General features: G+C 67.7%; 450 protein-coding genes, 3 tRNA genes and 8 pseudogenes (2 of these 461 running past the window's edge). 220 read left to right on the top strand and 241 right to left on the bottom strand.

The window, feature by feature from the left end; genetic code table 11:
- The 8 genes from sdhA to G432_RS04395 form a co-directional block, all read left to right on the top strand.
- Positions 1-687, top strand: the end of a protein-coding gene (gene sdhA, locus G432_RS04360; protein ID WP_015457609.1) for a succinate dehydrogenase flavoprotein subunit. Its footprint begins 1,116 nt before the window's first position; 687 of the gene's 1,803 nt are visible here — the last part of the coding sequence; its start codon lies beyond the left edge, outside the window; its stop codon occupies positions 685-687.
- 9 nt (positions 688-696) lie between these two features.
- Positions 697-1,482 (top strand): succinate dehydrogenase iron-sulfur subunit, encoded by a 786-nt coding sequence (locus tag G432_RS04365; protein WP_015457610.1) that lies wholly within the window; start codon positions 697-699, stop codon positions 1,480-1,482.
- 14 nt (positions 1,483-1,496) lie between these two features.
- Positions 1,497-1,943 (top strand): PaaI family thioesterase, encoded by a 447-nt coding sequence (locus tag G432_RS04370; RefSeq protein ID WP_015457611.1) that lies wholly within the window; start codon positions 1,497-1,499, stop codon positions 1,941-1,943.
- On the top strand, positions 1,940-3,052 hold the full coding sequence (gene zapE / locus G432_RS04375; RefSeq protein ID WP_015457612.1) for a cell division protein ZapE: 1,113 nt from the start codon (positions 1,940-1,942) through the stop codon (positions 3,050-3,052). Before G432_RS04370 ends, zapE begins: the two co-directional genes overlap by 4 nt.
- Before the next feature lie 104 nt (positions 3,053-3,156).
- Positions 3,157-3,441, top strand: coding sequence for a GIY-YIG nuclease family protein (locus G432_RS04380; RefSeq protein ID WP_015457613.1), 285 nt, complete (start codon positions 3,157-3,159; stop codon positions 3,439-3,441).
- 211 nt (positions 3,442-3,652) lie between these two features.
- Positions 3,653-5,050, top strand: coding sequence for an amidohydrolase family protein (locus G432_RS04385; RefSeq protein WP_236626849.1), 1,398 nt, complete (start codon positions 3,653-3,655; stop codon positions 5,048-5,050).
- Between the two features lie 2 nt (positions 5,051-5,052).
- Positions 5,053-6,234 (top strand): dipeptidase, encoded by a 1,182-nt coding sequence (locus tag G432_RS04390; protein ID WP_041865144.1) that lies wholly within the window; start codon positions 5,053-5,055, stop codon positions 6,232-6,234.
- The gene (locus G432_RS04395; protein ID WP_015457616.1) at positions 6,231-7,205 is read left to right on the top strand and encodes an ornithine cyclodeaminase family protein; all 975 of its coding nucleotides are present in this window, start codon (positions 6,231-6,233) and stop codon (positions 7,203-7,205) included. Before G432_RS04390 ends, G432_RS04395 begins: the two co-directional genes overlap by 4 nt.
- A gap of 9 nt (positions 7,206-7,214) precedes the next feature.
- Here the strand turns inward: G432_RS04395 and G432_RS04400 are convergent, their stop codons facing one another.
- The 7 genes from G432_RS04400 to ku form a co-directional block, all read right to left on the bottom strand.
- Complete coding sequence (locus G432_RS04400) at positions 7,215-8,267, bottom strand: sulfate/molybdate ABC transporter ATP-binding protein (RefSeq protein WP_015457617.1); 1,053 nt, start codon at positions 8,265-8,267, stop codon at positions 7,215-7,217.
- Positions 8,264-9,103 carry a sulfate ABC transporter permease subunit CysW gene (cysW, locus tag G432_RS04405; protein WP_015457618.1) on the bottom strand — a complete coding sequence of 280 codons (840 nt, stop codon included), beginning with the start codon at positions 9,101-9,103 and terminating at the stop codon, positions 8,264-8,266. Before cysW ends, G432_RS04400 begins: the two co-directional genes overlap by 4 nt.
- Positions 9,103-9,978, bottom strand: coding sequence for a sulfate ABC transporter permease subunit CysT (gene cysT, locus G432_RS04410; RefSeq protein ID WP_015457619.1), 876 nt, complete (start codon positions 9,976-9,978; stop codon positions 9,103-9,105). The genes cysW and cysT overlap by 1 nt, the downstream gene beginning before the upstream one ends.
- A gap of 10 nt (positions 9,979-9,988) precedes the next feature.
- A complete protein-coding gene (locus tag G432_RS04415; RefSeq protein WP_041864784.1) occupies positions 9,989-11,020 on the bottom strand; it encodes a sulfate ABC transporter substrate-binding protein in 1,032 nt (343 codons plus the stop codon).
- A gap of 245 nt (positions 11,021-11,265) precedes the next feature.
- Entirely contained in the window at positions 11,266-12,015 is a 750-nt protein-coding gene (locus tag G432_RS04420) for a LuxR C-terminal-related transcriptional regulator (protein ID WP_015457621.1), read from the bottom strand.
- A gap of 271 nt (positions 12,016-12,286) precedes the next feature.
- Positions 12,287-14,725 carry a DNA ligase D gene (gene ligD / locus G432_RS04425; RefSeq protein WP_051128804.1) on the bottom strand — a complete coding sequence of 813 codons (2,439 nt, stop codon included), beginning with the start codon at positions 14,723-14,725 and terminating at the stop codon, positions 12,287-12,289.
- 117 nt (positions 14,726-14,842) lie between these two features.
- On the bottom strand, positions 14,843-15,748 hold the full coding sequence (gene ku / locus G432_RS04430; RefSeq protein WP_015457623.1) for a non-homologous end joining protein Ku: 906 nt from the start codon (positions 15,746-15,748) through the stop codon (positions 14,843-14,845).
- Positions 15,749-15,948: 200 nt separating this feature from the next.
- Between ku and G432_RS04435 the strand changes: the two genes are divergently transcribed.
- Both G432_RS04435 and G432_RS04440 read left to right on the top strand, forming a co-directional pair.
- Positions 15,949-16,431 carry an aminoacyl-tRNA deacylase gene (locus tag G432_RS04435; protein WP_015457624.1) on the top strand — a complete coding sequence of 161 codons (483 nt, stop codon included), beginning with the start codon at positions 15,949-15,951 and terminating at the stop codon, positions 16,429-16,431.
- Positions 16,432-16,817: 386 nt separating this feature from the next.
- Positions 16,818-17,612, top strand: a complete 795-nt coding sequence (locus G432_RS04440; protein ID WP_015457625.1) for a ferredoxin--NADP reductase — start codon at positions 16,818-16,820, stop codon at positions 17,610-17,612.
- Between the two features lie 366 nt (positions 17,613-17,978).
- Here the strand turns inward: G432_RS04440 and G432_RS04445 are convergent, their stop codons facing one another.
- On the bottom strand, positions 17,979-18,584 hold the full coding sequence (locus tag G432_RS04445) for a hypothetical protein (RefSeq protein ID WP_015457626.1): 606 nt from the start codon (positions 18,582-18,584) through the stop codon (positions 17,979-17,981).
- A 281-nt stretch (positions 18,585-18,865) separates the two neighbouring features.
- On the opposite strand from G432_RS04445, the gene G432_RS04450 reads away from it, so the two are divergent.
- The 4 genes and pseudogenes from G432_RS04450 (at position 18,866) to G432_RS04465 (ending at position 23,215) form a co-directional block, all read left to right on the top strand.
- The gene (locus G432_RS04450) at positions 18,866-19,576 is read left to right on the top strand and encodes a response regulator transcription factor (protein WP_015457627.1); all 711 of its coding nucleotides are present in this window, start codon (positions 18,866-18,868) and stop codon (positions 19,574-19,576) included.
- A 6-nt stretch (positions 19,577-19,582) separates the two neighbouring features.
- Positions 19,583-20,905: an ATP-binding protein gene (locus G432_RS04455; protein ID WP_015457628.1), complete on the top strand. Its 1,323-nt coding sequence runs from the start codon at positions 19,583-19,585 to the stop codon at positions 20,903-20,905.
- Between the two features lie 101 nt (positions 20,906-21,006).
- Positions 21,007-21,695: pseudogene (locus tag G432_RS04460) on the top strand (carbonic anhydrase).
- 5 nt (positions 21,696-21,700) lie between these two features.
- Complete coding sequence (locus G432_RS04465) at positions 21,701-23,215, top strand: SulP family inorganic anion transporter (protein ID WP_015457630.1); 1,515 nt, start codon at positions 21,701-21,703, stop codon at positions 23,213-23,215.
- A 77-nt stretch (positions 23,216-23,292) separates the two neighbouring features.
- On the opposite strand, the gene G432_RS04470 is transcribed toward G432_RS04465, so the two are convergent.
- Positions 23,293-25,062 (bottom strand): tetratricopeptide repeat protein, encoded by a 1,770-nt coding sequence (locus G432_RS04470; RefSeq protein ID WP_015457631.1) that lies wholly within the window; start codon positions 25,060-25,062, stop codon positions 23,293-23,295.
- Between the two features lie 257 nt (positions 25,063-25,319).
- Between G432_RS04470 and G432_RS04475 the strand changes: the two genes are divergently transcribed.
- Genes G432_RS04475 through G432_RS04485 form a run of 3 tightly spaced genes read left to right on the top strand, consistent with a single transcriptional unit; the run spans position 25,320 to position 28,826 of the window.
- Complete coding sequence (locus G432_RS04475) at positions 25,320-25,562, top strand: acyl carrier protein (protein ID WP_015457632.1); 243 nt, start codon at positions 25,320-25,322, stop codon at positions 25,560-25,562.
- Between the two features lie 12 nt (positions 25,563-25,574).
- A complete protein-coding gene (gene spt, locus G432_RS04480) occupies positions 25,575-26,780 on the top strand; it encodes a serine palmitoyltransferase (RefSeq protein ID WP_015457633.1) in 1,206 nt (401 codons plus the stop codon).
- A 57-nt stretch (positions 26,781-26,837) separates the two neighbouring features.
- On the top strand, positions 26,838-28,826 hold the full coding sequence (locus tag G432_RS04485) for an ATP-binding protein (protein ID WP_015457634.1): 1,989 nt from the start codon (positions 26,838-26,840) through the stop codon (positions 28,824-28,826).
- Between the two features lie 18 nt (positions 28,827-28,844).
- Here G432_RS04485 and G432_RS22015 read toward each other — a convergent pair whose 3' ends face one another.
- Positions 28,845-29,729 carry a hypothetical protein gene (locus tag G432_RS22015; protein ID WP_144061983.1) on the bottom strand — a complete coding sequence of 295 codons (885 nt, stop codon included), beginning with the start codon at positions 29,727-29,729 and terminating at the stop codon, positions 28,845-28,847.
- Between the two features lie 147 nt (positions 29,730-29,876).
- Here G432_RS22015 and G432_RS23630 point away from each other — a divergent pair, with 147 nt between their 5' ends.
- A complete protein-coding gene (locus G432_RS23630; RefSeq protein WP_015457636.1) occupies positions 29,877-30,053 on the top strand; it encodes a hypothetical protein in 177 nt (58 codons plus the stop codon).
- Positions 30,054-30,096: 43 nt separating this feature from the next.
- Positions 30,097-30,606 (top strand): hypothetical protein, encoded by a 510-nt coding sequence (locus tag G432_RS04500; RefSeq protein WP_144061984.1) that lies wholly within the window; start codon positions 30,097-30,099, stop codon positions 30,604-30,606.
- An 18-nt stretch (positions 30,607-30,624) separates the two neighbouring features.
- Here G432_RS04500 and G432_RS24255 read toward each other — a convergent pair whose 3' ends face one another.
- Complete coding sequence (locus G432_RS24255) at positions 30,625-30,756, bottom strand: hypothetical protein (protein ID WP_269078700.1); 132 nt, start codon at positions 30,754-30,756, stop codon at positions 30,625-30,627.
- A gap of 171 nt (positions 30,757-30,927) precedes the next feature.
- On the opposite strand from G432_RS24255, the gene G432_RS04510 reads away from it, so the two are divergent.
- Genes G432_RS04510 through G432_RS04520 form a run of 3 tightly spaced genes read left to right on the top strand, consistent with a single transcriptional unit; the run spans position 30,928 to position 35,293 of the window.
- On the top strand, positions 30,928-31,629 hold the full coding sequence (locus G432_RS04510; protein ID WP_041864788.1) for a response regulator transcription factor: 702 nt from the start codon (positions 30,928-30,930) through the stop codon (positions 31,627-31,629).
- On the top strand, positions 31,626-32,987 hold the full coding sequence (locus G432_RS04515; RefSeq protein ID WP_015457639.1) for a FecR domain-containing protein: 1,362 nt from the start codon (positions 31,626-31,628) through the stop codon (positions 32,985-32,987). Before G432_RS04510 ends, G432_RS04515 begins: the two co-directional genes overlap by 4 nt.
- Complete coding sequence (locus G432_RS04520; RefSeq protein WP_015457640.1) at positions 32,984-35,293, top strand: CHASE2 domain-containing protein; 2,310 nt, start codon at positions 32,984-32,986, stop codon at positions 35,291-35,293. The genes G432_RS04515 and G432_RS04520 overlap by 4 nt, the downstream gene beginning before the upstream one ends.
- 14 nt (positions 35,294-35,307) lie before the next feature.
- Here the strand turns inward: G432_RS04520 and G432_RS04525 are convergent, their stop codons facing one another.
- The 8 genes from G432_RS04525 to G432_RS04560 form a co-directional block, all read right to left on the bottom strand.
- Positions 35,308-35,667, bottom strand: a complete 360-nt coding sequence (locus tag G432_RS04525; RefSeq protein WP_236626850.1) for a thioredoxin family protein — start codon at positions 35,665-35,667, stop codon at positions 35,308-35,310.
- A 105-nt stretch (positions 35,668-35,772) separates the two neighbouring features.
- Positions 35,773-36,093 (bottom strand): thioredoxin TrxA, encoded by a 321-nt coding sequence (trxA, locus tag G432_RS04530; RefSeq protein ID WP_015457642.1) that lies wholly within the window; start codon positions 36,091-36,093, stop codon positions 35,773-35,775.
- Between the two features lie 53 nt (positions 36,094-36,146).
- Positions 36,147-39,569 carry a double-strand break repair helicase AddA gene (gene addA / locus G432_RS04535; protein ID WP_015457643.1) on the bottom strand — a complete coding sequence of 1,141 codons (3,423 nt, stop codon included), beginning with the start codon at positions 39,567-39,569 and terminating at the stop codon, positions 36,147-36,149.
- Positions 39,570-39,573: 4 nt separating this feature from the next.
- Positions 39,574-42,582, bottom strand: a complete 3,009-nt coding sequence (gene addB / locus G432_RS04540) for a double-strand break repair protein AddB (protein WP_041865151.1) — start codon at positions 42,580-42,582, stop codon at positions 39,574-39,576.
- 11 nt (positions 42,583-42,593) lie between these two features.
- Positions 42,594-43,355 (bottom strand): nucleotidyltransferase family protein, encoded by a 762-nt coding sequence (locus G432_RS04545; RefSeq protein ID WP_015457645.1) that lies wholly within the window; start codon positions 43,353-43,355, stop codon positions 42,594-42,596.
- A gap of 3 nt (positions 43,356-43,358) precedes the next feature.
- Positions 43,359-44,345, bottom strand: a complete 987-nt coding sequence (locus G432_RS04550) for an aminoglycoside phosphotransferase family protein (RefSeq protein WP_015457646.1) — start codon at positions 44,343-44,345, stop codon at positions 43,359-43,361.
- Positions 44,342-44,809 carry a tRNA (adenosine(37)-N6)-threonylcarbamoyltransferase complex ATPase subunit type 1 TsaE gene (gene tsaE, locus G432_RS04555; protein WP_015457647.1) on the bottom strand — a complete coding sequence of 156 codons (468 nt, stop codon included), beginning with the start codon at positions 44,807-44,809 and terminating at the stop codon, positions 44,342-44,344. Before tsaE ends, G432_RS04550 begins: the two co-directional genes overlap by 4 nt.
- Positions 44,806-47,154, bottom strand: coding sequence for a sensor histidine kinase (locus G432_RS04560; protein ID WP_015457648.1), 2,349 nt, complete (start codon positions 47,152-47,154; stop codon positions 44,806-44,808). The genes tsaE and G432_RS04560 overlap by 4 nt, the downstream gene beginning before the upstream one ends.
- Positions 47,155-47,315: 161 nt before the next feature.
- On the opposite strand from G432_RS04560, the gene G432_RS04565 reads away from it, so the two are divergent.
- Entirely contained in the window at positions 47,316-47,621 is a 306-nt protein-coding gene (locus G432_RS04565; protein WP_139181737.1) for a hypothetical protein, read from the top strand.
- Between the two features lie 320 nt (positions 47,622-47,941).
- On the opposite strand, the gene G432_RS04570 is transcribed toward G432_RS04565, so the two are convergent.
- Complete coding sequence (locus tag G432_RS04570) at positions 47,942-48,358, bottom strand: NIPSNAP family protein (RefSeq protein ID WP_015457650.1); 417 nt, start codon at positions 48,356-48,358, stop codon at positions 47,942-47,944.
- 213 nt (positions 48,359-48,571) lie between these two features.
- Here G432_RS04570 and G432_RS04575 point away from each other — a divergent pair, with 213 nt between their 5' ends.
- Positions 48,572-48,814, top strand: a complete 243-nt coding sequence (locus G432_RS04575) for a hypothetical protein (protein WP_015457651.1) — start codon at positions 48,572-48,574, stop codon at positions 48,812-48,814.
- 113 nt (positions 48,815-48,927) lie between these two features.
- Positions 48,928-49,185 carry a hypothetical protein gene (locus G432_RS04580; RefSeq protein WP_015457652.1) on the top strand — a complete coding sequence of 86 codons (258 nt, stop codon included), beginning with the start codon at positions 48,928-48,930 and terminating at the stop codon, positions 49,183-49,185.
- A 7-nt stretch (positions 49,186-49,192) separates the two neighbouring features.
- On the opposite strand, the gene trmB is transcribed toward G432_RS04580, so the two are convergent.
- From trmB to G432_RS04600, 4 genes are all read right to left on the bottom strand, one after another.
- Positions 49,193-49,885, bottom strand: a complete 693-nt coding sequence (gene trmB / locus G432_RS04585) for a tRNA (guanine(46)-N(7))-methyltransferase TrmB (protein ID WP_015457653.1) — start codon at positions 49,883-49,885, stop codon at positions 49,193-49,195.
- A 96-nt stretch (positions 49,886-49,981) separates the two neighbouring features.
- Positions 49,982-51,163, bottom strand: a complete 1,182-nt coding sequence (gene metK, locus G432_RS04590) for a methionine adenosyltransferase (RefSeq protein ID WP_015457654.1) — start codon at positions 51,161-51,163, stop codon at positions 49,982-49,984.
- A gap of 70 nt (positions 51,164-51,233) precedes the next feature.
- Complete coding sequence (gene lnt / locus G432_RS04595) at positions 51,234-52,760, bottom strand: apolipoprotein N-acyltransferase (RefSeq protein ID WP_015457655.1); 1,527 nt, start codon at positions 52,758-52,760, stop codon at positions 51,234-51,236.
- A 2-nt stretch (positions 52,761-52,762) separates the two neighbouring features.
- The gene (locus tag G432_RS04600) at positions 52,763-53,203 is read right to left on the bottom strand and encodes an acyl-CoA thioesterase (RefSeq protein ID WP_015457656.1); all 441 of its coding nucleotides are present in this window, start codon (positions 53,201-53,203) and stop codon (positions 52,763-52,765) included.
- A gap of 202 nt (positions 53,204-53,405) precedes the next feature.
- On the opposite strand from G432_RS04600, the gene G432_RS04605 reads away from it, so the two are divergent.
- Complete coding sequence (locus G432_RS04605; RefSeq protein ID WP_015457657.1) at positions 53,406-54,584, top strand: glycosyltransferase family 4 protein; 1,179 nt, start codon at positions 53,406-53,408, stop codon at positions 54,582-54,584.
- 28 nt (positions 54,585-54,612) lie between these two features.
- On the top strand, positions 54,613-55,071 hold the full coding sequence (locus tag G432_RS04610) for a GNAT family N-acetyltransferase (protein WP_015457658.1): 459 nt from the start codon (positions 54,613-54,615) through the stop codon (positions 55,069-55,071).
- A gap of 280 nt (positions 55,072-55,351) precedes the next feature.
- On the opposite strand, the pseudogene G432_RS04615 reads toward G432_RS04610, so the two are convergent.
- Positions 55,352-55,498: pseudogene (locus G432_RS04615) on the bottom strand (transposase); the annotation flags it as partial.
- A 77-nt stretch (positions 55,499-55,575) separates the two neighbouring features.
- On the opposite strand from G432_RS04615, the gene G432_RS04620 reads away from it, so the two are divergent.
- Both G432_RS04620 and G432_RS04625 read left to right on the top strand, forming a co-directional pair.
- Positions 55,576-55,782: a hypothetical protein gene (locus tag G432_RS04620; RefSeq protein WP_015457660.1), complete on the top strand. Its 207-nt coding sequence runs from the start codon at positions 55,576-55,578 to the stop codon at positions 55,780-55,782.
- A gap of 409 nt (positions 55,783-56,191) precedes the next feature.
- Positions 56,192-56,500: an endonuclease domain-containing protein gene (locus tag G432_RS04625; RefSeq protein ID WP_236626891.1), complete on the top strand. Its 309-nt coding sequence runs from the start codon at positions 56,192-56,194 to the stop codon at positions 56,498-56,500.
- Positions 56,501-56,616: 116 nt separating this feature from the next.
- Here G432_RS04625 and G432_RS04630 read toward each other — a convergent pair whose 3' ends face one another.
- Complete coding sequence (locus tag G432_RS04630) at positions 56,617-57,294, bottom strand: uracil-DNA glycosylase (protein WP_041864791.1); 678 nt, start codon at positions 57,292-57,294, stop codon at positions 56,617-56,619.
- Between the two features lie 23 nt (positions 57,295-57,317).
- Here G432_RS04630 and folK point away from each other — a divergent pair, with 23 nt between their 5' ends.
- From folK to G432_RS04680, 9 genes are all read left to right on the top strand, one after another.
- Entirely contained in the window at positions 57,318-57,812 is a 495-nt protein-coding gene (gene folK / locus G432_RS04635; protein ID WP_015457662.1) for a 2-amino-4-hydroxy-6-hydroxymethyldihydropteridine diphosphokinase, read from the top strand.
- A gap of 425 nt (positions 57,813-58,237) precedes the next feature.
- Positions 58,238-58,549, top strand: coding sequence for a hypothetical protein (locus G432_RS04640; RefSeq protein ID WP_144061985.1), 312 nt, complete (start codon positions 58,238-58,240; stop codon positions 58,547-58,549).
- Positions 58,550-58,782: 233 nt separating this feature from the next.
- Positions 58,783-59,568 (top strand): SDR family oxidoreductase, encoded by a 786-nt coding sequence (locus G432_RS04645; RefSeq protein ID WP_015457664.1) that lies wholly within the window; start codon positions 58,783-58,785, stop codon positions 59,566-59,568.
- An 84-nt stretch (positions 59,569-59,652) separates the two neighbouring features.
- Positions 59,653-60,018 (top strand): nuclear transport factor 2 family protein, encoded by a 366-nt coding sequence (locus tag G432_RS04650; RefSeq protein ID WP_015457665.1) that lies wholly within the window; start codon positions 59,653-59,655, stop codon positions 60,016-60,018.
- Between the two features lie 43 nt (positions 60,019-60,061).
- Positions 60,062-61,297, top strand: coding sequence for a TetR/AcrR family transcriptional regulator (locus G432_RS22020; RefSeq protein WP_051128702.1), 1,236 nt, complete (start codon positions 60,062-60,064; stop codon positions 61,295-61,297).
- Positions 61,294-61,737 (top strand): nuclear transport factor 2 family protein, encoded by a 444-nt coding sequence (locus G432_RS04665; protein WP_015457667.1) that lies wholly within the window; start codon positions 61,294-61,296, stop codon positions 61,735-61,737. Before G432_RS22020 ends, G432_RS04665 begins: the two co-directional genes overlap by 4 nt.
- 45 nt (positions 61,738-61,782) lie before the next feature.
- Positions 61,783-63,915, top strand: a complete 2,133-nt coding sequence (locus G432_RS04670) for an FAD-dependent oxidoreductase (protein ID WP_015457668.1) — start codon at positions 61,783-61,785, stop codon at positions 63,913-63,915.
- A gap of 21 nt (positions 63,916-63,936) precedes the next feature.
- Positions 63,937-64,680, top strand: coding sequence for an SDR family NAD(P)-dependent oxidoreductase (locus G432_RS04675; protein WP_015457669.1), 744 nt, complete (start codon positions 63,937-63,939; stop codon positions 64,678-64,680).
- 5 nt (positions 64,681-64,685) lie between these two features.
- Positions 64,686-65,411 (top strand): SDR family NAD(P)-dependent oxidoreductase, encoded by a 726-nt coding sequence (locus G432_RS04680; RefSeq protein ID WP_015457670.1) that lies wholly within the window; start codon positions 64,686-64,688, stop codon positions 65,409-65,411.
- Between the two features lie 182 nt (positions 65,412-65,593).
- Here the strand turns inward: G432_RS04680 and G432_RS04685 are convergent, their stop codons facing one another.
- On the bottom strand, positions 65,594-66,844 hold the full coding sequence (locus tag G432_RS04685) for an MFS transporter (RefSeq protein ID WP_015457671.1): 1,251 nt from the start codon (positions 66,842-66,844) through the stop codon (positions 65,594-65,596).
- Positions 66,841-67,875 (bottom strand): zinc-dependent alcohol dehydrogenase, encoded by a 1,035-nt coding sequence (locus G432_RS04690; protein WP_015457672.1) that lies wholly within the window; start codon positions 67,873-67,875, stop codon positions 66,841-66,843. The genes G432_RS04685 and G432_RS04690 overlap by 4 nt, the downstream gene beginning before the upstream one ends.
- Before the next feature lie 153 nt (positions 67,876-68,028).
- Between G432_RS04690 and G432_RS04695 the strand changes: the two genes are divergently transcribed.
- The 3 genes from G432_RS04695 (at position 68,029) to G432_RS04705 (ending at position 70,597) form a co-directional block, all read left to right on the top strand.
- Entirely contained in the window at positions 68,029-69,186 is a 1,158-nt protein-coding gene (locus tag G432_RS04695) for an LLM class flavin-dependent oxidoreductase (protein WP_015457673.1), read from the top strand.
- Between the two features lie 60 nt (positions 69,187-69,246).
- On the top strand, positions 69,247-69,864 hold the full coding sequence (locus G432_RS04700) for a TetR/AcrR family transcriptional regulator (protein WP_015457674.1): 618 nt from the start codon (positions 69,247-69,249) through the stop codon (positions 69,862-69,864).
- 115 nt (positions 69,865-69,979) lie between these two features.
- Positions 69,980-70,597, top strand: a complete 618-nt coding sequence (locus G432_RS04705; protein ID WP_015457675.1) for a YbjN domain-containing protein — start codon at positions 69,980-69,982, stop codon at positions 70,595-70,597.
- Between the two features lie 20 nt (positions 70,598-70,617).
- Here G432_RS04705 and G432_RS04710 read toward each other — a convergent pair whose 3' ends face one another.
- Both G432_RS04710 and G432_RS23635 read right to left on the bottom strand, forming a co-directional pair.
- Positions 70,618-70,824 carry a hypothetical protein gene (locus tag G432_RS04710; protein ID WP_144061986.1) on the bottom strand — a complete coding sequence of 69 codons (207 nt, stop codon included), beginning with the start codon at positions 70,822-70,824 and terminating at the stop codon, positions 70,618-70,620.
- Positions 70,821-70,991, bottom strand: a complete 171-nt coding sequence (locus G432_RS23635) for a hypothetical protein (protein ID WP_187294029.1) — start codon at positions 70,989-70,991, stop codon at positions 70,821-70,823. Before G432_RS23635 ends, G432_RS04710 begins: the two co-directional genes overlap by 4 nt.
- Before the next feature lie 183 nt (positions 70,992-71,174).
- On the opposite strand from G432_RS23635, the gene G432_RS04715 reads away from it, so the two are divergent.
- From G432_RS04715 to G432_RS23640, 3 genes are all read left to right on the top strand, one after another.
- Positions 71,175-71,816 carry a hypothetical protein gene (locus G432_RS04715; RefSeq protein WP_015457677.1) on the top strand — a complete coding sequence of 214 codons (642 nt, stop codon included), beginning with the start codon at positions 71,175-71,177 and terminating at the stop codon, positions 71,814-71,816.
- Between the two features lie 114 nt (positions 71,817-71,930).
- Positions 71,931-72,137, top strand: coding sequence for a cold-shock protein (locus tag G432_RS04720; RefSeq protein ID WP_015457678.1), 207 nt, complete (start codon positions 71,931-71,933; stop codon positions 72,135-72,137).
- 364 nt (positions 72,138-72,501) lie between these two features.
- A complete protein-coding gene (locus tag G432_RS23640; protein WP_170112627.1) occupies positions 72,502-72,645 on the top strand; it encodes a hypothetical protein in 144 nt (47 codons plus the stop codon).
- Between the two features lie 34 nt (positions 72,646-72,679).
- Here G432_RS23640 and G432_RS04725 read toward each other — a convergent pair whose 3' ends face one another.
- The 5 genes from G432_RS04725 to G432_RS04745 all read right to left on the bottom strand — a co-directional run bounded on the left by G432_RS04725 (position 72,680) and on the right by G432_RS04745 (position 77,341).
- Positions 72,680-73,474 carry an SDR family NAD(P)-dependent oxidoreductase gene (locus G432_RS04725; protein WP_015457679.1) on the bottom strand — a complete coding sequence of 265 codons (795 nt, stop codon included), beginning with the start codon at positions 73,472-73,474 and terminating at the stop codon, positions 72,680-72,682.
- 65 nt (positions 73,475-73,539) lie between these two features.
- Positions 73,540-74,394, bottom strand: a complete 855-nt coding sequence (locus G432_RS04730) for a helix-turn-helix domain-containing protein (RefSeq protein ID WP_015457680.1) — start codon at positions 74,392-74,394, stop codon at positions 73,540-73,542.
- An 8-nt stretch (positions 74,395-74,402) separates the two neighbouring features.
- Positions 74,403-74,837: a nuclear transport factor 2 family protein gene (locus G432_RS04735; protein ID WP_236626851.1), complete on the bottom strand. Its 435-nt coding sequence runs from the start codon at positions 74,835-74,837 to the stop codon at positions 74,403-74,405.
- A gap of 104 nt (positions 74,838-74,941) precedes the next feature.
- A complete protein-coding gene (locus tag G432_RS04740) occupies positions 74,942-75,772 on the bottom strand; it encodes an acyl-CoA thioesterase (protein ID WP_015457682.1) in 831 nt (276 codons plus the stop codon).
- A gap of 6 nt (positions 75,773-75,778) precedes the next feature.
- Positions 75,779-77,341: a FadD3 family acyl-CoA ligase gene (locus G432_RS04745; protein ID WP_051128806.1), complete on the bottom strand. Its 1,563-nt coding sequence runs from the start codon at positions 77,339-77,341 to the stop codon at positions 75,779-75,781.
- 140 nt (positions 77,342-77,481) lie between these two features.
- On the opposite strand from G432_RS04745, the gene G432_RS04750 reads away from it, so the two are divergent.
- The 7 genes from G432_RS04750 (at position 77,482) to G432_RS04780 (ending at position 82,923) form a co-directional block, all read left to right on the top strand.
- Positions 77,482-78,252 carry an SDR family oxidoreductase gene (locus G432_RS04750; RefSeq protein WP_015457684.1) on the top strand — a complete coding sequence of 257 codons (771 nt, stop codon included), beginning with the start codon at positions 77,482-77,484 and terminating at the stop codon, positions 78,250-78,252.
- A complete protein-coding gene (locus G432_RS04755) occupies positions 78,245-78,736 on the top strand; it encodes a VOC family protein (protein WP_015457685.1) in 492 nt (163 codons plus the stop codon). The genes G432_RS04750 and G432_RS04755 overlap by 8 nt, the downstream gene beginning before the upstream one ends.
- Positions 78,737-78,842: 106 nt before the next feature.
- Positions 78,843-79,856 (top strand): DUF7064 domain-containing protein, encoded by a 1,014-nt coding sequence (locus G432_RS04760; protein ID WP_015457686.1) that lies wholly within the window; start codon positions 78,843-78,845, stop codon positions 79,854-79,856.
- Positions 79,837-80,865 (top strand): phosphotransferase family protein, encoded by a 1,029-nt coding sequence (locus tag G432_RS04765; protein ID WP_015457687.1) that lies wholly within the window; start codon positions 79,837-79,839, stop codon positions 80,863-80,865. The genes G432_RS04760 and G432_RS04765 overlap by 20 nt, the downstream gene beginning before the upstream one ends.
- On the top strand, positions 80,865-81,179 hold the full coding sequence (locus G432_RS04770) for a DUF6285 domain-containing protein (RefSeq protein ID WP_015457688.1): 315 nt from the start codon (positions 80,865-80,867) through the stop codon (positions 81,177-81,179). The genes G432_RS04765 and G432_RS04770 overlap by 1 nt, the downstream gene beginning before the upstream one ends.
- Positions 81,176-81,943, top strand: a complete 768-nt coding sequence (locus G432_RS04775; RefSeq protein WP_015457689.1) for an enoyl-CoA hydratase/isomerase family protein — start codon at positions 81,176-81,178, stop codon at positions 81,941-81,943. Before G432_RS04770 ends, G432_RS04775 begins: the two co-directional genes overlap by 4 nt.
- A gap of 5 nt (positions 81,944-81,948) precedes the next feature.
- A complete protein-coding gene (locus tag G432_RS04780; protein ID WP_015457690.1) occupies positions 81,949-82,923 on the top strand; it encodes an enoyl-CoA hydratase/isomerase family protein in 975 nt (324 codons plus the stop codon).
- Here G432_RS04780 and G432_RS04785 read toward each other — a convergent pair.
- The 6 genes from G432_RS04785 to G432_RS04810 form a co-directional block, all read right to left on the bottom strand.
- Positions 82,845-84,215, bottom strand: coding sequence for an amidohydrolase family protein (locus G432_RS04785; RefSeq protein ID WP_015457691.1), 1,371 nt, complete (start codon positions 84,213-84,215; stop codon positions 82,845-82,847). The genes G432_RS04780 and G432_RS04785 overlap by 79 nt on opposite strands.
- On the bottom strand, positions 84,209-85,507 hold the full coding sequence (locus tag G432_RS04790; protein ID WP_015457692.1) for a CoA transferase: 1,299 nt from the start codon (positions 85,505-85,507) through the stop codon (positions 84,209-84,211). Before G432_RS04790 ends, G432_RS04785 begins: the two co-directional genes overlap by 7 nt.
- Before the next feature lie 78 nt (positions 85,508-85,585).
- A complete protein-coding gene (locus G432_RS04795) occupies positions 85,586-86,563 on the bottom strand; it encodes an alpha/beta fold hydrolase (protein WP_015457693.1) in 978 nt (325 codons plus the stop codon).
- Positions 86,560-87,720, bottom strand: coding sequence for a thiolase C-terminal domain-containing protein (locus G432_RS04800; RefSeq protein WP_015457694.1), 1,161 nt, complete (start codon positions 87,718-87,720; stop codon positions 86,560-86,562). Before G432_RS04800 ends, G432_RS04795 begins: the two co-directional genes overlap by 4 nt.
- Entirely contained in the window at positions 87,720-88,166 is a 447-nt protein-coding gene (locus tag G432_RS04805) for a Zn-ribbon domain-containing OB-fold protein (RefSeq protein WP_015457695.1), read from the bottom strand. Before G432_RS04805 ends, G432_RS04800 begins: the two co-directional genes overlap by 1 nt.
- The gene (locus G432_RS04810; protein WP_015457696.1) at positions 88,163-90,571 is read right to left on the bottom strand and encodes a CaiB/BaiF CoA transferase family protein; all 2,409 of its coding nucleotides are present in this window, start codon (positions 90,569-90,571) and stop codon (positions 88,163-88,165) included. Before G432_RS04810 ends, G432_RS04805 begins: the two co-directional genes overlap by 4 nt.
- A 331-nt stretch (positions 90,572-90,902) precedes the next feature.
- On the opposite strand from G432_RS04810, the gene G432_RS04815 reads away from it, so the two are divergent.
- From G432_RS04815 to G432_RS04900, 18 genes are all read left to right on the top strand, one after another.
- Entirely contained in the window at positions 90,903-91,808 is a 906-nt protein-coding gene (locus G432_RS04815; RefSeq protein ID WP_015457697.1) for a VOC family protein, read from the top strand.
- Positions 91,805-92,695 (top strand): CoA transferase subunit A, encoded by an 891-nt coding sequence (locus tag G432_RS04820; protein ID WP_015457698.1) that lies wholly within the window; start codon positions 91,805-91,807, stop codon positions 92,693-92,695. Before G432_RS04815 ends, G432_RS04820 begins: the two co-directional genes overlap by 4 nt.
- A gap of 13 nt (positions 92,696-92,708) precedes the next feature.
- On the top strand, positions 92,709-93,494 hold the full coding sequence (locus G432_RS04825; RefSeq protein WP_015457699.1) for a CoA-transferase subunit beta: 786 nt from the start codon (positions 92,709-92,711) through the stop codon (positions 93,492-93,494).
- Positions 93,494-93,940, top strand: a complete 447-nt coding sequence (locus tag G432_RS04830) for a Zn-ribbon domain-containing OB-fold protein (protein WP_015457700.1) — start codon at positions 93,494-93,496, stop codon at positions 93,938-93,940. Before G432_RS04825 ends, G432_RS04830 begins: the two co-directional genes overlap by 1 nt.
- A complete protein-coding gene (locus G432_RS04835) occupies positions 93,937-95,118 on the top strand; it encodes a lipid-transfer protein (RefSeq protein WP_015457701.1) in 1,182 nt (393 codons plus the stop codon). The genes G432_RS04830 and G432_RS04835 overlap by 4 nt, the downstream gene beginning before the upstream one ends.
- Positions 95,118-96,209 (top strand): NAD(P)H-dependent flavin oxidoreductase, encoded by a 1,092-nt coding sequence (locus tag G432_RS04840; protein ID WP_015457702.1) that lies wholly within the window; start codon positions 95,118-95,120, stop codon positions 96,207-96,209. Before G432_RS04835 ends, G432_RS04840 begins: the two co-directional genes overlap by 1 nt.
- Before the next feature lie 14 nt (positions 96,210-96,223).
- Positions 96,224-96,976 (top strand): enoyl-CoA hydratase family protein, encoded by a 753-nt coding sequence (locus G432_RS04845; protein ID WP_015457703.1) that lies wholly within the window; start codon positions 96,224-96,226, stop codon positions 96,974-96,976.
- Positions 96,977-97,084: 108 nt separating this feature from the next.
- Positions 97,085-98,236: an acyl-CoA dehydrogenase family protein gene (locus G432_RS04850; protein WP_015457704.1), complete on the top strand. Its 1,152-nt coding sequence runs from the start codon at positions 97,085-97,087 to the stop codon at positions 98,234-98,236.
- Positions 98,237-98,241: 5 nt separating this feature from the next.
- Positions 98,242-99,243 (top strand): acyl-CoA dehydrogenase family protein, encoded by a 1,002-nt coding sequence (locus G432_RS04855; protein ID WP_015457705.1) that lies wholly within the window; start codon positions 98,242-98,244, stop codon positions 99,241-99,243.
- Positions 99,236-100,387 (top strand): acetyl-CoA C-acetyltransferase, encoded by a 1,152-nt coding sequence (locus G432_RS04860; RefSeq protein WP_015457706.1) that lies wholly within the window; start codon positions 99,236-99,238, stop codon positions 100,385-100,387. Before G432_RS04855 ends, G432_RS04860 begins: the two co-directional genes overlap by 8 nt.
- Positions 100,387-100,986, top strand: coding sequence for a gamma carbonic anhydrase family protein (locus G432_RS04865; RefSeq protein ID WP_015457707.1), 600 nt, complete (start codon positions 100,387-100,389; stop codon positions 100,984-100,986). Before G432_RS04860 ends, G432_RS04865 begins: the two co-directional genes overlap by 1 nt.
- A gap of 20 nt (positions 100,987-101,006) precedes the next feature.
- A complete protein-coding gene (locus G432_RS04870; protein ID WP_015457708.1) occupies positions 101,007-101,909 on the top strand; it encodes an SDR family oxidoreductase in 903 nt (300 codons plus the stop codon).
- A gap of 3 nt (positions 101,910-101,912) precedes the next feature.
- A complete protein-coding gene (locus G432_RS04875) occupies positions 101,913-103,055 on the top strand; it encodes an acyl-CoA dehydrogenase family protein (protein ID WP_015457709.1) in 1,143 nt (380 codons plus the stop codon).
- Positions 103,052-103,831 carry an SDR family oxidoreductase gene (locus G432_RS04880; RefSeq protein WP_015457710.1) on the top strand — a complete coding sequence of 260 codons (780 nt, stop codon included), beginning with the start codon at positions 103,052-103,054 and terminating at the stop codon, positions 103,829-103,831. The genes G432_RS04875 and G432_RS04880 overlap by 4 nt, the downstream gene beginning before the upstream one ends.
- Before the next feature lie 2 nt (positions 103,832-103,833).
- Complete coding sequence (locus tag G432_RS04885) at positions 103,834-104,295, top strand: MaoC family dehydratase (RefSeq protein WP_015457711.1); 462 nt, start codon at positions 103,834-103,836, stop codon at positions 104,293-104,295.
- 5 nt (positions 104,296-104,300) lie between these two features.
- Entirely contained in the window at positions 104,301-104,672 is a 372-nt protein-coding gene (locus G432_RS04890) for a nuclear transport factor 2 family protein (RefSeq protein ID WP_015457712.1), read from the top strand.
- A gap of 6 nt (positions 104,673-104,678) precedes the next feature.
- Positions 104,679-105,881 carry an acetyl-CoA C-acyltransferase gene (locus G432_RS04895; RefSeq protein ID WP_015457713.1) on the top strand — a complete coding sequence of 401 codons (1,203 nt, stop codon included), beginning with the start codon at positions 104,679-104,681 and terminating at the stop codon, positions 105,879-105,881.
- Complete coding sequence (locus G432_RS04900) at positions 105,881-106,198, top strand: 2Fe-2S iron-sulfur cluster-binding protein (protein WP_015457714.1); 318 nt, start codon at positions 105,881-105,883, stop codon at positions 106,196-106,198. Before G432_RS04895 ends, G432_RS04900 begins: the two co-directional genes overlap by 1 nt.
- Before the next feature lie 169 nt (positions 106,199-106,367).
- Here the strand turns inward: G432_RS04900 and G432_RS04905 are convergent, their stop codons facing one another.
- The 3 genes from G432_RS04905 to G432_RS04915 all read right to left on the bottom strand — a co-directional run bounded on the left by G432_RS04905 (position 106,368) and on the right by G432_RS04915 (position 109,614).
- Entirely contained in the window at positions 106,368-107,069 is a 702-nt protein-coding gene (locus G432_RS04905) for a glutamine amidotransferase (protein WP_015457715.1), read from the bottom strand.
- A gap of 7 nt (positions 107,070-107,076) precedes the next feature.
- Positions 107,077-108,480, bottom strand: coding sequence for an NAD(P)H-dependent flavin oxidoreductase (locus G432_RS04910; protein WP_015457716.1), 1,404 nt, complete (start codon positions 108,478-108,480; stop codon positions 107,077-107,079).
- 108 nt (positions 108,481-108,588) lie between these two features.
- Positions 108,589-109,614, bottom strand: a complete 1,026-nt coding sequence (locus G432_RS04915; RefSeq protein WP_015457717.1) for an NAD(P)H-quinone oxidoreductase — start codon at positions 109,612-109,614, stop codon at positions 108,589-108,591.
- 72 nt (positions 109,615-109,686) lie between these two features.
- Here G432_RS04915 and G432_RS04920 point away from each other — a divergent pair, with 72 nt between their 5' ends.
- A complete protein-coding gene (locus G432_RS04920; protein ID WP_015457718.1) occupies positions 109,687-109,884 on the top strand; it encodes a DUF1192 domain-containing protein in 198 nt (65 codons plus the stop codon).
- 179 nt (positions 109,885-110,063) lie between these two features.
- Positions 110,064-112,376 carry an ATP-dependent Clp protease ATP-binding subunit ClpA gene (gene clpA / locus G432_RS04925; protein ID WP_015457719.1) on the top strand — a complete coding sequence of 771 codons (2,313 nt, stop codon included), beginning with the start codon at positions 110,064-110,066 and terminating at the stop codon, positions 112,374-112,376.
- A 97-nt stretch (positions 112,377-112,473) separates the two neighbouring features.
- On the opposite strand, the gene G432_RS04930 is transcribed toward clpA, so the two are convergent.
- From G432_RS04930 to ada, 5 genes are all read right to left on the bottom strand, one after another.
- A complete protein-coding gene (locus tag G432_RS04930; RefSeq protein ID WP_015457720.1) occupies positions 112,474-113,070 on the bottom strand; it encodes a DUF4126 domain-containing protein in 597 nt (198 codons plus the stop codon).
- A gap of 40 nt (positions 113,071-113,110) precedes the next feature.
- Positions 113,111-115,282, bottom strand: coding sequence for a primosomal protein N' (locus tag G432_RS04935; protein WP_015457721.1), 2,172 nt, complete (start codon positions 115,280-115,282; stop codon positions 113,111-113,113).
- A 41-nt stretch (positions 115,283-115,323) separates the two neighbouring features.
- Entirely contained in the window at positions 115,324-115,989 is a 666-nt protein-coding gene (locus G432_RS04940; protein WP_015457722.1) for a Fe2+-dependent dioxygenase, read from the bottom strand.
- The gene (locus G432_RS04945; RefSeq protein WP_015457723.1) at positions 115,989-117,044 is read right to left on the bottom strand and encodes a hypothetical protein; all 1,056 of its coding nucleotides are present in this window, start codon (positions 117,042-117,044) and stop codon (positions 115,989-115,991) included. Before G432_RS04945 ends, G432_RS04940 begins: the two co-directional genes overlap by 1 nt.
- A gap of 199 nt (positions 117,045-117,243) precedes the next feature.
- Positions 117,244-118,311: a bifunctional DNA-binding transcriptional regulator/O6-methylguanine-DNA methyltransferase Ada gene (ada, locus tag G432_RS04950; RefSeq protein WP_015457724.1), complete on the bottom strand. Its 1,068-nt coding sequence runs from the start codon at positions 118,309-118,311 to the stop codon at positions 117,244-117,246.
- A gap of 290 nt (positions 118,312-118,601) precedes the next feature.
- Here ada and G432_RS04955 point away from each other — a divergent pair, with 290 nt between their 5' ends.
- The 8 genes and pseudogenes from G432_RS04955 to G432_RS24390 all read left to right on the top strand — a co-directional run.
- On the top strand, positions 118,602-119,156 hold the full coding sequence (locus tag G432_RS04955) for a F0F1 ATP synthase subunit delta (protein ID WP_015457725.1): 555 nt from the start codon (positions 118,602-118,604) through the stop codon (positions 119,154-119,156).
- Positions 119,157-119,158: 2 nt separating this feature from the next.
- Positions 119,159-120,688: a F0F1 ATP synthase subunit alpha gene (gene atpA / locus G432_RS04960; RefSeq protein WP_015457726.1), complete on the top strand. Its 1,530-nt coding sequence runs from the start codon at positions 119,159-119,161 to the stop codon at positions 120,686-120,688.
- 4 nt (positions 120,689-120,692) lie between these two features.
- Entirely contained in the window at positions 120,693-121,310 is a 618-nt protein-coding gene (locus tag G432_RS04965) for a LysE family translocator (RefSeq protein WP_015457727.1), read from the top strand.
- A 6-nt stretch (positions 121,311-121,316) separates the two neighbouring features.
- Entirely contained in the window at positions 121,317-122,201 is an 885-nt protein-coding gene (locus G432_RS04970; RefSeq protein WP_015457728.1) for a F0F1 ATP synthase subunit gamma, read from the top strand.
- A gap of 47 nt (positions 122,202-122,248) precedes the next feature.
- Positions 122,249-123,715, top strand: a complete 1,467-nt coding sequence (gene atpD, locus G432_RS04975; protein ID WP_015457729.1) for a F0F1 ATP synthase subunit beta — start codon at positions 122,249-122,251, stop codon at positions 123,713-123,715.
- A 134-nt stretch (positions 123,716-123,849) separates the two neighbouring features.
- On the top strand, positions 123,850-124,119 hold the full coding sequence (locus G432_RS04980; protein ID WP_015457730.1) for an ATP synthase F1 subunit epsilon: 270 nt from the start codon (positions 123,850-123,852) through the stop codon (positions 124,117-124,119).
- Positions 124,120-124,294: 175 nt separating this feature from the next.
- Positions 124,295-125,029 (top strand): annotated as a pseudogene (locus tag G432_RS24030) (SGNH/GDSL hydrolase family protein); the annotation flags it as partial.
- Positions 125,030-125,116: 87 nt separating this feature from the next.
- Positions 125,117-125,218, top strand: a pseudogene (locus G432_RS24390) (PEPxxWA-CTERM sorting domain-containing protein); the annotation flags it as partial.
- Positions 125,219-125,233: 15 nt separating this feature from the next.
- Here the strand turns inward: G432_RS24390 and G432_RS04990 are convergent.
- Positions 125,234-125,683: a DUF6265 family protein gene (locus tag G432_RS04990; protein ID WP_015457732.1), complete on the bottom strand. Its 450-nt coding sequence runs from the start codon at positions 125,681-125,683 to the stop codon at positions 125,234-125,236.
- A gap of 26 nt (positions 125,684-125,709) precedes the next feature.
- Positions 125,710-126,645 carry a DMT family transporter gene (locus G432_RS04995; protein ID WP_015457733.1) on the bottom strand — a complete coding sequence of 312 codons (936 nt, stop codon included), beginning with the start codon at positions 126,643-126,645 and terminating at the stop codon, positions 125,710-125,712.
- Between the two features lie 90 nt (positions 126,646-126,735).
- Between G432_RS04995 and G432_RS05000 the strand changes: the two genes are divergently transcribed.
- Positions 126,736-128,247, top strand: coding sequence for a CpaF family protein (locus G432_RS05000; protein ID WP_041864795.1), 1,512 nt, complete (start codon positions 126,736-126,738; stop codon positions 128,245-128,247).
- A gap of 95 nt (positions 128,248-128,342) precedes the next feature.
- Here the strand turns inward: G432_RS05000 and G432_RS23130 are convergent, their stop codons facing one another.
- From G432_RS23130 to ygfZ, 3 genes and pseudogenes are all read right to left on the bottom strand, one after another.
- Positions 128,343-138,530, bottom strand: a complete 10,188-nt coding sequence (locus G432_RS23130) for an autotransporter-associated beta strand repeat-containing protein (protein ID WP_015457735.1) — start codon at positions 138,528-138,530, stop codon at positions 128,343-128,345.
- A 295-nt stretch (positions 138,531-138,825) separates the two neighbouring features.
- Positions 138,826-140,145, bottom strand: a pseudogene (locus G432_RS24035) (hypothetical protein); the annotation flags it as partial.
- A 485-nt stretch (positions 140,146-140,630) separates the two neighbouring features.
- Positions 140,631-141,365: a CAF17-like 4Fe-4S cluster assembly/insertion protein YgfZ gene (ygfZ, locus tag G432_RS05015; protein WP_015457736.1), complete on the bottom strand. Its 735-nt coding sequence runs from the start codon at positions 141,363-141,365 to the stop codon at positions 140,631-140,633.
- Positions 141,366-141,405: 40 nt separating this feature from the next.
- On the opposite strand from ygfZ, the gene G432_RS05020 reads away from it, so the two are divergent.
- Positions 141,406-142,731: a dihydroorotase gene (locus G432_RS05020; protein WP_015457737.1), complete on the top strand. Its 1,326-nt coding sequence runs from the start codon at positions 141,406-141,408 to the stop codon at positions 142,729-142,731.
- Positions 142,732-142,794: 63 nt separating this feature from the next.
- Here the strand turns inward: G432_RS05020 and G432_RS05025 are convergent, their stop codons facing one another.
- Entirely contained in the window at positions 142,795-143,514 is a 720-nt protein-coding gene (locus G432_RS05025; RefSeq protein ID WP_015457738.1) for a DUF1134 domain-containing protein, read from the bottom strand.
- A gap of 339 nt (positions 143,515-143,853) precedes the next feature.
- Between G432_RS05025 and G432_RS05030 the strand changes: the two genes are divergently transcribed.
- Positions 143,854-143,946 (top strand) — tRNA-Ser (locus tag G432_RS05030).
- Between the two features lie 167 nt (positions 143,947-144,113).
- Complete coding sequence (locus G432_RS05035; RefSeq protein WP_015457739.1) at positions 144,114-145,562, top strand: tyrosine-type recombinase/integrase; 1,449 nt, start codon at positions 144,114-144,116, stop codon at positions 145,560-145,562.
- On the opposite strand, the gene G432_RS05040 is transcribed toward G432_RS05035, so the two are convergent.
- The 18 genes and pseudogenes from G432_RS05040 to G432_RS23660 form a co-directional block, all read right to left on the bottom strand.
- Positions 145,559-145,798: a helix-turn-helix transcriptional regulator gene (locus G432_RS05040; protein ID WP_015457740.1), complete on the bottom strand. Its 240-nt coding sequence runs from the start codon at positions 145,796-145,798 to the stop codon at positions 145,559-145,561. The two genes, G432_RS05035 and G432_RS05040, sit on opposite strands and share 4 nt — an antisense overlap.
- Positions 145,799-145,812: 14 nt before the next feature.
- Positions 145,813-146,178 (bottom strand): thermonuclease family protein, encoded by a 366-nt coding sequence (locus G432_RS05045; protein ID WP_015457741.1) that lies wholly within the window; start codon positions 146,176-146,178, stop codon positions 145,813-145,815.
- Between the two features lie 190 nt (positions 146,179-146,368).
- Positions 146,369-146,722: a hypothetical protein gene (locus tag G432_RS05050; RefSeq protein ID WP_015457742.1), complete on the bottom strand. Its 354-nt coding sequence runs from the start codon at positions 146,720-146,722 to the stop codon at positions 146,369-146,371.
- Positions 146,715-146,900, bottom strand: a complete 186-nt coding sequence (locus G432_RS23135) for a hypothetical protein (protein WP_015457743.1) — start codon at positions 146,898-146,900, stop codon at positions 146,715-146,717. The genes G432_RS05050 and G432_RS23135 overlap by 8 nt, the downstream gene beginning before the upstream one ends.
- Entirely contained in the window at positions 146,900-147,463 is a 564-nt protein-coding gene (locus G432_RS05055) for a hypothetical protein (RefSeq protein WP_015457744.1), read from the bottom strand. Before G432_RS05055 ends, G432_RS23135 begins: the two co-directional genes overlap by 1 nt.
- Positions 147,463-147,675, bottom strand: coding sequence for a hypothetical protein (locus G432_RS05060; RefSeq protein WP_202192025.1), 213 nt, complete (start codon positions 147,673-147,675; stop codon positions 147,463-147,465). The genes G432_RS05055 and G432_RS05060 overlap by 1 nt, the downstream gene beginning before the upstream one ends.
- A complete protein-coding gene (locus G432_RS23140) occupies positions 147,672-148,067 on the bottom strand; it encodes a hypothetical protein (RefSeq protein WP_144061989.1) in 396 nt (131 codons plus the stop codon). Before G432_RS23140 ends, G432_RS05060 begins: the two co-directional genes overlap by 4 nt.
- Positions 148,064-148,654: a hypothetical protein gene (locus tag G432_RS05065; protein ID WP_015457746.1), complete on the bottom strand. Its 591-nt coding sequence runs from the start codon at positions 148,652-148,654 to the stop codon at positions 148,064-148,066. The genes G432_RS23140 and G432_RS05065 overlap by 4 nt, the downstream gene beginning before the upstream one ends.
- Positions 148,655-148,712: 58 nt before the next feature.
- On the bottom strand, positions 148,713-149,276 hold the full coding sequence (locus G432_RS24040; protein WP_051128703.1) for a hypothetical protein: 564 nt from the start codon (positions 149,274-149,276) through the stop codon (positions 148,713-148,715).
- A gap of 79 nt (positions 149,277-149,355) precedes the next feature.
- Positions 149,356-149,802, bottom strand: a pseudogene (locus tag G432_RS24395) (DNA cytosine methyltransferase); the annotation flags it as partial.
- Positions 149,802-150,155 carry a hypothetical protein gene (locus tag G432_RS05075; protein WP_144061990.1) on the bottom strand — a complete coding sequence of 118 codons (354 nt, stop codon included), beginning with the start codon at positions 150,153-150,155 and terminating at the stop codon, positions 149,802-149,804. The pseudogene G432_RS24395 and the gene G432_RS05075, both read right to left, overlap by 1 nt.
- Positions 150,152-150,628 (bottom strand): hypothetical protein, encoded by a 477-nt coding sequence (locus G432_RS05080; RefSeq protein WP_015457749.1) that lies wholly within the window; start codon positions 150,626-150,628, stop codon positions 150,152-150,154. Before G432_RS05080 ends, G432_RS05075 begins: the two co-directional genes overlap by 4 nt.
- Entirely contained in the window at positions 150,622-150,762 is a 141-nt protein-coding gene (locus G432_RS23650; RefSeq protein ID WP_187294030.1) for a hypothetical protein, read from the bottom strand. Before G432_RS23650 ends, G432_RS05080 begins: the two co-directional genes overlap by 7 nt.
- Entirely contained in the window at positions 150,759-151,430 is a 672-nt protein-coding gene (locus G432_RS05085) for a hypothetical protein (RefSeq protein WP_144061991.1), read from the bottom strand. The genes G432_RS23650 and G432_RS05085 overlap by 4 nt, the downstream gene beginning before the upstream one ends.
- On the bottom strand, positions 151,427-151,828 hold the full coding sequence (locus tag G432_RS24400; protein WP_443024288.1) for a DUF968 domain-containing protein: 402 nt from the start codon (positions 151,826-151,828) through the stop codon (positions 151,427-151,429). The genes G432_RS05085 and G432_RS24400 overlap by 4 nt, the downstream gene beginning before the upstream one ends.
- Positions 151,762-151,965 (bottom strand): hypothetical protein, encoded by a 204-nt coding sequence (locus G432_RS05095; RefSeq protein WP_015457752.1) that lies wholly within the window; start codon positions 151,963-151,965, stop codon positions 151,762-151,764. Before G432_RS05095 ends, G432_RS24400 begins: the two co-directional genes overlap by 67 nt.
- Complete coding sequence (locus G432_RS05100) at positions 151,965-152,153, bottom strand: hypothetical protein (protein ID WP_015457753.1); 189 nt, start codon at positions 152,151-152,153, stop codon at positions 151,965-151,967. The genes G432_RS05095 and G432_RS05100 overlap by 1 nt, the downstream gene beginning before the upstream one ends.
- Positions 152,150-153,058: a leucine-rich repeat domain-containing protein gene (locus G432_RS23660; RefSeq protein WP_015457754.1), complete on the bottom strand. Its 909-nt coding sequence runs from the start codon at positions 153,056-153,058 to the stop codon at positions 152,150-152,152. Before G432_RS23660 ends, G432_RS05100 begins: the two co-directional genes overlap by 4 nt.
- A gap of 151 nt (positions 153,059-153,209) precedes the next feature.
- On the opposite strand from G432_RS23660, the gene G432_RS05110 reads away from it, so the two are divergent.
- On the top strand, positions 153,210-154,040 hold the full coding sequence (locus tag G432_RS05110; RefSeq protein ID WP_144061992.1) for a hypothetical protein: 831 nt from the start codon (positions 153,210-153,212) through the stop codon (positions 154,038-154,040).
- Here the strand turns inward: G432_RS05110 and G432_RS05115 are convergent.
- Positions 154,023-154,862 (bottom strand): helix-turn-helix domain-containing protein, encoded by an 840-nt coding sequence (locus G432_RS05115; protein ID WP_015457756.1) that lies wholly within the window; start codon positions 154,860-154,862, stop codon positions 154,023-154,025. The genes G432_RS05110 and G432_RS05115 overlap by 18 nt on opposite strands.
- Between G432_RS05115 and G432_RS24405 the strand changes: the two genes are divergently transcribed.
- From G432_RS24405 to G432_RS05120, 3 genes are read left to right on the top strand one after another with little or no spacing between them, the layout of a single operon-like run.
- Positions 154,764-155,018, top strand: a complete 255-nt coding sequence (locus tag G432_RS24405) for a helix-turn-helix domain-containing protein (protein WP_015457757.1) — start codon at positions 154,764-154,766, stop codon at positions 155,016-155,018. The two genes, G432_RS05115 and G432_RS24405, sit on opposite strands and share 99 nt — an antisense overlap.
- The gene (locus tag G432_RS24260) at positions 155,015-155,149 is read left to right on the top strand and encodes a hypothetical protein (RefSeq protein ID WP_269078701.1); all 135 of its coding nucleotides are present in this window, start codon (positions 155,015-155,017) and stop codon (positions 155,147-155,149) included. Before G432_RS24405 ends, G432_RS24260 begins: the two co-directional genes overlap by 4 nt.
- 3 nt (positions 155,150-155,152) lie before the next feature.
- A complete protein-coding gene (locus tag G432_RS05120) occupies positions 155,153-155,434 on the top strand; it encodes a ClpX C4-type zinc finger protein (protein ID WP_015457758.1) in 282 nt (93 codons plus the stop codon).
- Position 155,435: 1 nt separating this feature from the next.
- Here the strand turns inward: G432_RS05120 and G432_RS05125 are convergent, their stop codons facing one another.
- A complete protein-coding gene (locus G432_RS05125; RefSeq protein ID WP_015457759.1) occupies positions 155,436-155,627 on the bottom strand; it encodes a hypothetical protein in 192 nt (63 codons plus the stop codon).
- Between the two features lie 228 nt (positions 155,628-155,855).
- On the opposite strand from G432_RS05125, the gene G432_RS05130 reads away from it, so the two are divergent.
- From G432_RS05130 to G432_RS05170, 8 genes are all read left to right on the top strand, one after another.
- The gene (locus tag G432_RS05130) at positions 155,856-156,362 is read left to right on the top strand and encodes a hypothetical protein (protein WP_015457760.1); all 507 of its coding nucleotides are present in this window, start codon (positions 155,856-155,858) and stop codon (positions 156,360-156,362) included.
- Positions 156,363-156,419: 57 nt separating this feature from the next.
- Positions 156,420-157,040: an MT-A70 family methyltransferase gene (locus G432_RS05135; protein WP_015457761.1), complete on the top strand. Its 621-nt coding sequence runs from the start codon at positions 156,420-156,422 to the stop codon at positions 157,038-157,040.
- Positions 157,040-157,735: a hypothetical protein gene (locus G432_RS05140; protein ID WP_015457762.1), complete on the top strand. Its 696-nt coding sequence runs from the start codon at positions 157,040-157,042 to the stop codon at positions 157,733-157,735. Before G432_RS05135 ends, G432_RS05140 begins: the two co-directional genes overlap by 1 nt.
- Before the next feature lie 29 nt (positions 157,736-157,764).
- Positions 157,765-158,001, top strand: a complete 237-nt coding sequence (locus G432_RS05145; protein ID WP_015457763.1) for a DUF2312 domain-containing protein — start codon at positions 157,765-157,767, stop codon at positions 157,999-158,001.
- Positions 158,002-158,209: 208 nt separating this feature from the next.
- Entirely contained in the window at positions 158,210-158,422 is a 213-nt protein-coding gene (locus G432_RS05155) for a hypothetical protein (RefSeq protein ID WP_015457764.1), read from the top strand.
- Positions 158,419-159,162 carry a hypothetical protein gene (locus G432_RS23145; RefSeq protein WP_144061994.1) on the top strand — a complete coding sequence of 248 codons (744 nt, stop codon included), beginning with the start codon at positions 158,419-158,421 and terminating at the stop codon, positions 159,160-159,162. The genes G432_RS05155 and G432_RS23145 overlap by 4 nt, the downstream gene beginning before the upstream one ends.
- A complete protein-coding gene (locus G432_RS05165) occupies positions 159,125-159,694 on the top strand; it encodes a hypothetical protein (protein WP_041864800.1) in 570 nt (189 codons plus the stop codon). Before G432_RS23145 ends, G432_RS05165 begins: the two co-directional genes overlap by 38 nt.
- 47 nt (positions 159,695-159,741) lie before the next feature.
- Positions 159,742-160,353, top strand: coding sequence for a hypothetical protein (locus G432_RS05170; protein ID WP_041864801.1), 612 nt, complete (start codon positions 159,742-159,744; stop codon positions 160,351-160,353).
- A 307-nt stretch (positions 160,354-160,660) separates the two neighbouring features.
- Here G432_RS05170 and G432_RS05175 read toward each other — a convergent pair whose 3' ends face one another.
- Together G432_RS05175 and G432_RS05180 are read right to left on the bottom strand one after the other, a co-directional pair.
- A complete protein-coding gene (locus G432_RS05175) occupies positions 160,661-160,942 on the bottom strand; it encodes an addiction module antidote protein (protein WP_015457768.1) in 282 nt (93 codons plus the stop codon).
- A gap of 2 nt (positions 160,943-160,944) precedes the next feature.
- Positions 160,945-161,241, bottom strand: coding sequence for a type II toxin-antitoxin system RelE/ParE family toxin (locus tag G432_RS05180; RefSeq protein WP_015457769.1), 297 nt, complete (start codon positions 161,239-161,241; stop codon positions 160,945-160,947).
- A gap of 183 nt (positions 161,242-161,424) precedes the next feature.
- On the opposite strand from G432_RS05180, the gene G432_RS05185 reads away from it, so the two are divergent.
- The 16 genes from G432_RS05185 to G432_RS23665 all read left to right on the top strand — a co-directional run bounded on the left by G432_RS05185 (position 161,425) and on the right by G432_RS23665 (position 171,311).
- On the top strand, positions 161,425-161,628 hold the full coding sequence (locus G432_RS05185; protein WP_015457770.1) for a hypothetical protein: 204 nt from the start codon (positions 161,425-161,427) through the stop codon (positions 161,626-161,628).
- Positions 161,629-161,896: 268 nt separating this feature from the next.
- Positions 161,897-162,052: an HNH endonuclease gene (locus G432_RS23910; RefSeq protein ID WP_015457771.1), complete on the top strand. Its 156-nt coding sequence runs from the start codon at positions 161,897-161,899 to the stop codon at positions 162,050-162,052.
- A gap of 115 nt (positions 162,053-162,167) precedes the next feature.
- Positions 162,168-162,587 carry a hypothetical protein gene (locus G432_RS05195; protein ID WP_015457772.1) on the top strand — a complete coding sequence of 140 codons (420 nt, stop codon included), beginning with the start codon at positions 162,168-162,170 and terminating at the stop codon, positions 162,585-162,587.
- A gap of 274 nt (positions 162,588-162,861) precedes the next feature.
- The gene (locus G432_RS05200; protein WP_236626854.1) at positions 162,862-164,424 is read left to right on the top strand and encodes a terminase large subunit; all 1,563 of its coding nucleotides are present in this window, start codon (positions 162,862-162,864) and stop codon (positions 164,422-164,424) included.
- Positions 164,421-165,686: a phage portal protein gene (locus G432_RS05205; RefSeq protein WP_015457774.1), complete on the top strand. Its 1,266-nt coding sequence runs from the start codon at positions 164,421-164,423 to the stop codon at positions 165,684-165,686. The genes G432_RS05200 and G432_RS05205 overlap by 4 nt, the downstream gene beginning before the upstream one ends.
- Complete coding sequence (locus G432_RS05210) at positions 165,643-166,239, top strand: HK97 family phage prohead protease (protein ID WP_015457775.1); 597 nt, start codon at positions 165,643-165,645, stop codon at positions 166,237-166,239. The genes G432_RS05205 and G432_RS05210 overlap by 44 nt, the downstream gene beginning before the upstream one ends.
- Before the next feature lie 89 nt (positions 166,240-166,328).
- Positions 166,329-167,618, top strand: coding sequence for a phage major capsid protein (locus tag G432_RS05215; RefSeq protein ID WP_015457776.1), 1,290 nt, complete (start codon positions 166,329-166,331; stop codon positions 167,616-167,618).
- A gap of 66 nt (positions 167,619-167,684) precedes the next feature.
- Positions 167,685-167,876: a hypothetical protein gene (locus tag G432_RS05220; RefSeq protein WP_144061995.1), complete on the top strand. Its 192-nt coding sequence runs from the start codon at positions 167,685-167,687 to the stop codon at positions 167,874-167,876.
- Positions 167,877-167,882: 6 nt separating this feature from the next.
- Entirely contained in the window at positions 167,883-168,506 is a 624-nt protein-coding gene (locus G432_RS05225; protein WP_015457778.1) for a spike base protein, RCAP_Rcc01079 family, read from the top strand.
- 3 nt (positions 168,507-168,509) lie between these two features.
- Entirely contained in the window at positions 168,510-169,106 is a 597-nt protein-coding gene (locus tag G432_RS05230; protein ID WP_015457779.1) for a head-tail connector protein, read from the top strand.
- On the top strand, positions 169,103-169,435 hold the full coding sequence (locus G432_RS05235) for a phage head closure protein (protein ID WP_015457780.1): 333 nt from the start codon (positions 169,103-169,105) through the stop codon (positions 169,433-169,435). Before G432_RS05230 ends, G432_RS05235 begins: the two co-directional genes overlap by 4 nt.
- A complete protein-coding gene (locus tag G432_RS05240; RefSeq protein WP_015457781.1) occupies positions 169,435-169,914 on the top strand; it encodes a hypothetical protein in 480 nt (159 codons plus the stop codon). The genes G432_RS05235 and G432_RS05240 overlap by 1 nt, the downstream gene beginning before the upstream one ends.
- Complete coding sequence (locus G432_RS05245; protein ID WP_015457782.1) at positions 169,911-170,312, top strand: DUF3168 domain-containing protein; 402 nt, start codon at positions 169,911-169,913, stop codon at positions 170,310-170,312. Before G432_RS05240 ends, G432_RS05245 begins: the two co-directional genes overlap by 4 nt.
- A gap of 38 nt (positions 170,313-170,350) precedes the next feature.
- Complete coding sequence (locus G432_RS05250; protein WP_015457783.1) at positions 170,351-170,779, top strand: hypothetical protein; 429 nt, start codon at positions 170,351-170,353, stop codon at positions 170,777-170,779.
- Positions 170,780-170,781: 2 nt separating this feature from the next.
- The gene (locus G432_RS23150) at positions 170,782-171,180 is read left to right on the top strand and encodes a GTA-gp10 family protein (protein ID WP_015457784.1); all 399 of its coding nucleotides are present in this window, start codon (positions 170,782-170,784) and stop codon (positions 171,178-171,180) included.
- Positions 171,180-171,311, top strand: coding sequence for a phage tail assembly chaperone (locus tag G432_RS23665; RefSeq protein WP_187294033.1), 132 nt, complete (start codon positions 171,180-171,182; stop codon positions 171,309-171,311). The genes G432_RS23150 and G432_RS23665 overlap by 1 nt, the downstream gene beginning before the upstream one ends.
- 3 nt (positions 171,312-171,314) lie before the next feature.
- Here the strand turns inward: G432_RS23665 and G432_RS05260 are convergent, their stop codons facing one another.
- Both G432_RS05260 and G432_RS23670 read right to left on the bottom strand, forming a co-directional pair.
- Positions 171,315-171,590: a hypothetical protein gene (locus G432_RS05260; protein ID WP_015457785.1), complete on the bottom strand. Its 276-nt coding sequence runs from the start codon at positions 171,588-171,590 to the stop codon at positions 171,315-171,317.
- Between the two features lie 82 nt (positions 171,591-171,672).
- Positions 171,673-171,939 carry a hypothetical protein gene (locus G432_RS23670; protein ID WP_187294034.1) on the bottom strand — a complete coding sequence of 89 codons (267 nt, stop codon included), beginning with the start codon at positions 171,937-171,939 and terminating at the stop codon, positions 171,673-171,675.
- Between G432_RS23670 and G432_RS05265 the strand changes: the two genes are divergently transcribed.
- The 14 genes from G432_RS05265 to G432_RS22035 all read left to right on the top strand — a co-directional run bounded on the left by G432_RS05265 (position 171,922) and on the right by G432_RS22035 (position 184,489).
- On the top strand, positions 171,922-173,658 hold the full coding sequence (locus tag G432_RS05265) for a tape measure protein (protein WP_187294035.1): 1,737 nt from the start codon (positions 171,922-171,924) through the stop codon (positions 173,656-173,658). The genes G432_RS23670 and G432_RS05265 overlap by 18 nt on opposite strands.
- Positions 173,659-173,671: 13 nt before the next feature.
- Positions 173,672-174,271 carry a hypothetical protein gene (locus G432_RS05270; RefSeq protein ID WP_015457787.1) on the top strand — a complete coding sequence of 200 codons (600 nt, stop codon included), beginning with the start codon at positions 173,672-173,674 and terminating at the stop codon, positions 174,269-174,271.
- A complete protein-coding gene (locus G432_RS05275; RefSeq protein ID WP_015457788.1) occupies positions 174,268-174,897 on the top strand; it encodes a hypothetical protein in 630 nt (209 codons plus the stop codon). The genes G432_RS05270 and G432_RS05275 overlap by 4 nt, the downstream gene beginning before the upstream one ends.
- Positions 174,894-175,322 carry a DUF6950 family protein gene (locus G432_RS05280; protein ID WP_015457789.1) on the top strand — a complete coding sequence of 143 codons (429 nt, stop codon included), beginning with the start codon at positions 174,894-174,896 and terminating at the stop codon, positions 175,320-175,322. The genes G432_RS05275 and G432_RS05280 overlap by 4 nt, the downstream gene beginning before the upstream one ends.
- Positions 175,322-178,963, top strand: coding sequence for a hypothetical protein (locus G432_RS22030; RefSeq protein WP_015457790.1), 3,642 nt, complete (start codon positions 175,322-175,324; stop codon positions 178,961-178,963). Before G432_RS05280 ends, G432_RS22030 begins: the two co-directional genes overlap by 1 nt.
- A 7-nt stretch (positions 178,964-178,970) precedes the next feature.
- Positions 178,971-179,363, top strand: coding sequence for a hypothetical protein (locus G432_RS05290; RefSeq protein WP_015457791.1), 393 nt, complete (start codon positions 178,971-178,973; stop codon positions 179,361-179,363).
- An 18-nt stretch (positions 179,364-179,381) separates the two neighbouring features.
- Positions 179,382-179,582 carry a hypothetical protein gene (locus tag G432_RS05295; protein WP_015457792.1) on the top strand — a complete coding sequence of 67 codons (201 nt, stop codon included), beginning with the start codon at positions 179,382-179,384 and terminating at the stop codon, positions 179,580-179,582.
- A complete protein-coding gene (locus G432_RS05300; RefSeq protein ID WP_015457793.1) occupies positions 179,579-179,782 on the top strand; it encodes a hypothetical protein in 204 nt (67 codons plus the stop codon). Before G432_RS05295 ends, G432_RS05300 begins: the two co-directional genes overlap by 4 nt.
- A gap of 15 nt (positions 179,783-179,797) precedes the next feature.
- The gene (locus G432_RS05305) at positions 179,798-180,472 is read left to right on the top strand and encodes a glycoside hydrolase family 19 protein (RefSeq protein ID WP_015457794.1); all 675 of its coding nucleotides are present in this window, start codon (positions 179,798-179,800) and stop codon (positions 180,470-180,472) included.
- Positions 180,469-180,816, top strand: coding sequence for a hypothetical protein (locus G432_RS05310; protein WP_015457795.1), 348 nt, complete (start codon positions 180,469-180,471; stop codon positions 180,814-180,816). The genes G432_RS05305 and G432_RS05310 overlap by 4 nt, the downstream gene beginning before the upstream one ends.
- Entirely contained in the window at positions 180,813-181,340 is a 528-nt protein-coding gene (locus tag G432_RS05315) for a hypothetical protein (protein ID WP_015457796.1), read from the top strand. The genes G432_RS05310 and G432_RS05315 overlap by 4 nt, the downstream gene beginning before the upstream one ends.
- On the top strand, positions 181,337-181,684 hold the full coding sequence (locus tag G432_RS05320; protein WP_144061996.1) for a hypothetical protein: 348 nt from the start codon (positions 181,337-181,339) through the stop codon (positions 181,682-181,684). Before G432_RS05315 ends, G432_RS05320 begins: the two co-directional genes overlap by 4 nt.
- Complete coding sequence (locus G432_RS05325; RefSeq protein WP_041864808.1) at positions 181,681-183,729, top strand: hypothetical protein; 2,049 nt, start codon at positions 181,681-181,683, stop codon at positions 183,727-183,729. Before G432_RS05320 ends, G432_RS05325 begins: the two co-directional genes overlap by 4 nt.
- 286 nt (positions 183,730-184,015) lie before the next feature.
- The gene (locus G432_RS22035) at positions 184,016-184,489 is read left to right on the top strand and encodes a hypothetical protein (RefSeq protein WP_015457799.1); all 474 of its coding nucleotides are present in this window, start codon (positions 184,016-184,018) and stop codon (positions 184,487-184,489) included.
- 90 nt (positions 184,490-184,579) lie between these two features.
- Here G432_RS22035 and G432_RS05335 read toward each other — a convergent pair whose 3' ends face one another.
- The 4 genes from G432_RS05335 to G432_RS05350 form a co-directional block, all read right to left on the bottom strand.
- A complete protein-coding gene (locus tag G432_RS05335; RefSeq protein WP_015457800.1) occupies positions 184,580-184,966 on the bottom strand; it encodes a helix-turn-helix domain-containing protein in 387 nt (128 codons plus the stop codon).
- A complete protein-coding gene (locus tag G432_RS05340) occupies positions 184,963-185,298 on the bottom strand; it encodes a hypothetical protein (protein ID WP_015457801.1) in 336 nt (111 codons plus the stop codon). The genes G432_RS05335 and G432_RS05340 overlap by 4 nt, the downstream gene beginning before the upstream one ends.
- A gap of 244 nt (positions 185,299-185,542) precedes the next feature.
- A complete protein-coding gene (locus G432_RS05345) occupies positions 185,543-185,791 on the bottom strand; it encodes a hypothetical protein (protein WP_015457802.1) in 249 nt (82 codons plus the stop codon).
- Between the two features lie 11 nt (positions 185,792-185,802).
- The gene (locus G432_RS05350) at positions 185,803-186,012 is read right to left on the bottom strand and encodes a hypothetical protein (RefSeq protein WP_015457803.1); all 210 of its coding nucleotides are present in this window, start codon (positions 186,010-186,012) and stop codon (positions 185,803-185,805) included.
- 653 nt (positions 186,013-186,665) lie between these two features.
- Between G432_RS05350 and G432_RS05355 the strand changes: the two genes are divergently transcribed.
- Entirely contained in the window at positions 186,666-187,457 is a 792-nt protein-coding gene (locus G432_RS05355) for a hypothetical protein (RefSeq protein WP_015457804.1), read from the top strand.
- Here G432_RS05355 and G432_RS24410 read toward each other — a convergent pair.
- Positions 187,454-187,810 carry an HGGxSTG domain-containing protein gene (locus tag G432_RS24410; protein WP_443024289.1) on the bottom strand — a complete coding sequence of 119 codons (357 nt, stop codon included), beginning with the start codon at positions 187,808-187,810 and terminating at the stop codon, positions 187,454-187,456. The two genes, G432_RS05355 and G432_RS24410, sit on opposite strands and share 4 nt — an antisense overlap.
- Between G432_RS24410 and G432_RS05360 the strand changes: the two genes are divergently transcribed.
- Positions 187,695-187,955 (top strand): hypothetical protein, encoded by a 261-nt coding sequence (locus tag G432_RS05360; RefSeq protein WP_015457805.1) that lies wholly within the window; start codon positions 187,695-187,697, stop codon positions 187,953-187,955. The two genes, G432_RS24410 and G432_RS05360, sit on opposite strands and share 116 nt — an antisense overlap.
- Positions 187,956-188,401: 446 nt before the next feature.
- Here G432_RS05360 and G432_RS05365 read toward each other — a convergent pair whose 3' ends face one another.
- From G432_RS05365 to G432_RS05375, 3 genes are all read right to left on the bottom strand, one after another.
- Complete coding sequence (locus tag G432_RS05365) at positions 188,402-189,142, bottom strand: class I SAM-dependent methyltransferase (protein ID WP_015457806.1); 741 nt, start codon at positions 189,140-189,142, stop codon at positions 188,402-188,404.
- Entirely contained in the window at positions 189,132-189,605 is a 474-nt protein-coding gene (locus G432_RS05370; RefSeq protein WP_015457807.1) for an Rrf2 family transcriptional regulator, read from the bottom strand. Before G432_RS05370 ends, G432_RS05365 begins: the two co-directional genes overlap by 11 nt.
- A 70-nt stretch (positions 189,606-189,675) precedes the next feature.
- Positions 189,676-190,449, bottom strand: coding sequence for a hypothetical protein (locus G432_RS05375; protein WP_015457808.1), 774 nt, complete (start codon positions 190,447-190,449; stop codon positions 189,676-189,678).
- Between the two features lie 52 nt (positions 190,450-190,501).
- Here G432_RS05375 and G432_RS05380 point away from each other — a divergent pair, with 52 nt between their 5' ends.
- Positions 190,502-192,094: a cisplatin damage response ATP-dependent DNA ligase gene (locus G432_RS05380; RefSeq protein WP_015457809.1), complete on the top strand. Its 1,593-nt coding sequence runs from the start codon at positions 190,502-190,504 to the stop codon at positions 192,092-192,094.
- 65 nt (positions 192,095-192,159) lie between these two features.
- Here the strand turns inward: G432_RS05380 and G432_RS05385 are convergent, their stop codons facing one another.
- Both G432_RS05385 and G432_RS05390 read right to left on the bottom strand, forming a co-directional pair.
- Positions 192,160-192,450, bottom strand: a complete 291-nt coding sequence (locus G432_RS05385; RefSeq protein ID WP_015457810.1) for a hypothetical protein — start codon at positions 192,448-192,450, stop codon at positions 192,160-192,162.
- Positions 192,451-192,698: 248 nt separating this feature from the next.
- Positions 192,699-193,103 carry a nuclear transport factor 2 family protein gene (locus G432_RS05390; RefSeq protein WP_015457811.1) on the bottom strand — a complete coding sequence of 135 codons (405 nt, stop codon included), beginning with the start codon at positions 193,101-193,103 and terminating at the stop codon, positions 192,699-192,701.
- A gap of 129 nt (positions 193,104-193,232) precedes the next feature.
- On the opposite strand from G432_RS05390, the gene G432_RS05395 reads away from it, so the two are divergent.
- Complete coding sequence (locus tag G432_RS05395) at positions 193,233-194,504, top strand: MFS transporter (RefSeq protein WP_015457812.1); 1,272 nt, start codon at positions 193,233-193,235, stop codon at positions 194,502-194,504.
- A gap of 10 nt (positions 194,505-194,514) precedes the next feature.
- Here G432_RS05395 and G432_RS05400 read toward each other — a convergent pair whose 3' ends face one another.
- Positions 194,515-195,372, bottom strand: coding sequence for a sugar phosphate isomerase/epimerase family protein (locus G432_RS05400; protein WP_015457813.1), 858 nt, complete (start codon positions 195,370-195,372; stop codon positions 194,515-194,517).
- Positions 195,369-196,403, bottom strand: coding sequence for an alpha/beta fold hydrolase (locus G432_RS05405; protein WP_015457814.1), 1,035 nt, complete (start codon positions 196,401-196,403; stop codon positions 195,369-195,371). Before G432_RS05405 ends, G432_RS05400 begins: the two co-directional genes overlap by 4 nt.
- Before the next feature lie 195 nt (positions 196,404-196,598).
- Between G432_RS05405 and G432_RS05410 the strand changes: the two genes are divergently transcribed.
- Entirely contained in the window at positions 196,599-197,786 is a 1,188-nt protein-coding gene (locus tag G432_RS05410; RefSeq protein WP_041864809.1) for a glycosyltransferase family 2 protein, read from the top strand.
- A 73-nt stretch (positions 197,787-197,859) separates the two neighbouring features.
- Positions 197,860-198,081, top strand: a complete 222-nt coding sequence (locus G432_RS24315; RefSeq protein WP_330218202.1) for a hexameric tyrosine-coordinated heme protein — start codon at positions 197,860-197,862, stop codon at positions 198,079-198,081.
- Between the two features lie 52 nt (positions 198,082-198,133).
- Here the strand turns inward: G432_RS24315 and G432_RS05415 are convergent, their stop codons facing one another.
- The 7 genes from G432_RS05415 to G432_RS05445 form a co-directional block, all read right to left on the bottom strand.
- On the bottom strand, positions 198,134-198,643 hold the full coding sequence (locus G432_RS05415; RefSeq protein WP_015457817.1) for an archaellin/type IV pilin N-terminal domain-containing protein: 510 nt from the start codon (positions 198,641-198,643) through the stop codon (positions 198,134-198,136).
- A gap of 16 nt (positions 198,644-198,659) precedes the next feature.
- Complete coding sequence (locus G432_RS05420; protein ID WP_015457818.1) at positions 198,660-199,418, bottom strand: SDR family NAD(P)-dependent oxidoreductase; 759 nt, start codon at positions 199,416-199,418, stop codon at positions 198,660-198,662.
- Positions 199,419-199,432: 14 nt separating this feature from the next.
- On the bottom strand, positions 199,433-200,047 hold the full coding sequence (locus G432_RS05425) for a Dabb family protein (protein WP_015457819.1): 615 nt from the start codon (positions 200,045-200,047) through the stop codon (positions 199,433-199,435).
- The gene (locus G432_RS05430) at positions 200,040-200,390 is read right to left on the bottom strand and encodes a hypothetical protein (RefSeq protein WP_015457820.1); all 351 of its coding nucleotides are present in this window, start codon (positions 200,388-200,390) and stop codon (positions 200,040-200,042) included. Before G432_RS05430 ends, G432_RS05425 begins: the two co-directional genes overlap by 8 nt.
- Before the next feature lie 11 nt (positions 200,391-200,401).
- A complete protein-coding gene (locus G432_RS05435; RefSeq protein WP_015457821.1) occupies positions 200,402-201,301 on the bottom strand; it encodes an SDR family NAD(P)-dependent oxidoreductase in 900 nt (299 codons plus the stop codon).
- A gap of 92 nt (positions 201,302-201,393) precedes the next feature.
- Positions 201,394-203,868, bottom strand: coding sequence for a TonB-dependent receptor (locus G432_RS05440; protein ID WP_015457822.1), 2,475 nt, complete (start codon positions 203,866-203,868; stop codon positions 201,394-201,396).
- Between the two features lie 278 nt (positions 203,869-204,146).
- The gene (locus tag G432_RS05445) at positions 204,147-205,889 is read right to left on the bottom strand and encodes an N-acyl-D-amino-acid deacylase family protein (protein ID WP_015457823.1); all 1,743 of its coding nucleotides are present in this window, start codon (positions 205,887-205,889) and stop codon (positions 204,147-204,149) included.
- Between the two features lie 91 nt (positions 205,890-205,980).
- Between G432_RS05445 and G432_RS05450 the strand changes: the two genes are divergently transcribed.
- Both G432_RS05450 and G432_RS05455 read left to right on the top strand, forming a co-directional pair.
- Positions 205,981-206,712: a TetR/AcrR family transcriptional regulator gene (locus tag G432_RS05450; RefSeq protein WP_015457824.1), complete on the top strand. Its 732-nt coding sequence runs from the start codon at positions 205,981-205,983 to the stop codon at positions 206,710-206,712.
- A gap of 186 nt (positions 206,713-206,898) precedes the next feature.
- Positions 206,899-207,321 carry a DUF4279 domain-containing protein gene (locus G432_RS05455; protein ID WP_015457825.1) on the top strand — a complete coding sequence of 141 codons (423 nt, stop codon included), beginning with the start codon at positions 206,899-206,901 and terminating at the stop codon, positions 207,319-207,321.
- Between the two features lie 95 nt (positions 207,322-207,416).
- Here the strand turns inward: G432_RS05455 and G432_RS05460 are convergent, their stop codons facing one another.
- Positions 207,417-208,826 carry an OprO/OprP family phosphate-selective porin gene (locus G432_RS05460; protein ID WP_015457826.1) on the bottom strand — a complete coding sequence of 470 codons (1,410 nt, stop codon included), beginning with the start codon at positions 208,824-208,826 and terminating at the stop codon, positions 207,417-207,419.
- 310 nt (positions 208,827-209,136) lie between these two features.
- Here G432_RS05460 and G432_RS05465 point away from each other — a divergent pair, with 310 nt between their 5' ends.
- From G432_RS05465 to G432_RS05475, 3 genes are all read left to right on the top strand, one after another.
- Positions 209,137-210,876, top strand: coding sequence for a copper resistance system multicopper oxidase (locus G432_RS05465; RefSeq protein ID WP_015457827.1), 1,740 nt, complete (start codon positions 209,137-209,139; stop codon positions 210,874-210,876).
- The gene (locus tag G432_RS05470) at positions 210,873-211,985 is read left to right on the top strand and encodes a copper resistance protein B (RefSeq protein ID WP_041864810.1); all 1,113 of its coding nucleotides are present in this window, start codon (positions 210,873-210,875) and stop codon (positions 211,983-211,985) included. Before G432_RS05465 ends, G432_RS05470 begins: the two co-directional genes overlap by 4 nt.
- A gap of 196 nt (positions 211,986-212,181) precedes the next feature.
- A complete protein-coding gene (locus tag G432_RS05475) occupies positions 212,182-212,739 on the top strand; it encodes an NADPH-dependent FMN reductase (protein WP_015457829.1) in 558 nt (185 codons plus the stop codon).
- A gap of 445 nt (positions 212,740-213,184) precedes the next feature.
- On the opposite strand, the gene G432_RS05480 is transcribed toward G432_RS05475, so the two are convergent.
- Positions 213,185-213,394, bottom strand: coding sequence for a hypothetical protein (locus G432_RS05480; protein WP_041864811.1), 210 nt, complete (start codon positions 213,392-213,394; stop codon positions 213,185-213,187).
- A 181-nt stretch (positions 213,395-213,575) separates the two neighbouring features.
- Here G432_RS05480 and G432_RS05485 point away from each other — a divergent pair, with 181 nt between their 5' ends.
- From G432_RS05485 to G432_RS05495, 3 genes are all read left to right on the top strand, one after another.
- A complete protein-coding gene (locus G432_RS05485) occupies positions 213,576-214,724 on the top strand; it encodes a glycosidase related protein (protein WP_015457830.1) in 1,149 nt (382 codons plus the stop codon).
- A 69-nt stretch (positions 214,725-214,793) separates the two neighbouring features.
- The gene (locus G432_RS05490) at positions 214,794-215,291 is read left to right on the top strand and encodes a YbaK/EbsC family protein (protein WP_015457831.1); all 498 of its coding nucleotides are present in this window, start codon (positions 214,794-214,796) and stop codon (positions 215,289-215,291) included.
- 49 nt (positions 215,292-215,340) lie between these two features.
- Complete coding sequence (locus G432_RS05495) at positions 215,341-216,525, top strand: acyl-CoA dehydrogenase (RefSeq protein ID WP_015457832.1); 1,185 nt, start codon at positions 215,341-215,343, stop codon at positions 216,523-216,525.
- Positions 216,526-216,571: 46 nt separating this feature from the next.
- On the opposite strand, the gene G432_RS05500 is transcribed toward G432_RS05495, so the two are convergent.
- Complete coding sequence (locus G432_RS05500) at positions 216,572-217,507, bottom strand: DUF808 domain-containing protein (RefSeq protein WP_015457833.1); 936 nt, start codon at positions 217,505-217,507, stop codon at positions 216,572-216,574.
- A 472-nt stretch (positions 217,508-217,979) separates the two neighbouring features.
- Between G432_RS05500 and G432_RS05505 the strand changes: the two genes are divergently transcribed.
- A complete protein-coding gene (locus G432_RS05505) occupies positions 217,980-218,105 on the top strand; it encodes an entericidin A/B family lipoprotein (RefSeq protein ID WP_015457834.1) in 126 nt (41 codons plus the stop codon).
- 33 nt (positions 218,106-218,138) lie between these two features.
- On the opposite strand, the gene tatC is transcribed toward G432_RS05505, so the two are convergent.
- The 30 genes from tatC to G432_RS05655 form a co-directional block, all read right to left on the bottom strand.
- Positions 218,139-218,909 carry a twin-arginine translocase subunit TatC gene (tatC, locus tag G432_RS05510; RefSeq protein WP_015457835.1) on the bottom strand — a complete coding sequence of 257 codons (771 nt, stop codon included), beginning with the start codon at positions 218,907-218,909 and terminating at the stop codon, positions 218,139-218,141.
- On the bottom strand, positions 218,906-219,265 hold the full coding sequence (tatB, locus tag G432_RS22440; protein WP_015457836.1) for a Sec-independent protein translocase protein TatB: 360 nt from the start codon (positions 219,263-219,265) through the stop codon (positions 218,906-218,908). The genes tatC and tatB overlap by 4 nt, the downstream gene beginning before the upstream one ends.
- Positions 219,266-219,403: 138 nt before the next feature.
- Positions 219,404-219,649: a twin-arginine translocase TatA/TatE family subunit gene (locus G432_RS05520; RefSeq protein WP_015457837.1), complete on the bottom strand. Its 246-nt coding sequence runs from the start codon at positions 219,647-219,649 to the stop codon at positions 219,404-219,406.
- A 26-nt stretch (positions 219,650-219,675) separates the two neighbouring features.
- On the bottom strand, positions 219,676-220,254 hold the full coding sequence (gene scpB / locus G432_RS05525) for an SMC-Scp complex subunit ScpB (RefSeq protein ID WP_015457838.1): 579 nt from the start codon (positions 220,252-220,254) through the stop codon (positions 219,676-219,678).
- Complete coding sequence (locus G432_RS05530; RefSeq protein ID WP_015457839.1) at positions 220,251-221,006, bottom strand: segregation and condensation protein A; 756 nt, start codon at positions 221,004-221,006, stop codon at positions 220,251-220,253. Before G432_RS05530 ends, scpB begins: the two co-directional genes overlap by 4 nt.
- A 60-nt stretch (positions 221,007-221,066) precedes the next feature.
- Positions 221,067-222,074, bottom strand: a complete 1,008-nt coding sequence (gene nagZ, locus G432_RS05535) for a beta-N-acetylhexosaminidase (protein WP_015457840.1) — start codon at positions 222,072-222,074, stop codon at positions 221,067-221,069.
- A 63-nt stretch (positions 222,075-222,137) separates the two neighbouring features.
- The gene (locus G432_RS05540; protein ID WP_015457841.1) at positions 222,138-222,959 is read right to left on the bottom strand and encodes an SPOR domain-containing protein; all 822 of its coding nucleotides are present in this window, start codon (positions 222,957-222,959) and stop codon (positions 222,138-222,140) included.
- Positions 222,959-224,686, bottom strand: coding sequence for an arginine--tRNA ligase (gene argS, locus G432_RS05545; protein ID WP_015457842.1), 1,728 nt, complete (start codon positions 224,684-224,686; stop codon positions 222,959-222,961). Before argS ends, G432_RS05540 begins: the two co-directional genes overlap by 1 nt.
- A gap of 96 nt (positions 224,687-224,782) precedes the next feature.
- Positions 224,783-225,949 carry a deoxyguanosinetriphosphate triphosphohydrolase gene (locus G432_RS05550; protein ID WP_015457843.1) on the bottom strand — a complete coding sequence of 389 codons (1,167 nt, stop codon included), beginning with the start codon at positions 225,947-225,949 and terminating at the stop codon, positions 224,783-224,785.
- Positions 225,950-225,994: 45 nt separating this feature from the next.
- Positions 225,995-227,512 (bottom strand): SPOR domain-containing protein, encoded by a 1,518-nt coding sequence (locus G432_RS05555; RefSeq protein ID WP_236626856.1) that lies wholly within the window; start codon positions 227,510-227,512, stop codon positions 225,995-225,997.
- 182 nt (positions 227,513-227,694) lie between these two features.
- Complete coding sequence (gene ftsZ / locus G432_RS05560; RefSeq protein ID WP_015457845.1) at positions 227,695-229,179, bottom strand: cell division protein FtsZ; 1,485 nt, start codon at positions 229,177-229,179, stop codon at positions 227,695-227,697.
- A 118-nt stretch (positions 229,180-229,297) separates the two neighbouring features.
- Positions 229,298-230,563 carry a cell division protein FtsA gene (gene ftsA, locus G432_RS05565; protein WP_015457846.1) on the bottom strand — a complete coding sequence of 422 codons (1,266 nt, stop codon included), beginning with the start codon at positions 230,561-230,563 and terminating at the stop codon, positions 229,298-229,300.
- A gap of 43 nt (positions 230,564-230,606) precedes the next feature.
- On the bottom strand, positions 230,607-231,596 hold the full coding sequence (locus G432_RS05570; RefSeq protein ID WP_015457847.1) for a cell division protein FtsQ/DivIB: 990 nt from the start codon (positions 231,594-231,596) through the stop codon (positions 230,607-230,609).
- Positions 231,593-232,516: a D-alanine--D-alanine ligase gene (locus G432_RS05575; RefSeq protein ID WP_015457848.1), complete on the bottom strand. Its 924-nt coding sequence runs from the start codon at positions 232,514-232,516 to the stop codon at positions 231,593-231,595. The genes G432_RS05570 and G432_RS05575 overlap by 4 nt, the downstream gene beginning before the upstream one ends.
- Complete coding sequence (murB, locus tag G432_RS05580; protein WP_015457849.1) at positions 232,513-233,427, bottom strand: UDP-N-acetylmuramate dehydrogenase; 915 nt, start codon at positions 233,425-233,427, stop codon at positions 232,513-232,515. Before murB ends, G432_RS05575 begins: the two co-directional genes overlap by 4 nt.
- Positions 233,424-233,615, bottom strand: coding sequence for a hypothetical protein (locus tag G432_RS05585; protein WP_015457850.1), 192 nt, complete (start codon positions 233,613-233,615; stop codon positions 233,424-233,426). The genes murB and G432_RS05585 overlap by 4 nt, the downstream gene beginning before the upstream one ends.
- On the bottom strand, positions 233,615-235,027 hold the full coding sequence (gene murC, locus G432_RS05590) for a UDP-N-acetylmuramate--L-alanine ligase (protein ID WP_015457851.1): 1,413 nt from the start codon (positions 235,025-235,027) through the stop codon (positions 233,615-233,617). The genes G432_RS05585 and murC overlap by 1 nt, the downstream gene beginning before the upstream one ends.
- On the bottom strand, positions 235,024-236,142 hold the full coding sequence (gene murG, locus G432_RS05595; protein ID WP_051128807.1) for an undecaprenyldiphospho-muramoylpentapeptide beta-N-acetylglucosaminyltransferase: 1,119 nt from the start codon (positions 236,140-236,142) through the stop codon (positions 235,024-235,026). Before murG ends, murC begins: the two co-directional genes overlap by 4 nt.
- 79 nt (positions 236,143-236,221) lie before the next feature.
- Positions 236,222-237,406 (bottom strand): FtsW/RodA/SpoVE family cell cycle protein, encoded by a 1,185-nt coding sequence (locus G432_RS05600; protein ID WP_015457853.1) that lies wholly within the window; start codon positions 237,404-237,406, stop codon positions 236,222-236,224.
- Entirely contained in the window at positions 237,403-238,716 is a 1,314-nt protein-coding gene (gene murD / locus G432_RS05605; protein WP_015457854.1) for a UDP-N-acetylmuramoyl-L-alanine--D-glutamate ligase, read from the bottom strand. The genes G432_RS05600 and murD overlap by 4 nt, the downstream gene beginning before the upstream one ends.
- Complete coding sequence (mraY, locus tag G432_RS05610) at positions 238,713-239,783, bottom strand: phospho-N-acetylmuramoyl-pentapeptide-transferase (protein WP_015457855.1); 1,071 nt, start codon at positions 239,781-239,783, stop codon at positions 238,713-238,715. The genes murD and mraY overlap by 4 nt, the downstream gene beginning before the upstream one ends.
- Positions 239,771-241,171 carry a UDP-N-acetylmuramoyl-tripeptide--D-alanyl-D-alanine ligase gene (locus G432_RS05615; RefSeq protein ID WP_015457856.1) on the bottom strand — a complete coding sequence of 467 codons (1,401 nt, stop codon included), beginning with the start codon at positions 241,169-241,171 and terminating at the stop codon, positions 239,771-239,773. The genes mraY and G432_RS05615 overlap by 13 nt, the downstream gene beginning before the upstream one ends.
- Positions 241,172-241,313: 142 nt before the next feature.
- Positions 241,314-242,729 (bottom strand): UDP-N-acetylmuramoyl-L-alanyl-D-glutamate--2,6-diaminopimelate ligase, encoded by a 1,416-nt coding sequence (locus G432_RS05620; protein WP_015457857.1) that lies wholly within the window; start codon positions 242,727-242,729, stop codon positions 241,314-241,316.
- Between the two features lie 2 nt (positions 242,730-242,731).
- On the bottom strand, positions 242,732-244,378 hold the full coding sequence (locus tag G432_RS05625) for a peptidoglycan D,D-transpeptidase FtsI family protein (RefSeq protein ID WP_015457858.1): 1,647 nt from the start codon (positions 244,376-244,378) through the stop codon (positions 242,732-242,734).
- 50 nt (positions 244,379-244,428) lie between these two features.
- Positions 244,429-244,986: a hypothetical protein gene (locus G432_RS05630; protein ID WP_015457859.1), complete on the bottom strand. Its 558-nt coding sequence runs from the start codon at positions 244,984-244,986 to the stop codon at positions 244,429-244,431.
- Positions 244,983-245,954 carry a 16S rRNA (cytosine(1402)-N(4))-methyltransferase RsmH gene (gene rsmH, locus G432_RS05635; RefSeq protein ID WP_015457860.1) on the bottom strand — a complete coding sequence of 324 codons (972 nt, stop codon included), beginning with the start codon at positions 245,952-245,954 and terminating at the stop codon, positions 244,983-244,985. Before rsmH ends, G432_RS05630 begins: the two co-directional genes overlap by 4 nt.
- Positions 245,951-246,415 (bottom strand): division/cell wall cluster transcriptional repressor MraZ, encoded by a 465-nt coding sequence (locus tag G432_RS05640; RefSeq protein WP_236626857.1) that lies wholly within the window; start codon positions 246,413-246,415, stop codon positions 245,951-245,953. The genes rsmH and G432_RS05640 overlap by 4 nt, the downstream gene beginning before the upstream one ends.
- 255 nt (positions 246,416-246,670) lie before the next feature.
- Positions 246,671-248,077: a hypothetical protein gene (locus tag G432_RS05645; RefSeq protein WP_015457862.1), complete on the bottom strand. Its 1,407-nt coding sequence runs from the start codon at positions 248,075-248,077 to the stop codon at positions 246,671-246,673.
- A gap of 11 nt (positions 248,078-248,088) precedes the next feature.
- Positions 248,089-248,355 carry a hypothetical protein gene (locus G432_RS05650; protein ID WP_015457863.1) on the bottom strand — a complete coding sequence of 89 codons (267 nt, stop codon included), beginning with the start codon at positions 248,353-248,355 and terminating at the stop codon, positions 248,089-248,091.
- 86 nt (positions 248,356-248,441) lie between these two features.
- Positions 248,442-249,440, bottom strand: coding sequence for a cysteine synthase A (locus tag G432_RS05655; protein ID WP_041865181.1), 999 nt, complete (start codon positions 249,438-249,440; stop codon positions 248,442-248,444).
- A 386-nt stretch (positions 249,441-249,826) separates the two neighbouring features.
- On the opposite strand from G432_RS05655, the gene G432_RS05665 reads away from it, so the two are divergent.
- Positions 249,827-250,213 (top strand): hypothetical protein, encoded by a 387-nt coding sequence (locus G432_RS05665; RefSeq protein WP_015457865.1) that lies wholly within the window; start codon positions 249,827-249,829, stop codon positions 250,211-250,213.
- Positions 250,214-250,330: 117 nt separating this feature from the next.
- Here G432_RS05665 and G432_RS05670 read toward each other — a convergent pair whose 3' ends face one another.
- A complete protein-coding gene (locus G432_RS05670) occupies positions 250,331-250,789 on the bottom strand; it encodes a VOC family protein (protein WP_015457866.1) in 459 nt (152 codons plus the stop codon).
- Between the two features lie 137 nt (positions 250,790-250,926).
- Between G432_RS05670 and purL the strand changes: the two genes are divergently transcribed.
- Complete coding sequence (gene purL / locus G432_RS05675) at positions 250,927-253,116, top strand: phosphoribosylformylglycinamidine synthase subunit PurL (protein ID WP_015457867.1); 2,190 nt, start codon at positions 250,927-250,929, stop codon at positions 253,114-253,116.
- Between the two features lie 275 nt (positions 253,117-253,391).
- The gene (locus G432_RS05680) at positions 253,392-254,588 is read left to right on the top strand and encodes an acyltransferase family protein (protein WP_015457868.1); all 1,197 of its coding nucleotides are present in this window, start codon (positions 253,392-253,394) and stop codon (positions 254,586-254,588) included.
- Between the two features lie 30 nt (positions 254,589-254,618).
- Here G432_RS05680 and G432_RS05685 read toward each other — a convergent pair whose 3' ends face one another.
- Positions 254,619-255,290, bottom strand: coding sequence for a hemerythrin domain-containing protein (locus G432_RS05685; RefSeq protein ID WP_015457869.1), 672 nt, complete (start codon positions 255,288-255,290; stop codon positions 254,619-254,621).
- Between the two features lie 124 nt (positions 255,291-255,414).
- Here G432_RS05685 and G432_RS05690 point away from each other — a divergent pair, with 124 nt between their 5' ends.
- From G432_RS05690 to bfr, 3 genes are all read left to right on the top strand, one after another.
- A complete protein-coding gene (locus G432_RS05690; RefSeq protein WP_015457870.1) occupies positions 255,415-256,644 on the top strand; it encodes a DUF418 domain-containing protein in 1,230 nt (409 codons plus the stop codon).
- Positions 256,645-256,678: 34 nt separating this feature from the next.
- Positions 256,679-256,849 carry a (2Fe-2S)-binding protein gene (locus tag G432_RS22445; protein ID WP_015457871.1) on the top strand — a complete coding sequence of 57 codons (171 nt, stop codon included), beginning with the start codon at positions 256,679-256,681 and terminating at the stop codon, positions 256,847-256,849.
- A gap of 95 nt (positions 256,850-256,944) precedes the next feature.
- A complete protein-coding gene (gene bfr / locus G432_RS05695) occupies positions 256,945-257,427 on the top strand; it encodes a bacterioferritin (protein WP_015457872.1) in 483 nt (160 codons plus the stop codon).
- A gap of 62 nt (positions 257,428-257,489) precedes the next feature.
- Here the strand turns inward: bfr and G432_RS05700 are convergent, their stop codons facing one another.
- Positions 257,490-258,806 (bottom strand): hemolysin family protein, encoded by a 1,317-nt coding sequence (locus G432_RS05700; RefSeq protein ID WP_015457873.1) that lies wholly within the window; start codon positions 258,804-258,806, stop codon positions 257,490-257,492.
- Between the two features lie 132 nt (positions 258,807-258,938).
- On the opposite strand from G432_RS05700, the gene G432_RS05705 reads away from it, so the two are divergent.
- Positions 258,939-259,613, top strand: coding sequence for an OmpA family protein (locus G432_RS05705; RefSeq protein ID WP_015457874.1), 675 nt, complete (start codon positions 258,939-258,941; stop codon positions 259,611-259,613).
- A 62-nt stretch (positions 259,614-259,675) separates the two neighbouring features.
- Here the strand turns inward: G432_RS05705 and G432_RS05710 are convergent, their stop codons facing one another.
- Positions 259,676-260,104: a nucleoside deaminase gene (locus G432_RS05710; RefSeq protein ID WP_015457875.1), complete on the bottom strand. Its 429-nt coding sequence runs from the start codon at positions 260,102-260,104 to the stop codon at positions 259,676-259,678.
- A 79-nt stretch (positions 260,105-260,183) separates the two neighbouring features.
- Positions 260,184-260,450 carry a hypothetical protein gene (locus G432_RS05715; RefSeq protein ID WP_015457876.1) on the bottom strand — a complete coding sequence of 89 codons (267 nt, stop codon included), beginning with the start codon at positions 260,448-260,450 and terminating at the stop codon, positions 260,184-260,186.
- Between the two features lie 175 nt (positions 260,451-260,625).
- On the opposite strand from G432_RS05715, the gene rpmB reads away from it, so the two are divergent.
- On the top strand, positions 260,626-260,910 hold the full coding sequence (rpmB, locus tag G432_RS05720; RefSeq protein ID WP_015457877.1) for a 50S ribosomal protein L28: 285 nt from the start codon (positions 260,626-260,628) through the stop codon (positions 260,908-260,910).
- A 30-nt stretch (positions 260,911-260,940) separates the two neighbouring features.
- Here the strand turns inward: rpmB and G432_RS05725 are convergent, their stop codons facing one another.
- Entirely contained in the window at positions 260,941-261,912 is a 972-nt protein-coding gene (locus G432_RS05725; RefSeq protein ID WP_015457878.1) for an esterase-like activity of phytase family protein, read from the bottom strand.
- Between the two features lie 223 nt (positions 261,913-262,135).
- Between G432_RS05725 and G432_RS05730 the strand changes: the two genes are divergently transcribed.
- Positions 262,136-262,564, top strand: coding sequence for a glycine zipper 2TM domain-containing protein (locus G432_RS05730; RefSeq protein ID WP_015457879.1), 429 nt, complete (start codon positions 262,136-262,138; stop codon positions 262,562-262,564).
- 91 nt (positions 262,565-262,655) lie between these two features.
- Here the strand turns inward: G432_RS05730 and cobT are convergent, their stop codons facing one another.
- The 3 genes from cobT to G432_RS05745 are packed head-to-tail and all read right to left on the bottom strand — an operon-like array spanning position 262,656 to position 266,165.
- Complete coding sequence (cobT, locus tag G432_RS05735) at positions 262,656-264,494, bottom strand: cobaltochelatase subunit CobT (RefSeq protein WP_015457880.1); 1,839 nt, start codon at positions 264,492-264,494, stop codon at positions 262,656-262,658.
- Positions 264,495-264,531: 37 nt separating this feature from the next.
- Positions 264,532-265,536, bottom strand: a complete 1,005-nt coding sequence (cobS, locus tag G432_RS05740; RefSeq protein WP_015457881.1) for a cobaltochelatase subunit CobS — start codon at positions 265,534-265,536, stop codon at positions 264,532-264,534.
- 32 nt (positions 265,537-265,568) lie between these two features.
- Positions 265,569-266,165 carry a J domain-containing protein gene (locus G432_RS05745; RefSeq protein ID WP_015457882.1) on the bottom strand — a complete coding sequence of 199 codons (597 nt, stop codon included), beginning with the start codon at positions 266,163-266,165 and terminating at the stop codon, positions 265,569-265,571.
- A 45-nt stretch (positions 266,166-266,210) separates the two neighbouring features.
- On the opposite strand from G432_RS05745, the gene G432_RS05750 reads away from it, so the two are divergent.
- The 6 genes from G432_RS05750 to thiL are packed head-to-tail and all read left to right on the top strand — an operon-like array spanning position 266,211 to position 270,833.
- Positions 266,211-266,513 (top strand): BolA family protein, encoded by a 303-nt coding sequence (locus tag G432_RS05750; RefSeq protein WP_015457883.1) that lies wholly within the window; start codon positions 266,211-266,213, stop codon positions 266,511-266,513.
- On the top strand, positions 266,510-267,418 hold the full coding sequence (locus tag G432_RS05755; protein WP_015457884.1) for an alpha/beta fold hydrolase: 909 nt from the start codon (positions 266,510-266,512) through the stop codon (positions 267,416-267,418). Before G432_RS05750 ends, G432_RS05755 begins: the two co-directional genes overlap by 4 nt.
- Before the next feature lie 12 nt (positions 267,419-267,430).
- Complete coding sequence (hisG, locus tag G432_RS05760; protein ID WP_015457885.1) at positions 267,431-268,105, top strand: ATP phosphoribosyltransferase; 675 nt, start codon at positions 267,431-267,433, stop codon at positions 268,103-268,105.
- Entirely contained in the window at positions 268,095-269,381 is a 1,287-nt protein-coding gene (gene hisD, locus G432_RS05765; RefSeq protein WP_015457886.1) for a histidinol dehydrogenase, read from the top strand. Before hisG ends, hisD begins: the two co-directional genes overlap by 11 nt.
- Positions 269,378-269,845, top strand: a complete 468-nt coding sequence (gene nusB, locus G432_RS05770) for a transcription antitermination factor NusB (RefSeq protein ID WP_015457887.1) — start codon at positions 269,378-269,380, stop codon at positions 269,843-269,845. Before hisD ends, nusB begins: the two co-directional genes overlap by 4 nt.
- A 37-nt stretch (positions 269,846-269,882) precedes the next feature.
- Positions 269,883-270,833 carry a thiamine-phosphate kinase gene (thiL, locus tag G432_RS05775; RefSeq protein ID WP_015457888.1) on the top strand — a complete coding sequence of 317 codons (951 nt, stop codon included), beginning with the start codon at positions 269,883-269,885 and terminating at the stop codon, positions 270,831-270,833.
- Positions 270,834-270,920: 87 nt separating this feature from the next.
- Here thiL and G432_RS05780 read toward each other — a convergent pair whose 3' ends face one another.
- The gene (locus G432_RS05780) at positions 270,921-271,625 is read right to left on the bottom strand and encodes a hypothetical protein (protein WP_015457889.1); all 705 of its coding nucleotides are present in this window, start codon (positions 271,623-271,625) and stop codon (positions 270,921-270,923) included.
- A gap of 140 nt (positions 271,626-271,765) precedes the next feature.
- Here G432_RS05780 and G432_RS05785 point away from each other — a divergent pair, with 140 nt between their 5' ends.
- Both G432_RS05785 and G432_RS05790 read left to right on the top strand, forming a co-directional pair.
- Complete coding sequence (locus G432_RS05785; RefSeq protein WP_015457890.1) at positions 271,766-272,017, top strand: hypothetical protein; 252 nt, start codon at positions 271,766-271,768, stop codon at positions 272,015-272,017.
- A gap of 169 nt (positions 272,018-272,186) precedes the next feature.
- The gene (locus tag G432_RS05790; RefSeq protein WP_015457891.1) at positions 272,187-273,017 is read left to right on the top strand and encodes an alpha/beta fold hydrolase; all 831 of its coding nucleotides are present in this window, start codon (positions 272,187-272,189) and stop codon (positions 273,015-273,017) included.
- A 56-nt stretch (positions 273,018-273,073) separates the two neighbouring features.
- On the opposite strand, the gene G432_RS05795 is transcribed toward G432_RS05790, so the two are convergent.
- Both G432_RS05795 and G432_RS05800 read right to left on the bottom strand, forming a co-directional pair.
- Complete coding sequence (locus G432_RS05795) at positions 273,074-273,769, bottom strand: pentapeptide repeat-containing protein (RefSeq protein WP_015457892.1); 696 nt, start codon at positions 273,767-273,769, stop codon at positions 273,074-273,076.
- Between the two features lie 31 nt (positions 273,770-273,800).
- Complete coding sequence (locus G432_RS05800) at positions 273,801-274,295, bottom strand: DUF2147 domain-containing protein (RefSeq protein ID WP_236626858.1); 495 nt, start codon at positions 274,293-274,295, stop codon at positions 273,801-273,803.
- 133 nt (positions 274,296-274,428) lie between these two features.
- Between G432_RS05800 and G432_RS05805 the strand changes: the two genes are divergently transcribed.
- The 7 genes and pseudogenes from G432_RS05805 to G432_RS22455 all read left to right on the top strand — a co-directional run bounded on the left by G432_RS05805 (position 274,429) and on the right by G432_RS22455 (position 283,498).
- Positions 274,429-275,238, top strand: coding sequence for a TetR family transcriptional regulator (locus tag G432_RS05805; protein WP_015457894.1), 810 nt, complete (start codon positions 274,429-274,431; stop codon positions 275,236-275,238).
- Between the two features lie 281 nt (positions 275,239-275,519).
- The gene (locus G432_RS05810; protein WP_015457895.1) at positions 275,520-276,047 is read left to right on the top strand and encodes an RNA polymerase sigma factor; all 528 of its coding nucleotides are present in this window, start codon (positions 275,520-275,522) and stop codon (positions 276,045-276,047) included.
- Positions 276,040-277,038 (top strand): FecR family protein, encoded by a 999-nt coding sequence (locus G432_RS05815; protein WP_015457896.1) that lies wholly within the window; start codon positions 276,040-276,042, stop codon positions 277,036-277,038. The genes G432_RS05810 and G432_RS05815 overlap by 8 nt, the downstream gene beginning before the upstream one ends.
- A 372-nt stretch (positions 277,039-277,410) precedes the next feature.
- Positions 277,411-280,596: a TonB-dependent receptor domain-containing protein gene (locus G432_RS05820; RefSeq protein WP_236626859.1), complete on the top strand. Its 3,186-nt coding sequence runs from the start codon at positions 277,411-277,413 to the stop codon at positions 280,594-280,596.
- Positions 280,597-280,906: 310 nt separating this feature from the next.
- Positions 280,907-281,389, top strand: coding sequence for an FAD-dependent oxidoreductase (locus G432_RS05825; protein ID WP_015457898.1), 483 nt, complete (start codon positions 280,907-280,909; stop codon positions 281,387-281,389).
- A gap of 64 nt (positions 281,390-281,453) precedes the next feature.
- Positions 281,454-282,250, top strand: a pseudogene (locus G432_RS24415) (oligopeptide:H+ symporter); the annotation flags it as partial.
- 151 nt (positions 282,251-282,401) lie between these two features.
- Positions 282,402-283,498 (top strand): IS3 family transposase gene (locus tag G432_RS22455; RefSeq protein ID WP_443024284.1). Its coding sequence is split into 2 segments (ribosomal slippage): positions 282,402-282,563 and positions 282,566-283,498, totalling 1,095 coding nucleotides; the frame shifts between segments, so codons are not numbered across the junction.
- Positions 283,499-283,806: 308 nt separating this feature from the next.
- On the opposite strand, the gene G432_RS05845 is transcribed toward G432_RS22455, so the two are convergent.
- Positions 283,807-289,692, bottom strand: coding sequence for an autotransporter domain-containing protein (locus tag G432_RS05845; RefSeq protein ID WP_015457901.1), 5,886 nt, complete (start codon positions 289,690-289,692; stop codon positions 283,807-283,809).
- A gap of 295 nt (positions 289,693-289,987) precedes the next feature.
- On the opposite strand from G432_RS05845, the gene G432_RS23160 reads away from it, so the two are divergent.
- On the top strand, positions 289,988-290,257 hold the full coding sequence (locus G432_RS23160; RefSeq protein WP_144061998.1) for a hypothetical protein: 270 nt from the start codon (positions 289,988-289,990) through the stop codon (positions 290,255-290,257).
- A gap of 48 nt (positions 290,258-290,305) precedes the next feature.
- Here G432_RS23160 and arsH read toward each other — a convergent pair whose 3' ends face one another.
- The 6 genes and pseudogenes from arsH to G432_RS23165 form a co-directional block, all read right to left on the bottom strand.
- Positions 290,306-291,067 (bottom strand): arsenical resistance protein ArsH, encoded by a 762-nt coding sequence (gene arsH / locus G432_RS05850; protein WP_015457902.1) that lies wholly within the window; start codon positions 291,065-291,067, stop codon positions 290,306-290,308.
- A gap of 114 nt (positions 291,068-291,181) precedes the next feature.
- Positions 291,182-292,248 (bottom strand): annotated as a pseudogene (gene arsB, locus G432_RS05855) (ACR3 family arsenite efflux transporter).
- Between the two features lie 34 nt (positions 292,249-292,282).
- Positions 292,283-292,657, bottom strand: coding sequence for an ArsC/Spx/MgsR family protein (locus G432_RS05860; protein ID WP_236626860.1), 375 nt, complete (start codon positions 292,655-292,657; stop codon positions 292,283-292,285).
- A 72-nt stretch (positions 292,658-292,729) separates the two neighbouring features.
- On the bottom strand, positions 292,730-293,059 hold the full coding sequence (locus G432_RS05865) for an ArsR/SmtB family transcription factor (protein ID WP_015457906.1): 330 nt from the start codon (positions 293,057-293,059) through the stop codon (positions 292,730-292,732).
- A gap of 49 nt (positions 293,060-293,108) precedes the next feature.
- Positions 293,109-293,762 carry a hypothetical protein gene (locus G432_RS05870; protein ID WP_015457907.1) on the bottom strand — a complete coding sequence of 218 codons (654 nt, stop codon included), beginning with the start codon at positions 293,760-293,762 and terminating at the stop codon, positions 293,109-293,111.
- Positions 293,759-293,968 carry a hypothetical protein gene (locus G432_RS23165; RefSeq protein ID WP_144061999.1) on the bottom strand — a complete coding sequence of 70 codons (210 nt, stop codon included), beginning with the start codon at positions 293,966-293,968 and terminating at the stop codon, positions 293,759-293,761. The genes G432_RS05870 and G432_RS23165 overlap by 4 nt, the downstream gene beginning before the upstream one ends.
- 105 nt (positions 293,969-294,073) lie before the next feature.
- Here G432_RS23165 and G432_RS05875 point away from each other — a divergent pair, with 105 nt between their 5' ends.
- The gene (locus tag G432_RS05875) at positions 294,074-294,436 is read left to right on the top strand and encodes a hypothetical protein (protein ID WP_041864817.1); all 363 of its coding nucleotides are present in this window, start codon (positions 294,074-294,076) and stop codon (positions 294,434-294,436) included.
- Here G432_RS05875 and G432_RS23170 read toward each other — a convergent pair.
- Positions 294,433-294,699 (bottom strand): hypothetical protein, encoded by a 267-nt coding sequence (locus G432_RS23170; RefSeq protein WP_144062000.1) that lies wholly within the window; start codon positions 294,697-294,699, stop codon positions 294,433-294,435. The genes G432_RS05875 and G432_RS23170 overlap by 4 nt on opposite strands.
- Before the next feature lie 187 nt (positions 294,700-294,886).
- Here G432_RS23170 and G432_RS05880 point away from each other — a divergent pair, with 187 nt between their 5' ends.
- Positions 294,887-295,345, top strand: coding sequence for a site-specific integrase (locus tag G432_RS05880; RefSeq protein WP_236626893.1), 459 nt, complete (start codon positions 294,887-294,889; stop codon positions 295,343-295,345).
- Positions 295,346-295,425: 80 nt separating this feature from the next.
- Here G432_RS05880 and G432_RS05885 read toward each other — a convergent pair.
- A tRNA-Thr gene (locus G432_RS05885) sits at positions 295,426-295,501 on the bottom strand.
- Between the two features lie 147 nt (positions 295,502-295,648).
- Between G432_RS05885 and G432_RS05890 the strand changes: the two genes are divergently transcribed.
- From G432_RS05890 to G432_RS05910, 5 genes are all read left to right on the top strand, one after another.
- Entirely contained in the window at positions 295,649-296,950 is a 1,302-nt protein-coding gene (locus tag G432_RS05890) for a PAS domain-containing protein (RefSeq protein ID WP_015457909.1), read from the top strand.
- A 199-nt stretch (positions 296,951-297,149) separates the two neighbouring features.
- Positions 297,150-301,811 (top strand): NAD-glutamate dehydrogenase, encoded by a 4,662-nt coding sequence (locus tag G432_RS05895; RefSeq protein WP_015457910.1) that lies wholly within the window; start codon positions 297,150-297,152, stop codon positions 301,809-301,811.
- Positions 301,812-301,915: 104 nt separating this feature from the next.
- The gene (locus tag G432_RS05900; RefSeq protein ID WP_015457911.1) at positions 301,916-302,596 is read left to right on the top strand and encodes a PepSY-associated TM helix domain-containing protein; all 681 of its coding nucleotides are present in this window, start codon (positions 301,916-301,918) and stop codon (positions 302,594-302,596) included.
- Positions 302,597-302,601: 5 nt separating this feature from the next.
- Complete coding sequence (locus G432_RS05905) at positions 302,602-303,120, top strand: DUF2271 domain-containing protein (protein ID WP_015457912.1); 519 nt, start codon at positions 302,602-302,604, stop codon at positions 303,118-303,120.
- A 25-nt stretch (positions 303,121-303,145) separates the two neighbouring features.
- Positions 303,146-303,967: a DUF4198 domain-containing protein gene (locus G432_RS05910; protein WP_015457913.1), complete on the top strand. Its 822-nt coding sequence runs from the start codon at positions 303,146-303,148 to the stop codon at positions 303,965-303,967.
- Between the two features lie 276 nt (positions 303,968-304,243).
- Here the strand turns inward: G432_RS05910 and G432_RS05915 are convergent, their stop codons facing one another.
- The 16 genes from G432_RS05915 to G432_RS05990 form a co-directional block, all read right to left on the bottom strand.
- Complete coding sequence (locus G432_RS05915) at positions 304,244-305,380, bottom strand: EscU/YscU/HrcU family type III secretion system export apparatus switch protein (protein ID WP_015457914.1); 1,137 nt, start codon at positions 305,378-305,380, stop codon at positions 304,244-304,246.
- Between the two features lie 98 nt (positions 305,381-305,478).
- Positions 305,479-306,261, bottom strand: a complete 783-nt coding sequence (gene fliR, locus G432_RS05920; protein ID WP_015457915.1) for a flagellar biosynthetic protein FliR — start codon at positions 306,259-306,261, stop codon at positions 305,479-305,481.
- Positions 306,258-306,530: a flagellar biosynthetic protein FliQ gene (locus G432_RS05925; protein ID WP_041865189.1), complete on the bottom strand. Its 273-nt coding sequence runs from the start codon at positions 306,528-306,530 to the stop codon at positions 306,258-306,260. Before G432_RS05925 ends, fliR begins: the two co-directional genes overlap by 4 nt.
- Entirely contained in the window at positions 306,530-307,342 is an 813-nt protein-coding gene (gene fliP, locus G432_RS05930; RefSeq protein ID WP_015457917.1) for a flagellar type III secretion system pore protein FliP, read from the bottom strand. The genes G432_RS05925 and fliP overlap by 1 nt, the downstream gene beginning before the upstream one ends.
- Before the next feature lie 87 nt (positions 307,343-307,429).
- The gene (locus G432_RS05935) at positions 307,430-307,708 is read right to left on the bottom strand and encodes a FliO/MopB family protein (protein WP_015457918.1); all 279 of its coding nucleotides are present in this window, start codon (positions 307,706-307,708) and stop codon (positions 307,430-307,432) included.
- Positions 307,705-308,022: a flagellar motor switch protein FliN gene (gene fliN / locus G432_RS05940; protein ID WP_015457919.1), complete on the bottom strand. Its 318-nt coding sequence runs from the start codon at positions 308,020-308,022 to the stop codon at positions 307,705-307,707. The genes G432_RS05935 and fliN overlap by 4 nt, the downstream gene beginning before the upstream one ends.
- On the bottom strand, positions 308,019-309,008 hold the full coding sequence (locus G432_RS05945; RefSeq protein WP_015457920.1) for a flagellar motor switch protein FliM: 990 nt from the start codon (positions 309,006-309,008) through the stop codon (positions 308,019-308,021). The genes fliN and G432_RS05945 overlap by 4 nt, the downstream gene beginning before the upstream one ends.
- A gap of 4 nt (positions 309,009-309,012) precedes the next feature.
- Positions 309,013-309,597, bottom strand: coding sequence for a flagellar basal body-associated FliL family protein (locus tag G432_RS05950; RefSeq protein WP_015457921.1), 585 nt, complete (start codon positions 309,595-309,597; stop codon positions 309,013-309,015).
- 14 nt (positions 309,598-309,611) lie between these two features.
- Positions 309,612-311,192, bottom strand: coding sequence for a flagellar hook-length control protein FliK (locus G432_RS22055; RefSeq protein WP_015457922.1), 1,581 nt, complete (start codon positions 311,190-311,192; stop codon positions 309,612-309,614).
- The gene (locus G432_RS05960; protein WP_015457923.1) at positions 311,189-311,617 is read right to left on the bottom strand and encodes a flagellar export protein FliJ; all 429 of its coding nucleotides are present in this window, start codon (positions 311,615-311,617) and stop codon (positions 311,189-311,191) included. Before G432_RS05960 ends, G432_RS22055 begins: the two co-directional genes overlap by 4 nt.
- Positions 311,614-312,936, bottom strand: coding sequence for a FliI/YscN family ATPase (locus G432_RS05965; RefSeq protein ID WP_236626894.1), 1,323 nt, complete (start codon positions 312,934-312,936; stop codon positions 311,614-311,616). The genes G432_RS05960 and G432_RS05965 overlap by 4 nt, the downstream gene beginning before the upstream one ends.
- 5 nt (positions 312,937-312,941) lie before the next feature.
- On the bottom strand, positions 312,942-313,589 hold the full coding sequence (locus tag G432_RS05970) for a FliH/SctL family protein (RefSeq protein WP_041864819.1): 648 nt from the start codon (positions 313,587-313,589) through the stop codon (positions 312,942-312,944).
- A complete protein-coding gene (gene fliG / locus G432_RS05975; protein WP_015457926.1) occupies positions 313,582-314,616 on the bottom strand; it encodes a flagellar motor switch protein FliG in 1,035 nt (344 codons plus the stop codon). The genes G432_RS05970 and fliG overlap by 8 nt, the downstream gene beginning before the upstream one ends.
- Positions 314,609-316,360, bottom strand: a complete 1,752-nt coding sequence (fliF, locus tag G432_RS05980; protein ID WP_015457927.1) for a flagellar basal-body MS-ring/collar protein FliF — start codon at positions 316,358-316,360, stop codon at positions 314,609-314,611. Before fliF ends, fliG begins: the two co-directional genes overlap by 8 nt.
- A gap of 3 nt (positions 316,361-316,363) precedes the next feature.
- Positions 316,364-316,723: a flagellar hook-basal body complex protein FliE gene (locus G432_RS05985; protein ID WP_015457928.1), complete on the bottom strand. Its 360-nt coding sequence runs from the start codon at positions 316,721-316,723 to the stop codon at positions 316,364-316,366.
- Positions 316,724-316,734: 11 nt separating this feature from the next.
- Complete coding sequence (locus tag G432_RS05990) at positions 316,735-317,991, bottom strand: sigma-54 interaction domain-containing protein (protein WP_041864820.1); 1,257 nt, start codon at positions 317,989-317,991, stop codon at positions 316,735-316,737.
- A gap of 290 nt (positions 317,992-318,281) precedes the next feature.
- Here G432_RS05990 and G432_RS05995 point away from each other — a divergent pair, with 290 nt between their 5' ends.
- Together G432_RS05995 and G432_RS06000 are read left to right on the top strand one after the other, a co-directional pair.
- The gene (locus G432_RS05995; protein WP_015457930.1) at positions 318,282-319,100 is read left to right on the top strand and encodes a flagellin N-terminal helical domain-containing protein; all 819 of its coding nucleotides are present in this window, start codon (positions 318,282-318,284) and stop codon (positions 319,098-319,100) included.
- 103 nt (positions 319,101-319,203) lie between these two features.
- Positions 319,204-319,851 carry a hypothetical protein gene (locus G432_RS06000; protein WP_015457931.1) on the top strand — a complete coding sequence of 216 codons (648 nt, stop codon included), beginning with the start codon at positions 319,204-319,206 and terminating at the stop codon, positions 319,849-319,851.
- Here G432_RS06000 and G432_RS06005 read toward each other — a convergent pair.
- The 7 genes from G432_RS06005 to G432_RS06035 form a co-directional block, all read right to left on the bottom strand.
- Entirely contained in the window at positions 319,799-320,527 is a 729-nt protein-coding gene (locus G432_RS06005; protein WP_015457932.1) for a FliA/WhiG family RNA polymerase sigma factor, read from the bottom strand. The genes G432_RS06000 and G432_RS06005 overlap by 53 nt on opposite strands.
- A gap of 45 nt (positions 320,528-320,572) precedes the next feature.
- Entirely contained in the window at positions 320,573-322,696 is a 2,124-nt protein-coding gene (flhA, locus tag G432_RS06010) for a flagellar biosynthesis protein FlhA (protein ID WP_015457933.1), read from the bottom strand.
- 247 nt (positions 322,697-322,943) lie between these two features.
- Positions 322,944-323,261 (bottom strand): hypothetical protein, encoded by a 318-nt coding sequence (locus G432_RS06015; RefSeq protein ID WP_015457934.1) that lies wholly within the window; start codon positions 323,259-323,261, stop codon positions 322,944-322,946.
- 5 nt (positions 323,262-323,266) lie between these two features.
- Entirely contained in the window at positions 323,267-323,548 is a 282-nt protein-coding gene (flgM, locus tag G432_RS06020) for a flagellar biosynthesis anti-sigma factor FlgM (protein WP_015457935.1), read from the bottom strand.
- Between the two features lie 67 nt (positions 323,549-323,615).
- Complete coding sequence (locus G432_RS06025; RefSeq protein WP_236626861.1) at positions 323,616-324,146, bottom strand: flagella basal body P-ring formation protein FlgA; 531 nt, start codon at positions 324,144-324,146, stop codon at positions 323,616-323,618.
- A 48-nt stretch (positions 324,147-324,194) separates the two neighbouring features.
- Positions 324,195-324,680, bottom strand: a complete 486-nt coding sequence (locus tag G432_RS06030) for a flagellar motor protein MotB (protein WP_015457937.1) — start codon at positions 324,678-324,680, stop codon at positions 324,195-324,197.
- Positions 324,677-325,342, bottom strand: a complete 666-nt coding sequence (locus G432_RS06035; protein WP_015457938.1) for a MotA/TolQ/ExbB proton channel family protein — start codon at positions 325,340-325,342, stop codon at positions 324,677-324,679. The genes G432_RS06030 and G432_RS06035 overlap by 4 nt, the downstream gene beginning before the upstream one ends.
- Before the next feature lie 254 nt (positions 325,343-325,596).
- Here G432_RS06035 and flgB point away from each other — a divergent pair, with 254 nt between their 5' ends.
- The 11 genes from flgB to G432_RS06090 are packed head-to-tail and all read left to right on the top strand — an operon-like array spanning position 325,597 to position 334,327.
- Positions 325,597-325,965 carry a flagellar basal body rod protein FlgB gene (flgB, locus tag G432_RS06040; protein ID WP_015457939.1) on the top strand — a complete coding sequence of 123 codons (369 nt, stop codon included), beginning with the start codon at positions 325,597-325,599 and terminating at the stop codon, positions 325,963-325,965.
- 2 nt (positions 325,966-325,967) lie between these two features.
- On the top strand, positions 325,968-326,372 hold the full coding sequence (gene flgC / locus G432_RS06045; RefSeq protein WP_413818428.1) for a flagellar basal body rod protein FlgC: 405 nt from the start codon (positions 325,968-325,970) through the stop codon (positions 326,370-326,372).
- A complete protein-coding gene (locus G432_RS06050) occupies positions 326,369-327,040 on the top strand; it encodes a flagellar hook assembly protein FlgD (protein WP_015457941.1) in 672 nt (223 codons plus the stop codon). Before flgC ends, G432_RS06050 begins: the two co-directional genes overlap by 4 nt.
- A gap of 36 nt (positions 327,041-327,076) precedes the next feature.
- A complete protein-coding gene (locus tag G432_RS06055) occupies positions 327,077-328,384 on the top strand; it encodes a flagellar hook protein FlgE (protein WP_015457942.1) in 1,308 nt (435 codons plus the stop codon).
- A gap of 32 nt (positions 328,385-328,416) precedes the next feature.
- Complete coding sequence (locus G432_RS06060; RefSeq protein WP_015457943.1) at positions 328,417-329,178, top strand: flagellar basal body rod protein FlgF; 762 nt, start codon at positions 328,417-328,419, stop codon at positions 329,176-329,178.
- 27 nt (positions 329,179-329,205) lie between these two features.
- Complete coding sequence (gene flgG / locus G432_RS06065; RefSeq protein WP_015457944.1) at positions 329,206-329,994, top strand: flagellar basal-body rod protein FlgG; 789 nt, start codon at positions 329,206-329,208, stop codon at positions 329,992-329,994.
- A 4-nt stretch (positions 329,995-329,998) separates the two neighbouring features.
- Complete coding sequence (locus G432_RS06070) at positions 329,999-330,670, top strand: flagellar basal body L-ring protein FlgH (RefSeq protein WP_015457945.1); 672 nt, start codon at positions 329,999-330,001, stop codon at positions 330,668-330,670.
- A 10-nt stretch (positions 330,671-330,680) separates the two neighbouring features.
- Positions 330,681-331,778 carry a flagellar basal body P-ring protein FlgI gene (locus G432_RS06075; RefSeq protein ID WP_015457946.1) on the top strand — a complete coding sequence of 366 codons (1,098 nt, stop codon included), beginning with the start codon at positions 330,681-330,683 and terminating at the stop codon, positions 331,776-331,778.
- Positions 331,775-332,119, top strand: coding sequence for a rod-binding protein (locus tag G432_RS06080; protein ID WP_015457947.1), 345 nt, complete (start codon positions 331,775-331,777; stop codon positions 332,117-332,119). Before G432_RS06075 ends, G432_RS06080 begins: the two co-directional genes overlap by 4 nt.
- The gene (gene flgK / locus G432_RS06085) at positions 332,116-333,465 is read left to right on the top strand and encodes a flagellar hook-associated protein FlgK (RefSeq protein WP_015457948.1); all 1,350 of its coding nucleotides are present in this window, start codon (positions 332,116-332,118) and stop codon (positions 333,463-333,465) included. The genes G432_RS06080 and flgK overlap by 4 nt, the downstream gene beginning before the upstream one ends.
- 13 nt (positions 333,466-333,478) lie before the next feature.
- The gene (locus G432_RS06090) at positions 333,479-334,327 is read left to right on the top strand and encodes a flagellin (protein ID WP_015457949.1); all 849 of its coding nucleotides are present in this window, start codon (positions 333,479-333,481) and stop codon (positions 334,325-334,327) included.
- Positions 334,328-334,378: 51 nt separating this feature from the next.
- On the opposite strand, the gene G432_RS06095 is transcribed toward G432_RS06090, so the two are convergent.
- Together G432_RS06095 and G432_RS06100 are read right to left on the bottom strand one after the other, a co-directional pair.
- A complete protein-coding gene (locus G432_RS06095; protein ID WP_015457950.1) occupies positions 334,379-336,703 on the bottom strand; it encodes an arylsulfatase in 2,325 nt (774 codons plus the stop codon).
- 104 nt (positions 336,704-336,807) lie between these two features.
- Complete coding sequence (locus tag G432_RS06100; protein WP_015457951.1) at positions 336,808-337,212, bottom strand: DUF6766 family protein; 405 nt, start codon at positions 337,210-337,212, stop codon at positions 336,808-336,810.
- A 448-nt stretch (positions 337,213-337,660) separates the two neighbouring features.
- Between G432_RS06100 and motA the strand changes: the two genes are divergently transcribed.
- Entirely contained in the window at positions 337,661-338,524 is an 864-nt protein-coding gene (gene motA, locus G432_RS06105) for a flagellar motor stator protein MotA (RefSeq protein WP_015457952.1), read from the top strand.
- Positions 338,525-338,527: 3 nt separating this feature from the next.
- Positions 338,528-339,508 carry a flagellar motor protein MotB gene (locus tag G432_RS06110; RefSeq protein ID WP_015457953.1) on the top strand — a complete coding sequence of 327 codons (981 nt, stop codon included), beginning with the start codon at positions 338,528-338,530 and terminating at the stop codon, positions 339,506-339,508.
- 43 nt (positions 339,509-339,551) lie between these two features.
- Here G432_RS06110 and uvrC read toward each other — a convergent pair whose 3' ends face one another.
- The 9 genes from uvrC to G432_RS06155 form a co-directional block, all read right to left on the bottom strand.
- On the bottom strand, positions 339,552-341,477 hold the full coding sequence (gene uvrC / locus G432_RS06115; protein WP_015457954.1) for an excinuclease ABC subunit UvrC: 1,926 nt from the start codon (positions 341,475-341,477) through the stop codon (positions 339,552-339,554).
- Between the two features lie 146 nt (positions 341,478-341,623).
- A complete protein-coding gene (locus G432_RS06120; protein WP_041865192.1) occupies positions 341,624-342,256 on the bottom strand; it encodes a F0F1 ATP synthase subunit B family protein in 633 nt (210 codons plus the stop codon).
- Positions 342,249-342,743, bottom strand: coding sequence for a F0F1 ATP synthase subunit B family protein (locus tag G432_RS06125; RefSeq protein WP_015457956.1), 495 nt, complete (start codon positions 342,741-342,743; stop codon positions 342,249-342,251). Before G432_RS06125 ends, G432_RS06120 begins: the two co-directional genes overlap by 8 nt.
- A 60-nt stretch (positions 342,744-342,803) precedes the next feature.
- Positions 342,804-343,031 (bottom strand): F0F1 ATP synthase subunit C, encoded by a 228-nt coding sequence (locus G432_RS06130; protein ID WP_015457957.1) that lies wholly within the window; start codon positions 343,029-343,031, stop codon positions 342,804-342,806.
- 43 nt (positions 343,032-343,074) lie between these two features.
- The gene (locus tag G432_RS06135) at positions 343,075-343,863 is read right to left on the bottom strand and encodes a F0F1 ATP synthase subunit A (protein ID WP_015457958.1); all 789 of its coding nucleotides are present in this window, start codon (positions 343,861-343,863) and stop codon (positions 343,075-343,077) included.
- A 32-nt stretch (positions 343,864-343,895) separates the two neighbouring features.
- A complete protein-coding gene (locus G432_RS06140; RefSeq protein ID WP_041865193.1) occupies positions 343,896-344,216 on the bottom strand; it encodes an AtpZ/AtpI family protein in 321 nt (106 codons plus the stop codon).
- A 129-nt stretch (positions 344,217-344,345) separates the two neighbouring features.
- Complete coding sequence (locus G432_RS06145; RefSeq protein WP_015457960.1) at positions 344,346-344,738, bottom strand: YdbL family protein; 393 nt, start codon at positions 344,736-344,738, stop codon at positions 344,346-344,348.
- On the bottom strand, positions 344,735-344,923 hold the full coding sequence (locus tag G432_RS06150) for a YnbE family lipoprotein (protein WP_041865194.1): 189 nt from the start codon (positions 344,921-344,923) through the stop codon (positions 344,735-344,737). Before G432_RS06150 ends, G432_RS06145 begins: the two co-directional genes overlap by 4 nt.
- Before the next feature lie 47 nt (positions 344,924-344,970).
- On the bottom strand, positions 344,971-347,943 hold the full coding sequence (locus G432_RS06155; RefSeq protein ID WP_015457962.1) for a YdbH domain-containing protein: 2,973 nt from the start codon (positions 347,941-347,943) through the stop codon (positions 344,971-344,973).
- 131 nt (positions 347,944-348,074) lie between these two features.
- Between G432_RS06155 and radC the strand changes: the two genes are divergently transcribed.
- A complete protein-coding gene (gene radC / locus G432_RS06160; RefSeq protein ID WP_015457963.1) occupies positions 348,075-348,779 on the top strand; it encodes a RadC family protein in 705 nt (234 codons plus the stop codon).
- A 34-nt stretch (positions 348,780-348,813) separates the two neighbouring features.
- Here the strand turns inward: radC and hslU are convergent, their stop codons facing one another.
- The 8 genes from hslU to G432_RS06200 all read right to left on the bottom strand — a co-directional run bounded on the left by hslU (position 348,814) and on the right by G432_RS06200 (position 355,321).
- The gene (gene hslU / locus G432_RS06165) at positions 348,814-350,112 is read right to left on the bottom strand and encodes an ATP-dependent protease ATPase subunit HslU (RefSeq protein WP_015457964.1); all 1,299 of its coding nucleotides are present in this window, start codon (positions 350,110-350,112) and stop codon (positions 348,814-348,816) included.
- 69 nt (positions 350,113-350,181) lie between these two features.
- Positions 350,182-351,330: an FAD-dependent oxidoreductase gene (locus G432_RS06170; RefSeq protein WP_202192027.1), complete on the bottom strand. Its 1,149-nt coding sequence runs from the start codon at positions 351,328-351,330 to the stop codon at positions 350,182-350,184.
- Complete coding sequence (gene hslV / locus G432_RS06175) at positions 351,314-351,868, bottom strand: ATP-dependent protease subunit HslV (RefSeq protein WP_015457966.1); 555 nt, start codon at positions 351,866-351,868, stop codon at positions 351,314-351,316. The genes G432_RS06170 and hslV overlap by 17 nt, the downstream gene beginning before the upstream one ends.
- 116 nt (positions 351,869-351,984) lie before the next feature.
- A complete protein-coding gene (locus G432_RS06180; protein ID WP_015457967.1) occupies positions 351,985-352,320 on the bottom strand; it encodes a DMT family protein in 336 nt (111 codons plus the stop codon).
- Between the two features lie 111 nt (positions 352,321-352,431).
- Positions 352,432-352,839 (bottom strand): holin family protein, encoded by a 408-nt coding sequence (locus tag G432_RS06185; protein WP_015457968.1) that lies wholly within the window; start codon positions 352,837-352,839, stop codon positions 352,432-352,434.
- A 57-nt stretch (positions 352,840-352,896) separates the two neighbouring features.
- On the bottom strand, positions 352,897-353,799 hold the full coding sequence (locus tag G432_RS06190) for a hypothetical protein (protein WP_015457969.1): 903 nt from the start codon (positions 353,797-353,799) through the stop codon (positions 352,897-352,899).
- 23 nt (positions 353,800-353,822) lie between these two features.
- A complete protein-coding gene (locus G432_RS06195) occupies positions 353,823-354,788 on the bottom strand; it encodes a diacylglycerol/lipid kinase family protein (protein WP_015457970.1) in 966 nt (321 codons plus the stop codon).
- Between the two features lie 2 nt (positions 354,789-354,790).
- Positions 354,791-355,321: a DUF2141 domain-containing protein gene (locus tag G432_RS06200; protein WP_015457971.1), complete on the bottom strand. Its 531-nt coding sequence runs from the start codon at positions 355,319-355,321 to the stop codon at positions 354,791-354,793.
- A 123-nt stretch (positions 355,322-355,444) separates the two neighbouring features.
- On the opposite strand from G432_RS06200, the gene lptF reads away from it, so the two are divergent.
- Together lptF and lptG are read left to right on the top strand one after the other, a co-directional pair.
- Positions 355,445-356,653, top strand: coding sequence for an LPS export ABC transporter permease LptF (gene lptF / locus G432_RS06205; RefSeq protein WP_015457972.1), 1,209 nt, complete (start codon positions 355,445-355,447; stop codon positions 356,651-356,653).
- Entirely contained in the window at positions 356,650-357,753 is a 1,104-nt protein-coding gene (gene lptG / locus G432_RS06210) for an LPS export ABC transporter permease LptG (protein ID WP_015457973.1), read from the top strand. Before lptF ends, lptG begins: the two co-directional genes overlap by 4 nt.
- Before the next feature lie 38 nt (positions 357,754-357,791).
- On the opposite strand, the gene G432_RS22060 is transcribed toward lptG, so the two are convergent.
- Positions 357,792-358,916: a glycosyltransferase family 2 protein gene (locus G432_RS22060; RefSeq protein WP_015457974.1), complete on the bottom strand. Its 1,125-nt coding sequence runs from the start codon at positions 358,914-358,916 to the stop codon at positions 357,792-357,794.
- A gap of 162 nt (positions 358,917-359,078) precedes the next feature.
- Between G432_RS22060 and G432_RS06220 the strand changes: the two genes are divergently transcribed.
- Genes G432_RS06220 through G432_RS06230 form a run of 3 tightly spaced genes read left to right on the top strand, consistent with a single transcriptional unit; the run spans position 359,079 to position 361,638 of the window.
- Entirely contained in the window at positions 359,079-359,867 is a 789-nt protein-coding gene (locus G432_RS06220) for a sterol desaturase family protein (protein WP_015457975.1), read from the top strand.
- Positions 359,864-361,024 (top strand): hypothetical protein, encoded by a 1,161-nt coding sequence (locus G432_RS06225; protein WP_015457976.1) that lies wholly within the window; start codon positions 359,864-359,866, stop codon positions 361,022-361,024. Before G432_RS06220 ends, G432_RS06225 begins: the two co-directional genes overlap by 4 nt.
- Positions 361,025-361,035: 11 nt before the next feature.
- On the top strand, positions 361,036-361,638 hold the full coding sequence (locus G432_RS06230; RefSeq protein WP_015457977.1) for a peptidylprolyl isomerase: 603 nt from the start codon (positions 361,036-361,038) through the stop codon (positions 361,636-361,638).
- Positions 361,639-361,647: 9 nt separating this feature from the next.
- On the opposite strand, the gene xth is transcribed toward G432_RS06230, so the two are convergent.
- From xth to G432_RS06260, 6 genes are all read right to left on the bottom strand, one after another.
- Positions 361,648-362,424: an exodeoxyribonuclease III gene (xth, locus tag G432_RS06235; protein ID WP_015457978.1), complete on the bottom strand. Its 777-nt coding sequence runs from the start codon at positions 362,422-362,424 to the stop codon at positions 361,648-361,650.
- Positions 362,425-362,464: 40 nt separating this feature from the next.
- Positions 362,465-362,800, bottom strand: coding sequence for an iron-sulfur cluster insertion protein ErpA (gene erpA, locus G432_RS06240; protein ID WP_015457979.1), 336 nt, complete (start codon positions 362,798-362,800; stop codon positions 362,465-362,467).
- A gap of 75 nt (positions 362,801-362,875) precedes the next feature.
- Positions 362,876-364,018, bottom strand: coding sequence for a M23 family metallopeptidase (locus G432_RS06245; RefSeq protein WP_015457980.1), 1,143 nt, complete (start codon positions 364,016-364,018; stop codon positions 362,876-362,878).
- Between the two features lie 71 nt (positions 364,019-364,089).
- The gene (locus G432_RS06250) at positions 364,090-364,950 is read right to left on the bottom strand and encodes a ferritin-like domain-containing protein (RefSeq protein WP_015457981.1); all 861 of its coding nucleotides are present in this window, start codon (positions 364,948-364,950) and stop codon (positions 364,090-364,092) included.
- On the bottom strand, positions 364,947-365,411 hold the full coding sequence (locus G432_RS06255; protein ID WP_015457982.1) for a peroxiredoxin: 465 nt from the start codon (positions 365,409-365,411) through the stop codon (positions 364,947-364,949). The genes G432_RS06250 and G432_RS06255 overlap by 4 nt, the downstream gene beginning before the upstream one ends.
- Positions 365,412-365,444: 33 nt before the next feature.
- On the bottom strand, positions 365,445-368,120 hold the full coding sequence (locus G432_RS06260) for a bifunctional [glutamine synthetase] adenylyltransferase/[glutamine synthetase]-adenylyl-L-tyrosine phosphorylase (RefSeq protein WP_144062114.1): 2,676 nt from the start codon (positions 368,118-368,120) through the stop codon (positions 365,445-365,447).
- A gap of 83 nt (positions 368,121-368,203) precedes the next feature.
- On the opposite strand from G432_RS06260, the gene G432_RS23675 reads away from it, so the two are divergent.
- Positions 368,204-368,395, top strand: a complete 192-nt coding sequence (locus tag G432_RS23675) for a hypothetical protein (protein WP_170112688.1) — start codon at positions 368,204-368,206, stop codon at positions 368,393-368,395.
- A 45-nt stretch (positions 368,396-368,440) separates the two neighbouring features.
- On the opposite strand, the gene G432_RS06265 is transcribed toward G432_RS23675, so the two are convergent.
- The 3 genes from G432_RS06265 to G432_RS06275 all read right to left on the bottom strand — a co-directional run bounded on the left by G432_RS06265 (position 368,441) and on the right by G432_RS06275 (position 370,163).
- On the bottom strand, positions 368,441-369,073 hold the full coding sequence (locus G432_RS06265; RefSeq protein ID WP_015457984.1) for a sigma-70 family RNA polymerase sigma factor: 633 nt from the start codon (positions 369,071-369,073) through the stop codon (positions 368,441-368,443).
- A gap of 54 nt (positions 369,074-369,127) precedes the next feature.
- Positions 369,128-369,265 (bottom strand): hypothetical protein, encoded by a 138-nt coding sequence (locus G432_RS23680; RefSeq protein ID WP_015457985.1) that lies wholly within the window; start codon positions 369,263-369,265, stop codon positions 369,128-369,130.
- 100 nt (positions 369,266-369,365) lie between these two features.
- A complete protein-coding gene (locus G432_RS06275; protein WP_015457986.1) occupies positions 369,366-370,163 on the bottom strand; it encodes a response regulator in 798 nt (265 codons plus the stop codon).
- 285 nt (positions 370,164-370,448) lie between these two features.
- Here G432_RS06275 and G432_RS24420 point away from each other — a divergent pair, with 285 nt between their 5' ends.
- The 4 genes from G432_RS24420 (at position 370,449) to lldD (ending at position 374,152) form a co-directional block, all read left to right on the top strand.
- Entirely contained in the window at positions 370,449-370,628 is a 180-nt protein-coding gene (locus G432_RS24420; protein ID WP_041864825.1) for a NepR family anti-sigma factor, read from the top strand.
- 68 nt (positions 370,629-370,696) lie between these two features.
- Positions 370,697-372,250, top strand: coding sequence for a sensor histidine kinase (locus tag G432_RS06285; protein ID WP_015457987.1), 1,554 nt, complete (start codon positions 370,697-370,699; stop codon positions 372,248-372,250).
- 51 nt (positions 372,251-372,301) lie between these two features.
- Positions 372,302-372,940 (top strand): protein-L-isoaspartate(D-aspartate) O-methyltransferase, encoded by a 639-nt coding sequence (locus tag G432_RS06290; RefSeq protein WP_202192028.1) that lies wholly within the window; start codon positions 372,302-372,304, stop codon positions 372,938-372,940.
- A 72-nt stretch (positions 372,941-373,012) separates the two neighbouring features.
- Positions 373,013-374,152 (top strand): FMN-dependent L-lactate dehydrogenase LldD, encoded by a 1,140-nt coding sequence (gene lldD / locus G432_RS06295; RefSeq protein WP_015457989.1) that lies wholly within the window; start codon positions 373,013-373,015, stop codon positions 374,150-374,152.
- A gap of 30 nt (positions 374,153-374,182) precedes the next feature.
- Here the strand turns inward: lldD and G432_RS06300 are convergent, their stop codons facing one another.
- Complete coding sequence (locus G432_RS06300) at positions 374,183-374,641, bottom strand: MaoC family dehydratase (protein ID WP_015457990.1); 459 nt, start codon at positions 374,639-374,641, stop codon at positions 374,183-374,185.
- Positions 374,642-374,724: 83 nt separating this feature from the next.
- Positions 374,725-376,632 (bottom strand): acetyl/propionyl/methylcrotonyl-CoA carboxylase subunit alpha, encoded by a 1,908-nt coding sequence (locus G432_RS06305; RefSeq protein WP_015457991.1) that lies wholly within the window; start codon positions 376,630-376,632, stop codon positions 374,725-374,727.
- 71 nt (positions 376,633-376,703) lie between these two features.
- On the opposite strand from G432_RS06305, the gene G432_RS06310 reads away from it, so the two are divergent.
- On the top strand, positions 376,704-377,033 hold the full coding sequence (locus tag G432_RS06310) for a GIY-YIG nuclease family protein (protein ID WP_041864826.1): 330 nt from the start codon (positions 376,704-376,706) through the stop codon (positions 377,031-377,033).
- Between the two features lie 44 nt (positions 377,034-377,077).
- Here G432_RS06310 and G432_RS06315 read toward each other — a convergent pair whose 3' ends face one another.
- Together G432_RS06315 and G432_RS06320 are read right to left on the bottom strand one after the other, a co-directional pair.
- Complete coding sequence (locus tag G432_RS06315; protein ID WP_015457993.1) at positions 377,078-378,679, bottom strand: carboxyl transferase domain-containing protein; 1,602 nt, start codon at positions 378,677-378,679, stop codon at positions 377,078-377,080.
- 133 nt (positions 378,680-378,812) lie between these two features.
- Entirely contained in the window at positions 378,813-379,928 is a 1,116-nt protein-coding gene (locus G432_RS06320; RefSeq protein ID WP_041865202.1) for an acyl-CoA dehydrogenase family protein, read from the bottom strand.
- 126 nt (positions 379,929-380,054) lie between these two features.
- Between G432_RS06320 and G432_RS06325 the strand changes: the two genes are divergently transcribed.
- Complete coding sequence (locus G432_RS06325; protein WP_015457995.1) at positions 380,055-380,918, top strand: LysR family transcriptional regulator; 864 nt, start codon at positions 380,055-380,057, stop codon at positions 380,916-380,918.
- A 27-nt stretch (positions 380,919-380,945) separates the two neighbouring features.
- Here G432_RS06325 and G432_RS06330 read toward each other — a convergent pair whose 3' ends face one another.
- Both G432_RS06330 and G432_RS06335 read right to left on the bottom strand, forming a co-directional pair.
- Positions 380,946-381,587, bottom strand: coding sequence for a DedA family protein (locus tag G432_RS06330; protein WP_015457996.1), 642 nt, complete (start codon positions 381,585-381,587; stop codon positions 380,946-380,948).
- Positions 381,580-382,881, bottom strand: coding sequence for a glycosyltransferase family 4 protein (locus tag G432_RS06335; protein ID WP_015457997.1), 1,302 nt, complete (start codon positions 382,879-382,881; stop codon positions 381,580-381,582). Before G432_RS06335 ends, G432_RS06330 begins: the two co-directional genes overlap by 8 nt.
- Positions 382,882-382,957: 76 nt before the next feature.
- On the opposite strand from G432_RS06335, the gene guaD reads away from it, so the two are divergent.
- Positions 382,958-384,289 carry a guanine deaminase gene (gene guaD / locus G432_RS06340; protein ID WP_015457998.1) on the top strand — a complete coding sequence of 444 codons (1,332 nt, stop codon included), beginning with the start codon at positions 382,958-382,960 and terminating at the stop codon, positions 384,287-384,289.
- A 10-nt stretch (positions 384,290-384,299) separates the two neighbouring features.
- Here guaD and G432_RS06345 read toward each other — a convergent pair whose 3' ends face one another.
- The 9 genes from G432_RS06345 to purU all read right to left on the bottom strand — a co-directional run bounded on the left by G432_RS06345 (position 384,300) and on the right by purU (position 397,801).
- Complete coding sequence (locus tag G432_RS06345; protein ID WP_015457999.1) at positions 384,300-388,505, bottom strand: translocation/assembly module TamB domain-containing protein; 4,206 nt, start codon at positions 388,503-388,505, stop codon at positions 384,300-384,302.
- On the bottom strand, positions 388,505-390,604 hold the full coding sequence (locus G432_RS06350; RefSeq protein WP_015458000.1) for an autotransporter assembly complex protein TamA: 2,100 nt from the start codon (positions 390,602-390,604) through the stop codon (positions 388,505-388,507). The genes G432_RS06345 and G432_RS06350 overlap by 1 nt, the downstream gene beginning before the upstream one ends.
- Positions 390,605-390,763: 159 nt before the next feature.
- Positions 390,764-391,531 (bottom strand): enoyl-CoA hydratase/isomerase family protein, encoded by a 768-nt coding sequence (locus G432_RS06355; RefSeq protein WP_015458001.1) that lies wholly within the window; start codon positions 391,529-391,531, stop codon positions 390,764-390,766.
- The gene (locus G432_RS06360; protein WP_015458002.1) at positions 391,531-392,805 is read right to left on the bottom strand and encodes an acetyl-CoA hydrolase/transferase family protein; all 1,275 of its coding nucleotides are present in this window, start codon (positions 392,803-392,805) and stop codon (positions 391,531-391,533) included. Before G432_RS06360 ends, G432_RS06355 begins: the two co-directional genes overlap by 1 nt.
- Complete coding sequence (locus G432_RS06365; RefSeq protein WP_015458003.1) at positions 392,802-393,692, bottom strand: HpcH/HpaI aldolase/citrate lyase family protein; 891 nt, start codon at positions 393,690-393,692, stop codon at positions 392,802-392,804. The genes G432_RS06360 and G432_RS06365 overlap by 4 nt, the downstream gene beginning before the upstream one ends.
- A complete protein-coding gene (locus G432_RS06370) occupies positions 393,679-394,605 on the bottom strand; it encodes a 3-keto-5-aminohexanoate cleavage protein (protein ID WP_015458004.1) in 927 nt (308 codons plus the stop codon). The genes G432_RS06365 and G432_RS06370 overlap by 14 nt, the downstream gene beginning before the upstream one ends.
- A gap of 168 nt (positions 394,606-394,773) precedes the next feature.
- Positions 394,774-395,226: a chemotaxis protein CheW gene (locus G432_RS06375; protein WP_015458005.1), complete on the bottom strand. Its 453-nt coding sequence runs from the start codon at positions 395,224-395,226 to the stop codon at positions 394,774-394,776.
- 18 nt (positions 395,227-395,244) lie between these two features.
- The gene (locus G432_RS06380) at positions 395,245-396,762 is read right to left on the bottom strand and encodes a methyl-accepting chemotaxis protein (protein ID WP_330218198.1); all 1,518 of its coding nucleotides are present in this window, start codon (positions 396,760-396,762) and stop codon (positions 395,245-395,247) included.
- A 181-nt stretch (positions 396,763-396,943) separates the two neighbouring features.
- A complete protein-coding gene (purU, locus tag G432_RS06385) occupies positions 396,944-397,801 on the bottom strand; it encodes a formyltetrahydrofolate deformylase (protein ID WP_015458007.1) in 858 nt (285 codons plus the stop codon).
- A gap of 426 nt (positions 397,802-398,227) precedes the next feature.
- Here purU and G432_RS06390 point away from each other — a divergent pair, with 426 nt between their 5' ends.
- Positions 398,228-400,597 carry a TonB-dependent receptor gene (locus tag G432_RS06390; RefSeq protein ID WP_015458008.1) on the top strand — a complete coding sequence of 790 codons (2,370 nt, stop codon included), beginning with the start codon at positions 398,228-398,230 and terminating at the stop codon, positions 400,595-400,597.
- Positions 400,598-400,819: 222 nt separating this feature from the next.
- On the opposite strand, the gene G432_RS06395 is transcribed toward G432_RS06390, so the two are convergent.
- Together G432_RS06395 and G432_RS06400 are read right to left on the bottom strand one after the other, a co-directional pair.
- On the bottom strand, positions 400,820-401,494 hold the full coding sequence (locus G432_RS06395; RefSeq protein WP_107396049.1) for a YidH family protein: 675 nt from the start codon (positions 401,492-401,494) through the stop codon (positions 400,820-400,822).
- Positions 401,495-401,599: 105 nt separating this feature from the next.
- Positions 401,600-402,412 (bottom strand): SDR family oxidoreductase, encoded by an 813-nt coding sequence (locus G432_RS06400; protein ID WP_015458010.1) that lies wholly within the window; start codon positions 402,410-402,412, stop codon positions 401,600-401,602.
- A 104-nt stretch (positions 402,413-402,516) separates the two neighbouring features.
- Here G432_RS06400 and G432_RS06405 point away from each other — a divergent pair, with 104 nt between their 5' ends.
- A complete protein-coding gene (locus G432_RS06405; protein WP_015458011.1) occupies positions 402,517-403,134 on the top strand; it encodes a TetR/AcrR family transcriptional regulator in 618 nt (205 codons plus the stop codon).
- A gap of 40 nt (positions 403,135-403,174) precedes the next feature.
- Here the strand turns inward: G432_RS06405 and G432_RS06410 are convergent, their stop codons facing one another.
- The 5 genes from G432_RS06410 to G432_RS06430 form a co-directional block, all read right to left on the bottom strand.
- Complete coding sequence (locus G432_RS06410; RefSeq protein WP_015458012.1) at positions 403,175-403,366, bottom strand: hypothetical protein; 192 nt, start codon at positions 403,364-403,366, stop codon at positions 403,175-403,177.
- A 102-nt stretch (positions 403,367-403,468) separates the two neighbouring features.
- Entirely contained in the window at positions 403,469-403,747 is a 279-nt protein-coding gene (locus G432_RS06415) for an acylphosphatase (RefSeq protein ID WP_041864828.1), read from the bottom strand.
- A gap of 8 nt (positions 403,748-403,755) precedes the next feature.
- Positions 403,756-404,373, bottom strand: a complete 618-nt coding sequence (locus tag G432_RS06420) for a peptidylprolyl isomerase (protein WP_015458014.1) — start codon at positions 404,371-404,373, stop codon at positions 403,756-403,758.
- A 29-nt stretch (positions 404,374-404,402) separates the two neighbouring features.
- Complete coding sequence (locus G432_RS06425; RefSeq protein WP_015458015.1) at positions 404,403-405,797, bottom strand: DcaP family trimeric outer membrane transporter; 1,395 nt, start codon at positions 405,795-405,797, stop codon at positions 404,403-404,405.
- 41 nt (positions 405,798-405,838) lie between these two features.
- Positions 405,839-407,701, bottom strand: coding sequence for a methyl-accepting chemotaxis protein (locus tag G432_RS06430; protein WP_015458016.1), 1,863 nt, complete (start codon positions 407,699-407,701; stop codon positions 405,839-405,841).
- Positions 407,702-408,022: 321 nt separating this feature from the next.
- Between G432_RS06430 and otsB the strand changes: the two genes are divergently transcribed.
- The 4 genes from otsB (at position 408,023) to G432_RS24265 (ending at position 412,246) form a co-directional block, all read left to right on the top strand.
- Positions 408,023-408,796 (top strand): trehalose-phosphatase, encoded by a 774-nt coding sequence (otsB, locus tag G432_RS06435; RefSeq protein WP_015458017.1) that lies wholly within the window; start codon positions 408,023-408,025, stop codon positions 408,794-408,796.
- Complete coding sequence (locus tag G432_RS06440; RefSeq protein WP_015458018.1) at positions 408,793-410,589, top strand: glycoside hydrolase family 15 protein; 1,797 nt, start codon at positions 408,793-408,795, stop codon at positions 410,587-410,589. The genes otsB and G432_RS06440 overlap by 4 nt, the downstream gene beginning before the upstream one ends.
- Positions 410,586-411,992, top strand: a complete 1,407-nt coding sequence (locus G432_RS06445; RefSeq protein ID WP_015458019.1) for an alpha,alpha-trehalose-phosphate synthase (UDP-forming) — start codon at positions 410,586-410,588, stop codon at positions 411,990-411,992. The genes G432_RS06440 and G432_RS06445 overlap by 4 nt, the downstream gene beginning before the upstream one ends.
- 128 nt (positions 411,993-412,120) lie before the next feature.
- The gene (locus tag G432_RS24265; protein ID WP_269078702.1) at positions 412,121-412,246 is read left to right on the top strand and encodes a hypothetical protein; all 126 of its coding nucleotides are present in this window, start codon (positions 412,121-412,123) and stop codon (positions 412,244-412,246) included.
- Positions 412,247-412,274: 28 nt separating this feature from the next.
- Here G432_RS24265 and G432_RS06455 read toward each other — a convergent pair whose 3' ends face one another.
- Positions 412,275-412,847 carry a DNA-3-methyladenine glycosylase I gene (locus tag G432_RS06455; protein WP_015458021.1) on the bottom strand — a complete coding sequence of 191 codons (573 nt, stop codon included), beginning with the start codon at positions 412,845-412,847 and terminating at the stop codon, positions 412,275-412,277.
- Between the two features lie 152 nt (positions 412,848-412,999).
- On the opposite strand from G432_RS06455, the gene G432_RS06460 reads away from it, so the two are divergent.
- Entirely contained in the window at positions 413,000-413,674 is a 675-nt protein-coding gene (locus G432_RS06460) for a response regulator transcription factor (protein WP_015458022.1), read from the top strand.
- A 4-nt stretch (positions 413,675-413,678) separates the two neighbouring features.
- Positions 413,679-415,016: a sensor histidine kinase gene (locus tag G432_RS06465; RefSeq protein ID WP_015458023.1), complete on the top strand. Its 1,338-nt coding sequence runs from the start codon at positions 413,679-413,681 to the stop codon at positions 415,014-415,016.
- 78 nt (positions 415,017-415,094) lie between these two features.
- Here the strand turns inward: G432_RS06465 and G432_RS06470 are convergent, their stop codons facing one another.
- Entirely contained in the window at positions 415,095-417,416 is a 2,322-nt protein-coding gene (locus G432_RS06470) for a TonB-dependent receptor (RefSeq protein ID WP_015458024.1), read from the bottom strand.
- Between the two features lie 428 nt (positions 417,417-417,844).
- On the opposite strand from G432_RS06470, the gene G432_RS06475 reads away from it, so the two are divergent.
- On the top strand, positions 417,845-420,589 hold the full coding sequence (locus tag G432_RS06475; protein ID WP_236626864.1) for a TonB-dependent receptor domain-containing protein: 2,745 nt from the start codon (positions 417,845-417,847) through the stop codon (positions 420,587-420,589).
- Positions 420,590-420,611: 22 nt separating this feature from the next.
- On the opposite strand, the gene G432_RS24050 is transcribed toward G432_RS06475, so the two are convergent.
- From G432_RS24050 to G432_RS06515, 9 genes are all read right to left on the bottom strand, one after another.
- Positions 420,612-421,199, bottom strand: coding sequence for a discoidin domain-containing protein (locus G432_RS24050; protein ID WP_236626865.1), 588 nt, complete (start codon positions 421,197-421,199; stop codon positions 420,612-420,614).
- Entirely contained in the window at positions 421,196-422,605 is a 1,410-nt protein-coding gene (locus G432_RS06480) for an MGH1-like glycoside hydrolase domain-containing protein (RefSeq protein ID WP_236626866.1), read from the bottom strand. Before G432_RS06480 ends, G432_RS24050 begins: the two co-directional genes overlap by 4 nt.
- Positions 422,606-422,721: 116 nt before the next feature.
- Positions 422,722-425,583: a TonB-dependent receptor gene (locus G432_RS06485; protein WP_015458026.1), complete on the bottom strand. Its 2,862-nt coding sequence runs from the start codon at positions 425,581-425,583 to the stop codon at positions 422,722-422,724.
- A 318-nt stretch (positions 425,584-425,901) separates the two neighbouring features.
- Complete coding sequence (locus tag G432_RS06490; RefSeq protein ID WP_015458027.1) at positions 425,902-427,323, bottom strand: family 43 glycosylhydrolase; 1,422 nt, start codon at positions 427,321-427,323, stop codon at positions 425,902-425,904.
- A 79-nt stretch (positions 427,324-427,402) separates the two neighbouring features.
- Positions 427,403-428,449: an arabinan endo-1,5-alpha-L-arabinosidase gene (locus G432_RS06495; RefSeq protein WP_015458028.1), complete on the bottom strand. Its 1,047-nt coding sequence runs from the start codon at positions 428,447-428,449 to the stop codon at positions 427,403-427,405.
- Positions 428,450-428,507: 58 nt separating this feature from the next.
- Entirely contained in the window at positions 428,508-430,076 is a 1,569-nt protein-coding gene (locus G432_RS06500; protein ID WP_015458029.1) for an alpha-N-arabinofuranosidase, read from the bottom strand.
- Positions 430,077-430,096: 20 nt separating this feature from the next.
- Positions 430,097-431,023, bottom strand: coding sequence for a Gfo/Idh/MocA family protein (locus G432_RS06505; protein ID WP_015458030.1), 927 nt, complete (start codon positions 431,021-431,023; stop codon positions 430,097-430,099).
- Positions 431,024-431,025: 2 nt separating this feature from the next.
- A complete protein-coding gene (gene araD1, locus G432_RS06510; RefSeq protein ID WP_015458031.1) occupies positions 431,026-432,018 on the bottom strand; it encodes an AraD1 family protein in 993 nt (330 codons plus the stop codon).
- Between the two features lie 92 nt (positions 432,019-432,110).
- On the bottom strand, positions 432,111-433,679 hold the full coding sequence (locus tag G432_RS06515) for an aldehyde dehydrogenase (NADP(+)) (RefSeq protein ID WP_015458032.1): 1,569 nt from the start codon (positions 433,677-433,679) through the stop codon (positions 432,111-432,113).
- A 107-nt stretch (positions 433,680-433,786) separates the two neighbouring features.
- Between G432_RS06515 and G432_RS06520 the strand changes: the two genes are divergently transcribed.
- Positions 433,787-434,548 carry a FadR/GntR family transcriptional regulator gene (locus G432_RS06520; RefSeq protein WP_015458033.1) on the top strand — a complete coding sequence of 254 codons (762 nt, stop codon included), beginning with the start codon at positions 433,787-433,789 and terminating at the stop codon, positions 434,546-434,548.
- A gap of 94 nt (positions 434,549-434,642) precedes the next feature.
- Here G432_RS06520 and G432_RS06525 read toward each other — a convergent pair whose 3' ends face one another.
- Positions 434,643-435,953: a sugar MFS transporter gene (locus G432_RS06525; protein WP_015458034.1), complete on the bottom strand. Its 1,311-nt coding sequence runs from the start codon at positions 435,951-435,953 to the stop codon at positions 434,643-434,645.
- A 175-nt stretch (positions 435,954-436,128) separates the two neighbouring features.
- Between G432_RS06525 and G432_RS06530 the strand changes: the two genes are divergently transcribed.
- The 5 genes from G432_RS06530 to G432_RS06550 all read left to right on the top strand — a co-directional run bounded on the left by G432_RS06530 (position 436,129) and on the right by G432_RS06550 (position 441,071).
- Positions 436,129-437,232 (top strand): aldose epimerase family protein, encoded by a 1,104-nt coding sequence (locus tag G432_RS06530; protein WP_443024290.1) that lies wholly within the window; start codon positions 436,129-436,131, stop codon positions 437,230-437,232.
- Positions 437,233-437,243: 11 nt separating this feature from the next.
- On the top strand, positions 437,244-439,040 hold the full coding sequence (locus tag G432_RS06535) for an IlvD/Edd family dehydratase (protein WP_015458036.1): 1,797 nt from the start codon (positions 437,244-437,246) through the stop codon (positions 439,038-439,040).
- A gap of 26 nt (positions 439,041-439,066) precedes the next feature.
- Complete coding sequence (locus tag G432_RS06540) at positions 439,067-439,924, top strand: SMP-30/gluconolactonase/LRE family protein (protein WP_015458037.1); 858 nt, start codon at positions 439,067-439,069, stop codon at positions 439,922-439,924.
- A 229-nt stretch (positions 439,925-440,153) separates the two neighbouring features.
- Positions 440,154-440,348 (top strand): helix-turn-helix transcriptional regulator, encoded by a 195-nt coding sequence (locus G432_RS06545; protein ID WP_015458038.1) that lies wholly within the window; start codon positions 440,154-440,156, stop codon positions 440,346-440,348.
- Positions 440,349-440,579: 231 nt separating this feature from the next.
- Complete coding sequence (locus G432_RS06550; protein WP_015458039.1) at positions 440,580-441,071, top strand: tyrosine-type recombinase/integrase; 492 nt, start codon at positions 440,580-440,582, stop codon at positions 441,069-441,071.
- Positions 441,072-441,090: 19 nt separating this feature from the next.
- Here G432_RS06550 and G432_RS06555 read toward each other — a convergent pair.
- Together G432_RS06555 and G432_RS06560 are read right to left on the bottom strand one after the other, a co-directional pair.
- Positions 441,091-441,166, bottom strand: a tRNA-Ile gene (locus tag G432_RS06555).
- A 76-nt stretch (positions 441,167-441,242) separates the two neighbouring features.
- Positions 441,243-442,964 carry a sensor histidine kinase gene (locus G432_RS06560; protein WP_015458040.1) on the bottom strand — a complete coding sequence of 574 codons (1,722 nt, stop codon included), beginning with the start codon at positions 442,962-442,964 and terminating at the stop codon, positions 441,243-441,245.
- 137 nt (positions 442,965-443,101) lie between these two features.
- Between G432_RS06560 and G432_RS06565 the strand changes: the two genes are divergently transcribed.
- The gene (locus G432_RS06565) at positions 443,102-443,614 is read left to right on the top strand and encodes an Lrp/AsnC family transcriptional regulator (protein ID WP_015458041.1); all 513 of its coding nucleotides are present in this window, start codon (positions 443,102-443,104) and stop codon (positions 443,612-443,614) included.
- A gap of 937 nt (positions 443,615-444,551) precedes the next feature.
- Here the strand turns inward: G432_RS06565 and G432_RS06570 are convergent.
- Positions 444,552-445,802 (bottom strand): hypothetical protein, encoded by a 1,251-nt coding sequence (locus G432_RS06570; RefSeq protein WP_015458042.1) that lies wholly within the window; start codon positions 445,800-445,802, stop codon positions 444,552-444,554.
- 205 nt (positions 445,803-446,007) lie between these two features.
- Here G432_RS06570 and yaaA point away from each other — a divergent pair, with 205 nt between their 5' ends.
- The 3 genes from yaaA to gyrA all read left to right on the top strand — a co-directional run.
- Complete coding sequence (yaaA, locus tag G432_RS06575) at positions 446,008-446,775, top strand: peroxide stress protein YaaA (RefSeq protein ID WP_015458043.1); 768 nt, start codon at positions 446,008-446,010, stop codon at positions 446,773-446,775.
- A 165-nt stretch (positions 446,776-446,940) separates the two neighbouring features.
- On the top strand, positions 446,941-447,351 hold the full coding sequence (locus G432_RS06580; RefSeq protein ID WP_015458044.1) for a hypothetical protein: 411 nt from the start codon (positions 446,941-446,943) through the stop codon (positions 447,349-447,351).
- Between the two features lie 146 nt (positions 447,352-447,497).
- Positions 447,498-448,580: the beginning of a DNA gyrase subunit A gene (gene gyrA / locus G432_RS06585; protein ID WP_015458045.1), read on the top strand. 1,662 nt of this gene lie beyond the right edge of the window; the window shows 1,083 of its 2,745 coding nt (coding positions 1-1,083); it begins with the start codon at positions 447,498-447,500; its stop codon lies beyond the right edge, outside the window.

Genomic DNA, 448,580 nt, shown 5'->3' on the forward strand with positions numbered 1-448,580 from the left:
ACGCTGAAGGACGGCAATCCGGACACGGTCGTCCCCGGCCTGTTCGCGGTCGGCGAGGCGGCCTGCGTGTCGGTCCACGGCGCCAACCGCCTGGGTTCCAACTCGCTGATCGATCTCGTGGTGTTCGGCCGCGCCACCGGCCACCGCATCACCGACATCATCAAGCCCAACAGCCCGCACGGCAAGATCAACAAGGAAGCGGACGACAAGGCGCTTTCCCGCCTCGATCGCTACCGCAACGCCAAGGGCGGCTCACCCACGGCGGAAATCCGCAACAACATGCAGCGCACGATGCAGTCCGACTGCGCCGTGTTCCGCACGACGGAGCTGCTCACCGAGGGCATGGGCAAGATCGACAAGGTCTATCAGAGCCTCGCCGACGTCGGCATCACCGATCGCAGCCTGATCTGGAACACCGATCTGATCGAGACGCTGGAGCTGGACAACATGCTGCCCCAGGCCGTCGTCACCATGCACTCCGCCGCCAACCGGCACGAAAGCCGCGGCGCGCACATGCATGAGGATTTCCCCAACCGCGACGACGAGAACTTCATGAAGCACACCGTCTCGTGGTTCGAGGGCGAGGCAGGCAAGGGCGGCAAGGTGACGCTCGATTACCGTCCGGTGCACGATTACACGCTCACCGACGAGATCGAATATATCAAGCCCAAGGCGCGGGTTTACTGAGGACGGACCATGGCTGAATTCTCGCTTCCCAAGAACAGCAAGATCAAGTCCGGCGGCAAGGTCCACAAGGCCGAGCCCGGCGCCAGCAACGTCAAGACCTTCAAGGTCTATCGCTACGATCCGGATTCAGGCGAAAATCCGCGCTACGACAAGTTCGAGCTGGATCTCGACGAAACCGGCCCGATGGTGCTCGACGCGCTCATCAAGATGAAGAGCGAGCAGGACCCCTCGCTCACCTTCCGCCGCTCCTGCCGCGAAGGCATTTGCGGTTCGTGCGCGATGAACATGAACGGCAAGAACGGTCTCGCCTGCACCACCGCGATCGAGGATTGCAAGGGCGAGGTCCGCATCACGCCCCTGCCGCACATGGACGTGATCAAGGACCTCGTTCCCGATTTCACGCACTTCTATGCGCAATATGCCTCGATCCAGCCCTGGCTGAAGACGGTCACGCCCGCCCCCTCGGGCAAGGAGCGACTCCAGTCGCCGGAGGACCGCGCCAAGCTGGACGGCCTCTATGAGTGCATCCTGTGCGCCTGCTGCTCGACCTCGTGCCCCAGCTACTGGTGGAACAGCGACAAGTTCCTCGGCCCGGCGATCCTGCTCCAGGCCTATCGCTGGCTGGCCGACAGCCGTGACGAGTTCACCGGCGAGCGGCTGGACGAGCTGGAAGATCCCTTCCGCCTCTATCGCTGCCACACCATCATGAACTGCGCGAACGTGTGCCCCAAGGGTCTGTCCCCGGCACGCGCCATCGCGGAGATCAAGAAGATGGAAGTCGAACGCCAGATCTGAGGCTTCGACAAACGGTGGAACCCCTCTTCTCCAGCGCCCCGGACCCGGACCATCCGGGCTGGAACCGCTGGGAGCTCAACGATCGCGATCGCTTCCTCGATCAGCTCGGCCGTGTCCTTGTCCGCCCCGAACCGGGCGGCAAGGCGCGGGTCCGCATGTTCCCGGAACGCCGCCATTCCAACATGATCAACGCCGTCCATGGCGGCGCGGTGATGGGCTTCGTCGATATCGCGCTGTTCGCGGGCGCGGAAGCCTGCGGCGCGAAGGCGGCCGGCAACGGCGTCACCCTGGATTTCACCGCCCAGTTCCTCAGCCGCGGCACGCTCGATGAGCCGCTGGACGCGGTGGTGGAGGTGCTGCGAGAGACCGGCCGGCTGATCTTCGTGCGCGGTCTGGTGGAACAGACCCACGGCATCGTCGCCTCCTTCTCCGCCACGCTGCGCAAGGCCGGCCAGCGATGAGCACCGTCAAGGATCGCTACGCCGATCTCATCGCCTCCGGCCAGCTCCGCCCCGATCCCGATCAGGCCAAGGTGGTGGATCGGCTGAACGCGCTGGCGGCCGAGCTTTCGGTGCGGCCCGAAAAGGGCAGCGTGCTGTGGCGGATGCTGCGCAAGGCGCCACCGCCGCCGCGCGGCCTCTACATCTGGGGCAGCGTCGGCCGGGGCAAGTCCATGCTGATGGACCTGTTCTTCGATTGCGTGGCCATGGAGCGCAAGCGGCGCGTCCACTTCCATGAATTCATGATCGAGGTGCATGATCGCCTCCGCATCGAGCGCGAGCGGGAGAAAGGCGATCCCATCGCCCCCGTCGTCGCCGCGCTGGCGGAGGAAGCCCGCCTTCTCGCCTTCGACGAGATGGTGATCAACAACACCGCCGACGCCATGATCATGAGCCGCCTGTTCACTGGCCTGATCGATGCCGGCGTGGTCGTCGTCACCACGTCCAACCGGCCGCCGAAGGACCTCTACAAGGACGGCCTCAACCGCGAGCATTTCCTGCCCTTCATCGCGCTGATCGAGGCGCGGATGGACGTGCTGACGCTGGACGGCCCGACCGACTATCGCCTCGCCCGGCTGGGCGGCGCACCCACCTGGTATGTCCCCAACGGGCCGGAATCGACGGAAGCGGTGCGCGCCGCCTTCTTCCGCCTCACCGATTTCCCGCCGGAGGATTCGGTCCACGTGCCGAGCGCGGAGCTTGCCATCCATGGCGGGCGATCGATGCACGTGCCGAAAAGCCTGAAGGGCGTCGCCGTCTTCTCCTTCAAGCGGCTCTGCGCCGAAGCGCGCGGCGCCACCGATTATCTGGCGATCGCGCGCAACTATCACACCGTCATCATCGTCGGCATCCCGGTCCTCGGCCCCGAACGGCGCAACGAGGCCGCCCGCTTCAAGACGCTGATCGACGCGCTCTACGAACATAAGGTGAAGCTGATCGCCACCGCCGACGCCGAACCCGCCCAGCTCTACCCCTCGGGCGACGGCGCCTTCGAATTCGAACGCACCGTCAGCCGCCTCATGGAAATGCAATCCCGCGACTATCTCGCCGCCGGCCACGGCGCGGACTGAGGGCGGCATATAGGGGGCCTGCGCGGATCGGCGGTGGTCATTCCTCTTAACGTCATGCCAGCACAGGCTGGCATCGCCCCGAGGCTGGTGTAACCTCAACCCGCATGACCAGGGGCGGCTGGACCTACATTCTGTCGAACAAGCCGAAGGGCGTTCTCTATAGCGGCGTCACCGCCAACCTGGCCGCGCGGATGATGCAGCACCGCACCGGCTCGGCCTTCTGCCGCAAATATGGTCTCGACCGGCTCGTCTTCGCCGAACCCCATGACAGCATGGTCGAAGCCATTGCTCGCGAAAAGGCTCTGAAGGCCTGGAAACGGGATTGGAAAATCCGACTGATCGAACAGGGCAATCCTGAATGGGAGGATCTGTTCGATCGCATCCTGTAGCCGCCAGCGATGCCAGCCTGCGCTGGCATGACGTTATTCGGAACGCTCGCCCTCGTCCCTTTCACCTGAAGCCCTCGCCCCTTCCCCATCCCCGCCACCATGACCGCGGCACCGCAAGCCCCCGCCGCGACCGCCCACCGCATCTCCCCTTGCCCAATGCCCCGTCCGGTCATTACCAAGCTGGCCAGGTCGCAAAAACGGGAAGGGGCAAATGGCTGGAATGAAAATGATATTGCGCGCGCTCGCCGGCGCGGCGCTGGCGGGTGCCGCGCTCGGCGCGATATCGGCGCCGGCCGCCACGCCCACCCCTTTCGCCGCGCCCGCCAAGGGCAGCCGCGCCGTCTACCGCAACGTTGCGCTGATCGACGGCACCGGCGGTCCGCTCCGGCGTGGCATGGCGATCGTGATGGATGGCGATCGCATCACCGATGTCGTCGCCGATCGCGATCTGCCCGCCGCCGCGCTTGCCGGCGCCGATGTCGTCGATCTCAAGGGCCAATATGTCGTGCCCGGGCTGATCGATACCCATGTCCACATCGCCACCCCGCCCGACCGCGTGCGCGCCGAGGCGGTGCTCCGCCGCAACCTCTATGGCGGCGTCACCGCGATCCGCGACATGGCGGACGATCTGCGCTCGGTCGCCGAGATCACCCGCGCCTCACGCCTGGGCGAAATCGCCGCGCCCGACATCTATTTCGCGGCACTGATGGCCGGCCCCAGCTTCTTCGACGACAAGCGCACCTGGGCCGTCTCCAAGGGCGTCACCCCTGGCGCCGTGCCATGGATGCAGGCGATCACCGACGATACGGACATGCCGCTCGCCGTCGCCATGTCGCGCGGCACCGGCGCCACCGCGATCAAGGCCTATGCCAACATGCCCGGCCGCACCGTCGCCGCGATCGTGGCGGAGGCGCATCGCCAGCATTTCCCGGTCTGGGCGCATGGCGCGATCTTCCCTGCCAGCCCGGCCGAGGTGATCGGCGCGGGCGTCGATGTCGTCAGCCACGTCTGCTACCTCGCCTATCAGGTGTCGGACAGCGTGCCCGCTTCCTACCAACAGCGCGTGCCTGTTGCTTATGATCGCCTCGCCAAGGGCGACAATCCGGTCATCGGCGGTCTGTTCAGGCAGATGGCCCAGCATGGCCAGATCCTCGACGCCACCGGCCGCGTCTATCTGGAATATGACGAGCGGGCGGCTGCCAATCCGGCCAAGCCGCCGCTCTGCACCGCCGATCTCGCCGCCCGCCTGATCGATCAGGCGCGGCGGGCGGGCGTGGAAATCTCCACGGGCACCGACGGCACCAATGCGGCGGACAAGCCGTGGCCGGAACTGCACGACGAACTGGCCTTCCTCGTCGAACGCGCGAAGATGACACCCGCGCAGGTGATCCGCTCCGCCACCCTCGTCGGCGCACGCGCCGCGGGGCAGGAAAAGGATATGGGCTCGATCGAGGCCGGCAAGCTCGGCAATTTCGTGGTGCTCGCCAGGAACCCGCTGGAGAATATCCGCAATATCGACAGCATCGTGATGACGGTGAAGCGTGGCCACGCCTTCCCGCGCACCGATTTCAAGCCGCTGACCAAGGACGAGCTGGGGGACGAGGAATGAGCCTGGAACAGGATCGCCGCGCCTTCCTGGCGCTCGGGGCCGGCATGCTGGCCGCACCGGCGCTCGCCACACCCGCACGCGCGCTGGCGGCGACGCCAGCCGCCGCCAATCCGATCGCGAACATGATCGTCATCAACGCGCTCGGCGGTTTCGACGATCCCAACGACCGGTCGGGCGATGCCGCGAAGGGCAAGGAAGGCCCCAGCCCGCTAATCCTCAAGCCCCGCGTCCTCGCCGATGCCCGCGCCTCGGGGCAGACGGCGGTGAACATCACGATCGGCTACGTCTCCGGCAAGAAGGAGCCTTTCCAGCAGAGCGTGGCCGATGTCGCGAGCTGGGATCGGCTGATCCGCGAAAATCCGCGCGATCTCATCAAGATCCTCACCGCCGCCGATATCCGCCGCGCCAAGGCGGAAGGGCGGATGGGCCTGATCCTCGGTTTCCAGAATGCGGCGATGATGGGCGATGATGCCAGCCGCGTCGATATCTTCGCCGATCTCGGCGTCCGCATCGTCCAGCTCACCTACAATCCCGCCAACCAGCTTGGCGACGGATCGATGGCCCCGGAAAATCGCGGCATCACCCCATTCGGGCGCGAGGTGATCGAACGGTTGAACGCCAATCGGGTGATGGTCGATCTCTCCCACAGCGGCCAGCGCACCTGCCTGGAGGCGGCTCGCGCATCGAAGCAGCCGATCTCGATCAACCATACCGGCTGTCGCGCCGTCACCGATGTGCCCCGCAACAAGACGGACGAGGAGCTGCGCCTCGTCGCCGATCGCGGCGGCTTCGTCGGCATCTATTTCATGCCTTTCCTCAACCCCACCGGTCATGCCCGGGCGGAGGATGTGGTCGCTCATATCGATCATGCCGTGAACGTCTGCGGGGAGGACCATGTCGGCATCGGCACCGATGGCGGCACCACCCCGATCGACGACCTCAAGGCCTATGAGGCCGACCTCGCGAAGGAGATCGCGGAACGCCGCGCCGCCGGAATCAGCGCCACTGGCGAACGGCCCGATACCTATCCCTTCGTCGTCGATCTGCGCGGGCCGGATCAGTTCCGCAAGCTCGCCGGCCTGCTGCGGCAGAAGGGCTATTCCACCGCACGGATCGAAAAGATCCTCGGCCTCAACTTCGTCCGTTATGCGGAGGAGATCTGGGCCGGGGAAACCCGGACATGATCGTCATCGGCCGGAAGGATGTGGCCCGCCATCTCGATCCGGCCGCCTGCATCGGCCTGATGCGGGATGCGATGATCGCGCTTTCGACCGGCAACAGCCGGCAATTGCTGCGCCAGATCGTCGATCTGGACGGCGGCAATGCCTTCGGCGTGATGCCGGGCGCGCTGGACGGCGCCACCTTCGGCGCGAAGCTGGTGAGCGTCTATCCGGCGCGCGCCGCCCTTGGCGAGCAGACCCATCAGGGCATCATCGTCCTCCACGATCCGGCGAGCGGCACGCCGGTCGCGCTGGTCCATGCCGGCGAGGTGACGGCGATCCGCACGGCCGCCGCGTCGGCCGCCGCCGCCGATGCGCTGGCGCGACCCGATGCCAGGCGGCTGGCGATCCTGGGCTATGGCGAGCAGGCCTGGCATCACGCCGCCGCCCTCCCCCACGTCCGTGCCCTCTCCCACATCGCCGTCTGGGGCCGATCGCGGGAGAAAGCGGAGGCGTTCGCCGCGCGCATCCGCGCCGATCTGGGGATCGCCGCCACTGCTGTCGCGGCGGCGGGCGAGGCCGTGGCGGATGCCGACATCATCTGCACCGCCACCGCCGCCGCCGATCCCATCCTGTTTTCCGCCGACGTGCCGGACGGCGCCCATGTCAATCTGGTGGGATCGAGCCGGGCAGGCCCGGCCGAGGCCGATGCCGCGCTGGTGGCGCGCGGCCGCCTCTTTGCCGATCACCGCGCCGGCGCGCTGGCGCAGGGGGCGGAGATACTTCGCGCGCTTCAGGCCGGCCTGATCGACGAGAGCCATGTGCTGGGCGAGATCGGCGAAGTGATGGCAGGCACGCTGCCCGGCCGGATCGCGGCCGCCGATGTCACGCTATACAAATCGCTCGGATCGATCGTGCAGGATCTGGCGGCGGGCTGGCATCTCTACCGGCTGGCGCGGGAACGCGGCTTCGGCACCGACGCCGCGTTCGACTGACGATATCCTTCAGCCGGCCGTCCCGGCATAGAGCTTCGCGCGGGTGGGACGCACGAAGATGCGTTCGCCCTGCCCCGGCGCCGCGCCCTGGGCGACGTCGATCTCCACCAGCCGGTCGCTGCCTTCCAGCTTGCCTTCCACCCGCATCGAGCCGCTATTGGGGCGGACGAGCGTGACGGTGGCGGCAAGCCCGTTCGCGCCCTCGCCCACGATCTCCGCGTCATGCGGGCGGAAGAACAAACGCGCCACCCCGCCCATGCCCGCCAGCGTCGCCGGCGGCACGTCCAGCAGCCGATCGAAGGCGATCACCCGGTCGCCGTCCACCGTCACCGGCACCTGGTTCGATTCCCCCACGAAATCGAACACGAAGGCGCTGGCCGGCTCGTCATAGATTTGCTGCGGCGTCGCCACCTGCTCGATCACGCCATGGTCCATCACCACCACGCGATCGGCCAGCTCCAGCGCCTCGTCCTGATCGTGCGTCACGAAGATGGAGGTCAGCCCCATCCGGTCGTGCAGCTCGCGCAGCCAGCGGCGCAGATCCTTGCGGACGCGCGCGTCCAGCGCCCCGAACGGCTCATCCAGCAGCAGCAGGCGCGGCTCGATCGCCAGCGCGCGGGCCAGCGCCACCCGCTGCCGCTGCCCGCCCGAAAGCTGCGCCGGATAGCGGTTGCCGAGTTGGCCGAGCTGGACGAGATCAAGCAGCTTCTGCACCCGATCGCGTATCTCCGCCTTGGCGGGGCGGTCGCGCCGCTTGCGGATGGTGAGGCCGAAGGCGACATTGTCCGCCACCGTCATGTGGCGGAACAGCGCATAATGCTGGAACACGAAGCCGACGCCGCGATCGGCCACCTTCAGGTCGGTTATGTCCTCGCCGTCGTAGAATACGCGGCCATGATCCGGGAATTCCAGCCCCGCCACGATGCGCAGCAAGGTCGTCTTGCCCGATCCGGACGGCCCGAGCAGCGCCAGGAACTCACCCGGCTCGATCTCCAGATTGATGTCGCCAAGCGCCGTGAACCCGCCGAAGCTCTTGCCGATAGTGTCGAGCCTGATGCTCAATGCCCGGTCCCCTTGCCGTGATAGTCATAGCGCCATTCAAGCAGGCTCTTCAGCACCAGGGTGACGAGGGCCAGCAGCGCCAACAGCGATGCGACGGCGAAGGCAGCGATGAAATTATACTCGTTGTAGAGAATTTCGACATGCAGCGGCATGGTGTTCGTCTCGCCCCGGATATGCCCGGAAACGACGGAAACCGCGCCGAATTCCCCCATGGCGCGCGCATTGCAGAGCAACACGCCGTAAAGCAGGCCCCAGCGGATGTTGGGCAGGGTGGCGTGCCAGAAGGTCTGCCAGCCGGTCGCGCCCAGCGACAGCGCCGCCTCCTCGTCGTCGCGGCCCTGCTCCGCCATCAGCGGGATCAGCTCGCGCGCGACGAAGGGGAAGGTGACGAAGATCGTCGCCAGCACCATGCCCGGCACCGCGAAGATGATCTGGATGTCATGCTCCGCCAGCCACGGCCCCAGCCAGCCCTGCGCGCCGAACAGCAGCACGTAGATCAGGCCCGACACCACCGGCGACACCGAAAACGGCAGGTCGATGAAGGTGATGAGGATGCTCTTGCCCGGAAAATCGAACTTGGTGATGGCCCAGGCCGCGGCGATGCCGAAGACGATATTGGCCGGCACGCTGATCGCGGCGACCAGCAGGGTCAGGCGGATGGCCGCCAGCGCATCCGGCTCGACAATCGCGTCGAGATAGGCGCCGATGCCGCCGGCCAGCGCCTGCGCGAACACCACCAGCAGCGGCATCAGCAGGAAAAGGCCGAAGAAGCCGAGGCCGATCGCCATGATGACGGCGCGGGCCAGCCGCGATTCCGAAGTGGCTCCGTTGCGCATCAGTCCACCGTCCGCTTCCGGCTCCACGCCTGCAGCAGGTTGATGACGAGCAGCAGCGAGAAGGAGGCGATCAGCATCACCGTCGCGATGCCCGTCGCCCCCTGATAATCATATTGTTCGAGCTGGGTGATGATCAGCAGCGGCGCGATTTCCGTGCGATAGGGCATGTTGCCGGCGATGAAGATCACCGATCCATATTCGCCCACGCCCCGCGCGAAGGCCATCGCGAAGCCGGTCATCAAAGCCGGGAAGATGGCGGGCAGGATCACGCGGCGGAAGGTCTGCGCCCGCGTCGCGCCCAGCGATGCCGCCGCCTCCTCCACGTCCCGGCTCACATCGGCGAGCACGGGTTCCACGGATCGGACGACGAAAGGCAGGCCGATGAAGATCAGGGTGATGACCACGCCCACCCAGGTGAAGGCCACCTGGATGCCCAGCGGCTCCAGCACCCGCCCGATCCAGCCATTGGCGGTGTAGAGCGTGGTGAAGGCGATGCCGGCCACGGCGGTGGGCAGGGCAAAGGGCAGATCGACCAGCGCGTTCACCACCCGCTTGCCGGGAAAGTCGTAACGCACCAGCATCCACGCGATCAGCAGGCCGAACACCGAATTGATGAAGGCCGCCCCCAGCGACGCGCCAAAGCTCAGCCGGTAGGCGGCGATGGCGCGTTCGGAGAGCGCGACGTCCGCGAAATGCTGCCACCCCATTCCCGCCGTCTTGATGAAGACGGCCGAAAGCGGGATCAGCACGATCAGGCACAGCCATGTCAGGCTGAGGCCGAAGGTCAAGCCGAAGCCGGGGATGATCGATGGCGCCCGGAACAGCGGACACCGCCTCACCCGGCCCCGCGGCCCGTCGGCGGCAAGCGAAGTCATGCGGTTCGCCTCAGCGCTTGATCTTGGCAAAGATCGTATCGAACACGCCGCCATCCGCGAAATATTTCGCCTGCGCCGCCTTCCAGCCGCCGAAATCCTTGTCGATGGTGACGAGGTTCAGCGTCGGGAAGGTCGCGGCATAGCGGGCGGCCACCTGCGGATCGCGCGGGCGATAGAAGTTGCGCGCGATCACGTCCTGCGCCTCGGGCGTGTAGAGATATTCGAGATAGGCCTTGGCGACCTCGGCGGTGCCGTGCTTCTTCACATTGCCGTCGACCACGGCGACCGAAGGCTCCGCCAGGATGGAGATGGACGGCACGACGATCTCGAACTTGCCGGCTCCCATCTCCTTCTGGGCGAGGAAGGCCTCATTCTCCCAGGTGATCAGCACGTCGCCGATATTGCGCTCGACGAAGGTGGTGGTGGAACCGCGCGCACCCGAATCGAGCACCGGCACATTGGCCAGCAGCTTCGATACATAATCCTGCGCCGCAGCTTCCGATCCGCCTGCCTTGCGGCCATAGGCCCAGGCCGCCAGGAAGTTCCAGCGCGCGCCGCCGCCGGTCTTGGGATTGGGGGTGATCACCTTCACGCCCGGCTTCACCAAGTCGTTCCAGTCGCGGATATTCTTGGGGTTGCCCTTGCGGACGAGGAACACGATCGTCGAGGTATAGGGCGCGCTGTTATCCGGCAGGCGCTGGCGCCAGGCGGGATCGAGCAGGCCCGGCTTCGCGGCGGCGATGGCATCGATGTCGTAGGAAAGCGCCAGCGTGGCGACATCCGCCTCCAGCCCGTCCTGGATCGCGCGCGATTGCTTGCCCGATCCGCCGTGGCTCATCTTGAAGCTCACCGTCTGGCCATGGTCCGCCTTCCAGTGGTTGGCGAAGCCGGCGTTGATCTCCTTGTAGAGCTCGCGCGTCGGATCATAGGAAACGTTGAGCAGGACGACACCGTCGCCCGGCGCCTTGCCGCCGGAACAGCCGGTGAGCGCAACCGCGCCCAGAAGCATGGCGATAGTCAGATTTCGTCTGCTGATGGGCATGATGGCCGTTTTCCTCCCACACGCCCTCATATCTCGATCACCAGAGTAGAGAACAAAGCAATCTTTGGCGAAGGCGAAGCTGCCGTTGCGGCCGCCAGCCGGCGGCCTCCGAAACGGCGAGGGCAATTGCATTTCATTGCCCCCTACCTAACGGAGCCGGCAGCGGAATCCTACCTTCGGTCGGCATATTGCCGGGCAGGCGGGCTGGATGGGCGGGCCGACGCTCCCGCTGGCGGCGATCCGCCCTAGATCGCCTCCGTCGCGGCGATATCGGCGCCGTTCGCCGCGATGCGGATGGGCTCCATGTGCGCCGGCGTGGAGCGGGACGGCTCTGGACGGGGAAGCGCCGATCCGTTGAGCCCGCGCACCACCGCCCAGATCGCCGCCTGCGTGCGGTTCATCACGTGCAGCTTGCGCAGGATCGCCTTGATATGGACCTTCACGGTCGCCTCGGTGATGTTCAGCCGGCGGGAAATCACCTTGTTCGCCTCGCCCACGGCCAGGCATTTCAATATCTCGATCTCGCGATCGGAAAGCTTCGCGGTCGCCCGGTTCGCCTCCCAGTCGCTGGACGCATAACCGAAATGCAGATTGGCCAGCGATTCGACGAGGCGCGACGGCACCACCCGCTGGCCGAGCGCGACCATGTTGAGCGCGGCCGCCACCTGCTCGCAGGAAACCTCCTTCTCGAGCACGCCGTCCACGCCCGACTCGAGCGCCTGCATCGCATATTCCATGTCCGCCCCGTCGACGAACATGGCAATTCGCATTTCGGGAAATCGCTTCCTGATTTCAGTGAGTTCGCTGGCATTGAAGGCAGCGTCGCCATCCACCACAAGGATATCGGCCGGCGACCGGGCAAGATCGGCCTCCAGCGCGTTCCAGCCGCCGGCGGCTGCGACGACATTGAAGGCGCCGTTCGCCAGCACCCGGCGCAGGCCTTCACGGACCAGCTCATAAGGAGCGAGAATCGCTATACTAATTGTACACTGCATGATTAATCCCCAAAACCATGCCATTAGGTGCGACCCTGAATCACTCCTTTTCTATCGGCCCGTCTCCATGTTGATACTCCTCAATAGTATCGAGAAATCCGAAAGGACGCTCTCACACTATTAACCAATTTTCAACTTTTTATGGAATCTTGACTGCTTGGAGGCACATTCCGATCTCATCACGACCCCGACCGTTCTTCGGGGGATTTGCCATCCGATTTGATTCCCAAGGATATTCGGCGCGCAGCGACCGGCGGCCACGCGAGCGGGGTCACACGCCGGGCAGCGCCTGATCGGCCCTGCCCCAGCCCGCCAGATCGCGGGAGGCCGCGCGGCGAACCAGATCGTCCACATCGCCGACATGCCAGGGCGCGGGCCTGTCCAGCGCGCGCAATTCCTCCCAGGTCAGGGGCGCTGCGACCGGGGCGCCCTCCCTCGCCCTGGCGGAATAGGGCATCACCGCCGTCGCACCCCGCTCGTTGCGCAGATAATCGACGAAGATGCGCCCCTTCCGCCGCGCCTTGGCCAAGGCCGAGGTGAAGCGCTGGGGCTGGGTCTCCGCCAGCGCTGTCGCGAAGCGGCGGGCGAAATCCTTGACCTCCGGCCATTCCGCTTCCGGCCGCAGCGGCGCCACGACATGGACGCCCTTTCCGCCCGTGACCATCGCGAAGGTCGCCAGGCCGATGGCGGCAAGCTCGTCGCGGATATGGGCGGCGGCGGCCGTGACCTCGCCGAATTCCAGCCCCTCGTCCGGGTCGAGATCGAAGACCAGCCGGTCCGGCCGCTCGATATCGGCGATCGGGGCGCCCCAGCCGTGGAATTCGATCGTGCCCATCTGCACGCAGGCGAGCAGGCCGGCGGCATCCTCGATATAGAGATAGGGCTCCTCCCCGCCGTCCTTCTCGCGGATGGGGATGTGGTGGACATGATCGCCGAAGCTGCCGGCATCATGTTTCTGGAAGAAGCATTTTCGCGCCCGGCCCTGCGGGCAGCGGACAAGGCTGATCGGCCGGTTCGCAACCCAGGGCAGCATCGCCGGCGCGATCGCCTCATAATAATCGGCGAGCGCGCCCTTGGTGATTCCGGCATCGGGGAAGATCACCCGATCGCGATTGGTGATCCGCACGGGGCTGGGCGATCGTTCGGCAAGCTCGGCCACGGGCACTTCCTCCTCCCGGATGACGGCTTCGGCGGGCTTGTCCTCGCGCAGGCCGATATAGCTCGGGTGGCGGAGAACGCCGTCGCCCGTGAATTCGGTGAAGGCGACCTCCACGACCAGCCGGGGTTCGATCCAATGGGCGCCGCGGGTCGCGGCACGGGGGGCGGAGACCGGGGCCGTGGCGGTTTCGAGCGGCTTCATCGCGGCGAGCAGGCGATCGATCTCGGCCATGTCGAAGCCGGTGCCGACCTTGCCGGCGTAACGCAGCCCGCCCTCCTCGTTGAGGCCGAGGAGCAGGGATCGGAAGCCGCTGTTCCTGTCCGACGAGGTCCAGCCCAGCAGCACGAATTCCTGGCGGTGGAGGCACTTCACCTTCACCCAGCTGCCGGATCGCCCGCCGGCATAGGCCGCGTCCGCCCGTTTCGAGACGATGCCCTCCAGCCCCGCCTTGCACGCCTTCTGGAAAAAGGCCTCGCCCCGGCCGGCGACATGATCGGCATAATGCAGATGATCGCCGCCCGCCCCGATCAGCGCCGCCAGCCGCTGCTTGCGCTCGAGGAGCGGCAACGCCGTCAGATCCTCGCCATCGCGGGTGAGGAGATCGAAGGCGAAGAAGATGATCGCCGCCGGATCGCCCTTGAGCGCGGCCTGGAGCGCCTGGAAGCTGGACCGCCCTTCCGCATCCAGCACCACCGCCTCGCCGTCGATCAGCGCGGAACGGACGGCAAGGCCGGCGGCCTCGGCGACGACAGCGGGAAAGCGATCCGACCAGTCGAGGCCGGAGCGGGTATAGGCCCGCGCCTTGCCGCCGCCCACCGCCAGCAGCAGGCGATAGCCGTCATATTTCAGCTCATGCAGCCAACGGTCGCCGGCGGGCGCATGATCGACCAGCGTGGCAAGCTGCACCGGCCGGAAGGGCGGAGGCGAATCCGCGCGGCCCCGCATCGTGGCGGGCTTCGCCTTCCCCGTCCCGGCCGCCGCCTTCGCGGTGGCCCGCTTCGGCGGGGCCGCGCCATCGGCGATCTCGGCCATGCTGCGCCCGCTTTCCACGCTGGTGAGATATTGGCCGACCAGATCGTCCGGCCCGCCCGCGAAATCATCGTCCACCTTGCGGAGCAGCCAGTTCTCGCGCTTTTCCCCGGCGCGGGGCTTGAGGCGGACGAGCAGCCATTCCCCCTTCATCCGGCGGCCATGGAGGATGAAATGGAGATGGCCTTCCTCGAGCGTGCGGCGCGGGTCCTTGCCGGGCATCGGCTCCCACGTGCCCTCGTCCCACAGCATCACCGTGCCGCCGCCATATTGGCCCTTGGGGATGGTGCCTTCGAAATGGGCGTAATCGAGCGGATGATCCTCCGTCCGCACCGCCAGCCGCTTGTCCGCCGGATCGGGGCTGGGGCCGCGCGTGACCGCCCAGCTTTTCAGCACGCCATCCATTTCCAGCCGGAAATCATAATGGAGCCGGGTGGCATCATGCTTCTGGACGACGAAGCCGTGCCCCGATGCCGGCCGCGTCGCACCGGAAGGTTCGGCCGTGCGGCTGAAATCGCGCATCGCGCGATAGCGATCGAGCGCCGCCTCGCCCTTCGCCGCCGCCGCCCTCACTTTGGGTTTCGGCCGGGGTTTGCCCGCGGCGCGGGACACGGCGGATTTCGCGCGCGCCATGGCCGGTCAGGCCCGCTTGCGGCTGGCGGCGCGGCCGGGCTTTGCCTTCGCCGCCGGCGCCTTGCGCGCGGCCGGCTTGGCGGCGGGTTTCTTGGTCGAGGCGGATTTGCCGGCGGCGCCCCGGCCGGGGGGATTATCCAGCGACCGCTTGAGCGCCGCCATCAGATCGATCACGTTGCCGCCGCGCGGCGCGGGGGCCTCGTCCGCCTCGATGCTGATCGCCCGGCCCTTCTTCTTGCGTTCGATCAGCGCCTTCAGCGCGTCGACATAGCGATCGTGGAACTCGGCGGCGTCGAACCTGCCCGCCTTCTTGTCGATCAGGGTTTCGGCCATGTCGAGCAGCTCGGGATCGGGCCTGGCATCCCCGATGCCCCGGAAATAGCTGGCGGCCTTGTTCACCTCATCTGCATAGCGCAGCGTTTCCAGCACCATGCCGCGCCCGCAGGGCTTGAGGCTGACGACATATTCGCGCCCGCGCATGGCAAGCTGGCCCAGCCCGATCTTGCGGGTGCGGCGCAGCGCCTCCCGCAGCACGATGAAGGCTTCCTCGGCTAGGTCGTCCGCCGGGACGACATAATAGGGCTTTTCGAAATAGATCGGATCGATATCGTCGCTGTCGACGAACTGGGTCAGCTCCAGCGTCTTGCGGCTTTCCAGCTTGACGCCTTCGATCTCCTTTTCGTCGAGGAGGACATATTCCCCCTTCTCATATTCGAAGCCCTTGATGATCTCGTCCGTATCCACCGGGCCGATGCCGGGCACGACCTTCTCATATCGGATGCGCTTGCCCGAAGGCTCGTGGATCTGGTGGAAGGCGATGGTCGCGCCGCTCTTCGTCGCGGGGAAGATCTCCACCGGGATCGATACCAATGCGAGCCTGATCTGGCCGCGCCAACTGGGCCGTGCCGCCATCGCGGTCCCTCCATGAGCGCCCTTCCCACCCCTCAATCCGGGAGGAGGGCGGAGGTTCCGCCGGATCGCCGGGGCGGCGCCACGGCCGGCAGGATCGAACGGTGTGGCCGGACGTTCTGGGATGATCGCCGCCACGGGCGATCGTTCGCGCGCGGCCCCCGGCCCGGCCTTCCGGGCGCCATTGCCAGGGGAGAGACGAGATGAGCATCGCACCCAAGCTCCGCCAGTTCCTGGACGACGAGCATGCCGATTACGACCTCGTGGTCCACCCGCCGACCAAATCGGCGATGCAGACCGCCAGCCTCGCCCACATCCCGCCCGATCGGCTGGCCAAGGCGGTGCTGCTGGATACGGAAGGGGATTATCTGCTGGCCGTGCTGCCATCCGACTGCAAGGTGCAGCTGGGCGACCTGCGGGCCGAGCTGGGGCAGAAGCCCCGGCTGGCCGGCGAGGACGAGGTGGGCCTGATCTTCGACGATTGCGCGATCGGCGCGGTGCCGCCCTTCGGCACGCGCTACGGCATCGTCACCATCGTCGACGACAGCCTGGAGGACCAGCCCGACATCTATTTCGAGGCCGGCGACCATGCCTCGCTGATCCACATGGACGGCGGCGAGTTCGCCCGCCTCTGCGCCGATGCCCGTCACGGCCGCTTCAGCGAGCGCTGGTCGGTCATGGAATAAGGGAGATGGCGGCCGCCTGCGGGAAAGGCTTGCAGGCGGCCACGCCGGGCCTTATGGCGCGCCCGCGCCGGCTTGACCGGTCAGGCGGAAGACAATAATACGCACTATTGCGAATCTTTCGCATTAAAGCGATTGTGAGCGGGGCTAAACAAATCCGCGCTTCGAAAATCGCGACACGCATATCATAGGGGCGGCGGGCGGCCTGGCTGGGCCGGATGCCGCCCGTGTATCGGAGCAACTGGCGAGGATGGACGACCGGACAGGCACGCGATCTCGCGCATTCACCGCCACCGTCACCGCAAGCTGAGGACAATCATGTACCTGTTCACCGATCGCCTGGCCATCCGGGCTTACGCCGCCCAGCGGAACGCAAGGCCGTGAGCGAGATGCAGCCCGCGCTCGCGCCTTCCACCGCGCTTTCGGTGGAGGAGGTTCGTTCCGTGCGCCACTGGAACGAGCATCTGTTCAGCTTCTCGATCACCCGTCCGGCCAGCTTCCGCTTCCGTTCGGGCGAATTCGTGATGATCGGCCTGCCCGGCGACAACCGCCCGCTGCTGCGCGCTTATTCGATCGCGAGCCCGGCTTATTCGGACGAGCTGGAATTCCTGTCGATCAAGGTGCCGGACGGTCCGCTCACCTCGCGCCTGCAAAAGATCCAGCCGGGCGACCAGCTCTTCCTCGGCCGCAAGCCCACCGGCACGCTGGTGACGGATGCGCTGCTGCCCGGCAAGCGGCTGTTCCTGCTTTCCACCGGCACCGGCCTTGCCCCCTTCCTCAGCCTGGTGCGCGATCCGGACGTGTATGAATATTACGAGCAGATCGTGCTCGTCCATTGCGTGCGCCATGTCAGCGACCTCGCCTTCCGCGACGTGCTGGAGGCCCAGCTTGCCGATGATCCGCTGGTGCAGGATCAGGCGCTGGTCCAGTTCAGCTACCTGCCCACGGTGACGCGCGAGCCGTTCCACACCAGCGGCCGCATCCCGGCGCTGATCGAAAGCGGCCGCCTGTTCGACGGGCTGAACGGGCCGCGCCACCTCGATCCCGAAACCGATCGCATCATGCTGTGCGGCAGCATGGACATGATCCGCGATCTCGCCGCCCAGTTCGACGGCATCGGCTTCGAGGAAGGATCGAACGCCAAGCCCGGCCATTATGTGATCGAGCGGGCCTTCGTCGGCTGACACGGACCTCCAGGGCGCCCACCCGCCCTGGAGCCCCGAAAGCCGATGGGCATCCCCAAATATGATGCCCCATGATGACGCCGTGCCGGCGCGGGCTGGCATCGCGTTGCCCTCGTCGAGCCTCATCCAGCATGATCGTCGCCGACGATGCCAGCCTGCGCCGGCACGGCGTTGGAGAGATGGGCGCGGAGGATAAGCAAGCCCTCCCCCGCCTTCGTCATGCTGAACCCGTTTCAGCATCCACCCATCGACGCAGGCGAAGCTCGATTTGGGGAACGCCCCCGAAACAGGGCCTGGTGGCGCCGCATCTTCCAGGTCGGCCCCATCAGGATGGCCTTCCGCTGAACCGGACAGGCCAGCGCGGGATCAGCCGCGCGGCGAAAGCCGGCCGGCGCGATAGTCCGCGACCGCCAGCATCAGCCCGCGAATCTCGGCCATCGGCACCGTGGCGCGGACACCGGCATCGCCGTCCGCTTCCTTGAACTTCACGTCCCAGCCCTGCGCCCCTCCGTCGACGATGGCGGCCAGCACGCCCTCCTCGATCGGGAAGACCAGCTCGCTCGTCAGCGGACAGGCGCCGTTGAACTCGCCGGTGGAGCAGACATCCTCGCCGCGCCTGTCGCCGGCGATCGGGCGGATGGCGAGCGTGCCGTCCGCCAGCCGGTAATGGACGGCGGCATAATCGCGCCGCTGGCCGATATAGCGCACCCGCTGATGCACCTCATAGCGCGCGGCACCGCTCCGCCGGTCGATCCGGGCGACGAGATAGCCATCCCCCCAGGTGCCACCGTCGAGCCGGACCTGCCGGGCATGGGCCGTGCGGGTGGAAAGAAGGGTGTCGGGTTCCAGATCGTCCGCCGCGACAGTGATCGCGGCGCGGAAGGCGGCCGCGTCCGGTGGGGAAACGCCGCCCGCCACCGCCGGCCCCGTGGCCAGCGCAGCCGCCAGAACAGCCAGGACCGGAACGGACACGCGCATCGCAACCTCCATCGTCAGGCCGCCGAACATGGTCAACGGCATATAAAGGATAGGCCCGGCCGGCGGTGCCTGACACGGAAAATCTTGCCGGAATCGCCCCATCGTCCGATATCGGGACGGCCGGATCGTTTCCGGCTTGCATTTTCCTTGTGAGGAAATGTTGCCCATGCGCCAGCACCGGCAAATTCAAGGGCATAAGCGCCGCGCGATCGTTGACGCGGGGATTTGGCCACCTATTTCCTTGCCGAGATGAATCCATTGACCGTCACGCATCCATGACCGCGCCGTCGATCCTGCTCGTCGAGGATGATCCGCCGCTGCGCACGCTGACCACGCGGGCGCTGCAGGAGAACGGCTATGTCGTCCGCCCGGCGGCGACGGCGGCCGAGATGTGGGCGACCTTCGATGCCGGCCCCGTCGATCTGGTGCTGCTGGACATCATGTTGCCCGGCACCAGCGGCATCGACCTCTGCCAGATGATCCGCCGCAAGAGCGACGTGCCGATCATCTTCATCAGCGCCAAGGGCAGCGAGACGGACCGGGTGGTCGGGCTGGAGCTTGGCGCCGACGATTATCTCGCCAAGCCGTTCAGCACGCGCGAGCTGGTGGCCCGCATCCGCGCCGTGCTTCGCCGCGGCGGGCTGGAGCAGCGCGGCAACGGCGTGCCCTCGCAGAAGGCGCGGTTCGATGGCTGGACGGTCGATTTCTCCCGGCGGGAGCTTTATTCGGAAAGCGGCGCGCTGATCTCGCTCACCGGCGCGGAGTTCGATCTGCTGGCGAGCTTCCTCAGCCATCCGCAGCGGGTGATCGCGCGCGAACGGCTGATCGAGCTGTCCCGCGCCCGGATCGGCGATTCCTCCGATCGCAGCATCGACGTGCTGGTCAGCCGCCTGCGCCGGAAACTTTCCACCGGCAGCAGGCCCGCGCCGATCATCACGGTGCGCGGCGTCGGCTACATGCTGAACACGCCCGTCACCCGCGACTGACCGGCCGTGCTGGGGCGCCCCTCGCTCGGCCTGCTCGGGCGGATCGTTGCGATCATCCTGCTGACGGTGACGATCGAGTTCGCCGCCAGCACCCTGCTCTACGAACGCGCCAGCGAATTCTCGATCAAGGAGGATGAGGCCCGGCGGCTGGCCGAGCATCTCGTGATCGTCCACCGGCTGATCGGGGAGCGCCCGCCCGCCGAGCGGCCCGCGATCGCCAGCTATCTCTCCACCGATCGCTACAGCGTCCACTGGCAGCGCTCCTCGCCCGAACCCCGCCCGCTCGCGCCCGAGCTTCGCGTGATGCGCGATCAGGTGGTGGAGTGGGAACCCGCGCTCGCCCGCAGCGACCTGCGCCTCCAGCTCGCCTCGCCCGGCCGGCACGACATCGTCGTCGGCACCCTCACACTGGAGGACGGGACGTGGATACACTTCAAGATGCACGATCTGGTCTCGGGCTGGAGCCTCCAGCTCAACCGCATCGTGCTGGCACTGGTGCCGGCGATCGCGCTCGCGGTGCTGGGCGGGCTGCTCGTTCGGCGGACGCTCCGCCCGCTCAACATGCTCGGCCAGGCGGCGGAACGGATCGGGCGCGGCGAAAGCGCGATCGTGCGCGAACAAGGCCCGCGCGAGGTGCGCAACCTGATCCGCGCCTTCAACCGCATGCAGGAACAGATCCAGCGGATGTTCGCCGATCGCACCCAGGCGCTGGCCGCCGTGGGCCATGACCTGCGCACCCCGCTCGCCCGGCTCCAGCTCCGCCTCGAAGGCGCAGCCGACCGCGATCTGCGCCATGCGGCGGAGGAGGACGTGGCCGAGATGGAGGCGATGATCGGATCGCTGCTCGCCTATCTGGGCGGCGAGAACGATCCCGAGCCCGCCACCCGGACCGACCTTGCCGTGCTGCTGGCGACGCTGGTCGACGATTTCGGCGATGCCGGCGCCGCGACCCGCTATGAGGGGCCGGACCATCTGGAGGTGGAGCTGCGCCCCAACGGCATCAAGCGCGCGGCCTACAACCTGATCGACAATGCCCACCACCATGGCGACGACGTGGTGGTGAGCCTGGCCGAATGGCCGGACGCCATCGTGCTCCGCGTCGAGGATAACGGCCCCGGCATCCCGCCCGAACGGATGGCCGAGGTGCTCCAGCCCTTCGCCCGGCTCGATCCCGCGCGCAGCCGCAACACCAAGGGGCTGGGCCTCGGCCTTGCCATCGTCCAGCAGATGGTGGCGCGGGAGAAGGGATCGCTCACCCTCTCCAACCGCGCGCAAGGGGGATTGCGGGCGGAAATCGTGCTGCCGAAACGCTCTGCCGGGCAGCAATGATTCCTTACGCCAACGCTGCTCCGCAGCAATAGCCGATCCTTAATTTCCGAAGATGAAGGCGGCGGCGCGCCCGCTGCCCCCCATTCATCGAGGAAATCGCCATGAACGAGCTTATCGGGCGTGTCTTCCATTTCGAGAAGCAGGTTTTCCCGACCTTTATTCGAAGCTGGCCGCCGACGGGCAATTCCCCAAGGCGCTGATGATATCCTGCGCGGACTCCCGCGTCGTGCCGGAACATATCATGCAGGCGCAGCCGGGCGACCTGTTCGTCTGCCGCAATGCGGGAAACATCGTCCCGCCCTTCGCCACCGCCAATGGCGGCGTATCCTCCACGGTCGAATATGCCGTGGTGGCCTTGGGCGTGCGCGACATCATCGTCTGCGGCCATTCGGATTGCGGCGCGATGAAGGCGCTGGTCAATCCGGCCAGCCTGGAAACCATGCCCAACGTCGCCGCCTGGCTGCGCCATTCCTCCGCCGCCCAGCGCGTCGCGGCGGAAAGCTACCCGGAAGGCGGGGATGACAATACCCGCGTGCGGATCATGGCGCTGGAGAATATCGTGGCCCAGCTCGCCCATCTGCGCACCCACCCGTCCGTCGCGGCCGGCATCGCGCGCGGCGAAATCTCGCTGCACGGCTGGTTCGTCGACATCCATGCCGGTGCCATCCTGGGGCTGGACGGCGTGACCGGCCGCTTCATGCCGCTGCGCGACGACCGCCCCCTGCCCGTGGCGCTGCCCGCCGCCCGCCGCCTTGCGGCCGATGTGGTGCAGCTTGAGGCTGCGGAGTGAGCAACATGGTTGCGTCTGAGAAGAAGAGCGGCTGGATCGCGCGGGATTTCACCGCATCGATCGTCGTGTTCCTGGTGGCGATGCCGCTCTGCATGGGCATCGCCGTCGCATCCGGCGTGCCGCCGGAAAAGGGCCTGATCACCGGCATCATCGGCGGCATCGTCGTGGGCCTGCTGGCGGGTTCGCCGCTGCAGGTAAGCGGCCCGGCCGCCGGCCTTGCGGTGATCGTGTTCGAAATCGTCCAGCAACAGGGCCTTTCGGCGCTGGGGCCGATCCTGGTGCTGGCCGGCGCCATCCAGGTCGTGGCCGGCATCTTCCGCCTGGGCGGCTGGTTCCGCGCGATCTCGCCCGCCGTGGTCCACGGCATGCTGGCCGGCATCGGCCTGCTGATCGTGGTGGGCCAGTTCCATGTGCTGTTCGATGCCAAGCCGCTGCCCAACGGGCTTGAGAACCTGATCGCCATCCCCGGCCGCGTGCTGGGCCTGTGGCCGGCCGACGGGCACCCGGCGGTGCCGGCGCTCGCCATCGGCCTGCTGTCGATCGGCGCCACCCTGATCTGGGAAAAGGTGCGCCCCGCCTCGATGCGGCTGGTGCCGGGCGCGCTGGTCGGCGTGGTGATCGCGACCTTGACGGCCTTCTTCCTGGCGCTGGACGTCGCCCGCGTCGACGTGCCGGAATCGATCGTCGCCGCCGTGGCGGTGCCGTCATCGGGCGACCTGCTCGGCGTCTTCTCGCCCGCGCTGCTGGCGACGGCCTTCGCCATCGCCTTCATCGCCAGCGCCGAGACGTTGCTGTCGGCGGCCGCCGTCGATCGCATGCACGATGGCGTGCGCACCGATTACAACAAGGAACTGCGCGCCCAGGGCGTGGGCAACCTGCTCTGCGGCTTTGCCGGCGCGCTGCCGATGACGGGCGTGATCGTCCGCAGCTCCGCCAACGTGCAGGCCGGCGCCGTGACGCGCATGTCGGCGGTGCTGCACGGCGTCTGGATCCTCGGTTTCGTGGCGGCCCTCCCCTGGCTGCTGCGCGAGATCCCGATGGCGGCACTGGGCGGCATCCTCGTCGTCACCGGCTGGCGCCTCGTCAGCCTCCAGCATGTCCGCCACCTGTTCCACAATCACGGGCCCCTACCCGCCGTGATCTGGGCGGCGACGCTGGTGATGGTGGTGGCGACCGATCTGTTGACCGGCGTGCTGGTGGGCCTTGGCCTCTCGCTGATCGAGATCGTGCCGAACCTCAAGCGCCTGAAGCTGAACGTGGACCAGCGTGAAGCCGAGGATGCGTGCGAGATCCGGCTGGACGGCGTGGCGAGCTTCGTCTCGCTGCCCAAGCTCTCCGCCGCGCTGGATGCGGTGCCCACCGGCAAGCCGGTGCGGGTGAACTGCGAGAATCTGCGTTCGGTCGACCATACCTGCGCGGAGATGCTGGCCGAATGGTTCCAGCGCCGCCGCGCCGGGGGAGCCATTGTCGAGGCGCATGGCGCGAAGGGCCGCATTGCCGGCATGCTGGCACCGGCCTGAGCGCATGGGAGGGACGGCGGGAAAAGGCCGTCCCTCCCCTTTTTGCTTCGACCGCCGCTGGCTTCACGAAGCCGCGGTCAGAGCCGCTCCATCCGGAGCCATTCGTCCTTCCCGGCCCACGCCCTAGAGAAAGCCTGCCGCGCCGCCGCGGCTTCCGATTTGCGCCCCTGCGCCGCCTCGCTCCGCGACAGGCCGTAGAGCACCCAGCCGTTGCGCGGCGCGCGCGCCAGCGCCGTGCGGAAGGCCTGGCTGGCTTCGTCATAGCGGCCGGCAAGGAACAGCGCGGCGCCCAGGGACTGATGGACGGGATAATACCAGTAAGGCGGTTCCATATAAGGCAGCGTGCCTTCGATGGTTATCGCCGCGCGGTAGAAACCGGCCGCCTCGTCATACCGCCCCTGCGCCGTCGCCAGCCGCCCCTGCGCCACCGCCTTGGCCAGCGCGATCAGGTCCGGCGCCGGCATGCCCTGCGCGACCATATCGGCAAAGGCATCCGACGCGAGGAGCGCATCCATCGCCTTGATCTCGCTATCGAAAGCCGCGCGATCCTTGCGCCCGGCATGCGCGATGGCGCGCGCATAATGGCGCATCGCCGCGGCATAAGGCAGCCGCGCATCCGGCGCGGGCATGGCGAGAATTTCGTCCGGCGCGGCGAACTGCGCCATCGCCTGGTAAGGCGCGGCGTCGATCGCCTGTATCCAGGCTATCTTCGCCGATGTCTCGGGATCGAGCACGGTCCTCAGCCGCGCCGCCTCGCGGATCGCCGTATCCATGTCGCCCGCCATCTGCGCCGACGTCACGATAAAATGGATATTGTGCGGATAATAGCCGTAGCGCACCAGGCTGCGATCGTCCGTCGCGCGGATGAACGCTTCGTCCGAACGCACGGCGGCGATGTTGACCCGGATGGAATCGGAATAGCGGCCGAGCACGTAGTAGATATGGCCCGGCATGTGGACGAGATGCGCGGCGCTGGGCGCGACCGGGCTGGAAAGGCGATCGGCAGCGGCTTCCGCCCGCTTCGCATCGCTGGCTTCGACCAGATGGATATAGAGGTGCGCGGCCTGCGGGTGGGCGGGATTGCGGGCGAGCACCGCCTCGACGAGGCGCACGGCCTCGCCGGTCTGGCCGATCGGCGTTGTCTTGTCGGCTTCCCAATAGTTCCACGGCGTCGTGTCCATGGCCGCCTCGGCCGCCAGCACCGCCACATCGTCGTCGCCCGGAAAGCGCCGCGCCGCCGCCAGCATGGCATCGGCATAGGCGGCATCCAGCGCGGCGCGATCCGCCGCCGGATCACGCGAATAGCGCAGCGCCACCGCCTCGATCAGCGCCTTTTCCATCGGCGATGCCCGGTCGCGCAGCGCCATGGCGCGGTCCATCGCATCGAGCGCCGCCGTCCGGTCGCGGTCGTCCATGGGCGCGTTGATGTTCGGTCCGAGCGCCACGGCCTCCCCCCACCAGCACATCGCGCAATCGGGATCGAGCCGCTGGGCCTCGCGGAAGGACCGGACCGCGCCGGCATGGTTGAAGCCATAGGAAAGCAGCAGGCCCTGGCTGAAATAGCGTCGCGCCTGCAGGCTGGCCGTCGTCACCGGAAAGGGCGATCCGGCCAGATCGTCATAAAGCGGGATCGGCAGGGCCGCGCTTGCCGGCGCGGCGAACGCCGAGGCTACGAGCAGCCTGGCGGCCAGCGCCGATCCGGCGCGCTGCGCGCCGCAAAGCGTGCCGGCGATACGGCTGGGGTCGAGCGCCGCAAGGATCGCGGGCGACAGGCGCGGCTCCAAGGAGAAGCTTGTCAGCGAAAGACCCGCTCCGGCCAGGATCGCGGCTTTAACGAAGGCCCCCATGCTTCATCCCCTTCCCCAAAGGTTCGGGCCGACTGGTCCTGGCGGGCTGCTATCATGCCCAGGCTTGCGGCCACAAACGCGCAATCGGATAGTCGCGGCGGATATTGCGATTGATGCCAGCCCTGATCCGGGGCCGCCCTTCTCCCGCGATCGGTGCATTTCAGCCGGTTCGAAAATTCGCGCTTTGCCCGGCTGCCGCCCCTTTGCCGCCGCATTCGCTTGGCAAGCGGCCGGGCACAGCATTAAGGACGCTTTCCATGAGCAATCGCGACGAAACCTTCGCCAAGGTGGCCGAGGCCATCGAACCCTTCAACAAGAAGGGCATCGACCTTGCGGAATCCACCAGCTTCGCCGGTGATCTCGAATGGGACAGCCTGACGGTGATGGATTTCGTCGCCGCGATCGAGGACGAGTTCGACATCATCATCACCATGAACATGCAGGCGGAAATCGAAACCGTCGGCCAGCTTGTCGACGCGGTCGAGAAGCTGCGCGGCTGATCGGATAGAGCGATGACCGACCTCTTCTCCAAGTTCGACGCGCTCATCGCCGAGCGACAGGCCCTGCTCGACACCGGCGTGCGCGATCCCTTCGCCATCGTCATGGACGAGGTGAAATCGCCGACGCTGGCGATCATCCAGGGCAGGCCCACCATCCTGCTCGGCACCTACAATTATATGGGCATGACCTTCGATCCGGACGTGATCGCCGCCGGCAAGAAGGCGCTCGACGATTTCGGCGCGGGCACCACCGGCAGCCGCGTGCTGAACGGCACCTATCAGGGCCACAAGGCGTGCGAGGATGCGCTGAAGGAGTTTTACGGCACCGCGCATGCCATGGTGTTCTCCACCGGCTATCAGGCCAATCTCGGCATGATCTCCACCATCGCCGGCAAGGGCGATTATGTGGTGCTGGATGCCGACAGCCACGCTTCGATCTACGACGGCTGCGGCCTCGGCAATGCGGAGGTCGTCCGCTTCCGCCACAATTCGGTGGAGGATCTGGACAAGCGTCTCGGCCGCCTGCCCGCCGACGCGCAGAAGCTGGTGGTGCTGGAAGGCGTCTATTCCATGCTCGGCGATATCGCGCCGCTGCCGGAGATGGTCGCCGCGATCCGCAAGCATCCCAATTGCATGATCCTGGTGGACGAGGCCCACGGCATGGGCTTCTTCGGCCCCAACGGCCGCGGCGTCTATGAGGAGCTGGGGGTAGAGAAGGATATCGATTTCGTCGTCGGCACCTTCTCCAAGTCGGTCGGCACGGTGGGCGGCTTCTGCGTGTCCAACCATCCGAAGTTCGAGGTGCTGCGCCTCGTCTGCCGGCCCTATGTGTTCACCGCCTCGCTGCCGCCCTCCGTGGTGGCGACGGCCGCGACCTCGATCCGCAAGCTGATGCATGCCGGCGACAAGCGCGCGCATCTGTGGAAGAATTCCAAGCGGCTCCACGCCGGCCTGCGGGAAATGGGCTTCACCCTCGGCACCGAGACCGCGCAATCGGCGATCATCGCGGTGATGCTGCCCGATCAGGAAACCACCGTGCGCATGTGGCAGGCCCTGCTGGAACTGGGCGTCTATGTGAACATGGCGCGCCCGCCGGCCACGCCCGCCGGCACCTTCCTGCTGCGCTGCTCGCTCTGCGCCGAACATTCGGACGATCAGGTGGGCGACATTCTTGATCGCTTCCGCGCGGCCGGCCAGGCAGTGGGCTGCATTTCGTAAACTCCGCCTTAACCGGCCGTTGCCAAGCTTCGGGGTGCTGGCTAGTCTCGCCTGGACATGGGGAGAGAGGGCATCGAAGCCACGGACGAAGGGGCGCTGCGGGATGCTTGGCGTCGCGGCCTGGCCAGCGTCACGGCGCTGGCCGCGGCGGCGGCGCTGATCGCGCTCGTCTTTCTTGTCGCCTCCTCCAATCGGGAACGCGATGCGGCGCTGCAGCGCGAACGGCACAGCTACGAACTGGTGATCGTCAGCCGCGCGCTCGATGCCGCGCTCGCCCGGTCGGAGGCCGCGCTCGGCCGCTACGTAGTCAGCTCCGACAAGCAGACCGGCGCGCTCTATTATGACGAATGGCGCCGGGCCGGGCGCCTGCTCAACCGCCTGCGCGAGCTGACCCGCGACAATGCCGAACAGGCGGCGCTGGCGACCGAGCTGGCCCAGCTCTACGAAGCGCGTGGGCGGGAGCTAGCGGCGCCGGCCTCGCGATCCAATTACCGGCGCGGCTGGGAAGCAGTGGGCCTGTTCTACCAGGCGGGCCAGGCGGCCAGCCTTACGCGCATCACCGCCATCCTCACCAAGATCAGCGATCATGAACGCGCCGTGCTGCGCCAGCGATCGCAGCTGGCGGCGATGTCGGCGGAACGCTCAAACTATCTCGCGGCCCTGCTGTCCGGGCTGGGCGTGCTGCTGGTGCTGGCGGCGATGGGCCTCGGCTGGGCGACGGTGGGCGCCTTCACCGAACGGCGGCTCGCCCGGCGCGACGCGCTGGCCGAGGCGGAGCGCGCCGAGACGCTGGAACAGGCCGTCGCCGAGCGCACGCGCGAACTGCGCGAGGCCAATGAATCGCTCCGCCGCGAAGGGATGGAACGCGCGGCCGCCGAGGCCCAGCTCCGCCAGGTGCAGAAGATGGAGGCCGTGGGCCAGCTCACCGGCGGGATCGCGCATGATTTCAACAATATGCTGGCGGTCGTCGTCGGCGGGCTGGATCTCGCGCGGCGCCGGCTGGATCATGAGGCGCAGGAAGTCGGCCGCCATCTCGACAATGCGATGGAAGGCGCCAATCGCGCCGCCGCGCTCACCAAGCGGCTGCTGGCCTTCGCACGCGCCGAGCCGCTGCTGCCCGAGGGGCTGGACCCGGCCGGGCTGATCGCCGGCATGTCCGACCTGCTCGATCGCGCATTGGGCGAGCGCATCCGCGTGCGGCTGATCCCGGCCGAGAACGTATGGCCGGTCTGGTGCGATCCCAGCCAGTTCGAAAATGCGATCCTGAACCTCGCAGTCAATGGCCGCGACGCGATGGACGGCGAGGGCGACCTAACGATAGAGGCCGACAACGTCACGCTCGGCGCCGGCGAGGTGGGCCACGCGCCGGCCGGCGATTATGTGCGTATCGCGGTGACGGACACGGGCATCGGCATGTCCCCCGAAGTGCGCGACCGCGCGTTCGAACCCTTCTTCACCACCAAGCCCGTCGGCAAGGGCACCGGGCTGGGCCTCAGCCAGATATTCGGCTTCATCCGCCAGTCCGAAGGCGAGATCGCGATCCGGTCCGCCCCCGGCGAAGGCACTACCGTCACTCTCTATCTGCCGCGCCACATCGGCGCCACGGGCGTCGACCGCGATCGGACGCGCGACAATGTCGTCGCCGTGGCGCCGGCCGATGCCGCCGGCGCGACCATCCTCGTCGTGGAGGACGATCCGCGCGTGCGCACCGCCACGGTCGGCGCGCTGGTGGAACTGGGCTACCGCCCCCTTCCCTGCGGCAGCGGCGAGGAAGCGCTGGGGCTGCTGGCCGGCCACCCGGAAATCCGGCTCGTCATCACCGACGTGGTGATGCCGGGCATGACCGGACCGGAGCTGGCCGAGGAGATCGCCCGCCGCCATCCGGCACTGGGGCTGCTGTTCGTCACCGGCTTCGTCGGCGAGGCGGGAGAGGCCGGCCAGCTCACCGGCCGCGACGTGCTGCGCAAGCCCTTCACTGTCAGCGCGCTGGAAAGCGCGGTGGCGGGGGCACTGGCCCGCAGCACGGCCGCGCCCGACGCCGCCTGAACCCTGAACTCCTGAATTTCAATCGGGGCTGCAGCGCCGCCGGCTGACGGTGCGGTCGCCATCCTCGCCGCCGCGCGCGAGGATCACGGTGTTGCGGCACGCGGCCGCGCCTTCCATCTCGGCCGGCCCGACCACCACGAAGCCGCTGAGACCGTCCTCGCGCCACGCCTCCGCCTCCCCCGAAGCAAAGGCACGGGCCATCGCCGCGCGCACCGCCGGCCGCCGCTCCAGCGGAATATCGGGCGCGAAGGGCTTGCTCGCCTCGGTCCGGGCCGGCGCAGGCGCAGGCGCAGCGGGATATAGCAGCGGCTTCGGCGCGCGCGGCGCGGCAGGCCCGGCATCCGCCTGCGCATCCCGGCGGGGCGGCGGAGCGGCGACGATCGGCCTTGCGGAGGATGCTTCGCCCCGAGGGGGCATGATGGCAACGGGTGGCGCCTGCGGCGGGGCGGGGGGCAGGCTCAGCACCAGCGTGTCGCGCGGCACCGGCCGGTTCGCCGCCCACCAGGCCCCGACGGCAGCGATGCCGGCCATCAGCGCCGCCGCGCAGGACAGGCCGATCGCGAGGCGCGAACGGCGGATATCCGCCTGCTGCGGCAACTCGCGCCGCGCCACGAATCGCCAGCGCCGATCGCTGCTGACCTGCCGTTCGCGGCGCACCACCACCGAAGCCCGCGCCGATCCATCGGGACGGAGCCGGATATCCCACTGCTCCTCGACCCGCGAATAGCTGTAGACGAGGCCGCCATTGGCAGCCGGCGGGCCGATTTCGGGCGGATCATCCTCGGCGAGCAGCAGCTCGCCCGTCCCGGCGAAGCGCGCGGGCGTGCCGGCCGGCCGCATGGCGCGATCGGCCAACGGCGCGCCGTCATCCACCGGCCTGTCTCCGCCCGATCGCCGCCGCATTCCCCCTCCCGCGCCAAACGCGAAGCGCGGCTAATAGCATTCGTGACCGCGAAAGCCAAAGCGAGACGGGCAACGCGGCCCCGCGCCATGGCATCTTCCCTCCCCATGGGCTGGAATCCGGCGGCGAGTGATGGCAAAGGAGCCGCCATGTCGCAGTCCCCCAATAGCCGCGCGCCGCGCGCCACCGGATCGATCCTCGCCTTCGCCATCCTCGCCGGCGCGGCGGTGGGCAGCATCCTGGGCCAGCCTTCCGCCGGCCTGCTGGCCGGCGCCGCGATCGGCGCGGCGATATCCGTCGCCTTCTGGCTGAAGGATCGCCGCTGAGGCACCGTCATCTAACGTCTCGTCACAAAAAGGGGGAATATCAATGCACTTGCGATCGGCCTTGAAGGCGTTTGGCGCCGCACTCATCATCTGCACGCCAGCCCTTGCCCAACCGGCCGACGACGGGAACGGGGATAGCGAGGCCATCAACCTGATCTGCACGGGGCGGGGAGAGAAGCTGGCGAGCGGCTATACCAGCAGCCTGGAATGGGATCGCTACGATCACAAATACCGGACGCGCAGCGGCTATGAAACGAGCATGCGGGGCTTTGAATCCGCCGTCACGCTGCAGATTTACGGGAATGACGGGCGCATCCGGCTGCCCGAGAAGCTGATCCCGCCGATCAATTCCGGCGGAGACCATCGCCATTGGTGGCAGCTCGACGATCTGATCGTCGGCCAGAACGAAATCAGGGCCAGCTACCGGCTGAACGGCCTGAACAAGCCCAAGATACGCATCGACCGCGAAACGGGCGAGATCAACATCAAGGGCACCGGCCAGGACTTTTCGGGCACCTGCGAGAAGGTCGATCCCGGCCAGCGCAGATTCTAGCGGACGGCGGGGTGGCCTTCACGCCACCCCCATCAATATCAGCAGCACCAGCAGGTAAAGCCCCGCGACCAGCGCGGCCCTGTGCCTGAAGCCCCGATCCTGTTGCGGCCAGATCGCCGCCAGCGTCCGGCGGACGCCCCTTTTCCGCATCGTCTTTCGCCAGTCCGCGCCCGCCGGGCGGTGCCGCCCACGCGGCGCCAATGCCATGGCGGTGGGCGCCAAGCTTGTGAAAGATTGTAAAATCGTTGGCTAACGCCTTCTTTACGCCTCATGCGGCCCTAGAGGGGGTTCGGGTTTCATGGAGGGGCGTGGCGGATCGACATGAGAATCGGGATATTGGACGATGAGCCCACGCTGGCATCGCATGTGGAGGCAATCCTCACGGCGGCCGGCCATAGCTGCATGATCTTCAACAGCGGCCGCCGGCTGCTGAACGTCCTTCACCACGAGACTTTCGACCTTCTGATCCTCGACTGGAACGTGCCCGATTTCTCCGGCCTCAACATCCTGGGCTGGATGAAGGAGCATATCGAGAAATATCCCCCGGTGATCCTGCTCACCAGCCGATCGACCGAGGAGGATATCGTCGACGGGCTGCGGGCCGGCGCGGACGACTATATCGTGAAGCCGGTGCAGGCCGCGATCCTCGTCGCCAGGGTGGAGGCGGCGCTGCGCCGCGCCTATCCCGCGCCGCCGCCCGCCAATATCGAGACGTTCGACGATTATGTCTTCGATCTGGGGCAGGAACGGGTGACGCATGCCGGCCGGCCGGTGGCGATGACGGCCAAGGAATTCCTGCTCGCGCTGCTGCTGTTCCGCAACATGCACCGCGCGCTTTCGCGGGCCTATATCTTCGAGGCCCTGTGGGGCCGCAGCCCGGACCTGCCGACGCGGACGCTGGACGCCCATGTCTCCAAGATCCGCAGCAAGTTGAATCTCCGCCCCGAAAATGGTTACCGGCTGGCCCCGGTCTATGCCTATGGCTATCGGCTGGAAAAGCTGTTGCGAGAGATATCGGGATGAATGCACCGAGGCGGGCGATCGGCCCCGCGGCCCTGCTGTGGCCCGCCGCAATGCTGTGGAGCCCGACGGCGCAGGCCGCGCCGCCTTCCTCCCCGTCCGCCCCGGCGCAGGCCGCCACGGCCAGCTATGTCGCCGTGAAGGGCGACAATCTCTACGTCATCGCCGAACGCTATCTGACCCGGCAGCGGGACTTTGCCGTGGTGCAGCGCCTGAACCGGATCGCCGATCCCTATCGCATCCCGATCGGCCGGACGATCCGCATTCCCGTGGCCCTGCTGCGCGAGGAGCTGGTGTCCGCCAGCGTGCGCGCCTTCAGCGGCCCGGTGACGATCGCAGTCGCCGGCCGGCCGGTGAAGATCACCCCCGGCCTGCCGGTGAACGAGGGCGCCGAGATCGAGACCGGGGCCGATGCCTTCCTCAGCCTCCGGCTTGCAGACGGATCGATCGTCGCCATCCCGTCGCAGAGCCGGGTGCGCATAGAAAGACTGCGGCGCACCGCGCTGACCGGCACGGTGACGCGGAGCTTCGAAATCCGGCGCGGCCGGGCGGATGCCGTGGTCGCGCCCATGAAGGACCCCGGCAGCAGCTTCCACATCTCCACGCCGGTCGCGGTGTCGGCCGTGCGGGGCACCGCCTTCCGCGTGGCCTATGACGCCGATGGCGCCCGCGCCGCGACCGAGGTGACGGAGGGCACGGTGGGCTTTTCCGCCCCCGGCAATCCCGCCGCGACGCTGGTGGGCGCGGGTTTCGGCGCCATCACCGAAGCCGACGGGATATCGGCGCCGATCGCGCTGCTGCCCGCGCCCGCGCTCGCCGATCCCGGCCGGGTGCAGAATGAGGGCGATCTCACCTTCCGCATCGTGCCGCAGGCGGATGCCGCCGCCTATCGCATCGCCCTCGCCCGCGATGCCGGCTTCCTCGATATCGTCCGCGAGAAGGAAAGCGCGACGCCGGATGCAATCCTGCCGCCGGTGGCGGACGGCACCTATTTCGTCCGCATCGCCGCGATCGACGGCCACGGCCTCGCCGGCCTTGCCGAAACCTATGCCTTCGAACGGCGGTTGAACATGGTGCGCACCGCGATGACGGAGAAGCGCGCGGGCCGCGACCGCTACTACCAGTTCGGCTGGCAGGTGCTGGGCGAAGGCGCGCACCGCTTCCGCTTCCAGCTCGGCCAGTGCGAGGGCGATGCGCCGCCGCTGGTGGACGAGATCGGCCTCGACAGCCAGAGCGTCACCCTGCGCAACCTGCCCGCCGGCACCTATTGCTGGCGGGTGATGTCGCTCAGGATCGGCGACGGCAAGGCGGCGGGCGACTGGTCCGCGATGGAACGCTTCCACATCGCATCGGCGCGATGATCCGGCCGGCCGGCGCTTCGCGGCTCCGCGCCGAATGGTGGCTGGTGGCGCTGATATCCACGCTGCTGACGATCCTGCTGACGGCCGACCGGACGGCGATCCGGCTGGACAATCTGATCTATGACAATCTGCTGCGCCTCACCCGCCGGGCGCCGCAGCCCGATATCCTCCTCGTCACCATCGACAATCGCAGCCTGAAGGAAGTCGGTCCCTGGCCCTGGCCCCGCGCGCGCCACGCTGCGCTGCTCCAGCGGATCGACGCCGCCCGCCCCCGCGCCATCCTCTATGACGTGTTGTTCGTGGAACCCGGCGCACCCGCCGACGATGCCGCGTTGGGCCGGGCGATGGCCAGCGTCGCCGCGCCGGTGATCGTGCCGCTGCTGCTGAGCGCACCCGGCAGCAACGGCGCCGCCTTCGACGACATCCAGCCCATCGCCCCCGTCCGCGCGGCCGCCGCCGGCATCGGCCATGCCAGCCTTGCCTTCGATGCGGACGGGCTGGTCCGCCGTTTCTGGCCGGCGGTGGGCGACGCGCGGCATATCTGGCCGCATCTGGCGGTGCTGGCCCATCGGCGCGATCCCGCCGTGGCGGAACCCGGCCGGAATCCCGCCTCGCCGGAGGATGGCCCCCAGATGATCGCCTTCGCCGGGCCGCCGGGCCATTTCCCCACCATATCGGCCAGCGCGGTGCTGCGGGGCGAGGTGCCGGCGGACTTCATCGCCGGCCGCACCATATTGGTGGGCGCCACCGCCGATGGGCTGGGGGATCAATATCCCACGCCCTTCGCCGGCCGTAAGGGCGTGATGTCCGGTGTCGAAATCGTCGCCAACGTGCTCGATTCGATGGAGGCGGGGCGGACGATCCGGCCGGTGGAAGGCATCCCCCTGCTGATCGGGTCGCTGCTGCCGCTCTGGCTGCTGCTGGCGGGTTTCCGCATGCTCAGCCCCCGGCGCACCGTGCTGCTGCTGGCTGGCCTCGTTGCGCTGGTCGCCGCCGCCGTGGCGGGTCTGCTTTTGGGCGGGATATGGTTCGCCCCGGCTTCGGCGCTGATCGCGCTGGCCATCATCTATCCGCTCTGGGGCTGGCGGCGGCTGGCGGCGGTGAGCGCCTATATGGTGCGCGAGCTGGAGCGGCTGGGCGGGGAGCCTGCCATCCTGCCTTATACCCGCGCGCGGCCCCGCGCCACGGACGTGGTCGACCGGCAGGTGCAGCTTCTGGAAGGGGCGATCGCGGACGTGCGCGATCTCCGCCGCTTCGCCACCGATCGCCTGCACCAGATGCCCGATGCCGTGTTCGTCCTCGATCCCACCGGCGCCGTGCTGCTGATGAACGGCGATGCCGAACGGCTGTTGCGCAGCCTCGCCCTGCCCGGCGGCGCCGGCATGGGCATCGCCGGCCTGCTCGCGAAACTGCGTCTGGCGGGCGAGCCGGAAGGCGCGACGCCATCGCTCCCTTCCACCGCCCCGGCCGATGCTACCCAGGCCGACGATGCGCCGGTGGAAGCCATCGCGCCCGACGGACGCTGGTTCGACATCCGCTTCGCCCGCCAATATTCGGGCGACGGCACTGCCGCCGGCTGGATCGCACGCTTCATCGACATAAGCGCCGCCAAGGCCGCGCAGCGCCAGCAGGACGATCTCCGCCAGCTCCTCACCCACGACATGCGGTCGCCCCAGGCATCGATCCTGGCGGTGATCGACAACAGCAAGCCTGGGGAAGTCAGCGAAGAAATCGGTCGCCGGATCAGGGGCTATGCCCAGCGCACGCTCGATCTAGCCGACGGCTTCGTCCAGCTCGCCCGCGCACGGACGCTCGCCTTCGTGAAGGAGGAGATCGACCTTGCCGAGATATTGATCGACGCGGTGGACGATCTCTGGCCGCAATCCTCCAGCCGGGCGATCGCGATCGAGGGCGAACGGAACGACCTGATCGTCGCCGGGGACCGATCGCTCCTCACCCGCGCGCTTATCAACCTGATCGACAATGCCATCAAATACAGCCCGGATGGCGGCCGCATCCTCTGCCGGCTCGATCGGGCGGAGCGCGATTCGGGGCCGGTGGGCCTGTGCGCCATCCGCGATCAGGGCATCGGCATCGCGCCGGACCAGATCGCCCTGCTGTTCGAACCCTTCCAGCGCGCGCCCGGCGCGGACGCCGCCCATATCGACGGGGTGGGCCTGGGCCTCGCCTTCGTCCGCACGGTGATGGCGCGCCACGGCGGCATCATCCGCTGCGAAAGCCGGCCGGGCGAAGGCACGACCTTCACGATCGAACTGCCGCTAATGCCCCCCGAAGCGGCGGACTGAACGGCCGCCCCGCGTCAGAGCGGGATGTGCGCGCTTTTGGCGATGAAGGCGCGCAGGTCTTCCCGCGCGGTGGCGCCGACCATGCCGCCCACCTGCTCGCCATCCTTGAACATCAGCAGGGTCGGCGTGCCCTCAACCCCGAAGGCTTCCTTGGTGTAGGGATTCTCGTCGATATCGAGGCTTACGATGTCGACCTTGCCGTCGAGTTCGCCGGAAAGCTGGTCGATCCACTGCTCGACCGCGCGGCAGGCGGCGCAATTCTTGCCCTGGAACAGCACCAGCACCGGCCGCTCGCCCTCCAGGGCAATCTGGAAGCTGCTCTTCTCGCTGACGGGACGGATCACCTCCGCCGGCGCGGCCGCAGGGAGGATCATCAGAAGGCTGAAAAGCAAGGGGCGAAGCATGGCCGTCTTTGGCCACAGCTCCGCCCCGCTTGCAAGTCGATGTCTTTACGGCGGGCCCGATCGGGCGGCCCGATCTTAAAGCTCGCCCTCCAGCCAGCCCTTGAGGTGGCTCTTGGGTGCCGCGCCGACCTTGGTGGCGGCAGGGGCGCCGTTCTTGAAGAGGATCATCGTCGGGATGCCGCGCACGCCATATTTGCTGGGCGCATCGGGATTGTCGTCGATGTTGAGCTTGGCGATCGTCACCTTCTCGCCGAGTTCGTCGGAGATTTCCTCCAGCGCCGGGCCGATCATCTTGCACGGCCCGCACCACTCCGCCCAGAAATCGACGAGCACGGGGCCGTCGGCATTCAGGACATCGCTGTGGAACGAAGCGTCGGTAACGGTCTTGGTGGCCATGCTGGCAGACTCCTTGGTGTTCCGGAACGATGTAGGCAGCGCCGCCGCCTTCCTCAACGGGCAAGGGGCAGGTTTTGCTCCTCGGGGGTCAAGCTCGGCTTGTGACGCGCCAGCAGGTCGGGCGGCAGCACGATCATGCGCGGACCGCCGGTATAGAGGAGCGCGGCATCGATCCGGTGGCGGGGGAATACCACGGCGAGCGCGGCGGCATAGCCCGCCATCTGCCGCAGATGGTGGTCCGGCACCGCTTCCAGGCCGGCGGGCACGCGCCGGCCCGTCTTGAAATCGACGATGCGCACGGCCCCGTCCCCCACCAGCAGCCGATCGACCGTGCCGGCCACCACCCGGCCCTCCACCACGGCGGCGATCGGCGCCTCGGCCAGCGAATCTGGGCCGAACACGTCGGCGAAGGCGGGATCGGCGATCACGCCACAGGCATCGGCCGCCAGCCGCTCGCGCAACGCCGCGTCCGTCACGCCGGCCGAATGTTCCAGCCAGGCGAGCGCCGCCGCGTGCCGCCGGTCGGCCGGCAAGGCCGGCAGCCGTTCGAACAGGGCATGGAGCCAGGTGCCGCGCCGGGCGGCTTCCTGCATCGCCGGCGTCGGCGGCGGATCGGCCACTGCATCCAGCCCCAGCGAGGATGGGGCGAGCGGCCGGGGCGGCTGCGCCTCGCGCGGCGCGGGACGGCGCAGCCATTCGGGCTGGGCGAAGGGGATGGCGGCGCGCGGCGCGCGTGCCCGCCCGCCGCGCGCGGCACCGCCGCGATGGTGGCGCGCCTCGCCCCATTCGGGATCGGGCTCGACAACGGCGCCCAGCGCTTCCATCGCGTCCGCCAGCGCGCGATACCAGCTTGCCGGCGGCGGCGCGCCCTTCGCCTTCGGCCCCAGCGCGCCGCCGATCACCAGCCGTTCCTCGGCCCGCGTCGCCGCCACGTAGAGCAGCCGCCAATGTTCCTCCATGTCGCGCCGCCGAGCGCGCTCGACATCCTCGGCCATGCCGCCGCCGGCCAGCTCCGCCTTGCGCGGGCGGAAGACGGGGACGGAAAGCCCCTCCTCCATCGTCCAGTCCAGCCCGCGGACCGGCGAGGCGGAGGGATCGCCCGTGGCGTCCGCCAGCACGACCACCGGCGCCTGGAGGCCCTTGGAGCCGTGGACGGTCATCACGCGGACGGCATCCATCGGCGCGGAGGGATCGCGCTTGATTTCGACATCGCCGCGATCGAACCAGTCGATGAAGCGCTGGAGGGAGGGGGTGGCGTCGCTTTCGAACTGGAGGGCGGCGTTCAGCAGCTCCTCGATCGGGTCGCGGGCCTCGTGGCCGAGGCGGGCGATCAGGCGGCGGCGGCCGTCGAGGGGGCCGGAAAGGATATGCTCAAGGAACCGGTAAGGAGTGGTCAGGTCCGCGATTCCCAACAAGTTGGAAAGCGCATCGCGCGCGGGGGCGAAGCGATCGGCGGCGCGGAGCGCCTGCCACAGGCTGCCCTTGCGGCGGAAGGCGACGGCGTAGAGATCGTCCTGCGAAAGGCCGACCAGCGGGGAGACCATGAGGCCCGCCAGGTTCAGATCGTCTTCCGGCTGGAGGACGAAGCGGACGGCGGCCAGCAGATCGCGCACGGCAAGCGGAGCGGTGAGCCGCAGGCGATCGACGCCGGCCACGGGCACGCCTTCGGCATGGAGGCGGGCGACGATCAGCGAGGCGAGCTCTCCCCGCTTGCGGACGAGGATCAGCAGGTCTTCCGGCCGGAACGGGCGACCGCGCCCGTCCACCCAGAAGGGATCGTCCATCCACTGCCGCACCTGCCGGGCGAGCCGGGCGGCGAAGGCGCGGGCGGCATCGTCGATCCAGCCTTCCTCGGCATCCTCCTCCTCCGCCGATCCGGCGGCGACCGGCGGCCACAGGGTGACGACGCCGGGCCGCCCCTCGCGCGCGCTGAGATGGCGGGGCGGCGGCCGATCGAGGCCCATCGCCTCATGCCCGAGATCCGCGATCAGCCGATCGACCACATCCAGCACCGGCGGGGTCGAGCGGAAGGAGCGATCGAGCGAGAGCTGGTGGAACTGCCGGTCCGCCTCCCGCGCGCGATGATCGAACACGCGGCTGGCGGCGAGGAAGGCGGCGGGATCGGTGCCCTGGAAACCGAAGATCGCCTGCTTGAAATCGCCGACCGTGAAGATGGTGCGATGCGCCGGATGCCGCGCGCCCGCGCCCGCGAAAAATTCACCCGCGAGTGCGGCGACGATCATCCATTGGCGGACATTGGTATCCTGCGCCTCGTCCACCAGGATATGATCGATCGCCTGATCGAGCTTGTAGCGCACCCAATCGCCCATCCCCTCTGTCTGGAGCAGGCGCACGGCCGAGCGGATCAGATCATCGAAATCGACGACGCCGGCCACCCGCTTGGCATCGGCATAGGCCCGCGCATAGGCCTGGCCCGCGCGCAGGCCGGCCGCCAGCAGATCGGCGAGCTGCGCGCGCAGGCGCAGACCGATCAGCGCCGCGCAGGCATCGCCCACCCGCTGCGCGAGATCGGCATAGGCCGGTTCCTCCGCGAGCAGCCTGGCGCTGGCCTTGCGCGGCTCCCCCGTCCTGGTGAGCACCACGGCGGCGAGATCGTCGAGCATCGCCGCGCGCGCCCCGGCGGAGGCGGCGAGGAAGGCCGCGCAGGCATCCGCCGCCTTCAGCCCCGTCGCCGTGCCCCAGGCGGCATTGGCGCGGGAGACGGCATGGACCGCCGCGACATCGAAGGCGGCATCGGCGCAGGCCGCGGCGATCGCTTCCTCCACATCGCCCAGCGGCACATCCAGCGCCATGCGCACCCGCGCGGCGACGCCCGGCCCCAGCGCCTCCATCGCCTCTGGCGCGCGGGCGCAGGCCATCAGATAGGATTCGGCCTCGCTTTCCCCCAGCCGCCGGCTGAGCGCCTGCACATCGGCGATCAGCCCAAGCTCGCCGCCGGCCTCGGCCCGTTCCAGCATCTCGCCCAGCACGCGCCGGGCGAGCGCGGATTCCTCCCGCCCCTCCAGCGGGCGGAAGCCGGGGGCGAGCCCGGCCTCGTCGGGAAAGCCCGCCAGCAAGGTCTGGCAGAAGGCGTGGATCGTCTGGATGCGCAGACCCCCGCCCGGCGCATCGAGCACACCGGCGAAGAGCGCGCGGGCGCGGGCCACCGCATCGTCATCATGCGCGGCGCCCAGCGCGAACAATTCCTTGCGCAGCTTCGCCTCGTCGAGCCGCACCCACCAGGCGAGGCGGGCGTGGATGCGCTCCGCCATTTCCGCGGCACCCGCCTTGGTGAAGGTGAGGCAGAGGATGGTTTCCGGCCGCGCGCCGCCCAGCAGCAGGCGCAGCACCCGCGCGCTCAGCACATGCGTCTTGCCGGTGCCGGCCGACGCGGACAGCCAGACGAGCTTTTCGGGATCGGAGGCGATCGCCTGATCGCCGAGCAGCCGATCGAAAGGGCGGAGACGATTGGCCATGCCCCTATGCCCCCCCTTCCGCGCCGCCGCCGTCGCGGCCCAGCCATTCATCGAGCCGCATCAGCTGATCATAATCGGCATAAGGCGAATATTCGGGGTGCAGCCTGGCGGTGAACGGCGCCTCCCCCGTCAGCCAGCGGCCGGCGGCTTCCGCGAACACGCTGGCGGCGACCGTGGTGAAATCTTCCGCCGCGATCGTCGCCGAACGGCCGCTATTGGGGCTGGCGACATGGCCGAGATCGCCCGCCTTGGCCGCGAGCGACCAATATTCGAACGCCGCCGGCACGCCTTCCACATCCTTGAACCCGCCCTTTTCGGCGATCAGCCCGAGCAAGCCCAGCTGCATGGCGAAGCCCGCCGCCACCTGCGCGGTGCGGGGCGGCTGGCCGGTCTTGTAATCGACGATGGCGAGGCCGCCGTCGGCAAGGCGATCGATCCGGTCGGCCATGCCGTAAAGGGCGATGCCCGCCACGTCGGCCTCGCCGAAGATTTCCGAGGCGATCGGCACGCGGCCGGCGGCGCGGCCTTCGGCGACGGTGCGGCCCACCCATTCCACCGCCTCCATCAGCCGGGGCGTCCAGAGCGCGCGCAGCACGGGATGGGCGGCGGTTTCATCCAGCATCGCGCGGGCGCGGGGCATCAGCCTGGCGGGATCGCAGCCATCCTCCTTCAGCCAGGCATCGAACACGCGATGGACGGCGCTGCCCCGCCAGGCCGGGCCGGGATCGGCATCCACCGCATCCAGCCGCGACAGGCCCAGCATGGCATCGGCATAGAAAGCGAAGGGATCGGCCTTGAGCCGATCGAGCCGGGTGACGGCGATGCGGCGCGGCCGATCCGCCACCGGCGGGCATGGCGCGGGGCGCGCGGCGGGCGCGGGTTCGCCCGCCGGCCGATCAATGGCGCGCGCCCAGCCCTTCAGGCGCGGATGGCGGGTGATACCGCCGGTCATCGCTTCCAGCCGCAGCCACAGCCGCGATGCGATGGCGGGCGCGCGGGCATCGCGCCGCGCGCGCGTCACCAGCACCTGACGGGCGCCGAGCGCGCAGGCGAAATCATGGGAGGCGAGGCCGATCCGCCGTTCCAGCCCCGGCAGGCCCAGCGCGGCGCGCATGGCGGGCGCCAGCCACGGGTCCGGCGCGGGCGCGGCCGGCCATACCCCTTCGTTGAGCCCGCCCAGGATCATCAGATCCGCCTGTTGCAGCCGCGCTTCCAGCAGGCCCCAGATGAAGATGCGCGGATGCCCGCCCTGCGGCGGCCGCACCGCCGTGCCATCCATGAGCTGACGGAGGATGCGATGGATATCGTCCGCCCCGGCGCGCGCGGGGCCGAGATCGGCCGCGCTTTCCAGCGCGGCGACCAGATCGGCGGCGGCGCGCCCGTCCGGCCCGCTCCACGCCGCATCGCCGGCCAGCGCGCTCGCCGCCTCGCGGATCGCGGCGATCAGCGCGCGCGGGCCGGCCCCGGCATCGGCGAAGGCGGCCTCCAGCGGGGCGAGCAGGGCGGCGGCGGCCGGCCACCAATCCGAAGCGGGCGCGCGCACCCTGCGTTCGCGCGCGTCGCCTTCGCCCAGGTGGCGGGCGATGCCGGCCAGCCCCGCCGCCGGGCGCGGCCCGCGCAGGGCGCGATCCAGCCGGCGCGCGCCTTCCAGCCAATCCAGCCGCTTGTCGCCCGCCTGCACCAGCGGATGCTTGAGCAATGCGAGCAGCGGCACCGGCGCGAACCGTTCGGCCGCCGCCTCCGCCAGCGCGAGCAGCAGCCCGCCGGCCGGCGTGGCGGTGAGCGGCCGGCCGGCGGAATCGTCCGCCTCGATGGCCCAGCGGCGCAGATGGGCGGAGACGCGGCGGGCGAGATCGCGATCGGGCGTCACCAGCGCGGCCGTCCGCCCCGCCGTCTCGGTCGCTTCGCGCAGCGCGATGGCGATGGCCTGCGCTTCCTCCGCCGGGCTATCCAGCTCCAGCGCGCGGACCCCGCTCAGGCGGCGATCGGCGGGCTTCAGCGTCGCCCATCCGCCGGTGAGCGGCGCCGGCGTCATCGCATGGCCGATGGCGCGGGTGCGCGCGGCCGGCGCATCATGGCCGCCGCCCCGGCGCCACAGCCGCACCTCGCCGCGCCCCACGCCCATGCGATCGAGCAGCAGCTTCAGATGGAATTGGGGATGGGTTTCGATCGAGCGCCGCCGGCGCCCGGTTTCGGGATCGGGATCGTGCGGGCCGAGCATGTCCCATGCGTCCGCCGGCATGGCGAGATCGAGGCCGGGGAACACAACCATGCCTTCGGGCGCCAGCGCGATCGTGCGCAGCAGCCGCGCCACCGCCGGCGCCGAGGTGGTGATGCCCGCCGCGACGACGAAGCCCGCCGGCACCCCCTGCCCCCAGCGGCGCGCGGCGCGATCGAGCAGGCGGTTGCGGCGATCGGCGGCGTCGATCCGGCCGCGCGCCGCCAGCTCCCTCGGCCAGCGTTCCAGCACCAGCTCCAGCGTGGCGAGCGCCGCCTGCCAGTGGCGGGCGAGATCGGGCTCGGTCGCCGGATCGATCAGCCGGGCGAGCCGCTTCGGCTCCTTATCCTCGACCAGAAGCTGATCCAGCGTGCGGGCCAGCTCCGCCGCCAGCCGCACCGCTTCGGCCGCCGGCGCGGGATCGCCCGTGGCGGCGCGCGCATCCGCGACCAGCCGGGCGAGGATCATCAGCCGATCGAGCGGATCGACCGCCGGCGGCAGCGGATCGCCATCGGCGGGATCGAGCAGGCCGCCCAGCCGCTCGTCCAGCTCCGGATCGCCGATGGCGACCAGCCGGGGCAGCAGCAGCCCCTTTTCGGCACGGCGCACGAAAGCATCGGTGACGGCGCGGACGGCGCGGTTGTTGGGCAGCAGCACGATGCCGCGCGCCAGGCCCAGCGGGCTATCGCCGAAACGGGCGATCAGCCCGGCCGCCAGCGCATCGGCGAAGGCGCGATGCGGCGGAATGGTATAGACGGCGGGCGCGGCCGCCATGCCCGTCCGCCCCGCGTTCATCGCGCCTCCGCTCACCCCGTCGCCAGCAGGGCTTCGGTCCGCGCGATCGCGGCCGGCGTGCCGACATCGAACCACAGGCCCTGATGGACGACGCCGAAGGCGCGGCCGGCCGCGATCGCCCGATCCCACAGGATGTTGGTGGAGAAAGGCCCTTCCGGCGCATCGGCGAACAGGCGGCGGGAAACGAGCTGGATGCCGGTGAACACGAAGGGCGCCACCTTGCCCGGCCGCCGCCGCGCCAGCCGCCCGGCCGCATCCATGTGGAAATCGCCCAGCCCCGAATGGCAGTGCGCGCGGGCCTGCGGCACCACCAGCAGCAGCGCGTCCATCGCCGCGTCATCCCAGCGCTGGTCGAGCAGGCGGATCGCGTCCACCGGGCCATCCACCCAGAGATTGTCGCTGTTGACGACGAGGAAATGATCGTCCTCGATCAGGGGCAGCGCCTTTGCCACGCCGCCGCCGGTTTCGAGGAGCTGCCCCCGCTCGTCGGAGATCAGTATCTCCATGTCGCCGGCCATGCGGCGGAGATGCGCCTCCAGCGCATCGGCGAGATAATGGACGTTCACCACCACGCGCCGGATGCCGGCGGCGCGGAGATGATCCAGCACATGATCCAGCAGCGGCTTGCCCGCCACCTCCACCAGCGGCTTCGGCCGGGTGGCCGTCAACGGCCGCATCCGCTTGCCGAGGCCGGCGGCCATCACCATCGCCGTGCGGATATGCGTGGCGCCTGCATTGGGGCGCAGCGACAGGGGCTTGGCATAAAGGGCCATGGATCAGCCTTTCCAGTGCGCCGCCCGCGCCGACGCGGGCACATTGGCATCGAACCAGCGGGCCACCGGCGCCAGCGCCGGATGGGCGAGGTTGCGCTCCAGATAGCCCCAGACGCGGGGCTGGTAGGCCAGGTAGCCGGCCTTGCCGTCCCGCCGCCACAGGCGGGTGAAGATGCCGAGGATCTTGGTGTTCCGCTGCGCGCCCAATATCTCGTAATGCGCGCGGAAACCTTCGGGATCGATGCCGGGGCGGGCCGCGAGATATTCGGCCAGCATCGCCTCCTCCAGCGCGGGCGAAACGTCGCGCCGGGCATCCTGGAGGAGGGAGACGAGATCATAGGCCGGGTGGCCGGCCAGCGCGTCCTGGAAATCGAGCAGGCCCAGCCGCTTCAGGCCGGGGCGATCGAGCAGCAGCAGATTTTCGGCATGATAATCGCGCAGCACCAGCACCGGGGCGTCGTCCACCGCCACCAGCACCTCGCCCCACGCCGCTTCCCAGGCGGCGTCGAAGCCGGCCTCGTCCACCGTCAGCCCCACGGCGGGGGCATACCATTCGGTGAACAGCCGCACCTCGCGCGTCATCACCGCCGCGTCATAGGCCGGCAAGCCAGCCGGCGCGGCATCCCCCGCCAGCGCCGCGAGCACGCGGATCGCATCGGCATAGATGGCGCGCTCCGGCGCGGGATCGGCGCGGAGCACGGGGCCGACGAGCCGGTCGCCGAAATCCTCCAGCAGCAGCAGGCCCCGATCGCGGTCCACCGCCAGCGCCTGGGGGGCGGAAAGGCCGCGCGCGTCCAGCTCCGTCGCGATCGCGAGGAAGGGGCCGATATCCTCCTTGTCCGGCGGCGCGTCCATCAGCACCGCGCTGCGGCCCGGCGCCACGACGCGGAAATAGCGGCGGAAGCTGGCGTCACCGGCCAGCGGCAGGATTTCCGCCCCTCCCCAGCCATGGCGGGCGAGGAAATCGGGGGCGGCGGCGGGAGGGATCATGCGGCGGAAAACTCGCTCGGGGGCCAACGCCCCTCCCATGCCGCGGGCACCGCCCAAGTCAAGCGGCGCGCGCCGTCCGGCGTCGTCTCCAGGGTGAGGTGGAGCGTATCGGGCCACAGGCGATCGCCCAGCCGCTCCGCCCACTCGATCAGCAGCGCGCCGTCCTCCAGCACCTCGTCCAGCCCCAGCTCGGCCGCCTCCCCGGCATCCTCCAGCCGGTAGAGATCGACATGCCACACCGGCAGCGAGACGTCCGGCCGGTCATAGGCCTGGACGATCGCGAAGCTGGGCGACGGCGCCTCCTCCGCCAGCCCCAGCGCCGCCAGCGCGCCGCGCGCGAGGCTGGTCTTGCCCGCGCCGAGATCGCCGTGCAGCGCCACCACGTCGCCCGCGCGCAGCAGCCGGCCCAGCGCCGCGCCCGCCGCCTCGGTGGCGGCGACATCCGCAAGCGGCAGCCCCGTCATTGCACCCTCGGCAGGTTGATGATGAAGGTCGATCCCTCGCCGGGTTCGGACACCAGCTCCAGCGTGCCGCCATGGGACTGCACGAACTGGCGGGTGAGCGGCAGGCCCAGCCCCGCCGCCGGCCGGCCCTCCGCCGCCCGCTCGCCCGGCGTGCGGTGGAAGCGACTGAAGATCCGGTCGCGATCCTCGGCCGCGATCCCCTCGCCATTGTCGGAAACGACGATCCGCGCGCTCGTGGCGTCGCCCCCGCCCTGCAGCAGGATGCGCCCGCCCGCCGGCGTGTAGAGCACCGCGTTGCGCAGCAGATGGTCCACCGCCTGCCGCAGCCGGCGCTTGTCGCCCGTCACCCTGCCCACGGCGGCATCGACCTGCACGGAAAATTCCAGCGGCCGCGCCTTCGCGGCATCGGCGATCGCGGCGGCGGCATCGCGCAGCAGGGCTTCGAGGTCGACGGGATCGTCATCCATCTCCAGCCCGCCCGCCTCGAAATCGGTGAGGTCGAGCACGTCGTCGATCAGCGCGCCCAGCCGCGCGACCGATTCGAGGATCGCCGCCACATAATCATGGGCCACGGGCTCCAGCGCGCCAGCATAGCCGCCCGCCAGCATCTCGGCGAAGCCGCCGATCGTCGTCAGCGGCGTGCGCAGCTCATAGCTCATGCTGGCGACGAAGGCGTTCTTCAGCCGGTCCGCCTCCTCCAGCGCCTCGTTGCGGTCGCGCAGCATCCGTTCGATGCGGCGGCTGTCCGTCACGTCCAGCATGGTGAACAGCGCATTGCCGTCCGGCAGCGGCACGGCGGCGAATTCGAAATTGCGGCCATCGGCGAAGGCGACGTTGCCGGAACGCTGCTGGCGCTCCACCGTGGCGATGCGCACCAGTTCCCGGATCAGGCTGGCGCGTGCCGGGTTGACCAGCCGGCGGGCGACGACCTCCACCAGCGCGTCCACCCTGGGGTTGCGCGCCAGCTCCGCCTCCGAAAGCTGCCACACATCCTTGAAGCGGTTGTTCCAGAGCTGCAACCGCCCGTCCGCCGCGAACACGCCGATCGCCTCGAACAGATTGTCGAACATCGCGCTGCGCACCCGCAGCAGCGTATCGCGCGCGCTGGCGAGCTGGATCTGCTCGGTCCGGTCCTCGAAGATGGTCAGCAGGCCGCCATCGGGCATGGGCTGGGCGACGACGCGCAGATGGGCGCCGCCGGGCAGCAGCCAGCTTTCCTCCACCGCCTCGCCGGCATCCTGGAACCAGCCGCGCCGTTCCTTCTTCCAGCCGGGGAAATCGCGGCTTTCCGGCGCGCGGTTCGCCTCGCGCATCCGTTCCAGCACGCGATCGAATTCGGGCCGGTCGGCCAGCCATTCCGGCTCCATCGCGAACATGCGCTGGAAGGGCTGGTTGCAGAAGGCCAGATGCCGGTCCGCGCCGAACCGGGCGACGCCGGCGGAAAGATGATCCAGCAGCACGCGCTGGGCGCGGGCGAAGCGGGCGAGGTCCGCGCGCGCTTCCTCCAGCTCGCCCACGTCGAAGGCGTAGCCGGCCACCCCGGCCTCGCCCAGGGGCACATCGACGATGCGCACCATCCGCCGTTCGCCGGCGATGGTGGCGGGCACCGTGCGCACGCGGGGCTCGGCCCCGTCGCGCGCCGCCGCCGCCGCCGCCATCGGGCCGATGCCGTCGCTCGCCGCCTCCACCAGCTCCAGCCCGCGCGATATCACCTCGGCCGCGTCGCGCCCCTCCACCGCCTCCACATAGCGGCCGTTGACCAGCGCCAGCCTGAGGTCTGGCCCGCGATGCCACATCGGGAAGGGCGCCGCCTCGATCAGCGCGGAAAGCGATTCCAGCGCGCGCGCCAGCCGGCCGGCGCCGTCGCGCAGGCGGGCGATCTCCTCCTCGCTGTCGGTATTGTCATAGAGCCACAGCACCACCCGGCCGGCCGCCATGCCCGGCCGGCCGCGCGCCACCAGCACGCGGGTCGATCCCCGGACGCGGAAGGTGCGGTGGAAGGGCGCGCCGCTGCGCTGCGTCGCCCGCACCGCCTCCGCCAATGCCTCCGCATCGGCCGGCTCCAGCCCGCCTTCGGGGCCGCCAAATTCCTCCACGGTGCGCGGCACCACGTAAAGGCCCAGCCAGTCGGCCAGCCTTTCGCCGGCATCGATCCGGCCATCGGGCTCCACCAGCACCGGAACGGCAGGCGCCCCGGCGACAAGCTCGGCATAGCGATCGCACGCGGCCTCCGCGATCGTCGCCCGCGCGGCGCGGCGCAGGCCGACCACGGTGGCCCAGCCGGCCGCCGCCAGCCAGGCGGCGCCCAGCCCCGCGACAAGCGCGGCCGCCCCCTGGCTGAGCATGATCATTGCCGGCCTCTCGCGAAAAGACGCGGGCCGTCTCCCCGTGCGAGACCCATGGCATTGCCTTAAAGCCTGATCGTCCCCGGTTGAAGCGCAAAGCGCGTCATGGGAACATGGCGTCACAATCGCACCCTGCGATGAAGCGGATGGAGGGATCGGCCATGCCCGGCAGCGACGATCTGGAATGGACGGATACCGACCTCGATCTGATGCAAAGCATGGACGCCGCCGGCATGGCGCCGGACGTGATCGCCCGCCGGCTGGGCCGGAGCGAGGCGGCGATCCGCGATCACCTGCCGATCGTGCGCGCCCGCACCGGCGCCGTGCCCTATCCCGGCGAAAGCCCCCGCCGGCCGGGACAGGACTGGCAAGGCCCGGACGAGGAAGGCGACGTCCCCCTGCCCGACGGCCGCCGCGCGGACGACCCCGCCGCCTGGGTGCATATCGATCCGCCCGAGCGGGATTAGGACGAAAGGGCGACGGGTTTCCGGCCAGGCGGAGAGGCCGCCACCCTGACTTGTTTCAAGGTCCATCGCGCGACAGGCGGGGCACAGGAGGCCGGCGCGGCTTATCCTTGGGCGCGGCGGGCTCGATGGGGTCGATGGCGCCCGGCACAATGGATTGGCTGCGTCGGCCTCCGGCTCCCACCTTCGCAGGAATGACGATGGGGCTGGTGGAATGCCCGCTCTCCTTGGCATTCCGGCCCATCGGGCACGCCGCTCCGTGAGTCCGGTCGAGCGCGCCGATGCGGAGAACAGGCCATCGGACCGGCATGTCGTGCGGTTCGTCAGGGAAGCGGGGGCGAATAGTCCGTCAGCGCCAGCGCCTCGCTGGCGGTATCCTCCACCAGCGTGCCGTATCGGGCGGCCGTTTCGCGCTTGATCCTGATCCAGTCGGGGTCGGCGAGGAAGGCGCGCCATGTTGCCGCCTTCGTCCCTTCATCCTTCCAGCGCAGCAGATAGACGAATTCGGGCGCTTCGGGGGTTCCGCCATCGGCGGTGAAGACGATGTCGAACCCATATTTCTTCATGATCGGGATGCACTGGTCGCGGAAGCGGGCGTGGAAATGCGCCTTGTTGGCGGCCGGGATGCGATAGGTGCGCAGTTCGTAGACGGGCGGGGCCCCGCCCTCGCCCGCCAGGACGGGGGCAAGCGGCGCGAGCAACAGCGCCGCCATGCAGAGGAACCGCGCAACCGCCTTCATGCCGCGAATTGCATGGCAATTCGCGATCCGATGCAAGGCGCGGCCGGCCCTTCCGTCGCAGCTATGGCTCGCCATGGCCGATCGCCGGCGATCAGGTTCGGTGCCCTCCCCGTGGCGGCATGGGCGCCTCGACCGCTATCGGATGGCGCGCGCCCGTGCTATGAATCCCGGCCGTGCCCAGGCTCTCCCCGCACCCATGCACGGAGTCCAGACATGGCTACCTTCATCACCGCCCAGGTCTTCCAGCGCGCCGCGAGCCAGGTGGCCTGGTTCTGGAAGCTCGGCACCGGCGATGCCTATTGGGGCTTCACGGTGCGCCCCGCTGTCGTCCTGCGATCGGCCACGCTCCGCTGGGAAACGCTCTACACCTATGTCGACGGCAGCGGCCAGACCGAGGTGATGGAGACGCGGGCGTCGGACGACATGATGATCATCTTCGCCGCGCTGCGCGCCTAGGGCCGGCCCGGTTCCGATCGAACCGGGCCGGTTCCGGCAGATCCCTTGTTCAACACGATCCCGGGGCCGGATGACGATGCCATCTGCCCCGAAATCGGCCCAGGAGACCGGAAATGCCGAAGGAACTGCATGCCGTGCACGATTCCCGTGGCGTCATCATCGCCGCGTCGATCGTCGACCGCGACAATATTTCCGCCGCGCCGGTGCCGATCCCCCAGCCCGGCGAGGGAACGGCCTATGCGCTGATCGCGCTCGAGGGACGCGAGGCCGAGATGGCGCTGGACCTTCTGTGCACGACCTTCCGCATCGACCCGACGGGCAAGCGCCTGATCGCCGACATCCCCCCGCCCCAGGCGGAAGCCGGGTCCTGACCGCCGCCTATCGGCGGATGTAGCGGAAATACCAGACCTCGTGGCCGATGCGGCGGGCCTTGGCCTCGTAGCGGGTTTCGGGCCAGTCGGCGGGGCGTTCCAGGAAATCGCGGGGGGTTTCGGCCTGCCAGACGAAATCGGGGCTCTGGCCCATCACCATCATGCCCCAGCGGCAATAGACGGGATGATCGGTGCCGAAGCGGAATTCGCCGCCCGGCTTCATCTTGCGGGCGATCAGCGCGATCGGGCCGGGGTTCATGAAACGGCGCTTGGCATGGCGGGCCTTGGGCCAGGGATCGGGATGGAGCAGCCAGGCGCGCGTCAGCGAGGCATCGGGCAGGCGTTCCAGCACGTCCAGCGCATCGCCCATGTGGATGCGCACATTCTCCAGCCCCTCGCGCTCGATATGGCCGAGCGCGCCGACCACGCCGTTCAGGAAGGGCTCGCAGCCGATGAAGCCATGATCGGGCCGCATCGCCGCCTGCGCGGCCAGATGCTCGCCGGCGCCGAAGCCGATCTCCAGCTCCAGCGGGCGCCCCTGCCCCGCCGGATCGCCGAACAGCGTCGCGGCATCGACCGGCCCGGCTTCCGGCACCGCGACGCGCGGCAGCAGATCCTCGACAAGGGCGGCCTGGCCCTGGCGCAGCTTGTGCCCCTGGCGGCGGCCATAGAGGCGGCGGATGGTGGATGGGTCGTTCATGCGCCGCCCTCTACCGGGGAGGGCGGCAAGACGCCAGCTTCCGCGTGGCGTCGCGCCGGAACCTCGCCCGATCAGCGAGGTTCCGGCCTTTCGGGATCAGGCCAGGGCGGCCTTGAGCTGATCGACCAGATCGGTCTTTTCCCAGGTGAACAGATCGCCTTCCGGCTTGCGGCCGAAATGGCCGTAGGCGGCGGTCGGCTGGTAGATCGGCTTGTTCAGTTTCAGGTGCGTGCGGATGCCCTTGGGGGTCAGGCGCACCAGCGTGGGCAGCACCTCCTCGATCCGGGCCTCGTCCACCGTGCCGGTGCCGTGCGTGTCGACATAGAGGGACAGCGGCTCGGCCACGCCGATCGCGTAGGAAAGCTGGATGGTGCAGCGCTTGGCGAGGCCGGCGGCCACCACGTTCTTGGCGAGGTAGCGGGCGACATAGGCGGCCGAGCGATCCACCTTGGTCGGGTCCTTGCCGCTGAACGCGCCGCCGCCATGGGGCGCCGCGCCACCATAGGTGTCGACGATGATCTTGCGGCCGGTGAGGCCGGCGTCGCCGTCCGGGCCGCCGATCTCGAACAGGCCGGTCGGGTTCACGTAGATCGCGTCGTCGCCCGGCATCCAGCCATCGGGCAGCACATCCTTGAACACGCCCTTCACATAATCGCGCAGCTTCGCCTGGCCGGCATCGTTGCTGAGCGCCGGCGAATGCTGGGTGGAGACCACCAGCGCGGTGGCGCGCACGGGCTTTCCGCCTTCATATTTCAGCGTCACCTGGCTCTTGGCGTCGGGCTCGAGGAAATCGACCACGTTGTTGTGGCGATCATGCGCCAGCCGTTCCAGGATGCGGTGCGAGTAATAGAGGGTCGCCGGCAGCAGATCGGGCGTCTCGTCCGTCGCATAGCCGAACATGATGCCCTGATCGCCCGCGCCCTCATCCTTGTTGCCGGCTTCGTCCACGCCCATGGCGATATGGGCGGACTGGCCGTGCAGGTGGCAGGCGAAATCGGCATATTGCCAGTGGAAGCCATGCTGTTCGTAGCCGATGCGCTTCACGGTGGCGCGCACCGCCTCCTCGATCTCCGCCTGGCTCGGCGTCACGTCCTCGCGGCAGCGGACCTCGCCCGCCAGCACGATGCGCTGGGTCGTCACCATCGTTTCGCAGGCGACGCGGGCTTCCGGATCGCGCGAAAGGAACAGATCGACCACCGCGTCCGAAATCTGGTCCGCCACCTTGTCGGGATGGCCTTCGGAAACCGACTCGGACGTGAAGAGATAGTCGCTGCGCATCGAACACATGCCCTTTCGGAGTTTCCCGGCCCGCGGTCGCAAGCCAGATATAAAGGATTCCTTATGTCTCTTAGCGCGCGATGCGGCGGTGCGCAATCGCCAGCGCCACCAGCAGCCCCGCGAACAGGATGGGCAGGATATTGCCGTATCGGGCGAAGGGCGTGGGCGGCAGGGCGGCCGGCAGCCGCCCGGTGATCGCGCCCGCCGTGCGCCACGGCAGGCTGGCGGCGAGGTTGCCGCGCGCATCGATGATGGCGGAGATGCCGGTGGGCGTCGCGCGGATGACGGGCAGCCCTTCCTCGATCGCGCGGAGCCGCGCCTGCGCCAGATGCTGCGGCGGGCCGGACGGGCCGAACCAGGCATCGTTGGAGGGGTTGAAGATGAAATCGGGCCGGTGCGCGGAATCGACGACCTGGCCGGAGAAGATCATCTCGTAGCAGATCTGCACGCCGACCTTGCCGAAGCCCGGCAGGCCGAGGCTCCTCGGCCCCGGCCCCGGCCAGAAATCGAGATCGCCGGGCGCCAGCCGCGACAGGCCGATCGCCGACAATATCGGCCGCATCGGCAGATATTCGCCATAGGGCACCAGATGCGCCTTGTCGTAGCGGGCGAGGATGCGGCCGCGCGCGTCGATCGCGAACAGGCTGTTGCGCGCGCCGGCGGCGAAATTGTCCTTGCCCCATTCGATCGCGGTGCCGCCGGTCAGCATGATATCCCTGGGGCCGAGCAGGCGGGCGATGCGCGCACGGGCGCGGATATCCTCGGGCCGGCTTTCCTCCAGATATTCGGGCACGGCCGCCTCGGGCCAGAGGAGCAGGCGCGGTTCCGGGCCGGGCGTGCCGGACAGGCTCGCCAGACGGGCGAAATTGCGGTCCTCGAAGCCCTGGCGCCACTTGTCCTGCTGGCCGATATCGGGCTGGACGATGCGGACGGCATGGCCCCTGACCGGCACCGGCGCGCCTTCGGCCAGCAGCAGCGCGACGCCGATCGCGATCGGCCCGGCCGCCAGCGCCGCGCCCGCCTTCCAGCGGCGCTCGCCCAGCAGCATCAGGCCGCCCGCGACGAGGATCGCCACGCCCGAAAGGCCGTAGGTGCCGATGAAGGGCGCCAGCCGGGCGACGCCCAGCGCATCCAGCCAGATCACCCCCAGCGGGTTCCAGGCGAAGCCGGTGAACAGCGTTGCCCGCAGCCATTCGGCGAATATCCAGGCGGCGGCGAGGATCAGCGGATAGGCATCGCCGCGCCTTCGCCCGCCCGCCCAGCCAAGCCCCGCCGCCAGCGCGGGAAACAGAGCGAGATAGAGCGCGAGCAGCGTGACCGCGATCCACCCCAGCCAGGCCGGCATCGCATCCTGATAATGGAAGGCGGTGGCGATCCAGTCATTGCCGATGATGAAATGGCCGAGGCCGAACCACCAGCCCACCGCCAGCGCCGCGCGCAGGCCCGGCGCGGCCCGCACCAGCGCCATCCACAAGGCAACGGCGACCAACGTCACCGGCCACAGCCCCAGCGGCGCGAAGCCCGTGGCCGAAACCGCGCCCAGCGCCAGCGCCGCCAGCCAGCGGGGCCAGCGGGCGCGGCCGATTATCCGATCCATCCTCATGCGCGGAGCGACCGGCCTTCGTAGCGCTCGAACAGCGCCACATAATCGTCGGGCAGCGGGCTGGGCGCCCGATCCGCGCCGATATGCACCTGCACCGTCTCGCCCAGCGCGCGCAGGTCCTCGCCCTTGCCATGGCCATGAAATTCGAAGGCGAAGGTCAGCGAGGTCCGCCCCGCGCGCACCAGCCGCACGCACAGGTCCACCACCTCCTCCAGCCGGATCGACGCCTTGTAGTCGATCGTGGTGCGCGCGATCACGAACTGGGCCAGCCCCTCTGCCCCACCCGGATCGGGCACGCCGGCGGCGCGCAGATATTCGGTCATCGCGATATCCAGATAATCCAGGTAGCGCGCGTTGAAGACCACCGCCTGGGCGTCGATCTCCGAATAACGGACGCGCTTGGGGTAGGAGAATCGGAAATCGGATCGCGCCATCATGTGCCTCCGGCTGGGATGCGGAAGGGGGCTAGAGCATTTTCGGGCCGGGTGGAATCACCGGCGGCCGGAAAAGCGCCGCAAGCCCCCTCCCCCCGCTTTCGCGCCGGCAGGGCGCGGCGCGGCGGCCACACTCGTCCGCCTATCGTGATCCGCGCCGGCCGGCCATTGGCCTTTGCCCGCCGAACGACTAAAGGCGCGCTCCATGCAAACCAGCGATCTTCGCATCGCCCTGTTCACGGGCAACTATAATTATGTCCGCGACGGGGCCAATCAGGCGCTCAACCGGCTGGTGGGCTATCTTCTGGGCCAGGGGGCCGCGGTGCGCATCTATTCGCCGCGCACCGATACCCCGGCCTTCCCGTCGGTGGGCAAGGTGGTCGGCGTGCCGGCCATCCCGCTGCCCGGCCGCGCGGAATATCGCGCGCCGATCATGATCCCGCCGTCCGTGAAGCGCGACATCCGCGATTTCCGGCCCAACCTGTTCCATGTCGCCAGCCCCGAGATCCTCGGCCACCGCGCCGTGACGCTGGCGCGCAGGCGGGGGCTGCCGGTGGTGGCATCGGTGCACACCCGGTTCGAAACCTATCCGCGCTATTACGGCCTCACCTTCATGGAGCCGGTGGTCGAAGCCGCGCTGCGCCGTTTCTACCGCCGCTGCGACGCGATCTTCGCGCCATCCGAATCGATGGCGCAACTGCTGCGCGACCAGCGGATGAACTATGATGTCGGCATATGGTCGCGCGGGGTGGAGCGCGACATCTTCTCGCCCGACGTCCGCGATACCGCCTGGCGCCGATCGCTGGGCATCGCCGACGACGAACCCGTGATCGGCTTCGTCGGCCGGCTGGTGATGGAAAAGGGGCTGGACGTCTTTTCCGATGCGATCGACACGCTGGAACAGCGCGGCGTGCGCCATCGCGTGCTGGTGATCGGCGAAGGCCCGGCGCGCGAATGGTTCGAACGACGCCTGCCGCAGGCGGTGTTCGTCGGCTTCCAGAAGGGCGCCGACCTCGGCCGCGCGGTGGCATCGTGCGACATGCTGTTCAACCCGTCCGTCACCGAGACCTTCGGCAACGTCACGCTGGAGGCGATGGCCGCCGGCCTGCCGGTCGTCGCCGCCATCGCCACCGGCAGCCAGAGCCTGGTGGAGGACGGCGTGACCGGCCGCCTCGTCCGCCCCGGCGCGATCGCCGCCTTCGCCGATGCGCTCCAGCATTATTGCACCGATGCCGCCGCCCGCGCGGCCGCCGGGGCCGCCGGGCGCGGCGCCAGCGAACGTTATGGCTGGGATGCGGTGAACCAGCATCTGGTGGACGCCTATCTGCGCGTCATCCGCCAGCGCGCCGAACGGCACCGCCCCCCCACCCAGCGCCCGCGCTGAGCGGCGGTAGGCGGCAGGCGGCGGCGCAATGAAGATCAGGCGGGACGATCCGACGGCGCCGCACGTCGCGGACCTGCTGGCGCACCATCTTCGGGAATTGCGCGGGGTGATGGCCGAACATGCCTTCGCGCTGGATGCGACCGGCCTGTCGGCGCCGGACGTCACCTTCTGGACCGCCTGGCGGGGCGACGCGCTGGCCGGCTTCGCGGCACTGAAGCAACTGGACGCCGCCCATGGCGAGGTGAAGTCGATGCGCGCCGCGCCAGCCGCGCGCGGCACCGGCATCGGCCGCGCGATGCTGAACCATATCATCGCCGAGGCGCGCGCACGCCGCTACACCCGGCTCAGCCTGGAAACCGGGACGGCGCCCCTGCACGCCCCCGCCGTCGCGCTCTACCGCAGCGCCGGTTTCGTTTCCTGCGAGGCCTTCGCCGATTACCGGCCGAGCCCGCACAACCAGTTCCTGAAGCTCGAATTCCCGGCCTAAGCGGCGCGGACAGATTCGGATCACGGCCGCTGTTGGAGTTTTCGATCCAATTGCTGTCTGTCGGGACTCGCCGACTTGGCGGTCACTTCTTCGTTCGTTATTTTAACGGATGCCTTACGATGATCGCTCCGCCCGCCGCTTCGGATTCGTAGCTGCAATAATGGCTTTCGTGCTTTTGTTTTTGGCATTCATCGGTTGGATCTACTGTGTGTTCCATGATTGGCATTGAGCACGTTCGCAAAAGCTGGAATGTCCGATCACCCCGACTTTTCGGTCCTCCCTAGGCAGCGTGGACAAATTTGAGCCAGTATCTTGCGATATGGACCATGCCGAGGAAGCTGTTGGCCAGTTGATCGTAGCGGGTGGCGACGGCGCGATTGATCTTGAGGTGACCGAACATGCGCTCGATGCGGTTGCGCTGCTTGTAGAGTGCTGTGCCACGTCAATCGCTAACCCGTGCGGCAATCATTTGTCGAAAGCCCAGTTCCGTGCGAGCATGGTTACATGGAAGTGCTGACAATCCTCGTTATGATCGTCGCGGTGCTCTCGGCAGCCATGACAAACGCAATCGTGCAAAGGCGCCTGCTCGCTTCAGGGCGTGGATGGTTCCGCAGCACAGTCGTTTCCGGCTTTACAGGCTCTCTTGCGGCTATTGGCATCATCGCAACCTACTTCATCATAGGCCACCTGATCTGGAAGTTGGCGCTGTAGCCAATTTGTCCATGCTGCCTAGGCTTGCGGCGACATCCCGATTTCGGACTGGCGGGAATTAGGCCGGCAAAGCTCCTCACCCAACCTTTCGCGAAAGCGGGAGAGGGCTCTGATTGCCGTCCGTTTCCTTCGACAGAGCCATCATTGAAAGCCGCCGCATTTCCCACGTTCAGCTTGCGATACCTGACCGGCAGCTTTCCGGGGATTCGGCCGAAATCCTGCCTGTCAGGGTGCGATGGCATTGCGGACCTTCCTCCCCTCCCTGAAAGGGAGGGGTTGGGGGTGGGTTGGCGCGCGCAGCGCGCCTCGATAACGTTGCGCTATGCGGCGCGTCCCCGAACATATGACGGCCAATGCACGGGCCTTGCGCAACAGCCAGACGGAGCCTGAACGCCTCCTCTGACGGCGACTGTCGCGCTATCGCCCACGTTTCACCCGGCAGTTGGTTGTTGGACCCTATATTCTGGATATTGCATGCCGGTCGGCTGGGCTGGCGATCGAGTGCGATGGCAGCCAGCATCTCGACGCCCATGATTATGACGCGCGACGTGACCAGTTTCTCGCGGATCAAGGCTGGGTCGTTCTGCGATTCTGGAATGGCGAGGTGCTGGCCAATCCTGACGGCGTAGTGGAGGCGATCCTCGCCAGAACCGCCGAGTGCCTCGGCGGAACCCACCCCCAACCCCTCCCTTTCAGGGAGGGGAGGAAAAAGCGCTGACGTCCGCTTCCCCGACATTCCGGTCATCCGCAGGCCGTTAGGCGCCTCCCGAAACCCGACAGTCGATCACCATCGGAATTCGTCCGCGCGGCCTGGAGCGTTCCGCGGATGCGCCTTCAGCGCATTTGCGGTGCGCTGCCGTCCGCCAGTTCCACCGCGCGCGCGAACACCGCCTCGAACATCTCGGGCGTCAGCCGCCCGGTATTCTGGTTGTAGCGGGAGCAGTGGTAGCTATCGATCAGCAGCATGCCGCTCGGCAGGCGATGCTCCGCGCCGTGGGCGAAGCGATATTTGGGCAGCTTGCCGCCCAGCGCCTTGATCGCGGACTGGTGGGCGATCTGGCCGAGCGCCACCACCACCCGGAGATTGGGCAGCGCCTTCAGGTCCGGTTCCAGGAAGCGCCGGCAGGTCTTGATCTCCTCCGGCGTCGGCTTGTTTTCCGGCGGCACGCAGCGCACGGCGTTGGCGATGACGGCGCCTTTCAGCGCCAGCCCGTCGTCCGCGCGGCCGGCGAACTCGCCCTCCGCCAGCCCATATTTCGCCAGCGTCGCATAGAGCAGCCCGCCGGCATAATCGCCGGTGAAGGGGCGGCCGGTGCGGTTGGCGCCCCACAGGCCCGGCGCCAGCCCGACGATGGCCAGCCGGCCTTCCCGGTCGCCGAAATCCGGCACCGGCGCGTTGAACCAGTCGGGATGCTCGGCGCGCTGCGCTTCGCGGAAGGCGGCGAGGCGGGGGCAGAGCGGGCAATCATGCCCCGGCGCGGCCGGCGGTTCGTTTGGGCTGGGATTGGTCATCGCGCTGCGATAGGCGCAGGCGGATGCCGCGCACAAGCTATGCCATCGCCCTGGGATCGAACCGCCGCCACGGCCGCCACGGGCCGCCGCCCCGCGTGATCGCGGCCGCGCTCGACGCGCTGGAGCAGGCCGGCGTGCGCGTGATCGCCCGCTCCCCCATCATCGCCACGCCCGCGGTCGGCCCGGCGGGGCGCGGCTTCGCCAATGCCGCCGCGATCGTCGAGAGCGACCTCGCCCCTCCCGCATTGCTGACGCTGCTCAAGCGCATCGAGCGCGCCTTCGGCCGCCGCCCCGGCCGGCGCTGGGGCGCCCGCGTGCTGGACCTCGACATCATCCTCTGGTCGGGCGGCAGCTGGCCGCCCTTTCCGCGCCGGGCCGGACCGGGCCGGCTGGCGGTGCCGCATCGCGCCTTCGCCGCCCGCGCCTTCGTGCTCGATCCGCTGCTGCGGGTGGCCCCCGGCTGGCGCCACCCGCTTAACGGCCGCACCGTCCGCCAGATGCGGGCGCGCCTCCGCTGACTTCCGGCCGGACATAAAGATGAAGGCGGCCGATCATTGCCAAGATTGACGATCGGCAAATAGAATTTTCCTGAACGCGAACCATATCGCGATGATACTTCGGGATTAATCATATGATTTCGTGTTAACTATAAAACAGGCTTTTCATTTCTCCTGAATAATGTCCTTTCAAATCACCTTCCGCGCGATCGATTTTACACAATTTAACTAAGCGAAATCCGCCTTATCGATTAAGGAGATCACGTCCGGCACGATCGGACACGCGATCCCTTGGGAGCGCCCGGCGGCGCTCTCTTTTTCGGCTTTCGCTCCGGCGACGGGAAGCACGGGACATCGGGTCACCGCCTTCCCGCAGGCTCGGGCAGGCCCAGGCGAGGCGCCGGATCGTGCATCGCACGACCGAAACGGAAATGGTGACAGGCGAAATGGCGTATACGAATCTCGCGAAGTTCGATCAGCAGATATTCTGCCGGTTCAGCACGCGGCATTCCTATGCCTATCTCGTCATCGCCATGCCGCACGGCACCTCGCCGGGGGATCGCAAGCCGGCGCGCGCCCTGCCGCGCTGCGCCAACGACGTGGATGAGGCGCCGATCTACCTGAGCACGGTGCGCCGCAGGAAGTGGCAGGCGCTGCGCTGGTCCGGCGATTTCGGCACCGCCCGCCGGAGCGCGCATGTCCTTTCGGGCCTTCCGCTGTGGAGCGACGTGCGCATCATCCCGGTGAAAGCGCTCTGACCTTTCCGGCGTAGGCCGGGCGCGCTCCGGCACAGGCCGCGAGCAGCGATCAATCGTTCACCTCGCGCGGCGCGCCGTTGGCGCGGACTATCGAAATCGAGCCACGCATGCGGCCGCACCGCCGCTCCATCCGCCATGCCCGCTTGCCCATCGATTGATCATATGTTCAATTAATCGCGGAATCGGGGCGATGGCATACCGGCTCCGCAAGGATCAGAAAAAAGGATGAGGCTATGCTGCTGAAGGACAAGGTGATCGTCATCACGGGCGTGGGGCCGGGCATGGGCCAGGCGATGGCGCGCATCGCCGCCGCCGAAGGGGCGAAGGTGGCGATCGGCGCGCGCAACGGCGCCTTCCTGGAAGGGGTCGCCAAGGAAATCCGCGCCGCCGGCGGCGAGGCCGTGGCGCAGGTGACGGACGTTTCCAAGCGCGCCGATTGCGATGCGCTGGCCAATGCGGCGGCGGCCGCCTTCGGCGGGATCGACGGCCTCGTCAACAGCGCCTATGCGGCGGGCGAGAACGGCCTGTTCGATGACGGCGACCTCGAATCCTGGGCGTCGGTGATCGACGTCGCCTGCATGGGCAGCGCGCGGATGGCGCAGGCGGTGCTGCCGCACATGAAGGCGCAGGGCGGCGGCGCGATCGTCAACGTCGCGACGATGCAGTCCCTGAAGCCGCTGCCGGGCGGATCGCCCTCCTACGCCGTCGCCAAGGGCGCGCTCACCACGCTGACCCGCCAGATCGCGGCGGATTACGGCCGCCACAACATCCGGGTGAACAGCACGCGCATGGGCTGGCTGTGGGGCGAGCCGGTGCGCAACGCGATCAAGGGCATGGCCCAGCATCAGGGCATTTCGGAGGAGGACATCGTCAAGGGCGTTGCCGCCCGCATCCCGCTGGGCGTGATCCCGCCGGAGGAGGAATGCGCCCGTTCGGTGCTGATGTTCGTATCCGACTATACACGCATGGTGACGGGCGCGGTGCTCGACATCAACGGCGGCGAGTGGATGGCGCCCTGATCCTTCCCGTTCCCCCGGCTGGCGTCGGCGCCGGCCGGGCAATGAGGGCGCCGGCAAGGGCGCCGCAATGGCAGGAGAGAGAGCATGAACGTCGAGGATATGCCGATCGCATCGCTTTCGGCCGTGAAGGCGCAGGATCGCGCGGGCTGGCTGGCCCTGTTCGAGGAGGATGCCGTGGTGCAGGACCCGGTCGGCCCCTGCGACTGGGACCCGGCCGGCGAAGGACAGAAGGGACGCGAGGCGATCGCCCGTTTCTACGACATGTTCATGGGGCTGCAGGAATCGCTGGATTTCGAGATCCATCACCTGGTGGCGCGGGGCGACGAGGCGGCGGTGTCGCTGACCCTGCACATCACCATGAAGGATGGCAGCCGCCACGCCACCCGCGCGATCAACATCTACAAGGCGTCGCCGGGCGGCAGGATCGCCTCGCTGCGGTCCTTCTGGTGATCGCGCGGCCGGCCATGGCCCCGTCGACGGCCGGCCTGCGCTGATGGCCGGCCGGCCGGCCATGACGGCGGCGGGGCACAATGCCGCCGGCGCCATCGCGCGCGCCGCCGCCAACCTCTGCGCGGAGGCCGGCGCGGCCGGCGTCACCGTGCGCGGCGTGGCAGCGGCGGCCGGCGTCGCCCCTTCCGCCGTGATCTACCATTTCGCCAATCGGGAGGGTCTGCTGGCCGCCGCCCATTCGGCGATGACCGAGGCCATCGCGGAATGGATGGCGGATGCCCGCGCGGCTTCGGCCGACGGGCGCGGCAACGGCCTTTCGGCCGAAGCGCTGGCCGCCGCCACCGCCATCGCCTTCCTGCGCGACCATCGCGCCGCGCTGGTGGCCTTGCAGGAACTGAACCGCGCGGCGCTGCGCGGCGATCTGGCGCTGGGCGACCGCGAGGCCGACTGGAGCCGCGTGGTCCGTTTCTGGTCCGCCGTGACCGGCACCGGCGACGGCGCGGGCGAGACGGGGCCGATCTGGAGCGTGATCCTGGAGGGCGCGATCTCGATCGCCGCGCTGGAGGTGGACCCGATCGTGCGCGACGCGCTGATCGTCGATCTCGTCGCCCGCGCGGGCGACAGGATCGCCCGCCGCCCGCTGCGCACAGCCCCCGCCGTCGCGCCCGCCCGCACCCCGCCTGCCCGGCCCGATCATCCGCCCGGCCGCCAGCGCATCATCGAGGCGGTGATCGCGCTGATCGGCGAGGCGGGCGTCGGCAACCTCACCCATCGCAACATCGCCGCGCGCGCGGGCGTGGCCGTGGGCACCGTGAGCAACGCCTATGGCGACAGGCAGGCGATGATCGTCGACGCCTTCGACGACCTGCGCTGGCGCGGCATCGACGCGGTGATCCTCGGCCCCGCCCCGCCCCGCCATTATCTGAGCGAGATCGTCTTCACCCCTTCGGGCGACCTGCGCACCGAGCTGGCGCTGATCCACGCCGTGGGCGCGGCGCTCGTCCGCAATCCAGACCTGGGCGGCGCCGGCCCCGGCGGCCTTGCCGACAGCGTCCGCCACCTGCGCGAAGGCATGGCCGAACGCTGGCTGGCGATGCGCGGCATCCATGGCGTCGATGCGATCGATGCCGCCCTGTGGGTCGCCGTCACCGCCGCGATCGTGGAGCGCGCCATCTGCCTGCCGCCGGCCGGGCGCCGCCACTGGGCCGATCGCGCCGCCGACGATCATCTGGCCGCCCTGTTCGGCCCGCCCCCGTTTTCCGATGGAGTAGAGGAATGACAAGCCCCGCCAACCGCGCGCTGTTCGTGCGGATGCTCGAAGCGCTCGGCACCAAGGATTTCGACGGCTTCCAGGCCTGCCTTGCCGAGGACGTGCTGCTGGAATGGCCCTTCCCGCCGATGGCCGGTTTTCCGACGGAGGCCCGCGGCGCCCGCTGGTTCCGCGAGAATCTGGAGGCGAGCTGGGCCGATTTCGCGCCTTATGCCTATCGCATCGCCGCCATCCACGAGATGGCCGATCCCGACAGGCTCGTCGCCGAATATAGCTCGCACAGCACCTATCTGCCGACCGGCCGGCCTTATGAGAACGCCTATGTCGCGGTCGTCTGGTTCGAGGGCGGGCGCATCAGCCGCTGGCGCGAATATCTGAACCCGGAGGTGATCGCCCGCACGCTCGCCCCCGGCGCCCAATGGCGGGACGAAGCCGCACCCGCCGCCTGACGCCCGACAAAATAGAGAATAGAAAATCTGAGAGGATCGCCGGCTATGGCGCAAACATTCCCCCATCTGCTCCAGCCCGGCCGGATCGGCGGGCTCCGGCTCCGCAACCGCATCTTCATGACGCCGATGGGTTCCAACCTGGCCGACGAGGACGGCATCACCGGCGATCGCCTGCGCACTTATTATGTGGAGCGCGCCAAGGGCGGCGCGGCGCTAATCACCATGGGATCGGTATCGATCGGCTATCCCGAAGGTTCGGGCAACTGGCGCAACGAGGCGATATCGCACGATCGCCACATCCCCGGCGTGGCCAGGCTGGCGGAGGAGCTGCACGCCCATGGCGCCAAGCTTGCCATGCAGCTGCAGCATGCCGGCCTCGTCGCGATGAACGACATGCGCGACGGCCGCCCGCTATGGACGCCATCCGAGCCGCTGATCGGCAAGGACAGCGGCGACATGATGGACGGTTTCCTGGAGGACGAATATCGCATCTTCACCGCGCCGATGGCCGCGATGGGGGAGATACGGTATCGCGTGATGACCACGCAGGATATCGAGGAACTCGTCCAGATGTTCGCCGCCGCCGCCGTTCGCGCGGTATCGGCGGGCGTGGACGCGATCGAGCTGCATGCCGGCCACGGCTATCTCATCTCCTCCTTCCTCAACCCGCTGATCAACCGCCGCACCGATGATTATGGCGGATCGATCGAGAACCGCGCCCGCCTGCTCTGCGATATCATCCGGGGCGTGAAGCGCGCCGTGGGGCCGGACGTGCCGGTATGGCCGCGCATCGACAGCCAGCATTTCCTGATCGACGGCGGCATCACCGTGGAGGACGCGGCCGAAACCGCGCGCCTCGCCGCCGCCGCCGGCGCGGATGCGATCCATGTTTCGGCCGACGGCCATCCCGGCCGGGGCGCCACTTATTCCACCGGCCACGCCACCGATATCCGCAACGGCTTCGTCCCCGCCGCCGCCCGCATCCGGGCCGCGGCCGGCGTGCCGGTGATCTGCCCCGGCCGGATCGAGCCCGCGGACGCCGATCGCTTCATCGTCGAAGGCAAGATCGATTTCGTGACCATGGGGCGCAAGCTGCTGGCGGACCCGCACCTCCCCGCCAAGCTGGCCGCCGGCAAGGCCGCGAGCGTGCGCCCCTGCATCTATTGCTACACCTGCATCAGCCAGATCTTCTTCAGCCGCCCGGTGAAGTGCGCGGTGAACCCCGAAACCGGCTTCGAACGCGAACGCGCGCTGACGCCGACGGAAAACCCCCGCCACATCGCCGTGATCGGCGGCGGCCCGGCCGGCATGGAAAGCGCCCGCCGGCTGGCGAAGCGCGGCCACCGCGTGACCCTGTTCGAGGCGACGTCCACGCTGGGCGGCACCGCCCGCTTCGCCTCGATCGCCTACGCCCCCAACGAGCGCATCGTCGCCTGGCTGAAGCATGAGCTGGCGGCATCGCCCGTGACGGTCCGCCTCAACACCGTCGCCACGCCGGAGCTGCTGCGGTCGCTGGGCGTGGAGGAGGTGATCGTCGCCACCGGCGCCCGGCGGGACATGCCCGCCATCCCCGGCGCCGATCTGCCGCACGTCTTTTCCGGCGACGACATGCGGCGGCTGATGCTGGGGCAGGACCTCGACACGCTGGCCGGCAAGACCGACCGGACGACGCGCACCGCGATGAAGCTGGGCGCGCTGACCGGCCTTACCGCCCGGCCCGGCTTCATCCGCGCCGCCAGCAACTGGTGGATGCCGTTCGGCGAACGCATCGCCATCATCGGCGGCGAGCTTGTCGGGCTGGAGCTGGCGGAGTTCCTCGCCAAGCGCGGCCGCAAGGTGACGGTGCTGGACGACGCCGCCAAGTTCGGCGCCGGCCTGCAGGTCGTCCGCCGCTGGCGCGTGCTCGACGAGCTGAAGGAGCTGGGCGTCACCCTGCTGCCCGAGGCGCATGACATCGCCATCCTCGAAGGCCGCGTGCGCTATGCCAATCCCAACGGGCAGGAACGCACCATCGCCGCCGATCAGGTGATCGTCGCCAAGGGCGCCACCGGGGACACCGCGCTGGCGGGCGATCTTCGCGCCACCGGCTTCACCGTCCACACCGCCGGCGACTGCACCGGCGTCGGCTATATCGAAGGCGCCATGCAGGACGCCGCCGAAATCGCCGCCAACATCTGAAGAACAGGGAGGATATCGATCATGGCTGGAAGGCTTGCAGGCAAGGTCGCGCTCGTAACCGGGGCGGCATCGGGGATCGGCCGGGCCACGGCGGTGCGGCTGGCGGAGGATGGCGCGAGCCTGATCCTCGCCGATCTCAACCGCGCCGCGCTCGATCCGGTGGCGGCCGAAACCGGCGGCATCCCGATCGCCTTCGACGCGGGCGATACGCAATCCTGCCGCGATCTCGTGGCGCAGGCGATCGCGGCGGCCGGGCGGATCGACATCCTCGCCAACATCGCCGGCATCATGGACTGGGGGCCGATGGCCGATTTCGAGGACGACCGCTGGGAACGGATGCTGCGCATCAACCTTTCCGGCGTGTGGCACCTGAGCCGAGCGGCCATGCCCCATCTGGTCGAAAGCCGGGGGACGATCGTCAACATGTCCTCCGCCGCCGGCCTGGTCGGCATCCCCTACACCACCGCCTATTGCGCGGCGAAGGCCGGCGTGGTCGCGCTCACCAAATCGCTGGCGATCGAATTCGCCGCCGCCGGCGTGCGCGTGAACGCCATCTGCCCGACCGGCGTGAAGACGGCGATGCACGGCAGCGTCGCCCTGCCCGACGGCGTCGACATGGCGCTGGTGATGCGCAATTCGCCCAAGCTGGGCGATCTGTGCGAGCCGGAGGACGTGGCGGCCGCCGTCGCCTTCCTCGCATCCGACGACGCGCGCAAGATCACCGGCATCGCGCTGCCGGTCGATGCCGGGCAGACGGCGGGGTAAGGGCGATGGCGGCCGTCAGCTTCGACTTTTCCTGCCGGCGCGTGCTCGTGACCGGCGCCACCAGCGGCATCGGCGCGGCGATCGCGCGGGCCTTCGCCGATGCGGGGGCGGAGGTGATCGCCACCGGCACCCGCCCTTCGGCCGGCGATTATGCCGATCCGCCACCCGGCGAATATCGCCGCTTCCTGCTGGGCGATGCCGCCAGCACCGATGCGCTGATCGCCTCGATCGACCGGCTCGATATCCTCGTCAACAATGCCGGCGCCACCGGCCATCCGGAGGATTTCGCCGCCGCCGTCCAGACCAACCTCACCGGCGTCCATCGCCTCACCACCGGCCTCGCCTCGCTGCTGGAGGCGAGCGACATGCCCGGCGGCGGCGCGGTGGTGTCGATCGCATCGATGATGGCGGTGTTCGGCAATTCGATCTTCCCCGGCTACAGCGCCGCCAAGGCCGGGCTGCTGCTGCTGACGAAATCGCTGGCGCAGGGCTGGGGCGGGCGCATCCGCATCAACGCCGTCGCCCCCGGCCCGGTGCGCACGCCGATGACGGAACGCTATGCGGACGACCCCGCCTACGGCCCCGCCACCGCCGCCCGCATTGCGCTCGGCCGCTGGGGCGATCCGCAGGACATTGCGGGGCCGGTCCTGTTCCTCGCCAGCCCGGCCGCCGCCTTCATCACCGGCGAATGCCTGGTCGCCAGCGGCGGCTATATGATCGCGGAGGCGTGAGGGGCGGAACCGGGGCCGCAAGCGCAAGCGCGGGGTGATGGCGGCGGCCCCTCGTTCCCTTCTTCGTCATTCCCGCCTTCGCGGGAATGACGAGGTTTTTGGGGCCGGGGCGCGCCGGACGGGCGACCTCCGCATCGACCAGCGCGAAGGGGGTGCCCCGACGAAGGGACGTTGCCCGCCCCTCAAACGGCCTCCGCCGCCACCGCCCCGCGCCGCTCGCGGCCGATGGCGAAGGCGGCGAGCGCGAAGCAGGCGGCGGCGATCGCGAAGCCTGCCATGTGCGCGCCCACGGCGAGGCCGTAATTGCCCGTCACGTCGCGCAGCCAGCCGGCCAGCGGCGCCATGCCGAACAGGAAGGGCACGGTGAGCAGGCCGGACAGGCCCATGACGCGGGCGAAGGCGGCGCGGCCGAACAGATGGTTCACCAGCACCGACTTGGCGGTGATGAAGCCGCCGCCGCACATGCCGATGACGACCGCGTCGAGGATCAAAACGCCATAGCCCACCGGCAGGATCAGGATCATCCACACCGCCGCCTGCACCACGCAATTCAGGATCAGCGCCGCGCCGCCGCCGAAGCGATCCGCCAGCCAGCCGAACAACAGCGATCCGGCGATGCCCGTGCCGCCGGATATGGCCGAAAGCAGCGCCGCCTGCTCCAGCGTCCAGCCCCGTTCGGTGACGAGGGGGACGAGGTGGACCATCTTCGTCACGCCCGCGCCCACCGCGAGGCCCGATCCCACCACCGTCAGCAGGAATACCGGCATCACCAGCAGCGACAGCATCGGCACCGGCCGGGCGGCGGCGGCCTGCGCGGCGGCGATCGGCCCGTCCGCGCCATAAGGGCGCTCGCCGATCGCTTCCGGCCGGTCGATCACCAGCCACAGCAGCGGCAGGATCGCGGCGTGCAGCGCCGCCAGCGCGATCAGCACGCCCTTCAGGCCCAGATAAGGCAGCGCCCAGGCGGTGGCGAGCGGCACCGCCATCACCATCAGCGGCATGTTGACGATGCCCAGCATCACCCCCTGCCGTTCGGCATACCAGTTGGTGACGAGGGTGGCGTTGGGCAGCATCCCCATCATGGCGATGCCCGGCCCGATCATCAGCCCGTATATCGCCAGCACGGCGATGCCCGAGGGGGCGAGCGCCAGCGCGACATAGCCGGCGGCGAGCAGGACCGCCCCCAGCATCAGCGTGTAGCGGATGGTGAGCCGGCCGATCAGCGCGCCGATGATCGGCGCCATCAGCCCGCCCGCCAGCACCACCAGCGACAAGGGCAGCGAGACCATCGCCCGCGACATGCCGTAGGTGCGTTCGAACTCGTGGAGCAGCGGCCCGAAGGCGCCATAAGTCGGCCCCACCGCCAGATTCTGGGCGATGAAGGCGATCGCCACCATCCGCCCGCCGGAAAAATGCGGGGCCGGCCCGCTCACGCCGCCGCCTCCGGCCCGATCTCCAGCATCACCTTCACCGCATCCGGCCGGCACTGCGTTTCGAACGCCTCGCCGATCGCGGACAGCGGCAGGCGGTGCGATATCAGCGTGCGGCGATCGACGGCGCCGCTGCGCATCAGCTCCAGCGCCTCCACCAGCTCCTCGGGCGCATAGCCGTTCGATCCCAGGATCGCCGGCTCCTTCTGGATGATCGGCCCCATGTCGATGGTCATCGCCCCTTCGAATCCGCCGAAGCAGATGATCCGCCCGTCCCGGAGCGCGATCAGGCGCAGCGCCGTCTCCAGAGGCGGCGGGCCGGCCATGTGGGCGATATAGCCGGCGCAGTCGAACACCACGCCGATATTGGCGGAAATGCCGCGATACCCCTCCTCGGTGCCGCAGACCGCCGCGACCTGGGCGAAGACATCGCCGTCGCGCGGGTTGACGATATCGGTCGCGCCGATTTCCAGCGCCTTGTCCAGCCGCGCCTGCTGCACGTCGATGGCGACGATCCGCCCCACCGGAACGCCGCGCGCGCGGATCGCCTGGATCACGCCCAACCCGATGATGCCGACGCCGAACACCGCGACATTCTCGCCATCGCGGATCGCCGCCTTGCGCACCATCTGCAAGCCATCGGCCATGGGCTCGGTGGTCGCGGCCTCGGCGAAGCTCACGCCATCCGGCATCGCGACGAGCTGATAGGGATTGGCCGGCACCGCCACCCGATCGGCCATGCCGCCGCCCAGCCCCGTCACGCCCACCACGCGCTGGCCGAGCTGCCAGCCCTCGACGCCCTCGCCCAGCGCCGCGATGCGGCCGGCGAATTCGTGACCCGGCACCGTATAGCCTTCGGGCGTCCGCCGGGTCAGCCGGTCGCGATAGCTGTCGTTACGATACATGTGCAGATCCGATCCGCAGATGCCGCATGCCTCCACCGCGACGATCACCTCGCCCGGCGCGGGCATGGGCGGGGTCGCGTCGCTCCGCATCCCGATATGGCCGGGCGCGGTGAAATCGGCTGCCTTCAAGGGCTCTCTCCATCCCTCGCCGCCTTCTGCGGGCGGCCTTCCTCGGACCGGCAGATTTTCACATCCCGATCATGCCGGCAAATTATATTTACAGTGTGTAACGTAATTAATATCGTCCACAGGAACCAAAAGGAATCATCGAGGGGACGAGAGATGCGCAAGGTGAAGCTGCGGGCGGGGATTTTCCTGGCGCCCTTCCATCCGCTGGACGAAAATCCCACGCTGGCGCTGGAACGCGACCTCCAGCTTGCGGTGGATGTCGAGAATCTCGGCTTCGACGAATTCTGGTATGGCGAGCACCATAGCGGCGGCTACGAGCTTTCGGCCTCGCCCGAACTGATGATCGCCGCCGCCGCCCAGCGCACCAAGCGCATCCGCCTGGGCACCGGCGTGGTATCGCTGCCCTATCACAACCCGCTGATGACGGCGAACCGCATCGCCCAGCTCGATCATCTGAGCTTCGGCCGCCTGATCTTCGGCGCCGGCCCCGGCCTGCTGGTGTCGGACGCGCACATGCTGGGCCTCGACGCCACCGACTCGCGCCGCAAGCTGGACGAGGGGCTGAGCGTCGTCACCCGCCTGCTGGCCGGCGAATGGGTGACGGAAAAGACGAGCTGGTATGACCTGCGCGACGCGCATTGCCAGCTTCTCCCCTATAATCGCGACCTCGAGCTGTGCGTGGCGAGCACCTTCTCGCCCAATGGCGGCAAGCTCGCCGCCAAATATGATGCGGGCATGCTCTGCCTCGCCTCCACCATGTATCAGGGCTTCGACGCGCTATCGATCAACTGGCAGATCGCGCAGGAAAGCTCGGCGAAGCTGGGCCGCACCATGTCCCCCTCGCGCCTCCGCTGCGCGACGGAGATGCATATCGCCGAAACCCGCGACAAGGCGATGGACCAGGTCCGCGCCGGTTACGAACGCTATCTGCAATATATCAAGAACCAGTCCGAGCAGCTGCCCGATTCGCCCGCGCACCTGACGCTGGAGGACCTGATCGAGCGGCAGGAGATCGTCGTCGGCACGCCGGACGATGCCATCGCCCAGATCCGCCGGCTGGAGGAGAAGGTGCCCGATTTCGGCTGCCTGCTGCTGCTGGAGAAGAACTGGTCCGCGCCGCACCATCTCCGCCGGTCGCTGGAGATGTTCGCCCGCTACGTCCTGCCGGAAATCAACGGCGACAACCAGGCGCGGGTCAGGAGCTTCGACTGGTGCCGCGAGAAGCGCGACGACTTCATCGAGACGATCATGACCGCCAACCAGAAGGCGTTCGCCCAGCATGCGGCCGAAACCGCCGGCGAGGCGGCCTGAACGCCGGCCGGACCGGAGCCGAGGTGGCGGCGGCCGGGCGGCGGCGATAGGGAGCGGCGGATGAGCCAGCCCTCCCCCGCCGCCGATCCCGGCCGGCCCCGCCGCGGCCGTCCGCGCAACCCGGAAACGGATGCCGCGATCCTGGCGGCCGCGCGCCACATCCTGGCCACGCGCGGCTTCGACGCGCTCAGCATCGAGGCAGTGGCCCAGGCGACCGGCATCTCCCGCGTCTCCATCTACCGCCGCTGGGCGAGCAAGGCACACCTCACCAGCGAGATCGCCAATGGCGGCGAGGGGCGGCTGCCCGACGTGATCGCCGAGCAGGGCGTGGAGGCGGAGATCCGCGCCCTCGTGCGCCAGCTTTACGATCGCTATGCCGAACCCGCCATCGGCGCGGCGGCGATCGGCATGATCGTATCCTACCAGCGCGAGCCCTCGCTCCGGGAGGAGCTGCACAGCCCGCTCGAATCCGATGCCCGCGCCCAGCTCCGCTCCATCGTCGCGCGCGGCAAGGCGCTGGATCTGGTGCGCGAGGAGGTGGATGCCGACGCCCTGTTCGACATCGCCGTCGGCACCACGCTGTTCCGCCTGCTCGTCAGCACCGAGGCGCCGGGCGCGTCCACCGCGGATGCGATCGCCGATATCGTGCTGAAAGGCGTGGCAAAAGCGCCGGCCTGAACCGCCCGCCCCAAGGCCCCGCCGCGCCGCCCTTCCGCACCGCGCCGTCGCGGCCATCTTGACGCCATCGCCAACTCGTCCATTCTGCCAAAAAAGGCCATAGGAGAGGGCCGGCATGAAGGCGAAACGCAGCTTTCCCCACGGGAGCGCGACTGCTCTGGCGCTGGCGCTTGCCGGCATCACGGCGATGACGGCGGCGGCATCTCCGGCGGCGGCCACGGCGCGGCTTCCCGAAAATCCCGGCGCGGCCCCCGCCGTGCTGCACGGCGACGATATCGACGGCTTCACCGCCGTCCTGCAGGATGCGGGATACAAGGCGCGCATCCGCACGCGGGAGGACGGGCAGCGTTATATCGACAGCGCCGCCGGCGGGGTGAGCTTCACCGTGAACTTCACCGAGTGCGAGGGCGCCAAGGGCTGCCGCGGCATCCGCTTCCTCGCCTGGCTGACCCGCCCGCCCACGCTGGATGCCAAGGCGGTGAACGAGTGGAACGAAGGCTATCGCATGGCCCGCGCCGCGATCGACGCCGACGACGATCTCGTCCTCGATTATTATATCTCGCTGGTCGGCGGGGTCAGCGCGGCGAACTTCCTCGACAGCTTCGACTGGTGGACCACGCTGGTCGGCGATTTCCGGGGCTTCGTGGAGGATAAGGGCACCAAGGCCCTCGAGCCCACCAAGCCCGACACCCGCCGCGATTTCAGCGCCACGGAGCATGGCGGCACGGGCTGAATCGCCTCGCCGCCAGGAACCTAGCCGATCTCCAGAAAGCGGAGATTGTTGGTCAGGCGTTCCACCCTGCAACTATCCCCGGCATCGATCGCGTCGGCGATCGAACCCCAGGCGGCCGCGCTGTTCCTGCACCGCATCCGCGTTTCGTGATGGGCGGCGGCCAGGGCTTCCCGCGCCGCGCGCGAGGCCCAGGCCCGATAGTCGATCCGGCAGGTCATGAGCGTCAATCTTGCTTGCGCGGCGGCGACGGGGCCTCGGCCATGCGGCGGGCATGATAGGCGGCGGCAAGCTGTTCATGGGCGATGCGGGCGCTGGAATGGGTAGCGGCGCGGGCGGCCGTGATCGAGATTTTCTCACGCGAAAGCAGATAGTCCGACAGGCTCGGGACGGTCATGATGCGACTCCTCGGGCAAGCGGGAGCGCGCATTTGTCTCTCAGTCGTCGGATGCCTGCTGGGACTCGGGCCGGCGATGATCCCTGATATACCCTTTGGGGGTAAGACGCGAATCCGCGTAGGGGCGAGAGGCGTCGCGGCAGGGCCGCGACGATGCCCGCTTTCGCGGGGCCTGGGGGTAGCTTGTTCATCGACAGCCAGAGTTCACGCCTGACATCGGCCCTGGCGACCCTAAGGCGCGGCGCGGCCTTCTTCGGGGACGGGCTGCGCACGGCGAAGGGCGGCGGCGCGCGGAGCCCGGTTTCCTTGCCTCCCGGTTCGGTGGGCGTGGCGGGCCGCTGCGACCATAAGGTGATCGGCAACGGCCTGCGCGAGCTGGACCGGTTCCTGAGCGTGCTGATCGACGAGGTGGCGGGCGCCCTGCCGCCGCGCCACGTCGACACCGGCAGCCTCGCCCGGCAGCGCAACACCCCCAACAAGCTGCGCGCCCTCCATACCGCCATGGGCCGGCCCAGCCCGGATCATGATCGCCTGCGCGCGATCGGCCGGTCCCGCGATTGCCTGTTCTATTGCGACGGCATCGTCACGCGCAGCGACAGGCGGCATGGCGGGACGATGACGGTGGGCTGGCCCTGCGGGGAACATGCCGGCGGCCTCGGCAGAAGCATCGCGATCGGCGAAAGGCTGGTCGTCACGCCCGCAAACCTCGTCTGGATTTCCGCCTTCTACGATCGTCTGGCCATGGATCTGGTGGCGGCAAGTTCCGGCCGGCCGGGGGCCTTGGTTGATATGGACGCCGATTTGGCCTATATGCAGTCCTGCTAACGTCGCCTGCGACGGAACTTGAAGCCCGAGAGGCTGATTCTTCCTTATCTCGCTACCTGGCTCCGCCGGCATGTCGCCGGTGGGATCACTGTGTTTTCGCGAAAGGAAAACATCATGCCGATCGGCACCGTAAAATTCTTCAACGCCGACAAGGGCTATGGCTTCATCGCCCCCGAGGACGGCTCGGGCGACAGCTTCGTCCACATCACCGCGGTCGAGCGCGCCGGCATGGCGACGCTCAACAAGGACCAGCGGCTGAGCTACGAGCTGGAAACCGACCGGCGCGGCAAGCAGTCGGCCGTCAACCTCCAGCCGGCCTGAACGCCGGGCGGAGCGATCCGCCGGCCTTGACGGACGCTGCGTGATTTCGGGCCGGACGGATCAACCCGCCGGCCCGCAAATCGCGGAGCGATGAAGGACAGGCCGGTCCCGATCCGGTTCAGACCGGACGGGGACCGGCCCTTCCCGATGGACGACCGGCAACCGGCCGCAAGGCTGGCCCGGTCGACGCCGGGATGGCGGACGGAAAGCGGCATCGCCGCGACCGGCCCGCCCGCGCGCGATCCCCCGATCGCCGCCGCCTGCGCCCGCAGGCGCACCCATGATGCGGCGAAACCGTCGCCGCCTTCCCCCAATCGAACAATTTGCGCGGACGATCCGCGCCCAGGAATTTATGCAATCCGATATGATTCACCCGTCGGCCATTCCGGCCGGCAACCAGCCGATGGCGCCCGCATTCCCGATGGAACATCCCCGGATGGCGGCCCGCAAGTCGGCCCATCTCAGCCGGCGCGAACTGCGCCGGATCGTCGCCGATATCCTCGGCTGACACTGACGCGAGGCCGCCCCGGCCGCCTGCCGGATCAATCCCCGGCGAAGATGTCGGGGACCCAGGCGACGCCGTTGATATGGGCGCCGCCATCCACGAACAGCGTGTTGCCCGTCAGATAGCGGGCATCCTCCCCCGCCAGGAACAGCACGACGCCGCCAATGTCCCGTTCGGGATCGCCCATGCGGCGCATCGGGTTGGCGCGCGCGGCCCCGGCGGCGACCTCCGGCTGATATTGCGCGAACTGGCGGAAGGCGGACGAGATCGCCGCCGGGCAGATGATGTTCGCGCAGATGCCGAAGGGCGCCCATTCCCGCGCCGCCGACCGCGTCAGCGCACGGAGCGCTTCCTTGCCGACATTGTAATCGGCCGTGCCCATATGGGCGTTCACGCCGTTCAGCGACGCGACGTTGACGATCCGGCCCCAACCCTGTTCGCGCATGGCGGGATAGGCCGCCGTCATCGACCATTTCGCCGCCATCAGGTTGATGTCCAGCGAGGCGCGGAAGCGATCGTCGTCGAGATTTTCGATGCGGTCCGGCACGCCGCCGCGATAGGCGTTGTTGACGAGGATGTGGATGCCGCCGAAGCGGCCGATCGCCTCCGCCACCGCGCCTTCCATTTCCTCCCGGCGGGTCACGTCGCAGCGGACGAACGCGGCCGTCCCGCCGGCGGCGCGCACCTCCGCCTCGGCCGCGCGGCCCTTTTCGGCATCGAATTCCGCGATCACCACGGCTGCACCGGCCGCCGCCAGCCGGTTCACGATCCCCCGCCCCACGCCATCGCCGCCGCCCGTCACCAGCGCGACGCGCCCCGCCAGATCCGCCATCCCATGCTCTCCCTGCTATATGATCTTTTGAAAAAGGCGCGGCGGCCGGGATCAGGATCGGCAGGCTATCGCCGCGCGAATTCCTGCGGCGACATGCCGGTGCGGCGGCGGAAGGCGGTGGAAAAGCTGCTCGGGCTGGAAAAGCCCAGCAGATAGGCGATCTCCTTGAGCTGCCGGTCGCCAGCGCGGATCATCGCCTCGGCGCGGGCCTGCCGCGCATCCTCCACCGCATCGGACAGGGTGGTACCGGTCGAGGCCCGCCACGCGCGCGAAAGGTGGCGCGGGCTCAATCGCACCAGCGTGGCAAGCTCGCTCACCGTCGGCGGCTGGATATCCGCCTCGGCGATGCGCTCGCGCACGCGGTTGAGCTGCCAGCCCGCCAGCCCGCCGCGCGCCGGCTCATCCTCCTCGCCCAGCCGGCCGAGGCCGCGCGCCAGGTCCACCGCCAGCAGCGTCGTCAGGCCGTCCAGCAGGAAGGCGCTCGCCATGCCCGGCCGCGCCAGCTCGTCGGCGATGCGGCGCATCGCGCCCGCCACCTCGGGCTGGCGCACGTCCAGCAGCGCGCGCTGCACATGCGGATCGGCGGGATCGATATCCAGGTCCGGCCCCTCGCCGCCGCCGGGCGCGCGATCCCGGAACATCACGCGCAGGAAGCTCTGGTCGCCGCCCAGCCCGCGCGTTTCCAGCCGGGTCCCGGCGGGATGGAACAATATGTCGCCCATCGGCAGGAAATCGGCGCGCGGCGCGGCGTAGCGCCCTTCCTTGTGGCCGTGCGGCGGCGCGAGGTTCAGGCTGATCGTCGGCGCCTCCTCGCACAATGTCAGCTCGAAGGGCGTCGGCCAGTGGATGCGGCACAGGTCGATCGCGGCGGTCGCCGTGTCCGCATGGGCTGCGATCTTCCAGTCGGCGTCCACCGCCATCGCTCTCCTCAGTCGACGACCTTGCGGTTGGTCTCGCCCCAATAGGCGGTCATCCGCACGATCAGCCCGTCATCGTCGAATTCCATCACGTCCAGCGTCTCGATCTCGACCTTGACGGGATAGTTTACCGGCCTGGCAATATAGGCGGCCGCGCCATAACGTCCAACCACGCGCACCGCGCCATCCAGCGTCAGCAATATGCCGCCCTGCATCGCATCGAATCCCGCCTGGAAGAAGGCGCCGATCCCGGCATGGCCGTGCTTCTCGCCGGTGCCGATCGGGTCTTCGATCACCGCGTCCGGGTGGAACAGCGCCAGCACGCCCGGCAGATCGGCGGCGCCCATCCGCTCGCCATAGGTGCGCATCACGTTGCGGATATGATCGGGGCCCGGCCCCTCGGTCGGCGCCTGGATGAAATCGCTGGAACTGGCTTCGGCCATCATGCTCTCCTGTCCTGTGCGTCCCGGTCGTGCCGGGATCGTCATTCTTGTGCCGTCCCTTTCCGGCCCGCGTCAGCCATGGAGGCTGACGGATCCGGGCAATCGCTTCACCGCCCGCGCGGATCGCGCGGATGCATCAGCCCGCGCAGGATCACCGACTGGCTCGCCGTCGCCATCAGCGTGCCGTCCTCGGCGAACAGCAGCATCTCGCCATGGCCGAAGCCGTCGGCGGCGCCGTGGACGCGGATTTCGCACTGCACCCAGCCGGTCGGCACGATCTGGAGGAAGCGTATGCCGTTATCCAGGCTGTTGGCGCCGAAATCGGCGGTGCCGTCCGACAGGGCGTTGCCGATCGAAGCCGGCACGAAATCGGCCATGATCGCCAGCATCGGCCGGTCGATCGCCGCATCCGCCGCCGCGCCGGCGGGCCTGATCCAGAAGACGAGATGCCCCGCCTCCTCGACCGCGGCATCCCAACCCTTGGCGATGCGCACGTCGAGGCGCGAATACATGTCGTCGGGCGCATAGCCCCAGCGCAGCGGCATGCGCGGGCAATCCTCCGGCCGGGGCACGCGCGCCGGCTTCACGAACTGCACGCGCGGCGCATCGGGCCGGGCGCCCAGCGAAAGGCCGGCGCGCAGCACCTGGCCGTCCCGGCCTTCGGCCATCACCTGCGCCTGGCTGGTATAATGGCCCTCCACCATCGGCACGACGTGGAACTCCACCTCCGTGCCGCGCGGCGCATAAGCGAGATATTGCGCACTCGCCCACACCACGGCGCGGCCGGTGGTCCGCTCGGCCGCCTCCACCGTCGCCCCCAGCCCGACGCCGCCGAACATGAAGGAGGTTTCGGGCGGCCCCACCGTCAGCCACGGATCGATCGCCAGCCGCCAGCGCCGGGGGCCGTCGCCGGGCACGAGGGTGAAGAAGCCGGCCATCGCCGCTCAGGCGCCCGCGGCCACGCCCCCGGCCGGGGCCGCCTCCGCCTTCACCCGGTCCTTCAACGCGAACTTCTGCACCTTGCCCGATGCGTTGAGCGGCAGGCTTTCCACCACCTCCACGCTCCGGGGCGCCTTGTAATTGGCCATGTTGGCCTTGGCCCAGGCGCAGATCTCCGCCGGATCGGGGTGCGCGCCGGCGACGGGGATGACGAAGGCCTTGCCCACCTCGCCCATCCGCTCGTCCGGCACGCCGATCACGGCGGCAAGCGCGATATCGGGGTGCTTCTGCAGGATCTTCTCGATCTCCGCCGGATAGCAGTTGAACCCGCCGGAGATATACATGTCCTTCATCCGGTCGGTGATCATCAGCCGCCCGTCCTCGTCGAAGCGGCCGACGTCCCCGGTGTGGAGCCAGCCTTCGGCGTCGATCGCCTCGGCCGTGCCCTCCGGATCCTCGAAATAGCCGATCATCACGTTGAAGCCGCGCACCTGCACCTCGCCCTCCTCCCCGGCGGGCAGGATGCGGCCATCGCCGTCGGCGATGCGCACCTCGATGCCGGGGATCGGCTTGCCGCACGTCCGCGCGACGACGTCCGCCGGATCATGCGCGTCGGAAAGGGAGACGGTGCCGCAGGTTTCCGTCAGGCCATATCCGGTCAGCACCGTCTCGATGCCGATATCCTTGCGCATCCGTTCGATCAGCGCCGGCGGGATCGATGCGGCGCCGGTGATGGAAAGCCGCAGCGAGGACAGGTCCGCCCCGCCGATGTCGGTCGCGAGGATCGTCTGGAAGATGGCGGGCGGCCCCGGCAGCATGGTGATGCGGTGGGCGGAAACCAGGTCCACCAGCTTCGGCACGTCCAGCGTAGCCAGCGGATAGATGGTCGCGCCCGTCATCAGGCAGGGCAGCCACCCCGCCTTGTAGCCGAAGCTGTGGAAGAAGGGGTTGACGATCAGGTAGCGGTCATCGTCCCGCAGCCCCACCGACTGGGTCCAGATGCGGAAGGTGCGGCACGTCTGCCCGTGGCCGCTGATAACGCCCTTGGGATCGCCGGTCGTGCCGGATGTGAACATGATGTCGCTGGGGTCTTCGGGCGTCACCGCGTCGACGCGGGCATCCGTGCCGGCATCGGGGGTGGCGGCGGCCAGGAAGGCATCCCATTCGGGGCCGAAGGTGATGACGCGCTCCAGGTGCGGCAGGTCCTCCGCCGCCAGCATCGCGCGATAATCGTTGCCGATGAAATTATCGACGGTCAGCACCCAGCGCGCCCGCGCGCGGTTGAGAATGAAGGCCGCCTCGCCGCCCTTCAGCCGGGTGTTGAGCGGCACGACCACGCAGCCCGCCGCCTGCGCGCCCACCGCGCCCACGATCCAGTCGAGCCGGTTGGGCGCCCAGATGGCGACGCGATCGCCCTTTTCCAGCCCGGCGGCGATGAAGCCGGCCGCCGCCTTGCGGATCGCTTCCCAGAGGGCGGCGAAGCTGATCGTCCGCTCGCCATCGACCACGCCGGCCTTGTCGCCGAATCGGGCCGCGGCCTCGCGCGCGACGCCGGGTATCGTCTCCATCAGCACCTCTTCCACCCTCTTCTTCGATATGCGTAGCCCCTTACGACATTCTCTACGCATATTGCCTGTTGCTTGCCGCTTCGCTTCATCTATCGTGATTCCATTGTCAACGAAACCCGGTAAGGTGGGGGGAGAAGAAATTGGCCGAGCGGCGTCTGCGCTTCGACGACAAGGTGGTGCTGGTAACGGGCGGCAGCCGCGGCATCGGCCGCGATATCGTGCAGGCCTTCGCGGATGTAGGCGCGAAGGTCGTCACCTGCGGCCGCAATCCGCCGGAAGAGCCGATTCCCGCCGCCTTCCACGCCTGCGACGTGCGCAAGGCCGATCAGGTGCAGGCGATGCTGGACGCGATCGGGGCCGAGCATGGCCATGTCGACATCGTCGTCAACAATGCCGGCGGATCGCCGCAGGTGGATGCCGCGAAGGCCAGCCCGCGCTTTTCCGAATCGATCATCGCGCTCAACCTGCTGGCGCCGCTGCATGTGAGCCGCGCCGCCTATGACTGGCTGGTCAACGCGCCCGGCCAGGCATCCATCATCAACATCGCCAGCGTCTCGGCCATCCGCCCCTCGCCCGGCACCGCCGCCTATGCCGCCGCCAAGACCGGCCTGATCGGCCTCACCCGCAGCCTGGCGCAGGAATGGGCGCCCAAGATCCGGGTGAACGCGATCATCGCGGGGCTGATCGGCACGGAGGATGCCGCCGCCACCTACGGATCGGACGATATCCAGCAGGCGATCATCGCCAACCAGCCGATCGGCCGGCTGGGCACCGGGGAGGATATCGCATCCGCCTGCCTGTTCATGGCGTCCGACCATGCCGGCTATGTCAACGGCGCCGCGTGGGAAGTGGACGGCGGGGGCGAGGTGCCGCCCTTCTTCTCGATCCTCAAGGCCAACGGCCTTGTCTGAGGCAAAGTCCGAGGCCAACAGGTCGGCCGGCCCCCGCGCCCGCATCGCCGCGCTCAACCATGTCGGCCTCACCGTCGCCGATCTGGATCGCTCGATCGCCTTCTACACATCGATCTTCGACGTGGCGGTGCACGGCCCCTGGGACCGCACCGGCCCCGGCCTCGGCAAGGTCACCGGCTATCCCGGCTGCTCGGTGCGGCAGGCCTTCCTCGATTTCGGCCGGCGGGACCAGCTGATCGAGTTGCTGGAATATACCAATGGCGGCACGGTGGTGGACCCGGCCAACGGCAATGCCGGCGCCGCCCATTTCGCGGTGGTGGTGGAGGATGTGGACGCGCTCTACGCCGATCTTTCGGCGCGCGGCCACCGCTTCGTCTCGCCGCCGATCACCACATCGCCCAACCCGCTCTTCTGGGGCCGCGTGACCTATCTGATCGATCCCGATGGCTTCCGGGTGGAGCTTTATCAGCCGCTCGAGGCATGATCCGGGCTTGGCGGACATGCCGGGCCGCGTCTAAGATGAATATGATTCACCATGGCCGCCGTCGCGGACATGGCGGAGACAGAACATAATCACCCGAGGAAGCCTCATGAACCCCGCCGATTTCCGGCTCGATCCGGCCGACGAATATCCCCACCCCGCAGGGCCGGAGCCCAATTTCAACGAGAGCGTCTATGTGAACGCCTTCGACGACGGCACCGGCATCGGCGGCTGGATGCGGCTGGGCAACCGGGTGAATGAGGGGCGGGCCGAGCTTTCCGTCTGCCTCTACCTTCCCGACGGCCGCATCGCCGTGCAGTTCGCCCGCCCGCGCATCGCCGGCAATGACGCCTTCGATGCCGGCGGTCTCCGCTTCGACGTGGTGGAGCCGATGCGCAGGCTCGACGCGCATTATGCGGGCGAGGTGATGATCGTCACCGATCCCGATGATCTGCGCGAACCGCAAAGGCTGTTCGCCTCAGCCCCGCGCTTGCCCTGCACGGTGGAATGGCAGCTCGAAACCATATCCCCCCAGCATGGCGGGGAGCCGGTGCGCGACGACGTGCCGACCATGTATGGCCGCGATTTCTCGCTCGGCCATTTCAACCAGCATACGCGCGCGACCGGCCACATCACCATCGGCGGCGAACGTTTCGCCATTTCCGGCCATGGCTGGCGCGACCATAGCTGGGGGCCGCGCTGGTGGACCAACATCGTCTGGTATCGGCTGTTCCTGGCGGCCTTCCCCGATGGCCGGGGCCTGATGATCCACCGCATCGCCGATGAAAGCGGCCGCACCCGCCGATCGGGCGTGCTGCTGGTCGACGGCGCCTATCACGAGATCACCGATTTCGACGCGATCACCGAATGGGATGCCAATCGCGATCCCGCCGCCGCGCGCATCGTCGTGCGCACGGAGACCGGCCTGACGGCGGATATCCGGGTGGAGGTGCTATCGATGGCGCCGCTGCGCAACCGGCGGGAGGAAGGCGGCCGCACGCTGCTGAGCCGCATCGCCGAGGGCCATAGCCGCTTCACCTGGGATGGCGTGACCGGATACGGCATGACCGAATATATCGAGCGCGTGGCGGAGGACGGCTCCCTTGCCGGCTACCCTCTCTGATCCCGCCCCCGCCGATCCAGCCGAGGCGCTGACCGCCGCCGTCCGCCGCCGCTTCGGCACGGGCGCGGGGGTGGACAATATCGTCCAGGCCACGCTCGGCGGATCGAACCGCACCCTGCTGTTCGATCTGGTGGACGGCAACGCGCGCCGCCGGTTCGTCTCGCGGGAGGAAACCTTCGGCGGGGAGGCCAACCCCTTCCTGTCGCCCGCGCGGCAATTCGCGATCATGGCCCATGTCCATGCCGCCGGCGTGCCGGTGCCGGAGCCCGTCTTCGAATATGACGCCGCCGATGCGCTCGGCCCCGGCTTCGTCACCGCCTTCGTATCGGGCGAAACCATGCCGCGCCGCCTGCTGGAGCGCCCCGATCCGGCGGGCCTGCTCCGCCAGATCGCCGCCGCCGCCGCCCGGCTGCACGCGCTGCCGGTGCCCGCCGCGGGAGGAGCGGCCGTCGGCCATCCGCTCGCCTTCCTGGGCGATATTCCCGAAAGCGGCGATCCCGTCGCCGCCATGCGGCTGCGCATCGACGCGCTCGGGGAGCCGCATCCGGCGCTGGAGCTGGGCCTGCGCTGGCTGGAAACCCATCGCCCGCCGGAACGCCCCCGCGCGCTCGTCCACGGCGATTTCCGCAACGGCAACTTCATGGTCGGCGATGCCGGGCTGGCGGCGCTGCTCGATTGGGAATGCACCCATTTCGGATCGGGTGTGGAGGATCTGGGCTGGCTCTGCACCCGATCCTGGCGCTTCGGCCAGCCGGCCCGCCATGCCGGCGGCTTCGGCACGCGCGACGAGCTGATCGCCGCTTATGCCGATGCCGGCGGCCCGCGCCTCGATACGGAGGAGTTGCGCTGGTGGGAACGTTATGGGCTAGTGCGCTGGGCGATGTACAACATCCTCCAGGCCCACGGCTTCGAACGCGGCCGGCGATCCCCGGCCTATGCCGTCTGCGGCCGCAACACGGCGATGATGGAATATGATCTGCTGATGACGCTTTCGGGAAAATATGACTGATGCGCCACTATCGCCCTTCCACCGCCGATCTCGTCGATGTCGTCGCCGATTTCCTGAAGGGCATCGGCCCCAGGCTGGATGGCGGCGATCGCTATCAGGCGCTCGTCTGCACCCACATCCTCGCCATGGTCGAGCGCGAGCTGCGCGGCGAGCCGCTGGCGGACGAGGATGAGGCGGCGCTGGCCGCCGCGATCCGCCGGGGCGATCGCGACGGCGATTGGGATGCCGTGTTCGCCCATGTGCTCGATCGCACCATCGCCCGCGTCGCCATCGCCAAGCCCGATCATCTCGCACCGGAGCATCGCCCGTCATGACCGCCCGCATCTCGCTCGCCATCGCCGATGGCGTCGCCCGGCTGAGCTTCTCCGCGCCCGAGCGCCGCAACGCGATCGACATCGCCTTCCTGCGTGAATTCGCCGCCGCCGCGCTCGACATCCAGTCCGATCCGTCCGTCCGCGTCATCCTGATGCGCGCCGACGGCCCGGTCTTCTCGGTCGGCGGCGACCTTGCCGAAATGGTGGCCGAACGGCATCGCGCCGAACGCCATGTCCTTGAAATGGCCTCCACCTTCCATCTCGGCATCGAACGGTTGCAGGCGGCCGCCGCACCGCTGGTGGTGGCGCTGGGCGGCACCGCGGCGGGCGGCGGCTTCAGCCTCGTGCTCGGCGCCGATCTCGCCATCGCCGGGCGCTCCGCGAAGCTCGTCTCCGCCTATCTCAAGTCCGGCCTCACCCCCGATGGCGGCGCAAGCTGGTTCCTCCCCCGCCTCGTCGGCCGGCAGAAGGCGTTCGAGATCATGGCGCTGAGCCCTGTGCTGTCTGCGGAGGAGGCGCTGGCGCTGGGCCTCGTCGCACGCGTCGTCGCCGATGACGCGCTGGCGGCCGAGGCGGATCGCGTCGTCGCCACGCTCGCGGCGCTGCCGGGCGATGCGCTCGCCGTGCTCAAGCGCCAGCTTCACGCCAGCCCCGGCAACGGCCTGGCCGATCAGCTTGCGATCGAGGCTGGCGGCATCGCGCGCGCGGCCGGCCAGCCGGCAGTGCAGGCCGCGCTCGACGCCTTCTTCGCCAAGGCCGGCTAGGTTCCGTGCCCCCCCCGGCCGATATCCTCTCACCGGCCGATCTCGCGGCCCTCGCCGCGCGCCAGCCGATGCCGGAGGAATTCGGGCCGGACAGCCCCCGCCCGCTGATCGCCTTCGCGCTCGCCGATGCCGATCCCGCGCTCGGCCCGTGGCTCGCGCACCTGCCCTGCCCGGTGATCGGCATCGGCGCCGGTCCGCTCGACCTCGCCTGCGATGTCGTGCTGGTCGATGCCGACCAGCTCGGCCCCATCGCCCGCAACGTCGCCGCCGCGCCGATCGCGGCGATGGTCCTCGTCCAGCATCTGCGCGCCAGCGCCGGCCTCCCGCTGGAATCCGCGCTCACGGCGGAAAGCTTCGCTTATGCCACCCTTCAGCAAGGCCCCGAATTCAAGCGCTTGAGCTTCCCCCGCATAGAACGGAAGCCCGCCAACCAGCCCGCCCCGGTCGAAATTTCATATACCGGAACCGGCATGGGCCTGCGCCTCAACCGCCCCGCGACCCTCAACGCCATCGACGCCGAAATGCGCGACGCCCTATGCGAGGCGCTCGATATCGCCCTGCTCGATCCCGATGCGCCCGCCGTTCGCCTCACCGCCGCAGGCCGCGCCTTTTCGACGGGCGGGGAGGTGGCCGAATTCGGGCTGGCCGCCGATCCCGCCACCGCGCATTGGGTCCGCTCGCTCCGCCTGCCCGCCCGCCGCATCGCCCGGCTGGCCGATCGCCTCTCCGTCCACGTCCATGGCGCCGCGATCGGCGCCGGGCTGGAGATCGCCGCCTTCGCCCGGCATCTGACCGCGACGCCCGATGCCTGGTTCCAGCTTCCCGAGCTGAAATATGGCCTGATCCCCGGCGCCGGCGGCACCGCCAGCCTGCCGCGCCGCATCGGCCGGCAGCGCACCGCCTATCTCGCGTTGTCGATGCGCCGCCTTTCCGCCGCGGCCGCGCGCGACTGGGGGCTGGTGGACGCGATCGTGGAATAGGCCACCGCGCCCCCCACCCAGGTCGCCCGCGCCCGCACCGCCGCCAGACCGGCGCGCGCCGCCGCCCATGGCCGATCGATCAGGCAAAGGTCCGCCGGTTCGCCCACCGCCACCCGCCGCGCCGGGCCGCCGGGATCGGCAGGACGGCCGGTGAACAGCGCCAGCGCCTGTTCCGGCGTCACCGCTTCCTGTGGCCCCAGCCCCTCGGGCCGCGCGACCGCCGCCGCCATCGCCGCCCAGGGGTCGATGCCGCCGAACGGCGCGTCGCTGCCCGCCGCCACGCGGATGCCGGCGACCAGCAGCGATCGCAGCGGATAGAGGAACGGCCGGTCCGCCGCCGCCACCTCGGCGCGGTAGGCCGCCTGCCTTTCCGCCACGAAGTGGGGCTGCGTCACCACCGTCAGCCCCAGCCGCGCGATCCAGTCGATCGCCTCGGGCGGAGCCACGCCGCAATGCTCGATCCGGTCGCCGCGCATTGGCCCCGCCGCCTCGATCGCCGCGAGCGTCAGCATCAGTTCCGCCAGCGTCACGCAATGCGCGGCGACCGGCCGGCCGGCGCCGTGCGCGCCGGCGATCTCGGCGGCCAGCGCGTCCAGCCCCGGCAGGTCATGATCGTGATAATGGAGCTTCAGCGCTCCTGCGCCTTCCAGCCCGTCCAGCGCGCGCGTGCCCATCACCAGCAGCCGCTGCCGCAGACCGGCCCCGCGATAGCGCGCCCAATCGCGGGCATCGTTGCGCGGCGTCACCTCGGTCACGCCGGTCACGCCGTAGCTGGCGAGCAGATCGCCCAGCGGCCGCAGGTCCGGCGGGTTCCGGGGCAGCCGCGCGGCGAGCCAGGCATCGCCATCCACCAGGCGACCATCTGCCGGCCCGCCATCGAGCAGGTCCATCGCCCGGCTGTTCAGCACCCACATCCGCCCGCCGCGATGCTGGATGCGGATCGGCCGGTCCGGCCCATGATCGTCGAGCCAGGCGCGGTCGATCCGGCCGATGCTGTCATGATAGCCGATGCCGCGCAGCCAGCCGGTGCCGGGCGCGGCCCGCAAGCGCACGGCAAGATCGTCCAGCGAAGCGATGTCGGGCGGCCCGCAGCGCAGCGAGGCCAGCGCGGCGGCGGCGGCGTTCAGGTGGATATGATGATCGTGGAGCCCCGGCAGGATCGCCCCGCCGCCGGCCTCCGCCACGGCCTCCTCCGGCGCGGGCGCGAGAGACGGGGCGATCGCCGCGATCCGGCCGCCGGCCAGCCGCAGGTCGACCCTCGCGCCGTCCAGCTCCGCGCCCCGGATCAGCATGATGCCAGCACCGCCGCCGTATCCGCCCCCAGCGCGCGCGCCGGCGCGAAGGGCGCGCGCGGCGGATAGAGCGGCGCGCCGTCCCGCTCCGCCATCGCCTGCCATTCCGCGAGCAGATCGCCTTGCGCGATACCGGCCCGCATCGCGTGCGCGGTGGTTTCGGCGAGCGACAGGGCGATCAGCCCGGCCTCGCCCCGGCACCAGGCGGCCCAGGCGGCCAGCGCCGCGTGCAGCCCCGTCAGCGGATCGGCAATCGCATCGCCCGCGAACATCGGCTCGCCCCAGCCGGCCGCCATCGCTTGCGCAAGGCCCGCCGCCACCGCCGCATCGTCGCCGAAGCCGACGCGATCGGCGGCCGCCCCTTCGCGCCCATAAGCCGTGATCGAAACCCAGATGGCGCCATTCGCCACGGCCTCGTCCGCGTCCACGCCCAGTTGCGCCAGCGCGCGCGGCCGCGATCCTTCGATGACGATATCGGCCCGTGCGACCAGCCGGCGCAGCGCGGCCCGCCCCTCCCCGGATCGGAAATCGAGGGCCACGCCGCGCTTGCCGCCATTCAGCAGATCGAAGAAGCCGGCATGGCCCAGCCGCGCGCCGTCCGGCCGGGCAAGGCTTTCCACCTTCACCACATCGGCGCCGAGCATCGCCAGCAACGATCCGGCGAGCGGCCCGGCCCAGAGCGGCGCGAGATCGACGACAAAGGGGCGATTTCCCCCGGCTGCCCTGATCGGGCCGGCCCCCCTCCTGCGAAGCCAGGGCGCCGGAGCCGGTTGGGGCGCGGCGGCGAGCGCGATCGGCAGGCCCATCTCGATCCCGCGCGCGACGAGATCGGCGGCGGGCCGAAGCCGCGCCTCGCGCGCGACGCCATCCCAGCCATCGGCATCCGCCTCCAGCCACGCCGGCAACAGATCCCGATCCTCCTCCCGCGCGAGATTGAGGGCGAAATGCCCGTCGGCGGCCGCGATCAGCCGGCAGGAACGGTTGGCGGACATCGCGCCGCCCCGCTGCAACCCCATCAGCCGCGCCCGCTCGCCGAGCAGCAGCGCGCCATGGGGGGGGAGCGGCGCATCGGGCGGCGCCAGCGCGGCGAGCGCCAGCAGGGCGGCATCGGCCGAAAGGGTGAACGCCGCCGGGCACATCAACGCAGGGCCGTCTTCGCGCCCCGTCACCGCCATCAGCCCGGCACGGCGCCAGGCAAGCGCGGGATGGTCCCCGCCCCCGTCCGGCACCGGCAGGGGACAATCGCAATCGACGAGCAGCCGGCGGGCGAGATCGGCGGGAGAAAGCGGCATCGTCACCAACGGATCATGCCGCCGCCCGTGCGCCGGAGCCAGCCCGGATTTGCGCCTTCTCCGTCGCCCGCCAAGGCGTCAGGACGGGACCACCCCGTCCACCCAGTTGAGGATGCGGCGATACAGGCGGTCCGTCTCCGGCGCCACGAACACGTGATGGCCGGATGTCGGCACCACATGCAGCGTGAAATCGGGGCAGCGGGCATAATCCGCCGGTAGCAGGTGCGGCGGGCCGGTCATGTCCCGTTCGCCCACCGAAAGGAATACCGGCACGCCGATCGCGCCCAGCTCCTCGCGGACATTGCCGGGCATCATCGCGTGCATGCCGATATTGGCGAGCACATTGTTCATCACCTCGCGCAGCGCGCGGCCGGCGGGCGTATCCTTCTCATGCCGGAGGGCCGGCAGATAGGGCTGCGCACCGAAGCGGACCCTGGCGAATTCGACCACCCGGGAACGGCCGCCATCGGGCGTTTCCAGGGCGGCGCGCAGATCGTCATCCAGATATTCGGGCAGCCCCGTGGTGCCGAAGCAGAAGAGCAGCATCGCCGTGAAATCGGGGGACGCCACCTGATGCACCGCGCTAATCATCGCGCCCGCCGAATGGCCGGTGCCGATCACCGGCAGGCCGGGCAGCGGCGGCAGGCCGCCCAGCCCGCCTTCCGCCAGCCGGCCGCGGATATCGGCCAGCGCGCGGATATTCCCCTGCGCCACCGCCTCGGTGGTCAGCGCATAGCCATCCTCCGGCCGGGTGCTGTCCCCCACGCCCACGGGATCGATCGCCACGACGACATGCCCGGCCGCGACCAGGGCGGCGGCGAGGCTGAACGCCTCGTCATCTGGATTTTGCGGATCGTGGAGATTATAATAGCCGCGCGCGACCCCGCCGCCCGGCACGCACCAGAAGAGCAGCGGCCGATCCGCCAGCCAGGAGGGGACATGGAGGTCGAGCGCCAGCTCGATCGCCCCCGCGCCCGGCGCGATCTCCCCCACGTTCACCCTGAGCACATGCACGGCGTGGCGCGACGCGGCGCGGGAGGCGGCCACCGCCGTCATAGCCCCAGGATCGCGCCCGCGACGCCGGAGGCGCAGAACACCGTCTCCACATTCTTCACCTGGTTGGCGGCCGTGCCGCGCAGCTGGCGGACGCCTTCGGTGATGTTGTTCATGCCGTGGATATAGGCCTCGCCCATCAGCCCGCCATTGGGGCTGAGCGGCGTGCGGCCGTCGAGGTTCATATGGCCGTCGCGGATATAATCCTTGGCCTCGCCCCGCCCGCAAAAGCCGAAGCCCTCGGTCTGGCGCAGGATCTGCGGCGTGAAGTTGTCGTAGATCATCGCGACGTTGGTTTCGCGCGGCGCGATGCCGGCGGCCCTGGTCAGCCGCTCCGTCACCCGCTGCGACACGGCAAGCTCGGTCAGGTCGCCCTCATAATAATCCGATATGATCTCGTGATTCTTGAGGAAGGCATATTCCGCGCCCAGGATGCGCGCCGGCTTGTTCTTGGTATCCCGCGCGCGATCGGCCCGCGCGATCACCAGCGCCACGCCGCCATCCGATTCCTGGCAGCAATCGAGCAGGTGGAGCCAGGGCGCCACGATCCACTTGGAATTCTGGTGATCCTCCAGCGTGATCGGCTTGCCGTGGAACCAGGCGATCGGGTTGGTCGCGGCATTGCTGCGCAACAGCACCGCGATGCGGCCGAGATCCTCGGACGTGACGCCGTAGCGGTTCATATAGGGCGCGCACGACAGCGCTTCCCACACCGCCGGCGTCTGCGCGCCATAAGGGAAGCACCATTCGATGAAGGTGCTGCTGCGGCCGCTGGGCTGGATGTTGAGGTTGGGCTGGCCGAACCGATAGGCCGAACGCTCGTTCATCGCGCGCCACACGACCATCACGTCGCAGAAACCCGATTCCACCGCCTTCTTGGCATGGACCAGCGTGGTGACGGAGGATGCCCCGCCCTGCGGCGTGCGGAGCGTATATTTGATCTCCTCCACGCCGAGGTTGCGCATCAGATCGACCTCGTCCGAATTGTCGAGATCGAAGGTCAGGCAGCCGTCCACATCCTTGGGCGAAAGGCCGGCATCGTCGAGCGCGGCAAGCACCGCCTCCGCCATCAGCTGCTGTTCCGAACGGCCCGAATTACGGGAAAATTCCGTCTGGCCGATGCCGACGATCGCGGCCTGGGCATTGCGATCGACCATCATCAGGCCTCCTTCGCGGGATGGAAGACGGGGATGCGATTGCCGCCGCTGGTGGTGGCGAAGCCGACCTCCACCTTCATGCCGATCCGCATCTGGTCCGCCGGCACGCCTTCGACATTGGTGACGAAGCGGAGCCCCTCCTCCACCTCCACCAGCGCCACGATAGGCGGCTCGTTGAAGCCGAACGCCGCCGGGTGGACGGGCATCACCCAACTCACCACCGTGCCGCGGCCGGAAAGCTCCTGCTCCTGCCGGTCCTTGCTGAGGCAATCGGGGCAGATCGCGCGCGGCGGGTGCCACAGCCGGCCGCAGCCGCCGCATTTCTGCGCGACGAAGCGCCCTTCGTTGGCGGCCCGCCAGAAAGGCGCGCCGTCCACCGTCATGATCGGATCAGGACGGTGGGGATTGGGATTGGTATCGCCGCTCATCGCCAGGGGCTCCGCATTCATTGCCAAGGGCTCCGCATCTGCTGCTGGGTGGCGCGGGGCGGATCGCAGGCGATCGCGCCCTCGGCCGCCAGCGCATCGATCCCGGCATCGTCATAGCCGAGCGTTTCGAGGATCTTGGCCGTATCGCGGCCGACGATAAGCGGCGGCCCCTGGATCACGCCCGGCGTGCCCGAAAGCTCGTAGGTCAGGCCGATCTGCTCCAGCTTGCCGACGGCCGGATCGTGATAGTCGGTCGTCCATTTGCGCTGGCGCAGCACCGGATCGTCGAACAGGCGCAACGATGCCGTGTCGTCCGAAAGCTCGGCGGGCACGCCGGCGGCCGCCAGCGCGGCCAGCGCATCGGCCACCGGCCTGCCCGCGAAGAAGGCAACCGGATCGCTGCCGGCGAGACCATCGAACGCCTGCTTTTCCGCATCCGTGATCGCCGCCACCTGCACCCAGCCGTCCGCCGCCTGATAGAGGCGGTAATGCGCCGAATAGCCGGTCTGGTCCTTGTCGAGCCGCAGGCGGGGAACCGCCGCGCCGTCGGGCTTCGCCACCGCATAGCTGGTGTTGAGCAGGCAGGCGTTGACGATCGAGGTGTCGACGAACTGGCCCCGGCCGGTCTTCTCCCGCTCCATCAGCGCATTGAGGATGCCGATCGCGGAGAGGAAGCCGTTGCCGGTATCGCCCAGCGAGGTGAGGCTCCAGATCGGGCGGCCGCCGGCGGCGACGGCCCCGTCCTCATGCTGGATGCCGGACAGGCAGGCGCCGGTCTGGTCGTTGCCGGGAAGGCCCATGCGCGGCCCCTTCTCGAACCCGCGCGTGTGGCAATAGATGAGGCGCGGAAATTCCTTCGACAGCGTCTCATAATCGAGGCCCAGCCGCTGGGCGGCGTCGTAGCGCATATTGTGCTGCACCACGTCCGCGCTGGCGATCAGATCCTTGAGGATCGCCATCGCCTTCGGATGCTTCAGCATCAGCGCGATCGAGCTTTTGCCGCGATTGGCCATGTAGGCGATGTGGTTGCGATGCCAGTAGGTATCCCACAAGGCATTGATCTTGATGACCTCCGCGCCGAGATCGGCAAGGAGCTGGCAGCCGAACGGCCCGGCGATGGCTAGGCCGAGATCGAGCACGCGTATGCCCTTGAGCGGCGGATCGCCCGGCGTGGTATCGACCGGCTGGCGAACCGGATCGGGCAGCGCGGCCGCCTCGTCCTTGACCGCCCTGGTGTCCGCGCCGCGGGCATGGGCCGGCCCCTTCACCTCGCCCTGGCTGTTCGACAGGCGATAGGTGATGCCGACCTGGTTGATCGGCCCGAGATCGGGATCGTTCACGGTGGTGACGCAGCGATCGTCGATCAGCAGCGGATCGGTGAGCGATTCCTCGAGCGGGCGGCATTCCTGCATCGTCATTTCGGCGATGCGGGCGGCCTCTACCCATTCGGCCGCGCTGAACTTGGCGATCGCATCCTGCAGCAGCGGCTGATAATGCGCCATCACCAGCAATTCCTCCGGCCCGATGCCGAAGCGGTCGGGATCGTTCTGCACGGTGAGATCGGGCGTGGCGTTCAGCGTTTCGCCGGCCGATGCGCTCAGGATGAAGCGCGGGTTGGGCACCCAATTATGCACCCAGCGCCCGTCCTTGCACCGGAAATGCCCCTTGGGCGACTTGGAGCTGAGGATCCAGGTGTTGAAGCCGGGGGCGTCCGGCTCCTCCATGCGCTGCCACACGCCCGAGGCGCAGGCCATAGCACCCTGCTGCAGCGAGGTGCTGACCTTCTGGCCGCGCCCGGTGCGGGTACGCGCGAACAGGGCGGCGGCGATGCCGGTGGAGGCGGAGAAGAAGGCGCCCAGCGACGGCCAGGGCGATGCCACGAACAGCGGGCCTTCGCGATTGGCGCCCTGCAGCCATTCGGGATCGATCTCGGCCGCGTCGATGAAGGGGTTTTCCCGGCCCGTCATGTGCCAGACGGCGCCTTCGGGATGGCCGCGCTGTTCATATTGCAGGCCGACGCGGGCGGCGACCAGCGCGTCATAGCCCTTGCGGTCCTGATCGGGCGTGCCTTCGCCATAAGCGGTGATCGAGCAGTAGATCAGCCGGGGATTGATGGCGGCGAGCGCCTCGTGATCGATGCCCAGCCGCTTCGTGACGCCGGGCGCGAAGCTTTCGATCAGCACGTCGGCATTGGCCGCCAGCTTCAGGAACAGCGCGTGATCGTCCACGTCCTTCAGGTCGAAGACGGCGCTGCGCTTGCCGCGATTCCATACCTTGTAGCCGAGGAGCTGGCCGAAGGGATCGCCCTGGGGGCGTTCGATCCGGGTGACCTCGGCGCCATGGTCGGCGAGCAGCATGGCCGTCATCGGCCCCGCCACGCCCCAGGAAAGATCGAGCACTTTCAGTCCGTCGAGAACGCCGGCCATAACCTCTCCTCCTGATGCCCCCGCGTTTTCGCGGTAGGCGGATCCTGCCACCGCGCATGTCCCGCGGCGAGCGCTGACGGAATCCTCTTGCCGCCAACGTGAATCACATTCACCTTGAATGGATCAAGCTGTCAACAGTCAATGCCGAATGCCGCGCAAATGGCCATCATCACTCCGCACAAGGCGCCAATTCCGCATTTGAGATGACCATATGCGCAATCATATCGCGCTTTCGACAACGACTAACGCTTGAAATGCCCGATAACGGCCGATAGAGCCGATGGCATGAACGTCGCCCGCAGCGCGGCGACGAGAGAGGAGTGATGGGGGCATGTCGGTACATTCGCTCGCCTATCTGGTCATAGGCGCCCGCGATCTCGCTGCCTGGACGAGTTACGCCGAATCGGTCGTCGGGCTGATGCGGGGGGATTCGGGCCAGGAGAACGTGCTCCACTACCGCATGGATCACCGCAGCTTCCGCTTCCGCATCGAAGCGGGCGAGGCGGACAAGCTGATCGCCACCGGGCTGGAATGCGCATCGCGCGCGGATTGGGACAAGTCCCTGTCTTCGCTCAAGAATGCGGGCGTCGCCGTCGAGGTGGCGAGCGCAGCCGAAGCCAAGGCGCGCGGCTTCCACGACCTGTTCCGCTGCGTCGATCCGGCGGGCAATCCATTGGAGATCGGCTGGGGACACATCGTTTCCGGCACGCCCTTCATCTCGCCCCAGGCGGTCGACGGATTCATCACGCTGGACGGCGACAACGACATGGGCTTCGGCCATGCCGTTCTGCCGGCGCCGAACATCGACGAGACCCGCGCTTTCTATGTCGACCTGCTCGGCTTCGCCAATTCGGACGAGATGCGCGTCTATCTGCAGGGCGGCCCGGACGATCCCGGCATCGGCATGCATTTCCTCCATGCCGGCAGCCCGCGCCACCATGTGATCGGCCTGGCCCAGTTCCCCAATCCTTCGGGGCTGGTGCACACGATGGTCGAGGTGGCGACGCTGGACGAGGTGGGCATCGCGCTCGATCGCGCGCTCGCCGCCGGCACGCACATCTCCTCGACGCTGGGCAAGCACACCAACGACAAGATGGTGAGCTTCTACATGCGCACGCCGGGCGGGTTCGACATCGAATATGGCTGCGGCGGCATCCGCCCCGACTGGAGCAATTTCACCCCCACCTTCACCATCAAGGAGGATCTGTGGGGTCATGTATGGGATTTCGGCCAGTGAGTGATCTGAGTTTCGACAAGCGTATGACGGTCGACGACATCGTCGGCCGGATCAAGGACGGCATGACGATCGGCATGGGCGGCTGGGCCACCCGCCGCAAGCCCATGGCGCTGGCCCGCGCGATCGCGCGGTCGGACCTGAAGGACCTGACGCTGGTGGCGCCCTATGGCGGCCCCGAGATCGGCATCCTGGCCGCTTCGGGCAAGCTCAAGAAGCTGGTGTTCGCCTTCGCATCGATGGACCAGATCCCGATCGAGCCGCATTTCAAGAATGCCCGCCAGGCCGGCCTGCCGGTGCTGGAGCTGGACGAGGGCATGGCGCACTGGATGCTGCGCTGCGCGGCGATGAAGCTGCCCTTCCTGCCCACCCGCGTCGGCATCGGCACCTCGATCATCGAGCAGCCGGGCTTCGCCACGGTGAAGAGCCCGTTCGAGGATGGCGAGGAGCTGGTGGCGGTGCCGCCGCTGAAGCTCGATATCGCGCTGATCCACGTCCATCGTTCGGACGAGAAGGGCAATGTGCTGGTGCTTTCGCCGGACCCCTTCTTCGACGAGCTGCTCGCCCGCGCCGCCGACGAGGTCTACGCGACGGCGGAGAAGATCGTCTCCACAGCCGAGCTCGACATGCGCGCCAACGCGCGGTTCAACCTGTTCGAACGTTCGGTGCTGACCGGCGTGGCGGAGGCCCCGTTCGGCGCCCATCCGACGAGCGCCCAGCCCGACTATGAGATCGATATGAAGCATCTGAAGACCTACGTCGCCTCGGCGGAGACGCCGGAGGCATGGGAGGCCTATCGCCAGCAGTTCGTTGCGGTCGATGCCGATGCCTATCTGGCGGCGGTCGGCGGCGCGGATGCCGTGCTCGCTTCGCCCCGTCCGGTTTATTGAGGGAGGCGGGACCATGACCTACACGCTCGCGGAACTCATCATCCACACCGCCTCCAAGGCCTGGGCCAATGACGGCGAGATCCTCGCTTCCGGCATCACGCCCCTGCCGCGCCTGGGCGCCAGCCTGGCCAAGACCACGCTCAACCCGCGCCTGATCGTCTCGGACGGCGAAAACTGGTTCGCCGACGCGCCGATCCCGCCCGGCCCGCGCAACGGCAAGGATTATGTGATCGAAGGCTGGGCGCCTTACGACCGCACCTTCAACAACCTCTGGAGCGGCAAGCGCCACGCGATGGTCGCCCCGGTGCAGATGGACCGGTTCGGCCAGGCCAATATCAGCGTGATCGGCGATCATGCGAAGCCCAAGGCGGCGCTGCTCGGCGCGCGCGGCTTCCCCGGCAACTCGATCAGCCACGCCAACAGCTTCTTCTTCCCCGTGCACAACAAGCGGGCGCTGATGGGCGGCGAGGTCGACTATGTCTGCATGGCCGGCTACAATCCGGCCCGCCAGATGAACGGCCGCTATCCGCCCGGCCTCGACCTGCGCGTCATCATCACCAATCTGTGCGTGATGGACTTCGGCGGGCCGGACCACGCGATCCGCATCGTTTCGCTGCACCCCGGCGTCACCTTCGATGAGGTGCAGGACAATACCGGCTTCGACATCGTCCGCCCCGAAGGCGCGATCCCGGAGACGGAAGGCCCGTCGGCGGCGGTGCTCGCGGAAATCGCGCGGCTCGATCCGAACGACGTGCGGTCCAAGATGCTGAAGGACAATCCCCCCGGAAGGCGCGACTGATGACGGAAGCGACGGTTCCCGTTCTCGACGGCTGGTTCACGCTGGATGGTGCGGCCCCGCACCTGATCGGCACGCGCTGCGCCGCCTGCGGCACCTATTATTTCCCCAAGCTGGAAACCTTCTGCCGCAACCCGGACTGCGAAAGCTCGCAGTTCGAGACGGTGGAACTGTCGCGCCGGGGCAGGCTCTGGTCCTTCACCAATGCCTGCTACAAGCCGCCGGAGCCCTATATCGCGGCCGATCCGTTCGTGCCCTATGCCATCGCCGCGGTGGAGCTGGATCGCGAGAAGATGGTCGTGCTGGGTCAGGTGGTCGACGGCGTCGGCGTCGAGGACCTGAAGGCCGGCATCGAGATGGAGCTGGTGTTGGGCACCATAGCCGATGCGAACCTGCCCGAGGGCAAGCTCACCTGGAAATGGAAGCCCGTCGAAGGAGCCGGCCAATGAGCGGCGAGATCGCGATCATCGGCGTCGGCATGCACCCCTGGGGCAAATGGGGCCGCAACTTCGCCGAATATGGCGTGGCGGCGGCGCAGGCCGCCATCAAGGATGCCGGCATCCACTGGCGCGACGTGCGCTTCATTTCCGGCGGCGGCACCGTGCGCAACGGCTATCCGGGCTATGTCGCCGGCGCCACCATCGCGCAGGCGCTCGGCTGGCAGGGGGCGGAGGTGAACACCTCCTACGCCGCCTGCGCCTCCGGCTCGCAGGCGCTGGCCGCCGCGCGCACCAAGATATTGTCAGGCGATTGCGAAGTGGCGCTGGTCGTCGGCGCGGACACCACGCCCAAGGGCTTCCTCGCCCCGGCCAAGGGCGAGCGCCCCGACGATCCCGATTGGGTGCGTTTCCGGGTGGGCATCACCAACCCTACCTATTTCGCGCTCTATGCCCGCCGCCGCATGGAAATCTACGGCGACACGCAGGACGATTTCGCGGCCGTGAAGGTGAAGAATGCCGAGCATGGCTTCACCAATCCCAATGCGCGCTATCGCAAGAAGTTCACGGCGGAGGATGTCGCGGCATCCGCGATGGTGGCCGATCCGCTGCGGCTGATGGACGTGTGCGCCACCTCCGACGGCGGCGCCGCGCTGATCGTGTGCAGCCTCGATTATGCCCGCAGGATCGGCAAGGCCGATGCCGTGCGCATCGCCGCCATCTCGACCGTGACGCCGAGCTTCCCCTCTGCGCTGGTCGAGATGCCCGATCTCGCCACCGACAGCGCGGTGGCGGGTGCGCCTTTGAGCTTCCGTTCGGCGCTGCCGGCCAAGGCCTATGAGCAGGCCGGCATCGGCCCGGAGGACGTGTCCGTCGCCGAGGTCTACGACCTTTCGACCGCGCTGGAGCTGGACTGGATCGAGGATTGCGGCCTGTGCGCCCGTGGCGAGGCGGCCGCCCTCACCCGTTCGGGCGCGACGCGGATCGGCGGGCGCATTCCGGTGAACCCCTCGGGCGGCCTCGCCTGCTTCGGGGAAGCCGTGCCGGCGCAGGCGATCGCGCAGGTGTGCGAACTGACGTGGCAGCTGCGCGGCCAGGCCGGGGACCGGCAGGTGGAAGGCGCCAAGGTGGGAATCACCGCGAACCAGGGCCTGTTCGGCCACGGTTCCTCGGTGATCGTGAAGCGCTGATGGCTTACGATCCCCTCGCCACGGTCCTGGCCGAGCGGCTCGGCTGCCGCGTGCCCGTGATCCAGACGGCGATGGGCTGGGTGGCCGAGCCGCCGCTCGTGATCGCCTCCACCAACGCCGGCGCGTTCGGCTTCCTCGGCGTCGCGGTGATGACGCCCAGGGAAGCGGCCGAGAAGATCAAGCTGGTCCGCGAGGCGACGACCGCGCCCTTCGGCGTCAATTTCCACATGTTCCAGCCGGGCGCGGCGGAGATCGTCGATCTCGTCATCGCCAACAAGGATCGGGTGCGCGCCGTCAGCTTCGGGCGCGGGCCGGACCGGAAGATGATCCAGCGCTTCAAGGATGCCGGCATCCTCTGCGTGCCCACCGTGGGGGCGGTGAAGCATGCGCAGAAGATGGTCGAACTCGGCGTCGACATGGTGACGGTGCAGGGCGGCGAAGGCGGCGGCCATACCGGCTCCGTCCCCACCACCATCCTGCTGCCGCAGGTGCTGGACACGGTGAAGGTGCCGGTGATCGCCGCCGGCGGCTTCGCGGACGGGCGCGGGCTGGCGGCGGCGCTGGCCTTCGGCGCGGTCGGCATCGCCATGGGCACGCGCTTCCTGATGACGCAGGAAAGCCCGCTGCCGCAGAAGGCCAAGGACGTCTATCTGAAGGCCGGCACGGACGACATCATCGTATCGAAGAAGATCGATGGCCTGCCCCAGCGCATGGTCCGCACGCCCCTGTTCGACAAGATCGAGCGTTCGGGCACGATCGGCATGTGGCTGCGCGCGATGGAAGGCGGGCTCGAAATGAAGAAGCGCACCGGCGCGAGCTGGGGCGAGATGATCGCGGCGGCCAAGGGCATGACCAGCCATGGCGGCTTGAGCTTCATGCAGGCGATGCTCGCCGCCGCCGCGCCCACGCTGATCCAGAAGGCGGTGGTGGAAGGCGATATCGAGAACGGCCTGCTCGCCACCGGCGTGGTCGGCGGCCGCATCGACAAGCTGCCGACCTGCGCCGAGCTGATCGCATCGATCGAAAGCGAGGCCCGCGCCCGCATCGCCGCGCTGACCGGCGCCGCCCCCGCATCGACCGCGGCGGCCTGAGGAGAGAATAGCCAATGCCCATCCGTATCCATGTCGAGGACAATATCGGCGAGGTGATCGTCGATCACCCGCCGGTGAATGCGCTCGACAGCGCGACCGTGAACGAGCTGGCGGACATCATCGCCGAGGTGGGCCAGCGCGAGGACGTGCGCTGCATCCTGATCCGCGCCGTGGGCAAGGGCTTCAACGGCGGCGCCGACATCAAGGAGATGCAGGCGAACCCGGAGCGGATCGTGAACCTCAACCGGGGCAATTACCGCACGTTCAAGGCGATCCACACCTGCCCGGTGCCCGTGGTGAGCGCGGTGCAGGGTTTCGTGATCGGCACCGGCATCGGCATCTGCGGCGCGTCCGACGTGGTGATCGCCGCCGAGAACGCCTATTTCTCCCTGCCCGAGGTCGATCGCGGCGCGATGGGCGGCGCCAGCCACCTCCAGCGCATGTTCCCGATCCAGAAGGTGCGCGCCGCCTTCTTCACCGGCGGGCGCATCCCGGCCGCCGAAGCCTATCGGCTGGGCGCGGTCGAGATGGTCGTGCCGGTCGAGGAGCTGCATGCCAAGGCCCGCGAATTCTGCGCGATCATCGCCTCCAAGAGCCGCAAGGCGCTGACCACCGCCAAGGAGGCGCTGAACGGCATCGAGCCGCGTGACGTCGACCAGGGCTATCGCTGGGAACAGGGCTTCACGCTGGAAATGTACATGCACGAGGACAGCCAGAAATCGCGCGACGCCTTCGTCCATGAGAAGGGCCAGGCGGCGAAGTTCTGATGCCCGCTGACTTTCTTTCCCCGTTCGTCCCGAGCGAAGTCGAGGGACGTGCCGCAGGCGGATCGCAAACGTGTCTCGACTTCGCTCGACACGAACGGATTTGAATTGATGGATCTCAATTACACCCCCGAACAGCAAGCCTTCCGCGCCGAGGTCCGCGCGTGGATGGAAGCCCATGTTCCCAAGACCCCGCTCAAGACGCTGGAAGGCCGCGAAGGCTATGACCAGCATGTCGAGTGGGAGCGCACGCTGGCGTCCGGCAACTGGGGCATGGTGACGTGGCCCGAAGCCTATGGCGGCCGCAACCTCGACCTGATCCGCTGGCTGATCTTCGAGGAGGAATATTATCGCGCCAAGGCCCCGCTGCGCGCCAACCAGAACGGCATCTTCCTGCTCGGCCCGACGATCATGGAATATGGCACGGACGAGCAGAAGGCCCGCTTCCTCACCCCCATGGCCAAGGGCGAGATCATGTGGGCGCAGGCCTGGTCCGAGCCGAACGCCGGATCGGACATGGCGGCGATCCGCAGCCGCGCCGTGCGCGACGGCGACCATTATGTCATCAGCGGCCAGAAGACCTGGTCCAGCCGCGCGGCCTTCGCCGACTGGTGCTTCGGCCTGTTCCGCACCGATCAGGACAGCAAGCGCCACAAGGGGCTGAGCTTCATCCTGCTGCCGCTCGACTCGCCCGGCGTCACCGTGCGGCCGATCCGCCAGCTTCATGGCGAGACGGGCTTTGCCGAAATCTTCTTCGACGAAGTGCGCGTGCCGGTGGAAAACCGCATCGCCGGCGAGGGCGAGGGCTGGAACGTCGCGATGGCGACGGCGGGCTTCGAACGCGGGCTGATGCTGCGCTCCCCCGCCCGCTTCCAGGCGACGGCGAAGCGGCTCGTGGAGCTTTATCGGCAGCACGAGGCCCATGCCGCCCCCGCCGCGCGCGAGGCGGTGGCGCAGGCCTGGACCGATGCGGAAGCCTATGCGCTCAACACCTATATGGTCGCCTCCACCATCCAGGCGGGCGGTCATATCGGCGCGGAGGCCAGCCTCAACAAGATCTTCTGGTCGGAACTCGACCGGTCGATGCACCGCACGGCGATGAGCCTGCTCGGCGCGGCGGCGGAGCTGCGCACCTTCGCGGACGGCGCGATGAACGAGTGGCTGGAAGGCTATATCTTCTCGCTCTCCGGCCCGATCTATGCGGGATCGAACGAGATCCAGCGCAACATCATCGCCGAGCGGCTGCTCGGCCTGCCGAGGTAAGCGCCATGGATTTTCGCTTCACCGAAGACCAGATCACGCTGCGCGACAGCGTGCGCGAATATCTGGAAGGCACGCACACGCCGGAACTGCTGCGCAAGCTGGACGAACATGGCAACCGCGACGACGGCGTGTGGAACGGCCTCGTCGAAATGGGCCTCGCCGGCCTGCTCGTGCCCGAGGACCAGGGCGGGCTGGGCATGGGTCTGATCGAGGCGACCCTGATCGCGGTCGAGCTGGGCCGCGCCAATGTCAGCGAGCCGATCGTCGATACCGCCTTCGTCGCGGCGCCATGGCTCGCGGCCAAAGGGCAGACCGATCGGCTGGGGGATATCGCCGGCGGCGCGCTCAAGGTGGCGCTCGCCCATGACGTGAACCCATGGGTCGCCGATCTCGATCAGGCGGGCGCGGTGATCTCGCACGGCAAGCTGGCCGATGTCGCCGCCTCGCCCGTCGCCCTGGATTCGGTCGATCCGCTGCGCCGGCTTTCCGCGCGCGGCGATCTGGGCGGCGGCGATCCGCTGCTGCTCGACCTTGCAGCGCTGATGGCGGCCGCCCAGTTGGTCGGCGCGGCCGATCGCATGCTGGCGCTGGCGGTCGATTATGCCAAGCAGCGCGAGCAGTTCGGCCAGCCGATCGGATCGTTCCAGGCGGTGAAGCACCACGCCGCATCGGTGGCGGTGAAGGTGGAGTTCGCCAAGCCGGTGCTGTGGCGGGCGGCCTATGCGCTCCAGAACGGCCATGCCCGCGGCTCCGTCCATATCAGCCACGCCAAGCTGGCCGCCACCGACGCCGCGATCTTCGCGGCCGAAACCGCGATCCAGATCCACGGCGCCATGGGTTATACCTATGAGGTCGACCTCCATTTCTGGATGAAGCGCGCCTGGGCGCTGGCCGGCGCCTGGGGCGACCGCGCCTTCCACTTGAAACGTATCGATGACGCCGTGATCGGCGGCGGCATCGACCTTGGCCCCGATCGCACCTTCGCAAGCGAGATGATCCATGCCTGAAGCCTATATTGTCGATGCCATCCGCACGCCGACCGGCAAGAAGAAGGGCAGCCTTGCCGGCTGGCATCCGGCCGATCTGGGAGCCATCCCGATCAAGGCGATCGTCGATCGCACCGGCATCGATCCCAACGCGGTGGACGACGTGGTGTGGGGCTGCGTGGACGCCGTCGGCCCGCAGGCCGGCAATATCGGCCGCAGCGCCTGGCTGGCGGCCGGCTATAGCGAGGCCATTCCCGGCGTCACCATCGATCGCCAGTGCGGTTCCTCCCAGCAGGCGATCCACTTCGCCGCGCAGGGCGTGATGAGCGGCACGCAGGACCTGGTGATCGCCGGCGGCGTGCAGAACATGAACGCCATCCCGATCTCGTCCGCCATGTATGCCGGGCAGGCGCTGGGCTTCGAAACGCCCTTCTCCACCTCGCCGGCGTGGAAGGCGCGCTACGGCGACGAGGAAGTGAACCAGATCTACGCCGCCGAGAAGATCGCCGCCACCTGGGGCATCAGCCGGCAGGACATGGAAGCCTTCGCGGTCGAAAGCAATGCGCGGGCGGAACGCGCCATCGACGAAGGCCGCTTCGACAGCCAGATCGTGCCCGTCGGCGATTTCCGCATGGACGAGACGGTCCGTCGCGGCACCACGCTGGAAGGCCTGGCGGGCCTCAAGACCGTGCGCGAGGGCGGCCTCATCACCGCCGGCGTCTCCAGCCAGATTTCGGACGGCGCATCGGCCGTGCTGGTCGCCAGCGAGCAGGCGGTGAAGGCCCACGGGCTGAAGCCGCGCGCGCGCATCCATCATCTGACGGTGCGTGGCGACAGCCCGATCTTCATGCTGACCGCGCCGATCCCGGCCACGCGCCATGCGCTGGAAAAGACCGGCCTCAAGCTTTCCGACATCGACCTGGTCGAGATCAACGAGGCTTTCGCCAGCGTCGTCCTCGCCTGGGCGAAGGAACTGGACGCCGACCTGTCGAAGGTCAACGTCAATGGCGGCGCCATCGCGCTCGGCCACCCGCTCGGCGCGACGGGCGCCAAGCTGATGACGACGCTGCTCTACGAACTGGAGCGCACCGGCGGCCGTTACGGCCTGCAGACGATGTGCGAAGGCGGCGGCCTCGCCAACGTGACGATCATCGAAAGGCTCTGATGCCGGTCTATGCCTTCGAGGGCCTCGTGCCCGTGGTCGATCCGGCGACCTTTCTGCACCCGACGGCGGTGCTGATCGGCGACGTCGTGATCGGCCCCGGCTGCTATATCGGCCCCGGCGCGTCGCTGCGCGGCGATTTCGGCCGCGTGGTCGTCGAAGGCAATGCCAGCATCCAGGACAATTGCACCCTCCACACTTCGTCCGAAAGCGATTGCGTGGTGGGGTTCGGCTGCACGGTGGGCCATGGATCGGTGCTCCATGGCTGCCGGCTGGGCCGCAACGTGCTGGTCGGCATGAACAGCGTTGTGCTGGACGATGCGGAAATCGGCGAGGACAGCCTGATCGGGGCCTTGAGCCTCGTCAAATCGGACATGCGGGCACCGGCGCGCAGCCTGATCGCGGGAAACCCCGCCAGGGTCGTGAAGGAAATCCCGGAGGACAAGGTTTTCTGGCGGATGGGGGAGGATGGCGAATATGTCCGCCTTGCCCGCCGATCGCTGGCCGGCCTCGTCGAATGCGAACCGCTGGCCGCGATGGAGCCGGGGCGCGGGCGCCCGGCGGGCGGCGCCAGGGCGGTCCGCTTCGCGCGATCCAAATGATATAGATACGGAGGAAAGACGTGGGCATCTGCGAAGGGCGCGTGGCGATCGTGACGGGGGCCGGCAACGGCCTCGGCAAGGCCTATGCGCTGGGCCTGGCGGCCGAAGGCGCCAAGGTGGTGGTGAACGACCTGGGCGTCGGCACGCATGGCGAGGACGGCCTCACCAAGGGCGCCGCCGAACAGGTCGTCGATGAGATCCGCGCCATGGGCGGCGAGGCGGTGGCCGATACCGGCGACGTCGCCGATTGGGATGCCGGCAAGCGTATGGTGGACCTTGCGGTCTCCACCTTCGGCCGGCTGGATGCGGTGGTGAACAATGCCGGCTTCGTGCGCGATCGCATGTTCGTTTCCTGCACGCCCGAGGAATGGGACGCCGTCACCCGCGTCCACCTTCGCGGCCATTTCTGCACCAGCCGCCACGCGGTCGATTACTGGCGCGCGCAGCAGAAGGCGGGCAACCCGATCGACGCGCGGATCATCAACACCACCTCCGGCGCGGGCCTGCAGGGTTCGATCGGCCAGAGCGCCTATTCGGCCGCCAAGGCCGGCATCGCCACGCTGACGCTGGTGCAGGCGGCCGAGCTTGCCCGTTACGGCATCACCGCCAACGCGCTGGCGCCCAACGCCCGCACCCGCATGACGGCCACCGCCTTCGACATGAGCGTGGCGGAAGGCGAGTTCGACGTGTTCGCGCCGGAGAATATGGCGCCGCTGGTCGCCTATCTGGTCAGCGAGCAATCCCGCAAGGTGACGGGCCAGGTGTTCGAGCTGAAGGGCGGCCGCATCTTCCTGTCGCAGGGCTGGACGGACAGCCCCGCCTACGACAAGGGCGCCCGCTTCGAGGCGAGCGAGCTTGCCCCGATCGTCGAGAAGCTGGTGGCGACGCGCGAGCCCGCCAAGCCCGTCTACGGGACCGCCTGATCCATGTCCGCCGGCCTGACCGACGACCAGATCTTCATCCGCGACAGCGCGCGGGATTTCCTGCGCGACCGCGCGGATTTCGATGCGCTGCGCAAGGCCGTGGACGGCGCCGGCTGGGATCGCGCCCTGTGGGACAGCTTCGCCGGGGAACTGGGCTTTGCCGGGATCGGCGTGGCGGAAGCCCATGGCGGCGCGGGGCTGGGCCCGGTGGAGCTGGCGCTGATCGCCGAGGAGCTTGGCCGCACGCTGGCGCCCATCCCCTGGTTCGAAACCGCCGTGCTGGCCGCGACCGCGATCGCGGAAGCCGGCGGCGAGGCGCAGCAGGCGGCCTTGCTCGGCCCCATCGCCCGCGGCGAGACCATCGCCACGCTGGCGATGCGCGATGCGGCCGGCGGGCCGATCCCCGAAGGCATCGGCCCGGTGCTGGAAAAGGACGGCGGCGGCTATCGCCTCAGCGGCCGCGCGCATTTCGTGCCTTTCGGCGCGGATGCCGATCTGCTGATCGTCGCCGCGCGTGAGCCCGGCTCCGCCGGCTGGGACGGCATCAGCCTGATCGCGCTTCCCGCCGCCGGCCTCGAGCGCGAGGCGCTCACCTCGCTCGATCTCACCCGTCCGCTCGCCCATGTCGATCTCGACGTCACGATCGGCGCGGAAGCGATCCTGGGCGCCGTGGGCGCCGCGGGCCCGGCGCTTCGCCGCACCCTCGCCATCGCATCGGGCATCCTTGCCTCCGAACAGGTGGGCGGCATGCAGCGCACGCTCGACGAGACGGTCGAATATTCCAAGCAGCGTGTGCAGTTCGGCCGGGTGATCGGTTCCTTCCAGGCGATGAAGCACCGCATGGCCGACATGAAGCTATGGCTGGAAGCGGCCCGGTCCGCCGCCGCCATGGCCGCCGACGCCATCGCCCGCGACGCAGGCGACATGGAGACGCTCTCGGCCGCCGCCCGCTCCTACTGCTCGGACGCCTATCTCCGCATCGCGGCGGACGGCATCCAGCTTCACGGCGGGATCGGCTTCACCTGGGAACATCACGCCCACCTCTTCTTCAAGCGCGCGCGCGGAACGGCCACGCTGCTGGATTCGCCCGCGCATCATCGCGAGCTTATCGCCCGCGCCATCATCGATACGGAACAAGCCGCATGACCAGCATTCCCGCCTACCCCACCCCGCTCGGCCTGCTGAAGGGCAAGACGGTGGTCGTCACCGCCGCCGCCGGCACCGGCATCGGCTTCGCCACCGCCAAGCGCGCGGCCGAGGAAGGGGCCACCGTCCTCATCAGCGACTTCCACGAGCGCCGCCTCAACGAAGCCGCCGATCGGATCGCCGCGGAAGTGGGCACCCGCCCCTTCACCCAGATCTGCGACGTGACGAAAGAGGAGCAGGTGCAGGCGCTGCGCGATGCGGCGGTGGCTGAGCTCGGCCATGTCGACGTGCTCATCAACAATGCCGGGCTGGGCGGCGAGGTCGACGTGGTCGACATGACCGACGACCAGTGGAACCGCGTGCTGGACGTGACGCTGACCAGCGTGTTCCGCATGAGCCGCGCCTTCCTGCCCCACATGTATGAACGCAAGACCGGCGCGGTGGTGAACAACGCCTCGGTGCTCGGCTGGCGCGCGCAGAAGGGCCAGGCCCATTACGCCGCCGCCAAGGCCGGCGTGATGGCCTTCACCCGCTGCTCCGCCGTGGAAGCCGCCGAACATGGCGTGCGGATCAACGCCGTATCGCCCTCGATCGCGATGCACGCCTTCCTCGCCAAGGTAACGACTGACGAGCTGCTGGCCAAGCTGACCGAGCGGGAAGCCTTCGGCCGCGCCGCCGAGGTGTGGGAAATCTCCAACGTCATGCTGTTCCTCGCCTCCGATCTCGCCAGCTACATGACCGGCGAGGTCGTCAGCGTTTCCAGCCAGAGGGCCTGACGATGACGGCGAAGGTCTATGCCAGGCCCCAGGACCTGATCGGCCAGGAGGGCACGAAGCTCGGCCCCACCGACTGGCTGACGATCGACCAGAAGCGCATCGACGGCTTTGCCGAGGTGACGGGCGATCACCAGTGGATCCATGTCGATGTCGAGCGCGCCAGGACCGGGCCGTTCGGGCGCACCATCGCCCACGGCTACCTCACGCTCAGCCTCGCCAACTTCTTCCTGCCCCAGCTTATCGAGGTGCAGGGTTTCGCCCATGCGGTGAACGTGGGCACCGACAAGACGCGCTTCCTCGCCCCCGTGCCCGAAGGATCGCGCATCCGGGGCGTGGGCGAGATCGTGCATGTCGAGGAGATCAAGGGCGCGATCCAGCTGGTCGTGCGCATCACCATAGAGATCGACGGCGGTGACAAGCCGGCCTGCGTCGTCGACACTATCGGCCGCTATTTCCCGGAGTGAGAGAGATGCCCAGCCACGAACAGAAGGTTGCCGTCGTCCAGGCCTATATCGATGCGTTCGCCAAGGGCGATCCCGCCGCCGTCGCCGCATTGTTCGCGCCGGGCGCGTCCGTCGAGGACCCCGTCGGCACCGGCGCGCATGTCGGCCATGACGCGATCCTGGCCTTCTACACCGAATCGATGAAGACCGGCGCGAAGCTGAAGCTGGAAGGCCCCGTGCGCACCGCCGGCGACTATGCCGCCTTCGCCTTTTCCGTGTCGCTGGCCTTCAAGGATACGGCACGGATCGACGTGATCGATACTTTCCGCTTCAATGAGGACGGCAAGGTCGTGGAGATGCGCGCCTATTTCGGCCCGAACAACATGCAGGGAATGTAATCGATCATGCGTGAAGCCGTCATCGTATCCACCGCCCGCACCGGCGTGGGCAAAGCCTATCGCGGCGCCTTCAACGACACGGAGGCGCCCGTCCTTTCCGGCCATGTGGTGAAGGCGGCCCTTGATCGTTCGGGGCTGGACCCCAAGCGCATCGACGACATCTTCATGGGCGTGGGCACGCAGAGCGGAACGCAGAGCTACAATCTGGGCCGGTTGACGGCGGCCACCGCCGGCCTGGGCCGGAGCGTCGCCGGCTTCGCGCTGGATCGGAAATGCGGATCGGGGCTGACGGCGGTGGCGCTGGCGGCGCGATCGATCATCGCGGGCGATATCGACGCGGCGGTCGCCGCCGGCATGGAATCGATCTCGCTCACCCTCAACAAGCATGCGATGACCTATCGCAACCGCAGCCAGGCGGTGATCGCCGCCGAGCCGCACGCCTATATGGCGATGATCGAGACGGCCGAGATCGTCGCCGACCGCTACGGCATCAGCCGCGAGGCGCAGGACGAATTTTCCGCCCGCAGCCAGCAGCGCGCCGGTGCGGCGACGGCCGCGGGCCGCTTCGCCGACGAGATCGTGCCGATCACCGTCCAGAAGGCGCTGTTCGACAAGGAAGGCAACGAGACCGGCAAGCAGGAGGTCACGCTCGACCGCGACGAGGGCATTCGCGGCGATACCACGGTGGAAGCGCTCGCCAACCTGAAGCCCGTCTTCAAGAATGGCGAGATCATCCAGGAAGGCCGCCACATCACCGCCGGCAATGCCAGCCAGCTTTCGGACGGCGCCTCCGCCCAGATCGTCGTCGATCGCGCGATCGCGGAGAAGGAAGGCCTGCCGATCCTGGGCATCTATCGCGGTTTCCAGGTCGCCGGCTGCGCGCCGGAGGAAATGGGCATCGGCCCGGTCTTCGCCATCCCCAAGCTGCTCGACCGCGCCGGCCTCAAGGTTTCCGACATCGGCCTGTGGGAAATCAACGAGGCCTTCGCCAGCCAGGCGATCTATTGCCAGCAGAAGCTGGGCATCGATCCCGATATCCTGAACGTGAACGGCGGCGGCATCGCCATCGGCCACCCCTTCGGCATGACGGGATCGCGCCTGGTGGGACACGCGCTTATCGAAGGCAAGCGCCGCGGCGTGAAATATGCTATCGTTTCGATGTGCATCGCCGGTGGCATGGGCGCAGCCGGATTGTTCGAGATCGTGTGATGATCACCATCAACGTCACCACCCGCGACGGCGACCGCCAGCAGATCGACGGGCAGGAAGGCTCCGCCCTCATGGAGATGCTGCGCGACGCCGGGCTGGGCGTGGACGGCACCTGCGGGGGCATGTGTTCCTGCGGGTCGTGCCACGTCTATATCGCTTCCGAAACCACGCTGCCCAAGCCCAGCGAGGACGAGGCGGACATGCTGGAGGGCATGGGCTCGATCGTCGAGGTCCGCCCCTCCTCGCGGCTGTCCTGCCAGATCATCCTGAAGCCGGAGCTGGACGGGCTGGAAGTGGAGATCGCGCCGCAATTCTGAGGGCGCACCCAACGACCGTCATTCCCGCGAAGGCCGCCGCAGCCAATCCGCGGAAGCGAGCGGCCCGATGGAGCCGACGACATCCGACATGATGGATTCCCGCCTTCGCGGGAATGACGTGGGTTGGGAACAGGAAGCGGCGCCCGAAAACATGAAGCGGGGCAGCGCCCTACAGCCGCAGCCCTTCCAGCCATTCGGCGATCATGCGGCGGCCGGCGGCGACGGCATTGGGGCCGTGCGCATCGTGGTCGGCGCGCAGCTCGTCGGCGGTGCCGCCGGCGGCCGCGATGGCATCGGGCCATTTCTCCAGCCAGTTTTCGAAGCGCGGGTCCTCGCCCATTTCCGCATGGAACTGGAGGGCGAGGATATTGGCGCCCCGGCGGAACGCCTGATGGGCGTAATGATCGGTGGAGGCCAGCAATTCGGTGCCGCCCGGCAGATCGAAGGTGTCGCCGTGCCAGTGCAGCATCGGCAGCCCTTCCAGATGGCGCAGCGGCGAATCCGCGCCCTTTCCGTTGAGGGAAACGGGCGCGAAGCCCACCTCCTGCCGCCCGCCCGGATAGACGCGGGCGCCCAGCGCCGCCGCCATCATCTGCGCGCCCAGGCACACGCCCAGCGTGGGGCGGTCCGCCGCCAGCCGCTCGCCCAGGCGGCGGATCTGGCAGGCGATCCACGGGTGCCGATCCGTCTCGTAGACGCCCATCGGCCCGCCCATCATCACGACGAGGTCGGGCGCCACCATGTCCGTTTCCGGGAAGGCCGGATCGGTCACGTCGATGCGATCGACGATGAAGCCGGCCGCCTCGATCGGCGCGCGAAAACCGGCGACACCTTCCACCGGCACATGCCGGATCACCAGCGCCCGCTTCATCGCCCGATCAGTCGCCCGTCAGGATACGATCGACGAGCTGCTTCACCGTCGGCACGAAGCCATTGGAATAGAAGGGGTCCTTCTTGAACTGATAGGCCGCGTGGCCCGCGAACATCAGGTTGTTCTCCACATCGCCGCCATGGACGATATCCTGCAGCGTCTTCTGGATGCAGAAGCTGCGCGGATCGGCGAGGCGGCCGGTGGAATTGCCCTCCGTATCCGCCCAGGACGAGAAGCCGCACTGGCTGAGGCAGCCCATGCAATCGGCCTGATCCTTGCGGATTTCCTTGGTTTCCTCGGGCGTCACGAAGACGAGCGTGTTATCCGGCGTCTTGAGCGCGGTGGTGTAGCCGAGGCCGAACCATTCGCGCGCGCGCATCAGATCGCCGCGCGTCACCCAGAAATTCTTGCCCTTCACGCCCACGTCGAGCTGGAACTGGTGGTCGCCGGCCGCTTCGCCCGAAAAGGCGATCTGCCGTTCGGACCGGCCTTCCAGGTTGCGGAGGAAGGGATTGCGCACGGCCGAGGAATAGAATCCGGTGGGCGAGAAGCGGTGGAGCAGCACGTCGCCCTCCTCCAGCGTCGTCAGCCGGTCCTTCCACGCCTGCGGGATCGGACTTTCCTGCGTCAGCAGCGGCCGCGTGCCGAACTGAAAGGCGATCTGCCCCAGCTCCGGATTGTCGATCCACTCGTTCCAGTCGCGCAGATACCAGACGCCGCCGGCCATCACGATCGGCACGCTATCGGGGATGCCGCCCTCGCGCATGGTGGCGCGCAATTCCTTGACGCGCGGATAGGGGTCCTGCGGCTTCAGCGGGTCTTCGGCGTTGGACAGGCCGTTATGCCCGCCCGCCAGCCAGGGATCCTCATAGACCACCGCCGCCAGCCATTCGGACGCCTTGGAATAGGCCCGCTTCCACAAAGCGCGGAAGGCGCGGGCCGAGCTGATGATCGGCAGGTAATGGACGCCGTAAGAGGCCGCGATCTCGGAGAGCTTGTAGGGCATGCCCGCGCCGCAAGTGACGCCGGTGACGAGGCCCTTGGTGCGTTCCAGCACGCCGTGGAGCACGCGCTGCGCGCCACCCATCTCCCACAGCACGTTGATGTTGATCGCGCCCTTGCCGCCGGCGATGTCGAACGCCCGCTTCACCTGCTCCACCGCGCCATCGATGGCGTAGGCGATCAGCTCCTCATGCCGTTCGCGCCGGGTAAGCGCATGATAGACCTGGGGAATGATCTTGCCTTCGGGATCGTAGCTGTCGGCGTTGACCGCCGATACCGTGCCGATGCCGCCGGCGGCCGCCCAGGCCCCGGAGCTCATATGGTTGGTAGCGGCGACACCCTTGCCGCCCTCGATCAACGGCCACACCTCGCGCCCCCCGTAGAGGATCGGCCGCACACCCTTGAACAATCATGCCTCCATATGAAATCGGCCCCCTATAGGCGAGCCCGTCGGGAAATGCGCGCGAAAATCGCGCACCCGCCCGATGCCGGCGGCAGATGGCGGATCGATGCGGAATTATAAGGAAGCAGCGCTGCCCTGTTCGCCGACCAGCAGCACGATCTTGCCGACATGATCGCCCGATTCCATGCGGGCATGGGCAAGGGCGGCCTCCTCCAGCGTATAGGTGCGGTCGATCACCGGCCTGAGCCGGCCTTCGCGCACGAACGGCCATACGGTTGCCGCCAGCTCGTCCGCGACGAGGCTCTTGAACGCGGCGGAGCGGGGACGCAGCGTCGATCCCGTAAGGGTCAGGCGGCGGCGCATGATATCCCAGATCGGCACCTCCGCCTTGGCGCCGCGCTGCACCGCGATCGAGACGTGGCGGCCGTCGTCGGCCAGGCAGGCGAGGTTGCGGGGCACATAATCCCCACCCACCATGTCCAGCACCACCTGGCAGCCGCGCCCGCCGGTGATCTGCTTCACCTCCTCGACGAAATCGGCCGTGCGATAGTTGATCGCGTGATCGGCGCCGATGGCGATCGCGCGGGCGCATTTCTCGTCCGATCCGCAGGTGACGATCATGGTGAGGCCGAACAGCTTGCCGAGCTGGATCGCCATCGTGCCGATCCCGCTGGTGCCGCCGTGGACGAGGGCGACATCCCCCTCCACCGCATAAGCGCGCTCGAACAAATTGGTCCACACGGTGAACAGCGTCTCGGGAATGGCGGCCGCCTCCATCAGCGGCAGGCCGGGCGGCACCGCGAGGCACTGGCCGACGGCCGCGACCGCATATTCGGCATAGCCCCCGCCCGCCAGCAGCGCGCAGACCGGCTGGGCGAGCCATTCGCTTTCCACCCCCGGCCCCAGCGCGACGATGCGGCCGGCCACCTCCAGGCCGGGGATCGTGGGGGCGCCGGGCGGGGGCGGATAGCCCCCTTTCCGTTGCACCACGTCCGGCCGGTTCACGCCCGCCGCCGCGACCTGGATCAGCACCTCCCCCGCGCCGGGCCGGGGCACCGGCCGCTCCACCACGCGCAGCACCTCCGGCCCGCCGGTCTCGTCCGGATCGATCGCCCGCATGGTTTCCGGAAGCGCGGCCATATTTCCCCCGTTCGGCGCTTTTGTCAGGTCGCGTTTATTGACATGGAGCGCGCATCGGTCAACGCTCCCCGAATGGACGTTGACGACAATCTTCCCCGACGCACCGACGATCCGCTGACGCTGCTTCGCCTGCAGGATCTCGACCCGTTTTCGGTGGACGAGCTGAACGCGAGAATCGCCGCGCTGGAGGCGGAGATCGCCCGGGTGCGCGGCAAGATCGATGCCGCCGTTAACCACCGCGCAAGCGCCGAGTCCCTATTCCGGCGATGAGGACGGGCCAGCCTGAGCGCGGAAGACGCGATCGGGCTCGGGCGGGCTTCAACGGCGATGGGCGCTCTTTCCACGCGGGAAGCACCGGATCGGCCGGGTGCCTTGATGAACGCCCCCAGGCTCACGACATATGTGTCAGCGGGTCGCGCCTCCCACGCGGCCTGAAGGAGTAGATTGCAATGCCATCTTTCGCCCGCGAGCTGGAACAGACCCTGCACAACGCGCTTTCCGCCGCGTCCAGCCGCCGTCACGAATATGCCACGCTCGAACATCTCCTGCTCGCGCTGATCGACGACGAGCATGCCGCCAAGGTCATGGCCGCCTGCGGGGTGGAGCTGGGCGATCTCAAGGAGGCCGTGCGCCTCTATCTCGATACCGAGCTCGATGCGCTGAAGGTGGAGGGCAATACCGATCCCTCGCCCACCAGCGGTTTCCAGCGCGTGGTCCAGCGCGCGATCCTCCACGTCCAGTCCTCCGGGCGGGAGGAAGTGACGGGCGCCAACGTTCTCGTCGCGCTCTTTTCCGAACGCGAATCCTACGCGGTCTATTTCCTCCAGCAGCAGGATATGAGCCGGCTGGATGCGGTCAGCTATATCAGCCACGGCGTCGGCAAGGCCGGCCAGCCCACGGAGCAGCGCGAAGTGAAGGGCGCGGACGAGGAAAAGGCCCAGAAGCAGGATGGCAAGAAGGGCGAGAGCGCCCTCAAGCAGTTCTGCGTCAACCTCAACGAAAAGGCCAAGGACGGCCGCGTCGATCCGCTGATCGGCCGCGGGCCGGAGGTGGACCGCACCGTCCAGATCCTGTGCCGCCGGTCCAAGAACAACCCGCTTTACGTGGGCGATCCGGGCGTGGGCAAGACGGCGATCGCCGAGGGCCTGGCCCGCAAGATCGTGGAAGGCGACGTGCCGGACGTGCTGCTGCCGGCCGTGATCTATTCGCTCGACATGGGGGCGCTGCTCGCCGGCACCCGCTATCGCGGCGATTTCGAGGAACGGCTGAAGCAGGTGGTGACGGAGCTGGAGAAGCTGCCGCACGCCGTGCTGTTCATCGACGAGATCCACACCGTGATCGGCGCCGGCGCCACGTCGGGCGGCGCCATGGATGCGTCCAACCTGCTGAAGCCGGCCCTTTCCGGCGGCACGATCCGCTGCATCGGATCGACCACCTACAAGGAATTCCGCAACCATTTCGAAAAGGATCGCGCGCTGCTGCGCCGGTTCCAGAAGATCGACGTCAACGAGCCGACGGTGGAGGATACGATCAAGATCCTCGCCGGCCTGCGTTCGGCCTTCGAGGAACATCATTCGGTGAAATATACGCCGGATGCGATCAAGTCGGCGGTCGAGCTTTCGGCCCGCTACATCAACGATCGCAAGCTGCCCGACAAGGCGATCGACGTGATCGACGAGGTGGGCGCCATGCAGATGCTGGTGCCGCCGTCGCGCCGGAAGAAGGTGATCACGCCCAAGGAGATCGAGGCCGTGATCGCGACGATGGCGCGCATCCCGCCAAAATCCGTCTCCACCGACGACAAGAAGGTGCTGGAGACGCTGGAGACCGACCTGAAGCGCGTGGTGTTCGGCCAGGATCGCGCGATCGAGGTCCTCTCCTCCGCCATCAAGCTGAGCCGCGCGGGCCTGCGCGATCCGGACAAGCCGATCGGCAACTATCTGTTCTCCGGCCCCACCGGCGTCGGCAAGACGGAGGTCGCCCGCCAGCTCGCCCAGATCATGGGCATCCCGCTGCAGCGGTTCGACATGTCCGAATATATGGAGCGCCACTCGGTCAGCCGGCTGATCGGCGCGCCTCCGGGCTATGTCGGCTACGATCAGGGCGGCCTGCTGACCGATGCGGTCGACCAGCATCCGCACAGCGTGCTGCTGCTCGACGAGATCGAGAAGGCGCATCCCGACCTGTTCAACATCCTGCTGCAGGTGATGGACAATGGGAAGCTGACCGATCACCACGGCAAGACGGTGGATTTCCGCAACACCATCCTGATCATGACGACCAATGCCGGCGCGTCGGACATGGCGCGCGAGGGCATCGGCTTCGGCGCGACCAGCCGCGAGGATGCGCAGGAAGAGGCGGTGAAGAAGATGTTCACCCCCGAATTCCGCAACCGCCTCGATGCGATCGTGCCGTTCAGCTACCTGCCGACCGAGGTGGTGAGCCGGGTGGTGGAGAAGTTCATCCTCCAGCTCGAGCTTCAGCTGGCCGATCGCGATGTCCACATCTCGATGGACGAGGACGCCAAGGCGTGGCTCACCGCCCGGGGCTATGACAAGCTCTACGGCGCCCGCCCGATGGGCCGCCTGATCCAGGAGAAGATCAAGCAGCCGCTGGCCGAGGAGTTGCTGTTCGGCAAGCTCGTCCATGGCGGCGAGGTGAAGGTCCGCCTGAAGGACGAGGCCCTCGCCTTCGAGATCACCCCCGCCGCGCCCAAGCGCCCGAAGAAGGGCGGCAAGGCCAAGGCCGAGGTGAAGGGCTGATCGACGCGGCTCCGCCGCTACGTCCAGGAAACAGCGCCGCCCCGGTCGATCGCCGGGGCGGCGTTTTCTTTTTGGCCATGAGGCTATCGGCGCCGGTTCACGCGGCCCTTTCAGGCCCGCCCAGCAACCGCTTCAACAGCCGCCGCACCCACCAGAGCGTCAACACCACCGCCGCCAGCAGCAGCAAGGCGATCGCCACCGCCGCCACCGGATTGGCGAGCGCTAGGTAGAGCAGGCCCGTGGTGGCGACGTCCTCCCCGGTCGAAACCGCGATATTGCTGAACGGTTCGGGGCTGGCATTCACCACCGCCCGCGCCCCGGCCTTGGCGCCGTGCGCCATCAGCGTCGCGCCGCCGCCCAGCAGGAAGCTCGCCACCTGCCAGGCGGGATCGCTGGCATCGACGATCGCCATGGCCAGCAGCGCGCCGCCCACCGGGCGGATCAGCGTGTGGATCGCATCCCAGACGCTGTCGACGATGGCGATCTTGTCCGCCAGGAATTCGGCGAGCAGCGCCACCGCGGATATGCCGATCACCCAGGGATTGGCCAGCACGTCCAGCGAGGAGAGATGCTGCGGCAGATCGATCCAGCCCGTGCGCATCGCCAGCCCCGTCGCGAACACGCAGAGATAGAGCCTCCAGCCCGCGAGCAGGCTGACGCTGGCGGCGACACCGAGCAGTTCCACCACGCCCATGGCCCGCAAGGTGCCACGGCCGCGCCCCGGCAACAATGGCTCAAACGAAGGAGTAAGGGTCCACGTCCACCGCCACGCGCACGCCGCGCGGCCATTCCAGCGCGCCCAGCCACTGGCGGATCACATCCTGCACGTCGAGCGCGCGGCGGGCATGGACCAGCAGGCGCTGGCGATGCCGGCCGCGCAGCATGGCGAGCGGGGCCGGCGCGGGGCCGAAGACGTGCATGCCATCCACCTCGGGCGCGGTGCGGCCGATCAGCCGGGCCGTTTCCACCGCTTCCTCCAGCTTTTCGGACGAGATGATGATTGCGGCGTAACGGCCGAAGGGCGGCGCGTTGGCGGCGCGGCGGGATTCGGTTTCGGCGGCATAGAAGCTTTCCGCATCACCCGACACCAGCGCGCGGATGACGGGCGCGGACGGCTCGCGCGTCTGGATATAGACATGGCCGGGCTTGGCGCCGCGCCCTGCCCGCCCCGCCACCTGCGCGATCTGCTGGAAGCTGCGTTCCGCCGCGCGCAGATCGCCGCCGGCCAGCCCGAGATCGGCATCCACCACGCCCACCAGAGTGAGGTTCGGGAAGTGATAGCCCTTGGTGATGAGCTGGGTGCCGATGACGATATCGATATCGCCCGCCTCCATCCGGCCGACGAACTCCGCCGCCTTGGCCGGCGACCAGAGCGTGTCCGACGTCACCACCGCCGTCTTCGCGTCGGGGAAGAGCGCGGACGCTTCATCGGCGATCCGCTCCACCCCCGGCCCGCAGGCGACCAGCGAATCCTCCGCCTTGCATTCGGGGCAGAAGGCCGGCGGCGGCATGACATGGCCGCAATGATGGCAGGCCAGCCGCGCCATCAGCCGGTGCTCCACCATCCAGGCCGTGCAATTGGGGCATTGGAAGCGGTGCCCGCAGGTCCGGCACAAAGTGAGCGGCGCATAGCCCCGCCGGTTGAGGAACAACAGCGCCTGTTCCTTGCGCTCCAGCGTCTCCTCGATCGCCTTCACCAGCGTCGGCGCCAGCCAGCGGCCGCGCGGCGGCGGATCGCGCAGCAGGTCCACCTCGTTGATATCGGGCATCTGCGCCACGCCGTAACGGCCGGGCAGCTTCAGCTCCTCATAGCGGCCCAGCGCCACCTGCTGGCGCGTCTCGATCGCGGGCGTGGCGGATGCCAGCACCACCGGGCAGCTTTCGAAGCCGCCGCGCATCACCGCCACGTCGCGGGCGTGATACATCACGCCGTCTTCCTGCTTGAAGCTGGTCTCGTGCGCCTCGTCCACCACGATCAGGCCGAGCTTCGCATAAGGCAGGAACAGGGCGGAGCGCGCGCCCACCACCACCTTCGCCTCGCCGGTCGCAATCGCCCGCCAGGCCCGCCGCCGCTGCGACTGGCGCAGGTCCGAATGCCAGGCGATGGGCGCATGGCCGAAACGCGCGGCGAAGCGCTTCAGGAACGGCTCGGTCAAGGCGATCTCGGGCAGCAGCACCAGCGTCTGCCGCCCCTGCCGAATCGCCTCGGCCACCGCCTCGAAATAAACCTCGGTCTTGCCCGATCCGGTCACGCCGTCGAGCAGGAAGGGCTGGAATGCGTGCGCGCGCACCGCCTCCACCAGCCGGCCCGCCACCGCCGCCTGATCCGCCGAAAGATCGGGCCGGGCATGGTCGGGATCGGGATCGAGGAAGGGATCGTCGACCGAAACCTCCACCGCCTCGATCGCGCCGGCCTTCACCAGCCCCCGGATCACCGCATCGGAAACGTCGGCGATGGCGGCCAGCTCGCGCACCAGCCCCTGCCGCTCGCCGATCCGCTCCAGCGCCTGCTCGCGCTGCGGGGTGAGGCGATCCGGCACCCGGCCGGTGGCGCGATATTCGGTCACGGTCCGCGCGCCATCCAGCGCCGATGCGGAGGAAAGCGCCATCCGCAGCACGGCGGCCGGCGGCGCGAGATAATAATTGGCGGTCCACTCGATCAGCCGGCGCAGCGGCTCGCCCAGCGGCGGCAGATCATAGACGCCGGCCAGCGGGCGCAGACGATTGTCGCCCACCTCCGCATCGGAAGGCATACGATCCGCCTCCCACACCACCCCGGTCCACTGCCGGGGGCCGAGCGGCGCCAGCACGATCGATCCCGGCCGCACGTCCTGCCCCGGATCCACCCGATAATCGAGCGGACCGAGCGCGGGGTTGAGCAGGAGGACACGGGCGCGAGGGTTCACGCCCCCGAATTAGGGATGCGAAGCCGGAAAGGAAATGCCGATCAGGGGTGATCCGTCCAGCGCCGCATCAGATTGAACTGCACGGCCTGCAGACGGGAGAAATTCTCCGGCGCCATATTATTGCCCTCCAGCGCCGCCACCTCGTTCAGCTCGTAGAGCAGGTCGCGCTCCACCGGATCGGCGATGCGGCTCTGGATGAAGGTGATCGCCACCAGCCGCTGCCCGCGCGTCACCGGCTCCACCTCATGAAGCGTCATCGACGGATAGACGATCGCCGAGCCGGGCGGCCCCTTGAACCGCATCTCGCCGCTGCCCAGCATGATGCGCAGCGCGCCGCCGTCATAGCTTGCCGGATCGGCCAGGAAGACGGTGCAGCTCAGATCGGACCTGAGCGGCCCGTTCGGCGTCTGCATCATCGCCGCATCGGGATGCAGGCCGTAATTCATCCCCGGCTCGTAACGCGCCAGCAGCGGCGGCGCGATCGCCTTGGGAAAGGCCACGTCGAAGAATTCCCGGTTGCCGAGCAGCGCGCGCGCCACGATCTGCGCCGTCCGTTCCGCTGGCTGGGGTTCATGAAGCTGCTGGTTGTTCTTCACCCGCGAGTGCGGGTTGCTGACGCGCCCGTCCACGAAATTGGAGGTCGCCGCGATCTGCCGGAGCTCCGCCACCGCCTCCGGCGCCAACACATTCTCGATCAGCCTGAACATCAATGCACTCCCTGCGCCGCGCGATCCAGCGCGCGGGCGATCAACGGATATTGGCGGCCGGCCTCGGCAAGCCAGCGCTGGCCCCGGGCGATCTCCCCCGCCTGATCGCGCCTCGCCTGGGCCAGCACGTCGCGCCGCAATTGCGGGCTATAGCCATGCTCGGGCGCCTTGGAATAGCGCGACATGATCGGCCCGCCGACAAGCGCCTGCGCCTGTTCCATCGCCAGCGGCGCCTCGAAATGGGCGGCGATCCGCGCAAGCGATGCCGCCGGATCGGCCAGGAAGCCATCGAAGTCCATCCACAGCGCCTGCCCTTCCGCGGCGCCCGCGCCGGCTTCTTCCAGCGCGGCCATCTCGCACGCCCAGCCGAGCGCCACGCGCTCGCCCGGCGACATCTCCCACAGCCGCCAGGGCTCGGCGCCGATCCGGGCGTGGAGGCGGAGGAGCCGGGTCGGGCTCCAGACCGCCAGCTCCTGCATCGATGCCTCGCCGGCCAGGATGGTCGGCAGATAGCTTTCGGGCTTCACGAACAGGAAAAGCGCCTTCTGCCCGGCCGCCAGGATTTCGGGCGCAAGATCGGAAACGAAGCTGGTCGCCTTGACGATGGCGCGCTGCTCGGGCCGGAACGTCCGCGAAAGCCAGCCCAGCGCCATGCCGACCCGCGCATCGAACCGTTGCGGCGACCAGGCGGATTCGGGCCTGCCCCGGATGCGCCGCAGGTCCGCGAGCCCGCGCAGCAGCACGGGCTCCCGCACCGCCAGCACGTCCGGCAGCTCGCCCAGCAGCCGGGATATCAGCGTCGACCCGACATGGCCGATATGGAAGATGTGACGGGCCGTGGCCGGCAACGATCCCGACAGGCGTTCCAGATCCTCCCAGCCGAACCATTGGCAGGGGCGGTCCTGCGTGAGGATGCGCTGATCGAGGAAGCTCGCCCCGGCATAATCCGCCTCCGCCATCCGCGCGACGAGCAGGCGATCCCCGGCCACGTCCAGCGACTGCACGAACAATTCCGCCGAGGACCGGAAAAGCTGGGCGAAGGGATCGGCGGTCACGAAAGCTCCAGAGAGACAAGGGCGACGCCTCTCCTAACGGCTTCGTCCTGCCGATGCACTAGCGGATGCCCGAGCGCATTCCTGTCCCCAATCCGTCATGCCAAACCTGGTTCAGCACCCATCCTTCCACGCGCGCCGACATCGCTTGTCGCGCGAGGGGCGCTGAACCAGGTCCAGGGTGACGGCATCCCGCCCCTCTTCAGCCCTCCCGCCCTTCCCGCGCCAGCAGTTCCTGCTTGATCGCCAGGCCATAGGCATAGCCGCCGAGCGTGCCGTCGCCGCGCTTGGCGCGGTGGCAGGGGATCAGCACCGCGACATTGTTGGCGCCGCAGGCGGAACCCGCCGCCCGCGCAGCGCCCGGCCGGCCCACCTTGGCGGCAAGCGCGGCATAAGAGAGGGTTTCGCCCGGCGGAATGCGGGAAAGCTCGCGCCACACCGCTTCCTGGAAGGCGGTGCCCTTCACATCGAGCGGCAGATCGTGCGGCCGTTCCGGCTCCTCGACCGCCGCCACCGTGCGCCGGACGAGATCGGCCAGCTCCGCCCCGCCGGGCGCGATATCGGCATGTGGGAAACGGTCCGCCAGCACCGATTCGTCCTCGTCGAAGGACAGGCGGCAGATGCCGCGATCGGTGGCGGCGACCAGCATGGCGCCCAGGCTGGTCGGCGCGATCGCCCAGCGGATGGAGACGCCCCGGCCGCCGTCGCGCCAGGCCGATGGGGTCATCCCCAGCCGGGCCGGCGCCTCGGCGTAGAAGCGGGCGGGGGCGGCATAGCCGGCATCGTAGAGAGCTTCGGTCACGGTCTCGGTCTCCTTCAGCGCGGTTTCGGCCCGGCGGGCCCGCAGCGCGCGGGCATAGGCGGCGGGCGTCAGCCCGGTGGCGCGGCGGAACAGCCGCAGGAAATGGTGAGGGGCATAGCCCGCGACGGCGGCCACGGCGTCGAGCGAGGGCGGCTCGGCCTCCGCCGCGATATAGGCCAGCGCCCTGGCGATCCCCGCTTCGTCGCGCGCGACGTCGTCCGGCAGGCATCGCCGGCAGGGGCGCAGGCCGGCGGCGCGGGCGGCCGCGCCATCGCGAAAGAAACGGACATTTTCTCGCCGGGGGTGCCGCGCCGCGCAGGACGGCCGGCAATAGATGCCGGTGGAAAGCACCCCGGTAACGAAATGCCCGTCGCGCGCCCGGTCCCGGCGCAGCACCGCCGCCCAGGCGGCGTCGCCGTCAATGGCCTCCCCTGCGGGGATCGGGTGGGATGATTCGATCTGGGTCATGCCGCTTATGTGGACCCGGTTGGCCCGCTTCGCATCCCGCAGCTTGCTTTCAAAGCGGCGATGCCTTTCCGGCGGGCACCAGCCCGCGCGGCCGGCCTTTGTCGAACCCCCGATGTCGCGCTTGTCCCGCCGGATCGGGCCTTCCTGTCCCTCCGCATGTCCACAAGGTGAACGGCTGCCTTGCATCCCCGCACCGCCCCTGCTAACCGGCGCCCAACCCATGCGGGGACGCCCTTCCGGCGCCCCCTTTTTGCGTATGGGTCGAAATCCATTTGGGGGATTTTAGGCGCGTGGAGATTTCCGGCGGTATTCAGGCAAGCCTTGCAGGACGCTATGCAATAGCGCTGTTCGAGCTCGCCCGTGACGAGAACAGGCTGGACGTCGTTTCCGCCAGCCTCGCCACCCTGAAGCAGGCGCTCGCCGATTCGGCCGAGCTGCGCGAGCTGACGACCAGCCCGATGGTGTCCCGCTACGACGCCAACAACGCGGTGGAAGCCGTGGCGGTGGCGCTGAAGCTCGATCCCCTCACCACCAACTTCCTGGGCGTGCTCGCCACCAACCGCCGCCTGGCGCAGACGGGCGCGGCCATCCGCGCCTTCGGCCAGATCCTGGCGCAGTATCGCGGCGAAACCACCGCCGAGGTGACGTCCGCCCACCCGCTTTCCGATGCGCAGGTGGAAGAGCTCAAGGCCACGCTGAAGGCCCAGATCGGCCGCGACGTCGCCGTGAACCTGCATGTCGATCCCGCGATTCTGGGCGGGCTGATCGTCAAGGTCGGCAGCCGCCAGGTCGATGGCTCCATCCGCACCAAATTGAACACTCTCGCGACTGCGATGAAAGGCTGAACATGGATATCCGCGCCGCAGAAATCTCAAAGGTCATCAAGGACCAGATCGCCTCGTTCGGCTCCGAAGCGCAGGTTTCCGAGGTCGGCTCGGTCCTGTCGGTCGGCGACGGCATCGCCCGCATCCACGGGCTGGACAATGTCCAGGCCGGCGAGATGGTGGAATTCGCCAACGGCATCAAGGGCATGGCGCTCAACCTCGAAGCCGATAACGTCGGCGTCGTGATCTTCGGCACCGATTCCGAGATCAAGGAAGGCGATACCGTCAAGCGCACCGGCACGATCGTGGACGTGCCGGTCGGCAAGGGCCTGCTCGGCCGCGTCGTCGACGGCCTCGGCAACCCGATCGATGGCAAGGGCCCGATCGAATATAGCGAGCGCCGCCGCGTCGAGGTGAAGGCGCCGGGCATCATCCCCAGGAAGTCGGTGCACGAGCCGGTGCAGACCGGCCTCAAGGCGCTCGACGCGCTCGTCCCCGTGGGCCGTGGCCAGCGCGAGCTGATCATCGGCGACCGCCAGACCGGCAAGACCGCGGTCGCGATCGACACCTTCATCAACCAGCGCGAAGCCAATAAGGGCGACGACGAGGGCAAGAAGCTCTACTGCGTCTATGTCGCCGTCGGCCAGAAGCGCTCGACCGTCGCCCAGATCGTCCGCCAGCTCGAGGAAAACGGCGCGATGGAATATTCCATCGTCGTCGCCGCCACCGCGTCCGAGCCGGCGCCGCTCCAGTTCCTCGCGCCCTATACCGGCTGCGCGATGGGCGAATATTTCCGCGACAACGGCATGCACGCCGTGATCGTGTATGATGATCTTTCCAAGCAGGCCGTGGCCTATCGCCAGATGTCGCTGCTGCTGCGCCGTCCGCCGGGCCGCGAAGCCTATCCGGGCGACGTGTTCTATCTCCACTCGCGCCTGCTCGAGCGCGCGGCGAAGATGAACGACGCCAACGGCAACGGCTCGCTCACCGCGCTGCCGATCATCGAAACGCAGGCCGGCGACGTTTCCGCCTACATCCCGACCAACGTGATCTCGATCACCGACGGCCAGATCTTCCTCGAAACCGACCTCTTCTATCAGGGCATCCGCCCCGCGATTAACGTCGGCCTCTCGGTCAGCCGCGTCGGTTCCGCCGCGCAGACCAAGGCGATGAAGAAGGTCGCCGGCTCGATCAAGCTGGAGCTGGCCCAGTATCGCGAAATGGCGGCCTTCGCCCAGTTCGGCTCGGATCTCGACGCTTCGACCCAGAAGCTCCTGAACCGCGGCGCCCGCCTCACCGAGCTGCTGAAGCAGGCCCAGTTCAACCCGATGCCGTTCGAGGAACAGGTCGCCTCGATCTTCGCCGGCGTGAACGGCTATCTCGATGCCATCCCGGCGTCCGATGTCGTCCGCTTCGAGGCCGCGCTGCTCGCCGACCTGCGCGCGCATCACGCGGACGTGCTGAAGGGCATTCGCGACACCAAGGACCTGGGCGACGACCTGAAGGCGAAGCTGACCGCCGCGCTGGACGCCTTCGCCAAGACCTTCGCCTGATCGGATGCTGACCACCCACACCCTTCTGGCCTGGACGGTGCTGGCGATCGCGCTGGTGCTGACCCCCGGCCCCGACACGATGCTCGTGGCGGGCAACGCGGCACGGCGCGGCTTCCGCGCCGGCATCGCGACCGCCAGCGGCATCGCGCTCGGCGGGGTGTGGTATATGGCGCTGTGCGGCTTCGGCTTCCTCAGCCTGCTCAATGCCGTGCCCGGCATGTTCGCGGCGGTGAAGACGATCGGCGCGATCTATCTCGCCTGGCTCGGCCTCAAGCTGGTCCGCGGCGCGATCGCGCCCGCCAGGGGTGAAGCCGCTCCGGTCGCCATGGGCGCGCCGTTCCGCCAGGGTTTCCTCACCACCATCCTCAACCCGAAGGTGGCGGTGTTCTTCCTGGCGGCGCTGCCCCAGTTCGTCGGCACCGGCCCGGAAGCGCCGCTGCGCGGCGTCCTGCTGGTCGGGATCGTCTATGCCGTGGGCTTCGCCTGGCTGGCGCTTCTTGCCGGCCTCGCCTCCCGCGCGGGCACCCGCATCGGCAACAGCCAGGCCATGCGCTGGATCGAAGGCGCCCTCGGCACCGCATTCGTCGGCTTCGCCGGCAAACTCGCTCTTTCCCGGAACTGATCGCATATGCCCAGCCTCAAGAGCCTAAAGGTCCGCATCACTTCGGTGAAGTCGACCCAGAAGATCACCAAGGCGATGAAGATGGTCGCCGCCGCCAAGCTGCGCCGCGCGCAGCAGGCCGCCGAGGCGGGCCGCCCCTATGCGGAGCGGCTGTCCACGGTGATGTCCAGCCTCGCCTCCAAGGTGACGATCGGCCCGTCCAGCCCGAAGCTGCTGGCCGGCACCGGCAGCGACCAGCGCCACCTGCTGGTCGTCGCCACGTCGGAGCGCGGCCTCGCTGGCGCCTTCAACAGCAACATCGTCAAGCTGGCGCGCAAGACGGCGGACGAGCTGATCGCCCAGGGCAAGGACGTGAAGTTCTACCTGATCGGCAAGAAGGGCCGCGCCGTCATCGCCCGCCTCTATCCGGGCAAGATCGTCCACCAGGTCGATCAGAGCCACATCAAGAACGTCGCCTTCGCCGATGCGCATCAGGTGAGCGAGGATCTGATCCGCCGCTTCGACGCCGGCGAGTTCGATATCGCCCACCTGTTCTTCGCCAAGTTCCAGTCGGCGCTGGCGCAGATCCCGACCGAGCTGCAGATCATTCCCGTGCCGCTGGCCGTGAATGCGGCCCCGGCCACGGGCGGCGCGGAAGCATCGGTGGAATATGAGCCCGACGAGGAAGCGATCCTGACGGAGCTGCTGCCCCGCAACGTTGCCGTTCAGCTTTTCCGCGCGATGCTGGAAAATGCGGCCTCCGAACAGGGCAGCCGCATGACGGCGATGGACAATGCGACCCGCAATGCGGGGGACATGATCAACCGCCTGACGATCCAGTATAACCGGACCCGCCAGGCCGCGATCACCACCGAGCTGGTGGAAATCATTTCGGGCGCGGAAGCGCTCTAAACCAAATCCTGATCGGGTGACGCACCCGGACATTGAGGTGAGAAGACATGTTTGAGCCCAAGAAAGCCAGTAAGGCCGCCGCCAGCAATGTCGGCCGCGTCAGCCAGGTCATCGGCGCCGTCGTCGACGTCCATTTCGATGGCCAGCTGCCGGCGATCCTTTCGGCGCTGGAAACCGAGAACCAGGGCAACCGCCTGGTGCTCGAGGTCGCCCAGCACCTCGGCGAGAACACCGTCCGCACGATCGCGATGGACACGACCGACGGCCTCACCCGCGGCCAGGAAGTCGTCGACACCGGATCGCAGATCCGCGTGCCGGTCGGCCCCAAGACGCTCGGCCGCATCCTGAACGTGATCGGCGAGCCGATCGACGAGCGCGGCCCGGTCGATACCGATCTGTCCGCCCCGATCCACGCGGAAGCGCCGCTGTTCGTCGACCAGTCGACCGAAACCTCGATCCTCGTCACCGGCATCAAGGTGATCGACCTGCTCGCGCCTTACGCCAAGGGCGGCAAGATCGGCCTGTTCGGCGGCGCCGGCGTGGGCAAGACCGTGCTCATCCAGGAACTGATCAACAACATCGCCAAGGGCCATGGCGGCACCTCGGTGTTCGCGGGCGTGGGTGAGCGCACCCGCGAGGGCAACGACCTCTATCACGAATTCCTCGACGCCGGCGTCATCGCCAAGGACGCCGATGGCAACCCGACGCCGGACGGCTCGAAGGTGGCGCTGGTGTTCGGCCAGATGAACGAGCCGCCGGGCGCGCGTGCCCGCGTCGCGCTTTCGGGCCTGACGATCGCCGAATATTTCCGCGACGTCGAAGGCCAGGACGTGCTGTTCTTCGTCGACAACATCTTCCGCTTCACCCAGGCGGGTTCGGAAGTGTCCGCTCTGCTGGGCCGTATTCCTTCGGCCGTGGGCTATCAGCCGACGCTGGCCACCGACATGGGCCAGCTGCAGGAACGCATCACCTCGACCAACAAGGGCTCGATCACCTCGGTGCAGGCCATCTACGTGCCCGCCGACGACTTGACCGATCCGGCGCCGGCCGCGTCCTTCGCCCACCTCGACGCCACGACCGTGCTGTCGCGCGCCATCTCCGAGCTGGGCATCTACCCGGCCGTCGATCCGCTCGACTCCACCTCGCGCGTGCTCACTGCCGCCGTCGTCGGCCAGGAGCATTATGAGACGGCCCGCAAGGTCCAGGAAACGCTGCAGAAGTACAAGTCGCTGCAGGACATCATCGCCATCCTGGGCATGGACGAGCTTTCGGAAGAAGATAAGCTCACCGTTGCCCGCGCCCGCAAGATCCAGCGCTTCCTCAGCCAGCCGTTCCACGTCGCCGAAGTGTTCACCGGCATCCCCGGCAAGTTCGTGCAGATCGAGGATACGGTGAAGTCGTTCAAGGCGGTGGTCGACGGCGAATATGACCATCTGCCCGAAGCCGCTTTCTACATGGTCGGCGGCATCGACGAAGCGGTCGCCAAGGCCCGGAAGCTGGCCGAGGCCGCGTAACATGACTCTATCCCTCTCCCGCTTGCGGGAGGGGACCGGGATGAGGGCGGGCACGAACGCCTCCTTCCATCCCGAAAGAATACCCCCCTCACCCAACCCTCTCCCGCAAGCGGGAGGGGGCTAAGAGGAATGATATGGCCAACCTGCACTTCGAACTCGTCACCCCCGAAAAGCTGCTCCTTTCGGAGGAGGTCCACATGGTGGTCGTTCCCGGCACCGAGGGCGAATTCGGCGTGCTCGCCGGCCATGCCCCCTTCATGTCGGTGATCCGTTCGGGCGAGCTGCGCGTCTATTCCGGCCCGAACACCGTCTCCGCCCGCATCCAGGTGGAAGGCGGCTTCGCGGAAGTGAACGAGAAGGGCCTGACCGTGCTGGCCGAGGCCGCGACCGAAATCCAGGCCTGATGGCGGAAGGCCGGCGGCGCCTTCCGCACGCCGGCTTCCTACCCCTTTCGGGGCGCACCGCCCCAAACCCTTGCATGGTTAACGAAAGCGCCTAGCCTCCCTCTCCATAATAAGGAGGAGGACGAGGATGCGTGCACGCACAGCCCTGCGGCTGGCCATTGCCGGCTGCGTCGCGATGGTCTCCACGGCGGCGATTGCCGCTACGGCAAACCCGAAATATTCCGATCTCTACGTCTTCGGCGACAGCCTGGTCGATGCCGGCAACATCAAGATCCTGACCGGCGGCGCAACGCCGAACGAATCACTCGGCTATTATGACGGCCGCTTCACCAACGGCTACGACTATACCGATCTGCTCTCGATCGCGCTCTACGGCGCCCCCACGGTGGCCTCGCTCGCCGGCGGCAACAATTATGCCTTCGGCGGCGCCAGGGTGGTCGATCATGGCGATGCCATTCCCGATATCCAGGCGCAGCTCGGCTTCTATGCCGGCGACCATGGCGGCGTCGCCAATGCGAACGCGCTCTATGTCCTCAATTTCGGCGGCAATGACATATTCGGGCTGGTGGACGGCAATATCGGCGGCTTCACGCCGACGGACTATATCTCGGCCGTCGTGTCCACCTATGCGGCCGGCGTGCAGTTCTTGAACGATATCGGCGCGCGGAACATCCTGATCGCCGGCATCCCCAATGGCGACATTCCGCTGGCCTATATGGTCGATGCGATGCTGCAGACGTCGCTGGACGGCCTCGCGCTCGACGCCGGCACGCATCTGATGCGCTACGACGTGCTCGACGTGTTCGGGCGGCTGCTGTCCGATCCGGGCAGCCTGGGCCTGCCGCCGCTGAATACCACCGTGCCCTGCCTGGTCGGCGAGACGCCGGGGCCGAACATCGATTGCACCGGCTATTTCTCATTCGACGGCACCCACCCGACCGCCCAGGTGCAGGCGGCGATCGCGCGGGATATCGATCGCCAGTTCGCGATCACCGCCTCCGTGCCCGAACCCGCGACATGGGCGATGATGATCGCCGGCTTCGGCCTGGTCGGCATGGCGATCCGGCGCCGGCCGCGGGCCGTGGCGGTTCCCGCCTGACTATCTGAGCGCGCGTCAGCGCCGGCGATAATGCCAGCGTTCGACGCGCGCGCCGTCCAGCGTCGATATGGTCGCGACCAGCGTATCGCCCTCGCGCCGATAGTGGATGCGCTGCGGGAAATCGTTGGCGGCATTCTCGAACATCGCCTCCCCCTTGTCCGCCCGCACCAGCCGGAACGGCACCGCCGCCTGCCCGCGCGGCATGGCGAAATAGGTGAGCGTGCCATCCGCATCGGCGGCGATCCGGGCATGCTCGAAGAAATCGGCCTGGCCGCCGATGCCGGTGACGCTGCCGCCCATCAGCATCCCGCCCATGGGTTCCGTCCACCATTCGGCCGTCCAGCGCCTGTCCGGCGCCTCGAAATGCCAGTTGCCCGAAAGCCAGCCCAGGCTCGCCGCATCCTGCGCCCGGGCGGGCAGCGCCGCCACCGCCAGCAGCCCGGCCATCGCCACCGCGAATCGCATCGCCTTCCTCCCGCTCCGGGACCGCCTCAGTCGGGCGTTCCTTCCACCATCGGCTCGCTCTGGCCGCGAAACAGCCAGAGGCCGGCGCAGATGATAAGCGCGACGCCGCCCACCGTCACCGGATCGGGCAGGTCGCCGAAAGCGAGCGCGCCGATCAGCAGCGCCACGACGATCTGGATATAGGCCATCGGCGCGATCGTGGCCGCGCTCGCCCGCGTCGTGGCGAGGTAGATGAGGAGGTGGCTGACCGTGCCCGTCACCGCAACGACCGCGCAGCGCAGCATCACCGTCCAGTCCGGCCATGCCACATGGAATCGCGCCGCGCCGGAAAGCTCGCCCACGGCCGCCGCCAGGATCAGGATCGGCGTGGCGAAGCAGGCGCCCAGGAACTGCATCTGGATCGCCGATGCGCCGCCCGCCGCCATCCGGTTGAAGATCATCAGGAAGGCCATGCCCAGCGCCGCGCCCACCGGCAGCAGCGCGGCCGGCCCCAGCGCCAGCAGGTTGGGCCGCAGCACGATGAGCACGCCGGCGAAGGCGATCACGGTCGCCACCCACACCGCCCGGCCGGCATGCTCGCGCAGCAGCAGGGCGGACAGCAGGGCCGTGAGAATCGGGCTGGTGAACTGGATGGCGGTGCTGTCCGCCAGCGGCATCACCTGCACGCCCAGGAAAAAGCCCAGCGTCGCCACCGCGACCGCTGCGCCGCGCCCGAATTGCAGCCAGGGCCGGGGGCAGGCGAATCCCGCTCTCCCCTGCGTCACCGCGATGGCGATGCCCAGCCCGATCAGGCCGAAGACGTAGCGCAGGGCCGAGATCGCCGATCCCGGCCATTGCCCGGCCATGGATTTCACCAGCCCGTCGCCCACGGAAAGACAGGCGAAACCGGCGAGCGCCAGCAGCATCGCCGCGCGGCGATGGCTGGCATTGGCCGGGGCGGCGGTTGCGGCGCGAACGGTCATCGCCCGGTTCATCCGCATTGGTTAGGCAATTGTCAAAGAGTGCGCCCTAAGACCATGGCCGGAATTCCGGCAAGTGACAGGTGAGTGGGGATGAGCGCATTCGGACGACGCGGCGGATTGACGGGCGCGGGCCAGCGCCCTTCCTTCGGCGTGGCGCGGCCCATGCAGGGCGGGGGCAACGCCTCCTCCCCGCTCGACGGCGGCAACCAGTTCCCCACGGTCGATCCCGCGACCCTGCCCGGCGCGCCCGCCGAGCCGGCGCCGCCGGTGGACGCGATGGCGCGGCTCGCCCATCGCCAGGACGCCCCGGCCGAGGCCGGCCCCGCCAAGGCGGAGGGATTCGAGGCGTCCGTCCACAAGATCAAGGAACAGGTGCTGCCGCGCCTGCTGGAGCGGGTGGACCCGGAGGCGGCCGCCACGCTCAACAAGGATGAGCTGGCCGAGGAATTCCGCCCGATCATCGGCGAGGTGCTGGCGGAGCTGAAGATCAACCTGAACCGGCGTGAGCAGTTCGCGCTGGAAAAGGTGCTGGTGGACGAGCTGCTCGGCCTCGGCCCGCTCGAGGAACTGCTGGCCGACGCCGACATCAGCGACATCATGGTCAACGGGCCGGACCAGACCTACATCGAAAAGAAGGGCAAGCTGCAGCTCGCCAACATCCAGTTCCGCGACGAGGAGCATCTGTTCCAGATCGCCCAGCGCATCGTCAACAAGGTCGGCCGCCGCGTCGACCAGACGACGCCGCTGGCCGACGCCCGCCTGGCCGACGGCAGCCGCGTCAACGTGATCGTGCCGCCCTTGTCCCTGCGCGGCACCGCCATCTCGATCCGTAAATTCTCCGCCAAGCCGATCACGCTCGACATGATGGCCGGCTTCGGATCGATGAGCCCGAAGATGGCCACCGCCCTGAAGATCGCCGGCGCCAGCCGCTTCAACATCGTCATCTCCGGCGGCACCGGATCGGGCAAGACGACGATGCTGAACGCGCTTTCGAAGATGATCGACCCGGGCGAGCGCGTCATCACCATCGAGGACGCGGCCGAGCTTCGGCTTCAGCAGCCCCACTGGCTGCCGCTGGAAACCCGTCCCGCCAATCTGGAGGGCAATGGCGCGATCACCATCCGCGATCTCGTCGTCAACGCGCTGCGCATGCGCCCCGATCGCATCATCCTGGGCGAAATCCGCGGCAGCGAATGCTTCGACATGCTCGCCGCCATGAACACCGGCCACGATGGATCGATGTGCACGCTTCACTCCAACTCCCCGCGCGAGGCGCTGGCGCGTATGGAAAACATGGTGATGATGTCGGACATCAAGGTGCCCAAGGAGGCGATCAGCCGCCAGATCGCCGATTCGGTGGACCTCATCGTCCAGGTGAAGCGCCTGCGCGACGGCAGCCGCCGCGTCACCAACATCACCGAGGTGATCGGCATGGAAGGCCCGGTGATCGTGACGCAGGAGCTATTCAAGTTCGAATATCTGGACGAAAGCGCCGACGGCAAGATCATCGGCGAATATCGCGCCATGGGCCTGCGCCCCTATACGCTGGACAAGGCCAAGCAGTTCGGTTTCGATCAGCCCTTCCTCGAATCCTGCCTGTAGGCGCCAGCGCGGCGATGCCGCACGATCGCGGGCGTGGCCCCTGAGGGAGGGCCAGCCCGAGAATCGGGGGAGCTATCGGCCGTTACGCGCTATCCTCACCAGTTGAAGCGCAAGCCGGCGCGCAGGCCCCAGGATTTGGTCTCCTGCCCGAAGGCCGTCTGCCACGATCCGCTACCGAACAGCGTGGCGCCGCGCGTAACCTCGGTCGACACGCCGGCCCCGAATTCAGCCCAGGTCGCCTTGATGTTCGACCGGAACGGCACCGGCCCATCCTCGGAGGAGAAGGACGTCCGGGGATCGGCGTTGAATTCGCGCCAGACATTCGCCCTCAGCCAGGTGGCGATCGGGCGCGGCCCGTCACGTCCGGGCCGCTCGCCATTGTGCAGCAGCCGCAGGCCCATCCGGCCGGTCAGCGCCTCGGCCTTGTCGAATTGAACGTCGGCGGCCATGTCCGCGCTGTCGTCCAGGTCGAGATGCTGATAGATGAGCTGCGCCTGCGGCTCGATGCTGAAGCCGCCGCCGAGGCGCACCGGATAGCCCGTTTCCAGCGACACGGCGATGCCCGTGCCGTCTGTCTTCATGTCGTCGGGAGAAACCGATCCGGCGCGCACCTTGTACCACGTCGCCTGGACGACGCCGTCCACATACCAGCCGCCCGGCCCATAATGGGTTGCGTAGCCCGCCACCGTATAGGCATCGAACTTCACCTGGCCGGCATAGGAAAGATCGTGATCCTTCACGATCCCCTCGTTCCAGCCGACCGCGCCATATAGGCCGGCGACGGTCAGGCTCTTGCCCGGCGTGCCGCCCCGCCACAGATCCACGCCGACCTGGAAGGCGCGGACATTGGCCCTGAAGGCCGGCCCTTCGTTATAGACGCCGCCGGGTTCCGCATCCCATTTGTCGCGCTGCGCCATGAAGCGGCCCCAGACGCCGCTGGCGGCTCCGCCCCGCCCCGCGCCGTCCAGCAGGGGCGCCTCGTCACCCACCCGATCGTGCAGCGTTCCCAGCAGGTCGCGGCCATACATCAGCGCCATCGAAGGCGTCACCGTATAGGTCGGCACCTCCGGCCGGTAGAGCGGCGGTTCCGGCGGGCCATCTTCCAGTTCGGACCGCAGGAACCAGGATTCGGGATCGCTGCCGTCACGTCCGCCCCTGAACAGCTTATATTCATAAGGCCCGGCAATGGCGCGCCCATCCAGGGCGAAGGCCGCCGCCGCCGTCGTGGCGCCGCCGGCCGCCACGACCACCTCGATCCCGTTGCCGGGGGTTGCCGCGCCCAGCCCGCCGGCATTGGTGATCCTGATGCCGGTGCTGCCCGTCGCCGTGCCGCCGGCGATCACCAGTTGATCGGTCGGGGAAGCATCGCCTTCCAGCACGCTGTTCAGGTGAAGGGTGCCGCCCTGCCCGACATAGCTGGACACGATCAGGCGATTGCCCGCGTTCGCGCCGGCCAGATCGGCAAGGCCGGCATTGGTGAGCGTGCCGTTGATCGTGAACTGGCCGGGGCCGGCGGCGGCAAAGCGCGCCACCGCATCGGCAACGGCGATGGTGCCGCGATTGTCGACCGCGCCGTTGACGGTGCCATAGCCGCCCAGCGTGCCGCCTGCCCCAACGGTGACGGCGCTGGCTATGGACGCCGCCTCATGATCGGCATCCCCCACCGCCAATGTCCCGGCGAGGATATTGGTGGGGCCGGCATAATCATTGTCCGCCAGCAGGATAAGCGTGCCGTCACCGGCCTTCGCCAGCGCGCCCGGCCCCGACAGCGCCGATTGCAGGGTCAGCGCCGTGCCGCCCGCCGTGTCGATCGTGCCGCCGGCCGCCGCCAGGGTGAAGGCGCGCGCGGTCGCGATATCGGCCGTCGTGTTGAGCGTGCCGCCATCGAGCGTCAGCCCGCCGGCCGCGGCACCGAGGTTCGCGTCGCCCGAGATGCGGAGCGTGCCCGCATTCACCAGCGTGCCGCCGGCATAGCCGTTGGCCCCGCCCAGCGTCAGCGTGCCCTCCCCGATCTTGGTCAGCCCGCCATCGCCGCCCACCGTGCCGTCCAGCGCGAAGGTGGTGCCGCCCGCCGTCTCGATCGTGCCGCCCGCGGCGCCCAGCGTCGTCGCGCGGCTGCTGGAAAGATCGGCGGTGGTGCGCAGCGTGGCGCCGTTGATGGCCAGCGCCCCGCCCGCCGCGCCCAGATTGGCATCGCCCGATATCTGGAGCACCCCGCCGTTGATCGCGGTGCCGCCGGCATAGCTGTTCTGGCCGGACAGGATCAGCGTGCCGAGATCCGTCTTGGCGAGGCCCGCGCTGCCTGCCAGCACCGATCCGATCGTCGCGGTCATGCCGGCGCCATCGGCGGTGCCGTCGCCGACGCGGATGGTGGCAAGCCCGGCACCAACCAGATTGATCGATCCTTCCGCGATCCCATAGCCGTCTGTCGCGAACTGCATGCCGGAAACATTGACCGGGCCGAGCGACGTATCGACGGTCACCGCCCCCGCCGTTCCCTGGAAGACGGCGAAGGCCGCATCCTGGAAGGGGGCGTTGGGCGTGCCGCTGGCCGTGGTCCAATTGTCGTTGCCCGACGCCTGCCACACGCCATCGCCGCCGTTGATGACGCCGTCATTCTTGGGGCCGGCCGCGCCGTCCCAGAAATCGAGCGTCAGTCCGGCGGTGTTCACCAGGTTGACCTGATGGGCGATCGAGGTCTGCACGAGGAAGCCGGGCGAGGGCATCGCCCCGATTTCCAGCCCGGCATTGGTGAGATCGCCCGCATAGCTGATGACGCGATAGATGCCGGGGTCGATGCTGCCGCCGGGAGCCAGCGCCACATCGATCGTGCCGTCCAGCACGAGATCGCCCTTCACCACGGTCAGGTCGTTCAGCGGTCCGCCGACGACATTGGCCTGCCCGAAATCATATTTCAGGGAGGAACCGCTGCCGAGCGCAAGATCGCCATTGATGGTCAGCGTCCCCACCCCGCCATCGCCCGGCGCGAGCATGCCCGCGCCGGCGATCGTGACATTGCCGCCCACGGCGCCGGTGCCGCCCAGCGTCGCCCCGGCAGCGACAGCCGTCGCGCCGGTGGCCGCGCTCTGATCGCCATTCACCAGCAGCGTGCCCGAGGATATGGTCGTCGGCCCGGCATAGCTGTTGGCGCCGGTCAGCACGGTCGTGCCGGTGCCCGCCTGCACGAAGGCCCCGGTGCCGGAGATCACCCCGCCCAGCACGAGCCGGCCGGATCGATCGACGACGAGCGTTCCGTTGTTGGCGATATCCCCCTGGATGGCGCCGCTCGCGCCGCCATTGCCCAGTTGCAGCGTGCCGGCCGCGATCGTGGTGCCGCCGGCATAATCATTGTCAGCGGTCAGCAGCAGCGTGCCGCCCCCTGCCTTGGTGAGCCCGCCGCCGCCGCTGATCGCGCCCGCGAACGTCAGGCTCGTGCCAGCGGCCGTCTCCAGCGTTCCTCCCGCGAGGCCGAGCGTGGTCGCGCGGTTCGATACGATGTCCGCCGTGGTGCGCAACGTGCCGCCGTTGAAGCTCAACGCCCCCGCCGCCGCGCCCAGATTGCGGTCGCTCGCTATCTCGATCACGCCGCCGTTGATGGCGGTGCCGCCGGTATAATTGTTGGCGGCCGTCAGGATCAGCGTGCCGAGATCGGATTTGGCCAGCGACGCCGTGCCGCCGAGGACGGAATCGATCGTGGCGACCATCTGCGCGCCGGCGGCGGTGCCGTCACCGACCCGGATGACCGCATTGTCCCCGACCAGATCGACCGCATCGCCTTCGATCGCATAGCCGCCGACGGCGAACTGCATGCCCGAAACGGCGATCGGCCCCAGCCCGCCATCGACCGTCACCGTGCCGCCCTGCCCCATGAAGACGGCAAAGCTGGCATCGGCGAACGGCGCGTTGGGCGTGCCGGAAACCGTGGTCCAATTGTCGTTGCCGTCGCGGTTCTGCCACACGCCGTCGCCGCCGGTGATCGCCCCGTCATTGCGGCCGCCCGCCGCGCCGTCCCAATAATTGAGGGTGAGGCCCGACGTGTTGACCAGATTGACCTGCTTGGCGACGGAGGTCTGCACCACGAAGCCGGGGGAAGGCGTCGATCCGATCGCCAGCCCGTTGTCCACCAGCGCCCCGCCATAGCTTATCACCCGGTAGACGCCGGGATCGAGTGCGCCGCCGGGCGTCAATGTCACGTCGATGGCGCCGTCCAGCGTCACATCGCCGCCGACGACGGTCAGGTCGTTGAACGGGCCGCCGATGACGCCGGCCTGGCCGAAGCTGTAGTCCAGCGTCGATCCCGCCGCGAGCGCCAGATCCCCGCCGATCGTAAGCATTCCCGGCGCGGCGCCGAGGCTGCCGGGCGTGAGGATGGCGCCGTCCGCCAGGGTGACGCTGCCGCCGATCGTGCCGGCCCCGCCCAGCGTGGCATTGGCCGAAACGCTGGTGGAGCCATTCGCCGCGCCCTGATTGCCATCGACATAAAGCGCGCCCGCCGCGACGGTGGTGCCGCCGGTATAATCGTTGGCGCCTTGCAGGATCAGTATGCCGACATCCGTCTTTGCCAGCGTGGAATCGCCGGTGAGGACGGACGCGATGGTAGTGGTCATGCCGATGCCGTTGGTGGTGCCGTCACCCACGCGGATGATCGTATTGGTGCTTCCCGCCAGATGGATGGGATCGCCCTCGATCACATAGCCGTCGGTCGTGAACTGCATGCCGGATACGTTGATGTCGCCCAGCGAGGCATCGACGGTCACCGTTCCCGCATCGCCCTGGAAAACCGCGAAGGCCGAATCCGTGAAGCCGGCATTGGGCGTGCCGCCCTCGTCCGTCCAATTGTCGTTTCCGGTGACGTGCTGCCAGACACCGTTTCCGCCGTTGATCGCGCCGTCATTCTTCGGCCCGGCATCGCCATCCCAGAAACGGAAGGTGAGGCCGTCCGTGACGACCAGATTCACCTCGTTGGCGACGGAGGTCTGCACGAAATATCCGTTGGCGGGGATGATGCCGATATCCAGGCCGTTATTGATCAGCGCGCCGGCATAATCGAACACCCGGTAGACGCCGGCGGTGAAGCGGCCGCCCGCCGGAACGGATATGTTGATCGTGCCGTCGAGCACGAGATCGCCCTTCACGACCGCAAGATCGTTGAGCGGGCCGCCAGGCACGTCCGCCGCGCCGAAATCATAGTTCAGGATGGTGCCGGAGGCGAGGTTGAGGCCGCCGTTGATGGTGAGCGTGCCGGGGCCGTTGGCGCCGCCGGGCGCCAATATGCCGCCGCTCAGGATATCGACGCTGCCGCCGATCGTGCCGCCGCCTCCCAAGGTCGCGCCGGAAGCGACGGTGGTGCGTTCCGTCGCCTCGCTCTGGTCGCCATCGACGAGGAGCGTGCCCGCCGACACGTTCGTCGGCCCCTTATAGCCGTTGGTGCCGTCGAGCCTCAGCGTGCCGCCGCCGATCTTGGTGAGGCCGCCCGCACCTTGGATATCGCCGCCATGGGCCAGCGTCGTGCCGGTCACGACATCGAAGACGCCGCCGCCCTGGGCCAGCACCGTGGCGCGATCGGTATCGATGTCCGCCGTGGTGCGCAGCGTCGCGTCGGCCATCCGCAGCCCGCCCGAAGCCGCGCCGAGATTGGCGTCGCTCGAAATCTGGAGGACGCCGGCTTCGATCGCGGTGCCGCCCTCATAACTGTTGGTTCCGGTGAGGATCAGCGTGCCCAGCCCGTCCTGGATCAGCTGGCCCGTGCCCGATACCGTTCCGTCGAGCGATACGGTGTCCGCGCGGTTCATGATGAGGGTGGCATTGTCGACGATATCGCCGAGGACCGAGCCGGTGGTGCCGCCATTGCCGATTTCCAGGACGCCGCCGCTGATCGTCGTGCCGCCGGTGTAGCTGTTGTCGGCCTGCAGGATGGTCCGGCCCGTGCCCGCCTGTTCGAATGACCCGCTTCCCGAAATCGTGCCGGTGAGCAGCAGAGCGTCCGACCGGTCGATCACCAGCCCGCCATTGTCGGTGATGTCGCCGAGGATGCTGCCGCTCGTGCCGCCATTGCCCAGGCGCAGCACGCCTTCCTCGATCGTGGTGCCGCCCGTATAGGTGCTGTTGCCGGTGAGGGTCAGCGTGCCGCCACCGCGCTTGATGGCCGATCCGGTTCCGACGATGCTGCCGATATAGGTAAGATCGTCCTGCCGATCGATGGCGATGGTGCCGTCGTTGAAGACATCGCCGACGATGCTGCCCGTCGTGCCCCCGTCGCCGATCTGCAACGTGCCCTGTTGGATGAAAGTGCCGCCACGATAACCGCTCGCACCGGTGAGGATGGTCGTGCCGGTCCCGATCTGCCTCAGTTCACCCGTGCCCGCGATGGACCCTGCGAAAATATGGGTATCGGATCGATTGAACGCCAGGATCGAATCATTCTCGACATCGCCGACGATACTGCCGCTCGTGCCGCCATCGCCCAGCTGCAGGATGCCCAGCGCGATGCTCGTGCCGCCGGTATAATCATTGTCGGCCTGCAGCACGAGGGTGCCCGAACCCGCCTGGATCAGATTGCCCGTGCCCGAAATCTTGCCCGGCGTCAGCTTGGTGTCGGATCGGTTCACGATCAGCGTGCCATTGTTCAGAATGTCGCCGACGATATGGCCGGTGGTGCCGCCATCGCCGATCTGCAACGTGCCCGCGCTGATCGTGGTGCCGCCGGTATAGGTGTTTTCGGCGGTGACGACGGTCCGGCCCGTGCCGGCCTGCTCCAGGCTTCCCGAGCCGGAAATGATGCCGCTCAAGGTCAGGTCGTTCGACCGATTGACCGCCAGCACGCCATTGTCGACGATATCGCCGAGGATGCTGCCGGTCGTCCCGCCATTGCCCAGTTGCAGCGTTCCGGCGCTGATCGTGGTGCCACCGGTATAGCTGCTGTCGGCCGTCAGGCGGAGGATGCCGCTGCCGGCCTTGGTCAGCGCGCCATTGCCCGTGATGGCCGATCCGATATCGAGCGTGGTCGCCGTGCCGCCGGCCGTCTGCGTTTCGATCGTGCCGCCATTGGCGCCCAGGATCGCGGCATGGCCCGCGACGATATTCTGCGCCACCCTTATCGTGCCGCCATCGAGCGTGAGGGCACCGGATGCCGCGCCAAGGCTTGCATCGTTGCTGATCTCGATCACGCCGCCCTCGATCAGCGTGCCGCCCGTATAGGTGTTGACGCCGTTCAGCACGAGCGTGCCGGCGTCCGTCTTGCGGACCTGCACGGCTCCCGTCAGTTCGGCATTGATCGTGGCGGTCATGCCTGCGCCGCCCGTCGTGCCGTCACCGACACGGATGGTCGCGACGCCCGGCGCATCGCTCGATCCCACAAGGGTGAGCGCGGCGCCGTCGAGCACATAGCCGTCCACGCCGAACTGCATGCCGGATGCCGTCACCTGGCCATCGGCGTGATCGATCGTCACCGTCCCGGCCGAACGGACGAAGACGGCGAACTGGCCATCCGCCCAGGGCGCGTTGATGCGTCCATCCGGATCGGTCCAGTTCGAGGTGGAGGCCGGCCCGGCCTTCACCCATCTGCCGTCGCCCCCCTGAACGATTCCATCATTCTTCGGTCCGTCCGCGCCGTCCCAATAGTTCAGGGATACGCCGATCGTGTTGATCAGATTCACCTGGCCGCGAATGGACGTCTGAACGCTGAAGCCCTCGAACGGCCGGCCCGAAGGCGTGTCCGGATCGGACATATATGTTCCGATCCGCAGGCCACGATCGATCAAATCGCCGTCATAATTGATGATGCGGTAAACCCCCGCGCCCAGATTCTGCTGCTGGTCCAGAACGTTGATCACGCCATCCAGCGTGAGATTGCCGTGCACGACCGTAAGATCGTTCAGCCGCCCGCCGACGCTGGTATCCCCGATATTGTAGAAGAGGTTCGAATTGTCGCTCAGCACCAGATCGCCGTTGATCGTCAGCGTCGCCGGCGTGAAGGGCTCATATCCCGGTGCCAATATGCCGTTATCGGCCACGTGCACATTGCCGCCGATCGTGCCGTGTCCGCTCAGCCGCGCATTGGCGGCCACGGTGGTCAGTCCCGTCGCCTCGCTCTGATCGCCGTTCACGAACAGATAGCCGCTGCGGATATCGGTGGTGCCCTTGTAACTGTTGTTGCCCGTCAGCACCGTGATGCCTGAGCCGATATCAACCAGCCCGCCCGTTCCCGAAATGACGCCATCCAGCGTCAGTGCAGTGGCACGGGTCATGTCGCCGCGATTGAAGACAAGCGTGCCGTTGTTCACGATGTCGCCGGTGATGCCCCCGGACAGGCCGCCATTGCCGAGTTGGAGCGCGCCGGCGCTGATCGTGGTGCCGCCGGTGTAGCGGCTATCAGCCGTCAGGATCGTCGTGCCGGTGCCGGCCTGCTCGAACCGGCCCGTCCCGGATATCGTGCCGCCGAATGTCAACGTATCGGAACGATTGACCGCGAATGCGGCATTGTTGATCACGTCGCCAAGGATGCTGCCGGTGGTGCCGCCATTGCCCAGTTGCAGCTTGCCCGCGCTGATCGTGGTGCCGCCGGCATAGCTGTTTCCGGCCAGCAATTGCAGCGTGCCATCACCGGCCTTGGTCAGCGCGCCGACGCCGGTGATGGCATTGTTGAGCGTGAGCGTGGTCGCTCCGAACACATCCACGGTGCCGCCGCCGCTGTTCAGGACGGCATCGCGCGACGCGCTCATGCTGGCCATGGTCCGGATCGTGCCGCTGTCGAGCGTGAGGCTCCCGGATACCACACCGAGCGCCTGATCGCTCGCGATCTGGATCACGCCGCCCTCGATGCGGGTGCCGCCCGTATAGGTGTTCACGCCGTTCAGCACGAGCGTGCCGGCATCCGTTTTGCGGAGCAGCACATCGCCGGTAAGCTGTGCGTTGATCGTCGCGGTCATGCCTGCCGCGCCGCCGTTGCCCACGCGGATGGTCGCCTCTCCGGGCGCGGCGCTGGAATCCACCAGCAGGAGCGCCTCTCCGTTAAGGAGATAGCCATCCACGCCGAACTGCATGCCCGATGCCGTGACGGCTCCATCTTGATGGCTGATGGTGACGATGCCGGACGAACCCTGGAAGATCGCGAACTGGCCGTCGCTCCATGGCGCGTTCACGCCGCCGTCCGCATCGGTCCAGTTGGATGTGGCGGCTTCTCCCGCTCTCACCCACTGGCCGTCGCCGCCGTTGATGGCACCATTATTCTTCGGCCCGTCCCTGCCGTCCCAATAATTCAGCGACAATCCCGTGGTGTTGATCAGGTTGACCTGGCCCGGAATGGCGGTCTGGACGCTGAAATTGTCCAGCGGCCGCCCCGACGTTCCGGGCGCCGACTGATATTGGCCGATCTCCAGCCCATTATCGATCAAGTTACCGCTATAGTTGATGATGCGATAGACGCCCGGCCCCAGATCCTGCCCTTGGTCATGCACGTTGATGACGCCGTCGAGCGTGAGGTTTCCCTTCACGATGGTCAGATCGTTGAGCGATCCGCCCACCGCCGTATCCTGGATATCGTAGAAGATATTAGAATTATTGCTGAATGCCAGATCGCCGTTGATCGTGAGCGTCGCCGGCGTGAATGGCTCCGAACCCGGCGCGAAAATGCCGCCATTCCCTACCTGGACGCTGCCGCCGATGATCCCCTTGCCGCTGAGGCGCGCACCGTTGCCGACCGTGGTGAGGCCGGTCGCCTGGGTCTGGTCGCCATTGACGATCAGATAGCCGGCATCGACCGTCGTCGCGCCCCGATAGCTGTTGGCCCCGGTCAGCACCAGATTGCCGCCCGCCCCCGTGGCGGTCAGCCCGCCGTTGCCCGAAATCACGCCTTCATAGGTGAGCGTGCCGGCGGTGGTATCGAACGTCCCGCCCGCCGCACCCATCACCCCGGCGCGTCCGATCGTGATGTCGGTGCCGGTGCGGAGCGTTCCCCCGTCGAGCGTCAGGGCGCCACCCGCGGCGCCGAGATTGGTGTCGCTCGTGATCTGGACGACGCCGCCCGTCACCTTCGTGCCGCCCGCATACTGGTTTGCGGCCGTCAGCACGAGCGTGCCGGCCCCGCTTTTGCCGAGCGCCCCCGCCCCGGAGATCAGACCATCATAGGTAAGGGTGGTGTTTCCCTGGGTTTCGAGCGTGCCGCCGGCCGCATTGATCACGGCCCCGCGTGCCGTTGCCATGGTGGTGGTGGTGCGCAGCGTGCCGCCGTTGAACGTCAGCCCGGTCCCCGCGGCGCCGAGGTTGGCGTCGGCGCCGATCTGCAAAGTTCCCGCCGCGATATTGGTGCCGCCCTGATAGCCGTTGACCGCCGTCAGGACGAGCGTGCCGCCCCCCCTGCTTCGTCAGCGTTCCCGGCCCCGTGATCGCGCCGTTATGGGTCAGCGTGGTGCCGGCATCCGGCGCCAGGGCGCCCCCGGCCGCACCGATCGTCGTGGCGCGCGCCGTGGTGATATTGGCCGTCGAAGCGAGCGTGCCTCCGTTCAGAACAAGTCCGCCCGTCGGGGCGCCGAGATTGGCGTTGGACGAAATCCGCACCGTGCCGGCGTTGATCGTGGTGCCGCCCGAATAGCTGCTGGTTCCCGCCAGGGTCAGCGTGCCGCCCAGCGTCTTCTCGACGGACCCGCTGCCGGAGATGACGCCCGAATAGGCGCCATCCGAATCCTGCACGAAACGCACCAGGCCGTTATCGGTAATCGTCAGCGGCAGGCTCTGCGCGCGCGCCTCCAGAATCCCCGCACTGGCGACCGTGACACTACCGTTGAAATTCTGGTTGTTGCCGGTCAGCGCCAGCGTGCCCTGATTCACGAGAACCTGAAGCGCGGCGTTGCCGCCATTGGCGCCGACCGCGCCGGTCAGCGTCCAGCGCCCCTCGCCGCTTTTGGTCAAGGTCTGAAAATTGCGGATATCGCCCGACAGGCTATCGGACGAGCCCGCCCCGCCACTCAAGGTCAGCGTATTCGTCCCGCCGCCGCCGTTGAAACTGCCGGTGATGGTCGACCCGGCTTCCAGCGTCAGGCTGTCATTGCCGCCAGCGAAAGACAGGCTGCCTTCGACCCTGCCTCCCGTCCGATTGATGAAGGTGACGTCGCTGGTCCCGTTATTGCCGATCACATTGGCACTGGCACTCACCCTCGTGGTGATCGTGCCGTAATTGTCGATCCGGTTGCCGCTGCCGACAACCGTGTCCTCGAACCAGATCGCCGCACCGTTGGTCGAGATGATCGATCCGCGATTGATGATGCTGTTGCCGGCGCCCATCACATTGATGGGCTCGCCTCTGGTCTGATCTCCCAGCGCTTCCACGGAGGCGCCCGTGCCGATCGTGAGGGTGCCGTTCGACCTGAACTCGATCGTATTCAGCCCGGCCCCATATTGACCGTCCCCATTGCCGGTGGCCGAGTTGGTCACGCGGGCATTGTTCTGCAGCGTTATGGTGGCATTGTCCCGCAGGCTGATGGCGTTATCGCTCCTCCCGTTGAGCCGGGCATTGGCCGCTATCGTTACGCTCGTCCCATCCACCTGGCCGGGGCCGTTGCCGACGCGCTGGTTGGTCGTGCCCGTGCAGGTGATCACGGTCGTGCCGGTGCAGGCGGCCCAGGATGCGGAAGGCGCGGTGATGAGGGCCAGCCCGGCTGCCAGTGACAGCCCCGCACGGTGGCCCGGACCGCCGGACGGCTGCGGAACGAGCCGGCTCCCCGCGCAACGCAACGCCGATTTTCTCGCCTGCGCTCCCCGGCGGAAGAAAAGTGTCGGATCAAATGGAACTTCAGGAACGTTCAAGCGTTTTGGCGCGTCATTCCCGAAACGACCCACAAAGCCCATCTTCCGCATGCCGCCACGTCCCCTTTTAGAGCCTGTAACGCGCCTAAGATTCCGCATCTGAATTTATAATCTATTTGATTCCATCTCCGGGTGTCCAGTGCGCGATGCAATCACCACATCGACTTTTCAGCTCTTGAACAGTAAAGTTCAAAAGAGCCCTGCCCGTCATCGACAGCCGGATTGACCGCCCTTGGCGGCTGGCCGAACGGAGCCAATGGGCGAGGGATTAGCGCGACTTATCGAATATCCGGGGAAGCGACATCCGAGTGTCCGCAAACTTGGTGGAACTTGGCATGCCCGACGGTCCGTCGCGCCGGGCCGCGCGGACAATCCCCGGCACCGGGCTTCGGGGCGCTGCGCGGACCTCCCCACCCGGCACTGATGCAAATCCGAACTTGTCCGCGCGCCATGGCGCGAAGGCCGGATTGGCGATAGCATCCGGCCATGGCCGATACCGCCGACAGCGAGCCTACCGACGAGGCGCCACCGCTCTGCCGTTATGAGGAACTGGCGCGGCGCGAGGATAGGTTGCGGGCGCGCGCTCAGGCCGCGATCGCGGCGGCGAGCCAGGCGGGGAGCGCGGCGGGATCGAGCGTTTCCACGCGGCGGAAGGCGACGCCCAGGCCGAGATCGGGATAAGCGGCGCGGAAATCCACCGTCGCGCCATCACCCAGCGGCAACACCACCAGCCGGCGGTTCACCTTGGACCGGTGGTGCATGCGCGCGGTATTCTCCTGCCCGACATAGCAGCCCTTGGTGAAGCTGACGCCGTTCAGTTCGCGGGCATTGGCCTCCAGCCAGAGCGTCTTGTCCTGCCCCAGTTCGGCCACGCCTTCGGTGACGCCAAGGGCAAGGCGATGGGCGCGCCAGCGGGCCGGGGCATCGCTTTCGCCGCCGGGAACGGGGGCGATCCAGCGGCGGCCGAGCGCGGCCAGGCGCGGATCGGGCACGCCTTCCACTCCATCCGGCGCCCAATGGACACCCAGCGTGGCATCGCGCGCGATCGTGATCGGCCGGCGCAGGCGATAGATGGTGAGGCGGCGAGCCAGCGCGTCGGCCTGATCGGCCTCGCAATCGACCAGCAGGTCATCGCCGTCCGCCCAGAGGATGAAATCGAACAGCGCCTTGCCCTGCGGCGTCAGCAGCCCGGCCCAGACGGGGAGCGGCCCCGAAACGTCGCTGGTGACGAGGCCCTGGAGGAAGCCGCGCACATCCTCGCCCGAAAGGCGGATGACGGCGCGGTCGGCGAGATGCGTGTGCGGGGTGGTATGCGGCATCGCCAAGAGTTAGGAAGCCCGGCGACGAAAGGAAAGCGCCATGCCCACCCATGATCTGATCCTGAAGAACGGCACGGTCTGGACTCCGGGCGGCCCGGTGCTGGCGGATATCGGGGTTACGGACGGGCGAATCGACCGGATCGGCCAGGTGGGCGACGGCGGCGAGACGATCGACTGCGCCGGCCTCACCATCCTGCCCGGCGTGATCGACAGCCAGGTCCATTTCCGCGAGCCGGGGCTGGAGGCCAAGGAGGATCTGGAAAGCGGCAGCCGCGCCGCCGTGCTGGGCGGCGTCACCGCGGTGTTCGAGATGCCGAACACCAAGCCCAATACCGATACGCCCGAGGCGCTGGCCGACAAGCTTTCCCGCGCCGAAGGGCGGATGTGGTGCGACCATGCCTTCTATGTCGGCGCCACCGCCGAGAATGCCGATCGCTGCGCGGAGCTGGAACGGCTGCCGGGCGCCGCCGGCATCAAGATCTTCATGGGCGCCTCCACGGGCAGCCTGCTGGTGGCCGAGGACGACCAGCTGGAGCGCGTGCTGCGATCGGGCAGCCGCCGCGTGGCGATCCATGCCGAGGACGAGGCGCGGATGAACGCCCGGCTGGGCGAGCGGATCGAGGGCGATCCCTCCTCCCATCCGGTGTGGCGCGACGACGAGAGCGCGCTGCTGGCGACGAGGCGGATCATCGCGCTCGCCCGCAAGACGGGGCGGCGCATCCACATCCTACACGTCACGACGCCGGCGGAGCTGGAATATATCGCCCGGCACAAGGATATTGCGAGCTGCGAGGTGACGCCCCAGCACCTGACGCTGGCGGGCGAGGAGGCCTATCCCCGGATCGGCACCTATGCCCAGATGAACCCGCCGATCCGGTCTGGCGCGCATCGCGACGGGCTATGGTTCTGGCTGAACCAGGGCGTGCCGGACGTGATCGGATCGGATCACGCGCCCCATCTGCGCGAGGAGAAGGCGAAGCCCTATCCCGCATCGCCATCCGGCATGCCGGGGGTGCAGACCCTGCTGCCGCTGATGTTGGACCATGTCGCCAATGGTCGGTTGAGCCTGGAGCGGCTGGTGGACCTGACGTCGGCCGGGCCGCAGCGCGTGTTCGGGCTGGTGACCAAGGGCCGGATCGCGTCGGGCTATGACGCGGATTTCTCGATCGTCGACCTGAAGGCGCGCTGGACGGTGGAAGAAAGCTGGCTCGCCTCCAAGTGCGGCTGGTCCCCCTTCACCGGCATGGCGCTGACCGGCAAGCCGGTCGGCACGATCATCCGCGGCCGGCGGGTGATGTGGGAAGGCGCGCTCGCCAATGCCGCGAGCGGCCGGCCGGTGCGGTTCGAGGCGACCTATCGGCCGTGATTTCGGCGGCCGGCACGTTTCCGCCGGGACGCGGGAAGAATTCCGCGCGCCGGCCGGATTCCGTCAAAACGGCAGGATGCTCGATTTCTCGGTGAACTTCATATAGCCGACATTGGCGCCCAGCCGCCAGCCGACGCCCAGCCGGATCGGAATCAGCACCACGTCGCCGCGCCGCAGATAGCTGGCCGTGAAGCCGCCGACGACATAGGCGGTGCCCTCGACCGCGGGGAAGCGCTGGTAAAGTTCCTGGCTGTCGTAGAGGTTGTAGACCAGCACGAACGTCTTGGCGCCGTTCGCGCCGATGTCGAAGCCGACCGACGGGCCGGTCCAATAGACCGGACGCTGGCCCTCCACCTTGTGGAACATCGTGCCCGAACCGTAACGCACGCCGATCGCCAGCGCGCCGCCGGCCTCGCGGCCGACGATATAGCCGTTGGGCTCGCCCTGGTCCTTCAGGATGCCCTCGATCATCTTCGCCAGCCCCTCGGCGCCCTTGCCGAACACGCCCTCGGCCGCCGCCAGCACGTCATTTTCCTGATAGGTGGCGTTTTCCTGCGCGACGGGCGCGGCGCCGGCGGCGGTCTCCGCCGGAACCGGATCGGCGGCGGGCGCCGGCGCGGTTACGTTGGTGCCGTAGCCGGCTTCGTCGGCGGGCACCGGGGTGACATCCGCCTGGATCGCCTGGTTGGGATCGACGGTGCGGACCTGCGCCGATGCCGGCGTCGCCAGCCCAAGCGCGGCCACGCCCAGCCCAAGCGCGCAGGAAACAAGGAATTTCGGCATCAAACATCCCCCGGGAACGACAAGCGCGTGAATCTAGCGCCTTTCACCCTTGCCCGGCAATGAACGGGCGATCACCCGAGTCGATGCCGCGCCGATCCGAGTCGTAGCGATTATTTATCGGACGGCGTCCACCGCACACCGCCGGATTATATCGTTGTCGCGGACCTGCTTATGCCGGCGGTCGAGGGCGCAATGGGGCGGGCATCAAACTCGAACAAGTCAGGAACATATTGCGCCGCCTGGCGTGCCGCCACAGACTGGTAGATTTTTCGCGGTCAGCGTTTTCCTCGTTGACCAATCGATCGGGCAACCCTAGGAAAACCGCCGCTGGCCTTTCCCGGAGACGTGGGTGAGTGGCTGAAACCAGCGGTTTGCTAAACCGCCGTACCGGGATTACTGGTACCGAGGGTTCGAATCCCTCCGTCTCCGCCATCTAGCCGTTTTTTCCTATTCTCTCCTGTTCACTGGGCTTGATTTTCTCGCGGAAATCCTGGCTTCTCGGCCTGCATGTCGTGCGGAGTTGTGCGCTGGCGTTCTCCTTCTGGCATGGCATTACGCATGGTATCGACCATGCCAGACCATGGTATCGGAGCTGATGGGTGCTGACGGACGCGAAGGTCAAGGCGGCGAAGCCGAAGGACAAGCCCTACAAGCTGGGAGATTCAGGCCAGCTCTATCTCTACGTCAGCCCGGCCGGCGGTCGGCACTGGCGCATGAATTATGTGGCCCCGTCGACGCAAAAGCAAAAGACGCTGAGCTTCGGCTCCTACCCTACCATGACGCTCGCGGAGGCGCGGGCCGCGCGGGATGCCGCGAAGAAGATCCTCAGCACCGGGCGCGACCCGGCGATCGAGCGCCGCGTGGCCAGAAAGGAGCAGGCCCAATCCGACGCGAACACCTTCGAGTCGGTCGCCGAAAAATGGTTCGAGTTGAACAGCGGCTGGTCGCTGGAGAAGCTGCGCGAATATCGCGCGGCGAATAGCGACAAATGGTCGTGGAAGGCTGCCCGGCATTGGACGAAAAAGCCCGCGCCATGGTCGGCGGTCCATAGCGCCGACGTCCTGAAAAGCCTCGAAAGCGACGTCTTCCCGTCGATCGGCAGTCTGCCGATTCGGTCGTTGGAGGCGCGCGCGCCTCTGCTTCTCGAAGTGCTGCAGGAGGTAGAGGCTCGCGGCGCGATCGAGACCGCGCATCGCCTTCGGCAGCGGATTTCCGGGGTATTCGTCTATGGTATCGCTGCCGGCCTGTGCGGGGCTGACCCGGCGGCGAGCCTGGGCAAGGCGCTCGCGAAGAAGCCGCGCTCGAAGCCGCAGCCCTCGGTCATCGACGGCATCCAGAAGCAGGAGGATCGCCTGCGGGCCATCAAGGACATGCTGGCGAAATGCGAAGCAGAGCGCTGCCGGGCGAGCACCAAGCTCGCTTTGCGCTTTCTGGCGTTCACCGCCGTCCGGTCGAACGAACTGCGCTTTGCCTCGTGGGCGGAGTTCGAGGGGATCGACTGGGGCAACCCGCATGCCCCCGCGCCCGAGGCGCTCTGGCGCATCCCGGCGGCGCGGATGAAGGGCGACGACGAGCGGAAGGCCGAAGAGTTCGGCGACCATCTGGTGCCGCTGGCGCCCCAGGCGGTGGCCGTCCTGCGCGTGATGTGGCTGCTATCGGCTGGCCTGCCCTATGTCTTCCCCGGTGAGCGCCACCTGCACAAGCCGATCAGCGAAAACACGCTGCGCGCGCTGCTGATCCGCGCCGGCTATTATCAGCGCCATGTGCCGCATGGATTTCGGGCAGCCTTCTCGACCTATATGAATGACCGGCCGCTCTCCGAGCGGAAAGATGGCGACCGGGAGGTCATCGACCTGATGCTCGCGCATGTCCCTGAAGGAAAATCCGGCTCGGAGACGGCCTACAATCGGGCAGGATATATGGACCGGCGCCGCGAGCTTGCTTGCGAGTATGCCGACCTGATCGGCGCCGATCTCTGCGATCCGGCAGAGCATCTGGGCAAGCCGATCAGATATGCGGCAACGGGGCCGGGGCGGCTGGCCGCTTAGGCTGCCTGCTTGACGGCCTCCAGCCAGGCGCGGACCTCGGCTTCGCTCCACCGCGAGCCGAACCCGCCCGGCTTATAGGGCTTCGGGAACTTGCCCTCTCGGATCAGCTTGTAGATCCGCGTCCGCTTCAGCCCCGCGATCTGCTCGACGCGGGCGAAGGGAATCAGGCGGTCATTAGAATTGTCGGCCGGCGGCAGCGCCGCGAGCACGGCAAGATTTTGCTCCCGCGCAGTCATTGAGCGTTGGTGATTCACGCGACACACCTCCCGATCACCCCTCGATGATCCCAATCCTTGCGATAGACGGCCTGCCCGCGGCGAAGCTGCCAGCAGGACGTGTTGACGTTCCCAGCCCAGACGATCCCCACGGCCCGGCCATATCGATCTGTCGTCACCTGCTCGAACCGGATGGGTCCGAGGGTCAGGGCGGCCGCTAGGCTGGCCTTGCTGGTGATCGGATCGCCGGGGGCACAGATCCGCCCGCGCCGGCAGTGTCCGGGCATCTCCGGGGCGTCGATCCCGAGCAGGCGGATGCGCTGATCGCCGCAGCGAACGGTATCGCCATCGGTGGCCACGCACCCGGTCAGCGCCACGGCGGCGGCTAGAGCGAGCATCATGGGTGAGGGTCCTTGTGCGAATAGTCTCGAATAGCGCCCCACGTCGCGATGACATACTGGTGCCGGCCGGGATGTCCCGCAGGACGGATGCACCGATGATCTGCATCCGGCGATGGCGGGATGTGGAAGCAAAGGTTGTCGGCCGGCACGCTGTAATCGTCGCTCGGCCAATAGAATCGACCCTTCCCGCTCATCTTCCCTCGTCCTTCATGAGGTGGACGTCCTTCCGGGAGCGGATCAGGCCGCTGGCGACGCTGTCCCCGCACCACACGGAGATGTCGCCATCCATGAAGCGGCGCGTGATCGGGTCGGCATCACCGCCGACAAGGCGCAGGGCCACGCTGGGGCAGCCGCCCAAGCCGGCCGGGCTGTAATCCCAACCCTCGGTGAGGCCGATGATCTCCCATTCGGTGCCGTCCCACCATATGAAGCGATCGCCGGGCTTGGCCTCGATCGTCCCGGCCGATCCTGTCAGGCTGAACGCCAGCAGCGCATTGACCTCCGCCTCGCTCAGCCCCGCCGCGATCTTCGCGATCTCATCCATTTCCTTGCCCCTTGAGATGCTCGCCGCGCTCGATGGCATCGGCCAATTCAACGCAAAGCAATTGTCCGTCGCGCTTGAACGGGTCGCCCCAGAATGCGAGGATTTCTGGCGTGCGTGATTGACTGGCGAGCCTCCGCAGCCACGCCACCACCGCATCCCGCTCGTTGGGCTGGATCATCACCGCCCTCCTGCCGCAGCGATGGCTGCACGGGCGTCTCCCCGATACAGTTCCGCCACATCATCCCAGGGCTCCATGCGGAAATTTACCGGATGACCTTTTGCGGCGGACAGCACTTTGCCCGTATGGTCCGACCGTTCCTTTTCGCAGGCGTAGAGCGCCCTCGCCACCCGCTCGACCACATCCTCGGGCTGTGCTGGGGCGAGCTTTTCGTCGTAGGCGTTCAGCAGATCCGCGACGATCTCCGCCGGATCGTCCGTCGGCGCCCAATCCTTCAACAGCGGGTGCGAGCGATTGGATTCGATCGTTTCCATCAGCGATCGGCCGACAGCTTCCATGTCGTCGGCATCGAACTGGTGCACGGATTGCACAGGTTGCGCCGGGGTGGGGGATGTGAGGGTAACTTCGGCGGGAGCAATCGCCTCCCGAAGTTCGCTCCATGGCGACTTCGTGCCGTAGCGTCCATTTTCGCGGATGAAGGGAGACAAAGCAGGATCGATAGAGCACTCTACGTAGCGCTTTGCTGCTCGCACCATCTCCCGCAGCGCGGTGTCATCGGTCATCAGGCCCGACCTCCTTCCTGATATCGCCCTTCGGCCCGCGCGATCCACTCCTTCATCATGCTGATGGTGTCAGCGCGATCAGCGTTGCTGATGTAGTTGACCCGACCACCGTCGATCTGGCCGAACTCCGCGACCAGCAGAACGAATGCGATCTTGCGCGGACGGGCGTCTCCGTTGAACTGCTGGTCGAGCGCCCCGGCTATCGCGTTCATGCCGGCCCGATAGCGCGCCTGGATGGGGTCAGGCCGTGACATGCTTCACCGCCCACATGACCGCTTCCTCGATCTTGGTCATCTGACTGTCCTTTCAGGGAGAGGATGGCGGCGGCGATGTCGCGGCACGCCGAAATGTCGTCGCAGACTTCACCGGGCCGAGCATCGCCGGGGTGTGGCATCCGCCATTGTTCGTGCCGATCGCGGGCTACTTCGGCGGCCGCTTCCAGCGCCGCGATGCGGTGGCGGGCGAAGGCTTGGACGATGGGAGCATCATCACATGAGCCGCGTCTAATGTTCGCCGCTTGGTGATTTCGACCGTTCAGCTTGGCCCAAGCCGCCGCCGCCTCGCGATCAGCCTGCGTCACCGGCGCTCGGTCGGATTTCGTCATATCGCGCCCTCCGTTGCGAACATCCCGATCTGGCAAACCCCGGTCTGGCCGGCGAGCCAGTCGTGATAGGCTTCCGTGACGGCGCCCGATCCGGGAAACAGATCCACGAACTCGTCGTCAGGCCGCATATTGAGCCAGTCGAAAATCCATCTGCAAACGGCGGCGGGCTTCGCGCCGGTAAAGCCACGCCGAAGCGTGATGCTCTCCGCGATCGCAGGAGCCTCGATCCAGTCACGCTGCGTCGGCTGAGAGACCGGGATCGGCCTGCCTCCCCACAGGATGATCGGCTCCCATGCCCAGGCGCGGGTGACGTTCTTCTTGAACGAAGCGAATGGCTTGACCCACGCCCCGATGCGTGCATCCGGCGGGCACATCGGCAGGATCGTGCGCAGTGATGGCAGACTGAGGGACATGGCCCAGCCGTCGAACTCTGCCGTCATCCGTTCGATCAGCGCTTCGTGCGCCGTAGGGTCATCATAGTCTGCGGCGTCGGGGTGAAGGTGGCCATAGAACTTTTCGGCCACGCCCAGATAGGGCGGATCGGCATAGGCAAACCGCAGCGCTCGGTCGGATGGCGCGCGCGTCATGCTGCGATCCTTTCGTAAACGGCCGCCAGCGCAGCTTCCGTGCGCAGGATCGCGCGGCCTATCGCTTCGGGGATCTGTGGGACGACGGCATCGCCGAACGCTTCGACGATGAGGGAGGCGGCAGAAGTCCCTTTTGGACCGCCGACCGCAACGCGAGTGCCAGCCACCCAGGCGGATAGCCCATCATCCACCCGTATGTGACGGGCAAGGTCATCGAGGGACCAGTCAGCCCGTGATCCGACAGCACCGCGGCGATCTGGCGAGCATATTGCCATTTCTGGTCGCGCAGGAAGGTCGGGACGTTCGGAGATTTCACCTTGCCGTTGCTCGTCACCCCCAAGCTGCCCTTTCGGTCCGATGCCAATGGTATCGGCATCGTTGCCCGCTGCAACTGGTGGCGCACCGTGCCCATCCTGCCCGTGTCTCCGTGGCCACCCGCCTTCATGTCCGAGGCTCGCGGCGTGGAGAGCATCCCCGCATGCCGGTTGTTCTGCCCCTGTAGCTGCGCCAGCACATCGCCCCGGAAGCCCCGATCCGCATCCGTCTTGCGCGGGGTGGCGATCAACGCCCAGCCCTGACACGACGGCCATTTCTCCATGCTGGGATTGTGCATGTTCGCCATGGCCGTTGGCGTATGCAGTAAGCTGCCCGACATCGCACCCGATGAGCCAGGACCGGGGGCGTTCATGGTTGGCCCCGATGTCTCCAGCACGAACCACGAACGGCCAGCAGGCGTAGCCGATTGCCTCCAGAGCAGAGAGCACGGCGTCCGCGCCCCGAGTTCGGAGATTAGCGCTGTTCTCAAGAGCGAACCAACGAGGGCGGCACTCTCCGATGAGGCGGACGGCTTCGAAGTAGAGGCCCGACCTTTCGCCTTCGACACCTTTTCCCTTGGTGTTGGCGCTACTGATGTCCTGGCAGGGCGGGCTTCCGACGATGACGGCTGGAAGGTATCCGAAATCGTCGAGAAGTCGGCCTGCGCTGAGGGATCGAACGTCATCATAGACCTTCACGCCGGGGTTGTTTTCGGAATAGAGCGCTCGCCGCCACGGGATCACCTCGCAGGCCGCCATCGTGCGATAGCCGGCCCGGTGCATGCCGAGAGACCAGCCCCCGGCGGCGGCGCTGAACAGGTCCAGCACGCGCATCACCGCTCCCCCTCCCTCGATGCCGGCACCTGATCGAAGTCATCCCAATGTTTGTTCAGGATGTCCGCGACGCGCTGGGCTACCTCGTCGGGCTTCTCCAAGTAGAGCGCCATGATCAGCATCGGGAACCGAAGGCCGATCGATGTGCCTGTCTCTGTTTTGGTCGGCGGCTTCTGATAGTGGACGGCGATGCACGGTCCGCGCAGATCCTCGTCATAGAGGTTGCGCAGGTAGGAAGTCGAATCGACCGTGAAGCACTGGTGCGCCGAATCGTCGGACACGGGGCGGCAGGAGTGGCCGCCGCCCCGATCCGGCGCCGGCTGCGGCGGACGGCTGTGTGACACGCTACTCATTCGCCGCACCCCCGCCCGACCTGGCCGGCATCGCGGGCGTCCACGAAGTCCTGCCACTGCCGCCAGCCCTGCGGGCAGTGGAATCCCCACTCGCGCAGTTTCGGCCCGGTCATGAACAGCGAGACCGCCCGCCCGCCCGGTGGGACGACCAGCCGGTGGGCATCGGTCGCGCGGCGGGTGACGATGCTGCCGGCCCCACGGTAGAAGCTGCCGGCCGGCGTAATCTCGATATAGACGCCATCGATCACATAGGACGTATTGTCCCATGGGTGATCGTGCAGCGCGCGATTGTCGTCGCTGTGCAGGATCTCGTGCAGGTAGACGTTGCAGCCCTCATTGCGCGGGACGATCCACCAGCGGCGCAGATAATCGTCGCCGATCACGAAATCCGGCCGGCGCTGCATCTTGGCGCGAGCCCAGGCCTGGAGATCGTCCAGATGGATGCCTCCTAGCGAGCCATGTTCGATTACCATTGGCGTTCGTCCCAGCAGGTGTCGCACTCAGCCCAGCGGTTGCCCGAGGACCGGCGAAGCTCGTGGCAGGTGGAGCAGCCCGGAAGCGTGATCAGCGACCGGAGCCAGCGGCGGAGGGTGGAGAGGAGCTTCATGCGGCCACCTGCTTGCGCTGGTCCTGGAGCCATTCGCCGATGCGGGGCCATTCGGCCTCGATCTCAGCCCAGCGCGGCCAACGGCCATTGTGGACGCGGAACTGACCGGGCCACTGGCTGGCCTTGGTGAACTGGTCGCGCTCGGCGCGGGCGACCTCGTTCCAGCGCCGGAAGAAATCCATGGTCTCGGCCGGGACGTGGGCGTGCTGGCTCGGCGGGGACTTGATGAGGTCCGCAACGAAGTGCGTTCCCAGGTGCATGACGGTGCGCGGTGCCGGCAGCTGGAGGCAGACCGGCTTGTAGGTCACGGCCCCGCGGAGGTCGACATAGGCCAGTTCGACCGGCTTGGCGAAGCCGTAGCGCGCCAGAACCTCCATGTCGGCCGGCGGGCGCCGCTGGTCGATGTCGGCGGCCAGCAGCGCGGCGGTCGCATCCCATTCGGCCTCGGGCAGTTGGGCAGCCGCCCAGGCCCCGAAGGCCTTCCGGACGATCTTGCTCAGCAGCTCGCCATCCTGTGTCTTGCGATAGATCGCGGCCGGTGGCGGGATCGGGACGCCTGCCTGCCCGAAGGGATAGGTGATGGCCGGGCGCGGATAGGAGCCCAGCTTGGACGGGGCGATCCTCTGCCCATACATCAGCGCGTGCTTGCGCTCTTCCAGAGTGGTCACGGCATGGCCTCCAGTTCCCGGCGGTGCGGAGACCGGCGGGTGAATTCTTCGGCCATCGCGCGCATGTCGAGGCCGGTGATCTGCTCGAAAGATTCTTCGCCCGCCTCGTGCTGGAGCCGGTGGTGGGCCTGGCACAGGCTCAGGGTCCAGCGGTCGGAGGGCTTGAGCGCCATCCCGCCACCGGTGCCCCGGCGGACGTGGGCCACCTCGATCGGCCCCTGCTGGCATCCCTTGACGGAGCACGCATGGGACCGAACGAACCTGACGTGAGCGGGGCATCGCCGCCCGTCGTTCTCCCGACCGGATTTCGATCGACGTTTCGGCGGAAGCATCAGCCGAGCACCGCCCAGGCGACGATCGCGATCGTGATCGCGTTCATGACCGCGAAGGCGGCCCATTCGCCCGGCAGAGCGGGCCGGGGCGCGAAGAGCCAGTGCCAGGCGCCGCGGGTGATCGGCATCTTGGCCGCCCGCCGTTCGGCTTCCCGGCGGACCGCGCTGCCGCTGTGGATCGCATGCGGATGGATGCCGGCCATCACCGGGCAACCTGCGCTTCGCGACGCTCGGCAGCCTCTCGGGCAGCGCGTGCGGCAAGATAATCGGTCTGCGCCCGGGTGAGGATCCGGCGGGCCTCGCTCTCGCGGATGTAGGCGGAGGCCAGTTCGGACGATACCACCGAGAGGGAGGCCGCCTCGACCGGCTCCGTCGACCGTCGCGCGGTCATCTCGCTGCCTCCAACACCGAGGCGAGATACTTCCGGGCACCCTCCTCGCTGGCGTAGAACTTGCCCGCCGCCGCCGGCCCGAGGAGGAGCAGGCCCGCCGTCTCGGTATCGGTATCCTTTTCCAGCCGATAGCCGTCGGAACCTTCCAGGTGGACAGCCCAACCGGCAATGCAATGCGCCGTGCCGCAGTGCCACTGATCCATGACCAGCGCGTCCGGTTCGGCGAGTGCCGCTTTTGCGACTTCGCGCAGCCGGGCATCGGCATCCGATTTGGCGGCGACAGGGCGTCCGCGCACGGTGAGATTGCCCCACGCGGTGATGCTGGTGCCGCTGAGGTCGAGCGAGCCGCCGACGCTGAGGCCCTCGGGCAGCGCGGTGATGCTGGTGCCGCGGAGGTCGAGCGAGCCGCCGACGCTGAGGCCCTCGGGCAGCGCGGTGATGCTGGTGCCGCGGAGGTCGAGCGAGCCGCCGACGCTGAGGCCCTCGGGCAGCGCGGTGATGCTGGTGCCGCTGAGGTCGAGCGATCCGCCGATGCTGAGGCCCTCGGGCAGCGCGGTGATGCTGGTGCCGCTGAGGTCGAGCCAGCCGCCGACGCTGAGGCCCTCGGGCAGCGCGGTGATGCTGGTGCCGCTGAGGTCGAGCCAGCCGCCGACGCTGAGGCCCTCGGGCAGCGCGGTGATGCTGGTGTCGCTGAGGTAGAGCCAGCCGCCGACGCTGAGGCCCTCGGGCAGCGCGGTGATGCTGGTGCCGCTGAGGTCGAGCCAGCCGCCGACGCTGAGGCCCTCGGGCAGCGCGGTGATGCTGGTGCCGCGGAGGTCGAGCGATCCGCTTACACTCTTCAGCCCGGAAATATCATCGCTGCTTCTGGGGCTGAGATCGCCCTTATAGTGACCTTCGTATCGCATGAAACGTCCTCCAACGAGCGTCTCGCGTCGGCACCGCGCCGAGGTCTGCTCGTGGATTTGACATACCGCAACGGTATGTTTCCGGTCAAGATCGAAATACCGTTGTGGCATATTTCGATATGCCGCCGCGGCGCTACAAAACGGAACCGGAATGATCCAGCTTCAAATTGAAGGGGGAACACCAATGGAACTTCAAATTGGGAAATATACGGCGCGGATTTCCGTCTTACCTCCTATCCATCCGAAGTTTCGCATCACCCCGGAGCCTGCGGCGCCAAATTCCACCGATGGCGAGGAAGAGCAGATCGAGGCGGAGCCGATATCGGGCTTCACCTGCATCATTGGATATACAAGCGGTGGTGGCGAGGTGAGCGAAAGGCTCATTACATGCCGCTCTCTGAGAGCGCATGGGACCGGGCTCACCATTGGCGCGATCTGCCACGCAGCCAAGGGGTTTCGCGCTTTCCGGGTGGATAGAATAAGCGCGGTCTCGGACCCGCACACGGGCGAGGTTATAGGGGACGGCAGTTATTTTAGCCGGTTCGCTGTCAAGTCGTCAGACAAGGCGAGAGCGCCTAGCGGCGGTTGGGGCCTCACTCCCAGCCGGATGCGGACGCTTGTGGCTGGACTGAATGTCCTCTCCTTCATCGCTCGATGCGATGGCTATTGGCACGCTCTCGAAGATGAGCCTTTGGCAAATTTCATTGAGAGGCTCTGGATGCGCAAGGACTGGGAGGGGCAACCTCCGGTCGCGGCCATACTGGATCATGCTAAGCGACTTGCTCCAGATTCCTCGATATTTTTCGCATCTCTTGAGACGATTTTCGGCAGTCGCAGCAGCACCCGATTGCTAATTTCTTCAGTGCGCGAGTTGATTGAAGCCGACGGCATTATCCAGGATCAAGAGACCAACTGGGTCCTCGCCATGCAGCAGCACCAAGAAGAATATTACGCCCGAAAAGGGCTACTCGGGTCGATATGAACCCACTACGAGCGCAATGATCCGCACCTCTTCGATGTCATCCTCGTCGTGGCCGATCTCGATCGGCCGCTGGAAGGCGGGATTGTTGGACCGCGGAATGAGCCACTCCCTCCCGTCACCGTCGATCCGGTATTCCTTCACGGTCGTCTCGAAGTCCTGACTGACGCGCCGTCGCTGCACGACCACGCGCTTTCCGTTCGGGATCGCCGCCTCACCCCAATATGCGACGCATTCGACGATCGTGCCGTGGGGATATACAATATCCATGCTGTCCCCCTCGACGCGCAGCCCAAACCTGTCTCGGACGGGCGCGGCGACGTCAGCTCTGCCCGTGAAGACCTCCCATTCATCGGGCTCATATTCCCAGACCTCTTTCCACACGCCGGCAGCCACCACCCCTTTGACATACAGACGCGGCCCCAACGCCACCAACGGGCCCTCAGCGAACAATTCCCCCGGCTCAACTCCAAGCGCCGCGGCGAGCCGCAGTATATCAGCCATGTCCGGGGTCCGAGCACCGCTTTCCCACCGCTGAATGGTGGGCTGCTCCACGCCGACTGCCTCCGCCAAGGCGCTCTGTGTCATTTTACGCAGGTTGCGCAGCTTCTTGAGCTGGAGTGAATACCGCATTGGCATATATTGCCCGCTCGGCGCCGGCAACGTAACGTCCAGAACGGAATAAACGCTTGCATTGCAGTATACCATGTCGGTATATCCATCAGTATGAAGCTGGTCGACTATCTCGAAGCGCATAGCCTTACCCACGAGCAGTTCGCGGGCATCCTTGGCTGCAGCCAGCCGACGGTGACCAGATTCGTTCATGGCATCCGGCGGCCGTCTAGGTTCCTCATGCGCAGGATCGCTGAGGCCACGGGCGGGGTGGTCACCCCAAACGATTTCCTCGATGAATCTCCGCCCCCTTTCCAGGACCCACCCCGTCGCCACCGTCGAACGGCACCCGGGATGGCCACAGCATGACCGATCTCGAAAGGATTACGCCGATCGAGGCGGTCTCCGAGGATCGGGTGCGCGAGATCCTCCACGAGGAGGTGACGCCGACGCTCGATAGAATTCTGGCGGAGCTTCGGGCTCTGCGAGGGGAGGATTGAGGGATGGTGGACGAACTGAACTGCTCGTTCTGCGGAAAATCCAACGAAGAGGTGGCCCATCTGATAGCCGGCACGAATGCCCTCAGCGTGGATGCCTGCGCCAAAATCGTGGCCGATGGCACATCTCGCGAGGCGGCCGCCGCGGCGACCGCCTCCAACCAGCGGCTGGAGTGTCTTCGGCTCGCAATGAGCCGGGACTTTATCGATCCCGTAGCGGTCGCGCGGGAATTCTACAAATTCGTGCAGAGCGGGACGCCCGCCCCCAAAGGAGCGGGCGATGCTTGAATCATTTGGGCAGGCGCCTGCCCGAAGCCGCGTGATAGCAGCGGGCATACAAATCGAGATAGGCATCGACCCTGTCTTCCTTGGATTCGGCTTCCGGAAGCAGGTTTCGCAGGAACTTCGCCATCTCCCAGGCAACCTGGGCCGGACTGCCGCCGTCGGGGTGGTCGCACGTGACTTGAACCTTATCGGACATGTTGGCTCCTTCTCGGTCGTGTGTGGCAACCCGACTGTAGCCGAAGCCGGGGTCGTAACAAGCGGCCCCGGCGGAGGGCTAGCCTGATGTTCGTATCCCCGATCCCGAGCCTGATCTTCCCGACGCTTCGCGGGTCGATGGCCTTCCATCCGGTCGCCTCGCGGCCGGCGGATGAGCGCGAGGCCCGCGCGCTGCGGGTCTGCGATCCGGTTAAATGCCCCTCTTTCCATGGTGATCGTAATGGCTGACGCTCACAGCAATGTCGTTCCGCCCGCGCAACCTCTGACGGAAGCAGAGTTCCGCAACGCCTGGCTGCAATCGCTGGCGCGGCTGTGCGCTGCCCACGGCGACGGGCGCGTCGCCCTGGCGCTTGGCGTGTCCGAGCGGCACCTGCGCAACCTGAAGAGCGGCGCCAGCCTGCCGGCTGCGGATCGGATCTGGAACCTGTTGGCGCTGGACCCGTCCGCCCACGACGAGATCGACGCCAGGTATCAGGTGAAGAATTCGCCGATCGATGCGCTTTGCTCCACCGATCCGCTGACGCGCGACATCATCGCGCTCGCGAACGAGGTGGCACAATCGGAGGACCCGTCCAGCCCGGGCGGTGTCGTCGTCACCGATCATGAGCTGCTCCAGAAGGACGAGCACCGGATGCGTCGCATCCACAACACGCTCGGCAGCTGGCTGAAGCGGATCGAAGCGCTGCGGCGCCCGGCCATGAAGGCGGTCGCCTGACCACAGAATTGAGGACCTGATCCGGGGCGGCCCGGGGGGAGATTGAGAATGACGGTGATGGAAGGCGCGGCGCCGACGATGGTCGGTTCCGCGGGCGATGATTTGCGTCCGGCCGCATGGCCGTTCGGGGGCCTCGGGATGTTCCGATACGGCGCGATCATCGCCGATCCGCCGTGGTATTTCCGGAATTACTCGTTTGCCGGCGAGACGAAGAACCCCGTCGCCCGCTATGCGTGCATGTCGACGGACGAAATTGCCGCCCTGCCGGTGAGCCAGCTGGCGGCGCCGGACTGCGCACTGTTCATGTGGGCAACCGCGCCGATGCTGCCGGATGCTATCCGGCTGATGAAAGAGTGGGGCTTCACCTTCAAGAGCGCGGGCGCCTGGGCGAAGCAGTCCGCCACCGGCGAAAAATGGGCCTTCGGCACGGGATATTGCTTCCGCTCGGCGTCCGAATTCTACCTCCTCGGGACGATCGGCAAGCCGAAGGTGCTATCGCGGTCCATCCGCAATCTGATCGTCGCGCCGGTGCGCGAGCACAGCCGGAAGCCTGACGATCTGCATCGTGATGTCGAGCAACTCTATGCCGGGCCTTATGCCGAGTTGTTCGGCCGTGAGCAGCATCCCGGCTGGGATGTCTGGGGAAACCAGACGGACAAGTTCGGGGGAGCGGCCTGATGCGCCCGGTCCCCGACGACTTCGCCGCGCTGGCGGCGACGATGAGCCGCGCACAGATGCAGGCGCATTATCGCGTCCGATCGAGCACGCTATCGGCGTGGTATGTGGCGGCCGGCCTCCGGCCTCCCGTGCCCAGCCAGCAACGGCCTGCGCCTGCTGACTTCGCCGAGCATGGGCGCCGCCCCAGCGCCGAATTGCGCGAGCGATATGGCTGCAGCAACGAACTGCTGGCCCGCTGGCGCAAGCAGCACGGCATCAGCATGGCTGACGGCCCCACCGCCCGGCCGGTGCCCGAGGATTTCGCCATCCGAGCGCGGAGCAGCACCAACCGCGAGCTGGCGGAACATTATGGCGTCGGCCGGGCGCTGATCTCACGCTGGCGAGCCAAGTGCGGGCTGTCGGGCGGCATATCGACCTATCGCTGGAAGGTGCCGACACCGACCCAGGTTGGCGCGCGCGACTCTTCGCTTGCCGGCCGTGCCGCCGATCACCTGCGCCTCCCGCGCGCTGGCAGCTGGGTGGTGTTCCGCTGCGACGCGGCCGGCACGGCCGATCCTTCGGGCGGCCACTTCCGCGTCGGCACCCGCCTGATGACCGAAGACGAGATGATCCAGTTCGCGGAACGGAAGGGCTTCGCGGCCTTCCCGGCCGACGCCCTGGGTTCCAGCCGCCAGCACGGGGCGGCCCTGTCGTGACCGTGCACCTCAACCGAAAGGACAATCAGATGGCCGAAACCGGCGGCGCCGACCAGTTGCGCCTGTTTATCGAACGCATTGAGCGGCTGGAGGAGGAGAAGAGGGGCCTCTCCGACGACATCAAGGATGTCTACCTGGAGGCAAAATCCCAAGGCTGGGATGCCAAGACGATGCGCGCCATCGTCCGGCTGCGGAAGATGGAGAAGCATGCGCGCGACGAAGCCGAGGCGCTGCTCGAAACCTATAAAGCCAGCCTGGGGCTCTGACGGTGGGACCGCTCGTCCTCGGCATCGCCTGCCTGCTTATCGGCTGGATCATGGGCGCCCGTTGGCGAGCGGGCCGCCTTCCGGCTGCGCCGTCGATATCACCGTCCGCCGCCGGGCGGGCACTTGCCGCCCGCAGCCGGGAGGAACTGGCGCGGCGGCGGGAAGACAAGACGCGGCAGCTGCAGCTTGAGATCGAGCGGAGCCGCCGGTGAGCGCCGCCCGCGAGTGGGTGCCGCACCATGGCGGCCCGAACCCTTTCCATGATCCCGATCAGCCCGATCGGGAGGAGCCGGACATCATGATCCGATACCGCAACGGGCGCGTGTTCGGCCCGATCCAGCCGGCGTCACGACGCTGGGCCGCCTGGACCGTGCGGCCGGGCCGGAGCGACTGGGATATCGTCGCCTGGAGGCTGGCGTGAGCGCGGCCCTCCTCTGCCGTCTGATCGAGGCGGGGACACCGGCAGCGCTTGTTGCTGAGGTCGCCGCCGCCCTTGCTCAGGCTGATGCTGCTTCCCTCGCACTGCGCATGCGTCGGCAGGCCGATGCCGCACGTCAGCAGAAGAGGCGCGCAGAAGGTAAGCCCAAGGCCGATGCCGATGCCGATGCCGATGCAGAATCACGTGACGTCACAGGACATCACGTTATGTCACGTGACATACCCGAAGATAGCGTGACGTCACGTGACATTGCCGAAACTCCGGAAAATGTCCCCCCACACCCCCCTAAAAATATCTCTCTTAGAGAAGAAAACCCCGTCCCCCTAAAGGGGGACCTCCCCCTTTTCGGATCACCCGAAATCGACCGGGTCGTCAGTGATTGGAACGCCATGGCGGGCCGCACCGGGCTGAAATCGATCCGGACGGTCACCGCCGAGCGCCGCGGTCGCATCCTCGCCAGGCTGAGGGAGCACGGCCCGGATAGCTTCACCGAGGCGATCGCCGCGATCGAGCGATCTCGCTTCTGCCGTGGGCAGAACGACCGGCGGTGGCGGGCCGATTTCGACTTCCTGCTTCAACCCCGCAGCTTCGTGAAATTGATCGAGGGCAGCTATGAACCCGCTAACGACCGCTACGCCGAAACGGACATCGCCAACCCAATGGTCCGAGTCGCGGCTACCCGCCGTGCTCGCCGATCCGCTGAGGCGGGCGGCGGGTTCTGAGTTTGGCTATGTGCCGCTCGTCTCCGCCGATGTGGCGGCGACGATCCCCGCCGCTTTGGCGGCTTTGAAGGCCGGCATGGCGCCCTCAACCGAGGAGCAGATCGAGGGGCTGATGGGTAGCATTGCGCTGCTTTACCCGGCCGCCAAGGTCACCGAGAAGGAGGCCGAAGCCCGGCTGGACCTCTACATCGACCTGCTCCAGGATATCCCGTTCGACATCCTGTCGGCCGCGTTCAAGAGCGCTGCGCAGACGAGCCGGTTCTTTCCCACCGTGGCGGAGATACGGGAAGCTGCCCTGCCAGCCCGGCGGGAGCGGCTCAACAAGATCAATGGGCTCAAGGCGTTGGCGCTGAAGCACCGGCTAGAAGGCGAGCAAAGCCGGCAGGCCCAGGCGCCGATGTCGGCGGCAGAGATCGAGGAAGCCAACGCGATCTTCCAGCGGCTGGGCATCCGGACCCGTTATGCGGCCGACGGAACATCATATGAAATCGAACGCGGCAACACCGGCGATCAGGAAGCGAAGGCGGCATAATCACAATGGGAAAAGCTACTCGGGTCGACAATGAGCGCAGCGCGGCGATGGCGGCCGCCCGCGCTGCTGCCATCCTCAAGGGCGACCGGACGGTCAGTGTCGCGCCTCCGCCGCCGGCCAAGCGCGCCCGCCGCGCGCCTGCCCAGAAGCCGATCGATGCGACACCGGAGCGCATCTCCATGGCCGAGCCGGATGGCAAGAATGGCGTCCGCTTCCACGACACGGTCGAGGCGATGATCGACAAGGCCGGTCAGCGCGCTCTCATCACGCGCCGCTTTGCCGATGCTCAGATTGACCGGTGGCTAAAGCAAAAGCGCCTGACCTATGCGCAGTGGTATGCGGCTGACTGGTATCGGAATCAGTATGCGTTGGCGGGCATCGAGGGTCGGGTGGTGGCGCAATACGATATCACGCATCCAGGGGCCGAAGGGAGCAGCTACGGCCTGCCAGCCAATGAACGACAGTTGCGCGCCCGCCAGCGATGGCGGCAGGGAAGGGCCTTGCTGCCGGAGAACATGGTGGACCTTGTTGACCGGCTGGTGATCCACGACGTCGCCCCGGCCCTTTCCAGCGGCCGGATGCGCGATCGATATGCAGCCCGCATAGGCCGCGCGCTGGACCCGCTGGCGGACTGGCTTTCGGCGCCAGCGTCCGCTTGACAGGTGTCCCGTTTCGGATAGTGTGTTCGATAGTTGTTCTAATTGCGCCCGCAGCCATTCCCCCGGCTCGCGGGCGCAATCCGTTTCAGGGCTTTCGCAGGTCGGGCGCGAGCCGCGTGCCTGATGCGGGCCGGAAGCCCCTCGCCCGGCCCGCTCCCCCTTTCGTTTGACCGGAGGGCCTACTCCACAGGCGACCGAGGCGGCGCCTGCGATGCTTCCGCTGCTGCACACGCGATGCAGTCAACCCGGCGCTCTCCACGGCTGGCGAGCCGACCACTGGCCGGGAAGCGGAGGAACGCCTCAACCTTCACGCCGCGATCGACAGGCGGACACCGAGCGCACGGGTGAGCTTGACCAGCGTGTCGAGTGTCGGGTTGCCGTTTTCACCGAGCGCCTTGTAGAGTGCCTCACGCGAAAGGCCGGTTTCCTTCGCCAGCGCGGTCATGCCGCGTGCACGAGCCACATCGTTCAGCGCGGCGCGGATGATCGCCGGCTCGCCATCCTCGAATGCCGCTTCGAGATAGAGGCGGATGTCCTCTTCGTCGTTGAGAAATTCGGCGGCGTCCCACCGTTCCGTCTTGATAGCCATCGTCATTCCTCCAGATCTTCCACCATCGCCAGCGCGCGGGCGATGTCGCGGTCCTGCGATTTTTTGTCCCCGCCGCAAAGCAGGACGATCACCGTGTTGCCCCGCTCCACGAAATAGACGCGGTAGCCGGTGGCGTAGTCGATCTTCATCTCGCGCAGGCCCTTGGTCAGGTTGCGATGCTGACCGGGATTGCCCAGCGCCAACCGGGTGATGCGGACCTCGATACGGGCCTTGGCGGCGCGATCCTTGAGGCCCTTGAGCCAGTCGGCGAATTCGGCGGTGCGGCGGACTTCGATCATGTGTTGACTATAGTTCACGGGATGCGGGCTGTCAACTATAGATTACGAATTAAGGGGTGCTGCCATGCTCGTCCTGCTCCCCATGTCCATGTGGAAGGCGCACGTCCACGGCGCCGGCATCTGCATCAGCCTGTGGCAGGACGAGTGCGGCAACCGCTTCTGGAAGCGGATCGGGCTGCGCTGATGGCCATGGTCAGCGTCACCAACGACCTCACGGTCAACACCGCCTATGTAGCGTCGGTGTCGTGGGATCGTGGAGATACCTACACCACGCTGGTCATCACCATGGCTGATGGGACTGCCCATCGGGTCAAGCACCAGGGCGGGCCATATGGGGTGGATGCCTATGACGCGGAGCGAAGATTGCTCGCGGCGGCGGAGAGATGATGGGTCGGCTCAACACGCTGCCCAGCCGGCCCGCCTGCCAGCGGTGCCGCAAGCCGATAGTTCCGCCCGGCACGCCTCCGCCTCCGTCATCTGCGGACGATTAATGCCCAGCCGCCCGCCCGGCCTCTACGCCAAGCCGAAAAGCAAACCGTGGGAAAGGCAGAGCGCAGCATCTGCCCAGCGCATCCGGGGGCGGCGCGGCCAGCAGATCAGGGCGGCGCACCTTGCCGGTGAACCTCTATGCCGCGAATGCCTGAAGCATGGTCGAGTGACCGAAGCCGTCATCGTTGATCACACCCTTTCGCTGGCCGAAGGAGGCGAGGACGTGCCTGACAACCGCCAGAGCCTCTGCAAGGCATGTAGCGATGCGAAGACGGCCCAGGAGGCGGCGCGCGGGCGCAGGCGCGCCCAGCGGCCGGCTTGACCCGGAGGGGGAGGGTCAAAGTCATGGGCCGATGTGCCGGACACCGCGCCCCCAGTCTTTTTTTCGCGCGCCCGAATTAAACTTCCGGGCCAAATTAAATTTCGGAGACATCGCCATGAAGCCTGGACGGAAGGCCGAGGCACCTTCCACGAAGGCGGCTCGCGGCACGCTGCGCCCGTTCCGCGACGGGCTGAAGAACGAGCTTGTCGTTCCGGGCGATCCTCCACTGATGCCGGACTATCTGACGGCGGAAGCGCAGGACGTCTGGCAGGAAGAGATCGGCCGCGTCATGGCCGCCGGCGTGGCCGAGATCGATAGTTCGCTGTTTGCGCGCTACTGCTCGCTGGAAGCGCTGGTCCGGCAGTCGTTCAACGCAGGCCGAGAGCCGCCGCCAGCGTCATATCTGACCGTCCTGCGCCAGTATGCCGAGCTGCTCGGTATCGCCGGTCGCAAGAGCCGCGTCGGCAAGATCGCCGATGATCCGACGAAAACCAGAAACCCGTTCGCGCGCAACGGCCACCGCGCGAAGGCGTAAGCGGCCGGCGTTCCCGGATAGCGGGCACGCCCGGAACTACGCATCGATCGCGCTGGAATATGCGAGGGCGGCGGCGGCGGACACGGATCAGGTTCGCCACTGCAAATGGGTTCGGCTGGCGGCGCAACGGCATCTGGACGATCTGGAGCGCGCGAAGTCTAACGTGTGGGGCTATCGCTTCGACCCTTGGCACGCGAACGACATATGCGATTTCATCGAGAACCTGCCCCATATCGAGGGAAATTGGTGCAAGTGCCCGCGCGCAGATGACGGCATGCATCTTGATCGGTGCGGCAAGATCGACCTTGAGCCGCCGCAGATATTCATCCTCACCACCGTATTCGGGTGGCGCCGCAAGGATAACGGACTTCGTCGATTCACGGTGGTTTACGAGGAGGTTGCGCGCAAGAACGCCAAGTCGACGAAGACGGCGGGCGTATCGCTCTATTGCCTCTGCTGCGAGAACGAGACCGGACCGCAGGTTTTGACGGCGGCCACGACGTTCGATCAGGCGAAGAAGGTTTTTCATCCGGCCAAGCGGATGGTCGAGAAGACGCCGGAGTTGCAGGAGGCATTCGGCGTCACGGCCTGGGCGAAGTCGATCACGTGCGGCGACAACGGCGGATATATGCAGCCGCTGCACGCCAAGTCGAAGACGCAGGACGGGCATAACCCGCATCTCGTCACCATGGACGAGCTGCACGCCCATGCTGATCGCGGTCTTTATGACGTGATGCGCTCGGCCTTTGGTGCCAGGAAACAACCGCTTCTCTGGCAGATCACGACGGCCGGCTCGAATGTCCATGGCGTTTGCTACGAGCAGCGGACAATGGCGACGAAGGTGCTGGAGCGCTCGGTCATCGCCGAGCACATATTCGGTATCATCTTCACGCTGGACGGTCCCAAGGATTTCACGCCGGAGCGGAAGGTCGGCGACGATCCGTATGACGAGCGGAACTGGATCAAGGCGAACCCGCTGCTCGGATCGGCGGTCCAGCTGGACGAGTTGCGGCAATATGCCATCGAGGCGAAGAACAGCCCTTCGGCCGAGGGCGAGTTCTTCACCAAGCGCCTCAACAAGTGGATCGGCGCCGCGAGCGCCTGGCTCAATGTCAGCCAGTGGATTGCCTGTTCCGATCCGTCGCTGAAGCTGTCCGATTTTCGCGGGCTTGATTGCTATATCGGCGCCGACCTGGCCGATAAGGACGACATTACGGCGGTCGCTCTTGCGGCGCTCCACCCCGACGGCCGGCTGTTGCTCAAGACATGGTTCTTCCTGCCGGAAGCCGCGCTGGCGCGCGACGATCCTGCGTCCAAGCAGATCGTCGAGCTTTATCGCCAGTGGAAGGATGGCCGGTGGCTTTGGACGACGCCGGGCAATTTCGTCGATCACAACAGGGTCGAGCGCCTGATCCGGCGGCTCCAGAAAGTGCTGAGCGTGAAGCGGATCACGTTCGATCAGTTCGCCGCTGCTCAGGCGATGGCGTCCCGGTTGAACGAGGACCTTGGCGACGGCGACGGTGAACTGGCAGCGATCCTGTCGAAGAACGCGGCCAACGTGACGGACCCGGCCAAGGATCTGGAAGCCAGGGTAAAAGGCGGGCCGCATCTGCTGTGCCATGATGGAAATCCGGTGATGACGTGGATGGCCGGCAACGCCGTGGTGGACCGGCGGGTCAACAACACGATCCTGCCAAAGAAGGAAACGCCGATGTCGCAGAACAAGATCGACGGCATCGACGCTGCCATCAACGCCATGGCGCCGATGCAGCTTCCGCCACCGGCTCCCGTCGTGTCCCCATGGGACGATCCCGATTTCTCGCTGGTGGCGGCATGAAGCTGTTCGGCTGGGAGATCGGCCGCGCGGAGACGCGCTCGGCCTCGATCGAGAACCCGCGGGTCAAGGCCGACGCCGAGGGTATTATCCGCTATTTCGGCGGGGGCGATGCGCTCGATATCGGTCCGGTGAGCGTCGAGCAGGCGATGCAGGTGCCCGCCGTCTTCGCGGCCGTCAACTTCCTCACCCGCACGCTCGCCGCGCTGCCGCTGCATGCATGGCGGAAGGTCGGCGACCAGCCCGAGCGCATAAAGGGCGGTATCGAGACGCTGGTCCACGAAGCGCCGAACACGGAATGGACCAGCTTCGGCCTTCGCCAGTATTTCTGGAATCAGGTGTTCACGCGCGGGCGCGGGCTGCTCTGGATCGAGCGCGGGCTGAACGGCCAGCCCGTCGCCCTGCGGCCGATCAACGTGACGCGGACCGCCGTCGAGATGGTCGGCACGGGGCGCGTCTATTCGCTGGATGGCCGCCGCTATGCCAGCAGCGAGGTCATCGACCTGCCGTTCGCGCTGAAGGACGATCAGGTTGGCGTCGTCGGGCCGATCGCCCGGTGCGCCGGCGCGATCCGGCTGGCGCTCAACATGCAGGTCTATGGCAGCAAGTTCTTTGCCGGCGGCGGCGTCCCGCCGCTGGCGCTGACCGGGCCGTTGCCGACCGGCGCGGAAGCCCAGCGCCGGGCCATGGCCGACGTTCAGCGCGCGATCGATACCGCGCGCGCGACCGACAAGCCGGTATTTCCGATCCCGCCGGGCTACGACCTGAAGCCCGTCGCGGTCGATCCCGACAAGGGGCAGATGACGGAGGCGCGCCGCTTCCAGCTGGAAGAGATCGCGCGGGTCTTCCAGCTGCCGCCGGTCTTCCTGCAGGATTTGTCGAAAGGCACGTTCAGCAACACCGAGCAGCAGGACCTGTTCTTCGTCAAGCATCTGATCGGCCAGTGGGCCGAGGCGCTCGAACAGGAAATGAACCTGAAGCTGTTCGGGCAGATGAACGGCCGCCGCTATGTCGAGCATAATCTCGACGGGCTTCAGCGCGGCGACTTCAAGAGCCGGATCGAGGGCCTCGCGCGCGCGATCAACACGGCACAGCTGACGCCGGACGAAGCCCGTGAACTGGAAGGCCGCCCGTCCAAGCCGCACGGCGACAAGCTCTACCTTCAGGGCGCCACGGTCCCGCTCGGATCGCAGCCATTGAAGCCCGCTACTGGAGAACCCAATGACGGTGAAGACCGAAACCCGGACGCTGAGCCGCAGTCCTGAGCTTCGCGCGACCGGCACGGGCCGGACGCTGACGGGCTATGCTGCGGTGTTCAATTCGCCTGCCGATATCGGCGGCGCGTGGATCGAGACGATCGAGCGCGGCGCGTTCACCCGCGCTCTCGAAGGCGATATCGTCGCGATCATCGGACATGACCGTAACCGTGTCATCGGCCGCACCGGCGCCGGCACGCTTCGGCTGAGCGAGGATGACAAGGGGCTGCGTTTCGAGATCGACCTGCCTGACACCACCGACGGCCGCGACGTCGCCGTATCGGTCGAGCGCGGCGATATCGGCGGCATGTCCTTCGGTTTCTCGGTGACCCGGCAGCAATGGGACGAGACCACCGAGCCGCCACAGCGGACGATTCAGCAGGTCGAGCTTTACGAGATCACGGTGACCGCGTTCCCGGCCTACCCTGACACCAGCGTCGGCCTCCGCTCGCTGGACGATGCACGGAAGGAAGCGGCCATCGCGGCGCGGGAGGCGAAGCGCTCCCATATCGATCGCCGGCTTCGGATGCGCGCCCAGCTGGATATTCGCTCGCGCGCCTGAGTTTCTCCGTCCCTCGCGGGACGCGCCTGTATCGCCCTTCGGAAAGGCATGCAGCCCGGTGAGGCCGGGTCATTCCCAAGGATCAGAAAATGAGCAAGCTCAAGGAGCTGCGCGAAAAGCGCGCGCGGCTGATCACCGAGGCGCGTTCGCGCCTGGACGAAATCACCGCCAACACCGACGAAAGCCGTGCCGCCGAGCTGGAAGCCCAGCACGATGCGGCCATGGCCGAGATCGACAAGATCGAGAAGCAGATCGAGCGCGAGGAGCGCATGGCCGAGCTAGAGGCCAACGCCCAGCGCCAGAACGAGGAGGAGCGCGAGCGTCGTCGCCCGACCGAGCCGAACAACCGGCAGCCGGCCGGGGACAATGGCGAGGGCGAGCCGGAATATCGCCACGTCTTCGCCAAGATCATGTGCGGCGTCGAGCTGGCCGACCTGTCCACCGAGGAACGCGCCGTGCTGCGGCAGGGCGTCACCAAGTTCAAGGACGGCGAGCAGCGCGCGCAGGTGACCGGCACGAACACGGCGGGCGGCTATACCGTCCCGACCGAACTGGCGGCCGAGATCATCAAGAGCATGAAGCTGTGGGGTCCGATGTATGACGAAGCGATCTGCCGCGTCGTCAACCACTCCAGCGGCCATCCCTGGGCGATCCCGACGGTCGACGACACGGCGAGCACCGCCGGTGCGCATACCGAGGGCTCGGCGCTGACCGACGACGGCGGCAAGGACGTCACCTTCGGCCAGAAGGTGCTGGGCGCGTATGCGTTCGACACCGAGTTCGTGCGGTGGAGCTGGGAACTGGACATGGATTCCATCTTTTCGATGGAAGCCCTGCTCGGCGAACTGCTCGGCGAACGCCTCGGCCGCATCGCCAACACCCAGCTTACCTCCGGCAACGGCACGACGGCGCCGAACGGTATCGTCACCGCGTCGACGCTGGGCAAGACGGCCGCCGCTGCCGCCGCAATCACCTCGGACGAGGTGCTGGATCTGTTCCACTCGGTAGACCCGGCCTATCGCACCTCGCCGAAGGCGCGATGGATGTTCAACGACGCCACGCTGCTCGTCCTGCGCAAGCTGAAGGACGGTGACGGCAACTATCTGTGGCAGATGGGGGACATCAAGACCGGCGCGCCCGACACGCTCTGGTCGAAGCCCTACTCCATCAACCAGGCGATGGACTCGGTTGCGGCGTCGAAGAAGCCGATCGTCTTCGGTGACTTCGGCAAGTATTTCGTCCGCAAGGTCGGTTCGCCGATCATCGGCGTGCTGCGCGAGCGCTTCTGGCCGGACATGGGCATCGCCGGCCTGATCCGCTTCGACGGCGAGCTGGGCGACACCGCCGCCATCAAGCATCTCGCCACGCCTGCCAGCTAAGGCTGGTCAGCGACAGGGACCGGGGCGGGCCAACAACCCGCCCCGTCTTCGCTCATGAAAATCAAGATGCTCACGTCGATCTCGGGGCAGGACTTCGCGCTGTCGCCGGATGACGAAACAGATCGCTTCACGACCAGCGAGGCAACCCGCCTCATTGACGCCGGCTATGCCGTCCCGGTTGCCGACAAGGCGACCGAAAAAGCGGTGAAGACGGCGCCCCCCGAAAAGCGCGCGGCCAAGCGCGCGGCCAAGGAGTAACCGATCGTGGCCGACAATCTCACGACGCCGGTGGCAGACGGTTCCGTCCTCGGGACCAAGGATATCGGCGGCGTCCACCTCCCCAAGAATGTGATCGTCGATCAGGCCGGCGCCGATGCGATCGGCCTTGTCGCGTCCGATCCGGCGGCGAACAGCGTCCTCGGCCGCCTGAAGGCCATCTTCGATCGGTTGGGCGATGCGCTCTCTGTCACCATAGCGTCGCTGCCGCTGCCGACGGGTGCGGCCACCTCGGCCAAGCAGGACGATATCCTGACGGCGCTTGCCGGTCCCTTCCCGGTGACAGGCGATTTCTACCCCGAGACCCAGCCGGTGAGCGCCGCCAGCCTGCCCCTGCCCGCCGGGGCGGCGACGGCCACGAAGCAGGACGCGGCCACAGCCGCGATCGAAGCGCTCGCGCCACAGGGGCCGGCCTTTGCGATCACGCCTCATGCCAGCGATCCGCTGGAGCGCGAGATAGGTGCTATCTCCATCGTCACCGGCGGGGACATCACCTATCGCTATCCCGGCGAGGGTGGCGACCGCACGATCACGCTGCCCGCTGGCTTCTTCCCGCTGCGCGCGAGCCATATCCGCGACAGCAGCACCGCGAGCGGTCTGACGGGCTTCTGAGCGATGCTCGCGCACCTGATCGTCACCGGCATCGTGCCGACGGGCGGCGACGCTCCGCCGGCAGATGACGGCGAGCCGGTTTCGCTGGTCGAGGCCCGGCGGCAGTGCCGCTTCCTCGACAACGACACGACGCATGACGCGACGCTGGATCATCTGCGCAAGGCCGCGCGGTCCTACGTCGAGGCATATACCGGGCTGTCGCTGATCGAGCGTACCGCTCAGCTGCGCTTCACGCGCTGGGCGGACATCGCCCGGCTGCCGGTCGCCCCGGTTTCGGCGGCGACGATCCAGTATATCGGGGCGGATAACATCACCGCCACGCTCGATCCCGTCGATTATGACCTGTTCGTTGACGGCTACGAATCGGGCGTCGACCTTCTCGCACCGGCACCATCCCTCGGCCGGGGGCGCGCACCGATCACGGTGCAGGTATCCACCGGCTTCACGCCGTCGTCAGTCCCCCTTCACGTCAAGCAGGCGATCCTGCTGCTGATTGCGTGGTGGTTCGACAATCCCACCGCGATCGTTACCGGGCCTGCGCTCGGAGAACCGCCCCACGCGGTGGCGGCGCTGCTCTGCAACGACAGGCTGTTCGCATGAACCTGGCAGGCCGCCTTCGCCATCGCGTCAGCATCTGGCGCCTTGTCGATATCGACGACGGCAAGGGCGCCTATGTGCGCCAGTGGACGCAGGTCGCCGAGGTGAACGCCGAGGTGATCGGCCAAGGTGGTCGCGAGGCGCTGATCGATCGGTCGATGCAGGGGATCGGCCAGTATCGCGTCACCATCCACTGGCGCGACGATATCCGCACCAACGACCAGGTGCGCTATCGCGGGCGGAATCTGAACATCCGGTCGATTGAGCCGGACGCGACCGATCGGGTGTGGCTGTCCATGATGTGCGACACCGACGCGGAGGCCATCGGCTGATGGCCGGCGGCAAATCCGGCGTGGACTGGGCATCGGCCCGGCGGATGCGCGGCATGATCAAGCGGCTGACGCCCGAGGCACGGGCCGAAATGATCGTGGAGATGAATCTGGTCGGCGACGACGAGCTGGCCCGCATGCGGCGCGACGTGTCACGCCGGTCGGGCTTCCTCGCCTCTGGCCTGTCGAAGAAGGTCTACCCGAAATCGCTCCGTCTGCGGGTCGGGTTCATCGGCAAGAAGGTGAATCGGGATCGCTGGTATCGCTGGATCATCGAGCGTGGGCGGAAGGCGAAGACGGTTGAGGTGAACCGGCGCCGTGGCCGGACGGCGCCGGCCAGCTATCCGCTCAGGGTCAAGGCCATGCGCGCCCGGCCCTATGTATTTTCGGGCGGCGGAGCGGCGCGGATAGCGCGTAGCCAGCGACTGCAGGATTTCTGGGGCAAGGTGCTTACGCGGGTCGGCGCAGGAGGGGCACTGTGAGCGTGGATCTGATGATCCCGGTGCAGGACGCGCTGTTCGCGGCGCTGGCCAATGGCGTGACAGGCGGGAAGGCGAGCGTCCGGCAGCACGTGCCCGACGATTTCCGAGGCGATCTCGTCGTTCTCGGCCGGATGGACGCGGCGGAGGATACGGCCAAGGGCTGCCAGGCCGAAATTCACACCATCGAGATCGCGGCCTTCTTCCATGGCCCGGCGCGGCGCGGGGTGCTGGAGATCATGGCGGCGATCCGGGCGGACCTGGACGGCCAGGCGCCGCCGGCCATCGGCGCCTATATCAGCGAATGCCGCTGGCTCAATTCCACAGCCGATCTCGACGATGACGGCGAGACCTATATCGGCCTGATGAACTTCGAAATTTCGGTCGAACCGGAAGAATAGCCGCCGGCGCGCGGCCCATCCAGCAAGGAGATAGTGCAATGCCCGTTTTGCGCGGCAAGGACGTGCGCGTGTTGATCGGCGACGGCGCGACGCCCTCGGAAGCCTTCGATCCGATCGGCGGCGAGGTGACGCTCCAGTGGGGCGACAGCTCCGCCGAGTTCGACACATCGAGCAAGGATGACGGCGAGTTCAACCTCGTCTCCTATGCCGGTCGATCGGTCCGCTTCACCATGAACGGCAAGGTCAAGCTGCCCGATGATGGTTATGAGCGGCTGATCGAAGTTCGCAACAGCTCCCCGCCGGAAGCGACGCTCCAGATCAAGAAGGGCTCGATCGTGCTCTATGAGGGCACCTGCGGCTGGGGATCGAACGACACCGATTTCACCAACAACCAGGCCGGCACGTGGAGCGCGGTCGCGGCTCCTTCGGCCGTGCCGACGATCAATAACCTCGCGGCGACGGCGTAAGCATGGCGGCGAACAGCGAGCGGGGGGAGGTCTCCGTCACCCTCGGCAAGAAAGAGCGGGTGCTGCGGCCCAGCTTCACGGCGATCGTGCTGATCGAGAAGCAGACGGGCCGGTCGCTCCGCGAGCTTGCGGCCATGGCCAATTCGATGACCATGCCGATCGACGTCATGGCGATCGTCGTGGCGGAGCTGGTCCGCGCCGGCGCGGCCAAGGATGATGTGGGCGCGCAGATGGGCGAGGCCGAGAAATGGGGCCAGCTGATCTACGCCGCCGGCATTCCCGTCGTCGCGGCGCGGCTGACGATCGTGCTGACGGCCGCGCTGACCGGCGGGGCGACGGTCGAGGGGGAACTGAAGCCGGTAGCGACGACGGAGACGGAAAGCGCCGCTACCGGCGATTGATGGGCCTCGCCATGGCCGGCTTCGGCTGGTCGCCCGACCAGTTCTGGCGGGCGACCATGCACGAGTTCATGGCGTTCTATGAAGCGCGGGTGGAGCTGAACAGGTCGATGCGGGATCGACAGGGTGCGTGACGATCAGGCGAATCGATGTGAGCAGTGCTTGCAGACCTTCGCCTGATACTGAACGATCTCCGCGCAGTCGGGGCAGCGCTTCGCCTGTTTCGAGGCGAGGCGGCCTTCGTCGGTTTCCAGATAGCTCTGGTAACGGGGAACGACGGCGGCGATCAGAATGCCGATCGGCCCCAGCAGGAAGCCGAGACACCCGTAGCCCAGAGCGTTGCGGTTCTTGTTGCCCGCAATGATGGCCGCGATGACGCCCATCGCAAGCCAGAGGAAAATGAGAAGTTCCATCGGCTGTCCCCCTTGGAGGGATGGCTAGCCTGCCGCCCGTTTTCTTTCAATGAATTGCAGCGGCTCATGAACATCGAGGTAATCAATGGCGGCACGCTCTGACGTCCGGCAGCTGCTGCTGCAGGTCGATGCCAATGTCGAGCTTGCCCGGCGGGCGCTGGACGGGCTGGATCGCGATATCGGCCGCGACACCGCGTCGATGGACCGGAGCCTTGGCCGGATCGATCAGGCATTCGGACGCCTGACGGCCGCCGCTGCGGCTTTCGTGTCGATCCGCGGGCTTTCCTCGCTCGGCCAGCAATTCCTGGGCATTGCCGATCAGTCGAAGCAGATGCAGGCCCAGCTGCAACTCGCCACGGCGCAGCTGGGCAGCTTCGGTCAAGCGCAGAAGGACGTGGAGAGCATTGCCGACGCGACGCGCGCCGGGCTTGGCGAGACAGCCAATCTCTACGGTAATTTCATCCGCGCCGCCGCGGATTCGGGGCGCACGCAGTCGGATGCGGCAAGGGCGACCCAATCGTTCGCGCAGGCCCTCAAGATCGGCGGTGCCAGCGCCGACGAGGCCCGCAGCGCCACGTTGCAATTCGGACAGGCGCTCGCCTCCGGCGTGCTGCGCGGCGACGAGTTCAACTCGATCATGGAAGCGTCACCACGGATCGCGCGCCTGCTGGCCGATAGTCTAGGCGTTCCGATCGGCCAGCTCCGCGAGTTGGCCGAGGAAGGTAAGCTGACCCGCGAAGTGCTGTTCAACGCGCTGCTGGACGGCAATTTGACGAAGGGATTGCAGGGCGAGTTCGACAGGCTGCCGATCACGTTCGCCGATGCGATGACCCAGGTCGAAAACGCGGCGATCACGACCTTCGGCGCGTTCGACCGGGGCGGCCAGTTTTCTACCGCCATCGCCAATTTCGTGTCGGACGGAGCGAGCGACTTCAAGACGCTGGCGGGTGAGGCCGAGGATTTGGGCCGCGATATCCGGGGCACCATCGCCGGCTTGGCAAACGTATGGGACGGCTTCGAAGATGCGGGTGTAGCGGCGATGCGCACCATCAAGCAGGAATATGGTCCGCTCCTCCGTGTCGTCGAAGGTTATATCGAGCGGGCAAAGTTCGCGAACAAGATCGCCGGATATCTGAACCTGCCGGGTGCCGTCGCCGGCGTCATCCTCAATAACCCGCTTATAAAGGACCGCTTCACCGCTGGCCGGGATACCTATGTCGAGGACAGTCTTCGCCGGAGCGTGCTGAGCGATATCTGGGCGGAAGGCATTCCGACATTTCCGAGCGAAAGTGGCGGCGGGAATGGTTCTACGGGTGGCGGCGGTGGTGCGCGCCGCGTATCGACGCGAGCGCGCAAGCTTACCGATGCCGACCTGTCGCCGATGCAGTTGATCCTGCGCGACATCGGCAAGGAAGGGCTGCCGATCGACGCCGGATATCAGAAGGAATTGACCGAGGAATTGACCGCGCTCACCAGCATCGGCACACATGCGGAGCGCATCGCGCAATATGAAGGCGCGGTGGGCAAGTTGCTGTCGGAAGCCGATCAGGACCGGCTGGAGCAGTTCTCGCACTATTTCTCCGAGGACCTGGCCGCCGGCATCGCCAACGCCGTGGTCTATGCCGACAGCCTGGGCGATGCGCTGGAGAACACCTTCAAGCGTGCTGCCGCCGCCCTCCTGGAATCAGGTCTGCTGGAGCTACTGTCACCCGGCAGCGCCGGCGGCGGCACTTGGCGTGGCTTCATCGGCAAGGCCGGATCGATCTTCAGCGGGCTCGGTTTCGCAAATGGCGGTTCGCCGCCGGTGGGTAAGGCCAGCCTGGTAGGCGAACGCGGCCCGGAGCTGTTCATCCCGCGGGTTCCGGGCGTGGTGGTGCCGAACCATATGCTGGGAGACTGGGGCAGCACCGTGCAGGTCCAGCAGAGTTTCAGCGTCAATGCACAGGGTGCCGTGCTCGCGGCCGACCTGATGAGCGAGATGCGATCGATCGGCGTGCGCGCGGCGGCCGGAGGCGCCGCGCTTGCCCAACAGCAGATCGGTCGGCGGAGCCGCCAAGCGCTGCGATAACCGGGGGTCATCAATGTCGATCATGCTTCCCGCCGCGCCCGGTATCCGGGGCGCGGTGCCATCGCTACTGGATTTCGGCGGCGTGCTCACCCCTCCGCTCGGCGGTGCCGCGCAGAAGCTCAACCGGACTGGCGACCGGCACAAGATACTTGTCCGCCTGCCCCCTATGCGATCCGAACCCAAGGGCCGCATCTATGCGGCGCGGCTGCGCCATGCCCAGCGGGAGGGTGCAATCATCCGGTTCCCGCAGGATGGCCTGATCATCGGCAATCCGGGCGCGCCCGTGGTCGACGGCGCGGGACAGGCCGGCATGGTCCTGAACCTGCGCGGCTTCACGGCCGGCTATGTCGTACGCGAGGGGCAGTTCTTCTCCATCATCCACGGCGGCCGCCGCTACCTCTATGCCGCCCGCGCCGACACGGCGGCGGACGAAGACGGCAAGATGGCGCTGCCGATCCTGCCGATGCTCCGCGTCTCGCCATCCGACGGCGCGGTCTGCGAATTCGCGGCGCCCATGATCGAGGGTTTTCTCGACGGCGGGCAGGTCGATTGGGAGCTGCTGCGCCAGCCCTTCATCCAGATCCCCGATTTCACCATCACCGAGGCAGAATGAGCCAGTTCACCCCTGCGGTCGACGCGGCGCTGGCGGCGCCCGTCGCCACGATCTTCGGCGCGCTCCAGATCGAGCTACCCGACTATACGCTTCGCCTGCTGAGCGGGCCGGCGGCGCTCAAGGGCGCGCCGTGGTCGAGCTTCGTCGGCCGCGATCCGACCTTCGGCACCTGGGCGGCCGTCGCCGATATTCGCGATGGCGGCGGGGACGAAGCGCCGCGCATCTCGATTACCCTGTTCCCGGCCAGCGATGCCGCCGCCGCCACCCTTGCCGCGCCGAATATGCAGGGCAGCAAGGTTTCGATCTGGCTGGGCGTGGTCAATCCGCTGACCGGGGAGCCGATCCCCGATCCGGCCCTGATCTTCCTGGGATCGCTGGATGTGCCGCGCCTCGTCTCTGGCACGGGCTCGCGCCAGCTCGAATATGAGGTCGCGTCCGTCTTCGAATGGATGTTCGACGAAGAGGAGGGGCGCCGGCTGGCCGATACCTTCCACCAGTCGATCTGGCCGGGTGAGCTTGGCTTCGCCTTCGTCACCGGGGTGGTCGATCAGGTCTATTGGGGCCGCCAGGCCCCGGTGACGAACCTGTCGTCGATGCCGCCCTCGCTCGCGGCGATCTTCCGGTGAGCGCGGTGATGATCCGCCGCCGCGACGCGGCGCAGGCCACGCTGGATCATTTCAGCGGCCGGCCCTTCGCCTGGGGCGGCAGCGATTGCGCGCGCCTGATTGCCTGGCACCTGCGCAGGCTGGGCTACAAGCCCGGCCTTTCGCGCGGCGGGCCATATAAGTCCGCCCTGGGGGCGCATCGGGCGCTGGCCCGCGCGGGCTTCGCGTCGCTCGATCAATGGCTGGAATGGATGGGGCTGGCCCCGATCCCGCCGGCGGCCGCCATCGTTGGCGATATCGTGAAGGGCACGGGGGATGATGTGTTCGGGGCGCTGGGGGTGTGCCTCGGCAACGGCCGCCTGCTCGGCTATTCGGAAGAAGCGGAGGGCGCGGTGGTGATGCAGGCCATCGATCTTGCCGCCGCCTGGCGCGCGGAGCCGCGCTGATGGCGAAGTTTCTGAAGATCGCCGCAACCGTCGTCGGCGTCGCATCGATCGCGATCGTGACGGCCGGCGCCGGCATCGCGCTGACGAGCGGCCTCGCGCTTTCAACCGGCATCGAGGCCGCATCGCTGGTGTCCCTGTCCACGCTGGCGGCGATCGGCGCGGGGCTGGGTGTCGCCGCCAGCCTGCTTGGGAAAGCGCCAAGCGGCGTGGGCGGAGCCCAGACCTCGTGGCAGTCCGATCCCAATGCCGGCATCCCTTACGTGATGGGGCGGACGGGGACGTCCGGGAACATCATCTATCACCGCGCCTATGGCGGCGATAACAAGATCAAGTCGATCGTCACCGTGCTGTCCGGCGGCGGGCCGATCGATGCGATCGAGGGTCTTTACCTCGACGACGTGCTGCAATCGGTCAATGGCTCCGGCGGACTGACCGGCAGGCTATCCGGCCTGATGTGGCACCGCGCGCAGCTGGGCGCGACGCCATCGACAGCCCTCGCCTCGCCCGAGGGCGCGATGGCCGGCTGGACGAGCGCCCACCGCCTTTCCGGCTACGCGGCATCCGTCCTCACCCTGAAATTTGACGGAAAGGGTGACAAGCAGCTTACCAGTGAGCCCAAGGCGCGGTGGGTGGTGCGCGGCGTCAAGGTCTACGATCCTCGCCTCGACAGCACCTATCCGGGCGGTTCCGGCCCTTGTCGCCCGCTCCAGGAAGCAACCTACGTATATTCGGAAAATCCGTGGCTCCATGCGCTGACGTGGCTGCTGGGACGGTGGCAGAACGGCAAGCGGGTGATCGGCATCGGGGCGCCGATCGACATGATCGACATGGCGGCCTTCGTCGAGGCGGCGTCCATCGCCGATGCGAACGGATGGAAGCTGGGCGGGTCGGTCACATCGCGGCCCGACACGCGCTGGAACGCGCTGAAGGCGATGTGCCAGGCGGGCGGCGGCTGGCCGATCTCGCTGGGGGCGAAGGTGAGCTGCGTAATCAACACGCCGCGCGTCGCCCTCACCACCGTCACTTCCGCCGATCTGGTTGACGATGTGAGCGTGACCGCCACCCAAAGCCGGCGGGATCGGATCAACGGCATCGTGCCGCGCTACCGCTCAGAGGCGCATGGCTGGGATATCGTGCCGGGCGCCGCGATCCGCGTGCCGGCGCATGTGACCTTCGACGGCGACGAGAGGACCCGCGAGGTCGAATATTCGCTGGTCCAGAACGTCAACCAGGCGGCGCAGCTCGCGCGCTACGACATCGAGAACAGTCGCGAGTTCGGCCCGATCGAACTGCCGCTGAAACTGCGGTTCTGGGGCTACAAGCCAGGCGACGTGGTGCGGCTGAACGTGCCCGAGGCCGGCCTCGTCAACCAGGACGTGCTCCTGCTCGACCGCAATCTAAGCCTCCAGAACGGATCGGTGACGCTGACCGCCCGGTCGGAGACCGCCGGCAAGCACCCCTTTGCCCTCGGTCAAACCGGCACGCCGCCCCCCACCGCCGCCGTCTCCGGCCCGGCTCTGGTGCCGACCCCGACCACCGCCGAATGGGCGATCTCCGCGACGACGATCACGGCGACCGGCGACGCGGCGCCCGCTCTGGTGGTGACCGGCGCCAGCGCGACCGAGGGAATCGACTCGATCCTGTTCGAGTATCGCCGATATACGGGATCACAGGGCGACGGCGACGACTGGATCGCCGCGGGCACGGTCGATCCGGCCACCCAGCGCATAACGATCACGTCGGTGACGGCGGCGACGCAATATCAGGTCTCGATCCGCTATCGGCTGCGGGACGAATGGGGCGCCCGCCTGATCCTTGGTCCATCGACGACGGGCGCGCGTCCCGGCGCGTCGAACACGGCGATCGTTTACATCTACCGCCGATCGGCGACCGCCCCGGCGCTGCCCACGGCAAATGCGACCTACACCTTCGCGACGGCGACGCTGACCGGCCTCAACAATGGCTGGTCGACGACGATCCCGGCGCCATCGGGCGGGCAGCCACTCTATGTGGCCGTCGCCAGCGCGGTGAATTCGACCGCGACGGACACGATCGCGCCCGGCGAATGGACGACCCCGGAAATACTCGCGCAGGACGGCACGAGCGGGGCGACGGGCATCAATTCGGCGACCGTCTATCTCTACCAGCGCAACAATACGGGCACCGCCCCGGCGCTGCCGACGACGAACCTGACCTATACCTTCGCCACCGCCGTGCTGAGCGGGGCGCTGAACGGCTGGTCGCAGACAGTGCCGGCGGACAGCGGCGGGCGCTTCCTGCACGTCACCACCGCCACGGCGGCCGCTGCGGCTGCGACCGACAATATCCTTTCCACCGAATGGGCGGCCGTGCGGACCATGGCGAAGGATGGCAGCGACGGATCGGACGCCATCAACAATGTGAACCGGGTTCGGAACAGCCAGTTCGAGCGGGACGCGATTGGCTTCGGGATCAGTGTTTCGGGCCTGACGGCGACCGTCAGTCCCTTCACGATCGAGGGGGGGATCAAGCAATACCGGGCGAGTTACACCGCCACGGCGGCCGGCCAACGGCTCAATATGTATGAGCATCCGGCCTATGCGGTGGCGGTTAAGCCAGGCGAGCGCCTCGCCGTCCAGTGCAATATCCGCGCGAACGGCCCCATCGACCGAACGGAGCTGCAGATCTGGTATCGCGACGAGGCCGATGTGAATTTTGGCCAGACAACTCTGGCACTGCTGACGGGCCAGCGGGCCTACAATACGCCGATGCAGGGCTTTGCCCTTGTGCCGGCCGGGGCGGTGCGAGCCTTCATTCACGTCAGCAGCTACACCAACGCCGCAGGGACCGGGATCAACGCTATCGCGCAACCGATGATATCGTCGGCGACCGCCTCTCAGACGCTGTTTCCGCCCTTCACCGCCGGCCCGGTCGACGGGGAGGATGGGAGCCCTGGCGCGCCGGGCACGGACGGCGTGACGATATCCGCGAGCCCGCCCTCGATCATCGTCCAGGCCGATCGCGACGGCGGCGTCTATAGCGGCCAGTTCCCGGCCACGGCCCAGATCACGGTGCTGGACGGGAACGCAAACGTCACCGAAAGTTGCACCTTCAGCAGCTCTACCGGCGGGGGCGCGACCGGCAGCGTCAGCAATGCCGCCGGCACGAAGGGGCTGGTGACGGCCACGTCGCTGCCGAGCCCCAACATCGCCGGCTATATCATGGTGACCGTGACCTACGGCGCCAAGACGCTGACCCTGCGCATGAACGTGTCGAAGGTGCGCGACGGCACGAACCCATCGGCCGCCTATCCGGCGGTGCCGGTCGGGCTGACGACGACGGCCTATCCGAATCCTATCCCGCTCGACGGCGGGCAGACGCTGACCGTCTGGGCCGTGCTCGACGGGATCAACCCGACCGGCGGCGGCACAATGTCCGGATCGCTGCAATATAGCCTGGACGGAGGCAGCAGCTGGAACGCGATGGGCGGCACCGCATCCGGTTCGGCGACCTTTGCCGTGGGCGAGCCGGCCTCGGTCCATCTCAACGGGACCTATACGGCACCGTCCGGTGGCGCGACCGTGACGGTGCGCTTCATCGGCTCGAAGGTGGGTGCCGGCAATATCACCATCTCGTCCCGTTCCTACATGCAGCCCAAGTGAGGCCCCGATGCCCTGGATCATAATCGATGCGGAGACGAAGGCGCTCGTCTCCGGCCCGCATGCCGACGCGCCCGAGGTGGACGAGGGGCGCGAATCGTGGCCCGCGCCGCCTGAGTTTCCGGCGCTGATGTTCTGGGACCCCGTGGCGCTGGCCTTCCGCGACATCGTGCCGCTGACGGGCCGCATCCTATCCCCGCTCGCCTACCAGCGGCGGTTCACCCAGACGGAGCGGATAGCGATCCGCGGATCAGCGGATCCTGCGGTGATCGACTGGCACGCGCTGGCGATGATCGCGACCGAGATCGACCTGACCGACCCGGATGTCGTCGCCGGGACCAACTACCTCGAAGCCATTGGGCTGATCGGCGCGGGCCGCGCGGCCGAAATCCTCACGATCTGAGTGAAAGGACCGGAATAGGTGCCACCCGAATTGATCACCGCATTCGGCCAATTCGGGCCGCTCGGGCTCATGATCTGGTATCTCGTCTGGCGGGAGCGGACGGGCGCGGAGAAGCGCGACCAGATCGAGCGTGAGCGGATCGAATCCGATAAGGCGCTGGCTTCCGCCCTGACCGCCCTGACCGTCACCATCAACAATATGGACCGGAGGGCGCCGTGACGCCCCCGGCGCGGCTGGCGGCGATCCGCGCCGTGCGCACGGCCGCCCATGACCTCGCCGCCGCCTGCGCCCTGCTGCTGGCAGGCCAGCGCTGCGGCTGCCGCGCGGACGATCTGATCCGCTCATCCTTCCCGGTCGATCCGGCGACGCCGCCGGACATGATCGAAACCCTAGCGCGGATCGACAAGGCCGCGTCCTAACCCAAGGAAATCGCGATGATCGACTGGAAACGCGCCCAGCAGCGGCTGGGCGTGGCCGCCGACGGCGTGCCCGGACCCATCACCATGACGGCGCTGCTGGCCTTCGTCGCCGGCCGTGCCGCGGATGACGCGATCCGCGCCATGGGCGCGATGCTCGCCAAGCAGGCTGCTGGCTATGGCATGACGACGCCCGAGCGGCTGGCCGAATTCGTTGCGCAGATCTGCAACGAGACGGGCGGGTTCCGGCGGTTCGTCGAGAACCTCAACTATTCGGCGGAGGCTATCCAGCGGACCTGGCCGAGCCGGTTTCCGACGCTGGCGAGCGCGGCGCCCTTCGCCCGTAACCCCGAGAAGCTCGCCAATCGGGTCTATGACCGTGCTTCCGAGGGCAACACACAGCCGGGCGACGGCTGGCGCTATCGCGGTCGCGGCGCGCTGCAGCTGACCTTCCGGGGCAATTATCGCCGGTTCGGCCAGGCGCTCGGCCTGCCGCTGGAGGATGCGCCGGATCTGGCGGCCAACCCGGCCACGTCGGTGCTGATCGCGCTCCATTTCTGGCGGCTGGGCAAGGTCAACGACGCGGTGGACGCCCACGACTACCGCCGCGCCCGGAGGATCGCCAATGGCGGCTATATCGGCCTGGAGGAGGTCGCCCGCCTGCGTGTCCGGGCGCTGGGGGTGCTGGCATGAGGCGCCATCGCCTGGCGGCCGGCCTGTTCGCGCTGGCGGCGCTCGTCGGCTGCAATCCGCCCACCGCCAAGGACGGCTATCGCTTTGAGCGGGCCGAATGGTCGAACAGCCAGCTGCGGGTGACGCTGGTGCTGCATCCTTCGATCGAGGACCTGGACCGCGAGGGCCGCCGCGCCGGGGCGATCATCACCCAAGAGGAGGCGATACAGGCCTGGAGCCTGATCGACGCGCACGGCAACTGCACGATTCACATCGTCGATCCGGCCCGCCTCTACCTCCCCGAGTTCATCGGCCACGAGCTGGCGCATTGCGCCTTCGGCCGCTTCCATGGAGCCCGGTCATGATCCCGCTTCCCAGCGCCCTGCGCGCCGCTCTACCGATCGGGGCCGCCCTGCTGCTGATCGGCGCCTATGCCTATGGCCGATCGGACGGCCGCCGGCTGGCGGAGGGGCATGCCATCGCCGCGATCGAGCGCGTCAAGGCGGCCGCCCTCGCCACGGCCGACGCGGTGCGGACCAAGACGGCCGCCGCCCACGCCGCCGATCGCGCGCGCGCCCGCGCCGCCGAACAGCGCGCCGCCGCCATCAACCAGGAGGTATCGAATGATTATCAGGCTCGCCTTGCCGATGCTCGCGCTCGCTATGACCGCCTGCTCGCGGACGCCGCCGCCCGCCCCGCTGCCAGTGGTGGCGCAGGAGCGGGTCTGCCCGGCCTTCCCGGTGCCGCCGGCAGACCTGATGCAGCGGCCGGGCAAGATAGATTTCCTCCCGCCGACGCGCTGACGGCGACCGAGCAGGCCCTCCAGCTGGACGCGCTGATCCGGTGGGTGGAGGCGCAGATCGCCGCCGCGAAGGCGGATGGCCGATGATGGCAGCCGCACCGGAGTGCCCGCATTGCGGCGGGCCGCTCACCCCGCCTCCTCCGGTGGACCTGGGTGACGTGACGATCGACCGGGCCGTCAAGCGCATCATCTGGCGCGGCCGGACGCTCCGGCTTGCCCCGACCCTGTATTCGATCGTCGACCAGCTGGTGGCCGCGCGCGGCCGGCTCGTCGCGTCGTGGGCGCTGATGCGTAATGCCGGCTATCGTGGCGACGATCCCGCCGGAAACCTCAAGGTCCATCTGTGGCGCCTTCGCAAGATCGCCCCCGACCTTCCCATCTACGTTGACGCCGATATCGGCTGCGCCTGGCGCGTGGAGACCAATCAATGATGCTGAGCCCCAATGCTCTCTCGATCACCGCCTGCGCGCTGCGGAACCGGCCGGCGGGTGCGCCGCCGGTAGATCCGGGTGATCCGATCGATCCGGTATTCACGCCGGCCTATGTCGACGATTTCGAGACGCCGGGGCCATTGCTCGGCCGGGCGAACTGGGAGCAGCTAAACACGAGCCTGAACTGGCAGGCTATCGGCGGCACGTCGCGCATGCTCACGAACTTCGGCGCGGCATCGGTGGTGCTCTTCGGCCCGCCCGAGGGCTTCGGCGGCGATGTGATGTTCCGGGTGGGCTATAACACCAACGCGGCCGACCCCGGCGGGCAGGCGTTCACGACGGTCGTGAGCTATCGCCTGTGGGAGATCGACGAGAGCAATTATCTTCAGATCGCCGTTGATCCCTCGCTGAAGCGCATCACGGTCGGCGGCATGGTGGCCGGGGCTTCGGTGTCGCCGCCACGCTGGAACGACGTGCCGGTGAACTTCGACGAGCGGGGCGATCTGGCCGTGCTGCTGGGCGCTGACGGCACGATCCGCATCGCGATCAACGGCCGGTGGCTCAAGGGCTTCGCGATCAATCCGCAACCCCGCGACGTGGGCGACTATTCGGCGATCTTCCCGCCGGCAGCCCGCGCCGGCCGGGTCGGCATCCGATCGGGCACGCGCGCTTATGCGGTGGCCGATTATATCGAGGTCGATGTTGCCGGCGTGACGATCGATCGTGTGCCGGGCTTCGTCCGCCGCCATGGCAAGGATGCGACACAGGGAAGCGTGCCGATCCGGGGCAAGTATCTCGGCGTGCCGGAGCGGATCGCCTACCGCATCCTCAACGATGCCGGCGTGCCGCAGGGCGCGTGGCAGCTGGTCGCCGATCCCGCCTTCACCGCCGGGCGCTGGACCGGCACCGCCACGATTCCCGTGGGTGGCCCTTGGACCATCGAAATCGCCTACCAGCAGGCCGGCGGCAAATGGTTCCGCACCTGGTCGACCCGCATCCTTTGCGGGATCTTCGCGCTCTATTACGGGCAGTCGAACGCGGTCGGGCGCGGCGATCGAAGCTGGACGGGCACGACGCCCAACATTCAGGCCGCCTCCTACGCGAAAGACGGCGTGGACGTGCTCCCGATGTGGGCCGGCGACGAGTGGCCCCTGACGAAGATGGCGATGCACGAACTGGCCAACCGGCTATCCGCCCTGACGGGCCTGCCGGTCGGTGTCGCCGCCACCGGATATCCTGCGGTGGGTCTCGATTATCTGAAGCCGGGCGCCCCCGGCTGGTCCACGTTCACGACCTTCGTCGACATGATGGGAGCGCCGGAGGTGGTGCTGTGGGATCAGGGCGAGGCGGACGGCGACAGCACCATGCCTTACCCGTCCACCTACGCCACCCGCTTCATCAACGATCTTGTCGGCCCGATCCGCACCTACCTCAACAACCCGACCCTGCCGGTGCTGCCGATCATCCTCGGCAAATTCGTCAACGGGACCCCGCCCAACGGGATCGAGACCGGCCTCTCGTCGTCGCAGCGGAACCTTCTGGCGCGGTCGGTCCTCTCGACCGAGACGATGGACCCGAACGTGCATGTCATGAGCTGGGGCGGCGGCCGCGAGCATGCGGACGGCTACCACTATACCGGCGCGGGCTATACCGAGGCGTCCCGGCGCGAGGCGTATACGGTCGCCCGCTATGTCTATGGCGTGAATTGCCCGGACGGAGCCGGCCCGCGCGTGGTCGCCGCCACGCGGGCGGGAGCGGTCATCACCCTGTCGCTCGATATGCGCGGCTTCACCGGGCTCACCGGCACCGCGATCAAGGGCTATGAGGTCTCGGCCAACAACTTCGCGACGACCTTGCCCACCACCAGCGTTGAAGTGTCCGGCAACACGATCGTCATCACGCTGGCGGCCGACCCCGGCGGCCCCGTCAAGGTCCGCAGCTATTACGGCTGGACCTATGACGATAGCTCGATGGCGGGAGGCATCGCCCCCGGCGTCGATCCAATCCCGGTCCTGCCGATCTTCGACCCGCTCACGGCCGCTTGAGTGTCAGGGCTGGACCCCGTCGCCCTCAATGTGATCGCATGGTAAGACTGGCCGGCCACGGGCCGGCGCAGTTTCACCAGCGATTTTCGTAGCAGTCGTCGCATCTCTCAAGTCTATTGCCCGTGCGGATGCTCGCTTCGTGACATTCGGGGCAACCTAGGCGACGCCTAAAACTGAACAGACGGCGAAATATACCGATCACTACTGCCATGCCCGCCTCCCCCGGCCGGATATATCAACCGGGTGCGTAACGTCCGAATAAATCGCGGCGGTCGACGGGACCGGCATGGTCGACCTGCGATCCCCGGAAAATCTCGATATCCGGTTCGGGCTGGACGGCACCCAGGGCAGCACCGTCTATTTTTCCGACGAGCGACATCTATCGGTGACGAATCCCGGCGGCCAGCGCGCGCGAGGCGAAGCGGATGCGCCCTATTACAAGCGGTTTCTGCATCAGGTGCTCGGCACCGCCGATGCCGGCGTGCCATCGTTCCCGACGCCGCCGGGCATCACCGGCACAGCCCAGGTGGGTCAGGTGCTCACCCTCAACCTGGGCGCGGACCCCGATGCGGGGCTTGTCACCCAGGTCGAATGGCTGCGCGACGGCGTGGCTGGGCCTGTCGCGACCCTGCCGGAGCTCTGGAAATACACCCCGGTTGCAGCCGACGTCGGCAAGGCGATTACCGCCCGCGTGACGCGCCAAGGGCCGGGTGGTGCGGTGACGGCCACGTCGGCGCCAACGGCTGTGGTGGGAAGTTGACCGAATAGTCTCCGGGCGACGTCAATTCTGTGTCTGGGCAGTTGCGCGCCCCTCAGATTCGGGAGATTGAGGTCGTCTTCGACCAGGCCTTCAAGCTTCGTCACCCGCCCACTCGATATCCACGTCGATCCCTTCGGCCTCCAGCGCATCCGCTGCCCATGCGATCATCATTGCGTGGGCACCGAGCGGCAGGCTGCGCGCATGTGGGCTGCGATCCTGTTCAGCCTGCGTGCGATAGCGCCACAGTAGGACCGGCCCTTTCGCTACCCTATCCGTGGCGAACGTTACCAGCTCGTCAACCGCTAGCCCCATGGCGTCTTCCAGAGACTCCAGCGCGCCCGACGCGTCGGCCGGGATCGGCGTGGCTCCCGACTGCCAGCGCCGCACCGTGCGGTCCTGGACGCCGCACAGGGCCGCCGTCTCATCGACGGACAGCCCCAGCGAACGGCGGCGAGTATCGAACTCGGCCGGGCTCACTCTTCGTCCTCGGCGCCCTGGGCCAGCATCTCGGCATAGGCCTCGTCGGTGATCGCCTCGCAGTGACCGCGAAAGCGCGGGCTCAGCACGATGGCGGTGAAGATTTCATCTTCGGCCTGTTTCCGGTCGGAGTTGGTCGAAAAGAAGGTGGTCATTTCCCAGCCCCGGTTCGCGACCTGCTGGCGGGTCCAGAGCGTGAAACCCCCGTCATCATCCTGACGAACGTCGTACTCGCGGCTGTCGCTGGTCAGAATTTCGTGAGCGGCTTCGGTGAGCGTCAGGCCCTGCGCCTGGACTTCGCCTTCGCCGGAAAGGATCGTGTAGGTGGTCATCTCAACTTCTCCCTCTGGAGTTCGACCGGCCCATCGCCCGTCGTTGGAACCTTATATGTCCGCTTTCCGGACACTGCAACAACTATTTTTCATCCGCCGCCGGATATCCCTGCCCAGGAGGAATCAGTGTCATGTCACGACACTCCGGATTGTCCGGAGAACCGATATTTTTTAATGTCGTTGCCGGTTAGAGGAGGGCACGGTGGCGGCCACTTCAGCGCCCACGGCTGTGGTGGTCGCGCCGTCATGACGCGCTCGTGACGCCGATGTGCGGGAACGGTTGGCCGGCGGCCTCCGGCCCATAGACATCGAGCCCCGCGAACCGACGACTTATCCGTTGGGCGACCTCATCCTTGGCCTGATCCCGCTCCAGCCGATCCTTGGACCGAAGCCGCTGGATCAAATAGGGCGGCATCTGCCCGATCTCGTATCGGACCATGATTTCCACCTCCAACTGGGACCACAGGCGGGTGTTGTGTTTTTCGCGCTCCATGCTCCCGCTCCTCAATTCGGCAGGGCCGGGCGGCAGTCGAACTCGACCAGCGCGGCGCCGATGCGATACCAGGCATGGACGGCATCGGTTCGGCCGGCATCGCGCGCGGCGACCAGGGCGGCCATGATCGCATCGCCTACCCCATCGCCATGCTGCTCGACCATCGCGAGCAACTGCGCCCATGCTTCGGCTGTTGCCTCGTAGGCGGGTTCCGTTGTCATGCTTCCCTCGAATCATCCATGGCGATGCGCCATTGTGTTCTCTTTATGTTCCATTGCCAATGGCGTCGCGGGAAGGCGCGGAAGGCTTGGTCATCCGGCCAGCAGGGGTAGATTTTAGATGCATGGTATAATCCATGGTATCGAGCGCACTTCCCCATGGAAATAACACGAAAAAACAACGCCATGAGTATCTTGATATGGCGGGCTCCGTCTCCGCCACCATACCTTGATTTTGCTAGATATTTTTCCACCGAGACCATCTGTTCCCATAAACGCTCCCCGATAGCGCGATTGCTTGAAGCCGGACGCCACGGGACAAATCGGCTTCCAATGCAGCGCGGGCATCTGCGCCAACCGCTCGCCAATCCGGATCAAATTAGACCGCAAATCCGACGATCCAGTTCGGGCCGCATTCCCGGTCCCGCTGGCTGAATAAATGTCCCCACACCGTACGCGACAAATCGCAGCCCCAAAGCCAGCAAATCCGAGCCATTCGATAGATGGCAAGTTCTCCGTCGAAAATGACGGGCAACGGGCGAGCGACTAAAAGCGTCGAAACCTAGTGATGCGAGCCAGTCATTTCCGATTTTGCAGGAGCCGTTGCCCGTAGCTTGTCCACGCCATAGTATCGTGGGCACTACAGGGGGAATCACATGGAACGGGGCATTCTCGCAACGCTGATATTCGCGGTCGCGTCTATCAGCGCACCGGCAATGGCTGCGGAATACGTTTTGGACGCGACCGCCAAGCCTGAGCAAACTTCACGTTTTGAAGATGGCCGGGAAGGCGTGGACGATGCGACGCAGACAAGTTCCGTCCGCATCTTGGAGCCTCGGCAGCAGACTCCCAAGCAAGGCGGGTTCCGCATCTATGTCGTGAACAACAGCGGAAAGCCGTTCAATTTCGGACCCGAAAGCGTCACGGTCAAATTGCAAGACGGCACCTCCATTGCGATGCTCACCTATCAGGACTTGCTCAAGCAAGAGAAGCGTCGGGAAGCATGGCAAGCACTCGCGGTCGGACTGGCCGCCGCTGGCCGAAACATGCAGGCAAGCCAAGCCGGTTATAGCTATGGTTCGGCGACCTACACCGGGAATACCTACGGGTCTTTCGGGTCCACGCCATACACCGCCAACAGCTACGGGACGGCGACCTATTCGGGCTACAATGCTGGCGCTGCCTTTGCTGCGCAGTCGGTCGCCAATGAGCAAAACCAGCGCGACCTACAGGCGATGCAATTGGGCCAAGCCGCAAGGCGCGAGGACTTGGCTCAGATTATGAAAATGACCACCGTTGATCCTGGGCAGGCCTTTGGGGGCATCGTCCAGTATATGATTCCATCGACGGTTCGGTCCAGCAAGGCACCAGTGCCGATCACCATAGAGGTGCGAACCGGGAATGAGGTTCACACCTTCCAAGCAACGCTAGCGAAATACAAAGGTTAGGCGCGGGGCACTTCCCGCACCAGCCGTGCAATCTCCCGCACGTATCGCGCCGCTGCCATCGCCTCGGCTGACCGCGCGCCGTGTTTCCGGGCGTTCCTATTCCCTTCCGGCGCACCCGGATTGGTGCCCCCCTGCATACGGCACCGCTTCCGCCCCTTCACGGCTGGGGATTGGCACTCCGTTCCCGAACGGATCCGCGCCAAGCAGCGCGGGGCCGATGCCAGCCGCTCCGGTTGCATGGGATTGATCGTCAATTTTTCCATTTCCCCTCCCCCCGGTGTGAACATTCTCGGCAATGAGAGCCTGCCCGCCCTCATCCTTGTATGCTGTGTTGCTCTGTTCGCGGCGCTCATCTTCTTCGTGAAAGAGTGGAATTCAGGCTTCGGCCCGGCTGCGACGATCTTCCTTTACGGGAACTTCCTCTTCACGCTCATCATGATCGTGAAGCGCTCGCATGTGCTGTTTCAAAGCGAGTACGGGGAGCATACCGCCCGCTAAGGCGGAGTGAGTGCCCGCCTACGCGGACTATAAGGCACTGATATACAGTGACTTTGACGATGTGGCGATCGTCTACCACCTTCGCCACCACATAAGGATTGAACTAGCCCCCGGCTGTTGTCGTTCATGCGTCAACCCGATTGTTCCATTTGGCCGCGACGGTCGCGTTGAACGATGACGCCCCAAGGCCGCGAACGAACGGTGTGTATTTCGCCGCCAGCGCCTTCAATTCGACAGTCCGGTCAAGTTTGGCATTCGCTTCGGGCTTTCACCGCCTCAATGCTTCTCATGTTGCCAGGCGACGCGACGGCAAGTCCGAGAGGAAACCACGGACTATGACAAAGAACTGCGACGATTTCGAAAGTCGCCATCGCCTTGCGAATGGCAGCAAGGCCGTCCTTCTCTTTGGCCTGTTCGCATATCCATGCGCGGATTTCGGCATGGATCTAGAATTCGGCATGGCCGATCCAGCCGCGCCAGGTGAAGGCGGCATAGAACAGGGCCGCATCGGCGAAGCCCGCCTCCTTCAGGATCGCCTCGTCCCTTTCCGGGTCCAGCAGGCTCAGATTGGCGGCCACGGCTGCCTTCGCCTGGCCGGCCTGCTGGGGATCGGCGCCGGAGGCCACGGCATAGGCCGCATATCTCTCCAGCCACGTCGATCGCGTGGCATCTTGCGGGAAGCTGCCATGTGCCGCGACGAAGGGGGCGCCCGGCTTCAGCCGGCGATGGATTTCGGCCACCGTCCGCAACCGTTCCGGCGCGTCGAGAAAATGCAGCGTCAGCAGGCAGGTGGCGGCATCGAACGGGCCGGCCGGGGCATCGTCGATATAGCCTTCCACCCATTGGACGCGATCGGCGAGCGGCCCCAGCGTCTGCACGGCGAGATCCAGCATCGGCCCCGCCGGGTCCACGCCCACGAAGGTCCATCCCGGCTGCGCTTCCGCCAGCACCTTCAGCTCCAGCCCACCGCCCGCGCCCAGCACCAGCACGCGCGCATCGGCAGGCGCGCTCTCGGCAAGCAGCAGCGCCGTCATGCGATGCAGCGCATCGATGCCGGGAACGAACCGACGTGGCCCCTCGGCATAATGCGCGATCGCCTGCGGATCGCGGAAGGCATCCAGGAAATGGCGGGCGCCGGCATTGCCGTGGGCGTGGGCGTGGGCGTGGGCGTGGGCGTTATCGGCCATGGCCGCTCTCCTTGTCGCAAGGGGTGGAATGGATCGGGGCGTCCGGCCGCCGCGCATGGAAATCGGCGCTGAGCATGCCCAGCGTGATTTCGCCGAACCGCGCGAGCAGCAGCGCCTCGGCCTGATCGAAGGCGCTGCCCAGTGCGGAGTTGACCGCCTGCTCGACCAGGCATCCCGGCGCCTCGGTGCGGTTGCCGATCGCCAGCAGCGACGGATGGCCCAGGGCGTCATATATGTCGCGCAGGGTTATGCCGTCCCAGCCGGGGGTAAGGCGCCACCCGCCGCCATGGCCCTTTTCCGATCGCACATAATCCCGGTCGCGCAGGCCCGCCATGATCCGCCGGATGACGACGGGGTTGGTCTGCATCGCTGTCGCCAGCGTCTCGGATGTGGCCGGGCCGTCCTGTTCCGCCATGTGCAGCAGCACGTGGAGGATGCCCGAAAGGCGGCTGTCGCGTTTCATGTATCATCTATTGTTACATGAAACGCGACCAGGCAAGCCCCGATCGCCGGAAATCCCCTTCGTCAGGCCATCATTGTTCGGCCAGCGCCGCGATCCGATCCGCCAGCGGCCCCGCCCTGCCCTCAGAAAAATCGCGGCGCGATCCGCGGGCGCGGGCGTCGGGATCGAAATTTTCGGGCTGGTGGGTGAAGCAGGCGCCCGGCGGCGGGGTCGGCACGTCGCGCTGCACATCGGGGTCGAAGGTGCGGCCGATCGATATGAACACCGCCCGGCGCAGCAGCAATGCGGCCTCCGCCTCGCCGGGGTCCAGCTCCGTCACCCATTGCCGCAGCGCGCGCAGGTTGCGGCCGGCATAAGGATGCGGCGGCAGGATCGTCTCGCGATCCAGCGTCCAGGCGTGCACCGGCGCGCCGTCCCGATCGATCAGCGCCTCGCGCCTTCCGTCCACCGCGTCGGTCACGGCCATGCGGAACAGCACCGGCCGCTCCGTGCAGGCGCGTGACGCCGCCAGCCCCGCCAGGTCGTAAAGGTGCGTGCAATGCGCATAGGGGCTGTCGAACGCCGCCGCGTCCGCCAGCCGGCGGCCTCGCAGGCGCTCCACCAGCAGCGGCCCCGCCCCCGCGCAGGTCGTCCAGGGATGGCGGATGGTGGTGGCCGAAACCACGGTTATGATGCCGCCCGCATGGGCGATCTCGATCTCGAAATGATGGAAATCATCCTCCAGCGCGGCGCGCACCCGGCCCGGCGCGGGATCGACCAGCACCGCGCGGCGCAGCGCCGCCTCGCCGGGGCGCAGCGGCGCCGTTCGTTCCCGCCAGACCCATTCCGCATCCTCACCCGCCAACCGTCGCTCTCCCGCTTGCATCCGCCGGCCGCCCTCGCGCGTTGCGCCGCCGATGCGTGAATTCTCCCAGCTGCTCGACGGGCTTGTCTACACACGGTCGCGCAATGGCAAGCTCCGGCTGATCGCCGATTATCTGCGCCGCACGCCCGATCCCGATCGCGGCTGGGCGCTGGCGGCGCTCACCGGCGGGCTCGACCTGCCGGCGGTGAAGCCCGCCGCGATCCGCGCCATCGTCGAGGAACGGGTCGATCCCGTGCTGCTCGGCCTCAGCTACGACTATGTCGGCGATTTCGCCGAAACCGTGGCGCTGATCTGGCCCAAGCCGGCGGACCAGCCCGAGGAGGTGGACGATGGCAGCCTATCGCTTGCCGCCGCGGTCGATCGCCTCTCCACGCTCGGCCGGTCGGAGGCGCCGCGCGAGCTGGCCGCGATGCTCGACAGGCTCGACGCCAGCGGCCGCTTCGCGCTGATAAAGCTGGCGACGGGGGGCCTGCGCGTCGGCATCTCCGCCCGCCTCGCCAAGACGGCCTTCGCCCAGGCGTTCGGACTTGACGTCGATCATGTCGAGGAGGTGTGGCACGGCCTCGCCCCGCCTTATGGCGCCCTGTTCGCCTGGGGCGCGGGCGGCGCCCGCCCGGAGCCCGGCGACATGCCCGTCTTCCGCCCGTTCATGCTGGCCCATCCGCTGGAGGATATGCGCGTCGACCTCGCCGAATATGCCGCCGAATGGAAATGGGACGGCATCCGCGTCCAGATCGTCCATGCCGGCGGCGAGACCCGGCTTTACAGCCGCGCGGGCGACGATATCAGCCGCAGCTTCCCCGATGTCGCCGCCGCCTTCGCCACGCCCGGCGTGGTCGACGGCGAATTGCTGGTGAAGGGCGTGGCCCAGCGCGGCGAGGCGGCGAGCTTCAACGCGCTCCAGCAGCGGCTGGGGCGCAAGGCGGTGTCGGCGCGGATGCTGGCCGATTATCCCGCCTTCGTCCGCCTCTACGACATCCTGTTCGATGGCGCGGCGGACATGCGCGCGCTGCCCTGGTCCGAACGGCGCATCCGGCTGGAAGGCTTCGCCGCCGCCCTCGATCCCGCCCGCTTCGACCTATCCGAAATCATCCCCGCCGCCGACTTCGCGGCGCTGGAGGACATACGCGCCGGTGCGCGCGACGCCGCGATCGAAGGGGTGATGCTGAAGCGGCGGGACAGCCCCTATGTCGCCGGGCGGCGCACGGGCTTATGGTATAAATGGAAACGCGATCCGCTGACCGCCGATTGCGTGATGATGTATGCCCAGCGCGGCCACGGCAAACGCTCCAGCTTCTATTCGGACTATACGTTCGGCTGCTGGACCGGCGATCCCGCGACGGGCGGCGAGCTGCTGCCGGTGGGCAAGGCCTATTCGGGCTTCACGGACGAGGAACTGGCTTGGCTCGACCGCTTCGTCCGCAACCACAGCGTCGCGCGCTTCGGCCCGGTGCGGGAGGTGGAAAAGACGCTGGTGCTGGAGGTCGCGTTCGATTCGATCCACGAATCCAGACGGCACAAGTCAGGGCTGGCCATGCGCTTCCCGCGCATCGCCCGCATCCGGCACGACAAGCCGGCGGCCGAGGCGGACAGGATCGAAACCCTCCGCCGGATGATCGTCTAGATGGAAGGACAGCGGGCCGCCCCGGCGATCACGCGCGGGGCGGCCTGTTCGTCAGGGCGATCGGATCAGCCCTTGATCTCGTCCCAGGACAGCGTGGTCTTGGCGGCGTGGCCGTCGACGCTGATGCTGGCGAGCGGCACGCGATAGATCTTGGTGTTGTAGATGAAGGTCACATAGCCGTCGGACTGGCGGACCTGCTCCACCCGGCCCAGCTTCTTGCCGGCATTGTCATAGAGGGCGTAGCCCTTCTTCACCGCGGCGGCCTCGGCGGCGGCATTGTCGGCCGGCTGGGCAATGGCGGCGGCCGGAGCCATCAGGGCCAAAGCGAGCGCGCCGCGCAGCACAAACTTGTTCATTGCATGCCTTTCCAATCAAAACCCGTTCATACACGCACGAAATGCGTTGCGCAGAGCAATCTATGCTGCGCTTGCGAAGCGCAATGCCGCATCCGGCCGAGTCGCTCAACCCCAATTTTCGATTCCGAATCGGAAACTCTCGCAATTTTGGTTCGCGAGGCTGAAGCTCATCTTTCAGCCGCAGGCGCGCCGTCGCCGGGGCAGCGCGCAATAAAGCCGTATTTACAATGAGCTAAATCGTAAGATCTTCAGGGACGGGCGCCGCCGCAGATTACGTCGGTGATATGCTCGGTATCGCAATATTCCTTGAATTCGACGATCCGTCCGTCGCGCAGGCGGGCCAGAAAATGATATTTATTGTTGTAATCCTTGCCCGAAACATGGCGCGCGAAGGATTCCGCCTCGATCGCGACTCGATCGTCCTGCGCGGTGATCGCGTGGATCACGAAGCGCACGCCTTCGGGGAAAGCCTCGTAGATCCGCCCCGCGGCCATCGCGATCTGGCCCTTGTCGAACGTGCCGGAAATCAGCGTGCCGCCCATGGTCACGCAGTGCCCGTCCTCGGCATAGCTGTCGATGATCGTCGCCACGTCGCCCGCATTCATCGCGTCGAAGAAGCGGCGCATCACCGCGATATTCGCATCCACGCCCATCTGCCCTCTCCCCGGTCGATTATTGCGCCCCCGGATCACTTATGCAGGTGACGCGCCCCTGATCTCCTGTAGGATGCGCAGAAAAAATCAAGATCAGGTCCGCAAAGAAGCGGGGGAGGAAGATCGGACATGCAGGAAGCGACGATCGCGCGACCATCGGGCGGGCTGCCCTATCGCGGCTGGCTGGTGGTGATCGCAGGCTTCGTCTGCGCGATGCTCACCGTCGGCGCGACGGTCTATTCCTTCACCTTCTTCGTGCCTGTGCTGGTCGAGGAATTCGGCCTCGGCTACGCCCAGGCCAATATCGGCATCATGGCCCTGCTCCTGGGCATGATGGTCTGGTCGCCGCTCGTCGGCCGGTTGATCGACAGGCTGCCGATCCGGCTGATGGTGGCGGCCGGCGCCGTCCTGTTCGCGGCGGGCTTCCTGATGATCGCCACCGCCACCTCGCTCAAGGTGATGCTGATCGCCACGGTCGGCCCGATCTCGTTCGGCATGATCGCGGCCGGCGCGCTGGCCGCCAATGCCATCACCGCGCGCTGGTTCCGCCGGCGGCGCGGGCTGGCGATCGGCATCATCGCCGTCGCCACATCCTGCGGCAATGCCGTGATGTCGCCGATCGCGGCCAACGCCATCGAACATTTCGGCTGGCGCGCGGCGGTGGCCGGCATCGGCGTGGGCGTCAGCCTGATCGTGGGCGTGCTGGCGCTGCTGCTGATGCGCGACCGGCCGAGCGAGGCGCAGCTGATCGAAGGCGGGGAGATCACGCCCGCCATGCTGGACGGCAGCGCGGCCGCCCCGGCGGCGGAGCCCGTCTGGTCCACGCGCGCCCTGCTGCGCGAACGCAATTTCTGGCTGATCATGTTCGGCTGCGGCCTGATCCTCGCCAGCGATCAGACGCTGATCCAGACGAACGCGCCCTATTTCAGGACCAAGGGCATCTCGCTGATCGACGCCTCATGGCTGGTATCGGTGGGCGGCGTATCGGCGGTGGTGGGCAAGCTCGTCGCCGGCTGGCTGGCCGATCATGTCGATGTCCGCCGCGTCTTCGCGGTGGTGGCGCTGTTCCACGTCATCCTGCTTTCGCTCTACATGATCTGGCCCGGATATTGGGTGATGCTGGGCGCCTTCGCACTGATCGGCCTCGCGGTCGGCGGGGTCTATCCGGTATGGACGGTGCTTACCGCCAACAGCTTCGGATCGCGCAGCTTCGGCAGCGCGCTGGGCGCGATGGCGGTGGGGATGCAGCCGCTCTCGATCGCCGCGCTCTACGCGGTCGGCCGCATCCGGGACCAGACGGGCAATTACAACCTCGCCTTCGCGGGCCTGCTCGTGATGGTGGTGCTGGCCTTCATCCTCGTATCGCTCACCAGGCCCGGCGCGCGCGTGCCGAAAGCCTAGCGGCCGGCCCTCAGCCCGCCGCCCGATCCACCGTGCGCAGCCGTTCGATCAGCGCCTGCTCGCCGGCCAGCCCCTCGCCCAGGGCTTCATGCTCGATCTCGAACAGGCCGTCATAGCCCGTGACCCGGATCGCCCGGATCAGCGCCGGCCAGTCGATCCGGCCCGCGCCGATGTCGATCCGCCCGGCCGATCCGTCCGCCGGCACATCGGCCACCTGCACGGCGCCGATCAGCCCCTCGGCGGCCGCCAGCGCGGATAGCGGATCGATGCCGTCCAGCGCGATATGCCCCACGTCGAACATCAGCCGCACCGCCGGATGGCCAGCCGCGCGCACCACCGCCACCGCATCGTCGAACCGGTCGACCAGCATCGAGGGCAGCCAGCGCGCGGACGTCATCTCCACGCAGAGCCGCACGCCCGCTGCGCCCGCCCGGTCGCCCGCGCGCCGCAGGTTCTCCGCCATTGCCGCGAGCTGGGCGGCGCGCGGCCGGGCGGGATCGAGCCCCGCCACGCAGATCAGCGTGTGCCCGCCGATGCGCCGCGCCGTCGCCAAGGATCGATCGAGCTCGGCCAGCAACGCCGCGCGGCCGTCCTCGTCCGGCGCGCTCCAGCGCGGCTGATCCCAACCCAGCGGATCGTGGACGAAGCTGGCGAGCCGCAGGCCCCGCCGCGCGGCGTGCGCGGCCACCCGCTCCTGCTCGTCAGCGGGCCTGAGCGCGGCATAATTGTCCTGCACGCCCGCCAGCCCGAGATCGGCGATGAAATCGATCTGGTCGAACGGATCGGCCGATCGCGCGCTGTGGCGGAACAGCGGCGCGTCCGGCCCGCGCAGGCCCAGATGCGCCGTCCAGGGAACCGCCCAGCTCACCGGCTTTTCAGGAAATCGATCAGCACGCGGTTGAACGCCGCCGGCTGTTCCTGCTGGATGAAATGGCCCGCGCCTTCGATCTCCACCACGTCCACCAGCCCCGGCACCCGCCGTGCCATCCGCTCGCGCCATTCGGGGAAGAAGCCGAAGGACGGGTCCCTGGCGCCATGGACGAACAGGGTCGGCACCGTCACGTCATGGTCCGCCCAGGCGCGGCCGATCTCCCAATTGGCGTCCGCCGTGCGGTAGGAATTCAGCCCGCCGATCACCCGCTTCATGATGTCGGGATGGTCATATCCCTCCACGAAGCGGGCGAACTCCGCCTCCGAAAGCCATGGCCAGGGGAGGTCCGGCGCGGGGGGCAACGCATCCAGATAGCCGCTGCCTTCGCTCGGCACGTCCAGCCAGTTCCACAGATTGCCATTGGCCGAAAGCGCGAAGAAATCCCGCTTCAGGAACTCCGCCAGATTGCCGCCCAGCTCGCGCTCTGCCGGTCCTACCTCCTGGAAATAATGAAAGTGGAGGAAATGCTGCGCCGCCATCGCCGCGAAGCGCCGGGACGGCGGATGATCGGCCGATGCCATCACCGGCTGCGGCGGCGTGCCGGGCGGCAGCGTCTCGGCCGATCCCAGCATCGCGCGGCCGGCAAGGTCATAATCGTAGGGGATCGTCGCCACCAGCGCGCGCACCCGATCGGGCGCGCGCACCGCCAGGTTCCAGGCATATTGGGCGCCGAAATCCTGGCCGACGATGAAGGCCGTCTCCGCGCGATAATGATCGAGGATCGCCAGCAGATAACGCTGCATATGATCGGAATCGTAGAGCGCGGGGTCCGCCGGCCGGTCGCTCCCGCCATAGCCGAGGGAATCGATCGCCACCGCCTTGAAGCCGGCATCGGCCAGCGGCGCCATCTGGTGCCGCCACGACCATGCCAGCCCCGGAAAGCCGTGGATCATCAGCACCAGCGGCCCCTCGCCCGCCGTCACCGCATTGATCGCGACGCCGCCGACGTCGATCCGTTCTTCCGCCATCATCCTCTCCCTCAGGCCGCATCCTTCCGGCGGCCGGCCGGCCCGGCAAGTGCGGGCTGCGGAATATGGGACATGAATTTCCAGCGGACGTCATCGCGCCCCGGAAGCCGGCCGATCCGCCCCTTTTCGCCACGCGCCGCTTTATCCCGCGTGCCGGCTTTATCCCGCGTCCCGCCTGTGCGATGCGTTGCGACGATGACGATATCCGCGCTGCCCGCTGCCATCGGCTGGATCCTTCTCGCCCCCGTGGCGCTGGTCGGCCTCGTCTTCGCCGTCGAAACCGGGCTCGGGCTTGTCGCCGGCCTGCGCGGCCGCATGGCCGCGCCGATCCCGCCGGGCGATATCGCGCTGCTGATCCCGGCGCATGACGAAGCGGCCGGCATCGGCGCGGTCGTGGCGGCGCTCAAGGCAGTGCTGCCGCCGGAAACGCGCATGCTCGTCGTCGCCGACAATTGCAGCGATGCCACCGCCGATATCGCGCGGCGGGCCGGCGCCGAGGTGATCGAACGGCACGATCCCGTCCGGCGCGGCAAGGGCTTCGCACTCGCCTTCGGCCGCGATCATCTGCGGGCCAGCCCGCCGCGCGCGGTGATCGTGATCGATGCCGATTGCACGGCGGAGCCGGGCGCGCTCGAACGGATCGCCGCGCTGGCGGCCGGAACCGGCCGGCCGGTGCAAAGCGCCTATCTGTTCGCGCCGGCCGGCGATGCGCCGCCGATGGTGCAGATTTCCAACTTCGCGATCCTGGTGAAGAATCTCGTTCGCCAGAATGGCGGCCGGGCGATCGGCGCGCCGGCCCTGCTCACCGGTTCGGGCATGGCCTTCCCCTGGGGCCTGTTCGATCGCGCGGCGCTCGCCACCGACAATATCGTCGAGGATCTGGCGCTTGGCATCGATCTTACCCGCGACGGCCATGCCCCGCTGTTCGATCCCGGCGCCCGCACCTGGACGCAGCCGAGCACCGAGGGCGGCACGCTCACCCAGCGGACGCGGTGGGAAAACGGCTTCATGGCCACCGCCCGCCGCCAGGCGATCCCCCTGATCGGCGAAGGGCTGGCCCGCGCGCGACCGGCGCTCCTGTGGACGGGCCTCCACCTCCTCACCCCGCCGCTGGCGCTGCTGATGGGCCTCAACCTCGCCGTCGCGGCGCTGCTTGGCCTGCTGGCGCTGATCGGCATGCCGCCCCGGCCCTTCATCGCGGCCGTGGCCCTGTTCGGGCTCAACGCGATCCTCGTCCTCATCGCCTGGGCGCGCCATGGCCGGGCGTTCATGCGGATCGGCACGATCGCGCGGCTGCCGCTCTATCTCCTGTGGAAACTGCCCATCTATCTCCGCCTGGTGCGCGGCGGCGAAACCCGCTGGATACGCACCGAGCGGAAATAAGCGGCATCGCCGCGACGATCCGTCTTCCGCGCCGGCCCGCGCCGGGCCTTCGGAAGGAGCACCACCATGGCGGATTCATGGCTTCCCACCCTCGTCACCCCAACGGCCGAGGCCGGGTTCGAACGCGCGGCCAAGCTGTCCCCGCGTCGGCGCGAAAGTCACCCAGCCATCGAATGAGGTCCGTCAGCAGCTCCGCCCGGCCAATGACCACGATACCGCGCAGCTCATCGCCGGCTCCCAGGTAATCGCGATCAATTTCCAGACGGTGGCAGCCGCCAACCATTATTGGCGATAGGGGTCGGTAAGGATCCGGGAAATCCGGTCCGCCGGACTTCCCGGACGAGTCCTTACGCCTCGGCGGGCGTGGCGGCCTTCTTCTTCGAAAGCGCACCGGCGATCAGCGCCAGTCCGCCGAAATAGACGATGCCGGCGGCGATGCCGTAGAAAATCTGCAGGAAATCGGCATTGGCCTGCACATGGGGGACCGTGCCCACCGTCAGGAAGATCATCGTCGCCATGTTCACGGCGATCGGCGCCCAGCCCATGATGATCGCATAGACCAACAGCAGGACGACGGCCAGGAACAGCGCCATGCCCGGCCCCGCGCCCATCAACGGCGGCAGCAGCGCCATCATCGCGGCGGTGCCCGCGCCGACGAAGGCGCCGATGATCGATTTCGCCAGCCGGTCCACCCGCGCCTGCTCGACCATCGACCAATAGAGGAGGAAGAGGAAGCCCGCCCACGCCTCGCTCAGGTGCAGCGCCGCGACCGCGGCGATATAGCCGGCGAGCACCACGATCACCGCCAGCAGGATCAGAAGGCCCTTAACGGGGCTCATTGCCGCCTTGTCGTCCATAATCCTGCTCCCTGCCTCAGCGCATCGTCGCGCCGCCATCCACGCTCAGCGTCTGGCCGTTGATCCAGGCCCCGTCGTCCGAAAACAGGTGGGCCACCATCGCGGCGATGTCCGCCGGTTCGCCCAGCCGCGTGCTGCGCGTCGCCGCCACGGCATGACGGCGGAATTCCTCGGGCAGGTGATCGCGGGTCTTTTCCGTATAGACGAAGCCCGGCAGGATCGCGTTCGACCGCACGCCTTCCTTGCCCCAGCGCGAGGCGATGTGGCGGGTGAGCGCGTTCACCGCCGCCTTGGCCATGCCATAGGCCACGCGCTCCGGCTCGCCCACGATCGAGGCGGCGGAGCTGGTGAAGGCGATCGCGCCCCTGCTCTGGATCAAATGCGGCAGGGCATGGCGCGCGATCAGGAAATAGCCGCGCATGTCGACCTGGATGGAGCGATCGAACACGTCGAGCGCGCAGGACAATATGTCCCCGTCCAGCATGATCGATTGCATGTCCGCCGCATTGGCCAGCACGCAATCGAGCTTGCCCAGCCGATCGACGGTTGCGGCCACCAACCCGGCGATGGAGGCTTCCTCCGCCTGATCGTAGCCGATTGCCACGGCATCGCCGCCAGCCGCGCGGATGCGCGCCGCGCAGGCTTCCGCGCCCTCGAGGAACAGATCGCCCACCACCACGCGCGCGCCTTCTGCGGCCAGCCGTTCGGCCGATGCCGCGCCGATGCCGCCCCCGCCGCCCGCGATCAGGATCGCCTTGCCGTCCAGTCCCCGCATGTCGGGCCTCTCCCTCAGGCGGTCAGCACAGCGCGCCCGAAGGCGCAGAAGCTGTGGCAGAGCCGCGTGTCGATCATCCAGTCGGGGCATTCGGGATCGAACCAGCGGTCGATCCGCGCCCAATGGTAGGGATGGAGCATGTAAGGGCCGTTCAGCCCCTCGAGCGAGGCATATTCCTGCTCCCACACATGCGTCCAGCGCCGCTCGCCCCGCGCCTCGATCACCCGGCTCAGCCGCCAGTTGCGGATGGCGGGGATATAATGCGGCATGCGCACCATCTCGGCCTCGAACTTGTCGAGCACCGGGCGGCTGACCGGCCGGTCCGCGCTCAGCAGCAATGCGCGATAGACGCCGGTCGCCAGCCCCGGATCGGCCGCGCCGTGGCGGCCGTGGCGGTAGAAGGCGCTGTCGGCGCGCGTCACGCCCCCGCCCCCCAGCACCGCATCGATCGCGGGCAGCACGTCGCGATAGCTGTCCTCGTCGGCGAAGTCGAAATGGGCGATCAGGTCGCCGCCGTTGAACGTGCCCGGCAGCGTCCGCGCCACGCGGGCCTCCAGCGCGCCCAGCGCCGCCGAAACATCGCCTTCGGCGCCCTCGGCCAGATGGACCAGGCTGACGAGGCTAAACATTGCAGATCTCCGCGATATCGCTTTCGGCCGTGGCGAAATGGCGGCTGCGGCGGACGATCATCTCATCCACCTCCGCCCACCAGTCCGCCACGCCGGGATCGTTGCGCGACTGGAAGCTCATGCCCCACCAGGCCGGCGCGCCCTGGATCGTCCAGCTTATGGTGATGGTGTTGCTGTCGTCGTCCAGCCACATCGGCGGCGATACCAGGACGCGATCCAGCGCCATGCCCCGCGCGCGGGCGCCGGGGGCATAGCGTTCGTGATAAGCCTCCAGCAGCGCGCGGCCTTTGCCCGGCAGGGCGACGATCTCGTCGATCACATAGATGGTCGTGGCGGTGCTCACGGCCCCTCCCCTCAAATTCCGGCCGGCGCGATGGCCGGGTGCGAAAAGGCCGGCGGCTCGCGCGCGGGCATCGTGCCCGCGCCGTCCAGCGTGCGCACGGTCAGCCCTTCATGGTGCGGATAATGCATGGAAAAGGCGACCAGGCCGGTGCGCTCGGCCGCCGGGCGGTGGCACATGGCGAGCACGGTTTCCGCCAGATATTCGACATCCTCGGTCGGGAAATCGTCCGGGATCAGCTGGGACGCGCCCGGCGTGCGGATGGCAGTGGAAGGCCCCACCACGTTGACGGCGATATCATGGTCCACCAGCTCCGCCGCCAGCCCCTGGCTGAAACGGTGGAGCGCCGCCTTGATCGCGGCATAAGCGGTGTCGCCGCCCGCCTTGGCATAATCCTGATAGGGCCGGGTCGGCGGCAGCGCCGTCACCGATCCGATATTGACGATCCAGCCCGCGCCCTGCGCCTTCATCTGCGGCACGGCGGCGCGGATTAGCGCGAAGGGCGCGCGCAGATAATGTTCGAAGGTGCGATCGAACGTCTCCAGGCTCATCGCGTCGATGCGGGCATAATCGGCGAAGCCGGCATTGTTGACGAGGATGTCGATCCGCCCGGCCGCGTCCACCGCGCGCTCCACCAGCGTCGCGCGGTCCTCGGCCTTTTCGAGGTCGGCGTCGATCGGGATGGCGCGCCCGCCGGCGGCCTCGATCAGCGCCACCGTCTCGGCCAGCGTGCCCGGCACGATCTGCGCGTTGCCGAAGCGCTGGGATGCGGCGGCGCCGTTCAGCGATCGCGCGGTCACCACCACGGTGGCGCCGGCCGCCGCCAGCCGCTGGGCGATGGCCCGGCCGATGCCGCGGCTGGCGCCCGTGACCAGCGCCACGCGGCCAGCGAGCACGGGGTTCGGATCAGCCATTATCTTGAAACCTCATCATCTGCGGGCCTTCGGGCGGCCCGGAAAAAATCGGGGGCACCGCTGCCGGCGCCCCCTTCACATTCATCCCCGGCCTAGAACTTGATGCCCAGTTCCACGCCATAGGTACGGCCGCGATCGTAGGTCGTGGTCAGCGACAGCACCGGCGCGCCGAAGGGGTTGTAGTCCACATCGAACAGGTTCTGGCCGTAGACGGAGATGCTGGCATCCACCCCGCCCAGCGGCAGGTTGGCGACGCCCAGCCGCCCGTCGACCAGCCAATAGGCCTTGGTGTAGGCATATTGTTCGAGCGGCGAGACATTGCCGGCAAGGTCGGTGATCGGCGTCGAGACCAGCGGCGCCTTGGACTTGTAGCGGCCTTCCAGACGGACGAAGGCATTGCCGCCGTTCGAGAATTCCGGCGCGTCATACTGGCCCGAAATCCGCCCGGTCCACTTGGACGAATAGGTCGTCCGCGCGACATCCGAAACGTCGACGCCGGCCAGGATGAACTCCTTATAGTTGAAGTCCTGATAGCCGAGATTGCCGCTCAGCGTCAGGCCGCGCACCGGCACCACGTCCACCTCGGCCTCGAAGCCCTTGATGTGCGCCTTGCCGGCATTGTCGAAGAACTGGACGCCATCGATGAAGTTCTGGGTCTGCAGATCCTTGTAATCGCTGTAGAAGGCCGCGAAGTTGGCCCGGACGCGATTGTCCCAGAACTTCGTCTTGAGGCCCAGTTCGTAGGCGATCAGCGATTCCGGCTTGTAGGGGATGCCGCTCAGGATGCCGCCCGCGACGTAACCGGACGAAACCTTGCCGTAGGCGGTGACGTCGTCGGTCGGCCGGTAGGTGGCGATGGCGGTGAAGTTGATCTTGTCGAAATGGGCCTTGTACTTGCCCGGCCCGAGCTGACCGCCCTGGCCGCCGGCGATGCTGTAGATATTGGTCTGCCGATCGTCGAGCGTGTAGCGCAGGCCACCGGTCAGATCGAACTTGTCGGTCACGTGCCAGGTTGCCTGGCCGTAGATCGCCATCGAGTCGTTGATTGCGCGGGTGTCGGTCGTGCCGCTGCCGAACAGCGCATCGAAGGAATTGACGTCGCGGGCATCGAGCACCCCGTCACCATTGATGTCGATGCCGAACGGCGCCAGCGGCGTGCCGACCGGGAACGCCGTCAGGATCGCCTGATCGCCAACGACCTTGCCGTTCGCCACCGGCTGGAGGATGCCGAGAATGTCGGTCGCGGGCGAGTTTTCATGGAAGTAGAACACGCCGGCCGTCAGTTCCCAGCGGTCCTGGGTATATTGGAACTGCACTTCCTGGGTGAACTGCTTCTGCTTGGTCGCGCGCGCGGTCAGGAGCGAGAAGAAGCTGTCGTTAGGTCCCGGCAGATTGGCCGGATCGAACAGTGTCGTTCCGCCATCCAGCAGCAGGCTGCGCAACTGGCCGACCGTGAACTTCAACCCGCCCGATGCGGCGAGGTCGTAGACATACGGGTCCTGCTTGAACTTGCGGTAGGCGGTGATGCTCTTCACCGTCAGCGCATCGCTTACGTCCCAGTTGAGCGTCAGGCTGTGGCCCTGCGTCACGACATGTTCAAGCGAGGTGGCGTTGGCGAGATTGTCGATCCGCTTCGTGGATTCGTTGGTGATCCCGCCCAGCAATCCCTGCAGGTTCACGATCGGCTGGAGGAGCTGGCCGGAGGCATCCGGGATCACGCCCAGGCTCTGCACGCCACGGCCCACGGCGCGGGCATCGGTATAGTCGAAGCGGTAATCGATGCGGAAATCATCCGACGCATCAAGCCGCGCAGCGAGCTGGCCGCCGTCGATGTTCCGGCCGCCCAGCTTGTTGCTGTAGCGCAGGTTGCCGAAGCGCGGATCGCGCACGCTCAGGTCCAGCGTCCGGCCGCCGATCAGGTTGGTCTGGTCGCCCTCGATCTGGTCGTGCAGATAGGCAACCTTCACCGAAAGCGGTCCCAGCGCCGGCAGGTCCAGCGTGATCTTGCCGCGCCACGCATCGTAATTGCCGTAGGAACCGGTGGCCTTCATGCCCCATTCGCCGCTCGGCGCGGCGGTGACGAGGCTGATGGCGCCCGATGTCGCGTTGCGGCCGAACAGCGTGCCCTGCGGGCCGCGCAGCACCTCGACGCGCTCGATATCGGCCAGGTCGAACACCGAGCCGACGGTGCGACCGATATAGACGCCGTCCAGATAGATGCCGACCTTGGGATCGACGGCATTGTTGGACGTGCCCGATGCGATGCCGCGGATGATGATGGTGGGATTGGATTGCAGGCCCTGCGTGTTGATCTGCAGGTTGGGCGCCACGCCCGCCAGGTTCTTCACGTTGGTGACGCGCATCTGGTCCAGCGCGTCGCTGCTGAGCGCGGTCACGGCGACCGGCACGTTCTGCAGCGCTTCCTCGCGCCGCTGGGCGGTCACGACGATATCGGCGATGCCGACAGTCTCCTGCGCGTCGGCGGCGGCGCTGTCCTGGGCGTAAGCGGGAACCGAAGCGAACATAGCGGCGCTGGCGAGCAACGCCGCGACAAGCGACTTCCTCATTTTCCTCTCCCTGTGGATGCGACCGGCTTGGGCGCCGGCTCGTATCTGTGCCGGAGGCTACATCTCCCCCGGCGAATAATGAAGCGCCTTGCATCGAAATTCTGATGCGCGATCGGGCCAAATTCGACGATCGAGACTTCCCGCTCGTCTTTGCTCGACTTTGCGCGCCACCCCGCCCGACTTAGGTCGCTTATTCGTTCATCGAGTCCTTTCGGCGTTATCGCCTTTCCGTGATCCGGCGGAACGGATGAAACGCCCCGTCCCGCCGGTCCGGCCCCTTATTCGGCCGCCATGCTGTAGGCGGAATCCACCTGCGGGCTCAGGAACTCGCCCGGCCGCTTGCCGGTGGGCTCGCCGCCGTCGAAGGTCGCCTCGCCATTGACGAGGGTGAGGCGCATCGGCGCGGGATCGCGGGTATAGCGCCAGGTGATGCCGCCATGGCCATCGGGCACGTCGAAGATCTTGCGCTCCTCGCGCCGTTCGATCTCGTCGATGTTGAACACGGTGATATCGGCCGGCGCGCCTTCTTCCAGAACGCCGCGTCCCTTCAGGTTGAAATGCCTGGCGAGCTTGCCGGTCTGGACGTGCACAGCCTCCTCGATGCTGATCTTGCCGCCCCGCACATAATAAGTGAACAGCAGCATATTCTCGCCCGGCCCGCAGAACATCTGGGCATGGGCGCCGGCGTCGGAGACATTGCCCACCGACATCGGATCGCGGATCAACTCGATCACCAGTTCCTCGTTCATCGGGAACGGCGCCATGTGGACGGTGGACTTCACCCCGTTCTTCAGGATCCAGTCCGCCATCGCGTCCGAACGGTGGGCCGCGCCCGACTGCTTCATATATTCGGTCAGCGTCAGGTTCACCGGCCCCGCGCCATTATCCGAATTGCGCAGCAGCAGGTCGTCCGGCCGGTTCATCGGCGCATGCGCCCAGGCATGGTTGTCCCAGCTGTCGCGGGCGCGGGCGCGCCATTCGGGATCGGCGAGCAGGCGCTCCTTCTCCTCGTCGGTTTCGGCCTGCACCACCTCGTGCCAGGCATAATCGTTCGACTGGGCGAAGATCAGCGACTTGGTGAGCGAGAGCGTGTTGGTCGGCGAGACATGGGTGAAGGCCGTCCAATAATCCTTGCCCTGCGCCTTGAAGTCGTCGTGCAGCTTCTGGAGCGGCCCGAGGGTCGGCTTCTGGAATTCGAGGGTGGGGAGGCCGGCCCACTGCATGCGGACCGACTTGCCTTCCAGCAGCCGGCCCATGCGGGCGACCATTTCCGGGCCGGTCATGCGCATGAAGGTATCGATGATGACCTGGACGGCGCTGCCGGGGTGGCGATCCAGCACCTCGAACAGGGCGGCATATTCGGCATCGTCGGCGATCTGCGTCGGCACGGGGCGGTCGTCGCCGTCATGATCGAGCAGGTTGGTCGAAAGGCCGAGCGCACCGGCGTTGAGCGCGTCGTCCAGCAGCTCGCACATCCGCTCGATCTCCAGCGGGGTGGCGGTGCGTTCCCACGCATCGAGGCCCATCACCGCAAGCCGGATGGCGATATGGCCGACATAGGCGGCATAATTCAGCGGGATGCGGACCTTGGAGGTCAGCGACGCCTTATATTCGCTCCACTTGCGCCAGTCCCACGGCAGCTCGGAGACGAACGGCTCCTTGGCGATGTCCTCGAAGAAGGAGAAGATGTTGATCACCTCCTGCGTCGCGGCCTTGTCGTCGGAGATGGGCGCGCAGGAGAAACCGCAATTGCCCATGATGATCGTCGTCGCGCCATAGCCGGGCAGCGGGTTGAGATCGTCCTGCCACCACATCGTCGCGTCGAAATGGGTGTGCGCCTCGATGAAGCCCGGCGTCACATAGCATCCGGTCGCGTCCACCACCCGCTCATCGCCGCCGCGCGGCGCCAGGCCGGCGCCGATCTCGGCGATGCGGTCGCCCGTCACCCGCACGTCGGCGGCATAAGCGGGCGTCATCTTGCCGTCGACGACGGTGCCGCCCTTGATCAGGAAATCAGCCATTATCCTCTCCTCGGTTGTCTTTCCCGCCGGGCTCGCCTATCGCGGGGATCGAATTTGTTTCTCTTATTTACTTATTGAGGTAAACTAAGTCGTGGCGAGCAGCAATAGCCAGAATCGGACCCTGTTCGCGGATGAGGACACGCCGCCCTCCGTCACGCCCGCCGCGATGCGCGGCCGCCCGGCGATGCTTTCGGCCGACGCCATCGTCGATATCGCGCTGAAGCTGCTGGACGCGCATCCGGGCGACGAGCTGACCATGGCCCGGATCGCCCGCGAACTCTCGGTCTCCCCGCCCGCGCTCTACCGCTATTTCCCGACGCGCACCGCGCTGCTGGCGGCGATGTCGGCGGCGGTGTTCGCCGATTTCCCGGACATGCCGGCGGACAGGCCGTGGCGCGAGCAGCTGCTCGCCTGGCAGAATCACGTCGCCAATCTGTATGAAAGTCACCATGGCGTCATGAAGCTGATGGGGTGGGACGATCAGCTCGCCGGCCCCTGGCTCAAGGTGCAGGCGCCGGTGGTGGAGCTGCTCCACCGCATGGGCCTGAAGGAACTGGCGCTGGTCGAAACGGCAAGCTGGTTCCTGGCCGCCACGGTCGGCCTGATCGGCACTTATTATGCCAGCGAGTCCGAGGTGCTCGATCGTTCGGACATGGTGGCGCTGGACGAAGGCGTCGCCGATCTCACCCCCACCCAGCGCGCGCTGGTGGAGGAGAGCCGCAAATGGATCCGGAAGGCCGATCCGCACCGCACCCTCAACAAGGGCTTCCAGGCCCTGCTGGACGGCGTGGAACGCGAGCTCGACGAAGCGGCGGCAGGCTGAACCGGCCGGCGCTTTCCTGGCTCTGCTCCCCCCTGTTGCGTCCGTTCAAAAAGGTCCGTCATCCGGGGTGATGCGGGGAAGCACGGCGATCAGCGCCAGAAAAGTCGGGGCAAGCGAACGGTTCGAAGGAACGCTGCATGCCCTGCTGGGGGTGGAATGCGGTCTCGGATTGGCTAAGCTCACGCGATGAATGATATTCCCGAATGCAAGGTCTCATTGTGGATCGTCGGCGACACCCTTAACCCCGACGAACTTGCTGAATGGCTGGGATGCGCACCTGCTTATCAGGCTCGCAAGGGCGACACCTACTACACCGATGAGGGTGAAGAGATGGTAGCAAGCACCGGTCGATTTCAGCTAACGACCGGCTGGCATACCGGCAAGCCGCTGGAACGCCTAATAGGTGAGTTGCTGGATCGAGTGCCGGACGACGCTGCCTTGTGGGATAGGATCAACACCAGTCTATCAGGCGATGTCTTCTGTGGTCTCATCATGGGCGGCGCGAACGAGGAGACCAAGCTCTCAACGGATACACTTCAGGCACTGGCTTGTCGTGGTCTGTCCCTACACCTCGACATATACGACAGCGCCGACGGGCCAATCAGCTAGGCAGCCACAACGTCCGCAATGTCGTCGGGTCCGTACAGACAGCAATGTCGTCGAAAATTCCAGCAGCGGCCGTGATCCGAATTTGTCCGCGCCGCTTAGAAGTCCAGTTCGATCCGCGTGCCGATGACGTGCAGGTTATAGTCGTCGAACACGCCGTCGACCGCCACGCCCGGCGAATAAGTGAGATATCCGTAGTTCAGGTTGAACCGCAGATAGTTGATCGGCGTCCAGACCAATCCCGCCAGATAGGCGTTCTGCCGGCCGCCCAGCACGCCCGCCGATCGATCGTTCAGGCTGAGATAGTCGTAGCGGAGGTTCAACTGGACCGCGCCGATTCCGCCCTTGCCGAATGGGCGCTTCGGGTCCGCGCCGCCGAATATGCCGTTGCGGTAGGATCGGGTATCGCCCTTGGCGAGGAAATAGCCGACCTCGGCATAGCCGCCGAAGAAGCCGACGTCGGGCGCGTCCGGCCGCATGGCGCGCAGCCAGTGCGCCTCCGCCACCGCATGCCAGGGGCCGCGGATGGCGGCCGCTTCCAGCCCGTAATTCACCTCGTCATCCACGTTCAGCCCCGGCGTTTCCAGCACATAGCTGTTGGTGCCGTGCAGGAAGGGACGCTGGCGGTAGACGGTGGGCTTGTCCGCCAGCCGCTTCAGCGTCCGCCAATGGCCCGATGCGCCGAAATGGAGCTGGGTATCGTCCACCTTGGGCGCGAAGACGACGCGGCCGTCCACGCCGAAGCTGTTATTCTCGTCCCCGCCCGAAGGCCCGTCGCTGCTGTTGGAAAGCGCGCCGATATCGTCGGTGAAGATGCCGCCCTGCAGCAGCCAGTCCTTGTGATGATATTGGGCGGAAATGCCCAGCCGCCGTTCGAAGCCGAAGGCATCGGTGAAGGCGGCGCGTTCCATCACCGATCCGGTGGTATCGCCGGTCAGCTCGTCCAGCGACTGGAACTGGTTCTGGTTGCCGATCGCGACCAGCCAGTCCTTCGTCTCATGGGTGACGAAGGTGTCGACCAGATCGACCTTGTTGTCCGAAAGCTCCAGTTCCAGCTTGTAGCCGAAGCCCGAGCCCAGCTTGCCCTCGCCGCCCAGGCGTATGCGGCGCATCTCGCTGGTGAAGCCGAAGCCCTTGTCGTCCGAACCCGGCGGGTGGGAGACATAGCCCGCATCCGCCTGGATGCGGCCCTTCACCTTGAAGGCGCGATCGTCGCTGGTGAACTGGGGCGATCCTTTCCAGCTGATGCCGGTTTCGGGCGCGGCCTTGGCGGGCGGCGGCGGGGCGGCGGCGGCCACGGCGGTGGATGCCTGCGGCGGCGCCGGTGCGGCAGCCGGCGCGCTCGTCGCGGTGGGCGCGGCCTCCTCTTCCGGCCCCAGCCGGCTTTCCAGCCGGGCGAGTTGCGCCTTCAGCAGCCTGATCTCCTCGCGGATACGCTGCGCCTCCTCGGCGGAGATCGGTTCGGCCGCCGCCGGCGTGGCGCAGATCAGGCTCAGGCCGAGCGGCATGGCCGCCATGATGTGCCGTGACGTGAAAACTGCCATGAAAGCGATTGCGGACGCGGACCGGCCGCGCCTCCCCTGATTTGCCCATGTCGCAACGCCAGCCGATGCCCGATCGGCGGTTTACGACGCCGTGCGCCCTAAGCGGCAAATATGGCCACATTGTGCCCTATCGTAACCGAAGATTGCCGGCCGGCGGCGCCGTGGGAAAGTCGCTGACATGCCGGCGGCCGGCGATATGATGGGCGCGATCGGCCGTGCGCGCCGGTCCGATGTCGCAATAAGGGGCCGGCCGGCCCCGAGAGTGGGAATTGGCATGAAGGATGGAATCGGCCGCCGCGATGTGTTGCGCGGCGCCTCGTTGCTCGGCGGCGGCCTGCTGCTGAACACGGCCCTGCCCGCCTGGGCGCATAGCGGCGCGCACGGCCTCACGGCCGACATGCCGATACTCAGCGGCACGGACATCAAGCTCGCCGTCGGCCATTCCCGCTTCGCCGTCGGCGGCAGGAGCGGCCATGCCATCACCGTCAACGGCACGCTGCCCGCGCCGCTGATCCGCCTGCGCGAGGGGCAGCAGGTCCGCCTTTCCGTCACCAACGGCCTCGACGAGGATACGTCGATCCACTGGCACGGCCTGATCCTGCCCTTCCAGATGGACGGCGTGCCGGGCGTCAGCTTCCCCGGCATCAGGCCGGGCGAGACCTTCCATTACGAATTCCCCGTCCGCCAGGCCGGCACCTACTGGTATCATAGCCATTCCGGCCTGCAGGAGCAGATGGGCCATTACGGCCCGATCGTGATCGATCCGGCGGGCGCGGACCCCGTGGCCTATGATCGCGAGCATGTGATCGTGCTGTCGGACTGGAGCTTCCTCCACCCGCACGAGATCTTCCGCAAGATGAAGGCCCAGGGCGGCTACTTCAACTGGCAGAAGCAGGCGCTGGGCGACGGTGGCGCCATGTCGGCCGCGGATCGCGCGATGTGGGGCCGGATGCGGATGGACCCCACCGACATCGCCGACGTCACCGGCGCCACCTACACCTATCTCGTCAACGGCCACGGCCCGGCGGAAAACTGGACTGGCCTGTTCCGCCCCGGCGAGCGGGTGCGGCTGCGCATCGTCAACGCTTCGGCCATGACGATCTTCAACGTCCGCATCCCCGGCCTCGCCATGGCCGTGGTGGCGAGCGACGGCCAGAATGTCCGCCCCGTCACGGTGGACGAGCTGCAGATCACCGTCGCCGAAACCTATGACGTGATCGTCACGCCCACGGAGGACCGCGCCTTCACCCTCGTCGCGGAATCGGTCGATCGATCCGGCATGGCCCGCGCCACGCTGGCGCCGCGCCTGGGGATGCAGGCCCCCGTCCCCCCGCTCCGCCCCCGCCCCACGCTCACCATGAAGGATATGGGCATGGATCATGGCGCCATGGGCCACGACGGGATGGATCATGGCGGGATGGACCATGGCGGCGCCCTGCCCATGAAGATGCCGATGAAGATGCGCGACAAGAGCAAGGCGCCACCGGGCCTGAAGGTCGGCCCCGGCGTGGATTCGATCGCGGCCATGCCCGTGGACCGCACCGGCGATCCGGGCCTGGGGCTGGAGGATGCCGGCCACAAGGTGCTCACCTATCGCGATCTCGTATCGCTCGCCCCCAATGCCGACACGCGCCCGCCCGCGCGCCGGGTGGAGCTGCACCTCACCGGCAACATGGAACGCTTCATGTGGTCGTTCGACGGGGAGACCTATAGCGAGGTGACCGAGCCGATCCGCTTCGCCCGCGACGAACGGGTGCGCGTCGATCTCGTCAACCACAGCATGATGGCGCACCCCATCCACCTGCACGGCCATTTCTTCGAGGTGGTGAACGGCCATGCCGGCAACCATCCCGTGAAGCATACGGTGAACGTGCTGCCCGGCGGCAAGGTGAGCTTCGACCTCACCGCCGACGCGCCCGGCGACTGGGCCTTCCACTGCCACCTGCTCTATCACATGCATGCGGGCATGTTCCGCGTCGTCAGCGTCCGCCCGCTCGACGGAGAGGCCGCATGAAGCCCCTCCTCGCCGCCGCGCTGGCGAGCGCCCTCCTCGCCGCGCCCGCTTACGCGCAATCCGCGGCCCCGCATGCGGGGCATGACATGCCTTCGGCCACGCCGGCCGATCCGCACGCGGGCCACCACATGCCGCCGGCCGCTCCGGTAAATCGACATGCCGGTCACAGCATGCCACCGGCTGCTCCGGTCGATCCGCACGCCGGCCACGTCATGCCACCGGCCACCCCGGCCGATCCGCACGCGGGCCACCACATGCCACCGGCCGCTCCGGTCGATCCTCATGCTGGCCACGTCATGCCGCCGGCCACGCCGGCCGATCCGCATGCCGGCCACAATATGGGCACCCCCGCCGATGCCCCGCCGCTGTCACCGCCTCCGGCGGAGGCGCTGGCCGGACCGCGCTTCGCCGCCGACGGGCTGTTCGATCCGCGGGCGATGGCGGCCGCGCGCGCGCAGCTTGGGCGGGAGCATGGCGGCGGCACTCGCTACACGGCGATGCTCGACCGGCTGGAGGCGCGGATCGGCAAGGGGCCGGATGCCTATCTGTGGGACGCGCAGGGTTGGTATGGCGGCGATATCGACCGGCTGTGGCTGAAGGCCGAGGGCGAGGGCGCGTTCGGCGGGCGGATCGACGATGCCGAGGTGCAGGCGCTGTGGAGCCACGCGATCGGCCCCTGGTTCGATCTCCAGGCCGGCCTGCGCGGCGATTTCCGCCCCGGCCCGGATCGCGCCCAGATCGTCCTCGGCGTCCAGGGCCTCGCGCCTTACTGGTTCGAGGTCGATGCCGCCGCCTTCGTCTCGCACAAGGGCGATCTCACCGCGCGGGCGGAGGTGGAATATGACCAGCGCCTCTCGCAGCGGCTGATCTTCCAGCCCCGCGTCGAGATCGACCTTTCCGCGCAGGACGTGCGGGAGCTGGGGCTCGGCTCCGGCCTCACGTCGATCGCCGCCGGCGCTCGGCTGCGCTACGAATTCGCGCGCGAGTTCGCCCCCTATGTCGGCGTCGAATATGAACGGAAGATCGGCGACACCGCCGATTTCGCCCGCGATGCCGGCGAAGGCGTCGGCGGCTGGCGCGCGCTGATCGGCATCCGGGCGTGGTTCTGAGGTCCGTTTGGAAATCCGCTTCTAGCAATTCGATGCGGCACAGCCCACGGCACGCCACCCAAGGGCGGTATCTTGTGGATGGCCGGGTGGAGGAGCGGGCCGGCGCGGCAATCTTTGCAACATGGCCGGCGGCGGCCCTTGATTCCCGCCCCGCGCCGTTCCAGCCTGCCCGCCGCCACAACAGGGAGCCGCCAGCATGGTCACGATCGTCGGATTGTCGGGCAGCCTGCGCCGCCATTCCTACAATAGCGGCCTGATCCGCGCCGCCGGCGCCCGCGCGCCCGAAGGCGTGACGATCGATATCGCCTCGATCGCCGGCATCCCGCTCTATGACGGCGACGTCGAGGCGCAGGACGGCATCCCGCCCGCCGTCGCAACGCTCAAGGACCGGATCGCCGCCGCCGACGGGCTGCTGATCGCGACGCCCGAATATAACAACTCGATTCCCGGCGTGCTGAAGAACGCGATCGACTGGGCATCGCGCCCGCCGGCGGACAGCGGCCGGGTGTTCGCCGACAAGCCCGTCGCGGTGATCGGCGCATCGCCCGGCGGGTTCGGCACGATCCTGTCGCAGACCGCCTGGCTGCCGGTGCTGCGCTCGCTCGGCTGCCGCCAATGGTCCGGCGGGCGCCTGCTCGTCTCCCGCGCGGGCAAGGCCTTCGACGCGGAAGGCGAGCTGACCGATCCAGCGGTCCTCACCCAGCTCGAGGAATTCGTGGCCGCCTTCGCCGCTTCGCTGCATCGAGGTGGCTAACGGAATGCGGGCCGCAACGGCTGCGGGTTTCGGGGCGCTACGCCGGCCTGCCTGATGACCGGCCGGTTGGGAAACGGCCTTCAGCACTTCCTCCCCTCCCTGGAAGAGAGGGGTTGGGGATGGGTTCCGCCGAGGCACTTGGCGGCCCTTGCAAGATTGCATCAGCCATAGGGGCCGACGACAAACTACCTCATGAATCGCAGCCGGTAGCGGGATAGCCGCCGCCAGATCAGGCGCTCGCTTTCTATCTGCCTCTTGCTGGCGGCCCTCGCTCCGCGCGCTGACCTCCCACAACCCCTCCCTTTCAGAAAGGGGAGGAATGGCCGCCCGGTCGTCTTGTGCGGACAGGCCATTCCGCCAGCGCCGGTGCCAATCCGCTTTTGCCCATGCAGCCCGACCGAAGCCCCCGGAGCCAGCGCCTCCCCGCGCCGGTTCCGGTCGCCCTTCACACGATCTGGCCAGCCCTGCGGCTCGACCGCCGGCGGACCGAGGCGGCGACGGTGGCGAAGGCCACCAGCGTCATCGCCCAGCCCGCCGGCTCGGGCGGGTAGCCGATCAGGCCCGCCAGCACCCCCGCCAGCGCGATTGCCGCGATCACCTGTCCCACGCCCGTCCCCCGGCCTGCTTCACACCCCACGCTCACGCCACGCACCATGCAAAGCCACTCCCCGCTCACGCATGGCCAGAACCAAGCAAGCGCCCTGCCCGATCGCGAAAGCCATGGATTCCTTTGCCCTCCGATGGTTAACGGCCGAGCCACTCCTCGGTCGCCTGTAAGCGCCGTCGACAGGCATTGCCGCCTTGTGGCCGCCGCCCGCTTGCGGCAAGGTCCCCCCATGGCCGCGCCCGCAAATGGCCCGCCGGCCGGATATCCGGTCGATCGGCTGATCTTCGCCCCCGGCGACGTCGATCTCGCGCGCTCGCCCCTGGCCGGGCATCTGATGGCCGAAACCTATGTGCTCGGCGCCTTCAATCCGGGGCTGACCCGGCTGCCGAACGGCAATCTGCTGATGATGGTCCGTGTGGCGGAGGCCCTGCGCGAGCCCGTGCGCAACGACCATGTCCACGCCATCCGCTGGGCGGACGGGCGCTACGTGCTCGATCCCTGGCCGCTGGAGCAGGCCGACACCGCCGATCCGCGCAAGTTCCTGCTGCAGGGCGGCGGGTGGAAGGTGATGGCGCTCACCTCGCTTTCCTGGCTGCTGCCCGTCGAGCTTGCGCCGGACGGGCTGGAGGTGGTGGCCGTCCATTATGATCGCGCCATCGCGCCCCAGGCCGATCTGCAATGCTATGGCATAGAGGATGCCCGCATCAGCCGGGTGGGCGATCGCTGGCTGATGACGACCTGCTCCGTCAGCCCCGAACGGCACAGCACCACGCTCTACAGCTCGGAAAACGCGCTCGACTGGCGGTTCGAGGGCATCGTCCTCGATCACCAGAACAAGGACATGCTGATCTTCGAAGGGCTGATCGATGGCCGTTACTGGGCGCAGACGCGGCCGTTGGGCGACCTGTATTTCGCTTATCCGCCGGGCAGCGAGTGGCGCGCCGGCCCATCGATCAACCTCGCCACCTCGCCCGATGCGCTCCACTGGAAGCCGTACGAGCGCCCCGGCATCCGCCCCCGCGCGGGCACGGCCGTCAGCGCGCGGATCGGCGGCGGGGCGCCGCCCATCCTCACCGACGGAGGCTGGCTGACCCTGTGGCACGGGGTGGAACGACACGAGATCGTCGGCATATACCGCACCTATTGGTCGATCCTCGACCGCGACGATCCGTCGCGCGTGCTGCGCGGCGGGGAGGCGCCGCTGCTGGAGGCCAATGCCGGCCTCACCCGCCCGATCGAGGACCTGATGTATCTGCGCGACGTGGTGTTCACCACCGGCATCGCCGATGCGGGCGATCATTATGTCGTCGCATCGGGCGAGGCCGATCTCGCCTGCCGGATCACCCACATCCCCAAATCCGTCTTCGGGGCCGGATAGCCGCCGGGGTTGTCAGCCGCCTCGCGGGCGGCCAAGGATGTCCGCAACGAACAATTCCGAAGGATAGAGATGAGCCTGGAATCGGTGCGGGCATGGCTTGCCGTCCATGCGCCGGATATCGCCATCATCGATCAGGGAGAAAGCACCGCCACCGTGGCGGATGCCGCCCGCACGCTGGGCGTGGAGCCGGGCCAGATCGCCAAGACGCTGTCGGTGCGCATCAACGATGCGGTGGTGCTGGTGGTGGCCCGCGGCGATGCCCGGATCGACAATCGCAAGACCAAGGCGGCCTTCGGCGGACGCCCGCGCATGCTGGGGGCCGAGGAGGTGCAGGCGCTGACGGGTCATCCCGTGGGCGGGGTCTGCCCCTTCGGCCTGGCGACGGCGATCCCGGTCTATTGCGACATATCGCTGCGCGATTTCGCGGAGGTCTATCCGGCGGCCGGATCGACCACCAGCTCGGTCCGGCTGACGCCCGCCCGGCTGGCCGATCTGGTCGGCGCGCGCTGGGTGGACGTCTGCCAGCCGCCCGCCGTGGCGGACGCGGCGGCCGAAGCCGCCGAATGAACCGGCCCCATCGCGGGCACGACAGCTTGAGTGAGAGAAAGGCGTTACGATGAGCGGCATGGCCAAGTTCGACTGGGCGGACCCCTTCCTGCTGGAAGACCAGTTGACCGGGGATGAGCGGATGGTGCGCGATACCGCCGCCCAATATGCGCAGGAAAAGCTGCAGCCGCGCGTGATCGAGGCGTTCGCCAACGAGACCACCGATCCCGAGATCTTCCGCGAAATGGGGGCGTTGGGCCTGCTGGGGCCGACCATCCCGGCCGAATATGGCGGGGTTGGCGCATCCTATGTCGCCTACGGCCTCGTCGCGCGCGAGGTGGAGCGGGTGGATTCCGGCTATCGTTCGATGATGTCGGTGCAATCCTCGCTCGTCATGTATCCGATCCATGCCTACGGATCGGAAGAGCAGCGCCGCAAATATCTGCCGAAGCTGGCGACCGGCGAATGGATCGGCTGCTTCGGCCTGACCGAGCCCGACGCCGGATCCGATCCGGGCGCGATGCGCACGCGGGCGGAGAAGATCGATGGCGGATACCGGATCAGCGGTTCCAAGACATGGATATCCAACGCGCCGATCGCCGACGTGTTCGTGGTCTGGGCGAAATCCGATGCCCATGGCGGCGCCATCCGGGGCTTCGTGCTGGAAAAGGGCATGAAGGGCCTGAGCGCGCCGAAGATCGAGGGCAAGCTTTCGCTGCGCGCGTCGATCACCGGCATGCTGATGCTGGACGGGGTCGAAGTCGGGGAAGAGGCGCTGCTGCCCAACGTGTCCGGCCTCAAGGGGCCGTTCGGCTGCCTCAACCGCGCGCGCTACGGCATTTCCTGGGGCTCGCTCGGCGCCGCCGAATTCTGCTTCCACGCCGCGCGGCAATATGGCCTCGACCGCAAGCAGTTCGGCCGGCCGCTGGCCGCCACCCAGCTCTACCAGAAGAAGCTGGCCGACATGATGACCGATATCGCGCTCGGCCTGCAGGCTTCGCTGCGCGTCGGCCGGCTGATGGACGAGGGCCGTTTCGCGCCGGAGATGATCTCGATCGTCAAGCGGAACAATGTCGGCAAGGCGCTCGACATCGCCCGCGCCGCCCGCGACATGCACGGCGGCAACGGCATTTCGGGCGAATATCAGGTGATGCGCCACGCGATGAACCTGGAAACCGTGAACACCTACGAAGGCGCCCACGACGTCCACGCCCTGATCCTCGGCCGCGCGATCACCGACATCCCGGCGTTTTGAACGGAGCCTGCGGGCGCGCTCCCCGGCAGGAGCGCCCCGCCCGCTTCTATCGCTTCACCAATTTCAGGCCGCCCACGATCAGCGCGCCGATCGCCACGCCGAAGATGCCCGATCCCAGCGCCTGGACGAACCAGCTCGCGAAACCGCCGATCGCCGGCAGCGCATGGGCGGCGGCCTCGGCAGCGTCGTGGATCAGGTGGGGAAGCGGGGTGAGGCCGAAATGTTCGAGGCCGTGGACGATGATGCCGCCGCCCACCCAGATCATCGCCGCGATGCCGATCGTCGCCAGCGCGCGCAGCACCACCGGCATGCCCTTCACCAGCCCCCGGCCCACCGCGCGGACCAGGCCGTTGTCGCGGCGGGAAAGGTGCAGGCCGATATCGTCCATCTTCACGATCAGGCCGACGACGCCATAGACGCCCGCCGTCACCAGCAGCGCCACCACCGCCAGCACGATCGCCTGGGTGGCGAGTGACTTTTCCGCCACGTCGGCGAGCGCGATCGCCATGATCTCGGCCGACAGGATCAGATCGGTGCGCACCGCCCCGCTCACCTTCCGGGCCTCGATCGCGGCGGGTTCCTCGAAGGCGGGCACCGCCTCCTCGCCGTCCGCCTCGTCATGGTGGCCGCCCAGGCTGTGGACCAGCTTCTCGGCGCCCTCGAAGCAGAGATAGGCGCCGCCCAGCATCAGGAGCGGCGTGATCGCCCATTCGGCGAAGGCGCTCAGCAGCAGGGCGGCGGGCAGCAGGATCAGGAGCTTGTTGCGCACCGATCCCAAGGCGATCTTGCCGATGATCGGCAGTTCGCGATCCGGGGAGAAGCCCACCACATAGCGCGGCGTGACGGCGGTATCGTCGATCACCACGCCCGCCGCCTTGGTGCCGGCGCGGCCGGCGGCGGCCGACACGTCATCCAGCGATGCCGCCGCCAGCTTGGCGATGCCCGCCACGTCGTCCAGCAACGCTACCAGTCCGGTCGGCATCCGGTTCCATTCCCTGTGGTTGATCCCCGCCCCTTCCGTAACGCGGCGGCCACGCGATGCAATGGCACAATATCCGGTCCCCGCATCCAAGTAGAACATGCGACCATATCGGCGGATTCCGGCCCCAGCCCTTGCAGATCATCGCGCTATATCGCCGTCCCGTCCCCCGGACTCCACGACCCGCAGATTTTTTTTCATGGCCCCGGAACCGGCGGCTTCCCGGCTCGTTCCCGCAATTCGGATAGCGACCTTATGCCCCCCCGCTCACGCTATCCGAACCCAGGGCCCGGGACCGTCGATCCTCCCCCCGACGACGGTTCCCGGGTCCGCATTCTATCAGCGGGTCCGCAGACGGCTTTCCTCCAGGGCGACCAGGCGTTGTTCCGATCGAACCACCCGCGGAACAAAGCTTCATGACCGCGCATTGTCCCTCCGTCTTCCGGCCCGCGCCGGAACGTTAGAGGAGATTTCCATGCGTAGGATCTTCACCCTGGCCCTGATGGCCAGCACGATGCTGCTGGCCGCCTGCAATACCGTGGAAGGCGCCGGCAAGGACGTGAAATCTGCCGGCGAGGCCGTGGAGGACGCCGCCAAGTAACCCTGCCACACCAACGGAGCCGGAACGCCCGCGTCAGGCGGTGGTGGCGTCTTCCGCCGCCACATCCCGGGCGCGGCGCTTCTCGGTGAACCAGATCGCGATCAGCGCCAGTTCGTAGAGCAGCACCAGCGGGATCGCGAGCATAAGCTGGGATATCACGTCGGGCGGGGTCAGCACCGCCGCGACCGCGAAGGCGCCGACGATGGCATAACGGCGCCCGGACTTGAGCTGCGCCCGCGTCACGATCCCGGCGCGTTCCAGCAGCATCAGCAGCACCGGCAGCAGGAAGGCGACGCCGAAGCCGAAGATGAATTTCGTCACGAAATCCAGATAATTGCCGACACCCGGCAGCGCTTCCTGGCTGACGCCGCCGATATTGCCCTGGTAGCTCAGCAGGAAATGCAGGGCGACCGGCATGGCGACATAATAGGCCATCGCCGCCCCGGCGATGAACAGCAGCGGGGTGAAGGCGAGGAAGGGCAGCAGCGCCCTCTTCTCCTTGGCGTAGAGCCCCGGCGCCACGAACTGCCAGAGCTGGTTGGCCACCACCGGGAAGGCCAGCATCAGCGCCGAGAAGAAGGCCACCTTGATCTCGACGAAGAAGGCTTCAAAGATATTGGTGTAGATCAGCCTGCCCTGCCCCGCCTTCAGCAGCGGCTGCACCAGGAAGGCGAAGATCGGCTTGGCGAAATAGAGGCAGAGCGCGAAGGCCACGCCCAGCGCGGCGAAGCTCCATAGCAGGCGGCGGCGAAGCTCGATCAGATGGTCGAGCAGCGGCGCCTTGGTGTCGTCGATATCCCTCATGCCGGCCTGTCCACGGCAGGCGTGTCGGCGGCGGGCACGTCGGCCGCCGGCGGGCTATCGGGCGCGCCGTCCCCGGGCGGCGGCAGCGGCGTCATGGCCGGGGCGCCTTCCTCCCGCATCATCGGATGCTCGCGCATGATCCGGGCATTCTCCTCCGCCCATTTCCGCTCCATCTCCTCGATCTCCGACTGGCGGATCATCTCGTCGAAGCCGGAGCGGAAGTGGCGGGCCATACCGCGCGCGCGCGCGACCCACTGGCCGACGACACGCATCAGGCGCGGCAGATCCTTGGGGCCGATCACCACCAACGCGACCAGCGCGACCAGCATCAGTTCCGTAGGGGCGATATCGAACATCGAAGCTTCGGTTACTTTCGCGGGGCGGTGCGGCCGGCCGGATCACCTGCCGGCCAGCCCCGCCATTCCTGTCTGCGCATCGTCACGGCGCGAGCCGGGCCGGCATCCCGGCCCGGATCAGCACAAGCGGCGCGCCCGTCAGGGCTGCGCGGGCCGATCGTCCTGCATCGGCTGGAGGTTGCGATCGGCATTCGGCTCCAGCGGCGGCTGGGCCTGGAGGCGCGGCGCGGGCTTGGGCGCCTCATCCTCGTCTGCCATGCCCTTCTTGAAGCTTTTGATGCCCTTGGCGACATCGCCCATCATGTCCGAAAACCGCCCCTTGCCGAACAGCAGGAGGACGATGATGCCCACGACGAGCCAGTGCCAGATACTGAGGCCACCCATGTAAATTCTCCCGGTAAGCCCCCTATCTAGTCGTCCGCGTCGTCGCTTTCCACCTCCAACTGCGCGAAGGCGAGATCGACGGGGTCCAGCAGCCCCGCGGCCTTCAGATCGTCGATCCCCGGCAGGTCGCGCCGGCTGGCGAGGCCGAAATGGGCGAGGAAGGCCGAGGTGGTTGCATAAGTGAGCGGCCGGCCGGGCACCTCGCGGCGGCCGGCCGGGCGTATCCAGCCGGCTTCCATCAGCACGTCCAGCGTGCCCTTCGATATCTGGACGCCGCGAATCGCCTCGATCTCGGCGCGACTGACGGGCTCGTGATAGGCGATGATCGCCAGCGTCTCGACCCCGGCGCGGGAAAGGCGGCGCGGCTCCTCCCGATCGCGGCGGAGGATATGGGCAAGGTCCGGCGCCGTCTGGAAATGCCAGCGCCCGCCGCGTTCGACCAGATTGATGCCCCGGCCGGCATAATCGTCCGCCAGCGCCCCCAGCGTGCGGCGGACATCGCCCGCCTCGCCCACCGCCGCCATGATCTCGGTAAGCGTCAGCGGCGCCTCGGCCGCGAACAATGCCGCCTCGATCGCGCGCTTCAGATCGTCGGGCGGGTTCATGCGGCGCGGATCATCAGCGGCGCGAAAGGCTCCGCCTGCTCGATATGCGCCTTGCCCAGCCGCGCCAGCTCCAGCGCGGCCAGGAAGCTGGATGCCAGCGCCGACCGGCGATATTCGGGATCGAGCGTGGGCGGCAGGAAGCTTTCGAGCGAGGCCCAGTCGAGGCTGACGCCGATCATCCGCTCCACCCGGCGCATCGCCTCGTCCAGCGTCATCACCGGCCGGCGGGATACGACGTGGAAAACCGGCTCGGCACGGGCGCGCACCTCGCCATAGGCCGCGATCAGATCATAGAGGCCGACCTGCCACGCCGCCTTGCGGACGACCTTCAATCCTTCGGGCGAACCGCGCTGGAAGACATCGCGCCCCAGCCGATCCCGCGCCATCAGCCGGGCGCCGGCCTCCCGCATCGCATCCAGCCGCTGCAGCCGGAGCTGGAGGCGCAGCGCCAGTTCCTCGGGGCTGGGATCGATCTCCGGGTCCTTGGGCAGCAGCAGGCCCGATTTGAGGTAAGCGAGCCAGGCCGCCATCACGAGATAATCGGCGGCGATCTCCAGCTTCAGCGCCTTGGCGCCCTCGATGAAGGCGAGATATTGCTCGACCAGGGCGAGGATGGAAATTTCGCGCAGGTCCACCTTCTGCGCCCGCGCCAGGTTGAGCAGCAGATCGAGCGGCCCCTCCCACCCGTCGAGCGCGAGGGTGAGCGTATCGGGAGAGGCGAGAGGCAGTTCGAAATCGTCGTCATCGGCCATGGCGACAGGCTAGCGCGGCTTTTGCGGGGGCGCCATCATTGTTCGGACGGCAAGTCCCCGTCAGGCATAGGCCAGCAGGGCATCCCGCTTCGCGACCAGATCGGCGAAGGCGATATCCGGCCCCCGCCCGGCGACGGTCGCCATGGCCCCATCGAGGCGCGCGCGCGCGTCATCCGCGATCGCGCCGACGGCGCCCGCCACGGCCCTCATCTCCGCCATGTCGCCCGAACAATGGAGCGCGATGTCGCAGCCCGCCGCCAGCACGCCGGCCGCGCGTTCCCCGAAATCGCCGGACAGCGCGTGCATGCCGAGATCGTCCGACATCAGCAGCCCATCGAAGCCGATGCGGCCGCGAATGACATCGCCGATCACCCTGGCGGAGAGGCTGGCGCATTCCTGCGCATCCCACGCCGTGTAGACGACATGGGCAGTCATCCCCATCGGCGCGCCGTTGAGCGCGATGAAGGGCGCGAGATCGCTTTCCAGTTCCTCCGCCGGAGCGGTGACGACCGGCAGTTCGACATGGCTGTCGGCCATCGCCCGGCCGTGGCCGGGGATATGCTTGACGACGCCGACCACGCCGGCCGCCTGCATCCCTTCCAGCACCGCACGGCCCAGCGCGGCGACGCGCAGCGGTTCGGCACCCAGCGCGCGATCGCCGATGATGTCATGCGCATCCGGCTGGCGGACGTCGAGCAGCGGCAGGCAGTTCACGTTGATGCCGGCTTCATGCAGCATCGTCGCGATGGCCTGCGCATTCGCCTTCGCCGCCTCGATCGCGGAAGCCGGCGCCACATCGTAGAGCCGGTCGAAGACCTCGGCCCGCGGGAAGGCCGGCCAGACCGGCGGCTGCATCCGCGCCACGCGCCCGCCTTCCTGATCGATCAGGATCGGCACGTCCGCGCGGCCCGAAACGGCGCGCAGGGCATCGGTGAGCGCGCGAAGCTGCGCCGCATCCGCGATATTGCGGCGGAACAGGATGAAGCCCGCCGGATCGACATCGGCGAAGAAGGCGCGTTCCTCATCCGAAAGAACAGGGCCGGCGAGGCCGAGGATGAGAGGCGTCATGCTTGTGCCTGTCGATCGAATGAGGGGGAATGGAGGCCGGCGGCGCGGCCGGCCCCGATCGGATCACACCTGGTTGCAGGGTTTTCCGGCGGCCTTGATCGCCTTGCAGGCTTCGCGCGCGCCGATGCCGCTGGCCCGCAGGCGATAGAGCGTCTTGCCGCCGACCTCGACCGTGGTGATCGAGCGGCTGAGCTTGCCCAGTTCCGGGAATTGCCTGGCGAGCCGCCCCCATTCGCCGGACGCGATCGCTTCGGAATTGAACGCGCCGAGCTGGATGGTGCCGCCGCCCATCGCCGGCTTCGCGGCCGGGGCAGGCGTAGGCAGCAGATTGGCCGGCGCATGGGCCGTCGCCGTTTCGGCAACGGCTTTGGCCGGTGCGGGCGCCGGCTTTGCCGGGGCGGGCACAGGAGCGGCCGGCTTGGGCGTGCCCGGCGTCACTTCCGCCTTCGCCACCTGCGACGGCGGCAGGGTGACGGTGGGCACCGGCGCCACATCCATGCCGGCGGAAACGCCCGCGACGGGGGCTTCCGGCCGGGCATTGGGGTTGATCTGGGAATCGATCACCTGGCCTTCGCTGGCGGCATAAGCGGCATCGCCTTCCCCGGCGACGGCCATGCCGTTGGCGGAGGCGCCTTCGGCCGGCACCTTGTAATCGCCTTCCGGCGCGGCGATCAGCTCGCCCGAGCCGGCGCTCTTGTCCCTGTCGCGCATCCAGAAGATGCCGCCGACCAGCAGGCCGATGAACACCAGCGCCGCGATCACGGCTCCGATCAGCTTGGCCGTGCCGACGCCGCCATGATCGTCCTCATCCTCGACCGCCTCCAGCCAGGGCAGGCGATCCTCATCCGCGACACCGAAGCGTCCCCGCTCAACAGCATCCGTCATCAATGCATCTCCTCGGCCGCGGCGACCCCCATGACGGCCAGGCCGTTGCGGATAATCTGCCCGATCGCATCGGCAAGGGCCAGACGCGCCGCCGTGGTTTCGGCATCATCCACCAGCAAAAAGCGACGGGACGGATCGTCATTGCCCCGGTTCCACAGCGCGTGGAAGGCGGCGGCGAGATCGTAGAGGTAGAAGGCGACGCGATGCGGCTCGTGATTCGCCGCCGCCCCTTCGATCAGGCGCGGGAACTGCGCGGCGAGCTTGACCAGCGCCAGTTCCTCCCCATCCAGCCGGCCGAGATCGGCGGCCGGCAGCGCCAGCCCCGCCTCCGCCAGCCGGCGGTGGAGCGAATGGACCCGCGCGTGCGCATATTGCACGTAGAAGACCGGATTGTCCTTCGACGCTTCGACCACCTTGGCGAAATCGAAGTCCATCTGCGCATCGGCCTTGCGGGTGAGCATGGTGAAGCGGACCACATCCTTGCCCACCTCGCGCACCACGTCCGCCAGGGTAACGAAGCTGCCCGAACGCTTGGACATCTTCACCGGCTCGCCGCCGCGCAGCAGCCGGACCATCTGCACCAGCTTGATATCCAGCGGCACCTTGCCGCCGGTCAGCGCCTTCACCGCCGCCTGGATGCGCTTGACGGTGCCGGCATGGTCGGCGCCCCAGATGTCGATGAGCTGGTCCGCCGTCTCCGCCTTCTGGGCGTGATAGGCGAGGTCGGTGCCGAAATAGGTGAGGCTGCCGTCGGCCTTCATCACCGGCCGGTCGCTGTCGTCACCGAAGGCGGTGGCGCGGAACAGCGTCATCTCCACCGGTTCCCAATCCTCGGGCACCTCGCCCTTGGGCGCTTCCAGCACGCCTTCGTAAACGAGGCCCTCGGCGCGCAGCTTGTCGAGCGCGGCCTTGACCCGGCCGTCCTTCTGCACCTTGGCTTCGGAGGCAAACACGTCGTGATGGATGCCGAGCAGCGCCAGATCGGCGCGGATCAGGTCCATCATCGCCGCGACCGTCTTTTCCCGGAACAGCACCAGCCATTCGCCTTCGGGGGCGCGGGCGTAGCGATCGCCGAACTCGGTGGCCAGCTTCTCGCCGATCGGGATCAGATAGTCACCGGGATAGAGGCCCTCGGGGATGGTGATTCCCTGCTCGCCCAGCGCCTGCCGGTAACGCAGGTGCGCGGAGCGGGCGAGCGTCTCCACCTGGCTGCCGGCATCGTTGATATAATATTCGCGGGTGACGGCGTAACCGGCATATTCCAGCAGGCTCGCCAGCGCATCGCCCACCACCGCGCCCCGGCAATGGCCCATGTGCATCGGCCCCGTCGGATTGGCGGAGACATATTCGACATTGACGCGCTCGCCCTTGCCGATCGTCGAGCGGCCGTAGTCGGCGCCGCCCGCCAGGATCGCGGCCAGCTCCTCACGCCAGCTTTCCTCGGTGAGGCGGACGTTGATGAAGCCGGGGCCGGCCACTTCGGCGGACGCGATCTCCGGCAGGCGCGCGAGCTTGGGCGCGATCAGCGAAGCGAGCTCGCGCGGGTTCTTGCCGGCGGGCTTGGCCAGCACCATCGCGGCGTTGGTGGCGAGATCGCCATGCGCGGGATCGCGCGGCGGCTCGACCGTGACGTTCCGTCGATCGAGCCCGGCCGGCAGGTCGCCCGCCTGGGCGAGGTCGTCGAGGATCTGGCCGATGCGATCGGCGAAACGGGCGTAAAGGGTCACGGGCGAATATCCGGCAAACAGGGTAAACCGCGCGGCCTTAGCGCGGGACGGCGGCGAATTGAAGCGGGAAGCCGGAAAGCATGCGCCTTGGCGCGATCAGAGGCCTTCCGGCATCTCCACCGGACCCACCACTTCGCGATGGCGGGCCACGGCATAGCGATCCGTCATCCCCGCGATGAAATCGGCGATGTGGCGGGTGCGCGCGGGCTCGGCCTCGGGCAGCGTCTCGCGCCAATGGTCGGGCAGCAGCTTCGGGTCCGCGCGATAGGCGGCGGCCAGCCCGGCGACGATCCGCCCCGCCTCCGCCGCGACATGGAGCTGGCTGGGATGATGATAGAGCCGGGCATACATGAAGCGCTTGAAGGCGCGCTCGTCCGCCGCCATCGCATCGGAAAAGCCCACGATCGGCCGGCCGGCGGCGCGCACGGCCTCCACGCTGCCCGGCGCGATATCGGCCAGCCGGACGCGGGTGGCATCGAGCAGGTCCGTCACCATCCGGCCAATCTGCTCGCGGATCAGCTCCGCGATCAGGCGCCCGCGCGGCGCGTGGGGATGGCGTGCCACGACCCGCGCCCAGCCCGGCGCCACCAGCGGCTGCGCGATCACATCGTCGAGCGCGATCAGCCCGGCGCGCAGGCCATCGTCGATATCGTGATTGTCATAGGCGATGTCGTCCGCGATCGCCGCCACCTGCGCCTCCAGCGAGGCGAAGGTGGAAAGATCGAGCGGGAAAGCCGCGTCCGCCTCCACCATCGCCCAGGTCGGCGCCGCCACCGGGCCGTTATGCTTGGCCAGCCCCTCCAGCGTCTCCCACGAGAGGTTGAGGCCGTCCCAGCCGGGATAGGGCGTTTCCAGCCGGGTCAGGATACGCAGCGTATGAGCGTTGTGATCGAAGCCGCCGGCATCCGCGGTGGCGGCCTTGAGCGCGTCCTCCCCCGAATGGCCGAAGGGCGGATGGCCGATATCGTGCGCGAGGCAGAGCGCCTCGGTGAGATCCTCGTTCAGGCCCAGCGCGCGGGCGATGGTGCGGCCGATCTGCGCGACTTCCAGGCTGTGGGTGAGGCGCACGCGAAAATGATCGCCGTCGGGCGCCACGAACACCTGCGTCTTGTGGCGGAGCCGGCGGAAGGCGATCGAATGGATGATCCGATCGCGGTCGCGCTGGAAAGCATCGCGCGGCCCTCGCGTCTCGCCGCCGGCCTCGGCATGAGCGCGGCCACGGCTGCGGGCGGGATCGGAAGCATAGGGTGCGAGGCGAGACATGCGCGGGCCCATGCCGGGCATGGGCCGACAAGTCCAGCCCGGTGCCTATTTCCCGCCGAGCGGCTCCACCGGCACGCCGGCGCGCGACGTGAACTGGATGGTCGACATGCCTTCCTTGGCGAGCTGGTTGACGAATGCCTGCGCCTCGCCATCGGTCTTGAACGGGCCCACCAGCAGCCGGTTCGACATCCGCCAGGATGAAACCCAGGGGGAACGACCGCCGAAGGCTTTGGGCTTGTCCGCCTTCAGCTTCGCCCAGACCTTGGGAAGATCGGCCTTGTTCTTGCCGGATGCCACCTGCACCCAATAGCGTTCCGGGTTGGCCGCCTTCAGCTTCGCCTCGGCCTTCGCCTTGGCATCGGCCTTCGCTTTTTCCTCCGCCCTGGCCTTGGCGTCGGCCTTGGCCTTCGCATCCGCCTTGGCCTTGGCGTCCGCTTTCGCCTTTGCCGCGGCATCGGCCTTGCGCTTGGCGGCGGCATCGGCATCCGCCTTCGCCCTGGCCCGCGCGGCGGCGACTTCCGGGTCGGTCGAAGCCAGTTCCGCCTCGGGGCCGCGCGGCGCGGACATCCGCGTCGGCGGCGTCACGGCAATCGCGCTCGCAGTCTTCGAAGCATCGCCGTCGTCGCGGCGGGCCGGCTCCGCCACGCCACCCAGCGGCTTGCCCGACGGGATCAGGCCGGCATCGGCGCGCGGGGCGGGCGTAACGGCGGCCGCGCGAGGCTGGCCCGCCGGTTTCGCCAGCACCGCATCGGCATACATTTCCGCATCGCTGTAACGGCGGCCATCGGAGGGAAGTCGGCCGAAATGCACGGCGAGCGCCTTCTGCGGCGGCTTGAGCTGCGGCAGGCGGCCCAGGAACTGGCCCATCGCGGCGGCTTGCGGCCCCGGCATCGCGGCATCGGCGATGCGCTGGGCGCCGGCCTTGTCGCCGCCGAGCGCGAGGACGAAGGCGCGGGTGCGATAGGCCGAGCGATCGCCCTTGCGCACCAGCGGATCGATCATGGTGAGCGCCCCCTGCTTGTCCCCCGATATCGCCATGGAGAGGGCCAGGCGGTTGAGGATTTCGGGATCGTCGCTGTTGCGGAGCGCCAGCGTGTAATCGGCCTGCGCCTTGCGGTTGTCGCCGCGCAGATCATAGGCAAGGCCGCGATCGCCGGCGATCTCCGCCTCCGGCACGCCCAGCGCCGTCGCCTCGTCGAACAGCTTCAACGCCGCGCGCGGCTGTTCCATCTGGACGAGGGCGGATGCCAGGCCCGCCTTCACCCGGCCGTTGCGCGGCTGGATCTCCTCGGCCCGGGCGAAGAAGCTCAAGGCCGATTCCGGATCGCCCACCATCAGCGCGGCGCGGCCGGCCCCGGTCAAGGCATTGAAGTCGCGCGGGTTGGACGCCAGCATGCGCAGATAGCGGCTCAGCGATTCCGCCGGATCGCCGGGCGCGATCAACGGCGGCAGGGCGCTTGCCTGATAGAAAGCCGCCGCCGGCATCGGGGCCGCGACCAGCATGGCAAAGGGGGCGGTGCAGGCCAGCAGACGGCGGGCGATCGACGGAAAGGCGAGTGACATGGTGCACGCCATAGAGGCCGCCGGCCGCACTTTCGCAAGGGATTCGTGGGGGCCGCGCGCCGATCCGGTGGCGGGCGGCGGCAGGCCGGCGCCGCCTGCCCGCGGCGCCGAAAGCCATGCCCAAAGACAAGGGGGCTGGCCACCCCAAGGCAGCCGGCCCCCGTCCATGCGATGATCGCCGGTTACTGGTTGTTCTGGCGGTTCAGGAAGCGCGGCACATCGGCGCCGCGCCCTTCCTCGTCCACCTGCGCCTTGGCGGCGCCGCGGGCGATGTTGGACATGCGTTCGAACAGCGTCGCCCCTTCACGGGCGCGCGGCGCGGGCGCGGGTGCCGGGGCTTCCGCAGCCGGCGTCAGCCATGGGCGGGCCGAGCCGGTTTCCGCATCGCGCGGCGGCAGCGGGTTGCCCGCGACCGGCGGCGTCAGCGTCTCGTTGAGCAGCAGTTCGTCCGTCGCGGGCGGCACGATGTCGTTGGCCGACAGGTCGAGCGCATCGGCCGGCGCCTGGACGGGCGGCTCGAGCCGGATTTCCGGCTGCGGCGCCACGGCGGCGGGCGGCGCGACCGGGGCAGCCTGCACCGGTGCCGCCTGCTGGGCCTGAGGCGCCGGCTGCTGCGCCTGGGGCGCGGGCGTCTGGGCGGGCGCTTCCTTGCGCGCGGCCGGGAAGGTGAAGAGCTTGGCCGGCTCCGGCACGGCGGCGGCTTCCGCCTCAATGCCGGTGGCGACCACGGACACGCGGATCTTGCCTTCCAGATCGTTGTTGAAGGCCGAACCCCAGATGATGTTGGCGTCCGGGTCCACCAGCTCCTTGATGTGGTTGGCGGCCTCGTCGACCTCCATCAGGCGCATATCCTCGCCGCCGACGATCGAGATGATGACGCCCTTGGCGCCCTTCATCGACACGCCGTCCAGCAGCGGGTTGGCGATCGCCTTTTCGGCGGCCTCGATCGCGCGGTTGTCGCCCGAGGCTTCGCCCGTGCCCATCATCGCCTTGCCCATCTCGCCCATCACGGAACGGACGTCGGCGAAGTCGAGGTTGATGAGGCCGGGCATCACCATCAGATCGGTGATCGAGCGGACGCCCTGCTGGAGCACCTCGTCCGCCATCTTGAACGCTTCCTTGAAGGTCGTGTTCGGGTTGGCGACGAGGAAGAGGTTCTGGTTGGGGATGACGATCAGCGTGTCGACGTGCTTCTGCAGTTCCTCGATGCCCGCATCGGCGGACTTGGAGCGGCGGTTGCCTTCGAAGCTGAACGGCTTGGTGACGACGCCAACCGTCAGGATGCCCTTGTCGCGCGCGAGCTTGGCGATCACCGGCGCGGCCCCGGTGCCGGTGCCGCCGCCCATGCCGGCGGTGATGAAGCACATGTGCGCGCCGTCGAGCGCGGCATCGACCAGCTCGAGCGCTTCCTCGGCCGCGGCACGGCCGATTTCGGGGCGCGCGCCCGCGCCGAGGCCCTGGGTGATCTTGAGGCCGAGCTGGATGCGCCGTTCCGCCGCCGAGGCATTGAGCGCCTGCGCATCGGTGTTGGCGACGATGAAATCCACGCCCTGGACATCGGAATTGATCATGTTGGCGATGGCATTGCCGCCGGCGCCGCCCACCCCGATCACGCTGATACGGGGCCGCAACTCATCCACTTCCGGCCGCATGAACTCGATCGTCATAACCTCAACTCCGCTGTGCCGCGCGCATCCGACGCGCCCCCGAACAAGAATCTAACATCACCTGATTCGCCGACGCACGCGAAAAGTTATGTTCCCTGCGTAATTCGGCGATATTTTCTCAATAACCATTACGAAAAGCGGCGATCATCCGCTGGATCATGCCGGCGCCATGCACGCGATGGACCGTCTGGGTGGCGGGCGCCATCGCGCGCAGGTCGATCGGATCGGACGCCGCATAGTGGATCAGCCCCGCAAGCGTGGCGAAGGCCGGGCCGCTATGCGCCTCGGGCAGGCCCGAAAGCCCGCGCGGCTTGCCGACGCGCACCGACTGGCCGAGCAGGCCCTGCGCATAATCCGCAATCCCCTTCATCTCCGCGCCGCCGCCGGTGAGCACGATCTGGCGGCTGACCGGGCCGGTGAAGCCCAGCGCCTTCAGGGTCGCGCCGATCTCCCCCATCCAGCGTTCGAGCTGCTGGCGGATGATCGCGATCAACTGCGCGCGGGTGATCCGCATCGGATCGCTCCCGTCCTGCGTGCCGGCCACCGGCACCACATCGATCATGTCGTGGTTGTCCCGTGGGCTCGTCATCGCCGATCCGTAGAAGGTCTTCAACCGTTCCGCGTCGAAGCGACGGGTGCCGAGCGCCGAGGCGATATTGTCCGTGATGTCGGCCGCGCCCATCGGCAGCGAAGCGAGGCCCACCAGCATGCCGCCGGCGAAAAGCGAGACGTTGGTGACGCCCGCCCCCATCTCCACCAGCGCGACGCCGAGGTCGCGCTCCTCCTCCGACAACACCGCCATGCCGGCGGCGATCGGCGAGGCGACGATTGATTTCACGGCGAGGTGCGCGGAACGGACGCAGAGATCGACATTGCGGACGGGCGAGGCCTCGGCCGCGACGACGTGGATGTCCACGCCCAGCCTGTCGGCATGAAGGCCCAGCGGCGTGCGCGTGCCCTTGAGGCCATCCAGCGTATAGAGGGTCGGCTGGGCGTGCAGCACCATCCGGCCTTCGGGATCGATCGCGTTGCGGCCGGCATTCAGGAGGGCATCGATATCCTGCTGCTCGATCCGGTGGCCGCCGAGATCGACCTCCACGGCCGCCAGCTTGCTGACCAGCCCGCCGGCTGAAAAGCTGACCCACACATCCTCGATATTGGTGCGGGCGATGCGCTCGGCCTGCTCCACCGCCTCGCGGATCGCGGCCTCGGTGCGCTCCATGTCCGCCACATAGCCGTGGCGGACGCCCTTGCTTTCGCGCTGGCCGGTGCCGAGCACGCGGATCTCGCCGCCGCCGTCCGTCACCTCGGCGATCAGCGCGCAGACCTTCGAGGAACCGATGTCCAGCGCGGTAATCAGATTGTCGCTGCGAGCCTGCGCCATGATCGTCTTGTCCCCCTGAAAACCGTTCCCTGAATCCCTGCCCTCAAATGCTTCGCGCGTCGGCCGCCGCCGTGGAGGCCGGTGGCCGTTCCTCGCCATTGTCCGTGGCCGGGCGGACGCTGGCGGATGCCTGGTCCGCGGCCGGGCGCGCCGCCGGCCGCACGATGATGCGGCCGGGATTGCGCATGTCGAACCGCAGCATGCCTTGGCCCAGCAGCCGCATCGTCCCGTCCCGCTCGGCAAATTCGGCGAGCGCGGCGCGCGCCTGCCCCTCGCCTTCGGGCAGCGACAGCGTCTCGCCCGAACGGAAGCGGATGTCCCAGCGGCGGTCGCCCACCCAGGTCGCGCCGTCCAGCATGGGCTTGAGCTGCGGCGAGGATGCCAGCAGCCGATCCAGCGCGGCGACCTGATAATTGGCGTTGGGGCCGATCAGGATCGGCAGGTCGGGCAGCGGCGTGCCGGCCAGGCGAAGCTGCGCGATCACCCGGCCATCGGCATCGATCAAGTGCAGCCGCTGGCGGTGCTGCCAGATGGCGGCGGGCTCCCGCTCGACGATGTCGATCACCAGCGTATCGGGCAGGCGGCGCGACACGCGCGCATCCTTCACCCAGCCCTGCTGGAGCAGGCGGCCGCGTATCTCCGCCAGATCGACCAGCGGCATCGCCAGTTCCTGCGCGGAGAAGGCGGCATCCTCCACCGGGCCGCGATCCATCCGGTCGATGCCGGTGATCTCCACCTTCTTCACCGCGAAGCCGGCCCGGCCGACAGCCTCCCCGGCGGCCGTGCCGACCATCTGCGGCAGCCGCATCGCCCACACGCCCGCGGCAACGCCGCCGATCAACAGGGCCACCAGCGCATAATTGGCGACCTTGCGCGCAATGGCGACGACCGGCGGGGGCAGCGAGGCGAACGGGCTGCGCGCGGGCGCCTTCTTGCGCGCGCGCCCCTTGGCGGGCGGACGACGGCGCGGCTGGGCGCCGCGACGGATCATCGCGCGCCCCTGTCCTCCATCCATCGTCCCGCTGCGGCTCATAGCGCCTCCTCGACGATCCGCTGCACCAGATCGGCATAGCTCATGCCGATATGGCGCGCCTGTTCCGGCACCAGGCTGAGCGGGGTCATGCCCGGCTGGGTGTTCACTTCCAGCAGATAGAGCCCCGCCTCGCCGCGTTCGTCATCCCAGCGGAAATCGGACCGCGACGTGCCCTTGCAGCCGAGCAGCTTATGCGCCCGGAGCGCCATGTCCATCGCCGCTTCGGCGATATCGGCGGGGATATCCGCCGGGCAGACATGCTCGGTCAGCCCGTCGGTATATTTGGCGTCATAGTCGTAGAAGCCGTTCCTGGGCCGAAGCTCGGTCACGGCCAGCGCCTCGTCCCCCAGCACCGCGACCGTAAGCTCGCGCCCCTTGATGAAGGGTTCGGCCAGCAGATGATCGAAATGCCTCCACGGCCCCTCGCTGCCGGGGGCGATGGGATTGCCGTAATTGCCCTCCGCCATGACGATGGCGACGCCGACCGACGAGCCTTCGTTCACCGGCTTCAGCACATAGGGGCGCGGCAGGGGATCGCCGGCATAAAGGCTTTCGGACGAAACGATCACGCCTTCCGGCATGCGGATGCCATGGGGCACCAGCTCGTTCTTGGTGAGCTGCTTGTCGATCGCGATCACCGAGGTGGCGAGGCCGCTATGGGTATATTTCAGGCCCATGATGTCGAGCAGGCCCTGCACGGTGCCGTCCTCGCCCGGCGTACCGTGCAGCGCGTTGAACACGACATCGGGCTTCGCCGCGTGCAGGCGCAGCGCGACATCGCGATCCATATCGATGCGGGTGACGCGATGGCCGAGCGATTCCAGCGCATCGGCGACGCCCGCGCCGGAGGTGAGCGACACCTCCCGCTCGGCGGACCAGCCGCCCATCAGCACGGCGACGTGGAGGGGCTTCACGCTCATCCGGCCGTCCCCACCCGCTGAATTTCCCATTCCAGGGCGATGCCCGAATGCGCCTTCACCTTTTCCCGCACCTCTTCGCCCAGCCCCTCGATATCGGCGGACGTCGCCTCGCCGAGATTGAGGAGGAAGTTGCAATGCTTTTCCGAAACCTGCGCGTCGCCGCGCCGCAGCCCCCGGCAGCCGGCGGCATCGACCAGCGCCCAGGCCTTGTGCCCCGGCGGGTTCTTGAAGGTCGATCCGCCCGTCTTCGAACGGAGCGGCTGGGAAGCCTCGCGCTCGGCGGCGATGCGGTCCATCTCGCGCTGGATCGCGTCGGGATCGGCGGGCTGGCCCCGGAAGGTGGCGGAAACGACGATCGCGCCTTCCGGCAGATCGCTGTGGCGATAGGTGTAGCCGAGGTCGGCGAGCGCCAGCGTCTTCCGCTCCCCGGACCGCAGCACCACCTCGCACTCGACGAGGATGTCCTTCACCTCGCGGCCATAGGCGCCGCCGTTCATCCGCACGAAACCGCCGACCGTGCCGGGGATGGAGCGCAGGAACTCGATCCCGCCGATCCCCGCATCGCGGGCGCTGGAGGAAACGAGGATGCCCGAAGCGCCGCCGCCGCAGCACAGCGTCGTCGCATCGACCCGATCGACCTTCGCGAAGGCCTTGCCCAGGCGCACGACCACGCCCGGCACGCCGCCGTCGCGCACGATCATGTTCGATCCCAGGCCCAGGCCCATCACCGAAACGGCGGGATCGAGATCGCGCAGGAAGGCGGCCAGATCGTCCGCGTCGGCCGGCTCGAACAGCCATTGCGCATTGCCACCCGCCTTGAACCAGACGAGCGGAGCCAGCGGCGCATCGGCCGTGAGGCGGCCGCGCACGGTGGGCATGGCGATGGTCGTGGCGGCGGGGGCGGCGATCATTTCAGCCCCCAGAGGCGGAACCAGCTCTTCCAGGCGCGGGCGCCGGCTTCCGCCGCGTCGGCCATCGCCTTCTGCGCCGCCACCATGTCGCCCCCGGCCTCGACCGCCTTCTGCGCGGCGGCAAGCTGGGAACGCTGCAGCTTCACCATCTCGGCCTGAAAGTCGATCCAGGCGCTGAACGGTTCCATCAGCCCGCCTTTCGCGCCGTGGCGATGCCGTCCGCCAGGCCGGCCGCCCATTTGGTGATGTCGCCCGCGCCCAGGCAGACGATCATGTCGTCCGGCCGGGCGACGACGGCCAGCTCCGCCGCGAGCGCGGAGGCATCGGCGATCTCCTGCGCCGCGCGGTGGCCGCGCGTCTTCAGGCCCTTCACTAGCGCCGCCGCGTCGACGCCCTCGATCGGCTGCTCGCCGGCGGCATAGACCGGGGCGACATAGACGATGTCGGCATCGTTGAAAGCGGACTGGAACTCCTCCATCAGATCGCGGAGCCGCGTGAAGCGGTGCGGCTGGACGACCGCGATCACCCGGCCCTGCACGCCTTCGCGCGCGGCCGAAAGCACGGCGCGTATCTCCACGGGATGATGGCCGTAATCGTCGATCACGCTGATGCCGTCGACCTCGCCCACCTTGGTGAAGCGGCGCTTGACCCCGCCGAACTTGGCGAAGCCGGTGCGGATCACGTCGTCGGGCACGCCCAGCTCGATCGCCACGCCGATCGCGGCCAGCGCGTTCTGCACATTGTGGCGGCCGGGCATCGGCAGCTCGATCCCCTCGATCGAGCGGGTCGTGCCGTCGCGGTTGCGGATGATCGCCTCGAAGCGGTTGCCGCCGGGGATCGGCGTCACGTTCACGCCGCGCACGTCCGCCTGGGCTGAGAAGCCGTAGGTGACGACGCGGCGATCGCGCACGCGCGGGATGATCGCCTGCACCTCGGGATGATCGAGGCACAGCAGGGCCGCGCCGTAGAACGGCACATTCTCGACGAATTCGACGAAGGCGTCCTTCACCGCATCGAAGGAGCCATAATGATCGAGATGCTCGGGATCGATGTTGGTGACGACCGCGACCGTGCCGTCGAGCCGGAGGAAGCTGCCGTCGCTCTCGTCCGCCTCCACCACCATCCAGTCCGACGCACCGAGCCGGGCGTTGGAACCATAGCTGTTGATGATCCCGCCGTTGATGACGGTGGGATCGACACCGCCCGCATCGAGCAGAGCCGCCACCATCGAGGTCGTCGTCGTCTTGCCGTGGGTGCCCGCCACCGCGACGGTGGACTTGAGCCGCATCAGTTCCGCCAGCATCTCCGCCCGGCGGACGACGGGGACGCGGCGTTCCAGCGCCAGCTCCACCTCCGGATTGCCGCGCTTGATCGCGGTGGAGGTGACGACGACGGCGGCATCGCCCAGATTTTCCGCCTTGTGGCCGATGGCGACGGGGATGCCGCGCTGGCGCAGCCCTTCGACGACATAGCCTTCCGCCACGTCGGAGCCCTGCACCTTGTAGCCGAGATTATGCATCACCTCGGCGATGCCGGACATGCCGATCCCGCCGATGCCGATGAAATGGATAGTGCCGATATCGGTGGCGACGCCCTTCACGCAACTGTCTCCCGGCCGCCCACATGCGGCGAAGTTTCGGCCGGGTCCACCGGCCCCGAATGGTTGATGTTCCCCTCTCCCAACCCCTCGACCAGATCGGCGAGCGCGCTGGCCGCATCCGGCCGGCCGCAGGCCCAGGCGCGGCGGGCGGCATTCTGGAGCGAGCCCGGCTCCAGCGCCAGCTTCTGCATCTGCTTGGCCAGCTCCACCGCGGTGAAGCGCGGCTGCGGGATCGAACGCGCGCCGCCGGCCTCGTGCAGCTCGCGGGCGTTGGCGGTCTGGTGGTCGTCCGTGGCCGAAGGCAGCGGGATCAGGATGGCGGGGCGGCCGGCGACGGTAAGCTCGGCGATCGTCGAGGCGCCCGCGCGCGCGATCACGAGATGCGACCAGGCCAGCCTGTCCGGCATGTCGGGCAGATAGGTGGCGAGATCGGCGGGGATGCCGAGCGCCGCATAGCGCGCGCGCACGTCCTCGATATCCTCGGGCCGGCATTGCTGCGTCACCTGGATGCGGCGGCGGAAATTGAGCGGCAGCAGGCCCAGCCCCTCGGGCACCACCTGCGACAGCACCGTCGCGCCCTGGCTGCCGCCCGTCACCAGCACCCGGAAGATGCCGTCCTCCGTCAGCGGCGGGAAAGGCTGGTCGCGCAGCGCCCGCACCTCCTCGCGCACGGGGTTGCCGATCAGGTGCACCTTGTCCTGATATTTCGCCTTCAGCCGATCGACATGGGGATAGGCCGTGGCGATGGCATCCACCTTGCGCGCGAGCAGCCGGTTGACGCGGCCGAGCACGGCATTCTGTTCGTGGATGGCGGTGGGGATGCGGTCCTTGAACGCGGCCAGCATCGCCGGCAGCGCGGGATAGCCGCCGAAGCCGACCACGGCGGAAGGCTGGAAGGTTTCGTAGAGCCGCCGCGCCATTTCCCGCCCGGCCAGGATCGATCGGCCGGCGCGCAGCCAGCCCATCGGCCCACCGGCAACGCGGCCCGCCGGCAACACATGCGTCTGCACGCCCTGGAACAGGCCGGGGATGCGCGCGCCCCGCTCATCGGTGACGAGCGCGACCCGGTGCCCGCGCCGCATCAGCTCCGCCGCCAGCGCATGGGCGGGAATCATATGGCCGCCGGTGCCCCCGGCGGCGAGAACATAATGGCGCGGTGCGATCACGGCCGGGGCCTCATTTCCCGCGTCCCCCTCACTTCCCGCTCCATGTGACGACATAGGGCGATCGGGTGAGGAAGGGATTGCGCCGGGTGAAGGCCAGCAGCAGGCCGAAGCCCATCGACACGGCCAGCAGCGAGGAACCGCCATAGCTGATGAACGGCAGCGTCATGCCCTTGGACGGAACGAGCTGCACGTTGACGGCCATGTTGATCACCGCCTGCAGCCCGAACTGGATGGCGAGGCCGGACGCGGCCAGCATGACGAACTGATCCTCCTCGTCCAGCAGCTTCAGGAACACGCGGACCATGATGGCGAGATAGATGATGGCGATGACGATGCACGAGATAAGGCCGAATTCTTCCCCGATCACCGAGAAGATATAGTCGTTATGCGCTTCCGGCAGGCGGAATTTCTGGACGCCGCCGCCCGGCCCCAGGCCGACGAGGCCGCCATTGGTGATCGTCGCGTAGCCGACGTCGACATGATAGGTGTCGCCCGATCCGGTGAGGAACTCGATCACGCGATCCCGGCCGTTCCGGTAGAAGACGAAGGCCAGCGCGAGCAGGCCGACGCCGGCCCCGCCGAGCGCCATGAGGAAGCGGGTCTGCACGCCCGATATCACGAGCAGCGCCGCCCAGACCGAGCAGAAGATCACCGTCTGCCCGAAATCGGGCTGCTTCATCAGCAGGGCGGCGATCACGGCGACGATCAGGCCGGTGAGCGGCACGACCGGCAGCCCCCTGTCGCGGGCGCGGAGCGAAAGCATCCAGGCCGTGGCGACGACGAAGAAGGGCTTGAGGAATTCGGACGGCTGGAAGCGGAAGGGGTCCACGCCCAGCCAGCGCACCGCGCCGTTCACCTGGGTGCCGGCGATCGGAACCAGCGCCAGCAGCAGGCTGAACAGCACCGCCGCGCCGATCGAGAGGCGGCGGGCGCTGTCGCGCGGCAGCATCGACACCGCGATCATCAGCGGCACGCCCAGCATGATCCAGACGATCTGCCGCCAGAAATAATGCAGCGCGGGCAGCCCATCCTTGGCGGCGGCCGAAGGCGAGGCGGCGGCCACGGCGATCAGGCCGATGCCGATCAGCATCGCGACCAGCAGCAAAAGGACGCGGTCTATCTCCCAGAACCAGGTGGCATACCAGCTACGGTCGGCACGGCCCAGCCGCACGACCTGCGATGGCTTCTGGCGATAGACGGTCGATCCGGTCATGACGGCAGCGCCTCCACGGCGGCGCGGAAGGCATCGCCCCGCGCCTCGAAATCGCGGAACTGATCGAAGGATGCGCAGGCCGGCGACAGCATCACCACCTCGCCCGGCCGCGCGGCGGCGGCGGCATCGCGCACGGCCTGGTCCAGCGTGCCGCTTTCCGTCACCGGCCTGCCGGCGGCGCCGAGGATGCGCGCGAACATCGGCCCGGCCTGGCCGATCGTGTAGCCGGCCGCGACATGATCGAAATAAGGCACGCAGGGATCGAGATCGTCGGCCTTGGGCAGGCCGCCCAATATCCAGTGGATCTTCGGATAGGCCGCCAGCGCGGGCGCTGTGGAGGTGGCGTTGGTCGCCTTGCTGTCGTTCACGAACAGCACGCCGCCTTTCTCCGCCACGCGCTCCATGCGGTGCGGCAGGCCGGGATAGGTGGCGACGGCCTCGTCGATCACCTTGCCCGGCACGCCCAGCAGCAAGGCGGCATTGACCGCCGCAACGACATTCTGCGCGTTGTGTGGCCCCTGCAGCGCCGGCCAGCCGGACTGGTTGCCCACCATCGAGCGGCTGAACTGCCGCAGTTGCCCGCGCCCGAGCCGTTGGACCATGACGGCGATCGCCGCCGACGTTTCATCGTCGGTCGAAATCAGCGCATAGCCCCAATTCTGCTGCATCCCGAACAGGCGCGTCTTGGACGCCGCATAGCCTTCGAAATCGGGATAGCGATCGAGATGGTCGGGCGTCACGTTCAGCAGCACGGCGACGTCGCAGGCGAGGCTGTAGGTGAGATCGATCTGGTAGCTCGAAAGCTCCAGCACATAGACCCCGCCCGCCGGCAGCGGATCGCGGCTGAGGATCGGCAGGCCGATATTGCCGCCCATCAGCGTAGGAATGCCGGCCGCCTTCAGGATGTGGTGGATCAGCGCGGTCGTGGTCGACTTGCCGTTGGTGCCGGTGATGCCGACGATCTTGTGGCCCGGCAGCGAGGCGCGCGCCTGGGCGAACAGCTCGATATCGCCGATCAGGGGAACATTGGCCTGCGCGGCCCTGGCCCGGATCGGATGGCGGATGATCGGCACGCCCGGCGACACCACCACGCCCGCGAAGCCCGCAAGGTCGATCACCAGCGGATCGGCGAAGGAAAGCCCGGCCTCGCCCGGATGGGCGGCCGCCAGCGCCTCGCGCGCGGCATCCCTGTCGTCCCAGGCGACGACTTCCGCACCGCTGGCCAGCAGCGCATCGACCGTGGCCAGCCCCGATCGCGCGAGGCCGAGGACGGCGTATTTCTTGCCGGAGAAGACGGGGCTGGTGATCATCTGAGCTTCAATGTCGCAAGGCCGGCCAGCGCCAGCACGAAGGAAATGATCCAGAAGCGGATCACCACGGTGGGCTCGGACCAGCCGAGCTGTTCGAAATGATGGTGGATCGGCGCCATCTTGAACACGCGCTTGCCGGTGCGCTTGTAATAATAGACCTGGACGATGACGGAGACGGCCTCGAGCACGAAGAGACCGCCGACGATCGCCAGCACGATCTCGTGATGGGTGGCGACCGCAATCGCGCCGAGCGCGCCGCCGAGCGCGAGGCTGCCGGTATCGCCCATGAACACCGCGGCCGGCGGCGCGTTGAACCAGAGGAAGGCCAGCCCCGCGCCGATGATGCAGGCGGTGAGGATGATGAGGTCGCCCGCGCCCGGCACATGCGGAATGCCGAGATAATCCGCGAACTTCACGTTGCCGACGAGGTAGGCGATCACGAAGAAGGCGAGGCTGGCGATGATGACCGGCATGGTCGCCAGGCCGTCCAGCCCGTCCGTCAGGTTCACGGCATTGCCCGCGCCGACGATCACGAAGGCGGCGAACAGCACGTAGAACGGCCCGAGATCGATGACCGGGCCATTATAGAAGGGCACATAAAGCTCGGTGCCGGTGCCGGAGACGATCAGCCAGCTCGCCAGCCCCGCGATCGCGAATTCGGCGAGCAGGCGCACCTTGCCGGAAACGCCCTTGTGGCTGCGCTTCTTCACCTTGTCGTAATCGTCGAGGAAGCCGATCAGCCCGAAGCCCACCGTCACGAAGATGCAGGCCCAGACATAACGGTTGGAAAGATCCATCCACAGGAACATGGATATTGCGATCGCGGTCAGGATCATCAGCCCGCCCATGGTGGGCGTACCGACCTTGGCGAGGTGGGTCTGCGGGCCATCCGACCGAATCGGCTGCCCCTTGCCCTGCCGCACGCGCAGCCAGCCTATGAATTTCGGCCCGATGATGAGGCCGATCAGCAGCGCGGTGATCGCCGCCGATCCCGCGCGGAAAGTGAGATAGCGGATGAGGTTGAGAACGCCCGGAAATCCGAGCTGGCCGGCGATCAGGTAGAGCATGGCATGTTCCCGGCCGCGACCGCCCCGGACCCGAAATGATCGACGAGACGAGCGAGCCCGATGGCGTTGGACCCTTTAATCAGAACCGCGTCGCCGGCCTCGATCAGCCCGTCCAGGCGATCCAGCGCGGCGGCGGCGTCGGGCACATGCGCGAAATCGATCCGGCCCTCAAGCTCATTTGCGAGCGCGGCCATCTCCGGCCCGACAAGCAGAGCGAAATCGACGCCGGCCCGCACCAGCGGCTGGGCGAGGCTCGCGTGGAACAAAGGCGATTTTTCGCCAAGCTCGCGCATGTCGCCCAGCACGGCGATGCGGCGTTCGGCCGGCTCCTCGCCCAGAAGGGCGATGGTGGCCGCCATCGACGCCGGATTGGCGTTGTAGCTTTCGTCGATCACCAGCGCCTCGCCGCCCTCGACGGGCGCGATCACGCGGCGGCCGCGCCCGGCAAGGCCGGCCATGTCCGCCAGCGCCAGCCCCGCCGCCGCCAGATCGCCGTCCACGGCATGGACGGCCGCGATCACGGCCATGGCGTTCGACACCCAGTGATCGCCGGGAGGCGCAAGGGTGAAGGTCAGCTCCGCGCCGGGCAGCACGGCGGCGATCAGGGTGCCGCGCGGGCCGCGCACCGCTTCGCGCGCGCGGACATCGGCGCCTTCGCCCCGCCCGAAGGTCCAGATCCGTTCGGCAAAGGGCCGGGCGGCGGCGATCAGCCGGTCGCGATGCGGGCTGTCATAGGGGATGATGGCGGTGCCGCCGGGCTCCAGCCCCTGGAATATCTCCCCCTTGGCGTCGGCGATCGCCTCCTCGCTGGCGAAGAAGGCGCTGTGCGCGGGCGCGATGGCGGTGACGATGGCGACATGCGGGCGGACGATCCGGGTCAGCGCCGCCAGTTCGCCGGCCGCGCTCATCCCCATCTCGAAGATGCCGAAGCGGGTAGCGGCCGGCATGCGGGCGAGGCTGAGCGGCACGCCGACATGGTTGTTGTAGCTTTTGAGCGAGCGGTGGGCCCTGCCCGGCGCCGCGCGGTCCAACGCGGCGAACAGCGCCTCCTTGGTGCCCGTCTTGCCGACCGATCCGGTGACGCCGATGATCTTCGCCGCCGTCCGCGCTCGGGCGGCGCGACCGAGCGCGTCCAAGGCGGCCGCCGTATCCGCGACGCGAACGTGCGGGCCATCCACCGGATCGCTGACGAGGGCACCGGCCGCACCGGCCGCGAAGGCGCCGTTCACGAAACGGTGGCCGTCGGTCGTCTCGCCCTTCATCGCCACGAACAGGTCGCCCGGCCCCACCTCACGGGAATCGAAGGCGACGCCATTGGCGGCGAAATCGCCGAACACCTCGCCATCGACGGCGGCGGCGATATCGAAGGCGGTCCAGAGCGGCGTCATAGCCCCCTCCCTTCCAAGGGAAGGAGTTGGGGGTGGGTGGCACCGGCTGCGAGAAGGGCGAGCGCGCGCCGATATGCACCGGACTCACCCGCTCCCCGGCCCCCTCCCTTGAAAGGGAGGGGGAGCAAGGTCGCGTTCCCGCTCATGCCGCGCACTCCCGCGCGACCGTCACGTCGTCGAAGGGCAGCACCATGTCGCCGACGATCTGGCCCTGCTCATGCCCCTTGCCGGCGATCAGCACGATATCGTCGGCACCCGCTTCCGCAATCGCCGCCGCGATCGCCTCGCGCCGGCCGCCGATCTCGATCGCGCCCGGCGCCCCGGCCAGCACGTCGCGGCGGATCGCGGCAGGGTCCTCGCTGCGGGGATTGTCGTCCGTCACGATGACATGATCGGACAGGCGGACGGCGATGGCGCCCATTTCCGGCCGCTTGCCGGTATCGCGATCGCCGCCCGCACCGAACACGGTGATCAGGCGGCCTTTCGCATGCGGCTTCAGCGCCTGGATCGCGGCCTCCAGCCCATCGGGCGTATGGGCGTAATCGACATAGACGGGCGCGCCGTTGCGGGCGATCACCGCCCGCTCCAGCCGCCCGCGCACCGGCTGGACGCGGGCGAGATCGGCAAGCGTCCGCTCAAGCTCGCCCCCGGTCGCCAGCACGAGGCCGAGCGCGGTGAGCGCATTGGCCGCCTGATAGGCACCGATCAGCGGCAGGTTCACCTTGTGGCGGCGATCCTCGATCTCCAGCACCAGCGTCTGGCCGAGATGGGTGGGAATGCGCTCCGCCAGTCGGATCACCTCTCCCTTGTGGCCGACATCGATCACCTTGAGGCCGCGCTCGCGCGCGATCTCGATCACGCGGGCGGATGCGGGGTCGTCCGCCCACACCACCGCCGTGCCGTTGGCGTCCACCACCTCGCTGAACAGACGGAGCTTCGCCTCCAGATAGGCTTCCATTGTGTGGTGGTAATCGAGATGGTCGCGGCTCAGGTTGGTGAAGGCGGCCGCCTGCACCGGCAGCCCTTCGGTGCGGAACTGGGCGAGCCCGTGGCTCGATGCCTCGAAGGCGACATGGGTCACGCCCTCGCGGCGGAGGCCGGCGACATTGGAGAGGAAGGTCGCGACATCGGGCGTGGTGAGGCCGGTCGAAACCTGATCCTCCGAAGTGGTGACGCCCAGCGTGCCGATCGAGGCGGCGTGATGGCCCGCCGCCCGCCACAATTGCCGGGTCAGCTCCACCGTGGAGGTCTTGCCGTTGGTGCCCGTCACCGCGACCACGGTTTCCGGGAAGGGAGCGAAGAATTTGGCGGCAAGCCGGGCGAAGGCGCGGCGCGGCTCCGCATCGGCGATATGGACGGCGCCCTCCACCGTCGCCTCCGGCCGCGCCACCACCGCTATGGCCCCGGCCGCGATCGCGGCGGGAATGAAATCCTCGCCATTGAAGCGCGTGCCGGTGAAGGCGCCGAACACCGTGCCGGGGGCCACCTTGCGATGATCGATCGCGAAGCCGGTGACCGTCAGGTCCTCATCTGCCCCGGTCAACGCGCCGAGCCGCATACTCACTTGCCTTTTTCAGGACGGACGTACTGAAGCACGCCGGTCAGATCCACATCGCGGCCCTCGTCCGGGGCAACCCCCAGCAGCGGGCCGATTCGCGCGACGACCTGCTTCACCACCGGCGCCACGTTCCAGCCGGCGGTGTGAAAGCCGTAGGTTTCCTTGGTCGCCTTCGGCTCGTCGAGCATCGCGATGACCACATAGCGGGGGTCGTCCATCGGGAAAACACCGGCGAACGTGGTCACCACCGCGCCGTGGGTGTAGCGCCCGCCCTGGATCTTTTCCGCCGTGCCGGTCTTGCCGCCGACGCGATAGCCCGGCGCATTGGCGTTCTTGCCGGTGCCGTTGGTGACGACGAGGCGCAGCAGCGCGCGCATCCTGTCCGACGTCTCCTCGGTGAACACGCGCCGGCCGGCCGGGACGGGATGGTGCGGCCCCGTCTTGATCAGCGTCGCCGGACGCCAGATGCCGCCGTTGAACAGGGTGGCATAGCCGGTGGCGAGGTGCAGCGGCGTCACCGCGATGCCGTGGCCGTAGCCCACCGTCATCGTCGCGATCTCGCCCCAGTTGGCGCCCGGCGTCAGCGTGCGGCCGCGCTCACCAAGCTCGATCGAGACCGGCTCCAGGAAGCCCATGCGCTTCAGGAAGGCGCGCTGCCGTTCGGCGCCCACCTCCATGGCGATCTGCGCGGTGCCGATGTTGGAGGATTCCTTCATGATCTCCGCCACGCTGCAGCGGCGGCCGAAGGGATGGGTATCGGTGATGGTGAAGCGGCCCGCCTTCAGCGCGCGCGGGCAATCATACATCTGGCCGAAGCTGGTGATGATGCCGCTGTCCATCGCCATGGCGACGGTGAAGGGCTTGAAGGTCGATCCAAGCTCATAGACGCCCAGCGTCGCGCGGTTGAAGCCGGCCTCCGGCGATGCCTTGCCAGGCGCATTGGGATTGATTTCGGGCAGCGACGTGAGCGCCAGCACCTCGCTGGTCCGCACGTCCATCACGATGCCGGCGGCGCCGATCGCGCTGAAATGGGCCATCGCCTCGCCAAGCTGCGATTCCAGCGCCTGCTGCACGCGGGCGTCGATCGAAAGCTGGAGCGGCGCCATCCGCGTCGTCTCGCCGGTCAGCCGCGCATTATATTCGCGTTCCAGCCCGGCTGCGCCTGCCCCGTCGAGATTGGTGTAGCCGACGACATGGGCCGCCAGCGCGCCCTGCGGATAAAGCCGTTCCGGCTCCCGCCCCAGCGCGATGCCTGGCTCGCCGATCGCGTTCACCGCGCGCACCAGTTCCGGCAGCGCGCGGCGGCGCAGATAGACGAAGGACTTGCCCGAATTCAGGATCGCCAGATATTGCGCGGCCGTCCGTTCGGGCATCAGTTCGGCAAGCTGCACGGCGATCGCGCGGCGATCCCCCAATATCTTGTCCGGGTGCACGGCGATCGACCAGGCGTTGAACGTGCGCGCAAGCTGCATGCCGTTGCGATCGATGATGTCCCCCCGCTCGGGGATCAGCCCGGCGCCGCCGCCGCCCCGCCCGGCGGGTTCGGATGAAACCGCCATCCAGATCAGCTTCAGCACGATCAGCAATGTGACGAAGGCGAACGCCAGCAGCACCACCATCAGGCGGAAATGGGTGACGGCGACACCCATTTCGCGCTGATCGGCGATGCGGATTCTGTGAGGAGGGGCGGCGACCGCCGTCACTGGGCGCCCGGCGCCCGCTCGGTGCGGGCAATGCGGCCGATCTCGGCCAGCGCGTCCGCGCCCAGCAGATCCCCGCGCGCGGAAATCTTGCGTTCGAGCCCGGCGACGCGATCCGGCGCCGGCTTCATGTAGGTGGCGTGGCGCAGCATCGGCTCCTCGGTGCCGACGGCATCAGGCTCGGCCGGGGCGGAAGGCGCCACCGGAGCGATCGGCTTCGCCGCCGCCACCTGCACCAGCTTCGCCTCCATGGCGGGCTTGGCCGGCATGCCCAGGCTGGCGAGCTGCACCTCCCCACCGATGAACTGCCGCGCCTCGGGCGCCTTCAGGGCCAGCGCCTGCGCGTTCCACCGTTCCATCTGGGCAAGGCTGCCGCGCGTGCCCAATTCCGTCTCCAGATCGCGGATGGCGACGCGGTTGGCCAGGATCGCCCGTTCCGTGCGGGCAAGCTCGGCCCGTTCGGCGGCGACGCCCTGCGTCACCATGTAGCATGCCAGCCCGGCCGTCGACGCTGCGGCGACCCACAGGACGGAACGAAAGCGCGCGGCGGCGATCATGACGGAACTCCTTTATACGATACAGGCCAGGCGGCGGCGGCGGTGCGACGGGCGACGCGCAGCGTGGCGGAACGGGCGCGGGGATTGCGGGCAAGCTCCGCCTCGCCGGCCCGCACCGGCTTGGCGACGGCCTCGAAACTCGGCGAAGGCCCGGCGGCGCCCGCATCGGGGCGGTGGCGCGAACCCGTGGGCATCGCGCCGGAACGTTCGCGCAGGAAGCGCTTGACGATCCGGTCCTCCAGCGAATGGAAGGACACGATCGCCAGCCGGCCGCCGGGGGCGAGCACGCGCTCGGCCGCCGCCAGCCCCTGCTCCAGCTCCTCCAGCTCGCGATTGACGTGGATGCGGATCGCCTGGAAGGTCCGGGTCGCCGGGTCCTTCTTCTCATGCGGCTTGTGGCCCAGCGCGCGGCGCACCACCTCGGCCAGATCGGCCGTGCGGGTGATCGGCCGCGCCGCCACGATCGCGCGGGCGACGCGCCGTGCGCGCGGTTCCTCGCCCAGATGGTGCAGCACGTCGGCGATCTCCGCCTCGTCCGCATGGTTCACGAAATCGGCCGCGCTCTGCCCGTCCTGCTCCATCCGCATGTCGAGCGGGCCATCCGCCTGAAAGGAAAAGCCGCGTTCGGCCCGGTCGAGTTGCATGGACGAGACGCCGATATCGAGCGTCACGCCGTCGACCGGGCCGACCCCGCGCTCCGCCAAGGCTTCTTCCATGCGGGAGAAGCGCTCGGCGATCAGGTGCAGCCGGCCGTCATTGGCGGCGACCAGCGGCGCGCCTTCGGCGATCGCATCCGGATCGCGATCGAAGGCGTAGACGTCCGCGCCCGCGGCAAGCAGGGCGCGGCTGTAGCCGCCCGCGCCGAAGGTGCCGTCCACCATCACCTCGCCCGGGGCGGGGGCGAGGCCGGCGACGACTTCGGCGATCAGGACGGGATCGTGGCGCGGATCGGGGGCGGGCTGGGTCATGCCTTCGCGCCCCTTTCCTTCAGCATAAATTCCAGCGCGCGCACGACGCGCGGCTTGTCCTGGCAATGCTCCAGGAACTTGTGCGGGTTCCAGATCTGGAAGGTGGCGCCGGCGCCCAGGAAGAAGGCCAGTCCCTCTATCTCCGCGATCGCGCGGAACATCGGCGAAAGCACCATGCGGCCGGCATCGTCGTAATTGGCCTGCAGATAGGCGCCGAACACGTCCATCTGCTCGAAATCCATGGCCGACATCCGGTCCATGCCGTCGCCGCGCGCATCGACGCGTTCGCCCACGAAGCTGTGCAACTCCGGCGAATAAGCGGGGTCGAACGCCTGGAGGCAGGGCAGGCGCTCATGCTCGCCGAGCAGGATGAACTTTTCGGGCGACGGGAATTCGCCGGGCATCAGGGCGCGATGCGTGCGGCGATCGATGACGGTGCGGAAGGGGGCAGGGAGCGACACGCGGCCCTTCGCATCGACCGCGTTCAATGCACTACCGTGGAAAAAGTCCCTGATTTCCACGTCCCAAGACCCCACTGCGACGGAGCCAGGGACCATTCCCCGCACACGCCGTCGTCTCCTCCGGCGGGCGCTGGTCGCGAATAAGATGGAATCTCCCCCGCGCCCCGGAGTGCTCTGGGCGTATCAGGGGATCATATGGTTTTCAATACCACTGGATGGGAATCCTGTGGATTCTGATGGGTGATATCGGGGGCCTTATTCCCTCCGATGACGGAAATCCGCCACTGTTCTTTCTTTGTACCTGTGCATGGCCTGTGGATAAGTTTGTGAGGATTTCGTGACAACCGCTGCATGAATGCCACGCCGGCCCATCACGAGGCCAGCGGCAAGCAGCAGCAGGGAGGGCAGCAGCGCCAGCAGCCAATGCCGGTCGGGGCGCAGGGGCGACTCGATCCAGACCACGGAATCGCTGGGTTCAACCGGCTGACCGCCCCCCAGATCGGCAAGGATCGCGGCGATCAGCGGGCCGTTGTCGGCGGTGCGGCGGAAGCGGCCGGTGCCATGCGATCCCATTCCCACCCACAGATCATCGTCCAGCAGATCGGCATCGGCGAGGATCACCGCCCTCCCCTGCCCGACCCGGCAATCGGCGGCGAGGCCGCCGGCGAGGATCGCGCAGGCGCCATCCGTCGAGGCGAGGCGGCCGGGGGCGCCGGGGCGCACGCGCCACACCGCGCCCGCCCATTCCACATCACGCAGCATCAGGGGATCGCCCCCGGCCGGCGACAGGGCGAGGCCCCAATGCGCGAGCAGCGGCAGCAGCGGCGCCACACCCGGCGGCCGCGCGGGATCGCCGGGGGGAAGCCGCGTGGGCCAGCGCAGGTCGGGATCGGCAAGCAGCAGCATCCGCCCCCCGCGCCGCACCCAATCGTCCACCGCCACCAATCCTTCCGCGTCGATGCGCGGCTGCACGGCCAGCAAGGGGCCGGGACCGGCAAGCGATCGCGGCCGCGCCGCCGCGAGGGGAAGGACATCGTGACGGGATCGCAGGAGGAGCATGGCCGCGAGCGGGCGCGACCGCCCGAGCGTTTCGGCCACGCCGCCTTCCGACCAGATAAGCGGCAGGCCGCTCAACAGATGCAGCGGCGGCCGGCGGGCGGGCGGCGGCGGATCGAGGGGGCCGAGCGCCACCCGCTCATAGGCCGCGACGGCACCGGGCAGCAGCGCCAGCCCAAAGAGCAATGCGGCGGCGAGCAGGCGCCAACGCCGGCCGCCAGCCCAGCGGGCCAGGCGCAGGACCAGCTCGACGGCGGCCAGCAGCAGGATACTCGCGCCGAATATCCGCAGCGCCGCGATCGCGTCACCGGCCCCCTTGGCGGCCAGCCAAAGCGCCCCGCCCAACGTCGCGCCGGCCAGGCCCAGCGCCATCGCCGCAAGCCGGAAGCGCCACGGCCGGGCGGCAAGCAGGAGCGCGGCCGTGGCAAGGAGCCAGGGCCGGCACGCCAGAAAGGGGGTCCAGTCGGCACGGTCATGGCCCGCGATCGCGATCGAAAGCAGGCCGGCCAGCGTTTCCGCGAAAGCATAGGCACCGGCCCAGCCGGCGACGGCGGGCCAGCGTCCGGAGATGCGGGCCGGCACGGCCCCGCCAGGCCCCGCCGCCATGTCAGGCGCGATCAGGGATGCGCCGCACCATCCGAAGGCGTCACATTGCCCTCGCCGGCTTCCGGCGCGGCGCCGGGGGCCACGCCGAGTTCGGCCAGCGGCTCCTTGGGCGGCCCCACCGGGGCGGCCGCGTTGGCAGTCTCTTCAATCACCACATTGCCCGTCGCGTCCGTCGAGACCGTCGGCTCGTCGCTGACCACCCCGAAGAAGGCCGCGGCGAACAATACGAGCACGAAGACGCCGGCAAGCCCGGTCAAACCGATGCGAACCCGCTGCATTCATTCCCTTCCACAAACGGAACCGAGGCGAACGCAATTCCACTTTGTGTAAAGCCTAACCCAGCCCGTCGCGCTTGTCGAACAGCTTATCGCACCAGCCACGGCGGCACCGTCAAGCCCTTCGCCGCCAGCCAATCCTGGTTGAAGAGCGTCGAAAGATAACGGAATCCCGAATCGCACAGGATGGTGACGATGGTGTGCCCAGGCCCCATCTGCTCGGCCAGGGCGATGGCACCGGCCACATTAATGCCGGATGAAAGGCCCACGCAAAGCCCTTCGTCCATCAGCAGGCGATGCACCTGCTCCAGCCCTTCCTCGTCGGAAATGCGGAACTGCGTATCCACCGGCGCGCCTTCGAGATTGGCGGTGATCCGCCCCTGGCCGATGCCCTCGGCGACGGACGATCCCTCCGCCTTCAGCTCGCCCGTCTCATAATAGCTGTAGAGCGCGGCGCCGTGCGGATCGCTGAGCGCGATCACGACATCCTCGTCGAACGCCTTCAGCCCCATGCCCACGCCGGCCAGCGTGCCGCCAGTGCCCACCGCGCAGGTGAAGCCGTGGATCCGGCCGCCCGTCTGTTCCCAGATCTCGGCGGCGGTGGTGCGGATATGCGCCATGCGGTTGGCGATATTGTCGAACTGGTTGGCCCAGACCGCATTCTCCGTCTCCTCGGCGATCCGGCGCGAGGTGTGGACGAAATGGGCGGAGCTGGAATAAGGCGCGGCCGGCACCAGCACCAGCTCGGCCCCCAGCGCGCGCAGCGTGTCCTTCTTCTCCTGGCTCTGGGTCTCCGGCATCACGATGATCGTGCGATAGCCCTTGGCATTGCCGACCAGCGCCAGGCCGATGCCGGTATTGCCCGCCGTCCCTTCCACGATCACGCCGCCGGGCTTCAGCAGCCCCTGCTCCTCGGCATCCTGGACGATGAACAGCGCGGCGCGATCCTTCACCGATCCGCCCGGGTTCATGAATTCGCATTTGGCAAGGATGTCGCAGCCGGTGGCGGCGCTGGGGCCGTTCAGGCGGACGAGCGGGGTATTGCCGATCAGCGCGAGGGTGTTCGGCGCGGTGGGGGCTATGGCCATGACCGGCAGATAGCCGAGCCTTCGCGCGGCCGGCAAGCGGGCTTCTGTTTGCCCGGGATACAGCGAAGCTTCGGGCGGCATCCGCGAATCCCGTCCGGCGGCGGGCCGCACCGTCAGTCCCATTATGAGGCATATCGTTGCGGCGATGCGGAACGGCTCGTCGTATCGGAAGCACCGCCTTCCGCCCCGGACCGGCGGCGCCATCGCCGCGGCAATGGCCCAGGACCGCGGGATTCGAGATTTTCCGACGCTCTGCCAAGATGTTGCGCCGAACCTTAAAACAGGACCGGATCGGCCCCTTGCGATGAAGGATTCTGCTGATAAGCTGCAGATGTAATAAATCTCAGGCTTGACGCGCGGTTGCAGCGCGTCAAAATCATCCCGCTATGCAAAAAGCCCCCCTGACGCTCGCGGCCGCGTCCCTCGCGGCCCTCCTCTCCCTTGCGGCCTGCAATACGGAACCGGAGACGGTCAACGCCGGCCCGGCCGATCCGGATGCCGCCAACCTGGCCGAGGCCCCGCCCGTGACGCTGCCGCCGGCGCTCAGCGCCAGCCGCACCTATCGCTGCAAGGACAACAGCCTCGCTTATGTCGATTTCTTCGCGGACGGCACCAGCGCCGATATCCGCGCGGAGAAGACCGGCCCGGCCACCCGCCTGACCGCGCCCACCAAGGGCGAGCCCTTCGTCGCCGAAGGCTATAAGCTCACCGGCGACGGCACCAGCGTCACGCTCGAGCGGCCGGGCAAGGCCAGCCAGAGCTGCAAGGCCTGAACCCGATCCGCGCCCGCGCGGGCGCGCCTCCTTCCATCAGGCCCGCCGGACGGGCCATCCGAAAAGGCCGGCGGAGCGATCCGCCGGCCTTTTTCGTGAGGATTCAGCGGCGGCCGATCAGGCCTTGGCCGTCATCTCGTCCAGGCGGCGGCGGCATTCCTCGATCGAGACATCCTCGACATGGGTGGCGAGGGTCCACTGATGCCCGAACGGATCGGTCAGCGTGCCCGCGCGGTCGCCATAGAATTGATCGGCCACGGCGCGATCCTCCCTGCCGCCGGCCTCGATCGCCCTGGCGAAGGCCGCATCCACATCGGGCACGTAGATCAGCAGGCTCACGGTGGTGCCGCCCCGCGACCTGGGGCCGAGATGGTCCATGTCCGGCCATTCGTCGGCCAGCATGACATGCGAATCGCCGATCTTGATCTCGGCATGGCCGATGCGGTCGCCCATCGGCATGCGCAGCACCTCCTCCGCGCCAAAAGCCTGCTTGTAGAATTCTATGGCAGCTGCCCCGTCATCGACGACCAGATAAGGTGTGACGCTGTGGTAGCCTGCGGGAATCGGATCGACCATGACAACCTCCCATTTTCAGAACATAATAGGAACATAGGCACGATTCGCGGCCCAAGTCGAATCCGAATCCACGGAGGGAACGGATAAAAGCGACGGGTGGTTCAAACGGCGGCCAATATGCTCTAGAGGGCGCGCGCATGACCGAGATCACTCCCCAGATCGTCGCCGAGCACGGCCTCTCCCCCGAAGAATATGAGCGCGTCCTCGCCGCCCTCGGCCGCGAGCCCAATCTGACGGAGCTCGGCATCTTCTCGGTGATGTGGTCGGAGCACTGCTCCTACAAGTCTTCGCGCATCCACCTGAAGAAGCTGCCGACCAAGGCGCCCTGGGTGATCTGCGGCCCCGGCGAGAATGCCGGCGTCGTCGATATCGGCGACGGCCAGGCCGCCATCTTCAAGATGGAGAGCCACAACCACCCATCCTATATCGAGCCCTATCAGGGCGCGGCCACCGGCGTGGGCGGCATCCTGCGCGACGTGTTCACCATGGGCGCGCGGCCGGTCGCCAACATGAACGCGCTGCGCTTCGGCCGGCCGGACCATCCCAAGATGCGTCATCTGATCGCGGGCGTCGTCCACGGCATCGGCGGCTACGGCAATTGCGTGGGCGTACCGACGGTGGGCGGCGAGGTGAATTTCCACCGCGCCTATGACGGCAACATCCTGGTTAATGCGATGACGGTGGGCGTCGCCGAGACCGACAAGATCTTCTATTCGGCGGCGTCGGGCGTCGGCAATCCGATCGTCTATGTCGGGTCCAAGACCGGGCGCGACGGCATCCACGGCGCCACCATGGCCTCGGCCGATTTCGGCGAGGATTCGGAGGAGAAGCGCCCGACCGTGCAGGTCGGCGACCCCTTCACCGAAAAGCTGCTGATCGAAGCCTGCCTGGAACTGATGGCGTCGGACGCGATCGTCGCCATCCAGGACATGGGGGCCGCCGGCCTCACCTCCTCCTCGGTGGAGATGGCCTCCAAGGGCGGGGTCGGCCTGCTGCTCGACATGAACAAGGTGCCCCAGCGCGAAGAGGGCATGACCGCTTACGAGATGATGCTGTCGGAAAGCCAGGAGCGGATGCTCATGGTGCTGAAGCCCGGCAAGGAAGCCTTCGCCGAGGCGATCTTCCGCAAGTGGGAGCTGGATTTCGCGGTGATCGGCGAAGTCACCGACACTGGCCGCATGATCCTCGTCCACAATGGCGAGACGGTGTGCGACATCCCGCTCGCCCCGCTGGCGGACGAGGCCCCGCTCTACGACCGCCCGTCGCTCAGCCGCGAGGACTATGCCGCCTGGGCGAAGGTGGAGCCGCTTGGCGATGTGCCCGAATCGGCCGATCTGGGCGCCGATCTCGTCACGCTGATGGCATCGCCCGATCTCGCCTCGCGCCGCTGGATCTGGGAGCAATATGACCACATGGTCGGCGCCGACACGGTGCAGCGCCCCGGCGGCGATTCCGCCGTCGTCCGCGTGCATGACACGGAGAAGGGCATCGCCATCTCCACCGACTGCACGCCGCGTTACTGCTATGCGGACCCCTATGAAGGCGGCAAGCAGGCGATCGCCGAATGCTATCGCAACCTCTCCGCGGTGGGCTCGCTGCCGCTAGCCGTCACCAACTGCCTGAATTTCGCCAATCCGCAGCGCCCGGAAATCATGGCGCAGTTCGTCGGCTGCCTGGACGGCATGGGCGAGGCCTGCCGCGAGCTTGCCTTCCCGATCGTGTCGGGCAACGTCTCGCTCTACAATGAGAGCAAGGCGACCGGGGGCGGCTCCGCCATCCTGCCGACGCCCGCGATCGGCGGCATCGGCCTGCTGTCCGACTGGTCGAAATCCGCCACCGTCGCCTTCAAGAGCGAGGGCGACGGCATCTGGCTGATCGGCGGCAAGGGCAGCCATCTCGGCCAGTCCGTCTGGCTGCGCGAGATCCATGGCCGCGAGGCCGGCCCCGCGCCCACCGTCGATCTGGTCAAGGAAAAGGCGTCCGGCGATCTCGTCCGCAAGCTGATCGCCAACGGCACGGTGAACGCCGTCCACGATCTTTCGGATGGCGGCCTGCTGGTCGCGGTGGCCGAAATGGCGCTGGCGGGCGGCATCGGCGCCAGCCTCGATCCGATCGCCTCGGCGGCGGAGGCCTTCGGCGAGGATCAGGGCCGCTATGTCGTGACGGCAGCGCCGGGCGTGGACGTGCCGGGCGCCGTGCGGATCGGCGCCGTCGGCGGCCACAGCGTGAAGGCGGGCGACGGCATCAACGTCCAGCTCGCCGACCTGCGCAAGGCGCATGAAGGCTTCTTCCCCAAGCTGATGGGCGCCGACGCCGCGCTCGCCTGATGCCCCTTCCCTCCCGCGCCATCGTGACGCGGGAGGGCACGGGCCCGATACGCGGACCGACGGCCGCCCACGCCCCATCCCTGCCCCATCCATGGCGGGATTTTCCGCCGCCGGCTTTGGTGCTAACAGGATCCCGCGAATTTTAGCGGAGGATCGTTACCCGGCTGCGCGCGTCCATTCTTCACGTCATATTTCCGCAGGAACCGATGCGCGCCCGCCGAGTTGCGCCATGTGATCGCCCCCACCACCGGGCCGATCGCGGGATGGACGGGGGTATGTCGATGGCCAATGCGAGCGGAACAGCCATATCGCGCTTCCTTGCGCTCGATAGCCTGCGCGGCATCTGCGCGAGCATGATCGTTCTCCTGCATTTCCACACGCCCGGCATCATCAGCAATTCGGCGCTGGTGAAGAACGGCTCGCTCTTCGTCGATTTCTTCTTCGTGTTGAGCGGCTTCGTCATTTCGGCCAGCTATGGCGACCGGATCACCAACGGCTTTTCCATCGGCAAGTTCATGGGGCTGCGCATGGGGCGGATCTATCCGCTCCACTTCTTCGTGCTGATGGTGTTCCTGGCATTCGAGATCGTCTTCGCCACCGGCGTGCTGGGCCAGGCGGACCGGCAGCCGTTCCAGGCGCCCAACGACATCCCATCGCTGCTCGCCAGCCTGTTCCTGGTGCAGACCTTCATCGGGCCGGACGGCACGGGCTGGAACGGCCCCTCCTGGAGCATCGCCGTGGAGATGTGGACCTATCTGATCTTCGCCTTCGTGTTCCGCTGGGCGCGGCCGATCCTGATCCCGCTCTGCCTCGTGCTCGCGGCGCTGTGCGGCATCTATCTGTTCAACCTCACCGATCGCTATCTGAACGTGTTCCACGATGGCGCGCTGGCGCGCTGCCTGTTCGGCTTCTCGCTGGGCGTGGTGGCCTTCCAGGCGCATAAATGGATCGCCACCCGCAAGGAGCTTCCCGCCGCACTCGCCACCGTGCTGGAAATCGCCGCCATCATCATCACGGTACAGATCGTCAGCATTTCGGGCTCCAAGCCCCTGTCGCTGATCGTGCCGCCCGTCTTCTTCGGGGTGGTTCTGCTCTTCTCGTTCCAGCGGGGCGCGGTGGCGAAGCTGCTGCTGAAGCCGCCCTTCCTGCTGATGGGCACGCTTTCCTATTCGATCTACATGATCCACGGCTTCCTGGAATATCGCACCGTGAACGCGCTCGGCATCATCGAGAAGCTGTCGCACGGCAGGCTCGATCTGGTGACGACCATCGACGGCCATAACCAGGTCGGCGGATCGCCCTTGTTCGGGGATTTCATGTCGATCCTGATGCTCGCGATCACGATCGGCTTCGCCTATCTCAGCTATCGCTGGATCGAGCATCCCGCCCAGCAATGGTCGCGGCGGAAGCTCCGGCAGAAGCCCGCCGCCGTCCCGGCCGAGCCGGTGGCGGCGGTGGCTCCCGTCCCCTGACCATCCGGGCCGGCCGGCGCCGGCCGGATATCAGGCGAGCTTGAACCCCTCCCAATTGGCGGCCGAGGTCAGCGCCTTGTTCTTCTCTTCGGAAAGGGCGGCGTGGAGCTGCGGGAAGATCGATTCCTCCTCCTCGCGGATATGCGCTTCCAGCATGTCGCGGAATTCGGCGATCTCCATCGCGAATTCGGGCGCGTCCTTCGCCATCCGATCCAGCGTGAAGAGATATTGCTTCACATAGCCGTGATCGTGGTTGAGCTTGTCCGCATCCGCCTTGTCGCCCCAGTCGCGCAGCGCCGGGTAGATCACCGTCTCCTCGGTGAAGGTATGCTTCTCCAGCGCGTGGCGAAGCTGGGCGAGCAGGATGGCGCGGCGGCGCACCTGATCGCCGTCGGTCGCCTGCAGCGCATCGAAAAGCGCAAGCGCGGCGCGATGCTCCGCCTTCAGCGCCTCGAACCAGTCGCCGGTCAGCGCGCTCGGCGCCTGCATCGCCGCCCTGCGGCCGAAATTGGCGAGAAGGCCGGTCGCCAGGCCCGCCGCCGCCACGCCGATGATCGTCGCGGTGCTGGTCCGGTGATTGCCCGATCGATCGACGGCGCCGCGCGCGCTTCGCGCGGTGAACTTGCCGGTCGATTGCGAACGGGGCTGGGATCGGGCGGCATGTGACGTGCGGCCGCGATCGCCCTGTGCCGTGGTGGCCATGTGACGCTCCTTCAATGATTTATGCTTGTTCGCGTGCATGCAGCTACGTGCTTGTTCCTCAACCGCCGGCAGGGACGCATGTTCCGCGATTGACCGCATCGCCGGCTCGGGACATGGCGAGGCCATGACCGCCACGCCCCAGCGCCTCCCCACCCTAGACGGTCTGCGCGGGCTGGCGGTGATGGGCATCCTCCTCATGAACATCGCCGCCTTCGCGATGCCCTTTGCGGCCTATTTCAACCCGCTGGCCTATGGCGCGGCCGGCCCGGCCGAGATCGCGCTGTGGATGGTGGAGTTCGTCCTCGTGGACGGGAAGATGCGGGCGATCTTCTCGCTGCTGTTCGGGGCCAGCCTGCTGATCGTGCTCGATCGCGCCAGGGCGGCCGGCGCGGATGGCGAGCGCATCCATTTCCGCCGGATGGGCTGGCTGCTGGCCATCGGCCTCGCCCATTTCTACTTCATCTGGGATGGCGACATATTGTCGCTTTATGCCGTCGTCGGCTGCGCGGCATGGTTCTTCGCAGAAGCGCCGCCGCGCGATCTGGTCCGCTGGGGGATGCTGCTGCTGGTCCTGCAGGGCGCGATGTTCGCGATCCTGTTCGCCGCCGTGGCCGGCGGGGCGCCGGACGGCGCGTCCTGGATCGACCTGCAGCAGGGATATGGCATCCCCCCGGCCGATGCCATCGCCCGGGAACTGACGCTCCATCGCGGCCCCTATCTCCCGCAGGTCGTCCATCGGCTGACGGATTCGACGATGGTGCCGCTGGTGCAGATGCTGATGTTCGGGCCGGAGACGCTGGGCCTGATGCTGCTGGGCATGGCCGGCCTGCGCAGCGGCTTCCTGACGGGCGGCTGGAGCCGCGCCGGCTACGTCCGCGCCGCCCTGATCGGCTACGGCACCGGCCTGCCGCTCTCGCTGCTGCTCGCCGCATTCTGCTGGTGGCGGGGGTTCGACGCGCTCATCATGTTCGGCGCCGCCATGCCGCTGGGGCTGCCGGCCCGGCCGTTCATGGCGCTCGGCCATATCGCGCTGGCCATGATCTGGCTGACGGGCGGACGATCGGCCTTGCGCGATCGCGTGGCCGCCGCCGGGCGGGTCGCGCTTTCCAATTATCTCGGGTCGAGCCTGCTGATGACCGGCCTCTTCTACGGCTACGGCCTGGGTCTTTACGGCCGGCTCGATCGATTCGCCCTGCTCGGCATCGTCGTCGCGACCTGGGCGATCATGCTGGTCTGGAGTCGATTCTGGCTCGATCGCTTCGTCTACGGCCCCTTCGAATGGCTGTGGCGATCGCTGGCCCGTGGAAAAATGCAGCCGATCCGCAGGCAGGATATTGCGAGGCACTCTCAGTAGCGCTATCTCTCCTTCCGAAGACGGAGAGGCATTGATGGTCGTTTGCGTTTGCAACGCGATTCGCGAGAAGGATGTGCGGGAAGCCGCGCGGGCCGGACATAGCTCCCCCTGCCAGGCCTATGCGGCGCTGGGCCGCCGCGCACGCTGCGGACAATGCGTCCCATTCGCACGGGAAATCATCGCCTCCGAACGTGCGACTGCTTAGCAGCCGCAACTAAAAATCGGCGGAAATCCGCCATTTTCCGGTGATTTTCCAAGTCATTCCGGCTATGATCTTCGGCGTATAGCCGGAGATTCATCATGAAGGGCGACCCCAAGGTCATCGATTATCTGAACGAGGTGCTCAAGAACGAGCTAACCGCGATCAACCAATATTTCCTCCATTACCGCATGCTCGAACATTGGGGCGTCACCAAGCTCGCCAAGTTCGAATATGGCGAATCCATCGACGAGATGAAGCACGCCGACAAGCTGGCGGAACGCATCTTCTTCCTCGATGGCCTGCCCAACTTCCAGCTGCTCGGCCGGCTGAAGATCGGCGAGACGGTGGAGGAGATCCTCAAGGCCGATCTCGCGCTGGAGAACGAGGCCATCCCCCTGCTGCGCGACGCCATCGCCCATTGCGAGACGGTGCGCGATTATGTGACGCGCGATCTGCTGCGCGACATCCTCGACAGCGAGGAAGACCATGTCGATGCGCTGGAAAAGCAGTTCGACCTGATCGAACGCATGGGCATCCAGAACTATGTCCAGCTCCAGTCGGAGCCCGCGCACGAAAGCTGACCGGAATTGAAAGGTCGTGGCGGGCGGCGCGGTCTCCCCCGCCCGCCCGGCCGGTTTTCCCCTCAGTCGCCGGCGCGGCTCGCCAGCATCTTGTCGATCTTGCGGCCGTCCATGTCCACGATCTCGAAGCGCCAGCCATCCTCGACGAAGCTCTCGCCCACCGTGGGCAGATGCTTGAGCACGGACAAAGCGAAGCCCGCGCAGGTCGCGTAATCGCGATCCTCGGGCAGCGGCAGGGCCAGCCGGTCGGCCATCATGTCCGCCGCCGCCGATCCCGAGATCAGCCAGCTTCCGTCCTCGCGCTCCACGAAGGGCGGATCGGTGCCTTCCTCCCGGTCGGACGCGAACACGCCGCCGATCGCCGCAAGCAGGTCGGCGGGCGTCACCACCCCTTCGAAATGGCCATATTCGTCGTGGACCAGCGCCATCGGCACCGCGGCCTCGCGCAGCGTCTCCAGCGCGTTCATCGCGTCCATCTGATCGGGCACGATCGGCGCCGGCCGGGCGAGCGCCCGCACATCGGTCGCCTCGCCCGCCAGGAGCGCCGCGACGATGTCGCGCGCCTGCACCACCCCGAAGATCGCATCCACCGATCCTTCCGCCACCGGCATCCGGCTGTGCGGCATCGCCCGCAGCCTTTCCGCTATGGCGGCGGGATCGGCTGTGGCGTCGATCCATTCGATCTCGGTGCGCGGGGTCATCACCTCGCGGACCGGGCGATCGGCCAGCCGGACCACACCGGAGATGATCGCCCGCTCGCTCTCCTCGATCACGCCGGCATTGGACGCCTCGGCGACGATCAGGTGCAGTTCCTCCGCCGTCACATGGGTTTCGGATTCGCGGCGGATGCGGAACAGGCGGAAGATCAGCGCGCTCGATCGGTCGAGCAGCCACACCAGCGGCGCGGTGACGCGCGACAGCCAATGCATCGGCGCCGCCACGATCGCGGCGATCGGCTCGGGCGAACGCAGCGCGAACTGCTTGGGCACCAGCTCGCCGATGATGAGCGAGACATAGGTGGTGAGCACGATGACGAGACCGAAGCCCGCCTCCCCCGCGATCCGCGCCGGCACGCCGAGCCGGGCCAGCCGCTCGCCCACCGGCCCACCCAGGCTGGCGCCCGAATAGGCGCCCGCCAGGATGCCGATCAGGGTGATGCCGATCTGCACCGTCGACAGGAACTTGCCGGGATCGGCCGCCAGATCGAGCGCGCGCCGCGCACCCCGGCGCCCGGCCCGCGCCATCGCTTCCAGCCGCGGCTTGCGCGACGAAACGATCGCCAGCTCGGACATCGCGAACACGCCATTCAGGGCGACCAGCGCGATGATGATCACGCAATCGATCCAAGGGAAGGGCTGGAGGGGAATATCCGGCGGCATGGCGCGATATCCCCATAGAACGGAATCTTGCTGGTGGACAACAATCTCGTCATCGAAGATTCAGCACGGCGGCGGAACAAGCAGCCGCGGCCAAGGGTTTTGCCGCCATCAGCGAAGGGAAAGGGACAATCCATGCGGATCAGCACCAAGTTGGCCGGAGCGAGCCTGGCGCTTGCGGCCTTGACGACCTCGGCCTGCACGACCGATCCGGTCACGGGCGAGAAGAAGATGTCGAAGGCGGGGATCGGCTCGCTCGGCGGCGCCCTGGTTGGCCTGGGCGCGGGCGCACTGGTCGGCGGACACCATAATCGCACCGAGATGATCGTGGGCGCGGGCATCGGCGCGATCGCCGGCGGCGCCATCGGCGCCTATATGGACCGGCAGGAGCGCGAGCTTCGCCAGAAGATGGCCGGCACCGGCGTGGAGGTGAAGCGCCAGGGCGACGAGATCCTGCTCAACATCCCGTCCGGCATCACCTTCGCCACCAACAGCTATGCGGTCGAGCCGCAGTTCCGCTCCACGCTGGATCAGGTGGCGCAGACACTGTCGAGCTACAACCAGACCTATGTGGACGTGTACGGCCACACCGATTCGACCGGGAACGACACGATCAACATCCCGCTTTCGCAGAACCGCGCGAAATCGGTGGCGGACTATCTCGCCACCCACGGCGTCGATCGGGCGCGGATCGGCACGCAGGGCTTCGGCTCCAGCCAGCCGATCGCATCGAACGACACGGTGGACGGCCGCGCCCAGAATCGCCGGGTGGAGATCAAGATCGTGCCCGTCACCGATACCAGCAGCTGACAGGGCCGGCCCTGACGGTCGCGAAGGGAGGGCGTCCATGGGGCGCCCTTCTTTTTGTCCGGTCAGCGCCGGGCCGCGAAGAAGGCCCTGAGCATCGCCGCCGCCTCGCCCTCGCCGATCCCGGCATAGACTTCGGGCCGGTGATGGCAGGTGGGCTGCGCGAAGAATAATGGCCCGTGCGCCACGGCCCCGCCCTTGGGATCGGGCGCGGCATAATAAAGCCGGCGGATACGGGCGAGCGAGATCGCGCCCGCACACATGGCGCAGGGCTCCAGCGTCACCCACAGGTCGCAATCGCCCAGCCGCTCGTTGCCGATCGCGGCGGCGGCACGGCGGATGGCCAGCATCTCGGCATGGGCGGTGGGATCATATTCGCCGCGCATCGCATTGGCGGATGTGGCGACCACCTCGCCCTCCCGCACGATCACCGCGCCCACCGGCACCTCCCCCGCCTCGGCGGCGGCGCGCGCGAGATCGAGCGCCAGGCGCATCGGTTCGGGCAAGGGAAAGCTCATCGCCCGCCTGTAGCCCGGCCGCAGCCGATGCGCGAGCGATGTCGGATCGAAAAGCTCAGTCCTTCTTATCGACGTCCACCGTCGGCACCTTCACCTCCTCCTTCCGCGTGCCGACATCGATCCGGGGCACATCCACGTCCCTGGTCGTGGTGCCGACCTTCACGTCGGCGGTCTTCACGTCGAACCGGGGCGCCTGTCCGCCCTCCACCGCGATACGGGGAAGCTGCCCCTTCTGCGTCTGGCTGATATCCACCAGCCCGGTGGCGAGAGCGCCGATCGCGGCCAGCACGACGATGATCCCGATTATGATAAGGGCCCGCATGTTTCACTCCCCTTCGATGCCGTTCCGGTGGTCAACGCAGGGGCGCGACGGGCGGTTGCATTCCATGCATTCGCACGACATGGGCATCCGCAAGGGTCATTGCGGTTGACGAATCCCTCGATCGCAGTTATCCGCGCCCACTTTCCGGGCAACCGAACACCTAGGACGAAATGACATGGCGCGCATCTGCGAGCTGACCGGCAAGGGCCGGCAGGTGGGACACAATGTTTCCCACGCGAACAACAAGACCAAGCGGACCTTTCTGCCGAACCTGCAGAATGTCACGCTGATCTCCGATGCGCTGGGCGAAGGCGTCAAGCTGCGCGTTTCGACGCACGGCCTGCGTTCGGTCGAGCATGTCGGCGGCCTGGACAACTGGCTGCTGAAGACCAGCGACGACAAGCTGTCGCTGCGCGCTCGCCGCCTGAAGCGCGAGATCGCGAAGAAGGCCGCGGCCTGATCTTCCGCGCGGGCGGCATCCCCGCCCGCGTCACCGCCCCGCTTCAGGGGCGGTCTCCTTATCGAGACGGAAGCGCAACAGCAGCGTCCGCTGGATGCTGCTGAAATTGTCGTCGGAGGCGATCCACAAGATCGCCCCGCGCGCATCCCGCGTTATCGCCAGCGCCTCCATATTGTCGACCGTCATCGGCGATGCCAGCCGGGCGATCTCCCGACCGCGCACGACGGCCCCCGGCCGGACGGCGGCAAGGTCGACGATCGAAATCACAGCCGAAACGCCGTCCATCAGCGTGAAGCGCCGGTGGAGCACGATCAGCCGCCCGTCCGGCAGCGCCTGCGCGTCCGTCACCACATAGCCATCCGGCGGCACATAATCGAAGCGGTCCGCCCGCGCGCCCGCCACGGGATCGCCCGCGAACATCAGGGCCGCCCGGCTGCCGGCCACCCGTCCTTTCGCCTCCTCCGAAAAGACCAGGAAGCGGCCGTCCGCCAGCCGCACCAGCGCCTCGGGCCCGCCATTGCGCGGCCATCCCGCCATCACCGCCGGCGCGACATGGCCGGTGGCGCGGCCAAGGCCCGGATCATAGCGCCAGATCGCATTCGCGCCCTCGAACCCCACCCAATAGGCGCCGCCCGGCCCACGCGCGAGGGATTCGCTGTCGCGGCCGCGCCCCGCCGGCCCATCGGGCAGCATGCCGATCACCCGGCCGGCCGGCGGCAGGTTGCCGCGCGGGCTGATCCGGAAGATGCCGCCCCGGTCCCCCAGCGCGATCAGGTCCTCACCGTCGCCGGCCAGCGCGGAGATGCCGCCGAAGCGTCGGTCCGCGCTGGTCAGCACCCAGCCGCCCAGATAGGCGAGCCCGCCGATCCGGGTGCGCGCGGGATCGCGCGGGTTGAGCGGCACCGCCTTCGCCACGATCGCGGCACCGCCCTCGTTCATCGCGGGCGTCCCGACTGAACCGCCAGCCAGCAACATCGCGCACAGGATCAATATCTTCCGCATCGCCAGCCTTCCTAGGCCCGATCTCTGCCGAAGGGAATCGTCCGCGCCTCGCGCCGGGCAATCGCCATGCCGAGTGTCCCGCGCGCCAAGCTGAACGCCACCTAACCGGCCCGTTCAGCCACAACTCACGCGAATCGCGGCATAAGGGCAGCATGTCGAAGACGGCCAGCCGCGGGACGCAATCCCGCTCCAGGCGCCAGCGGCAAGGACAAGGAAAAGAGACATGTTCAAGACGATCGCTTTTTCCGCCGTCGCGGCGCTGACGGCAGCCACCATGGTCCCCGCCGCCGCCGAGGCGCGCGGCTATGATCGCGGCCATCACGGCTATAGCAACCAGGGCCACTATCGCGGCGGCGGCAACCATTATCGCGGCCGGCCAGCTTATTATCGCGGCTCTCCCCGTTATTATGGCGGCCAGCGTTATTATGGCGGCGGCCGGGGCTATTATGCCGATCGCGGCTATTATCGCGGCCGCTGCCGTGACAGCGGCACCGGCGGCACCATCATCGGCGCCATCGCCGGCGGCCTGCTAGGCAACGAGGTCGGCAAGAATACGGGCGGCTATTACGATCGCGGCAACGGCACCACCGGTGCCATCATCGGCGCGGGCGTGGGTGCGCTCGCCGGCCGCGCGATCGACCGCGATTGCTGATCGACAACCGCATCTGCGTATCCCTCGTGTAGCGTGAGAGGGGTGGGCCGGGGCTCCTGTAGAGCTCCGGCCCTTATTCTGTCCGGGTGCCCTATCGAGGCGCGGCGTCGAACAGGCCGGCGAGCTGCTCCACCATCGTGCCGCCGAGCTGCTCCGCATCCATGATCGTCACCGCGCGGGCATAATAGCGCGTCACGTCATGGCCGATGCCGATCGCGACCAGTTCCACCGGCGACCGGTTCTCGATCCAGCCGATCACCTGGCGCAGATGCTTTTCCAGATAGGCGCCGCTGTTCACCGAAAGGGTGGAATCGTCCACGGGCGCGCCGTCGGAGATGACCATCAGGATCTTGCGCTCCTCCACCCGGCTGATCAGCCGGTTGTGCGCCCAGAGCAGCGCCTCCCCGTCGATATTCTCCTTGAGCAGTCCCTCGCGCATCATCAGGCCCAGCGACTTGCGGGCATGGCGCCAGGGTTCGTCCGCGCGCTTGTAGACGATGTGGCGCAGATCGTTGAGCCGCCCCGGCGCGGGCGGGCGGCCATTGGCCAGCCACTTCTCGCGCGATTGCCCGCCCTTCCAGGCGCGGGTGGTGAAGCCCAATATCTCCGTCTTCACGCCGCAGCGTTCCAGCGTGCGGGCCATGATATCGGCGGAGATCGCCGCGATGGAGATCGGCCGGCCGCGCATCGAACCTGAATTGTCGATCAGCAGCGTCACCACCGTATCGCGGAAATCAGTCTCGCGCTCGACCTTGTAGGACAGGGAATGGGCCGAATCGATGACGACGCGGGCCAGCCGCGCCGCATCCAGCAGCCCTTCCTCCTGGTCGAAATCCCAGCTCCGGTTCTGCTGCGCCATCAGCCGGCGCTGCAGCCGGTTGGCGAGCTTGGTGACGGCGCCCTGCAGGTGGACGAGCTGCTGGTCCAGATAGGCGCGCAGCCGGGTCAGCTCCTCCTCGTCGCACAGCTCGTTGGCGGCGACGACCTCGTCGAATTCCTCGGTATAGGCCTTGTAGTCGAACTGGGGACCGAGATCGGCCAACGGGCGGTTCGGCCGCACGGGCATGGTGCCCTGCTCGCCTTCGTCGCCGCTGTCGCTTTCCATCTCGGAAAGCGAATCCTCGTCCATGTCGACGCTCTCGCCGTCGTCCTCGGCATCCTCGCTCGCCTCGGCGCGGGCCTCCATCGGCGCATCGGACTGGCCGGAGCCGTCGTCCTGCTGGTCCTCGCCGTCCTCGCCCTCGTCCTGATCGTCGCCCTCGCCTTCCTCGCCGGCCTCCTGCTCGTCATCGGGCGTCATCTCGCCCTCGACCAGCTCCAGATCCTCGAGCAGGCGGGTAGCGAGCCGGGCGAAGGCCGCCTGGTCGTCCAGCGCCAGGCCGAGCGCGTCGAGATCGTGCCCGGCCTTCTCCTCGATCCAGTCCCGCACCAAAGCCAGGCCCTGCCGCGCCGATTCCGGCACGGGCTGGCCCGTCAGCCGCTCGCGCACCAGCAGGCCCAGCGCCGAGGACAGCGGCACCTCGTCCCGGCTGCGCGCGCGGACCAGCGGATCGGATTTCAGCCGCAGGTCCAGCGCATGGGCAAGGTTCGCCCGCACGCCTTCCATGGCGCGCGATCCGATCGCTTCCACCCGCGCCTGCTCCACGGCATCGAATGCCGCGCGGGCGACCGCCTCGGCCGGCGCGTTGCGGGCGTGGAGCGCGGTATTATGGTGCCGGAGGCGCAGCGCCGCCCCGTCGGCGAAGCCCCGCGCCTCGGCCACCTGCTCGGCCGGCAGCGACCGGGCCGGCATCGGCACCTTGATGGCCTTGCCATAAGCCTGCGGCGCATCGGCGGCATAGCCGACCTCCGCCTCCGGCTCGTGCGAAAGCGCGCGCGCCGTGCCCCCCAGCACTTGGCGGAAGGCTTCGAGCGGGGTCTGCTGGGTCATCCGCGCCTCCACCGGCCCACGGATGGGCGGGGCGTCCTCACGCCTTGCCCACCACGCTTTCCGGCAGGTCCTTGCCGAACACGCGCTGATAATATTCCGCCACCAGCGGCCGTTCCGCCTCGTCGCACTTGTTGAGGAAGCTCAGGCGGAAGGCGAAGCCGACATCGTTGAAGATCAGCGCGTTCTGCGCCCAGCTGATCACCGTGCGTGGCGACATGACGGTGGAGATATCGCCGGCGATGAAGCCCTGGCGGGTCAGGTCCGCCACCTTCACCATGTTGTCGACCACCTTCTTGCCGTCCGGCTTGTCATATTCGCCGGACTTGGCGAGCACGATCTGCGCCTCGGTCGCCGCCGGCAGATAGTTGAGCGTGACGACGATGTTCCAGCGGTCCATCTGGCCCTGGTTGATCTGCTGGGTACCGTGATAGAGGCCGGTCGTGTCGCCCAGGCCCACCGTGTTGGCGGTGGCGAACAGGCGGAAATGCGGATTGGGGCGGATCACGCGGTTCTGATCGAGCAGGGTCAGCTTGCCCTCCGTCTCCAGCACGCGCTGGATCACGAACATCACGTCCGGGCGGCCGGCATCATATTCGTCGAACACGAGCGCGGTCGGCGTCTGCAGCGCCCAGGGCAGCAGGCCTTCGCGGAATTCCGTCACCTGCTGGCCGTCGCGCAGCACGATGGCGTCGCGGCCGATCAGGTCGATGCGGCTGATATGCGCGTCCAGGTTGATGCGGATGCACGGCCAGTTGAGGCGGGCGGCCACCTGCTCGATGTGGGACGACTTGCCGGTGCCGTGATAGCCCTGCACCATCACGCGGCGGTTGAAGGCGAAGCCCGCCGCGATCGCCAGCGTGGTATCCGGATCGAAAACATAGGCCGGATCGAGATCGGGCACCCGCTCGTCCGCCTCGGAGAAGGCCGGCACTTCCATGTCGCTGTCGATGCCGAACAGGTCGCGCACCTTCACCATCTTGTCGGGGGCATCGAGCACCGTGGCGGCGCGGCTGTCGGGCTGGATGTTGGGCAGATCGGACATATCTCGCTCTCGGGCTCTACTCTCGAACTGAATCAGGCGAAGGCGGGTGCGGCCTTCAGATGCGTATAGGCGCTGATCACATCCTGCAAAGCCTTCTCGTGGCGCCTGTCGCCACCATTGCGGTCAGGATGATAGCGGCGGACCAGTTCCGTATAACGCTTGCGGATCGCCTTCAGGTCGGCATCGGCTTTCAGCCCCAGCACCTGCAGCGCGCGGCGATCGCCCTCGCCCAGCGGCCGCCCGTCCGGCCGCGCCGCCCGCGCCTCGGCATAGCGCGCGCCGATCGCATCCAGCGGATCGACAAAATCCGCCCAGCGCGGGCCGGCGCCCGCCGCCGATGTCGAAAAGGCGCGCGTCTCCCGTTCCCAGCCGGCGAAAGGGCGCTGCGCATTCTCGATCTCGTCGGCGGTCATGCCGTCGAAGAAATTATAGCCGGCGTTGAACGCGCGCACATGATCGAGGCACATCCAGCGCCATTCGCCCGGCCCGTCGAAACCGGGCCGCGTGATGCCGGGCACGCGGAACTCGCCCGGCTCCATGCAGCCGGGATGCGCGCAGGGCCTGTCGCCCGTGCCGATCCGCCCGTGGAACCGATCCTGTCTCCGCCGCTGTTCGCCGCCGTCCGCCAACTTTACATCTCACTCCCTTGGCCTCGATCGGGCTATATAGGCCCGATGATCGATATTCCCACCGCCTCCCGCCCAGGCCCCGTCGCCGCCGAAATCGCCAGCCGCCTGACCGCCGCCCTGTCGCCCGATCATCTGGCGGTGATCGACGACAGCGAGAAGCATCGCGGCCATGCCGGGCACGATGCGCGCGGCGAATCGCACTTCACGGTGGAGATCGTTGCCACCGCGTTCGAGGGGCAGAATCGCGTGGCCCGCCAGCGCGCGGTCAACGCCGCATTGGCCGATCTTCTGCGCGATCGCGTCCACGCGCTCGCCATCCGCGCCCGCGCGCCGTCCGAGGCGGCGTGACGGAGCTTCGCCGCCAGCGCTTCGCGCTTCCCACCGGGGTGGAGCTGGACGTCACGCTCGGCGGCGAGGGCAAAGGCGATCCGCTGGTATTCCTCCACGGATTTCCCGAATCGGCGCGGACATGGCGCCATCAGATGGCGGACCTCGCCGCCGATCATGCCGTCGCCGCGCCCGACCAGCGCGGCTTCGCGCGATCGTCCAAGCCGGCCGCCCTGGCGGACTATGCCGTCGAGCATGTCGTCGCCGATCTGCTCGCGCTGGCGGATGCGCTGGGCTTCGCCCGCTTCACCCTGATCGGCCATGACTGGGGCGGGGCCGCGGCCTGGGCTGCGGCGCTGCGCCATCCCGATCGCATCGCCCGGCTCGTCATCGCCAATGCGCCCCACCCGCTGATCTTCCAGAAAAGCCTGATCGACGATCCCGCCCAGCGCGCCGCATCCCAATATATGCTGGCCTTCCGCGATCCCGGCATGGAGGCGCGCGTCGCGGAAATGGGGATCGAGGCCTTCTTCGACAAAAGCTTCGCCGCCCATGTGCAGGCCGGCGCCATCGATGCCGGGGAACGGGCGATCTACCTCGATCAGTGGCGCCAGCCGGGCGCGCTCACCGGCATGCTCAACTGGTATCGCGCGTCGCGGATCGTGGTGCCGGCAATCGGCGAAACGGTGGAGCGGCCCGATTGGATCGACGCCTCCTTCCCGCCGCTCGCCATGCCCGCGCTGGTGATCTGGGGGATGCGGGACAAGGCGCTGCTGCCCTGTCAGATCGAAGGGCTCGGCCCGCTGGTGCCCGATCTCAGCATCGTGCCGATCGAGGATGCCGGCCATTTCGTGCCGTGGGAAAGGCCCGCCGCCGTAACCGCCGCGATCCGCGCCTTCCTTGCGGAGACGCGCCCGAGCGACTAAGCCGCCCGCGCCATGGCCGATCCGATCATCATTGCCATTCCCAAGGGGCGCATCCTTGTGGAGACACTGCCGATGCTCGCGCGCGTCGGCATCGTGCCCGAAGCCGCCTTTTCGGACGAGGACAGCCGCGCGCTGCGCTTCGCCACCAACCAGCCCCATATCGGGCTGATCCGGGTGCGCGCCTTCGACGTCGCGACCTTCGTGGCCCATGGCGCGGCGCAGATCGGCATCGTCGGATCGGACGTACTGGACGAGTTCGATTATTCGGCGATCTACGCCCCCGTCGATCTCGGCATCGGCCGCTGCCGGCTTTCGGTGGCGGAGCCGGTGGAGATGGCCGCCGGCGACGATCCGCGCGAATGGAGCCACGTCCGCGTCGCCACCAAATATCCCGGCCTCACCCGCCGCCACTTCGCCGCGCGCGGCGTGCAGGCCGAATGCGTGAAGCTGAACGGCGCGATGGAGATCGCCCCCGTGCTGGGCCTCGCCAGCCGCATCGTCGACCTCGTCTCCTCCGGCCGCACCCTCAAGGAAAACGGCCTCGTCGAGGTGGAGACGATTTGCGAGGTATCCGCCCGGCTGATCGTGAACCGCGCCGCCTTCAAGACCCGCGCGGAGGAGATCGCGCCGCTGGTCGAGGCGTTCCGCGCGCTGGTGGCGGAGGAAGGGCAGCAGGATGCCGCTTAGGCTCGACAGCCGCGATGCGGGCTTCGCCGCCGCCTTCGATGCGCTGGTCGATGCGCGGCGCGAGGCGGATGAGGATGTATCCCGCGCCGTCACCGCGATCCGCGCCGATGTCCGCGCGCGCGGGGATGCCGCGCTGGCGGAGCTGACCCGCCGGTTCGACGGCCACGACCTCGACGTCACCGGCTGGCAGGTGCCGAAGGCGGAACGGCAGGCGGCCCTCGCCGGCCTCGCCCCCGATCTGCGCGCCGCGCTCGAACTGGCGGCGGAGCGCATCCGCGCCTACCACGCCGCCCAGCGCCCGGCGGACAGCGAGACGGTGGACGCCGCCGGCGTCCGCATGGGCGCGCGCTGGCGCGGGGTGGATGCCGCCGGTCTCTACGTCCCCGGCGGGCGGGCCGCCTACCCTTCCTCCGTGCTGATGAACGCCATTCCCGCCAGGGTGGCCGGCGTCGGCCGGCTGGCGATGGTGACGCCGACGCCCAAGGGCGAGACCAACCCGCTGGTGCTGGCCGCCGCCGAGATTGCCGGCGTGGACGAGGTGTGGCGTGTGGGCGGCGCGCAGGCGATCGCGGCGCTGGCCTATGGCACCGATCGGATCGCGCCGGTGGACGTGGTGGTCGGCCCCGGCAACGCCTGGGTGGCGGAGGCGAAGCGCCAGCTTTACGGCGTGGTCGGCATCGACATGGTGGCCGGCCCGTCGGAAATCGTGGTGGTGGCCGATGGCGCGAACGATCCGGCCTGGATCGCCGCCGACCTGCTGAGCCAAGCCGAGCACGACCCGACCAGCCAGTCCATCCTGTTCACCGACGATGCCGCCTTCGCCGATGCGGTGGCGGCCGAGGTGGAACGGCAGCTCGGCGCGCTTGCCACGGGCGCCACCGCCTCCGCGAGCTGGGCGGCCAATGGCGCGATCATCCTTGTAGGCGACCTGCTGGAAAGCGCTCCCCTGATCGATCGGCTGGCGCCCGAGCATCTGGAGCTGGCGCTGGCCGATCCCGAGCCGCTGTTCGCCGCCGTGCGCCATGCCGGTTCGGTGTTCCTCGGCCGCTACACGCCGGAGGCCGTGGGCGATTATGTGGGCGGGCCGAACCATGTGCTGCCCACCGGCCGCCGCGCGCGCTTTTCATCCGGGCTTTCCGTGCTCGACTTCATGAAGCGGACGAGCTTCCTTGCCTGCGACGCCGCCTCCATCGCCCGCATCGGCCCCGCCGCCGTGGCGCTGGCCGAAGCCGAGGGCTTGCCCGCCCACGCCCGATCTGTAGCTGTGAGATTATGACCAAGACCAACGCCAAGACCAACGAGCGTTCGCGCGCCCGCAGCGCCGCCCGGCTCTTCGCCGTGCAGGCGCTCTACCAGCATGAGATGGAGAAGACCCCCATCCCCAAGCTGCTGGACGAGTTCCACCAGCACCGGCTGGGCCGCACGATCGAGGACGTGACCTATGCGCACGCCGAGACCGATTTCTTCGACGATCTCGTGCGCGGCGTCGATGCGCGGCGGGAAGAGATCGACGCGGCGATTACCGCCAAGCTGGCCGCCGGCTGGTCGCTGGAACGGCTGGACAAGCCGATGCGCCAGATCCTGCGCGCCGGCACTTATGAGCTGATCGCCCGCATCGACGTGCCGACCGCGACCGTGATCAGCGAATATGTCGACGTGGCCGACGCCTTCTACGACAAGCGCGAAAAGGGCTTCGTGAACGGCCTGCTCGACGCGGTGGCCAAGGCGGCGCGGGGATGATCCCCGCCCTCCCGCAGCAGGGAGGGAGGCGGGGCGCATGACCCGCGAGGCCGATTTCATCGCCCGGCTGCGCGCGATCGCCACCCACCCCGCCGCGCGCGGGCTGGCGGACGACGCCGCCGTGCTGCCGCTTTCCGGCGAAATCGTGCTGACCCACGACATGCTGGTGGAAGGCGTGCACTTCCTGCCCACCGATCCGCCAGGCGACGTGGCGTGGAAGCTGGTGGCGGTGAATCTTTCGGATCTCGCCGCCAAGGGCGCCGCGCCGATCGGCGCGCTGATGGGATATGGCTTCACCGGCGATCCCGGCTGGGACGCCGCCTTTGCCGAGGGGCTGGCACAGGCGCTGACGACCTTCGGCCTGCCGTTGCTGGGCGGCGACACCGTGGCGATGCCGGCGACCGCACCGCGCACGCTGGGGTTGACCGCGATCGGCCAGGCCCCGGCATCGGGCGCGCCATCCCGCGCGGGCGCACAGCCCGGCGACCGGCTGTGGATGACGGGCAGCGTGGGCGATGCCGGCATCGGCCTCGCCATCGCCCGGGGTGTCGCGAACGGCCCGGCGGCGCTGCTCGAACGCTATCGCCGACCCGTGCCCCGCCTCGGCCTCGGCGCGGCCCTCGCCCCGCTGGCGCATGCCATGGCCGACATGTCGGACGGGCTGCTGATCGACGCCGCCCGCATGGCCGCGGCCAGCGGCGTCGCGATCGAGATCGCGCTGGAAGCCATCCCCCTCTCCCCCGCGCTGCGCGCCACCGCCGGCGACGGCCGCGAGACCCGCATCGCCGCCGCATCGGCGGGCGACGATTACGAACTCCTGCTCGCCGCCCCCATTGAGGCGGAGGAAGCGATCCGGGCGGCGGCCGAGCAAGCCGGCCTGCCGATCAGCCCGGTCGGCATCTTCATCGCGGGCGCGGGTATCCGCCTGAACGATCGGGGCGAGCCACTGCCGCTGCCTACCCGGCTGGGTTTCGAGCATGACGGATAAGGAAAGATAGCCGCCACTCCGGCGACGTGCCTTTCCCACATATTCCGGTTGCCGGGCAGGCCGCATAGCGCACCGAACCCGGACCTGTCAGCGCGGTCCGGCAGGCGGCCCCTTCCGCCCCGAAGCCGTCTTGGCGAACCATATCACGTGGCGCGGCCCCTTGCCGTTGCCGCGGGCGCGGACGACCACTTCGTCGACGGCGAAGCCTGCCTCCCCCAGCCGGCGGGTGAAGGCCTTGTCGGGCGCGGCGGACCATATCGCCAATATGCCGCCCGGCGCGAGCGCGGCCTTCGCGGCGGCCAGCCCCGGCATCGAATAGAGCCAGTCATTGCCCACCCGGCTGAGGCCATCGGGCCCGTTATCGACATCGAGCAGGATGGCATCCCACTTGCGGGGCGGATTGCGGATCATGGCGGCGACATCGCCCTGGAACAGGGCGACGCGCGGATCATCCAGGCAGCCGGCGGCGAGATCGGCCATCGGCCCGCGCGCCCATTCGATGATTTCCGGCACCAGCTCCGCCACGGTGACGCGCGCGTCGCGGCCCAGCACCGCCAGCGCCGCGCGCAGGGTGAAGCCCATGCCATAGCCCCCGATCAGCAGGTTGGGCGCCGGCCTTTTGCCCAGCCGATCGCACGTCATCACCGCCAGCGCATCTTCCGATCCGCTCATCCGGCTGCTCATCAGCTCGTTGCGGTCGAGCACGATCATGAAATCGCCGCCGCGCCGGAACAGCCGCAACTGTTCGCCGCCCGGCACCATCGCCGTTCCGATAAGTTCGCGCTGCTGCATGTGCCTGCCTTCCGATTCGCGCCGTGCCGGCCCCGCATGGACGAGATCGCCCCCCGGCGAAACAGGCGCCGCGCGATTTCCCTTGCCCGGAAGCCACCCTCCACATTGCCCGGCCCGCCGACAGGCGATAGGCAGCGGGAATGACCGATGCCGATCCCGAACCGCCGACCGATAATGCCGGGGACCCGATAGCCGGCGTGGGCGATATCGTGGATCGCCTGCGCCACCCTATCGCCAATCCGGTCACCCGCGCGCGGCTGCGGGTGGAGCAGGAGGTGCCCGTCGCACGGCGCGGCCCCGGCTGGGACCGCCACTGGCGCGAGCTGGAAGCCTATGCGGAACCCACCGGCGAATGGCCGATGGCGAGGAAGGGCGCCGTCACCCCCGATTGAATCGGGGCGCGTTGCGCCGTCGCTTCAGACAGGCTCCGGCCCGCGATCGCCCTCGCCCCGGATTTCGCGATCGCGATCGGTTTCCCCGTTCGGCGAAGGACGTGGACGGTGTATGAAACTCGCCGCGAGGGTGACGATCCCGGCGCCCCGCTAGCGAGGAGAATCCATCGTGGGCACGATCACTACCAGCGACGGCACCGAGATTTTCTACAAGGATTGGGGTTCGAAGGACGCGCAGCCGATCGTCTTCCATCACGGCTGGCCGCTGAGCGCCGACGACTGGGACAACCAGATGCTGTTCTTCCTCGGCCATGGCTATCGCGTGATCGCCCACGATCGGCGCGGCCATGGTCGGTCGACCCAGACCGATACCGGCAACGAGATGGATACCTATGCCGCCGACGTGATCGCGCTGGCCAAGGCGCTGGACCTGAAGAATGCCATCCATATCGGCCATTCCACCGGCGGGGGCGAGGTGGCGCGCTATGTCGCCCGCGCGGAACCGGGCCGCGTCGCCAAGGCGGTGCTGGTGGGTGCAGTACCGCCGATCATGGTGAAGACCGATGCCAATCCCGGCGGCCTGCCCATCGAGGTCTTCGACGGCTTCCGCAAGGCGCTGGTCGACAATCGCGCGCAATTCTATGTCGATGTGCCGTCGGGCCCCTTCTACGGCTTCAACCGCCCCGGCGCGAAGGTGGATCAGGGCGTCATCTGGAACTGGTGGCGACAGGGCATGGCGGGCGGCGCCAAAGCCCATTATGATTGCATCAAGGCCTTTTCCGAGACCGACTTCACCGAGGACCTGAAGCAGATCGACGTGCCCGTGCTGGTGATGCACGGCACCGACGACCAGATCGTCCCTTATGCGGATGCCGGCCCGCTTTCGGCCAAGCTGCTGAAGAACGGCACGCTCAAATCCTATGAGGGCTTGCCCCACGGCATGTGCACCACCCATGCCGACATCATCAATGCGGACCTGCTGGCCTTCGTCCGAAGCTGACCGGAAAGAGGCGGGGGTGTGGGGCAGGGGCGCCACCGCCCCGCCCTACAGCTTGCTCATCTGACATCGAGCCCCAGCTCGCCCAGAAGCTGCCCGGCCTGATCGCGCGAGATGGTGGCGCCCCGGAACAGGGCGGCATCGCCCAGCCGCAGTCCGCTTATGTCCGCCGCCCGCAGGTCCGCGCCGGCGAAGCGCGATCCGGCCATGTTCGCCTCCCGCAGGCTGCAATCCTCGAACAGCGTATCGCGGAAATCGCAGTTTCGGAGATCGGCCTGGGCGAGGTCCAGCTTGCGCAGCACCTGCCCGCGAAAGGAATGTCCCGCCAGCTTGGCGCCGATCAGCAGCGTTTCCTCGAAAGAAGCATCCACGCCCCGGATGTCGGACAGGTCGCCCCCCGTGAGCTTGCAGCCCCGGAAGAAAGCCGACGTCAGGTTCGACCGCCGGAACACGGCATTGTTGAAATCGCAGGATGCGAAGGCCGCCTCCGTCAGATCGGCGCCGGCAAACGTGGCGAAAGCGCCCCGGCAGGATTGCCACCGCGTTCCTTCCAGAACGGCCGCGGCCAGATCGGCTCGGCGCAGGCTGCACCGTTCGAACACCCAGCCGATGAGGTCGAGCTTGCCGAGCTCCGCCTCGTCCAGCACGCAATCGATAAGGTGGACAGGCGAGGAGCCGGCCGCCAGCTTCCCGATATCCGCACCGGCGAGTTCGAGGCCGCTCAGCGTGCGTCCGGAGAAAAGGTCATCGGCCATCCCTCCCCCATCCCCCGCGCGGCGCCCGGCGTCAACGAATGCGCAGCATGATTTCGGACTGGCAGAAAAAGGCGACGCAGCCCTTCACTTCCAACGTATTGGGGTCCTTGAGCGTCAGATAGCCGGTCTTGGTGCCCCAGCCGCTTTCGGGATCGTAGAGCGAGCCGCCCTTATATTGGGTGGGGCCGCCGGTGAAGCCATCGAACACGCGCAGGCCCTTCACCGGGCGAGTGCGCAGCGCCTTGTCGCCATTCTTGACGTCGCGCAGGTCGGGATTGGCGCGGAGCGTGGGGCCGTCGAGGATGCGGCCGCAGACCGCCGGGCCGCAATTGTAAAGCTCGATGGTGCCGCCGCGATCCTGCGAACGCCAGAGGCCCAGCACCGAGGCTGGCGCGGTTGCCTCGGCAGCATGAACGCCCACTGGCGGCAGAATCGCCAGCAGCGCCGCCGCCGACAGGCGCCCGCCTGCCCCGCACCCGACCCGCCGGAAGCCGGAAAGCAATGGGTTGACCTCAGCGATCCTCATCAAGACTCTCCTTGTTTTTCATATGTTTGATTGCAAAAGCGCCGAACGGCGCGCGCCATCGGCCCGCGCGTCTCGACAAGCTCGGCAGGCCATTCTAATATCTTTTTCGAAATGCTTTCGTAAATAGGATTTTATGGCCAACAGAGGCTGGAATGCGAAGTGGCTCAACAAATCGTCCGGCAGCGTTGGGCGTCCGCGGAGCGTATCGCGCGAACAGGTGATCGCCGCGGCGGTCGAGATCGGTCTCCACCATTTCAGCATGGCGCGGGTGGCCGAGCATCTTGGCGTCAGCATATCGACGCTCTATCAATATGTTGACAATCGGGACGAGCTGCTGAAGCTGGCGATCGACCATCAGCTCTCGGTGGTCGATCTGCCCGGCGACCGGGAGCAGCACTGGGCCGACTATCTCATCGAATATGCCACCAGCCTGCGCGACGTGCTGGCCAGCGAGCCGCACCTCATCCTGCAGGTGATGGACGGCGGCGGCGGCATCGAGCGCGAGCTGGCGCTGACCGAACGTTTCGTCGCGGTGCTGGTCGCGCGCGGATTCACCGTCGCGGAGGCGGTGGCGACCTGGCGCAGCGTCGGCGCGGTCACCCTGGGCGGCGCGATCACCCTCTGCCGCGATCGCGCGGCGGCCGCGCGCGACGGATCGAGCAGCCGGATGCTGCAGCAGGCCTTCACCCATTTCGACGACGACGCCCTGCCGCTGATGCGCGAGGGGGTGGAAGCCTATGCCACCCCGATGGACATGGTGGAGGAACTGCTGCGCCCGGTGATCGAGGATATCGCCCGCAAGCGCGGCGAGACGCTGGTCTGGGCGGAGCGGAAGATCCCCGCCCCGACGGCCGCGACGGACGAGGAGCAGCCGGCGCGGAACGCCGCGCGGCGGCGGGCACCGGCGAAGGGAAGGCCGAAATCGGCCAAGGCGAAAGCCTGAATCACCAATTTCCGAAATGATATCGGAAACCCTCTTGCCAAAGGCGCGGGCATCGGGAAGGATCGCGACGGGGCGGGCCGGATTGCCCCCGGGGGAAGAGGCGATCCGGCCATGATCCAGCGTGCGCGTAAACTTGCATCACCAGAAAACCCCCGGCGATCGGGGGGTTCGGCGTAACGGGTTCATGCGGAAGCGCTGCCTTTCCGCACAGGAAAAACAAGATGGGCAGCGGCACCTCCGGCCTCCATGCGGGGCCGGGAAGCGCCGGAGGAGAGGCGGCCATGGCAGCGCGCGGCGAAAGCCGGGAGGAGGAGTCCGTCGTCCATGAGGCCCTGGCGGCGCGCTATCGCCGGCCGCTGGTGCAATGGTTCCGCAAGCGCGGGCTGGATCACGAAGCCGCCGAGGATTGCGCGCAGGAAAGCTTCGCCCGCCTTTACGGCAGCAGCACCGCCAACGTGCAGAATCCCGACGCCTATCTCTTCCGGGTGGCAAGCTCGGTCCTCGCCGATCGGCGGCGGCGCGCACGCGTCCGCCAGGAGGACCGGCACCTGCCGATCGACGATTTCGACGCGCCGAGTGAGGAGCCCACGCCCGCGCGCGTCTTTGAAGACAGGGAGGCGCTCGCCCGGCTGTCGGCGGCGCTTGCCGAACTGCCGGCGCGGACGCGGGAGATGTTTTTGCTGAACCGGCTCGATCGGGCGAGCTATAGCGAGATCGCGGCCCGGTTCGGCATATCGGTGAGCGCGGTCGAAAAGCATATGATGAAGGTCATCGCCCATTTGCATGCGAGATTCGGGCAAAATGGCTGAATCGGGGAACAGGAACGGGCAATCGCTGACCGCCGCGCGCGCCGCGCGGTGGGTTGCGCGCATGGGTTCCGATCAGCGCACGCCGGGCGATCAGGCCGCGCTGGACGCATGGCTGGCCCAGGACGAGACCCATCGGCGGGCCTATGCCGAACAGCAGCAGCTGTGGGATGCGGTGGGCACGCTGGCCGGCGATCCGGCGGCGCGGGCAGCCCTGCAGGAGGGCGCCCTGCCCGAAGGTTCGCACGAAGACGAGGCTCGCCTCCCGCAGCGGCGGCGCTTCATCGGCTATGGGCTGGCGGCGGCAGCGGCGGCCTGCCTGGCCGTGGTGATCGGCGCGCCGATGCTGGGCGAGCGGACGGAAAGCTATGCCACCGCCCCCGGCGAGCAGCGCAGCGTCACGCTGGCAGACGGATCGGTGGTGACCCTGGATACAGACAGCGCGATCGAAGCCCGGCTGACCGACGGGGAACGGCGGCTGACCTTGATATCCGGCCAGGCGTTCTTCGAGGTCGCCAAGGATGCCGCCCGCCCCTTCCGCGTCTTTGCCGGCCCGAACGAGGTTCGCGCGCTGGGCACCGCCTTCAGCGTGCGGCAGGAGGGGACGGAAACCCGCATCTTCCTGGCGCAGGGAAAAGTGACCGTCCGCAAGCCCGGCCTGCCCGTCGTCCAGATGGAACCGGGCGAGCAGGCCCGATTGACGCCGGCCGCCGCCGCCGTCGCGGTCGGCAAGGTCGATCCCGAGCGCGCGCAGGCCTGGCGGTTCGGGCGGCTGATGTTCGACGCCACCCCACTGGCGACGGCCGTTGCCGAGATCAACCGTTACGGCGCCCGCAAGGTCGTGCTGGCCGATCCCGCGCTGGGCCGGATGAAGATTTCCGGCGTTTTCCACACCCGCCAGCCGGAGGCGTTCGCCGAGACCGTGGCCGCCATCTTCCCGGTCAGGCTTTCCCATTCGGGCGCGGACACCATCATCCTTTCGCCGGCCAGCTGAACCCCGCCCGTCCCCCCTCCCCCCGCGTCGGCGCGACCGGCCTGCTCCGCAGCGAAAATCCGGCCTTCTTTCGCGCAAAGCATGTTCCGGCCTGAGGTATTCGCTCGCGGCTGCGTCCCCGCAATGGTGCGAGGGCCGCTTCGCTCTCGCCTCCTCTCCATACTGCCCGGGCCTCCCCCACGGAGGCCCGGGGCCTTCCGGCCGTGGGATATTCGACTAGCCCTAAAAATATTTTCCAAGACGATTGAGGTATCCGCCCGGCGTTGCGTCCCTGAGACTACGAACGATCGAAACCGGCGGAAGCAATGCCGGAATAAAATGAGGGGGATGTCAATGTTCCGAAATCGAGGCGCCTCGTTCCGATTGGCGTTGATGGCGGGTGCCGCCCTGTGCGCATCGGTTCCATTGCAATATGCTTCGGCCGCCGACCTGCGCGATTATGCGATCGCCGCCCAGGACCTCGGCAGCGCGATCCGCAAGTTCGCGCTGGAAACCGGACGCGACATTGCCTTCGATCCGGCGATCGTGGCCGGCAAGAAGAGCCGCGGGCTATCGGGCAAGCGATCGGAAGAAGATGCGCTGCGCGCGCTGCTGGAAGGGACCGGCCTGCGCTATATCCGCACCGCGACCGGCTATGCCATCGTCGCCAGCCCGGAAGGCGCGACGGGCGCCGTCACCCCGGCCGAGACGCTCGACATCGTGGTGACGGCGCAGAAGCGTGAGGAGAAGATCCTGGACGTGCCGATCGCGGTATCGGCTTTTTCGGGGACTCAGCTCGATCGCCAGAAGATCGAAAGCGGCGCCGATCTGGTGCGCGGGGTGCCGAACCTGAACTTCTCGAAAAGCTTTTCGAGCATGTACAATATCGGCATCCGCGGCATCGGCACCAAGGCACTGAACTCGTCGAGCGATCCGGGCGTGGCGGTGAGCTACAACAATACGCCGCTGATCCGGAATCGCCTGTTCGAGCAGGAATTCTTCGACACCTCCCGGCTGGAGGTGCTGCGCGGCCCGCAAGGCACGCTCTACGGCCGCAACGCCACCGGCGGCGTGGTCAACATCTTCCCCGCGCTGCCCACCAGCGAGTTTGAGGGCGAGCTGAAAGGCGAGGTGGGAAACTATGAGACCCGCCGGGTGAGCGGGATGCTCAATATCCCGCTGACCGATACGTTCTCGATCCGCGGCGCGGGCGCCTACACCAAGCGCGAGGGTTTCGATTATAACGAGTTCACCCGCAACCGGGTGAACGGGCGCGATCTCTGGTCGACGCGCCTTTCCGCGCAATGGGAGCCCAGCGACCGCTTCAAAGCGAACGTCATCTGGGAACATTTCAACGAGGATGACGATCGCTCCCGCACCGGCAAGGCACTGTGCACCACCGACCCAGGCCCGGAAATGGTGGGCAGCACTATTGTTCCCGATCGGTTGCGCAGCCGCCTAAGTCAGGGTTGCTTGCCTGGATCGCTTTACGACGATGCCGCCTTCGGCGTGCCCAATGCCGCAAGCCAGACCGCGCTCTATTATGCCCAAAGCGTCGGCATCGGATTTACGCCGGGGCCAGCCGGAACGATGATTCCCGGTGATATCATCTATCTCGTAAAACCGGGAGACCCCTATGCGGGGATCGTTCAATCGCGCGACCCGCGTAAAATTTCTACCGCTGTCGACCCCACCTTCCGGGCCAAAAACGATATCGTTCAATTGAATCTGGAATGGAAAGCGGCAGAAAATCTCACTTTAATATCCCAAACTGCATACAGCCGCGATCGCTGGTATTCATCGCAGGATTACAACAGATTTGTTTCAAATCCTCTATTCGGTGACAGCATAGGTACCGTTAATGTTCTGAACTCCCCCTTTGCGGATGATGGCCCCGTTCCAGGTGGCGTCTATACCGATCCTCAGCTTGGGCCATCGGACAGGCTTTTGACTGTGGACTTGAATCGAACACGCACTCGCCAATGGACACAAGAAATTCGCCTTCAATCTGATTTTTCCGGCAAAATCAATTTCAACATAGGTGCGAATTATCTCAATTTTAAAACAAAAGACGATTATTACGCCTTCAGCAATCTGTTCAATCTTACTGCCACATTTGCATATTTGCGCGATTCCGATAAGGAATATGGCAATCCACCAATTTTAACATCATTATATTGCCCGCCCGGAACTACGGATCCAGCTTGCATATACGGCCTATATCAAGATAGAAACCCCCTAGATCAAGTCGATGATCAGGGCCACAATTACTTTCTTAGTCGCAATAACGTTAAAACAAAGTCATGGGCCATATTTGGAGAAACTTATCTGCAATTTAACGACGAACTTAAGTTAACTCTTGGCGCTCGATATACCGACGACAAGAAATATCAAACGCAAATCCCTAGCCAGCTACTTCTAACCAGCGCTATCGTAACAGGCGGAACCGTTAACTATGGATATCCGTCTTTGCCGGATATCAATCAAAGCTGGGGTCGATTCACAGGTCGCGTTGTAGTTGATTGGAAGCCGAGCCTATCATTCACTAATGATACTCTGGTCTACGGATCCATCTCCCGTGGATATAAAGGCGGCGGCGCCAATCCTCCGCGCGTTGATTTCGATCCCCGTATTGTTCAATACGTTCCGCTGCCCGACAGGTACAAGCCAGAATATCTGACCTCCTTTGAGGTTGGCACAAAAAATCTTCTGGCAAATAACAAAATAAGCCTGAACGCAACGGCATTTTTCTACGATTATGATGATTACCAGATATCCCAAGTAACAGATCGGATCACATACACGGAAAATTTCGATGCACAGACTTGGGGCCTTGAATTAGAGGCAACCTGGCAACCTAATCGGAATTTTCGTTTCAACAGCAGCCTTGGGTATCTCAACACAAAATTGAAGAAGAACGCGAAATCGATTGATGTGATGGATCGCACCCAGGGAAATCCAGATTGGACGGTTGTTCGCCCCTGGCTACAAGTTCCAACGAACTGCATTGCACCGACAAAATATGTCGAGAAAGTGATCAGCACCTTTCCGAGCGAGCTGGCTCTCGCCGCACTGTGCCCAGGATCGACAGGTATTGGTTCATATAACCCCAACATACCGCCAGAAACCACCGTTCCATATTGGCAATATCTTGGATTTACCTACGACCCTCTGACGGAGGCCCCTAATGCTGGCCGAGGCTTTGACGCCGATCTTTCAGGGAACGATCTACCGAATTCGCCCCATATTACTTTCAATGTCGGCGCGCAATATACGGTTTTCGTGGACAATGATGACTGGGAATTAACCCTTAGAGGCGACTATTATCGGCAGTCCAAAAGTTACGCACGGGTATATAATACGGAATTCGATAGATTGAAGGGTTGGGGAAATCTGAATCTATCCCTTACATTTTCTCGACCAGCAGATGAGTTGTCATTCCAGTTATATGTCAAAAATGCGCTCAATGATCAGCCCATCACAGACGTTTTCTTGAGCGCCGACGACATTGGCATGCCGGCAAATACATTTTATCTGGACCCAAGAATCATTGGATTCAACGTAACCAAGAAGTTCTAAAAGTTCTAATATGAGAGAGGGCGGCCGCCGTCGATGGCAGGACGGAGGCCCCCTTCCCGGAGCAGCGAGCATCGGCCGCCCACTTTTTCCGCGCTCTGCCGTCAGCCCATCGTGACCCGGATCACAGCGTGCCGCCGGCCGCCATTTACCATGATCCGCGTCCCTCGCACGCGGCGAAGGATCGGGGCGACGGCCACCCACGTCGCCCCGCCCGCCCCTTGCTCCCGGCACGAGAAGCGCCTTTCCCAAACCCTACATCCGTCAGCGTCCGCCATTGGCCGGACCGGATTTTCGCGCTAGCGATGGGCGCATGGGGGGTATCGACATCGCCGTGGCCGGCTGTGGACCGGCGGGGCTGGCCGCGGCGCTGCTGCTGCGGCGCGACGGCCATCGGGTGACGCTGTTCGACCGGTTCGAGGCTCCCCGCCCGATCGGATCGGGCCTGATGATCCAGCCGACCGGCCTTGCCGTGCTGGAACGGATGGGCCTCGCCGATGCAGTCATCCAAAACGGCGCGCGGATCGACAGGCTGACGGGACAGGCGGGCCCCAGGGGCTCGATCGTGCTCGACGTCCATTATGCCGCGCTCGGGCGGAAAGCCGCTTTCGGGATCGGCATCCACCGCGCGCGGGTCGTTGTGGATTTCGGCGCGCCCGGCGTCGGGACGATCCGAGCAATGCGGGCGACCGGCACGCCTCTGCGAACCCCTCGTCGGTCCGGAGTAGCCGCTCCCCATCGCCTGAAGGGGTTAGTGGCCGCCGTGCAGGCTGGAGAGTCAAAGTCGCGCGGATAGCGGTTTAACAGCGCGCACCCGCTGCCATGTTCCTAAGATCATTGACCTGAGGGTCCGCCCGCGCATGTCCGCAACTCTCGCTTCCGCGTCCAGCCTTCCCGCCGAGCGAACGCTGCTCGGCCACACCCGTGGCCTGGTCGTTCTGTTCTTCGTGGAGATTCTTATTACGGCATGCGCGCGCTGCTGATCTTCTACTTGACCAAGCACTTCCTGCTGGCGGACGAAGCCGTCCTCCGCCATTTACGGCGCCTATACGTCACTGATGTACATCACGCTGGTGATCAGTGGCTATCCCGCCGACCGCTATCTCGGCGCCTGGAAAGCAGTGCTGGTCGGCGGTGCCTTCATCGCCGCCGGTCATATCGGCATCGCCCTCAGCGAGGGGCCGGTCGGCGGCTCTGGCATCTTCCTCGACCTGCTCTTCCTGTCGCTCGCCTCGATCATCGTCGGCACCGGCTTTTTTGAAGGCCAACATCTCAGTTCTGATTGGCCAGTTCTACCCGCGGTCGAATGTCCGGCGCGACGCTGGCTTTTCGATCTTCTTCATGGGCATCAACGTCGGCGGAGCGATCGTCTGCGGCCTGCTCGGCGAAACGGTCGGCTGGGCTTGGGGCTTCGGCGCGGCCGGGATGCTGCTTGGCCTCGTCTGCTTCGTGGCAGCGCGAAACTGACTCGCCGGCGTCGGCACGTCACCCGCGCCGGAGTGTCTGCGCGGGCGCTCGCCGATCGGTCGGACCGCGGATCGAGCGCGACCGCGTGTTCGGCGCCTTGTTCTTGATCGCGCTCTGCCCGCTGTTCGAGCAGGCGGGCTCGTCGATCAACACCTATACCGACCGCGCGGTCGACCGCGGCTTCTTCGGAGCCCCTCCTGGAATCGGTCATCGTTCTCAATCTGAACCGACGGCAGCAATTGGGAACCGGAAACGCCCCGTTCTATGTCCGCAAAGTCATTGACGTGCTCCCCTGAAACTCCGCCAGTCTGAGCTAGAGTCCTTCATGAAGGAGGACGACGATGAAGCGCAGCAGGTTCACCGAGGAGCAGATTATCGGGATCTTGCGGGAGCAGGAGGCCGGTTCGAAGACGGGGGATGTGTGCCGCAAGCACGGCGTGAGCAGTGCGACATTCTACAAGTGGAAGGCGACGTATGGCGGCATGGACGTGTCGCCATCAAGCTGCCCGGGAAGCATCTCCGCCCAAAGCCCCTCACCCAGCGCCTTGCGCAGCCGGTAGGTGCCGTGCAGCGCCTCGGGCCTGCCGCTCGTCGAAGGGCTGTCGAGGATGTTCGGCAGGCCTTCGGCATCAGCGAGCGTCGGGCCTGTGCCATCCTTGGCGTGGATCGATCGTCGATGCGCTATGCGCATCGGCGTGGTGATGATGGCGACCTGCGGTCGCGTCTTCGCGAGATCGCGCTTGAACGTCGCCGGTTCGGCTACCGGCGGCTGGGGACCATGCTGGCCCGCGAGGGCATCGTGATGAACCACAAGAAGCTGCTGCGGCTATATCGCGAGGAGAACTTGCGTGTGCGGCGCCGGCGGGGCCGCAAGCGAGCGATGGGCACGCGAGCACCGATGACGTTACCGCAAGGTCCGAACCAGCGTTGGAGCCTGGACTTCGTGAGCGACACGCTGGTGTGCAGCCGGCGTATCCGTATCCTTGCGGTGGTGGACGACTTCACGCGGGAGAACCTCGCGCTGGTGGTCGATACGTCGCTGTCGGGTGCTCGTGTGGCGCGCGAGCTCGATGCGATCATCGCGGTTCGCGGCAAGCCGCTGATGATCGTGAGCGACAACGGCACGGAACTGACCAGCCTCGCGATCCTGCGTTGGGCGCAGGACCGGGGGATCGAGTGGCACTATATCGCGCCGGGCAAGCCGCAGCAGAACGGCTACGTCGAGAGCTTTAATGGTCGCTTGCGCGACGAATGCCTGAACGAGACGCTGTTCGCGTCCCTCAGCCATGCGCGGTCGGTGCTGCGGGCATGGCGCGACGACTACAACTACGTGCGGCCGCATAGCGGGATAGGCGGGCTGACGCCCGCCAATGCTGCCGGGCGGGTTGCACAACCCAACCCGCCAGGGCACCCTGGCAACCCCGGACTCTACTTATGAGTGGAGGAGAAAAGGGGAGCACGTCATCATCACCCCCGAAACGGCCACTTGCGGGTAGAAAATGTCGAAATTCGATCAGAGGACCTTGCCGGCATCCGGTGGCGCCAGGCAAGAGCCGCCCGCTTTGCGGTGGCCGAGGCGCTGTGGAGAGCTTTCCGAAAGTTGACAAACGGTTGGCGTACACGGCCACAAATTTAGGAAACTGACTCGACCGCATTCCCTATATCGCCAACAAAAGCTGGCGCCTCGCACGACCACCAAACGGCTCTGCCAATTGGATATCGAGCGAGGCGCTGAACCCGCGCAAGCTAAAAGTTTACGCGCAGACCGACATTGACGTTGTGGCCGTTACCCACTTCACTAAATTCACCCTGATATGTACCGAACAGGCTGATGCCGCTGCCAAGGTCAGCCGCCACGCCGGCGCCGGCCGTGGCCAGCGTTCCCCCGCGCGCCACGCCATAAGACACGAAGTCCCCAGTTACGCCTGTGAACCCCGCCACCGCGGATGTATTTCGGCCGGAGACCTGATGCCGCAAGCCCAGTGACGCCCATGGCCGGACGGCACCGTCGTTACGCTGTAGCGCCAAGGTCCCGTCGAGGAAGCTCGCGTTGGACGTCTTGCCGGCAACCGAAAGACCGAACGGGCCAGCGTCCCGTTCCGTGGCGCCGCTGCGCCGAGTGGATACGTAAGTGAACCCCAATTGCGGCGACAAGAACCAGTTCGTCGCGACCGGCAAGCTGTAGGCGATCGCGGCATCGGCGATCCAACTGCGGAGGTCATAACGGGACCGCGCAGTGCGCTGACCGGGCAAGGCCCGGCTGGTCTTGGCGGAGCCGCCGTCATAGCTGATCAGGACATTCGCCGAAAAAGCATCCTCCACATAGCCGACGATGACGCCGCCGAAGACGCCGTCAGCATCAGTGGAAGCACCGAGCTGCGAAATATCCTGATCGCTGTTCAGAAAGCCGATGAAGCCACCGAGGGATATTGGCCCGGCTGCATAGCCGATCCCGCTCAGCATGCCGTAGCTATCGACATTGGTTCGTGCCACGCCCGCCTTTGCGTCGCCTTCAAGCTCGCGCTTGCTGCCCAGTGCCTGGCCGAAGCCGAACCAACCCTGGGCCGGTCGTGGCTCGACGAAGTTGACCCGTCCCGCCTTCGCGACATCCAACGCACGTTCGATGCCGATCTGGGTAGCCGACGCATAGGTTTGGGCATTCAACAGCGCGAATGCCTCGCCATTGGTGTCGCCCGACGGTGTCAACAACAACGGCAGCGCGCCCAACAGTGTGGGCGACGCCTCCCCTGCGACCAGCACAGCGTTTACATAATCCACCGTCGCTGCCGTCTGGCCGCCGAGTCCGACCTTGGCGAACTGGCCCAGCAACTGGATGCGGTCATCGGTTTGGCGAATGAAACCGAATGTCGCGCTTTGTGAAATATCCGCAAAGGCTCCCGTGATCCCGCCATCGGCGATGATGAGATCCAATGCCGTGCCCGGCGTCAGCGGTCGGTCACCGGTCAGCGCCAACTTAGCGCCGTCCTCGATGGCAAGCATACCGGAGATCAGCAATTGGTCGCTGACGCTTACTCCAAGCTCGAACAGAGTGGTCGAGCTGGCCGCAAGCGCAACATTGCCGGTGACAGCCATTGTTCCCGGCGACGCGCCAGGTGACAATGTTCCCGCCACGCTTATGTCGCCCACAACCGTTCCGGCGCTACCGAAAGTCGCGCCCGAAGCCACGATGATATGCGGTGCGATAATAGTCGATCCCGTATGACCGATCAGCCGGCCTCCGCTGATGAAGAGAGTCTGGTAGGCGAGCGTACCGTCAACCGCGGTGACACCGGCCATCGTCTCGAACGTCTCGAAGTTGCTATAGGCCGACGGATTGAACAGGGTTGGTGTTTGGACGGTACCGGAAAAACGCAGGCTCAGCGTATCACTGCCAAGGCCACCATCGACCGGACCGCTATTCTCGTCATAGTTGGCGATGTAGTGGTCATTACCGGCGCCGAGATCGATGGCGCCGCCAACCGATCCATTGTTGGCGAAGCTGTCGTCGCCCGCGCCTGTTTCGATCGCGCCATAGATCGCGCCGTTGTTGACGATCGACTGATTACCCTCCCGTCCGCGAAGCGTGACTGATCCGCTCGTCCGAAGCTCGCTTCCCTCGGCCACGATGAAATTGCCGCCGGCAAGGCCCAGCGTTTCGAACGGCAGTTCCATGTCGGCCAACAACATTCCACTGCCGGTGACCGCATATTCCTCAAAATTGACGAACGGGGTGAAATCAGGCGCGGCAACGCCATCGGTCAGTTCGAATATCAACAGGTCGACGCCATCGCCGGCGTCGACCCTCCCGCTCACGCTACCATTGGAGCGCAGGACAAAGCGATCGCGTCCGCTGCCGATGGTCACATCCCCTTCGATGATGCCACCATTATCGACGGATATGTCGCCCCATATGGTTTCCGGATAGCCATATTGACCTATCGTGACGCGGTAGGCGCTGAGTTCCACGTCGCCAACGATGCGACCGGTGTTGCTAAGGACGATCGCCGGTTCAACGCCATCGTCGGCAGATCGGTCGAAGTTGGAGACAGCAATCGCATAACCGCCGATTCCGTCGATCAATCCGCTATTGACGATGCGGACCTGCGATCTGTTCTGATCCGACTGGTTGAAAACGTGCAGAGCAGCACCGTTGGTATCGAGCGTGGATAAAGTCCCGCTATTGGTGAAATCGATCGAGGACCGCCGCATCCCCAGGACAACGCCTCCGTTGATGGTTCCGCTGTTGGTCAGTCTCGCGGCAAACTCTCCATCGGTGGAGAAGTCCTGAGAGATGAGAACCGCCGATGTAGTGTTGAAAACAAATGAGGCGTCGGAGATGGTGCCGCTGTTAGCGAACAAGAAATCCTGGTCGCCGGCGGCGACAAGCTCGACAATGCTGTTACCCGCTATCATATTGGTGATCGCCCCTGAATTGGCGAAATCACGCGCGATCCCATTTATGCGGAATGCACCGCTACCCTCGTTAGAGAAAGCTAGCGCGCCTGCCCGGTCGCCACGCAGGGAGCGATTAAGCACGATTGCAGCCCCTCCATCGATGTTGGCGCCGAAATCGATCGTGTTGACAAGCTTGCCGGATCCATAAAACTGCACGGAGTGATTGGACGTGGGGCCGATACCCGTCAAAGTCAGCACCGTGTCGGCCGTGGCGGCCTCGATCGCCTCCGCCTCGAAGGAAGCTGGCAGGCCTTGCCCGATGCTCACCGTTGCATTGGCGCGGAAGGTGCGGCCATAGAGATCGTAACCGTCGCCGCCGTCGACGATGCCGCTGACGCCCACTTGGTCTCCTTCGACCAGCAGGATATCATTGCCGCTGCCGAATAGCAGATTGCCCTCGATAGTGCCGCCGGCAGCGATGTAGGTGCCGCTGCTATAGCCGAAGCCGTCCGTTCGGCCGATCAGGACATCGCCGACGATAGTGCCAGCATTTTCGATCGATATCGTTGCCGTTGAAGTGATGGCCGGTCCGCTGGATCCCCCCTTGATCACCCCGCCTGCGCCGTTCACGACCCGCACCGAACTATAGCCGGAATGACGGATTGCTTCTGCCTCCCAGCTTTCGATCGTTCCGAGATTGGTTATCACGCCGTCCGTGAAACCAGCCGAAAGGACGGCAACGTCGCCTGTGGAGATCAGGCCGTTATTGACGAGCGACTGAAAGCCACTGATTCCGAACGACGATGCGCCACCACTGACCTGCGAGATCGTACCGTCATTGGTGACCATTCTCACACCGCTGGCCGCGATCCCGCCATCGAGTGCAATCGTGCCGGCGTTGACAACCGACGCGCCACCCGACACCGCGGCGGCGGTGCCATATGCCGGATCGACGGTGGATTTCAGCGTTATGATGCCGTGGTTCGTGAACAGATCGCCAAAATCCAGTCTGACTGCGGCAGGGTAGTAATAAGAACGGCCTTCATCGAAGCTCGCGGTAATGGCACCGCGGCTGATGATGCTGGTGGCATCCTGGGCACCTGCCGGCAGTTCGCCGGGCAATGGAATGCGCGTGATCGTGGCATCGATGGCGGCGGCGTTCGTCTGAGTCAGATCGACCGAGAGATCCGCGGTGCCGCGACCGGTCAATCCGAAACCGGCGCCGCCGATGGCACCCGCGAACTTGACCGTCTTGCCCTCCGATACGTCTATCGCGACCTGCTCGAACCCTGTCACCGAGGTGCCGCCCAGCGTGAGATCCGCGTCCTCGCTAACGCGAGCGAGGATTACGTCGAAACCTTCACCCCCATCCAGTGTGCCATTGACGCCAGCCAGCATCGCCCCTGCACGCGACGAGCCATCAACGACGTAATAATCTTCCCCACTCCCGAGCTTGATATCGCCATTCACAACCCCACCGTCGCGCTGAATGAAGACATTCTGTGAATCACGGCCCGTAAAGTCGACATCGCCATCGATTCGACCGGCGTTGACGACCGTCGCAGACTGATAGGAATAAGGATCGATGGTCGGGTAGCCGATTGCGACGCCGACACCGCTGATTACCCCACCTGCGAGATTTTCGATCCTGGCTGATCCGCCGATCAGTCCGATCGTCAAGGGGCCGGTCGATTGAATCGTGCCGCTGTTGATGATGGTCTGCGCATCGAATCCGGTAGCGATAGCCATGCCGCCGCTGGCGGAAATTGTGCCGCTATTCTCCACCTGCTTCGCGAAATCGACGTTGATGGCGGCCAGCGCGGGATCGGACAGCATTGCCTCGATCGTGCCACGGTTGACGATTGTCAGATCTACGATTCCATAAGCGCCCCGGCCGATGGCTGGGCCCGACGTGGTTATCCGCCCGTCGTTGATCAGCTTGCCTTGGCCCGTCACGGTGAACGCGACGGTTGAATCATAGTCGATGCCGAGCGTGAGTTCCGCGCCATCGACCAAGGCCGCGCCGAAGACCTGGAAATTGCGGGGCAGCACCGGGCCGGCATTCAACGTGGAGTCGGTCCGCACAGACACTTCGATGCTGTTGCGGCCCGCACCGCCATCGATTAGCCCCACAATGCCGGTCGAGATCAGGCCCTGATCGTCGATCGACACCACCAAAACGTCATCACCGGCGCCCAGCAGCACATCGCCGGTTATGATGCCACCCTGACTGCTATCGATCCGGCTGCTGCCGGTGGCTGTGACCGCGCCGTCTATCATTCCCCGGTTGATCAATTGCAGATCGCTTGCCGCAATCGCCACCGAACCGCCGGTCGTGATCGTGCCGGCGGCTTCGTTGGTCAGGCTCAGATAGCCCGCAGCGGTTATGGCCTTGCCCGTCGGGCCGTTCTCGATAGCTCCGCTGTTGATGATCGACAGGAAATCAAGCGCACTGTGGATCGTCGCGGCCGTGCCGCGCGAAAGGATCGCCCCCTCGTTCGATACCGTGGCGTAGCTAGTGCCGAAAATGGGATCAGTCGCGCGCTTCAGGTCAAGCGCGCTTGCCGCACCGCCATCAATCGTGCCCTGGTTGCTGACCTCCCTCACGCCCGCGGCCACGCCGCCGATGAAGCCTCCATCGCGGTTGAGCAACTGGCTGATATAGACCGCCCCAGATCCGGAGCCTCGGATCGCGGCGCCGGAGGAGGATGTGATCGAACCCATATTGTCGATCGACGCCGTGACGTGGCCTCGTAGATTATACGATGCTTGCGACAGCTCGATCCCGGCATTGCCCGTTACGGTTGCCGCGTCTCCGACGATAATCGTAGTGTGGGCATGTGGATAGACATAAGGATAGACATAATTGCCATTGGGCGGCGACGCGCCGGCATAGGGATCTGTATTGAATATCGGGCGGCCGTTCTGAACGCGGATGCCGACGTCGCTTGCGTGAACACTGCCGTCTATGCGGAGTGTAATGCCGTCATTCTGCGTGGTGATGCCGGCTCCCGACATAGTTTCAATGACAGCACCCTGTGCCACGACAACAGTGCTCTGCAATGTATCGACAAGCAGCGAGCCCGTAGTGCCCGTGCAGTTCGTGATAATCCGGGCCTGTGTGGGATTGGGCGAACAAGCAGCAGAGGCTGCCCCGCTTCCAAATACGGCGATGGCAGCAAGGCCACCCCCGGCCAGCAACACTCGCCGGGACGTTTTATAGCTATGGAAATTCACTAACCTATACTCCCCCTGAAGCGGGTTAGCTAGCACAAGCATCTACTGAAGCAAGAACTCCGATCCATGACGGATTGAGCCCACAGCTCAGTTCAGGTCGACCTTTCCGTTGCTAGAAGTTCGATCTCGGCTTACCTAATTAATCCTGCCGCAACGGCGGTTTCCGCCGATAAAGCCGACATAGTGGGGACTTTCCGGTTTCCAGTGCTGCCGTTGGTTCAGATTGAGAACGGCGACCGGTTTCGGGACGCGTCCAGAGCCGCAGGAACGTCAGCTTCGTCGGGGAAAGCGGACGTTGCAATTAAACCTTTCTGTGGCAAGCTTTTCGCGCCCATCCATGAAGGAGGCGAATATGCCCTCCGCTCAAATCGAACCGCCGAGCGAGAGCAAACCGAAACAAGCCGCTGAAGCCTTAGGCGATGCGGTGATTGGTCAAGTGTTCGAAGGGATCATCGACGGCGCGGCAAAGGTCATGTCAGGAGCCGGCGAGTTGGCTGCCGATTGCAGAAGTGCTGTAGTGGAAGCTGCGTGCCAGGTTGCGGGATCAGTGCTGGACGGTTTGTAAGGAGACCCGGAGGGGCGTCGACGTCCGCAATGCCGGCGTCAGCGGACGTCAAGCTTCCAGACACGTCCGGGCCGCGCCGATGGCTATGGCCGAATGGTCTTCGCCGCGGGAGATTTCCATCTCCGCCGCCTTGCGCTCCGAATAGCGGTCGACGAGTTGCTGAGCGTGGGGCCGCAACAGCACGGTAAAACGGACCAGTTCCTCCATCACGTCCACGATCCGGTCATAATAGCTCGATGGCTTCATCCGCCCATTCTCGTCGAACTCCTTGTACGCCATCGCCACGGAAGACTGGTTGGGGATGGTGAACATGCGCATCCAGCGGCCAAGCAGGCGCAGTGAGTTGACGGCGTTGAACGACTGCGATCCGCCAGAGACCTGCATGACGGCGAGCGTGCGGCCCTGGGTCGGGCGCATCCCCTTCATCTCCAGCGGCAGGTGATCGATCTGCGTTTTCATGATGCCGGTGATTTGACCGTGGCGTTCGGGACTGCACCAGACCATGCCTTCGGACCATAGTGCATGTTCGCGCAGCATATGGACTGCGGGGTGGTCGTCGTTGGAGACCTGATCGGGCAGCGGCAGCGTCGACGGATCGAAAATACGCGTTTCGGCACCGAAGAAGCTGAGCAGCCGTGCCGCTTCCTCGACGGCAAACCGAGAGAAGGATCGTTCGCGCAGCGATCCGTAGAGGAGCAAGATCCGCGGCGCCGGTTCGAGCGGCCCCAGCCCCGGCGCCGGGCGCTGATAGATGAACCGCTGTTCGAGATTGGGCAGATGATCGGGGTCGATAAGCGTGCGCAGCAGCATCAGTGGAGAACCTTGTGCAGATGAGTGGCGCTCGCCGGGCAGAGCGCGGTGGATTCATGAACGACAGCCATCTCGGCCGGCGCGGTTGCTGGCGCGGCGATCAGGTCGTCCTGGTCAGTGGGATCGGGGCGGCGGGCGCGCGGATTGCTCATACCGGCGCCCTCCGTTCACATACCATGGGCGCGTGCGCTTCACGATCGCGACAACCGACAGCATCACCGGCACTTCGACCAGAACGCCAACGACGGTTGCCAGGGCCGCGCCGGAGTTGAGGCCAAACAGGCTGATCGCTGCGGCCACCGCCAGTTCGAAGAAGTTGGACGCGCCAATCAGCGCGGAAGGCGCGGCCATGCACCAGGCAACCCCAAACCGACGATTCAGCCATAAGCTAGCCCGGCATTGAGATAGACCTGAAACAGGATCGGCACCGCGATGAGCGCGATGACGAGTGGCCGGGCAAGGATAGCCCCTCCCTGGAAACCGAACAGCAGCACCAGCGTCACGAGCAGTGCGGTGAGCGACATCGGCGCCAATAGCGCAAGCAGGCCATCGAGTCCCGGCGGCCCGTGTCGTGTCAACACGCTGCGCCGGATCGCCTGCGCGACGAGCACCGGCACCACGATGTAGAGCAGCACCGAAAGCAGCAATGTCTTCCACGGCACCGTGATCGCGGCCATGCCCAGCAGCAGGCCGACAAGTGGTGCGAAGGCCACCACCATGATGAGGTCGTTCAGCGCACCCTGGCTCAGCGTGAAATTGGGTTCACCATCGCACAGGTTCGACCAGACGAAAACCATCGCGGTGCACGGCGCCGCCGCCAGGAGGATCAGGCCGGCGATATAGGACGGAATCTCGCCCGGAGGCAGCAAGGGAGCGAAGATCCGCGCGAGAAAGACCGTGCCGAGCGCCAGCATCGAAAAGGGTTTGATCGCCCAGTTGATGAAAAGCGTCACGCCGATGCCTTTCCAATGCTGTTTCACAGCCCCGAGCGCGCCGAAGTCGACCTCGAGCAGCATCGGCACGATCATCAGCCAGATCAGCACCGCCACCACGAGATTGACACGCGCAATCTCTACTGCGGCGATCGCAGCAAAGACGTTGGGAAATACGGAGCCGAGCGCGATGCCGACGACGATGCATAGCACGACCCAGATCGACAGATAGCGTTCGAACAGGCTCATGGGAGGGATAGGTGAGGCGGCAGCCGATGCCATGTCAGGACGGCTCGATAACGCGGTTGCCAGCCGGATTGATTACCTGTTCGCCATCCTCCTTGTTGAAGGCGCCCCGCTGAGCCTGCGGCAGCAGAGCAAGAACCGCTTCGGAAGGGCGGCAGAGTTTCACGCCGAGCGGCGAAACGACGATGGGCCTGTTGATCAGGATTGGATGCGCGATCATCGCGTCGATCAGCGCATCGTCCGACAGCGAAAGATCGGCCAGGCCAAGCTCCGCAAAGGGTGTGCCTTTTTCGCGCAGCAGTGGCCGGACCCCGCTGTCCATGCGGGCGATCAGATCCTCCAGCATCGCGCGCGACGGCGGCGTTTTCAGATACTCGACGACATGCGGTTCGATCCCGGCATTGCGGATCATCGCCAGTGCGTTGCGCGATGTCCCGCATTCGGGATTGTGGTAGATGACGATATCGATCACGGGACGGCTCCGTCAGCAGCAGGCCAGTTCGGAAAGCAGGGGCTCGCAGAGTTCAGCGCGTCCCTGGCAGCAGTCCTTTGCCAGAAAGAGCATGAGCGCGCGCAGCACATCGATGTTGGCGCGCTGGATCATCTGGCGCCCGCGCTTTTCGGCCACGACCAGCCGGGCTTTGGCCAGCACCGCGAGATGCGTGGAAAAGGTGCTTTGCGTCAGTTCGAGCGCGTCAACGAGTTGACCCGTCGAAAGACCGTCGGGCTCGTGCCGCACCAGCAGCCTGAAGGTCGCCAGCCGCGTCGGATGCGCCAGGGCCGCGAGCGCCGCGAGTGCGTTGTCCGCATCCATTCATCGTAAATATCCGATGAATTCTTTCGCGTCAATATTGCATCGGATATTACCGATGCATCGGACGAAGGATCGACTGAATGGCTCGAGCCTGAAATTGCGCCCCCGTCCCGGAGTTGGTCGGCAGAAACCAACATCGGCGAACGGTGGCGCTGGAAAGCTGCTGAACGTCCGCAAAGTCGGCGGTTGTAGACTCCGCCGGATCATCAGTGGAGTTCCCTCGCTCGCCTCTTGCGAGTGCATCGTCGATCAGCCCCTTGAACGCGAGCAGATCGACATCCTCCTGACCGATCGTGAATTTCGGGGTCGGCGTCCCCTCCGTTTTGAACTCTTCGCCGGTTAGGGCACAGGGGACACTCTCGTAAGTGTTCCCCCGCCATGTGACCGGGTTGTCCGATTTGAAGAAAATCGTGCCGCTACCTAGCGGGGAAAGCTCGAAAAGATGGATCTTGCCATCCGCACGGAGCTTGAGCGCGCCATCGACATGGCTGGGAGGAAAGGCCGTCATGTCAGAACCCAGGTTATGGTGGATGAGAATTACTCCGAAGTTCTGGATCAGCCCGTTTGAGTTACCGATCGCCTTGGGAATGTTGACAGGCTCGGCAAACCGCACCGTCAGCGGCCCCAGATATTCATGGTGATAGGTGAATGTGTCCCACATCCGGTTCTGCTTGTAGAAGTTGAGCAGCTGGCCAGCGTTCATGTGGGATCAGTATTCACATCAAGCGCGGTTCCCTCGGGATTGAGCCGCCACCTCATGCCCCCCAGCTCCAAACGAAACTTGGCACGATACGGAATGTTTGGGCGGGAGGTGAACTCCCATCCGTTCATCGAAGTAGCGCCTTTTTCCTCGGGCGCGATTTCCTCGGCAACGTGGCTTTCAGGTGCGAAGTCGAAAGTTCCGGACATGCCGTTCTGATGACCGGTCGCCGCTTTGGGTCAAGGCTTATCGACCTGAACCAAGACGTAACTAGGTTATTGTGTTGTGTACTCTCTTGTGGCTAACCGTGAGATATGATCGTGCTTCTCCTCTCATCCCTCCTAGCCACCCCAGCAGCCGAACCTAGCGTCTGCCAGAAGCTGGCTCAAGATTTCGACACCAATGAATATGCCATGGGTGTTACCCACGATTTCAACCAATCGTTGTACGACTCAACACTGGAATTTGCTGAAAAGACAGGTGGACGCCGCGCTTGGGCTGACGTTCGTGAGCACAAGGAAAAGATCGAGCGAGACGATGCCCGCCATTTGGAAACGGGGAGTCAGATCACCGCCCTGATGGTGGCCCACAAGTGCCAGCCCCCCGCGCACGTTACGAGTTGGTTCACTTACAGTGCAAAGAACCCGAACAAGAAGCGTTACATTAAACCAAGTTAGGCCCCCTGTGCGACCTGCTTGACGAGCTTCTTGGTGACGCCGTCCTGAAGGATATCCTCGTGGACGGCGACCAGGATGTCGTTCTTGCCGAGGGGTGGCCGCTGCTTTTCCTGCACCACATAGACGTTGGTCTCTTGGCGTGGTGCCGAAATGCTGGTCAGGTTTGTGCCAACTGCTCCCATTCGGGCGAGCCCTTTGGCGCCGTGACGATTGATCGCATTCATAAAGGGTAGGCCGAGTTCGCGGACGCTCTTGTTCCGCACAACGAACTCGCCTTCACCACACCGCTGAGCACGGCGTCGCCGCTCCCCGCGGAGCGGTCGTTCATCGTCATGCCATTGTTGATGGCCTGACGGGTATCGAGAACGCTGCGCTGCCGAGCCTGATCGTTACCTCACACGCGAGGAAGCGGATCGGCTCCTGGGAAAGATCGAGACGCCGCACGTCCGTCTGTTCGTGATCCTCGCGCTCACAACCGGAGCCCGAATGAGCGCAATCCTGGAACTGCGCTGGGACCAGATTGACTTCCGGCATCGCATCATCAACTTCAACCAGCCGGGTCGAGAGCAGAACAGCAAGCGCCGGCCGGAAATTGCGATGAACAGCCGGGCACACACGGCTCTGCTCGAAGCCTCCAAGGGCGCACTGACTGACTACGTGATCGAGTGGGACCGCCAGCCGGTGAAGAGCGTCAAGAAGGCCGTCCGGGATGCCACTCAGCGGGCGAATGTGCCCTGCTCTCCCCACGTGTTTCGTCACACCGCCGGTGTCTGGATGGCCCAGGCTGACGTGCCGATGCAGAAGATCAGCCACTACCTTGGTCACGCGTCCACTCGCGTGACCGAGTCGGTCTATGCTCGGTACAGTCCGTCATTCATGAAGGACGCGGCGGCGGCGCTGGGCTGGTGAGCATGTTCACTTGAACTTCCCGACCCCCGCAGACAACGGAGCCCATGATGGGAAAAACTAGTGATTTCAAGGATTTGTGGTGGTGCCGCTTACAGGACTCGAACCTGTGACCCTCGCATTACGAATGCGATGCTCTACCAGCTGAGCTAAAGCGGCGCAGCAGGTGGGCGGCCCTCTACCAGCGCCTATCGGGCCTGACAAGCGCGTTCCTTCGCTTTGTCGGCGGCGGCAATGATTTACCGAAATTAAACCACAACCGCGCCATGTGCCGGGTTCAGGCATTCCCGGTTGGGGCGACGAATCATGGAAAGCATGCGGCCGATCGAGGGGGAGGCGGCGATGGAGGCGGCCGAGGCCGATGCCGGCATGGATGCCCCGCCCGCGATCGGCGCGGACGAGCGGCGCATGCATGTGCGCGCCTATAATTACTGGGTGTCGCTGCTGGCCGGCCGGCCCTTCCCCGCCATCCAGGATCTGACGCCCTCGGAAATCGCCGATTTCGGCCCGCACAGCGTGCTGCTCGATTTCAGCGGCGATCCCGAAAATCCGGCGATCGTTTTCCTCGGCCATGCGCTGCGGGCGGAAAGCGGCCACGACGCCGATCTCGCCACCATCGCGGAGGTGCCGGGCGGAACGCTGCTGTCGCGGCTGACCGATCATTATCTGGAGATCATCGCCAACCGCGCGCCGATCGGCTTCGAGGCGGAATTCACCAGCCGGGGCGGCACGAACACGCTCTATCGCGGCATATTGATGCCTTTCTCCTCCGGCGGCGACAGCATCGATTTCGTCTATGGCGTGATCAACTGGAAGGAAGTGGCGAGCGTGGAGCAATCCGCCCTGCTGGCCGAGGAGATGGCGCGCGCGATGTTCGCGGCGCCGGGCGCCGCCGCGGCCTGGGCCGATGGCCCCAACGCCGCATCCCCCTTCCCCATCGCCGACGACGATGCCGATGGCGACTGGTTCGATGCCGCGCCGGGACGGGACGGCTATGATCCCGCCGCCGATATCGGCCTGGCCGACCGGCTGGCGCTGGCGCGGGAGACGGCGGACGCGGTGCGATCCGCCCGCGCCCGCACGCGCGCGGCACTCTATCGCGCGCTGGGCCTCGCCTACGACTTCGCATTGGTCGCCGAGGCGCGGCCGGAGGAATATGCCGAGCTGCTCGCCGATTGCGGGATGAAGGCGCAGGCCCGCGCGCCGATGACCCCGGTGGTGAAGCTCGTCTTCGGCGTCGATTACGACAAGACCCGCCTTACCGAATTCGCGGCCGCCCTTTCCTACGCGCGGCGCACCGGCATCGCGCTCGGCGGGCTGCGCGCGGCGCTGGAGGCGCATGAGGGCGGGCTGAAGGGCATGGTCGCGGCCGAACGCGCCGCCCGCCGGCCGGCCGCGCTGCCCCCCAGGGCCGATCCGCGCGCCGCCCTGCGCGCCGTTGCCGCCGCCGCGCGCGTGCGGCTGGAAGGCGATGCGTCCGCCACGGCAGGCGAGGAATATCTGCTGCTGGTCGGCCGGCGCGAGGCGGACGGATCGGTGGCGATCCTCCAGCCCGCCGCCCAGGACGGCAAGCTGCTGGAACGGGTGCTGCGCCACGCCGCACGCTGACCGCCGATTCGTTTTCCCATCTGCGTAATAATATTACCGGAAAGCCGGGAAGGCCGACGCCCCCGGCTCGCTTCATTGCCGCTTCCCGCCCGCGAATTGCGCGGATTCCTCGCGCCTTGCCCCGGCCGGCGGGGGGGAGCATATGACCCTTTGGAATAGCCAGAAGCGGCGATCCCCAGCCGCTGCCGAGGAGCGGAATATGCCGGCCACGAGCCAAGCGCCTGCCGATAACGTCAATGATTCCATTGCCATCGCCCTGTCCCAGGCGCTGATGCGCGGCGCCCTGCCGGGCGAGACCAACGATCTTGGCGAGGAGGCGCTGGCGGCCGCCGGCACCTTCGTGGCGCAGGCCGCGGCCGAGCGCGCGCACGGCCATCCCGCCATCCGCCTGGAATCGGCCGGCGGCGAGGAAGGCCGGCGGCGGATGCGGCTGGCGGTGATCAACGACGACATGCCCTTCCTGGTGGATTCGGTGGCCGGCGCGGTCGGCGCGCACGGGCTCGCCATCCACCGCCTGCTCCACCCGATCCTTTCGGTGCGCCGCGACGGCGAGGGCAAGCTGACCGCCATCCTGCCGGACGACGCCAGCGGCGAGCGCCGCGAATCGATGATCTATATGGAGATCGAGCGCGCCGACGCCCGCACCCGCCGGGCGCTGGCGGAGGAGATCGAGGCGGTGCTGGCCGACGTGCGCGCCGCCGTGGGCGATTGGCCGCGCCTGCAGATCGCGCTGCGCGAGGATGCCGAACGCCTGCCCGACGGCGAGGGCGCGGCGCTGATGCGCTGGTTCGGCGATCGCCATTTCACCCTGCTGGGCCACCGCATCGAATTGCCGGACGGCACCCATCGCGACGGCCTGGGCATCCTTGCCAACCCGGCGCATGAGGTGTGGAGCGCCGAGGCGCTGCAATCCGCGCTCGGCCATTTCCGCAAGGGCGGCGATGCCCCGCTGATCCTGAAGGCCGATCGCATCGCCACCGTCCACCGCCGCGTGCCGATGGACCTGCTGGCCCTGCCCCGCCGGGTGGACGGCACGATCGAGGGCGTCTCGCTCCACGCCGGCCTCTGGACCAGCGCGGCGCTGCGCGCGCCTTCGGACAAGGTGCCGATCCTGCGCGCCCGGCTGAACGCGCTGGATGAGAAATATGCCTTCGATCCGCTCAGCCATGCCGGCAAGGCGCTGCGCCACGCCCTTTCCTCGCTGCCGCACGACATATTGGTGGCAGTGAGCGCGGCGGGGCTGGAGGAGCTGGCGCTGACCGCCATGTCGCTGGCCGATCGCCCGCGCCCGAAGCTGGTGCTCGCCCCCTCGGCGCTGGAACGCCACCTTTTCGCCTTCGTCTGGCTGCCGCGCGATGAGCTTTCCACCGGGCGGCGCACCGCGATCGGCCGGATGATCGAGGAACAGGCCGGCGCCACCATATCGAGCTGGGCGATCGAGCTGGGCGACGGCGAGCTCGCCTTCATCCGCTACACGCTGGATCTGAAGCCGGGCGCGCCGCTGCCCGATGCCCGCGCGCTCGACGCGCGGCTGGAAAATATGGTGCGCGGCTGGGACCCGGCGGTGGAAGCCGCGCTGGCCGAGCAGGTCGGCGCCTCCCAGGCCACCCGCCTGGTCCTCTCCTTCGGCGCCGCCTTCCCGCAATCCTATCGCAGCCGCTATCCGGCGGAGGAAGCCGGGCGCGACATGCTGCGCCTGCGCGCGCTGGACACGCCGGAGCAGCGCGGCGCTCGGCTCTACCGCCTGCCGACCGACGGCGCGCGCCAGCTCCGCCTCAAGACCTACCGGCTCGGCGGCCTGATCCCGCTTTCGGATGCGGTGCCGGTGCTGGAGGCGTTCGGCTTCCGCGTGCTGGAGGAAAATCCCACCCCGCTCGACGGCGGCAAGCTCGGCTATATCCACGAATATCTGCTCGAGCTGGACGAGGCGATCGACGCGGATGCGGTGATGATCCGCGCCGAGGTGGCCGAGCAGGCGATCGCCGCCGTGCTGGAAGGCCATGCGGAAAATGACAGCTTCAACCAGCTCATCATCGCCGTCGGCCTCGATCCGCAGGCGGTGGTGCTGTTCCGCGCCTGGTTCCGCTACCTGCGCCAGACGGGCCTGTCCTACGGGCTGGACACGGTGGCGCTGGCGCTGCGCAAGGCGCCGGTGGCGGCACGGCGGATCATCGACCTGTTCTGCGCGCTCCACGATCCGAAGCATGCCGGCGCCAAGGAGGCCCAGGCCGCCGAGGAGGCGATCGACGCGGCCCTCGCCAATGTCGCCGCGATCGACGACGATCGCATCCTGCGCCGCATCCGCGCGCTGGTGCAGGCGACGCTGCGCACCAACGCCTTCGCCCCCGGCGGGCGCGAGGCGCTGGCCTTCAAGCTGGACAGCGCCGCCATTCCCGGCCTGCCGGCACCGCGCCCCTGGCGCGAGATCTGGGTCTACAGCCCCCGCGTGGAGGGCATCCACCTGCGCGGCGGGCCGATCGCGCGCGGCGGGCTGCGCTGGTCCGACCGGCGCGACGATTTCCGCACCGAAATCCTGGGCCTGATGAAGGCGCAGCTCGTGAAGAACGCGGTGATCGTGCCGACGGGCGCCAAGGGCGGCTTCTATCCGAAGCAGCTCCCCTCGCCCGCGCTCAACCGCGATGCGTGGCTGGCGGAAGGCACCGAAAGCTACCGCATCTTCATCCGCGCGCTGCTTTCCGTCACCGACAATATCGTCGAGGACAAGGTGGTCCATCCCGAAAAGGTGGTCGTCCGCGACGGGGACGATCCCTATTTCGTGGTTGCGGCGGACAAGGGCACGGCCAGCTTCTCCGACGTTGCCAACGCCATCGCGCTGGAACATAAATTCTGGCTGGGCGATGCCTTCGCCTCGGGCGGCAGCCAGGGCTACGACCATAAGGGCATGGGCATCACCGCGCGCGGCGCCTGGGTTTCGGTGCAGCGCCATTTCCTGGAAATGGGCGTGGACGTGCAGACCCAGCCGGTCACGGTGGCGGGTTGCGGCGACATGTCCGGCGACGTGTTCGGCAACGGCATGCTGCTGTCGAAGGCGCTGAAGCTGGTCGCCGCCTTCGATCATCGCCACATCTTCCTCGATCCCGATCCCGATCCGGCGGCAAGCTGGGAGGAACGCGCGCGCATGTTCGCGCTGCCGCGCTCGTCCTGGGCGGATTATGATGCCAAGCTGATCTCCAAGGGGGGCGGCATCTTCCCGCGCACGCAGAAGGAGATTCCGGTTTCGCAGGAGGCGGCTGTCGTGCTCGGCATCGCGGCCGGCACCTACGATCCCTCCACGCTGATCGCGGCGATCCTGAAGAGCCCGGTCGACCTTCTGTGGTTCGGCGGCATCGGCACCTACATCAAGGCCCGCGACGAGAATAACGCCGAGGTGGGCGATCCCGCCAACGACGCGCACCGCGTGAACGGCGAGGACCTGCGCTGCAAGGCGGTGGGCGAGGGTGCCAATCTGGGCGTCACCCAGGCGGGCCGCATCGCCTTCTCGCTGAAGGGCGGGCGGATCAACACCGACTTCATCGACAATTCGGCCGGCGTCGATTGTTCGGACAATGAGGTCAACATCAAGATCCCGCTCAACCGCGAGATGATGGAAGGCCGGCTGGGCTTCGAGGATCGCAACGCCTTCCTCGCCAGCATGACCGACGATGTCGCGGCACTGGTGCTGGAGGACAACCGGCTGCAGACGCTGGGCCTCTCGCTCGCCGAACGCGGCGGCGCGGGCGCGCTGCCGGCGCAGGTCCGCGTGATCGAGATCATGGAGGCGGCCGGCCGCATCGACCGCGCGGTCGAGGGGCTGGAAAGCTCGGACGAGCTGCTCCGCCGTGCCCAGGACCAGCGCGGCCTCACCCGGCCGGAGCTGGCGATCCTGCTGAGCCACGGCAAGCTGGCGCTGCAGGCCGCGATCGAACAGACCGACCTTGCCGACGATCGCATGCTCGATCCCCTGCTGCACGCCGCCTTCCCGCAGGCGATGCAGGATCGCTTCGGCGAGGCGATCGACCGGCACCGGCTGCGCGGCGCGATCATCGCCACCAAGATGGCGAACCGTGTCGTCAACCGGCTGGGCCTGGTCGCCCCGTTCGAGCTGGCGGAGGAGGAGGGGATCAGCCTGGCGCATGTCGCCTCGGCCTATTTCGCCGCCGACGCCATGTTCGGGCTGGAGGCGATCTACGAGGCGATCGAGCAGGCGGCGATTTCCGAGGACGCCCGTTTCCAGCTGCTGGAGGCGACATCCGCCGCCGCCCGCCTGCATATCGCCGATCTGATCCGGGCCGGCGGCATGCAGATGAAGGCCAGCGAGATCGCGGAGAAGTTCGGCGACGGCGTGCGCCGGCTCGATGCCGCGGCCGAGATGCTGTTGCGCCAGGAAGCCCGCGTGCAGGCCGATGCGCTGCGCGATCGCCTGCTCGCCACCGGCGCCGACGAGGCGCTGGTGAAGCGGATCGTGCGGCTGGACGAGCTGGACGGTGCCGTCGGCACCGCCGGCCTCGCCCAGGCGCTCGGCGTGGACGAGGTGGCCGCCACCACCGCTTATGTGCGGCTGGGCGAGGTGCTGGGGCTCGACTGGGCGAAGGCGGCGGCGATCCGCTTCGTCTCGTCCGATCCGTGGGAACGCCTGCTCGTCGCCGGCCTCGCCCGCGATTTCGAGCAGCTTCGCCTCGATTTCCTCAACCGTGCGGGCGGCAAGGAGCCGGCGGCGGCGGTCGAGACGTGGCTCAAGACGCATGAGCCGCGCGTCGCCCAGTTCCGCTCGCTGGTCGATCGCGCGCGCACCGCGCCGGCGCCCACCGCCGCGATGCTGGCCCAGATCGCCAGCCAGGCGCGCGGCCTGCTGGGCCGCTGATCGCGACATATCTTCCCCCTCCCCCGCCGGGAGGGGGAAGAACATGCGATCCATTCGCAAAATCTCGTTGTTAACGCGAATCGTTCGCGTTATGCGGGCCAGGCATGCAGGAATATCCACCCGCCGCCCGAACGCCCTTGAAGGGGGAAAAGCCCGTGGCCAAGCCACGTCGCGGCCGCAGCGCGCGCACCTTCTGGCTGAAGCAGCTCCACACCTGGCACTGGGTCAGCTCCGCGCTCTGCCTGATCGGGCTGCTGCTGTTCACGATCACCGGCATCACGCTGAACCACGCGGCCGAGATCGAGGCCCAGCCCGTCACCGCCGAACGATCCGCCCAACTGCCGGCAAACCTGCTTTCCGCCGTCGCGCCCGATGACGCCGCCGACGCGAAGAAGCCCCTGCCCGCCCCCATCGCCCAATGGCTGGGCGCGGAGCTGAAGGTCCCGGCGGGCGGCATCGCCGAATGGTCGGCGGACGAAATCTACCTCGCTTTGCCGCGTCCCGGCGGCGACGGCTGGGTATCGATCGACCGCGCGACCGGCGCCGTCACCGCCGAGGAGACGAGCCGCGGCTGGATCGCCTGGCTCAACGATCTCCACAAGGGTCGCAATGCCGGCGGCACGTGGAAATGGTTCATCGACATCTTCGCCGGGGCCTGCCTGGTCTTCTCCATCACCGGGCTGTTCCTCCTCCAGCTCCATGCGTCCAAGCGGCCGAGCACCTGGCCGATCGTCGGCGCGGGTCTGGTCATCCCGGCGATCCTCGCCCTCTATTTCATCCACTGAGGTCCATGATGCGCACCACCACCCTCAGCCTCGCGGCCACTGCCACCCTCGCCACCCCGGCCGCCGCCGCCGGGATCGACGTGACCGTCGACATCCCCCAGCTCAAGGTCGCCGAATATCACCGGCCCTATGTGGCGATGTGGATCGAGCCGGCGGGCCAGCCCGCCGCCCACACCATCGCCGTCTGGTATGATGACGACATGAAGGCCAACGAAGGCACCAAATGGCTGCGCGACATGCGCACCTGGTGGCGCAAGTCCGGCCGAACGATGACCTTCCCGGCCGCCGGCATCAGCGGCGCCACCCGCGCGCCCGGCCCGCAGAAGATCAGCTTCACCGCCGGCAAGGGCGGACTGCCCAACCTCGCCCCCGGCCAATATGTGCTGTTCGTCGAGGCCGCCCGCGAGGTTGGCGGGCGCGAGGTCGTGCAGCTTCCCTTCTCCTGGCCCGCCAAGCCCGGCCAGAGCGTCCGCGCCGCCGGCTCGACCGAGCTTGGCCAGGTCGTCGCCACCTTCAAGCCCTGATCCGCGAAACGAGAGGACCCGCCCGATGCGCCTTCGCCTGCCCCGCCTGCTGATCGCCACTGCCGCCCTCGGCCTGGCCGCCACCGCCGCCACCGCGCACCGCCAGTGGATGATGCCTTCCGCCACCGTGCTTTCGGGCGACGACGTGTGGGTGACGGTGGATGCCGCCGTCTCCAACGACCTCTTTTATTTCGAGCATCAGCCGCTGCGGCTCGACAATATCAAGGCCTGGGCGCCGGACGGCAGCGAGGTGAAGATCGAGAACGGCTCCACCGGCCGCTATCGCAGCACCTTCGACGTGCACCTGACGCAGAAGGGCACCTACAAGATCGCCAATTCCGGCGGCGGCATCATGGGCAGCTACAAGCTGAACGGCGAGGAGAAGCGCCTGCCGCGCGGCGCCACGGCCGATCAGGTCGCCGGCCTGATCCCCGCCGGCGCCACCGACGTGAAGCTGAGCGAGGGCTGGAACCGCAACGAGATATTCGTCACGTCGGGCGAGCCCACCGATACCGTGCTCAAGCCCACCGGCAAGGGGCTGGAACTGGTGCCCGTCACCCACCCCAATGATCTCGTCGTGGGCGAACAGGCCACCTTCCGCTTCGTTATCGACGGCAAGCCCGCCGCAAACCTCAAGGTGGCGGTGATCCCCGGCGGCATCCGCTATCGCAACAGCCTGAACGAGGTGGAATATACCACCGACGCCAAGGGCGAGGTGAAGATCGACTGGAAGGAGCCGGGCATGTACTGGCTCAACGCCACCGCCACCGACGACAAGGCCAGCGTGCCGGGCGCGGCGCAGCGCCGGCTGGGCTACATCACCACCCTGGAAGTGCTGGCGCCGTAAGGACGGCGCTTCCGCTTTCCCCGGCGCCCGCCAGCCATACCCACATCGTCGTTCCCGCGCCGGCGGGAGCAAGCGGCGCGATGAAGCCGCCAGCTCCCGACACAATGGATCCCCGCCTGCGCGGGGATGACGATGGGTGCGGGTGGCGGGGCGCACACTCCTCAGTCCGTCGCGCGCGCCTCGCTGTCGAAATGACGATGGGCGCGGGGTGACGGGGCGCGGGTTTCCCGCACGGGGCGTCGGCCGGTGGCACGCGCCCGTCGGGCCGCACACTCCTCAGTCCGTCGCGCGGCCCTCGCTGTCGAAGCGGGCGCCGGCCGGCACCTCCACCACGGGCGGGGCGATGCCTTCGGCCATTGCGCGATCGATGTTGAAGACGAAGGCGATGATCGTCGCGACCGCGAGATAGAGATCGTCGCGGATCTGCTGGTTGGCGCGCGACGTGTAATAGATGGCGCGGGCGAGCAGCGGATAGCTCAGCATCGGCACCGCATTTTCGCGGGCCAGATCGCGGATCGCATCCGCCGTGGCGCCGCGGCCCTTGGCCACCACCACCGGCGCGGCATCGAAGCCGGGGCGGTAGCGCAGCGCCACCGCGAAATGGGTCGGGTTGGTCAGCACCACCGTCGCCTCGGCCACCGCCTTGCGGCCCGATGCGCTCATCTGGTGCTGCTTGCGGCGGATGGTGGCCTTCAGCTCGGGCGAACCCTCGCTCTCGCGATGCTCGCGCTTCACTTCGTCCTTGGTCATGCGCAGGCGCTGGCCGCGCTGGATGATCTGGGCGGGGATATCGATGCCGGCGATCGCCACCAGCGCCAGCGCCATCACCAGCACCGCCATCACGAAGCTGCCGCCCACCTCGCCGATCGCATGGCGGATATCCTGCCCGCCCAGCCCCGCTATGCCCCGCGCCTGATGCGAGAGCAGCCACCAGCCGACGCCGCCCAGCAGCGCCACCTTGGCGAGCGACTTGCCCAGCTCCACCAGCCCCTGCAGGCCGAAGATGCGCTTCACGCCGTTGAGCGGGTTGAGCTTGTCGCCCTTGAACGCCACCGCCCCCCAGCGGAAGCCCAGCGAGCCGAGCGCGGCCGGCGTGCCGATCGCCGCCAGCAGGGTGAGGCCGAACAAAGCGGCCAGCGGCAAGGCCACCATGACGAGCAAGGTCAGGATTGCGCGGCCCGGATCGAAATCGGCGACCGCGCCGTGATCGAAGCTGAGCGCCGCGCGCAGCATATCCTCCAGCGCGCCGACCGCCCACGGCCCCGCCAGCGCCAGCCAGCCGGCCCCGGCCAGCACCACCAGCGCGGTGCCCAGCTCGCGGGACTGGAGGACATCGCCTTTCTCGACCGCTTCGCGCTTGCGCTTCTCGGTCGGGGCCTCCGTCTTCTGGTCCTTGTCCGCGCCTTCCGCCAAGCCGTCCGCTCCCCCCACGATCGTGATGGAAAGCAGTGCGCCAACAAGGTTAACAGTCCGTTAGGCCGCATCGGGAGCCGATATGCGACGGCCCTGTTCTACCCGCCCCGCGCCAGTTGCCCGGCCATTTCCAGCCCGCGCTGGATGGCGCCCAGCACCGCATCCGCCATCACGGGCGCGGCGATGGCCAGCAGGATCAGGCCGGCGAGAAGGGCGGCGGGCAGGCCGACCGCGAACAGGTTCATCGCCGGGGCCGAGCGGGACAGCATGCCCATCACGATCTGGACGAGGATGATGGCGAAGGCGACGGGCAGCGCGATCGCCACGCCGGCGGCGAAGACGATGCCGCCGAAATCCACCAGGCCCTTGATGCTTTCCGCCCCCAGCCACGCCTGCCCCGGCGGCAGCGCGACATAGCTTTCGAACACCAGCCCCGCGAGCGCGAGGTGCCCGCCGATCGACAGGAACAGGAAGGTGCCGAGGATCGACAGGAACTGGCCGATCGCCGGGCTCGACTGGCCGGATTGCGGATCGACCATGCCGGCGAAGCCCAGCCCCATCGCATTGCCGATCACCTCGCCCGCCAGCAGCGCGGCCGAAAAGCCGATCTGCACGGCGAAGCCCAAAGCAAGGCCCGCCAGCACCTCGCCCGCAATCAGGGCGAAGCCTTCCAGCGAGACGATGCCGCCATCGGGCAGCGCGAAGGGCACGGCGGCCGTGGCCGGGATGCCGACGGCCAGCGCGATGATCAGCCGGAGCTGCACCGGCACCTGCGGACTGCCGAACACCGGCGCCGCCACGAAGGCCGCGCCCGGCCGGATCATCGCCAGCATCCACAGCCAGAGCTGCGCCTCCACCCCGGCAAAGCCGGCGGGGATCATCGCATCAGATCCGGGATGCGGGCAAAGATGTCGCGGGTGAAATCGGCGACCAGCAGCATGATCGCCCCGCCGAAGATGGCGAGCGCCAGGCCGACGATGATGAGCTTCGGCACGAAGCTCAGCGTCTGTTCGTTGATCGAGGTCGCCGCCTGCACCATGCCCAGGATCAGGCCGGCCGCCAGCGCCGGGATCAGGATCGGCGCGGCCGCCAGCGCCAGCACCCACAGCGCCTGCTGGGCGACGCCGATGAAATAATCGGCATCGGCGATCATGTCGCGAACGATCCCGCCAGCGATCCCATGGTCAGCGCCCAGCCATCGACCATCACGAACAGCAGGAGCTTGAACGGCATCGAGACGATCGACGGCGACAGCATCATCATGCCCAGCGCCATCAGGGTGGAGGCCACCACCAGATCGATGATGAGGAAGGGCAGGAAGATCAGGAAGCCGATCTGGAAGGCCGTCTTCAGCTCGCTGGTGACGAAGGAGGGCAGCAGGATCGAGAAGGGGATTTCCGCCGTGCTGGCGAAGGGCGGCACCTTGGCGAGATCGGCGAACAGCTTGAGGTCGGTCTCCCGCGTCTGCTTCACCATGAAACCGTGGAGCGCCGTGCCCGATCGCTTGATCGCATCCTCGATGCCGATCTGGCCCGCGCCATAGGGCGTGTAGGCGCTGGTGTTGATCTCCGCGATCACGGGCCGCATCACGAACAGCGACAGGAAGAGCGCGAGGCCCACCAGCACCTGGTTGGGCGGCGTCTGCTGCAGGCCCAGCGCCTGGCGCAGGATCGACAGCACGATGATGATGCGGGTGAAGCTCGTCATCATCAGCACCAGCGACGGCAGCACCGTCAGCAGGCTCATCAGGACAAGGATCTGGAGCGACAGCGAAAGCGGGCGCCCGTCGCCGGAGATGGTGGTGAGCGCGCGATCGAGCGCGCCGGGGCCGGCCGGCGGCGGCACGGGCGCCGCCTGCGCGAAGGCCGGATGCGTCCACAGCAGCATCGCCAGCAAGGCGATCACTGCGACGACGAGCCCGCGCCTTATGCTCCCGCCGTCATGCAGAACCCGTTTCAGCATCCATCCCTCCACGAGAGCGACGGCGCCTGCGGCACGGTGGACCCTGAAACAAGTTCAGGGTGACAAGGGAGTGAGGAACGCCCCGCCTCACCCCTCACGACCCGACCTCGCCGGCTGGTCGCTTTCGGCGAGCAGGTCCATGCGGCCGCGCGACACGCCGACCAGATAGCGCTTGCCATCGAATTCGACGACCGCGAGGCGGCCCATCGTGCCCATCGGCACGGCATCCACCACCTTCACGGCGCGGTCGCGCGGGCCGATCGTCATGCCGGGCTGGAAGCGGCGCCACAGCCAGAGGGTGGCGAAGGCCATGCCCGCCACCAGCGGCAGCAGCACCAGCAGGCGCAGGATATAGGCGGTCATCATGCCCGGCGTTCGATCCCCGCCAGCCGCGCGTCGGCGGCGACGACATCGACGATGCGGATGCCGAAGCGGCCGTTCACCGTCACCACCTCGCCCTTGGCCACCAGCGTGCCGTTGACGAGGATGTCGAGCAGTTCGTTGGCCTGCCGGTCCAGCTCCACCACGCTGCCCTCGGCAATGTCGAGAAGCTCGCTCAGCTTCAGCGACGTCGATCCCACCTCCACCGAAAGCCTGAGCGGGATATCCGCCAGCAGCCGGAGGTTGCGGCCGGCAAGCGGATCGGCCGCGGCGGGCACGGTCTCGCTGGTCTCGCTCATTTCATAGTCCCCTGTTCGACATGCTCGACCATCAAGGCCGCCCTGCCTTCCTGTTCCCCGATCGTCCCATAAGCGAGCCTGCGGTTCGCCACAATCAGCGGCACCTTGGGCGCCAGCGTGATCGGGATCACGTCACCGGGCTTCAGCGCCATCAGTTCCGCCACGGTCAGTTCCGGCTGGGCGAGCACGCTGCGCACCGGCAGGCGCACATGGGTGAGCGCGCGGGCCAGGCGGCCGCGCCATTCGCCGTCCACCGGGCCGGGATCGGCATGCACCTTGGCGGCGAGCTGGCTTTCATAGGGGCGGAGCGACCCCAGCGGATAGACGATCGCCACCACGGAGGAGCGGCCGGTGCCGGGCGTCACGATGAAGCGCTGCACCACCACCGGCTCGTCCGCGCGCACCAGGCTGGCATAAGCGGCGTTGGTTTCGCGCGAGACGAAGGACGGCAGGAAGGAGCCGACATCGGACCAGACGCTGGCCACGCCTTCCATGATCCCGTCGGTCAGCCGGCCGAGCAGCCGTTCCTCGGTGGGCGTGAATTCGCGCGCGCGGTGCTTCACCGCCACGCCGCTGCCGCCGTAGAAGGCATCGACCATCGCAGTCACGAATTCCGGCTCGATCACCGCCAGCACGCCGCCCTTCAGCGGGCGGAGGCGATAGAGGCTGATGCTGCTGAAGCTCGGCAGCTCGGCGCGCCAGCGATCGAACAGCATGGTCTGGTGATGCTCGGCCGCCACCTGCACCTTGGTGCCGGCGAAGGGCTCGATCACCGAGCGCAGGTGCCGCGCCAGCCGCTCGGCCATGCGGGCCAGGCCCGAAAGCCTGTCGGCGGAGGCATAGCCGTCCTGCCCGAACGTATAGGGGCGGACGACCGAATCCCGCACGGCGCCGTTGCCGCCGCCGGCATCGTCGACCTCCGTCAGCTCCGCCATCAACGCGCCCAGCGCGTCGTCGCCCAGCAGGGATTTGCCGTCATCCGTCATGACGTCACTGAATGATGAAATTGGTGAAATACACGTCGTCCACGCCCCCGAAGCCCTCTTTCTGGACAAGCACTTCGTTTATGGCGTTCTTCAGGGATTTTTGAAGCTGCTTCTTTCCGGCCGGCGTCGAAATCACGAAGCTGTCCTGATCGGCCAGCGTCATCAGCACGGCGGACCGGATCGCCATCTCATGCGCCTTCACCCGATCGATCACGCGCTGGTCGTAATAAGTGGAGATGCCCAGCGACACCTGCATGAAGCCATCGGAATCGCGCAGGTTGGACGTGAAATTCTGGGCGAGATCATAATAACTCGCCTTGTAGCGGCCGGGATCGAGCGCTTCCTCGATCGCGCGCGGCTTCTTGCCGCCGGCATGCGCGGTCTGGTCCGCGCCCTCGCGGGGGACGAGCCTGGGCTGGTTCGGGTCCTCCGGCTCCGCCTTGTGGCCGCCGGCCAGCCCCGCGCCCGCCGCATAGAGGCCGGCGCCGACGCCGCCGCCCACCAGCAGCAATGCGCCCAGCCCGCCCATCAGGATGATCTTCAGCTTGCCCTTCCGGGGCGCCGGCGCCGGCTTCTTTTCCTCGCTCACTGTTCCAATTCCCGTCATGCGTAGCGTTCATGGGCGGCATCCCGCCCTTCGGTTCGATCCCATGGCAGGCCGCGCGCCGTGGAGGGCGCGGCTTCGGCCTGCTGGGCCTGCCTCTGCTGCCAGGCCGGCTGCTGCTGGGGCTGGCCGTCGCCGGCCTGCCGCTGGCCGCTGCCCTGCTGGCCCAGGTCGACATGGGTTTCGGCGATCTTCATGCCGTGGCTGCGGGCCTCGGCGACCAGCCGCCCCTGCGCATCGGCCAGCGCGGTGCGCGCCGCCTCGGTCTCCGCCGTCAACCGCACCGAAGCGCCGTCGTCCCCGCGCGTCAGCTCGACATGCAGCGAGCCCAGATGCTCGGGATTCAACCGGAATTGCAGCCGGGTGCCGCCGTCGCCCGCCGCGACGATATCGCGGGCAAGCTGATCGAGCCACGCGCTGTCCCGCGCGAGATCGAGATGCCGGGCGACCACCACCGCACCGCCATCCACCAGCCCGAAAGCGGCCGGGGCGGCCGTTGCGGGAGCCGGGGAAACGGCGGGTGCGATCCGGGGGTCCGCCGGCGGCAAGGGGGTGGCGCTATCGACCGGCGAGGTTGCGGATGGAGCCTCGGCGTCGCGCTTCTCCGCCGCGGGTGCGGCGACGGGCGGCTCGGCCGGAACATCGGCTGCCGTTTCGGGCCGTGACGATGGGGCAAGCGGCGGCGCCGGCATCCGCGCCGCTGGAGCCATGGCGTCACGCGGCAGCGCCGGTGCCGGCGTTTCCGCCACATCGCCAGCGGGTGAGGCGGCGGCCGGCGCTTCGGGCGCATCGACCGGCACCGGCAGATCGGCGAGGGCCATTGCCGGCACCGCGACCTTCTCCTGTGCGACCGGCCCGGCCTCCGGCGCATCGGGGCCGGCAACCGGGGGCTGCACTCGCGGCGTCGCCGGGCGCGCAGCCGCTTCCATCGGAGGCGCCGCGGGCGACGATGCGGCCGGCGCCGGTGGCGCGAGCGCCGCGATCGGCAGCGCCGCCGGCTGGGCCACCTGCTCCGCTTTTGCGGCCGGGACGGGAGCGGCATCGGCCCCGTCATCGTCCCCCTCGGCGTCCGGCTCGCTTTCGGGCCCGGCCTCCGCGTGCTCGGCCACGCGCAGGACCGGCATCGCCGTGGCCGGCCGGCCGGCCGCGAGGCGGACGGCCAGGGGCGGCGGCGCGTCCACCACGCTTTGCGGCTGATCGATGCCGACGGGGACCGGAACGGCGACCTGCGTCATGCCGTCGCCATCGACCGATACGCCCTCCCCCACGGGGAGCATCGTCGGCGGGGGAACCGGCTTGCCGCCGATGACGGCTCCCGCAGGACCGCCACGGCCCGGCGCCAGCATCGGCAACGCCTCCAGCAGGGCGGCGTCCACATCCTCGCCCGGCGGGGCCATATCACCCCCGGCAGGCGCCACCGGCATCGCGCCCCCCACGGGCGCGGCGGTGACGGCGCCGGGGGTGATCGCCCCCACGCTCGCGATCAGCGCGTCGAACATGTCGGAAGGCACGGCCCCCCCGGGCCGCCCCCCCGCGATCGCGGCCGGCTGCGCCGCCGCCGGCATCGCCGCGCCGATCATGCGACGCCTCCTTCACCCAGGCGCGACCGGGGCCGGGAGGCGACCGCCTGCCGCTTTTCCCGCCAGGCTTCCAGCGCCACCGCCGCCTTGTCCGCCAGCCGCTGCGCGCTTTCGCTGCGGATGCGCGCCTCGAGCCGCTGGGCGGTGCACGTCTCCACGGTGGCGCGGGCGCCGACGATCGCGTCGGCCAGCCCCGCGCGGGCATTGTCCAGCCGCATCGCCATCTCGCCCGCATTGGCGAGCACCGCCGCGCTGAACCCGCCCGGCCCGAGGCCCAGGCTGTCGCGCAACTGGCCGAGCCGGTCCGCGCTGTCGGTAAGCGAGGCGAGCCGCCCCTCGGCCTGCGCCAGCCTAGCTTCGGCCGCAAGCTGCTGGATGGTCCGCGCGCGGACGATCCGCTCGCGCCGCCGCACCGCCGCCTTCATGCCCCGAACTCCGCGATCAGCCGGGCGACGGACTCGCCGCCGTCCACCCGTTCCTTCTGGCCTTGGGAGATGAAGGCGCGGATATCCGCCTGCCGCATCACCGCCTCGTCGATGCGCGGATCGCTGCCCTCGCGATAGGCGCCCATCAGGATCAGGTCGCGATTCTCCTCATAGGCCGCCCACAGCCGGCGGAGATTGGCGGCGGCGCGGAGATGATCCGGCTCGACCACGTCGGGCATCACCCGGCTCAGCGATTTGCCCACGTCGATGGCGGGGAACACGCCCTGCTCGGCCAGGCTGCGGGAAAGGATGATGTGCCCGTCGACGATGGCGCGCGCGGTATCGACGACCGGATCGTCGGTATCGTCGCCATCGGCCAGCACGGTATAGATGGCCGTGATCGATCCGCCGGTGCGGGCGTCGGCGCCGGCACGTTCGATGAGGCGGGGGATGAGGCCGAGCGCGGAGGGCGGATAACCCTTCATCGTCGGCGGCTCGCCCAGCGAAAGGCCGATCTCGCGCTGGGCATGGGCCACGCGCGTCAGGCTGTCGATCAGCAGCAGCACGCGCAGGCCCGCCTCGCGGAAGAATTCCGCGATCGCGGTCGCCCGCATCGCCGCGCGCAGGCGCAGGAGCGGCGGATGATCCGCCGGCACCGCCACCACCACGCTCTTCTGCCGCACGGCGCCGGATAGCTTGGTGGCGAGGAAATCGGAAACCTCGCGGCTGCGCTCGCCCACCAGCCCCACCACGATCACGTCGCATTCGGCGCCGGCGATCATCTGGCCCATCAGCACCGATTTGCCGACGCCCGATCCGGCGGCGATGGCGATGCGCTGGCCGACGCCGGCGGTAAGCAGCGCGTTGATCGCGCGCACGCCCATGTCGAACGGCTCGGTCACGCGCGCGCGGTTGAGCGGATTGCCCGGACGCCCGGCCAGCGGCCAGCGATGGGCGGCTGCGATCGGCCCCAGCCCGTCCAGCGGCTCGCCCAGCGCATCGACCACGCGGCCCAGCAGCTCCGCGCCCACCGCCACCGATCCGCCCCGGCTGTCCGGCTCCACGCGCGCGCCGGTGATGTGCGGGGCATCGCTGTCCAATGCCATCATCAGCGTGCGGTTGCCGCGAAAGCCCACCACCTCGGCCCGGCAGGCATTGCCTTCCGCATCGATCACGCGCGCGCCCGATCCGATCGGCTGGTGGAATCCGGTCGCCTCCAGCATCAGCCCGTCATAGGCGGCCAGCCGGCCGATCCGGCGCGGCCCGCCTTGCGCGATATCGATGGTATCGAGCAGCGCCGCCGCGCGGCCCGCGAGCATCCCCGTCATCGCGGCACGCCCATCTTGTCGAGCGCGGCGCTGAGCTTCTCCAGCCCCGCCTCCGGCCCGTCCTCGATCCAGCCCTCGCCGGTTTCCACCAGCACCGTGCCCGGCGCCAGCGTGGCATCGGCGATCAGCTCCACCGGCAGATCGGCATCGGCCAGGCGGGCATGGTCCTCGGGGCAGAGCCGCATCCGCGCGGGGCGCGATTCCTCGGCGATCAGCGCGGCGGCGGCATTGGCGCGCGCCAGCACGGCGGCGCTGTCGATCGCCACCTCGCCCACGATCTGCCGCACCAGCCGCTCCACCGTCTCGGCCAGCAGCAGGCCCAGCTCGTGATGCGGCTCGGGCCGCAGCGCCTGCAGGCTTTCGGCCAGCCGGATCAGCGCGGCGCGATCCTCGGCAATCTCGATCTCCGCCGTCCGCCGTCCCTCGGCAAAGCCCTGGGCGAAGGCATCCGCCTCCAGCGCGGCCGTGTCGATCGCGGGTTCCGGCTCCGCGTCGTTGGAGGGGCAGACCATCCGGTCCGCCACGAAGGGCGTGGGCGTGGCGACCGCCGCCCACGGCGTGAACACGGCCAACGCGGGATCGCGGGTGACGGTGCCCAGCCGGGCGGCGGCGATGCCGGTGGCGGCGCTCCACATGTCAGACATAGTCGCCGTCCTTGCCGCCGAGGTTGATGGTGCCGGCGTCGGCAAGCTGGCGGGCGATGGCCAGCATCTCCTTCTGCGCGTCCTGCACCTCCGTCAGCCGCATCGGGCCGCGCTCGATCATCTCGTCCATGATCGACTGGGCGGCGCGGCTGGACATGCAGCCCAGCATCTTGGCGCGGAGCTTCTCCTCCGCGCCCTTCAGCGCCACGACCAGGATGGAATTGTCCACCGCGCGCAGCAGCGTGCCCATATTCTTCTCATCGAGCGCGCCGAGATTGTCGAACACGAACATCTCGTCCTCGATCGTGCGGGCCAGCGTGCGATCCAGCTTGTTGAGCGAGCGGATGATGCGCTGCTCGGCGGTGGTGCGGGTATTGTTGACGATCTTCGCCGCCTCGCTCGTCCCGCCGCGCCGCGACGTGGCGCCGCCGCGCATGGTGTGGCCGAGCTGGCGGAGCAGCACGCGCTCCAGATCCTCCAGCGCCTCCGACGTCACCGGCCCCAGCTTGGCGATGCGGTAGATGAGGTCGGTCTGCGCCTCCTCGTCCACCAGCTGCAGCACATCGGCGGCGATCGGCGGGTCGAGATGCGCCAGCACCAGCGCCGCGATCTGCGGATGCTCGTTCTCGATCAGCGCGGCGATGGTGCGCGGGTCCATCCACTTCAGCGCGTCCAGCGTATTGGTGCGGGTCGGCGGGGTGATCCGGGCCATGATGTTGTCGGCGCGGTCGCTGCCCAGCGCGCGCTCCATCATCCCCCGGATATGCCGGTCCGCGCCGAAGCCGATGGTGGTGCGGGCGCGGGCGCGGCGGACGAACAGGTCGAGCACGCCGTTCACCTGCCCCTCGCTGACATCGGCCACGCCGAACATCGCACCGCCCAGCATCTGCACCTCGTCCGGCTCCAGCCGGGCCAGCACGTCGGCGGCCTCCTCCTCGGAAAGCAGCATCAGCAGGATGGCGGCGGCCTCGCAGCCGGCGGGCATGCGCTCGCCCGCCTCGCGGGTCAGCGTTTCGACTTCAGCCATTGCGGGCATCTCCCGAAGGGTTGTCGGCACGGATCAGGTCACGCACCACCAGCGCGGCGCGGGCGGGGTCCTGCCGCACGAAGCCGCGGATCAGCTCGGCGCGCTCGGCATAGCCCGGCGTCGCCTCGATCATGTCCAGCGTCACGGTGCGATTGGGGTCGATGCGGCTTTCATCGGCGATGGTGGCGGCGATCTCGCGCCCCACCAGCGCGCGCTGCGCCTCGCGGGCGGCCGCTTCCTCCTTGGCGCGCTGCGCGGCGGCGGCGATGCGGCGCTTCAGCAGCGGGCGGGCGATGCCGAACACCAGCAGGGCGGCGATCATCAGCGCGGAAAGGTTGCGCGCGGCCAGCCCCACCCAGGGCGCATCCCACCATTTGGCGCCCACAGCCTCCACATCGGTATCGGCGAACTTGCGGCTGTTGACGGCGATGGTGTCGCCGCGCTGCTGATCGAAGCCGACGGCACCCTTCACCAGATCCTCGATCTGCACCAGCTCGGCACGGGGCCGGGCCTTGCCGTTCACGTCGCGCAGCGCGACGGCCACGGAAAGCCGGCGCACCGTGCCCACCGGATTGCGCGTTACCGAAACCTCGCGGCCGAGCTCGAAGGTGCGGTTGTAATTCTCGGTCGTGCGGCTCTGGGCGGCCGTGGCGCCAGTGTTGGGCGCGCCGGGCACCGGCGGCGTCATGGCGCCGTTCGGCTGGGCGGCCACCTGGCTCGCCGGCGGCGGCGTGTTGGCGATGGCGCCGGGAACGCCGCCCACCGCGTCGGGGCCGTCCGGCCCGCCTTCCTTGGTCCATCCGCCCTGTTCGGCGCGGACGGTGGCGAGATCCTTGGGATAGCTTTCGCGCGTGGCCTGCACCTCGGCGAAATCCAGGTCGGCATGCACCTCGGCGGTATAGTTGCCGGGGCCGACGATCGGGATCAGCAGCTTGTCCAGCGCCTCGCGATAGCGGCTTTCCATCTTCGCCTGGATGTCGATCTGGCGCTCGCTCGCGTCGGTCGCGGCGTCGCCGCCCCCGCCGGACAGCAGCTTGCCGGACTGGTCGACGATCGACACGCCCTCCGCGCTCAGCCCCGGCACCGAGGAAGCGACGAGATGGGCGATCGCCTTCACCTGCGCATCGCCCAGCGACCGGCCGGGCTGGAGCTGGAGCATCACCGACGCCGCCGTCTGCCGGCTCTCACGCAGGAACACGCTCGGCTGCTCGACGGCCAAGTGCACGCGGGCGGCGGCCACGGCGTCGATCTGCTCGATGGTGCGGGCCAGATCCAGCTCGCGCGCACCGCGCAGCCGCTCCCCCTCCACCGCCCGGCTGGCGCCCATCGGCAGCGCGCTGATCATCGCATCGCCGTCCGGCGCGCTCTTGGGCAGGCCGGCCTGCGCCAGCAGCATCCGGGCGCGGTAGAAATCCCCGTCCGAAACGGTGAGCGTGCCGGTATCGCGATCGATATGATAATCCACGCCCGCCGATTTCAGCGCATCGGCCACCGCCGCCTTGTCGCCATCGGCGAGGCCGCGGAACAGATCGCGCTGCGGCGCCTGCGAAAAGGCCATCCAGGCAAGCGCGGCGAGGCCCAGCATCGCGACCAGGCCGATCATCGGCAGGCAGCGCTGCACGGCCGGCTGCTCCATCATGCCCTTCAGCCGATCAAGCATGGGCCCCATGGGCGGGCGCCCGGCGGCGGGGATGGCGAGCGCGCGTCCCGGCGCGGCATCGTTGGAAACTGCTATGTCTGCCATGGCTTATACCGGCATGCTCATGATGTCCTTGTATGCGGCAAGGAGCTTGTTGCGGACCTGAAGGGTGGCCTGGAAACCAAGGTTGGCCTGTTCACGCTGAAGCATCACCGCGGCGATATCGGTCGTCTCGCCGCGTTCGTAGGATTCGGAGGCGGCGCCCGCCTTCGCCTGCAGCTCGTTGACGGCGGAAAGCGCGTCGCCGAACGCCTTGGTGAAGTTGGCCGGCGCCTGCGGCCCGGCAGCCCCGAGCCCCGCGATCGGGGCCTGTTCGGCCGGCTTCTGCGCCGCCTTCTGGAGCGCGGCATTTTGCTGGAGGATCGCGCTCCGCATCTGGAGCAGGCTGGAGCTGTCTATCCTGGTCATCGCCTAGCCCCTCAGGCCGCCGCGCGCATGTCGGCGAGGCGGTAGCGCAGCGTGCGCTCGCTGATCCCCAGCCGTTCGGCCGCGCGCAGGCGGTGGCCGCCGGTCGCCGCCAGCGCCTCCTCGATCGCGCGGGCCTGGAGCGCGCGGGCGATATCGGCGAACCTGCGCTGCGGCCGGACTTCCGGCGCCTCGGGCATCGCGGCGGGCGCCATCACCGGGGCCATCGCCTCGATGCTCAGGTCGCCGGCATCGATCCGATCGCCGTCCCGCAGCAGCAGCGCGCGCTGGAGGACGTTCTCCAGCTCCCGCACATTGCCGGGCCAGCCATGCGCCATCAGCCGGTCGAGCGCGGCGGCCGTGGGCCAGGCGAAGGCCTCGCCCGCCGGCATGTGCCGCACCAGCAGCGCCGCCGCGATCGCGCGGATATCCTGCCGGCGTTCGCCCAGCGGCTTCAGGTTGAGCGGCATCACGTTGAGCCGCCAGTAAAGATCGGCGCGGAACCGGCCCGCCGCCACCTCGGCGGCCAGATCGCGGTTGGCGGCGGCGACGATTCGCACGTCCACCGTCACGCTGCGGGTGGCGCCCACCGGCAGCACCTCGCGCTCCTGCAGCGCGCGCAGCAGCTTGGCCTGGAGGGCGAGCGGCAGTTCCGCCACCTCGTCCAGCATCAGCGTGCCGCCGTCCGCCGCGCGGAACAGGCCCTCGCTCGCCGCGCCGGCACCGGTGAAGCTGCCTTTCTGGTGGCCGAACAGCATGGCTTCCAGCATGGTTTCGGGCAGCGCCGCGCAATTGACCGCGACGAACGGCTTGTCCGCGCGCGGGCTGATCGCATGGATATAACGGGCGACGCCTTCCTTGCCGGTGCCGGTCTCGCCCAGCACCAGCACCGTCGCGTCCGATCGCGCGACCTTGGTGGCGAGCGCCAGGAACTTCGCGCTTTCCGGCTCGCCGCAGGCGGGCCGGGCGGCGGGACGGACCAGCTCGGCGATCAGCGCGTTGCCGAACGCCATGTCGGCGAAGCCGAAGCGCAGCCGCGCCGGCAGGCCGTCTGCCGCCGGGTGATAGAAGGGCGCGCCGTCCGCGAATTCCACGATCAGGTCGCGATGGGTGGCGGCGGCGGTTTCGGAAATGTCGAGGATGCGGATCTCGCCGCGTTCGCGCGGATCGGTGGCGGGGACGATCGCGGCGTCGAAGCCGATCCCCCTCAGCCACCCCGCGAGCGTGGGGTTGGCGTCCGCCGCCCCTTCGCTCAATCCGATCATCCGCATCACAGCCCCCACCGTGCCGGCCACCGATCCGGTGGCGCCTCGAGGTAGGAAAATATTGCCGGGTTGGTTACGATCGTCTTAATTTTATTAAATGGCTTTGTCGGCCCGTCCGCGCCTCTACGCAGGCCCGCGCACGCGCGTAGGACGTTTCCTTGGAAAACGGGCCGAGCCCCCGAAAAAAATTTGCGGGCGCCGCCCCTAAAGCTCCCCGAAACCCCACCGTTACCCCGATCGTGGCTGGCACGGACGAGACCGGACAGCCTGACTTATCGAGCGGGAAAGGAACGACCGTGACCGTCATCAACACCAATATCAGCGCTCTCCGGGCTCAGAACGGATCGCGCGTCGCCAACAGCTCCCTGCAGACGGCGATGGAGCGCCTGTCGACCGGCAAGCGCATCAACAGCGCCAAGGACGACGCCGCCGGCCTCGCCATCGCTTCGACCATGACCTCGCAGATTCGCGGCATGACCCAGGCGGTCCGCAACGCAAACGACGGCATCTCGATGGCGCAGACCGCCGAAGGCGCGCTGGACGAGGTGAGCAACATGCTGCAGCGCATCCGCGAGCTGGCCGTGCAGGCGTCGAGCGGCACCTATTCGGACAGCGACAAAGGCAACCTGCAGGCCGAAGTGAAGGAACTGCAGAGCCAGATCAGCGACATCCTCACCAAGACCGACTTCAACGGCGTCAAGCTGTTCGACGGTTCGGCCGGCGCGGATGCGGACGGCAAGGTCGACATCCAGGTCGGCGCCAATGCCGGCGACACGGTGACGCTCGACTTCGCCGAACTCGACCTGAGCGACGCCACCAGCATCGACGTCAGCGATCTTCAGGATACCGATCTGGCGACGCTCACCTCCGCCATCTCGACGGTGGCGACCACGCGCGCCACGCTCGGCGCCTCGCAGAGCCGCCTGCAATCGACCGTAAACAACCTGACCGCGAACCTCACCAACCTTTCCGATGCGCGCTCGCGGATCGAGGATGCGGATTTCTCGGCGGAAACGACCAACCTCGCCAAGGCGCAGGTGCTGGCCCAGGCTTCCACCGCGATGCTCGCCCAGGCCAACCAGAGCAGCCAGAACGTGCTGACCCTGCTGCGCTAAGCGAAAGGGACTTCCGGGAGGAGGAAACGGGGCTCCGGCGCACACCCCACGCGCCGGGGCCCTTCCCTATTTTCAGCCACCCATGGTCGGGACGGAAACGGGCATGAACAAGCGGACCGATGGCAAGGCGTTCGATCCGGCGACGGCGGTGGAATTCACCGCCCCGATCAATGCCGATGCCGCCGATGCAGATATCGTCGCCAATGCGCCGGCGACCGGGCCGGAACCCGCAACCCCGGAAGCCGCCGGCCCGGCACCGGCCGGCCGCCGTCGGCTTGCCGGGCTGAAGGCCGCGCTGCCCTACGGCATCGCAGCGCTCGCCACCTTCGCCAGCCTCGTCGCCACGATCGGCCTTGTCATCGCCAGCCGCAATGCCGCCGAGGCGGGGCAGCGCATCGCCGCGCTGGAACGCGCGGTGGACGGGCTTTCCATCCCCCCTCTCCCCATTGCCGAACGGGCGCCGCCGCTTCATCCGGCATTGCCCCCCACCGCCGCGGACATGTCGGCCGACGAAGCCGGCGCACCCGCCACGGCGGCGCAGATGCGCGCCGCGCTGGACGATTTCCGCCGCGATCTGGTGCGTTATCAGGCGCTGGGCAGCAATGCCGCATGGGTGGATGCGATCCGCGATGCCCAGGCGGAGCTGGCCAACAGGATCAACAGCATCGCCGAGAAGGTCGACCGGATCGACCGGCGGATCAACGGTGGTCGGCCAGCCTTGCCCGCAGCCGATCGAGCGCGGCCTTCTTGATCTGGCACACGCGCGCGGCGCCCACGCCCAGCGTCAGCCCGATCTCGTCCAGGTTCATCTCCTCGACGAAATAAAGCTGCAGCACCAGCGCCTCGCGCTCGGGCAGCTCGGCGATATGGCCGGCCAGCAGGTCGCGCAGCTCATCCCGCTCCAGCGTCTGGTCCACGCGCTCCTCGATGTCGGCGAACCACATCGACTGGTCGGAATAGACCTCATCCAGCGATTCCTGCCGCACCGCCGCCGTGCTGTCCGCCGCCTCGCGATAGTCGGCGGCGCTCAGCCCCATGGCGTCGGCCATCTCGGCATCGGTCGCGGGCCGGCCCAGCGCCTGCTCCAGCCGGGCGCGCACGCGGGCGATCTCCCGCCTGCGGCTCATCGCCGAACGGCAGATATTGGCGTGGCGGCGCAGATGATCGATCATCGCCCCGCGGATGCGCGTCGTCGCATAAGTGGAGAAAGCGAAACCGCGATCCTCGAAATTGTTGGCCGCCTCGACCAGCGCGACCATGCCGATCTGCACCAGATCCTCGATGTCGATGGCGTTCGACACCCGGCCATGGACGTGCCAGGCGATGCGACGCACGAGCGGCATATGTTCCCGCGCCAGATCGCCGGGGCGCGCCCGCGCGGGGCGGCGCTGATAGGTCTGGCTGATGGCGGCGTTGGCGAAGGCCATGGTTTCAACCCTTCAGGTGATTTCGCGGGGACGAGCCGGCGCGCATCAGCGCACCAGCTCGCGCTCGGCCGGAACGGCGGGGTTGCCGCCGCCGACGACGGCAACGACCTCCACGGCCTTGCCGTCAGGAATTTCGAGGAAGGACAGCACCGGCACCTCGGCCAGATGCGGTTTCAGAAGGCGCGCCAGCGGCCGCCGCGCCAGCGGCGAGGTGACGATGGCGAACTGGCGGGCCTCCGCCATCAGCGGCTGGGCCGCCTCGCCCACCGCCGTCACCACCCGGTTGGCGAGGCCGGGTTCGAAGGGATGGGTGGCGTTGGGCCCGGCGCGCACCGCCTGGGCGAGCAGCGCCTCCAGCCCGCCGTCCAGCGTCACCACCGGCAGCGGCATGCGCATCGGCACCAGCGTCTGCACGATGATCGGCCCGATGCGGCGGCGCACCGCTTCCAGCATCTGCGCCGGGTCTGCCTCCTCGCGCGCGGCCTCCACCATCGCCTCGGCGATGCGGCGGAAATCCTTGAGCGGCACGCCCTCGGCCAGCAGGCCCCGGCAGAGGCCGGCCACCTGCGCCAGCGTCAGCGGCTGGGGCGTCAGGCCCTGGGCGAGCTGCGGCGCCACCTCCTTCAGCGCGTCGAGCAGCTTCTGCGCCTCGTCCATGCCGAACAGGTCGGCGGCGGCATTGGCGATGATCTGGTTGAGGTGGGTCGCGATCACGGTGGCCGGATCGACCACGGTATAGCCGGCAACCACCGCCTCGGTGCGCTTGGCCGGCGGAATCCACACCGCCTCCAGCCCGAAGCTCGGATCGCGGACCTCGCGGCCCTCCACCCGGCTTTCCAGCGCGCCGCTGTCCAGCGCCAGCAGGTCCTCGGGCCAGCACTGGTCCTCGCCCATGATGACGCCGGCCACGGTGATGCGGTAGGCATTGGGCTCCAGCGAAAGATTGTCGCGCACCCGCACCATCGGCACCACGAAGCCCAGCTCGCGGCTGAGCTGGCGGCGGATGCCGGTGATCCGCGCCATCAGCGGCGCGCCCTTGCGCTCGTCCACCATCGCGATCAGGCCGTAGCCGATCTCCAGCCCCAGGGCGGCGCCGTCGGAAACCTCGTCCCAGCCGATCGTGGACGGCAGCGGCTCGGCAGCGGCGGCGGCCACCGCTTCCTCCTCGGCACGGCGCGCGGCTTCCCGCGCCGGAGCCTTGCGGAGCTGCCACGCCACCGCGCCCGCCACGGCGGCGGCGGAAAGAATCACGACATGCGGCATGCCCGGCATCACGCCCAGCAGGAACAGAATGGCCGCGACCGGCGTCCAGGCGCGGGCCGATCCGAACTGGCTGGTGATCTGGCCGGAAAGATCGAAGGGCGACGACACCCGCGTGACGATGGCCGCCGCCGCGATCGACAGCAGCAGCGCGGGGATCTGCGCCACCAGCGCATCGCCGATCGCCAGCATCACATAGGTCTGCGCCGCCTCCGCCATCGACAGGCCGTGGCTCATCACACCCAGGATCAGGCCGCCCAATATGTTGATGACGAGGATCAGCACGCCGGCGACGGCATCGCCCTTCACGAACTTGGAGGCGCCGTCCATCGATCCGTAGAAATCGGCCTCGGTCGCCACCTCGACGCGGCGGGCCTTGGCCTCGTCCGGCGTCAGCAGTCCGGCGTTCAGATCGGCGTCGATCGCCATCTGCTTGCCGGGCAGTGCATCCAGGGTGAAGCGGGCGGAGACTTCGGACACGCGGCCCGCGCCCTTGGTGATCACCACCAAGTTGATGATCATCAGGATCGCGAACACGAAGATGCCGACGGCCCAGTCGCCGCCGATCAGGAAATGGCCGAACGCCTCGATCACATGGCCGGCGGCGTCGGGGCCTTCATGCCCGTCCACCAGCACCACGCGGGTGGAGGCGACGTTCAGCGACAGGCGCAGCAGCGTGGCGAAGAGCAGCACGGTGGGGAAGGAGGAGAAATCGAGCGGCTTGGCCGCGTTCAGCGCCACCATCAGCACGGCCAGGCTGATCATGATGTTGGTGATGAAGCCCACGTCCAGCACCAGGGACGGCACGGGCACGATCATCAGCCCCACCAGCATCAGCGTGGCGAAGGGCAGGATCGCGCCCTTGCCCGCATTCGCCCAGATCGTCTTGTTCAAAGCGTTGGTGGCCATGCTTCTTCCCGCTTATGTGCGGGTGAATTTAAGCAAAAGCCGTGCCAATTTGAGCCGTATGACTTCCACTGAAAAAAGCGGCTGGGGACGGGCTCCGCCGAGGCACCCGGCGGTTCTTGCAAGGATCAGCTCGGCCACGCCCAAGGTCGATATCATGTGAACCGCCGCATGAGGCGGGGTTAGCTGGGCACGCTCCTTGCCTATCCACCCCCAAGAGGAGGGTTATAGGCGACCGGCCTCTTGCCGCTCAGATCCGGCCCTGCCGGCCGTAGGCGATGGGCGCGGCGACATTGGCGCCGATGGTGGCCAGCTTTTCCAGCCGGCGGCGGGCGGCGTCGCCAAAATAAGCGCAGCGCAGGCGCGCGGCCTCGACGTCCGCCAGCGCATCCCGGATGCGGGCCTTGAGCTCGGGCGTGTCGCGCCAGCCGCCCGCCCCGCCGACGGCGGCGGTGGCCGCCTGGAAACCGGCGGCAGCCGCCTCGATCGCGGCGATGTCGTTGCGGTCGAGCGCCGCCGCCAGCGCGCGGCCGGCTTCGGCGAGGCGATCGACCAGGGCGATGCTCATCCGGATCAGCCGCGCGGGGGCAGATCGAGCGCGATCATCCGGGCAGCGATCGCCTTCACCTCCAGCGCATAGGCGCCGTTGGCGATGGCCGCGCGGATTTCCTGCACGCGGGCATGATCGATGGGGGCGCCGGCGGCCGCCAGCGCGCTTGCCGGGTTGGTCGCGGCAGCGGCGGCTTCCTCGGTGGGAGCCGTTGCCGGAACGGCGGCCACCTTATCGCCCTTCGCGCCGGAAACCCGGCCGGTTTCGATCCTTCCCGTCGCTTTTGGTCCGATGCCGTCGATCATCTTTCCATCCCTCGGGTGCACATTCTACGGTCCAATATCCGCTTTTAACGGCACGCCGGAAAATTCTTTAAATGCCCGGCACGCGCACAAGGCCGATATCGACGACCTCGACGATGATCGGCCGGGATTTCGCGTCCGCGCGCACGCGGATCCGTTCCCCCGGCGCGCCGTCCTGATCGGCGATCATCTGGCTGGAAACGCTGAAGCCCGGCTGGCCGGCGCGTATCTCCACGGGGTCGCCGCGCCGGATCACCGGATCGGCCCTGGCCGGTCGCGGGGCGGATGCCATCGCGGCCTGCTGCATCTGCGCGCCGCGCGCCAGCAACGGCACCCGCACCCGCCAGCCGATCTCCGCGCAGCGCAGCACCACCGCGCCCGCGAAGGGAGGCTCGATCGCCACCGGCGCCGGACAGGCAGCCAGCTTCATCCGCCGGTCGATGGGGGCCGCCGGGCCGCCCGGCTGGCCGATATCGGCGCCCAGCGCGATCGCCAGCCGCCGTTCCAGCGCGGCGAGATCCTGGAACGGCCCGGCCTGCGCCGTCGCCACGGCCGGAAGAGCCGCGATCAGGATGGCGGGGATGGGGAACATGCGTCGCATCGGCTGAAATCCTTTCGTTCCGCCGATAAACAGCAAGAAACGCGCCAATCACCGCGCGCCCTCGATCCGCACCGTGATGGCCTGCCCCGCCGGGGCCGTGCCGGACGTGGCCGGAATGGCGATCGCGATCGCCTGCTCGTCCAGCCCGCCGGCCCGGATTCCGCGCGCGATCGCCGCCGTCCGCGCCGCCGCCAGCTCCCACCGGTCGAGCCGGGCATTGCCCCCGCCCTGCCCCTCGCTCACGATCCGCACCCGGCGGCCTTTGGCCCGCGCCTCGGCGCCGATCGCGCGCAGCCGCTCGGCCGCCGCCGCCGTCAGCACCGCCTCGTCGCGCTCGAACAGGCCGGCGGCCGCGAAGCGCAGGTCGCGCGCCGCCTCCCCCGCCGCGGCGGCCGTGCCGAAGGCCGATCGCAGCCCGGCCGCCAGCCCGTCCGTCCGGCCGTTCTGGGCCTGGAGGAGGATGAAGAAGCCAAGCAACAACAGGCACAGATCGGCGAAGCTCACCGCCCAGCGCGGTGCGCGCGCGGCCTTCATGAAACCGCCCTCAGCACCGGCCGCACCGGCACCAGCTCCGCCCGCGCCAGCATGGCAAAGCGATCGAGCACGCGCGCCTGCCAGGCGATCTCGCCGTCCGAAAGCCGCTCCAGCCGCGCGGCGATCGGCCCGGCGATCACATTGGCCAGGATGATGCCGTAAAGCGTGGTCAGCAGCGCCAGCGCCATCGGCGGGCCGATCTTCGCCGCGTCGTCCATCTGCGCGAACATACCGATCAGCCCGGCGATGGTGCCGATCATCCCCATTGCGGGCGCGGCATCGGCCAGCGCGTTCCAGAACGCGGCGGCGGCGGCATGGCGGCGGCGGCGGCCGGCAATCTCGGCCTCCGCCCACAGGGCGAACTCCTCGGCCGTGGCGGCATTGGCGAGATGGAGCACCGCGCGCCGCAGGAAAGGTCCGGCCGTCTCCACCCGATCGGTGCAGGCGATGCCGCGCGCATCCGCCACCGCCGCCACCTGGTTCGCCGCCCGCATCGCGGCCGTGGCATCCTTCTCCACATCGCCGCGCAGCAGCGGCCGCAGCGCGGCGAAGGCGCGCCCGCCATCGGCCAGCCCCGATCGCGCGAACGCGATCGCCAGCGCGCCACCCAGCACGATCAGCAGGGAAAGCGGGTCGAGGAAGCGGCCGATCTGTTCGAGCATTGCCATGGGCCACCGGTTCCATCCGCCCGGCCGCGCCTGGGATTCCCGCAGGCTTGCCGGCCGACCGGCAAAAAATTGCCGCCCCCGGCAAAAAATTGCCGGTCGCGTGCCGCCTTGTCGCAGGGAACCGCGGAAACAGGGGCTTTCCCCCGTCTGGCACGGCCCTTGCTGCTTGTCGGCCCGCCAGGAAGGCATCGTGCCGACATGCTCGGTAACGGCCGCCCTCCGGTTCATTTTAGAGGAAAAATTTCGTGATGGTCGGCTCAGGCGGAAAATCCGGCGAAAGCCTGTTCGGGGTCCACGGCGACGCGCTGGCGCTCAGAAGCCAGCGGCTGGCGTTGCTCGCGTCCAACATCGCGAACGCATCGACCCCCGGATACAAGGCCCGCGACCTCGATTTCACCAAGGCGCTGGACATGGCGCAGGCCGGCACGCGCGCCGATGCCGCGGCCGCCGGCGCCATGGGCTATCGCGTGCCGCTCCAGCCCTCGCAGGACGGCAACACGGTGGAGCTTTCCACCGAGCAGACGATCTTCGCGGAGAATGCGGTCCAGTATCGCACCACCCTCTCCTTCCTCAACGGCCGCATCAACACGCTGATGACGGCGATCAGGGGCGAATGACGATGGCGGACCCGCTCTCGGTATTCGACATCGCCGGCCGGGCGATGTCCGCGCAGATGATGCGCCTCAACACCACGGCCTCCAACCTCGCCAATGCGGGTTCGGTCTCGGGCAGCAAGGAAGGCGCCTTCAAGGCGCTCCGGCCCGTGTTCATGCCCGTCACCGACCGGCCCGGCGTCGCGACCGTCAAGGTAGGCTCCATCCTCACCTCCACCAGCGAAGCGGTGAAGAAGCATTCGCCCGATCATCCGCTGGCGGATGCGAACGGCGACGTATGGGAAGCCAATGTCGATAGCGCGGCCGAGATGGTCGACATGCTGGAAACCGCCCGCGCCTACCAGAACAACGTCCAGGTCTTGCAGACGGCCAAGACCCTCACCCTCGATACGCTGAGGCTCGGCAAATGACCTCGATCACCGGACAATCCTATCTCGACTCGCTGGGCAGCAAGTCGAACCCCAACGGCTCGGCGCCGAACGGCACGCTCGACCAGTCGAGCTTCCTCACGCTGATGACGGCGCAGCTGAAGGCGCAGGACCCGTTCAACCCGATGGACAACACCCAGATGGTCGCCCAGATGGCGCAATTCTCGCAGGTGTCCGGCATCGCGGAGATGAACCAGAGCCTGAAGGCGATGGCGTCCGACCTCGCCACCGCGCGGGTCGGCAACGTCGCCGGCTGGATCGGGCGGGCAGCGCTCGTCTCCTCGGCCACCGCCACCCCGCTCGCCGACGGCAGCTATGCGTTCGAGGCGGAGCTGCCGGAGGATGCCACCAACGTGCAGATCGACCTGGTCGATCCCACCGGCGCCGTCGTCCATTCCCAAAATCTCGGCGCGGAGAAGGCCGGATCGGTCGGCTATAGCTGGGACGGCAAGGATGCGGAGGGCAATGCCGTCAGCACCGGCCCGCTCAAGGTGATGGTGACGGCCTACGGCGCCAGCGGCCCGATGAAGCCCGTCATTTCAAGCTGGACGATGATCAACGGCGTCCAGTCGCCCGCCGCCGGCGGGGCAGCGCAGCTCATCACCCCGCTCGGCATCGTCAAGCCCGAAGAGGCGCTGCGCATCGCCTGATCCCGTCTTCCAGATTCCAGAACGGAGATAGCTCCCATGTCCTTCTATACCTCGCTTTCCGGCCTCAAGGCGGCGCAGACCGATCTTTCGGTCGTTTCGAACAACGTCGCCAATGTCGGCTCCACCGGCTTCAAGAAGAGCAAGGCCGAATTCGGCGACATCATCTCGGCCGCTCCGCTCCAGTCCTCCGCCATGGCGGGCCAGGGCACGCGGCTGCGCGCCATCACCCAGCAGTTCACCCAGGGCGGCTTCGAAACCTCGGATCGCGAGCTGGACCTCGCCATTTCCGGCCAGGGCTTCTTCGTCACCCGATCGGGCATCACCGGCGGCCAGGTCGCCTTCACCCGCAACGGCACCTTCTCGGTGGATAGCGACCGGTTCGTGACGGACAGCTCGGGCGCCTATCTGCAGGTGCTGCCGGTGGACAGCCGGGGATCGGTGACGGCCACCAGCCTGGATGCGACGCGCAACCTCCAGCTTCCGCTCACCTCCGGCCAGCCCAAGGCCACCAGCCTGCTCAAGATGGCCGTCACGCTGCCGGTCAGCGCCGATCTGCCGGCCAACCGCGTCTCCTACAGCGCGGATACGCCCTATGAGTTCAGCCGCTTCGATCCGAACAGCTACAATCAGAGCACGGCGACCACGGTTTACGACGCGGTCGGCAACGCCCTGCCCGCGACGCTCTATTTCGTCCGCAAGACGCTGCCCACCTCGGCCGATCCCAACAGCCAGTGGGAAGCGCGCCTGTTCGTCGGCGATCAGGAAATCAGCTCCGATCCCAACAACCCGACGCCGCCCGTGCCGCTCACCCTCACCTTCAACGATGCCGGGCAGATCCAGACGCCGCTCAACCAGGTGCAATATGCCGATGCCCAGCCGGTCGGCGCCATCGCGCCGCTTTCGATGAGCATCGATTTCGGCCTCACCACCAAGCAGGCGCAGGCGCCCTTCACCATCTCCTCGGTCAGCCAGGACGGCTTCGCCGCCGGCCAGCTCGATGGCGTCACGGTCGGGCCGGACGGGCTCGTCACCGCCAGCTTCTCGAACGGCGAAACCCAGCCGCTCGGCAAGCTGATCCTCGCCACCTTCGCCAACCCGGCGGGCCTGCGCCAGATCGGCGACGCGAAATGGACGGTCTCGGGCGAATCCGGCGATCCGATCGTCGGCACCGCATCGGCGGACAGCTTCGGCACGATCCAGTCGGGCGCGCTCGAACGCTCCAACGTCGACATCACCGAGGAACTGGTCGCGCTCATCTCCGCGCAGCGCAATTTCCAGGCGAACGCCAAGGCCATCGAAACCGCGAACACGATGACCCAGGCGATCATCAACATGCGCAACTGATAACCGGCTGAAGGGGAAAAAGGCGCGCCGCCATGGACCGTCTGATCTACAGCTCGCTCTCGGCGATGCGTGGCGCGATGGCGCGCCAGGCGACGACCGCGAACAACCTGGCCAATGCCAACACCACCGGCTTCCGCGCCGAGATGGCATCGGTCCGGCCGCTGTGGATCCAGGCGGCCGGCGGTCGCAACGGCGGCCTCGAAACCCGCGCCGCCGCGTCGGAGGAGGTCGTCTCCGCCGATATGCGCGGCGGCGCCGTCACCGAAACGGGGCGCAACCTCGATATCGCGCTGGACGGCGATGCGCTGCTCGCCGTCCAGGCGCAGGATGGCGAGGAATCCTATACCCGCCGGGGCGATCTCGCGATCTCGCCGGGCGGGCTGCTCGTCACCGGCGATGGCGCGCCCGTGCTCGGGGAGACCGGGCCGATCACCATGCCGCCGGCCGACGACATCAGGATCGATGCGCAGGGCGTGATCTGGTATCGCGCGCAGGGCGCCGATCCGATCCAGCCGATGCAGCAGCTCGACCGGCTGAAGCTGGTGAGCCCCACGGGATCGCGCATCGCCAAGGGGCTGGACGGCCTGTTCCGGGTGGAAGGCGGCGGCGCGCTGCCATCCGATCCCGAAGCGCGCGTCACCGCCGGCAGCCTCGAAGGCTCCAACGTCAACGCCACCCAGGCTCTGGTCGACATGATCGACGCCAGCCGCGCCTGGGAAATGCAGATCAAGCTCGTCACCACCGCCAAGGAACTCGACAATTCCGGGGCGGATCTCATGCGCCTGCCCGATTGAGGCGAGGGGCCGAAAGGATAGCCGCTCATGACCAACGCCGCCCTCCATGTCGCCCGCACCGGGCTGGACGCGCAGAACCTCAGGATGCGCGTGATCGCGAACAACCTCGCGAACGTGAACACCACCGGTTTCAAGCGCGATCGCGCCAGCTTCGAAACGCTGGCCTATCAGGCGATCACCGCGCCGGGCGCGCCGTCCTCGCAGGACAATAAATATGCCACCGGCCTGTCGCTGGGATCGGGCGTGCAGGTGAAGGGCACCGCCAAGATCGATACGCAGGGCACGCTGCAGACGACGGGCGACGCGCTGGACATGGCGATCGAGGGCGCGGGCTTCTTCCAGGTGGAGATGCCGGACGGCCGCACCGCCTACACCCGCGCGGGCGACTTCAAGCTTTCCGGCGAAGGCACGATCGTCACGGACGATGGCATGCCGCTGATCCCGCAGGTGCAGGTGCCCGAAGGCACCCAATCGATCACCATCGGCGCCGACGGGACCATATCGGCGCAGCTGCCCGGCCAATCGGATCTTCAGGAGCTGGGCCGGATCGAGCTCGCCCGCTTCACCAATCCGGCGGGGCTGGAATCGCTCGGCAACAATCTGATGGCCGAAACCCCCGCATCGGGCGCGCCGCAGGTCGGCACCGCCGGCCTCGATGGGCGCGGCTCGATCCGCCAGGGGTCGCTCGAAGCCTCCAACGTCAACGTCGTCGAGGAACTCGTCGACATGATCGAGACCCAGCGCGCCTACGAGGTCAATTCCAAGATGATCAAGGCGACGGACGAGATGCTGCAATATGTCAACCAGCAGTTCTGATCCGATGGCCCGGCGCATCCTCCTCGGCCTCGTCGCCGCCGCGCTCGTCGCCCAGCCGGCATCGGCCGGGCTGTTCGGCCGCAAGCAGCCCAAGGCGGATTACGCGCCGGTCTATGCCCCGCCCCCGCCGCCGCCGCCCGCCAACGGCGCGATCTTCCAGGCGGCGAACGGCTATGCCCCCCTCACCAGCGGCCAGCGCGCCGCGATGGTGGGCGACGTGCTGACGATCGTGCTGGTCGAACGCACCCAGGCGAGCAAGAGCGCCGCCTCCAGCACCGATCGTTCGGGCGATATCGGCCTCACGCCGCCGTCCACCGGCCCGCTCTCCTTCTTCAAGCCATCGGACGTGGCGGCAAGCGGCGGTGCCAGCTTCGACGGCAAGGGTGCCGCCACCCAGTCCAACGCGCTTTCGGGCGAGATCAGCGTGACGATCGCGGCGGTCTATCCCAACGGCACCTATCTGGTGCGCGGGGAAAAGCTGCTGACGCTCAATCGCGGGGACGAGACGATCCGCATCTCCGGCCTCGTCCGCGCCGCGGACATCAGCGTGGACAATCGCGTGCTTTCCACCCGCGTCGCCGATGCCCGCATCGCCTATGCCGGCAAGGGCGATGTCGCGCGTGCCAGCAAGCCGGGCTGGCTCAGCCACTTCTTCTCCATCGTCAGCCCTTTCTGAGGATCACCGGATGCTCCGCCTCGTCCTCGCAGCCTTTACGGCCTTGATCCTCGCCGCCGCGCCCGCGCAAGCGGAGCGGATCAAGGATCTCGGCACCTTCCAGGGCGTCCGCCCCAACCAGCTCACCGGTTACGGCATCGTCGTCGGTCTCGCCGGCACGGGCGACGACAGCCTGGAATATGCGACGCAGGCGATGAAGGGCGTGGCCTCCCGCTTCGGCCTGAACCTGCCGGCCGGCATCAACCCTCAGCTCAAGAACGCTGCCGCCGTCATGATCACGGCGGAGTTGCCCGCCTTCGCCAAGCCCGGCCAGCGGCTGGACATCACAGTGTCCGCGCTGGGCAAGGCCAAGTCGCTGCGCGGCGGCACGCTGCTGATGGCCCCGCTCGCGGGTGCGGACGGGCAGGTCTATGCGATGGCGCAGGGCAATCTCGCCGTCGGCGGCCTCGGCATCGATGCGGCGGACGGATCGAAGCTCACCGTCAACATCCCCACTTCGGGCCGCATTCCGGGCGGTGCCACGGTGGAGCGCGCGGTCGACGCGGGCTTTGCCAACGCCCCCTATCTCACCTTCAACCTCGCCGAGGCCGATCTCACCACCGCCGGCCGGGTCGCCAACGCGGTGAACGGCGCGCTCGGCGCCGGCCGCGCCCGCGCGGTCGATGCCGTCACGATCGAGATCAGCGCCGCCGCCGGGGCCGAGGCGCGCACCGCCTTGATGGGCCAGATCGAAAACCTGCCCGTCGATCCGGCGGATGCGCCTGCCCGCGTCATCGTCAACGCCCGCACCGGCACCGTCGTCATCAACGGCGCGGTCCGCATCGCGCCGGCCGCCGTCAGCCACGGCAAGCTCACCGTGCGGGTGGACGAGGACCCGCGCGTCATCCAGCCGGCCCCCTTCTCGCGCGGGCGGACCGAGATCGAACCCTCCAGCACCATCGCCGTGGAGGAGGAGCGCCGGCCGATGTTCGATTTCCGCCCCGGCGCCAGCCTGGCCGATATCGTGAAGTCGGTGAACGCCATCGGCGCCTCGCCCGCCGATCTCGTCGCCATCCTCGAAGCGCTGAAGCAGGCCGGCGCGATGAAGGCGGAGCTGATCGTGCTATGACGACGCCCCTCTCCTCCGGCCTGCCGCTCAGCCCCGCCATCGGCCTTGGCGGCAAGCAGGCCGATCAGGCCGCGCTCAAGGCCGCCGCCCGCCAGTTCGAGGCCGTGTTCCTCCGCCAGATGATCGGCGCGATGCGGCAGGCGAGCCTGGGCGACGACATATTGGGCTCCTCCGCCGGCGATCAGTTCCGCGACATGGCCGACGCGCGCACCGCCGATGCGATGGCGGAAAAGGGCGCGATCGGCATCGCCGACATGCTGATCGCCCAGTTCCAGCCCAAGGCCCCGGCATCAACGCTTCCTAAAGATTCGCCCGGCCCCGCCGTAGAGACTGGCAAATGAGCGATCTTCTCAGCATCGGCGCCTCGGGCATATCGGCCTACAAGACGGCCCTTTCCGCGATCAGCGACAATGTCGCCAATGCGGAGACGCCCGGCTTCACCCGGCGCTCGACCGCCCAGCGCGAACAGCTCACCGCCCTGCCGATGACGCCGGTCTATCGCGGCAACATGGTCTTTTCCGGCACGCAGATCACCGCGATCACCCGGGCCTATGACCAGTTCCGCGATCAGGAGGCCCGCGCCGCCAGCGCCGAGGCCGGCAGCGCGGAGGCCCGCGCCCGCTGGCTGCAGACGGCGGAAAACGCGCTGGACGATGGCGATGCCGGCATCGGCGCGCGGCTAACCGCCTTCTTCAACGCCGCCGATGCGCTCGCTTCCGATCCCGCCAACCCCATGCCCCGCCAGGCGCTGCTGTCGGCGCTCGACGCCGCCGCCGGCGCCTTCCGCACCGCCGCCGGCGGACTGGCCACCACCGCCACCGGCATCGCCAAGGAAGCGCAGGCCCATGTCGACGCGGTGAACGGCAGCCTCGCGGCGCTGGCCAAGGTCAACCTCGCGCTCATGCGTTCCGAACCCGGCACCGCCGCGCAGGCGAGCCTGCTCGACGAACGCGACCGGCTGGTGGACGACATCTCCGGCCGGCTGGATATCGATGCCAGCTATGGGGCGGACGGCACCGCCACCCTCACGCTCGCCGGCAACAAAGCGGCCAAGCTGCTTTCCGGCGTCATGGCCAATCCCATCGCGGTGGCCCAGGCGGCCAACGGCACGCTCACCCTCTTCGCCTCGGTGGGGGACGGCACCCAGTCCGTCCCGCTGGCCGGCGGCGCGATCGGAGGGCTGATCGACGTCGCCGCCACCGTTGCCGATCGCCGCGCCAGCCTGGATGCGATCGCCACGGATTTTGCCGCCACGGTCAATGGCTGGTCGGCCGCCGGCCGCGATGCCGCCGGCAATCCCGGCCAGCCGCTGCTCGCCATCGGCGCCACCGGCGCGGCCTCGCTCGCCATCGCCACCACCGATCCCGCGGCCGTCGCCGCCGCATCGGCCGATGGCACGCCCAACGGCAACCTCATCGCCCTCCAGTCGCTGCGGAGCGGCGGGGCGGAGGATCGCATGGCGGCCCTCGTCGCCGGCCATGCCCAGGCCACCGCACAGGCGCTCACCCAGGCCGATGTCACTGCTACACGCAGGGATGCGGCGCTGATCGCACGGGCGGAGGTGACGGGAATCGATCTCGATCGCGAAGCAGCGGAGTTGATCCGCTTCCAGCAAGCCTATAATGGTTCCGCGCGGATAATTCAGGTCGCCCGCGAAACGCTACAAGCCATTCTGGATTTGTTCTGAGGCGACCGGCACGATGATCAACAACACCCGCTATCACCTTTCGGCAGAAATCTCGCGCCAGCAGAAGCTTGCCGCCCAGATCGCGCGCGCGCAGGCCGATCTGTCGAACGAGACCCGGCTGCAGCGCGCGTCGGACGATCCCGCCGCTTCCGCCCGAGTCGCCGACATCCGCCGCGCCCAGGCGAACGAGGGGGTGTGGGCGAAGAATGTCGATGCCGCCTCCGCGCTCGCCACCCGCGCCGATACCACGCTGGGCAGCGTCGCCAACGCGCTCGATCGCGCGCGGGAGCTGATGACCGCCGCCAACAGCGGCACCTATAGCGACGAAGACAGGAAGGCGATGGCGATCGAGCTGCGCTCCATCGCCGCCGAGATCGCCGAGCTTTCGCAAACCAAGGATTCGCGCGGCCAGCCGCTCTTCCCCGCCGGCGATTCGCTCGCCGTGCCGATCGGCCCCGGCCTGTTCATCGCGCCCTCCGTCTCGCAGGACGGGCTGTTCACCAACGTCGCCACCGCCAGCGGTGGCACCAAGGATCTGGCCGCCATCGTCAGCGATGCGGCGAACGCGATCGAGCAGCCGGACGCCGCGTTGCGCAACGCGGCGATGGCCGATGTGATCGGCGCCACCGAAACCGTCACCGCCGCCCGCGCCGATCAGGGCGTCCGCGCCGCCCGCCTCGATACCGCGCGCGAACGCTTCGCCAATTCGGGCCTCGTGCTGGCGGAGGAGCGCAGCAAGCTGGAGGATACCGACGTCACCGAAACGGTGGCGAAGCTCCAGGCCAAGCAATTGTCGCTGGAGGCCGCCCAGGCCGCCTTCGCCCGCATCAACCGGCAGACCCTGTTCGACCTGCTGGGCTGATCGAGGTCCGATCGGCGCGGGCGGGCCATCGGCAGCGCCCGTGCGCCTCGATCAATCGCGCGCCATCGCCGCGGCGAGCGCCTGCTCGACATCCAGATAATGGTCGTCGGCCACATCGAACACGACCTTTTCGATCCTGCCGCCGGAAAAGGCGAAGCCGGAGCCATATTCGCTGCTGACCGCATCGCCGGCATCGCGGCCGATCGCCAGGCCCTCCCCGCACAGCGCATAACGGCCGGATTGGGTGCGGAAATCGCCCGCCGCGGCGGCATTGTCGTCGACATATAGCGTCATCTTGCCCAGCGCCTCGGCATAGTCGCCATGGCCCGTCTTCTCGAACTCGACACCAACGATGTGCTTGCCAAGCGCGGGCGCGTCACAGCTCAGCCGCTGCTCCGGCGGGATGCCCAGGAAATTATAGGCGAAGATGAGCTTGCCGCCCTTCACGAACAGCGAATAGCCGCCAAAGCGCGAACCCTGCGCAAAGATTATGCCCTCCGTCTCGCCGGTAAATTCCACTTCGGCCAGCGCCTTGAACGAGGCGCCCAGCGTGCGGGCCGCCGATGCCTCGGGCACCTCGGTCGTGTTCGGATAATAGACGTAGCGCCCGCTCTTGAGCGGGGCGGCATGGAACTCCGCCGCGTGCATCCCCACCACGCCGAGGTCGATCAGCGGCAGGACGTTGTTTTTCCTCGCCTCCTCCAGCCAGAGGTCCTGCAGCTCCTTGAGCTTCCCCGGATTCCCGGCGGCAAGATCATGCGCCTCCGCGCGATCCTCCTCCGTGTGGAAGAGCTGCCAGACATCCTTGTCGAAATTGCCCTGGTCGGATGGCAGCGGGCCATGCTGGGCCGCGGCTTTCCAGCCCTTGTGCCAGATGCCGCGTGTGCCGCACATCTCGTAATATTGGGTTTCCTTGGTGGTCGGCGCCCCGGCATCGTCGAAGCTGTATTTCATCGATACGCCCGCCAGCGGCGCCTGCTTCACCCCGTCGATCTCATCGGGCATCGGCACGCCGCAGCATTCGAGGATGGTGGGCACGATATCCGTGCAGTGATGATATTGGTGGCGCACCTCGCCCCTGGCCCCGATCCCCTTGGGCCAGTGGATCACCAGCGGATCGCAGGTGCCGCCGCTGTATGAGGCGTAACGCTTGAACATCCGGTAGGGCGTCGAGAAGGCCACCGCCCAGCCCGTCGGATAATGATTATAGGTGTCCGGCGATCCGAGCTTGTCGATCATCGCCATGTTGCTTTCCAGATCGTCCGGATAGCCGTTGAAGAAGCGGTTTTCGTTGACCGATCCGTTGGGCGATCCCTCGCCCGAGGCACCGTTGTCCGCGCAGTAGAAGATCAGCGTGTTGTCGAGCTGGCCCGATTCCTCGAGATAGTCGATCAGCCGGCCGATCTGGACGTCGGTATATTCGGACAAGGCGGCATAGACTTCCGCCATGCGGCTGAAGAGCCTCTTTTCGTCGGCGGTCAGCGTGTCCCAGGGGCGCACGCTGTCGGCTTCGGGAAGCACGCCTTCGGGCAGCGGATTGATCGGCGTCAGCTCCGTGCCTTCGGGCAGGATGCCGCGTTCGATCATCCGGGCCAGCACCCATTCGCGATAGGCCTCGTATCCGTCGTCGAACCTGCCCTTATATTTGTCGATATATTCCTGCGGCGCATGATGCGGGGCGTGGTTTGCGCCGGGGCAATACCACATGTACCAGGGCTTTTCGGGATCGGATTGCCGGGTGTCGCGGATGAAGGTGATGGCCTTGTCGGCAATGTCCCTCGAGAAATGATAGCCCTCTTCGGGCTGGTAGGGCTGGTCGACGAAATGATTGTCCTCGATCAGTTCGGGATACCATTGGTTGGTCTCGCCGCCGATGAAGCCATAGAAGCGATCATAACCAAGGCCCAGCGGCCATGCCTTCTTGCTGGCGCCGATGCTGAAGGCATCGACCGGCACATTGTGGTTCTTGCCGATCCAGAAGGTGCTGTAGCCGGCGTTGCGCAGGATATGCGCGATGGTGCCGTTCTCCAGCGGGATATGGCCGTTATAGCCGGGAAAGCCGGTCGCCGCCTCGGAAATGGTGCCGAAGCCGTTGGCGTGGTGGTTGCGCCCGGTGAGGAAGCAGGACCGCGTCGGCGAGCAAACCGCCGTCGTGTGCCATTGCGTATAGGTCAGCCCGTTCTTCGCCAGCCTGTCCATCGTCGGCATGCTGATCCCGCCGCCATAAGGCGACCATGCGGCCTGGCCGGTATCGTCATAGAGGATGACCAGCACGTTGGGGGCGCCCTCGGGTGCCTTCTGCGCCAGAAAGGCATCCCAATCGGCCGTGGAATTGCGGACGTCTAGCTCGATCTTTCCCTGGAACGGACGCGGCATGGCACACCTCCTCGATTCCGGATCGAGGCTAAGCCTTCCCAAACCGTCCAGCCATCGGTGCAAACCCGGATAGAGCGACCGGATATCCAAGGAGCGTGCGGCGGCTATTCATGGCCCAGGTCGCCATGGGCATGCGGCTTGGCGTGGCCCCCGGTCCGCAGATAGCGCCGGTCGATCTCCTCGATCAGCCCGTCCGCGTCCCGCCCGCCGGCATATCGCAGCAGTTCGTCGACCTTGGCCTCCAGCCGGTCGTCATTCTCCTTGGATGCGGGCGATCCGATGTAGAGGAAATAAGCGAGGCCCACGACCTGCCAGATCAGCTGGAGGAATTCGGACTGCCAGTTTTCGAACGTGTCCCGCGCCATTTCGAAGAGATAGGACGACATCTCGGGGGACTGGTGATGCGCCCTCGCCTCATCGACAAAGGCAAACCAGCCGAAAATCCAATGGCCTGCGATCGAAATCAGGAAAAACGCGGCCGTGATCCAGCCATAGGCATAACGTTTCATATCCTCTCTCCCGGCTTGCCGTGAGGCTGTTCAACGCCGGCCGGTTGAGGGCGGGTTCATCATCTGCGCCAACAGGCGCATATCCGGGCCGGGATGATTGGGACGAACGTGCCTGGATGGATGCTGCCACGCGAGACTTATGGCCTGTTGACGCCCTAAAAAAGGAGGGGAGAGGAATACGGAACCCGAGCGCGAGGCCGCTCTACGATCCCTATCGCGGTGGCGGGCAGCCGGTCAGGGTGACCGGAAAGGACCGAGGCGGCGGCCGTATAGACGCCCGGCGATGCGAGGTCCGGCCCGCCCGCATCTTTCCGCCGCCGCCCGCAATAATTTTCCACCTAACGCCCCTTTAAGCATAAAGACCGCCAAAGCCGGCCGTTAACCCTCATCGAAGGCCGGTGATTTCGTTGGAATCCCGCCTGCCAGCTCGGGCTTCGAAGGGGGATTCATGTTCGCGGCGATCGGTCTCGTGGTTCTGCTGGCGATGGTTTTCGGGGGTTTCGCCTTCACCGGCGGCGATCTGGCCCCCGTGCTGCATGCGATCCCGCACGAAATGCTCATCATCGGCGGCGCCGCGATCGGCGCCGTCATCGCCGGCAATTCGATGAAGGAGCTGAAGCAACTCGGCGGCGGGCTTGCCAAGGTGTTCAAGGGCGCGCGCTACAACCGGCAGGATTATCTCGACACGATCTTCCTCGTCTCGCGGCTGATGAAGATGCTGCGCACCGACGGCCCCGTCGCGCTGGAGCCGCATATCGAGGATCCAAAATCCTCCGCCCTGTTCCAGGAATATCCCAAGCTGATGAAGGACGACACGCTCGTCCACCTCATCACCGATACGCTGCGCCTCGTCGTCGTCTCCTCCGGCACGCTCGATCCGCACGCCGTGGAGGAGGTGATGGATAATGCGCTGAAGACGCACCATCATGACGATATCCGCCCGGCGGACATGCTCCAGAACCTCGCCGATGCGCTGCCCGCCCTCGGCATCGTCGCCGCCGTGCTGGGCGTGGTGAAGACGATGGGATCGATCGACAAGCCGCCGGCGATCCTGGGCGGCATGATCGGATCGGCGCTGGTCGGCACCTTTCTGGGCGTGCTGCTGGCCTATGGCATCGTCGGCCCCTTCGCCAGCCGCTGCCGGCAGGTGATCGAAAGCGATGCCGCCATCTATCATGTGGTGAAGCAGATCATCATCGCCTCGCTGCACGGCCACCCGCTGCCGCTGGTGATCGAGGCCGCCCGTTCCAGCATCAGCCATTCGAACCAGCCGGCCTTCGCCGACGTGTTCGACGGCATGCGCGGGCGCTGATCCATGGCGAGCGCAGCCCCCAAGCGCGGCCGGAACGAGCCCGAGCCCCGCCCCGTCATCATCGTCAAGAAGATCGTCGAAGGCGGCCATGGCGGCCATCATGGCGGCGCCTGGAAGGTGGCCTATGCCGATTTCGTGACGGCGATGATGGCCTTCTTCCTCCTCCTTTGGATTCTGGGCGCGACCACGGAGAAGCAGCGCAAGGGCATCGCCGACTATTTCTCGCCCACGCTGGTCGAGATGCGGCAAAAGAGCGCCGGCTCCAACGGCCCCTTCGGCGGCGATTCGATCGTCGCGAAGGACAATTACCCCCATGCCGCGACGCAGACGGGCAGCCGGGGCCTCACCATCCCCAAGGACATGACCGGCGGCGCCAAGGAAGGCGCGGCCGCCGTCCGCTCGCGCGATCGCGCCCGTTTCGCGGCGCTGGCCAAGCAGCTCGAGGCGCGGATGAAGGCCGATCCCCGGCTGGCGCGGCTGCGCAAGAACATCCGCATGGTCGAAACGCGCGAAGGCCTGCGCATCGATCTGGTGGACGAGGCCGATTTCGCGATGTTCGCGCTGGGGACGGACAAATTGCTCCCCGATGCGCGGGAGCTGGTGGGCGAGGTCGCCCACGCCATCCAGGGCGTGCCCAACGACGTCATCGTGCGCGGCCACACCGATGCCCTGCCCTACGCCGCCGGCCGCAGCGTCAACAACTGGACGCTCTCCACCGCGCGGGCGGAGGCGACCCGGCAGGCGCTGGGGCTGTCGGGCCTGCCCGGCGATCGCTTCGCCCGGATCGAGGGCGTCGCCTCGCGCGAGCCCTATGTGCCTTCCAACCTCTATGATCCGCGCAACCGCCGCATGTCGATCACGCTGGCATGGAGCGCGGGCGGCGTGGAGCAGCCCCCGCTCGACGACGCGCAGCCCATCGATGCCGGCCGCTCGGTGGAGCTGGCCCAGGCCGAAGAAACCCCGCTCCGCCGCAGCACGCCCTGATCGGGCGGCGGACCATCCGCAGATGCCGCCGCAAACCGGTCTCTCAGCCGCGCGGGTGATAAAAGTCGTAGATCGCCCGCGCCATCGCCTTCGACACCCCAGGCGCCCGTTCCAGATCCTCCAGCGCCGCGCCGCGCACCGCCTTGGCGGTGCCGAAATGCATCAGCAGCGCCTTCTTCCGCGCCGGGCCGATGCCGGGCACCTCGTCCAGTGGGCTAGCGGTGAATGCCTTGGCCCGCTTCGCCCGGTGCGCCCCGATCGCGAAGCGATGCGCCTCGTCGCGGATGCGCTGGAGGTAGAATAATGTCGGCGAATTGAGCGGCAGCATCGATTCCCGCCCATCCGGCAGATGGAAATGCTCCCGCCCGGCGTTGCGGTCCGGCCCCTTCGATATGCCGACCACCGGCACATCCTCCACACCCGCTTCCTGCAGCACCCGGCACACGGCGGAAACCTGGCCCTTGCCGCCGTCGATCAGCAGCAGATCGGGCCATTCGCCGGAGGTGCGGTCCGGGTCTTCCTTCTCCAGCCGGGCGAAGCGGCGTTCCAGCACCTCGCGCATCATCGCGAAGTCGTCGCCGGCCGTGGTCTCCGCGCGCTTGATGTTGAACTTGCGATACTGGTTCTTGCGGAACCCCTCCGGCCCCGCGACGATCATCGCGCCCACCATGTTGGTGCCCATGATGTGGCTGTTGTCATACACCTCGATGCGGCCAGGCGGGCCGTCCAGCTCGAACAGGTCGGCGATCTCCTGGAAGATGCGGCCCTGGGTGGTGGATTCGGCCAGCCGGCGGTCGATCGCCTCCTCAGCATTGCGGCGGGCCTGCTCCATCAGCTTGCGCTGCTCGCCCCGCTGCGGAACCTTCAGCACCACCTTGCGGCCGGCGCGTTCGGACAGCGCCTCCTCGACCAGCCCGGCATCGTCCGCCAGCGGGCGATCGATCAGCACGAGGCGGGCGGGCGGCACCTCCTCGTAAAATTGCATCAGGAAGCTTTCGAGCACCTCCTCCTCGGGCACCTCGGCCGTGTGGGCGGGGAAGAAGCTGCGATGGCCCCAATTCTGCCCGCCCCGGATGAAGAAGGCCTGGATGCCGATCAGCCCCTGCTTGGCGCAGAGCGCGAAGACATCGGCGTCGCCCACGCCCTCCGCATTGATCGCCTGGGCGGACTGAATGAAGGTGAGCGCGCGCAGCCGATCGCGGAACACGGCCGCCAGCTCGAAATCCATGGCCTCGGCCGCCGCCGTCATCGCCGCACCAAGCTTCTTCTGCACCTCGGTCGACTTGCCGGCCAGGAACGCCTTGGCATCCTCGACCAGCTCGCCATAGGCATCGGCCGAGATACGGTCGACGCAGGGCGCCGAGCAGCGCTTGATCTGGTAGAGCAGGCACGGCCGATCGCGATTGGCGAAGAAGCTGTCGGTGCAGCTCCTGAGCAGGAACAGCTTCTGCAGCGCGTTCAGCGTCCGCGTCACCGAACCGGCGCTGGCGAAGGGCCCGTAATATTGCCCCTTGGCCCGGCGGGCGCCGCGATGCTTCTGGATGCGCGGAAAGGCGTGGTCCTCGCGCAGCAGGATGAAGGGGAAGCTTTTGTCGTCGCGCAGCAGGACGTTGTAGGGCGGGCGGTAGCGCTTGATGAGCTGCGCTTCCAGCAGCAGCGCCTCCGCCTCGGTATTGGTGGTGACGATCGTCATCGACCGGGTCTGCGCCACCATCCGCTGCAGCCGCTTCGGCAGGCGCGCGACCTGGGTATAGTTGGCGACGCGATTCTTCAGCGCCCGCGCCTTGCCGACATAGAGCACGTCGCCGCGCGCATCCTGCATGCGATAGACGCCGGGCCGCACCGGCAGCGTCTTCAGCACGTTGCGGATCGCGGCGACACCGGCTTCCAGATCGGGCTTGTCCGATCCGCGCACGGTGTAGACGGATTTCTCTTCGTTGAATCTATCGGGGGTCGGCGTATCGTTCACGCTGCCGATTTAGGCCGGCCCCGCCCGCTATGCCAGCCCGGCCGATGCCGATCCGCTTCCCGGACCCAAAAAGCGAAACGCCACCCCGGCCGGGCCGGGATGGCGTTCATCGCAATGGCGATCGTGCGGCGGGGCCGCTCGCGCCGTCAGTTCAGCCGGGCCGATCCCAGGCCGGAGATGGTCTTGTCCACCAGCGCCCTGTCGGCCGTGGCATCATGGCCCTTGGCGATCAGGCTGGCGGCCGCAGCGGTCGCGGCGGCGGCGGCCTTGGTGCGGACCTCGGCGATCGCGGTGCGCTCGGCGGCGGCGATCTTGTCCTCCGCCATCTTGCCGCGCCGCTCGATCAGCGCAGAGGCATCGTCCTTCGCCTTGGCGACGATACCTTCGGCTTCCTCGCGCGCATGGGCGATCATCGCTTCCGCCTCGGTCGCGGCTTCGGCAGCCTTGCGCTGATATTCGGCCTTCAGCGCTTCCGCCTCGGCGCGAAGCCTGGATGCCTCGTCCAGCTGGATGCGGATCGACGCGATCTTCTTGTCGAGCGCGTTGCCGATCAGCGCCGGCACCTTCTTCGCGATCATCAGCACGATCACGGCGATCATCGCGAGGGCGACCCACGCGGTGGCGTTCATGCCCAGCGCGGTCGGCTCGACATGCTCGGCCGCGCCGCCATGGGCTTCCGTGGCGGCCACATAGTCATTGCCCTCGATATGATGGGCGATGTCCTCGGCGGCGATCGCGGTATTGGCGTCAAGCGCCATGGTCTGGGCCTCCTCAGCCATTGGCCAGAGCGGCTGCCACCGCACCGGCGGCTTCGTCGCGGCTTACCGTCGCGCCCGAAACCTTGGAGACGATATCCTGCGCGGCCTCGGCCGCGACCTCGGCGATCCCGGCCAGCGCCTCCGCCTGGGCGGCGGCAATGCGGGCGTCCGCCTCGGCGATCTTCGCTGCCAGCTCGGCATCGGCCGCCTTGACGCGGACCTCCGCGTCGCGGGCGGCTTCGGCCTTGGCTTCCTGCGTCGCCTTCTGCGCTGCGGCGCGGGCCGCATCGATGCGGGCGCGATAGGCGGCCTCGGTCTCGTCCGCCTCGGCATGCGCCTTGTGGGCGGCGGCGATATCGTCAGCGATCTTGCCGTCACGGGATTCCACCGTCGCCTGGATCCGGGGCAGCATGGCCCTGCCGATCACGAAATAGATCAGGCCGAACGTGACGAGCAGCCAGAAGATCTGGGACGCGTAGGTCTCAACGATCTGGGCGATCTGGGGCATGGAAAATCCCGCTCGAAAATAGGACGGAGCCGGCCGGGGCCGGCCCCGAGATCAGTTCTGTTACGCGACGAAAACCAGGATCACCGCGACGACGAACGCGAGCAGGCCCAGAAGTTCGGCGGCGGCGAAGCCGATGAACAGGCGGCCCTGCTGGCTGTCGGCCGCGGCCGGGTTGCGCAGCGCGCTTTCGAGGAACGAAGCGAAGACGTTGCCCACGCCGAGCGCGGCCATGCCAACGCCAATGGCGGCCAGACCGGCACCGAGCAGCTTCGCGGCTTCTGCGTCCATGATAAACTCCCTTGTCGAAATCGTTGATAGGTTACGTGAAAACTCAGTGCAGGTTGATCGCGTCGTTCAGGTAGAGCGAGGCGAGCAGTGCAAAGACATAAGCCTGGATGGCGCACACCAGCAGTTCGAGCAGGGTGATGCCGATCATCAGGACGAAGCTGGGGATCGAGACGATCAGCGCGGTGCCGATGCCGGCATTGGCGCCGCTGATGACGAAGCCCGCCAGCACCTTGAGCAGGATGTGGCCCGCCGTCATCGCCACGAACAGTCGCAGGCCGAGCGAGAAGGGGCGCACCAGGAAGGAGAAAAGCTCGATCACGAACAGCAGCGGCACCATCAGCATCGGCGTGCCCTGCGGCACGAACAGCGAGAAGAAGTGCAGCCCGTGCTTGCCGAAGCCGACGATCAGCACGATCGCGAAGGTGATGATCGCCAGCACGCCCGTGACGGTGAGATGGCTGGTGACGGTGAAGGCGTGGAGGCCGGGCACGATGCCCAGCGGCAGCATGCCGACGAGGTTCGCGACCAGGATGAACATGAAGAGCGAGAAGACATAGGGCGTGAAGGCCTTGCCCTTCGGCCCGATATTCGCGTGCATCATGTTGGCGATGAAGCCGGTGCAGCCTTCCACCGCCGCCTGCCAGCGGCCGGGCACCAGCTCGCGCTTCATGCCGCCCAGCATGAACAGCCAGATGCAGGCCAGCGTGACCACCATGAACAGCGCCGAATTGGTGAAGGCGATGTTGTAGCCCGCAATCTCCCAGGTCCGACCGAACAGAGGTTCGATCAGGAACTGGTGCATCGGATCGATCTTGCCGCCTTCTGCCGCCACCTTGGCCCCCGCTTATGCGCCGAGCGCCCGAATCACTCCGGGCGCTCGTTGGAGATTCGAAAGATATTCCTGAAGGCGACCGCTATTCCAAGGAACAGCATCGCCAGCAGGAGCCAGGGCGCCGTGCCCAGCCAGCGGTCCAATACCCAACCGACCAGAGCACCCACGGCAGGACCAGCGATCAGCTCCGCCAGCACGCGATTTCCCTGGGAATATCCCCGTCCGGGCTTCGCCTGCTTGGTTCCGGTTCTGACCCTTTCCGCATCCGCCGCGACCTTCAACCGCTCATGGAGCGATGTCAGCCGGGCATCTTCGGTGCTGGGCGTTTCCTGCCCGGGTTCGTCCTTCGCCATGCCATCCCTCTCCTTATCGGAGCGCGCGACAGCCATGCCGACGAGCGATCCCGCCAAGGCGAGGCCCCTTTAGGTAGGGGGGGCACTCAAGTCAACCGCAGGGGTGGCCCGCCCTCCTTCTCCGTCCCTTCAGCCGCAATTGGCCGGCAGCGCGATCGGGCTCGAATCCTTCACCCGCCACACGCCGTCCGGCAGCAGATAGGCCTGCCCCGGCTTCACCCGACCACGCAGCGTCTGGCAGCCCACGGTCGCCGCCCATTCGCGCAGCGCCACGCCATGCTTGGCCGCCTGATCGGTATAGGCCGCACGCCGCTTGATATTGAGCGATTCGACGGCCGCGCGGACATCCGCGCCCACCGGCTTGGCGACGCCCAGATAGCCGTCGGACTGCTCGCCCACCTGGCCGGCGGCGATCGCGGCGGTCAGCGCGGCGTCGCCCGCCTGCGCCCAGGCATATCCGGCCATGCCCAGCGCCGCGGCGGCGGCCATGGCGATGAACGAAAGCTTGGTCTTGCGTGTCATTGCGGGAACAACTCCGGATTTTCGGTGATGAATTCCTGCGCATCCTTCTGGAGACGCACCACCACCTCCTGCTTCACGTTCACGTTGAGATTGATCTCAATCGGCTTTTCGGGCGCCTTCACCTGGATGCACCCACCGGCGAGCAGAACCGCCCCGCCGCAGAAAATCAAGCGCATCCCCCTCATCGACAATCCCGTTTTCCGTTCGCAATCATCGGCCTCTATCACGAAGCTCATCGCTTATCCTCGCTTTCCTGCGCCTGAACGGGCGGATTCGAATCGCCTTTCCCCTGGTTGCGAATCAGCCCCGTGGGATCGACGAAATTGCTGGCGGTGCTGACGAGACCGCGAAACGGCGCCCGCACCGTGATGTTGAACTTGAAGGGCAGCCCGGTCAGCTCCTTGGCCATCCCCTCCAGCCGCTCGCCCCCCAGCGGCTGCTCGTTGATGCCGGTGAACAGGATCTCGCTGACGATCTCGCCGTCCAGATTGCCGTTGAGCGCGATCGCCAGATTATCGTAGCGAATCGATTTCAGCGCATCGAAGGCCATCTTGCCGTAGGTGCCGAGATCCTCGTTGCTGAGCTCGCCCACATAAGCGAGCGTGCCGCCGCCGCGGCGCACCAGCAGCCTGCCATTCTCGATGCGCCCGCCGGCATCGTCGAACACCATCGGCAGGGTGCCGTCGAAAATCCCCGTGCCGGCGATATTGTCGAAATCGAAGCGCTGGATGAACTGGGCGGCATCGAGCCCCTCGACCCGGAAGGTCATGCGCCGTTCCACCGGCCGGGCGAAATCCAGCGTCGTGGGCTCCAGGAACAGCTCGCCCCCGGAAAAGGGCCAGCGTCCGCCTTCGATCTGCACCTGCTGCCCGGCGAGAAGCCGATAGCGGACGACGCCCGCCTCGACCGCGACCCCCGGATTCACCTCCGCCAGCCGCACTTCCTGCCCCGGCGGCGTTTCCAGGCCGAGCAGGTCGGAGAAATGGATTTCACCGCTCAATCCCTTCACCGGGCCGAAGGCGGCGGCGAGATCGAGCGAATCCGTGCGGAAGGTGCCGGTGCTGGCGACGCCGGCCTCCGTCCAGCCGATATGCCCCCGGCCGCTGACGCTGCCCGCGACATTGGCGACGACGCCGAGGGTGAGCCGCGTCAATTGTTCGGGTTGCAGCGCCGGGCCGAAGGTGATGCCGGCGACATCGAGCACAGCCTCGCCGCTGGAGCGGCCGAGATCGTGATCGATCGCCACCGATGCGACCGCCACATTGGTCGCCGGCTCGCGAAGCTGGCCGGTGGCGCGGACCTTGCCGTCGATCAGCGTCAGCCGCACGTCATCCGATCGCAGCGGATTGAAGCGGGGTCCCGCCGCTTCATCGGCCACCGCGATTGCTCCGTCGATCGCCAGATCGGCATTGGCGAGGCGCCAGCGGCCCGCCCCTTCGGACAGCAGCAGCGGCACCGCCGCGATCTTGCCGGCGGCCCCTGTGAAGGTGCCGCCGAGACCGCCGGGATCGGTCCGGCCGGCAAGACGCGCTATGTCCAACCGGCTTACGGCATCGCCCTGCCCGAGGCGGACGGCGACGGCATCGGCGGTGAAGCCCGGCTTGCCGATATCGAAGCCGAAGGACCGGCTGGCCATCGTCAGCGGCGATCCGCTCATTCGCCCGGAGAGGCGGAGGCCGCGTATCGCGCCGCCGCCCGCCACGCCGTTGCGCGTGCTCGCGACCAGGGCGTCGCCTTTGGGGCAGAGCGGCAGGCTGGCCGGCGCAAGCGCGAGCCCCGCGACGGCGAGCGATTCGAAGGCCAGCGGGGCGCAGGCCGGGTTGACCGACCAGGCGCCGTTCATCGCCAGCCGGATATCCAGCGGCAGGGAAAGCCCCCGAACACGCCCGTCGCCGAGTGGCCCGTCGAGCGTGGCGGCCGTGCGCAGGCGATAACCGTTCGGCCCGGCCGCGATCAGGACGGGCGCCAGCGCCAGCCGGGCGTCACGGGCCGCATAGGGAGCGACGGTGAAACGCCCCTGCCCCGCATCGCCGGCCAGCGTCATCCGGCCCGCCACCGCCGGCAGGCCGCCGCCGGCAAGCTGCAATGCGCCGTCGAGGAACACGCCCTTGTCGGACGACCAGCCGAACCCCTTGCCATCGGCCAGAGCGAGCCTTGCGCCGGAGGCGCTTGCGATGGCGATGTTGGCGATGTTCAGGTCGATGGCCTTGCCGTAACGCACCGCCACCCGGCCCTTGCCCCCGAAATTGCCCGCGGCGCGCGCCAGCGCCTCCGCGAGCGGCGGGGCCAACGGCCCGACAGGGCTGCCGTCCAGGCCGGTGGGCGCCGTCGCAAGGGCGTCCCGCCACCCGGCCGGCGCTGCTGCCTCCACGAAACCGATATCGCCGCTGATCCGGCCGCTGGCCGCGCCGATATCGGCCTCCATCCGGCCGGCGAAGCGCCACTGCTTGGCCGCCAATCCCGCAAGCTCGCCCTTTTCCGCCAGCAGCGACACCGGGCCGCGCAGGCTATCCAGGGCGGTGCCGAGCACCAGGTCCGCACGGCCGGAAAGCTGGTCCAGCCGCACCGCCTCGCCGCAGCGCAGGCCACCGAGATCGACCGGCCCCCGCAAGCGGATATCCGCCTCGCCCGTCACGATATCGACCGGCGCCAGCAGCCCCGCCCCCTGGCATCCGCCCGCCGCGAATCGTGGCACATGCACCATAAGGCGGCCGCGAAAATCGCGGTTCAGCCGCCCCTTGCCATCGAGGACGAGGCCGACGCGACCGGCAGGCGTTTCGAGCGCCATGCGCGCGTCGCGCAGGTCCGCATCCATGTCCGGCAGCGCGAAGGGCTTGCCCGACGGCGGCGGCAACAGCTTGTCCACCGCGCCGAGGCGCAACGCCCCGTCGACGATGCGGCCGCGCAGCCGCACGCCGCTTGCGGTGACGCCGGCCAGATAGGGGCCGTCCAACCCCCAGCCGATCCGTATCTCCGCCCAGTCCGCGACGAGATCGGGCGCGGCGGCATCGCCCAGCGACAGATTTTCGATCCGCTGGACGAATGGCCCCACCCCGGTGATGCGGTAGCGCGCGGCCACGCCGCGATCGGCGAGGGCGCGATCCACGAAATGGGCGGCGATCGGCTTTCGCGCGAGCCACAGCGCCAGCAGGAGAAGGAGCAGCAGGCCCGGCAAAAGCGCCAGCCACGCCAACCGCTTCCGCATCGATGGGGTTTCGCCTGCCATTCCACCTCGTCTAGCGCGTCATCGCCCCGGCGCGCGAGATGATTTCGCGGCTCCGACGCGATCAGCCGATGGATCGACCCGCCGGGATTGTTGCGCAACCGGGACAACCCATGCACAAACCCGCCATGAGCGATGCCGATCCCGCCACCGACGCCAGCGGCCACCGCAGCCGGCTGCGCGCACGGCTGGCCGAGCAGGGGCCGGAAGCGCTGCAGGATCATGAGCTTGTCGAATATCTGCTGGCGCTCGCCATTCCCCGCCGGGACACGAAGCCGATGGCCCGCCGGCTACTGGCGGAATTCGGCGGCATCGGCGGCCTGCTGGGCGCCGATCCGCAGGCGCTGGCCCGGCAGGGCGGCCTGAGCGAGGGATCGATTGCCGCGATCAAGATCGCCGAGGCGGCGGCCCTCCGGCTGCTGCGATCGCGGGTGATGGGCCAGCCCGTGCTGGCAAGCTGGCAGGCGCTGCTCGATTATCTGCGCGCCGACATGGCCCACCGCACGATCGAGCGGGTCCGCGTGCTGCACCTCAACAGCAAGAACATGCTGATCCGCGACGAGCTGACATCGGAAGGATCGGTGGACCAGGCGGCCGTCTATGTCCGCGAGATCATCCGCCGGGCGATCGACCTGGGATCGGCGGCGCTGATCCTCGTCCACAACCATCCTTCCGGCGATCCGACGCCAAGCCGGCAGGACATCGCGCTGACCCGCGATCTCGCCACCGCGGCCAAGCCGCTGGGCATCGCCATCCACGATCATGTGATCATCGCCGGCGAAGGCCATGCCAGCCTGCGGGCGATGGGGCTGATCTAGCCCCCCTCGCCCGCCCGGCCCGCTTGCATGCCCGTTACAGCACGAACTTGCTGAGATCGGTGTTGCGCGCGATCGCGGCGAGCTGCTTTTCCACATAAGCGGCGTCGACGACGATGGTGGTGCCCTTGCGGTCCTCCGCGTCGAAGCTCACTTCCTCCAGCAGCTTTTCCATGACGGTGGAAAGCCGCCGCGCGCCTATATTCTCGACCTCGGCATTCACCTCCGCGGCGATGCGGGCGATGGCGGCGATACCATCGTCGGTGAACTTCACCTCCACGCCCTCGGTGCCGATCAGCGCGCGATACTGCTCCGTCAGGCTCGCCTGGGTGGCGGAAAGGATGCGGACGAAATCGGCCTCCGTCAGCGCCTTCAGCTCCACCCGGATCGGCAGGCGGCCCTGCAGTTCCGGCAGCAGATCGCTGGGCTTGGCGACATGGAAAGCGCCCGAGGCGATGAACAGGATGTGATCCGTCTTCATCGGCCCATATTTGGTGGCGACGGTGGTGCCTTCGATCAGCGGCAGCAGATCGCGCTGCACGCCTTCGCGGCTCACCGATCCGCCGCGCACGTCGCTCACCGCGATCTTGTCGATCTCATCCAGGAAGACGATGCCGTTCGCCTCGGCATCGGCGAGCGCGATGCGGCTCACCTCATCCTGATCGAGCCGCTTGTCGGCTTCCTCCTCGACCAGCTTGGCCCAGGCGGCGCGAACGGGGAGCTTGCGGCGCCGGGTGCGGCCGCCGCCGAGCTTGCCCATCATCTCGGTCAGGTTGATCATGCCCACCTGGCCGCCCATGCCGGGAATCTCGAAGGAGGGCGAACCCGAATCCTCGAGATCGATCTCGATCTCCTTGTCGTCGAGATGGCCGTCCTCGAACCGCTGGCGGAAGGCCGTGCGGGTCGCCTCGCTGGCATCCTTGCCGACCAGCGCGTCGAGCAGGCGGGCGAGCGCCGCTTCCTCGGCCTTGTCCTTCACGGCGTTGCGGCGGCGCTCCTTCTCCAGCCGCACCGCTTCCTCGACGAGATCGCGGGCGATCTGCTCGACATCGCGGCCGACATAGCCGACCTCGGTGAACTTGGTGGCCTCCACCTTGACGAAAGGCGCATCGGCCAGCCGGGCGAGGCGGCGGCTGATCTCCGTCTTGCCGCAGCCCGTCGGCCCGATCATCAGGATGTTCTTGGGCGTCACCTCCTCACGCAGGCCCTCCGGCAGGCGCTGGCGGCGCCAGCGGTTGCGCAGCGCCACCGCGACAGCGCGCTTGGCGTCCTGCTGGCCGACGATGTGCGCATCCAGCGCGGATACGATGGCCTTGGGGGTGAGGGCGTCGTTCATCTAATTCTCTGCCTGGTATTGGAAACTTGGGGGGACTGGCGGGCGATATCGGTGCGGTGTCGTCCCGGATCAACCGCAGCGGAAGCCGGCGAAGAGCTTGCGGTGCCCCTCGACGATACGGGCGATCGTTTCGGGTTCCGGCTCTGCAAGCTCCACGCCATGTTCGTGCGTGCCGCCGAGGATCACGCCGTCGGCGCGGGAGAACATGTAGAGGCCGCCCGGCGCGGACAGGGCATAATCCACCTCCGGCTGCGGCAGCAGGACGGCGAGCTGCCCGCGCACCGGCTCCAGCTCCGCATCGCCGAACAGCGCGCGGCTGCCGAGGCCGGTGCAGTTGATGACGGTGGCCTCGGGCAGCGCAGCGATCTCTTCGACGCTGTGGAAGGGCCGGATGACGATGCGGCCGCCGGCGATGCGGATATCCCGTTCCAGCGCGCGCAGGAAGCGGCCGGGATCGACGATCATGCCGTCGAACTGGCGGACATTGGGATAGGGGAAGGGATGATCGCCGGCCGCGACCTCCTTCGCCTCCGGGAACAGGTCCATCAGCAGCGTATCGATCGGACCGGGCGTAAGCAGCCGGTTCGACATCGAATAGTTGCGCATCCAGCGGACGCCATATTCCTCGCCCGCCAATATCTGATAGCGCCGGTAGGCGTAGCGCGCGGCCGCGACGAGCTGGGCGGAGAAGGCCGGCGTCAGCCGGTCCCCGTCCACGACGGAGGAGGGAAACCACTGGCCGCCGGCAATGTTCGAGGTCGTCTCCGGCGGCAGCTTGGCGGTGTAGATGGTGACGGGAAAGCCCGCTTCCTGCACCAGCCGGGCGGTGGTGAGGCCCATCACGCCCGCGCCGATCACCGCCACCCCGCCCTGCTGGCCCGGCAGGGCCAGATCGACGGCGAGGCGGGAGCTGCCCCAGCTGAGCGTGATGCCGCCGCCGCCATGGCCGTAATTATGAACGAGCCGCTTGGCGCCCAGCGCCTCCGCCCGGACCACGAAGCCCGATGGCCGATAGGGCCGCAGCCCGGCCACGGTGCGGATCACCCGATCGGGGGCGACATTCACCCTGGGCAAACAGCCGCGCTGCGCCGCCCGATGGGGGCGGGCCGCCGGCAGGGTGGCGCATCCCGGCAGCGCCAGCGCGGCAAGGCCGGCGGTTCCAGCCGCCAGCACCTGCCGCCGCGCCGGAGCGATCCGGCTATCAGATTGCGCTATCAAGCGTTTCAACCGTGAGCTGATCGTTGGTGAAGACGCACACTTCCGCCGCGATGCCCATCGCCTTGCGGCAGATCGCCTCGGCATCGGGTTCATAATCCACCAGCGCGCGGGCGGCGGCGAGCGCGAAATTGCCGCCCGATCCGATCGCGGCGACGCCGCCCACCGGCTCCAGCACGTCGCCATTGCCGGTGAGGATCAGCGTCACATCCTTGTCCGCGACGATCATCATCGCTTCGAGGTTGCGGAGATATTTGTCCGTCCGCCAATCCTTGGCCAGCTCCACCGCGGCGCGCATCAGCTGGCCGTGATGCTGCTCCAGCTTGCGTTCCAGCCGTTCGAACAGGGTGAAGGCATCGGCGGTGGCGCCGGCGAAGCCGCCGATCACCGAACCGTCGTACAGCCGCCGCACCTTGCGGGCGTTGGGCTTCATCACCGTATTGCCCATGGAGACCTGGCCGTCGCCGGCCACCACCACCTTGCCGCCGCGCCGCACCGAAAGGATCGTCGTGCCGTGCCAGCCAATCTTGTCTTCGCTCATGCCAATCCCATGATCTTGGTCGCCGCCGATATGGGCGCGGGGCCGGCGGATGGCAACGCATCGTCCCGCGCGAACCCGACGAAGTTGAGGAAGTTGAGGATTGCCATCACGCCCTTTCAGCTCCGCCCGACGAACATGAAGGCGGCCGCCCCGGCGACGCAGGCGCCCGCGCCGAGATAGCGCCAGCTCAGCGGCTCCTTGAGCACGAAGATGGCGAACAGGGCGAAGATGGTGAGGGTGACGCATTCCTGCATGATCTTGAGCTGGCCACCGCTGAGGCCGCTCGCATAACCTATCCGGTTCGCCGGCACCGCCAGGCAATATTCGATCAGCGCGATGCCCCAGGAAGCGAGGATCACCACCCACAGCCGGGCGTCGGGGAATTTCAGATGCCCGTACCAGGCGATCGTCATGAACAGGTTGGAGAGGATGAGAAGGCCGAGGGTCGTCATGCGGGGGCAGGCTCCGGTCGCCCCGCCGCCGATGGGGCGGATCGGGAACCCGACGCGATAGGATCGAATCGCATCGGGCTCCAGATTTTCCTGCCGGCCTCGGGCCGGGACTCAGGTCTTCTTGGCCTTGCCCCATTCGCGGGCGACGGTGTAGCCGAGATAGCCGGTGCCGAAGAGCGCGTAGAGCGGTTCCGGCAAGCCGGCCAGATAGGCGTTCATCGCCTTGGCGATCGCGGAGCCGAGCGCCGGCTGCGCCGCCGAGATGATGCCCATCGGGATCGACCATAGCAGCAGCGCATACATCACGTAGAGGAAGCTGGGCCGCGCCCGGCTGGTCCACGGATCGGCGGATTGCGCCTCGGCCACGATCGCCGAAAGCTGGGCCTTCACCGCTTCCAGTTCCTGGCCGCCTTCCAGCTTGATGAGTTCCAGCTTGGCCCGATCCCGCGCCTCGGGATCGGGAATGATCTTGTCGATCAGCTTGGCCACGGGGCCGAATATGCCTTCGATAAGGGACATGGGACACCTCCTTCAGGGAGGCAAACGATAACCTATATGGTTATCTGTAGGACAGCGTCAGCGCACCGCGCCCTTGCGCATCAGCCGGGGCAGTAGCACCATCGCCCCCAATATCGGGAAACGGCGCTGCCAGGGCTTGATGGTGATGGCGGTGCCGGCGTGGCGATTGATCTTCCAGGCGAGATAATCGATGCCGCCCGCGAAGGTGAGGCTGGCCTTGGCGAGGCGGATGAGGGTGAGGCGCTTGCCCCGCCGCTGGAGCTTGCGCCAGCGGGAGAGCGCCATGGCGCGGATCTGGAGCGATGTGCCCGCGCCGGCATTCACCCCGGCCTCGGCGAGCGCCGGCCCGAGGAAGCGGCGGTAGCGATCGGGATCGGCATCGACGATCGAGCCGGGGCGGCTGCCGCGTTCAGCGCGAAGCTCCGCGCCATAGGTAAGGGTGAAGCCCTGCCGCCAGAGATCGAGCGGATCGGCGGGCGCCCGGTCCAGCGTGGGCGCGGCCAGCGCCAGCAGCGTCGGCGCGGCCTGCGCCACCGCGGCGACGGCGCGGGCGCGGGCCGCATCGTCCGCCGCCCAGACGAGCCGCGCCGGTTGGGCAAAGCGCGCCCAGACCGAGACGTTATCCGCATGGACCGAGCAGAGCCGGGCGAAATCCGCCTCGTCCAGCACCGCATATTTGGCGGCCAGGCCATCCGCCTCGAACGGGAAGACGTTGGGCGGCACCAGCCGGTTGGCCGTCGCCAGCCACCGCCTGCCATAGGCCGCGCGATAATCGGAGACGATCAGGTAGAAATCGAGCATCAGCCCGTCGAGCCGGGTCTCGCGCAGGCAGGAGCCGTAGAAGAGCACGGCGCGCGCGGCATCGCCATGCCGTGCGGCGATGGCCGCCGCCAGCGCCGCCGCGCGCGGATCGACCGGCTGGCCAAGCTCGGCCGCCACCAGCGTTTCCAGTGATCCCACCGTCTTTCGCCCGACGATGCCCGTCAGGCCGCGAGGCGCAGGAAGGGCATGGGCGGGGTGGGCGTCAGCACGATCGGCCGGCCCTTCTCCGCCTGGAACAGCTCGCCGTCCAGAATCACGCTGGAACGTTCGCCCTCGATGCGGATCTCATCCCCACGCTGCAGGTGGACACCGGCCAGCCGATCCTTGCCGAGCCGCCCGAAGGCGGCCGCGACCATCGCCCGCAGCAGCGAGAGCGGGCGCTGTTCCACCATCATCAGCTGCAGGCCGGACGTGCCGAGGCCGCCCGTCTTGCTGCCCAGCAGCAGCTTGTGCAGCGTCGTGACGATCAGCAGCGCGAAGCGGCCATGGATTTCCCCCTGCCGGATCAGCGAGACGCTGACCTCCGCCGGGCGCGGCGGCAGGAAGGCGGCGCGGATGCCGAAGATCAGCGACAGGAACACGGCCAGGGCCGTCAGCACATGGCTGAAGCCGTTGGGCAGGCCGAGCGGATAGATCTTGTTGCGGCAGAACAGGATCGAATCGGCAAGCCCCGCGCCGCCCAGGAACATGCCCAGCACCGGGCGGACGCCGCCGTCGGAAAGCGCGATCAGCTCGCGCGGGACGATATGATCGGAAAGATCGCCGCCGCGCACGATATCCAGCACCCGTTCCAGCGCCACGATCGGATCGCCGCTGGCGCCCAGATCGAGTGCGATCAGGTTGGTCTTGCCGTTGGGCAGCACAGCCACCGGCGGCGGCGAGGCGCCGAAATGGCCGCCGAGATGCAGCTCGGTCAGCGCCGCCTGGACGGTGCCGTCGCCGCCGTTGATCACCAGCACCTGCGGCTTCACCCGCGCGATGGTGCGCAGCGCCGCCCCGATCTGATCGATCGATTCGACCTCGTAATGGAAAATCTCGCTATGCTGCGCGCAGAAGCTGCGGATGCGCGGCAGGATCGCCCGGTTGCCCGTGGAGCGCGGATTGGAGAGCAGAGCGACAACGGCCATTCTTACCTCGCGGCCGACTTGATCGGCTTGATCGACAACCCCTGGAAATAATTGAGCACGACCGGCACCGGCTGCGGCCGGGCGCCCACGCTGATCACCACATCCTCATATTTCGGCTTGAGCGAGACGATCGACAGGCCGGGATTGCGGGAAAAGCCGCCGCCGTCGTTCCGGCTCGACTTGCCGTTGCCGTCGACATCGTGGCGCACCGCGACCGCATAATTGCCCGGCTGCGGCAGCGCGACGCAGACCTCCATCGGCCCGGACGCGGAAACCGGCAGGTCGACGCGCTTCAGCTTCTTGCCCTTGGCGAGGAATTCCGCCTCATTGCCGCCATAAACCTGAACGCGAAGATTGCCCGTGCGCGACTTGAACCCATCGACCTTGACGAGGACGGCCGCCCCCGTGGCGCCCGCCGCGCAGGCCGCCGCATCGGGGCCGAGCGCCGCCGCCCGTGCCGCGCCCGCGCCCATTGTCGCCGAGACGACAAGCGCCAGCGCCGGAATGGTTGCGAAGCTCGACAGTTTCAGCATGACCTCTCTTCTCCCGGAAGCTATAGCCGGGCTGCAACGCGCCCGGCGGGATACGCATGCCCCCGACGCTTTTCACAATCGGCTGCGATTGCGGCCAGAACATGGTGACGAGGCGACCATATTTTGAGAATTGCGAGCCTCATCGACCGTTATCTGGCCCGCCTGATCGCCGTGCCCCTGCTGGGCACGCTGGTGGTGGCGGCCATGCTGCTCGTCCTCGACAAGATGCTGCGATTGTTCGACTTCGTGGCAAGCGAGGGCGGGCCGGTGAGCGTCGTGTGGAAGATGCTCGCCAACATGCTGCCCGAATATCTCTCGCTCGGCATTCCGATCGGGCTGATGCTGGGCATCCTGATGGCCTTCCGCAGGCTGGCGCTTTCCTCCGAGCTGGACGTGCTGCGCGCGCTCGGCATCGGCTATGGCCGGCTGCTGCGCGTGCCCTACATGTTCGCGATCGCGCTGGCCGCGCTCAACCTGTTCATCGTCGGCTTCGTCCAGCCTTATTCGCGCTATGCCTATGAAGGACTGCGGTTCGAGCTGCGATCGGGTGCGCTGGGCGCATCGATCAAGGTGGGCGAATTCACCCGGCTCGGCAGCCGGATGACCCTGCGCGTGGAGGAAAGCCGCGAGGGCGGGCGCGACCTTTCCGGCATCTTCGTGATGACCGAGGCGCGGGACGGCAAGTCCGTCGCCGTCACGGCGGAGCGCGGCACCTTCATGGCCACCGACGATCCCGACGTGATCATCCTGCGGCTGGCCAACGGCACCCTCGTCCACGACGCGCCCAATTTCCGCACGCCGCGCGTGCTGAGCTTCGTGAGCCACGACCTGCCGATCGACCTGCCCAAGATGGAGGCGTTCCGCCAGCGCGGCGGCCGCGACCTCGAAATGACGATCCCGGAACTGGTGAAGATCGCCCGCAATCCCAAGACGCCCGCGCAGATCCGCAACGAGCTGCGCGCCAATTTCCATTTCCGCCTGGTCGAGGTGGCGACGATGTTCCTGCTGCCGCTGCTGGCGGTCGCGCTGGCGGTGCCGCCCAAGCGGTCCAGCTCCTCGCTGGGCGTGTTCCTTTCGATCGTGATGCTGGTGACGCAGCACAAGATCAACGAATATGGCGAGGCGCTGGGCGCGCTGGGCCGGGTGGACCCGCTGATATCGCTGTGGGTGCCCTTCGTCCTCTTCGCGGCGCTGACCTTCTGGATGTATCACACCATCGCCAACGTGCCCGGCGGGCAGCCGATCGGCGCGCTCGAACGCTGGGCGGCGAAGGCCGGCAAGGCGCTCAGGCGCTGGCTGCCCTTCGGCCGGCGGATGGGAGCCCCGGCATGAAGGCGCTGCTCGGCCGTTTCTTCGCCTCGCCCACGCTGACCTGGTATATGGGCAAGAAGTTCGTGCTGACGAGCTTCGGCGTGCTGGCGGCGCTGGTGCTGATCCTCCAGACGCTCGACCTGCTGGGCGAATCGGGCAACATCCTCGCTTATCCGGGCAACGGCCAGGCGGAGCTGTGGCAATATGTGTCGCTGCGCATGCCGCAGCTCATCGCCCGCTTCCTCCCCTTCGCGGTGCTGCTGGGCGCGCTGATCACCTTCGTGACGCTGAACCAGAACAGCGAGATCATCGCGATGAAATCGGCGGGCGTTTCCGCCCACCAGATCCTGACGCCGCTGATCGTGGCGAGCATCGGCATCGCCGCCCTCTCCTTCGCCTTCAACGAACGCATCGTCGCGCGGGCCACCGGCACGCTGAACGCCTGGGAGGCCGCCGAATATGGCCCCATCCCGAAGGACCGGGGCGTCGTCAGCAACGTATGGGTGCGGGCCGGGGACGACCTGATCCACGCCGACCAGGCGAGCGGCCGGGGCGCGGGCGTGAAGCTGGCCAACGTGACCGTCTACGACCGGATCGGCGGCACGCTGGAAACGATCATCAGCGCGGAAAGCGGCCGCTACGATCGCGGCGGCTGGCTGCTGGAGAAGGTCCGCCGGTTCGACGTGACGCGCGGCGTCGCATCGGACCTGCCCTCCCTCACCGTGGCGCGCGGCGTGGCGCCCGATCGCTTCACCCTGTCCAACGTCAATGCCGACGAGCGCAATTTCCTGGACCTGCGCACCGCCATCGCCGACCTGCAGGCCGCCGGGCGGCCGACCGAGGCGCTGGAAGCCGGGCTGTGGCACAAGATATCCGGGCCGATATCATCGGTATTGATGCCGCTGCTGGCGGGCGTCGCGGCCTTCGGCCTCGCGCGATCGGGCCGGCTGTTCATCCGCGCCGTGATCGGCATGGCGCTGGGCTTCACCTATTTCGTCGCCGACAATTTCGGCCTCGCCATGGGGAATATCGGCGCCTACCCCCCCCTGCTCGCCGCCTGGGGGCCGCCGATCCTGTTCCTGCTGATCGGCGAGACCGTGCTGATCCGCACCGAGGAATAAGGCCGGGGGACAGGAGCCGGGGAGCAAGGCGCCGGGCTTCAGCCCGGCACCGATCGGCGGCGGGACAGCCGCACCCAGGCGGGGCTGCGGGTCAACAGCAGCATCAACGCCAGGGCGGCCCAGCGAACGGGCTTGCCCCGGCGCAGATAGTGGCGGGCGACGCCGTCGAAGCCGATCGGCGAATCCGCCTCGGCCAGCCGGCGGTAGCGCCGCAGCTCACCGCGCAGATATCCCCAGCCGGATCGCCAGCGGGCACCCAGCAGGCGCTTGCCGATCTTCACATATTCGCGCGCGCAGAAGCGGGAGACGGCAAGGCGGGTTTCCACGCCGGCATGCGGCAGCGCCGTCTCCAGCGCTTCCCCGAAGCCACGCAAGGCCAGCGCGAGATCGTCGTGCCGGCGGGTATCGAAGGCGCCGCGCGTGCGGGCGATGCGCGCCATGATGCTGCCCGGCCGGCGGCGATAGAAGACCCACGGCGCGGCGGCATAATAATAGCTGCGCGTGCGCAGCACGACCCATGGGACCGTGGCGACATCCTCGAAGCAGGCACCGACCGGGAAGCGGATTCCGTCCCACAGCTCGCGCCGGCAGATCTTGGACCAGAGATGCAGGCGCCGCGCGCTGAATATGCCCTGGACCAGCGCCTCGCAGTCCGTTTCCAGGCGGCCGGCGACGCCGTCGAAGCTCGCCATTGCCGCGCCGTCCTCCACGCCGCCGCTGCCGGCCCGATAATCGCACAGCACCATGTCCGGCCGGTGCGCCGCGACGATCGCCTCGAGGCCCGCGATCGCGCCGGGAAGCAATATGTCGTCCGAATCGAGGAACCAGACATAATCGCCCCGCGCTTCGTCCAGAAGCTGGTTGCGGGCCGCGCTCACCCCCCGGTTGAGCGGGTGGGCCAGCAGCCGGACGATATCCGGGCGAATCGCGCGAAGCTGCTCGCACCGCATCGGGGAGCCATCGGTCGAGGCATCGTCCAGCAGGACGACCTCCACGCCGCCATCCCCGATCTGGTCCAGCACGGAGCCAATGCATTCAAGCAGATACGGCTCGACATTATAGACAGGCACCAGCAGGCTGAGCCAGATCGAGGCCGATTCCGCGACGACAGGCACAGCCATCGTGCCGCCGTCAGCCGGCCGCACGTCGACATCATCTTGCATTCCCACCCCCAAGGCGCCGCACACGCCCTATCCGTCCCCCAGGGGCCGAGCGGCGCCGGCGGGCGATCTAGATCGCAATCTTCCGATTGTCGCCCTGAAAGTGCCGCATTGCGATTTCATGGAAAAAACCTATCCGGGTTTACATTACCCGCTCATGACAGGTTGATTAAGGACAAGGTCGCGGTGAAGAGCACGGAATCGATCCAGGGCGGTTTCTGGAACCGTTCGCACCATCTGGACAGGATGACGCTGCGCGAGCTTGTCGTCGCCTATTTCCAATATCCGGCGATCATCGCCTATCTCGGCCTCGCCGTCGCGGCGATCGGCGCCTGGTTCTGGCGGCCGGCCGGGCTGGCGCAGACGCTGGCGGCGATCGTGATCGCCACGCTGGTCTATCCCTTCGTCTGGTATTGCCTGCACCGCTGGGTGCTGCACAGCAAGTGGATGTGGAAATCCAGGTTGCTGGCGCCGACCTGGAAGCGCATCCATTACGATCACCATCAGGACCCGAACCATCTGGAGGTGCTGTTCGGCGGCCTCCATACCACCCTGCCGACGATCGCCGTGGCGACCGTGCCGATCGGCTATGCCATCGGCGGCTTCGGCGGCGGCGCGGCGGCGCTCGCCACCGGCCTGATCACCACCTGCGTGTATGAATTCTTCCACTGCATCCAGCACCTTGCCTACAAGCCGCGCAACAAGTGGGTGGCCGCGATCAAGCAACGGCACATGCAGCACCATTTCCACAACGAAAACGGCAATTACGGCATCACCAACTATTTCTGGGATCGCCTGTTCGGCACCTTCTACGAGAAGGCCGGCGAGCGGAAGAAGAGCCCGACCGTGTTCAACCTGGGCTACACCACCGAGGTGGCCGAGGAATATCCGCACGTCGCCCGGCTTTCGGGCGGGGTCGCGACCGGCCATCCCCGCAAGCGCCAGCGCGATTGATCCCGGTGCCAGGCATAGTCATCAGCCAGGTGGCCGGCGCCGCCGACCGCCGGGCGTTCGTCGATCTTCCGTGGAAGCTTTATGCGGCCGATCCGCATTGGGTGCCGCCGCTTAAGGATGAGGTGCACGGCCTCATCAATCCGAAGAAGAACCCCTGGTTCGGCCATGCCGAGGCCGCCTTCCTGCTTGCGCGCCGCAACGGCCGGGTGGTCGGCCGGATTTCGGCGCAGATCGACCGGCTGGTGCTGGAAATGCCCGCCATCCAGGGCGGCGGCCCCGGCGTGGGCCATTGGGGCATGTTCGAGGCGGAGGATGCCGAGGCGGCAGCGGCGCTGATCGCGGCGGCCGAGGATTGGCTGCGCGCCAAGGGCATGACCCGCGCGATGGGGCCGTTCAGCCTTTCGATCTGGGACGAGCCGGGCCTGCTGGTCGAGGGCCACGACCATAGCCCGACGGTGATGATGGGCCACCATCTGCCGGCCTATCAGGCGTGGATCGAGGCGGCGGGCTATGCCGGCGCGCGCGATCTTGCCACCTATGAGCTGGACATTTCCCGCGAATTTCCGCCGCTGGTGCAGCGCATCGTCGCATCCGGCGAGCGCAACGCCCGGATCAACATCCGCAAGGTGGACAAATCCCGTTTCGACGAGGAAGCCGCGCTGCTGCTGGGCATCCTGAACGATGCGTGGTCGGACAATTGGGGCTTCGTGCCGCTGACCGACGCCGAGATCGCTTATGCGGGCAAGAAGCTGAAGCCGATCGTGTTCGAGGACCTGATCCGCGTGGCCGAGGTGGAGGGCGAACCCGTCGCCTTCATGATGACGCTGCCCGACCTAAACGAGCTGACCCGCGACCTCGACGGCCGGCTGTTCCCCTTCGGCTGGGCGAAGCTGCTCTGGCGGCTGCGGCGCCCGCAGGTGCGCACCATGCGCGTGCCGCTGATGGGCGTGGTGAAGCGGCTGCAGGCGACGCGGCTGGCGAGCCAACTCGCCTTCATGATGATCGAATATATCCGCCGCGATGCCGTGGCCCATTATGGCGCGACGCGCGGCGAGATCGGCTGGATCCTCGAGGACAATCAGGGGATGAAATCGATCGCCGAGACGATCGAGAGCCGGGTGAACAAGATCTACCGCATCTACGAGAAGGCGCTGTAGCGAACCGAACAATGCCCTTCCGGTTCGCACGCCGCCTCGCCTGCCTGTTCTCGCTCGCCGTCGCCGCAACCAGCCCGGCGGCGGCCCCGGCGCCCGGCCAGGTGCTGGTGCGGCTGGACACGAGCGAGGGGCCGATCACGGTGGCGGTGGAGACGAAGAAGGCGCCGATCACCGCCGCCAACTTCCTCCGCTATGTCGATTCGAAGCGGTTCGACGACACCAGCTTCTACCGCGCGGCGCGGGCGAAGAACGGATCGGGCAACGGCCTGATCCAGGGAGGCATCAACCGGCGGATGACCCGCGCCTTCATCCCCATCGCGCACGAGCCGACATCCCAGACCGGGCTCCGCCATGTCGATGGCACGCTTTCGATGGCGCGCAACGCGCCGGGCACCGCCATGGGCGAATTCTTCATCACCATCGGCCCCGCGCCCACGCTGGACGCCAAGCCCGGCTATGTCGGCTATGCCGCCTTCGGCCATGTGGTGAGCGGGATGAACGTGGTCCGCAAGATATTGGCCAAGCCGACCTATCCGGGCGGCTATACCGAAACCACCAAGGGCCAGTCGATCATCGATCCGCCCAGGATCATCACCGCCCGCCGGGTGCGATAAGCCGCCGCCTCAGCGCAGCACCACCCAGGTGGGCGCGTGATCGCTGGCTTTCTCCCGCCCGCGATATTCCTTGTCCACGCCGGCATCGGCCAGCCGATCGGCGGCGACGGGGCTGAGCAGGAGGTGATCGATGCGGAAGCCCGCGTCGCGCGGCCAGGCGCCGGCCTGATAATCCCAGAAGGTATAGACCTGGCCCGTGGGCTGGATGGCACGGATCGCATCCGTCCAGCCCTGCGCCAGGATCGCGCGCAACGCCGACCGGCTTTCCGGCTGGGCGAGCGCATCGCTCGCCATCGCCGTCGCCGAGAAGACGTCGTCCTTCAGGTCGGTCGGGATGACATTATAGTCGCCGGCCAGCACCACCGGGCGCTCGCTGGCGAACAGCCCGGCCGCGTGGCGGCGAAGCTGCTCCATCCAGGCCAGCTTGTAATCGAACTTCGGGCCGGGAACGGGATTGCCGTTGGGCAGGTAGATGGAGGCGACGACGACGCCGTCCACCTCCGCTTCCAGATAGCGGCTGTGCGAGGGATCGGGATCGTCGGGCAAGCCGCGCTGGCGCTCGACCGGATCGGCGCCGCGCGCGAGGATGGCAACGCCGTTGAACCCCTTCTGCCCGTGCCAGATCGCGCCATAGCCGGCGGCGCGGATATCCGCCTCGGGAAAGGTCTCATCCGACGTCTTGAGTTCCTGCAGGCAGGCGATGTCGGGCCGGGTTTCCTCCAGCCATTCGAGGAGGCGCGGCAGGCGCGCCTTGATGCCGTTGATGTTGAACGTCGCGATCTTCATGCGCGCGACCTTAGAGGAGCCGGCCGCCGCTGGAAACGGATCAGATCGAAAAGCTGGTGCCGCAGCCGCAGCCCGAGGCCGCGTTGGGATTGGTGACCTGGAAAGCCGCACCGCCCAGCGATTCAACATAATCGACCGCGCTGCCGGCCAGCAGATCGAGGCTGATCGGATCGACCACCAGGGTGGCGCCGTCGCGTTCCGCCACCATGTCGTCCTCCGCAACCGTATCGGCGAGGCCGAAGCGATATTGGAAGCCGGCGCAGCCGCCGCCGTCCACGGCCAGGCGGAGGATGGCAGGCTTGCCCTGACGCGCGGCGATCGCGGCAACGCGGGCGGCGGCGGCGGGCGTCATGTCAACGGCGGGATTCTCGCTCATGGGAAGCAGATAGGAACGAAAAGGGCCGCCGGCAACTCCTGCCGACGGCCCTCCTCCTCTCCCATTTTCGGGATCTCAGCTTTCCGGGCCACCCAGCGCGACCTGCTTGTTCGCGCGCGTCTGCACGGCGAGCAGATAATCGGTGGACTGGAGGAAGGGGATCGGGTTCACGGCGCGGCCGTCGAGCCGCACCTCATAATGCAGGTGGCTGCCGGTGGAACGGCCGGTGGAGCCCATCTTGGCGATCAGATCGCCACGCTTCACCGCCTGGCCCGGCTGCACGAGGATCTTCGAAAGGTGGCCATAGCGGGTCTGGATGCCCTTGCCATGGTTCAGCTCGACCAGATTGCCGTAGCCGCTGGCCCACTGGGCGCGGCTCACCATGCCATCGGCGGTGGCGTAGACCGGCGTGCCGATCGGGCCGGCGAGGTCGATACCGGCGTGCATCGCGGCGCTGCCGCGGAAGGGATCGGAGCGGACGCCGAAGCCGCTGGTGAAGGAGATATTCTTGTCCGCAAGCGGACGGGCGGACGGGACCGAGATCACCTCCCGCTCCAGCTGGTCCATCTTCTTCCACGAAAGGAAGAGCTGGCGGAACTGGGGATCGGCGCTTTCGGCGACGCTTGCCTTGGTCACCGGTTCATAGGGGCCGCCCATGCCGAGCTGGGCATTGCGCTGGAAGCGGCGGGCATCGACGCCGAGCTTGCGGAGCGCCGCCGTGGCGTTGCGATAGCGGCCTTCGGCGAGCGCCTGGGCCTTATCGGCCAGCGTTTCCTGCTGCATCGCGACCTTGGCATAAGGCGCGGTCAACGGGCTGAGCGGCGCATCGGGGAGATCGCCGGGCACCATCGACGCCAGCGTCTTCGCATCGGCCGTGCCTTCGACGAGCGCCGACAGGAAGGCCTGGCGCTGTTCGATACGCGCGGCCTGCGCCATCGCATCGCGCTTCATCGCGGCATATTCGGCCTGCATCCGCGCGACCTTGCGCTCCATCGCCGCGACCTGGACGGCGGGCGTGGCGGTGAAGGCGTGGATGGTGGCGACGGCGGCCCAGCCGACGAGCGCCACGGCCGCGGCAAGGATCGCAAGCTGGCGACGCGTGCAGAGCCGGATGCGCCGGAGGTTCGATCCGTCGTGAAGGAAGAGATCGCGCGGGCGCAGCGCCCCCCGGAACCTTCCTATCAGACCCGCGTTCAGCGGATGCACGGCAAACGACATTCAAATCCCCCGGTGTGGGTTTGAACTCTCCGGAGGTACGACCCGAGGAGCTGGTTACTGAGAGAGCAAAGTTACTGGTGCTCCAACGCCGGGCGCTCATCCCGCGATGGTGATGGCGCTTTGTGGAAAACCGAATCCCGTTCGGCAAGGGCGGCGTAGAAATCCCGGGTTAAGCCGGCTGACTCACGCGCCGAGTCGTTGAACGGAGGTTTCAACGCGCCGCGAAAATATGTGTCGACCAGCTTCCGCCATTGCGCGGGAGGGTCGAATCGTTGCGCCCGGCAGCAGGATTCGAACCAGCGCACGCCCGTGGCCACATGGCCGATCTCGTCATCGAAAATGCGGCGGAGGACGCGGGCGGAGGCGGCGTCGCCAGAGGCAGCGAAGCGATCGATCATCGCCGGCGTGACATCGAGCCCCCGCGCTTCCAGCACCATCGGCACCACCGCGAGCCGGGCCAGCGGATCGCCCGCCGTCGCCTCCGCCGCTTCCCAAAGGCCGTCATGGGCGGGCAGATCGCCATAGGCCGCGCCGAGCGCATGGAGACGCCGGGCGACGATGGCGAAGTGCATTGCCTCCTCCGCCAGAACCCGCATCCAATCATCCACGAAAGCGCGGGGGAAAGCCGCGCCGAAGCGGCCGATGACGTCGGCGGCGAGATCGATCGCGCCATGTTCGATATGGGCGAGCGCGTGCAGCATGGCGATGCGGGCGCGCAGGCTGCCCGCACGGCCGCGCTTGGGCATGCGCGAAGGCGGCAGCAGTTCCGGCCGGTCGCCCCGCGCCGGACGATCGGGCATGGCGACCGGGAAGGCGTGAGCCAGCCGGCCCAGCCGCCAGTCGCGCGCGGCGGCGCGGGCGGCCTTCACCTTGGCGGGCGGATCGGCCGTCAACAGGACCAGCCGGACGGCTTCGGCGACCGTCGCGGTCATGCCGGCGCCTGAACCGCCTTCAGCACCTCCGCCGCATGCCCCGGCACCTTCACCTTGCGCCAGACGCGGACGATCCGGCCGTCGGCGCCGATCAGGAAGGTCGCGCGCTCGATCCCCATATATTTGCGGCCATACATGGATTTTTCGACCCAGGTGCCGAACGCCGCGCAGACGCTGTCGTCCGCGTCGGTCGCCAGATCGACCTTGAGGTCATATTTGGCGATGAACTTCTGGTGCCTGGCGGCCGAATCCTTGGAAACGCCGACCACGGCCGCGCCGGCCGCGGCGAATTCCGCCGCCAGATCGGTGAAGGACTGGGCCTCCGCGGTGCAGCCGCTGGTATCATCCTTGGGATAGAAATAGAGCACCAGCGGCCGCCCCTGGAAATCGGCGAGCGTGCGGGTGCTGCCATCCGCCATCTGCAACGTCACGTCCGGCGCCTTGTCGCCCTGATCCGGCATAATCCCGTTCCTTTCGATTGAACGCCGCGCGCGTCACGCGCCGGCCGAAACCCTGGCCCATTCGTCCCGCACGACCGCGCGCGCGGCATCATAGGCGATCACGAGCGCATCCCAATTGGGCTGGCCGCAGGCTTCCGCCACCAGCGGGCGGGACACCGGCAAGGGCTCCCCCCCGCGCGGCGAAACCAGCCTGAAGGTAACGAGCATGCGGGCCAGCAGGGCATGGGCGACGGCCAGATCGGGCGAGAGGAGCCCATCGTCCACCAGCATGCGGATCGCCTCACCCAGGCGCGGATCGAAGCCGGTGCGGTGGCGGAGCTGCTGGACATGGACGGCGAATTCGCAATCGACCAGCCCGCCTTCGATGAGCTTCACGTCGAAAGGCCCCGATGGCGGCTTGTGACGCGCCATTTCGCCCCGCATCTTGACCGCGTCGGCGATAAGCTGGCCCGCGTCACGCGGCGCGCCCAGCGTATCGGCGATGATCCCGGCAATGGCGGCGCGCACGTCGGGCCGGCCATAGACGGGGCGGGCGCGGGTGAGCGCCATATGCTCCCACGTCCAGGCGCTGTCGCGCTGATATTGGGCGAAGCTATCGACCGAGACCGCCAGCAGCCCCTGCGCGCCGGACGGCCGCAGCCGGGTATCCACCTCGTAAAGCGGGCCTGATGCGGTGGGCACGCTGAGCGCCGCCGTCACCCGCTGGGCCAGCCGGTTATAATATTGGGTGGCGCCGAGCGGCTTTGCGCCGTCGGATTCGGCGATGTGATCGCCATCGAAAAGATAGATCAGATCGAGATCGGACGCATGGGTGAGCGCCGCCCCGCCCAGCCGGCCAAGGGCAAGGATGGCAAGGCCGCCGCCAGGCACGCGGCCGTGCGCGGCCTCGAACTCCGCCACCGTCGCATCGACCAGCGCGACCAGCGCGGCTTCCGCGACCCGCGCATAGCCGTGGCTGACGTCCAGCGGGTCGCTGGCCCGTTCGATCAGCTGCACGCCGAGCGCGAACCGCTTTTCGCCGACGCGCTGGCGCGCGCGATCGAGCAGCATCTGATAATCGTCGCCGGGCTCCGCCTGCCCGATTTCGCGGACGAGATCGGCAACCGATGCCGGCGGATCGAAGGCGCTGGCATCGATCAGGCCATCCAGCAATGTCGGCCGCCGGCCAAGCGCCTCGGCCAGGGTGGGCGCGTGGACCAGCACGTCGGCCACCATCTTCGCCAGCGCCGGGCGCGCTTCCAGCAGGCGGAAGAGGTTGATCGCGCTGGGCAGGCGGGAAACGATATCGTCGAAGCGGTTGAGCGCGACATTGGGATCGGGCGCCTGGCCTAACGCCCGGACCAGCCCCGGCAGCACCGCTTCCAGCGCCTCGCGCGCGGCGGGCGAACGCAGCGGACGCGGCCCGCCCGATCGCCAGGATTCGATGCGCGCGCGGGCGGCGGGCGCATCGGGGAAGCCGGCGGCGGAAAGCGCCGCCTCGATCAGATCGGCATCGTGCGACAGCCCTTCCGGGCGACCTTCGTCCAGCGAATCATAGATGCGGCCCACCGCCTCGACATGCGGGCGGAGCAGCGCGAGCAGCGCGCCGCCATCCTCGACGCCATGGAGGCGCGCCACATTGTCCAGCGCCTCGGGCTGGCGCGGCAGGCTGTGGGTCTGCTGGTCCTCCACCATCTGCAGGCGATGCTCGATCGTGCGTTCCAGCCGATAGGCATCGGCCAGCACCGCCGCCTCGCCCCCGTCGATCCGGCCGGCCGCCGCCAGCGCCGCCAGCGCATCGAGCGTGGCCGGCGCGCGCAGCGCCGGTTCCCGCCCGCCATGGATGAGCTGGTGGATCTGCGCGAAGAATTCGATCTCGCGGATGCCGCCGCGCCCGCGCTTCAGATCGAAGCCGGGGCCGAAGCTCTGCCCCTGCGAATGATGATCGCGAATGCGGCGGGAAAGCGCGCGAATCTCCCGAAGCGCGCCATAATCGAGCGCGCGGCGCCACACGAACGGGCGGATGGCCGCGAGAAATTCCTCGCCCAGCGCCTTATCCCCGGCGGCGGCGCGGGCGCGGATGAAGGCGGCGCGTTCCCAGGGCAGCGCGCTCGATTCATAATAGGATATCGCCGCCTCCACCGGCAGCACGATCGGCGTGGCTTCGGGCGACGGGCGCAGCCGCAGATCGACGCGGAAGACGTAGCCGGCATCATCGCGCGCCTGGAGCAGCTCGACCACGCGCTTGCCGATCCGCACGGCCGCCTCGATCGGCTCGTCCCGTTCCCGCCGGGGCAGGGTTTGCGGGTCGAAGATCAGGATCGGATCGATGTCGGAGGAATAATTGAGTTCCCGGCTGCCATGCTTGCCCAGCCCCAGCACGGCGAAGCCCCGGGGCTCCTCGCCCGGCGTGCGCTCGGCGATCGCCGCCGCGATCGCGCGGTCGAGCGCATGGTCCGCGAAATCGGAAAGCGTGCCGACGACCTCCTCGAACGGCATCAGCCCCGCGAGATCGGCAAGCCCCACCGCCAGCGCCAGCGCCTGCCGCTGGCGCCGGAGAGCGCGGCCGACATCCTCCTCCCCTTCCCCCGCCTGCCGGGCGGCGGCGAGCGCGTCCGCCACGTCGCCGGCGGCGATCAGGGCGGCGATGCCGGGCCATCGTTCGGCCGCGCGGCGCAGGAAGGGCGCATGGGCGAAGGCGCGATCGATCGCCACGGACGGAGCGGACATCATGCCAGCCTGCATAAGCCGCGCGGCCGAACGATCAAGTTTTGAGAGACAGTGGCAAACGAGCCGCAACCGAGGGCCGCACGATGCGTTCTATCGTCATGGATCTTTCACGCGACACAAAGGATGGAACGGGACCAATGCATCAGGCCGTGGTGGAATTGACTGCGCCGCCACGGGCCGGCCAAGGGGTAGGCGACGCGCTGCGCCAGGCCTATCGCCCTGAAATGGCCGAGATTCCCGCCGAGTGGCGGCAACTTATCCGGCAATTGGATTGAGGAGGCGGATGGCGCGGCCCGGCCGGGCGGCGCCTGCGGGCGGGCTCAGCGCCCGCGACTGAGATCGTCGACCTCGTCCATGATCGACTGCAGCGCCGTCTGGTTGGGATGGCCTTCATAGCTGCGCCGCGACGGCAGCTTCCCCTCGTTCAGCAGATGTTCGAGCGCGACGCGCCCGCGCGCCACCCGGCTCTTGATGGTGCCGACCGCGCATCCGCAGATTTCGGCCGCTTCCTCATAAGCGAAGCCGCCGGCACCGACGAGGATCAGCGCCTCGCGTTGCGGCTGCGGCAGGTGGAGCAGCGCACGCTGCATGTCGCCCAGCTCGACATGGCGATCCTGGCTGGCGGGCGCGGCCAGCACGCGGGCGGCCGTCAGCTCGTCCCACTCGCCCTTGAAGCGCGCGCGCCGCATCTGGGAGAGGAAGAGGTTGCGCAGGATGATGAAGGTCCAGGCGCGCATGTTGGTGCCTGCCTGGAAGCGCTGGCGCGCCGCCCAGGCCTTCATCAGCGTTTCCTGGACGAGATCGTCCGCCAGATCGCGATTGCCCGAAAGCGAACGGCCGAAGGCGCGCAGATGGGGGATGACGCTGGCGAGCTCGGTCTTGAACGCCTCGTCCGAAAGCGGCGCCGGCGGGGGAGCCCCGTCCTCGCCCGTCGGGCGGTCTTCATCTGTCATTCGGGATTCCCGTTGAAATAGGGGCGCGGCGCGGCGGCGCGCGAAAAGGCGCGCTCAGCCGAAGATGCCGAGGGTGAAGGCAAAGGCGATGACGACCAGAAGCAGCGAAATGGCCAGCACATAACGCACCACGTGCGGCGTGACGCCGGCCCGCGCCTCGGTTTTCGAAAGATGGACCCGATCCTCTGCCATTTTCTTCTCTCACAGGCTGTTGTCCGTTGGATTCCAACGCGGGGCCTGTGGGCGGGTTCCATTCGGTTCGGAAAGACAACGGTTCGCGACCGCGCTCGTCTCAGGCCGGCACCGTGCTTTCGTCGAAGAACAGGGCCTGCGCGATCGCCGCCTTCACGGTGGATCGCTGGAAGGGCTTGGTGATGAGGAAGGTGGGTTCCGGGCGCTCGCCGGTGAGCAGCCGTTCGGGGAAGGCGGTGATGAAGATCACCGGCACGGAGAAGCGCGCCAGGATATCCTTGACCGCGTCGATGCCGGAGCTGTCGTCGGCGAGCTGGATGTCCGCCAGCACCAGGCCGGGGCGGTGCGCCAGCGCCTGGGCGACGGCCTCGTCCCGCGTCACCGCCACGCCCGTCACGTCATGGCCGAGATCGCGGACGATGGTTTCCAGATCCATGGCGATGATCGGTTCGTCCTCGATGATCAGCACCTCGGCCTGGGTCTGGCGCTCGATCTCCTCCAGCGCCTCCGAAACGAGCCGGTTTACATCCTCCGGCGTGACGCCGATCAGATAGGCGACATCCTCGCTGGTGAAGCCTTCCATCGCCGTCAGCAGCAGCGCCTGCCGCGACAGCGGCGTGATCCGCGACAGCCGCGCCCGCGCGATCCCTTCGCGATCGCCCTCGGGCGGGGCGGCTTCCGGCTCGTCATTGTCGTTGGTGGAGGACCAGATGCGCTGGAACATGCCGTAAAGCCCCAGCCGCGCATCGACATCGCGCGGGAAATCGCCCGGTGCCGCGACGATGGCCTCGAGGCACGCCCGGACATAGGCATCGCCGTGCTGCTGGCTTCCCGTCAACGCCCGCGCATAGCGGCGAAGGAAAGGAAGATGTGGCGCGAGTTCCTGGCCGAGTGACATGCGTTCCCCTTTGGGTCTATCTGCGCGACGCCGCACTTTCGGCGCCCGTTGTGCGACCGGCCCGCGGAGGATGCAAGCGCGGGCCGCCGCCCTTCCCCTCCGCGATTTTGCCGATCACCATCAACAACCGGAACAATCGGCGGAGTTTTTTGTTTCCATCGCCAAGTCGGCATTTTATTCCGGTCACGCAGAGCGGCCCCATGGGGGATGGCAGCGCGGCCCGGACGCCAATGACGAACGGCCGTCGCGGGCCGCTTGGCGCATTCGGATCGGGGACGAAACAGTTTGGCGGCGAACGGAAAAAAGGAGAGACCGGTCGAATCCGACCAGACAGGTCAGGCACCGGCGAAACCGCGTCGAGGCAATGATTCCCATATAGGCCAGGCTCTCCGGTCGGTATGGGACGAAGCGCTGAGCGAACAGGTGCCGGGCGACATGCTGGATCTGCTGGGCAAGCTCAACTGACTGGACCCCTTCCCGATCGTGCCTAGCCGAACTGCCCTTTCCCCTTTCCCTTCACGAGGTTCGACGCCGTGATCGGCAACCGCTTCGCGCGGCTGTCGACGGGTTTCAAGATGCTGCTGATCTTGTCGATGGCCTTGCTGCCGCTCGGCCTGATCGCGCTGCTCGCCTCCCTCGAATCCGCCAACAGCAACCGTTTCGCGCGGGAGGCCGCCATCCGGGTGATGGCCGCCGACAGCACCCGCCGCCTCGATTCCGCGACCGCCGCCATCGCGCGCGACATGTCCGCCATGGCCGTGCAGATCGGCGACGCGGCGCCGCCGCCCGCCGCCTGCCGCCGATCGCTCGACACGCTGGCCGCCAGCCAGCCGGCGGGCGTCCGCTTCGGCCTGTTCGACCTGGCCGGCAGGCGCATCTGCGCGACCACCGGCTTCGCCAGCGCCAGCATCACCCCGCCCGCCCCCGGCATCGGCGCCGAGGCGCTGCTGGCCCAGGGCATAAACGCGATGCGCATCACCATCGCCCAGAATCACTGGCTGATGGCCGCCGAGGTGCCGCGCGAGACGCTGGCCAGGATCGCGGCGCCCGCCGCCAGCGCCAATGCCATCACCCTGCTGCTGTGGCAGGGCGATGCCAGCCTCAACCTGGCCAGCCAGGGCAATCTCGGCGCGCTGGACCAGACGCTGAAGGTCGCCTCCCCCGTGGCGGGCGGGCAGCTTGCCCTCGAACTCCGGGCCAATGTCGCGCCGATGCGGGCGATCGAGCTGCTGATGGTGCTGCTGCCCGTGCTGATGTGGATCGCGGCGGGGCTGATCGGCTGGCTGGTGATGGACCGGCTGGTGCTGCGCCCGCTGGCCCGCCTGCAGCAGGCGGTGAGCAATTATTCGAGCACGGAAGGCCCGCTGCGCGCGCCCGCCATGACGACGCCCTCGCAGGAGATACGCAGCCTCGCCCAGGCCTTTTCCGATGCCACCGCCCGCCAGTTGCAGCATGAGGCGGATCTGGCGGAGGGTCTGGCGCGCCAGACCCGCCTCACCCGCGAGGTGCACCATCGGGTGAAGAACAACCTCCAGGTCGTCTCCAGCCTCATCAACCTCCACGCGCGCGGCGCGCGCGGCGAGGAAGCGAGCGATGCCTATGCATCGATCCAGCGCCGGGTGGATGCGCTGGCTGTCGTGCATCGCCATCATTATGCGGAGCTGGAGGAAAATCGCGGCGTCGACCTGCGCGCCCTCGTCGGCGAGCTTGCATCGAACCTGCGCGGCACCGCGACGGGCGAGGCGGCGGCGATGCCGGTCCGGCTGGAGATCATGCCGGCGGCGGCATCGCAGGACGTGGCCGTGCCGGTATCCTTCCTGATCACCGAGGTGGCCGAAATGGCGATGAGCTGCGATCCGGCGGGCGGCCTCGTCATCCGCCTCGGCCTGACGGATCGGCCCGATCGCGCGCTGGTGGAGCTGATAGCCCCCGGACTTGCCAACGAAAAATGCCGCAAGCATCCGGCGATCAGCCGGTTCGAGCGCGTCACCGAAGGGCTGGCCCGCCAGTTGCGCGCGCCATTGCGGCGCGGAACGGACGGGCGGCTGGCGATCGAAATTCCGATCGTCGCGGATCGCCACGACTGAACGCAACTTGTCCCGCCCGGCTGCGTTGCGCTGGGACGGGAGAGCCATAACATGAACGACACATCAGGCCCGCGAAGGGCCATGGTGGACAACCAGATCATTGCCAGGGGGATCAGCGATCCGCGTGTAATCGATGCGATGCTGCAGGTGCCGCGCGAACTTTTCGTGCCGGAGGCGGCGCGCGCGCTGGCCTATAGCGATCAGCCGCTGGCGATCGGCGAGGGGCAGACCATCTCCCAGCCCTATATCGTCGCGCTGATGATCGAGGCGGCGGCGATCGGCCCGGAGGACCATGTGCTCGAGATCGGCGCCGGATCGGGCTATGCCGCCGCCGTGATGGGGCGCATCGCCCACACCGTCCATGCGGTGGAACGGCTTCCCGCTTTGGCCCGGGCGGCGGGCGAACGCATGCGGGCGCTGGGCATCGACAATGTGACGATCATCGCCGCGGACGGCACGCGCGGATGGCGGGCGCACGCGCCCTATGACGCGATTCTGGTGCCGGCCGCCGCCGCCGCCCTGCCCCCCGAGCTGCCGGACCAGCTTGCGGCGCGCGGGCGGCTGGTGCTGCCGCTCGGGCCGGCCAGCCAGCAGCGGCTGATCCGGCTGACGCGCCGGGAGGATGGCGGGCTGGCGGAAGCCGACCTCGGCGACGTGCGGTTCGTGCCGCTGATCGCCGCCGACGGCTGAATCCGCCCGGTCATCGCGGCTTGCCTGCCCGGACGCCGCTTCCTAATCTGGCGCATCACCGGGAGATCATGGATGAAGGCGGCATCGGCGCTCGATTATCGGGCCATCGCCAGGGCGCGGCTGCCGCGCTTCCTGTTCGAATATATCGATGGCGGCAGCTATGCCGAGGTGACGCTGCACCGGAATATCGCCGATCTCGAGGCGATAGCCTTGCGCCAGCGGGTGATGAACGACGTTTCCGGCATCGATCTGCGGACCGAGATGTTCGGCCGGCAGATCGCCATGCCGGTGATGCTGGGGCCGGTGGGGCTTTCCGGCATGTATGCCCGGCGCGGCGAAACCCAGGCCGCGCGCGCGGCGGCGAAGGCCGATATCCCCTTCACCCTTTCCACCGTGTCGGTCTGCTCGATCGGCGAGGTCGCCAGGGCAGCCCCCGCGCCGATCTGGTTCCAGCTCTACATGATCCGCGATCGCGGCTTCATGCGCGATCTCCTGCAGCAGGCGCGCGAGGCGGAATGCCCCGTGCTGGTGTTCACGCTGGACATGCCCGTCGCGGGCACCCGGTATCGCGATTACCGGTCGGGCCTTGCCGGCAATTCCGGCTGGCTGTCGGCGGCGCGCCGTTATGCCCAGGCGGCGATGCGGCCGCGCTGGGCGTGGGACGTCGGGCTGCTGGGCAGGCCGCACCAGCTTGGCAACGTCGCGCCGGTGCTTGGCCGCAAATCGGGGATCGACGATTTCTTCGGCTGGGTCGGCAGCAATTTCGACCCGCGCGTCACCTGGGCTGACCTGGATTTCGTGCGGGAGAATTGGGACGGCCCCCTGGTGCTGAAGGGAATATTGGACCCGGAGGACGCCCGCGCCGCCGCGGCCGCGGGCGCGGACGGCATCGTCGTTTCCAACCATGGCGGGCGCCAGCTCGATGGCGTGCTTTCCACCGCGCGCGCCCTGCCGCCGATCGCCGATGCCGTGGGCGACAGACTGACCATGCTGGCCGATGGCGGCGTGCGTTCCGGGCTGGACGTGGTCCGCATGCTGGCCCTGGGGGCCAAGGGGGTGATGCTGGGCCGCGCCTGGGCCTATGCGCTGGGCGGCGGCGGACAGGCCGGCGTCGCCCACATGCTGCAACTGATCGAGGCGGAGATGCGCGTGGCGATGGCGCTGACCGGCGTCACCAGCATCGGCGCGATCGATCGCGGCATCCTGGCCTGAGCCGGCGGCGCCCGGCCGCCGCGCCATCGTTCAGGCCGCGACGGGCTTCCGCTTCACCAGTGCCATGCGCAGGCAGCGGCAGACGACCTCGTCCCGCTGGTTCCACAGCTCGTGCCGGAAGGTGACGATGCCGGCATCGGGGCGGGACCGGGAATCCTTCAGCTCCGCCACCTCGGTTTCGGCGCGCATCGTATCGCCGATGAACACGGGCTTGGGCATGGCGAGCTTGTCGTAGCCGAGATTGGCGATCAGCGTGCCGAGCGTCGTTTCCGCGACCGAAAGCCCTACCATCAGCGCGAAGGTGAAGGTGCCGTTGACGATGATCTGGCCGAACTCGCTGGCCTTGGCCGCTTCCACATCGATGTGCATCGGCTGCGGATTGTGCGTCATGGTGGAGAAAAGGAGATTGTCCGTCTCCGTCACCGTGCGGCGGATATCGTGGACGATACGATCGCCCACCTTCCATTCTTCATACCAACGACCTGCCACAATCATCCCCTATATTGTTCTTGCGCGTCGATTCCGGCCGGATCATGCCGGCAACTTCCGTCAAACAGGTTAAAGCGGGCGAATCATTCCGCCTTCGCATCCTTTTCGACGCGGGCGAGCGTGATGCCTTCGGCCACCTGCGCGCCGGCAACCGCCTTCAGATCGGCGACGATGCCGTCGAACGGGGCGATCAGCGCCTGTTCCATCTTCATCGCTTCCAGCACCAGCAGCTTCTGCCCCTTGGCGACGGCCTGCCCTTCCGCGACGTCGACCGAGACGATCCGGCCCGGCATGGGCGAAAGGATCGCGCCGTCCGATGCCCCGCCGCCGCCCGTGCCATCGAAGCGGGCGAGGCGGAAGCCGTAGGTCTGCCCGCCTTCCACCAGCACGAGATCGTCGCCGACGCGCTGGCTGGCGCCGCCGACCTCACCCCCCTGCCAGACGTCGATCACCCGGGTCTCGCCGCCGCAGGACAGGGCGATGGCCGAACGGCGCGGCTGGTTGAGCCGAAAGCCCTCGATCGCGGTCCACGGCGCCGGCCCGTTCAGGAGGGCGCCGAGCCCATCCTCATAATCCCCGATCAGGCCGAGCGCCGCCAGCTTCCACCCGCCCGCATCAGGCACGGGGGGCGGCATCAGCGCATCCTGATGATCGGCGATGAAGGCGGTGGTGACATCCCCGGCCAGGAAGGCGGGATGGCGCAGCGCCCGGAACAGGAAGCCCGCGTTCGACGCGACCGGCCATAGCCGCATCCATTCCACGCCATCGGCCAGCCGCCCGATCGCCGCCGCGCGATCGGGCGCGTGGGCGATCAGCTTGGCGATCATCGGATCGTAGAAGGAGGAGATGCCGTCCCCTTCCGCCACGCCCGTTTCGACGCGGATGGGGGCGCCGGGCAGGTCCAGCAGCTCCAGCACGCCCACCGAGGGCAGGAAGCCCCTGATCGGATCTTCGGCATAGAGCCGGACCTCGACCGCATGGCCGTTGATCGCCAGATCCTCCTGCCGCATCGGCAGCGGCTCCCCGGAAGCGACGCGGAGCTGCCATTCGACCAGATCGACGCCGGTAATCTCCTCCGTCACCGGATGTTCGACCTGCAGCCGCGTGTTCATCTCCATGAACCAGATGCGATCGGCGCGCAGGCCCGCCGAGGCATCGGCGATGAACTCGATCGTGCCGGCGCCGACATAATCCACCGCCTTCGCCGCGCGGACGGCGGCGGCGCAGATCGCCCCGCGGGTTTCCGCGTCCATGCCCGGCGCGGGCGCCTCCTCGATCACCTTCTGGTGCCGGCGCTGGAGCGAGCAATCGCGCTCGAACAGGTGGACGACATTGCCATGGCGATCGCCGAACACCTGCACCTCGATATGGCGGGGCGACAGGATATATTTTTCGATCAGCACACGATCGTCGCCGAAGGAGGCCGCCGCCTCCCGCCGGCAGGACAGCAGCGCATCGGCGAAATCGGCGGCGGCGTCCACGCGCCGCATGCCCTTGCCGCCGCCGCCGGCCACCGCCTTGATCAGCACCGGATAGCCGATGGCATCCGCTTCCGCCTGGAGGCGCGCGTCGGACTGGTCGTCGCCCAGATAGCCGGGCGTGGTCGGCACGCCGGCATCTTGCATCAGCTTCTTGGCGGCATCCTTCAGCCCCATGGCGGTGATGCTGGCGGGATCGGGGCCGACCCAAATCAGCCCCGCGTCGATCACCGCCTGCGCGAAGCCGGCATTTTCCGAAAGGAAGCCGTAGCCGGGATGGATCGCCTCCGCGCCGCTGGCCCTGGCGGCGGCGATGATGCGATCCCCCACCAGATAGGATTCGCGCGCCGGCGACGGGCCGATATGCACGGCCTCGTCAGCATGGCGGACGTGCAGCGCATCCGCATCGGCATCCGAATAGACGGCGACGGTGCGGATGCCGAGCCGGCGCGCGGTGCGGATGATCCGGCAGGCGATCTCGCCCCGATTGGCGATGAGGAGGGAGGTCAGCACAAACCCACCCCGTCATGCTGAACTTGTTTCAGCATCCATCTCTCCAGTTGTTTCATGCTATCCAGGGCAGAATGAGCCGCCAGCCCTGCGTCTACATCCTTGCCAGCGACCGGTACGGAACACTCTACATCGGCGTGACTTCGAACCTGCCTGTGCGGCTGCATCAGCATCGCACCGGCACGATACCGGGCTTCACCTCTCGCTACGGCGTGCATCGGCTGGTCCGGCTTGAGATGTTCGAGGATATGCAATCCGCCATAGCGCGCGAAAAGCAGGTCAAACGCTGGCATCGCGACTGGAAGATCAACCTGATCGAATCCGATAATCCCAATTGGATCGATCTGGCGATTGGCTTGGGATTTGAACCGGCAGGACGGCATATGCCGCACGATGGACCCTGAAACGAGTTCAGGGTGACGATTCAAGTTTGGCATCGTCCCGGCCATCACATCCGGAACACGCCGAACGCCGGGCGTTCGGGGATCGGAGTGTTGAGGGTGGCGGCGAAGGCGAGGCCCAGCACGTCGCGGGTCTGGGCGGGGTCGATCACGCCGTCGTCCCACAGCCGCGCGGTGGCGTGGTAGGGATTGCCTTCGTCCTCGTAACGCTGGCGGATCGGCGCCTTGAAGGCCTCGGCCTGCTCCGGCGTCCAGCTATCGGCATCGCGGTGGACGGTGGCGAGGACGCTGGCCGCCTGCTCGCCGCCCATCACGCTGATCCGGCTGTTGGGCCAGGTGAACAGGAAGCGCGGGGAATAGGCCCGGCCGCACATGCCGTAATTGCCCGCGCCGAAGCTGCCGCCGATCAGCACGGTGATCTTGGGCACGGTGGCCGTCGCCACCGCCGTCACCAGCTTGGCGCCGTCCTTGGCGATGCCGCCGGCTTCATATTTGCCGCCGACCATGAAGCCCGAGATGTTCTGGAGGAACAGCAGGGGCACGCGGCGCTGGCAGGCCAGCTCGATGAAATGGGCGCCCTTCATCGCGCTTTCCGAGAACAGGACGCCGTTATTGGCGAGGATCGCCACGGGCATGCCCCAGATCCGCGCGAAGCCGCAGACCAGCGTGGTCCCGTAGAGCGCTTTGAATTCGTGGAATTCCGATCCGTCGACGATGCGGGCGATCACCTCGTGCACGTCATAGGGCGCGCGCACGTCCGGCGGGATGATGCCGTAAAGCTCGTCCGCCGCGAACCTGGGCGGACGCGGATCGGCGATGTCCACGTCGATCGCGGGCACGGTGTTGAGCGTCGAGACGATATCGCGGACGATGGTGAGCGCGTGCTCGTCATTCTCGGCGACATGATCGACCACGCCGGATTTGCGGCCGTGCGTCTCCGCCCCGCCCAGCTCCTCGGCGGAGATGATCTCCCCGGTGGCGGCCTTCACCAGCGGCGGGCCGGCGAGGAAGATGGTGCCCTGGTTGCGGACGATGATCGTCTCGTCCGACATCGCCGGCACATAGGCGCCGCCGGCGGTGCAGCTTCCCATCACGCAGGCGATCTGGGGGATGCCCTTGGCGGACATCTGCGCCTGGTTGAAGAAGATGCGGCCGAAATGATCGCGATCGGGGAAGACATCCGCCTGGTGCGGCAGGTTGGCGCCGCCCGAATCCACCAGATAGACGCAGGGCAGGCGGTTCTGCTCGGCAATCTCCTGCGCGCGCAGATGCTTCTTCACCGTCATCGGGAAATAGGCGCCGCCCTTCACCGTCGCGTCATTGGCGACGATCATCACCTGCCGGCCGGAAACCCGGCCGATGCCGGCGATCACGCCAGCGCCGGGCGCCTCGCCCTTATACATGTCGCAGGCGGCGAGCTGGCCGATCTCCAGGAAGGGGGAATCGGGATCGAGCAGCCGTTCCACCCGATCGCGCGGCAGCAGCTTGCCCCGCGCCACATGGCGCTGGCGCGAGGCTTCCGGCCCGCCCAGCGCGGCGGCGGCGACGCGCGCGCCCAGTTCCTCCACCAGCGCGCGGTTGTGCGCGGCATTGGCACGGAAGGCTTCGGAAGCCGTATCGACGGCGGAGGTGAGGACGGGCGCGGTCATGCCGCCGCCTCGTCATGCTGAACTTGTTTCAGCATCCATTCGCGCTCCCTTGCGATTGCCGATGTTGCGTCAATGGACCCTGAAACAAGTTCAGGGTGACGGGGGGAATTTGTCAGGCGACAGGGAAGGATCGTCATCCCCCGATCAGCTCCCGGCCGATCAGCATGCGGCGGATCTCGTTGGTGCCGGCACCGATATCGAGCAGCTTGGCGTCGCGCATGAAGCGTTCGACCGGCCAGTCCCTCGTATAGCCGGCGCCACCCAGCGCCTGCACCGCCTCCAGCGCGACCTTCACCGCATTTTCCGAGGCCAGCAGGATGGCGCCCGCCGCATCGAACCGCGTCGTCTTGCCGGCATCGCAGGCGCGCGCCACGGCATAGACATAGGCGCGGGCCGAATTGAGCGCGACATACATGTCCGCCACCTTGGCCTGCATCAGCTGGAAGGCGCCGATCGGCTGGCCGAACTGGCGGCGGTCGCGCACATAGGGCAGCACCACATCAAGGCAGGCCTGCATGATGCCGAGCTGGATGCCGGCCAGCACGGTGCGTTCGTAATCGAGGCCGGACATCAGCACGCCGACGCCGCCGCCGACCGGCCCCATCACATTTTCCTCCGGCACCTCGCAATCGTCGAACACCAGCTCCGCCGTGGGGCTGCCGCGCATGCCGACCTTGTCGATCTTCTGCCCGATCGAGAAACCGGGCATGCCCTTTTCGATGAGGAAGGTGGTGATGCCGCGCGATCCCTCGCCCGTCCGGGCATAGACGACGAGCGTGTCGGCATAGGTGGCGTTGGTGATCCAGAACTTCGTGCCGTTCAGCACGTAGCGATCGCCCTTCCTTTCCGCCTTCAGCTTCATCGACACGACATCGGAACCGGCGCCCGCTTCCGACATGGCGAGCGAGCCGACATGTTCGCCGGAGATGAGCTTGGGCAGGAACCGCGCCTTCTGATCGGGCGTCGCCCAGCGGCGGATCTGGTTGACGCAGAGGTTGGAGTGCGCGCCGTAGCTGAGGCCGATCGAGGCCGAGGCGCGGGCCACCTCCTCCTGCGCCACGACATGCTCCAGATAGCCGAGGCCGAGGCCGCCGTCGGCTTCCTCCACCGTGATGCCGTGCAGGCCCAGCGCGCCCATTTCGGGCCAGAGATCGCGGGGAAACCAGTCCTCCGCGTCGATCCTCACCGCCAGCGGCGCGATGCGATCGGCGGCGAAACGCGCGGTCGTCTCGCGAATGGCATCGGCCATCTCGCCCAGCGCGAAATCCAGATTCTCGGCCAAGGCCCTCTCCTCCTCGATATCGCCGGTGCATCTACAGGCCATCGAACCTGCGACAAAATTGAAATCGCGCGGGCCATATCATAGACGGTATCTATGATAGACCGATATCTGCTGCGCTATTTCCTCGCCGTGATCGATCATGGCAATTTCAGCCGCGCCGCCGAACAATGCAATGTTTCCCAGCCGACGCTTTCGGTGGGCATCGCCAAGCTGGAACGCATGCTGGGGCGCCCCTTGTTCCACCGCACCAACCGGCGGGTGGAACTGACGCCGGCGGGTGCGCATTTCGCCGTCCATGCCCGGCGGATCGAGGCGGAGTTCAACCTGGCCGAGGCGGCCGTGGCCGGCCAGCGCGGGCGGCGGACGGTGCGGCTCGGTGTGCTGGCGACGATATCGACGGCGCTGGTCGCGCAATTCGCCAGCGTGCCCGGCGATGCCGACGAGCAGGTGGAACTGGTCGAGGGGCGCGAGCGCGATCTGCTCGACAGGCTGGCGCGGGGCCGTATCGACGCGGCGTTGACGATCCTGCGGCCGGACAATGACCGCTATGCCCGCGAGGCGCTGTGGCAGGAAGGCTATGGCCTCGCGCTGCCGGCCTCGCATCGGCTGGCGGGGGAGGAGGTGATCGCCGCCGAGGCGCTGGCCGATAACGTCATGATCGTGCGCCGCCATTGCGAAGTGCTGGCCGAGACCAGCCACCATTTCACCACGCGCGGCGTGCGGCCCTTCTTCGCGGCGCGGACCACCAACGACGATCGCGCGCTGGCGCTGGTCGCGGCGGGCATGGGGGTGACGGTGATGCCGGATCGCCATGCCGCGCCCGGCGTGGTGCGCGTGCCGCTGGCGGGGTTCGATCATGTCCGCCGCATCGGCCTGCTGTTCGCCACCCATGCCGATCCGGCCGATCTGGGGCGGACCGCGACGCTGGCCGCGGTGCGGCGCGCGGCGGCGGCGTGATCCCCCGATCGCCGGCCCCGCCCGCGATCAGCAGCGCCGCGCGCGGCCGGCGCGGCGGCGGCCCAGCATGATCCGGCTGACCAGCCACCCGCCCACCAGCGGCAGGACGATCAGCGCGACGCCCAGGCCCATCAGCATTTCCATGCTGATCAGCCCGAGCGATCCCAGGCTGCCGGCCCAATAGCCGGGCGCCAGCAGCGCCGGCACCCATACGACGGCCGAGGTGATGTTGGCGATCTGGAAGGCGCGGCCGTCCATCTGCATCACGCCCGCCACCAGCGGCACCGTGGCCCGCACCGGCCCGAGGAAGCGGCCGAGGAAGACCGAGACGAAGCCGTAGCGGCGGAAGAACAGCCTCGCCCGCGCGACGGCGGTGCGATGGCCCTTCAACGGCCAGCGATGATAGACGCGCGGACCGATCCGCCGGCCCAGCGCATAGGATATCCAGTCCCCCGCCACCGATCCGAGGATCGCCCAGAACAGCACCGGCGCCGGATCGAGCACGCCGCTGCCGATCAGCCCGCCCACCGCGATCATCAGCGCGATCGCCGGCACGAACATGCCGATCAGCACCAGCGATTCGGCGAAGGCGAACAGGCCGATCACCGGCCCCGCGATCGCCGCATTTTCCGAAATCAGCGCGATCAGGCGGGCAAGGGCTTCATCCATCGGCGGTCGCGACCTCAAGCCTGGCGGAACGGCCGCCGCGCATCATCGCCGCGGCCCTGCCGGCGCCGCGCGGGTGCGGCACGCACTGTTCATACACATGGACGACGGACGAAAGTATGTCATCCCAATGATACCCGTCGGCTGCATTGGCGGCGGCATGGCCCAGCGCCTCGCGCAGCAGCGGACGGCGGACCAGATCGGTCATCGCATCGGCGAAGGCCCCGGCATCCCCCTGGGGCACGAGCAGGCCGGTGCGGCCATGCGCGATCAGGGCGGATGCGCTGGGCACATCGGCCGATATCACCGCGAGGCCGGACGCCATCGCTTCCAGATTGACGTTGCCGAAGGCTTCGGTGACGCTGGGGTTGACGAGGATATCGGCGCTGGCAACCGCCCGGCCCAGCGCCGCCCCTTCGAGATGCCCGAGGAAATTGGCGTTGGGCAGCCTTTCCGCCAGCCAGGCCCGCCCCGGCCCGTTGCCGACGATCATCGGGCGGACGGCGTGGCCCCGCGCCCGGACGGCGGCGATGCTCTCCGCAAAGATATCGAGCCCCTTTTCCCGCACCAGCCGGCCGAAGAAGAGCGGCACGACATCGCCCGCCTCATAGCCGAGGCGGGTGCGGAAGGCTTCGTCGCGCAGGCCGGGATGGAAGCGGCCACGATCGACACCGCGCCCCCAGATCGCGACCTTTTCGTCCCCGCACACCTCGCGGAGCATGGCGGCGATCGGCTCGGTCGGCGCAAGGACGCGATCGCAATCGCGGTAGAAGCGATCGAGATAGCGTTCCACCGGCCCGCGCAGGAAGCGAAGGCCGTAATAATCGAGATAGGTCTCGAACCGGGTGTGGAGGCTCGCCACCACGGGGATGCCGAGCGCGCGGGCATGCTTCTGCGCCTGGCGGCCCAGCAGGTCGGGCGCGGAAAGATGGACGATATCGGGCGCGAAAGCCGCCAGATCGCGCCGGATGGCGCGCGGCAGGCCCAGCGCGACCCGATATTCCGGCCGCCCCGGAATGCCGATCGACCTGACCGGGACCACCTTCCCCACCGACTTGAAGGCCGGCGTCGGCGCGGTGGGGGAATAGATGCGGACCTCCGCCCCCGCCCGATCGAGCAGAAAGGCGACCAGCCGGTTCAGCGCCTGGTTGGCGCCATCGCGCACGCAATCATAATTGCCCGAAAACAGCGCAACCCGAAGCCGGCGCCGCAAGGGGGCGGCAGGCGCCTCATTGTCCTGGAAGCCGGGGAGGATGGACGTTGCGGGAAGATGACGGGAAGGGGAAAGCGATACCATATCTGGTTTACGGTTTGCCCCGGCGGTTTATTCCATCGGCGATGCGAAAAGAGCCAAACCATCGGAAAGGCATGGCATGACGAGCCCGCGATCCAACCCCGCCACCGTGCTGCGCGGCCCGCTGGCCTATCTGGTCGACGATCCGTTCCTGACCGATCCGGCGAGCGCCTTCGTGCACGAGCCCGACGGGGTGGTGATCTGCCGCGACGGCCTGATCGAGGCGGCCGGCCCCTATGACGCGCTGCGGGACGGGATTCCGGCGGATGCGGCGATCCACCATTATCCCGACGGGCTGATCTGCCCCGGCTTCATCGACACCCACGTCCATTATGTGCAGACCGGGATCATCGGCGCCTTCGGCCGGCAGCTGCTGGACTGGCTGAACGAATATACCTTCGTCGCCGAACAGGCCTTCGCCGATCCCGCTTATGCGGCGACGGTGGCCGGTATCTTCTGCGACGAGCTGCTGCGCAACGGCACCACCAGCGCGCTGGTGTTCGCCGCCGTCTATCCCCAATCGGTCGATGCGCTGTTCGAGGAGGCCGGGCGGCGGAACATGCGGCTGATCGCCGGCAAGGTGATGATGGATCGCAACGCGCCCGCAGCACTGCTCGATACCGCGCAATCGGCCTATGACGATTCGCTTGCCCTGCTGGAGCGCTGGCACGGGCGCGATCGATTGCTCTACGCCATCACCCCGCGCTTCGCGGCGACGAGCACGCCGGCGCAGCTGGAAGCGGCCGGCGCCCTGTGGCGCGCGCATCCCGACGCCTTCGTCCACACCCACATCTCCGAGAATATGGGCGAGATCGATTGGGTGCGGTGGCTTTTCCCCGAACGGGCCGGCTATCTCGACGTCTACGATCATTATGGCCTGGTGGGCCGCCGGACGATGCTGGCCCATGGCGTGCACCTGACCGAGGCGGAGTTCGGCTGCTGCCACGAACGCGGCGCCGCCATCGCCCATTGCCCGACGTCCAACCTGTTCCTGGGCAGCGGGCTGTTCCGCGTCGATGCCGCCAAGGACCCGGCGCGGCCCGTGCATGTTGGCCTGGGGAGCGATATCGGCGCGGGGACCAGCTTCTCCCTGCTGGCGACGGCGGGCGAGGCCTATAAGGTGGCACAGCTGAACGGCTTCGCGCTCGATGCCGTCCGCGCGCTGTTCCTGGCGACGCTCGGCGGCGCCCGCGCGCTGGGGCTGGACGATCGGATCGGGACGATCCGGGCGGGCCATGAGGCCGATCTGGTGGTGCTCGATCCCAGGGCGACGCCGCTGCTCGCCTTCCGCACCGAACGCGCGCGTTCGATCGAGGAGATATTGTTCGTGCTGATGACGCTGGGCGACGACCGGGCGGTGCGGGCGACCTATGTGGCCGGCCGGATCGCCCATGCCCGCGACGGGGCGTGACGATCCGCCTTCAATATTGCTTGGAGTAGCGCACCGTCACCGCCGGCCCGGTGACGCCGCCGGCCTGGCTTAGGATGCTGAGAGCGCGGGTGAGGGCAATGGTGAGCTGGGTCTGGGTGAAGCCCTTCGCGTCGGTCACCACCTCCACATAGATGTTGTTGGAAATATATTTGCCCGCCGCGATCGATGTGCCGCGCCCGGTGCTGTCGTCGGCGCCCAGCAGGCGCAGGCGATCGAGCCCGGTGGCCCCGCGCAGCTTGCCGACGGGGTTGAGGCCGCCCCCGCCGCCGCGCAGCGAATTGAGCGCGGCGGCAAGCTGCACGCCCTGGATCGGCGTGAGGGAATCGAGCGAGGTGCCGAACAGCAGCCGCGACAGCACCTCATCCTGCGGCAGCGCGGGGGTGGAGGTGAAGGTGAATTGCGGATGCTGCGCGTTGCCGCCGATCTTGATGATCGCCGCGACGTCGTCGATCGTCGTGCTGGCGGTGATATCCAGATCGGGTTCCAGCAGCGGGCCGTTGAACCGGATCGTGCTGGCATCGTCCAACTGCAGCTCGCGCCCGGCGAAGCTGTAGGTGCCGCGCACCACCTGCAGCCGGCCGATCACCGAGGGCTGGCCGGTGGTGCCGCCGATCCGCATGCTGGTGCGCCATTCGGATTCCAGCCCCATGCCCGATACGAAAAGCTGGTTGTCGGCCCGCAGGCGGATATCGAGCTTCCAGTTGCTGGGCGCCGGCCCTTCCTGCGCCACCGGCGGCGGGGCGCCCTTGCGGCGGACGCCGGTGAGGTCGGATATCTGGGCGCTGTCGTCCCGCACGATCTGGTAGCGCGCCTCGTGCAGGTTGAGATCGCCCTTGATCAGCCCACCCGCCGCCTGCGAATTGGTGACGGCCAGCGTGCCCGAGACGCTGGCGCCCAAAGCATCCGACTTGGCGAGCTGGGCATGATCCAGCGTGGCGTTGAGATCGATGGGATAGCCGCCGGCCGCATCGAAGCCGACGAAACCGGAAGCCTTGATCGTCCCGCTGCCCGCCTTGCCGGTGAGGCTGGCGAGCTGGAAGCGGGACTGGTTGAAGCGCCCGTCGATCGCGATGCCGCTGATGGTGGTGCCGAACGCATCATTCTCGTAACGGAGCTGGTTCGCGCGGATCACGCCCGTCAACTGGGGCTGATCGACCCGGCCGGCGAAATCGGCGCCGATCGCGATCGGCCCCGAAAGCGTCTGCCCGCTGATCCCGGTCAAGGTCCACAGCACCTCGGCCGGGCCGTTATAGCGGACCCCGCCGGAAAGCGGCGCCGCCATCAGCCGCGAGGCCCAGTCCGCGCCGGGCGCCACCGGCCCCAGCTTCGCCTGCAGGCGGCCGACGGTGCCGGCCCCCCGCCGGATCAGCGCGCGCACATCGCCGCCGGCATCGCCCAGCGTGCCGAGCATCGCGATATCGACCGGATCGGAAACGACCAGCGCGCCGCTGCGGGTGAAGCCGGCAATGTCGATCCGCGCGCGCGCTTCGGGCAGGGCATCGCCGCGCATCGCCACATCGATGGTGCCGCTGGCCTTGCCGCCGAGGCCGAGCGTGGGCGCGAAAGCCTGCGCGATGGCGAGATCGACGCCATCCAGCACGATATGCCCGCGCGTGCCGGCGCCGTAACGCCCATCCACGCGCACCTGTCCCTGCGGCAGGACGACCGTGGCGGGCTGGAGCACATAATCCGCGCCTTCCTTCGTCACCACGGCGGGGTTCGCCAGCCGGAAGGCGATGCCGTTGGCCGATCCCTTCGCATTGGCGAGGATGCGATCCGGCGTGAAGGCGGCCTGCGCCGCCACGTCGAAAGGCACGCCGCTGGAGCCGGAGGCGGTGAGGCCGAGCTGCCCGCGCCCATCCTGATAATTGATCCGCGCCCGCACCGAACGGACCAGCAGGCTGCCCTGCCGGACATCGACCAGCGCGGCCGACCCGTTGATCGACGGCCCCTTGGGCAGCATCACCAGCGTGCCCCGGATCAGGCCCGATCCGATGGTGATCGGCGGCGTGCCCGGCAGGCGCGCGCCATTGGCGGTGAGATCGAGATCGGCCTTCTGGTTGGCGCCGGCAGCCGCCAGCACGGCCTGGCCGTTGAGGCCCGAGCCGGCGATCGCGAGCCTGCCGGCGAAGGGACCGGCGGCCGTCTGCGTGATCGCCCCCTGCACGCCGATGCCCGCCACCAGAAGCTGGCGGATATCGATCGCCAGCGGCCCCTGCCCGCTGCGGATCAGGAGATCGGCGGTGAAGGGGCCGTAATCGGAGCCGCCCTTCGCCTTGACGGCATAGCCCGCCGCCGATCCGGTCAGCACCGCTTCCAGATCGGCCAGGCCGATGCCCACGCCCGGCCGGGCCGCGTTCAGCGTCACCACCGGCCGTTCCACCGTGCCCGTCGCGCGGACGCTGGCGGGGCCGTAGCTGCGGGACCAGGCATCGGCGCGGAAGCGGATCGCGCCATTGGCGGGATCATAGCCGCCCTCCCCGCCCAAAATGCGGAAATCGGGCGCCGTCATGCGGAGATTGGCGATCGTCGCGCCCAGCTTCGGATCATAGCCGATATCGGCGGTGACCACGGCATTGCCGCCGAGCTGGCCGGCCAGCGCATCATTGGTGATCTTGCGGGTGAGGAGCGTGACATGCCCCTTGATGCCGAAGCCGCCGCCCGGCGCCGTCACCAGCTTGGCATCGGTGGCGAGGTTGATGCGGCCGAGCCCGGTCACGTCATAATCGTTCACCCGGCCCTTGATCGCGCCGGTATAGGTGCCCTTCGCCGGATCGGCGAGGATCAGCGCGGTGGCATCGATGCGATCGGAGCGCAGCCGCAGATTATCCGAAAGCAGCCGGCCTTCGCTGTAGGCGAGATCGCCGTCGAGCCGCAAATTGGTGACGAGCCCGCCCGCCGCCGCGTTGAGGCCGGTGACGCGGCGCGCGGTGGCGTGGACGGGGATGAGGATGCGCCTGGCATCGACCACCGCCTTGCCTTCGGCCACCAGAGCCTCCACCCCCGTGGTGCCGAAGGCGAGCGAGGCGGCCGACAGCCGGTAGGCGATGCCCGGCGTGGCGAACGGCCCGTCGAGCGTGGCGGTGAGCGCGACATCCCGGCCGGCAAGATTTTCCGCGATCGCGCCGGGGCGCAGCAGCTTCGCATCCACGCGGAGATCGCCGAAGCGGTTATTCCCGAGATCGACGCGGCCCTGCGCGCCGGCGGTGAAGGCCGGCGAGGCCAGGCGCGCCCGCAGATCGGCACGGCGCTGATCCAGCGCGGCCGATACATCCACCTGCACCGCCGGCTGCACCAGTTGCGCCATCTGCCCGGAAAGCAGCGGCGCCGGCCGCGCATCGCCGAGCAGGCGGAAGGTGCCGTCGCGCGCGGTGAGCGCGAGATCGGCGAGCGGCTGGCCGGCCAGCATGCCGGTGGCCCGGCCGTCCCACGCCTTCCAGTCGCCCTTGCCGGCCAGCGTGAAGGCCAGCGGCTTGCCGAGGTCGGAGAAGCTGTCCACGAGGCCGCCGGCGGGCGCATCCAGCTTCGCATCGATCTGGAGGCGGTTCGCGTCGGGCACCGCATCCAGGGCGAGGTGCAGCCTGTCCCCCCCGGCGACGCCGGGCGCGGCGACGGCGGCGGCATCGGCGAATATCTGGGCGCGGCGATCGGCGATGGCGGCCCGGCCCGCGATGCGGACGATGTGGCGGCGGCCGGTGACGGGCGGTTCGATGATGAAGCGATCGACCGCCAGCCGGCCCAGCGCCAGATCGATATCGGGAATGATCGGGGCGTTGGGATCGGACGGCACCGGCTTCAGCACCGGCAGCCGGCGGAGCGTGATCTCCTCCGCCGTCACCGACCGGAGATCGATCCGCGAACGGAGATAGGCGAAGGGCCGCCAGTCCACCGCGAGCGCGGGCGCGGAGAGGAAGGTGCCCTGCGTATCGCGCACCTGGAGCCCGCGCAGCACCATGCGGCCGTAGAGCGATCCGTCGATGGACGTCACCCGGACGTTGAGCCCGGATTCGGTGGTGTAGCCGCCGATCCTGTCCGCCAGGAAGCGCCGGCCCGGCCCGGTATCCAGCCCGAGCAGGATGGCGGCGCCGAGCAGCAGCAGCCCGCCGAGGCCGATCGCCGCCCAGCGCGCGATCCGGCGCCAGCGCGGCGGCGTTGCGGGCGCGGGGGCGCGGGCGGGCTGATCGTCCATATCCATCAGAAAGCCTGCCCGATCGAGATATAGAGCGTGAACCGGGACTCACCCGGCCGGCGGTCGATCGGCGTCGCGAGGTCCACGCGCAGCGGCCCGAAATTGGTGTAATAACGGCCGCCTATGCCGGCGCCGTAGCGCATGTGCGACAGGCCGGGCGTGGAATCCTGGCCCAGCCGGCCGGCATCGACGAACGGCACGATGCCGAAATTGCCGAAGCGATAGCGCGCCTCCAGCGCGAATTCGGTGGAGGAGAGGCCGCCGGTCGGATTGTCCTGCGCATCCTTCGGCCCGAGCTGCTGATAGCCGAAGCCGCGCACCGATCCGCCGCCGCCCACATAGATGCGCCGCGACGGCGCGATCCCTTCCAGCGAGGCGCCGACGATCGAGCTCACCATCGCCCGGCCGGCGACGACCAGCGAATCCGTGGCCGGCCAATAGCCGGTCGCCTGCCCGGACAGCCGGGCATAGCCGCGCAGCTTGCCCTGGAGCGAGGATTCGGGGCTGGCGCGGACCAGCAGCCTGTATCCCTTGCTGGGGTTCAGCAGATCATCCGACCGATCATATTGCACCTGCATGGGGAGTGCGCCGATCAGATAGTTGCGGCGCGGACGATCGCCATCGGGGGTGAGCGCGGCCCCCTTTTCGTTGGTGCCGATGATCTCCGCGCCGTAGGACCACGACCAGCGCTTCTGCCAGAGCGGGGTGCTCTGGCGGGACCAGTTGATGCCGACGTTCACGGTGTTGGCGTTGTAGGCATCGAAATCGGACCGGCGGAAACCCCCGGCGATCTGGAAGGTGCGATCGCGCTGGCCGGCATTGGCGCGGCGGAAGGCGACGCTGGCGCCCTGTTCCTGCGTGCCGCCGATCGCGGTGACGGTGAGCGATCCTTCGGGCGGGAAGAGGTTGCGGTGGGTCCAGCTCGCCTCCGCCTTGATGCCCTGGCCGGTGCCGTAGCCGGCCGATCCCGCCAGCACCCGCCACGGCCCCTTGCGCTGGGTGACTTCCAGATCGACGATCTCGCTGCCGTCGGGCGCCTTCTCCCCCGTCGCCACCGGCTGGACCGCGACGGTGGAGAAGATGCTGGTGGCGACGAGCGCCTGGCGCATGTCGTCCGCCAGCCGGGAATCGTAGAGCTGGCCGGGCTTGAAACGCGGGAAGACGGACAGATGCTCGATATCGAAGATATCCTGCCCCTTGGTGCGGAACCCGCCGAACACGGAGCGCGGCCCGGCTTCGAGCGGCAGGGTGTAATCGCCGCTATGGGTGGCATCGTCGAGCAATATGTCCCGCTGGCCCACCTTGGCGAAGGGATAGCCGTGCTGGGGCAGCGCCAGCACCACCTGCGCCTCGCGGCCTTCCACCACGATCGATCGGATCGGATCGCCCGTGCGCAGGCGCAGCGCCTCGCGCGCGATGGCGGTGGGCTCGGCATCCGCGCCGGTGACGGCGATGGCGCCGAAGCTGTAGCGCGGGCCGGGCGTGGCGCTGATCGTCACCAGAAGCTCGCCCGCCTTGTCCGCCGCCGGGACGATCGAGGAGGAAACGACGCCGTCATAATAGCCTTCCGAACGCAGCAGCCGCTCGGCAAGCCCGACATCGACATTGGCGCGCGCGGCGACCTGGGCGCTGTTGGCGACATCCTTGCTGTCATTGGCGAGCGCGGAAAGGCTGCGGAAATCATCCTCCAGCCCGATCGGCTTCAGCCCTTCCACCGCGAGGCGGTAACGGATGCGGGGCGCGGCCTCGGAAGGGACGCGGGCATTGCCGGCATCGGGGGTGGGATCGAAACCGGACAGCGGCGGCAGCGGGGCGGCGAGATCGGCATCATCGGCGGCGGCGGGCGCGGATGTCGCGGGCGCGGGCGTCGCGGGCGGCGTGGGCGTGGGCGCCGTGGCGGCCGGCGGGGTCCCGGCCGGAATTTCCTCCGCCGGCGGGGCCTGGATGCTGTCGAGCGGGGGCAGCGCCGCTTCGAAATCGGGATCGGCGGCGGGATCGATCGCCTGCGGGGGCGCGGGCGGCGCGGCCCATGCCGGCGCGGACAGGGCTAGAGCGAACAGGCAGGCGGCGACGCTGCCCCGCGCGAGGATGCGCGGCGACGGCACGGCATGGTTCGACGGCTTGCCTGACTTCCCCCCTGACACGCGGACCCCTTTAGACCTTTTGGTCGAAAACGTCGCCACATAGCAGGAGTTCCCCGCCAGCCCAGCCCCCAGCCCGGCCGCCGGGCAGCGCCGGCAAGCCGCCTCAGGGCAGATCCGGCCTCATTCCCCCCGCCATTGCGGCTTGCGCTTTTCGGCGAAGGCGCGCGGCCCTTCCTGCGCATCGGCGCTACGATAGGCGCGTTCCCAGGCGTGGCGCGCGGCGCGCAGCGCGGCGGTGCGACCCATCTCGGTGGCGAGGCCCACGGTTTCCTTGCCCGCCAGCACGGACAGGGGGGCGTTCTCGACGATCTCGGTGGCGAGCGCGAGCGCCTCGGCCATCAGATCCTCCGGCCCGGCCAGCCGGTTGACCAGCCCGATCTCATAGGCGCGGGCGGCGGTGATCGGCCTGCCGGTGAGGATGATCTCCATCATGATCCGCTGCGGGATCATGTGGATCAGCGGCGCCGCCCAGGGCGATCCCCGGCCCACCTTCGCCTCGGTGATGGCGAAACGGGCGGCGGTGCTGGCGACGCACAGGTCGCACGCCTGCGCCAGCAGCCAGCCGCCGGCGAAGGCGACGCCGTTCACCGCCGCGATCGTCGGCTTCGTCACCTCGATATTGTCGCCGGGCACGGGGAACATGCCGCGCGGCGGGACGGTGAGCCTGAGGTCGGCCATCTCCTTGAGGTCGCCGCCGGCGCAGAAGGCCTTGTCGCCCGCCGCCGTCAGGATCGCGACGCGCAGCGCCGGATCGCCCTCGAACCGGTCCCAGGCGGCGAACAGCCCTTCGCGCACCTCGCGGCCCAGCGCGTTGCGCGCATCGGGCCGGTTGATGGTGATGACGGCGATGCCATCGTCCCGCGCATCGAACAGCACCGCATCGCCCATCAATATCCCCTTCTCGCTATCTCGAACGCGGCGCGGTCCAGTTCCTCCCGGAAATCGGGGTGCGCGATGGCGACGAGCCGGCGGGCGCGTTCGGCGAGCGTCCTGCCCTTCAATTCGGCCGCGCCATATTCGGTGACGATCACGTCCGCCTCGCTGCGCGCGGTGGTGACGGGACCGGACAGCGCCGGCACGATCCGGCTCGCCTTGCCGCCCGCCGCCGTGGCCGGCAGCGCGATGATCGATCGGCCGCCCGGCGATCGGGCGCCGGCGCGGACATAATCCACCTGCCCGCCCGTGCCGCCGATATAGGAAGCGCCGGTCTGCTCGGCATTGACCTGGCCGGTCAGGTCCACCTCGACCGCCGAGTTGATCGTGACGAGCCGGGGAATGGCCGTCAGCACCGCATCGGCATGGGTGAGCGCGGAGGAGCGCAGGCCCACCGCCGGATTGCGATCGGCGAAATCGTAGAGGCGCCGCGTGCCGATCAGCGCCCCGGTGACGGATATGCCGGTTTCGAACGGCTTCAGCGCGTTGGTGACGACGCCGGCCTCGACCAGATCGACTAGCCCGTCGCCGATCATGCCGGAATGGACGCCGAGGTCGCGCCGGTCGCCGATCAGGCGGGTGATGGCGTCGGGCACCGCGCCGATGCCGATCTGGATCACCGATCCGTCGCCGATATAGGCGGCGGCATGGGTGGCGATGGCGAGATCCTCCGCGCCGATCGGCGCGGGCTTCACCTCGACCGGCGGGCGCGACACCTCGACCAGATAATCGATCCGGGCGCGCGGCAGCAGCGCATCGCAGGCGGTGAAGGGCACCTGATCGTTGACCTCGGCCACCACCACCCGCGCCCGGGCGACGGCGGCCTGCACATAATCGTTGATGAGGCCATAGCTGTGATTGCCGTCGGCATTGGCGGGGCTCACCTGCACGAAGGCGACGTCGCAGCCGATGATGCCGCCTTCGATCAGCGCGGCGATCTGGCCGACATGGCAGGGCACGATCCCCAGCACGCCCGCCCTGGCCAGCGTGCGCAGCGCCCCGATCGCGCCCATGCTGGATATCGCGACATGATCGGCGATGTCGGGCGTCAGCAGGCCGGAAAAGCTGGTGCCCGCGAAAGCAGAAACGCCGCCCAGCCCCGCCCGCTGGGCGATCAGCGCCTCGACCAGCGTGGTGGGCTCGCCGCAGGCCTGCCCCCAGACGATATGATCCCCCGGCCGGAGGATGCGGGCCAGATCCAGGGCATCGGCCCGCAGCGTCTCCGTCATGCCGTCCCGATCCGCGCGAGCACGGCCCTTGCCCGGTTGAGGTGCGGCAGATCGAGCATCTCGCCCTTGTGGCCGATGGTGCCGAGGCCGGGATTGGCGGCGAAAAGATCGACGATCTCGCGCGCGGCCGCCACCTCCGCCTCGCTGGGGGTGAAGGCGCGGTTGATGATGTCCACCTGCGCGGGATGGATCGCCAGCATGCCGCGAAAGCCCGCCCGGCGCACATCGTTGGCCAGCGCCTCCAGCCCGGCCTCGTCGCGGAAATCGCCGTGGATCGTCTCGATCGCGGGCACGCCGGCGGCCGCCGCGCCGACCAGGCAGAGCGTGCGGGCGAGCTGATAGGGGAAGGCATAGCTGCCGTCCGCCTCGCGATTGGCGATCGCGCCGATCGCGGTGGCGATGTCTTCCGCCCCCCAGGTCATCGCCGCCAGCCGGGCCACGCCTTCATAGCTGCCGGTCGCCAGCATGCCCTGCGGCGTTTCGGTGGCGACGATGATGACGGCGGTGCTGCCGGGCGCGGTGCCGGCCGCCACCTCCAGCGCGCTCAGATAATGGTCCAGCGTCTCCACGTCCGCGCGGCCGCGCGGCTTGGGCAGCATCAGCCCGCCCGGCCGCGCGGGCATGATCGCGGCGAGATCGGCCAGCGCATGCGGGGTCTGCAGCGGATTGATCCGCACCCACAGCCGATCGCGCTGGTCCTGATTGGCGCGGAGGAAGGCGGCGACATTTTCCCGCGCGGCGGGCTTCGCCGGCTCGGCTACGGCATCCTCAAGGTCGATCAGCACGATATCGGCCGCGCCGTCGAGGGCCTTGGCCATCTTCCTTTCGCTGTCCCCCGGCGCGAAAAGCCAGGACCGCGCCGCGGCCGCCCGATCAAAAGCCGACATTGTCTCCACCCTTCAAAGCCAGAATCTGCCGTGCTTCATCGGGGGTCGCGATCTCCAGGCCAAGCCCTTCGAGAATTTTTCTGACGGTAAGCACCTGTTCGGCATTGGATTGCGCCAGGCGGCCGGGGCCGCCCCACAGATTATCCTCCAGCCCGACGCGGACATTGCCGCCCATCGCCGCCGCCATCGCCGCGATCGGCATCTGGCTGCGCCCGGCGCCCAGCACCGACCAGCGATAATTGTCGCCGAACAGCCGGTCCGCCGTGCGCTTCATGTGCATCACGTCATCGGGATGCGATCCGATGCCGCCGAGCAGGCCGAAGCAGGTCTGGATGAAGAGCGGCGCCTTAACCAGCCCTTCGGTGAAGAAATAATGGAGGTTGTAGAGGTGGCTGGTGTCGTAACATTCGAATTCGTAGCGCGCGCCCGTCTCGTTCAGGGTGCGCAGCGCATATTCGATATCCTTGAAGGAGTTGCGGAACACCAGATCGCGGCTGTTTTCCAGCATCTGGGGTTCCCAGTCATGCTTGAACTCCTTGTAGCGCCTCAGCATCGGGAACAGGCCGAAGTTCATCGATCCCATGTTGAGCGAGGCGACTTCCGGCCGCCACACCGTGGCCGGGCGGATGCGCTCGTCGATCGGCATGAAGGGCGATCCGCCGGTGGTGAGGTTCACCACCACGTCCGAACGCTGCTTGATGACGCGCAGGAACGGCTCGAACGCCTCGGGGCTCTGGTCGGGGCGGCCATCCTCGGGATTGCGGGCGTGGAGGTGGACGATCGCGGCCCCGGCCTCCGCCGCCGCCAGCGCCGCATCGGCGATCTCGGCGGGCGTCACCGGCAGATGCGGCGACATGGAAGGCGTGTGGATCGATCCCGTGACCGCACAGGTGATGATAATCTTCGCGGCCATCGCATCCTCCAAGCCCGGCCGGGTTGATCCCCGGTTCCGGGCTCGGAAAATGAACGCGATTCATCATGAAGTCCAGCCCTCGCCTGTCCGGGCATCCGGCTTTGCCGGATCATGGCCCCGGACAGGCGCCGAGGGCGCGTTTCCCGACCGGCTCCGCGCGCGCCGGGCTCAGGCGGCGAGCGGGGGTTCCTCCGGCAGCGGGCAATCGCCCGCCAGCCGATCGAGATCGAGGATCATCACCATCTCGCCCTCGATGGTGACGATGCCCTTCACCAGATCATGATCCCCATCGCGGCCAAGTTCCGGCGGGGCCTGCACGTCGGCGCTGTCGATGGTGGCGATATCGCTGACGGCATCGACGATCAGGCCGTAGGGCCGATCGCCGATCTGCATCACCATCACCACATGGCGCGGCGTGGGATCGCAATCCCCCCAGCCCAGCCGGGCCGAAAGATCGATCACCGGCAGCACGATGCCCCGCAGATCGAGCACGCCGCGCACAAAGCCGGCGGCATGCGGCAGCGGCGTGGTGGGCGACCAGGCACGGATTTCCCGCGTGGCCATGATGTCGACGGCAAGGCTCTGCGCGCCGATGCGGAAGGTGATGAGCTGGCGCATCATATCCTCCTTGCCCGCGCGTCAGAAATCGGACCAGTCGCCCTGCGCCGCCGGATCGGCGGCGACGGCAAGGTTGCCGACGACGCGCCGGCGCGGCCGGGCGCGGGACCCCTGCGCCTCCGTTCCGGCAACGGGCGAAGCCACGGGCCGGGCGGGCTGCCGCTGCCGCTTTTCCTGGCCGAGGCGGAAGCGATGGACGAGCTTGGTCAGCTCCTCCGCCTCGCTTTCCAGGCTGTGCGCGGCGGCGGTGGTCTGCTCCACCATCGCGGCATTCTGCTGGGTCATCTTGTCCATGTCCGCGACGGCGTTGTTCACCTGCAGCATGTTGGCCGCCTGGGTTTCGGCCGAGGCCGAGATTTCGCTGGCGAGCGCGGCGATCTCCGCCACCTTGGTGACGATCCGTTCCAGCGCCTGGCCGGTCTGGCCGACGAGATGGACCCCGGATTCGACCTGCTTGGAGCTGCTGTCGATCAGGCCCTTGATGTCCTTGGCGGCATCGGCCGATCGCTGGGCGAGCGCGCGGACCTCGTTCGCCACGACGGCGAAGCCCTTGCCGGCATCACCCGCGCGCGCCGCCTCCACGCCCGCATTGAGCGCGAGCAGGTTGGTCTGGAAGGCGATGCCGTCGATCACGCCGATGATCTGGGCGATTTCCTGCGCGGACCGCTCGATCCCGTCCATCGCCTCGATCGCCTCGCGGACGACGCGGCCGCCTTCGGTCGCGTCGGTCTGCGCCTCGCCCACCGACGTATAGACATGGCCGGCGCCCTGGGCGGTTTCGCGCACCGATGCGGTGATCCGGTCCATCGCGGCGGCCGTCTCCTCAAGCGAGGCGGCCTGCTGCTCGGTCCGGCGGGACAGATCGCTGGCGGCCTGGCTGATTTCGGTGGCGCCGGTGTTGATGCCGTCGGCGGTTTCGGAAACCTGGAGCAGCGTGTCGCGCATCCGTTCCCGCATCGAGTTGAAATCCTCCACCAGCTTGGCGAAGCTTTCGGGCAGGCCGGTGAGCTCAACGCTGAAATCGCCCTGCGCCAGCCGGTCCATCGCCTCACCGACCTGGCCGATCACGGCCATCCGATCGGCATCGGCGGCGCGGAAATATGCGGAGAGCGCGATATCCATGTCGATCATCGCGCATTTCACCAGCGTGCCGATCACCCGCGACATCTGCCGCCCGCCGAGCCGGCTGAGCGGCGAGCCGGTGAGCAGGCTGCCGATCATCTGTTCCAGCACCAGCGCATAGCCGCCGATATACCAGGTCGGCTCCAGCCCGATGCGGGCGTGGATGTGGCCGATCTTCTCCGCCTTGGCGAAATAATCCCCATCGAGGCGGCGGGCGAACATGCCACGCCAGTGATCGAGCTGCTTCGCCTTCGCGTGGTTCATCATCGCCGTCGACGAGAAGAAGGCCGCCGCCTCGGGCGTTTCCTGCACCTTCCTGTAGAAGCGGTCGAGCGCGGCCGGCGCCGCCTTCTCCACGGCGCGGGCGATCGCGGGGAAGGCATCGTAATTGGCCTGATCTAGATCGAAGAAGTTCACGCGACTCTCAATTCCGTGGTTCGTCTGATCCGGCTGCATCGGCTCTCCTCCATCGCGAAACGCACGAAACGCTACACAAGCAAGAAGACACGCAAACCGGTTAACATCGCGCAAGGCGCATGCTTGACTTATAGTACGGAATTTCCGCCAAACCGGCGGCGGCGGCGGAATTTTGCGCCGGTCAGTCCCGGAAGACGACGGTGGTGGCGCCGTTCAGGATCGCCCGCCCCTCGATATGGAAAGCGACCGCGCGGGCGAGCACGCGGCGCTCGATATCGCGGCCCTTGCGGACGAGGTCCTCGGGCATGTCGGCATGGCTCACCCGCTCGACGTCCTGCTCGATGATCGGCCCTTCGTCGAGATCGGCGGTGACGTAGTGCGCGGTCGCGCCGATCAGCTTCACGCCGCGGGCATGGGCCTGGTGATAGGGCTTGGCGCCCTTGAAGCCCGGCAGGAAGCTGTGGTGGATGTTGATGCAGCGGCCGGAAAGCCAGGCGGCGAGATCGTCCGACAATATCTGCATGTAGCGCGCCAGCACGACCAGGTCGGCGCGGGTCTCGGTCACGACCGCCTTGATCCGGGCCTCCTGCTCCGCCTTGGTGGCGGCGGTGACGGGCAGATGGTGGAAGGGGATGCCTTCGAGATCGGAGGTGCGGAAGGTTTCGCGCGGATGGTTGGAGACGATGCCGACCACGTCCATCGGCAGCTCGCCGATCCGCCAGCGATAGAGCAGGTCGACCAGGCAGTGATCGAATTTGGAGACGAGCAGCAGCACGCGCTGGCGATCGTCGCGGGCGCGCAGCCGCCATTCCATGCCCAGCGCATCGGCGATCACGGCGAAGTCGCGTTCCAGCGCCGCCACGTCGCGGGTGGGCGGCAGGGTGAAGACCACGCGCATGAAGAAGCGGTCGGTGGCGGCGTCGTCGAACTGGTTCGCCTCGCGGATGTCGCCGCCATGGGCGTGGAGCGCGGTGGAGACGCGGGCGACGATGCCGGGCTGGTTGCGGCAGGAAAGGGTGAGCAGGAAGCTGTCCGTCATGGCCGCGCCCTAATGGCAAAGGCGCGGCCGCTTATCCAGCGGATGTTGCGCATCCGGGCGGACCGGCGATCCGGGCGCGATGGCGGCCCCGGCCGATTTATGATTTAGCGACATTCTGACGAATGAAGGACCATGCATGGCAAATGCGGGATCAGCCTCTCGCCTTGGCCGGATGAATTACGATACACGAGGTCCGAAAATAAAAATGACCATCTGCATGGTTCGGGTAGCGAGAGGATTCGCAAAATGAATCGCATTTCCACTTTAGTGGTGCTTTTGCGCATTCGCCGCGAATCCGGCGCCCGTGGTGGAGCGCCTATGCGCTAGGCCGCCCGGCACCCCGCCGGAAACAGACCCAATCGCGAAACAAGAATGCCGGCCCCGACCGGACAACACCGCTTTTCGGGACTTCAGGAGAGGAAGAGAATGAGGATTGCCTATCTGGCCGCCGCATCGGCGCTGGCCATGGCCGCGAACGCGGCCGCCATCATCCCCGCCATGGCGCAGGACGCCGCCGCCGACGGCAGCGGCGGCGGGCTCGAGGACATCGTCGTCACCGCGCAGCGCCGCGAGGAAAATCTGCAGAAGGTGCCGGTGGCGGTGACCGCGCTCAGTTCCGAAGCGCTGGACAATGCCCGCGTCGTCAACGTCGCGGCGCTGAGCGGCTATGCCCCCAACCTGCAGGTGACGAGCCAGGGCCAGCAATCCATCCCGCTGTTCCAGATCCGCGGCATCGCATCGGGCGCATCGAACAACGCGGTCGATCCCAAGGTGGGCGTGTATCTGGACGGCGTCTATATCGGCCGTTCGGTGGGCGCGATCTTCGACCTCGCCGATCTGCAGCGCGTGGAAGTGCTGCGCGGCCCGCAGGGCACGCTGTTCGGCCGCAACTCCACCGGCGGCGCGGTGAGCCTGATCAGCGCCAACCCGACCGGCGAGTTCGGCGTGCGCCAGCAGCTTTCCTACGGCAATTACAACGCCATGCGATCGCGCACCGTGGTCGACCTGCCCGCGCTCGGCCCGCTGAGCGTGAAGCTCGCCTATCTGCATGACGAGATGGAGGGCGATACCGACAATCTGATCGCCGGCAAGACGCTGGACTTCAGCCAGATCCGCCCGGATTTCGGCACGCTGAAATATGCCAAGCGGCTGGGCGGCAAGAATGTCGACGCCTTCCAGCTCGCGGCGCGCGTGGATGCTTCGGACGACCTGAAGATCGATTATCATTTCGATTACACCGATTCCCGGACGAGCGGGCGCGCGGTGCAGTATCTCGGCTCGCCGGCCGGTGGCGCGGGCGTGCTGGCCGGCGTGGTGGTGGGCTTCCAGCCCCTGACCGGCGGCATCGTCAACGCGGGCAAGAAGCAGCTCGACGCGGTGGCCAACGCCACCAGCAGCGAGCATGTGATCACCCAGGGCCATAACCTGACCGCGACCTGGGACGTGAGCGACGTGCTGACGGTGAAGAGCATCACCGCCTATCGCAAGTTCCACCAGAAGCCGAACACCTACGACCTGTCGTCGAGCGGCGGCCTGCGCTTCAGCGGCGCGCAGCTTGGCGCGCTGCTGCAGAACGATATCCCCGGCATATTCGACGACGCCAACCAGCCCGGCCCGAACGACAGCTTCTTCGCGCTGCTGACCGCGCGCGAGACGAAGCAGAAGCAGTTCACCCAGGAGACCCAGTTCCTGTTCAACTGGGACCGGTTCGACCTGACGTCCGGCCTGTTCTATTTCCACGAAAATTCGCCGTCCACCGACGTGCTGGGCGTGATGCTGCCGGTGGCGAACGGCGTGGTGACGGCGACGCCGTTCGACGCGATCTTCGGCAACGGCGTGACGGAGACCCGCGCGGTCAACGACTCCATGGCCGGCTATGCCCAGCTCACCTGGCACGCCACCGACCAGTTCGACCTCGCCTTCGGCGGCCGCTACACGATCGACGATCGTTCGACCGACCTGATCAGCGTTTCCTCCGCGCAGGGCGGCGGGCTGGCGGCGGGCCAGACCTACAAGACCAGCTACAAGCGGTTCAACTATACCGCGATCGCCACCTACCGGCCGACCGACGACGTCACCACCTATGCCAAGGTCGCGACCGGCTATGTCGCCGGCGGCATCCTGGGCGCCATCCCCTACGACCCGGAAAAGCTGATCAGCTACGAAGCGGGCGTGAAATCGCAGCTGTTCGGCAACCGCCTGCGCGCCAACCTGGCCGCCTTCTATTCCGATTATAAGGACATGCAGGTCCAGTCCTTCGAAAATGGCGTGCAGGCGTTCCGCAATGCCGGCAAGGCCCGGATCTGGGGCGTGGAAGGCGAGTTCGAGGCGGTGCCGCTGGACGGCCTGACGCTGAACGCCAATTTCGGCTACACCAATTTCAAATATAAGGAATATATCCAGAACGGCATCGACCGGAGCGACGAGATCCGCCCGACCTACACGCCGAAATGGACCGCGCGGCTGGGCGGCCAATATGACTTCCCGGAAATGGCGAACGGCGGCAATTTCTACGTCGCGCTGGATTCCCGCTATCGTTCGGGCGCGGTGATAACGGAATTCTCGTCCGGCATCCCGGAGCTCGACCGGCTTTCCTACGTGAAGAAATATATCCTGGCCGATGCCCGCGCCGGCATCGCCTCGCTGCCGATCAGGGGCACCGAGATCGGCATTTCGGGCTGGGTGAAGAATGTCTTCAACGTCAACCGCGCGCCCTTCGGCCCCGAAGCCATCACCCAGGTGACGATCCCCGATCGCGGCCGCACCTATGGCATCGATCTGTCGCTGAAGTTCTGATCGACGGAACGGCGCCGGGGCATTTTCCGCCCGAGCGGATCATGCCCCGGACGCCCGACCTTCGGAATTTCCCGGCCGGCGGCATCGTCCGGACGGGAAATGCCCGGACCGCGGGACGCGCCTGAAGGGGGAGCGTATTCCGCGGTGCCCGCCTGCCGCCCTCCCCCGCCGATCCGGCGGACGCCGGAGGGAGGCAGGCGGGCGCCCCCCGCGCCCGAGGCTTCACTTCACGGTTATCAGGATCACCGAGGAGACCGCCCCGAGCGCGATGATCGCCAGGGTGAGCAGCATCACCGAAACGGCGGGGGGACGAAATTCCTGCGACAGGAGCTGGGCGTGAATCGCGCGATAGCGGAACAGCGACCAGATCAGCAATATGATGCCGACGACGACCATGCCGAGGCCGAACTGCTCGGTGCTCCACATCCGCCGGGTGGCGATGCGATCGTCATAGCCCTTCCCTTCCGCCAGGAACACGGCGAAGCGATTGATGGTGATGCCGAAGCTCATCAGCGAAACGGCGGTGCGCACATAAGAGAGGTGCGTGCGCTCGTTGGAGAGGTGGGAGCGATCATTGGACAATTTGGTGCGATGTTCGGACATCTCCGTCCGCGCGTGGGACAATTCGGTCCGGTAATCGGAAAGGTCGGTCCGATGCTCCGAAAGGTCCGTGCGATGCTCGGACAGGCGGGTGCGGTGTTCCGAAAGGCCGGTGCGGAATTTGGAGAGGAGGGAGGAAACCTCCTCCTCCGACTTGCCGGCCAGCGCGCGGGCAAGCTCCGGCGGGAAATCATAGGGCGGGACGGCGCCGTGGGTCTGATCCAGCGGCTTATCCGCCGGGGGATCGTAGCGCCGCTTTTCGGGGCGTCCGCCGAGCAGTTCGGAAAGGGATATCATCGGCGCCTCCAGCCCGGCGGATCGCCCGGCGATAAGGCACGCAGCGGCGGCGGCCAATCAGGCGCAACCCTGATTTGCCACCGGATTATCCCCGTCGCGGGCGGTTCAGCCCGGCCGTTCCACCGCCACCACATCGGGCGTGCGCCAGCCGAGATGCTGGCCGGAATCGACCGCGATCACCTGCCCCGTGACCGAAGCCGCGCCGGCCAGGTAGAGCACGGCATCGGCGATATCGTCCGGCGGGCTGGGCCGTTCGAGCAGGGTGCCCGCCGCCTCGCGCGCGAAGAGATCGGCATCCTGATGGCAGGAAGCGAGCACCGGGCCGGGCGCCACGGCGTTCACCCGGATCGCCGGCGCCAGCGCCTGCGCCATCATCTGCGTCGCCGTCCACAGCGCCGATTTGGTGAGCCCATAGGAAAAGAAGGTCGGATTGGGGCGGAGCACGCGCTGGTCGAGCAGGTTGACGATGGCGGCGCCCCGCACGTCGGCGGCCTTCACCTGCGCGGCAAAGGCCTGCGCCAGCACCACCGGCGCGCGCAGGTTCACCGCGAAATGCGTATCCCACAGGGCCGGATCGAGCGCGCCGAAGCTATCCTGTTCGAAGGTGGAGGCATTGTTGACGAGCAGCGCCAGCGGCCCGAGCGCTTCGACCGACCGATCGACCAGCCCGGAAACGGCGGCCTCGTCCGCCAGCTCGGCCGGCAGCACCGCCGCGCGCGCGCCGCGATCGGCGACCTCGGCGGCGACCGCCTCCGCCTCCTCCACGCCATGGCCGCAATGGATCGCGACATCCCAGCCGGCGGCCGCCAGCCTGAGCGCGATCGCCCGGCCGATGCGCCGGCCGGCGCCGGTGACGAGCGCCACGCGGCGCGGGGTGGATCGGGAAAGGGAAGATGAGATGGAAGAAGCGGTTGCCATGACCCGGATTGTTAGGCGAAAGCCACCCTGCCCGGCAATTCATGGCGTGACCAATTAGGATGCAGGATGCATAGATTTATGGCCATGACGCCCAAGGACCATCGATGACCGCATCTCCACCGCCCGCCCCCAGCCGGGGCCGCGGCCGCCCGCGCAAGCCGGAGACCGACGCGACGATCATCGCCGCCGGCCGCCGGCTGCTGCGCGAAGGGGGCATCGACGCGCTGACCTTCGACGCCATCGCCCAGGTCACGGGGGTGACGCGGGCCACCATCTATCGCCGCTGGCCGACCAAGGCGCACCTGCTGAGCAGCATCGCCAACGAGGATGGCGGCGACGAGGTGCATTTCGTGGACGTGACCGAAGAGGAGGGCATGGCCGGCGAGGTGCGCGCGCTGATCGAGCAATCCTATCGCCGATACTGCCTGCCCGATATCAGCGCCGCCAGCCTGGGGCTGTTCGCCGCCATCCAGCGCGACCCGGCGCTGCGCCGCGAGTTGCAGCTTCCGATCGAAACCGCCGCCCGCGCGGACATGCGGCGCATCGTGAACGAGGGCAAGGCGAAGGGCATGGTGCGCGCCGACGTGGACCCGGACGCCTTTTTCGACGTGACGATCGGCGCGGTGCTATCGCGGATGCTGATGTCGTCCGTTTCGGCGGACGAAAATCTGATCGACGACATCACCGGCATCATCCTGAACGGGATCGCGCCGCGCGATTGACCCGGCGGGGCGCGTTCGCGACCGCCGGCCGCGACGACGATCAGCCGGCAACCGCGTCGATCTGGATATGCCGCGCGGCTTCCGCCTCCGCGCGCAAGGCCCGTGCCCTGGCGGCGAATTCCCGGGCGAGCTGGCGGTGCGAGGCTGCGGCTTCGAGGCAGGTGGCCTCTTCCGCCGCGCGCAATTCCTCCAGCGCGCGCCTTTCGCAGAAACTGGCGGTCATTCCGAACATCGAAGGCCTCCTTCGTGGCCCCCTCCCGATACCTCATCCTAGCCATGATCCTCCCGAATGGAAGATGGATGCGCCGAAGTGATGAGGCGTGCGGGAAAAGGCTTATTCCGTAGGCCGTTGTTCGAAACCGGCGGCGGTGGCGGGGGCGGTTTCCGTAACGTCCACCCGATCGACTCGGGCGGCGGGCGGGCCGCCGTGGCAGCGGGCCACGAAATCCGCGACGGCCGCCGCATCGCCCGTCACCACCGCTTCGACGCTGCCGTCGCGGCGGTTGCGGACCCAGCCGGAAAGGCCCAGCGCCCGCGCCGTTTCCACCGCCCAGCCGCGATAGAATACGCCCTGGACCCGGCCGTGGATGGCAAGGTGGCGGCTGACGGCCATCGCCCGGCTCAATCCACCCGGCGCGCGGTGATGATCTTCACCGGGGACGCCAGCATCTGCCCGCGCATCGCGCCTTCGCCCTCGGTGGGCGAAACCGGCGCGTCGAGGATGCGGTGGACGACGTCCATCCCCTGTTCGACACGGCCGAAGGCGGCGAAGCCCAGATTGTCGCCGGGTTGCGACGGGTCCGCATCCATCGTCGGCATCGCGCCGACGGTGATGAAGAAATCGCCGGTCGCGCTGCCCGGCGCGGCGCGCGCCATGGATATCGTGCCATCCGCGTGGGTGAGGCCGGTCTTGCTCGTCGGCTCATGCGCGATCGGCGGCAGCGCGCGCCTGGGATCGTTGCGCGCGCCGCCCTGGATCAGGCCGAAGCCGGGCGCGACCCTGGTGGCGCGGTAGAAGCTGGTGCCGTCCAGCCTTTTCTGGTCGACATAGCGGAGGAAATTGGCGGTGGTGACGGGCGCGCGATCCTTTTCCAGCGCCAGCAGGATATCCCCCTCGCTGGTCTGCAGGCGGACATGGGCGAGCGCCGGCGCGGGTTCCGGCGGGGCAGCGGCTTCCTGCGCGAGAGCGGGAAAGGCGGCGGCGAGGCCGAGGGCGGCGAGGACGAATCGGCGGTGCATGGCCCGAGCCTAATCGCCCTCGCCTTCCATCAGAAGCTGTACTTGCCGGCGACCTCGATACGATCGAGCTGACCGGTGGCGCCCGAGACCAGGCGCCGTTCCCCGCGCCGATATTCGACGCCGATGTCGAACTGCTTCACCGGCGAATAGAACAGGTTGGCCGCCGCGCTCCACGCGCCGTCATTGGCGTCGGCAGCGATGGCGAGGTGCGGATAATCCGCCGACTGGAAGCTGCCCGAGACGGTGGAGCGGAGCCGTTCCGTCCAGCCGATGCGCAGCGCCGCGAAACCGGCGGTGACGCCGACAGTGTCGAGCCCCGCCGCCCCCAATATCGCATCGGGCGCGAGGTTGAGGCCGACATAGCGGCCGATGCCCTGCCCGTGGCTGAGCATGAAGCGGATATCGTGGCGGCGGGCGGGGCCGAAGCCGATCTTGCCGGCGGCGGAGACGCCCCAGGCGAAGGCATGATCGACGCCGCCGGCACCATCGGCGGTGAGCTGGCGGGCAAGCCCCGCGAGCGACAGCTCCGCCGGCCCCGCCGCGAGGTTCAGGCGCGCCGTGAGATCGGGCACGCGATCCTGATCATATTCCACCATCGCGGAACTGCCGCCGGCCGCGAGCACCGTGGTGGCGGGATTTTCCGCCGCGATCGCCAGCGTCAGCCCCCTGGCCAGCCGGAAGGCGTAGCGGAACTGGGCCTGCCGGACGAACACGGTGCCTTCGCTGGGGCCGAGGAAATCGGTGGTCTCGGGCAGGGCCGAGACATATTGGAAGTTGCTCCATTCCTGCCCGATCAGCGCATCGTCGAAGGTGAAGAAGGCGCGGCGCAAGCCCGGATTATAGGCGTTGGTGATCCGCTGGTTGCCGGTGCCGGGCGAAACCTGGAAATCGACCTCGACCAGGCCCTTCAGCTCATGATCGCGCAGCGGCGTGGCGGTGCTGATCGCGAGCCTCGTCTGCTTGGCGTTCGCTTCGAACGAGCGATCGGCGCGGCCGCCGACCGGCGTGGTGCCGGGCACGTAGAAATCCCGCCCGGTGGAGCCCGCCGGCATCGGCCCGTCATCATAGCGGCTGAAGGCGGCGACCGCCTTCACGAAGCCGCCGATCTTCACGGTGGTGCCGGCGACGCTGAACCCGTCGCGCGGGGCGGCCGGAGCGGGGGCCGGCGGCGCGGCCGGAGGAGCGGCCCCGGCGGTGGCGATCGCCACGGGAGCCGCCGCCGCCGCAGAAGCCTGCGGCGCCGCATTGCCGGCCCGCAGCGCGGACAATTGCCCGCGCAGATCGGCCAGCGCGGCCTCCAACTCGCCCAGCCGGCGTTCCAGCGCCGCTTCGCGATCGGCGGGCTGGGCCATGGCGGGCGCGGAGGCGCAGCCCGCCATGGCGGTTCCGGCGAGCATCGCCCGCCGGAGCCACTTCGTCATCATCAAACCTCTCCCGGAAAAGTCGCGGCGCCCGTGGCGTCGGATCAGAAGCTGGACCAGTCCTGATCGGCGAACACGTCCACGGCGGCCGATCCCTGCGCCATCGGCAGCGGGCGCGGCGCGGGGCGCGGCGCGGCCACCGATGCCGAGGCGGCAAGCCGCGGACGGGCCGCGACCGCAGCGCCCGTGCGGAAGCGCGAGGAGCGTTCGGACAGCGCCTCGACCTCGCCCGCGAGATTGCGCGCGGCGGCCGAGGTCTCCTCCACCATCGCGGCATTCTGCTGGGTGGACTGGTCCATGGCGCCGACGGCCGTGGTGATCTCGCTGATCGTGGCGGACTGGGCCTGGTTGTCCGACGCCATCGTCGCGACCAGCTTGTGCACTTCCTCCACGCTGCCGCTGATATTGGCGAGCGCGCCGTCCACCTTCTGCACGGCATCCACGGCCATGACGATATCGGACTGGGTGGCGGTAAGCTGCTCGCGGGCGCGCTTGGCCTCCTCCTCCGAACGCATGGCGAGCGCGCTGACGAGATCGGCGACGACCGCGAAGCCGCGCCCCGCCTCGCCCGCGCGGCCGGCCTCGACCGCCGCGTTCATGGCGAGAACGCGGGTCTGGAAGGCGATCTTGTCCAGCCCCTCGATCACGCTGTCGATGCCCTGCGCGCTTTCCGACACGCGGCCCATGGCGCCGACGGCCTCGTCCGCCGTCGCGCGGCCGGAGCCGACGATGGCGATCGCCTCGTTCGCCTGGCCCGCGGTGTGGACGGCGGCGGCGGCGGTGGAGCGCAGCCTTTCCTCCATCTGGCTGAGCGCGGCGGAGGTTTCCTCCAGGCTGGCGGCGTTCGCTTCGGTGCGGCGCGCGAGGTCTTCCGAGGCCTGGGCGATCTCGCCCGATCCGGTGCGGATCGCATCGGCCGAGTTGGCCAGCGCCGTCATCATGTCGCGCAGATTGCCGACCGCCGTGTTGTAATTGCCCTTGAGCGCGGCATAGGCCGGCGGGAATTCCTCGCTGATCGCGGCCGTGAGATCGCCGTCGGACAGGCTGGCCAGCCGATCCGAGACGACGGTGACGACGAACTGCTGCTCCGCATCGGCCTGCGCCTTTTCGGCCTCCGCCGCGGCCTTGGCGACGGCGGCGTCGCGGAACACGCCGAGCGCGGCCGCCATCTCGCCCACTTCGTCCCGGCGATCGAGACCGGGAATGGCGGAGCCGGTATCGCCTTCCGCCAGCGTGCGCATCCGCTGGGTGAGCGCGACCACGGGGCGCGAGATCGAACGGCTGAGGAACCAGTTGAGGCTGCCGACCGCGAGGATCACGGCGAGCACGGCGAGGCCCAGCACATAGGCCGCCTTCATCACGGCGGCGCGGATCTCGTCCACATAGACGCCCGATCCGATCATCCAGCCCCAGGGGGCGAACCCTTTCACATAGGATATCTTGGGCTGGGCGCCGTTGGCGCCGGGCTTGTCCCAGCTATAGTTGACGAAACCTTCGCCCCCGGCCTGAACCACCTTCACCATTTCGCGGAACATGTAGATGCCGTCCGCATCGGTGTTGTTGCCGACATCCTTGCCTTCGAGGGCGGGATTCATCGGGTGCATCACCATGCGCGGCTGCATGTCGTTGACCCAGAAATATTCGTCCTTGCCGTAACGCATCGCCCGGATCGCGGCCAGGGCGGCGGCCTGCGCATCGGCGCGCGGCATCGCGCCGGCGCTTTCCAGCTTCTGATAGTGGACGAGCACGCTGTGGGCGGTTTCCACCGTCTTCCGGGTGCGATCCGCGATATCGTCGCGCATCACGGTATCGAGCCGTAACAGGGAGAGCGCCAGAACCACGACCAGGCCGGTCAACGCCGCCAGGCTGACAAGGTTGAGGCGCCCGCCGATCTTCAAGCGGTGCATTGAAACCTCCAAAATTCGCATGGTGCATTATAGGAGGAGGCAAAGGGGGATCGGCGGCGACACGATCTTCTATACGTATTTGCCGCAGAGGTTGACGCTACGTCACCGTGACTTTGACGGTGAAGTAGAACGTTACAAAACATCAAATAAAAGTCCGATCCGAACCTATATGCAGGCACAAGGGTTACGCCACGGCCCCAAAGCGGCTAACCTTGCCGGCCGCCATCCCCCCACGGGAACCCGAAGCGGCCTTCCCGCGTCCCTGCAGGGTGCCCCGCGTCCGCCGCGTTCCGGCACGCCTGACAAGACAAGAGGTTATCGATGAATCCAGCCGTGGATCGCGGCCCCCTGCCCCAGCCACCGCGCCTGCCCGAGCCGCCCGCCGGCCTGCTGGAGGGCGCCAGCCTGTTCATCGATTTCGACGGCACCCTGGTCGACCTGATCGACCGGCCGGACGAGGTGATCGCCGACGAGCGGCTGCGCGCGCTGCTGATGCGGCTGCACGACCGGCCGGAAGGCGGCATCGCGGTGGTGAGCGGGCGATCGATCGCCCAGCTCGATGCCATGCTGGGGCCGGTGGCGCAGCTGATCGCGCTTTCCGGCAGCCACGGCACCGAGCATCGCTGGAACGGGATCAGCGCCCATCCGGTGCGGCCCGAGACGCTGGACGCGGCCGAGACCGAGCTGCACGCCTTTGCCGAGGCGCATCCCGGCGTGATGGTGGAAAGCAAGAGCTTCGGCGCGGCGCTGCATTACCGGCTGGCGCCCGCGGCGGAGGTTGCAGCCCGCAGCCTCGCCCGGCGGATCGGCGCCGAGACGGGGCTGGCCGTGCAGCCGGGCCATATGATGATCGAGCTGCGCGTGCCGGGCAGCGACAAGGGCGTGGCCGTGCGCGGGCTGATGGGGCGGCCGCCGATGGCGGGCACGCGGCCCGTGTTCATCGGCGACGACCTGACCGACGAGCCGGGCTTCATCGCCGCCACCGAGCTTGGCGGCTGCGGCGTGCTGGTGGGCGCGCCCCGCGAGAGCGCCGCCCGCTATGGGCTGGCCGACAGCGCCGCCGTGCGCGCCTGGCTGGCGGGGGAGCACGCATGACCGCGACGCTGGACCTGTGGCCGATCGGCAATTGCCAGGTATCCTCGCTGGTGGACCGGCGCGGCCGTTTCGTCTGGGCGTGCGTGCCACGCGTGGACGGCGATCCCCTATTCTGTTCGCTGCTGGATGCGAACCCGCCGGCGGCCGAGGGCGCGCGCGGCTTCTGGGAGATCGACCTGGAGGACTGCGCGGAGACGACCCAGCATTATATCCGCAACACGCCCGTGCTGGTGACGCGGCACGACGACGGGCGCGGCAATGTGGTGGAGGTGACGGACTTCTGCCCGCGCTTCACCCGCAACGGCCGCATGTATCGGCCGGTGGCGTTCGTCCGCATCGTCCGGCCGATATCGGGCAGCCCGCGCATCCGCGTGCGGCTGCGCCCGGCGCGCGACTGGGGCGCCCATGCGGCGGCGCGCACGCGCGGTTCCAACCATATCCGCTACATCCTGGCGGAAAGCGTGCAGCGGCTGACCACCGACGCGCCGATCGGCTGGATCGAGGATGAGCGGCTGTTCCGCGTCGAACGGCCGCTGCATTTCTTCTTCGGTCCGGACGAAAGCTTTTCGGACGACGTGCGCCACGCCACCGAGCAGATGCTGGACCTGACCATCGCATCCTGGCGGCGCTGGGTGCGCGGGCTGGCGACGCCGGTGGAATGGCAGGAAGCGGTGATCCGCGCGGCGATCGCGCTCAAGCTCTGCCAGCATGAGGAGACCGGCGCGATCGTCGCCGCGCTCACCACCTCCATCCCCGAACATGCCGATTCCGGCCGCAACTGGGACTATCGCTACTGCTGGATACGCGACGCTTATTATACCGTGCAGGCGCTCAACCGGCTGGGCGCGCTCGACGTGCTGGAAGGCTATCTCGAATATCTGCGCAACATCGTCGACAATGCGAGGGGCGGCCATGTCCAGCCGCTCTACGGCGTCGGCGGCGAGGCGCTGCTGCCGGAGCGCGAGGCGCCCGCGCTGGACGGATATCGCGGCATGGGGCCGGTGCGCGTGGGCAACCAGGCCTATGAGCAGATCCAGCACGATGCCTATGGCCAGATCGTGCTTTCCAACGTGCAGGCCTTCTTCGACCAGCGGCTCTACCGCGTGGCGGGGCTGGAGGATTTCACCGCGCTGGAGCCGATCGGCGAGCGGGCCTGGGCGATGCACGACAAGCCCGATGCGGGCCTGTGGGAATTGCGCACGCGCGCGCATGTCCACACCTATTCCGCCGCGATGTGCTGGGCGGCGTGCGACCGGCTGGCCAATGCCGCCGAGGCGCTGGGGCTGGAGGACCGGCGCGCCTTCTGGCAGGCGCGGGCGGATGCGATCCGCGAGAAGATCGAACGATCCGCCTGGCGCGAGGGAACGGGCCGGATATCCGCCACCTTCGACGGCGACGACCTGGACGCCAGCCTGATCCAACTGCTCGACCTGCGATTCCTTCAGCCTGCCGATCCGCGCTTCCACGGCACACTCGTTTCGGTGGAAGAAGGACTGCGGCGTGGCAGCCATATGTTGCGTTATGCCACCGAAGACGATTTCGGCCTGCCCGAAACCGCCTTCAACGTCTGCACATTCTGGCTGATCGAGGCGCTGAACGCCACGGGCCGGATCGCCGATGCCCGTGCGCTGTTCGAGGAAATGCTCGGCCGCCGCACGGGGGCGGGGCTGCTTTCGGAGGATATCGATCCGGTGACGGGCGAACTCTGGGGCAATTACCCGCAGACCTATTCGCTCGTGGGCCTGATCAACTGCGCGGTCCTGCTGAGCAAGCCGTGGAGTTCCGTGCGATGAGCCGCCTGATCGTCATTTCCAACCGGGTGCAGCCGGCCGCCGACGGCGCGGGCAACCAGGGCGGGCTGGCGGTCGCGCTTTCGGCCGCGCTGCGGGAAAGCAACGGCATCTGGTTCGGCTGGTCGGGCGGGGAGACCGATCATTTCACCGGCCATATCAACTTCCAGCGGCACGACGGCGTCGCCACCGCCACCGTCGATCTGGAGCCGCAGGACGTGGAGGAATATTATAACGGCTTCGCCAACCGCACGCTGTGGCCGCTCTTCCATTATCGCATCGACGTGGCGGAGTTCGAGCGCGGCTTTGCCGAGGGCTATGAACGGGTGAATGCGCGCTTCGCCGAGACGGTGCAGCCGCTGATCGAGCCGGACGACATATTGTGGGTGCATGATTACCACCTGATCCCGCTGGGCGCGGAGCTGCGCGCACGCGGCGTGACCAACCGGATCGGCTTCTTCCTCCACATCCCCTGGCCGCCGATGCAGCTCCTGCTGGCGCTTCCCAACCATCGCGAGCTGGTGGAGGCGATGTTCGCCTATGACGTGATCGGATTCCACACGCGCGACTGGCTGGATTCCTTCCTCGATTATGTCAGCGCCGAGCTGCCGGGCGCCGTGATCGGCGCGGACGACATCATCACGCTCAACGGACGCAGCATCCGCGCCGTCGCCTGCCCGATCGGCATCGACACCCAGGCCTTCCGCGACAGCGCCAACCAGCCCAACGCGCTCAACGCCTTCCAGCGGATGCGGATCAGCGCCAACGGGCGGGAGATGATCATCGGCGTCGACCGGCTGGATTATTCCAAGGGGCTGCAGGAACGCTTCCTCGGCTACGAACGCTTCCTGGCATCGCATCCCGAGGCGCTGGGGCGGGTGTTCCTCCTCCAGATCGCCCCGCCCTCGCGCGAGGACGTGCAGAGCTATCGCGAGATACGCGCGGCGCTGGACGGGCTTTCGGGCCGGATCAACGGCGAATATGCCGACGTGGAATGGGTGCCGATCCGCTACGTCAACAAGGGCTATCCCCGCGACGAGCTGGCCGGCATCTATCGCGCCGCCCGCATCGGGCTGGTGACGCCGCTGCGCGACGGGATGAACCTGGTCGCCAAGGAATATGTGGCCGCGCAGGACCCGGAGGACCCCGGCGTGCTGATCCTTTCCCGCTTCGCCGGCGCGGCCGAGCAGATGGGCGAGGCGCTGCTCGTCAACCCGCACAGCGCCGAGGACGTCGCCGATGCCATCGCCCGCGCGCTCGCCATGCCGCGCGCCGAACGCATCCGCCGCTGGCGCGCGCTGATGGACGGCGTGGAGCAGGAGGACGTGCTGTGGTGGCAGCGCCGCTTCACCGCCCTCCTCGCCGCCCCCGACCCCGAGGCCCCGGCCGACCGCGCGGCGGCATGATAGCGGCATAATATCGGGGCGCCGAGATGCCGACGCCTCGCGCCTCGGCAAGGCTCGATCGCCGCACGGGCTTAACCCCGGCCGCCGAACCGGCTATCATGCCGGCCGCGCCGAACAGGGAGGATGCGTTGACGGAACGGGATATCGATCGGCTCTATCTGCTGAAATATATCCTGACCTTCCCGCTGGTGCTGGCGACCTGGGCGCTGGGCACGGCGATCGCCGCGATCTTCCTGCGCCGCCGGGAATGGTGAGGGGCCGGCGCCTGCCCGCCCTGCCGGATTACGGCGCCCCGACCTGATCGCGGCGGAAGCAGGCGGCCGCGTGATCGTTGACGATGCCCACCGCCTGCATCCAGGCATAGACGATCGTGGGGCCGACGAACTTGAAGCCCCGGCGCTTCAGATCCTTCGATATCCGTTCCGATAGCGGGGTAGTGGCGGGAAAGTTCACGCCGTCGCCCATGAGCACGCGGCCTTCGGTGAAGGACCAGCAATAAGCGGCGAAATCCTCGCCCCGATCGGCCATGTCGCAATAGAGGCGGGCGGCGCCGATCGTCGCCTCGATCTTCGCGCGGGAACGGATGATGCCGGGATCGGCCAGCAGGCGCTGGACGTCCGCCTCGCCGAAACGGGCGACCGTGGCGGGATCGAAGCCGGCGAAGGCCCGGCGGAAGGCGTCGCGCTTGCGCAGCACGGTGATCCAGGCGAGGCCGGCCTGGAAGCCGTCCAGCATCAGCTTTTCCCAGAGCGCGCGGCCGTCGCGCTCGGGCACGCCCCATTCGCCGTCATGATAGGCCCGCATCAGCGGATCGCCTTCGGCCCAGCCACAGCGGTACGGCGGATGCGATGTCATGAGGGGGGCTGCCTTTCCTTCTGCCTGCGCCGGGGAGAATGGCGAAGCGCGCGGCACCCGTCCATCGGCATGATCGGCCATCATGCGTTCATATGCTATGCCTATGCGCATCCCTTCCGGCGCGCGGCGCCGGCGGACCATTGGAGGCGGTTTTGGACGTTCTGCTGGTTGAAGACGATGCCATCCTGGCGAAGGACCTGGCCGCCGAATTGCGGGAATGCGGGCATCAGGCGCAGATCGTGGGCGACGGCCGCCTCGCGCTGCAGGCGCTGGTGGACCGGAAGTTCGACGCCGTCATCCTCGACCGCATGCTGCCCGAGCTGGACGGCCTTTCCGTCCTCAACCGGATGCGGGCCGAGGGCATGACGCTTCCCGTCATCATGCTGACGGCGCTCGGCAAGTCGGCCGACAAGGTCGAGGGGCTGGAACAGGGCGCGGACGATTATGTGGTGAAGCCGGTCGACGCGGCGGAGCTCAACGCCCGGCTGATGGCCGTCAGCCGCGGCCGGCAATGGAACATGCCGGAAAACGACACGATCAGCGCCGGCGATATCACCGTCAGCCCGCTGCGCCACCGGGCCTGGTACAAGGGCGCGCCGGTGGTGCTGCCCAAGGTGGAATTCCAGCTTCTGGCCGAACTGGTGCGCAACGCCGATCGCGTGCTGACCCGGGCGATGCTCTACGAACGGGTATGGGATTATGATTTCGAGCCCAAGTCCAACATCGCCGACATGTATATCCGCCGCCTCCGGCTAAAGCTGATGGAGGCCGGCTGCGACGATCCGATCGTGACGGTGCGGGGCATCGGCTACATGCTGCGCGCCTGAGCGCATGCGCCCGCATTCGCTGCGATCCCTGTCGGCGCTGTTCCTGATCGTCTTCCTCGTCGCGACGATCCTGACGGGCGTGGGCACGCTGCTCGTCACCCAGCGGACCATCACCCGGCTGGTGGACCAGCGGATCGCCGGCGAGAATATGGAGGTTTCCGGCAGCGACTATCCGGCCGATCCGGCGCGGGTGCGCGCGCTCATCACGCTCTTTTCCCAGCGCCGGGACAAGGGCGACGTGGGCTTCCTGCTGACCGGCCCCAAGGGCCATTTCATCGCGGGCAACGTCCGGCTCGCCCGCGTGCCGCCGCCCGGCTATTCGACGCTGAGCGCGGCGGACCATATTCCCGGCCTGACCCATGGCCGCGCCTTCACCCGCGACATCGGCAACGGCATGATCCTGACGACGCTGGCCGAGACCGAGCCGATCCAGAACTATAATTCCGCGCGCGTCCGCATCTACGTGCTCGGCTTCGGATCGATCATCCTCATCGTCTTCGGCGGCATCGTGCTTTTCGGGACGCTGATAAGCCGGCGCATCCGCGAGATGCGCCAGACGGTGGATGCGATCATCGACGGCAATATGCGCCAGCGGGTGCCGGTCGACGGATCGCGCAGCGAGTTCGACCAGCAGGCCAGGGCCTTCAACCGGATGCTCGATCGCATCGCCGCCCTGATGGACGGCATCGCCAATGTTTCCAACGATATCGCCCATGATCTGCGAACACCGCTCGGCCGGCTGCGCGGCCAGCTCGCGCGGTTGCGGCGCGAGGCCGATACGCCGGCGATGCGGGAGGGGCTGGACCAGGCGATCGCCCAGAGCGACGCGCTGCTGGAGATGTTCGCCGCCATCCTGCGCATCGCCGAGATCGAGGGCGGCGACCGCCGCGCCGCCTTCGCCGCGCTGAACCTCGGCGCGCTGGCGACGGAGATCGGCGAGATGATGGCGCCGGTGGCCGAAGCCGAGGAGCACCGGCTGGAGATCGGCCCCTGCCCCGCCATCCCCATCCATGGCGACCGCCGGCTGCTGAGCCAGGCCATCATCAACCTGATCGAGAACGGGGTGCGCTACACGCCTCCCGGATCGACCATCCGCGTCCGCGCCGCGCGATCGGGGGATGAGGCGATGCTGATCGTCGAGGATGACGGCCCCGGCATCCCGGCCGAGCGCCGCGCCGATGCGCTGCGCCGCTTCGGCCGGCTGGACAAGGCGCGCAACCGTCCGGGCCACGGCCTGGGCCTGTCGCTGGTGGAGGCGATCGCCCGGCTGCATCGCGGGCGCCTCGCGCTGGAGGATGCCGGCCCCGGCCTGCGGGCGGTGCTGGCCGTCCGGGCGGACTGAGGCAATGGAAAGGAAAAAGGCCCCGCCGTCCCGCAAGAGGGACGGCGGGGCCTGATATCCGGTCAGGCCCGGCTTCGATCAGAAGCGGATGCTGGCCTCCAGCCCGTAGGTGCGCGGCTCGTTATAGTTGGCGTAATCGCCCAGCGTCGCCTGGTTGGAAGGATCGCGGCGGTAGATGTGCGCCTCGTTGAACAGGTTGCGCGACCAGACCGAGACGGTGAGCTTGCTGCTGTCGTTGGCGAGGCTGATGTCGGCGAGCGACAGCCGGCCGTTGACGATGAAGGAGGAGTCCGCCTTCATCGCGAACTGATCGAACGTCTGGGTCGCCTGCGCATAATTGGCGTCCAGGTGCAGCCTGGCCGTCACGCCGCCGACCGGCACCGAATAATCCACCGCGCCGCTGGCCGTGTTGCGCGGGGTGAAGACGATGAACACCGGCTGCACCACGCCGCTGAACGGATTCAGCGTCGGCGGGATCTTGGTATAGGTGTAGGCATAGGCCGCGTTCAGCGTCAGCCCCTGCATCGGGCTCAGCGTCGCTTCCGCCTCGACGCCGCGGATCTTGGTGGTGCCCGGCGCATTGATGGTTTCCAGCGTGTTGCGCGTCGATCCGTTGGGCTGCGGCGTCACGAGGCTGAAATCGATCTGGCTGCCGGTGCGATCCATGATGTAGCCGGCAAGGTTCAGGCGCAGCATGTGATCGAACAGCTCGGTCTTGGCGCCGATTTCATAGGACTTCACCTTTTCCGGCCCGAAGGACCGGTAGGTGAGCGAGCGCGAGCTGGCGCCGCCGGCGCGATAGCCGGTGGCGAACTTCGCATAGAGGTTGATGTCCTGCGTCGCATCCACCGCCAGCGTCACCATCGGATCGAAGCGGTCGTTCTTCTCCCGGAAGGTGAAGTCGGTGGGCGCGTTGTTCACCGTCGTCAGCTCGCCATGCTTGTTGTCATGGGTGTAGCGGCCGCCGACCGTGAGGTGGGTGATGCCGCCCATCAGGTCCGGCGTGTAGGTGAGCTGGCCGTAGGCGGCATAGCTCTTCGACCAGGCGGTGCTGGCGCGGTCGATCGAGCGATGGCCCCGGATCGTCGGCGTCGGATCGAGGATGGTGTAGCCGGTGCCGTCGGCATTCCACTGGTTGGAGCTGGGCGTCGAGGCGTCGTCGCTCGCCTTCTCGTTGAAATAATAGAGGCCGGCGACATAATCGAGGTTGCCGGTGCTGCCGACCGCCTGGAATTCCTGGCTGAACTGGTGCTGCCAGAGGCCGGCGAGGCTGTAGCGGCTGAAATTGCCGTTGGGCGCGAAAACGGGCACACGATGCGCGCCGCCGCTATTGTCCCACTGCTCCACGGAAACTTCGCGATAGGCGGTGATCGACCGCAGCTCCACCTCGGGCGCGACCTTCCAGCTGAGGTGCAGCGTGTGGCCGAAGGTCTTGTCCACGCTCGGCTGCTGCGGCACGCCGATATCGGCCACATCCATGCGCTTGTCGCCCACCACCACGATCGGCGGCAGCGGCGCGATCGCCCCGGCCGGCTTGTTCAGCGGGTTGTAGTTGACGAGCTGGCTGTAGAAAGGCGAGTTGGCGTCATAGCCGTTGTCGTAGCTGTAATCGGCGGTGAAATCGGTGGAGGGCTGCCAGCGCAGCGTGGCCTTCACGCCGCGGCGGTCATAATAGTTCCAGCCGGTCTGGCCGGGCAGCGGGTTCTTGACCGTGGGGTCGCGATACTGGACGACGCCGTCCACCTTCAGGCTGAAATTGTGGAATTCCGGCAGGTCGAGATGGGCGTCCGCATTATAGGCGCCGTAATTGCCGATGCCGGCGGTGCCGCGGAAACCGAACTCGCCGGACGGCCCCTTGGTGACGATGCTGAGCGCGCCGCCTTCGGTGTTGCGGCCGAACAGCGTGCCCTGCGGGCCCTTCAGCACCTCGATCCGCTCGATATCCATCAGCGCCGCGTTCAGGCCCTGCTGGCGGCCGAGATAGACGCCGTCGATATAGACGCCCACGCCCTGCTCGCGCGCGGGCTGGTTGGCGTCGAGCGGAACGATGCCGCGAATGCCGATGGTGAGCGCGGACTGGCGCGCCTCGAAGGTGGCGACGCGCAGGCCCGGAATGGCGCCGTCACCGAGATCGAGCAGGCTCTGGGCGTGACGCTCGGTCAGCGCCTTGCTGTCCATGACCGAGATGGAGATCGGCGTTTTCTGGAGATTGGTTTCCCGCTTGGTCGCGGTCACGACGATCTCGCTAAGGCCGCCGCTTTCGGGGCTGGCGCTTTCCGGGGCGGCGGCTTCCGCCGGCGCGACTTCCGCAGCGAGAGCGGGCACGGCCAGCGCCATGAAGGCGGTGCCGGCCAGCAGGGCGCGCGCAACCGAGCGCGTCAGACAGATATCATTTTGCATGCTTTCCCCCGAAGAGAATCAAAATCAGGACCGGGGGCGGCAATAGAATATTTATGAAGGCAGTTATGTTACAGGCGCAATAACCTAACTGTAATTATATATACATTTTCGTTACATTTTGGATTTATTCTTGGGACCTATCCGTCATTCCGACCTTATCTCACGTCATATCGGAAAGATGGAAAGTATATTTCCCGACATATAGAAAAGATAATTTTCCGATCAATTTCGATTCTTCCGATATCGCCTGCCTCAACGGAGAAAGAACATGGCAGCGCCGGTCCGCGCCCGCGCGCATTGCCGGCGGTATCCTTCCGCGGGGCGCAGCCCGCGACAGAGCCGCCGCCGCCCGCCGAGCGCGGAAATCCGCGCATATTTCACCGCCGACATAAAATGTTCGATCGGCCCGAATAGGGCGGGCGAAACAGATGAAACACGGGATTGTCATGGTCCGCCTGCCGCTTTTGCTTTCCGGTATCGCCCTCCTGCCAGCACTGGCCGCCGCCCAGGAAAGGGCGCCGGCCGAACCGGACAGGCATGGCCCCGCCCCCGATGCCGAGATGGCGGGGGACGAGGATATCGTCGTCACCGGCCAGCGCCCGCCGGGCAGCGTGATCGGCGACATCGCGCCCGAGCTGGTGCTGAGCCCGGCGGACATCCGCACCTATGGCGTAAGCTCGATCACCGACCTCATCGCCGAGCTGGGTCCGCAGACGACGAGCGGCCGGGGCGGCCGGCCGGTGGTGCTGCTGAACGGCAAGCGGATATCGAGCTTCGCCGAGATCCGCGACATTCCGACCGAGGCGATCCTGCGCGCGGAGATATTGCCGGAGGAAGTGGCGCTCAAATATGGCTATCGCGCCGACCAGAAGGTGGTGAACATCGTGCTGCGCCCGCGCTTCCGCACGACCACCGCCGAACTGACCGGCGCCGCGCCGACCGAAGGCGGGCAGAGCAGCACCAGCGCCGAGAGCAGCCTGCTCAGGATCAACAAGGAAGGCCGCTTCAACCTCGCGCTCAAATATCAGCGCAGCTCCGCGCTCTACGAGGATGAGCGCGATATCGTCGCCGATACGCCGCGTCGCCCCTATGACGTGACCGGCAACATCACCGCGCCCGTCTATGGCGACGAGATCGATCCCGCGCTGAGCGCGCTTGCCGGCCAGCCCGTGACGGCGGCCGGCGTGCCTGCCGCCGCGGCGCAAGACGCGCAGCCGCTTACCGCCTTCAACCGGCCGATCAACACGACCGATACGGGGCGCTACCGCACGCTGCTGCCGCAGACCGACAGCGTATCGATGAACGCCGTTCTGAACCGCACCATCTTCGGCGACGTATCGGCGACGGTGAACGGCACCTTATCCTATGACGAGAGCGACAGCGCCCAGGGCCTCGCCACCGCATCGATTCGGCTGCCCGGCGAAAGCCCCTTCTCCCCCTTCGCCGGCGAGACGCGTCTCTACCGCTATCTCGACGAGATCGATCCGCGCACCCAGCAGAGCAAGACGGTGACCGGGCATCTCGGCTTCACGCTGAGCGGCGCGGCCAAGGGCTGGCAATGGAATGCCACCGGCAATTACGACCGCACCGAGATCAGGACCCGCACCCGCAACGGCGTGGACATCGCCGATTTCCAGGCTGGGATCGACGCGCTCGATCCCACGCTCAACCCCTTCGCGCCGATCCCCGCGGCCCTGATGGGCAGCCCGCTGATCGACCGCGCGCGTTCGGTGGAGGGCGTGGGCAATATCCAGCTCGTCGCCAACGGCACGCTGGCGCGGCTGCCGGCCGGGCCGGTCTCCGCCACGGTGAAGCTGGGCGGCGAGTTCAACGACCTCGACGCCCATTCCACCCGCGCCGGCATGATGACGGACAGCGATCTTTCGCGCGACATCGCCAGCGGCCAGATCAGCCTGGACCTGCCGCTGGCCAGCCGGAAGCGCGGCTTCATCGGCCCGCTGGGCGAGCTTTCGGCCAATGTGAACCTGGCCTATGACCGTCTTTCCGACTTCGGCGGGCTGACCACGCTGGGCTACGGCCTCAACTGGACGCCGATCCCCGCCATCCGCCTGATCGCATCGGTGACGGAGGACGAGAATGCGCCGACCATGCAGCAGCTCGGCAACCCCACCATCGCGACCAGCGGCGTCCGGATATTCGATTATGTGCGCGGCGAGACGGTGGACGTCACGCGGATCAGCGGCGGCAACCCCACGCTCCAGGCCGACGACCGGCGCGTGTTCAAGCTGGGGGCGACCATCCGCCCCTTTACCGGCAACGACCTGACGCTGAGCGCCGATTATGTGAACAGCCGCGTCCGCGATGCGGTGGCGGCCTTCCCGACGCCCACCGCCGCGATCGAGGCCGCCTTCCCCGATCGCTTCGTGCGCGATGCCAGCGGCCAGCTCGTCAGCGTCGACAGCCGGCCGATCAACTTCACCCGCCAGAACAGCGAGGAGCTGCGCTGGGGGATCAATTTCTCGAAGCAGCTTTCCTCCCCACCGGCGGGCGCCGGCAACCGGCCGATGCTGCGGGAGCTGGCGCGCGATGCGGGTGACGGGCCGCCCGCCGAGCGCCCGGCGGGGAGCGACGCGGATCGGCCGCGCGGTGCCGGCTTCGGACCGGGCGGCGGCGGTTTCGGCCGCGGCCCCGGCGGGCGCGGCACGCGGATGCAGTTCGCCGTCTATCACACCGTCCACCTGCGCGAGGAAATCCTCGTCCGCCCCGACGGGCCGATGCTGGACCTGCTGGACGGCGACGCGATCGGATCGACCGGCGGCCAGCCCAGGCATGAGGTGGAGGCGCAGGCCGGCCTGACCCATAACGGGCTGGGCGCGCGCCTTTCCGCCGCGTGGCGCAGCGGCACGGACGTGAATGGCGGGCCCGACGGATCGGATTCGCTGCACTTTTCCAGCCTGACGACGATCAACCTCCGCTTCTTCGCGGATCTGGGCCAGCAGGCGAAGCTGGTGTCCGCCGTCCCCTTCCTGCGCGGCTCGCGGCTCACCCTTTCGGTGACGAACCTGTTCAACGAACGGATGCGCGTGCGCGACGCGGACGGCATCACGCCGGTCAGCTACCAGCCGGACTATCTCGATCCGCTGGGCCGTTCGATCCGCATCAGCTTCCGCAAGCTGTTCTTCCCGCCCCGGCCGTCCGGGCCGCGCCCCTGACCGCTCGGGCCGCGCGGGCGCCTCAATCAGGCTCGTAGAGCTTCAGCTCCACGAGCCTGACGGCCCGGCCCGGCCGCTGGCGCATCAGGAGGCGGACCTTGCTGACGGCGGCGGCGGGCCAGCCGACATGGGTCACGCCGTTGGCGACCGGCCGGCCGGCCGGCGCGGCGAGATCGCGCCAGCCCTGCCCGGTCCAGGCCTGGATGCGATAACGCTCGGGCACGTCGAAGCCCTTGCCATCGGCGAAGAAGGCGAGCTCGGCCCGCGACAGGCGCATCGGCCTGCCGAGATCGACGGCATACCATTGCTCGCCCCCCGCAGGCGCGGACGACCAGCCGTTGGGCAGTTCCGGAAAGAACCACAGCCGCCCGTCGATCGCGTCATGGACATTTTCGGGATCGGTGTTGCTCGATGCCTCGCCCCTGGGGAAATTGCCCCGGACGAGCTGGACGGCGCGGTTGACCGGACGCGCATAAGGCGGGGCCGGAGCGCGGGGCACCGGCACGGCGAGGCGGCCGATCGTGGCGCGCCGGGCGACCTCCCGGCCATCGACCTCCAGCGCCAGCCCCGGACCACGGCCATAATGGCTGCCGTCCTGATCCCAGGTCACCGCGATGCGAGGGCCTGGGCATCGCCCGCGTCCGGCAGCAGCGGGTTCACCTCCAGCATATCGTCCGCGCGCGGGCGGATGCCGACGAGGCCGGTGAGGATCAGATCGACATAGCCCGAATGGAAATAATGGTGGCTGCGATCGAGCCCGACGATCGGCCGACCGGTCTCGGGATGATAATCCTCCTCCAGATCGAGGCGGCGGTCCTTCCCGGCGCCCTGATAGTGAAGCGCGGTATATTGGCGCAGCAGGCGCATATAGTCGCTGCGCGTGACCGGGCCGTGATCGCGATAATGATCCAGCAGGTTGGCCATGCCCGTCAGCACCTGGGTGGTCTGATAAGGCCAGACCGGGCCGTTCCACTGGCATTCCGGCGCGCTGCCCAGATAGCGATACTGGCGCATATAATATGGGTAGGACGCCTCGACGGTGCGCATGCCCGCCTTGCCCGCCAGCGATGCGGGATCGAGCAGATGGCGCCAGGCCGCCGCATAGCGGGCCTCGTCCGGCGGCAGATCGAACATCCAGGGCAGATAGCCGACCAGCTCGCGATTGCGGATCGGCGACCAATATTTCACATGATCGTTATCGACCTGGTAGCGATCGATGAAATGGGCAAGATCGGGGCTCCACAGCGCATCGAGCACCCGCGCCCGAAGCGCGTCCGCCCGCTCCCGGAACTCGCCGGCCATCGCCTCGTCGCCGGCCATTTCGGAGAGCCTCGCCAGCGCACGGGCATTGGCGAACATATAGGCGTTGACCGAGGGCCGGAAGGAATCGCCGCCGCGAAACCCGTCCTCCCCGCCCGACGCATCGATCGAGGAGACGGTATATTCGGTCGCGTCCAGCAGCGGCTCGACGAAATAGAGGCCCTTCGCGAAATCGAACTTCTCGTCCCACAGGCGATAGATGTGGCGCATCACCGCCAGATGGCGCAGCGCGGCCTCGCGATCGCCATCGACCAGGAAGCGGCCATAGACCGAATCCGCCATATGATCGGTGAAGTGGCGGTCGTTGCCGCCGCGATACATGAAATCCACATAATCGCCGGCATAGCGGCGATCGTTCAGCCAGCGCCCTTCCGCCAGGTGGAAGCCGGTGGCGTCGTTGAGGCTGGCGAAGGGATGGCGCTGCCAATCGACATCGTCGAGGAATTCGGTGGAGATATAGCCTTCGGCGCCGAGGTCGCGCTGGTGGGCGCGGAACAGCGACCAGCGATAATAATAGACCGCATCGATCTGCGGATCGGCGGATTCGAAGAAGGGAATGCGGCCTTCATACCAGGGCGCATCATTGCCGAAGCGCTGCGCCGCGATGGCGTGCGTATCCATCGCCGGGCCGGGCGGCGCGGCCGCCGTCGCAGCGAGCGCCGCGCCCGCCAGCAGCATCCGGAGCCATGCGCGCATCCGCCATCCTCGCTCGAAAATTCGGCGGCCGCCCCGGGGACGTAGGAGAGGGATCCCGGAACGGCCGCCATATGCGGGATGCGGCAAGGAGAGGCCGCATCCCAGGGGAACAGAGGTCAGAAGCTGAAGCGGGCACCCAGCGCGAAGGTGCGCGCCAGCAACAGGGTGCCGAGATTATACTTCTCGGAATCCCCGGCATTGCCGTATTTGTAGTAGCTCTGCTGCTTCGACTTGAGCAGGTTCACCGCATCGAAGGTCACGCCGATATTGTCGGTGACGTTCCAGGTGAGCTGCAGGTCGAGGCTCGATTCCGGCTTATACCAGATGCCGATCGGGTTGGCGAAGAGCCGCGCCTCGTTGTTGTGGAGGAAGCCCTTGCGCCAGATGTAGGACAAGCGGGCGTTGAACGGCCCCTTATCGTAAGCCAGCGTCGTGTTGTACGACAGCTTCGACACGTTGAAGAATTGCGACTGGGTTTCGCCCGTGATGTTGCCGGCGGAATCCGTTTCCGGGATCGTCTGGTTCGAATCGAGAACCGTCAGGCTGCCCTGGAAGCCGAGGCCGTCGAGGATGCCGGGCAGATAGTTCGGATAGTAGGTAAGCCCCACTTCCACGCCCTTCAGCACGCCATTCGAAGCATTGACCGGCCGGGTGATCGCGAAATTGTCGGTCGCGCCGGCAACGATATCGTTGTCCGGGATATGCTCCATCACCGTCAGCGGCACGACCAGGCCGTTGATCTCGCGCCGGAAGCCGGTGACGTAGATCGCGCTGTTGCGTTCGAAATACCATTCGAGCGCGAGGTCGTAATTCTTCGAATGCGTGGGCTTCAGGTTCGCCGTGCCGGCCGTGCCGCTGCCATAGCCGACATTGGTGAGATCGCCGGTGAGCGAATAGTTCGGGTTGATATCGGTGAAGTTCGGACGCCGCAGCGTTTCGCCATAGTTGAAGCGCAGGCGCAGCCTGGGCGTGATCTCGTAGCGCGCGGTGAAGCTCGGCAGGAACTTCTCGGCCGAGTTTCCGGCACGGGTCAGTTCGCCGTCCGCCAGGCGGTTGAAGAAGTTGGACTTGGTGCTCACCGCGACGAAGCGGACGCCGCCTTCCAGCTGGAGCGGGCGGCCGAGGATCGAGACTTCGCCGTCTGCCATCACATAGGCCGACATCGTCGTTTCATCGATGTCGAAGACGCGATCGAGCGAGAGCTGGCCGCTGGTCGGCAGGCCGTAGAGACCGCGCACATAATCCGCATTGCTGTGCAGCCAGTAGCCGTTGGCCAGCGTCCAGCTGGTCGGCACGTCGGCGCGGCCGTCGAAGAAGCCGGAATTGGTGAACTGCGCGTCCTCGCCCAGCGACGAAAGCGGCGCGCCCAGATTGTTCGCGTCCTGCGTGCGGGTGAAGCTGGAAGCCTTGCGGTCGTCATAGCGCACGCCCGCCTTGACCCGGCGTAGGAAGCCTTCGTCCCAGGTGTAATAGCCGTCCAGAGTCAGCGTGACGGCGCTGCCCTTGTTCTTGTCGGCATTGTCGTAAAGCTGGGCGACGTTCCACACGCTGGGATCGGTCAGCAGGGAATCGTCGTCGAAGTGATAGGAGGGGACGCCGCCGCCGGCGTTGAAATCCGCCGTGATCTGCTGCGCCACGCGATCGGTGCGCATCGCGATGAACGAGGTCTTGTTGGTGCTCGTCTGGTAGGCGACGTCACCGATGATCTTGCCGCGATCGCCAAGATCCCACTGGCCGTTCAGGGCATAGACGAAGCTGTCGGTCTTGTTGGTGGCATAATCGCCGCTGTTGAAGCCGTAGACATCGTCCACGGTGCGCGCCTTGACGATGTTGGTGCCGTCATAAAGCTCGACCGCGCCCGGATTGCCCCACCAGTCGACGAAGCTGAACTGCAGCGAGTTGAAGGTGTTGCCCCGGAAACCGGAATAGAAGACCTCGGCGGTGTAGACGGAGCTGCTGTTCGGCGCCCACTGCACGGCGGCGTTGACCGACGGGCGTTCGCGCTTGCCGTAGAGATCCGAGCTGAAGACCGCGTCGCGCGACAGGACATAGGGCGTTTCCTGCCCGTTGATGTCCAGCGTGGACCCGGCCCCCGTGGGAAGGCCGGAATTGGTGCCGGGCGTCCAGATATTGCCGTTCGGGTTGGTGGGCGAAACCACGCGGCAGTCGGTGGGCTGCAAGCGCTCATAGGGCACCCAGGGCGCGCCCTGCGGGCAGGCGCCGGGCATATTGCTGGTCGTCACGCCCGGCAGGTTGCCGTCGGTCAGGAACGGCACCATGGCGCCGGCCGTGGTCGACATGTTGCGATATTTGGTGCGGCTCCACGAACCGTTCACCAGCACGCCGATATCGCCGATGCCGGTTTCCCAGCGATCGCTGACGAGCAGCGCGACGTTGGGATTATAGGTATCGGCCTGCTCGTTATAGATGCCGCGCGCCAGGCCCGAGATGGCGAAGCCGTCGAAATCGAACGGACGGCGGGTCTTGACGTCGATCTGGCCGGCAAGGCCGGTCTCGATCTGGTCGGCCGACCGGGTCTTGTAGACGTCGACCTGCCTGACGAGGTTGGCCGAGACATCCTGCAGCGCGAAGGACTGGCCGGCGGCGGTGAAGACGTTGCGGCCGTTGAGCGTGGTCAGCGGATCGGCGAGGCCGCGGATCGTGACGGTCGCGGCCTCGCCGCCGCCGCGATCGGTGACCTGGACGCCGGTGACGCGCTGGAGCGCCTCGACGACGTTATTGTCGGGCAGCTTGCCGACGTCCTCCGCGACGATCGAGTCGACGATCTGGATCGATTCCTTGCGGACGTTGAGCGCGCCGACGATGGAGGCGCGGACGCCGGTGACGACGATGTCCTCATTGCTCGCGGCATCGCCCTGCTGGGCGGCCGGCGCGGCATCGACCTGGGCATAGGCCGCAGTGCCCGCCATCAGCGAGAAAATGGACACGGAACACATGACAATCGGCTTGAAAGCCATCTCACCCCTCCCCTCGGCCGGCGACTTGCCGCGCCGCTTATTAACTCCGACTACTTATTTCCGACACCGGGGCAGCGCAAGGACAAAGTTGCGAATGGATGTCACCCGGCAAGCCAGCGTGGCAAGCGCGACACACGTCGCTCAATATACTGTTATTATTCATTATTTTGCGGATATGCCGCCCGTCTGGCGGACAGGCGAGGGCGGGAGACGCGCCGATCCGCAGGGATCGACCGCGTCTCCATCATCGCTTGATCCAGTCTCCGAATGCGGCCCGGATGACCGCACAAGTCCGACTTATCGAGTCGTATGCGTCGCTTATCCCAGCACCCAGGCGGAAGCGGCGTCGCCGGCGGACGCCAGCACGAGCGCGCCGTCGCGATGGGCGAGCGCGTTATCGCCGCCGCCCACGGGAGTAAAGCGCACCGCGCCACCCGGAGCCGGGCGGCGGACGAAGCTGCTCCTGCGCAGGAAAGCGGCATCCGCCCCCGCTTTTTCGAGGCGAGCCGCGCCGTCCGGCCCGATGGCGATGCAATAGTCCGGCATATCGATCGGGCTCAGCGTGACGCTGCCGGCGACCCGCGCGGGCGACTGGCGGAACTGGGTCGCGGGCAATGCCCCTTCGCCCACGAACAGGCGGGCGCCATCGTGCGCCAGGTGCGATTCCCGGCGATCGGCGGGCGACAGCCGATCGGGCAAGGGGCCGTTGCCGACGGGTATGCCGAAATCGGGCATGCCGTCCGCCCGGTAATAGAGCCGCTGGATACGGGTGTGGCGGTTGGGATCGAACAGCGGATCGCCGCTGATCGCCTCATAATCGCGCCCGTGATAGACGAGGATGTCGCGCCCTTCCTCGTCGACGGTGAAGCTGTTGTGGCCGGGACCATAGACCCCGGTCGCTTCCGAAGTGACGAACACCGGCTCGGGCGATTTCGCCCAGGCGCGGGCATCCATGATATCCGCATCGGCATCGGCGGTGAGCAGGCCCAGGCAATAGCGCGCATCGGTCGCGCTCGCCGAATAGGTCATGAACAGCCGCCCGTTGCGGGCGAGGATGGCCGGCGCCTCGGCCACCTTGAAGCCCCGCACCTCCCAATCGAGCGTCGGCACGGTGAGGCGCGTGGGCTTCGCCGCCAGGGTCAGCGGCGTCGCCAGCGGCGCGATATAGAGGTTGGAATTGGTCTCGATCCCCGGCTCGCGCTGCGCCCATACGAAATAGCGGGTGCCGCGATGCTCGAACACGGTGGAATCGAGGTTGAAGCTGTCCCACGGCGCCTGGAACTGGCCGAGCACCGACCAGCCGCCCGTCATCGGGTCCGGCCCGTCGCAGACGATCGCATAGGTGCGGATGCGGAACACATCCTCGCCGCCGCCGCTGGGGCCGGCGGCGAAATACATGATCCAGCGCCCGTCGATCAGGTGCAGCTCCGGCGCCCAGATGAAGCCGGACAGCGGCCCGCTGGGAAGATGGCGCCACAGCACCCGCTCCTCCGCCGTCGCCAGCCCCGCCAAGGTGCGGGACCGCCGCAGCACCAGCCGGTCATATTCCGGCACCGACCCGGTCAGGTAATACCAGCCATCCTCGTGGCGGAAGACCTGCGCATCGGCGCGCTGGCGGACCAGCGGGTTCACGGGCGCGGCGGCCGGCGCCTCCGAAGAGGCGGCGCGCGCGATCGCCGGCACCGCGGAAAGCGCAGCCGTGCCGGCGATGAAGCCACGGCGGGACAAGATCAGGTTCATGGACATTCCTCCCGATGCCGCCCCGGAAAAAGGCGGCGCTTATCAGAAAGCATCGGGCGGCGCCGGGCCGCCCGGCGCATCAATATTCGGCGACCGGCCAGCCATCCGCGCCCCAGCGGACCGGCGCGATCCTGAGCGTGGGCGCGCCCTTATTCTGGCGATCATAAGCGTGGTAGACGACATAGTCCCTGCCGTCCGCGTCATGCAGCCAGCCGGCATGGCCGGGGCCGCGGAAGCGCTGCTGCTCCCGCAGGTCGGCGCGCAGGAAGATCGTTCCCCCGCCCTCCATCAGCGCGCTGCCGTCCTTGCCCAGATAGGGGCCGGTGATCGCCTTCGATCGGCCGATCACCGTGTAATAGGTGCTGTTCACGCCCTTGCAGCAATAATCGTAGGACAGGATCAGCCAGTAATAGCCGCCATGATCGACGATGAAGGGCGCCTCCACCGGGGCCGGGCCGCCGGCCGGTGCCGGGCGCCGGGCGATCGACAGCGGCTTCGCATCCGGCTTCAGCGGCTTGCCCGTCTTCGGATCGAGCTCGACCAGCTTGATGCCGCTCCAGAAGCTGCCGAAGGACAGCCAGTGCCGCCCCTCCCGATCGATGATGAAATTGGGATCGATGGCGTTGAAGTCGTCGGCCGGCGTGGACATCACCACCAGCCCCTCGTCCCGCCAGCCATAGCCGGGCGCCTTGGGATCGAGCGTCGGGCTGGTGAACAGGCCGATGGCGGAGCGGTTCGATCCGAAGGTGGAGACCGAATAATAAAGCCGGTAGCGGCCGTTCACATGGCTGATGTCCGGCGCCCACATGCCGTCGGTGCCCGGCACCGCCGCCTTCGCCCAGGCCGGGATGGTATCGAACAGCGGGGCGCCCGCCGTCCAGTGGACCAGATCCCGCGAGGTGCGGGTTTCGATGTAGCGGCCGCCATTGCCGGTGCCGAAGACATGATAGGTATCGCCTTCGCGGATGATCACCGGATCATGCGTCGGCACCAGATCGCCGGTCAGCCGGCTGTTGAGCGTCGCCTCCCCGCCCTCGGCCTCGGCCTGCTGCGCCGGGGCGGCCCCGCTTAGCGCCAGCGCGGCGATGCCCGCCGCCGCCAGCGCCGCTGTCGCGAACTTCCTCATCCTCTCCTCCCCGATAGGCGATGGGGCTTGCCGGCCGGTGCGCCCGGCCGGCGGCCGTTCATTGCAGGTCGAGCATCACCACCGACTTGGCCGGCAGATCGACGGTCAGCACGCGGCCTTCGATCCGGGCGCCGGTGAAGGCGGCCGGACGCACCACATCGGGCGCGTCGAAGCTGTTGTGCGAATTGATCGCCGGCGCGGTGAGGATGCGGCCGGAAACGCCCTGCGCGGCCAGGCCGTCGAACTTCACCGTCACCGTGTGGGGCTGGTTGGGATCGAGGTTGGACAGGCCGACATGGACCTTGCCGTCCCTGGCGCGCACCGCCGATCCGCTGACGGCCGGCATCGTCCACTTGTCCTTGGCATACCAGGGCGCATCGATGCTGACCGGCAGCACGGTGGCGTCCTGATAGGGCTTGTACATCTCGAAGACATGATAGGTGGGGGTCAGCACCATCTTGTTGCCTTCGGTCAGGATCATCGCCTGCAGCACGTTCACCATCTGGGCGATGGCGGTCATCTTCACGCGATCGGCATGCCTGGCGAAGATATCCAGGTGGATCGACGCGATCAGCGCATCGCGCAGCGTGTTCTGCTGGCGCAGGAAGCCGGGATGCGTGCCTGGATCCTGGGCATACCAGGCGCCCCATTCATCGACGGCCAGCCACACGCGCTTCTGCGGATCATATTTGTCCATGATCGCGGTGTGCCTGGCGATCAGATCCTCCATGTGCAGCGCGCCGGCCAGCGCATCGGCCCAGCCGGATTCGTCGAAGTCGACGGCCGGCGCGCGCGGCGGCCAGCCACCGGCGGGGTGGACGTAATAATGGAGCGAAAGCGCGTCGAGCTGGCTGCCGGCGACGCGCATCATCGTCTCCGTCCAGTTATAGTCGTCGACATTGGCGCCCGCGGCGATCTTCATGATCCGCGTGCCGGCGGGGGCCTTGATGAAGGTGGCGTAGCGGCGGGTGACGTCCGCCGCATATTCGGGCCGCATATTGCCGCCGCAGCCCCACAATTCGTTGCCCACCCCGAAATAGGGGACCTTCCACGGCTCCTTATGGCCGTTCCTGGCGCGCTCGTCCGCAAGGCTGCCGGCCGGCGCGGTCATATATTCCACCCACTCGGCCATTTCCTGCGGCGTGCCGTTGCCGACATTGCCGGCGATATAGGCCTCGGCGCCGACCTGGCGGAGCAGCTCGAAAAATTCATGCGTGCCGACGCTGTTGGGCTCCGTCACCCCGCCCCAATGGGTATTCACCTTCACCGGCCGCTTGGCCTTCGGGCCGATGCCCTCGCGCCAGTGATATTCATCGGCGAAACAGCCGCCCGGCCAGCGGATCACGGGCACGCTGAGGTTGCGGAGCGCGGCGACCACATCGTTGCGGAAGCCGTTGGTGTTGGGGATCGACTTGTCGTTGCCCACCCACAGGCCACCATAGATGCCGTTGCCGAGATGCTCGGCAAACTGGGTGAAGATGCGGCGGTCATAGACCGGGCCGGGCTTGTCCGCCGCGACCGTGACGGTCACGGGCTTCACCGCTTCGGCATGGCCGGCCGTGGCGGCGGCGATGGCGGTGGCGGACAGCAGCAGCGCGGTGGCGGCGCGGCGCAGGGTTCCTATCATTTCCTCTCCCCCTTCTATTCTCAATCGTGGAACGGTTCGGTGATCTCGCGCCGGCCGCGCAGGAAGGCATCGGCCACCAGGCGCAGCGGATCGGTATCGACATCGCTGCGGCCGCCGCGGATCAGCGTGGCGAAGCGGCCATAGAGGCCGGAATATTCGTGATCCTCGCTATGTTCGGTGCCGCTCGGGATCGATAGCACCGCGCCGCCGTTGGAAAGCTTCAGCGTGCCGGCATCGGTTTCGACGATGATGTCCCAGCTCTGCGGGCCGGTCTGGCGCCAGTCGAGGTCCATGCTGATCGGCGCGCCGGCGGTGTCGCGGAATTCGAGGTCCGCCGCGATCGGCGCCGCCCGGTTTTCGGGCAGCACCAGCGTGGCCGATTTCAGGAAGAAGGGGCGCGGCAGGATGTGGGTGATGATCGACAGCGCATTGATGCCGGGATCGAACACCCCCAGGCCGCCCGGTTCCCAGATCCAGGCCTGGCCGGGATGCCACACGCGGACATCCTCCCGCCAGACGACCGAAACCCGCTCCACCGTGCGTTCGGCAAGCCATGCGCGCGCCGGGGCGACACCGGCGGCGAAGCGCGAATGCCAGCCGGCGAACAGGGTGGCGCCCACCTTGTCGGCCCGCGCGCTGAGCGCCGCCACCTCGGCCAGCGTCGCGCCCGGCGGCTTTTCCAGGAACACGTGGATGCCACGCTTCAGCGCCATGGCGGCGAGATCGTAGCGGACCTGCGGCGGCGTGCAGAGCGCGACCGCGTCCACCGCCGGCCCTTCCTCCAGCAGCGCCTCCAGCCCGCGATGGTGCGGGATGCCGGCCATGCCGGGATCGTGCGGGCTGACGGTGGCGGCCAGGCTGAAGGCGCCGTTGCCGGCGATCGCGGGCAGATGCTGGTCGCGCGCGATCTTGCCCATGCCGACGACGGCGATGCGAATGGGGTCCATGTTCAAAGCGCCTTCACCGTGACGGTCGCCTCGCCGGCGCGCGCCAGCGGGTTGCGCAGCGGCAGGGTGAAGGGGGCGGCCGCGATCTCGAACACGTCGCCTTCCCGGGTGCGCACGCCATCGGTGAACGAAAGGGTGGCCGTGCCGTAGAAATGGACGTGAATGTCGCCGGGGCGGCGGAACAGATCATATTTGAAGTGATGCGCCTCCAGATTGGCGAAGCTGTGCGACATGTTCGCCTCGCCCGACAGGAAGGGCTTTTCCCACAGCGTCTCGCCATCGCGCAGGATGCGGCTGGCGCCGGCCACATTATCGGGCAGATCGCCAACCAGCAGCTCCGGCCCCAGGGCCGCCTGCCGCAGCTTGGAATGGGCCAGCCACAGATAATTGTGCCGTTCGGTCACATGATCGCTAAATTCGTTGGCGAGGCAGAGGCCGAGGCGGAACGGCGTGCCATCCGGGCCGATGATGTAGATGCCGGCCAGCTCCGGCTCCTCGCCGCCATCCTGCGCGAAGGCCGGCATGGTCAGCGCGTCTCCGGGGCCGACGAGCTGGGAGCCGTCGCCCTTGTAGAACCATTCGGGCTGCTGGCCGGTCTCGCCGGGCGCGGGCTTGCCGCCTTCCAGCCCTTCCAGGAACATCCGCATGGAATCGGTCTTGGTGGCGGCGGCAGCGGCCTCGCGGTGCATCTTGTCCCGCCCCTCGGCCGAACCGAGATGGGTGAGGCCCGTGCCGCTCAGGATCAGGTGGGCGGGATCTTCATGGTCGATCGGCGAAAGCAGGCGGCCGGCCGCCAGTTCCGCCGCGATGTCCACCGCGTCGCCGGTGCCGAGCGCGGCGACGATATCGGCAAGGCTCCTGCCCTCCCCGATCGCGCGCAGCGCCAGCGCGTGGATGCTGGTGGCGCCGGGAACGAAGGCGGCAGCAGCGCCGCGCGCGGCGATCACCGAACGCACGCCTTCAGCGCTGCAATGCTGCAGCAGACGAAATGCCATGAAAAACTCTCCCTTCAGGGCGCCGCCGTTGCGGACGCCGTCACATCTGCGATGCGGGCAGGCGCGCGGAAGGCGCCCGCCCGCCGATCCGGTCAGCCGGTGGTGAGCACGCCATCGACGAGGCGCGGCACGCCATCGCCCGCCGCCGCGTCGCCAAGCTCGGCCGGCAGCAGCGCCTGCGCCAGATTCTGGTAGGACACCGGCCGCAGGAAGCGATCGATCGCCAGGCTGCCGACCGAGGTGGTGCGCGCATCCGACGTCGCCGGGAACGGCCCGCCATGGACCATCGCATGGCAGACCTCGACGCCCGTGGGCCAGCCATTGGCGAGGATGCGGCCGACCTTGCGTTCCAGCAGCGGCAGCAGGCGGGACGCGATCGCCTCGTCCGCCGCATCCATGTGGAGCGTGGCGGTAAGCTGCCCTTCCAGGCCCGCGAGCACCGTGCGAAGCTCCGCCTCGTCGCGGCAGCGGACGATGATCGAGGACGCGCCGAACACCTCGTGGCCCAGCGCCTTGTCCGCCAGGAAGGCGGATGCCGTCGTCTGGAACAAGGCGGCCTGGCCGCGCGTGCAGCCATTGCCTTCCCTGCCCCGCGCCAGCGTCTCCACGCTGCCGTTGCCGGCAAGTGCCGCCGTGCCCTTTTCGAAGGCGTCGTGGATGCCGGTCGTCAGCATCACCTGCGCATCCGCGCCGCCCACCCCTTCCGTGGCGGCGGCGACGAAGGCATCCAGCCCCTCGCCCTCGATCGCCAGAATCAGGCCGGGATTGGTGCAGAATTGCCCCGCGCCCATGGTCAGCGAGCCGACAAAGGCCTGGCCCAGCGCCTGCCCGCGCGCCTTCAGCGCCTCGGGCAGCAGCAGGACGGGGTTGATGCTGGACATTTCCGCATAGACCGGGATCGGCACCGGCCGCGCCTGCGCCAGCTTCATCAGCGCCAGGCCGCCGCCGCGCGATCCGGTGAAGCCCACGGCGGCGATGCGCGGATCCTGCACCAGCGCCGCGCCCAGATCATTGCCGGGGCCGACGAGGTGCGAGAACACGCCTTCCGGCAAGCCGGAGGCCGCGACGGCGCGGGCGATGGCGGCAGCGACGAGCGCGCCGGTCTCGGGATGGGCGGGATGCCCCTTCACCACCACCGGGCAGCCGGCGGCCAGCGCCGAGGCGGTATCGCCGCCCGCCGTGGAGAAAGCGAGCGGGAAGTTGGACGCGCCGAACACGGCCACCGGCCCCAGCGGGATCATGCGCAGGCGGATATCCGGGCGCGGCAGCGGCTGGCGATCGGGCAGGGCCGGATCGATGCGCAGGCCGAGCCACGCGCCCGCGCGCACGACATTGGCGAACAGGCGGAGCTGGCCGGTGGTGCGGCCGCGCTCGCCCTCCAGCCGGGCGCGCGGCAGGCCGCTTTCGCGCATCGCGGCGACGATCAGATCGTCGCCGATGCCCATGATCTCGTCGGCGATTCGTTCGAGGAAGGCGGCGCGCTCTTCCCGGCCCGTCGCGCGATAGATATCGAAGGCGGCTTCGGCGGCGGCGCAGGCGGCCGCCACGTCGGCGGGGCCATGGACCGGAAAAGCCTCCCCTTCGGGTTGCCCCGTCTCAGCGGCAACGGAACGGAATCCGCCGCTTTCCGCGCGGTCGGACGAGATGGCTGCACCGGTCATTTGCGTCTCCTTATTACTCCGACATATTACAGCGAAACGGCGATGGCAATGTTTGCCGTTTCGTCATCGGCATGCCGCTGTTAATTGTCGGGCCGGAGGGGCAATTCATGGGGAACGCCAAAGTGGGGAATGACAAGGGCGCGGACGAGGCGAAACCGGCGGCCAGCACGCGCGGCCCCGGCCGGCGGCTGCATGGCGCCGTGGCGCACAAGCTGGGCACGGCGATCCTGTCCGGCAAATATGCGCCCGGCGATACGCTGTCGGGCGAGGTGGCCTTTGCCGAGGAGCTGGAAATCTCCCGCAGCGCCTATCGCGAGGCGGTGCAGGTGCTGACCGCCAAGGGCCTGGTCGAAAGCCGCCCCAAGGCGGGCACGCGCGTGCTGCCCCGCAACCGCTGGAACCTCCTCGACCCGGACGTGCTGGCCTGGGCCTTCGCCGGGGAGCCGGACGTCGAGTTCATCCGCAACCTGTTCGAGCTGCGTTCGATCGTCGAGCCCGCGGCGGCGCGGCTGGCGGCCGAACGTCGCGACAAATCCGACATCAAGGTGATGAAGGAGGCGCTTGCGGCCATGCGGCGGCACACCGTCGCCACCGAGGCCGGGCGCGCCGCCGACCGCGATTTCCACAACGCCATCCTGCGCGCCACGCATAATGACGCGCTGATGGCGCTCGCCGCCAGCATCGGCGCGGCGGTGAACTGGACCACCCAGTTCAAGCAGCGCGCCCGCGCCCTCCCCCGCAACCCGATTCCCGATCACGTCCGCGTCTATGACGCGATCGCCGCCGGCGATGCCGATGCGGCCAGCGATGCGATGCGCGCGCTGGTCGATCTGGCGCTGGAGGATACGCGCAGCTCCATGCAGGACTGACTTCATTCGCCCGTCCCGGAATCAAGAAGGCCCCGCCTCCACCAGGGAAGCGGGGCCTTTTCCCTTGGCCGGCTGGCGGGCCGGCGGCGGGAATTCAGCCGATCTGCTGATCGGGCAGCGCGTGGGTGGGGCGCGAACCCCACAGCGCGTAAAAGAGGACGTAAAGCTCGCAGGCGGCGGTCAGCAGGAACGAGGTCTGCAGGCCGTAATTGTCCGCCAGCCAGCCCTGCACGACCACCAGCGCGCCGCCGGCGATCGCCATCACCAGCAGGCCGGATCCCTCCTCGGTCAGCGGGCCGAGGCCGCGAATGCCCAGCGTGAAGATGGTCGGGAACATGATCGAATGGAACAGCCCCACCGAGATCAGCGCCCACATCGCGACATGGCCGGTGGTGGACGCCGCCGTCAGGATCACGACGAAGGCGCCGATGCTGGCGACGGCCAGCGCGCGTTCCGGCGCGACGTTGCGCATCGCGAAGCTGCCGATGAAGCGGCCCACCATCATCCCGCCCCACAGCAGGAACAGGTAATGCGACGCCTGCTCATGGGTGAGATTGCCGATCTGCGGCTGCGACACGAAATTGATGAACAGGTTGGAAACGCCAATTTCGGCAATCAGATAGATGAAGATCGCCGGCACGCCGAGCACGAGGTTGCGATGCCGCCACAGCGAATGCTGCCGGCGCTCCTCCTTGGCCGCGCGCCGGGTGGCGCTGCCCATGGCGGGCAGCGGGAAACGGGCGATGACGATGGCGAGGATGACGAGCACCACCGCCACGATCAGATAGGGAAGCTGGACCGACTGGGCGTCCGCCAGCCGTTCCGCCTGGGTGAGCACCGATGCCCCGCCCTCCGCCGTGCCCGATGCCGAACGGCCCAGGATCAGATAGCCGCCGAACAGCGGCGCCAGCGTGGTGCCGAAGGAATTGAACGCCTGCACCAGGTTGAGGCGCGATGACGCGGTTTCCGGCTTGCCGACCACGGCGACATAGGGGTTGGCCGCGACCTGCAGCAGCGTGATGCCGCACGCGATCACGAAAAGCGCGACGAGCGTGACGCCATAGGAGGGGATGCGCGCCGCCGGGATCATGCCGAGCGCGCCGGCCGCCATGATGCAGAGGCCGACGACCAGCGACTTCTTGTAGCCGATCCGCTCGATCAGCTTCGCCGCCGGGATCGAGGCGACGAAATAGGCGATGAACCAGACGGATTCGATGATTGTTGTCTGGGTATAGCTGAGGTCGAACACGCTGCGCAGATGCGGCAGCAGCGTATTGTTGATGACCGTGATGAAGCCCCACATGAAGAAGAGGCTGGCCAGCAAGGTGAGCGCCGGGCCGTAGCTTGCGCCCTCCTGTCCCGGCTCTCCGGCCGGTGTTGCGGTGGTGATTATCGGTGCGGCCATGCCACCCTTCTCCAAAGTTGATCCCCGCCTGCGTTCATTGCCGTCACGGGTTGCGCTTGTTTATTTTGTCGGACTATATGTGCCGCAAGCATGCGTCAATGGGCGCGCATAATCCGGGAGGACGAGAATGCAAAGGCGGGGCAAGGCGGGGACGGCGTTGGGTTGCCTGGCGGCGATGCTGGCGACGGGCACGGCGACGGCGAACGCGGCCGAAATCAGCCGCGCGCCGGCCGGCACGCTCGGCGACGGGACCGCGATCGAGGCGATCACGCTGAAGAACGGCCACGGCGTCGCCGCCACCGTCCTCACCTACGGCGCCACCCTGCAATCGCTGGTGGGCCCCGATCGCGCCGGCAAGCCGGCGGACGTGGTGCTCGGCTATGACGATCTCGCCTCCTATGTGGACCATCCCAATTATTTCGGCGTGACGGTGGGCCGCTATGCCAACCGCATCGCCGGCGGCCGCTTCGCGCTCGACGGCAAGTCCTACCAATTGCCCCTCAACGACAAGACCAATTCGCTGCACGGCGGCGGCAAGGGCTTCGACAAGGTCGCCTGGAAGGTCGTCTCGGCCAAGAGCGGGCCGGTCGCCACGCTGGTGCTCGCGCATACCAGCCCGGACGGCGACGCCGGCTATCCCGGCAAGCTCGACGCCACCGTCACCTATTCGCTCGACGAGGCCGGCGCGCTCACCATCGCGTTCGAGGCGAAGACGGACAAACCCACCATCGTCAACATGACGAACCACGCGATCTTCAACCTCGCGGGCGAGGGATCGCCCGAAGGCGCCACCGGCCATCTGCTGACCATCCCGGCGAAGGCCTATACGCCGGTCAACGCCAGCCTCATCCCCACGGGCGAGCTGCGGCCGGTGGAAGGCACCGTGTTCGATTTCCGCGCGCCCCGCCGCATCGCGGACGGCATTCGCGACGGGCGCGACGAGCAGATCCGCTTCGGCCAGGGCTACGACCATAATTTCGCGCTCGACAAGGGCCTCACCCGATCGCCGGAGCTGGTCGCCAGGCTGGAGGACCCATCCTCGGGCCGCGTGCTCGAAGTGCTCAGCACCGAGCCGGGCGTGCAGTTCTACACCGGCAACTTCCTCGACGGCACGTTCGTCGGCAAGCAGGGGCATCTCTACCGCATGGGCGACGGCATCGCGCTCGAGCCGCAGAAATTCCCCGATGCCCCGAACCAGCCGGGCTTCATCTCCGCGCGCGTCGATCCCGGCAAGCCTTACCGGCACGTAATGATCTACCGCCTGTCCACGACCCGTTGAACGGATAAACGATGACCGACACCGCACCGCCCAAGCTCCGTTCGCGCGCCTGGTTCGACAACCCCGACAATATCGACATGACCGCCCTCTATCTGGAGCGGTATCTGAACTTCGGCCTCAGCCTGGAGGAATTGCGCTCGGGCAAGCCGATCATCGGCATCGCCCAGACGGGCAGCGATCTTTCCCCCTGCAACCGCCATCATCTGGTGCTGGCCGAACGCATCCGCGAGGGCATTCGCGAAGCGGGCGGCATCGCCCTGGAATTCCCGGTTCACCCGATCCAGGAAACCGGCAAGCGGCCGACGGCGGGGCTCGATCGCAACCTCGCCTATCTGGGTCTGGTCGAGGCGATCTACGGCTATCCGATCGATGGCGTGGTGCTGACCACCGGTTGCGACAAGACGACGCCCGCCTGCCTGATGGCGGCGGCGACGGTGAACATCCCCGCCATCGCGCTTTCGGTCGGCCCGATGCTGAACGGCTGGCACAAGGGCGAACGGACGGGTTCGGGCACGATCGTGTGGAAGGCGCGGCAGATGCTGGCCGCCGGCCAGATCGACAATGCCGGCTTCATCAAGCTCGTCGCCTCGTCCGCGCCATCGACCGGCTATTGCAACACCATGGGCACCGCGACGACGATGAACAGCCTGGCCGAGGCACTGGGCATGATGCTGCCCGGATCGGCGGCCATCCCGGCGCCCTATCGCGACCGGCAGGAAGTGGCGTATCTGACCGGCAAGCGCATCGTCGAAATGGTGGCCGAGGACCTGAAGCCCTCCGACATCCTGACCCTGGACGCCTTCCACAACGCCATCGTCGTCAATTCGGCGATCGGCGGATCGACCAACGCGCCGATCCACCTCGCCGCGATCGCCCGCCATATCGGCGTGGACCTGCCGCTGAAGGATTGGGAGACGGAAGGGCATAAGGTGCCGCTGCTCGTCAACCTCCAGCCCGCCGGCGAATATTTGGGCGAGGATTATTATCGCGCGGGCGGCGTCCCGGCGGTGGTCGCCCAGCTGATGGGCCAGGGGCTGATCCGCGAAGCCGCGATGACGGTGAACGGCCGGACGATTGGCGATAATTGCCGCGACGCGACGATCGAGGACGAACGCGTCATCCGCCCCTTCGATCAGCCGCTGAAGGAGGAAGCCGGCTTCCTCGTCCTCACCGGCAACCTGTTCGACGCCGCGATCATGAAGACGAGCGTGATCAGCCCCGAATTCCGCGACCGCTACCTCTCCAACCCGGACGATCCCGATGCGTTCGAAGGGCCGGCGGTCGTGTTCGACGGGCCGGAGGATTATCACCACCGCATCGACGATCCGTCGCTCGGCATCACGCCGCAGACGCTGCTGTTCATGCGCGGCGCGGGGCCGATCGGCTATCCGGGCGCGGCGGAGGTGGTGAACATGCGGCCGCCCGCCTACCTCATCACCGAAGGCGTCAGCGCGCTGCCGTGCATCGGCGACGGCCGGCAATCCGGCACCAGCGGCAGCCCCTCCATCCTCAACGCCAGCCCGGAGGCCGCGGCCAATGGCGGCCTGGCCCTCCTCAGGACGGGGGACAGGGTGCGCCTCGACCTGCGCAGGGGCCGGGTGGACGTGCTGATATCCGACGCGGAGCTGGCCGATCGCCGCAAGGCGCTGGAAGCGGCGGGCGGCTATGCCTATCCCGCCTCGCAGACGCCGTGGCAGGAGATACAGCGCAAGATCGTCGGCCAGATGGATACCGGCGCGATCCTGGAAGGGGCGGAGAAATATCAGCGCATCGCCCAGACCCGGGGCCTGCCGCGCGACAATCACTGAGCCGACGCGCAAGGGGCGGAGCCGCCATGGCGGAATGGACGATCATCGGGCGCGACGTGCGCGACGAACTGGGCGAAGGCACCTTGTGGTCGGCGCGGGACAATGCCGTCTATTGGGTGGATATCCTCGCGCCTACGCTCAACCGGCTGGCGCTGGATACAAGCGAGATCCGCCGCTGGCCGATGCCCGAGCCGCTGGGCTGGGTGGTGGAGCGCGCCGGCGGCGGCTTCATCGGCGGTTTCCGGAGCGGCTTCGCCGAGATCGACCTCGATCCCATCGCGATCCGCCCGATCGCCGATCCGGAGCCGCATCTGCCCGGCAACCGGATGAACGACGGCAAGGCCGATGCCCAGGGCCGCATCTGGTGCGGCACGATGGACATGGCCGAGGCGCAGGATACGGGATCGCTCTACCGCCTCGATCCCGATCGCCGCTGGACACGGATGGACGAAGGCTATCGCGTGCCCAACGGCCCCGCTTTCTCGCATTGCGGCCGCTGGCTCTACCATTCGGATACGGCGCGGCGCGTCATCTACCGCTTCGCCCTGGATGCGGACGGCGCGATCGCCGATCGCCGGCCCTTCGTCCGTTTCGCCGAGGCGGACGGCTATCCGGACGGCATGACCGTCGATGCGGACGGGCATATCTGGGTCGCCCACTGGGGCGGCGGACGGATCAGCCGCTTCTCGCCCGATGGCGAACAGGTGCGCACGGTGACGCTGCCGGCACGCCAGGTCACCAACATCACCTTCGCCGGCGCCGGCCTCGACCGCATGTTCGTGACGACGGCCGCGACCGGCCTCGCCCCGACCGAGCATGACGGCGCGCTCTACGAGATCGACTGCGGCACGCGCGGCCTGCCCACCGGCATCTTCCCCGGCTGAATCGACGACGGCGGCCGCGATCCGGCGCCGATCCGGGCAGGCCCCGATAGCCGATCATCGCGATCGTCCAAGCTTTCCAGCCCAAAATGGGGAACGGCCGGGTATCAATAGCCAATGAGACTGATAACTTGTCTATAATCAACGCCGATGGAGAATATGCCGATTTTGGTGAATCGGTTTTTGCCTTTTCTAACGCGAACTGCGCTTCGGCTATAAGCGGGGTATCCACATGCAAGGCGCCGAACTGAAGGCCCTGCGAAAGACGGCAGGAATGTCCCAGGCCGAGTTTGCCGAGGCGATCGGCATGAGTCGGGAAACGATCGGGCTGATGGAGCGCGATCAGGAACCGATCGCGCGGCGCACGGCGCTGGCGGCCCGCTGGATCGCCGCCCATCCCGACCATGTCGAACATGGTCGAGCGTGAAGCGTCCGCCAGCATTCACTGTCCGCTTTTTCATCGTCCGACATCTTGCGCCTAACGACCCTCTGCTGAATAGAACGCGGCGGGGGAGTATCCATGGCTTCGAAAATCAGTATAGTGCATCGGCTTCGTAACTTTATACGCAACCTGAGCTGCCCGGACTGCCGCGAAGAACGATTAAGGACGCGCGACAAGTTGGCACGGTGCGACGACTGCTACGCCAACCGGTGGTGATTGCTCTACACCAGTCAGCGGCGATCGGACATGGTGCGAATGGGGCGGCAGCATGTCGGCGGTGGGCGCATCAAGGTCGTGCAACTCAAGACGCGCGCCGAGTTATGGATACCGATCCACCCCAGGCTGGCCCAGGCCATCACCGCCGTGCCGGCCGACCATCTTGAATTTCTCGTCACCCAATATGGGCGGCCATGCACTGCCAACGGTTTTGGAAACTGGTTCCGCGATCGATGCGACGAGGCGGGCCTGAAGCACTGTTCCGCACATGGCCTGCGTAAGGCCGCGACGAGGCAGATGGCGGAGCTTGGCCTGAGCAATCAACTCATCAAGTCTATCACCGGCCACGTCACCGACCCAGAGGTTTCCCATTATGCGGAGGCGGCCAATCAGAAGCTGCGCGCCGACAAGGCGATGGCCGCATTGATCGAATGGGAAATAGCGAACCCAATCTCCGGGTTAGCCAAAAATAGCGATAACCATTTACAATGAAAAGAAAATATAGAGGCGTTGGTGGGCCCGGCAGGACTCGAACCCGCAACCTAGCCGTTATGAGCGGCCAGCTCTAACCATTGAGCTACAGGCCCCGACCAACGGTGCCCGGATAGCGGAGGCGGATAGCGGCTGGCAAGCGCGTTCGGCGCCGTGCCGCCGGCCTCTCGTTCAGCCCTGCCCCTGGCCCGAGCGGCGCTCGCCTTCCCGCACCGGCAGGCGCAGGTCGAAGCTGTCGGCGCGGATATCGAGGCCGCCGCGCGCCGAGACGGCGAGGTTGCGGATCAGGCGGAGCGCGAAGCCGAGGCCCAGCACCGGCGCATCCGGCCAGTCGCCGTCGGGGCTGTAGCCGGGATCGAGCAGGGCATGTTCGTCCCGCCCGTCCAGCAGGCGCGGGCGGGAGACCGAGAGGCGAAGCTGGCCGCCTTCGCAGCGCAGGGTGGCGAAGATCGTCTCGCCGCGTTCGGCCAGGCCGATCGTGGCCGCGAGCAGCCGCGCGAACATGCGTTCCACCGTGACCGGATCGGCATCCACCGCCGGCAGCGACTGGGCGATGCGGAAGGCGAGCGTCACGCCGCGCGGACGGGCCACCGCCTCATAATCGTCGTGCAGCCGTTCGATCAGCATCGCGGCATCCACCGCGCTGGCGGCATTCTGCACGCGGCGCGATTCCAGCCGGGCGGCCATGTCGAGATCGTCCACGGCCGCCAGTAGACGGCGCCCCTGATCGAGGATGTCGCCGGCGCGATCGCGGTAATCCGTGCCCGCCGGGCCGAGCATCTGCCGCTCGATCATCTCGGCGAAGCCGACGATGGCGTTGAGCGGCGTGCGCAGTTCGTGGACGAGCTGGCGCAGCGCATCGGGCGCCAGGCCGGAGCCGTAGAGGCCGGCGGCGAAGGCGGGCTGGGCCGCGATCTCGTCCGCGCGGGGGCGGCGCGCGGTGCCGCGATAGCCGGTGAAGCGGCCGTCATGATGATCGAAGAAGGGCACGGCCGAAATCCGCCATTCGCCCGATACCGGCCCCTCGCCCGGCACGCTGAGCCGCGCGTCGCGGAACGAGGCGCGGCGGCGGAAGGCGCCCGCGGCATGGCCATCGACGCCATGGCCATATTGTTCGGCGGCGACCGCGATGACGATGCCGACCAGCGGGCCGCGATCGGCCCCCTCCACCCAGCGGATCATGCCGTCGGGGCCGGTTTCGAAGCGGAAATCCTCGATCCGTTCGCCGGCGGCAGGCGTGGCGGGCGGCGTTACCTCGGCCCGGTCGCGATAGGCGGCGATGCGATCGAGAAGGTCGCGGATCTGGGTATCCCCATCCGGGGCGTCGGCGGGCGGCGGGGCGATGGCGGCGGCGGGGATTTGCGCGAACGGCGCCGGGCCGGCCAGCGCGGCATCCTCGGCCAGCATCACCTCCATCGCGGGCGATGCGGGCGCCGGCTGGGCGGCCCGATCCGCGCCCAGCGCGAAATCGGCGGGTCCGAAGCTGTCGAGCGCGATGCGGACGCCGTGGGTGAGATCGCGGCGATGGCGGAGCAGGCCGCGCGCCAGCGGCGAAAGGGCGGGAAGCAGGCCCAGCCATTCCTCCTCGCCAAGCTCCGCCGTGGAGAGCAGCCCCGCGCATACGGCCGCCGGCTCCTCCGCGATGAAGGCGAGCAGGACGGGGCTGACCCGGCGGCTGGCGATGGCGGCCACGCTTTCGGCCCGCACCGCCTGCGGCACATCGGCGCGGATGCGGCGGAGCAAGGCGATGGCGGCGCGGCGGAGATCGGGATCGATCGTGGCGTCGCGATCCTGCGCGAGGATATCGACGATCTGCCGCCACGCGGCCGTGCGCGCGCCGGCATCGGCCACCGGCCGCGCCAATACCGTCGCGAGCTTGTCGTCGAAGCGCACCCCTGATCGCCTTCCCTGAACAGGCCGGGCTGGCCCCTTGTTGCGATCTCCCCCGTTACCGCCCCGCGCGCATCCGGGAAAGACGATTTTATGCGTCGTCGCATAGTGGGACAATTGCACGGCCGCGAAATATTCTTATGTTCGCGACACATCATCTGGAAGGATATGCTGTGACTGCGCGGTTTCCGCTCGATTCCATCGACCGCACCATCCTGTCGGCGCTGCAGGAAGAGGGCCGTATCACCAATGTCGACCTTGCCCGCCAGGCCGGGCTGACCGCCCCGCCCTGCCTGCGCCGCGTGCGCGCGCTGGAACAGGCCGGCGTGATCGAGAGCTATCATGCCCGGCTGAACGCCCCGGCGCTGGGCTATGGCATCATGGTGTTCGCGCTGGTGAGCCTGAAGAGCCAGGCCGAGGACGATCTGCGCGCCTTCGAGGAGCATATGGCCAAGCTGCCCGAGGTGCGCGAATGCCACATGCTGAACGGCGAGATCGATTTCATCCTGAAGATCGTCGCGCACGACCTGCAGGCCTTCCAATCCTTCCTGACATCGCAACTGACCCCCGCCCCCAACGTGGCGAGCGTTAAGACGTCGCTGACGATCCGCACATCCAAGGACGCGCCAGGGGTGCCTGTCGACCCCGAGTGACGGCGGCTGGCGCGATTTCCGGGCGACCGGCATCGATCGCCGTTGGGTAAACCGCCGAATGATCGTTGACGCGGGCTATTGCCGGAAGCGGCCTCTCGGGAAACCCGGCCCTTGCGGACATCGGCCTTGAGCCCTCTCCCGCCTTCGCGGGAGAGGGTGGGGTGAGGGTCTTGTTTCTACTGCGTGGACAAACGCAGATTTGCGCAAGCGTCGGTTAAAAAACCAGAATAGGCCTTGCCGTGGAAAACAGCCGTCTTCGATTGGGCCGATAGCTTCCGACACAATGGATTCCCGCCTTCGCGGAAATGACGGGGTTGGCGGGGTCCGCGGAATGACGATTTCTCTGACAGCGCCGCGCCCGGATTTCTGACAATCGTTTTTTCCGCGCTTCTCACTGAATTCCTGCCGGCCCGGACACGCCGGCAAAGCGGGCATAGCCTTGCACGGAAATTCCATCGTCACCCCGGACCTGTTCCGGGGTCCACCGTGCCGCAGACATCGACGTTGATGATCGAGCGCCAGCATTGCGTCTCCATCCTCGCCAGCGGCTTCGACGGCACTGTATGTCGGCCTAGCGCCCCGTCTTCTGCGCCGCATCGACCCGTATCCCGCAATCGCGCGAAAAGCAGGGCAGGCGCTGGCAAAGGGACCGGAAACGAACGGGACAATCCGTCTTGGCATGATCTGGGCCACCACCTGCTTGCCGATGGACCCCGGAACAGGTCCGGGGTGACGATGGGGCTATTGTCCTCTCACCCCGACAAATCGACCGCGCCGATTGCCCGGCGCAGTGCTTGAAACCGACCGCTGCCCAACGTGAATCTCCACGCCGCCCCGGTTCCGTCCCCGCTCCACGCCGACCTCCAGCCCACGAAAAAGGGGCGACCGGATGATCCGGCCGCCCCCTTTCTATCCGTTGCCCAAGGGCGACGGCAGATCAGGCCTGCTGGTCGATCCAGATCAGCCAATATTTGGCGAGGCCCTGGCGCGGGCCGGTGATCTGGGAGAAGACCTGCTTGGCTTCTTCCTTCTGGCCGGCGCGGGCGAGCGCCATGCCGAGGCGGGTGTTGACGACATTGGCGTCCACGCCGCCCTTCTGAAGGGCGACCTTGTAGAGCTCCGCCGCCTTCGCATATTCGCCATAGCCGAGGTAGGAATCGGCGGTGGCGCGGGCGGCGACGCCGTTCGCGGCCTTCGCGGCCGAGGCGGCGGCGCCGGCGAGATCGGCCTTGTCGGCCGCGACGCGCGAATTGGCGGTGTCGCTGAACAGCTTGATGTTGCTGTTGGGGGTGAGCTTCAGCATGCCGGCGGCGACGCCTTCGTCGATCACCGCCTTACCTTCGCCGGGGAACTTCAGATAGACCGCCTCGGCATAGGTATAATAATCGCTCTCGCCCTTCAGCGCCTTGGCGGTGCGCATCAGGCGCATCAGATCAAGCTCCTGATCGGCGTCGATCTTGTTGAGATCGCGATAGGTGATGAGCGAATCGCGCCAATTGTCCTGGCTCGGATAGGCCTTCAGCCACGCCTGGGTGATATCCGCCACCTGCGGGCCGAGCTTCGCCTTGTAGCCGATCGCCACGCCGCGCTGATAATAGGCTTCCGGCAAGGGCTGGCCGGCGGCCTGCGCCTTGTTGATCGCTTCCTGCAGCACGGCCAGCGCCTCGGCCGGCTTGCCCAGCTTGTCCTTCGATTCGACGAGAAGGGCGTAGGATTCGGTCGAGCTGTCGCCCGCCTTGGTCGCCTGGTCGAACGCCTGCTCGGCGCGGGCATAGTCCTTCGATTCATAGGCGAGGCGGCCGCGGACGACCCAGAAATTGCCGAGCGAGGCGGCCGGCACCTTGCCGCTTTCCAGCATCAGATCGAGCGCCTGGGCCTGGAGCGTCTTGTCCTTCTGGGCAAGGCCGACATCGTAGGAGACCGAACCGGCATAGAATTTGTCGTCGGGCGTCTGCGCGGCGGAACGGGCCTCGCCCGCCTTGGCGACGGCGGTGGCGATATCCTTGGGCGCGTTGCGATCCGGGCCGATCGCGGCCTGGGTGGCGGCCACTGCCTCGCGCACCGCCGGCGTGAGCTGGGGCTTGCCGGCCTGTTCCTTTTCCTTCTTCGCCGCCAGCGCGGGCTGGACGCCCACAACCGCCACGCCGGACAGCGCGAGCGCGAGGCCCAGCGTGATCGTCGAAACCATTCTCATCTTCTCAAGCCTCCTCAGGGAGCGGGGATTCCCGTGCGCCGGCCTGCCTACTCTGCCACCGCACGCCGCACAAGATTTCGCCACACAAGCCCGGCCATGCCGGAACGGCGCTGAACCCGCCTTTAATGACGCGGCAAGCGGCCGGCACCACAATGCTTTTTCCCTTTTGCCGGCGCCGCTGCTGGGATAGGCGCGGCCGATGCTTGCCCTGCTGTCCCCCGCCAAGTCGCTCGATTATCGGCGCCCCCTTCCCCCGCACGCCACCACCCGCCCCCGCTTCGCCGAGGAAGCCGGGGCGCTTGCCGCCGCCGCCGCACGGCTGGGCGCGGCCAGACTCGGCGAACTGATGCATATTTCGGACAAGCTGGCGGAATTGAATGCCGCCCGCTTCGCCGGTTTCGCCGAGGCCGAGGAGCGCGCGGCGCTCCACGCCTTCAACGGCGACGTCTATGTGGGCTTCGAGGCGCGGAGCCTGGACGATGCCGCGATCGCCTTCGCCCAGGACCATGTGCGCATCCTGTCCGGCCTTTACGGGCTGCTCCGCCCGCTGGACGCGATCCGCCCCTATCGGCTGGAGATGGGAACGCGCTGGGCGCCCGAGGCGCGCAACCTCTATCTCCACTGGGGGAGCCGGGTGAGCGAGGCGATCGCCGAGGATCTGGCCGAACAGGGCGACGGGGTGATCCTGAACCTCGCCAGCCAGGAATATTGGGGCGTGGTATCGCAGGCCCCGCCCAAGGCCCGGATCATCACGGTCGATTTCAAGGAATATGGCCCCAAGGGCCTGCGCTTCAGCAGCTTCGCCGCCAAGCGGGCGCGCGGGATGATGGCGCGCTGGCTGTGCGAGCATCGCGTGGCCCGGCCCGAGGAGATGAAGGCGTTCGACAGCGACGGCTATGCCTTCGACGCCGCCGCGTCCGCCCCGGACCGCTGGCTGTTCGTGCGGGGGACGGCGGCGGAGGCGTGAAGCCCCGGCCCGCCGCCTTCGCCTGCGGCGCAGCATCAGCCGCGCCTTTCGGGAAAGTGAAATAATCATCGCGTAAGAGCCACGGTTAGCATCTTCGCAATTGCCATCGCCTTCGAAAATGGTGCATTGCAGCGTCAAGGACTCGCTAGGCAACGGAGTATCGTCATGTTGCGTTGTGTCCCGACCAGATACCGGCCCGCTGACGCCCTGATCGTGCTGAGCGCCTTCGTCACCGGCGCCCCTTCGGCCCAGGCCGCGCTTCTCCTGATGGAAGGCCCGATGGCGCACCGATCGGCCGCCGATCCCGCGCCGATGCACATTCCTGCCCCCCTCCCCGCGCCCGATGCCGCCACGGGCGCGAACGGCAGGGACCCGGCCCTGACGCCCGCTGCCGCGCGGCAGCGCTGGCTGGCGGCAATGGCGGCGGCACCCGACGAGGATGGACGGATCGTGGCGGCGGGCACCACGAGCAGCCTCGGCAGCGCGGGCTGGCTGCCTCTGGTCGGCGCGCTGATGCTGGTGGCCTTCCGCCGGCCCCGCCGCGACGGCCGGCTGCGCTACATCTCCGCCGTCTGACGAAGGCGATCCGGCGGGGTCATCCGGCCCCCGCCTCCCATGGAATTCGACAGCGCCGGGCTGGCATACGGCGACCAGTTGGGCTAGGGGCATGAGGTCGCGCCTGCGCGCGCGAAAATGCCCTGTCACGACATACGGAAACCATCTTGGCCAGCGTCCCGCCGCCCAGCGAAAACAGCGACATCTCCCCCGTCTCGATCGTCGACGAGATGAAGTCGAGCTATCTCGACTATGCCATGTCGGTGATCGTCAGCCGCGCGCTGCCCGATGTGCGCGACGGCCTGAAGCCGGTGCACCGGCGCATCCTTTTCGCCAGCCAGGAAGGCGGCTTCGTCCCCGGCCGCCCCTATCGCAAGTCGGCCAAGATCGTCGGCGACGTGATGGGCAATTATCACCCGCATGGCGACGCCGCGATCTACATGGCGCTCGCCCGTCTGGCGCAGGACTGGTCGATGCGGGTGCCGCTGGTCGACGGCCAGGGCAATTTCGGGTCGATGGACCCGGACATGCCGGCTTCCATGCGCTACACCGAGGCGCGGCTCGCCAAGCCGGCCATGGCGCTGCTGGCGGACATCGACAAGGACACCGTCGATTTCCAGCCAAATTATGACGGATCGCTGCAGGAGCCGCAGGTCCTGCCGGCGCGCTTCCCCAACCTGCTGGTCAACGGATCGGGCGGCATCGCCGTCGGCATGGCCACCAACATCCCGCCCCACAATCTTGGCGAGGTGATCGCGGCCTGCAAGGCGTTCATCCACAATGGCGGGATCAGCTCGGAAGAGCTGCACGAGATCATCCCCGGCCCGGACTTCCCGACCGGCGGCCTGATCCTGGGCAAGGGCGGCGCGCGCAACGCCTATCTGAACGGCAAGGGATCGATCATCATGCGATCCCGGCATGTGATCGAGGAAGGGCGTGGCGACCGGCGGTCGATCGTGCTGACCGAGATCCCCTACCAGACCGGCAAGAGCGCCCTGGTGGAAGGCATTGCCGAGGCCGCCAAGGAAAAGCGGATCGAGGGCGTTTCGGACATCCGCGACGAATCCAACCGCTTCGGCGTGCGCATCGTCATCGAGCTGAAGCGCGATGCCACCCCGGAAGTGGTGCTGAACCAGCTCTGGCGGCACACCTCTGCGCAGACCAGCTTCCCGGCCAACATGCTCGCCATCCGCGGCGGCCGCCCGGAAGTGCTGAACCTGCGCGACATCATCGAGGCCTTCGTCAAGTTC

It is taken from the genome of Sphingomonas sp. MM-1 (assembly GCF_000347675.2).
In the GTDB taxonomy this organism is placed as follows: Bacteria; Pseudomonadota; Alphaproteobacteria; order Sphingomonadales; family Sphingomonadaceae; genus Sphingomonas_E; species Sphingomonas_E fennica.

What these genes read in the sequence shown, in the direction of transcription:
- G432_RS04365 (WP_015457610.1), top strand. Translation starts at nt 697, where the DNA reads ATGGCTGAATTCTCGCTTCCCAAGAACAGCAAGATCAAGTCCGGCGGC.
- zapE (WP_015457612.1), top strand. Translation starts at nt 1,940, where the DNA reads ATGAGCACCGTCAAGGATCGCTACGCCGATCTCATCGCCTCCGGCCAG.
- G432_RS04380 (WP_015457613.1), top strand. Translation starts at nt 3,157, where the DNA reads ATGACCAGGGGCGGCTGGACCTACATTCTGTCGAACAAGCCGAAGGGC.
- G432_RS04385 (WP_236626849.1), top strand. Translation starts at nt 3,653, where the DNA reads ATGGCTGGAATGAAAATGATATTGCGCGCGCTCGCCGGCGCGGCGCTG.
- G432_RS04395 (WP_015457616.1), top strand. Translation starts at nt 6,231, where the DNA reads ATGATCGTCATCGGCCGGAAGGATGTGGCCCGCCATCTCGATCCGGCC.
- cysW (WP_015457618.1), bottom strand. Translation starts at nt 9,103, where the DNA reads ATGCGCAACGGAGCCACTTCGGAATCGCGGCTGGCCCGCGCCGTCATC.
- cysT (WP_015457619.1), bottom strand. Translation starts at nt 9,978, where the DNA reads ATGACTTCGCTTGCCGCCGACGGGCCGCGGGGCCGGGTGAGGCGGTGT.
- G432_RS04415 (WP_041864784.1), bottom strand. Translation starts at nt 11,020, where the DNA reads ATGCCCATCAGCAGACGAAATCTGACTATCGCCATGCTTCTGGGCGCG.
- G432_RS04420 (WP_015457621.1), bottom strand. Translation starts at nt 12,015, where the DNA reads ATGCAGTGTACAATTAGTATAGCGATTCTCGCTCCTTATGAGCTGGTC.
- ligD (WP_051128804.1), bottom strand. Translation starts at nt 14,725, where the DNA reads ATGCGCGATTTCAGCCGCACGGCCGAACCTTCCGGTGCGACGCGGCCG.
- ku (WP_015457623.1), bottom strand. Translation starts at nt 15,748, where the DNA reads ATGGCGGCACGGCCCAGTTGGCGCGGCCAGATCAGGCTCGCATTGGTA.
- G432_RS04435 (WP_015457624.1), top strand. Translation starts at nt 15,949, where the DNA reads ATGAGCATCGCACCCAAGCTCCGCCAGTTCCTGGACGACGAGCATGCC.
- G432_RS04440 (WP_015457625.1), top strand. Translation starts at nt 16,818, where the DNA reads ATGCAGCCCGCGCTCGCGCCTTCCACCGCGCTTTCGGTGGAGGAGGTT.
- G432_RS04450 (WP_015457627.1), top strand. Translation starts at nt 18,866, where the DNA reads ATGACCGCGCCGTCGATCCTGCTCGTCGAGGATGATCCGCCGCTGCGC.
- G432_RS04465 (WP_015457630.1), top strand. Translation starts at nt 21,701, where the DNA reads ATGGTTGCGTCTGAGAAGAAGAGCGGCTGGATCGCGCGGGATTTCACC.
- G432_RS04470 (WP_015457631.1), bottom strand. Translation starts at nt 25,062, where the DNA reads ATGGGGGCCTTCGTTAAAGCCGCGATCCTGGCCGGAGCGGGTCTTTCG.
- G432_RS04475 (WP_015457632.1), top strand. Translation starts at nt 25,320, where the DNA reads ATGAGCAATCGCGACGAAACCTTCGCCAAGGTGGCCGAGGCCATCGAA.
- spt (WP_015457633.1), top strand. Translation starts at nt 25,575, where the DNA reads ATGACCGACCTCTTCTCCAAGTTCGACGCGCTCATCGCCGAGCGACAG.
- G432_RS04485 (WP_015457634.1), top strand. Translation starts at nt 26,838, where the DNA reads ATGGGGAGAGAGGGCATCGAAGCCACGGACGAAGGGGCGCTGCGGGAT.
- G432_RS22015 (WP_144061983.1), bottom strand. Translation starts at nt 29,729, where the DNA reads ATGCGGCGGCGATCGGGCGGAGACAGGCCGGTGGATGACGGCGCGCCG.
- G432_RS23630 (WP_015457636.1), top strand. Translation starts at nt 29,877, where the DNA reads ATGTCGCAGTCCCCCAATAGCCGCGCGCCGCGCGCCACCGGATCGATC.
- G432_RS04500 (WP_144061984.1), top strand. Translation starts at nt 30,097, where the DNA reads ATGCACTTGCGATCGGCCTTGAAGGCGTTTGGCGCCGCACTCATCATC.
- G432_RS24255 (WP_269078700.1), bottom strand. Translation starts at nt 30,756, where the DNA reads ATGCGGAAAAGGGGCGTCCGCCGGACGCTGGCGGCGATCTGGCCGCAA.
- G432_RS04510 (WP_041864788.1), top strand. Translation starts at nt 30,928, where the DNA reads ATGAGAATCGGGATATTGGACGATGAGCCCACGCTGGCATCGCATGTG.
- G432_RS04515 (WP_015457639.1), top strand. Translation starts at nt 31,626, where the DNA reads ATGAATGCACCGAGGCGGGCGATCGGCCCCGCGGCCCTGCTGTGGCCC.
- G432_RS04520 (WP_015457640.1), top strand. Translation starts at nt 32,984, where the DNA reads ATGATCCGGCCGGCCGGCGCTTCGCGGCTCCGCGCCGAATGGTGGCTG.
- G432_RS04525 (WP_236626850.1), bottom strand. Translation starts at nt 35,667, where the DNA reads ATGATCCTCCCTGCGGCCGCGCCGGCGGAGGTGATCCGTCCCGTCAGC.
- trxA (WP_015457642.1), bottom strand. Translation starts at nt 36,093, where the DNA reads ATGGCCACCAAGACCGTTACCGACGCTTCGTTCCACAGCGATGTCCTG.
- addA (WP_015457643.1), bottom strand. Translation starts at nt 39,569, where the DNA reads ATGGCCAATCGTCTCCGCCCTTTCGATCGGCTGCTCGGCGATCAGGCG.
- addB (WP_041865151.1), bottom strand. Translation starts at nt 42,582, where the DNA reads ATGAACGCGGGGCGGACGGGCATGGCGGCCGCGCCCGCCGTCTATACC.
- G432_RS04545 (WP_015457645.1), bottom strand. Translation starts at nt 43,355, where the DNA reads ATGGCCCTTTATGCCAAGCCCCTGTCGCTGCGCCCCAATGCAGGCGCC.
- G432_RS04550 (WP_015457646.1), bottom strand. Translation starts at nt 44,345, where the DNA reads ATGATCCCTCCCGCCGCCGCCCCCGATTTCCTCGCCCGCCATGGCTGG.
- tsaE (WP_015457647.1), bottom strand. Translation starts at nt 44,809, where the DNA reads ATGACGGGGCTGCCGCTTGCGGATGTCGCCGCCACCGAGGCGGCGGGC.
- G432_RS04560 (WP_015457648.1), bottom strand. Translation starts at nt 47,154, where the DNA reads ATGCTCAGCCAGGGGGCGGCCGCGCTTGTCGCGGGGCTGGGCGCCGCC.
- G432_RS04565 (WP_139181737.1), top strand. Translation starts at nt 47,316, where the DNA reads ATGCCCGGCAGCGACGATCTGGAATGGACGGATACCGACCTCGATCTG.
- G432_RS04570 (WP_015457650.1), bottom strand. Translation starts at nt 48,358, where the DNA reads ATGAAGGCGGTTGCGCGGTTCCTCTGCATGGCGGCGCTGTTGCTCGCG.
- G432_RS04575 (WP_015457651.1), top strand. Translation starts at nt 48,572, where the DNA reads ATGGCTACCTTCATCACCGCCCAGGTCTTCCAGCGCGCCGCGAGCCAG.
- G432_RS04580 (WP_015457652.1), top strand. Translation starts at nt 48,928, where the DNA reads ATGCCGAAGGAACTGCATGCCGTGCACGATTCCCGTGGCGTCATCATC.
- trmB (WP_015457653.1), bottom strand. Translation starts at nt 49,885, where the DNA reads ATGAACGACCCATCCACCATCCGCCGCCTCTATGGCCGCCGCCAGGGG.
- metK (WP_015457654.1), bottom strand. Translation starts at nt 51,163, where the DNA reads ATGCGCAGCGACTATCTCTTCACGTCCGAGTCGGTTTCCGAAGGCCAT.
- lnt (WP_015457655.1), bottom strand. Translation starts at nt 52,760, where the DNA reads ATGGATCGGATAATCGGCCGCGCCCGCTGGCCCCGCTGGCTGGCGGCG.
- G432_RS04600 (WP_015457656.1), bottom strand. Translation starts at nt 53,203, where the DNA reads ATGATGGCGCGATCCGATTTCCGATTCTCCTACCCCAAGCGCGTCCGT.
- G432_RS04605 (WP_015457657.1), top strand. Translation starts at nt 53,406, where the DNA reads ATGCAAACCAGCGATCTTCGCATCGCCCTGTTCACGGGCAACTATAAT.
- G432_RS04610 (WP_015457658.1), top strand. Translation starts at nt 54,613, where the DNA reads ATGAAGATCAGGCGGGACGATCCGACGGCGCCGCACGTCGCGGACCTG.
- G432_RS04620 (WP_015457660.1), top strand. Translation starts at nt 55,576, where the DNA reads ATGGAAGTGCTGACAATCCTCGTTATGATCGTCGCGGTGCTCTCGGCA.
- G432_RS04630 (WP_041864791.1), bottom strand. Translation starts at nt 57,294, where the DNA reads ATGACCAATCCCAGCCCAAACGAACCGCCGGCCGCGCCGGGGCATGAT.
- folK (WP_015457662.1), top strand. Translation starts at nt 57,318, where the DNA reads ATGCCGCGCACAAGCTATGCCATCGCCCTGGGATCGAACCGCCGCCAC.
- G432_RS04640 (WP_144061985.1), top strand. Translation starts at nt 58,238, where the DNA reads ATGGCGTATACGAATCTCGCGAAGTTCGATCAGCAGATATTCTGCCGG.
- G432_RS04645 (WP_015457664.1), top strand. Translation starts at nt 58,783, where the DNA reads ATGCTGCTGAAGGACAAGGTGATCGTCATCACGGGCGTGGGGCCGGGC.
- G432_RS04650 (WP_015457665.1), top strand. Translation starts at nt 59,653, where the DNA reads ATGAACGTCGAGGATATGCCGATCGCATCGCTTTCGGCCGTGAAGGCG.
- G432_RS22020 (WP_051128702.1), top strand. Translation starts at nt 60,062, where the DNA reads ATGGCCGGCCGGCCGGCCATGACGGCGGCGGGGCACAATGCCGCCGGC.
- G432_RS04665 (WP_015457667.1), top strand. Translation starts at nt 61,294, where the DNA reads ATGACAAGCCCCGCCAACCGCGCGCTGTTCGTGCGGATGCTCGAAGCG.
- G432_RS04670 (WP_015457668.1), top strand. Translation starts at nt 61,783, where the DNA reads ATGGCGCAAACATTCCCCCATCTGCTCCAGCCCGGCCGGATCGGCGGG.
- G432_RS04675 (WP_015457669.1), top strand. Translation starts at nt 63,937, where the DNA reads ATGGCTGGAAGGCTTGCAGGCAAGGTCGCGCTCGTAACCGGGGCGGCA.
- G432_RS04680 (WP_015457670.1), top strand. Translation starts at nt 64,686, where the DNA reads ATGGCGGCCGTCAGCTTCGACTTTTCCTGCCGGCGCGTGCTCGTGACC.
- G432_RS04695 (WP_015457673.1), top strand. Translation starts at nt 68,029, where the DNA reads ATGCGCAAGGTGAAGCTGCGGGCGGGGATTTTCCTGGCGCCCTTCCAT.
- G432_RS04700 (WP_015457674.1), top strand. Translation starts at nt 69,247, where the DNA reads ATGAGCCAGCCCTCCCCCGCCGCCGATCCCGGCCGGCCCCGCCGCGGC.
- G432_RS04705 (WP_015457675.1), top strand. Translation starts at nt 69,980, where the DNA reads ATGAAGGCGAAACGCAGCTTTCCCCACGGGAGCGCGACTGCTCTGGCG.
- G432_RS23635 (WP_187294029.1), bottom strand. Translation starts at nt 70,991, where the DNA reads ATGACCGTCCCGAGCCTGTCGGACTATCTGCTTTCGCGTGAGAAAATC.
- G432_RS04720 (WP_015457678.1), top strand. Translation starts at nt 71,931, where the DNA reads ATGCCGATCGGCACCGTAAAATTCTTCAACGCCGACAAGGGCTATGGC.
- G432_RS23640 (WP_170112627.1), top strand. Translation starts at nt 72,502, where the DNA reads ATGATTCACCCGTCGGCCATTCCGGCCGGCAACCAGCCGATGGCGCCC.
- G432_RS04725 (WP_015457679.1), bottom strand. Translation starts at nt 73,474, where the DNA reads ATGGCGGATCTGGCGGGGCGCGTCGCGCTGGTGACGGGCGGCGGCGAT.
- G432_RS04730 (WP_015457680.1), bottom strand. Translation starts at nt 74,394, where the DNA reads ATGGCGGTGGACGCCGACTGGAAGATCGCAGCCCATGCGGACACGGCG.
- G432_RS04735 (WP_236626851.1), bottom strand. Translation starts at nt 74,837, where the DNA reads ATGATGGCCGAAGCCAGTTCCAGCGATTTCATCCAGGCGCCGACCGAG.
- G432_RS04740 (WP_015457682.1), bottom strand. Translation starts at nt 75,772, where the DNA reads ATGGCCGGCTTCTTCACCCTCGTGCCCGGCGACGGCCCCCGGCGCTGG.
- G432_RS04745 (WP_051128806.1), bottom strand. Translation starts at nt 77,341, where the DNA reads ATGGAGACGATACCCGGCGTCGCGCGCGAGGCCGCGGCCCGATTCGGC.
- G432_RS04760 (WP_015457686.1), top strand. Translation starts at nt 78,843, where the DNA reads ATGAACCCCGCCGATTTCCGGCTCGATCCGGCCGACGAATATCCCCAC.
- G432_RS04770 (WP_015457688.1), top strand. Translation starts at nt 80,865, where the DNA reads ATGCGCCACTATCGCCCTTCCACCGCCGATCTCGTCGATGTCGTCGCC.
- G432_RS04775 (WP_015457689.1), top strand. Translation starts at nt 81,176, where the DNA reads ATGACCGCCCGCATCTCGCTCGCCATCGCCGATGGCGTCGCCCGGCTG.
- G432_RS04785 (WP_015457691.1), bottom strand. Translation starts at nt 84,215, where the DNA reads ATGCTGATCCGGGGCGCGGAGCTGGACGGCGCGAGGGTCGACCTGCGG.
- G432_RS04790 (WP_015457692.1), bottom strand. Translation starts at nt 85,507, where the DNA reads ATGCCGCTTTCTCCCGCCGATCTCGCCCGCCGGCTGCTCGTCGATTGC.
- G432_RS04795 (WP_015457693.1), bottom strand. Translation starts at nt 86,563, where the DNA reads ATGACGGCGGTGGCCGCCTCCCGCGCCGCGTCGCGCCACGCCGTGCAT.
- G432_RS04800 (WP_015457694.1), bottom strand. Translation starts at nt 87,720, where the DNA reads ATGATGGTCGATCGCAATGCCCAGGCCGCGATCGTCGGCATCGGCCAG.
- G432_RS04805 (WP_015457695.1), bottom strand. Translation starts at nt 88,166, where the DNA reads ATGAATGCGGAGCCCCTGGCGATGAGCGGCGATACCAATCCCAATCCC.
- G432_RS04810 (WP_015457696.1), bottom strand. Translation starts at nt 90,571, where the DNA reads ATGGCCGGCGTTCTCGACGGACTGAAAGTGCTCGATCTTTCCTGGGGC.
- G432_RS04815 (WP_015457697.1), top strand. Translation starts at nt 90,903, where the DNA reads ATGTCGGTACATTCGCTCGCCTATCTGGTCATAGGCGCCCGCGATCTC.
- G432_RS04825 (WP_015457699.1), top strand. Translation starts at nt 92,709, where the DNA reads ATGACCTACACGCTCGCGGAACTCATCATCCACACCGCCTCCAAGGCC.
- G432_RS04830 (WP_015457700.1), top strand. Translation starts at nt 93,494, where the DNA reads ATGACGGAAGCGACGGTTCCCGTTCTCGACGGCTGGTTCACGCTGGAT.
- G432_RS04835 (WP_015457701.1), top strand. Translation starts at nt 93,937, where the DNA reads ATGAGCGGCGAGATCGCGATCATCGGCGTCGGCATGCACCCCTGGGGC.
- G432_RS04840 (WP_015457702.1), top strand. Translation starts at nt 95,118, where the DNA reads ATGGCTTACGATCCCCTCGCCACGGTCCTGGCCGAGCGGCTCGGCTGC.
- G432_RS04845 (WP_015457703.1), top strand. Translation starts at nt 96,224, where the DNA reads ATGCCCATCCGTATCCATGTCGAGGACAATATCGGCGAGGTGATCGTC.
- G432_RS04850 (WP_015457704.1), top strand. Translation starts at nt 97,085, where the DNA reads ATGGATCTCAATTACACCCCCGAACAGCAAGCCTTCCGCGCCGAGGTC.
- G432_RS04855 (WP_015457705.1), top strand. Translation starts at nt 98,242, where the DNA reads ATGGATTTTCGCTTCACCGAAGACCAGATCACGCTGCGCGACAGCGTG.
- G432_RS04860 (WP_015457706.1), top strand. Translation starts at nt 99,236, where the DNA reads ATGCCTGAAGCCTATATTGTCGATGCCATCCGCACGCCGACCGGCAAG.
- G432_RS04865 (WP_015457707.1), top strand. Translation starts at nt 100,387, where the DNA reads ATGCCGGTCTATGCCTTCGAGGGCCTCGTGCCCGTGGTCGATCCGGCG.
- G432_RS04875 (WP_015457709.1), top strand. Translation starts at nt 101,913, where the DNA reads ATGTCCGCCGGCCTGACCGACGACCAGATCTTCATCCGCGACAGCGCG.
- G432_RS04880 (WP_015457710.1), top strand. Translation starts at nt 103,052, where the DNA reads ATGACCAGCATTCCCGCCTACCCCACCCCGCTCGGCCTGCTGAAGGGC.
- G432_RS04885 (WP_015457711.1), top strand. Translation starts at nt 103,834, where the DNA reads ATGACGGCGAAGGTCTATGCCAGGCCCCAGGACCTGATCGGCCAGGAG.
- G432_RS04890 (WP_015457712.1), top strand. Translation starts at nt 104,301, where the DNA reads ATGCCCAGCCACGAACAGAAGGTTGCCGTCGTCCAGGCCTATATCGAT.
- G432_RS04895 (WP_015457713.1), top strand. Translation starts at nt 104,679, where the DNA reads ATGCGTGAAGCCGTCATCGTATCCACCGCCCGCACCGGCGTGGGCAAA.
- G432_RS04900 (WP_015457714.1), top strand. Translation starts at nt 105,881, where the DNA reads ATGATCACCATCAACGTCACCACCCGCGACGGCGACCGCCAGCAGATC.
- G432_RS04905 (WP_015457715.1), bottom strand. Translation starts at nt 107,069, where the DNA reads ATGAAGCGGGCGCTGGTGATCCGGCATGTGCCGGTGGAAGGTGTCGCC.
- G432_RS04915 (WP_015457717.1), bottom strand. Translation starts at nt 109,614, where the DNA reads ATGGCCGCGCTTCCGGAAACCATGCGGGCGATCGATCCGGACGAGACC.
- G432_RS04920 (WP_015457718.1), top strand. Translation starts at nt 109,687, where the DNA reads ATGGACGTTGACGACAATCTTCCCCGACGCACCGACGATCCGCTGACG.
- clpA (WP_015457719.1), top strand. Translation starts at nt 110,064, where the DNA reads ATGCCATCTTTCGCCCGCGAGCTGGAACAGACCCTGCACAACGCGCTT.
- G432_RS04930 (WP_015457720.1), bottom strand. Translation starts at nt 113,070, where the DNA reads ATGGGCGTGGTGGAACTGCTCGGTGTCGCCGCCAGCGTCAGCCTGCTC.
- G432_RS04940 (WP_015457722.1), bottom strand. Translation starts at nt 115,989, where the DNA reads ATGTTCAGGCTGATCGAGAATGTGTTGGCGCCGGAGGCGGTGGCGGAG.
- ada (WP_015457724.1), bottom strand. Translation starts at nt 118,311, where the DNA reads ATGACCCAGATCGAATCATCCCACCCGATCCCCGCAGGGGAGGCCATT.
- atpA (WP_015457726.1), top strand. Translation starts at nt 119,159, where the DNA reads ATGGATATCCGCGCCGCAGAAATCTCAAAGGTCATCAAGGACCAGATC.
- G432_RS04965 (WP_015457727.1), top strand. Translation starts at nt 120,693, where the DNA reads ATGCTGACCACCCACACCCTTCTGGCCTGGACGGTGCTGGCGATCGCG.
- G432_RS04970 (WP_015457728.1), top strand. Translation starts at nt 121,317, where the DNA reads ATGCCCAGCCTCAAGAGCCTAAAGGTCCGCATCACTTCGGTGAAGTCG.
- atpD (WP_015457729.1), top strand. Translation starts at nt 122,249, where the DNA reads ATGTTTGAGCCCAAGAAAGCCAGTAAGGCCGCCGCCAGCAATGTCGGC.
- G432_RS04980 (WP_015457730.1), top strand. Translation starts at nt 123,850, where the DNA reads ATGGCCAACCTGCACTTCGAACTCGTCACCCCCGAAAAGCTGCTCCTT.
- G432_RS04990 (WP_015457732.1), bottom strand. Translation starts at nt 125,683, where the DNA reads ATGCGATTCGCGGTGGCGATGGCCGGGCTGCTGGCGGTGGCGGCGCTG.
- G432_RS04995 (WP_015457733.1), bottom strand. Translation starts at nt 126,645, where the DNA reads ATGACCGTTCGCGCCGCAACCGCCGCCCCGGCCAATGCCAGCCATCGC.
- G432_RS05000 (WP_041864795.1), top strand. Translation starts at nt 126,736, where the DNA reads ATGAGCGCATTCGGACGACGCGGCGGATTGACGGGCGCGGGCCAGCGC.
- ygfZ (WP_015457736.1), bottom strand. Translation starts at nt 141,365, where the DNA reads ATGCCGCATACCACCCCGCACACGCATCTCGCCGACCGCGCCGTCATC.
- G432_RS05020 (WP_015457737.1), top strand. Translation starts at nt 141,406, where the DNA reads ATGCCCACCCATGATCTGATCCTGAAGAACGGCACGGTCTGGACTCCG.
- G432_RS05025 (WP_015457738.1), bottom strand. Translation starts at nt 143,514, where the DNA reads ATGCCGAAATTCCTTGTTTCCTGCGCGCTTGGGCTGGGCGTGGCCGCG.
- G432_RS05040 (WP_015457740.1), bottom strand. Translation starts at nt 145,798, where the DNA reads ATGACTGCGCGGGAGCAAAATCTTGCCGTGCTCGCGGCGCTGCCGCCG.
- G432_RS05045 (WP_015457741.1), bottom strand. Translation starts at nt 146,178, where the DNA reads ATGATGCTCGCTCTAGCCGCCGCCGTGGCGCTGACCGGGTGCGTGGCC.
- G432_RS05050 (WP_015457742.1), bottom strand. Translation starts at nt 146,722, where the DNA reads ATGGATGAGATCGCGAAGATCGCGGCGGGGCTGAGCGAGGCGGAGGTC.
- G432_RS23135 (WP_015457743.1), bottom strand. Translation starts at nt 146,900, where the DNA reads ATGATCCAGCCCAACGAGCGGGATGCGGTGGTGGCGTGGCTGCGGAGG.
- G432_RS05055 (WP_015457744.1), bottom strand. Translation starts at nt 147,463, where the DNA reads ATGACCGATGACACCGCGCTGCGGGAGATGGTGCGAGCAGCAAAGCGC.
- G432_RS05060 (WP_202192025.1), bottom strand. Translation starts at nt 147,675, where the DNA reads ATGAACGCGATAGCCGGGGCGCTCGACCAGCAGTTCAACGGAGACGCC.
- G432_RS23140 (WP_144061989.1), bottom strand. Translation starts at nt 148,067, where the DNA reads ATGACGAAATCCGACCGAGCGCCGGTGACGCAGGCTGATCGCGAGGCG.
- G432_RS05065 (WP_015457746.1), bottom strand. Translation starts at nt 148,654, where the DNA reads ATGACGCGCGCGCCATCCGACCGAGCGCTGCGGTTTGCCTATGCCGAT.
- G432_RS24040 (WP_051128703.1), bottom strand. Translation starts at nt 149,276, where the DNA reads ATGGCGAACATGCACAATCCCAGCATGGAGAAATGGCCGTCGTGTCAG.
- G432_RS05075 (WP_144061990.1), bottom strand. Translation starts at nt 150,155, where the DNA reads ATGAGTAGCGTGTCACACAGCCGTCCGCCGCAGCCGGCGCCGGATCGG.
- G432_RS05080 (WP_015457749.1), bottom strand. Translation starts at nt 150,628, where the DNA reads ATGGTAATCGAACATGGCTCGCTAGGAGGCATCCATCTGGACGATCTC.
- G432_RS23650 (WP_187294030.1), bottom strand. Translation starts at nt 150,762, where the DNA reads ATGAAGCTCCTCTCCACCCTCCGCCGCTGGCTCCGGTCGCTGATCACG.
- G432_RS24400 (WP_443024288.1), bottom strand. Translation starts at nt 151,828, where the DNA reads ATGGGCCGCCTTCGCGGTCATGAACGCGATCACGATCGCGATCGTCGC.
- G432_RS05095 (WP_015457752.1), bottom strand. Translation starts at nt 151,965, where the DNA reads ATGGCCGGCATCCATCCGCATGCGATCCACAGCGGCAGCGCGGTCCGC.
- G432_RS05100 (WP_015457753.1), bottom strand. Translation starts at nt 152,153, where the DNA reads ATGACCGCGCGACGGTCGACGGAGCCGGTCGAGGCGGCCTCCCTCTCG.
- G432_RS23660 (WP_015457754.1), bottom strand. Translation starts at nt 153,058, where the DNA reads ATGCGATACGAAGGTCACTATAAGGGCGATCTCAGCCCCAGAAGCAGC.
- G432_RS05110 (WP_144061992.1), top strand. Translation starts at nt 153,210, where the DNA reads ATGATCCAGCTTCAAATTGAAGGGGGAACACCAATGGAACTTCAAATT.
- G432_RS24405 (WP_015457757.1), top strand. Translation starts at nt 154,764, where the DNA reads ATGAAGCTGGTCGACTATCTCGAAGCGCATAGCCTTACCCACGAGCAG.
- G432_RS05115 (WP_015457756.1), bottom strand. Translation starts at nt 154,862, where the DNA reads ATGAACGAATCTGGTCACCGTCGGCTGGCTGCAGCCAAGGATGCCCGC.
- G432_RS24260 (WP_269078701.1), top strand. Translation starts at nt 155,015, where the DNA reads ATGACCGATCTCGAAAGGATTACGCCGATCGAGGCGGTCTCCGAGGAT.
- G432_RS05120 (WP_015457758.1), top strand. Translation starts at nt 155,153, where the DNA reads ATGGTGGACGAACTGAACTGCTCGTTCTGCGGAAAATCCAACGAAGAG.
- G432_RS05125 (WP_015457759.1), bottom strand. Translation starts at nt 155,627, where the DNA reads ATGTCCGATAAGGTTCAAGTCACGTGCGACCACCCCGACGGCGGCAGT.
- G432_RS05130 (WP_015457760.1), top strand. Translation starts at nt 155,856, where the DNA reads ATGGTGATCGTAATGGCTGACGCTCACAGCAATGTCGTTCCGCCCGCG.
- G432_RS05135 (WP_015457761.1), top strand. Translation starts at nt 156,420, where the DNA reads ATGGAAGGCGCGGCGCCGACGATGGTCGGTTCCGCGGGCGATGATTTG.
- G432_RS05140 (WP_015457762.1), top strand. Translation starts at nt 157,040, where the DNA reads ATGCGCCCGGTCCCCGACGACTTCGCCGCGCTGGCGGCGACGATGAGC.
- G432_RS05145 (WP_015457763.1), top strand. Translation starts at nt 157,765, where the DNA reads ATGGCCGAAACCGGCGGCGCCGACCAGTTGCGCCTGTTTATCGAACGC.
- G432_RS05170 (WP_041864801.1), top strand. Translation starts at nt 159,742, where the DNA reads ATGGCGGCCGCCCGCGCTGCTGCCATCCTCAAGGGCGACCGGACGGTC.
- G432_RS05175 (WP_015457768.1), bottom strand. Translation starts at nt 160,942, where the DNA reads ATGGCTATCAAGACGGAACGGTGGGACGCCGCCGAATTTCTCAACGAC.
- G432_RS05180 (WP_015457769.1), bottom strand. Translation starts at nt 161,241, where the DNA reads ATGATCGAAGTCCGCCGCACCGCCGAATTCGCCGACTGGCTCAAGGGC.
- G432_RS05185 (WP_015457770.1), top strand. Translation starts at nt 161,425, where the DNA reads ATGGCCATGGTCAGCGTCACCAACGACCTCACGGTCAACACCGCCTAT.
- G432_RS05195 (WP_015457772.1), top strand. Translation starts at nt 162,168, where the DNA reads ATGAAGCCTGGACGGAAGGCCGAGGCACCTTCCACGAAGGCGGCTCGC.
- G432_RS05200 (WP_236626854.1), top strand. Translation starts at nt 162,862, where the DNA reads ATGCATCTTGATCGGTGCGGCAAGATCGACCTTGAGCCGCCGCAGATA.
- G432_RS05205 (WP_015457774.1), top strand. Translation starts at nt 164,421, where the DNA reads ATGAAGCTGTTCGGCTGGGAGATCGGCCGCGCGGAGACGCGCTCGGCC.
- G432_RS05210 (WP_015457775.1), top strand. Translation starts at nt 165,643, where the DNA reads ATGACGGTGAAGACCGAAACCCGGACGCTGAGCCGCAGTCCTGAGCTT.
- G432_RS05215 (WP_015457776.1), top strand. Translation starts at nt 166,329, where the DNA reads ATGAGCAAGCTCAAGGAGCTGCGCGAAAAGCGCGCGCGGCTGATCACC.
- G432_RS05220 (WP_144061995.1), top strand. Translation starts at nt 167,685, where the DNA reads ATGCTCACGTCGATCTCGGGGCAGGACTTCGCGCTGTCGCCGGATGAC.
- G432_RS05230 (WP_015457779.1), top strand. Translation starts at nt 168,510, where the DNA reads ATGCTCGCGCACCTGATCGTCACCGGCATCGTGCCGACGGGCGGCGAC.
- G432_RS05235 (WP_015457780.1), top strand. Translation starts at nt 169,103, where the DNA reads ATGAACCTGGCAGGCCGCCTTCGCCATCGCGTCAGCATCTGGCGCCTT.
- G432_RS05240 (WP_015457781.1), top strand. Translation starts at nt 169,435, where the DNA reads ATGGCCGGCGGCAAATCCGGCGTGGACTGGGCATCGGCCCGGCGGATG.
- G432_RS05250 (WP_015457783.1), top strand. Translation starts at nt 170,351, where the DNA reads ATGCCCGTTTTGCGCGGCAAGGACGTGCGCGTGTTGATCGGCGACGGC.
- G432_RS23150 (WP_015457784.1), top strand. Translation starts at nt 170,782, where the DNA reads ATGGCGGCGAACAGCGAGCGGGGGGAGGTCTCCGTCACCCTCGGCAAG.
- G432_RS23665 (WP_187294033.1), top strand. Translation starts at nt 171,180, where the DNA reads ATGGGCCTCGCCATGGCCGGCTTCGGCTGGTCGCCCGACCAGTTCTGG.
- G432_RS05260 (WP_015457785.1), bottom strand. Translation starts at nt 171,590, where the DNA reads ATGGAACTTCTCATTTTCCTCTGGCTTGCGATGGGCGTCATCGCGGCC.
- G432_RS05265 (WP_187294035.1), top strand. Translation starts at nt 171,922, where the DNA reads ATGCAGGCCCAGCTGCAACTCGCCACGGCGCAGCTGGGCAGCTTCGGT.
- G432_RS05270 (WP_015457787.1), top strand. Translation starts at nt 173,672, where the DNA reads ATGTCGATCATGCTTCCCGCCGCGCCCGGTATCCGGGGCGCGGTGCCA.
- G432_RS05275 (WP_015457788.1), top strand. Translation starts at nt 174,268, where the DNA reads ATGAGCCAGTTCACCCCTGCGGTCGACGCGGCGCTGGCGGCGCCCGTC.
- G432_RS22030 (WP_015457790.1), top strand. Translation starts at nt 175,322, where the DNA reads ATGGCGAAGTTTCTGAAGATCGCCGCAACCGTCGTCGGCGTCGCATCG.
- G432_RS05290 (WP_015457791.1), top strand. Translation starts at nt 178,971, where the DNA reads ATGCCCTGGATCATAATCGATGCGGAGACGAAGGCGCTCGTCTCCGGC.
- G432_RS05305 (WP_015457794.1), top strand. Translation starts at nt 179,798, where the DNA reads ATGATCGACTGGAAACGCGCCCAGCAGCGGCTGGGCGTGGCCGCCGAC.
- G432_RS05310 (WP_015457795.1), top strand. Translation starts at nt 180,469, where the DNA reads ATGAGGCGCCATCGCCTGGCGGCCGGCCTGTTCGCGCTGGCGGCGCTC.
- G432_RS05315 (WP_015457796.1), top strand. Translation starts at nt 180,813, where the DNA reads ATGATCCCGCTTCCCAGCGCCCTGCGCGCCGCTCTACCGATCGGGGCC.
- G432_RS05320 (WP_144061996.1), top strand. Translation starts at nt 181,337, where the DNA reads ATGATGGCAGCCGCACCGGAGTGCCCGCATTGCGGCGGGCCGCTCACC.
- G432_RS05325 (WP_041864808.1), top strand. Translation starts at nt 181,681, where the DNA reads ATGATGCTGAGCCCCAATGCTCTCTCGATCACCGCCTGCGCGCTGCGG.
- G432_RS22035 (WP_015457799.1), top strand. Translation starts at nt 184,016, where the DNA reads ATGGTCGACCTGCGATCCCCGGAAAATCTCGATATCCGGTTCGGGCTG.
- G432_RS05340 (WP_015457801.1), bottom strand. Translation starts at nt 185,298, where the DNA reads ATGACCACCTACACGATCCTTTCCGGCGAAGGCGAAGTCCAGGCGCAG.
- G432_RS05345 (WP_015457802.1), bottom strand. Translation starts at nt 185,791, where the DNA reads ATGGAGCGCGAAAAACACAACACCCGCCTGTGGTCCCAGTTGGAGGTG.
- G432_RS05350 (WP_015457803.1), bottom strand. Translation starts at nt 186,012, where the DNA reads ATGACAACGGAACCCGCCTACGAGGCAACAGCCGAAGCATGGGCGCAG.
- G432_RS05355 (WP_015457804.1), top strand. Translation starts at nt 186,666, where the DNA reads ATGGAACGGGGCATTCTCGCAACGCTGATATTCGCGGTCGCGTCTATC.
- G432_RS05360 (WP_015457805.1), top strand. Translation starts at nt 187,695, where the DNA reads ATGGGATTGATCGTCAATTTTTCCATTTCCCCTCCCCCCGGTGTGAAC.
- G432_RS24410 (WP_443024289.1), bottom strand. Translation starts at nt 187,810, where the DNA reads ATGAGCGCCGCGAACAGAGCAACACAGCATACAAGGATGAGGGCGGGC.
- G432_RS05365 (WP_015457806.1), bottom strand. Translation starts at nt 189,142, where the DNA reads ATGGCCGATAACGCCCACGCCCACGCCCACGCCCACGCCCACGGCAAT.
- G432_RS05370 (WP_015457807.1), bottom strand. Translation starts at nt 189,605, where the DNA reads ATGAAACGCGACAGCCGCCTTTCGGGCATCCTCCACGTGCTGCTGCAC.
- G432_RS05380 (WP_015457809.1), top strand. Translation starts at nt 190,502, where the DNA reads ATGCGTGAATTCTCCCAGCTGCTCGACGGGCTTGTCTACACACGGTCG.
- G432_RS05385 (WP_015457810.1), bottom strand. Translation starts at nt 192,450, where the DNA reads ATGAACAAGTTTGTGCTGCGCGGCGCGCTCGCTTTGGCCCTGATGGCT.
- G432_RS05390 (WP_015457811.1), bottom strand. Translation starts at nt 193,103, where the DNA reads ATGGGCGTGGATGCGAATATCGCGGTGATGCGCCGCTTCTTCGACGCG.
- G432_RS05395 (WP_015457812.1), top strand. Translation starts at nt 193,233, where the DNA reads ATGCAGGAAGCGACGATCGCGCGACCATCGGGCGGGCTGCCCTATCGC.
- G432_RS05405 (WP_015457814.1), bottom strand. Translation starts at nt 196,403, where the DNA reads ATGGCGGAAGAACGGATCGACGTCGGCGGCGTCGCGATCAATGCGGTG.
- G432_RS05410 (WP_041864809.1), top strand. Translation starts at nt 196,599, where the DNA reads ATGACGATATCCGCGCTGCCCGCTGCCATCGGCTGGATCCTTCTCGCC.
- G432_RS05415 (WP_015457817.1), bottom strand. Translation starts at nt 198,643, where the DNA reads ATGGACGACAAGGCGGCAATGAGCCCCGTTAAGGGCCTTCTGATCCTG.
- G432_RS05420 (WP_015457818.1), bottom strand. Translation starts at nt 199,418, where the DNA reads ATGCGGGGACTGGACGGCAAGGCGATCCTGATCGCGGGCGGCGGGGGC.
- G432_RS05425 (WP_015457819.1), bottom strand. Translation starts at nt 200,047, where the DNA reads ATGTTTAGCCTCGTCAGCCTGGTCCATCTGGCCGAGGGCGCCGAAGGC.
- G432_RS05435 (WP_015457821.1), bottom strand. Translation starts at nt 201,301, where the DNA reads ATGGCTGATCCGAACCCCGTGCTCGCTGGCCGCGTGGCGCTGGTCACG.
- G432_RS05440 (WP_015457822.1), bottom strand. Translation starts at nt 203,868, where the DNA reads ATGAGGAAGTCGCTTGTCGCGGCGTTGCTCGCCAGCGCCGCTATGTTC.
- G432_RS05445 (WP_015457823.1), bottom strand. Translation starts at nt 205,889, where the DNA reads ATGGCTGATTTCCTGATCAAGGGCGGCACCGTCGTCGACGGCAAGATG.
- G432_RS05455 (WP_015457825.1), top strand. Translation starts at nt 206,899, where the DNA reads ATGAATGATATTCCCGAATGCAAGGTCTCATTGTGGATCGTCGGCGAC.
- G432_RS05460 (WP_015457826.1), bottom strand. Translation starts at nt 208,826, where the DNA reads ATGCCGCTCGGCCTGAGCCTGATCTGCGCCACGCCGGCGGCGGCCGAA.
- G432_RS05465 (WP_015457827.1), top strand. Translation starts at nt 209,137, where the DNA reads ATGAAGGATGGAATCGGCCGCCGCGATGTGTTGCGCGGCGCCTCGTTG.
- G432_RS05470 (WP_041864810.1), top strand. Translation starts at nt 210,873, where the DNA reads ATGAAGCCCCTCCTCGCCGCCGCGCTGGCGAGCGCCCTCCTCGCCGCG.
- G432_RS05475 (WP_015457829.1), top strand. Translation starts at nt 212,182, where the DNA reads ATGGTCACGATCGTCGGATTGTCGGGCAGCCTGCGCCGCCATTCCTAC.
- G432_RS05480 (WP_041864811.1), bottom strand. Translation starts at nt 213,394, where the DNA reads ATGGTGCGTGGCGTGAGCGTGGGGTGTGAAGCAGGCCGGGGGACGGGC.
- G432_RS05485 (WP_015457830.1), top strand. Translation starts at nt 213,576, where the DNA reads ATGGCCGCGCCCGCAAATGGCCCGCCGGCCGGATATCCGGTCGATCGG.
- G432_RS05490 (WP_015457831.1), top strand. Translation starts at nt 214,794, where the DNA reads ATGAGCCTGGAATCGGTGCGGGCATGGCTTGCCGTCCATGCGCCGGAT.
- G432_RS05495 (WP_015457832.1), top strand. Translation starts at nt 215,341, where the DNA reads ATGAGCGGCATGGCCAAGTTCGACTGGGCGGACCCCTTCCTGCTGGAA.
- G432_RS05500 (WP_015457833.1), bottom strand. Translation starts at nt 217,507, where the DNA reads ATGCCGACCGGACTGGTAGCGTTGCTGGACGACGTGGCGGGCATCGCC.
- G432_RS05505 (WP_015457834.1), top strand. Translation starts at nt 217,980, where the DNA reads ATGCGTAGGATCTTCACCCTGGCCCTGATGGCCAGCACGATGCTGCTG.
- tatC (WP_015457835.1), bottom strand. Translation starts at nt 218,909, where the DNA reads ATGAGGGATATCGACGACACCAAGGCGCCGCTGCTCGACCATCTGATC.
- tatB (WP_015457836.1), bottom strand. Translation starts at nt 219,265, where the DNA reads ATGTTCGATATCGCCCCTACGGAACTGATGCTGGTCGCGCTGGTCGCG.
- G432_RS05520 (WP_015457837.1), bottom strand. Translation starts at nt 219,649, where the DNA reads ATGGGTGGCCTCAGTATCTGGCACTGGCTCGTCGTGGGCATCATCGTC.
- scpB (WP_015457838.1), bottom strand. Translation starts at nt 220,254, where the DNA reads ATGAACCCGCCCGACGATCTGAAGCGCGCGATCGAGGCGGCATTGTTC.
- G432_RS05530 (WP_015457839.1), bottom strand. Translation starts at nt 221,006, where the DNA reads ATGGCCGATGACGACGATTTCGAACTGCCTCTCGCCTCTCCCGATACG.
- nagZ (WP_015457840.1), bottom strand. Translation starts at nt 222,074, where the DNA reads ATGACGCCTCTCATCCTCGGCCTCGCCGGCCCTGTTCTTTCGGATGAG.
- G432_RS05540 (WP_015457841.1), bottom strand. Translation starts at nt 222,959, where the DNA reads ATGACGGATGCTGTTGAGCGGGGACGCTTCGGTGTCGCGGATGAGGAT.
- G432_RS05550 (WP_015457843.1), bottom strand. Translation starts at nt 225,949, where the DNA reads ATGTCTCGCCTCGCACCCTATGCTTCCGATCCCGCCCGCAGCCGTGGC.
- G432_RS05555 (WP_236626856.1), bottom strand. Translation starts at nt 227,512, where the DNA reads ATGTCACTCGCCTTTCCGTCGATCGCCCGCCGTCTGCTGGCCTGCACC.
- ftsZ (WP_015457845.1), bottom strand. Translation starts at nt 229,179, where the DNA reads ATGACGATCGAGTTCATGCGGCCGGAAGTGGATGAGTTGCGGCCCCGT.
- ftsA (WP_015457846.1), bottom strand. Translation starts at nt 230,563, where the DNA reads ATGGCGCAGGCTCGCAGCGACAATCTGATTACCGCGCTGGACATCGGT.
- G432_RS05570 (WP_015457847.1), bottom strand. Translation starts at nt 231,596, where the DNA reads ATGAGCCGCAGCGGGACGATGGATGGAGGACAGGGGCGCGCGATGATC.
- G432_RS05575 (WP_015457848.1), bottom strand. Translation starts at nt 232,516, where the DNA reads ATGAGCGTGAAGCCCCTCCACGTCGCCGTGCTGATGGGCGGCTGGTCC.
- murB (WP_015457849.1), bottom strand. Translation starts at nt 233,427, where the DNA reads ATGATCGCCGCCCCCGCCGCCACGACCATCGCCATGCCCACCGTGCGC.
- G432_RS05585 (WP_015457850.1), bottom strand. Translation starts at nt 233,615, where the DNA reads ATGGAACCGTTCAGCGCCTGGATCGACTTTCAGGCCGAGATGGTGAAG.
- murG (WP_051128807.1), bottom strand. Translation starts at nt 236,142, where the DNA reads ATGATTCCCGCCCATGCGCTGGCGGCGGAGCTGATGCGGCGCGGGCAC.
- G432_RS05600 (WP_015457853.1), bottom strand. Translation starts at nt 237,406, where the DNA reads ATGACCGGATCGACCGTCTATCGCCAGAAGCCATCGCAGGTCGTGCGG.
- murD (WP_015457854.1), bottom strand. Translation starts at nt 238,716, where the DNA reads ATGATCACCAGCCCCGTCTTCTCCGGCAAGAAATACGCCGTCCTCGGC.
- mraY (WP_015457855.1), bottom strand. Translation starts at nt 239,783, where the DNA reads ATGCTCTACCTGATCGCCGGCCAGCTCGGATTTCCGGGCGTTCTCAAC.
- G432_RS05615 (WP_015457856.1), bottom strand. Translation starts at nt 241,171, where the DNA reads ATGACGCCGCTCTGGACCGCCTTCGATATCGCCGCCGCCGTCGATGGC.
- G432_RS05620 (WP_015457857.1), bottom strand. Translation starts at nt 242,729, where the DNA reads ATGCGGCTCGGCGCGTTGACCGGGGCAGATGAGGACCTGACGGTCACC.
- G432_RS05625 (WP_015457858.1), bottom strand. Translation starts at nt 244,378, where the DNA reads ATGGGTGTCGCCGTCACCCATTTCCGCCTGATGGTGGTGCTGCTGGCG.
- G432_RS05630 (WP_015457859.1), bottom strand. Translation starts at nt 244,986, where the DNA reads ATGATCGCCGCCGCGCGCTTTCGTTCCGTCCTGTGGGTCGCCGCAGCG.
- rsmH (WP_015457860.1), bottom strand. Translation starts at nt 245,954, where the DNA reads ATGACCCAGCCCGCCCCCGATCCGCGCCACGATCCCGTCCTGATCGCC.
- G432_RS05645 (WP_015457862.1), bottom strand. Translation starts at nt 248,077, where the DNA reads ATGGCGGCGGGGCCTGGCGGGGCCGTGCCGGCCCGCATCTCCGGACGC.
- G432_RS05650 (WP_015457863.1), bottom strand. Translation starts at nt 248,355, where the DNA reads ATGCAGCGGGTTCGCATCGGTTTGACCGGGCTTGCCGGCGTCTTCGTG.
- G432_RS05655 (WP_041865181.1), bottom strand. Translation starts at nt 249,440, where the DNA reads ATGGCCATAGCCCCCACCGCGCCGAACACCCTCGCGCTGATCGGCAAT.
- G432_RS05665 (WP_015457865.1), top strand. Translation starts at nt 249,827, where the DNA reads ATGCAAAAAGCCCCCCTGACGCTCGCGGCCGCGTCCCTCGCGGCCCTC.
- G432_RS05670 (WP_015457866.1), bottom strand. Translation starts at nt 250,789, where the DNA reads ATGGTCGATCCGATTCCCGCAGGCTACCACAGCGTCACACCTTATCTG.
- purL (WP_015457867.1), top strand. Translation starts at nt 250,927, where the DNA reads ATGACCGAGATCACTCCCCAGATCGTCGCCGAGCACGGCCTCTCCCCC.
- G432_RS05680 (WP_015457868.1), top strand. Translation starts at nt 253,392, where the DNA reads ATGTCGATGGCCAATGCGAGCGGAACAGCCATATCGCGCTTCCTTGCG.
- G432_RS05685 (WP_015457869.1), bottom strand. Translation starts at nt 255,290, where the DNA reads ATGGCCACCACGGCACAGGGCGATCGCGGCCGCACGTCACATGCCGCC.
- G432_RS05690 (WP_015457870.1), top strand. Translation starts at nt 255,415, where the DNA reads ATGACCGCCACGCCCCAGCGCCTCCCCACCCTAGACGGTCTGCGCGGG.
- G432_RS22445 (WP_015457871.1), top strand. Translation starts at nt 256,679, where the DNA reads ATGGTCGTTTGCGTTTGCAACGCGATTCGCGAGAAGGATGTGCGGGAA.
- bfr (WP_015457872.1), top strand. Translation starts at nt 256,945, where the DNA reads ATGAAGGGCGACCCCAAGGTCATCGATTATCTGAACGAGGTGCTCAAG.
- G432_RS05700 (WP_015457873.1), bottom strand. Translation starts at nt 258,806, where the DNA reads ATGCCGCCGGATATTCCCCTCCAGCCCTTCCCTTGGATCGATTGCGTG.
- G432_RS05705 (WP_015457874.1), top strand. Translation starts at nt 258,939, where the DNA reads ATGCGGATCAGCACCAAGTTGGCCGGAGCGAGCCTGGCGCTTGCGGCC.
- G432_RS05710 (WP_015457875.1), bottom strand. Translation starts at nt 260,104, where the DNA reads ATGCGCCTGGCGCTCGATCTCGCGCGCGCCGCCGCCGAGGCGGGGGAG.
- G432_RS05715 (WP_015457876.1), bottom strand. Translation starts at nt 260,450, where the DNA reads ATGCGGGCCCTTATCATAATCGGGATCATCGTCGTGCTGGCCGCGATC.
- rpmB (WP_015457877.1), top strand. Translation starts at nt 260,626, where the DNA reads ATGGCGCGCATCTGCGAGCTGACCGGCAAGGGCCGGCAGGTGGGACAC.
- G432_RS05725 (WP_015457878.1), bottom strand. Translation starts at nt 261,912, where the DNA reads ATGCGGAAGATATTGATCCTGTGCGCGATGTTGCTGGCTGGCGGTTCA.
- G432_RS05730 (WP_015457879.1), top strand. Translation starts at nt 262,136, where the DNA reads ATGTTCAAGACGATCGCTTTTTCCGCCGTCGCGGCGCTGACGGCAGCC.
- cobT (WP_015457880.1), bottom strand. Translation starts at nt 264,494, where the DNA reads ATGACCCAGCAGACCCCGCTCGAAGCCTTCCGCCAAGTGCTGGGGGGC.
- cobS (WP_015457881.1), bottom strand. Translation starts at nt 265,536, where the DNA reads ATGTCCGATCTGCCCAACATCCAGCCCGACAGCCGCGCCGCCACGGTG.
- G432_RS05750 (WP_015457883.1), top strand. Translation starts at nt 266,211, where the DNA reads ATGATCGATATTCCCACCGCCTCCCGCCCAGGCCCCGTCGCCGCCGAA.
- hisG (WP_015457885.1), top strand. Translation starts at nt 267,431, where the DNA reads ATGGCCGATCCGATCATCATTGCCATTCCCAAGGGGCGCATCCTTGTG.
- hisD (WP_015457886.1), top strand. Translation starts at nt 268,095, where the DNA reads ATGCCGCTTAGGCTCGACAGCCGCGATGCGGGCTTCGCCGCCGCCTTC.
- nusB (WP_015457887.1), top strand. Translation starts at nt 269,378, where the DNA reads ATGACCAAGACCAACGCCAAGACCAACGAGCGTTCGCGCGCCCGCAGC.
- thiL (WP_015457888.1), top strand. Translation starts at nt 269,883, where the DNA reads ATGACCCGCGAGGCCGATTTCATCGCCCGGCTGCGCGCGATCGCCACC.
- G432_RS05780 (WP_015457889.1), bottom strand. Translation starts at nt 271,625, where the DNA reads ATGCAGCAGCGCGAACTTATCGGAACGGCGATGGTGCCGGGCGGCGAA.
- G432_RS05785 (WP_015457890.1), top strand. Translation starts at nt 271,766, where the DNA reads ATGACCGATGCCGATCCCGAACCGCCGACCGATAATGCCGGGGACCCG.
- G432_RS05795 (WP_015457892.1), bottom strand. Translation starts at nt 273,769, where the DNA reads ATGGCCGATGACCTTTTCTCCGGACGCACGCTGAGCGGCCTCGAACTC.
- G432_RS05800 (WP_236626858.1), bottom strand. Translation starts at nt 274,295, where the DNA reads ATGAGGATCGCTGAGGTCAACCCATTGCTTTCCGGCTTCCGGCGGGTC.
- G432_RS05805 (WP_015457894.1), top strand. Translation starts at nt 274,429, where the DNA reads ATGGCCAACAGAGGCTGGAATGCGAAGTGGCTCAACAAATCGTCCGGC.
- G432_RS05810 (WP_015457895.1), top strand. Translation starts at nt 275,520, where the DNA reads ATGGCAGCGCGCGGCGAAAGCCGGGAGGAGGAGTCCGTCGTCCATGAG.
- G432_RS05815 (WP_015457896.1), top strand. Translation starts at nt 276,040, where the DNA reads ATGGCTGAATCGGGGAACAGGAACGGGCAATCGCTGACCGCCGCGCGC.
- G432_RS05820 (WP_236626859.1), top strand. Translation starts at nt 277,411, where the DNA reads ATGGCGGGTGCCGCCCTGTGCGCATCGGTTCCATTGCAATATGCTTCG.
- G432_RS05825 (WP_015457898.1), top strand. Translation starts at nt 280,907, where the DNA reads ATGGGGGGTATCGACATCGCCGTGGCCGGCTGTGGACCGGCGGGGCTG.
- arsH (WP_015457902.1), bottom strand. Translation starts at nt 291,067, where the DNA reads ATGCTGCTGCGCACGCTTATCGACCCCGATCATCTGCCCAATCTCGAA.
- G432_RS05860 (WP_236626860.1), bottom strand. Translation starts at nt 292,657, where the DNA reads ATGATCCGCAATGCCGGGATCGAACCGCATGTCGTCGAGTATCTGAAA.
- G432_RS05865 (WP_015457906.1), bottom strand. Translation starts at nt 293,059, where the DNA reads ATGGATGCGGACAACGCACTCGCGGCGCTCGCGGCCCTGGCGCATCCG.
- G432_RS05870 (WP_015457907.1), bottom strand. Translation starts at nt 293,762, where the DNA reads ATGAACGCTGGCCAGCTGCTCAACTTCTACAAGCAGAACCGGATGTGG.
- G432_RS23165 (WP_144061999.1), bottom strand. Translation starts at nt 293,968, where the DNA reads ATGTCCGGAACTTTCGACTTCGCACCTGAAAGCCACGTTGCCGAGGAA.
- G432_RS05875 (WP_041864817.1), top strand. Translation starts at nt 294,074, where the DNA reads ATGATCGTGCTTCTCCTCTCATCCCTCCTAGCCACCCCAGCAGCCGAA.
- G432_RS05890 (WP_015457909.1), top strand. Translation starts at nt 295,649, where the DNA reads ATGGAAAGCATGCGGCCGATCGAGGGGGAGGCGGCGATGGAGGCGGCC.
- G432_RS05895 (WP_015457910.1), top strand. Translation starts at nt 297,150, where the DNA reads ATGCCGGCCACGAGCCAAGCGCCTGCCGATAACGTCAATGATTCCATT.
- G432_RS05900 (WP_015457911.1), top strand. Translation starts at nt 301,916, where the DNA reads ATGCAGGAATATCCACCCGCCGCCCGAACGCCCTTGAAGGGGGAAAAG.
- G432_RS05905 (WP_015457912.1), top strand. Translation starts at nt 302,602, where the DNA reads ATGATGCGCACCACCACCCTCAGCCTCGCGGCCACTGCCACCCTCGCC.
- G432_RS05910 (WP_015457913.1), top strand. Translation starts at nt 303,146, where the DNA reads ATGCGCCTTCGCCTGCCCCGCCTGCTGATCGCCACTGCCGCCCTCGGC.
- fliR (WP_015457915.1), bottom strand. Translation starts at nt 306,261, where the DNA reads ATGATCCCCGCCGGCTTTGCCGGGGTGGAGGCGCAGCTCTGGCTGTGG.
- fliP (WP_015457917.1), bottom strand. Translation starts at nt 307,342, where the DNA reads ATGCTGAAACGGGTTCTGCATGACGGCGGGAGCATAAGGCGCGGGCTC.
- G432_RS05935 (WP_015457918.1), bottom strand. Translation starts at nt 307,708, where the DNA reads ATGATGACCGCCTATATCCTGCGCCTGCTGGTGCTGCTGCCGCTGGTG.
- fliN (WP_015457919.1), bottom strand. Translation starts at nt 308,022, where the DNA reads ATGAGCGAGACCAGCGAGACCGTGCCCGCCGCGGCCGATCCGCTTGCC.
- G432_RS05945 (WP_015457920.1), bottom strand. Translation starts at nt 309,008, where the DNA reads ATGACGGATGACGGCAAATCCCTGCTGGGCGACGACGCGCTGGGCGCG.
- G432_RS22055 (WP_015457922.1), bottom strand. Translation starts at nt 311,192, where the DNA reads ATGATCGGCGCGGCGATGCCGGCGGCGGCGCAGCCGGCCGCGATCGCG.
- G432_RS05960 (WP_015457923.1), bottom strand. Translation starts at nt 311,617, where the DNA reads ATGAAGGCGGCGGTGCGGCGGCGCGAGCGGATCGTCCGCGCGCGGACC.
- G432_RS05965 (WP_236626894.1), bottom strand. Translation starts at nt 312,936, where the DNA reads ATGCTCGCGGGCCGCGCGGCGGCGCTGCTCGATACCATCGATATCGCG.
- G432_RS05970 (WP_041864819.1), bottom strand. Translation starts at nt 313,589, where the DNA reads ATGTCTGACATGTGGAGCGCCGCCACCGGCATCGCCGCCGCCCGGCTG.
- fliG (WP_015457926.1), bottom strand. Translation starts at nt 314,616, where the DNA reads ATGGCTGAAGTCGAAACGCTGACCCGCGAGGCGGGCGAGCGCATGCCC.
- fliF (WP_015457927.1), bottom strand. Translation starts at nt 316,360, where the DNA reads ATGGCAGACATAGCAGTTTCCAACGATGCCGCGCCGGGACGCGCGCTC.
- G432_RS05985 (WP_015457928.1), bottom strand. Translation starts at nt 316,723, where the DNA reads ATGACCAGGATAGACAGCTCCAGCCTGCTCCAGATGCGGAGCGCGATC.
- G432_RS05990 (WP_041864820.1), bottom strand. Translation starts at nt 317,991, where the DNA reads ATGCGGATGATCGGATTGAGCGAAGGGGCGGCGGACGCCAACCCCACG.
- G432_RS06000 (WP_015457931.1), top strand. Translation starts at nt 319,204, where the DNA reads ATGAACAAGCGGACCGATGGCAAGGCGTTCGATCCGGCGACGGCGGTG.
- G432_RS06005 (WP_015457932.1), bottom strand. Translation starts at nt 320,527, where the DNA reads ATGGCCTTCGCCAACGCCGCCATCAGCCAGACCTATCAGCGCCGCCCC.
- flhA (WP_015457933.1), bottom strand. Translation starts at nt 322,696, where the DNA reads ATGGCCACCAACGCTTTGAACAAGACGATCTGGGCGAATGCGGGCAAG.
- G432_RS06015 (WP_015457934.1), bottom strand. Translation starts at nt 323,261, where the DNA reads ATGAGCATCGCCCTGGTCGATCGCCTCGCCGAAGCCGGCCGCGCGCTG.
- flgM (WP_015457935.1), bottom strand. Translation starts at nt 323,548, where the DNA reads ATGATCGACGGCATCGGACCAAAAGCGACGGGAAGGATCGAAACCGGC.
- G432_RS06025 (WP_236626861.1), bottom strand. Translation starts at nt 324,146, where the DNA reads ATGCGACGCATGTTCCCCATCCCCGCCATCCTGATCGCGGCTCTTCCG.
- G432_RS06030 (WP_015457937.1), bottom strand. Translation starts at nt 324,680, where the DNA reads ATGAAGGCCGCGCGCGCACCGCGCTGGGCGGTGAGCTTCGCCGATCTG.
- G432_RS06035 (WP_015457938.1), bottom strand. Translation starts at nt 325,342, where the DNA reads ATGCTCGAACAGATCGGCCGCTTCCTCGACCCGCTTTCCCTGCTGATC.
- flgB (WP_015457939.1), top strand. Translation starts at nt 325,597, where the DNA reads ATGGTCGGCTCAGGCGGAAAATCCGGCGAAAGCCTGTTCGGGGTCCAC.
- flgC (WP_413818428.1), top strand. Translation starts at nt 325,968, where the DNA reads ATGGCGGACCCGCTCTCGGTATTCGACATCGCCGGCCGGGCGATGTCC.
- G432_RS06050 (WP_015457941.1), top strand. Translation starts at nt 326,369, where the DNA reads ATGACCTCGATCACCGGACAATCCTATCTCGACTCGCTGGGCAGCAAG.
- G432_RS06055 (WP_015457942.1), top strand. Translation starts at nt 327,077, where the DNA reads ATGTCCTTCTATACCTCGCTTTCCGGCCTCAAGGCGGCGCAGACCGAT.
- G432_RS06060 (WP_015457943.1), top strand. Translation starts at nt 328,417, where the DNA reads ATGGACCGTCTGATCTACAGCTCGCTCTCGGCGATGCGTGGCGCGATG.
- flgG (WP_015457944.1), top strand. Translation starts at nt 329,206, where the DNA reads ATGACCAACGCCGCCCTCCATGTCGCCCGCACCGGGCTGGACGCGCAG.
- G432_RS06070 (WP_015457945.1), top strand. Translation starts at nt 329,999, where the DNA reads ATGGCCCGGCGCATCCTCCTCGGCCTCGTCGCCGCCGCGCTCGTCGCC.
- G432_RS06075 (WP_015457946.1), top strand. Translation starts at nt 330,681, where the DNA reads ATGCTCCGCCTCGTCCTCGCAGCCTTTACGGCCTTGATCCTCGCCGCC.
- G432_RS06080 (WP_015457947.1), top strand. Translation starts at nt 331,775, where the DNA reads ATGACGACGCCCCTCTCCTCCGGCCTGCCGCTCAGCCCCGCCATCGGC.
- flgK (WP_015457948.1), top strand. Translation starts at nt 332,116, where the DNA reads ATGAGCGATCTTCTCAGCATCGGCGCCTCGGGCATATCGGCCTACAAG.
- G432_RS06090 (WP_015457949.1), top strand. Translation starts at nt 333,479, where the DNA reads ATGATCAACAACACCCGCTATCACCTTTCGGCAGAAATCTCGCGCCAG.
- G432_RS06095 (WP_015457950.1), bottom strand. Translation starts at nt 336,703, where the DNA reads ATGCCGCGTCCGTTCCAGGGAAAGATCGAGCTAGACGTCCGCAATTCC.
- G432_RS06100 (WP_015457951.1), bottom strand. Translation starts at nt 337,212, where the DNA reads ATGAAACGTTATGCCTATGGCTGGATCACGGCCGCGTTTTTCCTGATT.
- motA (WP_015457952.1), top strand. Translation starts at nt 337,661, where the DNA reads ATGTTCGCGGCGATCGGTCTCGTGGTTCTGCTGGCGATGGTTTTCGGG.
- G432_RS06110 (WP_015457953.1), top strand. Translation starts at nt 338,528, where the DNA reads ATGGCGAGCGCAGCCCCCAAGCGCGGCCGGAACGAGCCCGAGCCCCGC.
- G432_RS06120 (WP_041865192.1), bottom strand. Translation starts at nt 342,256, where the DNA reads ATGGCTGAGGAGGCCCAGACCATGGCGCTTGACGCCAATACCGCGATC.
- G432_RS06125 (WP_015457956.1), bottom strand. Translation starts at nt 342,743, where the DNA reads ATGCCCCAGATCGCCCAGATCGTTGAGACCTACGCGTCCCAGATCTTC.
- G432_RS06130 (WP_015457957.1), bottom strand. Translation starts at nt 343,031, where the DNA reads ATGGACGCAGAAGCCGCGAAGCTGCTCGGTGCCGGTCTGGCCGCCATT.
- G432_RS06140 (WP_041865193.1), bottom strand. Translation starts at nt 344,216, where the DNA reads ATGGCGAAGGACGAACCCGGGCAGGAAACGCCCAGCACCGAAGATGCC.
- G432_RS06145 (WP_015457960.1), bottom strand. Translation starts at nt 344,738, where the DNA reads ATGACACGCAAGACCAAGCTTTCGTTCATCGCCATGGCCGCCGCCGCG.
- G432_RS06150 (WP_041865194.1), bottom strand. Translation starts at nt 344,923, where the DNA reads ATGAGGGGGATGCGCTTGATTTTCTGCGGCGGGGCGGTTCTGCTCGCC.
- G432_RS06155 (WP_015457962.1), bottom strand. Translation starts at nt 347,943, where the DNA reads ATGCGGAAGCGGTTGGCGTGGCTGGCGCTTTTGCCGGGCCTGCTGCTC.
- radC (WP_015457963.1), top strand. Translation starts at nt 348,075, where the DNA reads ATGCACAAACCCGCCATGAGCGATGCCGATCCCGCCACCGACGCCAGC.
- hslU (WP_015457964.1), bottom strand. Translation starts at nt 350,112, where the DNA reads ATGAACGACGCCCTCACCCCCAAGGCCATCGTATCCGCGCTGGATGCG.
- hslV (WP_015457966.1), bottom strand. Translation starts at nt 351,868, where the DNA reads ATGAGCGAAGACAAGATTGGCTGGCACGGCACGACGATCCTTTCGGTG.
- G432_RS06180 (WP_015457967.1), bottom strand. Translation starts at nt 352,320, where the DNA reads ATGACGACCCTCGGCCTTCTCATCCTCTCCAACCTGTTCATGACGATC.
- G432_RS06185 (WP_015457968.1), bottom strand. Translation starts at nt 352,839, where the DNA reads ATGTCCCTTATCGAAGGCATATTCGGCCCCGTGGCCAAGCTGATCGAC.
- G432_RS06195 (WP_015457970.1), bottom strand. Translation starts at nt 354,788, where the DNA reads ATGGCCGTTGTCGCTCTGCTCTCCAATCCGCGCTCCACGGGCAACCGG.
- G432_RS06200 (WP_015457971.1), bottom strand. Translation starts at nt 355,321, where the DNA reads ATGCTGAAACTGTCGAGCTTCGCAACCATTCCGGCGCTGGCGCTTGTC.
- lptG (WP_015457973.1), top strand. Translation starts at nt 356,650, where the DNA reads ATGAAGGCGCTGCTCGGCCGTTTCTTCGCCTCGCCCACGCTGACCTGG.
- G432_RS22060 (WP_015457974.1), bottom strand. Translation starts at nt 358,916, where the DNA reads ATGCAAGATGATGTCGACGTGCGGCCGGCTGACGGCGGCACGATGGCT.
- G432_RS06230 (WP_015457977.1), top strand. Translation starts at nt 361,036, where the DNA reads ATGCCCTTCCGGTTCGCACGCCGCCTCGCCTGCCTGTTCTCGCTCGCC.
- xth (WP_015457978.1), bottom strand. Translation starts at nt 362,424, where the DNA reads ATGAAGATCGCGACGTTCAACATCAACGGCATCAAGGCGCGCCTGCCG.
- erpA (WP_015457979.1), bottom strand. Translation starts at nt 362,800, where the DNA reads ATGAGCGAGAATCCCGCCGTTGACATGACGCCCGCCGCCGCCGCCCGC.
- G432_RS06245 (WP_015457980.1), bottom strand. Translation starts at nt 364,018, where the DNA reads ATGTCGTTTGCCGTGCATCCGCTGAACGCGGGTCTGATAGGAAGGTTC.
- G432_RS06250 (WP_015457981.1), bottom strand. Translation starts at nt 364,950, where the DNA reads ATGACCGCGACGGTCGCCGAAGCCGTCCGGCTGGTCCTGTTGACGGCC.
- G432_RS06255 (WP_015457982.1), bottom strand. Translation starts at nt 365,411, where the DNA reads ATGCCGGATCAGGGCGACAAGGCGCCGGACGTGACGTTGCAGATGGCG.
- G432_RS06260 (WP_144062114.1), bottom strand. Translation starts at nt 368,120, where the DNA reads ATGTCCGCTCCGTCCGTGGCGATCGATCGCGCCTTCGCCCATGCGCCC.
- G432_RS23675 (WP_170112688.1), top strand. Translation starts at nt 368,204, where the DNA reads ATGCGTTCTATCGTCATGGATCTTTCACGCGACACAAAGGATGGAACG.
- G432_RS06265 (WP_015457984.1), bottom strand. Translation starts at nt 369,073, where the DNA reads ATGACAGATGAAGACCGCCCGACGGGCGAGGACGGGGCTCCCCCGCCG.
- G432_RS23680 (WP_015457985.1), bottom strand. Translation starts at nt 369,265, where the DNA reads ATGGCAGAGGATCGGGTCCATCTTTCGAAAACCGAGGCGCGGGCCGGC.
- G432_RS06275 (WP_015457986.1), bottom strand. Translation starts at nt 370,163, where the DNA reads ATGTCACTCGGCCAGGAACTCGCGCCACATCTTCCTTTCCTTCGCCGC.
- G432_RS06290 (WP_202192028.1), top strand. Translation starts at nt 372,302, where the DNA reads ATGAACGACACATCAGGCCCGCGAAGGGCCATGGTGGACAACCAGATC.
- lldD (WP_015457989.1), top strand. Translation starts at nt 373,013, where the DNA reads ATGAAGGCGGCATCGGCGCTCGATTATCGGGCCATCGCCAGGGCGCGG.
- G432_RS06310 (WP_041864826.1), top strand. Translation starts at nt 376,704, where the DNA reads ATGAGCCGCCAGCCCTGCGTCTACATCCTTGCCAGCGACCGGTACGGA.
- G432_RS06315 (WP_015457993.1), bottom strand. Translation starts at nt 378,679, where the DNA reads ATGACCGCGCCCGTCCTCACCTCCGCCGTCGATACGGCTTCCGAAGCC.
- G432_RS06320 (WP_041865202.1), bottom strand. Translation starts at nt 379,928, where the DNA reads ATGGCCGATGCCATTCGCGAGACGACCGCGCGTTTCGCCGCCGATCGC.
- G432_RS06325 (WP_015457995.1), top strand. Translation starts at nt 380,055, where the DNA reads ATGATAGACCGATATCTGCTGCGCTATTTCCTCGCCGTGATCGATCAT.
- G432_RS06330 (WP_015457996.1), bottom strand. Translation starts at nt 381,587, where the DNA reads ATGGATGAAGCCCTTGCCCGCCTGATCGCGCTGATTTCGGAAAATGCG.
- G432_RS06335 (WP_015457997.1), bottom strand. Translation starts at nt 382,881, where the DNA reads ATGGTATCGCTTTCCCCTTCCCGTCATCTTCCCGCAACGTCCATCCTC.
- guaD (WP_015457998.1), top strand. Translation starts at nt 382,958, where the DNA reads ATGACGAGCCCGCGATCCAACCCCGCCACCGTGCTGCGCGGCCCGCTG.
- G432_RS06345 (WP_015457999.1), bottom strand. Translation starts at nt 388,505, where the DNA reads ATGGATATGGACGATCAGCCCGCCCGCGCCCCCGCGCCCGCAACGCCG.
- G432_RS06355 (WP_015458001.1), bottom strand. Translation starts at nt 391,531, where the DNA reads ATGGGCGATGCGGTGCTGTTCGATGCGCGGGACGATGGCATCGCCGTC.
- G432_RS06360 (WP_015458002.1), bottom strand. Translation starts at nt 392,805, where the DNA reads ATGACGGAGACGCTGCGGGCCGATGCCCTGGATCTGGCCCGCATCCTC.
- G432_RS06365 (WP_015458003.1), bottom strand. Translation starts at nt 393,692, where the DNA reads ATGTCGGCTTTTGATCGGGCGGCCGCGGCGCGGTCCTGGCTTTTCGCG.
- G432_RS06370 (WP_015458004.1), bottom strand. Translation starts at nt 394,605, where the DNA reads ATGGCCGCGAAGATTATCATCACCTGTGCGGTCACGGGATCGATCCAC.
- G432_RS06375 (WP_015458005.1), bottom strand. Translation starts at nt 395,226, where the DNA reads ATGATGCGCCAGCTCATCACCTTCCGCATCGGCGCGCAGAGCCTTGCC.
- purU (WP_015458007.1), bottom strand. Translation starts at nt 397,801, where the DNA reads ATGACGGACAGCTTCCTGCTCACCCTTTCCTGCCGCAACCAGCCCGGC.
- G432_RS06390 (WP_015458008.1), top strand. Translation starts at nt 398,228, where the DNA reads ATGAGGATTGCCTATCTGGCCGCCGCATCGGCGCTGGCCATGGCCGCG.
- G432_RS06395 (WP_107396049.1), bottom strand. Translation starts at nt 401,494, where the DNA reads ATGATATCCCTTTCCGAACTGCTCGGCGGACGCCCCGAAAAGCGGCGC.
- G432_RS06400 (WP_015458010.1), bottom strand. Translation starts at nt 402,412, where the DNA reads ATGGCAACCGCTTCTTCCATCTCATCTTCCCTTTCCCGATCCACCCCG.
- G432_RS06405 (WP_015458011.1), top strand. Translation starts at nt 402,517, where the DNA reads ATGACCGCATCTCCACCGCCCGCCCCCAGCCGGGGCCGCGGCCGCCCG.
- G432_RS06410 (WP_015458012.1), bottom strand. Translation starts at nt 403,366, where the DNA reads ATGTTCGGAATGACCGCCAGTTTCTGCGAAAGGCGCGCGCTGGAGGAA.
- G432_RS06415 (WP_041864828.1), bottom strand. Translation starts at nt 403,747, where the DNA reads ATGGCCGTCAGCCGCCACCTTGCCATCCACGGCCGGGTCCAGGGCGTA.
- G432_RS06420 (WP_015458014.1), bottom strand. Translation starts at nt 404,373, where the DNA reads ATGCACCGCCGATTCGTCCTCGCCGCCCTCGGCCTCGCCGCCGCCTTT.
- G432_RS06425 (WP_015458015.1), bottom strand. Translation starts at nt 405,797, where the DNA reads ATGATGACGAAGTGGCTCCGGCGGGCGATGCTCGCCGGAACCGCCATG.
- G432_RS06430 (WP_015458016.1), bottom strand. Translation starts at nt 407,701, where the DNA reads ATGCACCGCTTGAAGATCGGCGGGCGCCTCAACCTTGTCAGCCTGGCG.
- otsB (WP_015458017.1), top strand. Translation starts at nt 408,023, where the DNA reads ATGAATCCAGCCGTGGATCGCGGCCCCCTGCCCCAGCCACCGCGCCTG.
- G432_RS06440 (WP_015458018.1), top strand. Translation starts at nt 408,793, where the DNA reads ATGACCGCGACGCTGGACCTGTGGCCGATCGGCAATTGCCAGGTATCC.
- G432_RS06445 (WP_015458019.1), top strand. Translation starts at nt 410,586, where the DNA reads ATGAGCCGCCTGATCGTCATTTCCAACCGGGTGCAGCCGGCCGCCGAC.
- G432_RS06455 (WP_015458021.1), bottom strand. Translation starts at nt 412,847, where the DNA reads ATGACATCGCATCCGCCGTACCGCTGTGGCTGGGCCGAAGGCGATCCG.
- G432_RS06465 (WP_015458023.1), top strand. Translation starts at nt 413,679, where the DNA reads ATGCGCCCGCATTCGCTGCGATCCCTGTCGGCGCTGTTCCTGATCGTC.
- G432_RS06470 (WP_015458024.1), bottom strand. Translation starts at nt 417,416, where the DNA reads ATGCAAAATGATATCTGTCTGACGCGCTCGGTTGCGCGCGCCCTGCTG.
- G432_RS06475 (WP_236626864.1), top strand. Translation starts at nt 417,845, where the DNA reads ATGAAACACGGGATTGTCATGGTCCGCCTGCCGCTTTTGCTTTCCGGT.
- G432_RS06480 (WP_236626866.1), bottom strand. Translation starts at nt 422,605, where the DNA reads ATGCGCGCATGGCTCCGGATGCTGCTGGCGGGCGCGGCGCTCGCTGCG.
- G432_RS06485 (WP_015458026.1), bottom strand. Translation starts at nt 425,583, where the DNA reads ATGGCTTTCAAGCCGATTGTCATGTGTTCCGTGTCCATTTTCTCGCTG.
- G432_RS06490 (WP_015458027.1), bottom strand. Translation starts at nt 427,323, where the DNA reads ATGAACCTGATCTTGTCCCGCCGTGGCTTCATCGCCGGCACGGCTGCG.
- G432_RS06495 (WP_015458028.1), bottom strand. Translation starts at nt 428,449, where the DNA reads ATGAGGAAGTTCGCGACAGCGGCGCTGGCGGCGGCGGGCATCGCCGCG.
- G432_RS06500 (WP_015458029.1), bottom strand. Translation starts at nt 430,076, where the DNA reads ATGATAGGAACCCTGCGCCGCGCCGCCACCGCGCTGCTGCTGTCCGCC.
- G432_RS06505 (WP_015458030.1), bottom strand. Translation starts at nt 431,023, where the DNA reads ATGGACCCCATTCGCATCGCCGTCGTCGGCATGGGCAAGATCGCGCGC.
- araD1 (WP_015458031.1), bottom strand. Translation starts at nt 432,018, where the DNA reads ATGGCATTTCGTCTGCTGCAGCATTGCAGCGCTGAAGGCGTGCGTTCG.
- G432_RS06515 (WP_015458032.1), bottom strand. Translation starts at nt 433,679, where the DNA reads ATGACCGGTGCAGCCATCTCGTCCGACCGCGCGGAAAGCGGCGGATTC.
- G432_RS06520 (WP_015458033.1), top strand. Translation starts at nt 433,787, where the DNA reads ATGGGGAACGCCAAAGTGGGGAATGACAAGGGCGCGGACGAGGCGAAA.
- G432_RS06525 (WP_015458034.1), bottom strand. Translation starts at nt 435,953, where the DNA reads ATGGCCGCACCGATAATCACCACCGCAACACCGGCCGGAGAGCCGGGA.
- G432_RS06530 (WP_443024290.1), top strand. Translation starts at nt 436,129, where the DNA reads ATGCTGGCGACGGGCACGGCGACGGCGAACGCGGCCGAAATCAGCCGC.
- G432_RS06535 (WP_015458036.1), top strand. Translation starts at nt 437,244, where the DNA reads ATGACCGACACCGCACCGCCCAAGCTCCGTTCGCGCGCCTGGTTCGAC.
- G432_RS06540 (WP_015458037.1), top strand. Translation starts at nt 439,067, where the DNA reads ATGGCGGAATGGACGATCATCGGGCGCGACGTGCGCGACGAACTGGGC.
- G432_RS06545 (WP_015458038.1), top strand. Translation starts at nt 440,154, where the DNA reads ATGCAAGGCGCCGAACTGAAGGCCCTGCGAAAGACGGCAGGAATGTCC.
- G432_RS06565 (WP_015458041.1), top strand. Translation starts at nt 443,102, where the DNA reads ATGTTCGCGACACATCATCTGGAAGGATATGCTGTGACTGCGCGGTTT.
- G432_RS06570 (WP_015458042.1), bottom strand. Translation starts at nt 445,802, where the DNA reads ATGGTTTCGACGATCACGCTGGGCCTCGCGCTCGCGCTGTCCGGCGTG.
- yaaA (WP_015458043.1), top strand. Translation starts at nt 446,008, where the DNA reads ATGCTTGCCCTGCTGTCCCCCGCCAAGTCGCTCGATTATCGGCGCCCC.
- G432_RS06580 (WP_015458044.1), top strand. Translation starts at nt 446,941, where the DNA reads ATGTTGCGTTGTGTCCCGACCAGATACCGGCCCGCTGACGCCCTGATC.